The sequence below is a fragment of the Rhizobium sp. CCGE531 genome (assembly GCF_003627795.1).
Classification (GTDB): Bacteria; Pseudomonadota; Alphaproteobacteria; order Rhizobiales; family Rhizobiaceae; genus Rhizobium.
The window spans coordinates 2,421,732-2,877,242 of sequence record NZ_CP032684.1; the positions used below are offsets into that span (position 1 = coordinate 2,421,732).

Annotated in this window: 443 protein-coding genes, 2 tRNA genes, 2 other RNA genes, 4 pseudogenes and 1 riboswitch (2 of these 452 running past the window's edge); of the genes and pseudogenes, 208 read left to right on the top strand and 243 right to left on the bottom strand. The window is 59.9% G+C overall.

Annotation, left to right across the window (positions count from 1 at the left end; all coding sequences use genetic code 11):
- Positions 1-226: the 3' portion of a TetR/AcrR family transcriptional regulator gene (locus CCGE531_RS11800; protein WP_120664327.1), read on the top strand. Its footprint begins 392 nt before the window's first position; 226 of the gene's 618 nt are visible here — the last part of the coding sequence; the start codon falls outside the window, past its left edge; the stop codon is at positions 224-226.
- A gap of 52 nt (positions 227-278) precedes the next feature.
- Positions 279-1,505 carry an MFS transporter gene (locus CCGE531_RS11805; protein ID WP_120664328.1) on the top strand — a complete coding sequence of 409 codons (1,227 nt, stop codon included), beginning with the start codon at positions 279-281 and terminating at the stop codon, positions 1,503-1,505.
- Positions 1,506-1,595: 90 nt separating this feature from the next.
- On the opposite strand, the gene CCGE531_RS11810 is transcribed toward CCGE531_RS11805, so the two are convergent.
- The gene (locus CCGE531_RS11810) at positions 1,596-2,843 is read right to left on the bottom strand and encodes an NAD(P)/FAD-dependent oxidoreductase (RefSeq protein ID WP_120664329.1); all 1,248 of its coding nucleotides are present in this window, start codon (positions 2,841-2,843) and stop codon (positions 1,596-1,598) included.
- 9 nt (positions 2,844-2,852) lie between these two features.
- Entirely contained in the window at positions 2,853-3,269 is a 417-nt protein-coding gene (locus CCGE531_RS11815) for a helix-turn-helix domain-containing protein (protein ID WP_120664330.1), read from the bottom strand.
- A gap of 138 nt (positions 3,270-3,407) precedes the next feature.
- On the opposite strand from CCGE531_RS11815, the gene CCGE531_RS11820 reads away from it, so the two are divergent.
- A complete protein-coding gene (locus CCGE531_RS11820) occupies positions 3,408-4,295 on the top strand; it encodes an SDR family oxidoreductase (RefSeq protein ID WP_120664331.1) in 888 nt (295 codons plus the stop codon).
- A gap of 245 nt (positions 4,296-4,540) precedes the next feature.
- On the opposite strand, the gene CCGE531_RS11825 is transcribed toward CCGE531_RS11820, so the two are convergent.
- Positions 4,541-5,293 (bottom strand): pyridoxine 5'-phosphate synthase, encoded by a 753-nt coding sequence (locus tag CCGE531_RS11825; RefSeq protein WP_120664332.1) that lies wholly within the window; start codon positions 5,291-5,293, stop codon positions 4,541-4,543.
- Between the two features lie 153 nt (positions 5,294-5,446).
- Positions 5,447-6,574, bottom strand: coding sequence for an ATP-dependent RecD-like DNA helicase (locus CCGE531_RS11830; protein ID WP_120664333.1), 1,128 nt, complete (start codon positions 6,572-6,574; stop codon positions 5,447-5,449).
- Positions 6,575-6,727: 153 nt separating this feature from the next.
- Between CCGE531_RS11830 and CCGE531_RS11835 the strand changes: the two genes are divergently transcribed.
- From CCGE531_RS11835 to CCGE531_RS11845, 3 genes are read left to right on the top strand one after another with little or no spacing between them, the layout of a single operon-like run.
- On the top strand, positions 6,728-7,108 hold the full coding sequence (locus CCGE531_RS11835) for a hypothetical protein (protein WP_120664334.1): 381 nt from the start codon (positions 6,728-6,730) through the stop codon (positions 7,106-7,108).
- Positions 7,092-7,646, top strand: coding sequence for an RNA polymerase sigma factor (locus tag CCGE531_RS11840; RefSeq protein ID WP_120664335.1), 555 nt, complete (start codon positions 7,092-7,094; stop codon positions 7,644-7,646). The genes CCGE531_RS11835 and CCGE531_RS11840 overlap by 17 nt, the downstream gene beginning before the upstream one ends.
- Positions 7,643-8,446 carry an anti-sigma factor gene (locus tag CCGE531_RS11845; protein WP_120664336.1) on the top strand — a complete coding sequence of 268 codons (804 nt, stop codon included), beginning with the start codon at positions 7,643-7,645 and terminating at the stop codon, positions 8,444-8,446. The genes CCGE531_RS11840 and CCGE531_RS11845 overlap by 4 nt, the downstream gene beginning before the upstream one ends.
- A gap of 214 nt (positions 8,447-8,660) precedes the next feature.
- On the opposite strand, the gene CCGE531_RS11850 is transcribed toward CCGE531_RS11845, so the two are convergent.
- Genes CCGE531_RS11850 through CCGE531_RS11865 form a run of 4 tightly spaced genes read right to left on the bottom strand, consistent with a single transcriptional unit; the run spans position 8,661 to position 10,936 of the window.
- Positions 8,661-9,032 (bottom strand): nitrile hydratase accessory protein, encoded by a 372-nt coding sequence (locus CCGE531_RS11850; RefSeq protein ID WP_120664337.1) that lies wholly within the window; start codon positions 9,030-9,032, stop codon positions 8,661-8,663.
- Entirely contained in the window at positions 9,019-9,678 is a 660-nt protein-coding gene (gene nthB, locus CCGE531_RS11855; RefSeq protein WP_120664338.1) for a nitrile hydratase subunit beta, read from the bottom strand. The genes CCGE531_RS11850 and nthB overlap by 14 nt, the downstream gene beginning before the upstream one ends.
- Positions 9,675-10,319, bottom strand: coding sequence for a nitrile hydratase subunit alpha (gene nthA, locus CCGE531_RS11860; protein WP_120664339.1), 645 nt, complete (start codon positions 10,317-10,319; stop codon positions 9,675-9,677). Before nthA ends, nthB begins: the two co-directional genes overlap by 4 nt.
- A gap of 23 nt (positions 10,320-10,342) precedes the next feature.
- Positions 10,343-10,936 carry a LysE family translocator gene (locus CCGE531_RS11865; protein ID WP_120666752.1) on the bottom strand — a complete coding sequence of 198 codons (594 nt, stop codon included), beginning with the start codon at positions 10,934-10,936 and terminating at the stop codon, positions 10,343-10,345.
- Positions 10,937-11,141: 205 nt separating this feature from the next.
- Here CCGE531_RS11865 and CCGE531_RS11870 point away from each other — a divergent pair, with 205 nt between their 5' ends.
- A complete protein-coding gene (locus CCGE531_RS11870) occupies positions 11,142-11,987 on the top strand; it encodes an aldo/keto reductase (RefSeq protein WP_120666754.1) in 846 nt (281 codons plus the stop codon).
- A 2-nt stretch (positions 11,988-11,989) separates the two neighbouring features.
- Here the strand turns inward: CCGE531_RS11870 and CCGE531_RS11875 are convergent, their stop codons facing one another.
- The 3 genes from CCGE531_RS11875 to CCGE531_RS11885 all read right to left on the bottom strand — a co-directional run bounded on the left by CCGE531_RS11875 (position 11,990) and on the right by CCGE531_RS11885 (position 15,566).
- Complete coding sequence (locus CCGE531_RS11875) at positions 11,990-13,021, bottom strand: capsular biosynthesis protein (RefSeq protein WP_120664340.1); 1,032 nt, start codon at positions 13,019-13,021, stop codon at positions 11,990-11,992.
- An 89-nt stretch (positions 13,022-13,110) separates the two neighbouring features.
- Positions 13,111-13,683: an acetolactate synthase small subunit gene (gene ilvN / locus CCGE531_RS11880; protein ID WP_120664341.1), complete on the bottom strand. Its 573-nt coding sequence runs from the start codon at positions 13,681-13,683 to the stop codon at positions 13,111-13,113.
- 89 nt (positions 13,684-13,772) lie between these two features.
- Positions 13,773-15,566: an acetolactate synthase 3 large subunit gene (locus CCGE531_RS11885; protein ID WP_120664342.1), complete on the bottom strand. Its 1,794-nt coding sequence runs from the start codon at positions 15,564-15,566 to the stop codon at positions 13,773-13,775.
- Between the two features lie 342 nt (positions 15,567-15,908).
- On the opposite strand from CCGE531_RS11885, the gene CCGE531_RS11890 reads away from it, so the two are divergent.
- Positions 15,909-17,939: an ATP-binding protein gene (locus CCGE531_RS11890; protein ID WP_120664343.1), complete on the top strand. Its 2,031-nt coding sequence runs from the start codon at positions 15,909-15,911 to the stop codon at positions 17,937-17,939.
- On the opposite strand, the gene miaA is transcribed toward CCGE531_RS11890, so the two are convergent.
- Positions 17,924-18,838, bottom strand: coding sequence for a tRNA (adenosine(37)-N6)-dimethylallyltransferase MiaA (gene miaA / locus CCGE531_RS11895; RefSeq protein WP_120664344.1), 915 nt, complete (start codon positions 18,836-18,838; stop codon positions 17,924-17,926). The genes CCGE531_RS11890 and miaA overlap by 16 nt on opposite strands.
- Between miaA and serB the strand changes: the two genes are divergently transcribed.
- Positions 18,837-19,727 (top strand): phosphoserine phosphatase SerB, encoded by an 891-nt coding sequence (gene serB / locus CCGE531_RS11900; RefSeq protein ID WP_120664345.1) that lies wholly within the window; start codon positions 18,837-18,839, stop codon positions 19,725-19,727. The two genes, miaA and serB, sit on opposite strands and share 2 nt — an antisense overlap.
- 31 nt (positions 19,728-19,758) lie before the next feature.
- Complete coding sequence (locus CCGE531_RS11905) at positions 19,759-20,340, top strand: GNAT family N-acetyltransferase (protein WP_120664346.1); 582 nt, start codon at positions 19,759-19,761, stop codon at positions 20,338-20,340.
- A 4-nt stretch (positions 20,341-20,344) separates the two neighbouring features.
- Here the strand turns inward: CCGE531_RS11905 and CCGE531_RS11910 are convergent, their stop codons facing one another.
- The 6 genes from CCGE531_RS11910 to CCGE531_RS11935 all read right to left on the bottom strand — a co-directional run bounded on the left by CCGE531_RS11910 (position 20,345) and on the right by CCGE531_RS11935 (position 26,919).
- Positions 20,345-22,069 carry a DegQ family serine endoprotease gene (locus CCGE531_RS11910; RefSeq protein WP_120664347.1) on the bottom strand — a complete coding sequence of 575 codons (1,725 nt, stop codon included), beginning with the start codon at positions 22,067-22,069 and terminating at the stop codon, positions 20,345-20,347.
- Between the two features lie 192 nt (positions 22,070-22,261).
- The gene (locus CCGE531_RS11915) at positions 22,262-23,200 is read right to left on the bottom strand and encodes a protease modulator HflC (protein WP_120664348.1); all 939 of its coding nucleotides are present in this window, start codon (positions 23,198-23,200) and stop codon (positions 22,262-22,264) included.
- The gene (hflK, locus tag CCGE531_RS11920; RefSeq protein ID WP_120664349.1) at positions 23,200-24,324 is read right to left on the bottom strand and encodes an FtsH protease activity modulator HflK; all 1,125 of its coding nucleotides are present in this window, start codon (positions 24,322-24,324) and stop codon (positions 23,200-23,202) included. The genes CCGE531_RS11915 and hflK overlap by 1 nt, the downstream gene beginning before the upstream one ends.
- Before the next feature lie 226 nt (positions 24,325-24,550).
- Positions 24,551-25,216 carry a dihydrofolate reductase gene (locus CCGE531_RS11925; protein ID WP_120664350.1) on the bottom strand — a complete coding sequence of 222 codons (666 nt, stop codon included), beginning with the start codon at positions 25,214-25,216 and terminating at the stop codon, positions 24,551-24,553.
- A gap of 201 nt (positions 25,217-25,417) precedes the next feature.
- On the bottom strand, positions 25,418-26,254 hold the full coding sequence (locus CCGE531_RS11930; protein ID WP_120664351.1) for an NAD(P)-dependent oxidoreductase: 837 nt from the start codon (positions 26,252-26,254) through the stop codon (positions 25,418-25,420).
- 98 nt (positions 26,255-26,352) lie between these two features.
- On the bottom strand, positions 26,353-26,919 hold the full coding sequence (locus CCGE531_RS11935; RefSeq protein ID WP_120664352.1) for an XRE family transcriptional regulator: 567 nt from the start codon (positions 26,917-26,919) through the stop codon (positions 26,353-26,355).
- Positions 26,920-27,121: 202 nt separating this feature from the next.
- Here CCGE531_RS11935 and CCGE531_RS11940 point away from each other — a divergent pair, with 202 nt between their 5' ends.
- A complete protein-coding gene (locus CCGE531_RS11940; RefSeq protein WP_120666756.1) occupies positions 27,122-27,649 on the top strand; it encodes a GNAT family N-acetyltransferase in 528 nt (175 codons plus the stop codon).
- 99 nt (positions 27,650-27,748) lie between these two features.
- On the opposite strand, the gene thyA is transcribed toward CCGE531_RS11940, so the two are convergent.
- Positions 27,749-28,669: a thymidylate synthase gene (thyA, locus tag CCGE531_RS11945; RefSeq protein ID WP_120664353.1), complete on the bottom strand. Its 921-nt coding sequence runs from the start codon at positions 28,667-28,669 to the stop codon at positions 27,749-27,751.
- Between the two features lie 196 nt (positions 28,670-28,865).
- On the opposite strand from thyA, the gene ssrA reads away from it, so the two are divergent.
- The 4 genes from ssrA (at position 28,866) to CCGE531_RS11965 (ending at position 30,430) form a co-directional block, all read left to right on the top strand.
- Positions 28,866-29,236: a transfer-messenger RNA gene (gene ssrA, locus CCGE531_RS11950) on the top strand.
- Between the two features lie 119 nt (positions 29,237-29,355).
- Entirely contained in the window at positions 29,356-29,868 is a 513-nt protein-coding gene (locus CCGE531_RS11955; protein WP_120666757.1) for an SspB family protein, read from the top strand.
- Between the two features lie 49 nt (positions 29,869-29,917).
- Positions 29,918-30,112, top strand: a complete 195-nt coding sequence (locus CCGE531_RS11960) for a DUF4169 family protein (RefSeq protein ID WP_120664354.1) — start codon at positions 29,918-29,920, stop codon at positions 30,110-30,112.
- 105 nt (positions 30,113-30,217) lie between these two features.
- A complete protein-coding gene (locus tag CCGE531_RS11965) occupies positions 30,218-30,430 on the top strand; it encodes a ribbon-helix-helix domain-containing protein (protein ID WP_041677915.1) in 213 nt (70 codons plus the stop codon).
- 123 nt (positions 30,431-30,553) lie between these two features.
- On the opposite strand, the gene CCGE531_RS11970 is transcribed toward CCGE531_RS11965, so the two are convergent.
- The gene (locus CCGE531_RS11970; RefSeq protein WP_120664355.1) at positions 30,554-34,291 is read right to left on the bottom strand and encodes an AsmA family protein; all 3,738 of its coding nucleotides are present in this window, start codon (positions 34,289-34,291) and stop codon (positions 30,554-30,556) included.
- 250 nt (positions 34,292-34,541) lie between these two features.
- Complete coding sequence (locus tag CCGE531_RS11975; protein ID WP_120664356.1) at positions 34,542-35,954, bottom strand: FAD-linked oxidase C-terminal domain-containing protein; 1,413 nt, start codon at positions 35,952-35,954, stop codon at positions 34,542-34,544.
- Positions 35,955-36,292: 338 nt separating this feature from the next.
- Between CCGE531_RS11975 and CCGE531_RS11980 the strand changes: the two genes are divergently transcribed.
- The 4 genes from CCGE531_RS11980 (at position 36,293) to CCGE531_RS11995 (ending at position 39,143) form a co-directional block, all read left to right on the top strand.
- Positions 36,293-37,048, top strand: coding sequence for a transporter substrate-binding domain-containing protein (locus CCGE531_RS11980; RefSeq protein WP_245459138.1), 756 nt, complete (start codon positions 36,293-36,295; stop codon positions 37,046-37,048).
- A 64-nt stretch (positions 37,049-37,112) separates the two neighbouring features.
- Positions 37,113-37,784, top strand: coding sequence for an amino acid ABC transporter permease (locus CCGE531_RS11985; RefSeq protein WP_120664358.1), 672 nt, complete (start codon positions 37,113-37,115; stop codon positions 37,782-37,784).
- A complete protein-coding gene (locus CCGE531_RS11990; RefSeq protein ID WP_120664359.1) occupies positions 37,781-38,440 on the top strand; it encodes an amino acid ABC transporter permease in 660 nt (219 codons plus the stop codon). The genes CCGE531_RS11985 and CCGE531_RS11990 overlap by 4 nt, the downstream gene beginning before the upstream one ends.
- On the top strand, positions 38,418-39,143 hold the full coding sequence (locus tag CCGE531_RS11995; RefSeq protein WP_120664360.1) for an amino acid ABC transporter ATP-binding protein: 726 nt from the start codon (positions 38,418-38,420) through the stop codon (positions 39,141-39,143). The genes CCGE531_RS11990 and CCGE531_RS11995 overlap by 23 nt, the downstream gene beginning before the upstream one ends.
- Here the strand turns inward: CCGE531_RS11995 and CCGE531_RS12000 are convergent.
- Complete coding sequence (locus CCGE531_RS12000) at positions 39,118-40,026, bottom strand: AraC family transcriptional regulator (protein ID WP_120664361.1); 909 nt, start codon at positions 40,024-40,026, stop codon at positions 39,118-39,120. The two genes, CCGE531_RS11995 and CCGE531_RS12000, sit on opposite strands and share 26 nt — an antisense overlap.
- A 35-nt stretch (positions 40,027-40,061) precedes the next feature.
- Between CCGE531_RS12000 and CCGE531_RS12005 the strand changes: the two genes are divergently transcribed.
- Complete coding sequence (locus CCGE531_RS12005) at positions 40,062-40,469, top strand: DUF2000 family protein (RefSeq protein WP_120664362.1); 408 nt, start codon at positions 40,062-40,064, stop codon at positions 40,467-40,469.
- A 163-nt stretch (positions 40,470-40,632) separates the two neighbouring features.
- On the opposite strand, the gene CCGE531_RS12010 is transcribed toward CCGE531_RS12005, so the two are convergent.
- Both CCGE531_RS12010 and CCGE531_RS12015 read right to left on the bottom strand, forming a co-directional pair.
- Positions 40,633-41,301 (bottom strand): OmpA family protein, encoded by a 669-nt coding sequence (locus tag CCGE531_RS12010; RefSeq protein ID WP_120666759.1) that lies wholly within the window; start codon positions 41,299-41,301, stop codon positions 40,633-40,635.
- 195 nt (positions 41,302-41,496) lie between these two features.
- Positions 41,497-42,510 carry a flagellin gene (locus CCGE531_RS12015; RefSeq protein ID WP_120664363.1) on the bottom strand — a complete coding sequence of 338 codons (1,014 nt, stop codon included), beginning with the start codon at positions 42,508-42,510 and terminating at the stop codon, positions 41,497-41,499.
- A 504-nt stretch (positions 42,511-43,014) separates the two neighbouring features.
- Here CCGE531_RS12015 and CCGE531_RS12020 point away from each other — a divergent pair.
- The 3 genes from CCGE531_RS12020 to CCGE531_RS12025 are packed head-to-tail and all read left to right on the top strand — an operon-like array spanning position 43,015 to position 46,769.
- On the top strand, positions 43,015-45,480 hold the full coding sequence (locus tag CCGE531_RS12020; RefSeq protein WP_120664364.1) for a UvrD-helicase domain-containing protein: 2,466 nt from the start codon (positions 43,015-43,017) through the stop codon (positions 45,478-45,480).
- A gap of 6 nt (positions 45,481-45,486) precedes the next feature.
- Complete coding sequence (locus CCGE531_RS34240; protein ID WP_162943896.1) at positions 45,487-46,173, top strand: hypothetical protein; 687 nt, start codon at positions 45,487-45,489, stop codon at positions 46,171-46,173.
- Entirely contained in the window at positions 46,170-46,769 is a 600-nt protein-coding gene (locus CCGE531_RS12025) for a pentapeptide repeat-containing protein (protein WP_120664365.1), read from the top strand. Before CCGE531_RS34240 ends, CCGE531_RS12025 begins: the two co-directional genes overlap by 4 nt.
- A 26-nt stretch (positions 46,770-46,795) precedes the next feature.
- Here CCGE531_RS12025 and CCGE531_RS12030 read toward each other — a convergent pair whose 3' ends face one another.
- On the bottom strand, positions 46,796-47,125 hold the full coding sequence (locus tag CCGE531_RS12030) for a helix-turn-helix domain-containing protein (protein WP_120664366.1): 330 nt from the start codon (positions 47,123-47,125) through the stop codon (positions 46,796-46,798).
- A gap of 148 nt (positions 47,126-47,273) precedes the next feature.
- Here CCGE531_RS12030 and CCGE531_RS12035 point away from each other — a divergent pair, with 148 nt between their 5' ends.
- Entirely contained in the window at positions 47,274-47,909 is a 636-nt protein-coding gene (locus CCGE531_RS12035; protein ID WP_120664367.1) for a glutathione binding-like protein, read from the top strand.
- Positions 47,910-48,001: 92 nt separating this feature from the next.
- Here the strand turns inward: CCGE531_RS12035 and tnpA (CCGE531_RS12040) are convergent, their stop codons facing one another.
- On the bottom strand, positions 48,002-48,436 hold the full coding sequence (gene tnpA, locus CCGE531_RS12040) for an IS200/IS605 family transposase (protein ID WP_120663694.1): 435 nt from the start codon (positions 48,434-48,436) through the stop codon (positions 48,002-48,004).
- A 169-nt stretch (positions 48,437-48,605) separates the two neighbouring features.
- Positions 48,606-48,734: pseudogene (locus tag CCGE531_RS34770) on the bottom strand (Atu4866 domain-containing protein); the annotation flags it as partial.
- Here CCGE531_RS34770 and CCGE531_RS34775 point away from each other — a divergent pair.
- A pseudogene (locus CCGE531_RS34775) lies at positions 48,714-48,977 on the top strand (LysR substrate-binding domain-containing protein); the annotation flags it as partial. The pseudogenes CCGE531_RS34770 and CCGE531_RS34775 sit on opposite strands and share 21 nt — an antisense overlap.
- On the opposite strand, the gene CCGE531_RS12050 reads toward CCGE531_RS34775, so the two are convergent.
- Entirely contained in the window at positions 48,949-49,686 is a 738-nt protein-coding gene (locus CCGE531_RS12050) for an SDR family oxidoreductase (protein WP_120664368.1), read from the bottom strand. The pseudogene CCGE531_RS34775 and the gene CCGE531_RS12050 overlap by 29 nt on opposite strands.
- Before the next feature lie 171 nt (positions 49,687-49,857).
- On the opposite strand from CCGE531_RS12050, the gene CCGE531_RS12055 reads away from it, so the two are divergent.
- The 4 genes from CCGE531_RS12055 (at position 49,858) to CCGE531_RS12070 (ending at position 54,012) form a co-directional block, all read left to right on the top strand.
- Positions 49,858-50,469 carry a TetR/AcrR family transcriptional regulator gene (locus CCGE531_RS12055; protein ID WP_120664369.1) on the top strand — a complete coding sequence of 204 codons (612 nt, stop codon included), beginning with the start codon at positions 49,858-49,860 and terminating at the stop codon, positions 50,467-50,469.
- A gap of 269 nt (positions 50,470-50,738) precedes the next feature.
- Positions 50,739-52,022: a sugar MFS transporter gene (locus CCGE531_RS12060; RefSeq protein ID WP_120664370.1), complete on the top strand. Its 1,284-nt coding sequence runs from the start codon at positions 50,739-50,741 to the stop codon at positions 52,020-52,022.
- Between the two features lie 108 nt (positions 52,023-52,130).
- On the top strand, positions 52,131-52,754 hold the full coding sequence (pncA, locus tag CCGE531_RS12065; protein WP_120664371.1) for a bifunctional nicotinamidase/pyrazinamidase: 624 nt from the start codon (positions 52,131-52,133) through the stop codon (positions 52,752-52,754).
- Between the two features lie 172 nt (positions 52,755-52,926).
- A complete protein-coding gene (locus tag CCGE531_RS12070; protein ID WP_120666763.1) occupies positions 52,927-54,012 on the top strand; it encodes a glycosyltransferase family 1 protein in 1,086 nt (361 codons plus the stop codon).
- A 6-nt stretch (positions 54,013-54,018) separates the two neighbouring features.
- On the opposite strand, the gene CCGE531_RS12075 is transcribed toward CCGE531_RS12070, so the two are convergent.
- Positions 54,019-55,404 (bottom strand): hypothetical protein, encoded by a 1,386-nt coding sequence (locus CCGE531_RS12075; protein ID WP_245458837.1) that lies wholly within the window; start codon positions 55,402-55,404, stop codon positions 54,019-54,021.
- A 233-nt stretch (positions 55,405-55,637) separates the two neighbouring features.
- Between CCGE531_RS12075 and panC the strand changes: the two genes are divergently transcribed.
- Positions 55,638-56,513 carry a pantoate--beta-alanine ligase gene (gene panC, locus CCGE531_RS12080; protein WP_120664373.1) on the top strand — a complete coding sequence of 292 codons (876 nt, stop codon included), beginning with the start codon at positions 55,638-55,640 and terminating at the stop codon, positions 56,511-56,513.
- A gap of 1 nt (position 56,514) precedes the next feature.
- The gene (gene panB, locus CCGE531_RS12085; RefSeq protein ID WP_120664374.1) at positions 56,515-57,336 is read left to right on the top strand and encodes a 3-methyl-2-oxobutanoate hydroxymethyltransferase; all 822 of its coding nucleotides are present in this window, start codon (positions 56,515-56,517) and stop codon (positions 57,334-57,336) included.
- Between the two features lie 7 nt (positions 57,337-57,343).
- Here panB and CCGE531_RS12090 read toward each other — a convergent pair whose 3' ends face one another.
- Complete coding sequence (locus CCGE531_RS12090) at positions 57,344-57,595, bottom strand: DUF2164 domain-containing protein (protein WP_120666765.1); 252 nt, start codon at positions 57,593-57,595, stop codon at positions 57,344-57,346.
- 233 nt (positions 57,596-57,828) lie between these two features.
- On the opposite strand from CCGE531_RS12090, the gene CCGE531_RS12095 reads away from it, so the two are divergent.
- Together CCGE531_RS12095 and CCGE531_RS12100 are read left to right on the top strand one after the other, a co-directional pair.
- Complete coding sequence (locus CCGE531_RS12095; protein ID WP_120664375.1) at positions 57,829-58,551, top strand: AzlC family ABC transporter permease; 723 nt, start codon at positions 57,829-57,831, stop codon at positions 58,549-58,551.
- A gap of 2 nt (positions 58,552-58,553) precedes the next feature.
- Positions 58,554-58,865, top strand: a complete 312-nt coding sequence (locus CCGE531_RS12100) for an AzlD family protein (protein ID WP_120664376.1) — start codon at positions 58,554-58,556, stop codon at positions 58,863-58,865.
- A 48-nt stretch (positions 58,866-58,913) separates the two neighbouring features.
- Here CCGE531_RS12100 and CCGE531_RS12105 read toward each other — a convergent pair whose 3' ends face one another.
- Complete coding sequence (locus tag CCGE531_RS12105; protein ID WP_120664377.1) at positions 58,914-60,749, bottom strand: aminopeptidase P family protein; 1,836 nt, start codon at positions 60,747-60,749, stop codon at positions 58,914-58,916.
- Positions 60,750-60,801: 52 nt separating this feature from the next.
- The gene (locus CCGE531_RS35190; RefSeq protein ID WP_281024427.1) at positions 60,802-60,924 is read right to left on the bottom strand and encodes a hypothetical protein; all 123 of its coding nucleotides are present in this window, start codon (positions 60,922-60,924) and stop codon (positions 60,802-60,804) included.
- A 166-nt stretch (positions 60,925-61,090) separates the two neighbouring features.
- Between CCGE531_RS35190 and CCGE531_RS34245 the strand changes: the two genes are divergently transcribed.
- Positions 61,091-61,231 (top strand): hypothetical protein, encoded by a 141-nt coding sequence (locus tag CCGE531_RS34245; protein WP_162943897.1) that lies wholly within the window; start codon positions 61,091-61,093, stop codon positions 61,229-61,231.
- A 202-nt stretch (positions 61,232-61,433) separates the two neighbouring features.
- On the opposite strand, the gene CCGE531_RS12110 is transcribed toward CCGE531_RS34245, so the two are convergent.
- Genes CCGE531_RS12110 through CCGE531_RS12120 form a run of 3 tightly spaced genes read right to left on the bottom strand, consistent with a single transcriptional unit; the run spans position 61,434 to position 64,091 of the window.
- The gene (locus CCGE531_RS12110) at positions 61,434-62,312 is read right to left on the bottom strand and encodes a 50S ribosomal protein L11 methyltransferase (RefSeq protein WP_120664378.1); all 879 of its coding nucleotides are present in this window, start codon (positions 62,310-62,312) and stop codon (positions 61,434-61,436) included.
- Positions 62,313-62,332: 20 nt separating this feature from the next.
- The gene (locus tag CCGE531_RS12115) at positions 62,333-63,481 is read right to left on the bottom strand and encodes an NAD(P)/FAD-dependent oxidoreductase (RefSeq protein ID WP_120664379.1); all 1,149 of its coding nucleotides are present in this window, start codon (positions 63,479-63,481) and stop codon (positions 62,333-62,335) included.
- A 7-nt stretch (positions 63,482-63,488) separates the two neighbouring features.
- Complete coding sequence (locus tag CCGE531_RS12120; RefSeq protein ID WP_120664380.1) at positions 63,489-64,091, bottom strand: SCO family protein; 603 nt, start codon at positions 64,089-64,091, stop codon at positions 63,489-63,491.
- 449 nt (positions 64,092-64,540) lie between these two features.
- Here CCGE531_RS12120 and CCGE531_RS12125 point away from each other — a divergent pair, with 449 nt between their 5' ends.
- Positions 64,541-65,005 (top strand): chemotaxis protein CheW, encoded by a 465-nt coding sequence (locus CCGE531_RS12125; protein WP_120664381.1) that lies wholly within the window; start codon positions 64,541-64,543, stop codon positions 65,003-65,005.
- Positions 65,006-65,032: 27 nt separating this feature from the next.
- Positions 65,033-65,275 carry a hypothetical protein gene (locus CCGE531_RS34250; protein WP_162943898.1) on the top strand — a complete coding sequence of 81 codons (243 nt, stop codon included), beginning with the start codon at positions 65,033-65,035 and terminating at the stop codon, positions 65,273-65,275.
- Positions 65,276-65,380: 105 nt separating this feature from the next.
- Here CCGE531_RS34250 and CCGE531_RS12130 read toward each other — a convergent pair whose 3' ends face one another.
- The 3 genes from CCGE531_RS12130 to CCGE531_RS12140 all read right to left on the bottom strand — a co-directional run bounded on the left by CCGE531_RS12130 (position 65,381) and on the right by CCGE531_RS12140 (position 66,838).
- Positions 65,381-65,875 carry a CreA family protein gene (locus CCGE531_RS12130; RefSeq protein ID WP_120664382.1) on the bottom strand — a complete coding sequence of 165 codons (495 nt, stop codon included), beginning with the start codon at positions 65,873-65,875 and terminating at the stop codon, positions 65,381-65,383.
- 157 nt (positions 65,876-66,032) lie between these two features.
- Positions 66,033-66,476, bottom strand: coding sequence for an SRPBCC family protein (locus tag CCGE531_RS12135; RefSeq protein ID WP_120664383.1), 444 nt, complete (start codon positions 66,474-66,476; stop codon positions 66,033-66,035).
- Between the two features lie 38 nt (positions 66,477-66,514).
- Positions 66,515-66,838, bottom strand: coding sequence for a metalloregulator ArsR/SmtB family transcription factor (locus tag CCGE531_RS12140; protein ID WP_120664384.1), 324 nt, complete (start codon positions 66,836-66,838; stop codon positions 66,515-66,517).
- Positions 66,839-67,176: 338 nt separating this feature from the next.
- Between CCGE531_RS12140 and CCGE531_RS12145 the strand changes: the two genes are divergently transcribed.
- Complete coding sequence (locus tag CCGE531_RS12145) at positions 67,177-67,713, top strand: GNAT family N-acetyltransferase (RefSeq protein WP_120664385.1); 537 nt, start codon at positions 67,177-67,179, stop codon at positions 67,711-67,713.
- Between the two features lie 131 nt (positions 67,714-67,844).
- Here the strand turns inward: CCGE531_RS12145 and CCGE531_RS12150 are convergent, their stop codons facing one another.
- The 3 genes from CCGE531_RS12150 to CCGE531_RS12160 form a co-directional block, all read right to left on the bottom strand.
- On the bottom strand, positions 67,845-68,378 hold the full coding sequence (locus CCGE531_RS12150) for a hypothetical protein (RefSeq protein ID WP_162943899.1): 534 nt from the start codon (positions 68,376-68,378) through the stop codon (positions 67,845-67,847).
- A complete protein-coding gene (ligA, locus tag CCGE531_RS12155) occupies positions 68,357-70,507 on the bottom strand; it encodes an NAD-dependent DNA ligase LigA (protein WP_120664387.1) in 2,151 nt (716 codons plus the stop codon). Before ligA ends, CCGE531_RS12150 begins: the two co-directional genes overlap by 22 nt.
- A 202-nt stretch (positions 70,508-70,709) precedes the next feature.
- Positions 70,710-71,681, bottom strand: coding sequence for an NAD(P)-dependent oxidoreductase (locus tag CCGE531_RS12160; protein ID WP_120664388.1), 972 nt, complete (start codon positions 71,679-71,681; stop codon positions 70,710-70,712).
- 47 nt (positions 71,682-71,728) lie between these two features.
- Between CCGE531_RS12160 and CCGE531_RS12165 the strand changes: the two genes are divergently transcribed.
- Complete coding sequence (locus tag CCGE531_RS12165; RefSeq protein ID WP_120664389.1) at positions 71,729-72,664, top strand: LysR family transcriptional regulator; 936 nt, start codon at positions 71,729-71,731, stop codon at positions 72,662-72,664.
- A 25-nt stretch (positions 72,665-72,689) separates the two neighbouring features.
- Here the strand turns inward: CCGE531_RS12165 and recN are convergent, their stop codons facing one another.
- The 8 genes from recN to aqpZ all read right to left on the bottom strand — a co-directional run bounded on the left by recN (position 72,690) and on the right by aqpZ (position 82,814).
- Positions 72,690-74,363 (bottom strand): DNA repair protein RecN, encoded by a 1,674-nt coding sequence (gene recN / locus CCGE531_RS12170; protein WP_120664390.1) that lies wholly within the window; start codon positions 74,361-74,363, stop codon positions 72,690-72,692.
- A 12-nt stretch (positions 74,364-74,375) separates the two neighbouring features.
- Positions 74,376-75,245 (bottom strand): outer membrane protein assembly factor BamD, encoded by an 870-nt coding sequence (locus tag CCGE531_RS12175; RefSeq protein WP_205586438.1) that lies wholly within the window; start codon positions 75,243-75,245, stop codon positions 74,376-74,378.
- Between the two features lie 284 nt (positions 75,246-75,529).
- Positions 75,530-76,486, bottom strand: a complete 957-nt coding sequence (gene lpxC, locus CCGE531_RS12180; RefSeq protein ID WP_120664392.1) for a UDP-3-O-acyl-N-acetylglucosamine deacetylase — start codon at positions 76,484-76,486, stop codon at positions 75,530-75,532.
- Positions 76,487-76,816: 330 nt separating this feature from the next.
- Complete coding sequence (gene ftsZ, locus CCGE531_RS12185; RefSeq protein ID WP_120664393.1) at positions 76,817-78,550, bottom strand: cell division protein FtsZ; 1,734 nt, start codon at positions 78,548-78,550, stop codon at positions 76,817-76,819.
- 102 nt (positions 78,551-78,652) lie between these two features.
- A complete protein-coding gene (gene ftsA / locus CCGE531_RS12190; RefSeq protein WP_120664394.1) occupies positions 78,653-79,984 on the bottom strand; it encodes a cell division protein FtsA in 1,332 nt (443 codons plus the stop codon).
- A complete protein-coding gene (locus tag CCGE531_RS12195) occupies positions 79,981-80,889 on the bottom strand; it encodes a cell division protein FtsQ/DivIB (RefSeq protein WP_205586497.1) in 909 nt (302 codons plus the stop codon). The genes ftsA and CCGE531_RS12195 overlap by 4 nt, the downstream gene beginning before the upstream one ends.
- An 11-nt stretch (positions 80,890-80,900) precedes the next feature.
- Positions 80,901-81,827: a D-alanine--D-alanine ligase gene (locus CCGE531_RS12200; RefSeq protein ID WP_120664396.1), complete on the bottom strand. Its 927-nt coding sequence runs from the start codon at positions 81,825-81,827 to the stop codon at positions 80,901-80,903.
- Between the two features lie 300 nt (positions 81,828-82,127).
- The gene (aqpZ, locus tag CCGE531_RS12205) at positions 82,128-82,814 is read right to left on the bottom strand and encodes an aquaporin Z (RefSeq protein WP_120664397.1); all 687 of its coding nucleotides are present in this window, start codon (positions 82,812-82,814) and stop codon (positions 82,128-82,130) included.
- A 255-nt stretch (positions 82,815-83,069) separates the two neighbouring features.
- Here aqpZ and CCGE531_RS12210 point away from each other — a divergent pair, with 255 nt between their 5' ends.
- Positions 83,070-84,401: an MFS transporter gene (locus CCGE531_RS12210; RefSeq protein WP_120664398.1), complete on the top strand. Its 1,332-nt coding sequence runs from the start codon at positions 83,070-83,072 to the stop codon at positions 84,399-84,401.
- A 92-nt stretch (positions 84,402-84,493) separates the two neighbouring features.
- On the opposite strand, the gene murB is transcribed toward CCGE531_RS12210, so the two are convergent.
- From murB to CCGE531_RS12295, 17 genes are all read right to left on the bottom strand, one after another.
- The gene (gene murB, locus CCGE531_RS12215; protein ID WP_120664399.1) at positions 84,494-85,468 is read right to left on the bottom strand and encodes a UDP-N-acetylmuramate dehydrogenase; all 975 of its coding nucleotides are present in this window, start codon (positions 85,466-85,468) and stop codon (positions 84,494-84,496) included.
- Positions 85,465-86,880, bottom strand: coding sequence for a UDP-N-acetylmuramate--L-alanine ligase (murC, locus tag CCGE531_RS12220; RefSeq protein WP_120664400.1), 1,416 nt, complete (start codon positions 86,878-86,880; stop codon positions 85,465-85,467). Before murC ends, murB begins: the two co-directional genes overlap by 4 nt.
- On the bottom strand, positions 86,877-87,998 hold the full coding sequence (gene murG / locus CCGE531_RS12225) for an undecaprenyldiphospho-muramoylpentapeptide beta-N-acetylglucosaminyltransferase (protein WP_120664401.1): 1,122 nt from the start codon (positions 87,996-87,998) through the stop codon (positions 86,877-86,879). Before murG ends, murC begins: the two co-directional genes overlap by 4 nt.
- 181 nt (positions 87,999-88,179) lie before the next feature.
- A complete protein-coding gene (gene ftsW / locus CCGE531_RS12230) occupies positions 88,180-89,334 on the bottom strand; it encodes a putative lipid II flippase FtsW (protein WP_120664402.1) in 1,155 nt (384 codons plus the stop codon).
- Between the two features lies 1 nt (position 89,335).
- Complete coding sequence (gene murD, locus CCGE531_RS12235; RefSeq protein ID WP_120664403.1) at positions 89,336-90,748, bottom strand: UDP-N-acetylmuramoyl-L-alanine--D-glutamate ligase; 1,413 nt, start codon at positions 90,746-90,748, stop codon at positions 89,336-89,338.
- A gap of 7 nt (positions 90,749-90,755) precedes the next feature.
- Positions 90,756-91,877, bottom strand: a complete 1,122-nt coding sequence (gene mraY, locus CCGE531_RS12240; RefSeq protein ID WP_120664404.1) for a phospho-N-acetylmuramoyl-pentapeptide-transferase — start codon at positions 91,875-91,877, stop codon at positions 90,756-90,758.
- Between the two features lie 11 nt (positions 91,878-91,888).
- Complete coding sequence (locus CCGE531_RS12245) at positions 91,889-93,349, bottom strand: UDP-N-acetylmuramoylalanyl-D-glutamyl-2,6-diaminopimelate--D-alanyl-D-alanine ligase (RefSeq protein ID WP_120664405.1); 1,461 nt, start codon at positions 93,347-93,349, stop codon at positions 91,889-91,891.
- Positions 93,346-94,809, bottom strand: coding sequence for a UDP-N-acetylmuramoyl-L-alanyl-D-glutamate--2,6-diaminopimelate ligase (locus CCGE531_RS12250; RefSeq protein ID WP_120664406.1), 1,464 nt, complete (start codon positions 94,807-94,809; stop codon positions 93,346-93,348). The genes CCGE531_RS12245 and CCGE531_RS12250 overlap by 4 nt, the downstream gene beginning before the upstream one ends.
- Before the next feature lie 66 nt (positions 94,810-94,875).
- A complete protein-coding gene (locus CCGE531_RS12255; RefSeq protein WP_120664407.1) occupies positions 94,876-96,627 on the bottom strand; it encodes a penicillin-binding protein 2 in 1,752 nt (583 codons plus the stop codon).
- Positions 96,627-97,142, bottom strand: a complete 516-nt coding sequence (locus CCGE531_RS12260) for a hypothetical protein (RefSeq protein WP_120664408.1) — start codon at positions 97,140-97,142, stop codon at positions 96,627-96,629. Before CCGE531_RS12260 ends, CCGE531_RS12255 begins: the two co-directional genes overlap by 1 nt.
- Before the next feature lies 1 nt (position 97,143).
- Positions 97,144-98,169 carry a 16S rRNA (cytosine(1402)-N(4))-methyltransferase RsmH gene (gene rsmH, locus CCGE531_RS12265; RefSeq protein ID WP_120664409.1) on the bottom strand — a complete coding sequence of 342 codons (1,026 nt, stop codon included), beginning with the start codon at positions 98,167-98,169 and terminating at the stop codon, positions 97,144-97,146.
- A 14-nt stretch (positions 98,170-98,183) separates the two neighbouring features.
- Positions 98,184-98,624 (bottom strand): division/cell wall cluster transcriptional repressor MraZ, encoded by a 441-nt coding sequence (gene mraZ, locus CCGE531_RS12270; RefSeq protein ID WP_120666767.1) that lies wholly within the window; start codon positions 98,622-98,624, stop codon positions 98,184-98,186.
- 430 nt (positions 98,625-99,054) lie between these two features.
- Positions 99,055-99,453, bottom strand: an RNA gene (gene rnpB, locus CCGE531_RS12275) — RNase P RNA component class A.
- 67 nt (positions 99,454-99,520) lie between these two features.
- The gene (locus CCGE531_RS12280; protein ID WP_120664410.1) at positions 99,521-100,714 is read right to left on the bottom strand and encodes an FAD-dependent oxidoreductase; all 1,194 of its coding nucleotides are present in this window, start codon (positions 100,712-100,714) and stop codon (positions 99,521-99,523) included.
- Between the two features lie 81 nt (positions 100,715-100,795).
- On the bottom strand, positions 100,796-101,353 hold the full coding sequence (locus CCGE531_RS12285) for a transglycosylase SLT domain-containing protein (protein ID WP_120664411.1): 558 nt from the start codon (positions 101,351-101,353) through the stop codon (positions 100,796-100,798).
- Positions 101,354-101,619: 266 nt separating this feature from the next.
- On the bottom strand, positions 101,620-102,381 hold the full coding sequence (locus CCGE531_RS12290; protein WP_120664412.1) for an N-acetylmuramoyl-L-alanine amidase: 762 nt from the start codon (positions 102,379-102,381) through the stop codon (positions 101,620-101,622).
- Entirely contained in the window at positions 102,378-103,088 is a 711-nt protein-coding gene (locus CCGE531_RS12295) for a DnaJ family molecular chaperone (RefSeq protein WP_120664413.1), read from the bottom strand. The genes CCGE531_RS12290 and CCGE531_RS12295 overlap by 4 nt, the downstream gene beginning before the upstream one ends.
- A 273-nt stretch (positions 103,089-103,361) precedes the next feature.
- Between CCGE531_RS12295 and CCGE531_RS12300 the strand changes: the two genes are divergently transcribed.
- The 3 genes from CCGE531_RS12300 to CCGE531_RS12310 all read left to right on the top strand — a co-directional run bounded on the left by CCGE531_RS12300 (position 103,362) and on the right by CCGE531_RS12310 (position 106,628).
- Positions 103,362-104,573 (top strand): pyrophosphate--fructose-6-phosphate 1-phosphotransferase, encoded by a 1,212-nt coding sequence (locus CCGE531_RS12300; protein WP_120664414.1) that lies wholly within the window; start codon positions 103,362-103,364, stop codon positions 104,571-104,573.
- 119 nt (positions 104,574-104,692) lie between these two features.
- The gene (locus tag CCGE531_RS12305; RefSeq protein ID WP_120664415.1) at positions 104,693-105,328 is read left to right on the top strand and encodes a LysE family translocator; all 636 of its coding nucleotides are present in this window, start codon (positions 104,693-104,695) and stop codon (positions 105,326-105,328) included.
- Positions 105,329-105,461: 133 nt separating this feature from the next.
- Positions 105,462-106,628: a lytic transglycosylase domain-containing protein gene (locus CCGE531_RS12310; protein ID WP_120664416.1), complete on the top strand. Its 1,167-nt coding sequence runs from the start codon at positions 105,462-105,464 to the stop codon at positions 106,626-106,628.
- 121 nt (positions 106,629-106,749) lie between these two features.
- Here the strand turns inward: CCGE531_RS12310 and CCGE531_RS12315 are convergent, their stop codons facing one another.
- Positions 106,750-108,138 carry a serine hydrolase gene (locus CCGE531_RS12315; RefSeq protein ID WP_120664417.1) on the bottom strand — a complete coding sequence of 463 codons (1,389 nt, stop codon included), beginning with the start codon at positions 108,136-108,138 and terminating at the stop codon, positions 106,750-106,752.
- A 191-nt stretch (positions 108,139-108,329) separates the two neighbouring features.
- Between CCGE531_RS12315 and CCGE531_RS12320 the strand changes: the two genes are divergently transcribed.
- The 5 genes from CCGE531_RS12320 (at position 108,330) to CCGE531_RS12340 (ending at position 113,667) form a co-directional block, all read left to right on the top strand.
- A complete protein-coding gene (locus tag CCGE531_RS12320; protein ID WP_120664418.1) occupies positions 108,330-109,577 on the top strand; it encodes a DUF3419 family protein in 1,248 nt (415 codons plus the stop codon).
- 50 nt (positions 109,578-109,627) lie between these two features.
- Entirely contained in the window at positions 109,628-110,248 is a 621-nt protein-coding gene (locus CCGE531_RS12325; protein ID WP_162943950.1) for a class I SAM-dependent methyltransferase, read from the top strand.
- 213 nt (positions 110,249-110,461) lie between these two features.
- A complete protein-coding gene (locus tag CCGE531_RS12330; RefSeq protein ID WP_120664420.1) occupies positions 110,462-111,253 on the top strand; it encodes a GH25 family lysozyme in 792 nt (263 codons plus the stop codon).
- Positions 111,254-111,333: 80 nt separating this feature from the next.
- Positions 111,334-112,578 (top strand): lytic murein transglycosylase, encoded by a 1,245-nt coding sequence (locus CCGE531_RS12335; protein ID WP_120664421.1) that lies wholly within the window; start codon positions 111,334-111,336, stop codon positions 112,576-112,578.
- Between the two features lie 162 nt (positions 112,579-112,740).
- On the top strand, positions 112,741-113,667 hold the full coding sequence (locus tag CCGE531_RS12340; RefSeq protein WP_120664422.1) for a DMT family transporter: 927 nt from the start codon (positions 112,741-112,743) through the stop codon (positions 113,665-113,667).
- Positions 113,668-113,858: 191 nt separating this feature from the next.
- Here the strand turns inward: CCGE531_RS12340 and CCGE531_RS34255 are convergent, their stop codons facing one another.
- From CCGE531_RS34255 to CCGE531_RS12370, 7 genes are all read right to left on the bottom strand, one after another.
- On the bottom strand, positions 113,859-114,050 hold the full coding sequence (locus CCGE531_RS34255; protein ID WP_162943900.1) for a hypothetical protein: 192 nt from the start codon (positions 114,048-114,050) through the stop codon (positions 113,859-113,861).
- Positions 114,051-114,130: 80 nt separating this feature from the next.
- Entirely contained in the window at positions 114,131-115,033 is a 903-nt protein-coding gene (metF, locus tag CCGE531_RS12345) for a methylenetetrahydrofolate reductase [NAD(P)H] (RefSeq protein ID WP_120664423.1), read from the bottom strand.
- A 1-nt stretch (position 115,034) separates the two neighbouring features.
- Positions 115,035-116,060 carry a metalloregulator ArsR/SmtB family transcription factor gene (locus tag CCGE531_RS12350; RefSeq protein ID WP_120664424.1) on the bottom strand — a complete coding sequence of 342 codons (1,026 nt, stop codon included), beginning with the start codon at positions 116,058-116,060 and terminating at the stop codon, positions 115,035-115,037.
- Between the two features lie 216 nt (positions 116,061-116,276).
- Positions 116,277-116,711, bottom strand: coding sequence for an IS200/IS605 family transposase (gene tnpA, locus CCGE531_RS12355; protein WP_120663694.1), 435 nt, complete (start codon positions 116,709-116,711; stop codon positions 116,277-116,279).
- A 186-nt stretch (positions 116,712-116,897) separates the two neighbouring features.
- A complete protein-coding gene (gene tnpA / locus CCGE531_RS12360; RefSeq protein WP_120663694.1) occupies positions 116,898-117,332 on the bottom strand; it encodes an IS200/IS605 family transposase in 435 nt (144 codons plus the stop codon).
- 163 nt (positions 117,333-117,495) lie between these two features.
- Positions 117,496-119,145: an energy-dependent translational throttle protein EttA gene (gene ettA / locus CCGE531_RS12365; RefSeq protein WP_120664425.1), complete on the bottom strand. Its 1,650-nt coding sequence runs from the start codon at positions 119,143-119,145 to the stop codon at positions 117,496-117,498.
- A gap of 125 nt (positions 119,146-119,270) precedes the next feature.
- Positions 119,271-120,017, bottom strand: coding sequence for a ribonuclease (locus CCGE531_RS12370; protein ID WP_120664426.1), 747 nt, complete (start codon positions 120,015-120,017; stop codon positions 119,271-119,273).
- Positions 120,018-120,181: 164 nt separating this feature from the next.
- On the opposite strand from CCGE531_RS12370, the gene CCGE531_RS12375 reads away from it, so the two are divergent.
- Genes CCGE531_RS12375 through CCGE531_RS12390 form a run of 4 tightly spaced genes read left to right on the top strand, consistent with a single transcriptional unit; the run spans position 120,182 to position 124,969 of the window.
- Complete coding sequence (locus CCGE531_RS12375; RefSeq protein WP_120664427.1) at positions 120,182-121,114, top strand: alpha/beta hydrolase; 933 nt, start codon at positions 120,182-120,184, stop codon at positions 121,112-121,114.
- 19 nt (positions 121,115-121,133) lie between these two features.
- On the top strand, positions 121,134-122,093 hold the full coding sequence (locus CCGE531_RS12380) for a DMT family transporter (RefSeq protein ID WP_120664428.1): 960 nt from the start codon (positions 121,134-121,136) through the stop codon (positions 122,091-122,093).
- A gap of 18 nt (positions 122,094-122,111) precedes the next feature.
- A complete protein-coding gene (locus CCGE531_RS12385) occupies positions 122,112-123,314 on the top strand; it encodes a CaiB/BaiF CoA-transferase family protein (RefSeq protein ID WP_120664429.1) in 1,203 nt (400 codons plus the stop codon).
- Positions 123,311-124,969 (top strand): thiamine pyrophosphate-binding protein, encoded by a 1,659-nt coding sequence (locus tag CCGE531_RS12390; protein WP_120664430.1) that lies wholly within the window; start codon positions 123,311-123,313, stop codon positions 124,967-124,969. Before CCGE531_RS12385 ends, CCGE531_RS12390 begins: the two co-directional genes overlap by 4 nt.
- A gap of 42 nt (positions 124,970-125,011) precedes the next feature.
- On the opposite strand, the gene CCGE531_RS12395 is transcribed toward CCGE531_RS12390, so the two are convergent.
- From CCGE531_RS12395 to CCGE531_RS12405, 3 genes are all read right to left on the bottom strand, one after another.
- Positions 125,012-125,356 (bottom strand): RidA family protein, encoded by a 345-nt coding sequence (locus tag CCGE531_RS12395; RefSeq protein WP_120664431.1) that lies wholly within the window; start codon positions 125,354-125,356, stop codon positions 125,012-125,014.
- An 87-nt stretch (positions 125,357-125,443) separates the two neighbouring features.
- Positions 125,444-125,782 (bottom strand): sulfur transferase domain-containing protein, encoded by a 339-nt coding sequence (locus CCGE531_RS12400; RefSeq protein ID WP_120664432.1) that lies wholly within the window; start codon positions 125,780-125,782, stop codon positions 125,444-125,446.
- Between the two features lie 71 nt (positions 125,783-125,853).
- Entirely contained in the window at positions 125,854-126,693 is an 840-nt protein-coding gene (locus CCGE531_RS12405) for a DUF4432 family protein (protein WP_120664433.1), read from the bottom strand.
- Between the two features lie 252 nt (positions 126,694-126,945).
- Here CCGE531_RS12405 and CCGE531_RS12410 point away from each other — a divergent pair, with 252 nt between their 5' ends.
- From CCGE531_RS12410 to CCGE531_RS12425, 4 genes are all read left to right on the top strand, one after another.
- Positions 126,946-128,364 carry a L,D-transpeptidase gene (locus tag CCGE531_RS12410; RefSeq protein WP_245458838.1) on the top strand — a complete coding sequence of 473 codons (1,419 nt, stop codon included), beginning with the start codon at positions 126,946-126,948 and terminating at the stop codon, positions 128,362-128,364.
- 138 nt (positions 128,365-128,502) lie between these two features.
- Positions 128,503-128,742, top strand: coding sequence for an Arc family DNA-binding protein (locus CCGE531_RS12415; protein ID WP_120664435.1), 240 nt, complete (start codon positions 128,503-128,505; stop codon positions 128,740-128,742).
- The gene (locus CCGE531_RS12420; RefSeq protein ID WP_120664436.1) at positions 128,739-129,161 is read left to right on the top strand and encodes a type II toxin-antitoxin system VapC family toxin; all 423 of its coding nucleotides are present in this window, start codon (positions 128,739-128,741) and stop codon (positions 129,159-129,161) included. Before CCGE531_RS12415 ends, CCGE531_RS12420 begins: the two co-directional genes overlap by 4 nt.
- A gap of 147 nt (positions 129,162-129,308) precedes the next feature.
- Positions 129,309-130,733, top strand: a complete 1,425-nt coding sequence (locus CCGE531_RS12425; RefSeq protein ID WP_245458839.1) for an IS701 family transposase — start codon at positions 129,309-129,311, stop codon at positions 130,731-130,733.
- Between the two features lie 10 nt (positions 130,734-130,743).
- Here CCGE531_RS12425 and CCGE531_RS12430 read toward each other — a convergent pair whose 3' ends face one another.
- The 5 genes from CCGE531_RS12430 to CCGE531_RS12450 form a co-directional block, all read right to left on the bottom strand.
- Positions 130,744-131,892 (bottom strand): iron-containing alcohol dehydrogenase, encoded by a 1,149-nt coding sequence (locus CCGE531_RS12430; protein WP_120664437.1) that lies wholly within the window; start codon positions 131,890-131,892, stop codon positions 130,744-130,746.
- Entirely contained in the window at positions 131,889-133,274 is a 1,386-nt protein-coding gene (locus tag CCGE531_RS12435) for an aldehyde dehydrogenase family protein (protein WP_120664438.1), read from the bottom strand. Before CCGE531_RS12435 ends, CCGE531_RS12430 begins: the two co-directional genes overlap by 4 nt.
- Before the next feature lie 121 nt (positions 133,275-133,395).
- On the bottom strand, positions 133,396-134,763 hold the full coding sequence (locus tag CCGE531_RS12440) for a glutamine synthetase family protein (RefSeq protein ID WP_120664439.1): 1,368 nt from the start codon (positions 134,761-134,763) through the stop codon (positions 133,396-133,398).
- A 130-nt stretch (positions 134,764-134,893) separates the two neighbouring features.
- A complete protein-coding gene (locus CCGE531_RS12445) occupies positions 134,894-136,465 on the bottom strand; it encodes an amino acid permease (protein WP_120664440.1) in 1,572 nt (523 codons plus the stop codon).
- Between the two features lie 126 nt (positions 136,466-136,591).
- Positions 136,592-137,359: an N-formylglutamate amidohydrolase gene (locus tag CCGE531_RS12450; protein WP_120664441.1), complete on the bottom strand. Its 768-nt coding sequence runs from the start codon at positions 137,357-137,359 to the stop codon at positions 136,592-136,594.
- A gap of 179 nt (positions 137,360-137,538) precedes the next feature.
- Here CCGE531_RS12450 and CCGE531_RS12455 point away from each other — a divergent pair, with 179 nt between their 5' ends.
- The 7 genes from CCGE531_RS12455 to CCGE531_RS12485 all read left to right on the top strand — a co-directional run bounded on the left by CCGE531_RS12455 (position 137,539) and on the right by CCGE531_RS12485 (position 143,752).
- Positions 137,539-138,411: a MurR/RpiR family transcriptional regulator gene (locus tag CCGE531_RS12455; protein WP_120664442.1), complete on the top strand. Its 873-nt coding sequence runs from the start codon at positions 137,539-137,541 to the stop codon at positions 138,409-138,411.
- Between the two features lie 188 nt (positions 138,412-138,599).
- Complete coding sequence (locus CCGE531_RS12460; protein WP_120664443.1) at positions 138,600-139,703, top strand: ABC transporter substrate-binding protein; 1,104 nt, start codon at positions 138,600-138,602, stop codon at positions 139,701-139,703.
- A gap of 71 nt (positions 139,704-139,774) precedes the next feature.
- Entirely contained in the window at positions 139,775-140,668 is an 894-nt protein-coding gene (locus CCGE531_RS12465; RefSeq protein WP_120664444.1) for an ABC transporter permease subunit, read from the top strand.
- Positions 140,665-141,453, top strand: coding sequence for an ABC transporter permease (locus tag CCGE531_RS12470; RefSeq protein ID WP_120664445.1), 789 nt, complete (start codon positions 140,665-140,667; stop codon positions 141,451-141,453). The genes CCGE531_RS12465 and CCGE531_RS12470 overlap by 4 nt, the downstream gene beginning before the upstream one ends.
- Positions 141,454-141,464: 11 nt before the next feature.
- Positions 141,465-142,526: an ABC transporter ATP-binding protein gene (locus CCGE531_RS12475; RefSeq protein ID WP_120664446.1), complete on the top strand. Its 1,062-nt coding sequence runs from the start codon at positions 141,465-141,467 to the stop codon at positions 142,524-142,526.
- A gap of 106 nt (positions 142,527-142,632) precedes the next feature.
- Positions 142,633-142,776, top strand: a riboswitch (FMN riboswitch).
- An 88-nt stretch (positions 142,777-142,864) separates the two neighbouring features.
- Positions 142,865-143,341: a 6,7-dimethyl-8-ribityllumazine synthase gene (locus CCGE531_RS12480; RefSeq protein ID WP_120666769.1), complete on the top strand. Its 477-nt coding sequence runs from the start codon at positions 142,865-142,867 to the stop codon at positions 143,339-143,341.
- A 60-nt stretch (positions 143,342-143,401) separates the two neighbouring features.
- A complete protein-coding gene (locus CCGE531_RS12485) occupies positions 143,402-143,752 on the top strand; it encodes a VOC family protein (protein WP_120664447.1) in 351 nt (116 codons plus the stop codon).
- Between the two features lie 56 nt (positions 143,753-143,808).
- On the opposite strand, the gene phnF is transcribed toward CCGE531_RS12485, so the two are convergent.
- From phnF to CCGE531_RS12520, 7 genes are all read right to left on the bottom strand, one after another.
- On the bottom strand, positions 143,809-144,537 hold the full coding sequence (gene phnF / locus CCGE531_RS12490; protein WP_120664448.1) for a phosphonate metabolism transcriptional regulator PhnF: 729 nt from the start codon (positions 144,535-144,537) through the stop codon (positions 143,809-143,811).
- Between the two features lies 1 nt (position 144,538).
- Positions 144,539-145,225, bottom strand: a complete 687-nt coding sequence (locus CCGE531_RS12495; RefSeq protein ID WP_120664449.1) for a methyltransferase domain-containing protein — start codon at positions 145,223-145,225, stop codon at positions 144,539-144,541.
- A gap of 155 nt (positions 145,226-145,380) precedes the next feature.
- Positions 145,381-146,385, bottom strand: coding sequence for an ABC transporter ATP-binding protein (locus CCGE531_RS12500; protein WP_120664450.1), 1,005 nt, complete (start codon positions 146,383-146,385; stop codon positions 145,381-145,383).
- Between the two features lie 12 nt (positions 146,386-146,397).
- The gene (locus CCGE531_RS12505; RefSeq protein ID WP_120664451.1) at positions 146,398-147,462 is read right to left on the bottom strand and encodes a Gfo/Idh/MocA family oxidoreductase; all 1,065 of its coding nucleotides are present in this window, start codon (positions 147,460-147,462) and stop codon (positions 146,398-146,400) included.
- Complete coding sequence (locus CCGE531_RS12510; RefSeq protein WP_120664452.1) at positions 147,459-148,298, bottom strand: carbohydrate ABC transporter permease; 840 nt, start codon at positions 148,296-148,298, stop codon at positions 147,459-147,461. Before CCGE531_RS12510 ends, CCGE531_RS12505 begins: the two co-directional genes overlap by 4 nt.
- Positions 148,299-148,310: 12 nt before the next feature.
- A complete protein-coding gene (locus tag CCGE531_RS12515; protein ID WP_120664453.1) occupies positions 148,311-149,264 on the bottom strand; it encodes a sugar ABC transporter permease in 954 nt (317 codons plus the stop codon).
- A gap of 200 nt (positions 149,265-149,464) precedes the next feature.
- Positions 149,465-150,724: an ABC transporter substrate-binding protein gene (locus CCGE531_RS12520; RefSeq protein WP_120664454.1), complete on the bottom strand. Its 1,260-nt coding sequence runs from the start codon at positions 150,722-150,724 to the stop codon at positions 149,465-149,467.
- A 544-nt stretch (positions 150,725-151,268) separates the two neighbouring features.
- On the opposite strand from CCGE531_RS12520, the gene CCGE531_RS12525 reads away from it, so the two are divergent.
- Positions 151,269-152,153, top strand: coding sequence for a BadF/BadG/BcrA/BcrD ATPase family protein (locus tag CCGE531_RS12525; RefSeq protein ID WP_120666771.1), 885 nt, complete (start codon positions 151,269-151,271; stop codon positions 152,151-152,153).
- Positions 152,150-152,914 (top strand): GntR family transcriptional regulator, encoded by a 765-nt coding sequence (locus CCGE531_RS12530; protein ID WP_120664455.1) that lies wholly within the window; start codon positions 152,150-152,152, stop codon positions 152,912-152,914. Before CCGE531_RS12525 ends, CCGE531_RS12530 begins: the two co-directional genes overlap by 4 nt.
- A 130-nt stretch (positions 152,915-153,044) precedes the next feature.
- Here CCGE531_RS12530 and metH read toward each other — a convergent pair whose 3' ends face one another.
- On the bottom strand, positions 153,045-156,809 hold the full coding sequence (gene metH, locus CCGE531_RS12535; RefSeq protein ID WP_120664456.1) for a methionine synthase: 3,765 nt from the start codon (positions 156,807-156,809) through the stop codon (positions 153,045-153,047).
- 242 nt (positions 156,810-157,051) lie between these two features.
- Between metH and CCGE531_RS12540 the strand changes: the two genes are divergently transcribed.
- Positions 157,052-158,308, top strand: a complete 1,257-nt coding sequence (locus tag CCGE531_RS12540; RefSeq protein WP_120664457.1) for an AGE family epimerase/isomerase — start codon at positions 157,052-157,054, stop codon at positions 158,306-158,308.
- Positions 158,309-158,353: 45 nt separating this feature from the next.
- On the opposite strand, the gene CCGE531_RS12545 is transcribed toward CCGE531_RS12540, so the two are convergent.
- Together CCGE531_RS12545 and CCGE531_RS12550 are read right to left on the bottom strand one after the other, a co-directional pair.
- Positions 158,354-158,842: a heme-degrading domain-containing protein gene (locus CCGE531_RS12545; protein WP_120664458.1), complete on the bottom strand. Its 489-nt coding sequence runs from the start codon at positions 158,840-158,842 to the stop codon at positions 158,354-158,356.
- A 59-nt stretch (positions 158,843-158,901) separates the two neighbouring features.
- Entirely contained in the window at positions 158,902-159,849 is a 948-nt protein-coding gene (locus CCGE531_RS12550) for an ATP-grasp fold amidoligase family protein (RefSeq protein ID WP_245458840.1), read from the bottom strand.
- Between the two features lie 84 nt (positions 159,850-159,933).
- On the opposite strand from CCGE531_RS12550, the gene CCGE531_RS12555 reads away from it, so the two are divergent.
- Entirely contained in the window at positions 159,934-161,442 is a 1,509-nt protein-coding gene (locus tag CCGE531_RS12555; protein ID WP_120666774.1) for an oligosaccharide flippase family protein, read from the top strand.
- A gap of 5 nt (positions 161,443-161,447) precedes the next feature.
- Here CCGE531_RS12555 and CCGE531_RS12560 read toward each other — a convergent pair whose 3' ends face one another.
- A complete protein-coding gene (locus CCGE531_RS12560; protein ID WP_205586439.1) occupies positions 161,448-162,608 on the bottom strand; it encodes a polysaccharide biosynthesis protein GumK in 1,161 nt (386 codons plus the stop codon).
- A gap of 416 nt (positions 162,609-163,024) precedes the next feature.
- Between CCGE531_RS12560 and CCGE531_RS12565 the strand changes: the two genes are divergently transcribed.
- From CCGE531_RS12565 to CCGE531_RS12575, 3 genes are all read left to right on the top strand, one after another.
- Positions 163,025-163,912 carry a polysaccharide lyase gene (locus CCGE531_RS12565; protein ID WP_245459143.1) on the top strand — a complete coding sequence of 296 codons (888 nt, stop codon included), beginning with the start codon at positions 163,025-163,027 and terminating at the stop codon, positions 163,910-163,912.
- A 133-nt stretch (positions 163,913-164,045) separates the two neighbouring features.
- Complete coding sequence (locus CCGE531_RS12570; protein WP_120666776.1) at positions 164,046-164,342, top strand: hypothetical protein; 297 nt, start codon at positions 164,046-164,048, stop codon at positions 164,340-164,342.
- Between the two features lie 306 nt (positions 164,343-164,648).
- Positions 164,649-164,855: a hypothetical protein gene (locus CCGE531_RS12575; RefSeq protein ID WP_120664460.1), complete on the top strand. Its 207-nt coding sequence runs from the start codon at positions 164,649-164,651 to the stop codon at positions 164,853-164,855.
- Between the two features lie 82 nt (positions 164,856-164,937).
- Here CCGE531_RS12575 and CCGE531_RS12580 read toward each other — a convergent pair whose 3' ends face one another.
- The 13 genes from CCGE531_RS12580 to CCGE531_RS34650 all read right to left on the bottom strand — a co-directional run bounded on the left by CCGE531_RS12580 (position 164,938) and on the right by CCGE531_RS34650 (position 179,075).
- Positions 164,938-165,798 carry a TIM barrel protein gene (locus tag CCGE531_RS12580; protein ID WP_120664461.1) on the bottom strand — a complete coding sequence of 287 codons (861 nt, stop codon included), beginning with the start codon at positions 165,796-165,798 and terminating at the stop codon, positions 164,938-164,940.
- 124 nt (positions 165,799-165,922) lie between these two features.
- The gene (locus CCGE531_RS34780; protein WP_120664462.1) at positions 165,923-166,252 is read right to left on the bottom strand and encodes a hypothetical protein; all 330 of its coding nucleotides are present in this window, start codon (positions 166,250-166,252) and stop codon (positions 165,923-165,925) included.
- A 72-nt stretch (positions 166,253-166,324) separates the two neighbouring features.
- Entirely contained in the window at positions 166,325-166,576 is a 252-nt protein-coding gene (locus CCGE531_RS12590; protein WP_120664463.1) for a hypothetical protein, read from the bottom strand.
- 122 nt (positions 166,577-166,698) lie between these two features.
- Positions 166,699-167,331: a hypothetical protein gene (locus tag CCGE531_RS12595; protein ID WP_120664464.1), complete on the bottom strand. Its 633-nt coding sequence runs from the start codon at positions 167,329-167,331 to the stop codon at positions 166,699-166,701.
- A 164-nt stretch (positions 167,332-167,495) separates the two neighbouring features.
- Complete coding sequence (locus CCGE531_RS12600; protein WP_162943901.1) at positions 167,496-167,702, bottom strand: hypothetical protein; 207 nt, start codon at positions 167,700-167,702, stop codon at positions 167,496-167,498.
- A 10-nt stretch (positions 167,703-167,712) separates the two neighbouring features.
- On the bottom strand, positions 167,713-168,381 hold the full coding sequence (locus CCGE531_RS12605; RefSeq protein ID WP_120664466.1) for a DUF4376 domain-containing protein: 669 nt from the start codon (positions 168,379-168,381) through the stop codon (positions 167,713-167,715).
- 17 nt (positions 168,382-168,398) lie between these two features.
- Positions 168,399-168,818 carry a hypothetical protein gene (locus CCGE531_RS12610; protein WP_120664467.1) on the bottom strand — a complete coding sequence of 140 codons (420 nt, stop codon included), beginning with the start codon at positions 168,816-168,818 and terminating at the stop codon, positions 168,399-168,401.
- Entirely contained in the window at positions 168,808-169,239 is a 432-nt protein-coding gene (locus tag CCGE531_RS12615; protein WP_162943902.1) for a hypothetical protein, read from the bottom strand. The genes CCGE531_RS12610 and CCGE531_RS12615 overlap by 11 nt, the downstream gene beginning before the upstream one ends.
- Positions 169,240-169,243: 4 nt before the next feature.
- Positions 169,244-175,138, bottom strand: a complete 5,895-nt coding sequence (locus CCGE531_RS12620; protein ID WP_120664469.1) for a phage tail protein — start codon at positions 175,136-175,138, stop codon at positions 169,244-169,246.
- A 105-nt stretch (positions 175,139-175,243) separates the two neighbouring features.
- Complete coding sequence (locus CCGE531_RS12625; RefSeq protein WP_120664470.1) at positions 175,244-175,672, bottom strand: hypothetical protein; 429 nt, start codon at positions 175,670-175,672, stop codon at positions 175,244-175,246.
- Positions 175,669-176,289: a hypothetical protein gene (locus CCGE531_RS12630; protein ID WP_120664471.1), complete on the bottom strand. Its 621-nt coding sequence runs from the start codon at positions 176,287-176,289 to the stop codon at positions 175,669-175,671. The genes CCGE531_RS12625 and CCGE531_RS12630 overlap by 4 nt, the downstream gene beginning before the upstream one ends.
- A gap of 3 nt (positions 176,290-176,292) precedes the next feature.
- Positions 176,293-176,937, bottom strand: a complete 645-nt coding sequence (locus CCGE531_RS12635) for a hypothetical protein (protein WP_120664472.1) — start codon at positions 176,935-176,937, stop codon at positions 176,293-176,295.
- Positions 176,937-179,075, bottom strand: coding sequence for a hypothetical protein (locus CCGE531_RS34650; protein WP_205586440.1), 2,139 nt, complete (start codon positions 179,073-179,075; stop codon positions 176,937-176,939). The genes CCGE531_RS12635 and CCGE531_RS34650 overlap by 1 nt, the downstream gene beginning before the upstream one ends.
- 151 nt (positions 179,076-179,226) lie before the next feature.
- On the opposite strand from CCGE531_RS34650, the gene CCGE531_RS34260 reads away from it, so the two are divergent.
- From CCGE531_RS34260 to CCGE531_RS12660, 3 genes are all read left to right on the top strand, one after another.
- On the top strand, positions 179,227-179,802 hold the full coding sequence (locus tag CCGE531_RS34260; protein WP_162943903.1) for a hypothetical protein: 576 nt from the start codon (positions 179,227-179,229) through the stop codon (positions 179,800-179,802).
- An 81-nt stretch (positions 179,803-179,883) separates the two neighbouring features.
- Complete coding sequence (locus CCGE531_RS12655) at positions 179,884-180,561, top strand: transposase (protein ID WP_120664475.1); 678 nt, start codon at positions 179,884-179,886, stop codon at positions 180,559-180,561.
- Between the two features lie 164 nt (positions 180,562-180,725).
- On the top strand, positions 180,726-181,139 hold the full coding sequence (locus CCGE531_RS12660; protein ID WP_162943904.1) for a hypothetical protein: 414 nt from the start codon (positions 180,726-180,728) through the stop codon (positions 181,137-181,139).
- A gap of 122 nt (positions 181,140-181,261) precedes the next feature.
- On the opposite strand, the gene CCGE531_RS12665 is transcribed toward CCGE531_RS12660, so the two are convergent.
- From CCGE531_RS12665 to CCGE531_RS12730, 14 genes are all read right to left on the bottom strand, one after another.
- The gene (locus tag CCGE531_RS12665; RefSeq protein WP_120664477.1) at positions 181,262-181,567 is read right to left on the bottom strand and encodes a hypothetical protein; all 306 of its coding nucleotides are present in this window, start codon (positions 181,565-181,567) and stop codon (positions 181,262-181,264) included.
- A 23-nt stretch (positions 181,568-181,590) separates the two neighbouring features.
- Positions 181,591-181,992 (bottom strand): hypothetical protein, encoded by a 402-nt coding sequence (locus CCGE531_RS12670; RefSeq protein ID WP_004116243.1) that lies wholly within the window; start codon positions 181,990-181,992, stop codon positions 181,591-181,593.
- A gap of 83 nt (positions 181,993-182,075) precedes the next feature.
- Positions 182,076-182,561, bottom strand: coding sequence for a hypothetical protein (locus CCGE531_RS12675; protein WP_120664478.1), 486 nt, complete (start codon positions 182,559-182,561; stop codon positions 182,076-182,078).
- 3 nt (positions 182,562-182,564) lie between these two features.
- Positions 182,565-182,996, bottom strand: coding sequence for a phage tail terminator-like protein (locus tag CCGE531_RS12680; RefSeq protein ID WP_120664479.1), 432 nt, complete (start codon positions 182,994-182,996; stop codon positions 182,565-182,567).
- A gap of 36 nt (positions 182,997-183,032) precedes the next feature.
- On the bottom strand, positions 183,033-183,425 hold the full coding sequence (locus CCGE531_RS12685; protein ID WP_120664480.1) for an HK97 gp10 family phage protein: 393 nt from the start codon (positions 183,423-183,425) through the stop codon (positions 183,033-183,035).
- A 20-nt stretch (positions 183,426-183,445) separates the two neighbouring features.
- Positions 183,446-183,673 (bottom strand): hypothetical protein, encoded by a 228-nt coding sequence (locus CCGE531_RS12690; RefSeq protein WP_120664481.1) that lies wholly within the window; start codon positions 183,671-183,673, stop codon positions 183,446-183,448.
- Positions 183,670-184,026 carry a hypothetical protein gene (locus tag CCGE531_RS12695; protein ID WP_120664482.1) on the bottom strand — a complete coding sequence of 119 codons (357 nt, stop codon included), beginning with the start codon at positions 184,024-184,026 and terminating at the stop codon, positions 183,670-183,672. Before CCGE531_RS12695 ends, CCGE531_RS12690 begins: the two co-directional genes overlap by 4 nt.
- Positions 184,026-184,523, bottom strand: a complete 498-nt coding sequence (locus CCGE531_RS12700) for a DnaT-like ssDNA-binding protein (RefSeq protein ID WP_120664483.1) — start codon at positions 184,521-184,523, stop codon at positions 184,026-184,028. Before CCGE531_RS12700 ends, CCGE531_RS12695 begins: the two co-directional genes overlap by 1 nt.
- A 72-nt stretch (positions 184,524-184,595) precedes the next feature.
- A complete protein-coding gene (locus tag CCGE531_RS12705; protein ID WP_120664484.1) occupies positions 184,596-185,567 on the bottom strand; it encodes a DUF2184 domain-containing protein in 972 nt (323 codons plus the stop codon).
- Between the two features lie 3 nt (positions 185,568-185,570).
- Entirely contained in the window at positions 185,571-186,041 is a 471-nt protein-coding gene (locus CCGE531_RS12710) for a DUF2190 family protein (protein WP_120664485.1), read from the bottom strand.
- A gap of 27 nt (positions 186,042-186,068) precedes the next feature.
- Positions 186,069-187,184 carry a DUF2213 domain-containing protein gene (locus CCGE531_RS12715; protein ID WP_120664486.1) on the bottom strand — a complete coding sequence of 372 codons (1,116 nt, stop codon included), beginning with the start codon at positions 187,182-187,184 and terminating at the stop codon, positions 186,069-186,071.
- 102 nt (positions 187,185-187,286) lie between these two features.
- Positions 187,287-188,627, bottom strand: a complete 1,341-nt coding sequence (locus CCGE531_RS12720; RefSeq protein ID WP_120664487.1) for a phage portal protein — start codon at positions 188,625-188,627, stop codon at positions 187,287-187,289.
- A gap of 48 nt (positions 188,628-188,675) precedes the next feature.
- On the bottom strand, positions 188,676-190,160 hold the full coding sequence (terL, locus tag CCGE531_RS12725) for a phage terminase large subunit (protein WP_205586441.1): 1,485 nt from the start codon (positions 190,158-190,160) through the stop codon (positions 188,676-188,678).
- Positions 190,117-190,464 carry a hypothetical protein gene (locus CCGE531_RS12730; RefSeq protein WP_120664488.1) on the bottom strand — a complete coding sequence of 116 codons (348 nt, stop codon included), beginning with the start codon at positions 190,462-190,464 and terminating at the stop codon, positions 190,117-190,119. Before CCGE531_RS12730 ends, terL begins: the two co-directional genes overlap by 44 nt.
- 282 nt (positions 190,465-190,746) lie before the next feature.
- Here CCGE531_RS12730 and CCGE531_RS12740 point away from each other — a divergent pair, with 282 nt between their 5' ends.
- Positions 190,747-191,472 carry a 50S ribosomal protein L11 methyltransferase gene (locus CCGE531_RS12740; RefSeq protein ID WP_120664490.1) on the top strand — a complete coding sequence of 242 codons (726 nt, stop codon included), beginning with the start codon at positions 190,747-190,749 and terminating at the stop codon, positions 191,470-191,472.
- Between the two features lie 72 nt (positions 191,473-191,544).
- On the opposite strand, the gene CCGE531_RS12745 is transcribed toward CCGE531_RS12740, so the two are convergent.
- The 5 genes from CCGE531_RS12745 to CCGE531_RS12765 all read right to left on the bottom strand — a co-directional run bounded on the left by CCGE531_RS12745 (position 191,545) and on the right by CCGE531_RS12765 (position 193,443).
- Complete coding sequence (locus CCGE531_RS12745) at positions 191,545-192,210, bottom strand: DUF6362 family protein (RefSeq protein ID WP_120664491.1); 666 nt, start codon at positions 192,208-192,210, stop codon at positions 191,545-191,547.
- Positions 192,185-192,601, bottom strand: coding sequence for a hypothetical protein (locus CCGE531_RS12750; RefSeq protein WP_120664492.1), 417 nt, complete (start codon positions 192,599-192,601; stop codon positions 192,185-192,187). The genes CCGE531_RS12745 and CCGE531_RS12750 overlap by 26 nt, the downstream gene beginning before the upstream one ends.
- A 57-nt stretch (positions 192,602-192,658) precedes the next feature.
- On the bottom strand, positions 192,659-192,943 hold the full coding sequence (locus CCGE531_RS12755) for a hypothetical protein (protein ID WP_120664493.1): 285 nt from the start codon (positions 192,941-192,943) through the stop codon (positions 192,659-192,661).
- Between the two features lie 78 nt (positions 192,944-193,021).
- Positions 193,022-193,240, bottom strand: coding sequence for a hypothetical protein (locus CCGE531_RS12760; protein ID WP_120664494.1), 219 nt, complete (start codon positions 193,238-193,240; stop codon positions 193,022-193,024).
- Entirely contained in the window at positions 193,237-193,443 is a 207-nt protein-coding gene (locus CCGE531_RS12765; protein WP_120664495.1) for a hypothetical protein, read from the bottom strand. Before CCGE531_RS12765 ends, CCGE531_RS12760 begins: the two co-directional genes overlap by 4 nt.
- A 159-nt stretch (positions 193,444-193,602) precedes the next feature.
- Here CCGE531_RS12765 and CCGE531_RS12770 point away from each other — a divergent pair, with 159 nt between their 5' ends.
- The 3 genes from CCGE531_RS12770 (at position 193,603) to CCGE531_RS12780 (ending at position 195,568) form a co-directional block, all read left to right on the top strand.
- The gene (locus CCGE531_RS12770) at positions 193,603-194,391 is read left to right on the top strand and encodes a LexA family transcriptional regulator (protein WP_120664496.1); all 789 of its coding nucleotides are present in this window, start codon (positions 193,603-193,605) and stop codon (positions 194,389-194,391) included.
- Between the two features lie 335 nt (positions 194,392-194,726).
- The gene (locus tag CCGE531_RS12775; protein WP_120664497.1) at positions 194,727-195,110 is read left to right on the top strand and encodes a hypothetical protein; all 384 of its coding nucleotides are present in this window, start codon (positions 194,727-194,729) and stop codon (positions 195,108-195,110) included.
- 98 nt (positions 195,111-195,208) lie between these two features.
- Positions 195,209-195,568 carry a DUF4440 domain-containing protein gene (locus CCGE531_RS12780; RefSeq protein ID WP_245458841.1) on the top strand — a complete coding sequence of 120 codons (360 nt, stop codon included), beginning with the start codon at positions 195,209-195,211 and terminating at the stop codon, positions 195,566-195,568.
- Between the two features lie 111 nt (positions 195,569-195,679).
- On the opposite strand, the gene CCGE531_RS12785 is transcribed toward CCGE531_RS12780, so the two are convergent.
- A complete protein-coding gene (locus CCGE531_RS12785; protein ID WP_162943905.1) occupies positions 195,680-195,985 on the bottom strand; it encodes a hypothetical protein in 306 nt (101 codons plus the stop codon).
- 265 nt (positions 195,986-196,250) lie between these two features.
- Between CCGE531_RS12785 and CCGE531_RS12790 the strand changes: the two genes are divergently transcribed.
- A complete protein-coding gene (locus tag CCGE531_RS12790; RefSeq protein WP_348633011.1) occupies positions 196,251-198,005 on the top strand; it encodes a hypothetical protein in 1,755 nt (584 codons plus the stop codon).
- A 194-nt stretch (positions 198,006-198,199) separates the two neighbouring features.
- Entirely contained in the window at positions 198,200-198,700 is a 501-nt protein-coding gene (locus tag CCGE531_RS12795) for an N-acetyltransferase (RefSeq protein WP_120664501.1), read from the top strand.
- Between the two features lie 11 nt (positions 198,701-198,711).
- Here the strand turns inward: CCGE531_RS12795 and CCGE531_RS12800 are convergent.
- Positions 198,712-198,787, bottom strand: a tRNA-Ile gene (locus tag CCGE531_RS12800).
- 161 nt (positions 198,788-198,948) lie between these two features.
- Here CCGE531_RS12800 and CCGE531_RS12805 point away from each other — a divergent pair.
- Positions 198,949-199,692, top strand: coding sequence for an SIMPL domain-containing protein (locus tag CCGE531_RS12805; protein WP_120664502.1), 744 nt, complete (start codon positions 198,949-198,951; stop codon positions 199,690-199,692).
- Between the two features lie 331 nt (positions 199,693-200,023).
- Here the strand turns inward: CCGE531_RS12805 and CCGE531_RS12810 are convergent, their stop codons facing one another.
- The 4 genes from CCGE531_RS12810 to CCGE531_RS12825 form a co-directional block, all read right to left on the bottom strand.
- Positions 200,024-200,362: a hypothetical protein gene (locus tag CCGE531_RS12810; RefSeq protein WP_120664503.1), complete on the bottom strand. Its 339-nt coding sequence runs from the start codon at positions 200,360-200,362 to the stop codon at positions 200,024-200,026.
- A gap of 244 nt (positions 200,363-200,606) precedes the next feature.
- Positions 200,607-200,912, bottom strand: a complete 306-nt coding sequence (locus tag CCGE531_RS12815; RefSeq protein WP_120664504.1) for a hypothetical protein — start codon at positions 200,910-200,912, stop codon at positions 200,607-200,609.
- Between the two features lie 181 nt (positions 200,913-201,093).
- Positions 201,094-201,519 (bottom strand): secondary thiamine-phosphate synthase enzyme YjbQ, encoded by a 426-nt coding sequence (locus CCGE531_RS12820; RefSeq protein ID WP_120664505.1) that lies wholly within the window; start codon positions 201,517-201,519, stop codon positions 201,094-201,096.
- An 83-nt stretch (positions 201,520-201,602) separates the two neighbouring features.
- The gene (locus CCGE531_RS12825) at positions 201,603-201,956 is read right to left on the bottom strand and encodes a DUF1428 domain-containing protein (RefSeq protein WP_120664506.1); all 354 of its coding nucleotides are present in this window, start codon (positions 201,954-201,956) and stop codon (positions 201,603-201,605) included.
- 141 nt (positions 201,957-202,097) lie between these two features.
- Here CCGE531_RS12825 and CCGE531_RS12830 point away from each other — a divergent pair, with 141 nt between their 5' ends.
- On the top strand, positions 202,098-202,490 hold the full coding sequence (locus CCGE531_RS12830) for a GNAT family N-acetyltransferase (protein ID WP_120664507.1): 393 nt from the start codon (positions 202,098-202,100) through the stop codon (positions 202,488-202,490).
- Between the two features lie 19 nt (positions 202,491-202,509).
- Here CCGE531_RS12830 and CCGE531_RS12835 read toward each other — a convergent pair whose 3' ends face one another.
- The 10 genes and pseudogenes from CCGE531_RS12835 to CCGE531_RS12880 all read right to left on the bottom strand — a co-directional run bounded on the left by CCGE531_RS12835 (position 202,510) and on the right by CCGE531_RS12880 (position 214,709).
- A complete protein-coding gene (locus tag CCGE531_RS12835) occupies positions 202,510-203,433 on the bottom strand; it encodes a LysR family transcriptional regulator (protein WP_120664508.1) in 924 nt (307 codons plus the stop codon).
- Between the two features lie 287 nt (positions 203,434-203,720).
- Positions 203,721-204,950, bottom strand: coding sequence for an MFS transporter (locus tag CCGE531_RS12840; protein WP_120664509.1), 1,230 nt, complete (start codon positions 204,948-204,950; stop codon positions 203,721-203,723).
- Between the two features lie 97 nt (positions 204,951-205,047).
- Entirely contained in the window at positions 205,048-205,779 is a 732-nt protein-coding gene (locus tag CCGE531_RS12845) for a phenylalanine--tRNA ligase beta subunit-related protein (RefSeq protein ID WP_120666778.1), read from the bottom strand.
- Positions 205,780-205,863: 84 nt separating this feature from the next.
- Entirely contained in the window at positions 205,864-206,670 is an 807-nt protein-coding gene (locus CCGE531_RS12850; protein WP_120664510.1) for an AraC family transcriptional regulator, read from the bottom strand.
- A 105-nt stretch (positions 206,671-206,775) separates the two neighbouring features.
- Positions 206,776-207,753: a DMT family transporter gene (locus CCGE531_RS12855; RefSeq protein WP_120664511.1), complete on the bottom strand. Its 978-nt coding sequence runs from the start codon at positions 207,751-207,753 to the stop codon at positions 206,776-206,778.
- A 138-nt stretch (positions 207,754-207,891) separates the two neighbouring features.
- Positions 207,892-209,292 carry a DUF930 domain-containing protein gene (locus tag CCGE531_RS12860; protein ID WP_245458842.1) on the bottom strand — a complete coding sequence of 467 codons (1,401 nt, stop codon included), beginning with the start codon at positions 209,290-209,292 and terminating at the stop codon, positions 207,892-207,894.
- Between the two features lie 268 nt (positions 209,293-209,560).
- Positions 209,561-209,799: pseudogene (locus tag CCGE531_RS12865) on the bottom strand (phosphotransferase); the annotation flags it as partial.
- 100 nt (positions 209,800-209,899) lie between these two features.
- The gene (gene rpoD, locus CCGE531_RS12870; RefSeq protein WP_120664513.1) at positions 209,900-211,960 is read right to left on the bottom strand and encodes an RNA polymerase sigma factor RpoD; all 2,061 of its coding nucleotides are present in this window, start codon (positions 211,958-211,960) and stop codon (positions 209,900-209,902) included.
- A gap of 450 nt (positions 211,961-212,410) precedes the next feature.
- Positions 212,411-213,448 (bottom strand): L-threonine 3-dehydrogenase, encoded by a 1,038-nt coding sequence (gene tdh / locus CCGE531_RS12875; RefSeq protein ID WP_120664514.1) that lies wholly within the window; start codon positions 213,446-213,448, stop codon positions 212,411-212,413.
- A gap of 73 nt (positions 213,449-213,521) precedes the next feature.
- Positions 213,522-214,709 (bottom strand): glycine C-acetyltransferase, encoded by a 1,188-nt coding sequence (locus tag CCGE531_RS12880; protein WP_120664515.1) that lies wholly within the window; start codon positions 214,707-214,709, stop codon positions 213,522-213,524.
- Positions 214,710-214,966: 257 nt separating this feature from the next.
- On the opposite strand from CCGE531_RS12880, the gene CCGE531_RS12885 reads away from it, so the two are divergent.
- Positions 214,967-215,737 carry an SDR family oxidoreductase gene (locus CCGE531_RS12885; protein ID WP_120664516.1) on the top strand — a complete coding sequence of 257 codons (771 nt, stop codon included), beginning with the start codon at positions 214,967-214,969 and terminating at the stop codon, positions 215,735-215,737.
- Positions 215,738-215,776: 39 nt separating this feature from the next.
- Here the strand turns inward: CCGE531_RS12885 and recQ are convergent, their stop codons facing one another.
- Positions 215,777-217,657 (bottom strand): DNA helicase RecQ, encoded by a 1,881-nt coding sequence (gene recQ / locus CCGE531_RS12890; protein WP_120664517.1) that lies wholly within the window; start codon positions 217,655-217,657, stop codon positions 215,777-215,779.
- A 7-nt stretch (positions 217,658-217,664) separates the two neighbouring features.
- Positions 217,665-219,653, bottom strand: coding sequence for a DNA primase (dnaG, locus tag CCGE531_RS12895; RefSeq protein WP_120664518.1), 1,989 nt, complete (start codon positions 219,651-219,653; stop codon positions 217,665-217,667).
- A 569-nt stretch (positions 219,654-220,222) separates the two neighbouring features.
- Here dnaG and CCGE531_RS12900 point away from each other — a divergent pair.
- On the top strand, positions 220,223-220,456 hold the full coding sequence (locus tag CCGE531_RS12900) for a hypothetical protein (RefSeq protein WP_120664519.1): 234 nt from the start codon (positions 220,223-220,225) through the stop codon (positions 220,454-220,456).
- 267 nt (positions 220,457-220,723) lie between these two features.
- Here CCGE531_RS12900 and CCGE531_RS12910 read toward each other — a convergent pair whose 3' ends face one another.
- Entirely contained in the window at positions 220,724-221,176 is a 453-nt protein-coding gene (locus CCGE531_RS12910; protein WP_120664521.1) for a GatB/YqeY domain-containing protein, read from the bottom strand.
- Positions 221,177-221,475: 299 nt separating this feature from the next.
- On the opposite strand from CCGE531_RS12910, the gene carA reads away from it, so the two are divergent.
- On the top strand, positions 221,476-222,684 hold the full coding sequence (carA, locus tag CCGE531_RS12915) for a glutamine-hydrolyzing carbamoyl-phosphate synthase small subunit (RefSeq protein WP_120664522.1): 1,209 nt from the start codon (positions 221,476-221,478) through the stop codon (positions 222,682-222,684).
- 120 nt (positions 222,685-222,804) lie between these two features.
- On the opposite strand, the gene CCGE531_RS12920 is transcribed toward carA, so the two are convergent.
- The 4 genes from CCGE531_RS12920 to CCGE531_RS12935 all read right to left on the bottom strand — a co-directional run bounded on the left by CCGE531_RS12920 (position 222,805) and on the right by CCGE531_RS12935 (position 227,339).
- Entirely contained in the window at positions 222,805-223,377 is a 573-nt protein-coding gene (locus CCGE531_RS12920) for an EVE domain-containing protein (protein ID WP_120664523.1), read from the bottom strand.
- Between the two features lie 87 nt (positions 223,378-223,464).
- The gene (locus CCGE531_RS12925) at positions 223,465-224,862 is read right to left on the bottom strand and encodes an MATE family efflux transporter (protein WP_120664524.1); all 1,398 of its coding nucleotides are present in this window, start codon (positions 224,860-224,862) and stop codon (positions 223,465-223,467) included.
- A 148-nt stretch (positions 224,863-225,010) separates the two neighbouring features.
- Positions 225,011-226,267, bottom strand: coding sequence for a TCR/Tet family MFS transporter (locus CCGE531_RS12930; RefSeq protein WP_120666780.1), 1,257 nt, complete (start codon positions 226,265-226,267; stop codon positions 225,011-225,013).
- A gap of 160 nt (positions 226,268-226,427) precedes the next feature.
- On the bottom strand, positions 226,428-227,339 hold the full coding sequence (locus CCGE531_RS12935) for a LysR family transcriptional regulator (RefSeq protein WP_120664525.1): 912 nt from the start codon (positions 227,337-227,339) through the stop codon (positions 226,428-226,430).
- 124 nt (positions 227,340-227,463) lie between these two features.
- Between CCGE531_RS12935 and CCGE531_RS12940 the strand changes: the two genes are divergently transcribed.
- A complete protein-coding gene (locus tag CCGE531_RS12940) occupies positions 227,464-228,456 on the top strand; it encodes an aldo/keto reductase (RefSeq protein WP_120664526.1) in 993 nt (330 codons plus the stop codon).
- 52 nt (positions 228,457-228,508) lie between these two features.
- Here CCGE531_RS12940 and CCGE531_RS12945 read toward each other — a convergent pair whose 3' ends face one another.
- Both CCGE531_RS12945 and CCGE531_RS12950 read right to left on the bottom strand, forming a co-directional pair.
- Positions 228,509-229,429, bottom strand: a complete 921-nt coding sequence (locus CCGE531_RS12945; protein ID WP_120664527.1) for a neutral zinc metallopeptidase — start codon at positions 229,427-229,429, stop codon at positions 228,509-228,511.
- A gap of 94 nt (positions 229,430-229,523) precedes the next feature.
- On the bottom strand, positions 229,524-230,015 hold the full coding sequence (locus tag CCGE531_RS12950; protein ID WP_120666782.1) for a DUF2306 domain-containing protein: 492 nt from the start codon (positions 230,013-230,015) through the stop codon (positions 229,524-229,526).
- Positions 230,016-230,100: 85 nt separating this feature from the next.
- Here CCGE531_RS12950 and CCGE531_RS12955 point away from each other — a divergent pair, with 85 nt between their 5' ends.
- From CCGE531_RS12955 to CCGE531_RS12980, 6 genes are all read left to right on the top strand, one after another.
- The gene (locus CCGE531_RS12955) at positions 230,101-230,925 is read left to right on the top strand and encodes a LytTR family DNA-binding domain-containing protein (RefSeq protein WP_120664528.1); all 825 of its coding nucleotides are present in this window, start codon (positions 230,101-230,103) and stop codon (positions 230,923-230,925) included.
- A 148-nt stretch (positions 230,926-231,073) separates the two neighbouring features.
- On the top strand, positions 231,074-231,775 hold the full coding sequence (locus CCGE531_RS12960; RefSeq protein WP_120664529.1) for a DUF1190 domain-containing protein: 702 nt from the start codon (positions 231,074-231,076) through the stop codon (positions 231,773-231,775).
- Between the two features lie 11 nt (positions 231,776-231,786).
- Positions 231,787-232,956, top strand: coding sequence for a glutathionylspermidine synthase family protein (locus tag CCGE531_RS12965; protein ID WP_120664530.1), 1,170 nt, complete (start codon positions 231,787-231,789; stop codon positions 232,954-232,956).
- Positions 232,957-233,185: 229 nt separating this feature from the next.
- Positions 233,186-236,671 (top strand): carbamoyl-phosphate synthase large subunit, encoded by a 3,486-nt coding sequence (carB, locus tag CCGE531_RS12970; protein ID WP_120664531.1) that lies wholly within the window; start codon positions 233,186-233,188, stop codon positions 236,669-236,671.
- A gap of 255 nt (positions 236,672-236,926) precedes the next feature.
- On the top strand, positions 236,927-237,403 hold the full coding sequence (gene greA / locus CCGE531_RS12975) for a transcription elongation factor GreA (RefSeq protein WP_120664532.1): 477 nt from the start codon (positions 236,927-236,929) through the stop codon (positions 237,401-237,403).
- A gap of 6 nt (positions 237,404-237,409) precedes the next feature.
- Entirely contained in the window at positions 237,410-238,489 is a 1,080-nt protein-coding gene (locus tag CCGE531_RS12980; protein ID WP_120666784.1) for a glycosyltransferase family 4 protein, read from the top strand.
- Between the two features lie 109 nt (positions 238,490-238,598).
- Here CCGE531_RS12980 and CCGE531_RS12985 read toward each other — a convergent pair whose 3' ends face one another.
- From CCGE531_RS12985 to CCGE531_RS12995, 3 genes are all read right to left on the bottom strand, one after another.
- Positions 238,599-239,513: a glycosyltransferase family 92 protein gene (locus tag CCGE531_RS12985; RefSeq protein ID WP_120666786.1), complete on the bottom strand. Its 915-nt coding sequence runs from the start codon at positions 239,511-239,513 to the stop codon at positions 238,599-238,601.
- A 61-nt stretch (positions 239,514-239,574) separates the two neighbouring features.
- The gene (locus CCGE531_RS12990) at positions 239,575-240,483 is read right to left on the bottom strand and encodes a glycosyl transferase (protein WP_120664533.1); all 909 of its coding nucleotides are present in this window, start codon (positions 240,481-240,483) and stop codon (positions 239,575-239,577) included.
- Positions 240,484-240,487: 4 nt separating this feature from the next.
- The gene (locus tag CCGE531_RS12995) at positions 240,488-240,955 is read right to left on the bottom strand and encodes an Lrp/AsnC family transcriptional regulator (RefSeq protein ID WP_120664534.1); all 468 of its coding nucleotides are present in this window, start codon (positions 240,953-240,955) and stop codon (positions 240,488-240,490) included.
- 239 nt (positions 240,956-241,194) lie between these two features.
- Between CCGE531_RS12995 and trxB the strand changes: the two genes are divergently transcribed.
- The 5 genes from trxB to CCGE531_RS13020 all read left to right on the top strand — a co-directional run bounded on the left by trxB (position 241,195) and on the right by CCGE531_RS13020 (position 246,266).
- Positions 241,195-242,169 carry a thioredoxin-disulfide reductase gene (gene trxB, locus CCGE531_RS13000; protein WP_120664535.1) on the top strand — a complete coding sequence of 325 codons (975 nt, stop codon included), beginning with the start codon at positions 241,195-241,197 and terminating at the stop codon, positions 242,167-242,169.
- Positions 242,170-242,192: 23 nt separating this feature from the next.
- The gene (locus CCGE531_RS13005) at positions 242,193-243,089 is read left to right on the top strand and encodes a LysR family transcriptional regulator VtlR (protein WP_120664536.1); all 897 of its coding nucleotides are present in this window, start codon (positions 242,193-242,195) and stop codon (positions 243,087-243,089) included.
- Positions 243,090-243,652: 563 nt separating this feature from the next.
- Positions 243,653-243,946 (top strand): metalloregulator ArsR/SmtB family transcription factor, encoded by a 294-nt coding sequence (locus CCGE531_RS13010; RefSeq protein ID WP_120664537.1) that lies wholly within the window; start codon positions 243,653-243,655, stop codon positions 243,944-243,946.
- 2 nt (positions 243,947-243,948) lie between these two features.
- Positions 243,949-245,115, top strand: coding sequence for an MFS transporter (locus tag CCGE531_RS13015; protein WP_120664538.1), 1,167 nt, complete (start codon positions 243,949-243,951; stop codon positions 245,113-245,115).
- 38 nt (positions 245,116-245,153) lie between these two features.
- Positions 245,154-246,266, top strand: coding sequence for an alkene reductase (locus CCGE531_RS13020; RefSeq protein WP_120664539.1), 1,113 nt, complete (start codon positions 245,154-245,156; stop codon positions 246,264-246,266).
- Between the two features lie 121 nt (positions 246,267-246,387).
- Here CCGE531_RS13020 and CCGE531_RS13025 read toward each other — a convergent pair whose 3' ends face one another.
- Entirely contained in the window at positions 246,388-247,365 is a 978-nt protein-coding gene (locus tag CCGE531_RS13025; protein ID WP_120666788.1) for an SDR family oxidoreductase, read from the bottom strand.
- Positions 247,366-247,457: 92 nt separating this feature from the next.
- Here CCGE531_RS13025 and CCGE531_RS13030 point away from each other — a divergent pair, with 92 nt between their 5' ends.
- Both CCGE531_RS13030 and CCGE531_RS13035 read left to right on the top strand, forming a co-directional pair.
- Positions 247,458-248,372 carry a LysR family transcriptional regulator gene (locus CCGE531_RS13030; RefSeq protein WP_120664540.1) on the top strand — a complete coding sequence of 305 codons (915 nt, stop codon included), beginning with the start codon at positions 247,458-247,460 and terminating at the stop codon, positions 248,370-248,372.
- 2 nt (positions 248,373-248,374) lie between these two features.
- On the top strand, positions 248,375-248,890 hold the full coding sequence (locus CCGE531_RS13035; protein ID WP_120664541.1) for a GrpB family protein: 516 nt from the start codon (positions 248,375-248,377) through the stop codon (positions 248,888-248,890).
- On the opposite strand, the gene CCGE531_RS13040 is transcribed toward CCGE531_RS13035, so the two are convergent.
- The gene (locus tag CCGE531_RS13040) at positions 248,887-249,168 is read right to left on the bottom strand and encodes a DUF2188 domain-containing protein (RefSeq protein WP_120664542.1); all 282 of its coding nucleotides are present in this window, start codon (positions 249,166-249,168) and stop codon (positions 248,887-248,889) included. The genes CCGE531_RS13035 and CCGE531_RS13040 overlap by 4 nt on opposite strands.
- Positions 249,169-249,341: 173 nt before the next feature.
- On the opposite strand from CCGE531_RS13040, the gene CCGE531_RS13045 reads away from it, so the two are divergent.
- A complete protein-coding gene (locus CCGE531_RS13045; RefSeq protein WP_245458844.1) occupies positions 249,342-250,496 on the top strand; it encodes a calcium:proton antiporter in 1,155 nt (384 codons plus the stop codon).
- A gap of 139 nt (positions 250,497-250,635) precedes the next feature.
- Here the strand turns inward: CCGE531_RS13045 and CCGE531_RS13050 are convergent, their stop codons facing one another.
- Positions 250,636-251,838 carry a pyridoxal phosphate-dependent aminotransferase gene (locus tag CCGE531_RS13050; RefSeq protein ID WP_120664543.1) on the bottom strand — a complete coding sequence of 401 codons (1,203 nt, stop codon included), beginning with the start codon at positions 251,836-251,838 and terminating at the stop codon, positions 250,636-250,638.
- A 518-nt stretch (positions 251,839-252,356) separates the two neighbouring features.
- Between CCGE531_RS13050 and CCGE531_RS13055 the strand changes: the two genes are divergently transcribed.
- The 4 genes from CCGE531_RS13055 (at position 252,357) to CCGE531_RS13075 (ending at position 255,803) form a co-directional block, all read left to right on the top strand.
- Complete coding sequence (locus CCGE531_RS13055; protein WP_120664544.1) at positions 252,357-253,517, top strand: PQQ-dependent sugar dehydrogenase; 1,161 nt, start codon at positions 252,357-252,359, stop codon at positions 253,515-253,517.
- Between the two features lie 98 nt (positions 253,518-253,615).
- On the top strand, positions 253,616-254,506 hold the full coding sequence (locus CCGE531_RS13060; RefSeq protein ID WP_120664545.1) for a DMT family transporter: 891 nt from the start codon (positions 253,616-253,618) through the stop codon (positions 254,504-254,506).
- Between the two features lie 498 nt (positions 254,507-255,004).
- Positions 255,005-255,220 (top strand): cold-shock protein, encoded by a 216-nt coding sequence (locus tag CCGE531_RS13070; protein ID WP_120664547.1) that lies wholly within the window; start codon positions 255,005-255,007, stop codon positions 255,218-255,220.
- Positions 255,221-255,368: 148 nt separating this feature from the next.
- Positions 255,369-255,803, top strand: coding sequence for a BA14K family protein (locus tag CCGE531_RS13075; protein ID WP_120664548.1), 435 nt, complete (start codon positions 255,369-255,371; stop codon positions 255,801-255,803).
- Positions 255,804-255,954: 151 nt separating this feature from the next.
- Here the strand turns inward: CCGE531_RS13075 and CCGE531_RS13085 are convergent, their stop codons facing one another.
- Entirely contained in the window at positions 255,955-256,599 is a 645-nt protein-coding gene (locus tag CCGE531_RS13085; protein ID WP_120664550.1) for an MBL fold metallo-hydrolase, read from the bottom strand.
- Positions 256,600-256,850: 251 nt separating this feature from the next.
- Between CCGE531_RS13085 and CCGE531_RS13090 the strand changes: the two genes are divergently transcribed.
- The 6 genes from CCGE531_RS13090 (at position 256,851) to CCGE531_RS13115 (ending at position 261,722) form a co-directional block, all read left to right on the top strand.
- Complete coding sequence (locus CCGE531_RS13090; RefSeq protein WP_120664551.1) at positions 256,851-257,489, top strand: DUF1236 domain-containing protein; 639 nt, start codon at positions 256,851-256,853, stop codon at positions 257,487-257,489.
- Between the two features lie 245 nt (positions 257,490-257,734).
- Positions 257,735-257,998: a hypothetical protein gene (locus CCGE531_RS13095; RefSeq protein WP_120664552.1), complete on the top strand. Its 264-nt coding sequence runs from the start codon at positions 257,735-257,737 to the stop codon at positions 257,996-257,998.
- 475 nt (positions 257,999-258,473) lie between these two features.
- Entirely contained in the window at positions 258,474-258,944 is a 471-nt protein-coding gene (locus CCGE531_RS13100; protein WP_205586442.1) for a MarR family transcriptional regulator, read from the top strand.
- Between the two features lie 77 nt (positions 258,945-259,021).
- On the top strand, positions 259,022-259,723 hold the full coding sequence (locus CCGE531_RS13105; RefSeq protein ID WP_120664554.1) for a response regulator: 702 nt from the start codon (positions 259,022-259,024) through the stop codon (positions 259,721-259,723).
- A 22-nt stretch (positions 259,724-259,745) separates the two neighbouring features.
- On the top strand, positions 259,746-261,128 hold the full coding sequence (locus CCGE531_RS13110) for an ATP-binding protein (protein ID WP_120664555.1): 1,383 nt from the start codon (positions 259,746-259,748) through the stop codon (positions 261,126-261,128).
- A 12-nt stretch (positions 261,129-261,140) separates the two neighbouring features.
- The gene (locus CCGE531_RS13115) at positions 261,141-261,722 is read left to right on the top strand and encodes a DUF1349 domain-containing protein (RefSeq protein WP_120664556.1); all 582 of its coding nucleotides are present in this window, start codon (positions 261,141-261,143) and stop codon (positions 261,720-261,722) included.
- Between the two features lie 35 nt (positions 261,723-261,757).
- Here CCGE531_RS13115 and CCGE531_RS13120 read toward each other — a convergent pair whose 3' ends face one another.
- From CCGE531_RS13120 to CCGE531_RS13135, 4 genes are all read right to left on the bottom strand, one after another.
- Positions 261,758-262,099, bottom strand: a complete 342-nt coding sequence (locus CCGE531_RS13120) for a tRNA-binding protein (RefSeq protein ID WP_120664557.1) — start codon at positions 262,097-262,099, stop codon at positions 261,758-261,760.
- A gap of 121 nt (positions 262,100-262,220) precedes the next feature.
- Entirely contained in the window at positions 262,221-263,060 is an 840-nt protein-coding gene (gene proC / locus CCGE531_RS13125; RefSeq protein ID WP_120664558.1) for a pyrroline-5-carboxylate reductase, read from the bottom strand.
- A gap of 1 nt (position 263,061) precedes the next feature.
- Entirely contained in the window at positions 263,062-263,562 is a 501-nt protein-coding gene (locus CCGE531_RS13130; protein ID WP_120664559.1) for a YbjN domain-containing protein, read from the bottom strand.
- A gap of 389 nt (positions 263,563-263,951) precedes the next feature.
- The gene (locus CCGE531_RS13135) at positions 263,952-264,212 is read right to left on the bottom strand and encodes an accessory factor UbiK family protein (RefSeq protein WP_120664560.1); all 261 of its coding nucleotides are present in this window, start codon (positions 264,210-264,212) and stop codon (positions 263,952-263,954) included.
- A 263-nt stretch (positions 264,213-264,475) separates the two neighbouring features.
- Here CCGE531_RS13135 and lgt point away from each other — a divergent pair, with 263 nt between their 5' ends.
- From lgt to CCGE531_RS13165, 6 genes are all read left to right on the top strand, one after another.
- The gene (gene lgt / locus CCGE531_RS13140; RefSeq protein WP_120666792.1) at positions 264,476-265,363 is read left to right on the top strand and encodes a prolipoprotein diacylglyceryl transferase; all 888 of its coding nucleotides are present in this window, start codon (positions 264,476-264,478) and stop codon (positions 265,361-265,363) included.
- 77 nt (positions 265,364-265,440) lie between these two features.
- Positions 265,441-266,535: a class I SAM-dependent methyltransferase gene (locus CCGE531_RS13145; protein WP_120664561.1), complete on the top strand. Its 1,095-nt coding sequence runs from the start codon at positions 265,441-265,443 to the stop codon at positions 266,533-266,535.
- A 135-nt stretch (positions 266,536-266,670) separates the two neighbouring features.
- Entirely contained in the window at positions 266,671-267,453 is a 783-nt protein-coding gene (gene pgeF / locus CCGE531_RS13150) for a peptidoglycan editing factor PgeF (RefSeq protein ID WP_120664562.1), read from the top strand.
- Position 267,454: 1 nt separating this feature from the next.
- Entirely contained in the window at positions 267,455-268,606 is a 1,152-nt protein-coding gene (locus CCGE531_RS13155) for a Xaa-Pro peptidase family protein (protein ID WP_120664563.1), read from the top strand.
- Between the two features lie 55 nt (positions 268,607-268,661).
- Entirely contained in the window at positions 268,662-269,543 is an 882-nt protein-coding gene (locus CCGE531_RS13160; RefSeq protein WP_120664564.1) for a hypothetical protein, read from the top strand.
- Positions 269,544-269,648: 105 nt separating this feature from the next.
- The gene (locus CCGE531_RS13165; RefSeq protein WP_112803817.1) at positions 269,649-270,581 is read left to right on the top strand and encodes a ribose-phosphate pyrophosphokinase; all 933 of its coding nucleotides are present in this window, start codon (positions 269,649-269,651) and stop codon (positions 270,579-270,581) included.
- 14 nt (positions 270,582-270,595) lie between these two features.
- Here CCGE531_RS13165 and CCGE531_RS13170 read toward each other — a convergent pair whose 3' ends face one another.
- The 3 genes from CCGE531_RS13170 to CCGE531_RS13180 all read right to left on the bottom strand — a co-directional run bounded on the left by CCGE531_RS13170 (position 270,596) and on the right by CCGE531_RS13180 (position 274,871).
- Positions 270,596-271,831 carry an MFS transporter gene (locus CCGE531_RS13170; RefSeq protein ID WP_120664565.1) on the bottom strand — a complete coding sequence of 412 codons (1,236 nt, stop codon included), beginning with the start codon at positions 271,829-271,831 and terminating at the stop codon, positions 270,596-270,598.
- Between the two features lie 25 nt (positions 271,832-271,856).
- On the bottom strand, positions 271,857-273,317 hold the full coding sequence (locus tag CCGE531_RS13175; RefSeq protein ID WP_120664566.1) for a hypothetical protein: 1,461 nt from the start codon (positions 273,315-273,317) through the stop codon (positions 271,857-271,859).
- Between the two features lie 111 nt (positions 273,318-273,428).
- Positions 273,429-274,871, bottom strand: a complete 1,443-nt coding sequence (locus CCGE531_RS13180; RefSeq protein ID WP_120664567.1) for a hypothetical protein — start codon at positions 274,869-274,871, stop codon at positions 273,429-273,431.
- Between the two features lie 299 nt (positions 274,872-275,170).
- Here CCGE531_RS13180 and CCGE531_RS13185 point away from each other — a divergent pair, with 299 nt between their 5' ends.
- From CCGE531_RS13185 to CCGE531_RS13205, 5 genes are all read left to right on the top strand, one after another.
- Positions 275,171-275,788, top strand: a complete 618-nt coding sequence (locus CCGE531_RS13185) for a 50S ribosomal protein L25/general stress protein Ctc (protein WP_120664568.1) — start codon at positions 275,171-275,173, stop codon at positions 275,786-275,788.
- A gap of 247 nt (positions 275,789-276,035) precedes the next feature.
- A complete protein-coding gene (locus CCGE531_RS13190; RefSeq protein ID WP_120664569.1) occupies positions 276,036-278,402 on the top strand; it encodes an EAL domain-containing protein in 2,367 nt (788 codons plus the stop codon).
- Between the two features lie 14 nt (positions 278,403-278,416).
- A complete protein-coding gene (locus CCGE531_RS13195) occupies positions 278,417-279,148 on the top strand; it encodes a transporter substrate-binding domain-containing protein (protein WP_120664570.1) in 732 nt (243 codons plus the stop codon).
- A 73-nt stretch (positions 279,149-279,221) separates the two neighbouring features.
- Entirely contained in the window at positions 279,222-279,938 is a 717-nt protein-coding gene (gene pth, locus CCGE531_RS13200; RefSeq protein WP_120666794.1) for an aminoacyl-tRNA hydrolase, read from the top strand.
- 1 nt (position 279,939) lies between these two features.
- Positions 279,940-280,413, top strand: coding sequence for a GNAT family N-acetyltransferase (locus CCGE531_RS13205; RefSeq protein WP_120664571.1), 474 nt, complete (start codon positions 279,940-279,942; stop codon positions 280,411-280,413).
- Positions 280,414-280,429: 16 nt separating this feature from the next.
- Here the strand turns inward: CCGE531_RS13205 and clpS are convergent, their stop codons facing one another.
- Positions 280,430-280,741: an ATP-dependent Clp protease adapter ClpS gene (gene clpS, locus CCGE531_RS13210; RefSeq protein WP_069612856.1), complete on the bottom strand. Its 312-nt coding sequence runs from the start codon at positions 280,739-280,741 to the stop codon at positions 280,430-280,432.
- A 236-nt stretch (positions 280,742-280,977) separates the two neighbouring features.
- On the opposite strand from clpS, the gene ychF reads away from it, so the two are divergent.
- The gene (gene ychF / locus CCGE531_RS13215) at positions 280,978-282,081 is read left to right on the top strand and encodes a redox-regulated ATPase YchF (RefSeq protein WP_120664572.1); all 1,104 of its coding nucleotides are present in this window, start codon (positions 280,978-280,980) and stop codon (positions 282,079-282,081) included.
- 22 nt (positions 282,082-282,103) lie between these two features.
- Here ychF and CCGE531_RS13220 read toward each other — a convergent pair whose 3' ends face one another.
- Positions 282,104-283,222, bottom strand: coding sequence for a hypothetical protein (locus tag CCGE531_RS13220; RefSeq protein WP_120664573.1), 1,119 nt, complete (start codon positions 283,220-283,222; stop codon positions 282,104-282,106).
- Positions 283,223-283,405: 183 nt separating this feature from the next.
- Here CCGE531_RS13220 and CCGE531_RS13225 point away from each other — a divergent pair, with 183 nt between their 5' ends.
- Together CCGE531_RS13225 and CCGE531_RS13230 are read left to right on the top strand one after the other, a co-directional pair.
- The gene (locus CCGE531_RS13225) at positions 283,406-283,870 is read left to right on the top strand and encodes a MaoC family dehydratase (RefSeq protein WP_120666796.1); all 465 of its coding nucleotides are present in this window, start codon (positions 283,406-283,408) and stop codon (positions 283,868-283,870) included.
- Positions 283,867-284,334 (top strand): MaoC family dehydratase, encoded by a 468-nt coding sequence (locus CCGE531_RS13230; protein WP_120664574.1) that lies wholly within the window; start codon positions 283,867-283,869, stop codon positions 284,332-284,334. Before CCGE531_RS13225 ends, CCGE531_RS13230 begins: the two co-directional genes overlap by 4 nt.
- A gap of 149 nt (positions 284,335-284,483) precedes the next feature.
- On the opposite strand, the gene CCGE531_RS13235 is transcribed toward CCGE531_RS13230, so the two are convergent.
- The 4 genes from CCGE531_RS13235 to petA all read right to left on the bottom strand — a co-directional run bounded on the left by CCGE531_RS13235 (position 284,484) and on the right by petA (position 287,904).
- Positions 284,484-285,026, bottom strand: a complete 543-nt coding sequence (locus CCGE531_RS13235) for an adenine phosphoribosyltransferase (protein WP_120664575.1) — start codon at positions 285,024-285,026, stop codon at positions 284,484-284,486.
- Positions 285,027-285,142: 116 nt separating this feature from the next.
- Positions 285,143-286,009, bottom strand: a complete 867-nt coding sequence (locus CCGE531_RS13240) for a cytochrome c1 (RefSeq protein WP_120664576.1) — start codon at positions 286,007-286,009, stop codon at positions 285,143-285,145.
- Between the two features lie 21 nt (positions 286,010-286,030).
- Positions 286,031-287,311, bottom strand: a complete 1,281-nt coding sequence (locus CCGE531_RS13245; protein ID WP_120664577.1) for a cytochrome b N-terminal domain-containing protein — start codon at positions 287,309-287,311, stop codon at positions 286,031-286,033.
- 14 nt (positions 287,312-287,325) lie between these two features.
- The gene (petA, locus tag CCGE531_RS13250; protein WP_120664578.1) at positions 287,326-287,904 is read right to left on the bottom strand and encodes a ubiquinol-cytochrome c reductase iron-sulfur subunit; all 579 of its coding nucleotides are present in this window, start codon (positions 287,902-287,904) and stop codon (positions 287,326-287,328) included.
- A 468-nt stretch (positions 287,905-288,372) separates the two neighbouring features.
- Here petA and CCGE531_RS13255 point away from each other — a divergent pair, with 468 nt between their 5' ends.
- Entirely contained in the window at positions 288,373-289,344 is a 972-nt protein-coding gene (locus CCGE531_RS13255) for an endonuclease/exonuclease/phosphatase family protein (protein WP_120664579.1), read from the top strand.
- An 11-nt stretch (positions 289,345-289,355) separates the two neighbouring features.
- On the opposite strand, the gene CCGE531_RS13260 is transcribed toward CCGE531_RS13255, so the two are convergent.
- Positions 289,356-291,218 (bottom strand): ABC transporter ATP-binding protein, encoded by a 1,863-nt coding sequence (locus tag CCGE531_RS13260; protein ID WP_120664580.1) that lies wholly within the window; start codon positions 291,216-291,218, stop codon positions 289,356-289,358.
- A gap of 434 nt (positions 291,219-291,652) precedes the next feature.
- On the opposite strand from CCGE531_RS13260, the gene CCGE531_RS13265 reads away from it, so the two are divergent.
- Positions 291,653-292,264: a LysE family translocator gene (locus CCGE531_RS13265; protein WP_120666798.1), complete on the top strand. Its 612-nt coding sequence runs from the start codon at positions 291,653-291,655 to the stop codon at positions 292,262-292,264.
- Between the two features lie 164 nt (positions 292,265-292,428).
- Here the strand turns inward: CCGE531_RS13265 and CCGE531_RS13270 are convergent, their stop codons facing one another.
- A complete protein-coding gene (locus tag CCGE531_RS13270) occupies positions 292,429-294,282 on the bottom strand; it encodes an ABC transporter ATP-binding protein (RefSeq protein ID WP_120664581.1) in 1,854 nt (617 codons plus the stop codon).
- Between the two features lie 391 nt (positions 294,283-294,673).
- Between CCGE531_RS13270 and CCGE531_RS13275 the strand changes: the two genes are divergently transcribed.
- Positions 294,674-295,150, top strand: a complete 477-nt coding sequence (locus CCGE531_RS13275; protein ID WP_120664582.1) for a tRNA (cytidine(34)-2'-O)-methyltransferase — start codon at positions 294,674-294,676, stop codon at positions 295,148-295,150.
- A gap of 212 nt (positions 295,151-295,362) precedes the next feature.
- A complete protein-coding gene (locus CCGE531_RS13280) occupies positions 295,363-296,520 on the top strand; it encodes a hypothetical protein (protein ID WP_120664583.1) in 1,158 nt (385 codons plus the stop codon).
- 85 nt (positions 296,521-296,605) lie between these two features.
- Here CCGE531_RS13280 and CCGE531_RS13285 read toward each other — a convergent pair whose 3' ends face one another.
- A complete protein-coding gene (locus tag CCGE531_RS13285; protein ID WP_162943952.1) occupies positions 296,606-296,866 on the bottom strand; it encodes a hypothetical protein in 261 nt (86 codons plus the stop codon).
- Positions 296,867-297,037: 171 nt separating this feature from the next.
- Between CCGE531_RS13285 and hemF the strand changes: the two genes are divergently transcribed.
- The 3 genes from hemF to CCGE531_RS13300 all read left to right on the top strand — a co-directional run bounded on the left by hemF (position 297,038) and on the right by CCGE531_RS13300 (position 298,752).
- Positions 297,038-297,949 carry an oxygen-dependent coproporphyrinogen oxidase gene (gene hemF, locus CCGE531_RS13290; RefSeq protein ID WP_120664585.1) on the top strand — a complete coding sequence of 304 codons (912 nt, stop codon included), beginning with the start codon at positions 297,038-297,040 and terminating at the stop codon, positions 297,947-297,949.
- Positions 297,950-298,141: 192 nt separating this feature from the next.
- Entirely contained in the window at positions 298,142-298,420 is a 279-nt protein-coding gene (locus CCGE531_RS13295) for a hypothetical protein (protein WP_120664586.1), read from the top strand.
- A 146-nt stretch (positions 298,421-298,566) separates the two neighbouring features.
- On the top strand, positions 298,567-298,752 hold the full coding sequence (locus tag CCGE531_RS13300) for a DUF1059 domain-containing protein (protein WP_120664587.1): 186 nt from the start codon (positions 298,567-298,569) through the stop codon (positions 298,750-298,752).
- A gap of 127 nt (positions 298,753-298,879) precedes the next feature.
- Here the strand turns inward: CCGE531_RS13300 and CCGE531_RS13305 are convergent, their stop codons facing one another.
- The 3 genes from CCGE531_RS13305 to CCGE531_RS13315 are packed head-to-tail and all read right to left on the bottom strand — an operon-like array spanning position 298,880 to position 301,388.
- The gene (locus CCGE531_RS13305; RefSeq protein WP_120664588.1) at positions 298,880-300,136 is read right to left on the bottom strand and encodes a CCA tRNA nucleotidyltransferase; all 1,257 of its coding nucleotides are present in this window, start codon (positions 300,134-300,136) and stop codon (positions 298,880-298,882) included.
- Complete coding sequence (locus CCGE531_RS13310) at positions 300,133-300,768, bottom strand: CoA pyrophosphatase (RefSeq protein ID WP_120664589.1); 636 nt, start codon at positions 300,766-300,768, stop codon at positions 300,133-300,135. Before CCGE531_RS13310 ends, CCGE531_RS13305 begins: the two co-directional genes overlap by 4 nt.
- Positions 300,765-301,388: a DUF1285 domain-containing protein gene (locus tag CCGE531_RS13315; protein ID WP_120664590.1), complete on the bottom strand. Its 624-nt coding sequence runs from the start codon at positions 301,386-301,388 to the stop codon at positions 300,765-300,767. Before CCGE531_RS13315 ends, CCGE531_RS13310 begins: the two co-directional genes overlap by 4 nt.
- Positions 301,389-301,555: 167 nt before the next feature.
- Between CCGE531_RS13315 and CCGE531_RS13320 the strand changes: the two genes are divergently transcribed.
- From CCGE531_RS13320 to CCGE531_RS13340, 5 genes are read left to right on the top strand one after another with little or no spacing between them, the layout of a single operon-like run.
- The gene (locus CCGE531_RS13320; protein ID WP_120664591.1) at positions 301,556-302,569 is read left to right on the top strand and encodes a MoxR family ATPase; all 1,014 of its coding nucleotides are present in this window, start codon (positions 301,556-301,558) and stop codon (positions 302,567-302,569) included.
- Between the two features lie 26 nt (positions 302,570-302,595).
- The gene (locus tag CCGE531_RS13325) at positions 302,596-303,516 is read left to right on the top strand and encodes a DUF58 domain-containing protein (protein WP_120664592.1); all 921 of its coding nucleotides are present in this window, start codon (positions 302,596-302,598) and stop codon (positions 303,514-303,516) included.
- Positions 303,513-306,338: a DUF4159 domain-containing protein gene (locus tag CCGE531_RS13330; protein ID WP_120664593.1), complete on the top strand. Its 2,826-nt coding sequence runs from the start codon at positions 303,513-303,515 to the stop codon at positions 306,336-306,338. Before CCGE531_RS13325 ends, CCGE531_RS13330 begins: the two co-directional genes overlap by 4 nt.
- 1 nt (position 306,339) lies before the next feature.
- Complete coding sequence (locus CCGE531_RS13335; RefSeq protein WP_120664594.1) at positions 306,340-308,412, top strand: hypothetical protein; 2,073 nt, start codon at positions 306,340-306,342, stop codon at positions 308,410-308,412.
- Positions 308,413-308,414: 2 nt separating this feature from the next.
- Complete coding sequence (locus CCGE531_RS13340; RefSeq protein ID WP_120666799.1) at positions 308,415-308,840, top strand: GNAT family N-acetyltransferase; 426 nt, start codon at positions 308,415-308,417, stop codon at positions 308,838-308,840.
- Between the two features lie 142 nt (positions 308,841-308,982).
- Here CCGE531_RS13340 and CCGE531_RS13345 read toward each other — a convergent pair whose 3' ends face one another.
- On the bottom strand, positions 308,983-309,555 hold the full coding sequence (locus CCGE531_RS13345) for an N-acetyltransferase (protein WP_120666809.1): 573 nt from the start codon (positions 309,553-309,555) through the stop codon (positions 308,983-308,985).
- 348 nt (positions 309,556-309,903) lie between these two features.
- On the opposite strand from CCGE531_RS13345, the gene CCGE531_RS13350 reads away from it, so the two are divergent.
- Positions 309,904-310,893 carry a glutathione S-transferase family protein gene (locus CCGE531_RS13350; protein ID WP_120664595.1) on the top strand — a complete coding sequence of 330 codons (990 nt, stop codon included), beginning with the start codon at positions 309,904-309,906 and terminating at the stop codon, positions 310,891-310,893.
- 15 nt (positions 310,894-310,908) lie between these two features.
- Here CCGE531_RS13350 and CCGE531_RS13355 read toward each other — a convergent pair whose 3' ends face one another.
- On the bottom strand, positions 310,909-311,400 hold the full coding sequence (locus CCGE531_RS13355) for an NUDIX domain-containing protein (protein WP_120664596.1): 492 nt from the start codon (positions 311,398-311,400) through the stop codon (positions 310,909-310,911).
- Between the two features lie 50 nt (positions 311,401-311,450).
- Here CCGE531_RS13355 and CCGE531_RS13360 point away from each other — a divergent pair, with 50 nt between their 5' ends.
- The 6 genes from CCGE531_RS13360 (at position 311,451) to CCGE531_RS13385 (ending at position 317,009) form a co-directional block, all read left to right on the top strand.
- Positions 311,451-312,389, top strand: a complete 939-nt coding sequence (locus CCGE531_RS13360; protein WP_120666810.1) for a metallophosphoesterase — start codon at positions 311,451-311,453, stop codon at positions 312,387-312,389.
- Positions 312,390-312,481: 92 nt separating this feature from the next.
- The gene (locus CCGE531_RS13365) at positions 312,482-313,048 is read left to right on the top strand and encodes a tetratricopeptide repeat protein (RefSeq protein ID WP_120664597.1); all 567 of its coding nucleotides are present in this window, start codon (positions 312,482-312,484) and stop codon (positions 313,046-313,048) included.
- Positions 313,049-313,256: 208 nt separating this feature from the next.
- Positions 313,257-313,769 carry an RNA polymerase sigma factor gene (locus tag CCGE531_RS13370; RefSeq protein WP_120664598.1) on the top strand — a complete coding sequence of 171 codons (513 nt, stop codon included), beginning with the start codon at positions 313,257-313,259 and terminating at the stop codon, positions 313,767-313,769.
- 3 nt (positions 313,770-313,772) lie between these two features.
- Positions 313,773-314,615, top strand: coding sequence for an anti-sigma factor (locus CCGE531_RS13375; protein WP_205586443.1), 843 nt, complete (start codon positions 313,773-313,775; stop codon positions 314,613-314,615).
- 98 nt (positions 314,616-314,713) lie between these two features.
- A complete protein-coding gene (locus tag CCGE531_RS13380) occupies positions 314,714-314,917 on the top strand; it encodes a hypothetical protein (RefSeq protein WP_120664600.1) in 204 nt (67 codons plus the stop codon).
- A 247-nt stretch (positions 314,918-315,164) separates the two neighbouring features.
- Positions 315,165-317,009, top strand: coding sequence for an ABC transporter ATP-binding protein (locus CCGE531_RS13385; RefSeq protein ID WP_120664601.1), 1,845 nt, complete (start codon positions 315,165-315,167; stop codon positions 317,007-317,009).
- A 73-nt stretch (positions 317,010-317,082) separates the two neighbouring features.
- Here CCGE531_RS13385 and leuA read toward each other — a convergent pair whose 3' ends face one another.
- Entirely contained in the window at positions 317,083-318,789 is a 1,707-nt protein-coding gene (leuA, locus tag CCGE531_RS13390) for a 2-isopropylmalate synthase (RefSeq protein WP_120664602.1), read from the bottom strand.
- Between the two features lie 328 nt (positions 318,790-319,117).
- Positions 319,118-320,302, bottom strand: coding sequence for a benzoate/H(+) symporter BenE family transporter (locus tag CCGE531_RS13395; RefSeq protein ID WP_120666812.1), 1,185 nt, complete (start codon positions 320,300-320,302; stop codon positions 319,118-319,120).
- A 190-nt stretch (positions 320,303-320,492) separates the two neighbouring features.
- Between CCGE531_RS13395 and CCGE531_RS13400 the strand changes: the two genes are divergently transcribed.
- From CCGE531_RS13400 to CCGE531_RS13410, 3 genes are read left to right on the top strand one after another with little or no spacing between them, the layout of a single operon-like run.
- Complete coding sequence (locus tag CCGE531_RS13400) at positions 320,493-321,278, top strand: DeoR/GlpR family DNA-binding transcription regulator (protein ID WP_120664603.1); 786 nt, start codon at positions 320,493-320,495, stop codon at positions 321,276-321,278.
- A 22-nt stretch (positions 321,279-321,300) separates the two neighbouring features.
- The gene (locus CCGE531_RS13405) at positions 321,301-322,485 is read left to right on the top strand and encodes an MFS transporter (protein WP_120666814.1); all 1,185 of its coding nucleotides are present in this window, start codon (positions 321,301-321,303) and stop codon (positions 322,483-322,485) included.
- On the top strand, positions 322,451-322,834 hold the full coding sequence (locus tag CCGE531_RS13410) for a VOC family protein (protein ID WP_120664604.1): 384 nt from the start codon (positions 322,451-322,453) through the stop codon (positions 322,832-322,834). The genes CCGE531_RS13405 and CCGE531_RS13410 overlap by 35 nt, the downstream gene beginning before the upstream one ends.
- Before the next feature lie 221 nt (positions 322,835-323,055).
- On the opposite strand, the gene CCGE531_RS13415 is transcribed toward CCGE531_RS13410, so the two are convergent.
- A complete protein-coding gene (locus CCGE531_RS13415; protein ID WP_120664605.1) occupies positions 323,056-323,643 on the bottom strand; it encodes an ATP-dependent Clp protease proteolytic subunit in 588 nt (195 codons plus the stop codon).
- Between the two features lie 232 nt (positions 323,644-323,875).
- Between CCGE531_RS13415 and CCGE531_RS13420 the strand changes: the two genes are divergently transcribed.
- Positions 323,876-324,685, top strand: a complete 810-nt coding sequence (locus tag CCGE531_RS13420; RefSeq protein ID WP_120666816.1) for a DUF2076 domain-containing protein — start codon at positions 323,876-323,878, stop codon at positions 324,683-324,685.
- Positions 324,686-324,741: 56 nt separating this feature from the next.
- On the opposite strand, the gene queF is transcribed toward CCGE531_RS13420, so the two are convergent.
- Together queF and CCGE531_RS13430 are read right to left on the bottom strand one after the other, a co-directional pair.
- Entirely contained in the window at positions 324,742-325,206 is a 465-nt protein-coding gene (gene queF / locus CCGE531_RS13425) for a preQ(1) synthase (protein ID WP_120664606.1), read from the bottom strand.
- Entirely contained in the window at positions 325,207-326,121 is a 915-nt protein-coding gene (locus tag CCGE531_RS13430; protein ID WP_120666818.1) for a cation diffusion facilitator family transporter, read from the bottom strand. It lies immediately after the preceding gene.
- 403 nt (positions 326,122-326,524) lie between these two features.
- Here CCGE531_RS13430 and bluB point away from each other — a divergent pair, with 403 nt between their 5' ends.
- Entirely contained in the window at positions 326,525-327,265 is a 741-nt protein-coding gene (gene bluB, locus CCGE531_RS13435; protein ID WP_245458846.1) for a 5,6-dimethylbenzimidazole synthase, read from the top strand.
- Between the two features lie 39 nt (positions 327,266-327,304).
- Here bluB and CCGE531_RS13440 read toward each other — a convergent pair whose 3' ends face one another.
- From CCGE531_RS13440 to CCGE531_RS13450, 3 genes are all read right to left on the bottom strand, one after another.
- Positions 327,305-327,940 carry a glyoxalase superfamily protein gene (locus CCGE531_RS13440; RefSeq protein WP_120664607.1) on the bottom strand — a complete coding sequence of 212 codons (636 nt, stop codon included), beginning with the start codon at positions 327,938-327,940 and terminating at the stop codon, positions 327,305-327,307.
- Between the two features lie 119 nt (positions 327,941-328,059).
- Complete coding sequence (locus tag CCGE531_RS13445) at positions 328,060-328,734, bottom strand: TIGR02117 family protein (RefSeq protein ID WP_245459155.1); 675 nt, start codon at positions 328,732-328,734, stop codon at positions 328,060-328,062.
- 181 nt (positions 328,735-328,915) lie between these two features.
- Positions 328,916-331,087, bottom strand: coding sequence for an anthranilate synthase (locus CCGE531_RS13450; protein ID WP_120664608.1), 2,172 nt, complete (start codon positions 331,085-331,087; stop codon positions 328,916-328,918).
- A gap of 627 nt (positions 331,088-331,714) precedes the next feature.
- Here CCGE531_RS13450 and CCGE531_RS13455 point away from each other — a divergent pair.
- Positions 331,715-332,254, top strand: coding sequence for a hypothetical protein (locus CCGE531_RS13455; protein WP_120664609.1), 540 nt, complete (start codon positions 331,715-331,717; stop codon positions 332,252-332,254).
- Positions 332,255-332,725 carry a hypothetical protein gene (locus tag CCGE531_RS13460; RefSeq protein WP_120664610.1) on the top strand — a complete coding sequence of 157 codons (471 nt, stop codon included), beginning with the start codon at positions 332,255-332,257 and terminating at the stop codon, positions 332,723-332,725. It abuts the gene before it with no gap.
- A gap of 189 nt (positions 332,726-332,914) precedes the next feature.
- Here the strand turns inward: CCGE531_RS13460 and CCGE531_RS13465 are convergent, their stop codons facing one another.
- Complete coding sequence (locus CCGE531_RS13465) at positions 332,915-334,435, bottom strand: ABC-F family ATP-binding cassette domain-containing protein (protein ID WP_120664611.1); 1,521 nt, start codon at positions 334,433-334,435, stop codon at positions 332,915-332,917.
- Positions 334,436-334,851: 416 nt separating this feature from the next.
- Positions 334,852-337,083 (bottom strand): TonB-dependent hemoglobin/transferrin/lactoferrin family receptor, encoded by a 2,232-nt coding sequence (locus CCGE531_RS13470; RefSeq protein ID WP_120664612.1) that lies wholly within the window; start codon positions 337,081-337,083, stop codon positions 334,852-334,854.
- Between the two features lie 275 nt (positions 337,084-337,358).
- On the opposite strand from CCGE531_RS13470, the gene CCGE531_RS13475 reads away from it, so the two are divergent.
- Positions 337,359-338,201, top strand: a complete 843-nt coding sequence (locus CCGE531_RS13475; RefSeq protein ID WP_120664613.1) for an extensin family protein — start codon at positions 337,359-337,361, stop codon at positions 338,199-338,201.
- Positions 338,202-338,257: 56 nt separating this feature from the next.
- Here the strand turns inward: CCGE531_RS13475 and CCGE531_RS13480 are convergent, their stop codons facing one another.
- The gene (locus CCGE531_RS13480; RefSeq protein ID WP_120664614.1) at positions 338,258-339,103 is read right to left on the bottom strand and encodes a protein-L-isoaspartate O-methyltransferase; all 846 of its coding nucleotides are present in this window, start codon (positions 339,101-339,103) and stop codon (positions 338,258-338,260) included.
- Between the two features lie 176 nt (positions 339,104-339,279).
- Positions 339,280-340,959: a formate--tetrahydrofolate ligase gene (locus tag CCGE531_RS13485; protein ID WP_120664615.1), complete on the bottom strand. Its 1,680-nt coding sequence runs from the start codon at positions 340,957-340,959 to the stop codon at positions 339,280-339,282.
- 166 nt (positions 340,960-341,125) lie between these two features.
- On the opposite strand from CCGE531_RS13485, the gene CCGE531_RS13490 reads away from it, so the two are divergent.
- The gene (locus CCGE531_RS13490) at positions 341,126-341,635 is read left to right on the top strand and encodes a TIGR00645 family protein (protein WP_120664616.1); all 510 of its coding nucleotides are present in this window, start codon (positions 341,126-341,128) and stop codon (positions 341,633-341,635) included.
- A 14-nt stretch (positions 341,636-341,649) separates the two neighbouring features.
- On the opposite strand, the gene CCGE531_RS13495 is transcribed toward CCGE531_RS13490, so the two are convergent.
- Positions 341,650-342,600: a hypothetical protein gene (locus CCGE531_RS13495; RefSeq protein ID WP_120664617.1), complete on the bottom strand. Its 951-nt coding sequence runs from the start codon at positions 342,598-342,600 to the stop codon at positions 341,650-341,652.
- A 556-nt stretch (positions 342,601-343,156) separates the two neighbouring features.
- Here CCGE531_RS13495 and CCGE531_RS13500 point away from each other — a divergent pair.
- Positions 343,157-343,888: a LuxR C-terminal-related transcriptional regulator gene (locus CCGE531_RS13500; protein ID WP_120664618.1), complete on the top strand. Its 732-nt coding sequence runs from the start codon at positions 343,157-343,159 to the stop codon at positions 343,886-343,888.
- A gap of 156 nt (positions 343,889-344,044) precedes the next feature.
- Here CCGE531_RS13500 and CCGE531_RS13505 read toward each other — a convergent pair whose 3' ends face one another.
- From CCGE531_RS13505 to CCGE531_RS13520, 4 genes are all read right to left on the bottom strand, one after another.
- Positions 344,045-345,184 carry a DUF2333 family protein gene (locus CCGE531_RS13505; protein WP_120664619.1) on the bottom strand — a complete coding sequence of 380 codons (1,140 nt, stop codon included), beginning with the start codon at positions 345,182-345,184 and terminating at the stop codon, positions 344,045-344,047.
- Between the two features lie 198 nt (positions 345,185-345,382).
- On the bottom strand, positions 345,383-346,420 hold the full coding sequence (locus tag CCGE531_RS13510) for a hypothetical protein (protein ID WP_120664620.1): 1,038 nt from the start codon (positions 346,418-346,420) through the stop codon (positions 345,383-345,385).
- Positions 346,421-346,595: 175 nt separating this feature from the next.
- Positions 346,596-346,982: a cytochrome c family protein gene (locus CCGE531_RS13515; protein WP_120664621.1), complete on the bottom strand. Its 387-nt coding sequence runs from the start codon at positions 346,980-346,982 to the stop codon at positions 346,596-346,598.
- 59 nt (positions 346,983-347,041) lie between these two features.
- Entirely contained in the window at positions 347,042-347,623 is a 582-nt protein-coding gene (locus tag CCGE531_RS13520) for a thymidine kinase (protein ID WP_120664622.1), read from the bottom strand.
- 230 nt (positions 347,624-347,853) lie between these two features.
- On the opposite strand from CCGE531_RS13520, the gene CCGE531_RS13525 reads away from it, so the two are divergent.
- The 7 genes and pseudogenes from CCGE531_RS13525 (at position 347,854) to CCGE531_RS13555 (ending at position 355,009) form a co-directional block, all read left to right on the top strand.
- Positions 347,854-348,810 (top strand): choline ABC transporter substrate-binding protein, encoded by a 957-nt coding sequence (locus CCGE531_RS13525; RefSeq protein ID WP_120664623.1) that lies wholly within the window; start codon positions 347,854-347,856, stop codon positions 348,808-348,810.
- Positions 348,811-348,990: 180 nt separating this feature from the next.
- Complete coding sequence (gene choW / locus CCGE531_RS13530) at positions 348,991-349,836, top strand: choline ABC transporter permease subunit (RefSeq protein ID WP_245458848.1); 846 nt, start codon at positions 348,991-348,993, stop codon at positions 349,834-349,836.
- Positions 349,833-350,882: a choline ABC transporter ATP-binding protein gene (choV, locus tag CCGE531_RS13535; protein ID WP_120664625.1), complete on the top strand. Its 1,050-nt coding sequence runs from the start codon at positions 349,833-349,835 to the stop codon at positions 350,880-350,882. Before choW ends, choV begins: the two co-directional genes overlap by 4 nt.
- A gap of 35 nt (positions 350,883-350,917) precedes the next feature.
- Positions 350,918-351,403: pseudogene (locus CCGE531_RS13540) on the top strand (pyridoxamine 5'-phosphate oxidase family protein); the annotation flags it as partial.
- A 373-nt stretch (positions 351,404-351,776) separates the two neighbouring features.
- Positions 351,777-352,094 carry a metalloregulator ArsR/SmtB family transcription factor gene (locus CCGE531_RS13545; RefSeq protein WP_004116664.1) on the top strand — a complete coding sequence of 106 codons (318 nt, stop codon included), beginning with the start codon at positions 351,777-351,779 and terminating at the stop codon, positions 352,092-352,094.
- A gap of 364 nt (positions 352,095-352,458) precedes the next feature.
- A complete protein-coding gene (locus tag CCGE531_RS13550; protein ID WP_120664627.1) occupies positions 352,459-353,787 on the top strand; it encodes an aspartate aminotransferase family protein in 1,329 nt (442 codons plus the stop codon).
- Between the two features lie 292 nt (positions 353,788-354,079).
- Positions 354,080-355,009: an IS110 family transposase gene (locus CCGE531_RS13555; protein ID WP_120662389.1), complete on the top strand. Its 930-nt coding sequence runs from the start codon at positions 354,080-354,082 to the stop codon at positions 355,007-355,009.
- Between the two features lie 38 nt (positions 355,010-355,047).
- Here the strand turns inward: CCGE531_RS13555 and CCGE531_RS13560 are convergent, their stop codons facing one another.
- Positions 355,048-356,322 carry an IS4 family transposase gene (locus CCGE531_RS13560; RefSeq protein ID WP_245458850.1) on the bottom strand — a complete coding sequence of 425 codons (1,275 nt, stop codon included), beginning with the start codon at positions 356,320-356,322 and terminating at the stop codon, positions 355,048-355,050.
- A gap of 454 nt (positions 356,323-356,776) precedes the next feature.
- On the opposite strand from CCGE531_RS13560, the gene ade reads away from it, so the two are divergent.
- Positions 356,777-358,474, top strand: coding sequence for an adenine deaminase (gene ade / locus CCGE531_RS13565; RefSeq protein WP_205586444.1), 1,698 nt, complete (start codon positions 356,777-356,779; stop codon positions 358,472-358,474).
- On the opposite strand, the gene CCGE531_RS13570 is transcribed toward ade, so the two are convergent.
- Positions 358,475-360,121 carry an alpha-glucosidase family protein gene (locus CCGE531_RS13570; protein ID WP_120664629.1) on the bottom strand — a complete coding sequence of 549 codons (1,647 nt, stop codon included), beginning with the start codon at positions 360,119-360,121 and terminating at the stop codon, positions 358,475-358,477.
- A gap of 292 nt (positions 360,122-360,413) precedes the next feature.
- Between CCGE531_RS13570 and CCGE531_RS13575 the strand changes: the two genes are divergently transcribed.
- From CCGE531_RS13575 to CCGE531_RS13610, 8 genes are all read left to right on the top strand, one after another.
- A complete protein-coding gene (locus CCGE531_RS13575) occupies positions 360,414-361,994 on the top strand; it encodes a peptide ABC transporter substrate-binding protein (RefSeq protein ID WP_120664630.1) in 1,581 nt (526 codons plus the stop codon).
- A 50-nt stretch (positions 361,995-362,044) separates the two neighbouring features.
- Positions 362,045-362,968 carry an ABC transporter permease subunit gene (locus CCGE531_RS13580; RefSeq protein ID WP_120664631.1) on the top strand — a complete coding sequence of 308 codons (924 nt, stop codon included), beginning with the start codon at positions 362,045-362,047 and terminating at the stop codon, positions 362,966-362,968.
- The gene (locus CCGE531_RS13585; RefSeq protein ID WP_120664632.1) at positions 362,965-363,882 is read left to right on the top strand and encodes an ABC transporter permease subunit; all 918 of its coding nucleotides are present in this window, start codon (positions 362,965-362,967) and stop codon (positions 363,880-363,882) included. Before CCGE531_RS13580 ends, CCGE531_RS13585 begins: the two co-directional genes overlap by 4 nt.
- A 1-nt stretch (position 363,883) precedes the next feature.
- Positions 363,884-364,879 (top strand): ABC transporter ATP-binding protein, encoded by a 996-nt coding sequence (locus CCGE531_RS13590; RefSeq protein ID WP_120664633.1) that lies wholly within the window; start codon positions 363,884-363,886, stop codon positions 364,877-364,879.
- Positions 364,872-365,858, top strand: coding sequence for an oligopeptide/dipeptide ABC transporter ATP-binding protein (locus CCGE531_RS13595; protein WP_120664634.1), 987 nt, complete (start codon positions 364,872-364,874; stop codon positions 365,856-365,858). Before CCGE531_RS13590 ends, CCGE531_RS13595 begins: the two co-directional genes overlap by 8 nt.
- Before the next feature lie 195 nt (positions 365,859-366,053).
- Positions 366,054-366,971, top strand: coding sequence for a sugar kinase (locus CCGE531_RS13600; protein ID WP_120666824.1), 918 nt, complete (start codon positions 366,054-366,056; stop codon positions 366,969-366,971).
- A 123-nt stretch (positions 366,972-367,094) separates the two neighbouring features.
- On the top strand, positions 367,095-368,195 hold the full coding sequence (locus CCGE531_RS13605; protein ID WP_120664635.1) for a glycosyltransferase family 1 protein: 1,101 nt from the start codon (positions 367,095-367,097) through the stop codon (positions 368,193-368,195).
- Positions 368,196-368,464: 269 nt separating this feature from the next.
- Entirely contained in the window at positions 368,465-368,905 is a 441-nt protein-coding gene (locus tag CCGE531_RS13610; RefSeq protein ID WP_120664636.1) for a MarR family transcriptional regulator, read from the top strand.
- Positions 368,906-368,940: 35 nt separating this feature from the next.
- Here the strand turns inward: CCGE531_RS13610 and der are convergent, their stop codons facing one another.
- The 3 genes from der to CCGE531_RS13625 form a co-directional block, all read right to left on the bottom strand.
- Complete coding sequence (der, locus tag CCGE531_RS13615; protein WP_120664637.1) at positions 368,941-370,368, bottom strand: ribosome biogenesis GTPase Der; 1,428 nt, start codon at positions 370,366-370,368, stop codon at positions 368,941-368,943.
- A gap of 11 nt (positions 370,369-370,379) precedes the next feature.
- Entirely contained in the window at positions 370,380-371,063 is a 684-nt protein-coding gene (locus CCGE531_RS13620; protein ID WP_120664638.1) for a tetratricopeptide repeat protein, read from the bottom strand.
- Between the two features lie 213 nt (positions 371,064-371,276).
- Positions 371,277-371,858: an NnrU family protein gene (locus tag CCGE531_RS13625; RefSeq protein WP_120664639.1), complete on the bottom strand. Its 582-nt coding sequence runs from the start codon at positions 371,856-371,858 to the stop codon at positions 371,277-371,279.
- Positions 371,859-372,037: 179 nt separating this feature from the next.
- On the opposite strand from CCGE531_RS13625, the gene CCGE531_RS13630 reads away from it, so the two are divergent.
- Complete coding sequence (locus tag CCGE531_RS13630) at positions 372,038-373,018, top strand: polysaccharide deacetylase (protein ID WP_120664640.1); 981 nt, start codon at positions 372,038-372,040, stop codon at positions 373,016-373,018.
- 239 nt (positions 373,019-373,257) lie between these two features.
- On the opposite strand, the gene sbmA is transcribed toward CCGE531_RS13630, so the two are convergent.
- Entirely contained in the window at positions 373,258-374,523 is a 1,266-nt protein-coding gene (gene sbmA / locus CCGE531_RS13635; protein WP_120664641.1) for a peptide antibiotic transporter SbmA, read from the bottom strand.
- A 426-nt stretch (positions 374,524-374,949) separates the two neighbouring features.
- Between sbmA and CCGE531_RS13640 the strand changes: the two genes are divergently transcribed.
- Positions 374,950-375,534: a PadR family transcriptional regulator gene (locus CCGE531_RS13640; RefSeq protein WP_120664642.1), complete on the top strand. Its 585-nt coding sequence runs from the start codon at positions 374,950-374,952 to the stop codon at positions 375,532-375,534.
- Positions 375,535-375,648: 114 nt separating this feature from the next.
- On the opposite strand, the gene map is transcribed toward CCGE531_RS13640, so the two are convergent.
- From map to glpK, 8 genes are all read right to left on the bottom strand, one after another.
- A complete protein-coding gene (gene map / locus CCGE531_RS13645) occupies positions 375,649-376,401 on the bottom strand; it encodes a type I methionyl aminopeptidase (protein WP_120664643.1) in 753 nt (250 codons plus the stop codon).
- A 287-nt stretch (positions 376,402-376,688) separates the two neighbouring features.
- Positions 376,689-377,117, bottom strand: a complete 429-nt coding sequence (locus CCGE531_RS13655) for a DoxX family protein (protein WP_120664644.1) — start codon at positions 377,115-377,117, stop codon at positions 376,689-376,691.
- Between the two features lie 30 nt (positions 377,118-377,147).
- Positions 377,148-377,618, bottom strand: coding sequence for an SRPBCC family protein (locus CCGE531_RS13660; protein ID WP_120664645.1), 471 nt, complete (start codon positions 377,616-377,618; stop codon positions 377,148-377,150).
- A gap of 100 nt (positions 377,619-377,718) precedes the next feature.
- Positions 377,719-378,975 (bottom strand): RNA polymerase sigma factor, encoded by a 1,257-nt coding sequence (locus CCGE531_RS13665; RefSeq protein WP_120664646.1) that lies wholly within the window; start codon positions 378,973-378,975, stop codon positions 377,719-377,721.
- A complete protein-coding gene (locus tag CCGE531_RS13670; RefSeq protein ID WP_120664647.1) occupies positions 378,972-379,346 on the bottom strand; it encodes a YciI family protein in 375 nt (124 codons plus the stop codon). The genes CCGE531_RS13665 and CCGE531_RS13670 overlap by 4 nt, the downstream gene beginning before the upstream one ends.
- An 81-nt stretch (positions 379,347-379,427) precedes the next feature.
- The gene (locus CCGE531_RS13675) at positions 379,428-379,631 is read right to left on the bottom strand and encodes a hypothetical protein (RefSeq protein WP_281024455.1); all 204 of its coding nucleotides are present in this window, start codon (positions 379,629-379,631) and stop codon (positions 379,428-379,430) included.
- 71 nt (positions 379,632-379,702) lie between these two features.
- Complete coding sequence (locus CCGE531_RS13680) at positions 379,703-380,512, bottom strand: membrane-anchored protein (RefSeq protein ID WP_120664648.1); 810 nt, start codon at positions 380,510-380,512, stop codon at positions 379,703-379,705.
- 178 nt (positions 380,513-380,690) lie between these two features.
- Positions 380,691-382,193, bottom strand: a complete 1,503-nt coding sequence (gene glpK, locus CCGE531_RS13685; protein WP_120664649.1) for a glycerol kinase GlpK — start codon at positions 382,191-382,193, stop codon at positions 380,691-380,693.
- Positions 382,194-382,427: 234 nt separating this feature from the next.
- Between glpK and CCGE531_RS13690 the strand changes: the two genes are divergently transcribed.
- From CCGE531_RS13690 to xdhB, 3 genes are all read left to right on the top strand, one after another.
- Complete coding sequence (locus tag CCGE531_RS13690) at positions 382,428-383,204, top strand: 3-hydroxybutyrate dehydrogenase (protein ID WP_120666826.1); 777 nt, start codon at positions 382,428-382,430, stop codon at positions 383,202-383,204.
- A 68-nt stretch (positions 383,205-383,272) separates the two neighbouring features.
- Entirely contained in the window at positions 383,273-384,739 is a 1,467-nt protein-coding gene (gene xdhA, locus CCGE531_RS13695) for a xanthine dehydrogenase small subunit (protein WP_120664650.1), read from the top strand.
- Between the two features lie 260 nt (positions 384,740-384,999).
- Positions 385,000-387,339, top strand: a complete 2,340-nt coding sequence (gene xdhB, locus CCGE531_RS13700) for a xanthine dehydrogenase molybdopterin binding subunit (RefSeq protein ID WP_120664651.1) — start codon at positions 385,000-385,002, stop codon at positions 387,337-387,339.
- A 316-nt stretch (positions 387,340-387,655) separates the two neighbouring features.
- On the opposite strand, the gene CCGE531_RS13705 is transcribed toward xdhB, so the two are convergent.
- Positions 387,656-387,859 carry a hypothetical protein gene (locus CCGE531_RS13705; RefSeq protein WP_120664652.1) on the bottom strand — a complete coding sequence of 68 codons (204 nt, stop codon included), beginning with the start codon at positions 387,857-387,859 and terminating at the stop codon, positions 387,656-387,658.
- A gap of 102 nt (positions 387,860-387,961) precedes the next feature.
- Between CCGE531_RS13705 and CCGE531_RS13710 the strand changes: the two genes are divergently transcribed.
- Positions 387,962-388,858, top strand: a complete 897-nt coding sequence (locus CCGE531_RS13710) for a LysR substrate-binding domain-containing protein (protein WP_120664653.1) — start codon at positions 387,962-387,964, stop codon at positions 388,856-388,858.
- A 3-nt stretch (positions 388,859-388,861) separates the two neighbouring features.
- Here the strand turns inward: CCGE531_RS13710 and CCGE531_RS13715 are convergent, their stop codons facing one another.
- Positions 388,862-389,194, bottom strand: a complete 333-nt coding sequence (locus tag CCGE531_RS13715; RefSeq protein WP_120664654.1) for a hypothetical protein — start codon at positions 389,192-389,194, stop codon at positions 388,862-388,864.
- 214 nt (positions 389,195-389,408) lie between these two features.
- Between CCGE531_RS13715 and CCGE531_RS13720 the strand changes: the two genes are divergently transcribed.
- The 5 genes from CCGE531_RS13720 to CCGE531_RS13740 all read left to right on the top strand — a co-directional run bounded on the left by CCGE531_RS13720 (position 389,409) and on the right by CCGE531_RS13740 (position 394,035).
- The gene (locus tag CCGE531_RS13720; protein ID WP_120664655.1) at positions 389,409-390,647 is read left to right on the top strand and encodes a urate hydroxylase PuuD; all 1,239 of its coding nucleotides are present in this window, start codon (positions 389,409-389,411) and stop codon (positions 390,645-390,647) included.
- A complete protein-coding gene (gene guaD / locus CCGE531_RS13725; protein WP_120664656.1) occupies positions 390,644-391,951 on the top strand; it encodes a guanine deaminase in 1,308 nt (435 codons plus the stop codon). Before CCGE531_RS13720 ends, guaD begins: the two co-directional genes overlap by 4 nt.
- A 31-nt stretch (positions 391,952-391,982) precedes the next feature.
- Positions 391,983-392,303 carry a type II toxin-antitoxin system HigB family toxin gene (locus CCGE531_RS13730; protein WP_120664657.1) on the top strand — a complete coding sequence of 107 codons (321 nt, stop codon included), beginning with the start codon at positions 391,983-391,985 and terminating at the stop codon, positions 392,301-392,303.
- Positions 392,296-392,727, top strand: a complete 432-nt coding sequence (locus CCGE531_RS13735; RefSeq protein WP_120664658.1) for a DUF1508 domain-containing protein — start codon at positions 392,296-392,298, stop codon at positions 392,725-392,727. The genes CCGE531_RS13730 and CCGE531_RS13735 overlap by 8 nt, the downstream gene beginning before the upstream one ends.
- A 168-nt stretch (positions 392,728-392,895) precedes the next feature.
- Positions 392,896-394,035 (top strand): alpha-hydroxy acid oxidase, encoded by a 1,140-nt coding sequence (locus tag CCGE531_RS13740; RefSeq protein WP_120664659.1) that lies wholly within the window; start codon positions 392,896-392,898, stop codon positions 394,033-394,035.
- 109 nt (positions 394,036-394,144) lie between these two features.
- Here the strand turns inward: CCGE531_RS13740 and CCGE531_RS13745 are convergent, their stop codons facing one another.
- The 10 genes from CCGE531_RS13745 to CCGE531_RS13790 form a co-directional block, all read right to left on the bottom strand.
- A complete protein-coding gene (locus CCGE531_RS13745) occupies positions 394,145-394,411 on the bottom strand; it encodes a Txe/YoeB family addiction module toxin (RefSeq protein ID WP_120664660.1) in 267 nt (88 codons plus the stop codon).
- A 7-nt stretch (positions 394,412-394,418) separates the two neighbouring features.
- Positions 394,419-394,679: a type II toxin-antitoxin system prevent-host-death family antitoxin gene (locus CCGE531_RS13750; RefSeq protein WP_120664661.1), complete on the bottom strand. Its 261-nt coding sequence runs from the start codon at positions 394,677-394,679 to the stop codon at positions 394,419-394,421.
- Between the two features lie 67 nt (positions 394,680-394,746).
- Positions 394,747-395,487 (bottom strand): metallophosphoesterase family protein, encoded by a 741-nt coding sequence (locus CCGE531_RS13755; RefSeq protein WP_120664662.1) that lies wholly within the window; start codon positions 395,485-395,487, stop codon positions 394,747-394,749.
- A 3-nt stretch (positions 395,488-395,490) separates the two neighbouring features.
- Positions 395,491-395,847, bottom strand: coding sequence for a hydroxyisourate hydrolase (gene uraH, locus CCGE531_RS13760; protein WP_120664663.1), 357 nt, complete (start codon positions 395,845-395,847; stop codon positions 395,491-395,493).
- On the bottom strand, positions 395,844-396,344 hold the full coding sequence (locus CCGE531_RS13765; protein ID WP_120664664.1) for an ureidoglycolate lyase: 501 nt from the start codon (positions 396,342-396,344) through the stop codon (positions 395,844-395,846). Before CCGE531_RS13765 ends, uraH begins: the two co-directional genes overlap by 4 nt.
- 7 nt (positions 396,345-396,351) lie before the next feature.
- Positions 396,352-396,714, bottom strand: a complete 363-nt coding sequence (locus CCGE531_RS13770; RefSeq protein ID WP_120664665.1) for a HepT-like ribonuclease domain-containing protein — start codon at positions 396,712-396,714, stop codon at positions 396,352-396,354.
- A 60-nt stretch (positions 396,715-396,774) separates the two neighbouring features.
- Positions 396,775-397,272, bottom strand: a complete 498-nt coding sequence (gene uraD / locus CCGE531_RS13775) for a 2-oxo-4-hydroxy-4-carboxy-5-ureidoimidazoline decarboxylase (protein WP_120664666.1) — start codon at positions 397,270-397,272, stop codon at positions 396,775-396,777.
- Position 397,273: 1 nt separating this feature from the next.
- Positions 397,274-398,197: an allantoinase PuuE gene (puuE, locus tag CCGE531_RS13780; RefSeq protein WP_120664667.1), complete on the bottom strand. Its 924-nt coding sequence runs from the start codon at positions 398,195-398,197 to the stop codon at positions 397,274-397,276.
- A gap of 105 nt (positions 398,198-398,302) precedes the next feature.
- On the bottom strand, positions 398,303-399,010 hold the full coding sequence (locus CCGE531_RS13785; protein WP_120664668.1) for a DUF1045 domain-containing protein: 708 nt from the start codon (positions 399,008-399,010) through the stop codon (positions 398,303-398,305).
- Positions 399,011-399,113: 103 nt separating this feature from the next.
- On the bottom strand, positions 399,114-400,298 hold the full coding sequence (locus CCGE531_RS13790; RefSeq protein ID WP_120664669.1) for an FAD-binding oxidoreductase: 1,185 nt from the start codon (positions 400,296-400,298) through the stop codon (positions 399,114-399,116).
- Between CCGE531_RS13790 and mnmD the strand changes: the two genes are divergently transcribed.
- Entirely contained in the window at positions 400,297-401,031 is a 735-nt protein-coding gene (gene mnmD / locus CCGE531_RS13795) for a tRNA (5-methylaminomethyl-2-thiouridine)(34)-methyltransferase MnmD (RefSeq protein WP_120664670.1), read from the top strand. The genes CCGE531_RS13790 and mnmD overlap by 2 nt on opposite strands.
- A gap of 45 nt (positions 401,032-401,076) precedes the next feature.
- Here the strand turns inward: mnmD and CCGE531_RS13800 are convergent, their stop codons facing one another.
- The gene (locus tag CCGE531_RS13800; protein ID WP_120664671.1) at positions 401,077-402,012 is read right to left on the bottom strand and encodes an AraC family transcriptional regulator; all 936 of its coding nucleotides are present in this window, start codon (positions 402,010-402,012) and stop codon (positions 401,077-401,079) included.
- 77 nt (positions 402,013-402,089) lie between these two features.
- Between CCGE531_RS13800 and CCGE531_RS13805 the strand changes: the two genes are divergently transcribed.
- Entirely contained in the window at positions 402,090-402,917 is an 828-nt protein-coding gene (locus tag CCGE531_RS13805; RefSeq protein WP_120664672.1) for an oxidoreductase, read from the top strand.
- Positions 402,918-402,968: 51 nt separating this feature from the next.
- Here CCGE531_RS13805 and CCGE531_RS13810 read toward each other — a convergent pair whose 3' ends face one another.
- On the bottom strand, positions 402,969-406,232 hold the full coding sequence (locus tag CCGE531_RS13810) for a response regulator (protein ID WP_120664673.1): 3,264 nt from the start codon (positions 406,230-406,232) through the stop codon (positions 402,969-402,971).
- Between the two features lie 216 nt (positions 406,233-406,448).
- On the opposite strand from CCGE531_RS13810, the gene CCGE531_RS13815 reads away from it, so the two are divergent.
- The 3 genes from CCGE531_RS13815 (at position 406,449) to CCGE531_RS13825 (ending at position 410,520) form a co-directional block, all read left to right on the top strand.
- Entirely contained in the window at positions 406,449-408,035 is a 1,587-nt protein-coding gene (locus tag CCGE531_RS13815) for a trimethylamine methyltransferase family protein (RefSeq protein WP_120664674.1), read from the top strand.
- Between the two features lie 147 nt (positions 408,036-408,182).
- Positions 408,183-408,482, top strand: a complete 300-nt coding sequence (locus tag CCGE531_RS13820) for a hypothetical protein (RefSeq protein WP_120664675.1) — start codon at positions 408,183-408,185, stop codon at positions 408,480-408,482.
- 331 nt (positions 408,483-408,813) lie between these two features.
- Positions 408,814-410,520 carry a DEAD/DEAH box helicase gene (locus tag CCGE531_RS13825; RefSeq protein WP_120664676.1) on the top strand — a complete coding sequence of 569 codons (1,707 nt, stop codon included), beginning with the start codon at positions 408,814-408,816 and terminating at the stop codon, positions 410,518-410,520.
- Positions 410,521-410,571: 51 nt separating this feature from the next.
- Here CCGE531_RS13825 and CCGE531_RS13830 read toward each other — a convergent pair whose 3' ends face one another.
- A complete protein-coding gene (locus tag CCGE531_RS13830; protein WP_120664677.1) occupies positions 410,572-411,465 on the bottom strand; it encodes a DMT family transporter in 894 nt (297 codons plus the stop codon).
- Between the two features lie 398 nt (positions 411,466-411,863).
- On the opposite strand from CCGE531_RS13830, the gene CCGE531_RS13835 reads away from it, so the two are divergent.
- Genes CCGE531_RS13835 through CCGE531_RS13845 form a run of 3 tightly spaced genes read left to right on the top strand, consistent with a single transcriptional unit; the run spans position 411,864 to position 415,052 of the window.
- On the top strand, positions 411,864-413,273 hold the full coding sequence (locus CCGE531_RS13835; protein ID WP_120664678.1) for a circularly permuted type 2 ATP-grasp protein: 1,410 nt from the start codon (positions 411,864-411,866) through the stop codon (positions 413,271-413,273).
- Positions 413,274-413,279: 6 nt separating this feature from the next.
- On the top strand, positions 413,280-414,221 hold the full coding sequence (locus tag CCGE531_RS13840; RefSeq protein ID WP_120664679.1) for an alpha-E domain-containing protein: 942 nt from the start codon (positions 413,280-413,282) through the stop codon (positions 414,219-414,221).
- Positions 414,222-414,233: 12 nt separating this feature from the next.
- The gene (locus CCGE531_RS13845) at positions 414,234-415,052 is read left to right on the top strand and encodes a transglutaminase family protein (RefSeq protein ID WP_120664680.1); all 819 of its coding nucleotides are present in this window, start codon (positions 414,234-414,236) and stop codon (positions 415,050-415,052) included.
- A gap of 286 nt (positions 415,053-415,338) precedes the next feature.
- Here the strand turns inward: CCGE531_RS13845 and araD are convergent, their stop codons facing one another.
- From araD to chvE, 6 genes are all read right to left on the bottom strand, one after another.
- Positions 415,339-417,084 (bottom strand): L-arabinonate dehydratase, encoded by a 1,746-nt coding sequence (araD, locus tag CCGE531_RS13850; protein ID WP_120664681.1) that lies wholly within the window; start codon positions 417,082-417,084, stop codon positions 415,339-415,341.
- A gap of 62 nt (positions 417,085-417,146) precedes the next feature.
- The gene (locus CCGE531_RS13855; RefSeq protein WP_120664682.1) at positions 417,147-418,580 is read right to left on the bottom strand and encodes an aldehyde dehydrogenase family protein; all 1,434 of its coding nucleotides are present in this window, start codon (positions 418,578-418,580) and stop codon (positions 417,147-417,149) included.
- A gap of 65 nt (positions 418,581-418,645) precedes the next feature.
- Positions 418,646-419,644 carry an AraD1 family protein gene (gene araD1, locus CCGE531_RS13860; protein ID WP_120666828.1) on the bottom strand — a complete coding sequence of 333 codons (999 nt, stop codon included), beginning with the start codon at positions 419,642-419,644 and terminating at the stop codon, positions 418,646-418,648.
- Between the two features lie 118 nt (positions 419,645-419,762).
- Complete coding sequence (gene mmsB / locus CCGE531_RS13865) at positions 419,763-420,971, bottom strand: multiple monosaccharide ABC transporter permease (RefSeq protein ID WP_120664683.1); 1,209 nt, start codon at positions 420,969-420,971, stop codon at positions 419,763-419,765.
- The gene (gene mmsA / locus CCGE531_RS13870) at positions 420,968-422,506 is read right to left on the bottom strand and encodes a multiple monosaccharide ABC transporter ATP-binding protein (protein ID WP_120664684.1); all 1,539 of its coding nucleotides are present in this window, start codon (positions 422,504-422,506) and stop codon (positions 420,968-420,970) included. Before mmsA ends, mmsB begins: the two co-directional genes overlap by 4 nt.
- Before the next feature lie 105 nt (positions 422,507-422,611).
- The gene (chvE, locus tag CCGE531_RS13875) at positions 422,612-423,676 is read right to left on the bottom strand and encodes a multiple monosaccharide ABC transporter substrate-binding protein (protein WP_120664685.1); all 1,065 of its coding nucleotides are present in this window, start codon (positions 423,674-423,676) and stop codon (positions 422,612-422,614) included.
- A 273-nt stretch (positions 423,677-423,949) separates the two neighbouring features.
- Here chvE and CCGE531_RS13880 point away from each other — a divergent pair, with 273 nt between their 5' ends.
- Together CCGE531_RS13880 and CCGE531_RS13885 are read left to right on the top strand one after the other, a co-directional pair.
- Positions 423,950-424,957 (top strand): LysR family transcriptional regulator, encoded by a 1,008-nt coding sequence (locus tag CCGE531_RS13880; protein WP_120664686.1) that lies wholly within the window; start codon positions 423,950-423,952, stop codon positions 424,955-424,957.
- A gap of 75 nt (positions 424,958-425,032) precedes the next feature.
- Positions 425,033-425,500: a hypothetical protein gene (locus CCGE531_RS13885; RefSeq protein WP_120664687.1), complete on the top strand. Its 468-nt coding sequence runs from the start codon at positions 425,033-425,035 to the stop codon at positions 425,498-425,500.
- Here CCGE531_RS13885 and CCGE531_RS13890 read toward each other — a convergent pair whose 3' ends face one another.
- Positions 425,501-425,761, bottom strand: a complete 261-nt coding sequence (locus tag CCGE531_RS13890; RefSeq protein ID WP_120664688.1) for a hypothetical protein — start codon at positions 425,759-425,761, stop codon at positions 425,501-425,503.
- Between the two features lie 231 nt (positions 425,762-425,992).
- Between CCGE531_RS13890 and iolG the strand changes: the two genes are divergently transcribed.
- From iolG to CCGE531_RS13910, 4 genes are all read left to right on the top strand, one after another.
- Positions 425,993-426,985, top strand: a complete 993-nt coding sequence (gene iolG, locus CCGE531_RS13895; RefSeq protein ID WP_120664689.1) for an inositol 2-dehydrogenase — start codon at positions 425,993-425,995, stop codon at positions 426,983-426,985.
- A gap of 157 nt (positions 426,986-427,142) precedes the next feature.
- The gene (locus tag CCGE531_RS13900; protein ID WP_120664690.1) at positions 427,143-427,457 is read left to right on the top strand and encodes a metalloregulator ArsR/SmtB family transcription factor; all 315 of its coding nucleotides are present in this window, start codon (positions 427,143-427,145) and stop codon (positions 427,455-427,457) included.
- Positions 427,454-427,807: an SRPBCC domain-containing protein gene (locus tag CCGE531_RS13905; RefSeq protein WP_120664691.1), complete on the top strand. Its 354-nt coding sequence runs from the start codon at positions 427,454-427,456 to the stop codon at positions 427,805-427,807. The genes CCGE531_RS13900 and CCGE531_RS13905 overlap by 4 nt, the downstream gene beginning before the upstream one ends.
- A gap of 44 nt (positions 427,808-427,851) precedes the next feature.
- On the top strand, positions 427,852-428,475 hold the full coding sequence (locus CCGE531_RS13910) for an ATP-dependent Clp protease proteolytic subunit (RefSeq protein ID WP_120664692.1): 624 nt from the start codon (positions 427,852-427,854) through the stop codon (positions 428,473-428,475).
- A 51-nt stretch (positions 428,476-428,526) separates the two neighbouring features.
- On the opposite strand, the gene CCGE531_RS13915 is transcribed toward CCGE531_RS13910, so the two are convergent.
- Positions 428,527-429,768, bottom strand: coding sequence for an ROK family transcriptional regulator (locus CCGE531_RS13915; RefSeq protein WP_120664693.1), 1,242 nt, complete (start codon positions 429,766-429,768; stop codon positions 428,527-428,529).
- A gap of 222 nt (positions 429,769-429,990) precedes the next feature.
- Here CCGE531_RS13915 and xylF point away from each other — a divergent pair, with 222 nt between their 5' ends.
- The 4 genes from xylF to CCGE531_RS13935 all read left to right on the top strand — a co-directional run bounded on the left by xylF (position 429,991) and on the right by CCGE531_RS13935 (position 433,672).
- Positions 429,991-431,031 (top strand): D-xylose ABC transporter substrate-binding protein, encoded by a 1,041-nt coding sequence (xylF, locus tag CCGE531_RS13920; protein WP_120664694.1) that lies wholly within the window; start codon positions 429,991-429,993, stop codon positions 431,029-431,031.
- A gap of 291 nt (positions 431,032-431,322) precedes the next feature.
- A complete protein-coding gene (locus tag CCGE531_RS13925) occupies positions 431,323-432,636 on the top strand; it encodes a sugar ABC transporter permease (protein WP_120664695.1) in 1,314 nt (437 codons plus the stop codon).
- 15 nt (positions 432,637-432,651) lie between these two features.
- On the top strand, positions 432,652-433,434 hold the full coding sequence (locus CCGE531_RS13930; protein ID WP_120664696.1) for an ATP-binding cassette domain-containing protein: 783 nt from the start codon (positions 432,652-432,654) through the stop codon (positions 433,432-433,434).
- Positions 433,435-433,595: 161 nt separating this feature from the next.
- Positions 433,596-433,672, top strand: a tRNA-Arg gene (locus CCGE531_RS13935).
- A 109-nt stretch (positions 433,673-433,781) separates the two neighbouring features.
- Here CCGE531_RS13935 and CCGE531_RS13940 read toward each other — a convergent pair.
- Entirely contained in the window at positions 433,782-434,840 is a 1,059-nt protein-coding gene (locus tag CCGE531_RS13940) for a hypothetical protein (RefSeq protein ID WP_120664697.1), read from the bottom strand.
- Between the two features lie 305 nt (positions 434,841-435,145).
- Between CCGE531_RS13940 and CCGE531_RS13945 the strand changes: the two genes are divergently transcribed.
- A complete protein-coding gene (locus tag CCGE531_RS13945; protein WP_120664698.1) occupies positions 435,146-435,646 on the top strand; it encodes a hypothetical protein in 501 nt (166 codons plus the stop codon).
- Positions 435,647-436,114: 468 nt separating this feature from the next.
- Here the strand turns inward: CCGE531_RS13945 and CCGE531_RS13950 are convergent, their stop codons facing one another.
- From CCGE531_RS13950 to CCGE531_RS13965, 4 genes are all read right to left on the bottom strand, one after another.
- Positions 436,115-437,254, bottom strand: coding sequence for a hypothetical protein (locus tag CCGE531_RS13950; RefSeq protein WP_120664699.1), 1,140 nt, complete (start codon positions 437,252-437,254; stop codon positions 436,115-436,117).
- A gap of 341 nt (positions 437,255-437,595) precedes the next feature.
- Positions 437,596-438,498 carry a GNAT family N-acetyltransferase gene (locus tag CCGE531_RS13955; protein ID WP_120664700.1) on the bottom strand — a complete coding sequence of 301 codons (903 nt, stop codon included), beginning with the start codon at positions 438,496-438,498 and terminating at the stop codon, positions 437,596-437,598.
- A gap of 259 nt (positions 438,499-438,757) precedes the next feature.
- A complete protein-coding gene (locus CCGE531_RS13960; RefSeq protein ID WP_245458857.1) occupies positions 438,758-439,069 on the bottom strand; it encodes a hypothetical protein in 312 nt (103 codons plus the stop codon).
- A 291-nt stretch (positions 439,070-439,360) separates the two neighbouring features.
- Positions 439,361-440,461, bottom strand: coding sequence for a porin (locus CCGE531_RS13965; RefSeq protein WP_120664701.1), 1,101 nt, complete (start codon positions 440,459-440,461; stop codon positions 439,361-439,363).
- Between the two features lie 364 nt (positions 440,462-440,825).
- Here CCGE531_RS13965 and CCGE531_RS13970 point away from each other — a divergent pair, with 364 nt between their 5' ends.
- Positions 440,826-441,287 carry a cupin domain-containing protein gene (locus CCGE531_RS13970; RefSeq protein ID WP_120664702.1) on the top strand — a complete coding sequence of 154 codons (462 nt, stop codon included), beginning with the start codon at positions 440,826-440,828 and terminating at the stop codon, positions 441,285-441,287.
- 274 nt (positions 441,288-441,561) lie between these two features.
- On the opposite strand, the gene CCGE531_RS13980 is transcribed toward CCGE531_RS13970, so the two are convergent.
- Positions 441,562-442,557: a LysR family transcriptional regulator gene (locus tag CCGE531_RS13980; RefSeq protein ID WP_120664704.1), complete on the bottom strand. Its 996-nt coding sequence runs from the start codon at positions 442,555-442,557 to the stop codon at positions 441,562-441,564.
- A gap of 121 nt (positions 442,558-442,678) precedes the next feature.
- Between CCGE531_RS13980 and CCGE531_RS13985 the strand changes: the two genes are divergently transcribed.
- Positions 442,679-444,079, top strand: coding sequence for an MFS transporter (locus CCGE531_RS13985; protein WP_120664705.1), 1,401 nt, complete (start codon positions 442,679-442,681; stop codon positions 444,077-444,079).
- A gap of 32 nt (positions 444,080-444,111) precedes the next feature.
- On the opposite strand, the gene CCGE531_RS13990 is transcribed toward CCGE531_RS13985, so the two are convergent.
- Together CCGE531_RS13990 and CCGE531_RS13995 are read right to left on the bottom strand one after the other, a co-directional pair.
- Positions 444,112-445,383 (bottom strand): RNA polymerase sigma factor, encoded by a 1,272-nt coding sequence (locus CCGE531_RS13990; RefSeq protein WP_120664706.1) that lies wholly within the window; start codon positions 445,381-445,383, stop codon positions 444,112-444,114.
- A gap of 31 nt (positions 445,384-445,414) precedes the next feature.
- A complete protein-coding gene (locus tag CCGE531_RS13995; protein ID WP_120666832.1) occupies positions 445,415-445,807 on the bottom strand; it encodes a YciI family protein in 393 nt (130 codons plus the stop codon).
- 362 nt (positions 445,808-446,169) lie between these two features.
- Between CCGE531_RS13995 and CCGE531_RS14000 the strand changes: the two genes are divergently transcribed.
- The gene (locus CCGE531_RS14000; protein ID WP_120666834.1) at positions 446,170-446,547 is read left to right on the top strand and encodes a VOC family protein; all 378 of its coding nucleotides are present in this window, start codon (positions 446,170-446,172) and stop codon (positions 446,545-446,547) included.
- Positions 446,548-446,761: 214 nt separating this feature from the next.
- Positions 446,762-447,529, top strand: coding sequence for a phosphatase PAP2 family protein (locus CCGE531_RS14005; RefSeq protein ID WP_120664707.1), 768 nt, complete (start codon positions 446,762-446,764; stop codon positions 447,527-447,529).
- An 11-nt stretch (positions 447,530-447,540) separates the two neighbouring features.
- Here the strand turns inward: CCGE531_RS14005 and CCGE531_RS14010 are convergent, their stop codons facing one another.
- Positions 447,541-447,927 (bottom strand): response regulator, encoded by a 387-nt coding sequence (locus CCGE531_RS14010; RefSeq protein ID WP_120664708.1) that lies wholly within the window; start codon positions 447,925-447,927, stop codon positions 447,541-447,543.
- 244 nt (positions 447,928-448,171) lie between these two features.
- Between CCGE531_RS14010 and CCGE531_RS14015 the strand changes: the two genes are divergently transcribed.
- On the top strand, positions 448,172-449,833 hold the full coding sequence (locus CCGE531_RS14015; protein WP_120664709.1) for a phosphoethanolamine--lipid A transferase: 1,662 nt from the start codon (positions 448,172-448,174) through the stop codon (positions 449,831-449,833).
- A gap of 74 nt (positions 449,834-449,907) precedes the next feature.
- Here the strand turns inward: CCGE531_RS14015 and CCGE531_RS14020 are convergent, their stop codons facing one another.
- The gene (locus tag CCGE531_RS14020) at positions 449,908-450,285 is read right to left on the bottom strand and encodes a cupin domain-containing protein (RefSeq protein WP_120664710.1); all 378 of its coding nucleotides are present in this window, start codon (positions 450,283-450,285) and stop codon (positions 449,908-449,910) included.
- Between the two features lie 198 nt (positions 450,286-450,483).
- Between CCGE531_RS14020 and CCGE531_RS14025 the strand changes: the two genes are divergently transcribed.
- The 6 genes from CCGE531_RS14025 (at position 450,484) to CCGE531_RS14050 (ending at position 455,020) form a co-directional block, all read left to right on the top strand.
- Entirely contained in the window at positions 450,484-451,521 is a 1,038-nt protein-coding gene (locus tag CCGE531_RS14025; protein ID WP_120664711.1) for an LLM class flavin-dependent oxidoreductase, read from the top strand.
- 159 nt (positions 451,522-451,680) lie between these two features.
- Positions 451,681-452,580 (top strand): MurR/RpiR family transcriptional regulator, encoded by a 900-nt coding sequence (locus CCGE531_RS14030; RefSeq protein WP_120664712.1) that lies wholly within the window; start codon positions 451,681-451,683, stop codon positions 452,578-452,580.
- A 130-nt stretch (positions 452,581-452,710) separates the two neighbouring features.
- A complete protein-coding gene (locus CCGE531_RS14035) occupies positions 452,711-453,457 on the top strand; it encodes a COG4280 domain-containing protein (RefSeq protein ID WP_120664713.1) in 747 nt (248 codons plus the stop codon).
- Positions 453,454-453,660 (top strand): hypothetical protein, encoded by a 207-nt coding sequence (locus tag CCGE531_RS14040; RefSeq protein WP_120664714.1) that lies wholly within the window; start codon positions 453,454-453,456, stop codon positions 453,658-453,660. The genes CCGE531_RS14035 and CCGE531_RS14040 overlap by 4 nt, the downstream gene beginning before the upstream one ends.
- Positions 453,661-453,791: 131 nt before the next feature.
- Positions 453,792-454,373 (top strand): histidine phosphatase family protein, encoded by a 582-nt coding sequence (locus tag CCGE531_RS14045; RefSeq protein ID WP_120664715.1) that lies wholly within the window; start codon positions 453,792-453,794, stop codon positions 454,371-454,373.
- Positions 454,374-454,456: 83 nt separating this feature from the next.
- Positions 454,457-455,020, top strand: coding sequence for an AraC family transcriptional regulator (locus tag CCGE531_RS14050; protein WP_245458861.1), 564 nt, complete (start codon positions 454,457-454,459; stop codon positions 455,018-455,020).
- On the opposite strand, the gene CCGE531_RS14055 is transcribed toward CCGE531_RS14050, so the two are convergent.
- A protein-coding gene (locus CCGE531_RS14055; protein ID WP_120664716.1) for a PLP-dependent aminotransferase family protein crosses the window boundary here: on the bottom strand, positions 455,010-455,511 show its 3' end. Its footprint extends 926 nt past the window's final position; 502 of the gene's 1,428 nt are visible here — the last part of the coding sequence; its start codon lies off the right edge, out of view; it ends in the stop codon at positions 455,010-455,012. The two genes, CCGE531_RS14050 and CCGE531_RS14055, sit on opposite strands and share 11 nt — an antisense overlap.

The following is a 455,511-nucleotide window of genomic DNA, read 5'->3' on the forward strand; positions in this document are numbered from 1 at the left end:
GGTCGCCAGCCGTGTCGGCGTGGCTTTCGATTTCGATGAGCGGCGCATTCTGGATCTCATTCGCCTTGGTCACTCGGATGGTTCCGTGGCAAAACACGTCGATCCCGAAAGCACGGCTTGCGCCCTGCTTGCCCTCACGAAAGGCATGCGCGTGATCGGAAAGACCGGCCGGACCACAGAACAGATGCTTGCCGTCGCCGAGACGGCCATGAAACTGCTGAACTGATTTTCATCGAATTATCGGGGAATACACTCCCTGCCCGCATCGAGGACAAGTTATGCCCGCAACTGCCGCCGCCAGACGGGAGAGCACGCCGCTCCCGGAAAAGACTCTTTCACCGCTGCTGACATTCATGTTCGCCGCCGCCTGCGGGCTTGTGGCCGCCAATCTCTATTATGGCCAGCCGCTCGCCGGCCCCATCAGCCAGTCGCTCGGCTTCACCCCAGCCGCCACCGGCCTCATCGTCACGCTGACGCAGATCGGCTACGGCCTCGGCCTCTTGCTGATCGTGCCATTGGGCGATCTTCATGAGAACCGCAGGCTGGTGCTGACCCTGGTGGCGCTGGCCGCCGTCGCGCTTGTCGGCGCCGCCTTCGCCTGGTCGCCGTCGCTGTTCCTGCTCGCCTCGCTCTGCATCGGCCTGGCTTCCGTCGCGGTGCAGGTGCTTGTCCCCTTCGCGGCTCATATGGCGCCTGACGCCAGCCGCGGCGCCGTCGTCGGCAATGTCATGAGCGGCCTGCTCGTCGGCATCATGCTCGCCCGCCCCGCCGCAAGCTTCCTGTCCGAGCTTCTGTCCTGGCATGCGGTCTATATTATCTCGGCCGGCATCATGATCGGGCTGATGGTCATCCTGCGCGTCGTCCTGCCGACCCGCGTGCCGCACACCAAGCTGCATTATGGCCAACTCTTGTCGTCCATGGGCCACCTCGCGCTTCGCACGCCTGTCCTGCAGCGACGCGCGCTGTACCAGGCCTGCATGTTCGGCGCCTTCAGCCTCTTCTGGACGACGACGCCACTGCTGCTGGCAAGCCCTGCCTTCGGCCTGACGCAGAATGGCATTGCGCTTTTCGCGCTGGCCGGCGCGGCGGGCGCCGTCGCCTCGCCGATTGCCGGACGCGTTGCCGACCGCGGCTGGACGAAGCTTGCCACCGCCTTCGCCCTGACGATTGCCATCGTTGCCTTCCTGATCGGCCATTTTTCCGGCAGCGGCTCGTTGCTGGCGCTCATCACGCTGACACTCTCCGGCATCATGCTGGACTTCGGTGTCCAGACGAACCTCGTGCTCGGCCAACGCGCCATCTTCGCGCTCAGCGCCGAACACCGCAGCCGCCTCAACGGCCTCTACATGGCGACCTTCTTTGCCGGCGGCGCCCTCGGCTCCGCGCTCGGCGGCTGGGCCTATGCCACCGGCGGCTGGAACCTGGCCTCCTGGATCGGCGTCGCCTTCCCGGTCATCGCGCTGCTTGCCTTCCTGACCGAAAGCAATTCCAGGAAAAATGCGTAGCGGTTTTCCGTCCGGAATTGCGTAAAAACAAAGGGATAGAGCATTTTCGCGATTCGAAGAAAAGCGGAAAGGTTCGAGCGCAAGAACTGATCAAGACGGCTGCGGCACAGCCTGCCGCAGCCAATCGCATTCCCGTAGGCCGGCGCCGCTGAACGGATCGACCAGCGTGCCGGAAACGATACCCGCAAGGATCTGCGGCGCGGGAGGCACCTTGGCGATGGTGGCGACCATCCGGTCCCTGATCCAGGCGAGCGCCGCCGAGTCCGATTGATAGAATGGCGTAAACGCGGCCGAGAGCAGCTGAAACAGCCGCACATGCATCCGCCGCGCCTTGGCATAGGCGGCAAGAGCAGCCTCGATGGTTTCACATCCAGCAAGGGCATGCGCCAGCGCCGCCACATCGAGCAGGGCCATGTTGGCGCCCTGCCCGAGCTGCGGGCTGGTGGAGTGGGCCGCGTCGCCAACGAAAACCGTTCGCCCGCTATAGGGCACCTTCATGGTGCGATGGGCGTAACGCGCCAGCGTCAGCTGGTCCCAATCGGTGATCTGCTCCAGCAGGGGTTCGCATTCCGGCCAATAGCCGCGGATCGTCTGTTTCCAGCGATCGAGCCCGCGCTTGCGCACCTCATCGGCATCCGCGACCTTGAGGCTCCAGAACAAGGCGGCCTGTTTCGGCATATGCGGCCTTCTGCTGCCGATCGGCAGGACACCGATCATCACGCGCGCTCGGTCATAACGCTGCGTCAGCGCCGCCTGATCCACCAATCCGTCCGGACAATCGAGCGTCGCCCAGAAGGCGCCGTAGACGAGGTTGCGGGAACGCGGCGCGACAGGTGACGCCGCCACCAGCTCCGAGCGCGCGCCGCTGGCATCGATGACGAGATCATAGGGCCCGAGACGCTCGCCGCCTTCGACCGAAAGATAGCTGCCGGCACCCTCTTCGATCACGCCGACAACCCGCTGACCGGTATGGATCGGATGTTGCCGTGCGGAGACTTCGTCATAAAGCGTCTCGAACAAAGCGGCGCGATGGACACCGAGCCCGTAGCGGCCGCCCGGCAGCGCATTGTAGCGCACATCAAGGACGATGCGGCCACGGGTGGTTTCCGTGCCGAACAGCCGGTCGATGCGGTTGCCGGCGGCGTGGATGGCTGGACCGAGCCCGAGCGATTCAAGGACGGTCAATCCGGTCGGCTGCAACATCAGCGCCGAGCCGACCGGCGCCGGGCTGTCGAAGCGTTCGATGATATCGGTCGTATGACCGGCGCGAGTGAGAAAAAGAGAGGCGGCAAGCCCGGCAGGCCCGGCGCCGACGACGGCAATTTTCAAGGGCTTCACGGTGGAGGCTCAGTCCGGCGATTGATCGAAACGGGCTCTTGCGGCCTTGACAGCCTCATGATTGGCCTCGGCCCAATTCAGAAGCTGCGCCAACGGCTCGTAGAGCGAATAGCCAAGATCGGTCATCCGATATTCGACGCTCGGCGGTTTTGTCGGAAAGACCTCGCGGTCGACATAGCCGTCGCGCTGAAGGTCACGCAGCGTTTGCGTCAGCATCCGTTGGGAGATATCAGGCACCAGACGGCGCAGTTCGCCGAAACGGTATGGGCGTTTTGCCAATGTTTCCAACAGCAGCACCGACCATTTTCCGCCGATCTGCGAAATCAGGTCGCGCACCGGACAATTGCTGAAATCGAGATTGCTGAGATCGACGTCGCGCAGCGGCGGATCCTTGCTGCGCAGATTGACGACGGTGCTGGCGCTCATGCCGGTTCCCTTTTGGTAACTTGGAGCCGAAAAACTGCCCCCTTTACACCGCGAAGTCAATTCCTATTCTAGTGCTAGTCTCTTTTTGAGAGCAGCAAAGCCTCTGCAAATCCGCGGCGGTCAAACAAAGGAAAAGACATGAGCAGCACTCTTCTCGTCACCGGTGCCGCGGGTCAGCTTGGCCAGCGCGTCATCCATCACCTGCTGGAGACATACAAGGTCGCGCCAGGCCGCATCATTGCGGCCACGCGCAGCCCGGAGAAGCTTGCCGATCTCGCCGCCAAGGGTGTCGTTACCCGCAAGGCCGATTTCGATGATGCCGCGACCCTGTCCGCCGCTTTCGCCGGCGTCGACCGCCTGCTGATCATCAGCACCGACGCGCTCGCCGTTCCCGGCCAGCGCCTGAAGCAGCACACGGCTGCCATCGAAGCCGCGAAGAAGGCTGGCGTCCAGCACATCCTCTATACGTCCATGCCGGCGCCGGAAGGTTCGCTCGTCAGCTTCGCACCCGACCATCTCGGCACGGAAAACGCCATCAAGGCAAGCGGCATCGGCTACACGATCCTGCGCGACGCTTGGTACTTCGACAACTACTTGCACGGCCTGCCGCACAGCCTCGAAACCGGCAAGTGGTACACCGCGACCGGCGGCGGCCGCGTCAGCAACATCAGCCGCGAAGACTGCGCGCTCGCCATCGCCGCAGCACTTGCCTCCGACACGGCTGACAGCGCCACCTACACGCTGACGGGCTCGACCGCCGTCACCATCGAAGATGTGGCAAGCGTCGTCAGCAGGATCACCGGCCGCCCGCTCGAGGTCGTTGATGTCAATGACGAACAGCTTGCCGCCGGCCTCACCGGCGCCGGCCTGCCGCCCTTCGTGGTCGACATGCTCGTTTCCTCCGAAGCCAACACCCGCGCCGGCAACTTCAACATCCTGACGAACGACTTCAACAAGCTGACCGGCAACGAGCCGCAGACGCTGCGCAGCTTTGTCGAAGAACACAAGGGCGCATTGATCGGCTGAGATTTGGAAGGTCAGGCGAGACTATTTTCGCCGCGCCTTCAAGCATGGCCCCTGACCCAGCCCTCTCCCCGCTTGCGGGGAGAGGGAGTTTTTTGCCTCAAGCATGAGCTCTAGCCGAATGATGTAACCAATGGCTTGCGCCGTCGTCCCTTCTCCCCGCGATGCGGGGAGAAGGTTAGGATGAGGGGCCAGGCATAAAGGCGCGGCGAAGACAAACGCGCCTGACCGGCCGCAAATCCCGCTTTTTAAACCACCTGTCCGCAAGCCCTTCGAAAGCGGCGTACCGTTTCGGCCATGCCGTATTCCAGCGCATCGGCGGTCAGCCCGTGGCCGATCGAGGTCTCCGCGAGCTTTGGAATGCGCTTAAGTAATGCCGGCAGGTTAGCGACCGTCAGGTCGTGGCCAGCATTGACATCAAGGCCGTTGGCGAAAGCGGCATCGGCGGTCTTGCCGAGCGCTTCGAGAATGACGGCTGCCTTCTGCGGATAGTCGTAGCAGCCGCCGTAGGGGCCGGTGTAAAGCTCGATGCGATCGGCACCGACCTCCCTGGCGATCTTCACGGCATCGGCATCGCCGTCACCATCGGCAAACAACGACACGCGGCAGCCGATGGTCTTGTACTTGGCGACGACGTCGACCAGCAGCTCGCGATTCCTACGGAAATCCCAGCCGTGATCCGATGTCGCCTGCGCGGGATCGTCGGGCACAAGCGTCACCTGCTCGGGCTCTGCCGAAGCGCAGAGATCGAAGAACTCTTCGCTCGGGTAGCCCTCGATATTGAACTCCGCCTCCGGGAACTCGTCGTCGATCAGCGCCCGGATTTCGGGCAGATCGGAAAAGCGGACATGCCGCTGATCGGGACGCGGATGGACCGTGAGGCCGCTGGCTCCTGCCGCCAGCGCGATGCGTCCCAAGCCCGTGACGCTTGGCCAGGGAAGATCACGCCGGTTGCGCAGCATCGCGATAGCGTTGAGATTCACGGAAAGCTTGGCGGGCATGATCGAAATCCCTGATTTTCAAAGCGGATGATAGCGCCGTTCTATGCCATTACGGCCAGCAAAACCAACGAGATTCCGACATCGAACCATGCAAAACTTTGATGGGCGCATGCGCTATACGTCACCGAGCGGTGACCGAACCTAAGAGCCGCCCTATCGGACGATGGTCAGCGTTTCGGCGGCGCGGGTGATGGCCGTGTAAAGCCAGCGCTCACGCGTATCGCGAAACGCCCAGCTCTCATCGAACAGCACAACATTGTTCCACTGCGAACCCTGCGCCTTATGCACCGTCAGCGCATAGCCGTAATCGAATTCGTCATAGCGCTTGCGGGTCGACCAGGGAATCTCGCCCTCGACATCCTCGAAAGCCTGCTTCAAGAGCTTGATCTTGGCGGCCCCTCGATCCATGTCGTCGTCTTCCGGGCGTATCAAGAGATTGATACCTGGCTTCGTCGTTTCTCTGGAAGAAGTCATGACCTGCCAGAGCGAGCCGTTGAGCAGTCCCTTGGTGGGATCATTGCGCAGGCAGACCAGCTTGTCGCCGGATTGCGGGTAGTCGGCGGAAAAACCCTTGAGTTCCCGCAGGCGCTGATTGTAGCGCCGCCGCGTCCTGTTAGTGCCGACGAGCACCTGATCGGCTTCCAGCACCAGCGGCTGCGTGACCTCGTTCTTCGAGATCACCTGCGCGGTGCCATAGTCGCCATGCATGATTTCCTTGCCCTCACGCACCTGCATAGCGAGCTGGATGATCGGATTGTCGCGGGCTTGACGATGAATATCCGTCAGCAGGTAATCCGGCTCCTCGTTCGTGAAGAATCCGCCGCCGGAAACCGGCGGCAGCTGGCCGGGATCGCCAAGCACCAGGATGGGCGTTCCGAAGCTCATCAGATCCTTGCCGAGCGCTTCGTCCACCATCGAGCATTCGTCGACAATGATCAGCGCCGCCTTGGCGACCGGGCTCTGGCGGTTGATGGTGAACATCGGCGCGATCGATGTCTTGCCCGTCTCTTCGTCCTCGACGGCTTCCTCGCCGCGCGGCCGGTAGATCAGCGAATGAATGGTCTTGGCATTGGAAGCGCCGCGCGAGCGCAGCACCTGCGCCGCCTTGCCGGTAAAGGCCGCAAACAGTACCTCGCCATCCACATGCTCGGCAAAATGCCGCGCAAGCGTTGTCTTGCCCGTGCCGGCATAGCCGAAAAGGCGAAACAGCGGTGTACGCCCCTCCTTCAGCCACTTGGCGACGGCCTTGAGCGCTTCATCTTGTTGCGGCGCGAATTGCATGGGCCGAATTGGCAGGATTCGGCCGCTGGAAGCAAGCAGTAAAAAATACCCGGCGAGCCGGGAATAAAATCGCAAGCCCCCGTGTCTCATGTCCGGCAGCGCAAAAAAGCAAAGCCTGGACGATCATCGTCCACCCACCCAAGGAGAAACATCATGAAGACCATGCGATTCCTGGCAGCGCTCACCGCGGCGTCAGCCTTTGCCACTGCCGCTTTCGCCGCTGCCCCCGTCAAGACGGTCGAAAGCGCCAAGGGCAAGGTGCTCGCCGGCGAAAACGGCATGACGCTTTATACGTTCAAGAACGACAAATCAGGCGAATCCAATTGCAACGACGATTGCGCGAAAGCCTGGCCGCCGCTCATGGCCGATGGCAAAGCCAAGGCGGAGGGTGCATATTCGATCATTACCCGCAAGGACGGGAAGAAACAGTGGGCAAAGGACGGCATGCCGCTCTATTTCTTCGTCAAGGACGCAAAGTCCGGTGATGTCGCCGGCGACGGTTTCAAGGGCGTCTGGAATGTCGCGAAGCCCTGATGGGAACGACAAGGGCGCGGCGGGAGCCTCCCCCGCGCCCGATAGCTTCGAGGCGGAGGTGCTGGCGCTCCTCCCCTCGTTGCGGCGCTATTCGCGCAGCCTCGCCCGCTCGGATGCCGATGGCGAGGATCTGCTTCAGGATTGCGTCGAGAAGGTTTTGACCCGGCGCGGCCAATGGCGCGGGCTGAACCTGCGCGGCTGGGTCCTCACCATTATGACCAATCTCTATCGCAATGGACTGCGCCAGCAAGCCAATCGCAGCTTTGTCGATATCGACGACAACGGCGATCTGCCTGCAGCCGAGACGGACAACGACCCGCTGCAGCGGTCCCGCCTGGAAACGGCGCTGAACAGCCTTAGCGAAGAGTATCGCGCGGTGCTGATGCTCGTCGTAGTCGAAGGCTACAGCTATCAGGATGTCGCAGACATGCTCGACATTCCGATCGGCACCGTGATGTCGCGCCTGTCGCGCGCGCGCCGGAAGATGACCAGCCTGTTGAACGCAGACAACGTTGTCACGCTTCGGAGACCAAGATGAACGAACGCAAACCGACCGTGACCGAAGCGGACCTTCACGCCTTTGCCGATGGCCTTCTGGCACCGGAAAAGCAGGCGGAATTGCAGGCATGGCTGACCGAAAATCCCGAGGACGCTGCTGCCGTTACGGCATGGCAGGTCCAGAACGATGACATTCGGGCGATGTTCTCCCCCTATGCCATCTCGAAGGATGGCGACGCCGACCTCTTTTCGACAAGCAGAAACATGTCGTCTGCACAGGCGACTACGCCGCAACCAAGCCGCAAGCTGATGATACTCGCCGCCTCGCTGGCATTATTCGTCGCCGGTGCGGTTGCCGGCCGCTTCGGTCCTGATCTTTTCGCACGGCCCGAATTGCAGCTGACATCGATCGAGGCATTGCCGCAACAGGCGCATTCGGCTTTCGTCGTCTATGCCAGCGATGTCCGCCACCCTGTCGAAGTCGGCGCGGATCAGGAGGCGCATCTCGCCACCTGGCTCGGCAAGCGCATGAATGTCGCCGGCCTCAAGGTGCCGAGCCTGCAGACACTGGGCTTCCAGCTGGTCGGCGGCCGGCTGCTGCCGATCAACGGTACGCCCGGCGCCCTGTTCATGTATGAAAATGCCAGCGGCCAGCGCCTGACGGTGCTGGTGGGGCACAATAGCGGCAACACCACGACCAGCTTCCGCTTCGCCAGCGACAAGGCGGTCGAGACCTTCTACTGGATCGATGGCAATCTCGGCTATGCCGTAACAGGCGAGATCTCGCGCGACATGCTGCGGCAGGTGGCGGACGAGTGCTACAAGCAATTCTCGTCCTGACGGCCGCACGAAGACCACTCACCCGCCCTCGTGGTTCGAGACGGCCTTTCAGGCCTCCTCACCATGAGGGCTAGTCTTTTGTCCATGTCGGCAAAAAGAAGCCTCATCGAATACGGCTCTCGCTCCATCCTCACCCTGAGGTGCGAAGGCCCTGAGCTTGTCGAAGGGGGCGGAGCCTCGAAGGGCGAGGATGGCCCCAGGGGAGCCTGTCCCTTTAGCGCTGCGGGTCGTTTTCCAGCACGATCGGCTTTCCATGCGGCGTAGCCTCCGCCGCACGTTGCCAGCTTTGTTGCAAAACCAAAATCGCATCGGCATCGGCAACGCCCTTCGCCACCAGCAGGCCCGAAAGCGCTGCCACCCAGCAATCGAAATAGTCGCTGCCGTCGGGCGCACGGCCCGGTTTGCGCACTTCCGCCGACAGCCGTTCGGCCCATTCGCTCCAGGCAAACAAGCCCTTCTCATGCAGATGCACCGTCATCGCAAAGGCATCGGCCGCCCACGGCGCCGGAAACACCGGCTCGCCATCGGCTGACTTCGGCAGTCCGGGCGACTGCGACAGCGGCGAGGCAACCTCACACGCGCTCAAGATAGCTCTCCCAGGCATCGATCGAGACCGTCAACGAGGGATCGGCCCCCTCGCCCCAGATCTCTGCACCATCGAAGACCACCGTGTAGACCCATTTCGGATTTTCGCCCCGGCCGTGAGCATTGTCGTCGGGGAAGACGAAGGAGCCCTGCACCGCTTCGACGACACCTGTCTTGGCGCGGGCGTAGCGCGGCAATCTGGTATGGCCGGTGGGATTGAAGTTCTTGGTGCGTATGTGATCGCCGACGGCAAAGAGCGGGGCGGCATCGACCGGCCGATCGCAAGGGCCGCCCTTGGCTAAGACGCCATCGACCATATCCGCCTTCAGAACCCGCTTCGGCGCCCTACCCTGTTCGAGCGAACGGCCGGTGCGCAACTCCTCCGCCGTTGCGAAGCCATGCCGCTCCAGCAGCGTGTCGATGGCGCGAGTCCAGATCTCGTAATAGCTGGCGCCGAGATAGCTCGCCGGCGGAATGTTCTCGCGCGCGTGCCGGCTCTCATCGATATTCCAGGCACCGAAGGCGCCGCAGGAGAGCGTGATGCCAAGCGCGCGTTTTTCCCATTCGGCATGGAAATAGGGCTCGTTCGGTTCCGGGGCGACCGGGCCGAATCCCATCTGGCCACCGAGATCGTGCGGACCGTTCATCGTACCGCCTCCGGCGCTTTGGCGACTGCTGTTCCGATCATGGCATCGCGACTGACGAGATCCGCCAGCGCCGCCTCGTCCATGCCTTCGGAACCCACGGGCCGCTGCGGTATCACCAGATAGCGAAGTTCCGCCGTCGAATCCCAGACACGGATCTTCGTCTCCTGCGGCAGCGTCAGGCCGAATTCGGCCAGCACGCCGCGCGGATCGATTACCGCACGCGACCGGTAGGCCGGCGCTTTGTACCAGACCGGTGGCAGCCCGAGCACGGCCCACGGGTAGCAGGAGCACAGCGTGCAGACGATCAGATTATGCGTTTCCGGCGTATTGAACACCGCGCACATATGCTCGCCCTGACGGCCGCTAAAACCGAGGCTGGCGATCGCCGCCGTCGCATCTCGTCGCAGCCAGTCGGCAAAGGCGGGATCGCTCCAGGCTTTCGCCACCACCTGCGCCCCGTTGCGCGGCCCGACCTTCGTCTCGTAGGTCTCAACGATACGGTCGATTGCCGCCGGGTCGATCAGGCCCTTTTCCGTCAGCAACGTTTCGAGCGCCTTCACGCGCGCCTGCATGTCCGAATAGTGGTTGTCGTGGTGATGCTGGTGATGGTCTTCGTCATCATGCGAGTGTCCGTGGGACATAACCGTCTCCTGTTTCTTGCCGATTACTTTAGCATCGGCCAGAGACTGAGCACCAGCAGGACGGCCATGCTTATGTTGAACCATTTGAGCCGAACGGGATCGGACAGCCAGTCGCGCAGTACCGAGCCGAAGCCGGCCCAGGTCGATACGCTCGGCACGTTCACGGCGGCAAATGCCAGCCCGACGAGAAGAACAGTGAAGAGATAGAGCTGTTCGTTGGTGTAGGTCGCCATGGCGGTGACGGCCATCACCCAGGCCTTGGGATTGACCCATTGGAACGCGGCGGCGCTCGTGAAGCTCATCGGCTGCGCGGAACCTTCGCTCTCCGTAAGGCTGCGCGAGGTGCCGATCTTCCAGGCGATCCAGACGAGATAGGCGCCGCCCGCGAATTTCAGCGCTGTGTAGAGCGCCGGCACCGTATGCAACAACGCGCCCAATCCCAGGCCGACGCCGAGCAGCAGCGAGAGAAATCCGACGCCGATGCCGAGCATATGTGGGATGGTGCGCCGGAAACCGAAATTCACGCCCGAGGCAAACAGCATCATGTTGTTCGGCCCTGGGGTGATCGATGTCGTGAACGCAAAAAGTAGAAGAGCCAGAAATGTATCCAGCGCCATGATGCCTCCAAGGACACCGTGCCCGACAAAGGGCGGCATCCAAAATTCCTCTCATGCGCGCCAGATGCGGCGACGCATATCCGCGCGACATTAATTCGCTCATGGTCTGAAAGCCATAGGGCCTTTGTCACGGTGACATGGAGGACATCGATTGAAATCCGCCAGGATGGATCTATCCTTCGGCTTTCTGCAGCGAGGACAGACCATGCGTGAGCCCATTCCCACCGTCACCCTCCCCTCCGGCATCGCTGTTCCCGCACTCGGCCAGGGGACATGGAACATGGGAGAGAATGCCGCGACCGCCCGGGACGAGATCGCCAGCCTCAAGACCGGCCTCGACCTCGGCATGACACTGGTCGACACGGCGGAAATGTATGCAGATGGCGGCTCGGAGGAGATCGTCGGCAAGGCGATCGAAGGGCGTCGCGACGAAGTCTTCCTGGTCAGCAAGGTCTATCCCGCCAATGCCAGCCGCAAAGGCGCGGTCGAAGCCTGCGAACGCAGCCTGAAGCGCCTGAACACTGACCGCATCGATCTCTATCTGCTGCATTGGCGCGGCAACTATCCGCTCGAAGAGACGGTGGAAGCCTTCGAAGGCTTGAAAGCCGCCGGCAAGATCGAGGCCTGGGGCGTCTCGAATTTCGACGTTGATGATATGGATGAATTGCTTTCCGTGCCGAACGGCGGCAATGTCGCCGCCAATCAGGTGCTCTACAATCTCGCCCGGCGCGGGATCGAATATGACTTGCTGCCCTGGTGCCAGGAGCGCGGCATTCCGATCATGGCCTATTCGCCGATCGAGCAAGGCCGCCTGCTCCATCATCCCGAACTGATCCGCATCGCCAAGACCTATCAGGCCACGTCCGCCCAGATCGCGCTTGCCTTTCTGCTGGAGCGCGACGGCGTGATATCGATCCCGAAATCCTCGAACCCACAGCGCATCGAGGAAAACCGCGACTCGATAGATGTCGACATGACAGACGAGGATTGGGCCGTCCTCGACGCCGCTTTCCCGCCGCCATCGCGAAAGAAGGCGCTGGACATGCTGTAAGCTTAGACCGCCGCCTTCTGCTGCGAGATGATCAGCTCGATCGCTCGAAATACATCGATCTCTCGCCAATCGGCGGGATCGCGATAGGTCGGATAAAGCGAAAAGGCGGCGGCGGCGATCTGGTCGATAGTCCGCCGCTTCGTCCGACGCCCGGCAAGCGCGGCTTTGGTATAGACACCGAAACGATCTTCGGTCACGCCCCAGCCCGCATAGAAGGGCGCGGCATAACAGCGAACCGGAATGCCGCGCAGCAGCGCATCGAAGCCGAACTGGCTCGAGACCGTCCAGACTTCGTCGACCACATCGAGAATAGATGCCACCGACACGGCATCGTCCATCATCACCACATCGCCTTTGGGCACCGAGCCCGTAAGATATCCCTTACGGAGCCCGGCCATCACATCCGGGTGGGTACGAATGAGGCATTGTGCATCGCTCGCCAGCCCATCGGCGAGCATCTTCTCGAACGATGCATTTGAACCGAGTGCCCTACCGACGGAAACGTCACCCACGACCTGATCGACAAGCAGAATGCGCCGCTTTGCCGTTCGCTCGATGCGCGGCGTCCGATGCGGAAGATGATTGTATTTCGAAAGCTTATTGAGAACGATCTGCTCGCGGATGGCGCGGCCGAGATCTTCGACCTGCCCGGCTTCCTCTATCAGTCGCTCGAGCCGCGACGGCCTGTTTGCATCGACGGGCAGGCCAAGATCGTCGATGACGATGGAAAGCGGAATGGCGCCGGTCTTGCCGAGCCCCACGGAGCGCAGGAAACCATCCTCCAGATGCCAATGCGGCAATCGACGGAACCGTGCAATCCTATCCGCCATTTTGGCCGGTGCGCGGCCGCCCCAGGAAACGATGCCGCCTATGCCTGGAGAAAGGAGCGATGCGAGCTTCCGTGAGCCAAAATAATGTCCGAGCCAAGGGAAGTCGCCACGGACGAAAAGCGCGGCACCGAGACGCATATCCGCCGGCGGATGCCAAGGCTTTTCGCCGATATCTGGCAAAGTCTCGCCGGCAAGAACTGCCACCTTATTTCCCCGCTGCAAAGAGCCCGCTGATCCGGGCCGGACGTCGCAAGGCTAAGCGACGCCCGCTGACCGGTCAACGATGCGGGCTCTTACATCCCCTGCGAGCCGCGGTTCATCGCGGCAATGCCGGTGCGGCAGACTTCGATGAGGCCGAGCGGCTTGATGATGGCGATGAACTGATCGATCTTCGAGGACTTGCCGGTGATCTCGAGAATGAAATGCTCGACGGTCGCATCCACCACCTTGGCATGGAAGGCATCGGCGAGCCGCAACGTTTCGGCACGCATCTCCCCGCTTCCGGTCACCTTCAACAGCGCCACTTCGCGCTCGATCGGCCGCTCCTGGCCGAGTTCGCGGGCGCGCACCGTGAGATCGACGACGCGGTGAACCGGAACGATGCGCTCAAGCTGTGCCTTGATCTGCTCCAGCACCTGCGGCGTGCCGCGCGTTACCACAGTGATCCGCGACAGATGCGCCTGATGCTCGGTCTCCGAAACCGTGAGGCTTTCGATGTTGTAGCCTCGGCCGGAGAAAAGACCGATGACGCGGGCAAGAACGCCCGGCTCGTTATCGACAAGCACCGAAAGCGTATGGCTCTCGACTGCAGCCGTTTCCGGCGAAATGAAGTAGGCGGAGCCCGTGGGTTGAAGGTGTGCGTTCATTATCCTTGTTCCGTTTCCTCGGTTCTTGTTCGGCATGCCGGCGAGATCGGCTGCTGGGACACGGCTTCTGCCGCGCCCCGGCTTATCGATCAGACGAGCTGGCGACCCTTGGCGTCGATGGCGTTGGCGACAGCCTCGTCGGTCGCTTCGTCCGGTAGCAGCATTTCGTTGTGCGCCTTGCCCGAGGGGATCATCGGGAAGCAGTTGGCGAGATTGGCGACACGGCAATCGAAAATGACCGGCTTGTTGACGTCGATCATCTCCTGGATCATGGCGTCGAGTTCGCCCGGCTTTTCGCAGCGCAGGCCGACGGCGCCATAGGCTTCCGCGAGCTTGACGAAATCGGGCATCGCTTCCGTGTAGGAATTGGAAAGGCGATTGCCGTGCAGCAGCTGCTGCCACTGGCGCACCATGCCCATGTACTGGTTGTTCAGGATGAAGATCTTGATCGGCGCATTGTGCTGGATGGCCGCCGACATTTCCTGAATGCACATCTGGATCGAGGCGTCGCCGGCAATGTCGATGACCAGGCTTTCCGGATGGGCGATCTGCACGCCGAGCGCCGCCGGCAGGCCGTAGCCCATGGTGCCGAGGCCGCCCGAGGTCATCCAGCGGTTCGGCTGTTCGAAACCGTAGAACTGCGCCGCCCACATCTGGTGCTGGCCGACTTCGGTCGTGATGTAGGTATCGCGATGCTTGGTCAGCTCATAGAGGCGCTGGATCGCATATTGCGGCATGATGACGTCGTCGTTCGGCTTGTAGGCGAAGGAATTACGCGCACGCCAGCGGGCGATGTTGCCCCACCAGTCGCCAAGACGATCCGCGGCCGGCTTCTGCGGCAGCGCCCGCCACAGGCGAACCATGTCTTCCAGAACATTGCCGACATCACCGAGGATGCCGATATCGACATGAACGTTCTTGTTGATCGACGACGGATCGATGTCGATGTGGATCTTCTTCGAATTCGGCGAGAAAGCATTCAGACGGCCGGTAATACGGTCGTCGAAGCGCGCGCCTATACAGACCATGACGTCGCAATCATGCATCCCCATATTGGCCTCGTAGGAGCCGTGCATGCCCAGCATGCCGAGCCAACTCTTGCCCGATGCCGGATAGGCGCCGAGGCCCATCAGCGTCGACGTGATCGGGAAGCCGGTCAGCTCGACCAGTTCGCGCAGCAGCTTCGAGGCTTCCGGACCGGAGTTGACGACGCCGCCACCGGAATAGATGACCGGCTGGCGCGCATTCTTCATCAACTCGATCGCCTGGGTGATCTTGTTGAGATCGCCCTGAACCTTCGGCTGATAGCTCTTCTGTGCATCATGCGCTTCCGGCGGCGTATAGGTGCCGGTGGCAAACTGAACATCCTTCGGAATGTCAACAACAACAGGACCGGGACGGCCTGATTGCGCGATGCGGAAGGCTTCATGAATGACGGCGGCGAGCTGGTTGACGTCCTTGACCAGCCAGTTGTGCTTGGTGCAGGGCCGCGTGATGCCGACCGTATCGCATTCCTGGAAAGCGTCCGAGCCGATCAGCGAAGTCGGAACCTGGCCAGTCAGGCAGACCAGCGGGATCGAGTCCATCAAGGCGTCCTGCAGCGGCGTGACGGCATTCGTCGCGCCGGGACCGGAGGTGACCAGCATGACGCCGACCTTGCCGGTGGAGCGGGCATAACCTTCGGCCGCGTGGCCGGCGCCCTGCTCGTGGCGAACGAGAATGTGCTGGATGTCGTCCTGCTGGAAAATCTCGTCGTAGATCGGAAGCACCGCGCCGCCCGGATAACCGAAGATGTGTTCGACGCCGTTGTCCTTGAGCGCCCGCAACACGATCTCCGCGCCTGTCATTCGATTGCCGCTCGCCTGATTATCTGTGCCGGTCATACGTTTGTTCCGCTGTCTGCTGGAGGTTTGGAAAGATGAAATCTCGATTTCGGGCATAAAAAAAGGCCCCTTGGGGAGCCTGTCATCTAGCGCATGGGTGGCTATCGCCGGATGGTTACACCATCCTGCCCATGCGCTTTCCCACCACGATAAGAACGATCGAGTTTTTCATGGGGCGAAGTGATAGACAGAAAATTTCGAAGCGTCAACGCGTCAAGCAATAAAAAATCGCGGCCCCACCGAAAGCCTATAAGCAGAAACCCTTTAAAAGCATGGGCGACCGACAGGATTTTGTTAAGCCGCCGTCTCTATGCTCCGGCGTCGAATAGTTGGGGTAGCTGTTTGCTGAACAATGATCTGCAGACGTCCGGCAAGGCTGGAGATTCTGATCGCCGCGACAAATTGAAACCGGGAAATCGCTTCCTCGGTCGTGTCGTCGCGTGCAACGGCTCAAGAGCAACGATCGCCGCCGTCGCCGAGGCCGGCGGGACCGACCTCACCGAACTCTGGTCGGTCGGCAGGCTGATTTCCATCAGCGTCGGGTCGAACCGCGTGGCCGCCCTCGTCTATTCGATGAACACCCAAAGCGTCGGCTGGGGCGAAGAACAGGACAATCTCTTCCGCATCGAAGTCGAACTTCTGGGCGAGGTCCATGTCGGGCCTGATGGCCGCGAGGAATTTTCGAGCGGCATTACAGCCTACCCCTATCTCGGCGCGATTGCGCATCGCATCCGTGCCGCCGATCTCATACGCATCTTCGATGCCGGCAAGGATAGCAGCTGCGTCATCGGCAAGCTGACGCAGGATGAAAGCATCGACGCCGCCATTCATATCCCCTCGATGCTGTCGAAGCATTTCGCCGTCGTCGGCTCCACGGGCGTCGGCAAATCCACCGCCGTCTCGCTGCTGCTGCACAAGGCGATCAGCGCCGATCCGAAACTGCGCGTGCTGATCCTCGACCCGCACAATGAATTTGCCTCCGCCTTTCCCCGGCACGCCGTCGTCATCGACACCGATACGCTCGATCTGCCCTTCTGGCTGATGCGGCTGGAAGAATTCAGCGAAGTCGTCTTTCGCGGCCGTCCAGCGGTACCCGAAGAGCTCGATGCGTTGCGCGACCTCATTCCGGAAGCAAGGCGCGCCTTCCGCGGCAGTGATTCAAACCTGATGCGCCGCCAAACGGAAAAGTCCTCCGTGACGGCGGATACACCGGTTCCCTACCGCATGGCCGATCTGCTGGCGCTGATCGACGAGCGCATCGGCCGGCTGGAGGGCCGCCAGGAAAAGCCGCATCTGCGCTCCCTGAAAATGCGCATCATCTCGGCGATCAACGATCCGCGCTATCACTTCATGTTCTCCAACAATACGATCACCGATACGATCATGGAGACGATCGCCAAGATCTTCCGCATTCCTGGCGACGGTAAGCCGATCTGCACGTTCCAGCTGGCCGGGATCCCTTCGGAAGTCATCAATTCCGTGGCCTCGGTCCTCTGCCGCATGGCGTTCGAGCTGGCGCTCTGGAGCGACGGCGCGATCCATATGCTCGTCGTCTGCGAGGAAGCACACCGCTACATTCCCGCCGATCCGACGCTGGGCTTCTTCCCGACGCGCCAGGCCATCGCCCGCATCGCCAAGGAAGGGCGCAAATACGGCGTATCGCTCGGCATCATCACCCAGCGCCCAGGTGAGCTCGATCAGACGATCCTCTCGCAGTGCTCGACGCTCTTCGCCATGCGCCTTGCCAATGATCGCGACCAGGAAATCATCCGTTCGGCTATCCCGAACTCCTCGATCTCGACGACCAGTTTCCTGTCCTCCATAGGCAACGGCGAAGCTATCGCCTTCGGTGAGGCCATTGCCGTGCCGATGCGCATGCGCTTTTCCCGCGTGGAAGACCATCTGCTGCCGAAAGCAAGCGGCAGCACAGCGAAGACCAGCGAGGATTCTCCGGATACGGTCGATCTGCGCACGATCATCAGCCGCATGCGCTCGATTACGGGTCCCGATATCAGCGCCTTACAACAGAACTACGGCGCCGCAACGGACATGGCAACCGAGATCGGGAATGATTTCGACGATCTGCCTTTCGTGCAGACAACACCACGTACAGCGGAAGCCGATGCGCCGCCGATCGAACCCTATCGTCCCGACATGCTGCCCGGCACGGCCGCCCAGCAGACTGCAGCGCCGGCGCAGACATCGATCGACAGCAGGCTTGCGGACCTGCGCCGCGAATTCCGAAGCGGCGACACGGCCGCGCGCCCGACGTCTGCAAGAGAACCCCTACCGTCGCTCAGGCGGGAACCCGGCCTTTCGCTGCGGGACAGTATCCTGAAAAAACCGCTGAGCAGTCTTTACGACAAGGATTGAGGCTGCAAGCTCAGGCGCTCCCAGCTCTCATCCATCTGATTGCGAAACCAGGTCATCTGCCGCTTGGCATATTGCCGCGTCGCCGCTGCTCCGGTTTCGATGACCTCTTCCCGCGTCATCTCGCCCTTCAGCATCGCGGCGATCTGCGACACGCCGATCGCCTTCATGACCGGCGTCTCCGGCGGCAGGTCCAATGCCAGCAAAGCCCGCACCTCCTCCTCCGCGCCCATTGCCAGCATGTTCTCGAAGCGGTTGTCGATGCGCTGGTGCAGCACGGCACGCTCGGGCAGGACAACGATCTTGCGGGCACGATCGGGATCGATGACCATTGGCCCGGACCTGCCCTGAAAAGCTGCAATCGACCGGCCTGTCGCCTCCATCACCTCCAGGGCGCGGACGATACGCTGTCCATCCTGCGAGTTCAGCGTCTCCGCAACGGCGCCGTCGCGTTCTGCAAGCTCGCGGTGCAGCGCCTCCGCCCCTTCCGCCAGCAGTCGACCACGAAGCCGGCTGCGAACCTCAGGCGGAATTTCGGGCATGTCGGAAAGTCCGCCGGTCAGCGCCTTGAAATAAAGTCCCGTGCCACCGACGAAGACAGGCATTCGCCCCTCGCCGCGCAGCTGCTCGACCAATTGGCTGGCCTCGCGCAACCAGACGCCGGTGGAATAGGCCCGGCCCGCCGGGACATGGCCATAAAGATGATGCGGAATGCCGTCCATATCGGCCTCGGAGGGCCGCGCTGTAAGGATGCGCAGGGTGTCGTAGACCTGCATGCTGTCGGCATTGATGACGACGCCGCCGTGCGAACGGGCCAATTCTACCGCCAGCGCGGACTTGCCGCTGGCGGTCGGCCCGGTTATCAGGATCGCGTCGATATTGCTCATAAGGTTTCTGCTCATGGCCTTCGTTGCCACGCTTATTGCCAATCCGTCAAACCCCGTTCTCGTTCCGGCCATCGCGGAACAGGCGGCCGACGCCGTCAAGGCATCCGGGCTTTACTGGCTGGCCGACGGCATTGCCTGCGATATCGCGCTTCGCGACGATACGGACCCGCAGGCCGCCGAGGCGAAGATCCTCGCCGTGATCGGCAGCAAGCCGATTGATCTCGTCATCCAGGAAGCCGCCGCCCGCCGCAAGAAGCTGCTGATTGCCGATATGGACTCCACGATGATCGGCCAGGAATGCATCGACGAACTCGCCGCCGAAGTCGGCCTCAAGGAGAAGGTCGCCGACATCACGGCCCGCGCCATGAACGGCGAGATCGCCTTCGAGCCGGCCCTGCGCGAACGCGTGGCTCTGCTGAAGGGATTGCCGATCTCAGTCGTCGACGATGTCATTGCAAAACGCATCACGCTGACGCCTGGCGGTCCAGAACTCATCGCCACGATGAAGGCGAAGGGCTACTACGCCGCCCTCGTTTCCGGCGGCTTCACCGTCTTCACCAGCCGGATCGGCGCGACCCTCGGCTTCGACGAAAACCGCGCCAATGTCCTGCTGGAAGAAAACGGCATCCTGACCGGCCTCGTCGAAGAACCGATCCTCGGCAAGCAGGCCAAGGTGGATGCACTGAACGATATCGCCGGGAAGCTCGGCATTTCGACCGACGATGCCCTCGCCGTCGGCGACGGCGCCAACGACCTCGGCATGCTGCAGCTTGCCGGCTCCGGCGTTGCGCTGCACGCCAAGCCGACGGTTTCAGCGCAGGCCAGAATGCGCATCGATCACGGCGATCTCACCGCCCTTCTCTACATCCAGGGCTATCGCAAGACGGATTTCATCAAACCATAGAACGGCGCTATCGCCGCGATCGGGGCTTCAGATGTTCATCACCGAAACCGACCGCCTTATTATCCGCAACTGGCGCGAGACGGATCGCGATCTGGCCTACGAGATCAACTCCGATGAGGCCGTCATGGAGTTCTTTCCCTTCCGCCGCAATCGTGCCGAAGCGGACGCTTTCTTCGATCGCGTTCACGCGATGATTTCAGAAACCGGGCTTGGTCTTTACGTGCTGGAACTCAAGGAAAATGGCGAGGCGATCGGTTATTGCGGACTGATGCGGACGGATCATCTGGAACCCTTCGTGCCGGCGGGCACGATCGAGATCGGCTGGCGGCTTGTGGCCCGACATTGGGGTAAGGGATTCGTCAGTGAGGCAGCACGGGCGCTCCTTACCCATGGCTTCGAAACGCTCGGCCTGGACCAGGTCGTTTCCTTTGCCGTGCACAACAATGTCAGGTCGACCGCCGTCATGGAGCGGATCGGCATGCATCGCGTCGAAGGCGGGGATTTCGATCACCCAAACGTCCCCGACACCCATCCCCATCTGAAGCGCCATGTCCTCTACCGCCTCGGCGCCGCCGAATGGCGGACGCAGCAGGCGAAACAAACGGAGCGCTGAACTCCTACTCCAGCGCGACGGCGATGAAGCGCAGGTCACCGTTCGGAGACGCAATCATCATCTGCGCATTGCGGCGGCCTTCGCGCTTCAGCGAGGCCACCTTCTCCGAGGCGGCACTCGGCGTCTGGACGAATTCCTGCGCCACTTCCACGACGACGTCGCCGGGTTTCAGGCCCTTGTCCGCGGCTGCCGAGCCGGGCGCCACTTCAGTGATGACGACGCCATCGACGCTATCGGCGATGCCGAAGCTCTTGCGGTTCTCGGCGGTTAGCGTCGCGAGCTTCATGCCGAGTATGTTCGAGGCCGCCTGGGCCGGTGGCTGAGCCTGCGGCGATTGCCGCGGATCGCCGCCCTGGCCCTGTCCATCCATGCCGTCATCGCTACCCTCATCGCCCTCGTCGGGATTAATGACACCGCCGTTGTTGCCATTATCGCCAGGCGCAAGCTGCGGCTTCTTGTTCTTATCGGTGCCGGCGGCTGCGGCTTGATCGCTGTCCTCCAGTCGGCCAAGGGTCACCTTGACCGTCTGCTCCTTGCCATCGCGGAAAATGACGACATCGACTTCCTTGCCGACGGGGCTTTCGGCGACGACGCGCGGCAGATCGCGCATCTCGTCCACATCCTTGCCGTCGAATTTCAGGATGATATCGCCGGCTTTGATAGAGCCGTTGTCGACCGGGCCGCCCTTGATGACGCCAGCCACGAGCGCGCCCTTGGCACCGGCCAGACCGAGGCTGTTGGCAACATCATCCGTTACCGGTTGGATGCGCACGCCAAGCCAGCCCCGGCGCGTCTCGCCGAAATCCCTAAGCTGATTGACGACACCTTCCGCCAGTTCGGACGGCACGGCAAAGCCGATGCCGATCGAGCCGCCGCTGGGGGAGATGATCGCGGTGTTGATGCCGATCACTTCGCCCTTCATGTTGAAGAGCGGGCCGCCGGAATTGCCCTTGTTGATCGCCGCATCCGTCTGGATGAAGTTGTCATAGGGGCCGGCATTGATGTTGCGGCCGCGGGCAGAGACGATGCCGATGGTCACGGACCCACCGAGGCCAAAGGGATTGCCGATCGCCATCACCCAATCGCCGATCCGCATTTTGGAGGAATCGCCGAACTTGACCGCCGTCAGCGGATGCTTCGGCTCGACCTTGAGCACCGAAAGATCGGTCTTCGTATCGGTGCCGATCAGCTTCGCCTTCAGCTTGGTGCCGTTCGGGAAGATCGCCTCGATATCGTCGGCGCCTTCGATGACGTGATTGTTGGTGACGATGTAGCCGGAGGGATCGATGACAAAGCCGGAGCCGAGCGAACTCACCTTGCGATTGCTATTGTCGTCTTTCTTGTTGTTGAAGAAATCGTTGAAGTAATCGTGGTAGGGCGAGTTATCCGGCACCTTCGGCGTCGCGGGCCCATCGCCCTCGTCCTTCACCTTCTGCGATGTGGAAATATTGACGACAGCATCCAGCAACCCCGAAGCAAGATCGGCAACCGAAGCCGGCCCGGCATTCACTGCCGTGTTTATCGCGCCTGGGTTCATCGTAGCCGTCGGCAATGCGGCCGGAGGCATCTGATTGTTGGTGACCGGCGCCTGGACACCCGCCGTCGCACCGCTATTCTGCGTCTGCGCATAAGCCTGTTCGGTAGCGCCCACAACGGGGCCGGCAATCAATGCCATGCTGGCCAGCAAGGCAAACGAACGGCTGAAAGGCAGGCGATTGGTCGAAGCCATCAGGCATCCTCATCGAGAAAGGGGAAATCTTGAATAAGCATCAACATAAGGCGGAATGATGAAGCGTGAAATCACCTTTTTGCGAAATCCCCGCACCTCCACGCCGACGATGCCGACATGGTAAAGGTGATGCGATCCGCCGTAAGGAAAAGGGCCGCCGTGAGGCAGCCCTTCCATTCCTTGATTGACGCCTTAGTTCGCTGATGGCGTCGGATTGGCAAGGGCCGGCGCCCCGGACTTGGGCGCGGAACCTACGGGACTGTCGAAATACTTGAAGAAGTCCGACTGGTTCGGCGGCAGGACAAGCGTCTTGCCACCCGAGGCGAGCGCCTTGTTATAGGCGGCCATCGAGCGATAGAACTCGTAGAAATTCGGATCGCGCTTCGAGGCGTCGGCGAAGATCGCATTGCGCTCTGCTTCGCCCTGACCACGCAGCACTTCGGAATCCTTCTGAGCGTCCGCAACGATCTCGACAACCTGACGGTCCGCGATCGCGCGGCGGCGCTGGCCTTCTTCATTACCGCGAGCGCGGATGAGTTCGGCTTCCGCCAGACGCTCGGCCTTCATGCGGTCGTAGGTATTCTGCGACACGTCCTGAGACAGGTCCGTGCGGCGGATGCGAACATCCTCGATATTGAGACCAAGCGTTTCCGCATCGCGATGCAGATCGTTGCGAACTTCCGTCATCATGGAGGCACGCTCGTTGGACAGCGCCGCTTCGAAGCCGCGCAGACCGTAAACACGGCGCAGGGCAGCGTCCAGGCGGGTCCTGAGACGCGATTCAGCCGCGTCGCGGTCACCCGAGACAGTCTCGCGGAATTTGCGCGCATCCATGATCTTGTAGACGACGAAAGCATCGACTTCATAGAACTTGCCGCCCGAGACCTGGACGCGAATATTGTCCAGGTCGAACCGCAGTTCCTGCAGCTGCACATACTGGACCCGATCGGCATCCATGAAGGCGAAAGGCAGCTTGAAGTAGAGACCCGGTTCCGTCTTGACGTCGCGAATCTGGCCGAAGCGCAGGACGATCGCCTGTTCGCGGGCATTGACCACGAACACCGACGAATAAACGAGCAGCAGCGCTACCGCGAGCGCGATGAGAATGGCTGGCAAACGGCTGGACGTCATTATTTGGCCTCCGGCTGAGTTGCAGCGGCGGGCTTGCCCGCCGGCGTCGTGGACTGCTTGCCGATTTCATTCAGCGGCAGATAAGGTACGACACCCTGCTTGTCGTCGATGATGATGCTGTTGGAATTACCGATGACGGACTCCATGGTTTCGATGAACAACCGCTTGCGGGTGACTTCCGGCGCCTTGACGTATTCGTCATAGATCGAGATGAAGCGCTGCGCCTCACCCTGGGCTTCCTTCACGACACGGTCCTTGTAGGCGGCTGCTTCTTCGCGGACCTGAGCCGCGCGACCGCGGGCCTGACCGAGCTTCTGGTTGGCGTATTGATTGGCCTCTTCCACCTGCTGGTCTTCGTTCTGCTCGGCGCGCTGCACTTCTTCGAAGGCGTCCGCCACTTCGCGCGGCGGCGACACATCCTCGATCGGCACGGCGTTGATGGAAATACCCGAGCCATAGCGATCCATCGCATCCTGGATGATATTCCTCACCTCGGTCGCGATTTCCTGGCGCTTGTCGCGATAGATGTCCTGGGCAGGACGGCGACCGACAACCTCGCGCATGGCGCTTTCGGCAACCTGCTGCAGCGTCTCGTCGGGGGTTTCGAGATTGAACAGATAGGATTGCGGGTTGGTCACGGTGTAGAGAACCGAGAATTGCACGTTGATGATGTTCTGATCGCCCGTCAGCATCAGGCCGACGGTCGAACCGGCGGTCGAGCGGCCGCCGATGTTGCGCTGCTGCTCGGTCACCTTGACGAATTCGATGCGGTCCATCGGCCAGACATGGAAGTGCAGGCCGGGCATGGAAATTTCCTCGCGCGGCTTGCCGAAGCGCAATTCCACGCCGCGCTCGTCAGGCTGCACCGTGTAGAGGCACTGGATCAACCAGAAAACGGCGATCACTGCGATGATGATAAGCACGACGCCTGCGTTGAAGCCACCTGGCACGAAACCCTTCAATCGGTCCTGACCACGGCGAATGATATCCTCAAGGTCCGGAGGCCCTCCGTTGCCGCTTCCTCGCGGCCGGTTTGGTCCTTGCCCCCAAGGTCCCTGATTATTTCCGCCGCCGCCGCCGCCCCAAGGGCCGCCGCCGCCGCCATTCTGATTGCTCCAAGGCATCAAAACCTCTTTGTTTGTTGACTCCCGATATCGCGCCGAATCCGCGGAATTCTTGGCTCGAGATCCGCGGGTGGCAGCGATTGTTTCCCGTTATAGGTATCGAAGCACCTGCTTTCAACGAGACTTGAGGAAGTTCGTCGGATTCATTGTAAAATATTTGATTTTTGGGGCATTAGTGGGAGCTATTATGGATCAACGTATTGTTCAGTTGCTACGCAGAATCAATTTACAAGCGCCCAAGAAAACTTAGCTGCGCTCGTTCAATATGACGTTCATCATCTGCGACATCTTTATCCGCAGTAAATTGCTGCCAATTGACGTCAAACAGTTTGTTCCTCTCACGAAACTCGCTGATCATTCTTTTACGATGTTCCGGCTTGCGTCTGACTATATAAGAAATTCGAAATGAATAATCGTCAATTTCTGATTTCTGAAATTCTCTTTCGAATTGGTAATACCATTCGGAATTAGGAAAATCGAAGTCAAACTTCGCGTCGCCGTTAATTGGGCCGCTATTAACATCGGTTAAAAATACTTTATTAATATATTTATTAAAAAGAGAGTAAATTCCTTCGCCGCCTATAACAAAAAACTGCTTCTTACCTTTGCATATAGAGTGAAAATCTGCGAGCAGAAGTGCCGTTTCCAGATTTTGAACCCAAAATAAATTGGCGCGGTCTTCAATTTTCTCGCGAGAAAGGACGATGTTAATTCTGTTTGGCAGAGGTCGACCTAAAGACTCGAACGTCTTCCGACCCATAATAATCACATGATCTTGTGTTAACGCTTTAAAATGCTTGAGATCCGTGCCCAGATGCCAAGGCAAGCGGTTTTCCACTCCGATTATTCTATCGGGATAGCTGCGCGCCACGACCGAGACGGCCGAAGGCATGAAAGCTCGCGGTTTACTCGACACTGAACAGAACCTTCAGAATTTCAGATAGCACGCTCATGCGCGCCGTCATGTCAGATAGACGTCACTTTCACAACCAGTGAATTTGATTTGGACACCGAAAATGTTCAGACTTGTCGTCGGCAACTGGCGCTCTGAAGACACTTCATTTGTGAACGCAATAATCCTTTAGTTGCTCTATCAAACGGAGCGATTCAATTTGTCGAGCTGGTCGGCCAGAAGACCTCCGCCTTCCCGATCCTCAGCCATCTTTCGATAGAGCCCGGCCATTCCCTTGAATATCAGCGCGGCGGGATCGTCTTCGCCAAGGAAATCCGCAATCTCCTCCATCTCGGCGACCCAGCGATAGGCTTTGGGATACATGTCCGGAATACCATGCACGAATTTCGCATCGAGATCCGGCAGGCTCTCCTGAAGCTCGCGTTTCAAGGCCGCATCCGCGCCGGAACGGATCGCGGCAAGCAGCATGGCCGTGCCGAGACCGGTCACGCCCTTGTTGATGCCGGCATAGCACATCTTCAAGGCCGAGGCTGCGCCGAGCGGCCCGTCGATGCGGCGAACCTGAAGTCCATGCTCCACCAGCACGCCGCTGTCATTTGCGATGTCTCCGCTGACATAGAGCTTCGGCCCCTTCTGGCCGGACTTCGGCGGACCGCCAATGATGGAGCCGTCGAGAACCACGCCGCAGTCGCTGCTGAAAATCGTCGCAACCTCCGCCATGCTCCTCGGCGAAATCGCGTTGCAGTCCATGAACGTTGTCTTACCGCCGCTTCGGCCTAGCTCGCTGGCGATCTGCTTGGCGACCGCAATCGCCTCGGCGGGCGGAACGATGGAAAGAATGAGACGCGACGCAGCAATAGCGTCAAGGCCGACCGGCTCCATGCCGGCTGCTTTCGCCCGTTCGATGGTCGAAGCCGAGCGACCCTCGAGATGGGTAACTACCCTCGCTCCATTTTCGACCAACCGCCGGCCGATGGCACTGCCCATCGCACCAGCCCCGATGACTGCGATCTCCAAGGTCAATCTCCTCCTCCGCATGGGAAGACGGCAGCATATCGCCTATCGCTCGACCGGGCGAGCGGAATGCCGTGCGGTAACGCTAACTTTAGCACCTCTCATGCATTGCGGAGCACGAGAACGGCATAGGTGCAGGGCTCCGCGCCTTCATTCTTGAAGACACAATCCATCGGCGGACCGAGCTCAAGGCAATCGCCCGCCGACATCCGGTGCCTGGCATCTCCTTCGAGAAAGGTCAGCCGCCCCTCCAGCACCCAGATGAGCTGCCGCATGAAGGCATAGGCCGATGCGGGCATGGGAACGTCCGCTCCCGCAGGCAATTCGATGCGGACGAGGTCCAGCGGCAGATCGGACTTCGGGGAGACGTGCCGCCGCTCGTAACCCGTCTGCGGGTCGACCCAGACGGGCTGCTCATCCTTCCTAAGAAAGCGGCCCCGCTGCATCTCCGCGCGCGCCATCAAGGTCGACATGCTCAAACTGAAGGCGCCGGAGAGCTTGCCGAGCAGCGTCGCCGTCGGGCTGCTCTCGCCGCGCTCGATCTTGTGGATCATGGCACGGGAAACAGCCGAGCGCTCTGCCAGCTCCGTCAACGACCAGCCGCGGCTCTCGCGCTCGGTACGAATGCGTGCGCCGATGCGCCTGTCGATATCATCAAGTTGGGACATGCGTTTTACTATAGTGGACTCTCGTGGGGAAGACAATCCGCGCACGAGGTCTTAAAAAGCTTGAGTAGAGAGTATCTGAATTTGCTCTCCATGTAATTTTTGTACCAATATAGTAGACAGACACCGAAATCGGTGTATGACAGCATGAAAAACCAAACGACACGATCATCCAATTTAGCAGATGAAGTCCACGGAGCCGCCGATGCAAATTCGCGATGCGAGAGACGAGGATCTTGCGGGAATAACCGCGATCTACAATGACGCCGTCGCCAATACCGCCGCGATCTGGAACGAGACGCAAGTCGATATCGCCAACCGCACGCTATGGCTGCAGGATCGGCACAAGCTGGGGTATCCGGTGTTGGTGGCGACCGACGAGCGCGGCGACGTTGTCGGCTACGCCTCGTTTGGCGACTGGCGTGCCTTCGACGGCTATAGGCACACGGTCGAACACTCCGTCTATGTCCGAAATGACCAATATCGCGGCGGCATCGGCAAGTCGCTCATGATCGAGCTGATCGAGCGCGCCCGGTCGATCGGAAAGCATGCGATGGTCGCGGGCATCGAAGCCGGCAATGAAGCCTCGATCAGGCTACACGAAAAGCTCGGCTTCCAGCAGGTCGGCCTTCTCCCGCAGGTTGGCACGAAGTTCGGGCGATGGCTCGACCTGGCATTCCTGCAGCTGCTGCTCGATCAGCGCGCGGATCCCGACTCGACGCCGACAACCTAGAACATTTCCGCTTTTCTTCGAATCGCGAAAACGTTCTATCTTTTTGTTTCTCTACGCATTCCGGACGGAAAACCGCTGCGCACTTTTCCTGGAACTGCTCTAAACCGCAACCTCGGCCGCGATCGCGGCATGTGGCTCATAGTCCGTAACCTCGAAATCCTCGATGCGATAGTCGTCGATGCTGTCGGGCCGGCGTAGAAGGCGCAATGTCGGGAACGGCTTGGGCTCGCGGCTGAGCTGCTCGCGGATGGCGTCGAGATGGTTGAGATAGAGGTGTACGTCGCCGCCCGACCAGACCAGTTCCCCCACATCCATGTCGACCTGCTGCGCGATCATGGCCAGCAAAACCGCCTGCTGGCTGATGTTGAAGGGATTGCCGAGGAACAGATCGCATGAGCGCTGGAACACCATCAGGCTGAGACGCGGCCGCTTGCCCCCCTCAGCCCCGATGTTCGACACGTGAAACTGATAGACCATGTGGCATGGATGCAGCGCCATATCGGCAAGCTCCCCGACATTCCAGGCATGGAAAATCATGCGGCGGCTGCTGGGATTGGTCTTCAGGTCACGAATGACCGAGGCAAGCTGGTCATGAACCCGGCCTTCTGCATCGCGCCATTGCCGCCACTGCTTGCCGTAGACCGGGCCGAGATCGCCCCATTGGAGCGCGAAGGCCTCGTCCTCGAGAATCCGCTTCTCGAAGGCAAGCTGATCGATATCCTCGTCCGTTGCCTTGCGATATTTCGCCAGCGGCCAGTCGGTCCAGATCCGCACGTTCTCCTTCAGGAGATTGCGGATATTGGTGTCGCCGGTCAGGAACCAGAGCATTTCCTTGACGGCGAGCTTCCAGTAGACGCGCTTCGTCGTGAAGATCGGGATCTGCCCCTTCGAAAGATCGAAGCGCATCATCGCGCCGAGGCCACTCAAGGTGCCGACTCCCGTTCGGTCGATCCGGCGATCACCATGCTCAAGCAGGTGCTCCATCAGGTCGAGATATTGATACTCCGGGTGACGAGCCATCTTCCGCTCCGAAATCGCTTGAACTTACGGATGGCACGGATGCCATCAGCGGCCAGTTGCCGCCGCGCCCGGCCGATTCCTTTCTTGCGATTTTAATGACAAGCCGAGACGAAACCAACCGTAGCGAAACGGAATTCATACAAATCTCGCGCCCTCCAACGCAAAGCGATGTTTCGGCGAAGCATTTATGACAATTGCCCTTCCCTTCGCCCGCGGAAAACACTATATCAGCCGTGCCGGTCTTCGGGCCGGCTATGGCGATAAATGAGCGGTGTAATAAACCTATTGGACCCGGGGGCGGTACCCGGCGCCTCCACCAAAAACCGGCCGGCAAGACTGGCGGCAGACCGGCTTTTGATGGGGGCGAAACAGGATCGACAAGGGTGTAAAGATCGACTTTTTGCTCGGCATTGTACCGCCGTTATCGGGCTAAAATTGTAGTTGCAAACGACAACTATGCGGAAGCTCGTCTCGCTGCTTAATCGCGGTGTGACACTTCAAATAAAGTCCTAAGGGGTCGCACTCTTAGGCGGGGTTCGAAGGCACCTGGCAACAGAAGCCTTCACCTTCTTCTCCAGTGCTATATTATAGATCGACAGGCGGTGACTCGCGCACAGGGCTTTTCCGGCAGCGTTCAGCGTGGCATAAGCCTTACAAAAGACATGGCCAACGAAAGACAGGAAAGCATGGGGCAGGATCATATCCGCTACGACATTTTGGCACAGGACGCCTTGCGTGGAGTCATCCGCAAGGTGTTGACCGAGGTCGGCGCCGCAGGTCGCCTGCCCGGTGACCACCATTTCTTCATCACCTTTCTGACGGGCGCTCCCGGCGTGCGCATATCGCAGCTCCTGAAGGCGAAGTATCCCGAGCAGATGACCATCGTCATCCAGCATCAATTCTGGGATCTGAAGATCACGGAAAGCCAATTCGAGATCGGTCTCTCCTTCTCCGACGTCCCGGAAAAGCTGGTCGTCCCCTTCAACGCCATCCGCGGATTCTACGATCCTTCCGTCAACTTCGAACTGGAGTTCGACGTGCCGCTGGCCGACGAGGAGGAGGAACTCTCCTCCAGCGAAATTACCGCCTATCCGGTGCCCGCCGAAGGCGAGGAAGCGCCGGCGGCGGCAGCCAAGGAAGGCGAGGAAAAGAAACCTGGATCGGTCGTCTCTCTCGACGCGTTCCGCAAGAAACAGTAGGCATAACTGGGGAGGCATTTGCCTCCCCTTCGCATATCACGAGGGATCGATGAGCGCCGAAATCGTCAATCTGCGGCAGTTTCGAAAGAAGCAGGCCCGTTCGGTCAAGGATAAGCAGGCGGAGCAGAACCGCGTCACCTTCGGACGAGCCAAGGCCGAAAAGAGCCTGACGAAAGCGCTCAACGAGAAGAGCGCAAAAACCCACGAAGCAGGCCGAATCGAGACGACGAAGACCGAAGACTAGTTTTGGTCTTGAGATAAAAAACTTCAGAAATCAGTTGCTTACTTCCGCATTTTGAATCACTTTCAGACATTATCCCACCATTTCCGATTTTTGATCGATCCGCCGATGATCCGTAAACATTCCGCGACGCTGCATGGCCATCGCACGAGCTTTTCCCTGGAAGATGCCTTCTGGACAGAACTGAAGGCCATTGCCAATGCGCGCGGCACATCGCTGGCGGCACTAATCTCCGAGATCGACGACGGTCGCGAGGCCGGCAGCAACCTCTCCTCCGCACTCCGCCTTTACGTTCTCAAATGGCTGAAGGATCGCAACTAGAGCAGTTCCAGCAAAAGTGCGAAGCGGTTTTGCGTCCGGAACTGCGTAAAAACAGAGGGATAGAGCATCTCCGTGACTCCGTTTAAAACGGAAATGCTCTAGAGGCCGCCGCGGAGAGATGTGCTATTGCGCAATTCCGGGCAGCCCATTGAAATTCAGGGGCGCATTCGTTTGGGGCGCCTGGCCGTTGGGTGCTGGTGCGCGCTGCGTTTCCGCCCTTGCCCGGGCTTCCGCGGCAGTTCTAGCCTTGGCTTCCTCTTCCGCCTGCTGCTTGGCCCTTGCCTCTTCTTGTGCCTGTTTTTGTGCCGCAGCCTGCCGGGCCAGATCGCGCAGGCGGATTTCCTCGGCACGGCGCTGCTGTTCGATGGCGGCATCATGCCGGCGTTGAGCTTCGCGTGCGATAACAGTAAATTTGTAGAGCGCCACCTCGCGCCGGAGCCGCTGCTTCTCAAGCACATTGGCCTGCAAACGTTCGACACGCCGACGCTCGCGCTCGAATGCGCGAACAGACAGGAAGCTGGTCACATCAGTCACATCCATCGTTCGGCCCGGCGCCGTGAGCGGCCCGGCAAAATCGAGGCGCAGGGCCGGCTCGGCGCCACTCTGCGCCTCGGCTCCCGCATTGAAATCAATGCCTAGGGATCCGCGCATGCGCTCGTCCGGCAAGCTCATTTCGGCATTGCCGGAGAGCTTCGCCACATCGTTGCCGGCTGCAATATTCGTCGCGCGCGCCACCCCTGCGGAAATATTGAAGGGTATGCTCGTGGCCGGAAGCACCGCTTCGCCATTGTTGAGCAGCGTCTGCACGATCGGCAGCACCTTGGCGGCGATGATATCGCCCTGGATCTGATCCGTCGCCGAAAGCAGCGGCGGCAGGATGGAAAGATTGAGACCACGCACACGCGTGTCGCCAAGCTTGATCTCTCCCGAGCCGCTGGCATTGGCGGCAAGCTCGGCAACGCTCCTGCCGCTCGCTTCGGCATTCATCGCAAAGCCGAAACGGCCACTTGCAAGCGGTGCGCCGTCGCGCTGCCAGGCGACGGCAGCCAGATCACCGTCGGCAATATTGAGCTTCGTCTGCAGCAAGCCCGTGCCGTCGGAATTGGCAAGCATGATGCTGCCGTTCAGCGTGCCACCGTTCCAGCCGCCGGCCAGATCGTTCAGCCGCAGCTCCTCACCCTTGTACGAGGCATTGGCGGTAAAATTCGAGATAGGCCCGAATATGCCGGGCCAAACCTGCTTGGCTGAAAGCTTGACGCCGATGTCGAGCCCGGTGAAGGCCGGCAATCCAAGCTTGTCCTTGTCGAGGCCGCCCGTCTTTGCGTTCGTAATCTGCCCATAGATCGCCTCCGCCAACCAGCCGAAATCCGCCTTGTCGAGAGATAATTCGCCTGATGCCTTGATGTTCGGCGCCTTGCGATCGACGGTGAGCGCGCCCGACACGGTGTTGTCGGCAAGCAACCCCTTCATGTCGGAAAAGACGATCTTATCCTGGCTCAGCGCGGCATTGGCCTGGAACTTCACCGGCAGGCCCGTTCCCATCTGCGGGATGCCGATGCCATTCATCACGAAATAGGGATCGAGATCGGCGCTTTCGAGCGAAAGCGCAATGTTGCCGTTGAGGAAGGTATCGGGACGCACGTCGACCTTGCCGTTCGCCGTGAACGAGGTCTTGTCGGTGGCAAAGGTCAATGCCGCATCGGCCGGATCGGTGCCGTTGGCGGAGACTTTTAGCGTCAGGCGGCCATTGGCATCAGCCTCGACCGGCAGCGGATCAAGGCCGGCCTGGCCGAAGAGGATGGATGTAATGGAGTTTTCCAGCGTTCCCTCGAGCGTCGTCGTGCCCTTGCCCGCGAAGGCCGAGAGATCGGACATGCGATAATCGAAATTGACGCGGCTGCCGTTGGAGACACCAGCCAGCGTCACCGTCAGCGCATTGTCCTGGTCGCCGCCAAGCGTGACCGCTCCGCGAAGGGCGGTATTTCCATACCAAGCGGCATTGCGCACCAACCGGTCCATGACGGGATGATGCGGCAGATGCTGGCGCAGCATTTCGAAGAATGGGCCGGGATCGGCGGCTTTGAAGGTGATTTCGCCCGAGCCCTTATAGTGCGAAGGCTCGCCGTCGGCGCGGCCGGTGGCGGTGATTTCAGCGCCGGCGACGTTGCGCACGGAAAGCTTGTCCAGCGTGAGCGCACCGCCTGCTATTGAGAACGACGTATCGACATTATCGGCAGGTACGCCGAAGGCCGTGAACTTCCCGGCCTGCAGATGCGCGGTGATGCGGTGATCGAACAGGGTTTCGTCGCTGTCCTGGCCGGTGAACAACCCGGTCAACGCCCGCAGCGCGTCAAGATCGAGCGCGTCGCCGGCAAGATCGACGGCAAGTCTCGGCGGGTCCTTGTCATTCAGCGCTTGGCGGTCGAGCCGGCCCTTGAGGCTTGCCGAACCGACGGCGATCTCCAGATTCTCGAAACGTTGCTCTTCGTGCCGCAAGCTGACATCGGCGGAAAAACCCGCCTGACGCAACTGGCGGATCGACGGGTCCACCGATCCCACCAGCCAGGAAGCCAGCCCGGAAGGCTGGTTGGAGGCGACGACCAGATTTCCGATGAAATTCGGCTCGCCCTGCAGCATCAGATTGCCGCGCGCCTCGACCTGCGTGCGCCCAGGCAGCATTCCGATCGCATGGTCGATCTTCCACCCCGTTCCCGCCGGTTCGAGATCGAGCTGCACGTCGCGGATCGTCGTGTCGCCGGCAACGATCGCCGGCAGCCGGAAGGTCGCCTTGCCGGGCACCTGCGGTACGGGGATTTCGGCGGCGATCGCAATCAGACTGTTCAGGCGCTGACGCGCGGAGACGGTCGGATTCCGGTTCGTCTTGCCGTTGGCACCCTTGTTGTTGCCGAGCCGGTTGACGTCGATCTGCTGACCATCGGCGGTCAACAGAAACTCCGGCTTGGAGCCCGTATCCAGGGTTGCCTCGCCGGTTACCACATAGGGATCGTTATCGGCGCCGACTTCGAGGCGGTATTCCGGGACGCGAATGCGATCATTCGTCAGTTCGAACCGGCCCTTGATGCGGGGCTGCGCCTTCTGATCGGCCGAATCGCGGGCCTGCTTGTCGCTGACGCCAGCCGTGAAGGAGCCCATGTAATCCGGCTTGCTGTTGACGAGCTTCAGTTCGCCGTCGAGATCGACGTTAAGGGGATGGCGGTCGGGCATCAGCCGGGTGCGGACACGCAGGACGCCGTTGTCGTCGGGCTGGCTGCTGGAAACGGTGAAGTTGCCATGCTCGCCATCCAGCGCCGCGTCGCCTTCAATGCGCCAAGGCCCGGCCAGCGACCTCGCCGACATTTGAGCATTCACGCCGGTGACATGCCGGGTGCGGCCCGCCTGCTCGTCGATGAAGAGGATGTCGCCCTCTTCCACATGGACGCTTTCGAGCACCACCGATTTTGCCGGAATCTCCGGCAGGCTGCCACGCATCCAGTCGAGCGTTCCATCCTTCAACAGGCGCAGGCGTACATTCGGCTTCGATATGCGCATATCGAAGATCAGCGCTTCGCCGGAAAGGAAAGGCGCCAGCTCGGCATCCATCGAGAATTCCGCTATCTGCACCAGCGGCGTCCCATCGGCCTCCTGGCCGACGCGGACATCGTGCAGCGTTACCGACGGAAACGGCAGAAGGCGGGCATCGACGGTGCCGTGGACGGTCACCTTCTTGCCGATGATGCGGCTCGCCTGATCCTCGAAATTCTTGCGAAAATCGGTCCAGTCTATGAAGAGCGGAGCAAGCAGTGCCACGAACAGCACCACCACGAGCAATCCACCCAGAAAAACCAGGACCCTACCTAACAATGCGCACAGTCTCCAATCTTCATTCCCAACCCATGCCAAGCCACCGCGTATCAGAGCGCATGCGCGACACAAGCTGGAATATGCACACTTCTATCCGATCCCTGCCTATGAAAGCAGCCCTTTTTAAGAGCTATGCCACCCCAACTAGCGCATGCATGCCGCTTTTCATGACAAAAGCCGGAAAAGAGCGGCTGCAGCCTAGCGTCATTCGCATATGTAGCAAGCCAAGATCATGAAAATATTCCATCTTTCAGTGCCCGTGGAATATCTTTCCAGGATTGAAGATGGCGTCCGGATCAAGCGACTCCTTGACCTGGCGCATCAGATCGACGGCATTGCCGAGTTCCTGTTCGAGGAATGCCATCTTGCCCTGCCCTATCCCATGCTCACCCGTGCAGGTGCCGTCCATGGCCAGCGCGCGCGCATTCAGGCGCGCAACGAAATCTTCGACGACTGCGATCCCTTCCGCGGTCTTGTCGTCGAACAGGACAAGCACATGGAAATTCCCGTCGCCGGCATGGCCGACGATTGGCGCCAGCAGGCCATGCGCCTCGATATCGGCCTGGGTCTCCGCGACGCATTCGGCCAAACGCGAGATCGGCACGCAGACATCCGTCGACAAGGCAGCCAGCTCGGGCGCCAGCGCCCGGCAGGCCCAATAGGCGTCATGGCGCGCCTTCCAGAGCTTGTTACGTTCCTCCGCATTGCTTGTCCAAAGGAATTCACCGCCGCCGCAATCGGCCGCAATCTCCGCAAATTGCGCCGACTGCAACTCGACGGTCTCGTCCGTGCCGTGAAATTCGAGGAAAAGCGTGGGCTTCTCGTCATAGGTCAGCCCGGAATAGCGGTTGCAGGCCCGCATCTGCATGGCATCCAGCAACTCGATGCGCGCGACCGGCACACCCATCTGGATCGTCATGATGACGGCGTCGCATGCCGCCTTGATATCCGGAAAGGCGCAAGCGCCGCCAGCGATCTTCTGCGGGATGCCCTGCAGGCGCAGCGTGATCGACGTCAGCACGCCGAGCGTGCCTTCCGCTCCGACGAAGAGCCGGGTCAGATCGTAGCCGGCGGATGACTTCCTGGCGCGGCGGGCGGTGCGGATTTCCTCGCCATTGGCGGTCACGACGGTCAAGGACAGCACATTGTCCTTCATCGTGCCGTAGCGCACGGCATTGGTGCCCGATGCGCGCGTCGATGCCATGCCGCCGATCGAGGCATTGGCGCCCGGATCGATCGGGAAGAACAGGCCGGTGTCGCGGAGGTAGGTGTTGAGCTCTTCGCGCGTCACGCCGGGCTCGACAGTGCAGTCGAGATCCTCGGCATTGACTTCAAGCACGCGATTCATCCGGCTGAAATCGATGGAAATCCCGCCTTGCGGCGCATTTACCTGCCCTTCCAGCGAAGAGCCGGTGCCGAATGGAATGATCGGAACCCTGTGCTCGGCGCACGCCTTGACGACGATCTGCACGTCTTCGCGCGTTTCGGCGAACACCACGCCATCAGGAAGCTGCGGTGGGATATAGGTCGTCGTATGAGCATGTTGGCCGCGAAAGCTTTCGCCGGTCTGGAAACGCTCTCCGAAGGCCTGCTTCAGAATGCCGAGAACGGCTGATATGCCAGCTTCGTTGCGTGTTCCCGCCTTTGCATCAGCCAAAACCATAGTTCGAATCTCCCATCGCAGTCATCAAGGGCGTTAACCCTTTATTGGTTCTATGAGGCATTTGGGGCAGAACTGTCCAGTCATGAAGTGAACCATTCTCGGCGCATGGGTTCGGCGGCATTCAGACAAGCATCGCGACAGCAATTGCTCATTTTTTAATCACGCCTGATCCGCCAGCAGCCAAGGATGAAGCACTCCCACGCCGATATCCGCAGTCGACGGAGCAATATACCGCTGACTGGCATGGGTCTTGCTTTTTGCCTTCCAGCTTGAACACGCCACGATTGGAAGGACATTCGATGAAGCGCAGACAATTGCTCACGGCACTCGGTATCGCGATGCTGGCGATGGGGTCGCTTTCCGCCCCGCACGCGGCTCGGGCGGACGCCTTGAGCGACGTAACCTCGCGCGGCACGCTCCGCGTCGCCGTCCCGCAGGACTTCCCGCCGTTCGGCAGCGTGGGTCCGGACATGACGCCGATGGGCTATGACATCGATATGGCCAACCTGATCGGCGAAAAGCTTGGTGTGAAAACCGAACTCGTACCGGTCACCAGCGCCAACCGCATCCCTTACCTGCAGACGAGCAAGGTCGATCTGGTAATTTCCAGCCTCGGCAAGAATCCGGATCGCGAGAAGGTCATCGATTTCTCCGATCCTTATGCGCCCTTCTTCAATGGCGTCTTCGGCCCAGGCGACGTCACCGCCACCAAGCCGGAAGACCTCTCCGGCAAGACGATCGGCGTCACCCGCGGCGCGATCGAGGATCTGGCGCTGACCAAGGTCGCGCCGCAGGACGCGACGATCAAGCGCTACGAGGACAATAACGGCACCATCTCCGCCTTCCTGTCCGGACAGGTCCAGCTGGTTGCGACCGGCAACGTCGTCGCCGCGGCCATTCTCGCCAAGAACCCGCCGAAAAAGCCGGAGATGAAATTCCTCGTCACCAATTCCCCCTGCTACATCGGGCTCAGCAAGAACGAACCGGCCCTGCAGAAAAAGGTCAACGACATCATCGCCGCGGCCAAGGCCGATGGAACGCTGAACAAGATATCGCAGAAATGGCTGGGCACCGACCTGCCGGCCGGCTTCTGATGAGCGCGCGGCCGATTGCACCGCCAACTGGCGGTGCAATCGGCCGCCGGCAAGGCTTTACCTCATGCGCTATCATTTTGATTTCGGCTGGCTCGCCGACTATTACCCGGCCCTGATCAAGGGCATTTTCGTCACGGTGGAACTGACCCTGGTCGGCGCCGTCCTCGGCATCACCCTCGGCATTGCCTGCGCCTGGGCGCGCGCGCTCGGCCCGCGCTGGCTGAAGCCATTCGTCGCTGCCTATGTCGAGCTGATCCGCAACACGCCGTTTCTGATCCAGCTCTTCTTCATTTTCTTCGGCCTGCCCGGCATCGGCGTGCAGATGAACGAGATGACCGCCGCCAATCTCGCCATGATCATCAATCTCGGCGCCTATAGCTGCGAGATCATCCGCGCCGGCATACAGGCGACGCCTAGCGGCCAGTTCGAAGCCGGCGCGAGCCTTGCCATGACCCGGTTCGAGACCTTCCGGCATGTCGTCCTCGTACCGTCGCTGCAACGCATCTGGCCGGCCTTGTCGTCTCAGGTCGTCATCGTCATGCTCGGCTCCTCGGTCGTCTCGCAGATCGCTGCCGAAGATCTGACCTTCGCGGCAAACTTCATCCAGTCGCGCTCGTTCCGCGCCTTCGAAGCCTATTTCGTATCCACGGCAATCTACCTCGTGCTGGCGATCCTGCTTCGGCAAGCGCTCGCCGCCGTGGGGATGCTGATCTTTCCACGTAGGGTCCGCCAATGATCCAGTTCACCACATGGGATATCCTGCGCGGCCTGCTTCTGGCCGCGCGCTGGACGATATTGCTGTCGCTCGTCTCCTTTGCCGGCGGCGCCATCGTTGGCGCGATCCTGCTGCTCCTGCGTATCGGCAAGGCCAGGGCTGGCCGCGTCGCGGTCAGATACTTCGTCGAGCTGTTCCAGGGCACGCCGCTGCTGATGCAGCTCTTCCTCGCCTTCTTCGGCTTCGGGTTGTTCGGCATCGACGTGCCGGCATGGCTTGCCGCGGGTGGCGCTCTGACGCTCTGGTCATCAGCCTTTCTGATCGAAATCTGGCGCGGCTGCGTCGAGGCTGTCGCCAGGGGACAATGGGAGGCCTCGGCCAGTCTCGGCATGGGCTATCTGCAGCAGATGCGCTACGTCATCCTACCCCAGGCGCTGCGCATCGCCGTGCCGCCGACGGTCGGCTTCTCCGTGCAGGTCGTCAAGGGCACGGCCCTGACCTCCATCATCGGCTTCGTCGAACTGTCCAAGGCCGGCACCGTCATCACCAATGCGACCTTCCAGCCGTTCACCGTCTACGGCTTTGTCGCGCTCATCTATTTTGCCCTGTGCTGGCCGTTGTCGAAAAGCAGCCAGATCCTGGAGAGAAAGCTCAATGTCGCTCATCGAAATCACTGAAGTCCGCAAGAGCTTCGGCGCCAACGAGGTCCTGAAAGGCATCAATCTTGATGTCGAGCCCGGCGAGGTCATCGCCATCATCGGCAAGAGCGGTTCGGGAAAATCGACGCTGCTGCGTTGCATCAACGGGCTGGAGGCGATCAATGATGGCTCGATTTCCGTCGCAGGCGCGCAGCTCCTGCCCGACGACCTGCACCTGAAGGCGCTCCGGCTGAAGGTCGGCATGATCTTCCAGCAATTCAATCTCTTCCCGCACCTGACGGCGGGACGCAACGTCATGCTGTCGCAGATGGTCGTCAAGAAGACCGCCAAGGCCGAAGCAGAGGCGATGGCGCGGCGAATGCTCGATCGCGTCGGCCTCGGGCACAAGTTCGATGCCTATCCGGATGAACTCTCCGGCGGCCAGCAGCAGCGCGTCGCCATCGCAAGAGCCCTTGCCATGCAGCCGATTGCGCTTCTCTGCGATGAAATTACGTCGGCCCTCGATCCCGAGCTGGTGGCCGAAGTTCTCGCCGTCGTGCGCGAACTGGCCGGCGAAGGCATGACACTGCTGATGGTGACGCATGAGATGAAATTCGCCCGCGACGTCTGCTCGCGCGTCGTCTTCATGCACCAGGGCCGCGTGCATGAAATCGGCCCGCCTGGCGAGGTTTTCGCCGATCCGCGGACACCGGAACTCAGGCAATTCCTCGGCGTTCACTGAGCATCGGTCGGCTCTGCCATCCGTCTCCCCGCACCATGTTGCGCCATGCGCCCGGTGCGATGCCGAAGGCCTTCTTGAAATGCCGGGTCAAGTGGCTCTGATCGGCAAACCCGGTCGCGGCGGCAACCTCCGCAATCGGCTCGCCCACGCCAATCATCGCCTTCGCCTGCTGCAATCTCCGCATCAGCAGGAATCGGTGCGGGCTGGTCGCAAAAGCGGCGCGGAAATGCCGCGCAAGCGCAAAGCGGTCAAGGCCGGTGATGCGCTCCAGCTCCTGGGATCGCACATCCTGCATGCTATGCGCTTCGAGATAATCCCGTGCGGTCTTCACCTGTCCCCAGGCAATGCTGCCCAATGGCCGCTGCGGCAGGCGGGCATGCTGGACGAGGCCGTCGGTAAGACGAGAGACGAAATCGTCGACGAAGAGCTCGTCCAGTTCGCGATCGAGCTCGCCAAGGGCTGCCAGTAACAAGCCGGCGAGACGACTGTCCTCCAGAACAGGTTCATCGACGAATGGCAGACCGATCCGTGCCGCCTCCAGACATTGAAACAGGACCGAAGGTTCCAGATACAGCATGCGATAGACGAGGCCGTCCTCGGTCGCAGCCCCGCCGTCATGCAGCTCGTCCGGATGAAGGATGATCACCCGTCCCGGCACGCTGTAGCGCTGTTCGCCACGGTAACGGAACGTCTGCACGCCCCGCATGGTGACGCCGAGCGCATAGGTGTCGTGCCGGTGCAGTTCGAATGCGTCGCCTCGAAACTGCGCCTGAATGCGCTCGATGCCGGGATAGGCCGGCGCGGACAGGATGCGGTTGGCCTCCGGCGTCACGCACAAACGTTCAAGACCCTCGAAGATCTGTCCGGCTACATCCTCGCGCAACGTCCCATTCCCAGACTGCATGAAAGTGACCACCGATGTTCGATACCAAAATCGCGATCGTGCTGCGAAGCGATCTTCAATCCTGGCAGAAGCTGAATGTAACTGCCTTCCTATCGACAGGCATAGCCGGACAATATCCTGACATCATCGGCGAACCCTATCGCGATCGCACCGGCAACGTCTACAACGCTTTATCGATCCAGCCCATTATCGTGCTTTCGGCCGATCCGGAAAGCATTGCCGCCATTCACCGCCGGTCGCTGGAGCGGGGCGTCACCTCCTCGATCTTCATCGAGGAAATGTTTACAACCGGTCATGACGTCGCCAATCGCGCCGCCTTCTCCGAATTCGCCCCGGAGGACGCCAAGGTGGTCGGCATCGCCCTGCGCGGCGAAAAGAAAATCGTCGACAAGATCACCAAGGGCGCCAGCATGCACGCATGATCTGCCTTGCAATGAAGCATGTCGCGCAAAAGTGTGCAGCGGTTTTGCGGCAACGACATGCGTAAAATCAAAGACCTAAAGCGCGAAAAGCGAATCTGAAAGATCGCGGCGCGCTTTAGAAAACAGCCGGATCGCGAGACCCGGCCGTTTTTGTTGAAAAGGCTTAGCCGTTCTGCGTGATCGGCGCGATCTGGATCTCGACGCGGCGGTTCTGGGCGCGGCCAGCCTCGCTCGCATTCGATGCGACCGGCTGCGACGGGCCGAAGCCGATGGCCGACATGCGGCGCTGGTCGATGCCCTGGCTGCCGAGGTAGGACGCAACCGATCCGGCGCGGCGCTCGGACAGATCCTGGTTATGCTGCTGGCTGCCGGTCGAATCCGTATGGCCGTTGACGTCGATCAGGGTGCGGTTGAACTTACGCAGAACGATCGCGACGGAATTGAGCGTCGAGAAGAATTCCGGCTTGATCGCGTCCTGGTCGATGTCGAAGGTGATCGCCGAAGGCATGTTCAGGATGATGCGGTCGCCAGCGCGGGTCACCGAAACGCCGGTGCCCTGCAGCTGTGCGCGCAGTTCGGATTCCTGCTGGTCCATGTAGTTGCCGATACCGGCGCCTGCGAGCGCACCGACGCCGGCGCCGATCAGCGCGGCATTGCGGCGCGAGGCCGGCGAATGGCCGATCAGAAGACCGGCAACGGCGCCGACACCGGCACCGATCGCTGCACCGCCGGCGGTATTGGATACCTTCTGCTCACCCGTATAGGGATCAGTGGTGGTGCATGCGTTCAAAAAGGCTGCCGCTAGGGCAAGAATGGCAATTTTCTTGATCATGGAATCGTCGCTCTCCGGTTCGATGGCCGCAGCAGATATGAAGCATTGCGGCGATATCATGAAGAGGAATCTCATCGGGGCCTTTGTCCCCTGTGTATAGCCTAAAGACACGGCTCTTTCGCAAAGGGATCGCCGCCTGTGATCTGCGGGGCCGCATCGACCCCATATTTGCCTGCCTGTTCTTCGGGCCGGCAATCAGAGATTCTGGAAGAGCTGCGTCACCGTGGTATAGCTTGCATTGGCGATCGAGAGCGATTGTAGCCCGAGCTGTTGCTGGGTCTGCAGCGCCAATACCCTGCTCGACTGTTGCTCCATATCAGCGTCCACCAGCTTGCCGACGCCGCTGGTCAGGGAATCGCTGAGATTCTTGGCGAACTCGGTCTGGAGATTGATGCGCGATTCGAGAGAGCCGAAGGCGGATCCGATCGTCTTGAGCTGGTTCAGCATCGCCGTCACGGTGTTGACCATGTCGACGAGGGCGCCTTGCGTCGTATTCGCATCGAGCGAGATCTCCACTTGCCCGCTGGTATTGCCGTTCTTACTGCCGAGCAGAACATAATTTTTTGCGGCACCGGCCTCGGTCGCGAAGGCCGTCGAGGTCAGGACGCCGTAACCGCCGGTGCCGCTTGACTGGTCGTCTATCAGGTAACGCGCATCGCTTGAAGTGACGGGGCCGGTCGTCGAGCTTACGCCTTCATAGTTCAGCATGCCGATCGAGACGGTTCCGTTGGTGCCGCGAATAAGGGATCCAGGAACCTCATGCGGTGCGGCGGGATCCGCGCCGTCCTGCAGCACGGTCCAGTTGACGCCATTGAAGGTCGCGGACTCCCCTATGCTGCGCAGCTGCTGCTTCAGCTGGGTAAGCTCGTCATCGAGCTTCGTCTTGTCGACACTGGTCTCATAGGCGCTGACAAGCTTCGTCCTGATTTCGGTCACAACGTCGATTGCACTGCCGACGCCCGTGGAAGCGGTGCTGACGGTCGAGGCGGCAAGACCAAGCGCATCCTGCACCGACGAAATAGCGCCGACATCGGTATGCGTCAAAGTCGAGATTTTCCAGTATGTGGCGTTGTCTTTGACTGTCTGTACCCGCAGGCCGGATGACATCTGCCGTTCGGCATTGGTCAGTTTGGTCTGGGTGTCCCTCAGCACTTCCAGTGCTGTATTCACAGAAGGACTGACCCTGATGAAGGTCGAAAAAATACTCACGGCACATGAACTCCGGACGCAACAATACGCAACAAATACAAGGAGACATTGAAACCTTGCCGCGAGCGCTCATGCGCGCGGGCCGAGCGTGTCGGCGAACGGGGAGCAAGGCAAAAACAACGCCTGCGCTCCAGCGGTTACATGCCGCTATGATTAGCAAACATGCTTAAGAAAGCGCTAAGCGAAACGCCCGATTTACCATAAATAAGCGCAAAGCGGGCAACCGGCGCAACCCACCCGTTCCCGACTATTCCGCCGCCCGAAGGTTGGCGAGCTTCGAGCGTAGCGCCCCGTCGGACACGATATTGGTCGTCGTCGCCACACTACACTGACGACAACGGGCACGAGGTGGACAACGACACGTTTTATCTCCGCTCGCATGCCTTCATTCAAATGCGAAAATAGCTACGCCATCAACGCCCTTAGGCCTTGAATGTGCACTTTTTGTTCTAGTTTCGGCCCGTTTCTTTTGCCTTTCGGGGTAGAATCATTACATTGGGCCGCATGACCATTGGACATGACGATATTCCCTTCTTTGACGAGGAGCCGGAGCACACGGCATCGCGCCGTTCAGCGCCGGCTGCCGGCAGCATCGGCGGCGGCCTTGCCGCCCGGGCCATGGCTGCGCGCGACAGCGGCCGCCGGCCGGACTATCTCGCCGGCCTCAATCCGGAACAGACCGAAGCAGTCGAAACGCTTGACGGCCCCGTTCTGGTGCTTGCGGGCGCCGGCACCGGCAAGACCCGCGTCCTGACGACGCGCATCGCTCATATCCTGTCCACCAACCGCGCTTTCCCCTCGCAGATCCTCGCCGTCACCTTCACCAATAAGGCGGCCCGCGAGATGAAGGAGCGCGTTGCCCTGCTGGTCGGCGGCGCCGTCGAAGGCATGCCCTGGCTCGGCACGTTCCACTCGATCGGCGTCAAACTGTTGCGCCGTCATTCAGAGCTGGTCGGCCTTTCCTCCAGCTTCACCATTCTCGATACCGACGATGTCATCCGCCTCATCAAGCAGTTGATCCAGGCGGAGGGTCTGGACGACAAGCGTTGGCCGGCCAAGCAATTCGCCGGCATGATCGACACCTGGAAGAACAAGGGTCTCAGCCCCGCCGATATTCCGGAAGGTGACGCGCGCGCCTTCGCCAACGGCAAGGGGCGCGAACTCTATACCGCCTATCAGAACCGCCTGAAGACGCTGAACGCCTGCGACTTCGGCGACCTTTTGCTGCATCCGATCAATATGTTCCGGCAGAATCCTGATATATTGAAGGACTATCACCAGCGCTTCCGCTACATCCTGGTCGACGAATATCAGGACACCAATACGGCGCAGTATATGTGGCTTCGCCTGCTGGCGCAGCGGCCGAAGGGCGAGCTGCAGAATGTCTGCTGCGTCGGTGACGACGACCAGTCGATCTATGGCTGGCGCGGCGCCGAGGTGGATAATATCCTTCGCTTCGAAAAGGATTTTCCCGGCGCCAAGGTCATCAAGCTCGAGCGCAACTACCGCTCCACCGAGCATATTCTGGGTGCTGCGGCACATCTGATCGCCCATAATGAAGGCCGGCTCGGCAAGACGCTGTTCACCGATCGCTCCGACCCCGACGACATCAAGGTGCAGGTGCATGCCTCCTGGGATTCCGAGGAGGAAGCGCGCGCGATCGGCGAAGAGATCGAGCAGCTGCAGCGCAACAAGCACAATCTCAATGACATTTCGATCCTCGTGCGCGCCTCTTTCCAGATGCGCGAATTCGAAGACCGCTTCGTCACGCTCGGCCTGAACTATCGCGTCGTCGGCGGCCCGCGCTTCTACGAGCGCCTCGAAATCCGCGATGCCATGGCCTATTTCCGCCTCGTCTGTCAGCCGGCCGACGATCTCGCCTTCGAGCGCATCATCAACACGCCGAAGCGCGGCCTGGGCGACACGACCGTGCGCGCCCTGCACGATTATGCCCGCGCGCGGGATATCCCGATGCTCGCGGCAGCGGCCGATATCATCGAAACGGACGAGATGAAGCCGAAGGCGCGCAAGGCGCTGTTCGACGTCGTGCAATCCTTCCGCCGCTGGCAGGGCCTGCTCGAAAACACGCCGCATACAGAGCTTGCCGAGCAGATCCTCGAAGAGTCCGGCTATACGGACATGTGGAAGAACGACAAATCGGCGGAAGCGCCGGGACGCCTGGAAAACCTCAAGGAACTCATCCGCTCCATGGATAGTTTCGAATCGATGCGTGGCTTCCTCGAACACGTCGCCCTTGTCATGGATGCCGAGCTGAACGAAAATCTCGACGCCGTCTCCATCATGACGCTGCACTCCGCCAAGGGTCTGGAATTCGACACGGTGTTCCTGCCAGGCTGGGAGGAAGGCCTGTTTCCGCACCAGCGCTCGCTCGACGAAAGCGGCCGCGCCGGCCTCGAGGAAGAGCGCCGCCTCGCCTATGTCGGCATCACCCGCGCCAAGCGCCGCTGCCACATCTGGTTCGTCTCCAACCGCCGCATTCACGGCCTCTGGCAATCAACCATCCCTTCCCGTTTCCTTGACGAGCTACCGGAAACGCATGTCCAAGTCGCCGAAGTCGAGCAATCCTATGGCGGATATGGTCGCGGCGGCTACGGCCAGTCGCGCTTCGACAAGGCCGAGCCCTTTGCGAATTCCTATTCCACCCCCGGCTGGAAACGCGCGCAGGCAAACCGAAACGACGCAACGCGCGACAACTGGGGCAGCCGCTCCGGCCACGCCGTCGAGCGCATCGGCTACGGCGAAAGCGGCCCGAAAGTGCGCACCATCGACGGCGAGCTGGTGGCCAAATCCACCTCCTCCGAACCCTCCAAATTCATGGTCGGCGACCGCGTCTTCCACATCAAGTTCGGCAACGGCAATGTCTCGGAGATCGAGGGCAACAAGCTGACCATCGAATTCGACCGCGCCGGGCAGAAGCGGGTGCTGGATGGATTTGTGGAGAGGGTGTGAGGCTTAATGCTAACAGAGTTTCAGTATTTAATAAACATCAGTGCCCGCGCACAGCGTGCAAACGATGATTCAACGATGATATTCATAGATTGCCTTTGCGGAGAAGATGAATGCAAAATATATGGATTTCACTTCCGAATATTTTTAAGTAGATTTTATCTAATTATACACATAACTGGTGGAGTTTCTGAACCATCAAGTTGGTATAGTGCGACGCCATTACCTCATGAGACCAGCATAGAGGTAGAGATATCCAAAGATTTAGGCGATGAGCACAAAGAGAAAGGCAATTTTAAAATCACAGGTGAGTATCCCTGGAAGGCATCACTAGAATCCAATAGCGAGCGCGAGAATACTAACTCTTCGAAGCTTTCCGATAAGATAAAATACCAGGACAAAGCTCAACGTATTTCCGTTTCTGGAAGTCAAAATAACATAAGGTGGGAGATCAAAAAGCTTCCGCACGAGAGCCATATAAATGGCCCGGTCTTTGTTGATCAAAAAATGGCCGATGTCCGCCCGCTAGGCGGATCATTAGCTAATGTACTCCTAAAATTTCCCACGGATGGAGTTTTCATGACTCCTAAAAAAACAAAGAACATCCGTGAGAAACGAGTACTTTCCATCTTTTCTTTGGTAATGAGGAAAAGATTGTGCGAGCGTGATCATGAGGGTGTAACTTTAAGCCTATGACCGAAGATTTATTACATAAATTAAAAAAATCACGATCTCAGAAGTTTTTAGCTCTTGTCGAACTCGTCGAGTTAAATCCGAAAATAGATTTTCGCTATGCGGATCTAACAAATTCCGACTTTCGGAATCAGAACTTATTAGAGTTCGATTTCTCATATTCAGATATGACAGGATCAGAATTTGGAGGCGCCACTTTCAATGCCGAAAGCCTAAGGAAAGGTATATTTTTTAACAATGAATATTACAATAAACTCGATGAAAATGAAATATACCTTTATAACTGCGCTAGATTAAATGCAAGATACTACGATAGAATCGCGTATATTGCCGGTTACTCTATGTATGACCCAAGAGAAGAAAAAATTAAAACTTTACACGATATAATAGAAAACGAAAAAAGCCTTTACGTTATATCATTCTCGCAGAATATTATTGACATAATATCAGATGAACTCGATGCTTCAGGGAAGAAGGCGGAAATCGCTCGTATGGTTATGCGTCAAAGCTATCCTTTAGACCGAGCAAAGCTAAGAGAAAAGCTACGGGAACTCAGTAAATCATTGGAATTCATGCGCAGCTATATGAATTTCAATTAACGTGGAAATCTTTGGTTCTCACACCGCTAAATTAACGCCGCATCCCGATCCTTCAGCCACAGCCCGAATTCCTTGACCACGGCCACCACCTTCTCCAGGCGGCTTCCATCCTCCGTCAGTGAATATTCGACCTTCACGGGAACCGTCGGATAGACCGTCCGCCGGATAAGACCGGCCTCCTCGAGCGCGCGTAGGTCCAGCGTCAGCATCCTCTGCGAAATGCCAGGCATAAGCCGCCGCAGCTCGTTGAAGCGCTTGGGTTCATCGACCAGATAGGAGACGATCAGCAGACGCCAGCGGCCTCCCAGCAAATGCATCGCCTCCTCGACGGAGCAGCCGGTCACGGTCTTTTTCATCGCGCATACCTCATGCCTGAGGCGGGATAATTTTTGTACCTAGATGTCAAACTTTTCCGTTCTTACGATTCCATACCAAGTGGATTACATGGTTCGGCAGCCAGCTTTCCAAGGGAAGCCGGCACAGAAAACACCATGGAGACCTTCGGTGAAACTATACTACATGCCCGCAAGCTGCTCGCTCTCGCCCCATATCGTCATCAACGAACTCGGCCTGGAGGTCGAGCTGATCAAGGTCGATCACACCAGCCACAAGACGGAGGCAGGGCTGGATTTCCATGGCGTCAATCCGCACGGCTATGTCCCCGTTCTCGAACTCGCCGACGGCGATCGTCTGAGGGAAGGGCCGGCCATCGTCCAATATCTGGCGGACCTGAAGCCCGAGGCCGGACTAGCGCCTGCGCCCGGCACGATGGCGCGCTACAAGCTGCAGGAAATGCTCGGTTTTCTGTCAACGGAAATCCACAAGGGCTTCATTCCGCTTCTCTATGCGCGGCTGGCGGGAGGTTATGTCGAGACGGCAAGGCCGAAGCTCGAAAAGCGATATCAATGGATCGACGCGCACCTCGCCGACCGCCCCTTCCTGATGGGCGACAGCTTCACGGTTGCCGATGCCTACCTGTTCGCGCTGACGGGATGGGGTCAGGCGGCCTGGCTCAAATCCTACTACAAGGCAGGGATCCACTTCGATGAACTCGACAATCTCAAGGCCTGGTATCTGCGCATGAGGCTACGCGATGCGGTGCGTAAATCCATCGCGGAAGAAGGATTGGCATTCGACTGACCACAACGGCGGCAACAAAAAGTCATGACCTCCACCAAAGGTGGAGGTTTGAAACGCTGCGCTTGAACCACTAGAAGTGGTTTTGTTAGCGCTTAGTAGCTACGATTGAAGAGGTCGGCAAAGTCGGAAGCTTTGTCGGCCTTTTCCTGATTACGGATATATTGTCTGACGACCTGCTCGTTGTAGCCCGTCGTCGATACGAAATACCCGCGCGCCCAAAAGTGATAACCCTTGTAGCGCCGCTTGCGCGCATATTTGTTGGCAACATAAAGCGCCGTCTTGCCCTTCAGAAAGCCAACAATATGCGCAACCGAATATTTCGGCGGGATCGATATCAGCATATGCACATGGTCGGGCATCAAATGACCCTCTTCGATCTGGCAGCCTTTCTGCTGTGCCAGCCGACGTAAGAGTTCTCCCAACTCACGCCGCACGTCCCCGTAAAGTCTTTTCGTTCGGTATTTGCTGCCAAAAACAACGTGATACTTGCAGTCCCACGTCGCATGCGAGAGCGTTTGCTCATCCATAAAACCTCCTTGTTCGAAGTCTGGGCCACGCCAGCGGTTCAAGCAGGAGGTCTCTCAACTACCGTGTAGAACGCGTCCAGTCCTCCACCGTAGGTGGAGGTTTACTTTGATTACAAGAAAGCCATCGCGAGATACCGCCGGTCTCGCGATGGCGCCATTCGGTACCGCGCTATTTTTGGCGATGGAGGATCATGCCCCCGTGGTGAAGCACGTCGTCGATGAAATCTCCGTCTGCGGTAAAGCCGGTGTCGTCCCAGTAATCGATGTGATTGCCGCGAACTTCATAGCGCCCCTGATGATGATCAAGCTTGCCGTGGCCGGTGCCGGCATCTCCTTCGGAATGGAGGAAAGCTTCCGCCCCTTCATCGGCCGTGGAGAGCTGCTGCCGATCCTGGAGGATTATTGCCCCTATTTTGCAGGCTTTTATCTCTATTATCCCAGCCGCCGAAACACCGCTCCGAAGCTTCGCGCATTGATCGAGCATGTCGGGCGCTTTCCCGCCGGCGATGATTTCAATTGCGCCCGCCATTTGCCCGGATGATCTGGCCGTTGATCCAACCGCTCTCGGCGCTGGCGAGAAACGACACGATCTGGGCGATCTCTTCCGGCAGCCCGAGACGGCCAAGCGGAATATCGCTGATCAGCCGCCGGATCAGCTCATCGGAGCGTCCCTTGAACAAGAGCTCCGTGGCGATCGGTCCCGGCGCGACCGCGTTGACGGTCACGCCGCGCGTGCCGAGTTCCTTGGCGAGCGTATGCGTCATGGCTTCCACCGCGGCCTTCGTCGCCGCGTAGACGCCGTTGCCGGAGGAGTAATGGCCGATGATGCTCGTTGACAGGTTGATGATGCGGCCGCCATCCCGCACCCGCTTTGCACCCTCACGCATTCCATTAAAGGTACCCGTGAGATTGACGGCGATCTGCTGCTGAAAGTCCTCATCGCTCACCTGAGCCAAGGGCGAGAATTTGCTGATCCCGGCATTGTTGACGAGCACATCGACCTTTCCGAACTCGGCTTCGGCACGATCGAACAATGCCGTAACCGCCGAAGCATCGGTGACATCCGCCCGGACAGCAATCGCGCGACCGACCGCCGCCTCGATGCCGGCAACGACATCCTCAGCCTCTCCGGAACTTGATGCATAGTTGACGACGGTCTGAAAACCATCGGCGGCAAGCTGCCTCGCAATAGCGGCACCGATGCCCTTCGATGCGCCGGTGACGATTGCGGTTTTGATTTCGCTGGACATGCATTTGTCTCCATTTGTCTCTCCGGCCCGAACCGCGAGCGTCGCGCACGCATGCGCTTTCGAACACGCCGAAGAAATTCAATCCCCGGATGTCGCTGAAACGCTTGTTTCGCTGGGCTTGACCTGTAATATGAGCGATAATTCGCTTTTTACTACTCGCATTCCAGGAACATGCCCGAAAGCCCTCTGAAGAGCCGCCCCGCGCCAAGAAAAGCGCCGAAACAAGCCCGTTCGCTCGCGACCGTCGAGGCGATCGTGGAGGCTGCGGCTCGCATTTTGGAGGAACGCGGCCATGAAGCCTTCTCCACCAATGCCGTGGCCGAAAAGGCCGGTGTCAGCGTCGGCTCGCTCTATCAATACTTTCCACGCAAGGACGCGCTGATCGGAGCGTTGATCATCAGGGAAACGAGCCGCCTCGTCGAGGAGGCGGAAAGCGCGGCGTCCCAGCCCACAGGCAAGGAGGCTTTGTCAGCACTCATCCTCCCCTGCGTCGAGCAGCAGCTTCGCCGCCCGGCTCTTGCCCGCCTGCTCGACTTCGAAGAAGCACGCCTGCCGCTCGATACCGCCACCGAACAGGTAAAGAAGCGTTTCTTCGAGCTCACGCGCGCAACGCTCCAGCGACCGGACCTGCCGCCGCAGGCCGATATCGATGTTGCAAGCCGGGATGTGGTGGCGATCATCAAGGGAATGGTCGACGCCGCCGGAGAACACGGCGATCAGGATAAACGACAACTGGCGCTTCGCGTGCAGCGTGCCGTGCTCGGCTATCTGAACAGTGGCTGATGCCCCGGCGGGCACTCAACCAGGAAAGCCGGATTGCTTTACCCGACGTCTTCGCCATTGCAGCAAACCGCATTGCTGCATTGCAAAATCCGCATTCCTAGCAAGCTACCAATAATGATCCAATCGATTATATCGATTTAAGCGGCTTCGGGATTCCGCGCTTCTTGCGGGCGTCCCGGCAAGCCGCTGCCAGTCCTTCCGGCCCGTTCGGGCTTTTCGCCCGGGTCGAATCTCGAAGCCTGGCAACAACAAGAACCGAGGATAAAAAAGTGGCTGGCTCAGCAACAAGCTCTGCGCCCACCAGCGCCCGTGCATCCGCACGCCAAGGCCAGGGCAACTACCAATTCGCGCTTATCGCACTCACCTCACTCTTTTTCATGTGGGGCTTTATCACTTGCCTGAACGACATTCTGGTCCCGCACCTGAAGAGCGTCTTTCAGCTCAATTACACTCAAGCGATGCTCATCCAGCTCTGCTTTTTCGGCGCATACTCCATCGTATCGCTGCCGGCTGGAGCGCTCGTAAAGCGCATCACCTACAAGTGGGGCATCGTCGTCGGCCTCACGATCGCCTCGATCGGCTGCGCCCTATTCATCCCGGCCGCCAGCTATCGCGTCTATGCCCTCTTCCTGGGTGCGCTCTTCGTTCTCGCCACCGGCATCACGATCCTGCAGGTCGCCGCAAACCCCTATGTCACCGTATTGGGACCGCCAGATACGGCTGCCAGCCGCCTGAACCTGACGCAGGCCTTCAATTCGCTCGGCACGACGATCGCGCCATACTTCGGCGCGATGCTGATCCTGTCCGCCGCGACCGTTGCCGCCGCTAACGCTACCCCCGAACAGCTCGATGCCATCAGGCTTGCCGAAGCCGGCGCGGTCAAGTTCCCCTATCTGCTTCTCGCCGCAGCCTTCCTGGTGCTCGCCGCCGTCTTTGCTGCGTTGAAGCTGCCCGAGGTCGAAGACGAGGAAACCGTCGAACCGATGCGCGGCGGCGGCTCCGCCTGGCAATACCGCCACCTCGTGCTCGGCGCCGTCGGCATTTTCCTCTATGTCGGCGCCGAAGTCAGCGTCGGCAGCTTTCTCGTCAACTTCCTCAGCCAGCCCGATATCGCCCACCTCTCCGAGGCCGATGCCGCCCATTACGTCTCTTATTTCTGGGGTGGCGCCATGATCGGACGCTTCATCGGCTCGCTGGTCATGCGTCATATCGATGACGGCAAGGCGCTTGCCTTCAACGCAGCCGCGGTCATCATCCTGCTCGTGGTCAGCGTGCTGACGACAGGTCATGTCGCCATGTGGTCCGTGCTGGCGATCGGCCTGTTCAACTCGATCATGTTCCCGACGATCTTCAGCCTCGCGCTGCATGGTCTCGGCAAATATACGAGCCAGGGCTCCGGCATTCTTTGCCTGGCCATCGTCGGCGGCGCGATCCTGCCGGTTATCCAGGGCGGACTTGCCGATACGATCGGCATCCATCTCGCCTTCCTGATGCCGATCATCTGCTACGTCTATATCGCCTTCTACGGGCTCAAGGGCCACAAGCCGGCTTAAGCTCTATTACTTCGCGCCTCGCCGCTCGATCGGCGGGGCGCAAAGGGCTTGATCCGAGGCTCACCGCTTGGCATCGTGCGGCGCAACAAAACGGGAAGGACAGGCCTCATGAAAGCACTGCTGCTCATCGACATCCAGAACGGCTTCTGCCCCGGCGGAAATCTCCCCGTGCCGGATGGGGACCAGGTGGTGCCCGTCGCCAACAAGCTCATCGACAGCGGCAAATACGATCTGATCGTCGCTTCGCAGGACTGGCATCCGGCCGGTCATGGCAGCTTCGCCTCCGCCCATCCCGGCAAGAAACCCTTCGAAATAGGCATGCTGTCGGGCAAGCCGCAGATGATGTGGCCCGACCACTGCGTCCAGAATAGTAAAGATGCCGAGTTCCACCCCGACCTTCATGTCGCCGCCGCCGATTTCATTCAGCAGAAGGGCCAGAACCCCGCGGTCGACAGCTATTCCGCCTTCCGCGACAACGACCAAACGGCCCTTACCGGCTTGGCCGCCTATCTGCGCGACAAGGGCGTCACGGAGCTTGATCTGTGCGGGCTGGCGACCGATTACTGCGTCAAGTTCTCGGCGCTCGACGCCATCGAAATGTTGCCCGATGCGATCGTCCGCTTCATCGAGGATGCCAGCCGTGGCATCGATCCGGCCGGAGTCAAGGCGGCGATCGAGGAAATGCGAACCCGTGGCGTCGCCGTGATCAGCAGCAAACATGCGCTTGCCTAAAATCGCATCGGCCAGGCTAAACCTTCTCTAAACAAAATGGTGCAAGCTATTCCCGATCGATAGAACGGTTCAAATCTTTGAACCGTTCTATCTCATTGTTTTCACGCAATTCCGGACGGAAAACCGCTACGCACTTTTCTTGGAATTGCTCAAGAATATCGGGACCTCTAGCGTGCAGTCGATTGTCATCAACGGGCGTTTCCTCGGCCAGCCCTTGTCCGGCGTGCAGCGCTTCGCGCGCGAACTGACGCTGTCGCTCGACCGCAAGATCTCCTCAGGTGCCCTGCCTACCTCATTGAAAGGCGCGCGCTGGCGCCTGGCCGTGCCGCGCAATACGCCCATCGACATCAGGCTCTCGGCCATAGAAATCGATAGTTTCGGTTCCGGGCCCGGTCACGTCTGGGAGCAGACATCGCTGCTTTCACGCTCGCGCGGCAGCCGGCTGATCGGCTTCGGCGGTAGCGGTCCGCTCCTGCATCGCCGCCAAGCGGTCGTCATCCATGACGTGACGATCTTCCGCCATCCGCAATCCTTCAAGCGCAGCTACCGCCTGCTGCACGGTGCGCTGGGCACGGTCCTGACGCGCACCGCCAAGATCGGCACGGTCTCCGAATTCTCGCGACGGGAGCTGGCCTCGGTGTTCCAGGTTCCCTCGGCCGGCATCGACGTCGTCTACAATGCCGTCGATCATTATGCCGCCATCGAGCCGGATGAGGCCGTCGTGCAGCGGCTTGGCCTGAAGACGAACGGCTTTTTCCTGCTTGTGGGAACGATGAAGCCGAACAAGAACCTCGACTTCGCAATTCGCGCTTTCGAGGCGCTCAAGGATGACAATCAGAAGCTCGTGGTCGTCGGCGGCTCCGCGCCGACCGTCTTCAAATCGGATGACCAGCAGTCAAACGACAGCATGCTCTTTCCCGGCCGCCTCAGCGATGCGGAAATTGCCGCTCTGGAGCGGCATGCCACCGCTTTCGTCTTCCCGAGCCTCTACGAAGGTTTCGGCATCCCGCCGCTGGAAGCAATGACGCAGGGTTGCCCGGTGCTTGCGGCCGATATCCCCGCCGTGCGCGAAGCCTCGGGCGATGCCGCGCTCTATTTCGACCCATTCCGGCAGGATGAACTCATTGCCGCCATGCGGAGGATCGCGAGGGACGACGCGCTGCGCCAGGATCTGCGCCGGCGCGGCCATGAGAATGTCACCCGCTTCTCCTGGGACGCCAGCGCGGACCGCGTGCTCTCTATTCTCGAAGATCTCTGAGAGATTTTACGATCGGGCCTGCGGCCGGAACATGGTGACGAAGTAGCTATAGAGGCCGAGCAGGCAGAAGAGCGCGCCGCCGGCAACGCCGACCGCCACCGATATCCAGAGCGAATAGCCAAAGCCAGCCGTCGCCAGCACCGGCACCACCAGCCCGATGGCGGAGAAGGTCACAGGCGGCCAGACGAAATGGAAAGAAAGAGACATCATCACCTTCACACCGATCGCCATGGCGCACACGGCGCCGATCATGCCGCCGGCCATGAGCGCGGCATCGCCATAGGAGCCGAGGTGACCGCCGGCCAGCGTGCCGGCATTCAGCAACACGCAATCCAGCGCTGCGAGCAGGAAGATCGTTAGCAGCCGATGCTGCAGATGTGCCGGGGTCGGCATCATGTTGGCGGTCAAGGCGCGGCATGTCGCAAGACCGATGACGAAGGGAGCAACGGCAAGAAACTCATTGCGCAAACCAGCGGCGACGACCAATTGGCCGACCGGCTGCAGCACCGCGAAGATACCGGCGGCGGTCATGAGCGTAAGGCCGGTCAGCAGCGAATAATATTCCCCAAGCCGCTTGGCAAAAGCAGGCGTCACCCCGTCACGATCATAGGTCGTGACGACATCGGGATATTGAATGGCCTGCAGGGCAGAGACAATCAGCACGAAGGGTCGCTGCAGCAGATCGAGCGCCAGGAGGGCACCGGCTGCGGCCCCCGCTCCCAAAGTGGCTGTGAGAATGGATTTCAATCCCAGCGGCGTCAGCATGCCGATAACGGAAGCACTGGCAGCAACGCTGCCATAGACGAAGTGCTTGCGGAGCAGCGATGGCTCGAAGGGTGCCGCCTCGCGCAGGCTGTCGCGGGTCAGAAACACGGCCGATAAGCCATAGACGACATAGCCGGCCATCAGACCTATGACGGTGCATGCGAAATTGGGGGCAACGGCAGCACCCGCGAGCGTGCCGGCCGCGAGAATGGTGGCGCGTGAGCCCTGCAGCCGCGAGAAGACGCGAAATTCCTGGCGGAAGCGCAGCATGGTGAGGTGCAGGTCGCTGCCGCCCTGGAAGATCGCGACCAGACCGCCGAGCACCGCAATCTCCGCCGATACGGAAAAGAGGATCGAAGCGGAGGCTGCAATCAGGCAGATTGCCGAGCAGGCCGCAAATTCGACGGTCAATGCCTTGCGCTCCAGAGCTTCGCTTCCAGACCCTTGCCCCGGATAGAAGCGGCTGCAGGCAAAGCGAACCCATTCGAAACAGAAGATCGCAGCAAACTGGCTGATCGAGATGAACAGCGAATAGGCCGCATAATCCGCCGGAGTGAGCAGATGCGCGACAGCAATCAGCAGCCCGAAAGCCACCGCCGCCTGATAGAAATATGCAGCCAATGCCACGATCTTCGCCATGGCGGCAGCTAACAGCAAAAGATTGAGGAAAGCGCTAAGCCAGAACGGATAATCGTCATACCGGCTCGAAAAGTGAATGCCGCCGGTGGATGGGCGAACCGGTACAGGCGGGGGCCAGTGGCCTTGAATTGCCTTTTTGCACCGCACACGTTAGAAGAGCCGCCAAAATTAAAAGACAAAAGACGGACATGCACCGGGCGGCGCGTCCGGGGAGGAGCATCATGGAAACCATCAATACGATAGCCGCCCTGCGCGAACGGCTCGGCGAACATCGCAACGCCGGCAGGCGCATCGGCCTGGTTCCCACAATGGGCTACCTGCATGCCGGCCATATGGAACTGGTCGCGCGCGCCAAGGCCGAAAACGATATCGTCGTCACCTCCATCTTCGTCAATCCGCTGCAGTTCGGCGCCAATGAGGATCTGGCGAAATATCCGCGCGATCTCGAGCGGGATAGCGCCATGCTGCGCGATGGTGGCGTCGATTTCCTCTTCGCACCCGCTGTTGCCGACATGTATCCACGCCCGATGGAAACGGTGGTCGACGTGCCGAAGCTTGGCGCGGAGCTGGAGGGCGCGGTTCGCCCCGGCCATTTCGCAGGTGTTGCCACGGTCGTCACCAAGCTCTTCAATATCGTCCAGCCCGACAGCGCCTATTTCGGCGAGAAGGACTATCAGCAGGTGGCGATCATCCGCCGCATGGTCGAGGATCTCGCGCAGCCCGTTCGTATCGTACCCGTGCCGACCGTTCGCGACGTGGATGGTCTGGCCCTCTCCTCGCGCAACCTATATCTATCGAAGGAAGAGCGCGCCGCCGCCGTCATTGTCCCCAAGGCATTGGCGGAAGCCGAGCGGCTCTACGATCTCGGCGCGGATGACCCAGCAGAGCTCGAGGAGGCCCTGCGCGCCTTCATCGAGAAGGAACCGCTAGCGATCGCGGAAGTCGCCGCCGTTCGCCATCCCGACACGCTGGAGCCGCTGACGACCTTGCAGGGCCGACCCATTCTGATCGCGCTTTTCGTGCGCATCGGCACCACTCGCCTGCTCGACAACCGGGTCATCGGCCGCAAGCCATCAAACAATGAAAAGGCCGCCTGAGATGAGCACCGTCGGACATAGCAAGCGCATCACGCCCGCCGCGATCGAGGCGATGAAGGGCACGCGCCCGATCGTCAGCCTGACGGCCTATACGACGCCGATTGCCCGCCTGCTCGATCCGCATTGCGACCTGCTGCTGGTCGGTGATTCCCTCGGCATGGTGCTCTACGGCATGGAGACGACCGTCGGCGTCACGCTTGATATGATGATCGCCCATGGCCAGGCCGTCATGCGCGGCGCCAAGCATGCCTGCGTCGTCGTCGACCTGCCCTTCGGCTCATACCAGGAATCGAAGGAACAGGCCTTCCGCAGTGCTGCGCGCATCCTGAAGGAAACCGGCTGCGACGGCGTGAAGCTGGAGGGCGGCGAGGAAATGGCTGAAACCGTGGCGTTCCTCACCTCTCGCGGCATTCCGGTCTTCGGCCATGTCGGGCTGATGCCGCAGCAGGTGAATACGACCGGCGGCTATCGCTCGCTCGGACGCTCGGACAAGGAAGCCGACAAGATCCGGCGTGACGCCAAGGCGATCGCCGAGGCCGGCGCCTTCGCAATGGTGATCGAAGGCACGATCGAACCGCTCGCCCGAGAGATTACCGCAACAGTCGCCATTCCCACCATCGGCATCGGCGCATCGGCCGCCTGCGACGGACAGATCCTCGTTTCCGACGACATGCTCGGCCTGTTCAACGATTTCAAGCCGCGCTTCGTCAAGCATTTCGCAGAGCTGGCGCCCATGGTCTCAAAGGCCGTGGAAGCCTATGCCGAGGAAGTGAAGGCCCGCACCTTCCCGGCGCTGGAGCATACGTTCCAGCCGAAGAAATGAGGCTGCGTCAGCCCTTCGCCGGCTCCTTCTCCAGCAGGTAGATCGCCTCGCCAAAATCCTCCATTTTACTCATCAGCGCGGCATGGGCATCCCGTAGGCCCTGATTGTAATAGTGAGGTCCGATCTCGGCGGTGAAGAAATCGAGCAGGAACTCGGCGGGCAACGAGCCGAGCGTCTGGTCCAGTTCATCGGCGAAATAGCGCTGAAGGCGCGCGACCATGGCTGCCTTCTCCTCCTTCGAAAAGGTGATCTTCTTCATCTTTCCATCTCTCATTTTGCGAGCGGTCTCAAAGCGCTGGATCAAGGAAATCAATTGATCCATCAAGTAAATTCAATTGCTGGCCCGGCGCACACGGCTTACACGTCCCGCCATTGAACAGCGCGGAAGCAAATGCGCAAGGGGTGCAACCGTTGTCGTTCCCCATGCGAGGTTCGCGCCCTCGACACCGCATCCGGAGCAAAGCCGGTTTTCCACGAAGGACAGAGCGGACCATGAGTCGCGCGGAATTTCTTGACGGGTTGAAGGGTGGCATTCCCGTCGGCCTTGCTGCCGCGCCTTTCGGCGCCCTCTTCGGCGCGCTGGCGCGCGATCAGGGCATGTCGCTCGGCGAACTGACCCTGATGAGCGGCACCGTCTATGCCGGCGCCAGCCAGATGGTCGGGTTGGATCTCTTCGGCAACCATGTCCAGGCTTGGCTCATCGTGCTGTCGATCCTGGCGGTGAACTTCCGCCACGTGCTCTATTCGGCGGCGATCGCCCGCTATATCAGGCATTTTTCGGCGGTGGAGAAGTTCTTCACCTTCTTCCTGCTGGTCGATCCGCAATTCGCCGAGACGATCAAGCGCCATGAGAGCGGCAAGCCCGTGACTTTCGCCTGGTATATCGGCTTTGCCGCAGTGATCTATGTTCCCTGGGTAGTGGTGAGCCTGGTCGGCGGTCTTCTCGGCAGCCTGATCGGCGACCCGAAAGCCATCGGTCTTGATATCCTGCTGCCGGTCTATTTCCTCGGTATCGTCATGGGCTTTCGTACGCGCGACAACTTCCTGCCGGTCGTTGCCGTCAGCGCAGTCGCATCAGCCATCGCCCATCGCTATGTCGGTTCGCCCTGGCATGTCAGCATCGGCGCATTGGCAGGCGTCGCGCTCGCCGCAATGCTGCCGCCGGTGAAGGCGAACCGCAAGCCCGATCTCGCACACGAAAGCCACGAGGTCTGACTATGTTCGATTTCAATCCGCACATGGTCCTGCTCATTTTGGCCGCGGCCGTGGTGACCTTCATGACGCGCATCGGCGGCTATATCCTGATCGTCAAGATGACCCGCATTCCGCCGCGCGTCGAAGCGGCGTTGAATGCCGTGCCCGCCGCCGTGCTGACGACGCTTGTCGCCCCCGCCTTCTTCATCGGCGGCTGGGACACGAAAGTAGCGATGCTCGCTGCCCTTCTCGTCGGCCTGCGCTACCCCTCGACCTATATGTTGGTCGCCGGATGGATCGTCGTGATGGCATGGCGCCGTTCCATCGGCGCTTGAGACTTTAAAAGACCCGATCCCGTTTCGAGGCGGGATCGGGCGCGCGTCTCAATGGCCGAGCGCGCGCGTGGCGTTTTCCAGCCATGCCCGGATGTCGCGATCATGGATCAGCGGCATCAGCGCCTCGCGCGTCCGCACGTGATATTCGTTCAGCCAATGCAACTCTTCATGTGTCAGCAATTCCGTCAGAACCAGGCTGCGATCGATCGGGCAGAAGGTCAAAGTCTCGAAACCCAGCATCGGCATGTCTCCGCCTTCGATCTCCTCCGGATCGCGAATATAGATCAGGTTTTCGATGCGGATGCCGAAGTGACCCGGACGATAATAGCCGGGTTCGTTGGAAAGAATCATGCCGGGAAGCAGCTCCTGCACCGCGAGCCGCGCGATGCGCTGCGGCCCCTCATGCACCGAAAGATAGGAGCCGACGCCGTGGCCCGTGCCGTGGGCGAAATCGACGCCTGCCTTCCAAAGCGCGATGCGCGCCAGCGGATCGAGATCGCAGCCGCGCGTGCCCTTCGGGAAACGCGCCGTGCTAATGGCGATCATTCCCTTGAGCACCAGCGTGAAGAGGCGCTTGTGCTCTTCGGAAACGGCACCGATGCCGACCGTGCGGGTGATATCGGTCGTGCCGTTGATGTATTGCGCGCCTGAATCGATCAGGAACAGCTCGCCACCCTGGATCAGGCGGTCGCTCGCCGTCGTCACGCGGTAATGCATGATGGCCGCGTGCTCGCCGGCACCCGAGATCGTGTCGAAGGAAATGTCCTTCAGTGGGTTCTGCATGCTTTCGCCGACACGGGCGCGGCAGGCTTCCAGCCGTTCTGCGGCGGCAATTTCCGTCACCGTCCCCGGCTTGCTCGTCTCCAGCCAGTAGAGGAACTCGACCATGGCGGCGCCGTCCTGCAGATGGGCGGCGGCCGATCCGTTGATTTCAGCGGCATTCTTACAGGCGCGCGGCAGCTTGGCGGGGTCATTGCCCTCGACGACTTCGCCGCCCTGCTGACGGATGATATCAGTCAAGGCATAGGAGGCGAGATCCGGATCGATCAGGATGCGGCCACCATTTGCAGCCGCCCCTCCCAGCCGCTTGACGAGTTCGGACGGCGGCAGCTGCTTGCAAATCTGCGTAAGATAAGCTTCCGCTTCGACCTTCGTCTTGCGCTTGTCGAGGAAGAGTTCGGCCTCGCCCTCCGCATAAATGATGGCACGCGCCAGCGGATGCGGCGTGTGCGGCACGTCGCTGCCGCGAATATTGAAGATCCAAGCGACCGAAGACGGATCGGTGATCAGAACCGCCTTGAGGTTCTTTTCCTTGAGATTGGCTGCGATCGTCGCGAGCTTGTCCTTGGCCAGTACGCCGGCTTGGCCGATATCCTGGATGATGACGCCGCCAAGCGGCTCGGCCGGCCGGTCCGTCCAGAGCTTGTCGAGTGGATTATGGGGAAGGAAGACGAGCGTGCCGTCGATCTCGGCCAATGCCTTTTCCAGCCGGCGCACTTCCGCGCCCGTATGCAGCCACGGATCGATGCCGAGCCTGAAACCCTTCTTCGCATGGCGCGGCAGCCAGATATGCGGCGATTCGTTTACCAGATCGCCGCCGGTGAAGACGCTTCGGTCCACCTGCTCGGCAAGTTGCGTCACATAACGGCCATCCACGAAAACCACGGCCTGGGAGTGTGTGATAAGCGCAACACCCGCCGATCCGGTGAAACCCGTAAGCCATGCCAGGCGCTCCGAGCATTTGGGCACATACTCGCCCTGATACTCGTCTGCTCGAGGCACGAGGAAGCCGTCGATGCCGAGAGCCTCGAAGGCGTCGCGCAAACCGGCGACACGCTCGCGACCGAATTGCGGGGTGGAAGTGACGTCGAATGACTGAAACATGAGCTGATCCGAGACTGGTGGAGAATCCGTGAAACCGAATGGTGCCAGTATGTTAGAGCATGATGGCCGGAAGCGCGACGTGATTTTCGGTCATGGCGACGATATGCGCGGCACCGAGCCATCCGGCTCCCCCCAGCGCGCAACCCCTCTCTTCGGCGTTAACGAATCCGCCCATTTCGTGAGCATCCCTGACCAAATATGACAACTTCACGGCAGGAAACATGCATATTGCGCATAGCTCCCATGAAGCTGCCCCCCTGCCAAGCCGGCGAGCGAGTCGCTATATCCGCCGCATCAAACGGGGTTCACGACGAACCCACTCGAACAAGGACTTGAAGACAATGCCTATCATCCGCTCCGCATATGTTAGCCCGGCGCTGGCTGGCGAGCGTCGCACCGTACGCCATTCCGTCGGCTCGCTTCGTCAGCTCGAAGTCGAGACCTCGAGGGCAATCGGCGCAAGCCGCGGCGGTCGCCGCTAAGAAGTTTACGAGCTACGCGCTCCTGTCGATTGCATTCCGGTTCTCCTCCTCCCTCCCGGATCGCGATCAGAGCGCTTAAAGCCCGCTTGAGCACTCCTCCTCCACACGCTCGCGGGCAAGATCGGTGAAAATCGATCTCAAGGCGGTGCTTCGGCACCGCCTTTTTTATTACCTGCGATTGGGATAGCGGGAAGTGACCGGCTCAAGGCCGGTCGAGATGGATCGTAACCCAACCATTGCGCCAGATCGTGCGCACGTGCCGGAGATTCGCGCCGTTATAGGCGGCCAGAACCTTCCAGCGCTGCTCGGCCAGAATACCCGAAAGAATGACCGAGCCGCCCGGCGCCAGATGTGCCACAAGCTGCGGCGCCATCTTGATGAGCGGGCGCGCAAGAATATTGGCTATGATGAGGTCAAACGGTCCATGACGGGAAAAGGCCGTGGAGTGAAAGCCCGGCGCCGTCTCCAATGCAACGCCGGAAGCGATCCCGTTGCCGCGGACATTGTCCCGCGCGACGCGAACGGCGACCGGATCGATATCGGTCGCCAGAACCGGAATGTTACGCAGCTTGCGCACGGCAATCGCCAGAACACCGCTGCCCGTCCCGAGATCGAGCGCATTGCGCACGCGGCGGCTGGCAAGAACCTTCTCGATCGTCTCCAGGCAGCCCGCCGTCGTCCCGTGATGGCCGGTACCGAAAGCCTGTCCGGCCTCGATCTCGATCGCGATATCGCTGGAGCCGACTTTGTCGCGATCATGCGAGCCATGCACGAGGAAGCGGCCGGCGCGGACCGGCTTCAGCCCTTCCAGCGACTTGGCAATCCAGTCGATATCCGGAAGCACTTCCTTTTGAAGGGGGAGTTCGGCGAAGGTAGGCTTTAGAAGCGCTTCAAAACGACCACGCACCTCCTCTTCGTCCACGGCATAGAGATAGATCGAAGCCTCCCAGACATCGTTCTTCTCGTCGATTTCCGTCGTTGCGATCGGAAGCTCCTCGTCCTCGAACACCGGCGTCATCAGATCCAGGACCTGCGCGGCCTTCTTCTCGGTCGTCGTCACATAAAGGCGAATTTCGCTCAACTCGTCGCTCTTTCTCGTTCTTATTCGGCCCAGTCGATCCAGGGCGGTCTCGGCGTGTCATAGCCGGCTACGCTCCGAAGCAACGTCCGACGGGCCGAGCGAAAGCGCAGGAATAGCGGCGCAAACAGGTTGCGCGCCGCAATCGCCAGCGGATTTCTCATGGTCACCAGTCGCGTCAGGCCGTAGGTCTGCTTCAATACCAGCTTCACGGCGGGAATTCTCAAGGCCGAATACTCCTCTTCACGGCCTTCCGCAATGAGCCACGCAAGCCAGCAGGCATCTTCGATGCCGAGATTCATGCCGCGCGCGCCAGCCGGCGAATGGATATGCGCGGCATCGCCGGTCAGGAAGACATTGCCTTTCGCCATCGGCTCGACATGACGGAAGCTGATGCGGAACTGCGAAGCCCAGGTCCTTTCCGCAATGGCGGCGGGATGAACGATGCGGCTTTCGAAATCCTCCAGCGTCGAGATATAGCGGATGATGTCGGCCGTAACAGGCAGGCGCGCGACCATGCCGGGATCGAAGAGCGAGATTTCGCCGTAATATGTATCGACCGGGTCTGCGTAACGAAAATCGGCAAGATAGAAGTAGGCTTCCAGCGCCTCGCCCGGGAAGCCGGCGCCCAGCGCTTTGCGAACGGCCGAATGCGCGCCGTCTGCACCGATGAGGATATCCGGTCGAACCGTCTCCGACGTGCCGTCGGCCCGGCACAATGTGACCTCCGGCTTCCGGTAATCCGATATAGCCTCCGCAACCACCGCCGTCTGCCATTCGGGCGAGATGCCATAGGCCGAAAGCGCCTGCATCAACAGGCGCTCGGTGGCGCCCTGCGACAATGCGTGAATTGCGCTGAAGCGGCCCTTCACCTCTCGAGTATCCAGCTGGACAAGGATTTTCTTGTCCGAACGGACGCGAAAGTGCTCGATCAGCTGGGCAGCAGCGAGGATGCGCTCTGTAACGCCGGAAGGGGACAGCAATGTCAGCGTGCGGGCATTGACGCCAAGCGCCCGGCTCTCCTCCAGAGGCGTCGGGCCGATGCCATCATCGACGATACGCGGCGAGAAGCCGCGTCGGGCGAGTTCAAGCGCGGCGGTAAGGCCGACCGGCCCCGCCCCCGCGATCAGGACGGATCTGGATTTTCCCTGTTCGCCAAGCCCCTCGCCCATGCACGCCCTATCCCTTCTTGATCAGGTTCTCCAGCTTCTTCGTCGCCACGTCCGGGTCTTCCTCATAGGCGATGGTTCCGGCAAAGCGGCCCGCGGAATCCAGCAGGAATACGGAAGCGGTGTGATCCATCGTATAGTCGCCGTTTGGCTGCTTTTCGTCCGCCGGCACTTTCTTGGCGTAGACGCGGAATCCCTTGACCATGTCCATCACCTTGGCGGGATCGCCGGAAATGCCGGTGATGCGCTTCGACACGTTGGAGACATACTGGTCCATCATGGCGGGCGTATCGCGCTCTGGATCGACGGTGACGAAATAGGCGTTGAGCTTGCTGCCATCCGGATCGACCTTCTGCAGCCAGCCATTCAGCTCGAACAGCGTCGTCGGGCAGACATCCGGGCAATGCGTATAGCCGAAGAAGATGGCCGACGGCTTGCCGCGAAACGCCTGTTCGCTGATCGGCTGGCCGCTTTGCGAAACGAGCGTGAAGGGCACGCCGTAGGGCCCGGATGCCGCCACCTCGGGCGACTTGCCTCCACCAAAACTCAGCCAGCCCAATATTCCGGCCACGATCAATACGGCCACCCAAATCGCAATCCGCACGTTTCTCATGACTGCCTTTCCTCACCAACTCCGGCGACCGCACCCAAAAGGCAACGCGATCCGCCCTCTGCCGATGTAATGGCTCGGCGTGGAGGACGCAATTCAAGAAGATGCTAGGCAGGGGCCGAAATCGTCGCAGCATGCGCTCGGAAGTCTCTCAAGCCCCGTTTGCCTCGTTTCCTCGCTCCACCCGGGCTCGGCGAGGCAAAATCTACGATCATGTTAAACCAATCCTAACCTGTCCGCGCCAACATCTCTTTCAAAGGTCGAACTCGACTTCGCCCGCCGCCCGAAAGCGCGGCAAACCTCTTTATTTCAGAAGGGCATGACGCCCGCCGGAAAGCCAGGCGTTATCAGCCGAAGCACCGGACGCTGCCGCTGCCCAAGCCGCTCCAGCCGATCTTTTTTTCAATCGCGAGCGTCGCTTGCCGGCGATGCCAATCGGGAAGTCCTCGAACATGACAAACGCCATCAAGCAATCGGGCACCTATCTGGAAATCGTCTCCTTCCACCTCGGCGATCAGGAATTCTGCATCGATATCATGGCCATCCGCGAAATCCGCGGCTGGGCGCCGGTGACGCCGATGCCGCATACGCCCCCTTACGTGCTCGGCCTCATCAACCTGCGCGGCGCGGTGATCCCGGTCATCGACATGGCCTGCCGCCTCGGCATGAAGATGACGGAGCCTTCCGAGCGCTCGGCCATCATCGTCACGGATATTGCGGGCAAGCTCGTCGGCCTTCTGGTCGAGCAGGTCTCGGATATGATGTCGATCAAGAGCGAAGATCTGCAGCCGGCGCCGGAAATCGTCCCGGAAGCACAGCGCGCCTTCTGCCGCGGCATCGTGGCGCTGGAAAAGACCATGGTCTGCTTCCTCAACCTCGATACCGTCATCGCGGATCAGCTGGCCCAAGCCGCCTGATTTCAATAAGTTAGAAATTACCCCCAAATGATCGCCCTGAAGCTCGGCTCCAGGGCGATCGTTTTTCATGTAACCGGCTTTGGCAGGGGTGTAGCCAATGATGCCGGTATTGCAGGCCGTGAACAGGGGCAAGAGTCGCCTCCGTGTTCGTTTTCAAAATTGCATCAAAAAGGTGCAAACCGAAAGCAACCAAAAGCAATTCGACAACCCAAGAGTATGACTTTTTTTGGTATTGCCACTTCGCGAGTTGTGATGGCGGTATTCTGGTAACGATAAAGCATCTCGCCAAAAGTTTGCAGCGGCTTTGCGCTAAAGATATGCCGGAGATCAAAGACCCACAACGCAGGGAGCGGATCTGGAGGATCGCGATGCACTCTAGTTGGGCTTGCCTTTCTTCCATGTAACCTGTTGACCAAACAAGGGTATCGTCGAAATCGCCATCTTGGCCGAACCATCCGTCAGCTGGCGCGAATGGATGAGGTAGATCAACGTGTCGTTCTTCTTGTCGTAGATCCTGGTGACGACGAGCTTCTTCCAGATGAGCGACAATCCGGCGCGAAACACCTCTTCGCCGCTCTGCGACTGGTTGATATCGCCGATTTCGATCGGCCCGGTCTGGCGGCAAGCGATGGAATTGTTGGAGGGGTCCTCGAACCAGTTTCCCTTGCGCAGCCGGTCGATGACGCTGCGATCGAAATAGGTCACATGGCAGGTCACGCCGGAGACTTCCGGATCCGGCACGGCATCGACCAGAATGTCATTTCCCGTCCAATCCACGCCGACCTTGCCGACGACCTCGGCGGAAGCGGAAACGGGCGCCATGGCCAGAAGAGACGCGGCAATGGCGGCAAAGAACTTGGGTGAACGCATCAATCATCCTCCAACAGCGGCCGCAGGGAGCGAAAGCGGCATGGCTAAGGTAAGATGGCCGATGAACGATGCAAGATAAGGCCGGCAATCTGTATCGGATGCAGCCGAGACGCCGCCGGAGCGCCGGCGTCCCAACCGAAACTGGAAGCGCTCCAGCTTATTTCTGGCTGATTGCGACTGCTCCGGTCTCCAGCAGCGACTTGAGGTTCGACAGGATTTTAGGCCAGCCGCCCGAAACAGCCTCGATGAACTTGGAATTCTCCACATCGATCGTATGGGTGACGGTCAGCTTCACCGCGTTATCCGCAGGCTCCAATTCCATTACGCAGCGCGACCAGCCCTCGGCTTTCAACTCGGGGCGAAATTCGTTGCGCCATTTGAAGGCGAGCCGCCGAGGCGGATCGAACTCTGCAATCTCTCCGGTGTCGGCGACGCGGCCATCCGGAAAGAGCATTTTCCACGGCGCACCGACCTTCCACTCCGTGTCATGGACCATGTCGAACCAATATTGCCTGATGAACTCCGGCGTGGTCAGCGCCGACCAGAGCTTCTCCGGCGTGGTATGGATGAAGGTGACGTAGACGAATTTGCTTCCAGTCATGTCATTTCTCCTTGTTTGAATGTCTGTGCTTATCGACGTTATTGGTCGCTCTCGTCTTCCAGCGCCTTCTTCAGAGCCGAAAGCGTGTTGAGATGCCGACGTTCGAACTTGTTGATCCAACGTTCGGCAATCTCGTTGATCGGGATCGCATTGATGAAATGCAGCCTCTCTCGCCCCTGTTTTTCGGAGGACACCAGATTGGCTTCCTCGAGAATAGCAAGGTGCTTCGCAACGGCCTGACGGGTCATCTCCAGATCTTCGCAGAGCGCGGTCAGGGTCTGCCCGTTGCGCTCATAGAGCCTGTCGAGCAACTGTCGCCGGCTGGCATCCGCCAGCGCCTTGAACACCGTGTCATCGTTCATTTATAACGGAACCATTTGGTTGCCTGTCCTTATTTTATACGCAACTAAATGGTTGCCTGTCAAGCTGCGTGGCGAAATCCGCGATCTCCTTGACGTGAAAGACCGACCCGAGGGCCGGTCAGTGGAATGCGGCCGGAGCGATTGACAACAGCGCCGCCGCATCGGATCATCCGCCCATGATCGCAAACCGCACCATCACGATGCACCTCACCATCTCTCCCTTTGCAGGGCGAGTGGAAGCCGTGTTGCGCTGAGCTGACCGCGATCCATCTCAACCCTGCCGAGGCGAGCAGGGTTGAAGCCCCATGCTCTCCTCCCCCGACATCAAAGGAGAGCCCATGAATTCCGAACAGGAAGATCCAAGCAAGCGACGATCCGGCAAAATCGGCCCGGTCGAGATTCGTGCAACGCGGCCGTCGGATGCCGAAGCGATCGCGGCGATCGCCAATCTCCCCGGTTTCCGCGCCGGCACCTTGCGCCTGCCCTTTCAAAGCGTTGAGGAAACGCGGGAATGGTTGGAAAAGCCCGCCCCGAACTCAACCCGCCTTGTCGCGGAGGTAAACGGACAGGTCGTCGGCAATGCGGGCCTAAACCGCCTTGCCGGCCGGCGGATTCACAGCGGCAACATCGGTATGGGCGTGCATGACGATTTTACGGGCTGCGGCATCGGGTCGGCGCTCTTGGGCGCCCTCATCGACACGGCCGACAACTGGCTGGCAATCAAGCGTCTGGAACTGACTGTCTATGTCGACAATGCGCCAGCGATCCGGCTCTACGAGAAATTCGGCTTCGAAACCGAGGGGCAGCTCAGAGCCTTCGGTTTCCGCAACGGCGAATATGTGGATGCATTGTCGATGGCGCGGCTGAGGTTCTGAGAAATTCTGGCGGTGGATGCCGGAGTAACCCTAATAGAGCCCGTTATCTGCCGAGGCAGGTTAACCTGCGAGGCTCCCCACATACCGCCGCCAGCAAAGCCTCCCGCATCCCAGCGGGCCTTCTTAATTCATCACTTTTTGAGCGATGAATTAACCAGCTCAGGCGTCACTGAAAAGTTTACCTGACCAGAGATGTCACCGTAAGGTTCGCATTCTGAAATTGCATTAGCAACGGCTGGAGCTGCAACCTGATCCCACGGTGTCGGAGGCGTCTTGAAGTTTATTGACACCAAACCAGTTTTTCCATCCTTAAGCGTGACCAGAGCAAGCATCTCAAACTTAGCCGGCGGGTTCGCGGGCAGTTTTAGACATTTCAGCATTTGACTGGCGACCACATTCCCTTTGTCGGAGGAAAGCACCACATTGCAAGCTGTTAGGAGCAGCGCGCTAGACAGTAAGAGCGCGATATTAATAGATCGGAAAAGCATCTTCTGGGCCACTTCGGGATTAACGGATGGGATATCGCGGAGCCCAGCCTGAAAGCGAGGCGATATTATTTCAAGCTGGACAGATACCTGTTCTCGCCGGCAATGGCTGATCACAACTTTAGCGATTGCGGCTCCTATGTTCACCGCATTACTCATCAGCCGATCAAATCCAGCCACTCGTCCTCGGTCATGACCTGGACATTGAATTCCCGCGCCTTGTCGAGCTTGGAACCCGCGCCCGACCCTGCCACGACGATATCCGTCTTCTTCGACACCGAGCCGGATACCTTGGCACCGAGGCTCTCCGCCTTCGCCTTGGCCTCGTCACGGGTGAACTTTTCAAGCGAGCCGGTAAAGACAACCGTTTTGCCGGCCACCGGGCTGCCAGAAGTCACCAGCTGCTCGGCCTCCTGCGGCTGCACCTCCTCCAGGAGCTTCGCGATAACTTCGGTATTGCGTGGCTCTTTGTAGAACTCGACGATAGCTCGCGCCACCACCTCACCGATACCCTCGATATTGTTGAGGTCGTTCCACGCATCACCGCTAAGGGGCGCTGCTTCCTTCATCCCTGTCTCGAACGCCGCATAAGTGCCGTAAGACCGCGCAAGCAGCTTGGCCGTCGTCTCGCCGACGTGGCGGATGCCGAGCGCGAAGATGAAGCGGTGCAAGGCGATCTGCCGCCGCTCGTTGATCGCCGCATAGAGCTTGCCGACACTGACCTTGCCGAAGCCGTCGATATTCTCCAGCTTGGCAAGTGATGACTGCTGACGTCTCTCCAGGGTGAATATGTCAGGCGCAGTCTTTATCTGCAGCGCCGGGTCCTCGCTCTCGAAGAAGAAATCGATTTGCTTCGAGCCCAGGCCCTCGATGTCATAGGCATTGCGCGAGACGAAATGCTTGAGATGCTCGGTTGCCTGCGCGCGGCAGATGAAGCCGCCGGTGCAGCGAGTGACTGCATCGACCTTGCCGGTCTTCTCATTGATATCTCGCACAGCATGGCTGCCGCAGACCGGGCAGACTTTGGGGAATTCGTAAGGCGCGCTCGACATTTCGCGCTTCTCCAGCACGACATCGACGATCTGCGGAATGACATCGCCTGCCCGCTGCACGATCACCATGTCGCCGACACGGATATCGCGGCCATCGCGGATCGGTTCGCCCTTGTTGCCGATGCCCTTGATATAGTCGGCATTGTGCAGCGTCGCATTGGTCACGACGACACCGCCGACCGTGATCGGGTCGAGCCGTGCAACCGGCGTTAGCGCCCCCGTGCGGCCAACCTGGATGTCGATGCCGACCAGACGCGTGAATGCCTGCTCCGCCGGAAACTTGTGCGCCGTCGCCCAACGCGGCGAGCGCGAACGGAAACCGAGGCGGGCCTGCAGTTCCAGGCTGTCGACCTTGTAGACGACGCCGTCGATATCGTAATCGAGATCAGGCCGCTGCAGGCCGATCTCCTCGTAATGCCCCAGAATATCGGCAACCGAACTCAGGCGCTCCATGAGCGGATTGACCGGAAATCCCCAGGACTTGAAGGTCTGCACCATGCCGTATTGCGTATCGGTCGGCATGTCCGATATCTCGCCCCAGGCATAGGCGAAGAATTTCAGCTTGCGGCTGGCCGTCACCTTCGCATCGAGCTGACGCAGCGACCCCGCCGCCGTATTGCGCGGGTTGACATAAGTCTGCTTGCCCTCTGCCTCCATCTGCGCATTGAGCGCCAGGAAGTCGCTCTTGGCCATATAGACCTCGCCGCGCACTTCGACGATCGAGGGAGCCTCTGCCGGCAAGGTCTGGGGTATCTCCTTGATGGTCCTGATATTGGCGGTGACATTTTCACCGGTCGTGCCGTCGCCGCGTGTCGCGGCGCTCACCATCCGGCCATTCTCGTAGCGGATCGACATCGAGAGGCCGTCGATCTTCGGCTCGGCGGTAAAAGTAATGGAATTGTCCGGAAGGCGGCCAAGGAAGCGATAGACGCCGGCGACGAAATCCTCCACATCTTCCTGTGAAAACGTGTTATCGAGCGACAGCATCGGCCTTGCATGCACGACGGGCGCGAAGGTCTCCGACGGCGCGGCACCGACCCGACGCGACGGGCTGTCGGCGCGGATGAGTGCCGGAAACCGGGCCTCGACGGCATCATTGCGCCGCTTCAGCGCATCATAATCCGCATCCGAAATCTCCGGCGCATCCTTGCCATGATAAAGCGCGTCGTTGCGCGCGATCTCAGCGGCCAGATAGGCAAGCGCTGCGGCCGCTTCCTCTTCGGTCAAATCCTCGACGGGCTTTTGTTCGGTGCTCATGAATCGACACTCCCCGATTTCGGAGATGTTTTAGAGCACTTGGAGGAAAAGTGTGAAGCGGTTTTCAGCTCCGAATGGGTAAATACAAAGAGAAAAATTCGGATTTCGGTCGCAGGCACCAACGACCGTGACGGCAGCACTCACGACGACTTTCTGCCAATTGCAGACGAGCGCCATCGCCAAGCCCATCCATATCTCCTCACTACTTTTCCCAATGCGGAACCCAGTCACCTTTCAGGCGCATCGATAGACCTGCATCGTCCTCAATCCGCCTAGCGACATGAAGTTCAGCCGCGCTCGCTCCATAACGGCTAGCGGCGAGAGCGAAAGCCCCCTCGGCAGCAGTAGTCATAGGCATGGCCGCCCGAACGTTACGATTGAGTTCCTTTATGAGGCGAAGGTCCTTCAGGCAGAGATCGAGGCTGAAACTTGGATCGTAGTGTCCGGCGAAGATCGACGGCGCGTCATGTCGAATGACGAAGCTATCGCCAACGCTGTTCTGGATCGCGTGCCAGAGCGTACCGAGCTCGACACCGTTGGCCATGCCGGTCGCGAAGCCTTCGCCAATCGCCGCCGCCGAGATAAACCAGAGTTGGTTGGTGACCAGCTTGACGACGTTGCCCGTTCCAAGCTTGCCGCAATGGATGACCATGCCGAGGTTCTGCAAAACGGGATCGACGCGATCAAACGACGCCTGATCACCGCCAACGAATAGAGTGAGCTTCCCATTCCTAGCGCCATCGACCGCTCCGGTCACGGGAGAGTCTACAACATTGACACCTTCCGGCGCTTCCGCTGCGAGCTGGAATATCAACTCGTTACTGTTGGTTGTCAGATCGACCCAGATGCTGCCCTTCTTTAGGCTACGTAGCGCTCCGTTCTCGCCACCCATGACCTCCTGGATATGGTCCGGACGGGGGAGCGACGTGAGGAAGATTTCCGCCTGCTGTGCACATTCCCGCGCGGATGACGCCGTTCTGGCTCCTGCCGCGACCGCCTTGTTCAAAGCCTCCTGGTTGAGATCGAACGCCGTGACAGGATATCCAGCGCCCAGCAACCGTAAACACATCGGCCCGCCCATATTACCAAGACCTACAAATCCGATGCTAGGAAGAGGTGTCATTTTCTTACCTTTTGTAAGTTGAATTGATTGGATTTTACGTCCATCAACCAACCTGTAAACGGTGGAAAATTTCGGCCAAATGGATTACCACTGGTTATATGAAAAAGTACCGAACCACTCTCCCACCTTTAGACACCCTGGTTTTCTTCGAGGCCGCTTATCGGATGGGAAGCTTCACGGCCAGCGCCGTCGAGCTCAACGTGACACAGGCCGCGGTGAGCAAGCGCATCAAGCAACTTGAGGACTGGATCGGAGAAGCTCTTTTCCGACGAGACGGCAAACGCCTGTTCCCAACTCCAATGGGAGACAGGCTCTTTCAGACTGCGCAGATGACGCTTGAATTTGTCCAGCGCGGCCTCAGCACGTTGCGCCAGGAGGCACACCGGCCTCTCTCCATTGGAGCCAACACGGCCGTCGGGATGTTCTGGCTGACACCCCTTCTTCGAGATTTCGGGCTTTCGCCCAATGCCTGTCCGACACGGCTGATCACTTCCGACAATCCGCGTGACCTTTTCAATGACGGCAATGACCTTACGGTGACCTATGGTGACGGCCACCTGCCGGGCCGCCAAGTCACTCTGTTGTTCGAGGAGGAGCTAACACCCGTCGCTGCACCTCACGTAGCGTTAGCGCTGGGAAAAGAGCTCCGGTCAATTCATGATATTCCGGCAGCAGATCGCCCCAAGATTCTCAACTATAGGCGGGCATCGCCCGACTGGGTAGACTGGCAGGCATGGTTCGAGCGAATGTCTTATCGTGGTTTTGAGACATGGCATATCGAGACCCTGTCTACCTACTCCCAGTCCATCGGCGATGCGATCAAGGGAAACGGCATTGCGTTAGGGAGCATTGGACTTCTGCGCGCTGAACTTGAGGCGGGTATTCTTCACCGTATTGGACAGGATGCCCTTCTATCCGGGAGGGGCTATTACCTCTCCTACGATGACCGCTCCGCCTTGACTGACGGCGCGCGAAATCTGATTGATCATCTCGGTTCGGCGGCTCGAACTGCGCGAACAATATTGCCAGCTTAATCTGGCGAGGGGACGCGTGTAGCGATCAGCCGTTGCCAGCGAGCAAGCGCTTGGCGGCCGCCCTCGCCTCTTCGGTCACCGAAGCGCCGGCGAGCATGCGGGCGATTTCCTCGGTGCGGTCCTTCGGCTCCATGGTGGCAACGCGCGTGGAAATCTTTTCCGAGCCGTCCGCAACCGGTCCCTTGGAAATCAGGAGATGTGTCGCCGCGCGGGCGGCGACCTGCGGCGCGTGGGTGACGGAAAGCACCTGCACGCGGTCGGAGAGGCGCTTCAGCCGCTGGCCGATCGCATCCGCGACCGCGCCGCCAACGCCGGTGTCGATTTCGTCGAAGACGAGGGTCGGCGCCGAGCCGCGATCAGCGAGCGCCACCTTCAGTGCCAGCAGGAACCGCGACAGTTCGCCACCGGAGGCGACCCTGGTGATCGGCCCTGGGCGTGTGCCAGGATTGGTCTGCACATGGAACTCGACGACATCGATACCATCAGCCGTGCCGGCCTCGGGGTCGCTGGTGATCTCCACCATGAAACGCGCCCGCTCAAGCTTCAGCGCCGGCAACTCCGCCATGACAGCCTCGGCAAGCGCTTCGCCGGCATGACGGCGCTTTTCCGAGAGGCTGCGCGCCGCCGCATCATAGTCTGCCTTGGCGGCGGCAAGCTCGGCGGCGAGCCGCGCCAGCCGCTCCTCGCCGGCATCGAGATCGGCGAGATCCGAAACCATGCGCTCGGCCAATGCTGGCAGTTCGGTAACCGGCACCGAATATTTGCGCGAGGCGGCCCGCAGCGCAAACAGACGCTCTTCGACCCGCTCCAGTTCGCGCGGATCGTATTCGGTCTTGCGCAGCGCCGCCTCTACTTCCATCTGGGCGTTGGAAAGCTGGTCGAGAGCGGCATCGAGCAACGCTACCGTATCTTCCAGCAGGCCCGGCGCTTCATGGCTCTTGCGCTCCAACCGACGCACCAGCGAGGCGATATGCGGAACGGGCGATGCATTGCCGTTGAGAAATTCCGAAGCCTCGGCAATGTCGCCGGCAATGCGCTCGGCCTTCATCATCCGCGAGCGCTTTTCAGCCAGCTCATCCTCCTCGCCATCCTGCGGCGAGAGCTTTTCCAGTTCTTCGACGGAGGCACGAAGATAGTCCGCTTCGCGGGCGGCCTTCTCCACCTGCTCCCTGTGCTTCTTCAAGGTGCGGTCGGTATCGCGCCAGACCTTGTGAAGCCGGCCGACCTGCTGCGCCTCTTCGGCAAGGCCGGCGAAGGCATCGAGCAATGTGCGGTGCGCGTCCGTATCGACGAGCGCGCGATCGTCATGCTGTCCGTGAATTTCGACGAGAAGCTGCCCAATCTGACGCATGAGCTGGACGCTGAGCGCCTGATCGTTGACAAAAGCCTTGGTACGGCCATCGGCGGATTGGACGCGGCGGAAGATCAGATCGCCATCATCGTCGATGTCGTTCTCGCGCAGGAGCTTGCGAGCGGGATGCTGCGTGCCGACGTCGAAAACCGCGGTCACCTGGCCGCGGTCCTCTCCATGACGCACGAGGCCGCCATCGCCGCGCCCGCCAAGCGCCAGCGACAGACTGTCAAGCAGGATGGATTTGCCCGCGCCCGTCTCGCCGGTCAGCACCGAAAGCCCGGACTCGAAGGCAAGATCCAGCCGCTCGATCAAAACGATATCGCGGATCGAAAGCTGGATCAGCATCTGCGCTTAATCTCACGTCCCAAGAAGAAGTTTCTTGCCCGCCCTGGAAATCCACGAGCCCGAATTTTCGCTCGGCTGCACGCCGCCCTTCTGCAGCAGCTGATAGGAATCCTTATACCAGCGGCTGTCCGGATAGTTGTGACCGAGAACGGCGGCTGCCGTCTGGGCTTCCTGGACGATACCCATCGCATAGTAGGCCTCGACCAGGCGCGCCAGCGCCTCTTCGATCTGGTTGGTGGTCGGATATTGCTCCACGACGATACGGAAGCGCGAGATTGCCGCGAGGTAATCCTTGCGTTCCAGATAGTAGCGGCCGATCTGCATTTCCTTGCCGGCGAGCTGGTCGCGGGCGAAGCGAATCTTCTCCTGCGCGTCGCTGACATATTGCGACTTCGGATAGTTGTTGACGAGCTTGGTCATCGCCTCGATCGTCTGTTGTGCCGCACGCTGGTCCTGCGTCACGTCGACGATCTGCTTGGCAAAGGACGAACCGACGAGATACTGGACATAGTCCGCATCTTCCGAGCCGGGATATTGCTTGAGGTAGCTGTTACCCACCTGCACAGCATCGTCGTAACGACCCGTGCGATACTTAACGAATGTGCTCATGACGAGCGCTTTGCGCGCCCATTCGGAGAATGGCTGCTGCTGGTTGATGGCGTCGAACTTCTTGCCGGCTTCCGTCATGTTGCCGGCCTTGATGTTGGCAAGACCCTGATTGTAGAGCATTTCCGGAGGATCGCTCTCGACACCGAGCTTGGTGATGTCGATATCCTTTTTGGTATTACAACCCGTCACCACCGCACCGGTACCGGCCAGAAGGAACGATACGAGCAAAGCCCGTGCTGTGATATTCATGCGTTCAGACCTTGCAAAACCCATCGGATAACTGTCCCACTAGCCGTCGTTGCGGAGACGGCATTCTCTCGCTGGCGTTTCTAGCCGCAAAAACACCATCAGGGCAACGCATTGATGATGCATTAACGCATTTTTGTGGCAAAGCCGCATATCCGCAGTCTTTAATCACTGTTTTGACAGGGAATTCTCAAATCGGCCCCGCGACCTCGCCGTCTTGCGAAGACTGACGGCAAACCGCGTGAGTCGCCAGTCAAAAAAAAGCCGCTCCTCATCGGAGCGGCAGCTTTTCTCATTCAAATTCCGCAGCGTTACGCCGACCAGGGAGCAAACTCGGGCGCATTGACCGCCACGAATTCGCGGCTGTGAGCCCGCTGGCGCGGAGCCGACGTTTCGACGACATCATAGGCGCTGGCATCGCTGAGCAATGCCTTCAAGGCATTCGCGTTCATGCGATGGCCGCCACGATAAGAGCGGTAGCAGCCGATGAACTGAGCGCCGGCCAGCGCCAGATCGCCGACGGCATCCAGCGTCTTGTGACGAACGAATTCGTCCTTGGCGTAGCGCAGGCCTTCGACGTTGATAACGGTGTTGTCGTCCGAGATGACGACGGAGTTTTCCAGCGACGAACCCAGCGCATGACCCGACGCCCAGAGGCGTTCCACATCGCGCATGAAGCCGAAGGTACGGGCGCGCGATAATTCGGTCTTGAAGGTCTCGCCGGTCAGGTCGCCTTCCCACTTCTGGCGGCCGATCAGCGGGCATTCGAAATCGATCTCGACCTCGAAGCGCGTACCGTCATACGGGCGGAATTCGCACCAGGAACCGCCGGCTTCGATGCGAACCGGCTTGGTGACGCGGATATAACGGCGCTTGACGCCGAGCGACACGATGCCGGTCTGCTCGATCGCTTCGATGAAGGGATAGGAGCTGCCATCCATGATCGGCATTTCAGCGCCGGTCACTTCGACGACGACGTTATCGAGACCGATCGCGTAGATCGCGGCCATCACATGCTCGACCGTGGCGACGGAACGCGCCGGGGAAAAACCGAGAACGGTGCAGAGATCCGTATTACCGACTTGCGAGGAAACGGCGCGCAGTTCAGTCACATCGCCATTGTCGTGCAGGCGCTGGAAAACCACACCGGTGCCGGCCTCGGCCGGATAGAAGGTAATCGACACATTGGCGCCGGAATGAACGCCGATACCCGAAAGTGTCACAGGGTTTGCAATGGTGGTCTGAAAACCAAGCAATCCGATTGCCATATAATTCTGCCTTCGTCTATCTGATCCAGGCCGGGCGGTCATCTTCGGACGCTTACCCTTATCGCCGGCTCAGTCTGTTAACTATGCCGCGTACACCACATACATTCGTCATTGAATGTGAGTCCGCAGGCTTGCTTGGTATCTACATACGCGCCGAGGCACCGCATTCCAAATCACTGTTTCTTTCGTTTTGTTACGAAAGCAGCCGATTGAATTTGTTGGATAATTTCAAATATGACAACAGGTCTAAAATAAGGAAATCCGGGGTCTTTCGGCCCCGGATTTCATCAAGATGGTTAGCAACCTATTAAAAGGCCGTCCAGCATCAGGTCAGTTCGACTGCCGGCGCAGGAATGCCGGAATCTCGAGCTGATCGTCTTCATGGCTCGTCATGCGCGCCTGCGGAACCTGACGACCCTGATCGTCCAGGGTGCCGCGACGCGGAGCGTAGAGGCTGGCTTCCGGCGACGGTGCGCGGCGCTGCGGAGCCGCATTGTTCGTCGGAGCCATCATATCGTCGAAAGCCGGGTCTTCTTCGCGGCGACCGAGCGAATTGGTGATTCGCTTCAGCAGGCCCATCGGGCCCCGCTCTTCGGAAGCCTGACCGGCGGCCGGCTGGGCGCGGTGTTCCATCTCGGCCTTAACGACCGGCGGGAAATCCTCGACCTTCGGCATGCGGACCTGCTCCGGAGCCTGACGGATGACCGGCTGCTGATGCATGACCGGCGCCTGCTGCTGAGGCTGAACCGGGGCCTGACGGACCGGCTGGGCTTCCGGGGCTGCTGCGAAGATGCGGCTTTGCGGACGGAAGTCATCTTCCGGCGCTGCGGCCTGTGACATCACCGGCTGCTGCTGGAGATGGGCCTGGCGACCCATCTGGAATTCCAGTTCGCGCTCGAGATCGGCCTCGGCTGCACGAATGGTCTGGGCAACCGGGTCGACAGTGCGAGGAGCCGGAGCGGCAGCCTGTGCGGTCTGGGCCTGCGCGACGTGGGCAGGCTGAGCTGCGGCCGCTGCCGGAGCGGCGGCCGCGGAAGGACGCATAGCGGGCTTCGCCGCCGGGCGGAATTCCATGCCTCTCTCGGCTGCTTCGTTCATTGCCCGGTCGATACCCGTTGCAACGACGGAAACGCGGATGATGCCCTCAAGCGATTCGTCGAAGGTGGCGCCGAGAATAATGTTGGCGTCGGGATCGACTTCTTCGCGAATGCGGGTCGCGGCTTCGTCGACTTCGAACAGGGTCAGGTCACGGCCGCCGGTGATCGAGATCAGCAGGCCCTGAGCGCCCTTCATCGAGGTCTCGTCGAGCAGCGGGTTGGCAATGGCGGCCTCGGCGGCCTGCATTGCGCGGCCCTGGCCGGAAGCCTCGCCGGTACCCATCATGGCGCGGCCCATTTCGCGCATGACCGAACGGACGTCGGCGAAGTCGAGGTTGATGAGACCTTCCTTCACCATCAGGTCGGTGATGCAGGCAACGCCCGAATAGAGGACCTGGTCGGCCATCGAGAACGCATCGGCGAAAGTCGTCTTGTCGTTGGCGATGCGGAATAGATTCTGGTTCGGGATGACGATCAGCGTGTCGACCGACTTCTGCAGTTCCTGGATGCCCATCTCGGCGAGACGCATGCGGCGACCGCCTTCGAAGTGGAACGGCTTGGTCACGACGCCGACGGTCAGGATGCCCTTGTTGCGAGCGGCCTGCGCGACAACAGGCGCTGCACCCGTACCCGTGCCGCCGCCCATGCCGGCGGTGACGAAGCACATGTGCGTGCCGTTGAGATGATCGATGATTTCATCGATGCACTCCTCGGCGGCTGCGCGGCCGACTTCCGGCTGCGAACCGGCGCCGAGACCTTCCGTGACGTTGACGCCGAGCTGGATAATCCGCTCCGCCTTCGTCATGGTCAGCGCCTGCGCGTCCGTGTTGGCGACGACGAAATCGACGCCCTGCAAGCCTGCCGTGATCATGTTGTTGACGGCATTGCCGCCACCGCCACCAACACCGAATACGGTGATTCGCGGCTTAAGCTCGGTGATATCTGGCTTATGCAGCTTGATAGTCATTGTACCCGTTCCTTCTCTTTATGGCCGCATCGCCACGCCGGCCAATTCACTCGATTTCACTTGCCTGATGCTTACCCCGGAAAACCTCTCCGGATCAGGCACTCAAAAACTCTCCTTCAGCCATTGGCCGACACGGCCGATCCGGCTGTTGTTACCCCCAAGCGACGAGAGCAGACCGCTGCTCGGCGCATGTGTCTCCATGTCCGCGACCTGCGGATAGATCATCAGACCGACCGCCGTCGAAAAAGCCGGCCCCTTGGCCGCCGTCGGCAGGCCGGATACGCCCATCGGGCGGCCGATGCGGACATTGCGGGCAAGAACGCGGCGGGCCACGTCGGGCAGGCCGGTCAGCTGGCTGGCGCCTCCCGTCAGAACGACGCGCTTGCCGACGATCGGGCTGAAGCCCGAACGCTGGATACGATCGCGAATGAGTTCGAGGGTTTCCTCGATGCGAGCCTTGACGATGCGCGACACAAGCGCCTTCGGCACCTGCGTCGGCTGGTCACGCTCATCTTCGCCGATCGGCGGGATGGAAATCAGTTCACGCTCTTCCGAAGAATTCGCGAGCGCCGAGGCATGGACCACCTTCAGCCGCTCCGCATCCTCGATGCGGGTGGAAAGACCACGGGCAAGGTCAGTGGTGACGTGATGGCCGCCAAGGCTGACGGCATCGGTATGCACCAGCTTGCCTTCGGCAAAGACCGAGATCGTCGTCGTGCCGCCGCCCATGTCGATCGCGGCGCAGCCGAGCTCGACTTCGTCGTCCACGAGAGCAGCAAGACCGCTGGCATAAGGCGTCGCCACCATGCCCTCGACCGAAAGATGGGCGCGGTTGATGCAGAGCTCGAGGTTGCGCAGCGCTGCACGCTCCGCTGTCACCACATGCATGTCGACACCGAGCGCGTCGCCGAACATCGCCAGCGGATCGCGGATGCCGCGCTCGCCATCGAGCGAGTAGCCGGTCGCCAGCGAATGCAGCACGGCGCGTTCCTGGCGGATCGACTGCTGGCAGGCGGCGGCCAGAACCTTCTTGAGGTCGTTGGCCTCGACTTCCTGACCGCCTAGATCAATGGTCGCGGTGTAGATGTCGCTGCCGAGACGGCCGGCTGAGACATTGACGATCAGGCTGTCGACGGTGAGGCCGGCCATGCGCTCGGCCGCATCGACGGAGAGCCGGACGACGCTTTCCAGCGCATCGAGGTCGGCGATCACGCCGGTCTTGATGCCGCGCGAGCGCTGGTGGCCGATGCCGATGATCTCGATATTGTGCGTGCGGTTCGGGAGAACCTGACTCTCCTCGCGCGGCGTCAGCCGGCCGATCATGCAGACGACCTTCGTCGAGCCGATGTCGAGGACCGAGACGATGTGCGACCGCTTCGAAGAGAGCGGCTTCAACCGAGGCAGGCCGAAATGGGACGAACCGAATAAGCTCATGTATCCTGCCCTGCTTTCTTCAAAGCCTTGTTTCTCGCATCGACGGCGGCCTGACGGCGAACTGTGGCATCCGTGGTTAGTTCTATTGCGGTGCGATCATCGAGACGGAGATCGACGGCGGCTATATCGCGCTCGAGAAGATTTTCGTTCTTGTCGAGCTTGGTCAGTCGCGCAAGCGCGCCGTCGATATTGTCTTCCGGCAATTTGATGGTCACGCCGTTATCGAGATAGAGATCCCAGCGACGGCCGGCGACGCGGACGAAGGCCTTCACATGACCACGGACATCCGGCCACTTGGCAAACTCGTCCTCGACCGATGCGGCTGCGGTTTCGGCATCGCGACCGACGAAGAGCGGCAGCTTGGCGAACTTGTTGTCGCGTAGCGGCGCGATCACGCTGCCGTCCTTCTGGATCAGCGAAAGCTCGGAGCCGTGCTGCCAGATGGCGTAAGCCTTGCGCTCCCTCAGCTTCACTTCGACCGTCCTTGGATAGACCTTGCGAACTTCCACATTTTCGACCCAAGGCAGGCTCGCGATCTTCAGGCGAGCGGCATCGGCATCGAGGGCAACGAGCGAGGTCGTGCCGTCGAGGCCAAGCAACTGCAGGATCTCGATTTCCGAGGTCTCGTCATTGCCGGAAACCTTGACGTCCTCGATCGCGAAGCCGGCAGCAGACGTCGTCGCCTCGGCGACAGCCTGAGTGTGGCCACCAAGCGACATGCCGTAAAGGCCGGTTGCGGCCAGCAGCATGAAGGCGGACACCGTGCCCGTGTGCGCGGGAATGCTGACGCGACCCGAGCCGAGACTGACCAGGAAGCGCACTGCGCGGCGCAGCGGGCGCGGCAGGACGAATGCGTCCTCGACATCGTCGATGGCGAGCGGGACGCGATGACGGGACCGCCTCATATTTTTGACCGTCAGCGCAAACAAGACGCGTCCTCCACCATCCACCGGAGAAATTCACCAAAAGAGTAGCCGGCATGAGCGGCCATTTCAGGCACCAGCGAGGTAGGAGTCATGCCGGGCTGGGTATTGATCTCCAACCAGACAAGTTCACCTTCTTCGGAAAAGCGATCGTCAAAACGGAAGTCGGATCGACTAACACCGCGGCAGCCGATAGCTTCATGCGCCCTTAACGATAATATTTGTATCTTTTGGTAAAGATTCGGTGAAATTTCCGCCGGCAAGACATGTTTTGACCCACCCTTGGCGTACTTGGCGTCATAGTCATAGAAGCTGTGACCGAGCGGCACGATCTCGGTAACGCCGAGGACCTTGCCACCCATGACCCCACAGGTCAGCTCCCGCCCATAGACATAGCGCTCGACCAGCACCTCGTCGCCATAGCGCCATTCGGAAGACGTAACGATCTGCGGCGGATGCGCCTGATCCTCCTTGACGATCACGACGCCGAAGCTTGAGCCCTCGCGCACCGGCTTGACGACGTAAGGCGGCTTCATCGGATGTTCGCCGACGATGCCGAAGCGGTTCATAACGATCGAACCGGCGACCGGAATGCCAGCCGCGGCGGCAACCGTCTTGGCGCGCGACTTGTCCATCGCAAGCGCCGAGGCAAGCACGCCGGAATGCGTATAGGGAATCTGCAGATATTCCAAAATGCCTTGAATTGTCCCGTCTTCACCGAAGGGTCCATGCAGCGCATTGAAGACGACGTCGGGCTTCAGCTCGGCCAGACGGCTGGCGACATCATGCCCCACATCGATACGAGAAACCTGAAAGCCTTCGGCTTCAAGGGCATCGGCACATGCCTTCCCCGAAGAAAGGCTGACAGGCCTCTCCGAGGAAAATCCGCCCAAAAGGACAGCCACGTGCTTGCCACCCATCAATACCCCCGACTTCACGGTCCCTGCTCTTCGTTTACCGGGCCTCGCCTAACAGCGATTCTCGCCCCGCTTTCAATAGGCTGATTAGAACGACATTAAGGTTAATGAAGCGTTTACTTTCGTTAACTTTCGGCCGTTCCGCCGATGATCGAATGGTTCGAATCAAACCGACCTAGTGAATTCTGCCATTAGAATCAGAGAGTTGCTACTTTTGAAATCGCTACATTTAGATTTTTTAAACAAAGAAGCCCGCATCGAAGGAGCAGATGCGGGCCGGAAGGCATTAAAATTGCTTTGATTTCACTCGTTGTCGTCGACCAGTTTCCAGACCAGTCCGCCCAATGCGCCGCCAACGATGGGAGCGACCCAGAACAGCCAAAGCTGCTGCAGGGCCCAACCGCCGACGAACAGTGCCTGGCCTGTCGAACGGGCCGGGTTGACCGACGTATTGGTGATCGGGATCGAAATCAGGTGGATCAGCGTCAGCGTCAGGCCGATGGCGATCGGCGCGAAGCCGGCCGGTACCTTGCTGCTCGTCGAGCCCAGAATCACGACGAGGAAAAACAAGGTCAGCACGATTTCGGCCACCAATGCCGAGACCAGCGAATAACCACCCGGCGAATGCTCGCCATAACCATTCGCCGCAAAACCGCCGAGCTGGAAATCGGCCTTGCCGCTGGCGATCAGATAAAGCACGGCTGCAGCCACGATGGCACCGACAACCTGCGCGACGATATAAGGAATGAGTTGCCCGCCCGGAAAGCGGCCAGCCACCGTCAGACCAACCGAGACGGCTGGGTTGAAATGCCCTCCCGAAATGCCGCCGACCGCATAGGCCATCGTCAGCACGGTCAGACCGAACGCAAAAGCAACCCCCAGAAAACCGATACCGAGGCTCGGAAATGCCGCAGCGAAGATTGCGCTGCCGCAGCCACCAAATACGAGCCAAAATGTCCCAAGAAACTCAGCGATGAGTTTTTTCTGCATAAAACCCTTCTCCTTTGCCCTCAACCAAAGCGAAAATCGGCCATCTATGAAAAAACCCCGGGAAGGACTCGCCCGAAGCACGCCCACTCAACGGCAAACATTCGCCCAATTGTTTGCGAATCAACAATTGCGGCTAAATAGTAGCACACAACCGCTGATTTCTTGCGCATCTGACGTTTGCGTCGAACAAAAATTGCGCTAAGGACACGCCTTACCTAATAAGGAAACCTTAGCATCCTCTAAATTGGTGGGATTATGACTGACGCGATATCTCCTTTATCGCCGACCCCCTCGTCATCGAACAATGCTGTTGCGAATTCCCCGGCACGTGTTCTGATCGCGAGCCTTATCGGCACAACGATCGAATTTTTCGATTTCTATGTTTATGCAACGGCGGCGGTTATCGTCTTCCCGAAGCTGTTTTTTCCGGCAAGCGATCCGACCTCGGCAACGCTGCAGTCCTTCGCGACCTTCTCCATCGCCTTCTTCGCGCGTCCGATCGGCGCGATGATCTTTGGCCATTTCGGTGACCGGATCGGCCGCAAGGCGACGCTTGTTGCGGCTCTGATGACCATGGGCCTCTCGACGGTCCTGATCGGCATGCTGCCGACCTATGAATCGATCGGCGTTCTCGCACCAGTGCTGCTGGCGCTTTGCCGCCTCGGCCAGGGCCTCGGCCTCGGCGGCGAATGGGGCGGCGCGGTGCTGCTGGCGACGGAAAACGCGCCTGAAGGAAAGCGCAGCTGGTACGCCATGTTCCCGCAGCTCGGCGCCCCCATCGGCTTCATCCTGTCGGCCGGCCTCTTCCTCATCCTGCGCGAAACCATGGCGGATGCGGACTTCCTCAACTATGGCTGGCGCGTCCCCTTTCTGATCAGCATCGTGCTGGTTGCCGTCGGCCTCTATGTCCGCCTGAAGATCACGGAAACCCCGGAATTCCAGCGCGCGATCGAGAAGGAAGAGCGCGTTTCCGTCCCGATCGCGGTCATTTTCCGCTCGCACGTCCGCAGCCTGATTCTCGGCACCATCATCGCGGTCGCGACCTTCGTGCTGTTCTACCTGATGACGGCCTTTACGCTGAGCTGGGGCACCAGGCCTCCGGGCAACGGACCGTTGCCGGCGGGTCTCGGCTACTCGCAGGGCCAGTTCCTCGTCGTCCAGCTCGCCGGCGTCGTCTTCTTCGGCCTGATGATCCCGATCTCCGGCCTGTTGTCGGACCGATATTCGCGCCGGCTGGTTCTGATCCTGACGACGATCGGCATCTTCATCTTCGGCCTGTTCTACTCGTCGCTGCTGACGGCTGGGCTTGCAGGCGCTTTCGCCTGCTCGATCATCGGCCTTGCGCTGATGGGCTTCACCTACGGCCCGATCGGCGCCGCGCTGGCGGCACCCTTCCCGACCACCGTGCGCTATACCGGCGCCTCGATGACCTTCAATCTCGGCGGCATCGTCGGTGCATCCCTGGCTCCCTACATCGCCACATGGCTCGCGACGACCTATGGCCTGGTCTATGTAGGCTATTATCTGGCCGCCGCCGCGCTGCTCTCGCTGATCGGCATCCTGCTCTCGGGCAACGACGAAATCTGAAGACTTCGCGATAATCAATTGAAAAGGCCGGGTGAAAACCCGGCCTTTTTCTTGAATCATTTTCTGAAGTTCGAGCCGATGATAGCGCAAGCCTACTCGGTCGTGACGCCCTGGAAAGGACGAACTTCCCGGCCGGGCATGAAGTGTCCAAGGCGCTTGATTTCCCATTCCAGCTTGACGCCGGAGTTCTCGAAAACCTCGCGGCGCACCTGCTCGCCGAGATATTCCAGGTCGTAGCCCGTCGCCTGCTCCATGTTGATCATGAAGTTGCAATGCAGCGACGACATTTGCGCACCGCCGATGACGAGACCGCGGCAACCCGCCTCATCGATCAGCTTCCAGGCGGAAAGATCTTCCGGGTTCTTGAAGGTCGAACCGCCGGTCTTTTCCCGAATCGGCTGCACGGTTTCGCGATGGGCGCGCACGGCATCCATCTCGGCGCGGATCTTGGCGCGATCTTCCGCATAGCCCTCGAAAAGGACGTGCGTGAAGATCAGATCTTCGGACGCATCCGAATGCCGGTAGCTGTAGCCCATCTCGGCATTGCCGAGCACAAGCTTGTCGCCCTTGCGGTCGACGGCATGGACTTCGACGACCCGCTCGCGCGTTTCGGCGCCGTTGGCGCCGGCATTCATCCGCGCGGCACCGCCGATGCTGCCGGGAATGCCGTAGAAGAAATGGAAGCCGCCGATGCTGTTGTCCATCGCCATGGCCGCGACATGCTTGTCGGGGCAAATGGCGCCGGCCAGGATACGGTTTTCGCCGGCAAGCTCGACGGAGCCGAAGCCCTTGGCCGAAAGCCTGAGGACGACGCCTGGAATGCCGCCGTCGCGCACCAATATGTTCGAGCCCACGCCGACGACCGTCAGTGGCACGTCTTCCGGCAATATCTTCAGGAAGGCGACGAGATCGTCCGTGTCATGCGGCTGGAACATCAGTTCCGCCAGCCCGCCGGCGCGGAACCACGTAACGCGATCCATCGGCGCGTCCGGCGTCAGCCGGCCCCTGATGTCCTTTACACCGTCGCCGAGCGACGCCAGAAGCTTTTCCCCATTTACCTGTTTCATGCGGACTTACCCGAGAGGCCTTCCAATTCCTTTGGCAATGATGCTGCCCAATATGTGATATTGCCAGCGCCCAACAAAACCACAAAATCACCCGGTCGCGCAATCTCTGCAACCATGGCGGCAAGATCTTCCTGCGATGGCAGGTAGCGTGCATCGCGATGGCCGTTAGCCTTGATGCGCGAAACCAGTGTCTGTGAATCCACACCTTCGATGGGATCCTCGCCGGCCGCATAGACGGGCGCAAGGAAGATGCTGTCTGCATCGTTGAAGCAGGCTGCGAATTCCTCGAAAAGGCTCGACAGGCGCGTATAGCGATGCGGCTGGTGGATCGCGATGACGCGGCCGTTGCAGGCTTCGCGCGCGGCCTTCAGCACAGCCTTGATCTCGACGGGGTGATGACCGTAGTCGTCGAAGACCTTGATGCCGTTCCATTCGCCGGTCAGCGTGAAGCGACGCTTGACGCCGCCGAAGGATGCCAGCCCCTTGGCGATCGCCTCGCTGGAAATGCCAAGCCGGTTGGCAACGGCAACGGCCGCCGTCGCGTTGGAGATATTGTGACGACCCGGCATCGGCATGACGAGATCCTTGATCTGGATCACCTTGCCCGTACGGCGCCTGCGGATTTCGATATCGAACAGCGAGCGCGTGCCATCGATGCGCACATTCGAGAAACGCACGTCCGCCTGCGGGTTTTCGCCATAGGTGATGACCTTTCGGTCCTCGATGCGCCCCACCAGCGACTGCACTTCAGGATGGTCGATGCACAGGACGCCGAAGCCATAGAACGGCACATTCTCGACGAACTGCCGGAAGGCGGCCCGCACGGCATCGAAATTGCCGTAGTGATCGAGATGCTCCGGATCGATATTCGTGACGACGGCGACATCGGCCGGCAGCTTCAGGAAGGTGCCGTCCGATTCGTCGGCCTCGACCACCATCCATTCGCCGGCGCCCATGCGCGCATTCGTGCCATAGGCATTGATGATGCCGCCGTTGATGACTGTGGGATCAAGACCGCCGGCTTCCAGAAGCGTCGCCACGAGAGACGTCGTCGTGGTCTTTCCGTGCGTGCCGCCGATGGCGATAGCGCTGCGGAAGCGCATCAATTCGGCCAGCATTTCGGCGCGGCGCACGACCGGCAGCAGCTTTTCGCGCGCGGCGGCGAGCTCGGGATTGCTCTTCTTGATGGCGGTCGAGACAACAACGACTTCGGCATCGCCGAGGTTTTCCGCCTTGTGGCCGATATGGACCGGAATGCCCTTGTCGCGCAGCCGCTGCACATTGGCGCTTTCCGATTGATCGGAACCCTGAACGCGATGGCCGAGGTTATGCAACACCTCGGCAATGCCGCTCATTCCGATACCGCCTATACCGATAAAATGCACAAGGCCGATGGCCTTCGGCAGCTTCATGCGCCTGCCCCCTTGAATTGCTGAATTGAACGTCCCGCGGCAATAGCCTCAACCATGTCGGCAAGCAAGTTTGCCGCATCCGGCTTCCCCGCCTGCTTGGAGGCGGCGGCCATTTTTGCGAGCTTTTCCGGCATGGTCATGGAGCCGCGCAGGATAGTGGAAAGTTTCTCCGGCGTCAGTTCCGACTGCACGATGACTTTGACGCCGCCTGTTGCCGCCAGCGCGGCCGCATTGGCCGCCTGATCGTGATCGAGCGCATGCGGATAAGGCACGAGGATCGCCGGGCGGCCGATGACGGCAAGCTCCGATACGGTCGAGGCTCCGGAGCGGCATAGAACCAGATGCGCGGCACCGATGCGCTCGGCCATATCGGTGAAGAACGGCGCGACATCGGCGCCCATTTCCAGCTTTCTCGTGCAGCTGTTGACCGTCTCCATATCCTCGGGGCGCACTTGCTGCGTGATCCGCAGGCGCTTGCGCAGCGGCTCCTCAAGCAGGCTGATTGCCGTGGGCACGGCCTTCGAGAAATACTGCGCGCCCTGGCTGCCGCCGAAGACGACCAGATTGAACGGATCGTCCGGCCCCGACGGTACATAGGGACGCTTCGCCGCCTCGATGACGGCCGGGCGCACGGGGTTTCCCGTCGTTATCGTCTTCTCCGCAAATGTGCCGTTATCGGTGAGGAAGCCGCCCGCAATCGCGCGAACGCGCGTCGCCAGCATCTTGTTGGCGCGGCCCATGACGGCGTTCTGCTCATGCAGCATGGAGGGCACGCCCATGCGCGTGGCGGCGAGAAGCGGCGGAACCGTCGGATAGCCGCCGAAGCCGACGACGCAGACGGGTTTCAGTCTCTGGATCAGCTTGCGGGCTGCGCGCATACCCGTCCACAGCGTCCAAAGCGAGCGCGCAACCTTCAGCGGGTTTTTCGAACCGATCGTCGCCGAGGGCACGACGTGGATCTCTTCGGCCGGAAACTTGCCGGCGTAGCGTTCGGCGCGGCTGTCGGTGACGAGGTGCACGGAATAGCCGCGCTCCTTCAGTTTATAGGCCAGCGCCTCGGCCGGAAATACGTGACCGCCGGTACCGCCGGCGGCAAGAAGGACAATGCCTTTACTCATAATTTTCGCTCCCGCGAACACCCCACTACTCGGGGCATCTCCCTAATATAGGAAGCCGCCACGGCCACGTCATCGACGCGGGCCAAGCCCCCCTCATAGACCGCCGCTTCCTGAAAAGCGAACGCAGAATGAGAGGCAGGCGGGAGATATCGAGAGCAAATGGCAGATAGTCCCAAGATGCTCACTCCGCCGGCAATCCGTGCGTCACGCGGAACAGGGTGCGATCCTGCGCACGCTTTTCCGGCCTGTGACGCGTCAGCGCCAGGATGAAGCCCGCCGTCACGCAGATCGCGGTCATCGACGAGCCGCCGTAGGAGATCAGCGGCAGCGTCATGCCCTTGGCCGGCAGGAGCTGCAGGTTCACGCCGATATTGATGATCGACTGAATGCCGATCTGCAGCACGAGGCCGGCAACGGCGAAACGATTGAAATCGTTCTTTTCCTTATAGGCGTGCGACAGGCCGCGCAGCACCAGAACGGCAAAGATGAGGACAAGCACCATGCAGAAAATGACACCGAATTCTTCGGCAGCCACCGAGAAGATGAAGTCCGTATGCGCGTCCGGAATGATGCGCTTGACGATGCCTTCGCCAGGACCGACGCCGAACCAGTTGCCATGAATGATCGCTTCCTTGGCGGTATCGACCTGGAACGTGTCGCCCTCGCCCGTCATGAACTTGTTCACGCGTTGCGCGACGTGGTCGAAGACGTAGTAGGCCGCGACGAAACCGCCGGCGCCAAGGCCGCCGAGCACGATGATCCACAGCCAGGGCATGCCTGCCATGAAGAACATGCCACCCCAAACAGCGGTCGTCAGGATGGTCTGGCCAAGGTCCGGCTGAGCCACGAGCAATGCGACGACGATGCCGAACAGGATAATGGCGAAGAGATTGCCCGGAATTTCCGGCTGCCGCGCATGTTCGGAGAACAGCCAGGCGCAGACGACGACGAAGGCCGGCTTCATGAATTCGGACGGCTGAATCGACAGCGCCGCGATATTGACCCAGCGCCGTGATCCCTTGACCTCGATGCCGAAGAAGAGCGCGAAAAGCATCATCGCCAGCGCGACGATCAGCAGGATGACCGCCGTCCGCCGCACCTGACGGGGCGTCATGAAGGAGATGCCGATCATCGCTGCGATCGCCGGGACAAGGAACAGGGCGTGGCGTTTGACGAAGTGGAACGGCTCAAGCCCGATGCGCTCCGCCACCGCTGGCGACGCCGCGAAGGAAAGCATGAAACCGATGCCGATCAAGAGGATGAAAAGGGCGAGAAACACGCGGTCGATGGTCCAGAACCACTCGGCCAAGGCCCCACGTTCAACGCGGCTTACCATATCATTTGCCTCCAGCTGCTGAACCGATCAGCATGGTGACGCCCTCGATCGCAGCCACATGGCTGACGAAGGCGTCACCCCTGACCTCGAAATTCTTATACTGATCGAAACTTGCGCAAGCCGGTGACAGCATCACCGCCACGGACGCATGGTCGTCCTCGTTTGCATCGGCTGCCGCATGCGCAACGGCCCGCTCCAGCGTCCCGGAAATTTCATAGGGCACCCGCTCGCCGAGCGTTGCGGCAAAAGCCGGCGCCGCCTCGCCGATCAGATAGGCCTTGGCTATGCGCGGGAAGAGCGGCGCAAGGGTCGTGATCCCACCCTCTTTCGGCAGGCCACCGGCAATCCAGTAGATGTTGTCATAGCTCGAAAGCGCAGGCGCCGCCGCATCCGCGTTGGTCGCCTTGGAATCGTTGACGAAGACCACCCGGCCGCGTCTTCCGACGGGCTGCATGCGATGCTTGAGGCCGGGGAAGGATCTCAATCCAGCCCGAATTTCATCGGCCGAAACGCCGACGGCAAGGCACGCGGCGATTGCCGCCGCGGCGTTCTGTGCGTTATGGCCGCCGCGCAAGGTCTGGATGCCGTCGAGATCGGCAATCTCGCTTGCTGCACCGCTCGATGCCCGCATGATGCGGCTGCCCTCCGCATAGAGGCCATCCGGCAATGCATGCCGGCGCGAAATCCGCATCACCTTGCCGCCCGCCCTTTCGATGCGATCGGCGATCAAGGAAGAATGACTGTCGTCGATGCCGACGATAGCAACGTCGCTGCCAGCGACCAACCGCTCCTTGATATCGGCATAGTGCTGCATCGTGCCGTGCCGATCGAGATGATCGGGCGTCAGGTTCAGCAGAATGCCGGCGGAAGGATTGAGCGTCGGCGCCAGATCGATCTGGTAGGAAGAGCATTCGACCACATAGAAACGGCCAGCTTTCGGTGGATCGAGGGTCAGCACGGCCGTACCGATATTGCCGCCAAGCTGCGTGTCGCGCCCACTCGATTGCAGAATGTGGGCGATCAGCGCCGTCGTCGTCGATTTGCCGTTCGTGCCGGTAATGGCGATGAACGGGCAATCCGGGGCGTGTGCACGCCGTTCTCGCACGAAAAGCTCGACGTCGCCGATGGCCTCCACGCCGGCGGCATGAGCGAGATCGACCGTCCAATGGGGCTTCGGATGCGTCAGCGGCACGCCGGGCGACAGCACGAAGACCGACAGGCTGTTCCAGTCGATCGTCCTGAGATCGGCAACCGCTATCCCCTCCGCTGCCGCCTTCGCCACGCTGTCTGGATTGTCGTCCCAGGCCGTGACCTCGGCGCCGCCGGCGACGAGCGCACGCGCCGTGGCGAAACCCGAGCCGCCGAGGCCGAAGAGAGCGACCTTCTTTCCTTTCAGCGTGGTGACGGGGATCATCGGTGCCTCACCGCAGCTTCAGGGTGGACAGGCCGACCATCGCCAGGATGACAGCAACGATCCAGAAGCGCACGACGACCTGGCTCTCGGTCCAGCCCTTCTTTTCGAAATGGTGATGGATCGGCGCCATCAGGAAGACACGGCGCTTGGTCATCTTGAAAAAGCCGACCTGGATGATGACGGAAAGCGCTTCCAGCACGAAAAGACCACCGATGATCGCCATGACGATCTCGTGCTTGGTGGCGACGGCGACCGAGCCGATCATGCCGCCGAGCGCCAGAGAACCGGTATCGCCCATGAAGATAGCGGCCGGCGGCGCATTGAACCAGAGGAAGCCAAGACCCGCCCCGATAACCGCGCCGAGCACCACGGCCAATTCGCCCGTGCCGGGCACGAAATTGATCGCCAAATAGTCGGCGAAGACGAAATTGCCGGCCAGATAGGAGATGACACCGAAGGAGGCCGCCGCGATCATGACCGGCACGATGGCAAGCCCGTCGAGGCCATCAGTCAGGTTGACGGCATTGCCGGCGGCAACGATGACGAAGGCACCGAAGAATACGAAGAACATGCCGAGATTGAGCAGCAGGCTCTTGAAGAAGGGGAAGGCGACAGACGAGCCGAAGGTCGAGCCGGCCGGGCCGGAGGACAGCGCGGTCGTCATCATGAAATAGACGGCAATAGCGGCGATGACGAACTCGATGCCGAGGCGCGCGCGACCGGAAAAGCCCTTGTCGCTCTGCTTGGTAACCTTGAGATAGTCGTCATAGAAGCCGATCGCCCCGAAGCCGAGCGTCACGAGCAGCGTGGCAACCACATAGACATTGGCAAGATCGGCCCAAAGCAGCGATGAGACGACGATGCCGGCCAGGATCATCAGCCCGCCCATCGTCGGAGTGCCGGCCTTCTTGAAATGCGTCTGCGGACCATCGGCGCGGATCGGCTGCCCCTTGCCCTGACGCACGCGCAGGGAGGAGATGATTCGCGGCCCGAAGAGGAAGACGATCAACGCGGACGTGAACAGGGCACCGCCGGTACGGAACGTGATGTATCTGAACAGATTGAGGAATCTGAAATGAGTATTGAAGAAATGAATATGGTCCGACAGGTCGGCAAGCCAGATCAGCATAAGAGCCCTTTCTAAAGCCCCTGATGGGTGTGGAGGCCCGTGTCGGAAAATGCGGGGAACTTGTCAAGCAAGCCCGCCACGATCTTTCCAAACCCCATTCCCAGCGACGATTTCACCATCAAGACGTCGCCGGGGGCGACTGAATTGAGCGCGAATTCCGAGAGCTCCTCCGTCGTCTCGCGGTATTCGACATGAACACTTTCCGGCAGCTCATCCCTTAAAGCCGCCATCTCCGGACCGGCCAGCCAGACATGCTCGATACCGGCCGCCAGCAGCGGTCCGGCAAGATTGGCATGCACGCGCTGGGCATAGTCCCCCATTTCCAACATATCGCCGAGAACGGCGATCCGCCTGCCCAGCCGTCCACCCAGCCCCGCATGCGGCGAGGTCGTCGCCAGCAGTTCGATGGCCGCGCGCATGGATGCGGGATTGGCGTTATAGCTCTCGTCGATCAGCGTGAAGTGACCGTTGCCGATCGCCCGCTTGTGGCGCTGTCCCCGGCCCTTTTCCGGCTGCAGGTCCGCCAGGGCATCGACAGCCTCGTCGAGATCGGCCTCCACGAGCATGACGGCGCCGAGCACGGCAAGCGCATTTTCGGCGATATGGCGGCCCGGTGCGCCGAGCGCCACTTCGATGGTCTCGCCGCCGATCGTCAGCCAAAGCGTCGAATTTTCTTCCGAGGCATTGAATTCCGCAAGGCGCACATCGGCCTTGGCATGCTGGCCGAAGCTGTGCACATGCTCGATGCCGGCCGTCAGCGCCGCATGTTCCAGCATCTCGAACTGATCGTTATCGTGGTTGAGAATGGCGTGACCGCCCGGCACGACACCGTCAAAAATCTCGGCCTTGGCGGCAGCGATCTCGCTGATGCTGTTGAAATTGCCGAGATGAGCCGGCGCGATCGTGGTGATGATCGCCACATGCGGCTGCACCATCTTGACCAGCGGACGAATTTCCCCGGGATGGTTCATGCCGACTTCGAAAATACCAAAATCCGTATCTTCAGGCATGCGCGCCAGAGTAAGCGGGACACCCCAATGATTGTTGAACGAGGCGACCGAGGCGTGCACCTTGCCCGAGGGTGTCAGTGCGCGCCGGAGCATTTCCTTCGTGGTGGTCTTGCCGACCGAACCTGTAACGGCGATGATCTTGGCCTGCGTACGCTGACGGGCGGCGACACCGAGCCGTGCAAGTGCCGCCAGCACATCGTCCACCACGATCTTCGGTACGGTCAGCCTGCCCATTGCCGGCAGACGCCCCTCGCTGATCACGATGAAAGCCGCGCCATTCGCCATTGCCAGATTGGCATAGTCATGGCCGTCGACGCGATCGCCCTTGATTGCAAAAAAAGCCTCGCCGGGCTGAATGGAACGACTGTCTATGGAAATGCCCGTAATGCCCTCTGGCAGTCCTCCGAAGGAGCGGCCGGAGATTGCGGTGATCATATCATCAGTTGTCCATAACCAGCTCAAAACTTCAAATCCTCCAATGCTTTGCGCAATTCGGCATGGTCCGAGAACGGCAGCGTGACGCCGCCGATCGTCTGACCTTCCTCATGCCCCTTGCCGGCGACGATCAGCGTGTCGCCGGATTTCAGCAGGCCGACCGCCTTGCGGATCGCTTCGGCACGATCGCCGATCTCCGTCGCGCAGGCGGCAGCCGTCATGATTTCGGCACGGATCGTTGCCGGATTCTCGGATCGTGGATTGTCGTCGGTGACGACGACGACATCGGCGAGACGGCAGGCAATCTCACCCATGATCGGCCGCTTGCCGCGATCACGATCGCCGCCGCAACCGAAGACGACAATGACGCGGCCCGTCGTGAACGGCCGCACCGAATTCAGGACATTTTCGAGCGCATCCGGCTTGTGGGCATAGTCAACATAGGCAAGCGCGCCATCATGCGTGTGACCGACAAGCTCCAGGCGACCGGATGCACCGACAAGCTTTTCCAATGCCGCCATGGCGATCGGCGCCGCGACGCCCGTCGAGATGGCAAGGCCGGCGGCGACAAGCGCATTGGCGATCTGGAAATCCCCAGCCAACGGGATATGGACTTCGAAGATATCGTCGCCGACATGCACCTCGGCGATCTGCTTGTGGCGAAAATGCTCGACGCGCTTCAACGTCAGGAAATCGCCCTTGCGGCCGACGGTGCGCACGTCCTGTCCCGCATCGCGGGCAGCGGCAATCGCCTGAGGGGACCAGGCATCGTCAGCAAAAATGACGGCCGGCGAGCCCTTCGGCAGCAAATCCCGGAACAGCCGCATCTTGGCGGCCATATAGTCCTCAACCGTCGGATGATAATCCATGTGGTCACGGCCGAGATTGGTGAAAGCGGCGGCAGCAAGCCTCACACCATCAAGCCGGAATTGATCGAGACCATGGCTGGAGGCTTCCATGGCTGCATGGGTCACGCCTTCCTCGGCGAGCTCGGCCAGCAGCTTGTGCAGCGATACCGGATCAGGTGTCGTCAGAGCGCCATATTCGTTGCGGGTCGGCGATACGACGCCGGTCGTGCCGATCATGGCGGCCGGATGACCGGCATGGGCCCAGATCTGGCGCGTGAAGGAAGCAACCGAGGTCTTGCCGGCGGTACCAGTCACCGCCACCATCGTTTCCGGCTGCCGTCCGTAGAAGCGCGAAGCGGAGACGGCAAGAAACCGACGCGGCTCGGAAACCGAGAGCACGGGCACGCCGCCGGCATCGGCCCCATGGCCCGCGACGACAACCGACGCTCCGCGAGAAACGGCATCTGCGATGAAACTCGCTCCATCAGCCTTCGTGCCAGCCACGGCGACAAATGCCACGCCGGGCGACACCTTCCGGCTGTCGGCAGAAATCCCGATTATCTCAAGATCGCCAAGCGTCCCGCCAATCTGTGTGTTGAGTTCCGAAAACGTATTTCCGGCAATTTCCCGCAAGTTCATCGAATGTACTTTTCGCCTTTTCGATCAGTCCGCCCCTCGCGAATCGACGTGTGTATTCTTTCACGCTTAATAAGACACCAGCAAGGCCGAGTTGCCGTTTCCAAAACTTGGCTGAATGCCGAGGATCGGTGCCGCCCGGGCGATGATGTCGCGGGCGATCGGCGCCGCGGTGTAGGCCGAGATCGTGCCGCCATGCTCACCGGTCTTCGGCTCGTCGCAGAAGGTCATGATGATGTATTGCGGATTATCGATCGGGAAAGCGGCCATGAAGGTGTTGAAGTTCAGCGTGTGGGAGTAACGGCCGTTGACCACCTTGTCGGCCGTGCCGGTCTTGCTGCCGACGTCGTAGCCCGGCACGCGGGCAGCGCGGCCAGATCCCTTCGAACCGTTGAAATCGAGGAGGAAGCGCACGTCGTCGCTGGTGCTTTTCTTGACGACGAGCTTGGCGATCTCATCCGCCTGCTCGCGGGTCCGGGGCAGGAAGGTCGGCTCGATCAGCTTGCCGCCGTTGACAAGCGCCGCGCCAGCGACGGCCGTCTGCAACGGCGTCGTCGAAACACCGTGACCAAAGGAGATCGTGATCGAATTGATCTTCTTCCACACGCGTGGTTGCGTCGGCATTTTCACCTCAGGCAATTCGGTCTGCATCTTGGAGAGCAGGCCGATGCGGGTGAGGAATTCCTTGTGCGCGTCGATGCCGACGAGATCGGCGATCTTCGCCGTGCCGACGTTGGACGAGTACTGGAAGATTTCCGGAACGGTCAGCACGCGATGCTGGCCGTGGAAGTCGTGAATGGTAAAGCCGCCGATGCGAATCGGGTTGGTGGCGTCGAAAGCGTCACGCAGCGTGACTTTGCCGGAATCGAGCGCCATCGCCATGGTAAAGGTCTTGAAGGTCGATCCCATTTCGAACGTGCCGTTCGTCATGCGATTGAGCCAGCCTTCAGCAGCACCTTCGTTCGGGTAGTTCGGATCGAAATCGGGCGCGGACGCCATGGCGACCACTTCGCCGGTACGGACATTGACCACCGCCGCGCCGGCACCCTTCGCCTGGAAATTCTTGACGGCGTTGACGACGGCATCATGGACGATGTCCTGCACGCGCAGATCAATCGACAGTTTCACCGGTTGCAGCGGCTGGTCGTTGGTCATGCCCGCGGCGGCGAGGTCGGCGAGCCCCTGGTCGTCGATATATTTCTCCATGCCGGCAACGCCGCGGTTGTCGATATTGACGTAGCCGAGAATATGAGCCGCGGTCGAGCCGCCGGGATAGAAGCGGCGCTTCTCCGGGCGGAAGCCGATGCCGGGAATGCCGAGCGCCAGGATCTGGCTTTGCTGTTTCGGCGTCAGCTGCCGCCGCAGCCAGGCGAAATGGGAGCTCTTTGCCGAAAGCTTCTTATAGGTGGACTTGGCATCCAGATCCGGCAGGACCTTGTGCAGCTCCTCGACGGCCTCATCCGGATCGATGATCTTGTTCGGCTCGGCAAACAGCGAGACGGTACGGATGTCCGTTGCCAGAAGAGCGCCGTTGCGATCGACGATGTCGGGCCGCGACGCCATAAGGCGATCCGGCGGCAAAATGCTTGACGTCGTATCCGGCGGCGTCATGGCGAACTGGGCAAGACGAGCACCGACTACGCAATAGACCGCGATGAAACTTGCCACCAGCAGAACGACGCGGCTCTTGGCCTGGGTGGCCTTGCGCTTGCGGGCACCTTCGAAGGTCGAGCGCGAAAAGCCGTCGCTCGGTCTATTGTTGCCGTCGGTGGAGAAGTGCGCCTTGCTCTTCAGGACCATGATGCGAGAAAGAAAAGACATTATTCGTCCACCGATCCCGTTGCGATATTGTCGATGTCTGGTTTCTTGCGCTTCGCCACGACGGGTGTCTTTGGCCGTGGCGCGGGAGCGGCGGCCACATCCGCAATGGCCTTCCTGATCTGCGCGTCGGTCGTATCGCCGCTCTTGGAGGCTGCGGATGCATTGCCCTTGGTGGGTTTGCCGCTTTTCGGATCGTTGGATGCCGTCACCGTCGGCGGCGGAAGCTGCGAGCGCAGCATCGGCATCTCGCTCGGCTGAACGATCGCGGTCGAGAGCGTCGGTTGCAGCTGAAGCTCGCCACTATAGGCGTTGACGAGCTTTTCAAGACGGTTCGGCTGTGAGACCAGCGCCCAGTCCGCCTTCAGAAGCTCGATCGTGTCCTTCTCAAGCTTGATTTCGGATTCGAGACGACGAACCTCCTCCAGCTTCAACTCGGCACGATGCTTGATCGTATAGGTCACGCTGGCCATGGCCGTCATGACTCCGATCAGCACGATGTCAAAAGTCTTTAGCATCTCAACCTCCGAGCTTTCCGAGACTGGCGAGATTGGGCAGATCGAAGATCGAAAGATCGGCAGCTTCGGCTGGCGCGGCGGTGCGAAGCCCCGCACGCAGCTTGGCCGAGCGAGCGCGCGGATTGGCTTCAGCCTCGGCATCGCTCGCGGAGATCATCGACTTGCCGACCGGCTCGAAGGTGGCAGGCCGCTCACTTACTATCGGCATGTGGCGCGACCCGGCGGCACGGCCTGAGCGATCGGCAAAGAATTTCTTGACGATCCGGTCTTCCAGCGAATGGAAGGTCACCACGACAAGGCGCCCGCCCGGCTTGAGGGCGCGCTCGGCTTCAAACAGTGCCTGGGCCAACTCGCCGAGCTCGTCGTTGACGAAAATGCGCAAGGCCTGGAAGACCCTTGTCGCCGGATGAATTTTGTCCTTCGCCTTTCGCGGCGTCACGATCTCGATCAGACCGGCCAAATCACGAGTGGTCACGAAAGGAGCCTCCGCACGCCGTTTCTCGATCGCATGCGCGATGCGCGGCGCCTGCTTTTCCTCGCCCAGAAACACAAAGATGCGAATGAGATCGGCGAGCTTGGCGCGATTGACGACATCGGCAGCCGACACGCCGCTTGCCGACATGCGCATGTCGAGCGGACCGTTCTTGTTGAAAGAAAAACCGCGCTCGGCCTCGTCGATCTGCATGGAAGAAACGCCGATATCGAGCACGATACCATCAAGGCCGCTCGCCGGCGCATGATCGGCCAGCTCCGAAAACTGCGACTGGATGAGATTGAGATGGCCGGCATGGGTAGAAACGAGCGCCTGCCCCGCCGCAATCGCCGTCGGGTCGCGATCAAGCGCGATCACATCGGCGCCGGCGGCAAGGATGGCCGACGTATAGCCGCCCGCCCCGAACGTTCCATCAAGGATGATCCGGCCAGGCGCGGGGGCAAGCGCCTCGAGCACCTCGGAAAGAAGAACCGGAATGTGGCGAACTGGTCCGCCATCGGCATCAGAAGAACCTCCGCCTGAATTCGCCGCCATTCCGTTTCCCCGCTCTATTCCGAGCGCCTGCCCGCCAGCCTGCGCTCCTCTCGTGCCTGCGCCTGCAAGGCCAGGAAGACCTCCGGTCGCCACAATTGAAAATGATCCGCCCGACCGACGAAGGTCACTTCGCCCGCAATGCCGGTGAAGTCGCGGATGAAATCCGTGACCATCAACCGCCCTTCCGCGTCGAGCTTCACAAAGACCCCGCCCCCATGAATGAGGAGCGACATCTGATTTGCCGCCGGCGAAAACGGATCGTCCGCCGCAATCTGACGCTCGAACCGATCGAGCAGATCGAGACCGCCGACGCTGATCGCCGGAAATACAAAATCCTGGAAGCAATACAGCTCCTGGATATTGCGCTCGGCCAGCACGGAACGAAATGCCGCCGGCACGGAAACCCGCCCCTTGGTATCGATCCGGTTGGTCGCGTTTGACAGGAAGCGGTTCATGACGCGAAACACCCGTCCCCCACGACCCGCAGGCAGCTACACGCTCGCAGGCACAGCCAAAATCGGACACAGCTTCGCAAGCCGAAAGAGCCGATGCTCCTTCGACGCTTCCGGAACGGAAGCAATCACGGCCTTGCGATGATTGGGCACTGGTTTGCCCGTATGCAGTGTTCTTTTGGGATACCATGGGACCATATGGGCGTCAATGGGATGAAGCCACGTCTGGCATGGCATCAGCTCGAATATTCATAAGCCGTTAAGTTTAACGAAAGGTTAGGATCGACCTCAGCCGACGTCCCGAAACGGATTGTTTTCACAGGCGAAACGCCCCGCCTGCCAGGGCCGCAAACCTTGGAAATCCAAGGCATCCCGCCATTCCCGAAATTATTTGCGGAAAGCGGGAAACACGCCTTTCCTGCAAGCGCGATGATTTGCCAGTTGGCCTGTAAGCCGGGTTCTGTATGGCTCCGGCCGAGGCCGGAACGTGGCAGCCATTCATCTGGGACGGCGCTTGCGCGACGCCTCATGCAACCCACCCGGATGACCGGCCCGGAAACGGGCTGGAACGCTTGCGCGCCCCGCGTCATCCCTATTCGGTTTTGCTCCCGGTGGGGTTTTCCGTGCCGTCGCTGTTGCCAGAGACGCGGTGGGCTCTTACCCCACCCTTTCACCCTTACCCGGCACAAAGCCGGGCGGTTTGCTTTCTGTGGCACTTTCCCTGAGGTTGCCCCCGCCGGACGTTATCCGGCACCGTGTTTCCGTGGAGCCCGGACTTTCCTCACCTCATCGCCTTTCGACATTGATGAAGCGCGGCTGCCCAGCCAACTGGCACTGGCTCATTAACCGAGACCGCCCGCAATTGCCACCGAAATATGCGGCATTGTGAGGAACGGATGTCAATTGCGGAAATGCGCTGCGAAATCCGTGCCGTAGCCTTCATCCTTGATTCGATCTGCGAGCAGCAGCTCCGCCCCCAGCCGGCCGATTTCGTCGGAACTCTTGGCAGCCGTGCCGCAACCGCCGGTCAGAACCGCCACACGCGGTGACGAAGTGTAGCCGATCATGGGATAGCCTGATGGCGAATAGGAAACGGCACAGGAATTGGTGAAAGCCGGAGGGCGCTGCACGCCAGGAACGAGCGCGTGGAAGATCCGCACCAGATGTTCGCGGGCCTTGTCGCGCCCGGCCGCGCGAAACCAGGCACGCAATTCCGCCTCGGTCTCGAATTGAAGATCATCGGGATCGCCGCCGATCTTGATGTAGTGCCTGCCGTCGGGATAACGGATCGGCGGCAGCATGTAGATGCTGTCCACATCATCAGGCGTCACGGATATCAACGAGGGCATGCCGGAAAGCGCCTCGGCTTCCGCTTCGCCGACCTCGAAGAAGGTGACCGTGCGGCCATAAACCTTCATCTCAACAGGTCGCGGCAAGAGACTCTCCGCAATGGAGAAACCGCCAGCGGCCAGCAGGATTTTTTCGGCGCTGAAAGTCTCGCCCTCCGCGGTCGTGACGATCGCGAGACCACCCTCGTCGCGGATCGATAGTGCCGTCTGCTTGATGACCCGCGCGCCGGCTTTTTCCGCCAGCAGCGACTGCGCCTTCACCAGCCGGCGCGGACTGATATGACCTGCCCCACGCGGTTCGAAGACCCCTTCGCTTCCCGATGCGAAGGAGAAGAAGGGGAACTTCTTCTTGAGCTCCGCGTCGCCGAGGATTTCCGTTTGAACGCCGAGCCGACCGGCCGCTTCGACGACATCGCCGACATAAGTGGTTTCCCCTCCCCGTTTCGGACCGGTGACGAGGCAACCGACGGGCGCATAGAACTGGATGCCGCTTTCCTGCTCGATTTCCGCGTAGCGGTCGATCGAACGGTTCGCAAGGCGGGCCCAATCCGTATCGGGATCGATCGTGCGCGTGATGCGGCCTTCGTCGTAATGGCTGCCGAAGACGCCCCGATGGCTGGCGCGATCTTCGGGTTCATCCGGCCCGATGACGGCAATGCCGTCGGTTTGCCTGGCCAGGTGACGGGCAGCGGCTGCCCCCATCATGCCCCGGCCGACGACGATGAACCTGAAATCCGCTGCCATGCTATAATCCCCGCAAATAATAGCGGTTCGATAGCATGGAAAGAGATTCCGCCCTACCCGTAATCCCTGGCTCCGCGGATGTCAGTCCAGCAGCGCCAGCACCTTGCCGCAGTAACGCTTCGAGATCGGGTTCATGCGCGTGGCGCCGTGGCCGGCATTGTATTTGAGGATGGTGTTGCAGGTCGGACCGCCGCCGAGATTCTGGGCCATGGCCAGGTACTTCATGCCGAACCTGATATTCGTCTCGGGATCATAGAGCCCCTTGGCCTGTCCGGCATATCCCATCAGCCGGGCGGTTGCCGGCTTGATCTGCATCAGGCCGATCTCGCCTGCGCTGCCCCGGGTTTTCGGATTGAAATTGCTTTCGATCTTGATGACGGCGGTCGCCAGTTCCACCGCCACGCCGTTCTGCTTGGCATATTTGGCAATCAGGGCGGAGTAGCGATTTTGCCGTGCGAAGGAGGTTTCTGCGTCACGCAATTCGGCGGGAACGTTTGGCATCGGAAAGCCGGTGGTGCGGCTGACGATCTTGAGTGGAACCGTTTTCTGCTTTGCGCCGCGCTGGGCCGCAAAGGCGCAATCATATCCCGCCAGCAGCACGCCCACGCATGCCACAGCCGCAACAATCAAATTTTTCATGTAGTCTTTTGTCTCCAGGGGCGGGACCGCGGACAGCACAAGCCGTCACGTCCGGCTGGAGGCAAAAAGAGCCGCCGGAATGCACAGTCCCCATTAGTCGTCTACGGTCGCGCGACACACAAACACAGACGGCGCGACCGCCGTTCAGCGAGCGCCGTTAGACCAATGCAATGCGGAGATAATAGGGAAAAGATGTGGCGTAGCAGGGAGTTACGCATTTTACCATAAATAGCCGGCTATAAACATAGCCGGCGACAGCGACGAGGCTACGAATAGCGCGGCAGCGCGGATAGAAGACGATGAAGCGTATCGATCGTGGAAAAATCGGCGATGCCGTCCACGCGCTCCTGGCGGAAATGGCGCTGAAAGGCTTCGACATCCCCCTTCAGCTTCTCCGAGAATTCCCCCGTTATTTCAGTGCTGTAGCCATAAAGCGAGAGCATGGACTGCAGCGCCTCGATCGGTTGGCCGACATCGCCCTTCTGGAAGAACCTGCCGCCGGTGATCGGCGCCGGTTCCACCCAATGGCCCACCCCTGCCTTAGCCAGCTCCGCCCAAGGGAATTTTTCGCCCGGATCCACCTTTCGCACCGGCGCCACGTCAGAGTGTCCGAGCACGCGTTCAGGCGCGATTGCCCAGCGTTGGCCGCAATCGCGACACAGTTCGACGACCGCTTCGACCTGCGCATCGGGGAATTCAGGCAGTCCGCCGGGGTGGCCTGCATTGGCGATCTCGATGCCGATCGACCGTGAATTGATGTCGGTATCGCCATGCCAGGAGCTCTTGCCCGCATGCCAGGCTCGACGCTCTTCCGGAACGAGCTGCGCGATGCGTCCGTCCTCGAAAACGAAATAGTGGCTCGATACCTGGCTCTCGGGGCGACAGAGCCAATCGAGAGCGCCCTCGGCCGTGCCCATGCCGGTATAATGCAGAAGAATGATATCGGGCCGGCACCCATCCCGCCGCTCGCCATGGTTCGGCGAAGGCTGCACATGGGCGCGAGTGAAATCGGCCTTAAATGCACTCATGCGGCGCGGCGTTCTTTCTCGATCTCGGCATAAGCCGCATTCAGGGCTGCCATGCGCTCATTGGCGATGGCATGGAACTCCTCCGGAACCCCTCGCGACATCAGGCGATCCGGATGGTTCTCATAAACGAGGCCATGATAGCGGCGGCGAATCGTCGGAAAATCGTCCTGCCGCGATACGCCGAGCACCTTGTAGGGGTCACGGCCGCTGACGCTCACATGCCGTGCCATGATCTGCTCGAACCGCTCCTCGCTCATATGGAAGATCTCGGCGACATGCTGAAGAAAGGCCATTTCCTTCTCATGGATCAAGCCATCGGCCTTGGCGATGTGGAACAGGCCGTCCAGCACGTCTTCCAGCACCGGGCAGTTCTTCGTGCAGGTCTCGCAAAGCGAAGACAGCCGCTCCGCATAGGCCTCGTAGCCGGCCACATCCTGACGGGCCAGATTATAAAGGCGTGCGACGTTCTTGGCCTGGTCGGGAGGGAATTCGAAGATCTCGCGAAACGCATTGATCTCGTTTTCCGTCACCACGCCATCGGCCTTCGCCATCTTGGCCGAAAGCGCGATAATGGCGACGGAAAACGCCACTTTGCGCCGGGTTTCCGGGTCGCCTTCGAAGACGGTGCGAATAGCCTCGACCACCGCCGACAGGGCATTGCCGGCCGTGCTACCGATAGCATTCAGCAATTTTTCCCAAAACGACATGGTGGTTCCAACGGCCTCTAAACAGTAGAACACCTTGATCAAATTATAGTTGCCATTGCAAGCAGTCCATTCGTCGCAAGGCGGAAAACTCTTTTCACAATTTGGTAATGATTGCGTACTTCGCGCCTCATCCGATGGTGCACAATCTGCCCCCCAGCGGCAAAACAAACCGCGTATTTCTTAAATTCTTTACTTTACACCCATGCCCGCCTGTCGCATCCATTCCCACCTCAACCATTGAAATGAAGCAGCTTGACTGCAAGGAGGATCTCCATGGCCAAACAGAAAGTCGCAATGCTCACCGCCGGCGGATTGGCGCCCTGCCTTTCTTCCGCGGTTGGCGGGCTGATCCAGCGCTACAGCGACGTGGCACCTGATCTCGACATCATCGCCTATCGTTCCGGCTATCAGGGCGTCCTGCTGGGAGACAGCATCGACGTGACCCCGTCCATGCGCGAACAGGCCTATCTGTTGCATCGCTATGGCGGCTCGCCGATCGGCAACAGCCGCGTCAAGCTCACCAACATTGCCGATTGCGTCAAGCGCGGCCTGGTCAAGGAAGGCGAAAACCCGCTGCGCGTCGCAGCCGAGCGCCTGGCTTCCGACGGCATCACCATCCTTCACACGATCGGCGGCGACGACACCAATACCACCGCGGCGGATCTTGCCGCCTATCTCGGCGCCAACGGTTACAATCTGACCGTCGTCGGCCTGCCGAAGACTGTTGATAACGATGTCGTGCCGATCCGCCAGTCTCTTGGCGCCTGGACGGCAGCCGAGGTCGGCGCGGATTTCTTCGACAATGTCAGCAACGAACAGACCGCCGCGCCGCGCACGCTGGTTATTCATGAAGTGATGGGCCGCCACTGTGGCTGGCTGACGGCCGCAACGGCGCGCGCCTATATCCAGAAGACCAGCGCCAACGAATATGTCGACGGCTTCATGATGAATGCCGAATTGAAACGCATCGACGGCCTTTATCTGCCGGAAATGGCATTCGATATCGAGGCGGAAGGCGAACGCCTGCGCGCCAGCATGGAAAAGACCGGCCAGGTGACGCTGTTCGTGTCCGAAGGTGCCGGTCTCGATGCCATCGTCGCCGAACGCGAAGCCGCCGGCGAAACCGTCAAGCGTGACGCCTTCGGCCATGTGAAGATCGATACGATCAATGTCGGTGGCTGGTTCCAGAAGCAGTTCGCCGCGATTATCGGCGCCGAACGCTCCATGGTGCAGAAATCGGGCTATTTCGCACGCTCCGCGCCAGCGAATGGCGAGGATCTCCGCCTGATCCAGGGCATGGTCGATCTCGCCGTGGAAAGCGCGCTCAATAAGGTATCGGGCGTCACCGGCCATGACGAAGGTCAGGGCGGCAAGCTGCGTGTCATCGAATTCCCCCGCATCAAGGGCGGCAAGGCATTCGACATCACGCAGCCGTGGTTCGCCGACGTGATGGACCATATCGGGCAGAAATACACACAGGCCTGATTGATCTGCGATCAATCGGCCTGATCTGTGATCAAGCGGCCTGATCACGATCAAGCGGATTGACGGATCGCAACTCCGGTGTCTTTGCTGGCGGCGGAAGAGGAATAGAGGAGGATTCTATGTCCATCGAAACCTGGCTCGCTTTCGCCGCCGCGTCCTGCATCATGCTGGCCATACCGGGTCCGACCATTCTCCTTGTCATATCCTATGCGCTGGGCCACGGCCGCAAGACGGCCTTGGCAACCGTGACCGGTGTCACTTTGGGCGATTTTACGGCAATGACCGCCTCCCTGGCCGGCCTGGGCGCCCTTCTCGCCACTTCGGCGGCATTGTTTACGATTCTTAAGCTGATCGGCGCTGCCTACCTCGTTTTCCTCGGAATCAAGCTCTGGAGAGCGCCGATCGTGACGGGTCCGATGGGCGACAACGACAATCTCCCTGAGGAAAAACCGCTGAAAATTATGTTGCACGCATATGTTGTAACGGCACTCAACCCGAAGAGCATCGTCTTCTTCATCGCTTTCGTGCCGCAATTTCTCGACATGTCGAAGCCATTTCTTGAGCAAACGCTTATCTTGGAGGCAACTTTCCTCACTTTGGCGGCATTGAACTCGCTCATTTACGTGTTCGTAGCCGACATGGCACGCGGCTTCATCCGCAAGGCAAGCGTGCAACGCGCTGTCAACAGAACCGGTGGCACCCTGTTGATTGCCGCCGGTGCAGTGACCGCCGGATACCGCCGGATGGCCGCCTGAGGCGGTGCAGGGTTGCGGGCCGATCACGGATAGGTTAATGGGGATTCATAATTTTATCGATCCTGTGATCGAATTTGACGGTCCTGTGGCCGAATTGCATCGAAATTAGGTTTGGCTTTTCGAAAGTGACAGAATGGTAGCGATCGGATTTCCCAGCCTGAAGCGCAGTGTTGCCTTGTCGGCAATGATGTGCGGCGCTCTCGCCGGGTGCGCAAGCACTCAGCAGCAGACGTCTCAGGCAGAACTCCCGTCGGCACACACCAACGTGCCGCATCCGAATACGACCCTGACCGCAACCGGCTCTGCCTCGTCGACGGGTGGCACGGCAATGGCCGCAGTAGCGCCGGCATTCATCGGGCCGCGGCAGCCGCAACAACAGGCAGCACTGGCAAAATCCGGCCGCGCTGCCCCGGGCACGGTAAACGCCGCTCCCGGCACCATGAACCAGCAGCAGATCGATGCAGCGCAAGCTCGCTTCGGTGCCCCGGTGGCAAACGCGCCCAACCAGGGAACCACTGCCATTGCCGCGGCGACCGGTGCGCCTGCCGGCAATACGACGACGACGGCTGCCGCCTATGCCGCATCCGACGTGCCGCTCGTGCCTTCCGTGGTCGCGATCCCGATGCCTAACCCGGCACGTCCTGGCGACGCCGCCCTGACACCGGTCTCGGCCTCTGTCGCGCAAGGCGAGCCGACCATTCCGATGACGTCGGATGTTGCCGCTATTCAGGTTGCCGTGCCGACGCCCCGTCCCGGATCCGGGGCGCAGGCGGAAGTCGCCTTCGCGACGCCGGCACAGATCGGCCAGCCGCGCTATGTGGACAACCGCATGCATTATGATTTCAATTTCGACAGCAGCGGCCCGACGGTCGTTCCTGCGGTGATGACGACCCGCACCCCGAATTACGATTCAGACGTCCCCGCCGAGGAAAAGGGCTACGTCTCCAAGCTTATCCAGAAGTACGCCAAGCTCTACGAAATCCCGGAATCGCTGATCCATCGCGTCGTTCACCGCGAGAGCCGCTATAATCCGAAGGCTTACAACCGGGCCGGATATTTCGGCCTGATGCAGATCAAGTACAATACAGCCAAGTCCATGGGTTACCAGGGCCCGGCGTCCGGCCTCCTCGATGCGGAAACCAACATCAAATACGCCGCCAAATATCTGCGCGGCGCATGGATGACGGCAGACAGCAAGGCCGAAAACAAGGAAACCAACGCCGTTCAGCTCTATGCGCGTGGCTACTACTACGATGCCAAGCGCAAGGGCCTGACTGATGTCGCCAACGGCGATTACTGATTTTACCGGGACATTTTGAAAGCCGGCTTAGAACGGTTCGGCATTTCACGAAATGGCGGAACCGTTCCATTCCCTTGTTTTACGCAATTCCGGGCGGAAAACCGCTTTTCGGCATCATGCTCTAGCTCGAGGCCGGCTTTATCACATCCATGATCCGCTTCAGCAGGATTTGCGGCCGGTAGCCCGCCCAGGCCGGCGTCAATCCCATCCGCACGACAACGAGATTGGCGGACGGAACGATGGCCACCGTCTGGCCGTCGTGGCCGCTCATCCAGAACGTATCTGCGGGCAGGCCGAATTGCGCGTTCGAACCGCCGGGACCTGCAAGCCAGGCCTGAACCTGCGAGTAGACGCCCTCCGAAGCCTTCGTCGGCGTGCGCATGGCGCCGACAAACCCCTCAGGCAGCAGCCGATGCCCATTCCAGACTCCGTCCTGAAGCAGGAACTGACCGAAACGCGCCCAGTCGCGAGCATTGGCGTAAAGATAGGAACTGCCGACAAAGGTCCCGCGCTCATCGGCCTCCAAAACGGCGCTATACATGCCGAGCGGTCCGAAAAGCGCCTCACGCGGATAGGAGACGGCTACGCTCAGATTGGGCAGCCGATTCATCCAGAGGCGTGAGAGCAGGGTTGCCGTGCCGCTCGAATAGCTGAAACGCTCGCCGGGAGCCTCGACCTGACGCGCGCCAGAGGCGATGCTTGTCGTATCCGGATCGAGATAGAGCATGCGGGTCACATCGGACACGTTGCCATAGGATTCGTTGAAGACGAGACCGCTCTCCATGGCAAGGAGATCGCTGAGCTTGATGTTCTTGCGGTCGTCCGCGCTCCATTGCGGCAACAGATTTTGATCGTCGAAAGACATGCGCCCCGCCAGCATCAGACGACCTATGATGGCGGCATTGACTGTTTTCGTCATGGACCAGCCGATGAGAGGTGTCGCCCTGTTGAAGCCGTCGCCATAGCCCTCGGCGACGATATGCCCGTCCTTGACGACCACGATCGCGCGCATCGCGGGCCCGGCGAGATCCGGGTTCGCGACGATGTTGGCAAGCTTCGCGCCCTCCTCACCCTGCCCGGCGCTGACCGCATCCCCGTCCGGCCACAGCGCATCGCTCTTCGGTGCCTTGACCTTGTTCAGGAAGACGGCGCTGCGTGCCGCCTGCAAATCGCCATCGGGCACCGCCGTGCAGCCGAGCGCCCCGCGATAAAGCGCATAGTTCGGCGCAAACAGGCCAAGAAAACGGGCGGTCACTATGCCTTCGTCGCGATCGACGGAAACGCGAATGAGCTTCAGCGCCGGATTGCCCGGAGCCTGCACGTCTTCTTCCAGCACCTTATCCGGATCGCGTTTTGCCACGAACGTGTTCGAGCAGACGATCTTCGCGGCATAGCCATCACCGACCCTGAGCAATTCCGGCGGATAAAGGGAAAGCCAGATGGCTCCGCCGACGACAATGATCAGCAGCAAAACAATAAGAGCCCCGATCACTCTCGATATCAAACGCATGTCACACACCCTCCAAAAGGTAGGCGGAGACAATCAGGAAACGCAGCAAGATGAAAGACCTATGATGGCCGCTGCTCCTTAAATATGTGCAAGGGCGCTTTTCCGTCGGATCCGCCAACAGCCCACGTCATCAGACTGTAGCATTGCCGGGTTACACGCCCTGAACTTCACAAATCGGTGACAAGACTCAGATGACGGAATTCGCCCCGGATGCCGGTCTCCAAAAGAACCGGAAACTCAAGGACGCTCTCCTGCAGCACAAGGCGCTGTCCAAGGCCGGCCTCTCCGAGCGGCTCTTCGGAATGTTGTTTTCCGGCCTTGTTTATCCGCAAATCTGGGAAGATCCGGATATCGACATGGAGGCGATGGAGCTTCAGCCGCATCACCGCATCGTGACTATCGGTTCCGGCGGCTGCAACATGCTCGCCTACCTCTCGCAGAGCCCCGCCTCGATCGATGTCGTCGACCTGAACCGCCATCACATCGCACTCAACAAGCTGAAGCTCGCAGCCTTCCGCTTGCTGCCTGGTCATACGGATCTGGTGCGCTTCTTCGGCACGCCTGATGTTAACGCCAACAGCCAGGCCTACGACCAGTTCATCGCATCGCGCCTCGACAGTGCAACCGCGGACTATTGGAGCGGTCGCGACCTCTATGGCCGCCGCCGGATCACGGTCTTCAACCGCAATATCTACAAGACCGGCCTTCTCGGCCGCTTCATCGGCGCAGCCCATGTGCTGGCGCGCTTGAATGGCGTTCGTCTCGACAAGATGACGCAAGCCCGCACCATGCGCGAGCAGCGCCAGTTCTTCGAGGAAGAGATCGCACCGATCTTCGACAAGCGGGTCGTTCGCTGGCTGCTCGGCCGCAAGAGCTCGCTCTTCGGTCTCGGCATCCCGCCACAGCAGTATGACGAACTCGCAAGCCTTGCCGGCGACGACTCCATTTCTGCCGTGCTGAAGCACCGTCTTGAAAAGCTCGCCTGCCACTTCCCCATGCGCGACAACTATTTTGCCTGGCAGGCATTTGCGCGTCGCTACGCCGCCCAGGGTCAGGGTCCGCTGCCCACCTATCTCAAGCCGGAGCACTATGCCGCGATCCGCGCCAATGCCGACCGCGTCGACGTGCATCATGCCAATTTCATCGAGCTTCTGGCCTCCAAGCCGGCTGCCTCGCGCGATCGCTACATCTTGCTCGATGCGCAGGATTGGATGACGGACGAACAGCTCAACCACCTCTGGGCCGAGATTACCCGCACGGCGCGTGAAGGCGCCCGCGTCATCTTCCGCACCGCCGCTGAAAAGAGCATCATCGAAGGTCGTCTTTCTCCGGCAATCCGCGACCAGTGGGTCTATTTCGAGGAGCGTTCACAGGAGCTCAATGCACGGGACCGCTCGGCCATCTACGGCGGCTTCCACATCTACGGGAAAAAAGCGTGAGCCAGGCGGATACGGGCATAGAAACCAGCGCGAACAATCATGCCAAACTGATGGATGGCATGTACCGCTATCAGCGCCATATCTATGACCTGACCCGCAAATACTACCTGTTCGGGCGTGACCGCACGATCGAGCATCTGAATGTGCCGGCCGGCGGCTCCTTCCTGGAAGTGGGCTGCGGCACCGGCCGCAACATGTTGCTCGCCTATCGCCGCTTCCCTTCAGCTCGCTTCTACGGCCTTGACATCTCGCAGGAGATGCTGATTTCGGCGCGAAATAATTTCCTCGGCCTGAAGCAGATGCCGGATTTTCGCGTTGCCGATGCCACGGCCTTTGCGCCCTCTGATTTCGGCGTTAGCGGGTTCGACCGCGTGATGATTTCCTATGCGCTGTCGATGATCCCGGACTGGAAAAGCGCAATCGGCGCCTCGCTCGATGCCGTTGCTCCGGGCGGCGAACTGCATATCGTCGATTTCGGCCAGCAGGAAGGGCTTCCGAGCTGGTTCAGGGCGCTTTTGAAGGGTTGGTTGAAGAAGTTCCACGTCGACCCGCGCGCCGACCTTCTGACCGTGTTTGAAGACAAGGCCCAAGCACGTGGCATGTCCGTGAAGTCCGAAAGGATCGGTCGCGGTTATGCCTGGCGCGCTGTGGCAAGCAAGCCCGGCGCCTGAGCGACGGCGGATTCCAGCGCAAAATCCGTCAAAGAATGCGCCAAGCATAAGAATTTGCTTGAAGATAACGTATTTTTTACGTTGATATGGTGAATAAAGTGGCAAGGCCAGCCGGCAACGGTATGGTCTGCCGCTCTTTCGGATTCTCGGGGACCATATTACGGAAGCCAAGTCTTGGGGCAGCAAGATCACTCGCGCCATAACGGGTTACACATGCGCCGGCTTCTGGCATGCCTACTGCCGCTCGCCCTTTTCTTGAATAGTTGCACGACAGGCTATGACGCTCTCTCGACGGCAGCCCTTCCCAAGACCAGGTTCAGCGATACGAAGCCGCAGGATTTCGGCCGCGACCATCCGCAGCGCCATCCTATCCACGGCATCGACATTTCCAAATGGCAGGGCGATATCGATTGGAAAGCCGTGAAGGGCTCAGGTGTGGCCTTCGTCTTCATCAAGGCGACCGAGGGCAAGGACCGGATCGATCCGCGCTTTACCGAATACTGGCAGGAAGCCAGTGCCGCGGGACTTCTGCACGCGCCCTATCATTTCTTTTATTTCTGCTCCACCGCCGACGAGCAGGCCGACTGGTTCATCCGCAACGTGCCGAAGGATACAATGGCGCTTCCGCCAGTCGTCGACGTCGAATGGAACCCAGGCTCCCCGACCTGCAAGACCAGACCGGCTCCTGAAACGGTGCGAACGGAAATCAAGCGCTTCATGGATCGCCTCGAAGCCTATTACGGCAAACGCCCGATCATCTATACGTCGGTCGATTTTCATCGCGAAAATCTCGTCGGCTATTTCAAGGATTACCACTTCTGGGTCCGCTCGGTCGCCAAGCATCCGAAAGAGATCTATGCCGATCGCAGCTGGGCCTTCTGGCAATATACCTCGACCGGGGTTATCCCCGGTATCAAAGGTCCGACTGATATCAATGTTTTCTCCGGCTCCGAGCGGAACTGGCAAAACTGGGTGGCGGCAGTAGAAAAGCAAGGAAATTCTTAAGGCCGACTCCACTTCACTCTTGCTTATGTCACAATCTTCTGTGAAAGCGACCCTATTCTATCACCTGGGAAGGATCGCTCATGGATCGTCACACCATTCGACGCAGCGCTCTTGCGTTGCTCTTCGCTTCAGCCATGACCGGTACGGCTCTGGCTCAGAGCGCGGCTCCGGCCGCAGTGCCGCCCGCCAGCAGCGACGCCACTCCGAAAGTAGCCTGTGGTGGCGATCTCGCGAGCTTCCTGGCTGGTGTGAAAGCTGAAGCGATTGCTGATGGCGCCAATGCCGCCGCGGCCGACAAGACGCTGGCCGGCGCGCAGATCGACCAGAAGGTTCTCGCCATGGACCGCAGCCAGGGCGTCTTCCGCCAGACCTTCCTCGAATTCTCTCAGCGTACCGTCAGCCAGGGCCGTCTCGATATCGGCCGCCAAAAGATGAAGCAATATGCCGACGTCTTCGCCAAGGCCGAAAAGGACTATGGCGTTCCTCCCGGCGTCATCACCGCCTTCTGGGCCATGGAAACGGACTTTGGCGCCGTTCAGGGCAATTTCAACACCCGCAACGCGCTGGTCACCCTCTCGCACGATTGCCGCCGGCCGGACTTCTTCCGTCCGCGCCTGATCGCGCTGATCGAGCTGGTGCAGCGTGGCGACGTTGACCCGGAAACGACCACGGGTGCATGGGCTGGCGAAATCGGCCAGACGCAGATGCTGCCCCCCGATATCATCGCTTACGGCACCGATGGTGATGGCGATGGCCATGTGAATTTGAAGAGCAGCGCGCCCGACGTCATCCTGACCACGGCAAGGTTCCTTCAGCACCTTGGCTTCCAGCGCGGTCAACCCTGGCTGCAGGAAGTCACGGTACCGGATAATCTCCCCTGGGAAAAATCCGGTATCGGCGGCACGCTCACGGCAGCTGATTGGTTCCAGCTCGGCATCAAGCCCCGCGACGGCGACACGAACTTCGGTTCATTGCCCGCTGCCCTCATCCTGCCGCAGGGCCGCAAGGGTCCGGCCTTCCTGACCTATCCGAATTACAATACCTATCTCGGCTGGAACCAGTCGTTCATCTACACAACATCCGCAGCCTATTTCGCCACCCGGTTTGCCGGCATTCCGCCCTACAACAAGGGCATGCCCGAGGGGGGCCTGAACGACACCGACATGAAGGCGCTTCAGACCAAGCTCGTGGCGCGCGGCTACGATGTCGGCAAGATCGACGGCATTCTCGGCTCCGGCACACGCATCGCCATCCAGAAGGAACAATTCCGCCTCGGCATGCCGGCGGACGGCTGGGCAACCACTGCGCTCCTCAACGCGCTTTGATCACTCCTGCTTCTCGATCGAAAAGGCGGCCGCGAGCCGCCTTTTTTGTTTGCGGCAGCCTTCGCCAGCCCCTCACGAGCCAGCCGCCGCGCATCCCGCCAGAAAACGGGTGGAACCCAGGCCCTCTTCCAGGTTACATGAACCGAAACGGGGGAGATGATGATGGGTAACGAAAACAGGATGAGTGCCTCGACCTGGGGGCTGCTTCTATTGCTGGGGCTGATCTGGGGCGGTTCGTTCTTCTTTGCCCGTATTGCGGTCCATCACGTTCCGCCCTTTACGCTCGTCCTTCTGCGCCTGTCACTGGCAGCGCTAGCACTGCATCTCTACCTTGCCGGTCGCTTTGGCATTTATCAGGTGTTGCGGACCCAATGGCGGCAATTTCTCCTGCTGGGGCTCATCAACAATGCCGTGCCGCATACCCTGATCTTCTTCGGTCAGACGCAGATGGGCGCCGGTCTTGCCTCCATCCTCAACGCGACCACGCCGATCTGGACCGTCCTGATCGGCAACCAGCTGACCACCGACGAACGCCTCACTCCGGCCAAGCTCATCGGCTGTTTCACAGGGCTGATCGGGACGGCAGTGCTACTCGGACCAAGCGTCACCACCGGCGGCTCTGTTCCCTTCTGGGCGCTGTCGCTGCCAATTCTCGCGGCGATTTCCTATGGTTTTGCCGCGATCTACGCCAAGCGCTTCAAGGGCATCGCCCCACCCGTCGTTGCGGCCGGTCAATTGACCGGCTCCTCGCTGATCATGTTGCCGGTCGCTATGATCGTTGACCAACCCTGGTCTCTTGCGGCGCCGCCGGCGACGGCGATAGCCGCTATTCCGGGCTTGGCGCTGCTGTCGACAGCTTTCGCCTATATTCTCTACTTTCGCATCATGGCGCTTGCCGGCGCCACGAACGCTTCGCTTGTGACCCTGCTGGTGCCGCCGAGCGCCCTTCTGCTTGGCTTCTTGTTCCTGGATGAGCGACTTGGCTTCGCTGAGATCGCCGGCATGTTGCTGATCGGCGCGGGCCTGCTTGTCCTTGACGGCCGGCTTTATGCATGGATGAAACACGGCGTAAGAACGCGCGCAACATGATCTAACGTTCCACCGGGCGGGCTGCGGTCACAGCATGTTAATACTTATTCACAACCCGTCACCTAGCGAGCGATCCTAATTTTCGCAGCAAAATCAAAATACTGCCGCGATTCCCTGAATCGAAACGCCAACCTCATGCCGCGTCGCAGCATCGAATTTGCTTTCCAAACGACATATTTTCGACATAAAATTTAACGGCTGACTGAGGAGGAAGACATGGGATTGACGCGATCCATCAACGTCCTGGTGGTCGGTGCGGCCTTCGCTTTCGTCGTGACGATGCTTTTCATCTGACGGCTTTGACGAAATTCGCAGACGATCAAACTCCGAAAAGCTAACAAAACCCCTGCTTCATTAGAAAAGCGCATGCCCGAGCTGGACATGCGCTTTTTCATGTCAGGCGAAATGCGCGAAATCAAAGACCTAAAGTGCAGGAAGCGAATCTGAAAGATCGCGACGCGCTTTAGGCGGCCGCGCCGGCGCGCGCATCCACCTTGCGCTGAAGGCCAAGCCGTTCGAGGACGGCTGAGACGAGCGGCGAGCGATTCATCGTGTAGAGATGAAACTCATGAATGCCGCGACGTATCAGATCCTGGATCTGCTCGGCTGCGACGTCCGCGGCGACCTTGGCGCGCTCCTCGACATTCTCGTCCAGGCCGTCGAAACGCTTGTCAAGCCGGGACGGGATGCTGGCGCCACAGGCGCCGGCAAAGCGCTTGAGCTGGGTGAGGTTCTGGATCGGCATGATACCGGGCACGATGGGAATCCAGACGCCGGCCGCGCGAACGCGATCATGATAGCGCTCGAACGCATCATTATCGAAGAAGAACTGGGTCAGCGCCCGGTCGGCGCCATTCTCGGCCTTGCGCTTCAGCATGTCGATATCCGCAGCGGTATCGCGGCTCTCCGGATGTTTTTCCGGATAGGCGGATACAGAAATATCGAAATCGCCGCGCTCGCGCAAAGCCCCCACCAGTTCGGCGGCATTGGCGTAACCGCCCGGATGCGGCTGATAGGCCGAGCCGACACCACCAGGCGGATCACCGCGCAGAGCGACGAAACGGTGAACACCCGCGGCAAGGAACTCGTCGATCACACGATGCGTATCTTCGCGCGTCGCACCGACACAGGTGAGATGCGATGCCGTCGTGAACGGTGTTTCATGGATCATCTTGCGCACGGCGGAAAGCGTCGGGGCCTTGGTCGTGCCGCCTGCACCGTAGGTCACGGAAACGAACTCTGGCTCCCAATCGCTAAGGTCTGCAACGGTGGCCCATAGCTGCTGCTCCGCTTCTTCCGACTTCGGCGGAAAAAACTCGAAGGAGACGCGGATACCGTCATTCCGATTTTCGGATCTCGAAGACATGTCAAACTCTCCCGGCGAGCATGGGGGACGACTGGTGGCCTTGGTCGGCTGCGATCAGCAGCCGCGGATCGCGCGCCAGCCAGATGCTGACTGTCAGCGCCTGGCCGCCTTCCCTCCCCGAATGGAGGTCCTGCACGCGCTCGACATCCAGTCCCGCCAGCTTCAGCCAATCCGACATGGCCTGATGCGAGAAGCCTAGACGCAGATGCGCATGCTCGTCGCGCAAATATTCAAGCCCGTGCGGCGCGAGATCGATGATGACAAGCCTGCCGCCAGGCCGCAGCATTCGCGCCGCCTCGGCAACGGCGATCTCCGGCTGATCGAGGAAATGCAGCACCTGATGGATGGTGATCAGATCGAAGTCCTGCTGCTCGAGCGGCAGGTTGAAAATATCGCCATGACGCACCGATGCGGCGGTGATATTGGCGCGATCGAGATTGGCGCGGGCGACCGCGAGCATGTCACGGCTGGCATCGATGCCGACGGCGCGGCGATAGTGCCCTGCCAGGAGCTGAAGCATCCGCCCCGTGCCAGTGCCGAGATCGAGGAAGGAATCGATCGGCTGCGGGCCGATCAGCTCGATCAGCGCCTTGTCGACATCCTCGTCCGCGACATGCAGGCGACGCAGTTCGTCCCACTCGGCGGCGTTTCGGCTGAAATAGGCCTGCGCGCGTTCGGCGCGGATGCGCTTGACCGAAGTTAGGCGCTCGCCGTCACGCAGCAGAACCGTATCCTTTTCCGCGGTATGGCGCAGAAGGCTGCGAGCCAGCGTCACCGCCTTGCCCTCCTGCTTCAAACGGAAATAGGCCCAGGCGCCTTCCTGATAGCGATCGATCAGGCCGGCTTCACCAAGCAGCTTCAAGTGTCGGGAAATACGCGGCTGCGACTGGCCGAGAATTTCGGTAAGATCGGTGACGGTCAGATCGCTAGCCGCAAGGAGTGCCAGAAGACGTAGCCGCGTCGGCTCGCCGACCGCCTTCAGCACATCCACCACCTCATCCAAGCCGAGTTTAACCAAATCCATCAACCACCACCCAATCAAGATATAAAGATATCTTTATGTGATTTGGGCGCTCGCTGCAAGAGCCAATTGGCGGTTAAGGCTGCCCGACGTCGGTAATCTGTTATTTTTTGCCGAAAATGGAATACCGGCTATCATCGCCGGACATAAAGTCATGACCTCCACCAAAGGTGGAGGTTTGAAACGCTGCGCTTGAACCACTAGAAGTGGTTTTGTTAGCGCTTAGTAGCTACGATTGAAGAGGTCGGCAAAGTCGGAAGCTTTGTCGGCCTTTTCCTGATTACGGATATATTGTCTGACGACCTGCTCGTTGTAGCCCGTCGTCGATACGAAATACCCGCGCGCCCAAAAGTGATAACCCTTGTAGCGCCGCTTGCGCGCATATTTGTTGGCAACATAAAGCGCCGTCTTGCCCTTCAGAAAGCCAACAATATGCGCAACCGAATATTTCGGCGGGATCGATATCAGCATATGCACATGGTCGGGCATCAAATGACCCTCTTCGATCTGGCAGCCTTTCTGCTGTGCCAGCCGACGTAAGAGTTCTCCCAACTCACGCCGCACGTCCCCGTAAAGTCTTTTCGTTCGGTATTTGCTGCCAAAAACAACGTGATACTTGCAGTCCCACGTCGCATGCGAGAGCGTTTGCTCATCCATAAAACCTCCTTGTTCGAAGTCTGGGCCACGCCAGCGGTTCAAGCAGGAGGTCTCTCAACTACCGTGTAGAACGCGTCCAGTCCTCCACCGTAGGTGGAGGTTTACTTTGATTACAGTCATGACCTCCACCAAAGGTGGAGGTTTGAAACGCTGCGCTTGAACCACTAGAAGTGGTTTTGTTAGCGCTTAGTAGCTACGATTGAAGAGGTCGGCAAAGTCGGAAGCTTTGTCGGCCTTTTCCTGATTACGGATATATTGTCTGACGACCTGCTCGTTGTAGCCCGTCGTCGATACGAAATACCCGCGCGCCCAAAAGTGATAACCCTTGTAGCGCCGCTTGCGCGCATATTTGTTGGCAACATAAAGCGCCGTCTTGCCCTTCAGAAAGCCAACAATATGCGCAACCGAATATTTCGGCGGGATCGATATCAGCATATGCACATGGTCGGGCATCAAATGACCCTCTTCGATCTGGCAGCCTTTCTGCTGTGCCAGCCGACGTAAGAGTTCTCCCAACTCACGCCGCACGTCCCCGTAAAGTCTTTTCGTTCGGTATTTGCTGCCAAAAACAACGTGATACTTGCAGTCCCACGTCGCATGCGAGAGCGTTTGCTCATCCATAAAACCTCCTTGTTCGAAGTCTGGGCCACGCCAGCGGTTCAAGCAGGAGGTCTCTCAACTACCGTGTAGAACGCGTCCAGTCCTCCACCGTAGGTGGAGGTTTACTTTGATTACAACAAAAACCCCGGACAAGCCGGGGTTTTCGAAGAGCAAAAACGGGAGCTTATCGCGTCAGTCGCTTGTAGGTGACGCGGCTCGGATTGATGCTGTCAACGCCGAGACGACGCATCTTGTCCTGTTCGTAATCCTCGAAGTTGCCTTCGAACCATTCGACATGGCTGTCACCTTCGAAAGCAAGGATGTGTGTGGCCAGACGGTCGAGGAACATGCGATCGTGGCTGATGATGACGGCGCAGCCGGCGAAGTTTTCGAGAGCGATTTCGAGAGCGCCGAGCGTTTCGGTATCAAGGTCGTTGGTCGGTTCGTCGAGCAGCAGAACGTTGCCACCGGCCTTCAGCATCTTGGCGAGATGGACGCGGTTGCGCTGGCCGCCGGAGAGGTTACCGACCTTCTGTTGCTGGTCACCGCCCTTGAAATTGAACGTCGCGCAATAGGCTCTTGAGTTCATTTCATACTTGCCGAGCTTGATGACTTCGGCGCCGCCGGAGATTTCCTCCCAGACAGTCTTGCCGCCATCGAGCGCATCGCGGCTCTGGTCGACATAGCCGAGATGAACGCTGTCGCCGATGCGGATAGAACCGCTATCCGGCTTTTCCTGGCCGGTGATCATGCGGAAAAGCGTCGTCTTGCCGGCGCCGTTCGGACCGATCACGCCGACGATGCCGCCAGGCGGCAGCTTCAGCGTCAGGTCTTCGATCAATACGCGGTCGCCATAGCCCTTGGTGATGCCTTCCATTTCGATGACGACCTGGCCGAGACGCTCGCCGACCGGAATAATGATCTGCGCATCGCCGGGACGCTGGTTCTCGGCGGCATCGACCAATTCGTCATAGGCGCGGATACGGGCCTTGGACTTCGACTGGCGCGCTTTCGGGCTGGAGGCGATCCATTCCTGTTCGCGTGCGATCGCCTTCTGGCGGCCGGCCTCTTCGCGACCTTCCTGCTGCATGCGCTTCGCCTTCGCCAGCAAGTACGAGGAGTAGTTGCCTTCGTAGGGAATGCCGCGGCCGCGGTCGAGTTCGAGAATCCAGCCGGTGACGTTATCCAGGAAGTAGCGATCGTGGGTGATCATCAGCACGGCGCCCGGATAGGCACGCAGGTGCTTTTCCAGCCAGGCGATGGTTTCGGCGTCGAGATGGTTGGTCGGTTCGTCGAGCAGCAGCACGTCCGGCTGCGACAGCAGTAGCTTGCACAAGGCCACACGTCGGCGTTCGCCGCCCGAGAGTTTGGTGACGTCCGCATCGCCGGGCGGGCAGCGCAGCGCGTCCATCGCCATCTCAACCTGGCTTTCCAGATCCCAAAGGTTCTGGCTGTCGATGATGTCCTGGAGCTTGGCACCCTCTTCCGCCGTCTCGTCGGAATAGTTCATCATCAATTCGTTGTAGCGATTGAGGACGTCGGTCTTCGCCGCAACGCCTTCCATGACGTTTTCGAGCGCAGTCTTCGCAGGATCGAGTTGCGGCTCCTGGGCCAGATAGCCGATGGTGGCGCCTTCGGCCAGCCATGCCTCGCCGGTATATTCCTTGTCGAGGCCGGCCATGATGCGCAGCACCGTCGACTTACCCGCACCGTTCGGACCGAGAATACCGATCTTGGCGTCGGGGTAGAAGGAGAGATGAATATTCTCCAGGATCTTCTTGGCGCCATAGGCCTTATTCAGACCGGCCATATGATAAATGAACTGACGTGCCATAGCTTGGGTTGCTCCACGGGCGGATAACATTGCGAATTGTGCCGCTATGTAGGCGAAACCCCGCTCTCGGGCAACGGCGAAACCTTGTCCGAGGGCATTATCCGGGTCAGAAAGGCCGTATTTCCTCAGAAACCGGCGGCATCCACCACGCCGCGGTCGCAGCCGAAGGCGGTGCTGCCCGCGCTTTGGATCAGTTTGGCGAGCCGCGGCTCGTTACCCTGCTGTGGCTCGATCGCATCTTCCGAGAGGCCGATGGTCAGCTCCGAAATCATCCTGACATCGCCGACCCGACGGCAGCTCATCTTGATGCGCGCATTGGCGCCCTCGCCGAAGCTCTGGTCGAAGGCAGCCTTGATGCTTTCGGCATCGAGTTCCTTGCCGATATTCTCCGCGAAGAGCTGGCGCACGGACGACGCATTGAGTTCGGCGATCAGGCCGGCGGCGATTGAAAAATATTTGTCGGCGCTGAGCTTCGTACAAGTGCCGTGCTTGATCCACTCATGCCGCTCGAGGCCGGATTGCGTGCCCGGCATTGCCTTGTCCAGCTTCGCCTTGACCTCCTGCGACAGCTCCACCGCCGGCAGATCCTTCCAGTCGCGGCCGCGATCCGCCTGCTTCAAATCCTCCGAAACATCGCAATATTCCTGCCGCATAGGCCACAGGCCATGCAGCGAGAAGTTCGTGGCATCATGATTGCTCGACGATTGGCTCCGGCATTCGGCCTTCTTCTGGTTCGTCGCGCAAAATGCCGGTTCCCAGCTTGCGGCCAGGATAAAACGCGTCCGCCCACGGCTATGCTCCTGCGCCATGGCGCTGGCGGCCGTTCCGACCGAAAGAAATACAACTGCAAATACCCGAAGCAACTGCCTCATTCCCTGCCTCCAATAGAACATTATGGGAACAAATAAGCAGTTTGATGGAGCGGGCGCAATCCTGAATCGTAGTACCCGGAAAGATTTATTTCTGTGTGCTTCGGCACCTATCCATTGCAATCGGCCTGATGATAATCTTTCGTTCAAACGGGAGGACCGAATGCATGTTCGCGGATACGCAGCGCCTGAATAGCCCGACGGGCGCGAAGATTGCCTATCATCACCTGCCGGCAACTGCGGAAGCACGCGGCATCCTGCTGATATCGCATGGTCTTGCCGAACACTCCCGCCGCTACGAAGCCTTTGCGGATGCGATGGCCGCTCAGGGCTTTCACGTCTACGCGCACGACCATCGCGGCCATGGCGAGACCGTTGCCCACGACGCACCCATCGGCCGCTTCGCGCGAAAAGGTGGAGTGGACCATGTCATCGCCGATGTGCTCGCCATGCGCGAGCTTGCCGCAAGCGCTCATCCCGGCCTGCCGATCATCCTGTTCGGCCACTCCATGGGTGGATTGATCAGCCTCAACACGGTCGTCACACATCCGGACAAGTTCGATGCCGTCACCGTGTGGAACTCCAATTTCAATGCGGGCCTTGCCGGCCGCACCGCCCAGCTCATCCTCAAGACGGAGCGCATGTTCAAGGGATCGGATGTTCCAAGCGGCCCCTTGCCGAAGCTGACTTTCGGCACCTGGGGCCGGTCGATCGCAAATCGCCGCACCGACTTCGACTGGCTTTCGCGCATTCCCGAGCACGTGGACAAATACATCGCCGACCCCCTGTGCGGTTTCGACGCCTCCGTCTCGCTCTGGCTCGACATATTCGAGCTTACCTTCCGGGCGCCGCAAAAGACCTATCTCGACCGGCTTCGGCGCGATATGCCCGTCCATCTCGTCGGGGGTGGCAAGGATCCGGCAACCGATAATGCGAAAGCGATCTCCTGGCTGGCAAACCATTTGAAAAGCGCCGGTTTCTCTCATATTACAACCGAGATCCATCCCGACATGCGGCACGAGACGCTTAACGAAATCGGTGCCGATGAAGCCATTTCCCGCTTTGCCGGCTGGTGCAAACAGGTGACGGCAAACAACTGATTCTCATGGGAATTCTGCAATGAACACCTCCAGCGGCTCCTCGATCCGATTGCCGCAATCGGAGCTGACCTTCGGCTTGGCGATGATGTTCCTCTCCGTCGTCCTCTCGCCGATCATCGACATCTTCTCCAAGCTCGCCGCAACCACGATCCCGCCGGCCGAAGTCACCGCCGCCCGCTTCATCCTTCAAACGCTCTTTGCGCTGCCGATGATGGCGATGCGCCGGCAATGGGGCGTGTGGACATGGCGGCGCGGCGGCGTTCATGCCATCCGTGCCGCCATGCTGACGCTGTCCATGGTGTCGTTCGTAACCACACTGCAGGTGATGGAAGTTGCCGATGCCATTGCCATCTTTTTCGTCGAGCCGATGATGCTGACCATTCTCAGCAGCATATTCCTGAAGGAAACCATCGGCTGGCGGCGCTACACCGCCTGTGCCGTCGGCTTTTTCGGCGCGATGCTGATCATCCAGCCGAGCTTTCAGGAGGTCGGCTTCGTTGCCCTGCTGCCCGTCGTCACCGCGCTCTGCATCGCTGTCTATGTGATGATCACGCGCGTCGTCTCCCATAGCGAGGATGCCTGGTCGATGCAGTTCCAGACCGGCCTGTGGGGCATCGGCTTCAGCCTGATCCTGCTTGCCATAGGCCGGGTGACGGGATCTGTGATCCTCGATCCGGTCATGCCGGATTTGACTGCCATGCTCTACCTGCTTGGTGTCGGCGCCTCCGCAGCGGCCGCCGGCATCCTCACGGTACATGCCTATCGCGCCGCGCCGGCCTCGACGCTCGCACCACTGCAATATTTCGAGATCGTCTCCGCCACGATCTTCGGCTGGCTCGTCTTCGACAATTTCCCGGATGCGATCAAATGGCTCGGCATCTTCATCATCATCGGCTCCGGCCTGTACATTCTCTGGCGCGAGCGGCGCTTTGCTTCCAAGCCTGTATCCGATACATCTGAAACAGCATTCACGCCCTGAGCGGGAGAGCGGACCGACATGACAGAGCAAAAGACAAAGAAACCTCCGCTTTCCGGTATTCGCGTCATCGAACTTGCCCGCGTGCTCGCCGGTCCCTGGGCCGGGCAGATGCTGGCCGATCTCGGCGCCGATGTGATCAAGGTGGAAAACCCCGACGGCGGCGACGACACGCGCCAATGGGGACCGCCCTTCGTCGAGGGCAAGGACGGCGAAAATCTCTCGGCCGCCTATTATCATGCGGCCAACCGCGGCAAGCGCTCCATCGTTGCCGACCTCAGGACCGAAGAGGGACAGGAGCTGGTGCGCCGGCTGGTGAAGACGGCCGATGTGGTGATTGAGAATTTCAAGCTCGGCGGTTTGGTGAAATATGGGCTGGATTATGAAAGCTTGAGAAAGATCAATCCCCGCATCGTCTACTGCTCGATCACCGGCTTCGGCCAGACCGGCCCCTACGCCGGCCTAGCAGGCTATGACTATATCGTCCAAGGCATGTCCGGCTTCATGTCGATCACCGGCGAGCCGGACGGGCAGCCGATGAAGGCAGGCGTCGCGATCGCCGACCTCTTCACGGGCATCTATGCGGTTTCGGCGATTGAGGCCGCCCTGATCCATGCCCTGAAGACCGGCGAAGGACAACTCATCGACATGGCGCTGCTCGATGTGCAATCGGCCGTGCTTGCCAATCAGAACATGAACTACCTGATCTCGGGCAAACCGCCCGTGCGCCTCGGCAACGCCCATCCGAACATCTCGCCTTATGAAGTCGTGCCCACCGCCGACGGCTATCTCATCCTTGCCGTCGGCAATGACGGTCAGTTCCGGCGCCTCTGTGCCATTTTCGGCATGGAGACCCATGCCGACGACGAGCGCTATGCGACCAACAAGGCCCGCGTCGCCCACCGCAACGAGGTACGGGCTTTCGTCTCGGCCGAGACGCTGAAATGGAACAAGGCGGAGCTGCTTCGAGCCTGCGAGGCCAATGCCGTCCCGGCCGGCGCCATCAACACGATCGAGGACATGTTCGCCGACCCGCAGATCGTGGCGCGCGACCTCAAGATCGATCTCGAGGACAGTGCCGGCACCGTCATTCCGAGCGTCCGCACGCCGATCGTGCTGTCGGAAACGCCGTTGACCTATACGCGGCCGAGCCCGCGTCTCGGCGAGCATCAGGAGGAGGTTCTGGCCGAATTGGCCGAACTGGAGGGAAAGGCGAGGACATGAAGCGAACGGGCGGGCAACTCATCGTCGAGGCTTTGAAGGCAAATGGCGTGCAGCGCATATCCTGCGTGCCGGGCGAGAGCTTTCTCGCCGTGCTCGATGCGTTGCATGACAGCGATATCAAGGTGCTCGTCTGCCGCCAGGAAGGTGGTGCTGCGATGATGGCGGATGCCTGGGGCCGGCTGACGGGCGAGCCGGGTATCTGTATGGTCACCCGCGGCCCCGGCGCCACGAATGCGTCCGCCGGGCTTCATATCGCCCGTCAGGATTCCATTCCGATGATCCTGTTCATCGGCCAGGTCCAGCGCGATGCCCGCGAACGTGAGGCCTTTCAGGAAGTGGAATTCCGCCGCGCCTTTACGGAATTCGCCAAATGGGTCGGCGAGATCGACGATGCCGCCCGCATTCCGGAATTCGTCACCCGTGCTTTCGCGGTCGCGACATCCGGACGTCCCGGCCCCGTCGTGCTCACCCTGCCCGAAGACATGCTGCGCGATGAGGTCGAGGCGCCAAAAGCGCGGCCACACGCACCCGTCGCCGCCCATCCGAGCCGCGGCCAGCTTGCCGACCTCAGTCAACGCCTGGCCGCCGCGGAACGGCCGATAGTCATTCTCGGCGGTACGCGCTGGGATGAAGAGGCGGTTGTCGGCATCCGGCAGTTCGCGGAGCGTTTCAGGCTGCCGATCGGCTGCTCCTTCCGCCGGCAGATGCTGTTCGACCATCTGCATCCAAACTATGCCGGCGATGTCGGCATAGGCATCAATCCAGCGCTGGCAAAGGAAATCAAGGAAGCGGATCTGCTGATCCTTCTCGGCGGACGTCTTTCCGAAATGCCATCCTCTGGCTACACGCTGGTCGATATCCCCTACCCGCGCCAGCAGCTCGTTCATATCCATCCCGATCCATCCGAACTCGGCCGCGTCTATCGGCCGGACCTGGCAATCTGCGCCAGCTCGGCGGACTTCGTTGCTGTTCTGGCTGACCTCGACGCCCCCATCGAGACGCGCTGGGCCGAACGGACGGAGCGCATGCATGCAGCCTATCTCGCCTGGTCAACGACACCGGAAAAGAGCCCTGGTGCCGTTCACATGGGCCGCATCATGGATTGGATCGAAGCCAATACGGCTGATGATGCGATATTCACCAACGGCGCCGGCAATTATGCCACCTGGCTGCACCGCTTCCATCGCTTCCGCCGCTTCAACACCCAGGCGGCTCCGACATCTGGCTCGATGGGCTATGGCCTGCCGGCGGCAGTGGCTGCAAAACAGCTCTTTCCCGAGCGCGAGGTGATCTGCTTTGCCGGTGACGGCTGTTTCATGATGCATGGCCAGGAATTCGCGACCGCCGTCCAGTACGGCCTGCCACTGATCGCCTTGGTCATCAACAACGGCATGTACGGCACTATCCGCATGCATCAGGAACGCGAATATCCCGGCCGCGTCAGCGCCACGGCGCTCGACAATCCGGATTTCGCCGCCCTTGCCCGCGCCTATGGTGGCCACGGTGAAACCGTGAGAGCGACGGAAGAGTTCGGCCCGGCATTCGAACGCGCCCGTGCGAGCGGCAAGCCTGCGATCATCGAGATTACGCTCGACCCGGAAGCAATCACGCCCTCCCGCACCCTGACGGAAATCGCCCAAACAAAAGGCCGGTGAGCACACGCCCACCGGCCTTTAAAAAAAACGCGCGGAGCCGACTTAGTCGAGAGCTGCGGTCACGATGAATTCGACCTTGTACTTCGGCGCTGCGAGCTTGGCTTCGCTGGTCGCACGGGCAGGCGTATGGGCCGGATCGACCCAGGCTTCCCAGGCAGCGTTCATTTCGGCGAAATAGGAGATGTCGGAGAGATAGATGAGGGTCTGCAGGATCTTCGACTTGTTAGTGCCGGCAGCACCCAGCAGACGGTCGACTTCAGCCAGCGCCGACTTGCACTGATCGGTGACGCTTTCGCCTTCGCCAACCTGGCCGGCGAGATAGACGGTGTTGCCGTGAATGACAGCGCCGCTCATGCGGGCGCCAACGTCAATACGCTTGATGCTCATGGTCTTCTCCTGATGTTGTTCTTCGACAGGTAAACAGGGCATGGCCCGCGGCCCACCCCGCAATCAAAAGGCCGGGTAAAGACCCGTTCAGCCGCGAATATGATGCGTCTTCTGATAGATCGCGGTCGAGCGTGCACCCGACCGGCAATAGCCGAGCATCGGACGCGGGAACTCGTCCAGCGCATCGACCATGCCCTGCACGGCTTCCTCGGTGACGCCCATGGGGCCGACGGGCACCTGGGTGATCTCCAGGCCGAGTTCCTTGGCACGGGCCTCGATGACGCCAAACGGCGTCTGATCCGGGCTCTCATTGTCCGGGCGGTGGCAGACGATGGACTTGAAACCCATGGCCTTGATCTGGTCGAGATCCTCTACGGTGATCTGGCCGGACACCGAGTATTCATCGTCGATCGGGCGGATATCCATGGTTCATGTCCTCTCTAAAACCGTGGCCATGATCTACGCCGCGACAGGGCGAGCGTCAACCGCGGGCACTCTCAAACAAAGGCAAAGTTGAGCATGAAATTGCGGGCTTCGCCGGGCTGGAGAATATTGAATTCGCCCGCCTCCTCAAGCTCCGCGCGCGAGACCCAGCGATGCGACACCGGCTCGATGCCGAGGACATGCGCAGGCGCGCGCTGGTTGCGCCAGACCTGCAGGAACGGCAGCATATCGGTACCGAAGCGCACCCTCAAAGACTTGCCGCCGATGGCCGCGATGGGGCCGAGACTGATCTCCGCCCAATCCTCGCCCTTGTCCTGCGCCGGCACGCAGAAGATGTCGCCGCCCTCCTCGCCGAACGTCCAGGGAAAGCCGCCATTCTCCAGCATCTGTCCGGTGAGGCGCGTGCCGCTGTCGAACCACTTTCCACCGAGATTCATATGGTACATTAGAAAGACCGGCATCGCCTCGACGCTCGTATTGACGATGCGGTCTGCGAGCGAAACCTCGCCCGTCGCGCCGTCGATCCGCCAATGGCGTTCCAGCCTCGCCGTGCGACGTTCGGCGGTGATGACGTCGATATCGGCGCGGCATTCCGCATTGCCATCCTCGAACCTGGTCCAGAGAATTTTGGCCGGATGGGAGGAAAAGGATCCATGAAGCGGATAGCGCCTTCCTTCGAAGGCTCCCGTCATCGGTTGCGGATGACGGATATGGTCCGGGCCGCAAGTAAAGAGGAAGCCCTCCAGCGAATGGTCGATACGCGGATCGCCGTCGTCGGGAATGGCGCGTCCAGGTGCGAGATTGTTTCCATCGACGATGCAGGCACCGATATCCAGCACGGAGCTTTCGTCCAGCATCAGTTTCGGCCCCTTGGCCGCCGAAAAATCCATCATCCCCAGCATCCTTCCCGATTGGCGCTGCCAGCGGACGTTGTCCCGCGATGGAGCGCGGCTGAAATAAACGGTGATTTGGCTTACCGAATGTTAACTTGAAGTCTTGATCACAGAATTTTTTATACTTTATTCAGCATGATAATCTAAATTTCCATACTGGCGTCAAAATTGCCATGTGTGTGTCAGCCGAACGACCACCCCGAGGATTCGACAGACGTGAACCGGTTCGTAAAATTGAGTTTTGTCCTGGCAATGACTGCCACAGTATCCATGCCCGCGCTCACCGATGCGCAGGCACAATACTATCGCAGCGGAAACGGCAACACGGTTCTCGTCACTCCCGACGGCCGTATCCTCGATCAATACCCTTACGGCGGTGGATATTCCATGACGCGCGATGGACGCGGCCGACGGGTTCTGATCGATTCCTACGGCAATGTCGTCGCCACGGAGATGAAGGCAAGTACCTATTATCCTCGCGCGCCCGCTCGCGAAGCCTATAACGATAATGGCCGCGACAATGGCGGCCGTTATGGCGACACGCAGCTCTCCAACAACGGCGGGTACCAGGACTACCGCCAGTATCGCACCGATAGCTACGGCAATTACGACGGCGACGATCAGCAGGATCGGGGCGTCGTGACCGGCGGCATCCCGCGTGATGGCGATATTCAGCGCCAGCCGCTCGACAATCAGCCTCTGCCGAGCAAGAACCAGGGCCAGACGAACCCGAGCGGCAACGATTATGCATCGATAGACCCGCAGCAGGGCGCACCAGATATCGTCAACAAGCCGCCGGCCGAGCCCGTCATCACGCTCAAGGGCAAGTCGAAGATGGAGATCACCGCGATCGAGGTCTTCCTTGCGCGGCAGGGCATTTCGCCAGGCGCCATCGATGGCCGCATGGGCGCCAACGTCACCAAGGCGATCTATGCCTATCAGCTGATGACCGGCCAGACCCTCGATCCGAACAATACCGACGCAATTCTCGAGCAGCTGCGCATGTCCGGCGGCATGCCGATCATTAACTACACGATCACGGCGGCCGACGCGGCCGGCCCCTATGTTGCATCGATCCCCGAAGATTATGCCGCAAAATCCCAGATGCCCTCCCTCGGCTATACGTCGACGACCGAAATGCTGGCGGAGCGCTTTCATATGGATGAAGGCTACCTGAAGGCGCTCAATCCCGGTGTCGATTTCACCGTGCCCGGCAGCACCATCAAGGTCGTCAATACTGGTTCCAGCAAGACGGGTGCGGTCGCCAAGATCCTGGCGGACAAGGGCCGCAAGCAGGTTTTCGCCTATGACGCCAACGGCACCTTAGTCGCCGCCTACCCTGCCAGCATCGGATCCGCCGACACGCCCTCGCCCTCCGGCACGGTCACGGTCGAGCGCGTCGCCTTCAATCCAGGCTATACCTACAATCCTAAGATCAATTTCCAGCAGGCCGGAAACGATAAGATTCTCAACATCCCACCCGGGCCGAACGGCCCGGTCGGTACGGTTTGGATGGCGCTGTCGAAGCCTACCTACGGCATCCACGGCACGCCGGACCCCTCGAGAATCGGCAAGACACAGAGCCATGGCTGCGTGCGCCTCACCAATTGGGATGCGACTGAGCTCGGCAAAATGGTCAAGCCCGGCACCGTTGTCGAATTCGTGGATTGATTTGCCAACGGGCGAAAAGGCCATCGACTCAACTGCCCAATGGCCCTTTTTGGATGCGATCCTCCGTACCGTCAGCGTTCGGAATTGCTATCAAATTTCAGAATTGATATCATTCCTTCGACATTCGGAGAAATAGCGATGGCTGCCATTACCGTAAGAAATCTTCCCGATGAAACTCACCGAGCGCTGAAGCTGCGAGCCGAGCAACATGGACGCAGCACCGAAGCTGAAATCCGTGAAATTCTGGAGGAAGCTGTGCGTCCAAAGGACCGGCTGAAGATCGGCTCGGAATTGGCAGCATTTGGGCGCCAGTTTGGTGGTTTGGATCTCGATTTGGAGCGTGAGCGGACGCCGACAGAACCGGCTAGTTTCGAATGATTATTCTCGACACAAATGTCGTCTCGGAACCGATGAAGCCCACGGGCAATGATCAAGTTTTGAAATGGCTGGACCAGCAGCTGGCGGAAACGCTTTTCCTGACGAGCACAAGCCTCGCCGAACTGTTGGTCGGTATAGAGATTCTGCCGGATGGCAAACGCAAGATGGGCCTTGATGGCGCGCTCACCCAACTTGTTTCACGGCTCTTTGCTTCACGCATTCTTGCCTTCGACAAGGCCGCCGCAGAAAATTACGCACCTTTAATCAGCCGCGCGAGATCCGCAGGATACTCGATTGCCGTCGCGGATGGCCAAATCGCGGCAATTGCGGCAACACATGGTTTCGCCGTCGCCACGCGAGATACAGCTCCATTCGTGGCCGCAGGAATCTCGACAATCAATCCCTGGAAAGAAGGGTGACGGAAAACGGCCGCCCTGCGATATGCTCACAGTGCGGCCGACGGAAGCCACGGCTTATTAGTCTTACTGAGTCACAAAAAACGGGAGATTCGCGGTTTGCGATGATGTGCTAGCGTGGCGATTCGTGGTCAGCAGGAGCAAGCTGAGATGAATGGCCTGAACGGAAGAAGTGAACCAGACTTTGCGGATTATGTCGAGAGGCTTGTCGATGTGATCGGCCATGCCGATCGGGCAGAGCCGCTGAAGGATTACTGCCTTGGCCTCATGCTGCCGGTGGAGCGCAAGAGTGTCGAGCCTCTGGCAGCGGTAACGGCACCGGCGAGGGTTTCGTCCAAGCATCAGTCGTTACTGCATTTCGTCGGTCAGGCGCCGTGGTCGGACGAGGCGCTTCTGCGGCGGATTGGCGATTTGGTGCTGCCGCTGATCGAGCGACATGGGCCGATCGAGGCGTGGATTGTAGATGACACCGGCTTTCCCAAGAAGGGCAGGCATTCGGTCGGGGTGGCGCGGCAATATTGTGGCCAACTCGGCAAGCAGGACAACTGCCAAGTCGCGGTCAGCTTGTCGATCGCCAACGTCGCAGCGAGCTTGCCGATTGCCTACCGGCTGTATCTACCCGAGATCTGGGCCGACGATGCCGAGCGGCGGCGCAAGGCGAAGATCCCTGACAGCGTCGCATTCCAGACCAAACCGGCCATCGCGCTGGAGCAGATCCGAGCCGCCCAGGCAGCCGGAGTGGCGCCCGGTGTGGTGTTGGCCGATGCCGGCTATGGCGTGGACGGCGCATTCCGCGCCGGCCTGTCGGCACTCGGCCTCGACTATGTCGTGGGCGTGCAGCCGACACTCAGCGTCTGGCGACCCGGCGAGGGACCATTGCCACCCGAGCCCTGGCGCGGAAAGGGGCGGCCAACCTCGCTGATGCGCCGCAGCCCCGAGCACAGCCCGATATCGGCCAAGGCGTTGGCGCAGGAACTGCCGCAAGATGCCTGGCAGATCATCGGCTGGCGGGAAGGAACCAACACTGACCTCAACTCTCGCTTCGCCGCCGTGCGCGTCAGGCCCGCGTCCAGGGATTACAAATTGACCGAGCCCCGCGCCGAGGAATGGCTGCTGATCGAATGGCCCGAGGGTGATGCCGAACCACTCAAATACTGGCTCTCCACTCTCCCGGCCGCCGCTTCGCTCGCAAAGCTCGTCAGCACCGCCAAGCTGCGCTGGCGCATCGAGCGCGACTATCAGGAACTCAAACAGGAACTCGGGCTCGGCCACTATGAGGGACGCGGTTGGCGCGGCTTCCATCATCATGCAAGCCTCTGCATTGCCGCTTACGGATTCCTCATCTCCCAAAGGGAGACGATTCCCCCCTCAGCGCCGCCCGAAACCAAAAACCGCCCGCAATCTGGCCTTCCCCAGGGTTATCGACCCCGCGGAGCCCCCGATCCGACCCGAGCGACACGTGTCGAATTCGATCGCCACAATCCGAAGGCACTTGACCGTCGCACTCAGTCGCAACCTCCAGCGATGTCCATGCTGCTCCCGGATGAAGGATCGATAAAATCCACAAATTTGTGACGCAGTAAGATTAGAAGCAATCCCTAAATAGGGCCTTGGTATTTTCGAGCGTCATCGGCACAGGATTGCCGCCGGCACTAGGGTCTTCGATTGCCATGGCTGAAAGCTCGTCGATCCGGTCGGGTGCGATGCCCATGGCGGACAGACTTTCCGGCACGCCGAGTTCCGAGCGCAATTGCAGCACATAATCATAGAAGCCGTCGAAACCGCCCGAAATCCCAAGATAGGCGGCGGCGCGTCCGATCTTGTCCTCGATAGCCTTGCGGTTGAAGCGCAGGACGGCCGGCATGACGACGGCGTTGGTCGTGCCGTGATGGGTGTTGTAGACGGCGCCGATCGGATGCGACAGCGCGTGGATGGCGCCAAGACCCTTCTGGAACGCAACGGCGCCCATGGCGGCGGCGCTCATCATATTGGCACGCGCTTCGAGATCCGTCCCCTCGCGATGGGCGCGCGGCAGGAACTCCTTGACCAGCCGCATGCCTTCCAGCGCGATACCAGCCGACATCGGGTGATAGAACGGCGAGGAATAGGCTTCCAGGCAATGAGCAAACGCATCCATGCCGGTGCCGGCGGTGATCACCTTCGGCATGCCGACGGTCAGCTCGGGATCGGCGATGACGACGCCGGGCAGGAACTTCGGATGGAAGATGATCTTCTTCACATGCGTTGCGGAATTGGTGATGACGCTGGCGCGGCCGACTTCAGAGCCGGTGCCGGCGGTCGTCGGCACCGCGACGATCGGCGCAATGCCTTCGACGCTTGCGCGGGTCCACCAGTCGCCGATATCTTCGAAATCCCAGACCGGCCGCGTCTGACCAGCCATGAAGGCGACGCACTTGCCGAGATCGAGGCCGGAACCACCACCGAAGGCGACGACGCCGTCATGCCCGCCATCCTTGAAGGCCTTCACGCCGGCTTCGAGGTTCTTCTCGTTGGGATTTGGATCGACATCGGCAAAGAGAGCCCGTCCGAGACCCGCATCCTCCAGGATGTCCAATGCGGTCTTGGTGATCGCCATCGAGGCAAGTCCCCGGTCGGTGACCAGGAGCGGCTTCTTCATGCCCAGGCTCTTGCAGGCGTCCGCGAGTTCCTTGATGCGGCCGCGGCCGAGCTTGAAAGCGTTCGGATAGCTCCAATTGGCTGAGATAGTGCTCATGCTGTTACTTTCTTCAGATGATAGGATTTCGGACGCGTCAGGTTGTGGAAACCGATGATCGACAGCGAGCCGCCGCGGCCGGTTTCCTTGACGCCGGTCCAGCACAGCGCCGGATCGAGATAATCGGCGCGGTTCATGAAGACGGTGCCAGTTTCGATCTCACGGCCAATGCGCGAGGCGCGCTCGACATCCCTGGTCCAGAGCGATGCCGTCAGACCGTAGGGGCTGTCGTTCATCAGCTCCAGTGCTTGCGCGTCGCTCTTCACCTTCATGATGCCGACGGCCGGGCCGAAGGTCTCTTCGCGCATGAAGGCCATCGAATGATCGACATCGACGAGGATCTGCGGCGCCAGATAGGCGCCGCCATCATCTGCCGGGAACAGCTTGGGATCGACCAGCGCCTTGGCGCCCTTGGCGACGGCATCGGCGATCTGTTCGCGCACCACCTTGGCGAAGCGCTTGTGCGCCATCGGCCCGAGCGACGTTTCGGGATCAAGCGGATTGCCGAGCTTGTAATTCGAAACCCAGGCAACCGACTTTTCGACGAAGGCGTCGTATAGCGATTCATGCACATAGATGCGCTCGATGCCACAGCAGCACTGGCCGGAATTATAGGTCGCTCCATCCATCAGCGTATCGACCGCAGCGTCGAGATCGGCATCCTCCATCACATAGCCCGGATCCTTGCCGCCAAGCTCCAGGCCGAGGCTGGTGAAGGTGCCGGCGGCCGCACGCTCGATCGACCGGCCGCCTTCGACGGAGCCGGTGAAATTGACGAAGTTGAAACTGCCGGCCGCAATCAGCGCCGAGGTCGTTTCATGATCGAGGAAGACATTCTGGAAGACGTCGGCGGGAACGCCGGCCTCGACGAAAGCCTGCACCAGCCGCTCGCCGACCAGCAACGTCTGGCTCGCATGCTTGAGAACCACGGTGTTGCCGGCCATCAGCGCCGGGGCGATCGTGTTGATCGCCGTCATGTAAGGATAGTTCCAGGGCGCGATGACGAAGACGACGCCATGCGGCTCGCGTTCTATGCGGCGGGCAAAATTCGCGCTGTCCTCGACAACCAACGGTGCCAAGGCATCGGCGGCGATCGACGCGACATAGTTCGAACGCTCGTTGAAACCGCGATATTCCCCGCCATACTTGATCGGGCGGCCCATCTGCCAGGCAAGCTCCGGCACGACCACATCGGCCATCTCATTGAGCCGGGCGGCACCCTTCAGCACCAGCTGAACGCGATCTTCCAGCGGGCGGCGCGCCCAATCCTTTTGCGCCTTGCGGGCGCGGGCTACGACGTCCTTGGCAGCATCCAGCGACAAGGCCGGGCGTTCGGCATAAACCTCTCCGTTTATCGGGGAGACGCACGTGATCATGGTCATGATCGAATTCCTGTTTTCTTCGTCATCAATTGATTGCCGGATGTCCCGCAACCGGCAAAAACATCCTGAGGCCCTGCCCGATCATAGAATGAAATCGGGCATGAGGCAGATCGCAAAAGCCTTACGCCCTTTCGAATCCGCGCGCCACTTCCCAATCGGTGACGCGGCGATCATACTCCTCCTGCTCCCATTCGGCGGCGCGGGTATAGTGGTCGATGACATCGTCGCCGAAGGCGGCGCGCAGCATCTTCGAAGTGGTCAGCGCCGTCGTGGCATCGCGTAAGGTGCGCGGTATCTCGCGGACTTCGCGCGCGCCATAAGCATCGCCGACGAAGGGTGCTTCGAGTTCGAGCTTGTTCTCTATACCGTCGATGCCGGCGGCGATCAGGGCCGCAAACGCCAGATAAGGATTGAGGTCAGAGCCGCCGACGCGGCACTCGATGCGAATGCTCTTGGTTTCAGCGCCACACAGGCGATAGCCGGCTGTGCGATTGTCGGTGCTCCAGATCGCCTTCGTGGGCGCGAAGGTGCCAGCAACGAAGCGCTTGTAGGAATTGATATAGGGCGCCAGGAAATAGGTGATCTCGCTGGCGTGAGTCAGAAGGCCGGCGACATAGTGCCTCATCATCGGCGTCATGCCGTGTTCTTTTTCCTTGTCGAAGAACAACGGTGTCTTGCCGTCGGTGCTCCAGAGCGACTGATGGATATGCGACGAGCTGCCGGCGGCACTATAGTTCCATTTCGCCAGGAAGGTGATCGCCTTGCCCTTCGACCAGGCAATCTCCTTACAGCCGTTCTTGATTATCGCATGACGGTCGGCCATATCAAGCGCATCGGCGTAGCGGACATTGATTTCCTCCTGCCCCGCCGAAGCCTCGCCCTTCGAATTTTCCACAGGGATGCCCGCCGCTTGGAGGCCAGTGCGGATCGCCCGCATTACCTCTTCTTCCTTGGTGGTCTGGAAGATGTGATAATCCTCGTTATAGCCGCTGGCGAGCTTCATGTTGCGATAGCCGGCCTCGCGCGCGCTGTCATAGCTCTGGTCGAACAGGAAGAATTCGAGCTCCGAAGCCATGTAAGCCTTGAGGCCCATGGCTTCCAATCGCTGCACCTGCTTCTTCAGGATGGCGCGCGGGGAATGCGGCACTTCCTCATGGGTATGGTGGTCGAGCACGTCGCAAAGGACGAGCGCCGTGCCCTCCAGCCAGGGAATGCGGCGCAGCGTCGCGAGATCGGGCTTCATCGTATAGTCGCCGTAGCCCTTCTCCCAGCTTGTCGACTTGTAGCCGGAGACGGTCTCCATTTCGATGTCGGTCGCCTGCAGGTAGTTGCAGCTATGCGTTTCCTTCCAGGCGCTTTCAATGAAGAATTCCGCCTGGAAACGTTTGCCCATCAACCGGCCCTGCATGTCGACCTGACATGCGAGAACCGTATCGATGCGCCCTTCGGCCACATCTCGTCTGAGGTCGTCGAACGTATAGCTGCTCATAATTTGGTCCGCCTGAAAGATAGAGGGGTGATCATCCGACGACGCGGTGGGCCGCCCTATTGCCCGAAGCCGCTCGTCAAGTTTGATGGGGCCGCGACAACGGCCCCGCCGGATTGATGACGGATGAGGATCATACCTCGCCGACTGCCCGTTCGGCAGCCGCGATATCCGCCTGACGCTTGGCGATCATGTCGCCGATCGGCGGCCCCTGGAAGCGACGCTTTTCGAAGGCAAACCAAATGATCGCGGTCAACACCAGGAAGCCGATTGTGATATAAAGCGCCCACTGGTTCGGCGGCTGCACGCCGATGACGAAAATGACCGCCATCGCAACGATCACAAGAAGCGAGACCAGCTTGTAAACGCCGATCCCCATGTTCCATGGACCCATTTTCGGCCATTTTGCGGTTCCTATCGCCTTGATGCCGAGCACGATCGGCACGGCGAACGAGAGGAAAAGGAAGATAACCGTGCACGATACGACGATCGTATAGGCCGAAGAGCCGGCGATCGTGACGAGCGAAGCGCCCCAGACGAACAGTACGGAAAGAACCGCAGCCGTCCAGATCGCGATCGAGGGCGTCCGAAATTTTGGGCTGACGCTGGCGAGCGCTTTCGAAAACGGCAGGCCGCCGTCGCGCGAGAAGGCATAGATCATGCGCGATGCCGATGTCACGGTCGCAAGGCCGCACAGAAGCTGAGAGATGAAAATCGCAACATAAAGTATATTGGCCACGACAGGATTGGTAATGCCGTTGATGGTCCAGAAGAAGACGTTCCAGCCCTGTTTCGACGCTTCATTCATGTCCGGGATCGCCAGGAGGAAGGCGAGGAGCATGATATAACCGAAGAAAGATGACCACCAGACCGAGGAAACCATACCACGCGGCACGGAACTGGACGCCTTGACCGTCTCCTCGGACGTATGCGCCGAGGCATCATAACCTGTGATCGTGTAGATCGGCAGCAACAGACCGAGGGCGAAGATGTACCAGACATTGTCCGTTTTCGGCCAAACCGAGGCGTCACCTTCCGGCGTGCCGGAATAGTTGGTGAAGGTCCAGATGCGGCTGATATCCCAGCTCTTCACGCCGATGAGGCAGACGACAGTCAACGCGATCGCAGCGGCGAAGATGAGGTAGCCGGACATATCGGTCAGCTTTGCGGTGAGCTTGATGCCGAAGTGATTGATCAGCGCCTGCAGGCCGGTGATGATGGCGACGAAAATGATCTGATTGGCAAAACCCGCCGAAGTCGTGGTATCGACGGCAATACCGAACCAGCCGGCGATGGAACCGCTGAAGAAGCCCCAGGTGCCGACATTGATCGCGCCGAGCACGGTGATCAGACCGAGAAGATTGAGCCATGCCGTCAGCCAGCCGGTGAACCGGTTGCCGAGGATCGAGCCCCAATGATAGAGGCCACCAGCCGTGGGATAGGCCGAGGAAATCTGTGCCATCGAGAGCGCGAAAACACCCGAAATCAGGCAGCCGAGCGGCCAACCTATACCGATCGCGGCACCGCCAGCGCCCGATGTCGCTTGTGCAAGCGAGTTGATGCCGCCAGATAGAATGCAAATGATGGAGAAGGAAATGGCGAAATTCGAGAATGAACTCATGCGCCGTTCCAGCTCCTGGGCGTAGCCCATGGAGTGCAGGATATGAACATCCTGCTTTTTGTCTAACTCTGTGTAATCAGACATGTCATTCCCCCTTAAGCCCGGTCGTCCGCGGGATTGCGGAGAACCTTGTGTCACATGGGCCGCCGACTTTTTGCCGTGCGGCCTGATCGCAGTGGAACTGCTCCCCGGGGTCTTTTTCTTTTATGCTCAGGCTTCCAGACTGCTCTGGATAAGCCCTGTCAGATAATCGGCCACGACCCCTTGGCCGACGTCATCTTGAATGAGGTCGTTGCGGACCTCGATCATTACATTATGCAGGCTGTTGGCGATCCCATGCAGCTTCAGCGTATGGGTGACGCCGTCTTCAGGCCCGTAAGGTTGATTGCGTTCCGTCCGATAGAGCGGCGCTTCAGCCGCCGCATCCAGCATGCGATCGGCCAGCCAACGGTCCTCGTCATGCAGAATGCCAAGCTCCACCACACGCGGCTTGCCGTTATAGATCGGCGTGAAGCTGTGGATTGTCGCGATCACGTTTTTTTGTCCGCGTGCGGCCCTCTCTTTTAACAGGGCCCTGATCCTGTCATGAAACGGTAAGTAGAGGCCTTGCGTGCGCGCCAGCCGGTCTGCCTCGCCCAGATGCTGATTGCCTGGGATCGTATAGATTTCGCTCGTCTCCGGCATGGCGCCGGCACTTTCCGGCGGCCGGTTGCAGTCATAGATCAGGCGTGAGAAACGCTGAAAAACCAGCGTCGCGTTCAAGCTCGCGGACATTCTTCTTGCAACCGCCAGTGCGCCCGGATCCCAGGCAATATGGCTGGAAAGCGCCTCGGCGGAAAGCCCGAGATCCCCGAACCGCTCCGGCAGAGCACAGGAAGCATGCTCGCAGACGAGCAAAATCGCGCTGCTTCCATCCGGCCTTTCGACCGCGACACAATCGCCATCCGCCTTCGTCAGAATGCCTTGCTGCGCAAGCATTGGAGACGCCCCATTGCCGATTAATGAAATTTTTATAAGAAAAGAATTCTTCAGGTTTTCACCGCTGTCAATCGAAAACTGAAATTATTTCTTCATTTGTGACATTGACTCGAAATATGACAGCGTTGTTATATCCTTGCAGGAAAGCGGCATAAGACCGTCCCGGGGAGCAAAATCGAGTGAGTAATGCGTCGAAGACAGTTTCTGACGTGATCAACGCGCGCTTCGACACGCTGACGCGCGCCGAAAAGCAGCTCGCCAAGAGCCTGCTCGACAACTATCCCGTTTCAGGGCTTGGCAGCATCACCACGGTTGCCGAAAATGCGCGCGTTTCGACGCCAACGGTCGCGCGCATGGTGCAGAAACTCGGGTACAAGGGCTACCCGGACTTTCAGGCCCATCTTCATCAAGAGCTCGAGGCAACCATCTCCAATCCGCTGACGAAGCATGATCGCTGGGCATCGAACGCGCCGGGCACGCATATCCTCAATCGCTTTGCCGATGCCATCATGAGCAATCTGCGCCAGACGCTTTCGGATATCGATGCCGCAACATTCGACAGCGTTGCGACCCTGCTATCCGAAAGAAAGCGCGGGCTCTATTTCGTCGGCGGACGCATTACGGGCGCGCTTGCCGAATATTTCTTCACCCACATGCAGGTCATTCGTCCCAACACGACGCTGCTCTCCTCCAATTCCAGCACCTGGCCGCAATATGTCCTGAACATGAATCCGGGCGATCTGCTCGTCATCTTCGACATCAGGCGCTACGAGCAGGAAATGGTCAATCTGGCCGCGGCCGCCCGCCGGCGTGGCGCCGAAATCATCGTCTTTACGGACCAGTGGGCAACACCGGCGGCCAAACATGCGCGACACACGTTCCGCGTGCAGATTGAAGCCCCCTCCGCCTGGGATTCGTCAGTCGTTACTCTCTTCATCGTCGAAGCCCTGATCGAGGCGGTTCAAAGCTCGACGTGGGACGAGACGAGCGAGCGCATGAAAACGCTCGAGGGCCTTTTTGAGCAGACAAAACTGTTCCGCAGGCTGAGTTGAGAGGAAAACTGAAGCATAAAATAATATCTCGCCAAGCGATGTGAAATGCAGCGACTGTCATACTTGTTGATTAGAAGCAAAATCATCTTCGCTGTCAGTAAACGCAACGCTTTGAAACCGTCACACAACCTTCATGTTACGTCATTAACAGCAACGCCAGACACTGAAACCCAGAAGGAGGAAATGCAGTGACCTCGAAAATTCATCGTCTTCTGACCATCTCTACCGCAATGCTCGTCGCTTCGACGGCAATGGCGGCCGCGGAGCCGAGCGCCGATCTCATCGCCGCTGCCAAGAAGGAAGGCACGCTGACCACGATCGCGCTGCCCCACAACTGGTGCGGTTACGGCGATCTCATCGCTGCGTTCAAGGCAAAGTACGGCATCGAAGTCAACGAACTGAATCCGGATGCCGGTTCGGGCGATGAAGTCGAAGCAATCCGCGCCAACAAGGGCAACACCGGCCCGCAGGCTCCTGATGTCATCGACGTCGGTCTCTCCTTCGGCCCGACCGCCAAGAAGGAAGGCCTGCTACAGCCTTACAAGGTCTCCACCTGGGCTTCCATTCCGGACAGCGCCAAGGATGCCGAAGGCTACTGGTACGGCGATTACTACGGCGTTCTCTCCTTCGTCGTGAACAAGGACGTCGTGAAGAACCCGCCGAAGGACTGGGCTGACCTGCAGAAGCCGGAATACGCCAACACCGTTTCGCTCGCCGGCGACCCGCGCACCTCGAACCAGGCCGTTCAGGCCGTTTACGCAGCCGGTCTGGCTGCCGGTGAAAAGGACGCTGCCAAGGTCGGCGCTGCTGGTCTCGACTACTTCGCAAAGCTGAACAAGGCTGGCAACTTCGTTCCGGTCATCGGCAAGTCCGCTTCGCTCGCACAGGGCGCAACCCCGATCGTCGTCGCATGGGACTACAACGGCCTGTCCTGGCGCGACAGCCTGAACGGCAACCCGCCGGTTGACGTCACCGTTCCGGCTTCGGGCGTTATCGCAGGCGTCTACGTCCAGGCGATCTCGGCCTTCGCTCCACATCCGAATGCTGCCAAGCTCTGGATGGAGTTCCTCTATTCCGACGAAGGCCAGATCGGCTGGCTGAAGGGCTATTGCCACCCGATCCGCTTCAACGACCTGGCAAAGAACAAGAAGGTCCCGCAGGAACTTCTCGACAAGCTGCCGCCGGCTGCCGCCTATGAAAAGGCCATATTCCCGACGCTCGAAGAGCAGGATGCTGGCAAGGCCGCCATCACCACGAAGTGGGATTCCGTCGTCGGTTCGAACGTAAAGTAATCATATCCAATATCACCTCCCCGTTTCGACGGGGAGGTTTTCCTTTTTCGGCGCCGCGGATTGGGCCAATCATGAGCATCGTCACAACATCAACGGTCAGCACCTCCCCTCTGATCAACAAACGCGTGGTCGTCGACTGGCTGGGCATCGCGCCCTTCTTGATCTTCGCGATGCTGTTTCTGATTCTCCCAACGATCTATCTCGTCGCCGGCGCCTTTCTGACGCCCGACGGCAGTCTGACGCTGAAGAACATTGGCGATCTATTCACAGAATCGATCATGGCCTCCTATTGGATCAGCATAAAGGTGTCGGTCGCCTCGGCGCTCGGTGGCGCGCTGATCGGCTTTTATCTGGCCTGGGCTCTGGTCATGGGCGGACTTCCGGCCTGGGTGCGCCATGCCTTCCTGACCTTTTCCGGCGTCGCCTCAAATTTCGCCGGCGTACCTCTGGCTTTTGCATTCATCGCCACGATCGGTCGCCTGGGTCTCGTCACGCTGCTGGTGAAAAACTGGTTTGGCTTCGACATTTTTCAAGCAGGCTTCAATCTCTATAGCTTTACCGGCCTGACCCTGACCTACATGTACTTCCAGATTCCGCTGATGGTACTGATCATCACGCCGGCCCTGGACGGCATGAAGAAGGAATGGCGCGAAGCAGCCTCCATCCTCGGAGCAACCAACAAGCAATATTGGCTGATGGTGGCGCTGCCCATCCTCTGGCCGAGCCTGCTCGGCACGACGCTGCTGCTTTTTGCCAACGCCTTCGGCGCCATCGCAACTGCCATTGCGCTGACGGGTAGCTCGCTGAACATCATTCCGATCCAGCTCTATGCCCAGATCCGTGGCGACGTGCTGCACAACGCCAACCTCGGTTATGCGATGGCTCTCGGCATGATCGTCATAACAGGCATTTCCAACATCATTTACATCATCATGCGTATCCGCGCGGAACGGTGGCAGAAATGAAGCTGCAAAAATTCTTTGCCTGGATCGCGGTCGTCATCGGCGCCATCTATTTCATCGTTCCGCTGATCGGCACGCTGGAATTCTCGCTGCGCATGCGCCGCAATGCCTATAGTTTCGACGCCTATGCATCGGTCTTTTCCGACACGCACTTCCTGTACGCGTTCGGCTATTCCATGTTCATGGCGGTGCTGACCATCATCGTCGGCATGCTGCTCGTCGTGCCCACGGCCTACTGGGTCCGGCTTCGCCTGCCCCAGATTCGCCCGATCGTCGAATTCATCACGCTGATGCCTTTGGTCATTCCCGCGATCGTCATCGTCTTCGGCTATCTGCGCCTCTACAATTCGTCATCGATCCTGCCTTTGACGGGCTTCGAGCAGACGACAAACTTCCTTCTGGTCTGCTCCTATATTGTCTTGTCCCTTCCCTATATGTATCGTTCCGTCGATACGGCGATGCGCACGATCGATGTCGGCACCCTGACGGAAGCGGCGGAAAGCCTTGGCGCGAAGTGGACGACCATCATGTTCCGCTGCATTTTTCCCAATGTCATGAGCGGCGTTCTTTCCGGTGCCTTCATCACGCTGGCGATCGTTATGGGCGAATTCACGATGGCATCATTGCTCAACCGGCCGGCTTTCGGCCCTTACATGCAGCTCGTCGGCGCCAACCAGGCTTATCAGTCCTCGGCACTCGCCATCATCGCGCTTGCTGTCACCTGGCTCAGCATGGGCCTGCTACAGCTCGTTTCCCGCTTCTCAAAACTGGCTCCGGTTAAGGCGTAAGGCTTCTCACCATGGCTTTTCTCGAACTCACCCACATCAAGAAGTCCTTCGGCGACGTTCACGTCGTTCACGATTTCAATATGCAAATCGAGAAGGGAGAATTCGTCTCCTTCCTCGGACCATCGGGCTGCGGCAAGACGACCGTGCTGCGCATGATCGCCGGCTTCGAAACCCCGACCGCGGGCAGCTTGACGATCAACGGCAAGGATCAGCGCGCCCTGAAGCCGAACCAGCGCAACATCGGCATGGTCTTCCAGGCCTACGCGCTGTTTCCGAACATGACGGTGCACGACAACGTCGCCTTCGGCCTCAAGGTCGCCGGCATGGCGAAGCCAGATATCGACAATCGCGTCAAGGAGATGCTTGCTCTCATCAAGCTCGATCATCTCGCCAGCCGCTACCCCTACCAGATGTCCGGCGGTCAGCAGCAGCGCGTGGCGCTGGCCCGCGCCATCGCCGTCAAGCCTCAGGTCCTCTTGCTCGATGAGCCGCTGTCCGCGCTCGACGCCAAGATCCGCATTTCGCTGCGCGAAGAAATCCGTGCCATCCAGCAGCAGCTCGGCATCACCACGGTTTTCGTAACGCACGATCAGGAAGAAGCGCTTTCGATCTCCGACCGCATCGTCGTCATGAACGCAGGCCGCGCCGATCAGATCGGTACGCCTTTCGAGATCTACAACACGCCGGCAACACGCTTCGTCGCCTCCTTCGTCGGCACGCTGAACCTGATCGAAGGCAAGGTCGTCGATCCGGTCAGTAACCGCATCATGATCGGCGATCAGGGCGTGACCTTAAAGCAATCGGTTACCGCCTATAAGCCAGGCGATACGGTATCGCTCGCCCTGCGTCCGGAGGCCGGCTCGCTGGCCGAATCGGCCAAGGGCGATACCGCTCTGACGGGCGAAGTTTCCTCGGCGCACTTCCTGGGTTCCGTCATCCGCACCCGTATGAATGTCGCCGGCAACACCATTTCCTTCGACATGTTCAACAGCCCGGGCATGATGCCCCCAAGCGTCGGCGAGAAGGTGACGCTGCGCTTCGCCTCCTCCGACCTGCTCGTCATTCAGGATTGAGAATGGCCCCTGCATCGCAGGGAAACTTTGAAAAATTATTCGCAAACGCCGGGTCAAAAGCCCGGCGTTTTTCTTTGATTTCCACAAGGGAAAGCATCTATAGTTCACGCGTTCTCAGGGCGGGGTGCAATTCCCCACCGGCGGTATGGGGTTTTCCCGAGCCCGCGAGCGCCTTCCGGGCTTCGGAAGGGTCAGCAGATCCGGTGAGATGCCGGAGCCGACGGTATAGTCCGGATGGAAGAGAGCAAGCCGGGTCGCACCTTCTCCGCGCGGGGAGTGCTGCAATTCTGCGTGTTCGCCCAAGGGATAATTGACAACAACCCTTGAAAGGCAAATTCATGACCATTTCGATTTCTACCCAGCCGAGCCGCATTGCGATCATTCGGGCCCGCTGGCATGCCGACATCGTCGATCGCTCGGTCGATTCCTTCGTTGCCGAATGGCAGACGACGGAAGGCGCACCACCCATCGACATCTTCGACGTCCCCGGCGCGCTCGAAATTCCGCTGCACGCGCAGACGCTCGCCCGCAATGGCCGTTATTCCGCAATCGTTGCCACCGCTTTCGTTGTCGACGGCGGCATCTATCGCCATGAATTCGTCGCCAATACGGTTCTTGATGCCATGATGCGCGTCCAGCTCGATACCGGTGTACCAATCCTCTCGGCAGTTCTGACGCCGCATCACTTCCAGGAGTCGGAAGCGCATATCCAGTTCTTCAAGGAACATTTCATCATCAAGGGTCGTGAAGTGGCAAGCGCATGCCGCCATATTCTCGCGGAACGCACGAAGCTGCTGCCCGCAGTCACCGTCTGAACCAGCATTGGTGGAGGCGCGGCTGAGGCCCGCCTCCATGTCCACGAGGGAGAAACGTCAGTGACCGTCCTACGCATCATCCCAAACCTGCCGACCGCCGATCCAGACACCGCTCGCCTTTTCTACCATGACCTGCTCGGCCTCGACATCGTCATGGATCACGGCTGGATCGTCACCTTCGCCTCCGAAGCGGCAACGGTTCCGCAAATCAGCGTCGCCAGCGAAGGCGGCTCCGGCACGATCGTCCCCGACCTTTCTATCGAAGTCGACGATGTCGACACGCTTTATCATCGCGCTACATCCATGGGCTTCGGCATATTGTATGACCTGACGGACGAACCCTGGGGCGTTCGCCGCTTCTACGTCCGTGACCCTTTCGGCAAGGTGGTCAATATCCTCTCTCACCGCTGAGGCGGACATAGGCAGTGCGCTTTTGCCTCGGGTATCGGCGATACCATCCCAAATTGCTATCGCAGATCCACGTTGAAGGTGATCCGCTCCGCCGACCAGATCGACTCCGAATAGGTTATCGGCAGCCCTTCCGCATCCGCGTCCACCTTGCGGATAATGAGCAGCGGTACGGATTTCGGCTGCCGCAGGAGCCGCGCCTCTTCCACCGTCGGCATCCGCGCCTCGATCTCCGTCGACAGCCGTTCGTAGTCGGTGACGCCGTAGCTGGCGAGTGCCGCAGAGATCGTCTCATATTGCGACCGGGCCTTATCGAAATCGGGAAAGCGCCCGGCTGGATAATATGAATCGCCTAATTCGACCGGAATACCATCGGCGGTCATTAAGCCACGACGATGGATGACCGGCGCACCCATCGCCAACTTCAAATAGGTAGCGACGCGCTCCGTCGCCGGCACGATCTCGTGAACGAGCAATTCGCCACCCGGCTCAAAGCCTTGTTCGATCAGATTTTTGTGAAAGCGGGTGCGCTTCGACAGCGTATAGTCGAGCACGCCCTTATGGACGAATGTCCCTCGCCCCTGTTCGGCGCGGACCAGCCCGCGCTGTTCCAGATGCCCCAGCGCCTGGCGCACGGTAAAACGGCTGACGCCGAAACGCTGCATTAGCTCCGGCTCGGTCGGCAATTTTTCTCCTGGGGCAAAAGTCCCGGCGGCAATATCTGCCGCCAGGATTTCGCCGATCTGATGCCAGAGGGCGCTGCCGCTCTTTCGATCGATCGTCTCCATGTCAGACACGCTTTTCGAGGCGGAACAACAGCTTGTATTCGGCCGGATAGCTCAGCGCATCGAGAATGCTCGGATAATATTTGCGGTCCTTCGATGAGTGAACAAAGCCGTCATAGCCGAAACGCTTGACCGAAACATCGAAGCCGGCCGCGACGAATGCGTCGATATAATCCTGTGGAGACCGATCCTGCATCGGCGCATTGCTGTTATTGCCGATCAGTTCGAGCCATTTCGGCCAGAGCGGCATTTCATTGTGGCAACCGGTCACAGCATAGTAGACGCCGCCATTCCGCATGACCTGAAACATCTGGTCGGCGTGCTGTTTCAGCTCCGGCAGCAGATAGATCACCTCATAACTGAAGGCGACATCGAAACTATCGGCAAAGGGCGACAGGTCAGTCGTCACATGAAACTGCAGCGGCATATTGCCGACGGCCGCGACCGCAGCAGCCACCGACTCCGAAGCGATATCGATGCCGACGCCGCGCCGGAACGGCCGCATGCCATGGAGCAAACGCAGGAAGCCGCCGCGGTTGCAGCCGAAATCAAGGATTGTCTTCGAGGAGAAATCACGCTCCGGCACGGTTTCGATGAAGTGCCGCCAATAGGGACTATGCGATTCCGCCATTGCGGTATCGCCTTGAGGGTCCTTGCGCCAGGTGGCGTAAGTCGTTGCTGCGCTCGTCATGATGCTCTCGCTGTTGGAGTTGACTGATCTCTTGATAGTGAGGTTTCATGACAGCGGCATGAATTCGTCCGGACGACTGGACTATTCGATATGGACAAAATAAAAAAGGCTCTGGCGCGCGGCAGAGCCCTTTTCAAAAGGTCGATCGGAGTGGCTTAGGCCCCGATCGCTTTGTCATTGGCATCGAAGCGATGCATATGGCTCGTATCCGGCGTCGCATAAACAATCTCGTCCGGCTCGTACTTATGCTCGCCGAAGAGACGTACCGTCAGAAGACCGGTGGTTTCGGATTCGAGATAGATGATTGTGTCCGCGCCGAGATGCTCGACGTGGATGACCTTGGCGGCCCAAGAGCCCTGATCGCGCGACAGCGTGATATGTTCGGGGCGAATGCCCAGGGTTTTGGCACCGATTTCGCCCAGCTTCTCGGCCGGAATGAAATTCATCTGCGGCGAGCCGATAAAGCCGGCAACGAAGGTATTGGCCGGGTGATTATAGAGCTCCATCGGCGAACCGATCTGCTCGATCGCGCCGGCATTGAGCACGACGATCTTGTCGGCGAGCGTCATCGCCTCGACCTGATCGTGGGTGACGTAGATCATCGTCGCCTTCAGGCTGCGATGCAGTCGAGCAATCTCCAGACGCGTCTGTACGCGCAATGCGGCATCGAGATTCGACAGCGGCTCGTCGAAGAGGAAAAGCTCGGGCTCGCGAACGATCGCGCGGCCGATGGCGACACGCTGTCGCTGGCCGCCGGAAAGCTCGGCCGGGCGGCGGGCCAGATAAGGCGCGAGCGACAGCATGCTCGAAGCCTTCTCGACCCGGTTGTCGATCTCGGCCTTCGGCGTACCGGCCTGCTTGAGACCCAATCCCATATTGTCCTTGACAGTCAGATGCGGATAGAGCGCATAGGACTGGAAAACCATCGAAATGCCGCGCTTGGCCGGCGGCGCCGCGGTCACATCCTGGCCGTTGATCAGCACTGCACCGGAGGTCACATCCTCGAGACCGGCGATGCTGCGCAGAAGGGTCGACTTGCCGCAGCCGGAAGGGCCGACGAAGATGACGAACTCGCCATCCTTCACTTCGAGGTCGATGCCCTTCAGCACGTCGTGCGAGCCATAGGCCTTGCGGATGGATTTCAGTTGAAGCGATCCCACAGTCTCTTGTCCTTATAGATAAACAGGCTTGCCGGTGCGCACGCTCTCATCGGCGGCGAGGCATATACGCAGCGATTGAACGGCATCGGCCATATTGCGATTGAGGTCGAGATCCTCGCGGATGGCCTTCAGCATGAAGGCCTGCTCGAAGTCGCAGAGCTCCTGATGGCCGGGTTCGCCATCCATATGCAGGTCCTGATCCGGCCGGATGAACTGACCGCTCGGGCCTGCCTCGGCGTTGTGCAGCCGGATGACCGAGGTTTTGGTGTGCATGTCGATATCGTCGGACTTGGCATTCTGATCCATGACGATCGAGACCGAACCGTTCGGCGACATCACATCCTTCACGAAGAAAGCCGTTTCCGAAATCATCGGACCCCAACCGGCCTCGTACCAGCCGACCGAGCCATCCTCGAAGATCACCTGCAGGTGGCCGTAATTATACATGTCCGGCTTGATCTCCTGCGACAGCCGCAGGCCCATGCCACGCACCTCGACGGGCTTGGCGTCGGTGATCTGGCACATGACGTCGACATAATGCACGCCGCAATCGACGATCGGCGAGGTCGTGCGCATCAATGCCTTGTGCGTCTCCCAAGTCGGACCGCTCGATTGCTGATTGAGGTTCATGCGGAAGACATAGGGACCGCCGAGTTTGCGGGCTTCGGCGATCAGCCGCATCCATGAGGGATGGTGGCGCAGGATGTAGCCGATCGCCAGCTTCTTGCCGGCCTTCTGCGCAGCCGCAACGACGCGCTCGGCATCTTCGACCGTGGTGGCCAGCGGCTTCTCGACGAAGACATGGCAGCCTGCTTCGAAGGCCATGACGGCGAAATCGGCATGGCTGTCGGAATAGGTATTGATGGAGCAGAGATCCGGCTTCAGCTCCTTCAATGCCGCCTCGAAATCCGCATGGATCGTATATTCCCGCAGCTCCTCAGGCAGCTCGGGCTTGGAGCGATTGACGAGGCCGACGATCTCGAAGCCCGGATTGTTATGATAGGCCAGAGCATGGCTGCGGCCCATATTGCCAAGGCCGGCGACGAGAACGCGGATCGGCTTTTCGGATAGGCTCACTTGACTGCTCCGGATGTAATGCCGCGAATGAGTTGACGCGAAAACAGGACGTAAAGGATGAGGATCGGCAGGATGGCAAGCGTCAGTGCCGCCAGCACCGCATTCCAGTTGGTGACGAACTGGCCGATGAAGATCTGCGATCCGAGCGTCACCGTCTTGGTCGCCTCGCTCGGAGCCAGGATCAACGGGAACCACAGATCGTTCCAGATCGGGATCATGGTGAAGACCGCAACCGTCGCCATGGCCGGGCGGACCAGCGGCAGCACCAGACGGAAGAAAATGGCATATTCGCTGAGGCCATCGATGCGACCGGCATTCTTCAGGTCGTCGGAAACCGTCCGCATGAACTCTGAGAGAATGAAGATGGCGAGCGGCAGGCCCTGCGCCGTATAGACGAGGATCAGAGCCGTCAGCGTGTTGACGAGGCCGGCGGCAACCATGCCCTGCAGGATCGCGACCGTGCCGAGCCGGATCGGGATCATGATGCCGATTGCCAGATAAAGGCCCATGACTGTATTGCCGCGGAAGCGGTATTCGGACAGGGCGAAGGCGGCCATTGCCCCGAACAGCAGCGTCAGGATGATCGAGAGGATCGTCACGATGAAGCTGTTCTGGAAATAGGTCAGAAAATCCCCCTGCTTCAGAACGGTATCATAGCCGATCATGCTGAAGGAGGATGGCGTCGGGACGCTCAAGGGCGCCCGGAAGATCGATGCTCGATCCTTGAAGGAGTTGATAACGGTCAGGAACACCGGAAAGATGGCCACCAGCGTATAGGCGATGAGCGCCAGATGCACGAGGCCGTTGCGGACAAGCGAAGTGCGTGCCTTGGACATGGTTCGCGCTCCTCAGAACTGGTAGCGGCGGATGCGCCGCTGGACGATGAAAAGATAGAACGAAACGCCGGCCAGGATGATGAGGAACATCACCGTCGCGATGGTCGCGCCCATCGAGCGGTCGCCCAGTTGCAGCTGAAAGCCGAAGAAGACGCGATAGAGCAGCGTGCCGAGAATGTCGGTGGACCCATCCGGTCCCGCCAATGCGCCTTGCACGGTATAGACAAGGTCAAACGCGTTGAAATTGCCGACGAAGGTGAGGATCGAGATGATGCCGATCGCCGGCAGCACGAGCGGCAGCTTGATCTTCCAGAACTGGCTCCAGCCGGTAATGCCGTCGCATTCGGCGGCTTCGATAACCTCTTCCGGAATGTTGAGCAGAGCTGCATAGATCAGCATCATCGGAATGCCGACATATTGCCAGACCGAGATCAGCGCGACAGCGATCAGCGCCGTGCTCGGCTTGCCGAGCCATGGTGCAAAGAACGATTTGAGCCCGATCACGCTCAGCAGTTCGGGCGCGACACCCCAAAGCGGCGAAAGGATCAGCTTCCAGATGAAGCCGACGACAACGAAGGAAAGCAGCGTCGGCAGGAAGATGGCCGTGCGATAGAACGCTACAAAGCGCAATTTCGGCAATGACAAAAGCGCGGCTAGCGCGACGCCGATCGGATTCTGCACGCACATATGGATAATGAAGAAGATCAGATTGTTGCGCAGCGCATTCCAGAAATCATGCGACCAGCGTTCGTCGCCGAACAGAACCATGAAATTGTTCAGGCCGACGAAGACGGATTGATTATCCACGACGTTGTAAAGCGACAGCCGCAAGGTCTCGATCAGCGGCAGGATCATGACCGCCGTATAGACGACAAAGGCCGGGAAAAGGAAAACGAGGATATGCCAGCGCTTGGTGCGCCTGATCGGCATGACCTCAAGGGCATCTGATGTCGCGGCGTCGCTCATGGCTTTCTGCCTGTTTTTCTTGGCTGCTGAAGGAGGCGGCAGCTCTAAGGTTCAAATCCACCCGTTGCCCCGGCTCTCAAGCCGGATGGAAACGACGTCGGGCGTGTCGAATGCAAAGGCGAGGCGATCGCCGGTTCGATTATCGAAGCAATGAAAAAGGCGAGGAGCCCGTAAGGTCCCTCGCCCGCATGTGCAGCTATTTACTTGCCGGGCTTGTACCAGCTGTCGAGACCCTTCTGGAGCTTCTCGCTAGCCTTTTCCGGCGTATCCGTGCCGTTGATCACGTTTGCGGATTCGGTCCAAGTTTCATTTTCCAGATTCGGCTTACCGCGCGACAGGATCTGATAGGTGGAGCGAACGGTCGACTTGTGATTGTCGCGCCAGGAGACGAACTCCTGCGCAAGTGCATCGCTCATCTTTACCGGATGCGAGTTCAGGCTGAAGAAGCCAGGCAGCGAGTTAGCGTAAATGTTGGCGAACTCGTCGGAAGCAACCCAGCTCAGGAACTTCTTGGCTTCTTCCGGATGCTTGCCCTTGGCGTTCAGGCCGACGCCGATATCCGGATGGTCGGAGATGTAGGCCGTATCGCCAGCCTTTGTGACCGGCGGCGGGAATGCGCCCATCTTGAACTGCGCCTGGGTGTTAAAGAGGGAAATTTCCCAGGAACCGGCCGGATAGATCGCAGCTTTGCCGAGCGTGAAGAGGTTCTGGCTGTCGGAATAGCTTTGTGCTTCGAAACCATCGCCGAGGTAGGGCTTCCACTTGGTGAGTTCCTTGTAAGGATCGACCCAAGCGGCGTCCGTCAGCTTTTCCTTGCCTGATATCAGCGCCTTACGACCGTCTTCGCCCTTCCAGTAGTTGGGGCCGATGTTCTGGTAGCCCATGGTTGCGGCTTCCCAGAGATCCTTCGTGCCCATGGCCATCGGAATGTAGGTGCCGTCGGCCTTGATCTTATCGAGAACAGCAAAGAACTCGTCGCGCGTCGCCGGCACTTTCAGGCCGAGCTTGTCGAATGCGTCCTTGTTGTAGATGAAGCCGTGGATGACCGAAGCCATCGGCACGCAGAAAGTCGACTTGCCGTCATCGGTGGACCAGGCAGCCTTGGCGACGGCAGAGAAGTTTTCCATGCCCTTCAGGCTCGTCAGATCGACAAGGTGCTTCTTGTTGAAGAGGTCGAGCGAAGCGTCGAACGGACGGCAGGTGATGATGTCGCCCGCGGAGCCGGCGTCGAGCTTGGCGTTCAGTGAGGCGTTGTATTCAGTCGGAGCCGTCGGCGAGAAGACGATCTTGATGCCCGGATTTTTCGCTTCGAAAGCCGGGATGATCTTTTCCTGCCAGATCTGCAGGTCGTCGTTACGCCAGCTTTCAACCGTCAGCGTCACGTCGGCCGCATGCGCCAGGCTGACTGACGTCAGCAGGCTGGATGCAAGAAGCAAGCCTTTCAGAACATTGGTTTTCATTTCCCTCTCCTGTTTTCCGCGCCATAGCAAGGCGCTGTTTTCGATCTGAAATCCGCTGGCCTGTCCGAGGAAACGGTCAGCGCTCCGCAGGGACCGCCAATATTGCCGACCCCCCATGCAAAGGGCTTCAGAGGCAAGCTGCCCGATCCACCCGATCAATTGCTGCATGTCGCCACTTAGGCGAAGACGCTGCAAGAACCACGCGGGAAACTCATGACGAACGCCGAAGCGAGATCCTCCTGATCCGAACGGTCGGGACAACGACGAGATGAGCGCCTCTGAGGCTCACCTACCGACTGTTGTTCTTTTGCCGGCTTTGCCGATGTCCATTCGTATTTGTTCCCTTGCCACGAATTAAGGCCAAAAAAATACCAATTGTCCAGCCGATTTTAACTTTCGAAGATAAAAATGTCGATGCAAATAAATTTCTCCATATATTTCAATATTATATCAGCCAATAAAAATGAGCACATCGCCTATTGGTAAATGGTATTTTTTTGGTATTGTATGGAAAAGCGGGGAACAGATGGCATTCGGAGGTATGATGGGGCAGTTTGCAATTGGTATCGATGGCGGCGGGACAAGTTGTCGGGCAGCAGTTATCGATCGCACCGGGCAAGTGCTCGGTACCGGCAAGGCCGGGGCGGCCAATATCCTCTCCGACCTGGAAAACTCGTTGATCCATATCGTCGCCTCGGCAAGACAGGCGCTGATCGATGCAAAGCTGGACCCGGAACTGCTGCAGAAGCTGCCGGCGGTCATCGGAACCGCGGGAGCCAATGTAGGCAATTATGGCAAACGGGTCGAAGGTGCCCTGCCCTTTGCAAGCACGCGCGTGGTCACCGATGCGACGATTGCGCTTCAAGGTGCGCTCGGCGACGCGGATGGGATTATAGGCGCCTTCGGCACCGGCTCCGTCTACAATGCCCGCCGCGATGGCAAGAGCTGGGGGATCGGCGGCTGGGGCTTTGTCATCGGCGATCAGGCCAGCGGCGCACGCCTAGGTCGCGACCTGCTCGAGCGAGCTCTTCTGGCCCATGATGGCGTAATGACGGGCTCCGCACTGACGACATCGATCATGGCCGAATACGGCAACGATCCGGAACGGATCGTCGAATTTGCTCACGTATCGAAGCCCAAGGATTTCGCCCGCTACGCTCCGATCGTGTTCGAATGTGCCGGAGCGGAGGATGTCGTCGCCATCGATATCGTCAGGACGGCGGCGAGATCCATAACCGACAGTCTTAACGCATTGCTTTGGCCGGGATGCCCCTCGATCTGCCTTCTCGGCGGCCTTGCCCAGGCCTATCGTCCCTGGCTTGATGATCGGCACAAGGCGATGCTCGCCGAACCCAAGGGCGATGTCTTGCGCGGCGCCGTGGAGCTGGCGGCAAAATTGCTGCGGGGTGGAGAGGGAAATAGGGCATGACCGAAGATTTGAGCGCGATCTTCTCGCCGGAGCGCCTTTCTGGAGGCGGCACAGGCCCACTGTATGTCAAGCTGCGGCGCACGCTCGAAGAGGCTGTGAAGGTCGGACGGCTGAAACATGGCGATGCGCTTCCGCCGGAGCGTGACATCGCCGAATTCGCCGCGGTCAGCCGCGTCACCGTGCGCAAGGCAATCGACCATCTCGTCGCCGAAGGCATCCTTGTCCGCCGCCACGGTTCCGGCACCTTCGTCGCAAAGCCGGTATCCAAAGTGGAGCAACGCCTGTCGCAACTCACGTCCTTTACCGAGGACATGGCGAGACGCGGAATGACCGCTCGTTCCGAATGGCTGCACAAGGGCGTGCACACTCCCTCCCCGGACGAGATGATGATTCTCGGCCTTGCGGCCGACACCAAGGTATCGCGGCTGAGCCGCCTGCGCATTGCCGACGACCAGCCGCTCGCGATCGAGCACGCCAGCGTCTCCGGTGAGTTCCTGCCGGATCCGTCGGTGGTGACAACATCGCTCTATGCGGAACTGGAGAAGCGGCAGGTGCGCCCCGTTCGCGCCGTTCAGCGCATATCCGCAACCAACATGAAAGAGGCGGATGCCGGGCTGCTCGGCGTTCCCGTGGGAGCCGCCGGCCTCTCGATCGAGCGTATCTCCTATCTCGGCTCCGGCAGAGCCGTTGAATTCACGCGATCGCTTTATCGCGGCGATGCCTATGATTTCGTCGCGGAGCTGACGATAGGCGCGAACTAGCGCAAATCTGCGCAGCAGAAAGAATCCGGGAATCAAAAAAACGCCGCCCCAGCTTGAGTAGCTGGGGCGGCGTTTTCATGCTGAATCAAATTCCAAGCAAAACAGCTCAAGCCGTTGAAACAGTTGGCGATCAGGCGGCCGCGTCACGCTTCTCAGGCACATAGTTGAGAACCGGACCCAGCCAGCGCTCCACCTCGGCTACCGGCATGTCCTTGCGGGCGGCATAGTCTTCGACCTGATCGCGCTCCACCTTGGCGACGCCGAAATAGTAGGAAGACGGATGGCCGATATAGATGCCCGAAACGGACGAGCCCGGCCACATGGCGTAGCTTTCCGTGAGTGTCACGCCAGTCGTCGCTTCGGCATCGAGCAGACGGAAAAGCGTATCCTTCTCAGTATGGTCAGGCTGCGCGGGATAGCCAGGCGCCGGCCGAATGCCGGCATAAGTTTCAAGAACGAGTTCTTCGCTCGAGAAGTTTTCGTCGGCAGCATAACCCCAGAACTCTCGCCGCACCCGCTCGTGCATCCGCTCGGCGAAAGCTTCCGCAAAGCGGTCGGCCAGCGCCTTGACGAGGATCGACGAATAATCGTCATTGGCGCGCTCGAAACGTTCGGCAATTGCCACTTCCTCGATGCCGGCCGTGACGACGAAGCCGCCAACATAATCGCCCACACCGCTCGAAGCCGGTGCCACGAAGTCCGACAGAGCCACATTCGGTCGGCCATCGCGCTTCGACAGCTGCTGGCGCAGCGTATAGAAGGTCGCAAGCTCCTCGCTACGGCTTTCATCCGTAAACAGCCTGATATCGTCGCCGACCGCACCCGCCGGCCAGAAGCCGATGACGGCGCGCGGGCGGAACCAGTTCTCCGCGATGATCTTTTCCAGCATCGCCTGAGCATCACTGTAAAGCTGTCGCGCCGCCTCGCCCTGCTTCTCGTCCTCCAGGATGGCGGGGAAGCGACCCTTTAGCTCCCAGGTCTGGAAGAACGGGGTCCAGTCGATATATTTCGCCAGCTCGCCAAGATCGTAGCTCTCGAACACCTTCGTCCCGAAGAACTGCGGCCTGACGGGCTTGTAGCCTGACCAATCCACCTTCTCGGCATTCTCGCGTGCCCTGGCAATCGGCAGGCGCACCTTCTCGGCTTCGTTGCGCGCATGCGCGGCGGCGACCTTCGAATATTCGGCCCGGACGGTATCGATATAGCCCTGATGCGCTTCGGGCGACAGCAACGCGGACACGACACCGACGGCGCGGCTGGCATCCGTGACGTAGACCGTCTGCCCGCGATGATAGCTCGGATGGATTTTCACCGCCGTATGGACGCGGCTGGTAGTAGCCCCGCCGATAAGCAGCGGAATATCGAATCCCTGCCGTTCCATCTCGGAAGCGACATGCACCATCTCGTCCAGGGACGGCGTGATCAGTCCCGACAAGCCGATGATGTCAATCTTCTCGGCAACAGCCGTTTCCAGGATTTTCGTCGCCGGCACCATGACGCCGAGATCGATGATTTCGTAGTTGTTGCAGGCGAGCACGACGCCGACGATGTTCTTGCCGATATCGTGAACATCGCCCTTGACGGTCGCCATCAGCACCTTGCCCGCTGACCGCCGCTCAATATTGCCGCCGTTTGCAAGCTTCTCGGCTTCCATATAGGGCAGCAGCACGGCAACAGCCTGCTTCATGACGCGGGCAGACTTCACCACCTGCGGCAGGAACATCTTGCCCGAACCAAAAAGGTCGCCAACAACGTTCATGCCGGCCATCAAAGGGCCTTCGATCACATGCAGCGGCCGCTCGGCAGACTGACGCGCCTCTTCGGTATCGGCTTCGATATATTCGGTAATGCCGCTGACCAGCGCGTGTTCGAGCCGCTTTTCTACCGGCCACTCGCGCCAGGAAAGATCCTGCACCTTGGCTTCCTTGCCGCCAGCGCCGCGGAAGCGCTCGGCGATCTCGAGCAGACGCTCCGTGCTGTCAGACCTGCGGTTGAGGACGACATCTTCGCATGCGTCCCGCAATTCCGCGTCGATATTGTCGTAGACGGCAAGCTGACCGGCATTGACGATGCCCATGTCCATGCCCGCCTGGATGGCATGGTAGAGGAACACGGCATGCATAGCCTCGCGGACAGGTTCATTGCCGCGAAACGAGAAGGAAAGGTTCGAGACGCCGCCGGAAATATGGACCAGCGGCATCGTCTTACGGATTGTCCGCGCCGCCTCGATGAAGTCGACGCCGTAATTATTGTGCTCTTCGATACCCGTTGCGACCGCGAAGATGTTCGGATCGAAGATGATATCTTCCGGCGGCAGGCCTGCCGCTTCCGTCAGCAGTTTGTAGGCACGCGAGCAAATCTCGACCTTGCGCTTATAGCTGTCTGCTTGCCCCTGTTCATCGAACGCCATGACGACGACGGCCGCGCCATACATGCGCATCAATCGAGCCTGCTTGAGGAAGTTCTCCTCGCCTTCCTTCAGGGAGATCGAATTGACGATCGGCTTGCCCTGCACGCATTTCAGGCCGGCCTCGATGATCGAGAACTTCGAGCTGTCGATCATCACGGGAACACGGGCGATATCCGGTTCGGCGGCGATGAGGTTCAGGAACTCGACCATCGCCTTCTCGGAATCGATCAGGCCTTCGTCCATGTTGATGTCGATGATTTGCGCACCGTTCTCGACCTGATCCCGGGCAACGACAAGTGCCGCCGCATAATCGGCATTGGTGATCAGCTTGCGGAATTTTGCCGAACCGGTAACGTTCGTGCGTTCGCCAACATTGACGAAGGGAATATCCTTGGTGAGCTCGAAAGGCTCCAGGCCGGAAAGCGCCATGAACGGACGATGCTCGGCGAGCCTACGCGGCGGATACTTGGAAACCGCCTGGGCGATTGCAGCGATATGCTCCGGCGTGGAACCACAGCAGCCGCCAACGATATTGACGAGCCCTTCGCGCGCAAATTCTTCGACCTGCGCCGCCATCATCTCGGGCGTTTCATCGTACTGACCGAATTCGTTCGGTAGGCCGGCATTGGGGTAAGCACAGACGAAAGTATCCGCAGCAGCCGAAAGCTCCTGCAGATGCGGCAGCATGGCATTGGCGCCGAGCGCACAATTGAGGCCGACGGTAAAGGGGCTGGCATGGCGCACGGAATTCCAGAACGCCGAAGGGGTCTGACCTGACAGCGTGCGGCCGGAAAGATCGGTGATCGTGCCTGAAATCATGACCGGCAAATGGATGCCCTTGGCCTCGAAACGCTCCTCGCAGGCAAAGATTGCCGCTTTGGCGTTAAGCGTATCGAAAATCGTCTCGATCAGGATGATATCTGCGCCGCCATCGATAAGGCCATCGATCTGCTCGCCATAGGCCAGGCGCAGATCATCAAAGCTGACAGCACGATAACCCGGATTATTGACGTCGGGAGAGATCGAAGCCGTTCTATTGGTCGGGCCGATGGCACCGGCGACGAAACGGCGCTTGCCGTCTTCTCGCTCGGCACGGATCGCCGCACGGCGGACGATCTCGGCACCCTCCTTATTGAGGTCGTAGACCGCGCCTTCCATCTGGTAATCCGCCTGCGCAATGCTGGTAGAGGAGAAGGTGTTGGTCTCGAGAATATCCGCACCGGCCTTGGCATAGCGATAATGAATATCTTCGATCGCATCGGGCTGGGTCAGGATGAGGAGGTCGTTATTGCCCTTCTGGTGGCACGCGCAGCCAATGAATCGATGACCGCGAAACTGATCTTCGTCGAAACCGAGACCCTGGATCTGCGTGCCCATGGCGCCATCGAGCACGAGGATCCGTTCGCTCGCGGCCTTCCGCAAAGCTTCGAAAATCTTTCTGCCGTCGCGCTTCGCAGTTTCCGAACCAAAAAGAGTATCAAACATAAGCGAATTCCTCTGGCCTGATTGCGACTCCGCAATCAGATCACATAAAGATATCTTTATGTCAACATATCTACGCCCATGTTTGGCATTGCGCAAGCATTTCAGGAAAAGACAAACTGAGCGAATTGCCATTCGACCATGGACAACGCGAGGGTAGCGACACAGTTTCATCCCCATAACGCCATGACAGCGCTTTCGGGCGGCGCTATACGGCTTCTGGAAAAGAATCCAAGGAGGATGGCATGAACATACAGGTTGAACCCGCAGCGCTCGGAAACTGGAGCACCCGTGCCTACCATCGGCGCTGGCTGCTCGACCAGGCCGATGCGCTTTTTAATTTCTTCCAGTATCGCGCCGTCAATCCCAAGGGTGGTTTCTACGACATGAATGATGCCGGCAAACCGTTGGATGCGGCTAATCCCGTGCGCGGCATCCATTCGGCGGCTCGCATGGTGCATTGCTTCTCGATCGGATCACTGCTCGGCCGTCCCGGCTCGAACGAAATTGTCGATCATGGAATGAACTATCTATGGAATCATCATCGCGACACGAAGCATGGCGGCTATGTCTGGTCCCTGAACAATGATGGCCCCGTCGACTCCAGCAAGCAGGGTTATGGTCACGCTTTCGTACTGCTTGCCGCGTCTTCGGCCAAGACGATTGGCCATCCTCTGGCCGACGGTATGCTTGCCGACGTTGTCGAAATTCTGAACTCGAAGTTTTGGGAAGCAAAGCACGGGGCGATTGCCGAGGAATTCAACCAGGAATGGTCTCCGATCGACGGCAGCAACTATCGCGGCCAGAATTCCAACATGCATCTGACGGAAGCGCTTATGGCCGCTTTCGAGGTCACGGGCGAAAAGGCGTATCTCGACAAGGCCGAAAGCATCGCGGATCTCGTCATTCGCCGCTCTGCCGGCTCCGTTGGCTGGCGTGTGGCCGAACACTTCAACGCCGATTGGGTGCTCGACAAGAATTATCGCGGCAATGAAATGTTCCGCCCGTCCGGCACGACGCCGGGGCATTGGTTGGAATGGGCGCGACTTATCCTGCAGCTTTGGTCGTTGGGGGAAAAGCGTCACGACTGGATGCCGGACGCTGCGAGAGGTCTCTTCTCGCAGTCCATGGCCCTTGGCTGGGACAACGAAAAAGGCGGCTTCTTCTATACACTCGACTGGGAAGATGCGCCCGCCAAGCGCAACAAGCTCTGGTGGCCGGCCTGCGAGGGTGCAGGTGCAGCTCACTATCTGAATGAACACGTTCCGAGCGACTTCCACGAAGAAAGCTATAGGAAGATTTGGAGCGTGATCGGCCGGGCGTTCGTCGACCACACCAATGGCGGCTGGCATGAAGAGCTGACAGAGGGTCTCGTTCCGGCCCATACGCTATTCCCGGGCAAGGGCGATATCTATCACGCCTTGCAGGCGTGCCTGATCCCCCTCTTCCCGGCAACGGGCAGTCTGCCGAAGGTCATCGCCGAGGCCGGCGGAAAAATCTGAGATTGGCGGCGGCGCCCGGCGCGAGCCTGGCGCCGCCTCAGCCATCTATGCAAGGTTGAGATTGTGAAGTTCGTGGCCAAGCGTCAGAGCCAGCGCCTCGACAACGAGATTGTGGTCCTCGCGCTGCGGAAGGCCCGAAACGGTGACTGCGCCGATGCAGCCGGTGCCGTTGACGAAAATGGGGAAGCTGCCGCCGGATGCCGCATATTCGGCGCTCGAAAGCCCATTGTCCTCGATCGTTTTCCCCTGCTGCTGCAGCCGCAGGGTGCTGGCATAGCTGCTGCGGAAATAGCGCAAGACCATGTTGCGCTTCCGGCGAATCCAGTTGGAATTGTCGGGGGTAGAGCCGGGTAAGGCTACATAGAAAACCGGCATCGAATGCAGCGTGATATCGATGGCGACGCCCAGATTGCGCTCGCTGGCCAGGTCGCGCAGCAACTTGCCGAGTACCCAGGCGGTCGAAAGATCGAAAGCGTCGAAACGCAGCGTTTCCTCTTGAAGCCCGATGCGAGCAAGGTCCTGGTCGATCGTCATGGAAAACCTTCCCTAAAAATGGATCGGCCTATCAAACGCGGGGAGAGTGATTTGTCCACCTATCTCTTTGGGACTTCGAAACCGAGCCGCCACTTTTGACCGATGAAGAGGTCATATTCTTCCGGCTCGAACGCCTCGAAGCCCCCGCCTGGATAGAAGGTCAGTTCGCCCACGCGGACCCAGGCCGCCGACGCATAGAGATCGACACGAACGAAATCGATATCATGCGCCACGGTTTCAGCGACATGGATCATTTCATCCAGCCGCGGGGGGCGCGCAACTTCGCCTGGATAAAGGCCGAGGTAATCCGCATCGTAAAACGGCAGCTTCTGCCAGTCGGGCGTATAGTTGCAGGAATAGCCTCGGCCATTCTCGCGTATGTCGATCTCGATATGAGAAACCTTGCCGTTGAAGGTGAAGAGCCGATAATCCCAAGGAACTCGGCCATCGACGAGCAACATGCTTTCTATGAGAATACGGCGCTCCAATTGGCTGTAAGCCCACTCCCTGTTGTAGGAAGCGTGATCAATCAATCGCCACTCAGCCGAGGGATCATTCTTGAGGAGCCGGTCCACATCTGCCTCTGCGTAAAGAAATCGTCCCACACCACTCGCATGGGTCGGCTTAACGACCGCAGGCAAGGAAATTTCCGACCAATCCACGGAAGCCAGGTCCGTCCCAACCCAAAGAGTGGGAATGACATATTGACTGCCAACGCGTTCTGCAATCAGCGCCTTGGCGGCCGCCTTGTCCACGAAGCGTGGAAAGAGAGGGTTGCGATCGTATAGCTTCCGCGCCTGCACCTTGTCGGTAAAGGTTTGAGGTGATGTCAAATTGGGGAACTTGCCGCGGATGGTGCGATATTTCAGAGCACAATATGGCCTGTCCGGCAAAGGCGACATAAAGCGCCATAGGAGATTGTGCATCCGCTTGCGCAACCCCTTTTGCAGATATCCCGGAATGAGAAATCCATCCCGTTCAGTGGCTCGATCTGTCATGGCAGCCATCTTGAGTTTCAACTAGAACGCAAGTGAAAACTATCAGCCCGCCTTTAACACAAGGTTATGCGTCAGCCTTCAAGATGGATGACCATGAGCACGTCTGCATCCAATCTTCTTAGAAGCTCGCTGATCAGCCTGGCAGCAACATCCATTTCGCTGGCCGCGGGCTTCGCGAGCAGTGTCATCGCCGCCCGTCTGCTTGGTCCCGCCGGATCAGGCAAGGTCGCTTATGCATTATGGGTTGCGACGTCAGCTGCAGCGCTGGCGGACATGGGCTTGCCTCAGACCTTGCTACGCAATGCAGGAAGCCTCTCGGGCAATGGCGACGCGTGGAAAACACTGGTCCGTACGGCGCTGCGCAGCTTTCTCATATCCGTCGGCATGATTACAGCGGCGATTCTGCTCTTTGCTTTAATCACTTATGTTCACCGCGATGCACGGCATGCCTGGTTCTGGCTGGTCACCGGGCTCCTGTTCCTGAGCTATGCGTTCTATGTGTTATCGACCGCCGTGGCACGCGGAAGAAACCGCTTCGGTCAAACGGCCCGCATGACTTTACTGGGCGGAACGATGCAAGTTCCGCTTGTCTTCGCCGGAGCCTGGTTGCTAGGCCCGACGGGCGCTTTGATCGGCTATGTCGCCCGCTACCTGCCGCAAGCATTGAAATTGCGGAGTTATATCGATCCCACCTCAAAATATTCGCGGAACGCGCTGACACCGGAAATGTTGCGCTATGGCCGGTATATGTGGCTTAGCGATCTCATCGAGATCCTCGTCCTCTCGCGCATAGAGTTCCTTTTTCTCGGTATCTTTCTCTCTCCGACCAGCATTGGCTTCTTCGCTGCGGGCCTCGGCCTGGCCGGGCTCATTGAACAGGTCATGCTGCAGATATCGCCGGCATTGATCGTCAATTTCACCGAAGCACATGCTCGAAATGACCAGCAGGCGCTTGATGCGGCATATGAGCGTGTGATCCGCGTCGTCGCCCTGGTCATGCTGCCGGTCAGCCTCGGCGGCGCAACCATCATGCCCGAGCTTTTACCGCTGATCTTCGGCGAAGCCTTTGAGCCGGCCATTCCCGCAGCAGCCACCCTGCTGGCCTTTGTCTGGCTCGCCGGTATATCGGTGATACCGTGGGGTATAATCGGCGCTTCCGGGCGCAGCGCTGTTTTGCTGTGCATACAGATTGCGAGCGGCATATCGACGATATTGTTGCTGACTGTTCTCGTGCCTCTGCTTGGGCTCGAGGGCGCCGCCATTGCTCGGGCAATGATCGTCACATTGACGTTTACGTTGCTCGGCTGGATGGCTTGGAAATATGTCCGCGTTGCTGTCCCCATCACAGCCTTGGCAAAAACGATGCTCGCTACTCTTCTTTCCGCGAGCGCAGCAGGTCTCGGCGTTTACAGCCTCGACGGGCCTGCGGCGCTTGTGATCGCCATCCCCGCCGGGGCAATCGCCTATGTGCTGGCAATCCGCTTTTTGCGCTTGGTTACGCCCGAAGATATGCAGATTCTGATGGATACGGCGGTCGCGAAGCTGCCGAGAGCATCACGTCCATTCGCCGATAAACTGCTCAATTTCCTCGCGCCGGGCTAAATAAATCACTGCGTTTCGAAGGCGGTGGCCAAAGTCTGCCGCGCAACCTCGTCCCAGGTCATTATTCCATCGCGGAAAGCCGTCGAACGTCGCATCGCCAATGCCGCATCGACCTTCTCTCGCCAGGCAACCTCTCCGTTAAGACGATATGCAATGCCATTGGCACGGGTAAAGGGAACAAGATCAGGCAGCAGGATAGGCAAGCCGCAATAGCTGTATTGTGCGAGCTTAAGACTTGATTCCGCGAGATAAACCTCGTCTGCCGTGAGCCGATAAGGAGCAATGCCGAAATCCGCATGCTGCAGATAGGGAACGATGCTTTCGAAGTCCCGCTCGCCATAGATCGTGACATTTGGCTGAACCCAGCCGCTCCATGCAGCGCCAAAGACATGGAAATTCACATCGGGCGCAGCCGCTGCCATGGCGGCGACGGAAGCCTGGTCAAAGAGCATATTGCCGATGGAAATTGCATTGCGGCTGCCAGGTTCATATGGCGACGGCTGCTCGCGATCAAGGAGTGTGGTGTCAACACCTTGAGGAATGACACATACACGTCCCCCCGATGGCAGCATCGCCCCCAGCCTTTCCGAAGGAACGCAAACCGCGTCGAAGCATCCAATCTGAGAAGCCTGAATCTCTTCCAGCACTGGTGCTGTGCCTATGCTGCGCAGCAGGTCGCGGCAAAAATACAAGGTGCGTGCTTTCGAATTCAGCCTTTTGATCGTGCTAAAGAATGCGAGCGCGGAACCGCTTTCAATCACTACCAGATCCGCATCGGCGATTGCGCGCCGCGCAAAAGGCGGGAGATAGCGGCCATAGAGCCGAAAGAATCCCGCATTTGCTGCATTCAGAAAGCGGTTGCGGGAGCTGAAGGCATGTAATGGGGGAAGATAAGCACCTGCTCTCAAATTAGCGGCGATAACCTGAAATCGGTTCGCCTGGTCTTGGGACAGCGCGCGAAAGCGTGGACGATCCTTAAACAGGGTCAGCCAGCTATGTCCTATGGTAACAAAATCGACCTTATCTCCCTGCTCGGCCCAGCAGGACGCGATGAAGTGGATCGACGCCTTGCGGTAGCCGCGCAGAAACGCGTGCGACGTTAGGATAACGATCTTTCGTCGTTGCCCGGCCTCACTTATGGCCAGCTCTGCATCCTCATTTGCCAAAGGCGGTCCCCAACAGCGACCCTTAGCCGGTTTATCTCATGACCGACATCAAAACGTCGTTGAAGTTGCGGCAGCGAACGATCATGTCCGGGGCGCTGATAGCCGCAACCAAAGCCCAATCCATGGGGATATGAACCGCAAAGCGTCTAACAGGCGGTTAAGGTGATACCGTCAATCATCACATTAATAGGTTGTAGTTCGCGTGGATTTGATTGGATTTGATTTCGCGAACCATCAATCTGGCCTTGAGGCCGCGCAAGCTCTCGCTTGCCTGCAAGAAGCGAACAGGTCATTGATAAAGCTGTATGAATGTCCCGCCAGAGGAATACTCCTGCATGAATGCAAAATACGCACTGCCCGCCATCCTGGCCTGCACCTGCGCCGCAACGCCGACTCTGGCTGATAACTCGGCGCAGATGGTTCTGCATGACGGCTTCGACGGCACGGATTTCGCGCCGTCCGGCCATCTTTATTATCGCGATAACTTCGAACAAAAAGCGGGGGCGATTGAATTTCAATCAGAAGTCACGCGGACTGGCGCCGGCGCGCTAAAGCTGAGTGTCAAACCATTCTGCCCACCCGGTAAAGCGAATTGCAGCGAAAGAGCGGAGATCTGGGAGCGTACCAAGTATCGCGTGCCGTACGATCAGGGAGTTTGGTACGGCTTTGCCGTGAAGTTCGCCGACCCCGTCCCGTCTGGCGATCATCGTTATCTCATTGCGCAATGGAAACGAGAAATCGGGCCGAAGGCGGAGGGAGATTTCAGCCCCTTCCTGGCCCTGCGGCTCAACAACGGCAAGCTTTTCGCTACCGTGGAAACCAACTACGTTGCACCGGTCGAGAAGCGCAAGCTCAAGAGCGATGGTGAAAGTTGCAATGACAGCGAAACGCCTGTTTGGTTCCGGCCGGACACCAATCAGATGCGTGCCTTGGTGGCGACGGATGATAATTGGAATGATGGTGACGGTGGAGAATTCACCAGTTGCACCAACGCAATCAAGGTAATAAATCGCGGCAACAAGCTACCGACGCCTTCTTCCGGATGGATTGACTTCGCCATCTACAGCAAACCCGGCCCGGACGGCTCAGGTCATATCGAAATATTCGCTAACAATAAATGGATTGTCTCGGTTACAGGCCATATTGGACATGCCGACCATGGGCTCGGAAAGAACCAATACTTTAAGTTTGGCCCGTATCGTGCCGCAGATACTACGGTTTGGACTCTCTATTATGATGATTTTCGTCGTTCACCGCATTGCGCTGATGTATTGTCGGACCCCAGTCTGTGTCCCATGAAGTGAGATGATAGATGGAGACACGCCGATCATTGATAAACATCACTAGGGAATGCTACAAAAATCGCTTTTTTTAGCGATGCGGCCGAACTTTTTCTCCTTTCGCAAGTTATCTTCTTTCGTGAAGGAGGTGACCGAAATGCTTACTACCCATCGCGATTGCAAACAGCACGTCAAGAGGAATGCAATACCATCCCTCGGTGAAATCGAAGGCAGGGTCGCGGTTCTGGAAATCGTTGCTCAATCTGCATTGACACACGTCTTCGACGAGGGAGTAGTCGATATTGACGCTGCATTGCTCGCGCAAATTCGCAGGGCCATGCATCACAAGTGCAAGGAACTGAAACTCGACGGAGAAGACACGGCATCGGCACTTTCATATGCCGAAGAGTTGATCGAGGCCGCAGTCAGGGCGTCCTATCCAATTCACCAATGATGCCTTCCAGGCCGAAGCTCGCATTATCCCTTCTAGTGGCGCTGGCGATTACGCTCGGCGTCCTTTTGTTTGTTGCGCCACACGACATAAAGGACAGGCTTACGCATCCAACAGCCCGGCCTGGCGAGCATCAAACTCTGCAGTGATGTGCCGCAAAGAACCCTTGTTACATTAAGAGACACGCTGCCTGTTCCACATCAGGCAGGTGTTAACGTCGAGCAATGAACGCGGTTGCAAATTTCCAAAACCAAAGCAGTGTTCGCGTCACCTACCTGGTACCAGCTCCAACAATGAATGGTGTAGCCAATGTCTATGATGGTCCACGCGCCGCTTTATCCTGAAGACATTAATGTCCTCGCAGGCGCGCTCTTCGCCTGGTGCGCCGAGCGCAGCATAAGAATGCAAAGTCAGGAGGGTCTATCCGCTGCCAACGTGGCTATCGATCTCTACGATGCCGGTTATCAAACCCAGGACCAGCTTCTGGGCGCTCTGTACGACTACGAATTTCATTGACGATCAGGCCCAACACCCCACCTCAAATTCGTAAGTAATATCAGGCCAATCTACCGCGTAGGGGGCTGCGGTTCCGTTTCAGTTACAGGGAACTCTGATCGGCCGCCTCATCTTTCAAAACATTGGCAATACAGTCCCGCTCTTCAAGGATGCCGGACCATTCGTCCCGATGGTACGTCGAATCATAGATTAGCGTAAAAGGGCCCTGATAACCGGCCGCAGCGGAAAGCTTTACGCAACGAATATAATCCTCGGCATCGAGGCCGGCTGCTGAATAATGCCCCTTTGCGTGGCAAAGCTCGGCGCGGCCCATGATCCTCGCGAGATCATCGTATTTTCCGGCACGCGCCCAATTGCCGAAGTCCCCGTTGAGGCCGACTTTGCCGTCCAATGCATCGAGAAGTCGGTTGACCTCCGCTGGACTTGGTAAGAGATCAAACCAGTTTTCCACCACCAAACGCACCCCCGCCGCGGCGGAAAGATCAGCCAGCCGATGCAGATGATTTTCTGCGAGCGTCAAAGCTGTATCCGTCGGCTGAGCCTTTCCGGCTATCACACGCATGTTTTCCGCGCCGAGAGCCACGGCAATATCGATCCAAGTGGCCATCCAATCAGCATCGCGCTGCGCTGTTTCAGGATCGCTAAGGTCCCCTTCTTCAATCAGCAGGGTCTGAACCTTTACTCCAGCTTTTTCAGCAGCCTTGCGAAAATCGGCAAGATAATTCGGAAGGAGGCTCGGCAAATGGAATGAACAGATTTCAAGCCGAAAGACTCCATGACCAGCGCATTGTTGCGGTACATCGATCAGTTCCATTCCCCCCTGCCCATAAGTCAATTGGCGGGCCGGAACTGCCCGATCGCTGGGCTTGTAAGGATAGATGGGACCGAGCGCGCGATGTAGAGACCACGTTGAAACCGCAAAGCGATCCGAAAAATCAACCATACGCTCCCCCATTTTGTCGATCGCTGACGGAACCAAGAAATAGGCTCGCCCAAGGGAATATCAATCGGAAACACGCAATAGATTACCTGCATCAATCATTCGTCCGATGGAGGCAGTCGGACCATTACCGCGTTTGGCGACCTCCTTTCACCCATCTGGAAACTGCGTCAAAGATCAGATCGGCAATCCACATTGCACACACACCGACGACGAAAGCGGTGGCATTCATGGCCGTGAGATCCTTCTGCGGCAGGGGCCAATTGATGGCCCTTAGGTAAAAAAGTGCAGGCTCCGTGAGATAAGCTGCCGCGAGCGCGCCACAGATCGGCGAGGCAATGATCTCTCGCGTCGTATATCGGCGCCTGGAAAGGCCGCGTAGAATGCCGCCGGATAAGCCAGCGACGACGACCCCGACTTTGATGCCCAAAGCATCCAGAAATTCGTGTATCGTCATCGCCGTTCTCGATTAATTTTCGGAAATTGAATATTGCTGCTTATTTATTTGGCGGTGTAGTGGCTAAATGGTTCATTTGCCGACGGGCGGCTGCGGCTTTATCAATCCTGCAACACCATCACGCATGATATTGACGACGATTTTCAGCGTGCTCAGCGCCGCGACAACAGCGGCGGTATAGCCTGGGCCGGCGAAGGATTGTGAGCATTCCAACGTGCCATCGGCAAGTTGGGTGCAGCCCGTTGATAGGAGAATCGCAACGATCAACGCCGACAGCGCAATCAAAACATTCAGCACATTATGCAATATATTGGTATTGAACATCTATTTTCCTTTTCAGTTGATAGAGAATTCGTTCATCGACGCGATATAGCTGCGACTTTAAGCTGTGAATCTGGACGGCGCTGGATATCGGCATAGTTCGTCACCGGCGACTTTGGATGAACCTATCGGGCACACTCGATCGCAGCCGCGAACTTCTTGGCAAGCTTGGCGATATCGGCTGCTCGATCCTTACCATTGATAATCCGACGCGCACCGATCCAATCGGAACTCGTAGCGCTGAAGTAATCGGCAAGCTTTTTTCCCGTGAAGCGGCCATTGATCATGCCATCGAAAAGAATTTCGACGGCTTTACGCGCATCAAGCGCCATATCCGGATCATCGGCGATGCCATATTTGGCGTAATTGTCCCGCCCGGTTATCTGCACGAGGCCGCGGCCACGGTAACGCCAGCCGTCGTCGCTGCCTTCGTCGCCATTTCCCATTCGGTTTGCATAGGCGCGGTTGGCAATCCGCCGCGGCTGGCGAGAGTAAGCAGCAGCCTGCTCGATGTTGAAATACTTCGGAAATGTTGCCTGCAACCCGCCTGCCGAGTAGTTCAAATTTTCAGAGATGGCACACATGGTATGATCCGTCTCGTGATAAGTCGTCGCCAGCATGTAAGCCAGCCAGCGAGGATCGACGGGCTGCGTCTCCAATGCGGCAAGGATTGCTTCCGTGCCATTGACCTGGTTCGTCGATAGCCGCCCACCAAACAATGACGAGCGCACCGTCGCGAAGAACTTCGCGTGGTTCATGAGCTTTATTCCGATTTCAAGAGATGGAGTTGCATTTCAGAGGATGCAGGTGACGCTTGTCGAAAACGTCTTCCGGTGGGTCCGGCCGCACATACAGCCGGACCCAATTCGACCTCCATGTGGATAGCCGTGTAAAATCGAGAACGGTACCTGCGTTCCCTCCATCAGACGGTCCCGCGCACCTCTTGCTCTGGCTCGCTGGCTCGAATTGTTTCCGACGTGTTGATCTCGGCTGGCGGCGCAATGGCAAGCGACTGAGCCTCTCTTTCGGCAAGTTGTGCGACAAGGCGGTCTAGCGCGTTGGCGTAGATCTCTATCTCGCTCTGCAACAGCTCAATTTGCTTCTTCAGAGCGCTTGCATAAGCAGACATTCCGAGGCCCTTAAATGTTAGGCGCCGTGGCAGCATTGGACGGCCACGCAAAACTGTCTATTTCCGCCTTTGTGGTGATCGCACCGGAAATGATCCGGCCGTTAACTTCGCCCTCGGCGGCAAAGCTCGCCTGCACATGCGCGCCGACCATATTGGCGATCACAGTCATCTGTGACGCCGTCAGCTCCACAAAGCCGGCAGCCGTCTTGAACTTGACCCTTACGTCGGGGTTCGCCTGCACGTAGTTGTAGGCTCCGGTAATCAATGATTGGCTTCCCCGGTCGGTCATGACGCGCATGTCGTTGATGACGATACCGCCTGTTTCGACGGCATAGCGCTTGGAGGCGGCATGGGCGTAAAGATCGACCGGAGCCGGCTCTGGAGACCAGCCGGCGACGATGGCGACAAGGCTTACCGGTGTTTCTGGCCAATCAGCAGCCGAACCGACCAAGGCGGCTTCCTTGTTGCTCAATTGATCGAGAATGGCATCCTTGTCGACAGTATCCAGTCCGGAGGTGATCTTGGCGGCAAGCGTCTGCCAGTATTCCGGAACATTGTAGATCTGCTGTCGGCCGAGCCAGAAGGCGGCACATGCCATCCAGCGATCGGCCTTATTCTCCGATCGCGCCGCGAGCAGTGCCTCGACCATCGGTTCATACATGCTGTCTATGCGATACATCTGCAGTCCTTTCTACGTTAGAAGTGGGCATAGGCGCGCACGGCCTGCCAATCGATCTCGCAGGCGGCGCGGATTTCGGAAGCGGTTTTGGCGGCGGCAAGAGCGGCTTTTGCCGAGCGGCGAAGCGCTTCGATCATCTGCGAGCCGACTTTCCAATGCTGGTCTCGGGTCAGGATCTCGACGGCCTTCTCGAAACGGCTAACGCCGTTCTCGGTCGCTTCCACCGTAATATGCGGCGTCTCGCCTTCAGGCACGTTCGCACCTTGCTGCCGATCGGCCACGATCAGCTGCGCCTCGCGGCGCTTTTGCGCATAGACCGCCGCCTGACCGGGGGCGAGCGTAAGGAACAGCCCACGCGCGTCGCCGGTCTGCTTATCGATGTAAGCTTGCGCCTGAAGGCGCTCCAAGGTGAGATCTGCGGTCACCTTAAACAGCATGGATAGTCACCTCGAAATGATGGAAGGCGGCGGGTGCAATAAAGGAAAACCGGTGGTTACCGAGAACGTCGGTCGTAAATTCGAAAGTGCCGTCCTCGATCGGGACGATATCGCCGTCATGAATGACCGAGGTACCGACCGGCACGACGAAGCGCACCCGGTCCACGCTATCGGCCTGCACGGTGTATTCGGTGATCTCAAGCGCAATGCTCTTGGGCGTGATGACGCCATCGAGCACGTAGGACGTCGCGTCGATATTGAAACGATATTGCTCGGCCGGGACTGCCATCACGGAATAGCCGTCACCGAAAAGCAAGTCGGTGCGGGTTAACTCACCCGCCTCACAACTTCCGCTTTGCCGGATACGGCCGCCAAGGCCATGGATGATGTAATGGATTGGTGGGTTCTCTAACGCGCTCATAAGGTTACCTCTTGAATGCGGTCGCAACGATGTTGCTCTCCCGCCAGCCGATTGTGTTGCTGGGGCAGTAAATCTGCAGGGTGTAGGTGTGATAGCCCGCACCGGGAGCGTCATAAAGAGCCGGGACGCCAACAAGTCCAGCGGTGTAGGTCACTTGGGAGGTGCCACCATTGCCGCCACCTTGGACCACCGTCTGAACGACGCCCAGGTAGTAGGTCTGACTGAAGATCGCGGTTCCGTCGCGGAAGATGTTGCAGCCGATCGGCTGCGAATTTTGGCTGCCGCCATTCTGATTAAACTGCCCCAGCGTCATGGCGTTGATCATGACACGACTATCGCCCGCCACCGTAATCCCGACCGCAGCGAGGTTGACGGTTTGATTGGCCCCGATTGTCTGGGTATCCGCAACGCGGCCGGCATTCATCGCCGTGACGGCCCCCGCGCTGATGTTGGACGTACCCACCTGCAACGAACCAATGACGGCAGAGCTGATGTTGACCGCGCCGAGATTGGCGGTGATGGCGTCCAGGCTGTTGACCGCGATCTTGTTCGCCGTCACCGCACCATCGACAATCAGCTCGGCCGAGACGGCGCGGCGCATAACTGGCTTCGACCAGTAGCATGAGCTGCCGGCGCCGGCTGTCTTCTCGACCTGCAGGAGCATGGCAAGTTTGGCATAGCCGCTGGGAATCGTATATCGCCCTTGCAGTCGCACCCAGCCGTTCTTCGTGGCTGTGCTCGCGACAATCGGATATGCCAACGAGCCAGACGGGGTCGAAACCAGGGCATAGACATTCGCCGTCCCTGCATCGGTGTTGTAGGCCCAAACATCGAAGGCATAGACCTCGCCTGCCGTGACCGCAATGAAGTTCGAGCGCGCGCAATCGCGGCCTAGTGACTGAAGCACCCAACCAGCCGCATCACCAGAGACGGTGTCATTGTAGAAGGCCTGGACGTTCTGAGTGATCCATCCGTCCAAGACCCCGGCCTGCCAGCCGTTATCGGCCATGTTGCTGAAGTCCGTCAGGACGAGTTGCTTTGCCGTGATCGCGCCTGCGGCGATCTGGTTGGCGCCGATCGTGTTGGCGGCGAGCTTGTCGCCCGTGATTGTGCCGGCCGCGATCGTGGTGGCGGTGACCGCACCAGCTGCGATCTTGCCTGCCGTCACCGCATTGGCCGCAATATCATCGGCCGTCACCGCGTTAGCGGCAATCTTGTCGGCCGTGATGGCATTGGCGACAATCCCGCCATTGGTGATCATCACTACCCCGCCGTCGCTCCATGGCGTTGGTTCCGTTGCACCGGCCGGAACACTGCAAAGCATCGGCTTGTGCAGGAACAAATAGCTGTCCGTCTGCCCGCCGTTGGTGTCGAGCTTTCGAATGTGGATCGCGACGGCAACTGCGCTTGCGGGTGCCGCGCCGGTCACGCGCAAACGCAGCCACAAATCAGGATTAGTCGAGCTGCCATTGATCGAGGCATTCGAGGCTGGAGCGCTATAGTCGACGTCTTTGCCATCAGAGCCCATCCAACGCAGCCGAAGTTCAATGGTGCAGCGGTGTGCTGACGTGTAGGCGCTCGCCTCGAACCATTCCCCCGGAGCGCAAGAGACAGACTGATTAAATCCAGCCGTCAATGTGTCACCGCCTGGACGTTTCCAACCCACATCTGCAAAAAAGCCGCTCGGTCCGCTTCCTTGATAAAGCATAAGGGTCGGAAAGCTTACGCCAGCCCACGACGTACCCGCAGGACGCATCGCAAGCGAAAGCCCCGGTATAGCGCCACTGGCATAAGTCAGCCGCCAGTTGTCGAGACCAGCTGCGAAATTAGCGCCCTGAAGCAAGTTCTGGCCGGAGCCGACCGCAAGCGCATCCGTCGTCACCGAATTGGATGCAAGCTTGTCGGCCGTGATGACACCGGCCGAGATCTGCGCTGCCGAGACCGCACCCGCCGCAATCGTCCCAGCCGTGACGGAGTTCGCGGCTATTGTACCCGCAGTAACAGCATTGGCAGCAATTTTGCCGGCGATCACTGCGCCATCAACGATCAGGCTGGCTGATGCCTTTCGCAGCAAGCTAAGGCCGCCGATCGAGATGTTACCGTCCGTATAGTTCCTATGGATGTACATTTTGAGAACCGCACCACGTGCCGAGGCGGGTGGCATCATGGCGGCAGTAAATGTCTGCAGGCCATTGGCGGTGCCACCATCAGCGGTACCGTAGACAGTGATATTCGTCCACGTGTCCGGATTGAGAAGGTTGCCACGGGTGTCAAGCCAGTGAATGCGTGCCCACAAGCCGTACTTGGAGCCCGAAGTACGGATCACCTGTATGGAGGCAAGATATTCTTGACCAGCGGCAACCGCGAAAGGCTGACTTTGTCCAATCTGCATGTAGCCGGCGCCCATGAAATAAGTGTAGTCGAACGATCCTTTCGACGTGAAAGCCTGGGCTGTTGAAGGGTTGACGACGGTATCATTGAGCGCAGACCACGCGTCCGGCGTCTGCAATTGGTTGTCGGGAATGAGATTTTCCCAATCTTGCAGAACGAGGCTTCTGGCGGTGATCGCATTTGCCGCGATCTTGTCGGCGGTGACGGCGTTAGCAGCAACCTTGGATGCCGTTACCGCACCATCGACGATCAGCTCTGCGCTTGAAGCACGTCGCATATTGGGTTTGCCCCAATAGCAGAAGTTGCCGTTCGGTGCGCCTGCCGGCTTTGTTACACCCATCGTCGGTTGGATGAAATAAACCCCTGCCGGAACGACGAAATTGCCCTGGAGCGGTGCCCAGGCCTTAGCCGAGCTGGTAGCAAGGGCGACGAAGCCGCCCACGCCATTGAGCGACTGATCCTTCAGGTAGAAGCCGATGAAGACGTCATAGTTTGGGTCGGTGTTAAAGGCCCAGGCGGAGAAATTATAGCTCTCGCCGGGAGAAACTTTGATGAGATTCGGGCCGATAAAAGCGTTGTCATGCTCATCGCACTTGAGAATCCAAGTGTTTTTCATAACGCTCGCACTGGTTTCAAGGTAGTAGCCGGATTGCCCCTTCGTTCCCCAGGCCGAGAGATCGCCCGCCGTGAAACCGAGGTCGATCATGTTGTCGAAGCTGCCGACCACAAGCTTGTCTACCGTGATGGCCTTGGCAGCAATTTGTGTCGCCCCGATCGCGCCGGCTGCAATCTGGCCGGCCGTGATGCTGGTGGCGGCGATCTTGTCGGCCGTGACCGCGCCGGCTGCAAGAGTGTTGGCCGTCACGGAACCGGCCGTGAGCTTCGGTGTCGAAATCGCACCATCCGAGATCTGCGTTCCGACGATCTGGCCTGCGATATCGCCGGCAGCCGTTGCCGCCGTCCAGGCGCTGCCGGTGTAGCGATAAAGCTTGTCGTCGGTCGTCAGATAGACGGTGCGGCCTTCTATATTGCCCGTCGTCGGCAAGGTGGGGACAATTTCCACCGGCCGGATGCCGGAAGCGAACTTGGTCGCATCCACCGCATTTGCGGCAAGCTTGTTGATCGTGATGGCGTTGTCGGCAATTTGAGCGCTGTTCAAAGTCCCGTTGACATCGCCGGCAGCAACCGCCGCCGTCCATGCGCCATCATGGTAGCGGTAAAGCTTGCCATCCGTCGTGAGATAAACCTGCCGGCCTTCGACATTGCCGGTCGTGGGCAGAACGGAGACGACCTCTACCGCCTTGATGCTGCTGGCAAGACTTGTCGCATCCACCGCGCCTTGGGCGAGCTTGGCGGCGGTCACCGCGCCATCGGCGAGCTTGGTCGAAATCACCGCGCTGCTGGCCAGCACATCGGCCGTGACGGCAGCGACCTGCAGCTTTGCCGTTGAAACGGCCTGATCGGCAAGCTTCAGATTGGTGACAGCTTCATTCATGATCTTGGCAGCCGATACCGCAGCATCGGCGATCTTGGTTTGGATGATCGCGCCGTCGAGAACGTCGGCTGCCTGGATGAGGACGTTCGGCGTTTTTACAGTCAGCCAGGCGGACCAATCCGTTGCCCGGTTCGACTTCGGAAGATAGCGGCCGCGAGTCTCATAGTCGGTATTGGCCAGTGTCCATTGACCGGAGATCACCCAGGAATAGGGAGAGGCATAGGGATTGCTGTCGCTGTCGAAAACCACATCGCCGCTGGCCTTGACGCGAACCTGCACCCACACGCCCGTGACGTCGTCGAGATCCGGCGCACAGCTGATCTTGATCGCTGGGCGGCGCTCGATGCCGCCGGCATCCTTGATCGCAAACGGCTCCACGGTCCAGCCGATCATCGGCTGCGACGGCGGCGTGATGGGGCCGAGCCAGCCGATCGCCGTCGGCAATTGCAGACCGGGATGCCAGTCATAGTCAGCCGGATCGACTTCCTTCAGCGTGACCACGATCAGGAAATTCGGCTGCGGTTCGACTTTGACGACAAGAAACTTCTTTTCGTCATAGCCGTTGCGAGCCGACGACCAGGAAACGACGTCGTTCGGCTCCAGGGGATAAGCGTCAGGCGGCAGCGACACCTGGTGCACGCGAAAACGTCGGTAATCCTGGATCATGGCCAGGCCGACGCGCTGCACCTGGTTGGCGAAGGGAACGGCGAGCAACTGAATTTGAGCCGGCAGCCGGCGATTGCCGTCCTGTGCCTCAAGATCGGTGTTGTAACGCCCGGGCGCGTCCTTCGTCGCCCATTTCTCCGCAGGCTCGGGATAGGTGGCCTCGATGGCGTTGTAAGTCGCGGACAGCGAAGGGAACGGCTGGAAATCCTGCTCCTCGGTGACGACGATATCGTCATCCGAGAAGGAATAGACTGCCGCACCAGGCGTACCCACCAGCATCTTGAAGATGCCGCCGACCTCGGCGATGCGGCCGTTGCAGCCCTTCAGCAGTTCAGAAACGGCGTCGAGCGGCTCCTGGTCGCACTGCACGTCATAGCCGGCGCGGAAGGCAGGCTCGCTGCTGCCGCCATCGAGCTGAACTGAGGCATCACAAGCATTTGCCGCAGCCATCCAGTTCGTTGCCGGCAGGCAGAAGGCACCAATGTTCTGGCCGCCATAAACCCATTCCGATCTGTAATAGACGCCACGAGCGAGGTTGTAGATCATGACGGCCGGATTGGCGCTGGGCTCCCAGGTCGACGGATCCGTCCAGCGATGCCCACCATTGCCGCCAACCGAGGAATCCTTGCGAACATCATAAAGCGGTAGCGGATGCGGCTCGAAAAGGCCTGATGGCACACCGGAGAAGAGATCGGTGTTGTGGCGTGAAGTCAGGATGACGACCTGGCAGCCGCGGCCGATCATGGTCGGCTTCCAGGGCCGCTCGGCATGAGTGCCGAATTTGGCAGTCAGGAATGGATCGGGGCTTGTTTGCGTGCCGTCGAGGAACTTGATCCAGAGATAGTCCTTGCCCTTGACGCGGTATTGCAGCACGGGGAAGCCGCGCCCATCCGGATGTGGCTCCTCCCACAGCACGCCGACCTTCTGATCATCGATCCAGACGCTGGTCAGGCCGCGTTCGCCGGCGCGGTTGGGAAGGCTGCCGATCTCGATGACATCGGTGAAATAGGCATTCGGCGTCTTGCCGTCGTCTCCCCAGGTGCCCGCGTACTTGCGTTTACCTGCGGTCGCGTAGCTGCCGATAATGAAGGACATCGCATGATCGTCCCCCATGCTGATCTCGAGCTTGGTTCCGGCCGGCTGCGGTTGATCCTTCTTCGCCAGCGCCTTTTCGACCAGCGACAGGCCGATATTGATGGCCACGGTCAGCACTAGTTTGCCGATTATGCCGATCGAGCCGATGAACTGAGAAATCGCACCGATCGCTGCGACTAGAGGGGCAGCATGCGCTCCATCCGCCATCAGCCAGAAACCGAGGACGTTCAAAAGCAAAATCAAGTATTTCATGGATCGGACGACCTCGATTGACGCAAGGAAAAGTGCCGTCGCAGCTAAAGCTGCGCCGACATGTCACCGGTCAGGGATAATGGAGATTGGCGGTGTAGCGCCCTGTCAGCCGACCCTGAAGGCTCGCTTGGCGTCGAGCAGGTCGACGGTGCCGAGCCCGCTCTCGCGCAGCACGAAGATGCGCTCGCCATTGACGACGCCGAGCGCGTAGCCGAAGGGGACTTCATGCGGGACGGCGGCGATGTCGCCGATGCCGGCTTCGCTCGGATGGATCTCCGGCAACATGCTGGCGACGAGATCGGCGAGATTGTCGAAGCCCGCCGCCTTCATCGTCTTCAGCGCGCCGGCGGCGGTCGAATATTCGCCGCGAAACTGGGCGGCGCAATCGACGCCGGTGATCGCCAGCACCAGATTGCCGGCAAGGCCCGGGCCGCAATCATGGCTGCCCCAGGCAAAGGGCGTGCGCTTCAGCCGATCGATCTCGGCAACGAAGCGGGCGCGCCAGTTCTTGACCCTGACGAGATCGCTGTTCATTTCTGCCCCCATGGGATCTGCCAATTGGCGACGGTGCTGGAATAGAGGCCGAATTCATCGCCGCTGCGGCGCTTCTGGCCTTCATAGGAGGATTTTGCCGGGTTGGTGCGCTCCAGCATGGCGATGGCGGCGGAGATGGCTGAAATCTCGATATCGCCATCCTGCCCAACCGCCGGCGTCTTCACCGGCGCGCCATCGGCAATGCCGAGAAAGGCGATTTCCGGCGCCGCACTCGGCAGGCGCGTGCCGGTATCGAACGACATGTCGTGGATTTCGATCGGCGCCAGCCGCAGATCATAGCCGCGCACGAGCTGCTGCACGGCGGGCGCGATCTGGCCGATGGTGATGGTCACGGTTTGAATCGTCAGATCTGCGGTGCGCGGGATCGGGCTTACCTTCAGATTGAGGCCGCCATAATAGGTCCGCGCCTCCGGCAGACCGGTGACGCCTGAGGTAACGGTGATGTTGATGTCGTCATCGCCGGTCCACAGCCCGATCGAGGCGGGCCCGCCGCTGGCGAGATCCTTGCAGGTGATCCAGACGAAACGACGGGGCACGAGCCCCTTGTCGCGCGCGCCGGTCAGCGTCGCGAAGAAGGCGGAGGTGATGTTCTTCATCGTCTATTTCTTCTGGATGACCTTGAAGGTGGCGCCCGTGGTGATCGGCCCGCTCGCTGTGCCGGGATTGTGGCTGCCCGGCATGACCAGGCATTTGCAGGCTGGCAGCAGAAGGGTCACGCCGAGACCGGCGGCAAAACCGGCCGGCAAATGCGGGAAGACGCCGAAGACGGGCGTAATCCCCTGCCCGCTGGCATCAACCGTTTCCGAGACTTCGAGAAAGGCGTAGCGACCGCCATAGCCGACCTGCATCTTGTCGCCGACGGTCAGCCGATAGCCGACCGGCAGGCCCTTGAGGCTCAGCGAGGCATTGTCGTCACCGAGCGCCGCGACGCTGACGCTCACAGCCCCGAGCTTCGTCCCGTCGGGATCGGCCTGCGGATATTTCGACAGCGGATCATAAAGAAAAAGCGCCTCCTGGGCGCCGTGCAGTTTGCGGATGCGGGCGGCGATCTGTTTCGCCTCCGCATTGTACATGTCGGCCAGCGTCACCGTGCCGGTCCAGAGCGGCGGCGCCAGCTCCGCCTGCCAGACCCGGCCATCGCCGGAGCCGGAAAGCTCGTCATTACGTTGAATGTCCCAGACGACGCTGGAGATCTTCAGAAGATCGGCAAAGGCCGGCAGGCTGTAGGGATAGGAAACGGCCATCAGCGCCTCCGGGGATTGCGGTTGATCTGCGCGACGCGATCGGGAAGCTGCTGATTGAAATCATTCAGCCCCTGCCGCGTTGAACTCTGCGCTTCCGATTGCGCGACATTCTTCACATAGGCCTTCAGATTGCCGTCCTCATCGACGGAAACGCCAACGGTGACATGCACGCCCGAAGCGGAGCCCGAGGCATCGTTCTGATTGTCGGCCCGGAGGCGACGGACGGGAACGGCAGCATCCGGCTGCGCCCGCAGCAATTGCGGCCCGCCCTCGCCGACCACGCCGCCATCGGCATAACCGCGCCGGCCAAGCCGCATCGCCTCGACAACGCCGACGCCGCCCGCCCGGGCAATATCCTTCTGGCTCCAGACGACCTCGCCGGCGTGAACGATGCCGGCAGGTTCATTCTTGCCGCCGGGGCCGGTATAGCCGCCATCGGCCCAAAGGCCGGGAATGCCACTTGCGACGGCCGCCGCCGCCTGCGGCGATCGCGCCAGAATGCCGAGATCCAGCCCACCGCCACCGCCGAAGAGCCCGCCAAGAATACCGCCGCCACCGAGCAGCCCACCGCCTGCGGCAGCACTATTGACCTTGAACAGGCTGTTGAGCACATCGTTCAGCAACCTGTCGGAAATCTTGGTAAGCACGGAAATCGCCGCCTTCCCCAGGGATTTCCAGAGGCCCTCGCCATTGCGCAAGCCGCTGACCAGCGTCGAGGCAAAATCGCCGGCAAGCTCGCGGGCATATTTCAGCTGTTCATTGTAGCGAATGATATTGGCAGAGGCCGAATTCATATCGACCGGCAGGCCATATTGCTTCTGTGTCGAGGCGACTGTTTGATCGATGGTCGAGCGGCCCATTTGATCCTGCTGGAACTGGATATCGCCCGCGAGCTTCTGCAGCGTCTGCGCGTCGGCGACACGCCGATAGGCATCGGCCTGATCGTTGGCCGCCTTGGTCAATTGCGGCATCTGCGCCAATTGCACGGCGCAGCTTTTCTGAAGCTCATCCTGACTTTGCTTCAGCGTGACGACCTTCGACTTCACATTGTCCGTCGCGGCAGCGGATTGAGCGGAGCTCTGGGTGCCAAGTTTGGTTTGTTCGGTGTAAGTTCGTGAAGACTTCGTGAGGCCATCCATCGCGTCTTTCTGATCCTGTATAAGCTTCTTCGAACCGGCGGCCACGAGAGGCTTCGCGTTGCTGTCGCCGCCTGGCACAAAAGCTGCTGCAGTCGACCAATTCTGAAGGTCGCTCTGCGTTCTCGCTGCTTTGTTTTCCGTTGCGCTTTGTCCGATAACCGTCCCACTATCACTTAGCTGAATTGTATTTTTCTTGGATTCATCAGCGGGGGACGAATATTCCTCTACAATTTGGTGCCAAGCAGTGCGCGATTGCTCGCTTAATCGATTTATTGACGCCAGCTCATCGCCCATTTTCGCGCCAGTGTCTGTAAACGAAGCATATAACTTCTCAAGACCAGACACATAGGGCGCATTCTCGGGCTTAGCGATTGCGTTTCTTAGATCAGCACTTACCCTATCGAGATCTTCTTGGGTTATAGTTCTATTTCTCAGGGCAACTTTCAATTCATCATATGAAGGGGAATTGGGACCCGGCAGCATATCAAACTGCGGATTTCTCTCCTGAAATGCCTTAAAGATATCATCTATTTTGGAAAATTTATTACTGATATCTATTCTCGGAGAGATTATCGTATCCACAATTCTTTTCGTTTCGCGAGCAACCGCGAGATCTCTGTCGTATTCCGGTATAGAACCTCCAGATTCTTCCTGTCTTTGCTTGGAGGTTTCATAAGATTTGTTGGCGTTATCCCGAATCTGCATTAGTTTATTATCATCCGTATTATTTGCCACCCACTGAAGAAAGTCGGAAATTACCCCAGCCCCACCACTCACTTCTTGGCGTGGCGACAGAGGGGCGGCTTTTCCCAAGATCCAGCTAATTCCCCTCAATACTTTCTGCTTATCGCTCTCAACAAAGGGCTTGCCGGCATCCGGCGCATGACTTGTCACGAAATCGAAATTCGAGCCTCCTCCCAGCCGATCAAAGTCAGCTCCGGCGCCGATAGCATCATCAGATATCTTTTGATCCGCGATTTGGATTGATTGCGGCTTCACTGTTGATTGTTCGTTTAACGCAACAAGAGACGTAGGCGCTTGAATGGTTCGGCCGCCTAGTCTGCCAAGGCTCGAGTCAAACTTCGAGACTTCGGACGTAGCCTTGCTAACAACTCCGCTAGTACCCCGAATATCTTGGTTTACCCCATTGATGGCTCGCGCGACTGCGCCCGTCGATTTTTCTGCACGAGATGCTTCTGCATTCCAGGCTTTGATATCGGCGGTTGCAACCCGCACACTGGAGCTGTCAACAGCGAGACTTAATGTTGCAACGTCTATCACAGGGCTTTCCTTTTCAAAGAAACTTGCAATATTGTCAGCGGGCATCAATCAGGGGGTGAAAATGCGCCGGATACTCGCCACGGTTCTTCTTTGCATGGTCGCGGATGGCGCCATTGCCGATGACGATCAAAAGATGGTGGATTCCATGGAGGCGTTTACCAGAGCTGGCTTTGATACTCTGAGCGCCGCGTATGTCTGCCGTAACGTGGTCAGTGCCGACAGATACCTAAAGCTCCGCAAAACTATTGAGATAGCATTCGTAGATACAATTAAAGATACCGATCTCGTTCGCAAAACAGTTGATAGCTGGGAAAAAGCAATTTCTAACAGTCCGATATACAAAAACCACCATCCGACAGCCGACCAATGTGCAGATTGGCTCCTCATGAAGCTCCAAAAGTTCAAAGCAGCGTCTGATGTGGTGCAAAGCTACGGTGTTCGTTGACGATTATTTAAGTGTATATGAAAACAGCAGAATTACGGTGACAGTGCACTCACTAGATTCCAGATCTGACCAACACGCCCAATGGCCCGTCTCGCTCGTATCGTCGTTCCTGATATTCCACATCATGTTACCCAACGCGGCAACGGGCGGGCGCAAACCTTCTTTTGCGATGATGACTATGCGCTCTATCGCGATCTCCTGGCTCATCATTGTCGCGTCGCTGGCGTAGAGGTCTGGGGCTGGGTGTTGATGCCCAACCATGTTCACCTCATCCTCGTTCCGGCGGATGCCGACGGTATTCGCCGCGCACTATCTCGCGTTCATCGCACCTATGCCGGCCATATCCATGCAAGGCTGCGCCGGACCGGCCATTTCTGGCAAGGCCGCTTCGGTTGTGTCGCCATGGATGAAGAACATCTGGCCGCAGCGCTCCGCTACGTCGCCCTCAATCCGGTGCGCGCACGCCTTGTCGAACGGGCTGCCGATTGGCGATGGTCGAGTGTCGCTGCCCAGCTTGGACTGATTGAGGATGACGGCGTCACGACCACAACACCGGTCCGCGCTCGCTTTCCCGATTTCGCCGCCCTCCTCACTGCCACAGAAGAAGAGATGGCGTTTGCCACGCTTCGCCGCGCCGAAAGCATCGGTCGCCCCATCGGCAATACCGACTTTTTCGACCGGCTCGAAGACCTCACCAACACCACCCTCAAGCCGGCTCGTCGCGGCCGCAAAGCCAAGGCCGTCATTGGAGAGAATTAGTGCACTGTCACCGTAATTCCGTAATTCGTTAAGTGGCAGTTTGCGACCGGTTCGGTAATCAATATCGCAACATCTGCCACTGGTGTCCCTTTCAAAACCATGCGAAATACAACCCTGCGCTTTGAATGGGGGATTTCGTGATTAGATTGTGGAGATTGGTCAGCGTGGCTTTTTTGCTATCGCTGTTGGCTAGCTGTGATCTCTTTGACGCCAAGATCGTCACAGTATGTGAAAGTGTCCTCAAGGATAGGCTTCGGTCACCGTCCGAATACAAGCGGATCGAAATCACGCGGTCCGAGGAAGCCATTGGCCGCGCAGAGTACAAAGACCTTCTCGGCAGCATAGGTTCTGCTACACTTCAAGCGGTAATGATGGACGATTTTGACAGCGGCCTGATAAAGCCCATGCGGTATACTCTTCGGATAAGTTACGACGCGCCAAACGCCTACGGCACAGCAATTCGTGGCGTGTCCAGATGCGAATACGCAAGCCCATTTGGGAGTGATTCGACGGCTAATGAGTTCAGCGTTCGCATCGATGGCGATACCGACATGGAATGGCGGAAAAAGCTGCGGTAATGGCGACCTGCCCCTCAGAAAACCGCACCAAAAGTTGCAGCCATGGAAGCTGATGTATCTTTCGACCCGACGCATTGAATATCTGCAAATGGGCGGTGGGCCGAAGGATAACGATCGCCTGACTACCCCGCCTCGCGCGCCCTGATCGCCTCCGTCTCCTCCTCCACCACCTGACAATAGCGCCCGTCCATCGCCTTCAGCACGGCGATGTCCTCGCGGCGCAGGAGATTGCCGGTCAGCTGCAGCCAGGCCAGCATTTCCTGGTGGGAGAACGGCGCCGGGCCAGAAAAGCCGGGGGCCTGCGCCGAGCGCAGATCCCAGAACCAGTCCCAGAGCGCATGGCCGGCCTCCGGCACCTCGGCCTCCGGGCTTAAAAGCTCGAAGGCCTCGTTGCGTTCGCGCCGGGTTTCGCCGTTTGCATCGCGCACGCAATCATAGCGCGCAACGATCCCTACGGCTTCTGAAAGCCCTTCGGCAAGCTCTTCATAAAATTTGCGCGGTCCTCCGAGGCGCCGGCCACCTGATCGTAGATCCAGCCGGCTTCCTCGACGACTTCGCGGGCCTTCTCGAAGGAGAGTACAGGCTGCTCGCCTTTCCATTGCTGCTCGCCCCAGCTCCAGGAGGCGATGGCGGCGGCGGCCTTGTCGAGATATTCGGCCTCGACCTTGCTGGTGGTCAGCTTCTTCTTGCGGCTGGCGAGGAAGCGGTCGCTATGCTGGCGAACGATCTTCTTCACCTCGTTGCTCTCGGCCGAGCGGATCATGAAGGAGATGCCGAGCGGCTCCTCGGTGGCCGGATGCAGGAGCTGCAGCTCGAAGAGATCTTCGGAATTGACGAGACTGGAGATATCCAAGGAAACACCTTATCGGTTGGGACATATTCGAGTGGCCGCGCGCCGCAGGAGAGCGGCGCGCGCAAGGTTCCGTAAGATCGCGCTTACGGCGTGGTGACGGGATCGACGCGGATCGGCAGCTGGTTGAGGCCGACCTTGAACTTCTCCAGATCGAAATCGTCGGAGCCGCCGCCGGGATAGAGCGGGCCGGAAACGACGCCGCGCGAATAGAACACCGTGTTGGTCTTGCCCTGCGGCGCGTCGTTGCGCTCGACCTTGATCGCCATGTTGTTGATGTTGAGGGGATCGCCGAAAAGGCGCAGAATGTCCTGGCCGGGATCGTCGGCGATGGAGGCGACTTCGAGCTCCGGATCGCCGGCGTTGGAAACGCCCTTCTGCTTCTGCTGCACCGGCTCATCCAGTGTATTGTAGTTGTTGATGGTGGATTCCGAGCCGAAATCGCCGACCTTGCCCACCTTGCCCACCTGCACCCAGGTCACCGCGGCATAGGCCGTGGCCGTCAGGTCGGTATTCTGGGGCGTCTCGCATACGTAGACTTTCGAGCCCTTCTTCGTGCTTTTGTTCGCCATGGATCATGTCTCCGGTTCAAAGGCGGTGTAGGGAATGGTGACCGGTATCTGCACGCGGTCATCCTCTTGGATCGGGCCTGCGGCCCACGGCTCGCCACTGATCGTGATCTTCACGCCAGAGGCAAACAGCGTCTTGTTGTTGAAATGGTCGATGACCTGGCCGGCGGCATCGAGTGGCTTGATCAGCCCGCCGCCGGCCTTCCAATAGACGGAAACCTGCAAAAGCCCGAGCTTCTGCTGCGGATCATCGCCAAGCGTCACCTGCCGGGGGCGGTTGGGCAGGTAGCTGACGGCCAGGTAATTATCCGGCTTTTCTTGCCCCGCCGGCGGGAAGGCAATGCCCGGCTGCGCCACCGGCAATGGCGGCTGAAATTGGAGTGCTGCCAGATGATCCAGCAGCGCAGCCAGAATGAGAGCGTCCGTCGCCGTCGCCATGCGTCACCTCGCTTAGATTGTTGAGATTTTGAAGGATCAGTCCGTCGTGTCGCGCGCGGCGCGCTGGACGATATCGGGCCATGCCCGCGCCGCGAGCCGCACCATGCCCTGCCCCGCCTGCCCATCCGTGCCATATTCGACTGCGGCGGCGTGCGGCGCGGTGAAACCCATATGGATCATGCCGCCCAACGGCACGCCGAGACCGGCCAGATTGACCGGCTGGCCTTCATCAGATCCCTCAGCATCCCCGCTTTGCCGTGGCAGGGCGGAGACTCGGAAGGAATTGACAAGTTCGCCCGATACCACCGGCGTCGCCTCGACGATCGCCTCGGCCAGCCGCTGCGTGGAGAGGTTCACCACCTCTTCCATGCGCTTCTTGGTCCGCTCGGCCCAGGCGGCGATATCGGCGGAGAAATTAGAGGAAGCCATGTCGATTGCCCTTGATACGGTTATGCGTCCTCGGCGGCGTCGCCCGGTAAAGAGCTACGCCGCTCGAAATTCAAAAGGGTGAGATGGCCGTAACGGGCACGAACCGCAGGTCTGGTGGCTGGGGATTCGGCCTTGTCCCCGCCACTCCTCTCAATCCCCGGCAATGGTGAAACCCGGTTGAGCAGCAGGATGACTCGCGACAACAGCCAAAGCGTCAGGATCGTCTTGAAACGCACGAGTGCCGTCATCGCCGCACCTGCATCTGCCAAAACACGACAGTCCCGCCCGGCGACAGCGGCTGGATATCGACGATCGCATGTTCGACGACGCCGATAAGCAGCCTGTCGGACAGCGTCGGCGTGATCAACAGCCCCTCGGTCGAGAGATAAACCATGCGATCGCCGCGCTGGATCAGCGTATCGGCAATATGCGCTTGGCTCTGATCGAGATCGACAAACGAACACGGAAAATCCTCGCTCGCCTGCACAGGATCGTAGTCCGGACCCGAATTTGAGATGCGCCGCAGACTGCCCTTCTGGCCGAATTTGGTAATCAACCGCTCAGCAGTCGCCCGCGTCCTGTCATAATCAAATGCAGCCATCACACCACCAGAATGCCCGGCAGCACCGGGCGCAGGAGTGGGTAGAGCAGCCCATCGAGCTTGGTCAGCACCGGCCTGGCCGCCGCGATCATGTCGTCGCTTGTATCGGCAACGGCATATTCCGTTTCCAACGGCCCCACCTTCTCGCGCTTTACCGTGCGAGCCGCGACGATAACAGGCGTCAGGCTGCCAGGTTCCGAAAGCTCGAGCGCCGCCGCCTCATAAGCCGCGTAAGTGACGGCCAGCGGCAATGCATCGTCGGCGATCACTTCACCGCTCACCGTCGTCGCCTCGCTGCGCGGCCAGGACAAGGCCTGATCGTAACCGCCGGTCCGCCGCCCGCTGAATTTGGGCTCGTAGAGGCCGTCGACGGCCTGGGATCCACGCATCAGCGCCGCCAGACGATCGCCGTCGCTCGCCACGGCCCAGCCGGCATTGGCACGATCGGCGAAATAGGCATCGGCGGCAGCAAGCGTGCCGTAGAAGGATGCGGACATGAAAGCTCCGATGTCGATCGTTGGGAAGATGGAAGCCCTCTCCCCGCGCTGAGCGAAGAGAGGGGATCAGCGTCAGGCCGCAGCCGTGATCTCGTCGCCATAGGCCATGGCCGCCGGCAGGCGCACCTCGGTGCCGCCGGTGCGGGCGATGATGCCGGTCTCGAAGCTCATGATCGACTTCTGGCGCGGCTGCAGCACCCGGCGCGGCATCGGCAGATGGAAGCGCAGCACCTCCGGGTCGCGGCGATAGACGACCATGCGGCCGCCGCCATCCTGCGACGCCGTTGCGAGTTCGCGCAGCGGCTGGATATCGAGCGGCTGGCCGGTCTCGGCCGTGTAGACGTTGCCGCGCCGCAGGAAGTCCAGCACCGTGATGTAGCCATCGCCATCGGCAAGCCGCTTGGTGGCGATCAGGCGGAAGGCTTCCGGCGGCAGGCGCAGGCTGTCAACCCATTCGACTTCGCCGGTCCGCTGCCGCACGCCACCGATAAGATCGTTGACATCGCGCAGGATCTGATCGGCCGTCTTGGCGGACCAGCGGGTCGAGCTGCCCGTGCCATCGGCGGCGACATCGACGCGCGACACCTTCGGATCGTTGACGAAACCGGTCCAACCCTTTTCCGTCGAGCCGGTCATGGCAACCGAATTGAGCAGGCGCTCGATCTTATCGGCGGCGAAAATGGCATTGGAAGCGTTGAGATCGAGATTGTAGAGCGCGGCCTGGTTGACCTCCTCGAGATTCCATTCCCAGCCCGAGCCGACCATTGCGAAATCATGGCTGGCGCTGTCACGGGTGGACTGGTTGAAAGGCATGTCGGTACCGGCGGCTGAGAGGAACTTCGCCTCGCCGGCGCTGTCGACGGTGAAGAAGGTCGTACCGGAGGCCCATTCATTGCCTTCGGTCACGACCGGAACATGGAGACCATAATTGAGGGTGGGATAGCGGCGCTGGTAGATTCGGGTCTCGATATTGCGGCCTTGCGCGATAACGAAGGAATAGGCGGCCTGGGCGTCGGCAAACTGCTGTCGAACGAACTGGTTCATGGATTAGGCGCTCCTGTGCTTGAGCGAGATCTCGACGATGTCGCCGTTGCTGCCGCTCGTGTCGAAGAAACAATCGGGAATGGGGCCGACAATGCCGGTGCCGGCGGCGTTGACGTAAGCGTCCGTCGTCGGGTTGTAGTAGACGGCGTCGCCATCCGAGACGCCGCCGCCGGCCCGTACATACATCTGACCAGAGGTCAGGAATGCACCGGTGACGAACTGGGCATAGCCGCCAGCCGGCGCTACATCTGGCAGCACATTCGGCGTCAGCACGGCAATGCCGATGAACTTGCCGCCGGCGGCGAAAGGCGCCACACCATGATCGGCAAGGCCGCGCTGGACAGGCTGACCGAACTTGATGCCGGCAGGGGTTTCAACCGTGCGGCTGATCTTGTTGGCCTTTTCCTCAGAAGCGATCTGCCCGTGCAGGCCCTTCCGAGGAGCGTTTCCATAGGTGGTCTGATAAGTCGCCATTGAAGCGTCTCCTTTTCGTTGACCTGGTTAAGTGGGATTGGCGGCCAGATGCGCGCTCTCAAGGTCGCGCACCATGGCGGCATAGGCGGCAGAGGCTAGGGATGTGGATGGCAGCGTCGGGTTGATGCCGTCTTTGATGGCATCCGCAAAGAGATCCGGCTTCTTGCGCAACCCTTCGGCCAGCATGTCGAAACGCGCGTCGATATAGGCGTCCGATCGGCCCTGGACTGCTCCCTCGCCTGCCTTGGCGACAACGACGGCCTTTCGGATCGCTGCGTCGGAAAGACCGGATGTCTGGACGCTGCAGGCGATCGCCTTGGCAAGGCCGATCAGGTCGGCGCGCGCCTCTGCGCGGCGCTCGAGCTCCGCCTCGTCGAGGAGAGCTGCCTTCAGCGCGTCGAGTTCGGCATCCCGGATAGCAATCGCCTTCTCATGGCCCGCCTCCGCGTCAGCAAGCCGCTGCCGCAATGTCGTGATGATCTCTTCGGCCTGATCGGAGACTTCGATTTCGACGCCATCGATCATGATCGTCTTCGTGGGCATCATTCCTTCCTTGCTTTGCTGGTGATTGGAAAGAGGGCGTGGGGCTGCGAGAGGAGAGCAGCCCCACGGTGCGACGGCATCGCCGATGCGGACCTTCGAGCCCGCACGGCCACGGCGCACAATGGCGATATGGTTGATGCGAATGTTTCGCTGAATGGCGTCGTAGGCTTCGCCGGCAGGCGTTACACCGCCCGTGAAATCGACATCGCAGACATAGCCGGCCGACAGTTCCTGCTTGCCGCTTTCGATGTCCTGAATGGCCTCTTCGTCGCTGACCATCAGCGGCACGCGGAGGAAGATGCCTTCGCCCGCGATCTCGTCTCCGGTCTGGCCGACGGCGTATTTCTTCCAGTTTTCCGAGGTGACCATCTCAGGTGGATGCTCGTTTGTCACCGGACGGTGAGCGGCACTCTTGAGCGTGTCTTCGGAAAAAACCTCTCCCCCAGGACGATAGATGCGCACGATGGGCATTTCGGGCCTACCGATTTCGGCGCCGGCATAGGTTTGAATGCCCGTGCGGGCGATCCGGGCATCGGCCACGAGATAGCCGTCCCCGGTCCGCCGCGTCCCCGCGACGGTGACAGTGTCTGTGAAATTCATGTTGGGATTTCTCCTGGCCGAAGCCAATCTGGTTCGGGATGAAAGCTGCTCGCCGTGGTGAAGCGGATTCGTCAGCCGCGAAACGGTGACGGCATCGGATCATTAAGTCACGTCGGGTTCCATTTTGGATTGCTCGACATCGTCCGGCTGGTTGGATGTCTTTGCCGCCGCCTCCAATCCCGGCAGTGATCCATCCTCGACAAAGGCATTCAGCAGCGCTTCCGAAAGCGCCTGGCGGGGAATGATCTCCTGCCCGGAAGCGGAGCCGAACAGAGCTCGCGCCGCCTCCGCCTTCGTCTTGAAGATATCGGCCCGCTCCTTCTCACTCATCTGCTCCAGGGGCGCCCAAGTCGAATAGATCGCGGGGTCGCGCGCGCCTGTGGCGGAGCGAATGAGGCATTCGTCGAGCCGGGACATCGCCGGCGTATAATCGAGCTCCTGGATCGCCTGGATTCGGTCGTGATAGTTCTTCATGTCGGCCGTGCCGGTCGCGTTCAAACCCGCGGGCGATTGGCCGAGCAATCGGGTAACGGGAATGTCGGCCGCGCCAGCAACGATCTGCAGGAAGGCCATCAGAATATCCGTGAGGCCGGAGAGCGGCGCGCTCTTGCTGTCATAGTCCTCTTCGGCATCGAGGATCAGAGTGCCGTTGACACCCTTGATCGTGTTCGCGAGCGAGTAACGACGCAGCACGGCATCTTCATAGGCCTTGTTGCCGATATTGGCGGAGAACTGCGGGACCTTGATGATATCGATCTTCGCCTCGAAGACGAGGCTGGCAATATTGGCCGCCGTACTGTCGGCGTTCTTGATCGCGTCGAATGTCGCGGCCAGCACGCTTTCACCCCAGGCATGATTACCCATCCCACCAAACTCTTCGTTTGGCGTCATCGCCCCTTTGAAGATGACGAGCCGCGATGGATGGATGGTCACCTGCATGCCATTGGCACCGGTCAGCGTGTAGAATTTCGGCGTTCCGTACCATTCCGAGGCCGGATCGCTGTCGATGTCGCCAGCAGCCAACTGGCGGCGCGTCAGCACCGTCAGGTGTTTGAGGCCACCCGTCCCGACCCGCTCCATCTCCAACGGCAGTGCCGGATCGGCGCCCCCGGACCCGATGAACAAGGCGGCGCCGCCGAAAAGGCGTGCCTTTGTCGACACTTCCAGCACCTTGCCGCGCAGATTGAGCCGGCGTTCCTCGGCATCGATCAATTCGATCTGATCGCCCGCTGCCTGCCAGTTTCGCCATTTCCGGCAGCTATCGAGCGCCGGGATATCGACGATCTTGCGCGGCAGCCAGGAGCCGCGATAGGCGGCAATGATCTGCTCGTCCGTCAGGATCGGCTGCGTGTAGAAAACGGATGCCGCCTTGTCGCGTTCGGTGCCCATGCGGGATGCAAGGCTCACCAATCCGTCGCGCACCATCGAGAATACCTGCCCCATGGATTATCCTTTGATGTCATGTGATGAAGAGGTTCGCGCTGGGCGAGCCTAGAAGTTGCTGAAGCTGAAGGAGGAACTCAGGGCGAGCTCATTCAATGCATCGGCGAAGGCATCGACCTGATCGTCGAACTGCCCGTTTGGAAAGGCGCAGATCTCATCGAGAAATGCCTCGTTCCAGGCCCCGCGCAAAAGCTTGACGTTCCCCGCTTCCGCCTGCGCCGAGGCCGGCTTGGCGCGCGTTGCCTTGTCGCCGGTTGGAGATATGACTTTCACCGGGAAGCCCGCGAGCAGCTTGACCTTCGTTTCCGCATCGGCCTTACCGGCTGCTCCCGGATCCTGCGGCATCCGGATCGTCGCCGTCGGCCCGTCCTGCGATGCGACGTTCTTGAGATTGCGTTCCACTTCGGCAGGCGACCAGCGTCCACGCGCGATGGTTTCGACATAGAAAATGCCATTGACCCAAGCCATACGCAGGCCAACAGTCCAATCCGGCTGGCGGCCGGGGCGTGCTTTCGAAGCGGCGAAATCCCAGGCGCGACAACGTTTTGCACCTGAAGGCAACGCCTCGACGATTTCGAAGTCGCCGCGCTGAAACAGACCACCGGAACGCGGCGCGGGCTGCTGCTGAAACTGGCCTGCCACCGCATAAGAGCCAAGCGGTATCTTGTCCCGCTCGACCACCGCACGGGGAAAACGCTGCGGGAAAAGCAGCTCGCCCTCCTCCGTCCTCGGATCAATAAATCCGATCGACGTCCGGCAGCGACGCTCAGGCTCGAATTCCATCGGCAGCATCAAGTGCTCGTAACCGAGCCCGAGCGCCAGGATCGTGCCTGATACATCCGCCTCGTGCAGTCGTTGCATCACGACGACGATCGCCGAGCGCTGGGGATCGTTGAGTCGCGTCGGCACGGATTCGCGAAATGTGCGAACCGTAGACAGGCGTTCAGCCTCCGATTCAGCCCCATCGACCGAATGCGGATCGTCGATGATGACGCGGTCGCCACGACCACCCGTCAACCTCGAGAACGGCACACCCTGGCGCGAGCCCGTGCGGGTGTTGGCGAAAGCCATCTCCCCGGTTCTCGTCAGCTTGACCCGATCACCCCAGAGCGCCTGATACCATTCCGACGCGACGAGGTCGCGCATGCGCCTGTTGTCGCGCTTGGCATAGTGTTCCGAATAGGAGGCACCGAGATAGCGCAGCTCTGGCCTGCCCTTCGGTCCCCATTCCCATGCCGGCCAGAAGACCCCGCATAGGAGCGACTTCATCGTGCCCGGCGGCACATTGATCAAGAGCCGTGTAATCTCACCCGAAGTCACTGCCTCGAGATGCCGGCAAATGGCGTCGATGTGCCAGCCATGGACATAGTCGACCGAAGGCTCGACAACGTGCCACGCCTCCCGAACGAACCCCGTCAGCGATTGGCAGTCGGCGCGAATTCTCTCCGCATCCGTTGCAATCCGGGCGGCGACCTCCCCTCGCTCGCGTTCAGCTCTCCGCTTCTCCTTCTCCTCCCGTATCGCCGCCATCATCGCCGCCGGATCCGGCAAGCGGGCCGAAGAGGGATTCGAGTATTGCAAGCTGCTCATCCGTGGCATTGGTTAAGTCGATGGTGACGCCCCTGCCTCCTTTGGCCCCAGTGCCAGAGCGTTCGCTTGGCTTCTGGTGAACATAGGAGGCTGCGATCTTCGCCATTTCATCGCGTCGCTTCTGATCCGCCTCGTCGTCGCGCATCACTTTCAACATATAATCGAGCGGTGTGTCGTCGGCGGAAACGGCCTTGCGACGGCGCGCACGCGGCTTGCGCGGCGCGACCGGCTTGTCGGCATTGGTCATGCTTCAGATTTCCGATGGAATTTTGAAAGAAAACAAGCGGTTCAAAACAACGCTTGCGGTCGACAGTGCGTCGCTGCAACTGTTCTCATCATGCCAAAATAGATACCCCATTTCGGCGCAGTTGGCGACACCCTTGAAGGATGATCGCCGCGCAAGGAATACGAGCCTTGGCGAGGGCTTCAAATAACAACTTGAAATCACTCGTGAATATTGCACTCTGCAGTCCGACGATTTGAGATATATAATCCTCAATCCATACCTGCGGCTTCGAAAACATCCGAGATGCACGATCGAATTCAGTCGAAGAAAACCCTCAAGCAGATCCGCACTACACTCCCGCGGCAACAGGAGCGCGGCGCGGGTGACGCCACGAGCCAAGATTGGATTCGGCAGTTTATCGCCGCCAATCTACCGGTCCTGCCCGTTCCCGGCATTCCGGATATTCGTCTGCATAAAGCAGGCCCGCAAAGCGGGTTGCGGCGCCTCGCAGAGCGGGATTCGCAATTCGGGTCGCCTTACTGGGCGCATTATTGGGGAGGAGGACTGGTCCTGGCGCACTATCTTCTCGACAGGCCCGAAAGCGTGGCCGGCCGCCGCGTGCTGGATCTTGGTGCCGGTTCGGGAATTGTCGGGATTGCGGCCGCAAAGGCGGGTGCGGCGACGGTCCATGCGGCCGACATCGATCCCTATGCCATTGCGGTCATTAAGCTCAATACGGCATTGAATGGAGTAACGGTCAACGCCATGATCGCCGATTTGACGGAGGGAGAATCGCCTGACGTCGATGTGATATGCGTCGGAGATCTTTTCTATGAAGCGGCGCTTGCTGAGAAAGTCACAGCATTTCTGGATCGCTGCCTGGCACAGGGAATTGTGATCTTGATCGGCGATCCATGGCGCGCGCATCTGCCGACATCGCGACTTCGGCTTCTGGCGGAATATGCGGTCTCGGATTTCGGCGAGGATACTACAAGGACGCGCCTAGCCGGCGTCTTTGCATTCGAATGAACAAAGTCACCGAGCGGAGAATTGGTACATCATAGCGATTATACGGGTTCGGACCGCAATCGTCGCTACGATTCAGGCGTTCATCTTGGCGCGCCTGCGATTTCCGCGCTCCAGTCGTTTGGCCAGTTCGGCTAGTTCTGGACTTGCCGCATCGAAGACAGGCCGCGCATCATCCGGCAGCCAGTGGTTTTCATGCTTGGGCGCCCGTAGCTTTACCCGATCGAGCCTGTCGGGCACGTTCGGCATCATCGGGGATATGCGCGACCAATCCGGCTCCTGCAATATCGGCGTGCCGGCGAGGAGCACGCCAGCAAGATTCTGGAATTCGCTCTGAATGTGCCGCTCGGCCGTGCGGCGCACGCGTCGCGTTCGAGCGCAGAAATCCCGGAAGGAGCCGGCAACATAAGGTGCGGCGAGGCAAACGGACCACCGCGAAAGCAGGATGCGCCGTTCTCCGTCCTTGACATAAACCCGCAACCATTCCTGCAGGACCTCCTCCGCCCGGCTGATTGCCGCAGCACTTGGACGATAACGAATGCGGATATCCGCTTGCTCCATTGCCTCGGGCAAAACCTCCGGCCAAAGCGTCCGCATCCTGTCAGGCCGAACGCCGCGCACATCGAGATGAACCATCGTATCGGCGGCCTCGACGAAGCGGGCACGGACGATCAGGCTCAAATCGGCGATCTCCGCCGCGCGAAGGGATAGATCGTCAAACTGCAAGGCGGACTGGTACATCAAGTCGTTTCTCCAATTCTCGATAGATCAGCGTGCGCAATGTCGCGCGAACCGGCCAAGGCCGCCGCGCCACGGCATCCGTGCGTAAGGAAGCGAGCGCGATATCATCGAAGGCGCCCAACAGATCGCCTGGACGCTGCAGGGCCCAATCCTGGCGCTGCGCGAGGACATCGGATACCGCACCGATCGTGTCCGACCAGAGTTCGTCCCGATTGCTCCCGGTCTGCCGGATGCACCGCAAAACGAAGACCAGATGGCCGTCGCCGAAACGGCCGCGGACTTCCTGCATCGTCCCGCGCGCATGGCTTTCTGCCGGGGCGCGTCGCCGATGGACCGGAACCAGCTTGATGCCGAGCCCATCGAGAAGAAAATCCAGCCTGCCTTTGGTCATGACAGCTCAACTCCTTTCGTCACTGAATTTGATGCTTTTTCCATTCCAACAAACCGATCAGGCAACGCCTTCGGCGCCGCGGGCGGAATTGGCAGGCTTCGGTTTGAAAAAGGCCTCCGCCTTCGAAATCGCCTCGACCCTCGCTCCATCACGCAGCATCGGCGTATTGAGATAGGCAACCATTGCCTCGCCGGCGGCAGCCTTCGCTGCATCCTGCGTCGCAAAGACGATCGGCTCGCCGCGCTTATCCCGGAGCAGCTCGTTTGTCGCCCGGTGCACCTTTCGGATCCAGCCGTTATGACCGCCGGCAACGGCTTCAGTTCCGATTTGAAATTCGTTCATAGCAACCTCCTCCAGCCGACGGGCCGGATCTATCTGTTGAGTGTCCTGTTGGGTTTCGATGGGGAGCGTCGGTGATCGTCAGCTCATTTCGGCGAAACGTGCCGACTTCTCGGCGCCAGCACTTTCGTCTTCAGCTAGCCGAAAGTGGATCTGATCCCCTTCCGGCGCGCCACAATCTTCATCTTCGCCATACAAGCATGACGATCTGCAAACGATCGATTTTGCCGCTATCAGCATGGTGCCGAGGAAGAGTGCTGCGCCCACGCAGGCCAGAAAGCCCTGAAGCAACTCGCTCATGACAGTCTCTCCAGATCGGGCGTTTCATTGGCCGGCTCGCCAATGACTATTTCCAATGGCTCGATGGCGAGATCGCAGTCCTCGCAATGCAGTTCGATAATTTCCGCAATCGACAGGATGCGCCGGCAACCGGGGCAGCCCCAGAAGCAGTCGAAATATCCCGCGCGAGACGATGTCTTCCTACTCCTTCTGTCTGTGGTCATGCCGTCACCTCTAAATACATTCTGTCCGAAGTCCGCAGATCAGTCCGCGTACCAGCTCGCTGCAGTTTACGCCGCAGCCCTCTTGATAAACACCAATTATGTTGATAATAAAGATGATGTCAACATTATTTATGTTGTGAATTTTGCAAGGGTCGAAAAATGCAAAAATCCATGGGCGAACGACTGAAGGCGGCCCGCGAAGCCGCAAATTATCCATCAGCCACAAAGGCAGCGGAAGCGCTCGGCGTGAGCCTGTCCACCTATCGCGCGCACGAGAATGGGCAGAACGAGTTCAATGCCGAAATCGCCAATCGCTACGCCAAGAAATTCGGCACCTCGGCCGGCTATCTCCTAACAGGAGAAGGACCGCGCACGGTGGCGCGCGTGGCGCCGACCATCGTCACCTCCTTCGATCCCGATGTGCAGGATCAAGACGGATTTGCCGAAGATGGCGAAGAGCACAGCTATAGCCGCGAGCATTGGACGCCGCAGATCGCAGGCGCAATGCCGGAGGTCGATGTCAAATTGGGGGCCGGTAGCGGCATTATCGGCGAAGTGATCAACCTTCCCGTCGGCTCCGGGAACGTTGCCGGGCATAAAATCGTCGCGGAATGGCTTATTCCCACAGGCTATTTGCGGAACGAGGCAAAGGCTTCGCCGAACCATACCATCATCATGGAAGTTGTCGGCGATTCCATGCAGCCGACCTACATGCCGGGTGATCGCGTCATCGTCGACCTCTCCCAGAACCAAATGACGACGGACACCGTCTACGCCATCAGCGACGGCTATTCCGAACCGCAGATCAAGCGCCTTCAGCGCGTGCCCTTCACGCAACCCAGCCAGGTGAAGATCATTTCGGACAATCCTGCCCTTGAGACGTTCACCGTCGAGCTTGAGCGACTGACGATCATCGGCCGTATTTGCGGACACATTGCCCGCAAATAGGCGATCCAGATCCATGTCAGACACCTCCAGTGTTTTGTCGATGCGAATAAACATAAATAATGTTGACATTAATTATGTCGAATGGCAGTATTCCTATCGGGAGCGATTGGCCACTGAAGGAATAAGCCCACGCAGGGCTGAAAAGCTTGCGCGAAGTCAGCGAAACCGGACGGCCGCCGCTCCCGATGTTCGATCTGGAAGAATGCCGAAGGAGAGCCGTTAATGCTCAAAACGCCGACTAATATGATGCCGATTTTAGTGAACACGTCGGGAATCACGAGCCTTGAAGCCGCCAGCGCATCCTCCGGATCAGCGATCAAAGCGGGAGCTTAACGATGCAGACCAACGCCGCTTTCTCTTGCGAGTACTCGTTCGACGAGCTCAGCATTCGCCTCTGCGACCGCTGGGAAACGGGGCTGCTACTATATGGACGAGCCGAATTGACATCGGCCGGCGACGACTATGACGACGAGTTTTACGTCTCGGCAATCCGCCTGGATGGCGGGGCAAGATTGGCCAGGCCCAGCCTTTTGAATGGCACCGGCAATTTCGAGACCGAATTATTTCGGCGCATAGCCGCAGTCATCGAGGACGATAAGACACATATCGGTCGTGACGCCGCCGAGATCTTTGCCAGTGAACTGGAGCAATGCAGGCAAGTCGATCATGATCAGGCCCACAAGATTGGACGGGAACGGACTCTGGAACCGCTGATGTGATACATCCTGGATCCGAGAACGGATGATGATCGCAAGCGGGCCGAACGGAGATCATGGTCAGGATGGAAGCGCCACAAAGGGAATTTGAGGAAGTTCGTTTGCTTGAGGAGAAGCTGCATCGTCCTGAAATCCGGCAATCTGCAGGCACGCTGGCAAGCCTCCTCGCGGAAGGGTTTGTCGAATTCGGAAGTTCGGGAACGATCTACGACGACAGGGACGATCTCATCACGCGCCTGGCGGCGGAGAGGACGGAAGTCCCGTCATCACTGATCGTGGCTCGCGACTACGCCTTCCGCTCGATTTCAGCGGACGCTGTTCTCGTTACATATCGGAGCATTCGGCAGGCAGAAGAAGATAGGCCAGCACGGCATGTCCTGCGAAGTTCGATCTGGCAGCGCATCGATGGTCGATGGCAAATGATATTTCATCAGGGCACGCCGACCGCACCTGACAGCTGACGCGTGAGGCGCTGCCTAGAGCTGTCCATTGGTGTGTTGATCTGTTGGTTTCGTCATCCTTCGCATCAGGTTGCGGAGGCATGGCCGTGCTGTCACAACCGCTGACGAGGATCAATCAGGCGATGGTGCATCATCATTATACGAAAGTATAAGCGCCGAGATCCCGCCGGTCACCGGCTCCACAGCTGCGATAAAAACCATGCCCTGAAAGGAGTTAGCCGATTTTGCGTTGCCGGCGTGGCGGACCGCGGCAACGAGTGACCAGCAGCGGTCGACGTGCCTGCCCCACGCTGCAGCCATGAAAATGAAGCTCACATCAAATCGGAAATTTTCATCCCCCGACGCTCCACCATTGAAACCGAGTTTTTCTGCAACAATAGCTTTCAAAAAAGAGAGCAAAGAATAGTTTAGTTGCAAATATTCATGCCTTGCCGCAGAAATGACTGATCGATTCCACTATCATTTCGGCGTTTACCTGCCTCGTGATCGCCGAAACGCCGAAAGATGGCAGTCATTACGTATCCAAGGCAGTGTAGAAGGCGTGATGGAGTTTTCACTCAGAACATTTGGAGAAATCGTTCTTCTGGATGGGCAGGAACGCCAAATAGCATTCCCGAAGAAGGCGTTGCTGATACTTGCCTATCTGCTTGCGAGCAAAAGCAAATCCGCGAGCAGGACGAGCATGGCGCGATTTCTTTGGGGTGAAGGCGACCAGGCAAACTCGTTGACGAATCTGCGCAAACTCGTTTCCCGCATCAAGGGCCGGCAGTCGGACATCAATGCCGAATTTCTAACCTTTGACGATACGGATATTCGCCTTGTGCAAGGCTCGATAACCAGCGACATTATCCCCGCGCATGGCGACGCACCGAGGAGCCCGCTGGATAGCCTCGCCCTCCTGGCAAAGGGGCTGCAATCCAAATTTCTCGAGAGGGCGAACTGTCAGAGCAGGGTCTTCATCGACTGGCGGGAGAGCGAAAGGAAACGCCATCGCGCGATGTTGAAAGAGGCGCTTGAGACCGCGGTAAAGCTCCCAGTGGCGGCCGGTGATGTTGCTCTCGTCAAGGAGGTCGCCCTCCTTGTCTTCGAAGCCGAACCTCAGGACGAAAATACGCATCGCATATTGCTGAGGGCGTTTGACGTCGAAGGCGGCCTTGAACAGCTCAGGCGCATATTCTCAACATCGCCGGCATCGTCACGTTCGTCAGCGCCGGCCATCGCTTCGCATTCAGCAATCGGTGGCGCGCCGGAACAGGATGCCGCAACACGGACCATCCTGCGAATACCGCGACTTGCCTTGCTGCCACCCGGCAACGACGGTCCCGATATAGGCGCAACCCTGGTCGCGTCCTCGCTGATCGAGGATATCACACTCGGCTTTTGCGCCTTGCACAGCCTACGCGTGATTGCCCCCTATTCCGCCGCCCAGATCAGTCGCCAAAGCGACAAGCAACTCGCGCGTTTCGAGCACTACGACATCAATTACGTCCTGGAGACCCGATTAAGCAGACCGAGTGGCGATCTCTCGCTATTTGCACAGCTCATCTCTTTGCCGAGCAACGAAGTCATCTGGGCTGAGCGCTTCAACTTCGGCAAACTGGATCTGGTTCGCAATAAGGGCACTATCTCCCGGCAGATCGTTCTCGCCGCTGCCGCGGAAGTAGAGCGGCATGAAATGACCCGCGCCTATTTCGAGCAGAACCCGGCCGCCTATCACCAATACCTTGTCGGGCAGCAATATCTCCATCGCTTGACCCTGCCGGATATGCGTCGCGCCCGTAAGGAGTTGAAGGCGGCCCTTCATCAAAGCGCCGATTTTGTGCCAGCGCTCAGCGCCATCGCCCGCACCTATACCAACGAATGGCTGCTGACCGCGCGCGGCGACAATGAATTGTTGAAATCGGCGGAGGACTTCGCGACGCGCGCCATTTCAATCCGCAATGACCTGTCCGATGGCTATCGCGAGCTTGGCGTGGCCAAGCTCTTCCAGGGTTCTATCGATGAGAGCGTGGAAGCGCTGGAAACGGCGGAAACGCTGAGCCCGCATCACGCCGATGTCATTGCAGATCATGCAGACACGCTGGTCCATTTTTCCCAACCAGGCCCGGCACTTGAGAAAATCCATCATGCAATGGAGCTCAATCCCATCAACCCGGACCTTTATCTTTGGACGGCCGCCGGCGCGAACTATACTCTCAGCCGGTTCCAGACTGCGCTCGACTACATCAACCAGATGGCCGACCCCAGCCTCGCAGACCGGCTTGCGGCAGCGAGCTGGGCAATGCTGGGCCATCAGGACGAAGCGCGCATGCTGGTACGCCGCGTCCGCGAAACCAATCCCGACTTCGATGTCGACAGATGGCTGTCACTTATCCCAACCAAGGAGCAATGGCACAAGGATCTCTATCGCGAGGGCTTGAAAAAGGCGGGGTTCTGAATATCGCCGCAGACCTCACCTGCCGGCGATCTCTACCGAAGGCGATCGGCCAGGGTAACAATGCTTCTGCGCTGGCTGGCCATTGCCGCTCGGCGCCACGATGCGCACGGGCACGTCCTCCGTACTCCATTCGAGACGCGCCATTGTGCTAGAGAATATGCAATCCAAATCCATCAACATGGAAGACCCTATCGTTGACCGAATTACGCGCAGAAAAGCCAGAGGATATTGACGCCATCCGCGAAGTCACCAGCGCCGCCTTCGAGCATGCAGAACATAGTTCCGGCACGGAGGCCGCAATCGTGGATGCATTACGAAACGCGGGAGCGCTGACCGTTTCGCTCGTCGCCGTGGAGAATGACCAGATCGTCGGCCATGTGGCCTTCTCACCCGTCATTATCGAATCCGGAGCGGAGGAATGGTACGGCCTCGGCCCGGTCTCCGTCCGGCCCGACCGGCAAGGCTACGGCATTGGAAAGGCGCTGATAAAGACGGGACTAACCCGCCTGAGAGAGCACGGCGCCAATGGCTGCGTCGTCCTCGGCGATCCCCGCTACTACGCCCGCTTCGGCTTCACGAGCGACCCCGCCCTGCGCTACGCCGACGTACCCGCCGAATATTTTCAGCGCCTCGTGTTCGAGGGAGCTGCGCCAACCGGCGCAGTTGCATATCACGCCGGATTCGATGCGACTTGATAAGGAGAAAATGGTGGGCCCGGAGGGACTCGAACCCCCAACCAAGCGGTTATGAGCCGCCGGCTCTAACCATTGAGCTACAGGCCCGGCGCGAGAAAAACTTCGCGCTTGCGACTCCGGAGCAATGGTTCTCCGCAGCCGACTTGGCTCTAACCCAATTTCTCTTTTCCGACAAGGGACTGCCGTAATACCTTCACAATCAATCCGCAAAAGCAAATCCCGAGGAATTAACAACCAAGGAACGAACCATGCCTGTGAAGAAAACCAGAGATTTTGCTCTTGCCGCTCTTGTCAGTGCCACTTTCTTCGTGCCTGCGGCCGCCGCCTTTGCCGAAGACGCCAAGCCGCGGGAAGCCGTCATCACCGTCTCCGGCGAGGGACATGCGGCCATTGCGCCGGATATGGCCGTGGTAACGCTGTCGGTCGTCCAGCAGGCGAAAGCAGCCCAGGATGCGCTCGATCAGAACAACAAGGCCATGGGCGCTGTGCTGGCGACGCTGAAGGAGAGCGGCATTGCCGAGCGCGATCTGCAGACCTCGGGCTTTTCGATCCAGCCGCAATATACCTATCCGAATGACAAGGACGGCCGTGGCCAGCCGCCGGTCCTGAACGGCTATCAGGTGACGAACGGCCTGACCGTTCGCGTGCGTGATCTCTCCAAGCTCGGCGGTCTGCTCGACCAGGCAGTCAAGCTCGGCATCAACCAGGGCGGCGATATTCAATTCACCAACGACAAGCCGGATGCGGTCCTTGAAGAAGCCCGCAAGAAGGCGGTCGCCGATGCCGCCGCCAAGGCGAAGACCCTGACGGACGCCGCCGGCGTCAAGCTCGGCCACGTCATCGCGATCCATGAGGGTGGTGTCGCGGCTCCGCCGCAGCCCTACATGCGCAGCATGGCCGCCGCAGCACCGATGGACAAGGCCGTTCCCGTCGCAACCGGCGAAAACGAGTACAACGCCTCGGTGAGCATCACCTACGCGATCCAGCAATAGAGCAATACCAGGAAAAGTGCTGAGCGGTTTTCCGTGCGGAATTGCTACTGCATAATTCCTTAAATCGGAATCGATTTAAGGATAAAATTATGCAGCAAATTTAAAGCGCTACAGCGACCTTTTGCGCGTCATATATGACGCGCGGCGCTGTAGACAACAATGAGATAGAGCGGTTTAGAGATTCCGTGAAAAGCTGAACCGCTCCAACCAAAACAAAACCGCCCTTCGCTCAAATCCATCCGGATCGAGCAAAGAGCGGTTCCGCGGCCCCCGCCTAAAAGGCGAAAAGGTCAGCATATAGAGCGGGCGCGTTGAGCGCCCGCAATGCTTATCAGCGGCCTAGCATTGGGCAACCGCGAACATTGGCAAACATCATCGTATCGGGACCGCGGCGGCCGAAGCCATCGACGATGACACGGCGCGGCGTGACATCCACGACGCGAGCGCGACGCAGGCCATAGCTGTGGGCGACATCGATAGCCTGACGCGGGTCGCAGCCGCGACGGTCGAAGCGCGGCGGCGGCCGATCATAGTCCGGCGGTGGCGGACGATGCCGGCCCGGACCGACATAGATATCCACGCCCTGTGCGGCGGCAAAATCCGCAGTGCCTGACAGCGCCGTCACTGCGACGGCAACGGCGACCCCCAACTTTGCCAGCATTTGTTTCATTATGTTCTCCGTGAAGCAAAAACGCCCCTCATATCCGCAGAATTTATCGAGCGAACGGGCAAGAGGTAATGGCACGATACTGAACGAGCTCAGAATCAGCCATTCATCCAATATTCAGCTACAATGAACGCTAAAGTGACACCAGATGGCCAATAATAACACAGCGTAAAAAATAAAGCCGCCTCCCTTTCAGAGGCGGCTTCGAATCCATCGAATAGATGTGGAAAACTTCGGTGCGCTGCGATCAGCGGCGGATCAGCGGGCAACCGCGCACGTTGGCGAAGAAGACGCGATCCGGCCCGCGGCGGCCAAACCCTTCGACCACGACGCGGCGCGGCGTGATGTTGTCGATGCGGGCGCGGCGCAGGCCCATGTCGCGTGCCTTCTGAACGGCAAGTCCAGGCGAGCAGCTGCGGCCGCGATAGTGGTCATAGCGTGCCTGCTGGATACCCGGGTGGAAATCGTTGGCAGATGCGGTGACGACCGTCGCAGAAATAGCGCCGAGCGCGATGAGAGCTGCAATGCCTGCCTTGGCGAAAAGATTGGTCATGTTGTTCTCCTTCAAATCCTTGCTGCGTATCGTTGCAATCCCGTTATCGGCCCCGTTGATAGCCGACACCTTTGGGATTGAGGGCAACGTTAGGTCAGCCAAGCTGAACCGAACGCGAATTGTCCGTTCAGATTGTATTCATGACGATTGACAACCGATTGACGCGAGAACGTAAAAGGGCTCAGGCGGAAAGATGCAGCACGATTTCCCGCCGATGCGGCCGGTCGCGATGCTCGAAAAGATAGATCCCTTGCCAAGTGCCGAGCGCCAGCCGGCCACCCATCACCGGAATGCCGATCGAAACCTGGGTCAGCGCCGCCTTGATATGCGCCGGCATATCGTCCGGCCCCTCCAGCGTATGCACGATCCAACGCATCGAAGGATCGGAGGATGGCGGCACGAGCCGGCTGAAGAAAGCCTTGAGATCCGTCTTCACATCGGGATCGGCATTCTCCTGGATCAGCAAGGAACAGGAAGTATGGCGCACGAAGACGGTCAAAAGCCCCTCGCCGCCGGCCGCCGCCGTCCGGACGAATTCTACCGCCTCGTCGGTAAATTCGTAGAGCCCCTGCCCGTGAGTGGAGAGCGTGACAACGGTCTGCGGCATGGCATTTCCCCGGCGTGGCGATAGCAATCCGCATCAGGTCGGGCGCAGTGGCCGGAATGTCAAGTCCGGCCACTGCTTACCGCCTATAGTGCAATGGCGATTTTGAAGCCGCCATAGATCAAGCGCTTGCCGTCGAAGGGCATGTTTTCCATTTGATCCTTCAAACGCGGATCGGCCATGACCTTCGCCAGGATCGCATCGCGGCTCTCCCGCGATTCATAGGTGATCCACGAAAACACCACGACCTCGTCTTCTGTCGCCTGCACTGCCCGCGGGAAGGAGGTGAGTTCGCCATAGGGCACGTCATCCCCTATGGCCTCGACATAGCTGAGCGCGCCATATTCGCGCCAGACCTCGCCGGCTTTGCGCGCCATTACCTTATAGGCCTCGATCTTGTCTTTCGGCACGGCAACAATGAAACCATCGACATAGGACATTTCTGCCTCCTTTGTTCTATGCTCACCTTTGAATGACGATCGGCGATGACCGGATCCGACATGGGTCCGGTACTTTTTTCTGCTTCGGCCTGACCAGATGGACTAGAAGGAATTGCGCAGCGCCCACCCGGAGGAACGCCAATGGAGATAGAATACAGCGACAATCCGAATCTCGGAAATGAAGCGCTCAATGCCCTGTGGGCCTCCGCATGGGGCGCATCCTCCGCGCGGGATTTCCAACCGGTCCTTTCCAGAAACCTCGCCCATGTCGGCGCATTCGCCGACGCAAGGCTGGTCGGCTTCGTCAATGTCGCTTGGGATGGCGGCATTCACGCTTTCATTCTCGATACCTGCGTCGATCCGGCATTTCGCCGGAGAGGCATCGCAAGCACCTTGGTCGAGCGAGCGACAATCCTGGCTCGCGATGGCGGCGCGGAATGGCTGCATGTCGATTTCGAGCCGCATCTTGCCGGCTTTTATCGAAAACTTGGTTTTTCACCCACGGAAGCCGGATTGATAAAGCTCCGTGGCTGATGGGCTGCGCGATATCCTCTCAGGGCGAACGGGCTTGCGATAGGAGCCAGTTGCGGAACAATGCCGCGGACGGGTTCTGCAAGGCATTTGGCGGATAAAGAAGATTGTAGCTGACAGCCGCGGGCTGCACCTCGACAAAACATCGCACCAATTTCTTCTCGGCAATATCGCGCGCGACGAGCGAGCTGCGCACGAGGGCGAAGCCGGCACCCTCCCGGCAGGCATGCAACATATCGATAAAGGAGCCGAACAACGGCCCCTCCTCCACCGCGCGAGCGATATCGAAATGCGGATCGGCCTCCTCTCCGTTCTCCCCGGCAGTCTGCTCATACCAGCGCTGCCAATCTAGTATCGTATGCCGCATGCCCGCATAGCGCAGCAACGGCGCCGCTTTTATGGCCCAGCGCGGCGGCAGTCGCCCCGAAAGCGCCGGTGAACTGACCACGAACTCCTCGTCCGTCAGCAATTCCTCCTGCGTGAGACCGGCTTCGGCGCGGCCAAGCCAGATCGCCAGATCCGCGCCGCCGGGTTGAAAATCCGGGCGCTGGTAACCGACGGCCATTTTCACTTCGATTTCCGGATGACGCTGGCAGAAGTCCGGCAGGCGCGTCGCCAGCCACTGGCTCGAAAACTCCGGGGTGACCGAGACGGCGACGCCGCGAACCGAAACGCTCGCGCGCGCCTGGTAAAGCGCCGTTTCCAGTTCGAAAATCGTGCCGGCGATTGCCGGATGCAGGCGCGCACCCAGTGGCGTCAGTCTCGCGCCGTTCCGGCCTCGGTCGAATAACCGCCCTCCGATCCATTCTTCCAGCTGGGCAAGCTGATGACTGACGGCCGTCGGCGTCTGCCCGATCCGCTCCGCTGCGCGACCGAAACCGCCGGTTTCGGCAATCGCGCAGAATGTCTGCAGCACGGACAGCGATGGAAGCGGTCTCTTTCCCATGAAAATCTCGCATGTCTTCGAGCGCAAGGCTTCATTATACACCGCATCATTTCAGGCGCATCTGTCTATTCTCGAAAGCTTTGAGGTCGAGATCAGATGAATATCTTTCATGCTTGTCGCTGGAAACCCTGGATCGCGTGGCTCTTGCTCCGACAAAGCATCGGTGAAAAGCAGCCGCATGCGAGAGGTAATCGCAAGCGGGAGGCTTTGCCTCCGGCAAATGGATATCTGCTGCGAGATGTAGGGCTGGAGAGCCTTGCGCAAGTGCGCCGAGGCGACAAAAGCCGTTAGCCTCTGAGCGTCTTCACCCTGGTCAGATCCGGAAAAAGCCGCATCCAGAGCAGCACCACGAGGATGGTGCCGAGGCCACCGACAATGCCGGTCGATACCGGCCCAAGCACGCTCGCCAGCATGCCGGACTCGAATTCGCCAAGCTGGTTGGACGTGCCGATGAAAAGCGAATTCACGGCATTGACGCGGCCGCGCATCGCATCCGGCGTGAGAAGCTGCACGAGCGAACTGCGCACGACGACGCTAACGGTATCGGATGCACCGACGACGAAGAGCGCGGCGACGGATAGCAGGATATTGCTCGACAGCGCGAAGACGACGGTGGCAACCCCGAAAATCAGCACCGCGAACAGCATCTTCTTGCCGACATCCGTCTGCAGCGGCCGTCGCGCCAGCCAGATCGACATGACCAGCGCCCCGATCGCCGGCGCGGCGCGCAAGAGGCCAAGCCCCCACGGGCCGGCATGCAGGATATCGCGCGCAAACATCGGCAGCAGCGCCGTTGCACCGCCAAGCAGAACGGCGAAGAGATCGAGCGAAATCGTGCCCAGCATGACCGGTCGGCTTTTGATGAAGGAGACGCCAGCAAAAACAGAGTTCAGCGTCATTGGTTCACGAGACGGAGCCTGTCTTTGCTCCAGGCGGATCGAGATGACATTGATGCTGGCGACGACATAAAGCGCCGCCGAAGCGGCAAAGGGCGCGACAGGGCTGACGCCGTAAAGCAGGCCGCCGAGCGACGGGCCGATGATGAAGGCGGTCTGCATCATCGAGGTGGAGGTGGCGATGGCCACCTGCAGCAGCGAGGACGGCACGATGTTTGGTAGCAGCGCCGCCATTGTGGGACGCTCGAAGGCCGTTGCCCCGCCCATAACGGCGACGGCTGCAAGGATCCCGGCGGGACCTATCCAGCGCTGCCAGACGGCCACGGCCAATACCAATGCTGTCAGCGCCTCGATCAACTGGCAGGCAAGACCGATGCGTCGCCGATCGAACCGATCGGCGACATGGCCGACGACGAAGGTCAAGATGACCATCGGCAGGAATTGGCAGAAGCCGACGAGCCCAAGGAAAAAGGCGCTGTGGGTCTGGTCATAGATCATCCAGCCCATGGCGACGGTCACGGACTGAAAGCCTATCGAGGAAAAAACGCGCGATGCCGCAAAGGAACGGTAGCCAGAGTGCCCGAGCACGCTCGGCCGGTCTTGAGTCTGCAGGGTATCCATGGGCCTTCTTGGTCCGCCTGCGCGGGTGCGCGGAGACTCGCTTTTCAATCGTTCGAAATTCTATCGAAGCCCCTGCTCTGCCTGAACCCGCGGCTTGTCAACCGCGTTTTTGCTGTCGTTGCGAATTCGTTGCAGATGACAGATCAAATCGCGGTGAAGACGGGCTGAGAAGCCCCTGCGTGGCAGTGATCGACCAGACGGCGGCCAGCTCCGCCGCAATTGCACCGACCAGCCTCGGAACGTCGCTGCGCGCCTCATCGTGCATCGCCTCCGCGACGATCAGCACGGAACGTGTGTCGTCGCGCACCGCAGATAGGCCGCTCTGCCGATTGGTCCAGCGCCGGGCATGCGCCTGTCCGGCCTTATCGGCAAAAATCACCTCTCGCGGTTCCGGATGCTCCGTCTCGCCGGAAAAAGTCAGGTAACTTTCACTGCCGTCGGCATGCCGCACTTCGAGATCACCGGATATTTTCGCGAGATCGAGAACGGCGACGGGAATGGCGAAGGCGATCGAAATGGCATTGCAGAGATCGACGAGCGAATGCAGCCGCGGCAACGATCCTTCCTGGCGAAACCGGCGAAGCAGCGCCTCGGACGCACAGCGATATTGCGTCGGCTTCAATCCCATCTTCGAAAACGTCCGCCGCCAGGCCTGTATTTCTGGCATTTCACTTTCGCTGCCCTGTGCCAGCCGCTCAGCGGCGATTGCATGATATCCGGCGATACGATCCGCGACGTCGACCTTGGAACCGATCCCCTCGGCGAACAGCACGCCGGGAACCAGCTCGGGAAACTCGCTCCACATCTCGTTCGAATGGCGGAAAAACATGGGCATCTCCTTCTGCATCGTTTTGCTTGTCGCCGCAGAAAACCCCGTCATCATCGTCCGGTCTTGAATAAAATTGCGGACGGCTCAACCGATGGCCGCGGCGTAGGCGCCTGGAGAAAGGCCGAAGTTGCGGACGAAAAGGCGCGTCATGTGGCTCTGATCGGCAAAGCCGCTGGCAAAGGCCGCTTCCGCCAGGGATGTGCCCGTGGCAATCAATCGTCGGGCTTCCTGAATCCGACGTTGCAGGAGATAGGCGTGAGGTGTGAGCCCCGTCGCCTTGGTGAAGGCTCGGAGGAACTGGAAATGGCTCAGCCCGCATAAATCAGCGAGTTCGGCGAGGGTCAAAGGAGCGGCTGGGTCGTCATCGATCAGATCTCGCGCCCGGCTGATGGCTGCGGGAACTGCGATGTCACGCAAGCTGCCTGCCCCCTCGCGCATTAAGGCAGCCACAAGCGACAGCAGCAAACCGTCCCGCAAGAGCGCATCCTGCGATGCGCTGCTTATTACAAGCGGAAACAAGGTTTTGAAGCACACAGCCATCTCGTCGTCGCGGACGACAGGCGATGGGAATTCCGCCGCTCCAAACCTGCCCTCCCCGAGATCGCGCAGCAGATCGCCGATCAGCCGAGGATCGAAATAGAGCATGGACCATGCGCGGCTCTCGCCGACGGGCATGCCGTCATGCACCTCGTTCGGGTTGACGCTGATCACGTCCCCGGCCTCGGCCTGCACCATCCCTCGTCCGCTGAGCGAAGCCTGCGCGCCGGCCTCGATAATGCCGATGCCGAACTGATCATGCGTGTGCTTGGGAAAACTATGGCCCGTCTCGGCGCTGACCGCTTCGATGCCAGCGACGTGGGAACGGTATATCCTGAACTGACCGGATCTCATCCGCACCGTCTTCCTATGCTGCCAATATCGCTGCAGCGATGGCAATGACGCATGCCATCGCCTTTGGAAGGCAATGATTGCGCGCCCGCAATCAGGAAGCAAGGCTCAACTGCCGCCGGCCGCTTTGTCGTCCTCCGCCGTCGCCAGTGCTGCTTCAGTGTTGCCGGCGACAGCGGCCGGCAGCGGCGTGCCGCGCTTGCGCTCCCGCGCCAGCGTCAGCAGGCCGGAGAAGATGATGAAGACGATACCGATGGCCATCGGCATGTCGATGCTGTCGTTGAACAACAGATAGCCGAAGGCAATCGCCCAGAGCATCTGGCTATATTGCGGCGGCGCGACCAGATTGGCGGGCGCCATTCGCGCGGCATTCAACAGCAAGACGCTGCCGAAGGCGCCAAGCAGGCCGTAGCTTGCGAGGAATATCCACTGTGTCGGCGTGGGCATCGTGACTTCGGAGAGCATGAGAAAGCCGCTGACGATGAGCGTTCCGAAGAGGCCGGCTCCGTAAAGCGAAATGCGCTTCTCCTTCGAGCCCAGCGCGCGGTTGATGACAATGGAGATCGCAGCCGCAAGGCCGCCGATCGCCGCGCAGAGATGACCGACCGAAAGCTCACGAAATCCGGGACGCAGGACGATCAACACCCCGACGAAACCGAGAATGACGGCCGTCCAGCGCTGCCAGCGCACATCTTCCTTGAGAAAGATCACCGAGAGAATGGTCACGAAGGACGGCAGCAGGAACAGCAGCGCAAACGCCTCCGCCATTGGCAGCATGGTGAAGGCGATGACGGAGCTGATGGCGCCGGCCGCGCCGCAAACGAAGCGCAGCAGCCACAAGGGACGGTTCGACGTCCTGACCATATCGAGCCAGCCATCCTCCCGCTTCTTCAGAAACGGCACGGCGGCAAAGCCGAACAGCGCGCCGATGAAGGCAACCTGATAGGAGGGAACCGCCCCATGCAGGATTTTGATCGAGGCATCGCTGAAGGCGAAGACGGCATAGGACGCGAAGGCCACAAGGACGCCACGCAGGGTGGAGCGGCCAACGGCCGCGGAGCTGGAATCGGCTGTAATCGAGGACATAGGAATCGTTGGAAAGTGCGATGGGAGGACACTGAATCAGATAGATACAGGCAATTGTATGATGAAATAGGCCGAATTTCGATTGGGGCCGGCAATAAACTATTGTTTCAACCGGACGCCCGAAGCGACTGCACAAGGTCAGTTTCCGAGAAAGCCTAATTTATCCAGCTGGCTCGGAGAAATACGTCCCCTGACCGTGTAGGAAAAGGCAGTAACCTTCAGGGCATCGCCATCCACTTCGCAGGTGAATGCCACTCTCTGCCAATCATTGGGAGTCTGCACGGCAACCCCATCTCCAAACAGGCTGGCATCGGAAACCATCGCCTGCGACAGCGCGGAATTTGCATAGCCAACAGCCTGCAGATCGTGGCGATATTGAAGCTTTTCCTCCGAATTGCAGAGGTAGGCAACGCGCTGTCGCCGCGGCAACTTCTTCCAGGCGTCGTATTCGCTTTTCGACAGACGTGCCATCTCGGCACCCGAATAAAGCTTCTTGGCCTGGATAGCCCTCTTCGGTGCAACCGATTTGGGAGCTTGCGATTCGGTGACCAATGCTGTGCCCCCAGTCGGATCGCCTTGGCTGCTCGAAGCGAGCTGATTGTCAGCACTCTGCTGCGCCGGAGATGGCCTGACCGCTGGAACGACGATCTGCGGTGGGTCCTTCGCCTCGTCCTTGGCCTGCTCGACCGGAGACTGCTGCTGTGGGTCGGATGATGACGCTTGGGCTGCAGCTTGTGCCTGCGGATCATTTTGATCGGCCATTGGTGCCTGCGGCTGCTGCACCTGCGAATCGGAAGGCTCGTTGGTTGCCAGGACATCGGGTGCGGCGGAAGAGGCTTGGGCGGTCGACCCGCCTGCCGGCAGCTGGGCCGCATTTGCCTGCTGATCCTTGGCCTCAGCCTGCTGCTTGGCTTCCTGAGCCTGTAGCGCCGCCTGCGCTTGGGCTTGGGCAGCGGCCTCCGCCTGTTGCGCAGCTGCTTTATCATTCGCCGGAGGTGTATCGCTCGGCTGCTCCGATGCTTCTGCCTCCTGCGTGGTGGTCGGGTCCTTCTGATCGCCCTTCATGTCCGGAAGGGGCGTTTCCGTAGCAGAAGGCTGCTGCTCGGCCTTCTCGACGGGCTTGTTAACGCCCGGATCGTCAGGTTTGGGTGCGGGCTTTTCCGTCTGCTCTTCGGGCTTATCGGCCTTGGCCTCATCAGGTTTGGCGGGAGGCTTCTCCGCCGGCTCCTTGCCCTGAGGGTCGGATTGCTTTGGCGGTTGGTCGTCCGACTTTTTTCCCTGAGGCTGCTGCGGCTCCTCTTGGGCTTCGGCCGTTTGCTGCGCCGGCTTCTCGTCAGGTTTTGTCGTCGGCTTCGGAGGCTGGTCGGGCTTCTCGTTCGCCTTCGTCGCAAGCTCCTGCTTTTCCTCCTGCTGCGGCACCAGCTCGACATTGACGCTCTGCTCGGGCTTTGCCTGCGGCGGTGCCGGCAGCAGCGGCAATAGAAAAATCGCGACAAACAGGACATGCAGAAGGATCGACAGGGCAAAGCCCGGCCTCATCTCCTTTTCCCGTTTTTCCGCAAGCTTTTCCATCGTTCAGCGGACGGCTCGCGAGGAGAAAGCAATCAAGAGGAAATTGCGCATTGATTCATTCGATCCTTGCCGGCAAACAGATCAGAAGAGGTTCAAGCCGCATATGGTATCCGACAACACGCCGCGAAAGAGGCATCTGTCGAAATCGAACTTGTCAGGCCGCCGCGCGATCCGCAATGGTGCAAAAACAAACCTGCGTGATCATATCTGGCGAAAACCGGCCGATCCACCGTTTGAAGAATTCGTCCAACAGTCGATAGTAAGCCATTTTTCCGCCTGTGGTTCGAAATTTCCATAAGCCTTCAAAAACTTGGAAACCGATCCCTCTCCAAAGTTGCGCTCGATGCTGCCGCAGGCAAGCGCGATATCCTGATGGCGATCGGCGACACCGAGGCGGCCGCAATCGATATAGCCGCTCAACTTGTCGCCATATGCCATGAAATTCGGAAGGCAGGCATCGACATTTCCATGAATTGCGGCTTGCCACGATCCGATTCCTGAGCCGATAGCGTCAATGAAAAGCCCGGCTCGCTTTCGCGAACCGGGCCTGATTTCATAGAGCTGCCGATGCAACTCAGCTGTCGAGGAAGCTTCTGAGCTTGCGGCTGCGGCTCGGATGCTTGAGCTTGCGCAGAGCCTTGGCCTCGATCTGGCGGATACGTTCGCGCGTAACCGAGAACTGCTGGCCGACTTCTTCGAGCGTGTGGTCGGTGTTCATGCCGATGCCGAAGCGCATGCGCAGCACGCGTTCTTCGCGCGGCGTCAAGGATGCTAGAACGCGGGTCGTCGTTTCGCGCAGGTTCGCCTGGATGGCGGCATCGATCGGCAGAAGCGCATTCTTGTCCTCGATGAAATCGCCGAGATGCGAATCTTCTTCGTCACCGACAGGCGTTTCGAGCGAGATCGGCTCCTTGGCGATCTTCAGAACCTTGCGCACCTTTTCGAGCGGCATGGCAAGCTTTTCAGCCAATTCTTCCGGCGTCGGCTCACGGCCGATTTCGTGCAGCATCTGGCGCGACGTGCGGACGATCTTGTTGATCGTTTCGATCATGTGCACCGGAATGCGGATTGTGCGCGCCTGGTCGGCGATCGAGCGGGTGATCGCCTGACGAATCCACCACGTGGCGTAGGTCGAGAACTTGTAACCGCGGCGATATTCGAACTTATCGACCGCCTTCATCAGGCCGATATTGCCTTCCTGAATAAGGTCGAGGAACTGCAGGCCGCGATTGGTGTATTTCTTGGCGATGGAGATGACGAGGCGCAGATTGGCTTCGACCATTTCCTTCTTGGCGATGCGCGCTTCGCGCTCGCCCTTCTGCACCATGTGCACGATGCGGCGGAATTCCGAGATGGAAATGCCGGTTTCGGTCGCAAGGTTCTGGATTTCCTGGCGGATATCCCGAATGGTGGTGTTTTCGCTCTTGGCGAATTCCTTCCAGCCGCGAGCAGCCAGATTGCCGATCGACTTCATCCAGTTCGGATCGAGCTCGGCACCCTGGTACTGCTCCAGGAAGCTATCGCGCTTGACACCATAGGATTCGGCGAGACGCAGCAGCCGCCCTTCGTTCTGAACGAGGCGCTTGTTGATGTCGTAGAGCTGCTCGACCAGAGCGTCGATACGGTTCTGGTTCAGCGACAGAGACTTGACCGACTTGACCAGCTCATCCTTCAGTTCCTTGTAGCGGCGCTCCTGTGCGGAAGACAGCGTACCGGAAGCCGACAGGCGCTGTTCCACCTGCTGATCCTGCAGCTTGCGCAGCTTCTTGTAGGTCTCGGCAATGGTGTCGAGTGTCGTCATCACCTGCGGGCGCAGCTCGGCTTCCATCGCGGCGAGCGAGAGGCTGGACTCGTCCTCGTCCTCTTCCTCCTCCTCGATCGGAAGGCCTTCGCCGCCGACATTGGTGATGTCGTCGTCGCCGCCAGGCGAACGGCCACGGCGGGCCTTTTCCTTTTCCTCGGCAGCCTTACGGTCCGCCTCGATCTTCTCGGGGCTCTGGAACTGCGGCGCAGCCTTGGCCTCGGGACCGGAATAGGTGGTTTCGAGATCGATGATCTCGCGCAGCAGCGTGGTGCCTTCGTTGAGTTCGTCGCGCCAGATAATGAGCGCCTGGAACGTCAACGGGCTCTCACAGAGACCGCCGATCATTGTCTCGCGGCCAGCCTCGATGCGCTTGGCAATCGCGATTTCGCCTTCGCGCGACAAGAGCTCGACGGAACCCATTTCGCGCAGATACATTCGCACCGGGTCGTCCGTGCGGTCGGTCGGCTCTTTCTTCTTGGCGGTGGCAAGCGCCGAACCCGTGGAAGGCGCCAGTTCGCCGCCCTCGCTCTCCTCGTCGCCGCCGGCATCGTCGTCGTCGCTTGGCGCGGCGCCGGCCTCTTCGACATCCTCATCTTCAATGACGTTGATGCCCATGTCGGAGAGCATGGACATTGTGTCTTCGATCTGCTCGGACGTCACTTCTTCGGACGGCAGGACGGCATTGAGCTCGTCCATCGTCACGTAGCCGCGCTTCTTCGCGGCCTTGATCATCTTCTTGACCGCGTCATCGGAAAGATCGAGAAGCGGGCCGTCGGAGGTGCCGTCGCGTTCGACTTCAGCTTCTTCGTTCTCTTTGACCTTGGTTGCCATCTCTATATCGTCGCTTTCCCTGACGCTGCAAACTTACACGCGGTGAAACATTCACTCTGACTGGCGCGCCCTGCACCAGCCGCGACTCACCGACGAACACCTAACGGAATGACCTTTAATGCCCGATTAACCACGATCACCGCTACCGGAGTGCAAAGCTGGATTGCGTTTGGATTTCCGGCCATGATATTAGGTGATCCGCTTGCTCCAGTTTACCGTTCTTTCCGAAGTTAAACGGTGATTCCCAGAATTTTAGTTCTCGTCAAGCTTTTCCAGCAAAAAAACCCGTTTAATGCGCGAAAAAGCCTTTTCCACAGGCTTTGGCGCGCCGCATTCAATTGTTTCCCGTATTTAGGAAGTCCCCGTACGATGACAAGAGCATACTAAGCAAAGGCTCACATTTCCGGCATCGGCAGGTATTGCCGACACCAAAAGTGTGTCCGAATGGCATCAATTCCAGTCCATTACGACCTTGCCGGAATTACCTGAGCGCATGGCTTCGAAGCCATCACGAAAATCATCGATGCCTATACGATGCGTGATGACGGGCGATACATCGAGACCACCCTGCACGAAGGCGATCATCTTGTACCAGGTCTCGAACATCTCGCGACCGTAGATGCCCTTCAGGTTCAACATCTTGAAGATGACCTTGTTCCAATCGATCTCGAAACCGGCCGGCGCGATGCCGAGAATGGCGATCTTGCCGCCATTGTTCATCTTGTCGATCATGTCGCGGAAGGCCGGAGCCGCGCCGGACATTTCCAGGCCGACGTCGAAGCCCTCGGTCATGCCGATGGATTTCATCACATCGGCGAGGTTCTCCTTCGAAGCGTCGACGACGTGATCGATGCCGACCTTGCGGGCAAGCGCCAGCCGGGTGGGATTGATATCGGTGATGACGACCTTGCGCGCGCCGGAACGCTTGGCGACCATCGCCCCCATGATGCCAATCGGCCCGGCGCCGGTGACGAGCACGTCTTCGCCAACCAGATCGAAGGAGAGCGCGGTATGCACCGCATTGCCGAACGCGTCGAAGATCGCGGCGATTTCATCCGGGATGTCGTCGGGGATCGGCACGACGTTGGATTCGGGAATGCAGACGAATTCGCCGAAGGAGCCGGGGCGATTGACGCCGACGCCGAGCGTGTTGCGGCAGAGATGGCCCCTGCCCGCGCGGCAGTTGCGACATTTGCCGCAGACGATATGCCCCTCGCCGGAGACGCGCTCGCCGACATGGTATTTCGTGACCGCCGAGCCGATTTCGGCAATCTCCCCGCAAAATTCGTGGCCGACGACCATCGGCACGGGGATGGTCTTCTGCGCCCATTGGTCCCAGTTCCAAATGTGGACATCCGTGCCGCAGATCGCCGATTTTTTGACTCGAATGAGGACATCGTTCGGCCCGACCTCGGGAACCGGAACATGCTCCATCCACAAGCCGACTTCCGGCTTGGATTTGACCAACGCTTTCATCATGTTCGACATTTGCATTTTCCCTTTTGGCTATCACCGAGGCCAACCTTCCTCTTCTCCCCGGCGGGGAGAAGAGGAGACTATGTTAAATGACCCCTAGCTCCCTGCCCGCTTCCGCGAAGGCCGCGATCGCCCTTTCGACATCCGCTCTCGAATGAGCGGCCGACATCTGCGTGCGGATGCGCGCCTGGCCCTTGGGCACGACGGGGAAGGAAAAGCCGATGACATAGACGCCCTTCTTCAACATCAGCGCCGCCATGTCCTGCGCGAGCTTCGCATCGCCGAGCATGACGGGGATGATCGCATGATCGGCGCCGGCGAGCGTGAAGCCGAGCTTCGTCATTTCGCTGCGGAAAAGTTCGGCATTGCCCTGAAGCCGCGCCCGCAACTCGCCGCCGTTCTCGATCAGATCGAAGACCTTCAGCGAGGCTGCGGCGATGACCGGGGCCAAGGTGTTGGAGAACAGATAGGGGCGCGAGCGCTGCCGCAGCCACTCGACGATCTCGCCTCTGGCGGAAGTATAACCGCCGGAAGCGCCGCCAAGCGCCTTGCCGAGCGTGCCGGTGATGATATCGATGCGGCCCTCGACGCCGCAGTATTCGGCTGATCCGCGGCCGTGAGCGCCGACGAAGCCGACCGCATGGCTGTCATCGACCATGACCATCGCGCCATATTTCTCCGCCAGGTCGCAGACGCCGCCGAGATTGGCGATGATGCCGTCCATGGAGAACACGCCGTCGGTCGCGATCAGCTTGAAACGGCTCCCCTCGGCCTTCTTCAGCTCCTCCTCGAGCGCTGCCATGTCATTATTGGCATAACGGAAACGCTTGGCCTTGGAGAGCCGAACGCCGTCGATGATCGAGGCATGATTGAGCGCATCCGAGATGATGGCATCATCCTCCGACAATAGCGTCTCGAACAGCCCGCCATTGGCATCGAAGCAGGAGGAATAGAGGATCGTCGCCTCCATGCCGAGGAAAGCCGAAATCCGTGCTTCGAGCTGCTTGTGCTCTTCCTGCGTACCGCAAATGAACCGCACGGAAGCCATGCCGTATCCATAGCGGTCGAGCGCCTGCTTTGCGGCCTCGGCAAGCTCCTCATTGTCGGCAAGGCCGAGGTAGTTATTGGCGCAGAAATTGAGGACGCGCGCACCGCCGAGGACAGCGATTTCACCGCCTTGCTTGGAGGTGATGACGCGCTCGGCCTTGTAGAGACCGGCTTCTTTCAAGCAAAGAAGCTCGTTGCGCAGGTGCGATAGGAATTCTGAGGTCATTGTCGCATTCCGATGCTGGTCATGGCGAAAACAGGCCGAGAAATACCATAGGATTAGCACAGCTGCCGCATTCACCAGCGGCAAAAATGCATGGAGCCATGACGCAGGCGCGATATGGCGGCTTGCGGCTTGGATGCTGTCGCCAAAATGCGCCTAAGCGAACCATTTTGGAGACTTCACCTTTGTAGCTATTGCCAAAATTACTTGACTGAGTCCATTATCTCTATGAGCACGGCTGAAGCCTGAATGAGGATGTCATGAGCATATTACAGAGATTTTCGCTGAAAGGACGCGTGGCACTCGTCACCGGCGGCGGACGCGGCCTCGGATTTGAGATGGCGCGGGGACTTGCCGATGCCGGCGCCCACGTCATCATCAACGGCCGGACTGCAGCCACCTTGAATATGGCCGTCGACACCATCCGGGCAAGGGACGGCTCCGCCGAAGCCGCTGCTTTCGACATCGGCGACCGCGAAGCGCAACGCGCGGCGATAAGCGACATCGAGAAAGATCACGGGCGGCTCGACATATTGATCAACAATGTCGGCGCCCGCGACAGACGTTCCCTGGCCGACTTCGACGACGAGGCGATCCTCGCTCTGCTCAACACGGACCTGGCCGCCTCGATCATGCTTTCGCGCGATGCCGCCCGCCTGATGAAGCGAAACAATCATGGCCGGCTGATCTCGGTCACCTCGATCAGCGGGCAGGTCGTCATGCCCGGCGACTGTGTCTATCCCGCTGCCAAGCAAGGACTGACCGGCCTCATGCGTGGCATGGCCGTGGAGTTTGGCCCGCATGGCATCACCAGCAATGCCATCGCTCCGGGCTGGTTCGCTACGGAAACCAATGCTGCGATGGCGGCGAATGAAGAGTTGACCCCCTTCGTGCGCCAGCGCATCCCCGTTCAGCGCTGGGGACGGCCGGACGAGATCGCGGGCGCTGCGCTGTTCCTCGCCAGCGACGCCGCCTCCTTCGTCAACGGCCATGTCTTGACCGTCGATGGCGGGATGACCGTGCGCATGTAGCGGCAAGACCGCGACGATTTCATGGGCAACAGAACAGCATCACCGCCCAGAGACATCCGCGATGACAGCGAGGAACGCATCCCCATAGCGCTCCAGCTTCGACTGCCCGACGCCCGATATCCCCAGCAGATCCTTCCGGTTTTTCGGCCGCTCGGTCGCAAAGGCGATCAGGGTCGTATCCGGAAAGACGACATAGGGCGGCACGCCCAATTCCTTGGCAATCCTGGTACGTTCGGCGCGCAAAGCATCGAACAGGACCTGCGCCTCGCCCGCAAGCCCATGTGCTTGTCTCTCCTGTCGCCCTGCCTTCTTGTTGCGACGGCCCGGTTCGGGCCGATCCTTGCGGAAGAAAACTTGCCGCTCGCGCTTGAAAACCGCCCTCGCCTGCTCCTCGAGCTTCATGGCGCCGAAGGCAGTGTGATCGATGCTGATGAAGCCGCTCGCCAATAATTGCCGGAAAATCGATTGCCAGGTGCGGGAGGGGATATCCTTTCCGGCGCCGAAGACCGGCATGTCGACATGACCGAAACGTTCGGTCTTCTCATTGACCGTACCCATCAGCACGTCGATGACATGGCCGGTGCCGAAACGCTCTCCGGTGCGATAGATAGCGGCGAGCGCCTTGATCGCCGCTTCCGTGCCGTCCCAGGTCTCCACGGGCTTGAGGCAGGTGTCGCAATTGCCGCAACCGCCGCCATGGGCCTCGCCGAAATGCGCGAGGATGGACTGCCGCCGGCAGCCGGCCGTTTCGCAAATGGCGAGCAGCGCATTGAGCTTCGCCCGCTCGACACGCTTGATCTCCTCGGATGCGGCGCCCTCATCGATCATTCGCCGCCGCTGGATAGCATCGGCCATGCCGTAGGCCATCCAGACATTCGAGGGCAAGCCATCACGCCCAGCGCGGCCCGTCTCCTGATAATAGGCCTCCACCGAGCCCGGCAGATCGAGATGGGCGACATAGCGCACATTCGGCTTGTCGATGCCCATGCCGAAGGCGACCGTCGCCACCAGGCAAAGATCTTCTTCCTTGAGGAACGCATCCTGGTTGGCGTCGCGAAGCGACCGGTCCATGCCGGCATGGTAGGGAAGCGCCCGGATGCCCTGCCCGTTCAGCCATTCGGCCGTGTCCTCGACCTTGGCGCGCGAGAGGCAATAGACGATGCCGCTGTCGCCGCGATAGCCGTCGAGAAAGCGCAGCAATTGCTGGCGCGGCTGATCGCGCTCGACAATCTCGTAGGCGATGTTCGGGCGGTCGAAGCTGGTGGTGAAGACCTTGGCATTGTCGAGAGCCAGGCGCTCTATGATGTCGTCGCGGGTATGAGGATCGGCCGTGGCCGTCAGCGCGATGCGCGGCACGCCGGGAAAGAGCTCGGCAAGCCTGCCGAGATCCCGATATTCCGGCCTGAAGTCATGCCCCCATTGAGAGACGCAATGCGCCTCGTCGATCGCGAAAAGCGCGATCCTGGCTTTGCCGAGCATCTGGCGGAAACCCTCCGTCGCGATGCGTTCCGGCGTTACGTAAAGCAGATCGAGCTTGCCTGCGGAAATAGCGCGATAGACTTCGCTCGCCTCCTCGCGCGATAGCGACGAATTCAAGGCGGCGGCGCGAATGCCGAGCTGCTTCATCGCTTCCACCTGATCCCGCATCAGAGCGATCAAAGGCGAAACGACGATGCCGACACCATCGCGACAAAGGGACGGAATCTGGAAACACAGCGATTTGCCGGCCCCGGTCGGAAACAGCACGACCGCATCGCCGCCGGAGACGACATGCTCGACGACCTGTTGCTGCTTGCCGCGAAAGGCGGAATAACCGTAGACGCGCTTCAGGACATCGAGCGGCGCGGGCGCGTCGATGCGGTCGCCGAACAATACGTCGTCTGCGGAAAATCGCGGCTCTTGTCTTTCAGGCTGTGGCATCTATTCCCTATTTTCCAGCGGCACCTTTGACGCGGCCGGAAAGCACGCCGAAGCCATCGATGATCGCCTCCTGATTTTCCAGCCTTATCGCTTCGAGCTGAACTTCCTGCAAGGCGCGCATCAGCTGCTCGATCAGCTCGCCGTCGCCGTCTTCCGTTGCCTCGGCAATTGCGCCCTGCAATTCGATCTTGTGCCAGCGAAGCGCCTTGGAACGCTTGTGAAGCGCGAGCGCCTGGCGGTAGCCTTCGCGCGCGTCTTCCATGGCGGCCTCCTCGGTCGCCGTCCACAGCCGGGCATTGCGGACCTGCTGGTCGAGGCCCTTCAGCAGGGCACCGAAGCCCTGCTCCTCCAATTGCTCGACCAATCGCTCGCGGATGAATTGCGGCCCGACCATGGCCGCGGCGACCCCGAGAACCGCCGACCACAGGCGCTGCAATTCACGGCTCTCGTAATCGATCGCGGCAATCTCGTCATATTCGTCCTGCAACAGCGGCGGATGATTGACGATGGTCAAAGCCAGGACGCTTTCGCGAAGGCTCGGAATATCCTGATGTCCCTTGATCATGGCCGAGCGCTGTAACCGATCGGATGCCGTTGTCGGCACGGGAGGAGCGCCGCGCGCCTGCCCGCCGCGGCCGCCGAAAGCGCGGCCATTGCCGTCACGGGCAAAATTGCGCGCCTGCTGGCCACCGTTTCGCTGGAACTGCGGCTGAAAAAGCCCGCTCAGCCGCTCTCGCATGTTCTGTTGATAGTGACGGCGGACATCCTCATCCGCGATGACGGAGACGATGCGCCGCAGCCGCGCTTCCAGCTCCGCCCGCGCTTCCGGCGTTTCGAACGTGCCGCTACCGGCTTCCCTCGCCCATATCAGATCGGCCAGCGGCTTTGCCTGCGCCAGCACTTTGTCGAAGGGCGCTCGCCCGTCATGCCGGACGAGATCGTCGGGATCCTTGCCGTCGGGCAGCAACGCAAAACGCACGGTGCGGCTCGGCTTGATATGAGGAAGCGCCAGATCGGCGGCACGATTGGCGGCGCGAATACCGGCGCCATCGCCGTCGAAGCAGAGGACCGGCTCCGGCGTCATCTTCCAGAGGAGATCGAGCTGGCTCTCCGTCAGCGCAGTGCCCAGCGGCGCAACCGCATTCTCGACGCCGGCCTGATGCAGCGCGATGACATCCATGTAGCCTTCGACGGCAATGATGGTGCCGGCGCCGTCGGCGCCTTGCGCAGCACGACGCGCGCGCGTGAAATTGTAGAGCACATTGCCCTTGTGAAAGAGCTCGGTCTCGTTGGAGTTCAGGTATTTTGCCGGCGCATCCGACGACATGGCGCGGCCGCCGAAGGCAATCACCTTTTCTCTGGAAGAGAGAATCGGAAACATGATGCGGTCGCGAAACCGGTCGTAGGAGACCGGAACGTTCTCGTGCACGACGAGGCCGCAAGCCTCCATCTGCTCCTTGAGCACGCCCTTGCCGGCGAGATGTTCTTTCAACGCGTTGCGGCTATCGGGCGAGTATCCGAGGCGGAAGGTCTCGATGGTCCGGCCGCTGAGGCCGCGATCGCGCAGGTAGGCCCGCGCCCGTGCGCCATTGGCTGTCTGCAGTTGATCTTGGAAAAACTGGGTCGCCATCTCCAGGACGTCGAGCAGCGATGTGCGCTCCTTCTCGCGCTTCGCCTCCATCGGATCGGCAACCGGCATGGGAACGCCGGCCATATCGGCAATCTGCTGCACTGCCTCCGGAAAACTCAAACCTTCCAGCTCAGTGAGAAAACGGAAATGGTCGCCCGTTACACCACAGCCGAAGCAGTGATAGCGCCCCTTGCGATCCTCGCAGTGGAAGCTCGGCGATTTCTCGCCGTGGAAGGGGCAGCACGCCCAATAGTCCCCGCGCGGCACATTGGTCTTGCGCCGATCCCACGTCACACGACGACCGATCACGTCCGAAATCGGAACGCGGTCGCGAATCTCATCGAGAAACGTATTGGAAAATCGCATGGCTACCTCTGGCTTGTCCCATATAAACAGGAATGAGGGGCATTGCCACGCCGCTTGGATATCCTCCCACGGTATTCACAGGCCTTTGCCGGCGATTGTCTTGCCGCCCTCGCAATCACAACTCCGTGAACTGCCGTCCGGTTTCGCCTTGTCTTCCGCAACCCTAAACGCCGCATTCGGCCTGTGGAAGGCAACGTAAATGCTCCCTTTGCAGGAAGGAAGCGACCTCTCCGGGACTAATTAAGTAACTGGTTGGTGTACGAAAATCCGCAAAAAAGCAAGGACTTGCACAGCCTGAAGTCGATAGGCGCCGCCAAAACCCACGCCATGGACAATCAATGGCTGCAAAGAAGCCGCGCATAGGCGACACTCTCCGGCGCCGCATTTGCGGCATTGTTCGTAAGCCAAACATTATTTTTTTGTAATTTGATTGTTGATGTGGGGCGCAATAGCGTCCTTCTCACGGGGCGAGACAAGCCGGCGAAGAAACTGCTTCGCGACGCGACATGCCGAGACGCCCCGACGAACGGGAAGCCACCAGGTACAGGGCTTTCAGTTTAGGAGAGAAAATGCGCGTTCTGATCGTACCCTTGGCAGCCGCAGCCATCTTCGCCACAGCTACCTATAGCTCGGCGACGATGACCGGCGGCGCTCACGAGAAGAATGTGCTCTACGCCGGTGCGGGATATCAGCTGCCGGCGGACATGAAGGTCCCTGCTCTCACGGCAGGCGTAAAGATTCAAATGTCCGGACTGCCGTCGCAGGCATTGGCCTTGCCCCAGGAAGTCAGGATCCTCAGATAAGTTCACCAGATACTCAGGTGGGGCACCATCCCTACCCCCGGCGCCGCCCCACCTGAGTGCCTTTGCAAAAGACGTTTGATTTTTGGGCCCCACCCTGCGTCATCAAACGCCTGCAAAGCGCAAGAAGGCAGGAGCTCCCCCAGCTCCTGCCTTCTCTAATTTCGGGCCATTGCAATTATCAGGCGGGAAAATTCGCCATCATGGACGCCGCCTGGCAAAACACCATCGGCCTGCGGCGGATCCCCAGGCCGATGGCGAAACAGAATTTTACTTCAGCAGTTCCTTCAAGATAGCCGAGGCCTTCGCGAAATCCATCTGGCCGGCGTAGCGCTCGCGTAGGGCGGCCACGCATTTGCCCATGTCCTTCAGGCCCTGCGCGCCGAGTTCCGCAACGATCGCGACGCAGATCTCGCGCACCTTTTCTTCGGAAAGCTGCTCGGGCATGAAACCCTGGATGACGGCGATTTCCTCGCGTTCCTTGTCGGCCAACTCCGGACGGCCGCCCTCGATATAGATCTTCACCGATTCCTCGCGCTGTTTGATCATCTTGGCGAGCAGCTGCAGTATCTCATCCTCGCTCGCCGGCTCCTTGCCGAGACCGCGATTGGCGATGTCCTTGTCCTTGATGGCCGCAAGGATGAGACGGACGGTCGAAAGCCTCGCCGTATCCCTTGCCTTCATGGCGTCCTTCTGGGCGTTGGAAAGGGTTTCGCGGATCATGTCTTTTAACTCCTTGAAGCAGGCCGGCGAGGATCGATCCGGCCACTTATGTCATGCTGTTGTCTCTTAGACCAACAGTGTCGATCAATGCAATTGCGCCCGAGAGCCCGAATTCCTTGATGGGAAAGCAAAAGCGCGCATTGACCGGCTCGCCTTGTTTAGCTATGTCCATCACCTGCACATTAGATCGATAGGAAGATCTCAAGCCGTGACGCACGTCGCCGGCTGTACCTTGCTACAAACATGGCGGAACCGCCGGTCTCTTCAAGGCCGCGCTCGACGCCGGAAACGGGATGACTATGACCGCCACAGCCCCATGGACCACTGAAAAGCCGACTGCTCTTCTCGTTCTCGCCGATGGTACCGTGATCGAAGGCAAGGGCATCGGCGCGACTGGCAAGGTCCAGGCCGAAGTCTGCTTCAACACCGCGCTGACGGGTTACGAAGAGATCCTGACCGACCCCTCCTATCTCGGCCAGATCGTCACCTTCACCTTCCCGCATATCGGCAATGTCGGCACGAACGACGAAGATATCGAAGACCTGACGCCCGCTGCCCGACACGGTGCCGTCGGCGTCATTTTCAAGGCCGATATCACCGATCCGTCGAACTATCGCGCCGGCAAGCACCTCGACCAATGGCTGAAAGCGCGCGGCGTCATCGGCCTCTGCGGTATCGATACCCGCGCGCTAACCGCCTGGATCCGCGAGAACGGCATGCCGAACGGCGTGATCGCCCACGATCCGAACGGTGTCTTCGATATCGAACAGCTGAAGGCTGACGCCAAGGCCTGGAGCGGCCTCGAGGGTCTCGATCTCGCCAAGGTCGCCTCTTCCGGCCAGTCGTCGCAATGGTCGCAGACGCCCTGGGTCTGGAATGAAGGCTACGGTGAACTCGGCGCGGCTGACGCAAAATATCACGTCGTCTGCCTCGACTACGGCGTCAAGCGCAACATCCTTCGCCTGTTTGCCGGCCTCGATTGCAAGGTCACCGTCCTGCCGGCGACGGCCTCGACGGATGACGTCCTCGGCCTCAACCCGGACGGCATCTTCCTCTCCAACGGCCCCGGCGATCCGGCCGCGACCGGTGAATACGCCGTTCCAGTCATCAAGGATCTGCTGAAGACGGAGATTCCGCTCTTCGGCATCTGCCTCGGCCACCAGATGCTTGGCCTCGCGCTTGGCGCGAAGACCGCGAAGATGCATCAGGGCCATCACGGCGCCAATCATCCGGTCAAGGACCACACGACGGGCAAGGTCGAGATCGTCTCGATGAATCACGGCTTCGCGGTCGACTCGAAGTCGCTGCCGGAAGGCATTGAGGAGACTCACATTTCGCTCTTCGATGGCAGCAATTGCGGCCTGCGCGTGTCAGGCAAGCCGGTCTTCTCGGTGCAGCATCACCCGGAAGCCTCTCCCGGTCCGCAGGACAGCCATTACCTTTTCCGCCGCTTCGTCAATCTGGTGCGTGAAAAGAAGGGCGAACCCGCTTTGGCGGAGCGCGCCTGATAGGGTCGACCATCCAATCACAAAGAGAAAAGTCCCGGATTGATAATCAATCCGGGGCTTTTCTCTTTGTGCGTCAAGCTGGGAGGTCTTTTCGTCACATCGATTCGGGCTTGCTGAAACTCATGCCTGCAGACGGCGCTGCTTGACCACTTCAAGCTCGCTCATCAGGATTTCCTCGAGAAACTCAAAGTCGGATTGTTCGAACTCAACGAGGCCGAATCTCAGTTTGTAGCCCCAATTCTTGTCCTGGGTAAAATCAAGCCAGCCCAGGAGGGGACGAAGCGGTTGTTCGGGCGCGTCCAGCCAGTCCACATCCTTGCGATAGGCCTTTCCGCAGCCCATCTCGCCGAGGTAAGGCTCGCCCTCGCGGACAAAGCCGATGGCGGTAAAGCTCTGAAAGCCGTCCTTCTCGCCCATTTTGACTGAAGGTGAGTAGTAGACGATGCCGTCACCCGGCTTGATGCGCATCAAGGGAGCTCGCTTGCCGTGGTTCACCTGCATGAAGCCATGCTTGCGCCCAATGCGTACGTGCTCTGCACTGGCCACCGCAAGCCAATAGGATTTCCGCGCAGGCTCGGGTCGCCGGCGGGACTCGTTGGCAGATGGGAAAAGACGAACCATCTTGCCCTGATCAAAGGAACCTTCCCGCGGGAAAGGCGCGGCATCGATACGATCGCTTGCATTGAATGTCATGGTCATCTCCCGTCATTGGTATGGGAAGACTATAGACGATCATGCTGTCAATTTTTGTCAGCAGTCTCTCGATCCGAGATTCCGCTGTCAGCTGGCGGCCTTCTCGGAGCGCACGAGAATATAGAAACGCGCGCACAGCATCGCCGCCGCCGAGGCAAGGCCGAGCAGGAAGCCGAACCATATGCCGATGCCGCCCAAATCGAACCGAAACGCCAGCAGCCAGGCGAGGAAGAAGCCGATCGGCCAATAGGCGATCAACGCCAGAATCATCGGCACGCGCGCATCCTTCAGCCCGCGCAACAGACCGCTGGCAATCGCCTGCAACCCATCGACAAGCTGAAACAGGCCGGCCACGACGATCAGCGGCGCCGCATAGGCGAGCACCTTCGGCGCATCGGCCGACGTGACGTCAAGGAATAAGCTTCCCAGCCAGGATGGCGCGGTCGCAAACAGGATACTGCCGCAAAGTGCAATGCAGCATGAAACGATGAGCACAACGATTGCCGCACGCTTTAGGCCGAGATGATCGCCCTGCCCGTGCGCAACACCCACCCGCACGGTCGCCGCCTGGCTGAGACCGAGCGGGATCATGAAGGCGATCGACGCCCACTGCAAAGCGATACCATGAGCTGCGAGCTCGATCGTGCCGATCTGGCCCATCAGCAGCGATGCGGCGGTGAACAGGCTGACTTCGGCCAGAACCGTGACGCTGATCGGAAAACCGAGCCGGATGACATCCCACAAAGCGTGCCAGTCGGGCCGCCAGAACCGGACGAAAATCTCATAACGACGCGTTTCCTCGTGGCTCTGAACGTAACCGACGATGAAGAGGAAACCAGCCGTCTGCACGGCAACGGAAACGATAGCCGCGCCATGCAGCCCCATGGCCGGCAAGCCGAAATGGCCGAGCACCAGAATGTAGGCAAGCACGGCATTCATAACCAACATGGCGATGGTGACCTTGAGGATGATGCCGGCACGGCCGATTGCGCTCACCAGCGCACGGATGACGTTATAGAGCAGGCCCGGCAGCAAGGCGAAGTGACCGATATCGATATAGCCGCTGGCCAGTTTCGCGACCTCGGGCTTCTGTCCCGCCGCCAGAAGGATCTGCTCGGAATAGAAGAATGCGGGTTGCACCACGAGCCAGTAAGCCGTGACGACCCATAGGCCCATGCGCAGCGCACGGCGCACCGAGGAAACGTCGCCTTTGCCATAGGCCTGCGCCACCAGCGGCACGACGGCGATGGAGAAGCCCGAACCGAAAATCAGAATCGTGAAGAGAAACTGCGCGGAGAGCACCATTGCCGCCAGCGGCTCGGCGCCGAGCCGGCCGACAATCATGACGTCCGTGGTGTTGATGCCGAGCTGCGCCAACTGTGCGCCGATCAAAGGAATGCCCAGCGCAAGCGTAGCGCGAATATGTGCGGACCACGAATTATCATTGTCATGCGCGGACGAGCGCGCAGTTACAGGCATATCCATCACGAAAACTCGATTGTTAAAGTCGCGCGAACCGCCCTACCCAAGGGTGCGCGAGCCTGTCGGCTTATCGCAATTGGAGTTAAAAAGCCAGCCGACAAGCCTATAGTGCTAAAGAATTCATCGCGGTATCAAAATATCTGATGAATTTTTAGGCCGCCTCGCCCGCCTGCGACTGGGCAACCACTTTCGGCTCTGTCTTGCGAACCTTGGTCAAAAGCACGATCAGCGCTGTCGCGACCAGAATTGCGCCCATGACGAAGGGCGCTCCCGCAAAGACCACGGGAGCCGTCGGCGCGGTATAATATTGGAACAGGTACGGGAACAGCAAAGGCCCGATGATGGCGGTGATGCTCGTCAGGCTGCCGAGCACGCCTTGCAGCTCGCCCTGTGCTGAAGGCGGCACCTTGCTGGCGGCGATGGAACGCAGGGGCGCATCCGCGACGTTTTCGATGACGGTCAAGACGACGACCGCGTAAACCATCCAGCCTTGCCATGCGAAAGCGTAGCCCATGAGGCCGAGGCAGGAAAACATCAATCCGAGCAACGCGGTCTTCCACTCGCCGAGCACAGGCACCAGCCGCGGCAGAACGAAGCCCATGACGATGGCGGCACCAATCCCATAGATGCCGAGGGAGAAGCCGATCTGCCCCTCGCTCCAATCATAGCGGTAGGACGTCACGAAGGACCATACGGCCGGATAGACGCCATGCGCCAGCCAATTCAGGAACATGACGACGCAGATCCAGCCGATGCCGTGATAGCGCCGCATTTGCTTCAACGCGCCGAAAGGATTGGCGCGCGCGATCTCGAAGGGCCGGCGATGCTTCGCATCCAGCGTTTCCGGCAGCAGGAAATAGGCACCCACGAAATTCAGGAACGCCACCGCCGCCGCGCCATAGAAGGGTACACGCGGACCGAACTCGCCAAGAAAGCCGCCGATGACAGGTCCGAGGACGAAGCCGACGCCGAAAGCCATGCCGATCAGGCCGAAATTCTTCGCGCGGTTCTCGTCATTGCTGATGTCGGCGATATAGGCCGAACAGGTCGAGAAGCTCGCGCCGCTGATGCCGGCGAGGATGCGGCCTACGAAGAGCATCCAGTAGGAACCGGCAATCGCACAGATGAAATTGTCGATCGCGAATGTCAGCACGGAGGCCAGCAGCAGCGGCCGTCGGCCGAAGCGATCGCTCAGATTGCCGATCAAGGGCGAAAACAGGAACTGCATGGCGGCATAGGCGAGCAGCAGCCAACCGCCTTCCGTCGCCGCCGCGCTGACCGACGCACCCGTCAGCTCTTCCAGATATTTCGGCATGACCGGCATGATGATCGCAATGCCGATAACGTCGAGGAAGAGGATAAGGAAGACGAGGAACAGACCTCGACGAGCGAATTTTTGATCGATCATGGAGATGCCTTCTGGCGGCCCCGTCTCCATGAAAGAGACAGAACGTGAACGAAAAACTGGAGCATTCCCCATACATAAAGATTTTGGCGGAAACAATCCGTGAACGCTTCAATCTTATTGATTTATCGGCCGCTTTTTTTGATCCTCGGCACAAAAGCGACTATCTGTCACGACCGCGCCGCTGGTCGCGATTGAGAAAATCGACGAAGGCCCGCAGCGGCGCTGGCATATGTCGTCTGCTGGCATAATAAAGGAACGGACCGGAAAAGGCAGTCTCCCATTCCTCGAGGATGGGCACCAATTCTCCTCTGGCAATCTGTGGCGCAAGGAACTCCCGAAAGGTTCTGATGATGCCGAGCCCGGCCGCAGCCGCGTTGCGCTCGATGTCGATCGAATTCGTCGCGACGACCATCGGCGGTGCGATGAAGATCGTCTCCCCCTTCCTTTCGAACTCCCAGGGCATGACCGAGCCGCTCAAGAACCGATGGCGGATGCAGCGATGCTCGAGTATGTCGCGCGGATGTTGCGGGGTGCCGTTGGCAGCCAGATAGGCTGGCGCGGCCGCGGTGATATAATGTTGCTGTCGCGGCCCGATCGGCACGGCGATCATGTCTTTCTCCAGTCTTTCGTCGTAGCGGATGCCGGCGTCATAGCCGGCCGCCACAACATCGATGAAACTGTCTTCGGCGACGATTTCGACTGAGATCGCGGGATATTCCTTCAGGAAGCGGCTGATGATGTCCGGCATGACCACCATGGCGGCGACGGTTGGCACATTCAGCCGCAGGGTCCCGCCTATGCTGTCGCGAAAGCTGTTGATATCATCGAGCGCGACGGCGATCTCGCTCATGGCGGGCGTCAGGCGCTCCATCAATCGCTCCCCCGCCTCCGTCGGCGTCACGCTTCGGGTCGTGCGATTGAGCAGGCGAACCGCCAGCCGCTCCTCCAGCCGTCGCACCGCTTCGCTTAGCGACGATGCAGAAACACTACGTTTGCGCGCCGCTTCGCGAAAGCTGCGCTCGCGGGCAACGGCGGTAAAGGCAACCAGATCGGCCAGCGGCAATTCATCCATTGTGCGAAATTCCAAACAACCTGTTTCGATTTACCCGGATTATCGCACAGAAGGCAATGCAGTAAAACACGATCGACAGAGGCCTCTGAAGATGAGAACGCGCCTCCCACCAAGGAGAACCACGATGGAAAAGCGTCAATTGGGAAAAACAGGACCGCAGGTATCGGCGCTCGGCCTCGGCTGCATGGGAATGTCGGGCATGTATGGCCCGTCCGACCGGGCCGAGAGCATCGCCACCATCCATGCCGCGCTCGATGCCGGGATCAACCTGCTCGACACGGGCGATTTCTACGGCATGGGCCACAATGAGATGCTGATCGGCGAAGCCATCAAGGGGTTGAAGCGAGACGATTTCCTGCTGAGCGTCAAGTTCGGCGCCCTGCGCGACCCCGCCGGCGCCTGGCTCGGCTACGATGCCCGACCGGCGGCAATCAGGAATTTCCTCGCCTATTCGCTGCAGCGTCTCGGCGTCGATCATATCGACGTCTATCGCCCTGCCCGCCTTGACCCGAACGTGCCGATCGAAGACCAGGTCGGCGCGATGGCCGACCTCATCAAAGCTGGTTACATCAGGCATATCGGCCTATCGGAAGTCGGCGCGGACACTATCCGCCGCGCCGCCGCAGTTCATCCGATCGTCGACCTGCAGATCGAATATTCGCTGATCTCGCGCGGCATCGAAGACAAAATCCTGCCGGCCTGCCGCGAACTCGGTATAGGCATCACCGCCTATGGCGTCCTCTCGCGCGGCCTCATCAGCGGTCATTGGCAGAAAGACGGTGCTGAGAAAGGCGATTTCCGCAGCCTGAGCCCGCGTTTCCAGACGGGAAACGTGGAAAAGAACCTGGAGCTCGTGGAAGCCCTGCGAGAGATCGCCGAGGCGAAGGGCGTCAGCGTCGCCCAGATCGCGATCGCCTGGGTCGCAGCCCAGGGCAAGGAGATTGTCCCGGTCATCGGCGCCCGCCGCCGCGACCGCCTGACGGAAGCCTTAGGCGCACTGTCAGTCGAATTGTCGGACGCCGATATGGCTGCGATAGAGCGCGTAATCCCCAAGGATGCCGCCGCCGGAGGCCGCTACCCCGAAGCGCAGCTGACACATCTCGACAGCGAGAAGTGACAAGCCGAAGGGCTTGCCCGCTCGCCGGTATTCCGGGAGCGGGCAAGCAAAATCAGACGGGATTGTTCAGCGTATCGCAATCGCTGAGCTTGCCGGAATCGAAGCCCTGCTTGAACCACTTCATGCGCTGCGCCGAAGTGCCGTGGTTGAAGCTGTCGGGAACGACGTAGCCCTGGGTTCGCTTCTGCAGCGTATCGTCGCCGATCTGCTGCGCGGCGTTCAAGGCCTCTTCGAGATCGCCGGTCTGCAATATGCCCTTCTGCTGCGTGAACTTGCCCCAGATACCGGCAAAGCAATCGGCCTGCAGCTCGATCCGCACCGACATCTTGTTGGCATCCACCTCGCTCATGTTGCGGCGGGCCTGATTGAACTTCGGCAGGATGCCGAGCAGGTCCTGAACATGGTGGCCGACTTCATGCGCGATCACATAGGCCTGCGCAAAATCGCCAGATGCGCCGAACTGGTCTTTCATCTGCTTGAAGAAGGCCATGTCGAGATAGACCTTCTGATCGCTTGGGCAATAGAAGGGGCCGGTGGCAGCCGAAGCTTGCCCGCAGGCCGAGGGGAAACTGCCGGAGAACAGCACCAGCTTTGGATCCGTATAGGTCTGGCCCATCGACTTGAAGATGCCGGTCCAGGTGTCTTCCGTATCGGCGAGAACAGTCGAGACGAACTGCTTCATCTCGTCATTGGCCGGCTGAGCCCCACCGCTGTTGTTGGAGGTGCTCTGCTGATATCCGGAACCTCCGCCCTCCAGCATGCCGCTTTGCTGCAGCAGGCCGATAACGTCGACGCCCATCGCCCTCAGGATCAGGAAGATGACGATCAGCACGATAATGGTGCGGAAACTCAAGCCGCCCCCGCCGATACCCCCACCGGGAAACCGGAAGCCGCCGCCACCCGTGCCGCCCATGGGCGATGAGCCGCGCTCGTCCTCGACATTGTCGGATTGCCGACGCCCCTTCCAATCCATAGCGCACCTCCTGGCGATGCCTAAACACCAAAGACCCTTGAGGCATTTATATATCCAGGAAGAGAGACAAAGCCAGTTGGCTATCCACAGAAGATCAGGTTAAACGGCGACGGCGCCACATTTCTTTCGACATCAGCCATAAAAGCGCGATGCCTATACCCGCCGCGACCAGAAGTGGGGCAATTTCATCGCCATCGAAGGCCACTTTGTTCATGATGCGGCCTGGAATGAGCGTAAACGCACCCGCGCCGACAATACCGCCAAAGTAAAGGCCTCTGACGATGCGCTTGTGCGCCTCGATGTTGTGCTTGCGGGCATTGGCGATGGCGCCCCAGCAACCGAACAGAACGTATATCGAAAGCAGGTGAATGGGGCTGAAGCCGTAAAACATGTTGATCTGGTGAATGAAGAAGCTCGACAGCGCCGTGATCACCATCAGGACCAGCCATATCTTGCCGAACAGACGGTGCATTGGCGTCCCCTTCGGCCTGAGGAGGAGATAGGCGCCGAGCAAGGCGGCGGGAATGACGGCCGCGACATGGACGTGGATCGCGATTGAGGCATTGAGAAGCGGCTCGAGTGTCATCATCCGTATCCGGTTGAGTTTGCCGAGCCTTTCCGCGATATTGTCGTTCCCTCAATCGAAATTGCGCGAAAGAACGGAAATCTTCGTGGATCACACCTTTCTGCAATCCACGCTTCGCGAATTGCGGATCATCCAGCGTTCACCGCGTTTCTGGGCGACCTTTGTCACGATCGTCCTGATCTTTGCTCTCACTGGCCCCTACGGCACCTTTGCCCGGCTGACGCCGGGAGCCCGGCTCGGCTATTGGCTGGTTCTCCAGGCCATGGCCTGGTCCATCGCCATCGTCTTCTCCGTCGTCGCCGAAATCCTTCTGCGCAGGCATGTATCGAGCATGTTCGCCCGGATGATGATCGGATCCATCGCCGCCGCATTGCCGATAGGCTTCGGCATCTCGCTCGTCGAGCTAGCCTTCTTCGGAACGACGTCCACGGTAATCGACAGCCTGCGTCAGTCGCTTGGCGCGATACCGCTTTGTGCCCTTTTTTGTATTTTGTCCTATCTGACCATGCACCGGCAGATAGCAATGGCGGCGCAGGGATCGGACGCCACGGAGACGAAAGCCACGCTCGCCGCCGCAGCCGAGCTCAGAACCCTGGCTTCTCAGCCGCCGATTCTATCGCGCCTGAAGCCGGAAAACCGGGGGGCATTGGTAAGGCTCACCGTTCGCGATCACTATACCGAAGTCGTAACGACACGCGGGCGGGAGCTCATCCTGCTGCGTTTCGGCGATGCACTCATGGAAATCGGCAATACGGAGGGCATGCGCCTGCACCGATCCCACTGGATCTCGACGGAGCACGTCGCCCACCTGAAACGCGACAACGGCAAGCTTATCGTCATCGCGCGTGACGGCGTTGCGGTGCCCGTCAGCCGTTCCTATGCCGAAGCTGTCCGGCACCGTTTCGATTGACTTATGAAAACTGGAAAGACATTTTTTACGATCGCAACCATTGGTCTAAAAAAATTCGACTGGACACACGCCTACGTTCTTTAAATGCGGCCAATTTATACCTAACTCTCTTTTCGCGCTCATATTCTTAACGTTGCAATCCTTACATATGTGGACAACCGCAATTCCGCGTCTGCGTGTGTTGCGGCTGGTCGACTTGAGCGGGCAACGTCCCGGAATATGTGGTCGTGTGAACGCGCAATGCGCCGGGGGTTTTATGAAGCGATCGATGAGTGTGTCCCTGCTGCTCATGGGAACGGCGGCATTGACGGCCTGCGGCCAAAAGGAGGATCGGGTTCAGATATACAAGGACATCAACGCCTGCGTCGCGGGGAGAGTTTTTTCCGCTGACGAATGTCGATCTCAATTTGCCGCTGCGGAAACGGAGCGCCAGCGAAATGCGCCCGCCTATGAAACAGCGGCGAACTGCGAAAAGGATTATGGCGTCAACAATTGCCAGCCAACGACCAGCGCCCATCAATCGGGCATGGGCCACTTCGTTCCCCTGCTGGCCGGCTATCTTGTCGGCAACGCCGCCAGAACGTTTGACACTAAAGCCCTTTACCAGCCGCGAGGGAGCAGCGACTTTCGAACGGCAACCGGGCGAAGCCTTGCCAACGGCATGTTGCTCGGAAATACGACCTATGCGGCAAGAAAGAAGGACGACAACACGCAATCCTCGTCTTCGAGCGGCGGCGGCGGTGGTGGCGGCAGTAGCTTTTGGGGAACGTCTTCCGAGCACTCAGCGCGCTCAAGCGGCGCGGTAGAGCGCGGCGGCTGGGGTTTTCGTGGCTTCCATCTTTCGGGTTAACAGGTGAGCTGATGAAACGCGTAGTCATGAACGAGCGGCCGGATTGGAAGGCCGACGCCGAGGCCTGTGGCTTCACCATCCATTCCATGTATGGCCAACGCTATTGGGATGAGCGACACGCCTATGCTTTTAGCCTTGAGGAAGTAGAGACGAAGCTCGAGGAGCCTTCCGCCGAATTGCTGGAAATGTGCTATGCGGCAGTCGAAAGGATCGCTTCGGACGATGAATTGATGCGTCGGATGGCCATCCCGTCGGCGTATCACGATGCGATATTGCGCTCCTGGCGCGATCGGGAACATGACCTCTACGGCCGTTTCGATCTGTCCTATGACGGAAACGGTTCGGCAAAGCTGCTCGAATTCAATGCCGACACGCCCACCAGCCTGTTCGAAAGCGCTGTTTTCCAATGGCGCTGGCTGGAAGACATGAAGCAGCGCGGCGAACTTCCGCCTACGGCGGACCAGTTCAATTCGGTGCACGAACGCCTGATCGACGCAATGCGTGTCCTTGCCGAGCCTTCGCGGCGCATGCACTTTGCCGGCATGCTGGAATCGGAGGAAGACCTCGTAACGCTGAACTACCTTGTCGATTGCGCCGCCCAGGCTGGCTGCGAAACGAAGCTGATCGCCATGCCCGATATCGGCGTCGACGACAAACACTGGCTGATCGATCTTCAAGACGAGCGTATCGATTGCATATTCAAGCTCTATCCGCTCGAAGATATGGTCCGCGAGCCTTTCGGCCGTCATCTGCCGCTGACGCCCACGCGCGTCATCGAACCGCTTTGGAAACTCGCGCTATCCAATAAGGGGCTGCTGCCGGTTCTGTGGGAAATGTTCCCAGGCCATGAAAATCTGCTGCCTGCCTATTTCGAGGATGATCCGCGCATCGGCGATCTCGGCGATCGCTACGTTCGCAAGCCGTTGCTATCCCGCGAAGGTGCGAATGTGACGCTTGTCAACCACGAAGCCGGTGCTGGCATATATCACGTCGAAGGACCTTACGGTGAAGAAGGGTATGTAAGGCAGGCGCTGCATTTGCTTCCCCGCTTTGGCGACGATTGGACCGTCATCGGATCCTGGATCGTTGCGGGCCAACCGGCGGGTATCGGCATTCGCGAGGACGACACTCCCGTCACGCGAGACACCTCACGCTTCGTCCCCCATTATATAGAGGGCTAGCTGATCGATAGCGTCAGCACAGGTTGCCAATCGTCCGCATAACTCGTCATTTGACCGCCCCATGGCGATCTCGACAGAATTCATGTCGATTCCGCGATTTATGGGGTTCCGTTTGCAAATACATTTGCCTATAAGCCGCTTCTAGCCTGAAATAATTGCTCATGCGCCCCGGCCGGTGATCTCCCACCCTGGCCGGTTTTTGGCGCAACGAAAAAACGGATGAGAGCCCATGCCGAAGCGTCAAGATATCAAATCGATCCTCATTATCGGTGCAGGACCGATTGTTATCGGACAGGCTTGCGAATTCGACTATTCGGGCACGCAGGCCTGTAAGGCGCTGAAGGAGGAAGGCTACCGCGTCATCCTCGTCAACTCCAACCCGGCAACGATCATGACCGATCCGGGCCTGGCGGATGCCACCTATGTCGAGCCGATCACGCCTGAAGTCGTCGCCAAGATCATCGCCAAGGAGCGCCCCGACGCGCTGCTGCCGACCATGGGCGGCCAGACGGCGCTCAACACCGCGCTCTCGCTGAAGCGCATGGGCGTGCTCGACCGCTACAATGTCGAGATGATCGGCGCGAAGCCCGCCGCGATCGACATGGCCGAGGACCGCGCGCTCTTCCGCGAAGCCATGGCCCGCATCGGCCTCGAAACGCCACGCTCCATGCTGGCGAACGCCACCGACATCAAGGATGCCGATCGCAAGACGCATGAGGCCGAGCGCAGCAAGCTGAAGGCATCTCTGTCAGGCGCCGAACTCGACAAGGCGCTTGACGAACTTGAAAACCAGTGGAACCTCGGCGAGAGCGACCGGAAGCAGCGTTACATGAGCTACGCCATGGCGATCGCCGCCCAGGCAATCGACCATGTCGGCCTGCCCGCCATCATCCGTCCTTCCTTTACGCTCGGCGGCACCGGCGGCGGCATCGCCTACAACCGCTCGGAATTCTTCGAGATCGTTGGTGGCGGCCTCGACGCCTCCCCGACCACGGAAGTGCTGGTCGAAGAATCTGTCCTCGGCTGGAAGGAATTCGAGATGGAAGTCGTCCGCGACAAGGCGGACAACTGCATCATCATCTGCTCCATCGAAAACATCGACCCGATGGGCGTCCACACGGGCGATTCGATCACCGTCGCTCCGGCGCTGACGCTGACGGACAAAGAATACCAGATCATGCGCAACGCCTCGATCGCGGTCCTGCGCGAGATCGGCGTCGAAACCGGCGGCTCGAACGTGCAGTTTGCGGTCAACCCGAAGGATGGCCGCCTCGTCGTGATCGAAATGAACCCGCGCGTGTCGCGCTCCTCCGCGCTGGCATCGAAGGCCACCGGCTTTCCGATCGCCAAGATCGCCGCCAAGCTCGCCATCGGCTACACGCTCGACGAGCTGGAAAACGACATCACCGGCGGCGCGACGCCTGCCTCCTTCGAACCGTCGATCGACTACGTCGTCACTAAGATCCCGCGCTTTGCCTTCGAGAAGTTCCCCGGCGCCTCTCCGGTTCTGACCACCGCCATGAAGTCGGTCGGTGAAGTCATGGCGATCGGCCGCACCTTCGCCGAATCGCTGCAGAAAGCACTGCGCGGCCTCGAAACCGGCCTGACAGGCCTCGATGAAATCGAAATCCCCGGCATCGAGGAAGGCGAAGGCAGCCGCAACGCCATTCGCGCCGCCATTGGCACGCCGACGCCTGACCGTCTGCGCATGGTCGCCCAGGCGCTGCGCTCGGGGCTGAGCATCGAGGAAGTGCATGAAGGCTGCAAGATCGACCCATGGTTCCTCGAGCAGCTGAAGAACATCGTCGATATGGAGACCCGCATCCGCGAGCATGGCCTGCCTGAGGATGCCGCCAATCTCCGCATGCTGAAGGCCATGGGCTTCTCCGATGCGCGCCTTGCAACCCTTACCGACAAGCGGCCGAAGCAAGTGGCGGAACTGCGCAACCGGTTGAATGTGCGCCCGGTCTTCAAGCGCATCGACACCTGCGCGGCCGAATTCGCCTCGCCGACGGCCTATATGTACTCGACCTATGAAATGCCCTTCGTCGGCGCCGCCCGTTCCGAAGCTGAGGTTTCCGACCGCAAGAAGGTCGTCATCCTCGGCGGCGGTCCGAACCGCATCGGCCAGGGCATCGAGTTCGACTATTGCTGCTGCCACGCCGCCTTCGCCCTGAAGGATGCAGGCTACGAAGCGATCATGATCAACTGCAACCCCGAGACGGTTTCGACCGACTACGACACTTCCGACCGGCTCTATTTCGAGTCGCTGACGGCCGAGGACGTGATCGAAATCCTGCGTGCGGAGCAGGAGAAGGGCGAAGTTGTCGGCGTCATCGTCCAGTTCGGCGGCCAGACGCCGCTGAAGCTCGCCGAGGCCCTTGAAAAGAACGGCATCCCGATCCTCGGCACGGCTCCGGACGCGATCGACCTTGCCGAAGACCGCGATCGCTTCCAGAAGCTCTTGATGAAGCTCGATCTCAACCAGCCGAATAACGGCATAGCCTACTCGGTCGAGCAGGCTCGCCTCGTTGCCGGCGAGATCGGCTTCCCGTTGGTCGTGCGTCCGTCCTATGTCTTGGGCGGCCGCGCCATGCAGATCATCCATTCGGAAGGCCAGCTCCAGAGCTATCTGCTCGATACGGTCCCGGAGCTGGTGCCGGAAGACATCAAGCAGCGCTACCCGAACGACAAGACCGGCCAGATCAACACGCTGCTCGGCAAAAACCCGCTGCTGTTCGACAGCTATCTTGCCAACGCCATCGAAGTCGACGTCGACTGCCTGTCCGACGGCACCGACGTCTACGTTGCCGGCATCATGGAGCACATCGAGGAAGCCGGCATCCATTCCGGCGATTCGGCCTGTTCGCTGCCGCCACGCACGCTCTCGCCTGCCATGATCGACGAGCTGGAGCGCCAGGCAAAGGCCATGGCCAAGGCCTTGAACGTGGGAGGCCTGATGAACGTCCAGTTCGCCATCAAGGACGACACGGTCTATGTGCTTGAAGTCAATCCACGCGCCTCGCGTACCGTGCCCTTCGTCGCCAAGACCATCGGCGCCCCGATCGCCAAGATCGCCGCCCGCGTCATGGCGGGCGAGAAGCTCGATGCAACCTTTGCGGCCTATGGCGAAAAGCCCGATCCGCGCAAGCTGAAGCATATCGCCGTCAAGGAAGCGGTGTTCCCCTTCGCCCGTTTCCCCGGTGTCGACATCCTGCTGGGGCCGGAAATGCGCTCGACCGGCGAAGTGATCGGTCTCGACACCGATTTCGCGCTGGCCTTCGCCAAGTCGCAGCTCGGCGCCGGCGTCGAACTGCCGCGTGACGGGACGGTGTTCGTCTCGGTTCGCGACGACGACAAGCCCCGCGTGCTGCCCGCCATCCGCATGCTGGCGGAACAGGGCTTCAAGGTGCTCGCAACCGGTGGAACCCAACGCTTCCTTGCCGAAAACGGCATCGAAGCGACGAAGATCAACAAGGTGCTTGAGGGACGTCCGCATATCGAGGATGCCATCCGCAACCGCCAGGTCCAGCTCGTCATCAACACGACCGACAGCAACAAGGCGATCTCGGATTCGAAGTCGCTTCGCCGCGCGACGCTGATGCAGAAGGTGCCCTATTACACGACCATGGCCGGCGCCGAAGCCGCTGCCATGGCGATCAAGGCACTGAAGGCCGGAAACCTCGAAGTCCAGCCGCTGCAGAGCTATTTCTGACGGGTGAAATTCAATCGTGACGGGCGTGAATCAGGGTAGCCGGCTCACATTCGTCACGGCCCCGTCAGGCGGTCGAACGGGCAAGGAACTTCAACAGAAGCCTTTCCTTAAGTCTTCGAATTTTCTGGCAATCGTCTGTCGCAATCTGCTATAGATGACAGAATAACGGCTCTGAATGGTTCCGAAGTACCGCTTCGGGACCTGTTTTCTTTTGTGTCTGCAGCAGAGCAACACTGGGAGTGAAGGATAAAAAAAATGGTTGAAAAGGTACCGATGACACAGAACGGGTTCGTCAAGCTGCAGGAAGAACTGCGCTGGCGTCAGCAGGAAGAGCGCCCGCGGATCATCGAGGCAATCGCGGAAGCACGCGCCCACGGCGATCTCTCCGAAAATGCCGAGTATCATGCAGCCAAGGAAGCCCAGAGCCATAATGAAGGCCGCGTCGCCGAACTCGAAGACCTGACGGCGCGCGCCGAAGTCATCGATCTCACCAAGATGTCCGGCTCGAAGATCAAGTTCGGCGCCAAGGTGAAGCTCATCGACGAGGACACCGAGGAAGAAAAGATCTACCAGATCGTCGGCGACCAGGAAGCCGACGTGAAGGCAGGCCGCATCTCCATCTCCTCCCCGATCGCCCGCGCCCTGATCGGCAAGGAAGTCGGCGATTCCATCGAGGTCAACGCGCCCGGCGGTGCCAAGGGCTACGAAATCCTCTCCGTCACCTGGGGCTAATTGCCCGTGCGCGATCGCGAGTCAGCGCATGCCAGCGATCTCAGCGAGATCGAAATCATAGCAACGAATTTCAAACGCCGGCTTTCCGGCGTTACCTCGACGATCGTGCAACTAATCCCCAAACAGGTCGAGCTTGGCTATCATATCGCCACGCTCGGCCCCGGCCTGCCGGAAGACCTGCCCAAGCTCGGCTGGCTCCGGCTCCCGGGTTTATGGAGCAGGCCACGCCGCTGCCGCGTCCGCGTCTGGCATGCACGCCGCAACAACGAAATGCTGGTAGGCTTGCTGCTGCGCGCTGTTCTGCGCATGCCTCTGAAGTTGGTCTTCACCTCCGCCGCGCAGCGCCGCCATACCGGCTATACGCGCTGGCTCATCCGCCGCATGGATGCAGTTATTGCCACCAGCACCCGTTCCGGCAGCTTTCTCGAGGTGCCGCACACCGTCATCCAGCACGGCGTCGATCTCAATCGCTTTCATCCGCCGGAAAGGCCAGACGACCGCATGGCGGCTACCGGCCTGCCCGGCACCTATCTGATCGGCTGCTTCGGCCGCGTCCGCCATCAGAAGGGCACGGATCTTTTCGTCAAGGCGATGATCGAGCTGCTGCCGCGCTATCCGGACTGGACGGCCGTCGTCTGCGGCCGCGTGACGTCAGAGCATCGCGGTTTCGGCGATGAGCTGGAAAAGATGGTGGCCGACGCCGGCCTTTCCGACCGCATCCGCTTTCTGGGCGAGGTCGACGACATCAAGCCCTGGTATCGCCGCGCCACCCTCTATGTCGCCCCGTCCCGCAACGAGGGTTTCGGCCTGACACCACTGGAAGCCATGGCCTCCCGCACAACCGTCGTAGCCTCCGACGCCGGCGCCTATGCCGAGATGATCGTCCCGGGCGAGACCGGTGCCGTCGTGCCGGCCGGCGATGGCGAGGCCCTGATCAGAGCGATCGGCTTCTATCTGGCCGATCCAGAGGAAACGCTTCACCAGGGCGAGAATGCCGTGCGCCATGTGCGCAGCGAGTTCGCATTGGAAAAGGAAGCAACCGCGATCGGCGACGTCTATAAGCGGCTGCTCGTCGCCAACAAATAAAGCATGTCGCGCAGAAGTGTGCAGCGGTTTTTGCGTCCGGAATTGCGAGAAACGAAGAGATAGAGTGGCTCAGAGGGCTCGTGAAAACTGAACCGCTTTAGGCGGTCAACTAGCGACCAAGATCGATATGGTGGCGCTCGATGAAATCGATCATCGAACGATCCTCCACCATATCTTCCTCGATGCTTTTGACGACCGACAGGACCTTGTCTCGATATTTCGCCGCGCTGCTGTCGTAAGCCCATCCTCGCGCGAGCTTCTCCATCAGCTCCTGCCGGGATTTCGTATAATAGTGGTTGAGCTGCAGGAACCGGTTTGAATAGAATTCCGGAGATTTTCGCGCGCGGCGCGTGAAACGCTTGCCGGCATCATTGGCCGTCAGATCACCGTGGGAACGCGTCTGGAACTGATGCACGCTGACCTCGGTCACTTCGCATGGATCGACGATGCACTTGAAATTGCTGACATTTTCTTTTGTCGTCATCGGATCGGCGCCGCGCATCGTATAATTCAGTGTCAAAGGTCCGTCCGGCGGCGTCTCGTGGCCGCTGGTGGCAAACATATGCCATGGTAGCGAGACATTGGGAAAATCGCCGACCGCCTCCAGCGCCTGCTCGACGGTTGCCGCTTCCTTCGGCAGAAGGAATTCATCGACATCGATGAACGCCATCCAGCGGTAATGACCGCCGAAATTCAGGATGGCGTGCGCAAATGTGATGACCTGGCCGTTCAGCACGGCCGATGTTGCCGTATCGCGCATCCGCCCAGCCCAGGGGATGATCGTCAGCATGTGCTCATTCAGCAGACTGCGAAGAAGAGTGCAGGTCTCGTCGGTGGAGCCGTTGTCATAGATATAGAAGTGACGAATACCGACCGCCTGGTGAAAGCGCACCCATTCCTCGATATAGCGTGCCTCGTTCTTGACACAGGCAGCGATGGCGATGCCATGGCGCCCTGCCCTCGCCTCGGGCGGATCGATGGTCAGCTTCTTGGCGTCGGACGCTTTCGGTTTCAGCCAGCGCATGAACTTCATTCCAGCAACCTTATTTGCAATCCGCGCGTGGGCTCGTCGTCTTCGGCAAGCGTCACGCCGTCGATTTCATGGCGAACCTGTCGTCGTAACCGAAATCATATTTCAGGAGTGCCGAAATGGGAGAATAGTTGACGAAAGAGACGCCGCGCTCGGTGGCGATCTGCCGCGCGAGCACGAGATGCTCGATGATACGGCCCTCAGCCCGCGCAATGCCGGAAAAAGCCGTATCGCCGACAGTCTCATAAAAGCGCGGCTCGCCGGCATTGGAAATATCGATCCCCAGAAAGCCGACCTGATGCCGCGCGCAGTAAAGAGCAAATTGCAGGGCCGAGACCGCGACGGACCCGCCCAGAAAAACCCCACGATCCGGCGAAATAGAAAAGCCCGCCGAACCCTCGGCATCCAGCCGCACATATTGCAGCTTCTTGAGATCGTCGAGCGAACGGCGACGGGCGCCATAGGGTTTGCGGATATCGTCGATCAGGATGATGGTCTTGTCCGCCAGCCAGCTCTTGTCGATCTCGCAAAGAGCCCGCAGCACCGCGACGGAAAACAGACAGAGCGAGCCGGGGGCGACCTTCTTGCGCAGCATGTCGATGTGCCGCCAGACGAAGCGCTCGTCCTCGACCGCAATCGCCAACGGCTCGCCAATCGGCTCGCCCGACAACCCGATAGCGCCGTTCAGAAGAATGGCGCTTTTGGCTTCCAGGCTGCTCAGGTCGCAACCACGAATGGATGGGCCGGAGCCGACAATATGGATTGCATCGCCACAACGTTCGCGCAGCCGATCCATGCCGGCAAGGCTCGCGACTTTCGCCCCACGGTAATGCACCTCGCTGACGCTTTGGCTGCGGACGATGCTGAGCCCCGGAAACCAGTCCTGTACATGCGCCAGCGAACCGCCCAGGAAAAGGCGCACGCCGGACTTGATCAGCGACCGGTGCCAGGGGCGATCCGCCATCCGCCTAGAGCTCCACCAGACCGAGTTTCTTGACCTGCCGGATCGTCAGCATGGTGCGCACGGTATCGACATGTTCGTTCGCGGTTAGAATTTCGATGACGAAATCCTGGAAGCGGGTGAGATTTTCGGCAACGCAGTGGAGAAGAAAATCGCTATCGCCGGAAACCATCCACGCCTGCCGCACCAGCGGCCAGGCTGCCGTCGCATTGGCAAAGGCCTTGAGATTGGCCTCCGACTGATGCTTGAGGCCGACCATGCAGAAGGCGACCAGATCGAAGCCAAGCTTCGGGCTGTTGAGCATGGCATGATAGCCTTCGATGATACCGGCTTCTTCCAGCTTGCGCACCCGGCGCAGGCATGGCGGCGCGGAAATGCCGACACGGTCCGCCAACTCGACATTGGTCATCCGTCCGTCTCGCTGCAGTTCCCGCAGAATCTTGATATCGATGGCATCGAGTTCAGCGCGAAGCACTTTTATTGCCTTTCTTTAATTCCCCTTCGGCAGCTTCTATATAAGGCGGGAAAATACGCAAGAAAGTTTCTCTCGCGTAACTGATTCTTACAGAGAGCCGATTTGCTCTGTGTGTAATGCAAGGCTGCCCTTGAATAAATGCATAAGGCAATCATAAATGAAGCGGCGGACCGTGAAATCGCCTGCTTTGGACGTTTGAAGCCGCGGTTTCCCAATCGCTGAAATTGAAAGGACTGACTATGCCTGCCCGCCACACGAAGGTGCTCATCATCGGTTCCGGCCCCGCCGGCTATACCGCCGCGGTTTATGCCGCGCGCGCGATGCTGCAGCCGGTTCTGATTGCCGGTATGGAACAAGGCGGCCAGTTGATGATCACGACGGATGTCGAGAACTATCCGGGCTTTGCCGATCCGATCCAGGGCCCGTGGCTGATGGAGCAGATGCTGCAGCAGGCCCAGCATGTCGGCGCCGAGATCGTCAACGACCTCGTGACCGAAGTCGATACCAGCCAGCGTCCTTTCGTCGCCCGCACCGATAGCGGCCAGGTCTGGACGGCCGATACCCTCGTCATCGCGACCGGCGCCAAGGCGAAGTGGCTGGGAATCGAGAGCGAGCAGCATTTCCAGGGCTTCGGCGTTTCCGCCTGTGCTACCTGCGACGGCTTCTTCTATCGCAACAAGGATGTGATCGTGGTCGGCGGCGGCAATAGCGCCGTCGAGGAAGCGCTCTATCTCTCCAATATCGCCAAGTCGGTGACGGTCGTGCATCGCCGCGATTCCTTCCGTGCGGAAAAGATCCTGCAAGAGCGCCTTTTCGCCAAGGCAAACGTCAAGATTCTCTGGAATACCGAGGTTGCCGAGATCACCGGCACGCCGGCCAAGCCGCCGATGCCGCCGTCGGTTACAGGTGCACGCCTGCGCGATGTGCGCACGGGCGCCGTCACGGACATGCCGATCGACGGCGTTTTCGTCGCCATCGGCCATGCGCCGGCGACCGAACTCTTCAAGGGAAAATTGAAGCTCAAGGACAATGGCTATCTCTGGACCGCACCGGATTCGACGGCGACCAACGTCGAAGGCATCTATGCCGCCGGTGACGTGACCGACGATACGTTCCGGCAGGCGATCACGGCAGCAGGGATGGGCTGCATGGCCGCGCTTGAGGCGGAACGCTACTTGACCGGGCACATGCCCGTCGCCGTGGCTGCGGAGTGATGCAGCCGATGAGGGGAAACGGCATGCCATTGGATTGGGACAAGCTGCGTATCTTTCACGCGGCTGCCGAAGCGGGTTCGTTCACGCATGCGGCCGATAAGTTGCATTTGTCCCAGTCCGCGATCAGCCGGCAGGTCAGCGCGCTCGAGCAGGACGTCGGCATCAAGCTTTTCCACCGCCATGCGCGCGGCCTCATCCTGACCGAACAGGGCGAGTTGCTTTATCGCACGGCTCATGACGTTCTCTTGAAGCTCGAAACGGTCAAGATGCAATTGACCGAAACGACCGACAAGCCGAGCGGCAAGCTGCGCGTGACGACGACGGTCGGCCTCGGCCAGGGCTGGCTCACCGACAAGATCCAGGAATTCCTGCAGCTTTATCCCGACATGTCGATCCAGCTCATCCTCGATAACGAGGAGCTTGATGTGAACATGCGCCATGCGGATTGCGCCATCCGGCTGCGCCAGCCGCAGCAATCGGATTTGATCCAGCGCAAGCTCTTCACCGTCCACATGCACGTCTATGCGGCCCCCTCCTACATCAACCGCTACGGCGAGCCGCAATCGGTCGAGGCTCTGGACGAGCATCGCATCATCAGCTTCGGCGAGCCGGCGCCGAACTACCTGCTCGACGTCAACTGGCTGGAGATCGCCGGCCGGTCGTCCGACAACAAGCGCGTGCCGCATCTGCAGATCAACAGCCAGACGTCGATCAAACGCGCATGCCTGCTCGGCATCGGCATCGCCGTTCTGCCTGATTATATCGTCGGTCGCGATCCGGGCCTTATCCAGCTCGCAATCAATGCGGACGTACCATCCTTCGATACATATTTCTGCTACCCGGACGAGATGAAAAACGCGGCTAAGCTTAAGGTTTTTCGTGATTTTATCGTGTCCAAGGCTCGTAACTGGAATTTTTAGTGAAGGTAAGTCACTGATAACGAACTCTTTTTATGACTAATATATCAGCTGCGCGTATGATGCATAGCTGATATGCACAAAATAGAGTTGAAGCCTGCCCATTTAACTACCATATCGCACATAGCTGATGCACACGGTGGCTTTTCCTCCCAGTTCCACCGCATTGGCTGTTCCCCTCTGGAGGTTTTTGACCTTCATACCTATAGGGCCCTGGTTTACTCCGGAGGCCCTTTTTTTTGCCTTTTTGATGCCAGGCCCGCAAACGCATAACTGCCATGCACAAAAAAGCATTGCGCACTGCACAAATTAGCATCATAACGCACATAGCTGATGCACATGGTGGCTTTTCCTCCCAGTTCCACCGCATTGGCTGTTCCCCTCTGGAGGTTTTGACCTTCACACCTATAAGGGCCCTGGTTCATTCCGGTGGCCCTCTTTTTTTGCCCAATTTCTAAGCACGCGCGCGAGCAGCCCTGCCAAAAATAATATTCGGCGTCGCCCTTGATATATCGAAATCTGTCGATACATAAATCGGGATTATTCGATATTGCTTGGTGAACACCATGGACAAGAACGAGATATTGAAGGCCTTGGCCAATCCGGCCAGGCTCGAAATCCTCAACCACCTCAAGGATCCGGAAACCCATTTCCCGACCCAGGAACATCCGCTGGAGCTTGGTGTCTGCGCCAGCCAGTTCGAGCGCTGCGGTCTCTCGCAATCGACTGTCTCCGCTCACCTGGGCACGCTCCACCGCGCGGACCTGGTGACGACGCGGCGCCTCGGCCAGTGGATTTTCTACAAGCGCAACGAAGAAACCATCGCTGAATTCCTCGAAGCCATGCGGAAGGAACTCTGAACATGCCTCTTGCGCTCCTCGTTCTCGCGCTCAGCTCCTTTGCCATCGGCACGACTGAATTCGTCATCATGGGATTGCTGCCGGAGGTGGCCTCGGATCTTACGGTCACCATTCCGCAAGCCGGTTGGCTAGTCACCGGCTATGCGCTGGCCGTCGCCATCGGCGCGCCGATCATGGCTGTCTCGACAGCCCATTTGCGCCGGCGATCGGCGCTGATCATGCTGATGGGCTTCTTCATTCTCGGCAATCTTCTCTGCGCCGTCGCCCCGAATTATTGGGTCCTGATGATCGCCCGCATCGTCACCGCGCTTTGCCACGGTGCCTTCTTCGGCATCGGTTCGGTGGTTGCGGCCAGCCTGGTGCCGGAAGACCGTAAGGCCCGCGCCGTCGCCCTGATGTTCACCGGCCTGACGCTCGCCAATGTGCTTGGCGTTCCCCTCGGCACGGCTTTCGGCCAGGCTTTCGGCTGGCGCGCGCCATTCTGGATCGTCACGCTGCTCGGCGTCGCCTCGATTGCAGGACTTGTCGCCGTGCTGCCGAAGGACGAAGCTGCCCGTCAGGGCAGCCTTGGCCGCGAGATAGCCGCATTGCGTGGCCTCGGCCTCTGGCTGGCATTGCTGACGACCGTTTTCTTCTCGGCCGCCATGTTCGCCCTTTTCACCTATATCGCCCCGATGCTGCGCGATGTTACCGGTGTCTCGCCCGAGACCGTAACCTGGACGCTGCTCTCGATCGGCGTCGGCCTGACCATCGGCAATCTGATCGGCGGCAAGCTGGCTGACTGGCGCCTTGGTTCCACGCTTGCCGGTGTCTTCCTGGCGATCGCGGCGACATCGGCGATCTTCAGCGTCACCATCCACTCCCTGGTCGGCGCCGAGATCACGCTCTTCCTATGGGCTGCGGCGGCTTTCGCCGCCGTGCCGGCATTGCAGATCAATGTCGTCAACTTCGGCAAGGACGCCCCGAACCTCGTATCGACCATTAACATCGGCGCCTTCAACACCGGCAACGCGCTCGGCGCCTGGGTCGGCGGAATGCTCATAGACGAAGGTTTTTCACTCTCGCAGGTGCCGCTGGCCGGCTCGGGCATGGCAATCCTGGGCTTCCTCACCGTCTTGCTGACATTTGCCGCCATACGTCCCCGTGACGAGGCGCTCGCCTCATCCTGATCCCTCTCCTCCTCCCACCTCAACTGAAAGGACGACCCATGACCAAATTGTTCGAACCGACGAAGCTTGGCGATATCTCCATCGCCAACCGCATCGTCATGGCACCCCTGACGCGCAATCGCTCGCCGAATGCCGTGCCGAACGAGCTGAACATCAAATATTATGCCCAGCGTGCCAGCGCCGGCCTGATCATCACGGAGGCAACGGCGATTACCCATCAAGGTCAGGGCTACGCCGATGTTCCCGGCCTCTACAGCCAGGAAGCGCTCGACGGCTGGAAGAAGGTGACCGATGCCGTGCACGCCAATGGCGGCAAGATCGTCGTTCAGATGTGGCATGTCGGCCGCATCTCCCATACGACCTTGCAGCCGAATGGCGGCAAGCCGGTCTCCTCCACCTCCAGGCGCGCTGAAAATTCGAAGACCTATCTGGTTAACGGCGACGGCACCGGCGGCTTTGCAGACGTTTCCGAGCCGCGTGCGCTCGAAACCTCGGAAATCCCGGGCATCATCGAAGACTATCGCAAGGCCGCCCGCGCCGCGATCGATGCCGGTTTCGACGGCGTCGAGATCCACGGCGCGAACGGCTATCTGATCGACCAGTTCCTGCGCGGCGACGTCAACGACCGCACCGACCAGTATGGCGGCTCGATCGAGAACCGTGCCCGCTTCCTGTTCGAAGTGGTCGATGCCGTCACCAAGGAAGTCGGTGCGGGCCGCACGGCAATCCGCATTTCGCCGGTCACGCCATCGGGCGATGCCAGCGACCCGGCCCCGCAGCAACTCTTCACTTATGTCATTGAAGGTCTGGCGAAACACGGCCTCGCCTATGTCCACGTCGTCGAAGGCCAGACCGGCGGCAAGCGCGACTTCCTGCCCTTCGATTACGATGCCCTGCATGCCACCTATAAGGCCGCAGGAGGCAAGGCCGCCTGGATGGTCAACAATGCCTATACCCGCGAGATGGCGGTCGAAGCCGTCGACAGCGGCAAGGCCGATGTCGTTGCCTTCGGCAAGCCGTTCATCTCCAACCCGGATCTCGTTCGGCGCCTGAAGGAAGATGCGCCGCTCGCGCCGCTGGATCAGGCAACGCTCTACGGCGGTGGCTCCAAGGGCTACGCCGACTATCCCTCGCTTGAAGAAGCCGCTTGACCTGGCCTCTGAACGGTCTTGATATCGATAGAAAACCCTCGCAACGCATGTTGCGAGGGTTTTTCATTATCTGAGCTTTGAAATGGCCGGACCAAGCAGGCTTTGCACCTGAGGATGGCACTCATGCGGCCTGCAGGCAACCAATGGACGCCAGGCTGGCCCGGACGGCCTCATCGATCGGCGTATGCGGCTCTTCGCCGAGCACGGCCAGCAGCTTGTCGTTGCGCATCTGCAGCGGTACGTCCCAGAGATAGCTCATTTCGCGTAGCTCCCGCATGAATGGGACGAAGGGAGCCGCCAACGGCACGATCCACCAGGGAAATGCCTTTACCTTCACCTTGTGGCCGAGCACGCGCTGCACGGCATCCACGATCTGCATACCATCGCCATCCCAATGGCCGCGCATATGATAGACGGCGAAGACCGGCAGCTCGTCGCCCTTCTCGATCAGCCGGATCATGGTCTCGGCGACATCGGGCAGATAGGCCCATTGATGGCCGAGGCCGCGCTCGCCCGGATAGGTCATCGAGCTGATCGGCTTGCCCGGCGTCACCATGGCCTGCGAGAACCAGCTATTGGCACGGGATCCACCGAAAAAATCGCCGGCGCGAACGATGATGACCGGAGTGCCATCCTGCTCCGCGGCCGCTCTCAAACGCCGCTCCATCTCAACGCGAATGGCGCCTTTGCGGGTCTTCGGCCGCTGCGCGCTGTCCTCGCTGACATCAGGGAAGACATCGGGGCCGAAATTGTAGACGGTCCCTGGCAACACGATCCGCGCACCAACTGCCTTGGCGGCGGCAATGGTGTTGTCCAGCATCGGCAGGACGACCTTGCCCCAGTTGCGGTAGCCGGGAGGATTGACTGCATGCAGGATGACATCCGCACCTTGCGCTGCCTTCAGGACATCATCCGCCTGCATCGCGTCGCCCTGAACCCAGTCGAAGTCCGGCTGGCAGCGGGTTGCCTCGGCTGCATTGCGGTTCAGCGCCCGGATGCGCCAGCCACGTGCGGCGAGCCCCTCAGCGACGGCGCCGCCAATGCCGCCGGTGGCGCCAAGTATCAAGGCCGTTTTGCCATGCTCCATCTGATTGCTCATGATCATCTCCATCGGTTTCGATGGACTGACTATGCCGAACCCTCGCGATAAACGAAATTGCCAAAAAATCTGCAGATGATATACATAAATGTATGCCGCTCTTATCTGAACCAAGCTGGGATTTCTATCGTACCTTCCTTGCCGTGCAGCAGCACGGCTCGCTCTCGGCCGCTGCTCGCGATCTCGGCCTGACACAGCCGACGGTCGGCCGTCATATCGACGCATTGGAAAAGGCGGTCGGCGCTGAACTGTTCACGCGTTCGCAGCAGGGCCTGTTGCCAACCGATACCGCCCTCGCCCTGAAACCCTATGCCGAGACGCTGGCAAGCACGGCCGCCGCCCTACTGCGGGCCGCCTCCGGTTCGAAAGACAAGGTCAGCGGCACGGTGCGCATCAGCGCCAGCGAGGTCATCGGAACGGAAGTGTTGCCACCGATCCTTGCCGCACTGCAGGCAAGATATCCCGAATTGATTATCGAGCTGTCCGCTTCCGACGCGGTGGAAGACTTGCTGCAGCGCGAGGCGGATATTGCCGTGCGCATGGTGGCGCCGGCGCAGGAAGCTCTGCTCGCCCGGCATATCGGCATCATTACCCTCGGTCTCTTCGCCCATCGCAGCTATGTCGAGCGACACGGCAAACCCACAACCCTTAAGGAGTTACACCGGCACAAGCTGATCGGCTTCGATCGTCAAACCGCTTACATACGAATGATGCAAAAGCGCTATCCGATGCTCGACGGCGTCTCTTTCAGCTTTCGATCCGACAACAGCATCGCACTGCATAACGCTTTGCGCGCCGGTATCGGCATCAGCTTTTACCAGATTCCCTTGGCAAGGCGCGACGCAAGCCTTGTGCGCCTGTTGCCCGAGATCGAATTGTCGCTCGACACCTGGATCGTCATGCACGAAAACCTGAAGACGTCGCCGCGCTGCCGCGTGACATTTGACGCGCTGGTTGCGGGTTTGCTGGATTATATCAAGGGTAACAACGCGGAGGAGCCGTATTGACCATGGGAACAGCGGTGGAACTGGTGCCCTACGATCCAAACTGGCCGGATGATTTCGGCCGCATCCGCGACGGGCTTCAGCGATTGCTGGCGCCCTATGTCTTGACGATCGCGCATATCGGCAGCACGTCCATTCCCGGCCTCGCGGCAAAACCGCTTATCGATATCGACATCATCCTGCGCGGCCTCGCCGACATCCCTGCCGCGGCACGCATTCTGCTGGACCAGGGCTACGAACCACGCGGTAACCGCTATGACGATGAAGTCTGGGCATTCATGCGGCGCGATGGCAGGCCGCCGGAGCGCCTCTATCTTTGCACGCCGGGCAACCGGACACATGAACGCAGGATGATCTTTCAGGATTATCTTCGGGCGCACCCGGCGGACGCGGCCGCCTATGCGAAACTGAAGCGAGAACTCGCCGAAACCCACCGGCACGATGGTGATCGCTATACCGCCGAGAAGCGTCACTTCGTCGACGCGATCATCGAAAAAGCGGTCGGCACTGACCTGCTCTAGGCACCAGGCGCCGTATCGACCGGCGGGAAATGCTTTTGGCCATCGATGACCTCCGTTTCCGGACGGTCGCCGCCATCGGCATATTCCTCATGCCATTTGCCGCTTTCATCCTGCCAACTGATTTCAGCCGAGTCGCCTCCGACCTGCTGTTCAGCCGCAACGATCCGCGCGGCCTCCACAGCCTCGGAATGCGTCGGAAACGCCTCCGAATAAACATCACGGAAACGATAGGCCCATCCACCGTCGTGCGGCACGATTTCGTAAACGACCTTGACCATTCACTCCCTCCTTCTCATCTGCCAAGACCTTCGAATCCGGACATCGCCGGCAGGATCGCGTGCATCTGAGACGGGTTTCGAGGATGCCGCGGCATTTTGGTGGGCAGACCTATCCGGGCAGTATTCCATTAAACTGCGCTAACTGCAAATTTCGGCCCCTTCCTGAGCGCTTGATGTGCGAAATCATTGCTTTAGAGTGCAACCGTGAATCGGCGCAAAGGTTGGGCAAAGTGATCGCAGCAAAGTGGTTTAAGCAGGAAAAAGCGCTGTTGGTCGCATTGGCAATTGCCGTCATTGCCTATGTTGGCGAGCATTCCGTGCTCGAAATGGGGCAAGCTGCATCGATGATCGCGGCTGTGGCATTGATCGCAACGATTGTGCTGGCATCCATGCGCGTCGCCCATCATGCCGAAACCCTTGCCGTCAAGGTCGGCGATCCCTACGGCACGATGATCCTGACGCTGGCGGCCGTTGCCGTCGAAGTCATCATCCTCGCCATCATGATGAGCGGGGAAAGCTCGCCGACGCTGGTGCGCGACACGATCTACTCCGCCGTCATGCTCGATATCAACGGCATCCTCGGCCTCGCCGCCCTTCTCGGCGGCCTCAAACACGGCGAGCAGCCCTATAACGATGATTCCAGCAAGACCTATGGCGTGATGATCCTGACGGCCATGGGAATTTCGATGATCGTGCCGGAGTTCATCCCCGATGCGAAGTGGCATTATTATTCGGCCTTCACCATCGTTGCGATGATCGCGCTCTATGCGCTGTTCCTGCGCATGCAGGTCGGCAAGCACAGCTATTTCTTCAGCTACAGCTATCCGCGCACGGAGAAGAAACTCGCGGCGACAGAAGAGCATCAAGAGGACGAGTCCACCACCACATCGATCGTTACCATCCTCATCGGCGTCGTGCTGATCGGCGCGCTCGCGGAGTTCATGGCGGTCTTCATGGATACTGGCCTCAAGGGCACGGGAGCACCGCCTGCCATCGCGGCCATCGTCGTCGCCGCGATCTCGGCGGCCCCGGAAATTTTGACGGCATTGCGGGCGGCCCTGCGCAACCGCATGCAGGCGACGGTCAATATCGCCATGGGCGCCTCGCTATCGACGGTCATCTTGACGGTGCCCGTCATGGAGGCGATTGCGCTCTATACCGGCCAGCCCTTCATCATGGCCATGTCGCCGGTGCAGACTGTCATGGTGATGATCACGCTGATCGCCGCCGCCATCAATCTCAACGACGGCGAAACCAACGCCATCGAGGGCATGACCCATTTCATTCTCTTCGCCACCTTCATCATGCTGACCGCGCTCGGGCTTTGAGCCCGATTTCAATGGCTTGCGCCGATCGGCGGACTCAAATTGCGAAGCGCTTGAATCAATTGATGAACCCGAGGCCATCGAGCTGAACGCAAAAAGCCCGCCGTCTGGCGGGCTTTCCATTTGAGCGATTATTGACTGCTTACCTGCAGGCCGCGCAGAAGCGCTGGATGCGGCGGCAAGCTTCTTCGAGCAGCTCTTCCGAGGTCGCATAGGAGATGCGGAAATTCGGGCCGAGGCCGAAAGCCGAACCGTGCACGACAGCCACACCTTCCGATTCCAGCAGCTCGGACACGAAGTCCTCATCCGTCTCGATGACCTTGCCGGTCGGAGCCGTCTTGCCGATCAGGCCGGCGCAGGACGGATAAACGTAGAAGGCACCTTCCGGAACCGGGCAGGAAATGCCCTTCGCCTGGTTCAGCATCGATACGACGAGATCGCGGCGACCTTCGAAGATCTTCTTGTTGCGGGGAATGAAGTCCTGCGTACCATTCAGCGCTTCGACGGCTGCCCACTGGGCGATTGAGGTCGCACCCGAGGTCTGCTGACCCTGGATCATGTCCATCGCCTTGATGAGCTGCAGCGGGCCGGCGGCATAGCCGATACGCCAGCCGGTCATGGCATAGGCCTTCGAGACGCCGTTCATCGTCAGCGTGCGGTCATAGAGGCTCGGCTCGACTTCGACCGGCGTGGCGAATTTGAAATCGCCATAGGTCAGGTGCTCATACATGTCGTCGGTCAGGACCCAGACATGCGGATGCTTGACCAGCACGTCCGTCAGCGCCTTCAGTTCGGCATGGGTATAGGCAGCGCCCGATGGGTTGGACGGCGAATTGAACATGAACCACTTGGTCTTCGGCGTGATCGCCTTTTCAAGATCGGCAGGCTGCAGCTTGAAGCTGTTGGCCTGCGTCGTCGCCACGAAAACCGGCGTACCGCCACAAAGCGCCACCATTTCCGGGTATGAAACCCAATAGGGCGTCGGGATGATGACTTCGTCGCCCGGGTTCAGCGTCGCCATGAAGGCATTGAACAGGATCTGCTTGCCGCCCGTGCCGACGATCGTCTGCTCCCAGGTATAGTCGAGATTGTTCTCGCGCTTGAACTTGGCGGCGATCGCCTTGCGCAGCTCGGGAATACCGGAGACCGGCGTGTACTTCGTCTCGCCGCGATTGATCGCGTCGATGGCGGCCTTCTTGATATTATCGGGCGTATCGAAATCCGGCTCGCCCGCGCCGAGGCCGATCACGTCACGTCCTTTTGCTTTCAGCTCGCGCGCTTTCTGGGAAACGGCGATGGTGGCAGAAGGCTTTACACGGGAAAGAGCGTCGGCAAGAAAGGCCATGATGATCGGTCCTATTCGGTTGAAAATGGCAGAAAGCCTGCGGACCAGTTTTCTGCGCTAAGCTCTATGTCGAATATGGGCCGACGTTTCAAGCACAAAGGCGTCACAGTGGCTTTATTTCATGGCTTTCCGCGCCGGGCATGTGAGACCTTCTTACCCGGCTGAGAGCCTGAGATACGAGACCACGCGCCTCCTCTGCCCGAACCGCATCGCCCACAAGCGGATACCGGTGATCCGTCCGAACTTGAATCAATACGTGAAGCACTTGAATCAGATTCGGAAGGGCGGGGAAATTTCCGATACGGAACAAATACTTCCCCGATATCAGCCTCTCGCAAGGAGGATCGGAGGCCCCGCGACCGGAAATAGCCCCTCGCCGGCCGGCCGGATCGAGAAAGCTGAAGGGCCTGTCATCCCGAGAGCAAGAACACAAAGACGTTATCGGTTCAGCGGCCGCCTTGAATGCCGGCTGAACGGCCCCACCTTGCGAAAACGAGGATATCGGGGAGTTGGGACGGATGCGCCCTGACAGAACGAGATTTGACAGAGCGGGAGTTTCGATCGCTTTGATGGCCTGCGCCCTGCTCTCGGCAACATCAGCGCTTGCCGAACCGGCACAAACCATCAAGACGCAAGAGATAACCGTCAAGGTCGAAACGATAGCGGCAGGGCTCGAACATCCCTGGGCGGTCGAAGTGCTGCCCGATGGCGCTTATCTCATTACCGAACGCCCGGGCCGTATTCGGCTTGTCCGCGATGGCAAGATCTCCGCTCCGATCTCGGGCGTCCCCGAAGTCTATGCTCACGGTCAGGGCGGCCTCCTTGACGTGGCGCTCGATCCGAAATTCTCCAGCAACCGCACCCTCTATTTCACCGCCGCGGTGGCGGGCGACGGCGGAAGCGGCACCGCCGTCTTTCGTGCCCGATTGTCGCAGGACGAAAAACAGCTGACCGACGTGAAGCGTATCTTCCTGATGAACAAGCTGTCGCGCGGAGATCTCCAATACGGCTCGCGCATCGCGATCGCTCGCGACAGAAGTCTTTTCGTCAGCCTCGGCGACCGCGGCCAGCAGGATCGCGCCCAGGATTTTCACGACGATGCAGGCTCCATCATCCATATCGAGGCCGATGGAAGCATCCCAGCCGATAATCCGTTCAAGGACGGCAAGCGTGCGCTGCCGGAAATCTGGTCGAAAGGTCATCGCAATCCGCAAGGCATCACCTTCGACAGCGAGACGAACAAGCTCTATACGGCGGAACACGGCGCCAAAGGCGGCGATGAGATCAACACGCCCGAAGCCGGCAAGAACTACGGCTGGCCCGTCATCTCCTATGGAGTCAATTATTCAGGCACGAAAATCGGCGTCGGCACCGCAAAGGCCGGCATGGAGCAACCCCGTTTCTATTGGGACCCTTCGATCGCGCCCGGCGCCATCTCCGTCTATCGCGGCAAGATGTTTCCCGAATGGAACGGCGATATCCTCGTCACGGCCCTGAAATTCGAGCTGCTGTCGCGGCTGAGCCTGGACGGCAAGAGCAAGATCACCGAGCGGGAACGCATGTTCGACGATAAGTTCGGCCGCTTGCGCGATATCACGGTCGCACCCGATGGCGCGCTGCTGATCACGACCGATGAAGAGGATGGCGCGCTCCTGAGGGTTTCGCGGGCTAAAAGCTAGTACCAAGCGCTCCGCTTCTGATGCCCTTCGCCCTTGCCCGGCGCAAAAGCAGCTGCTAACGGTCGCCTCGCTCTTTCCTCCCCTTCCGCAGGATGCAGATGTCTCGCATACAGGCGAATTTGTTGTTGTTGGTTGCCGCCGCGATCTGGGGCGGCGGTTTCGTTGCGCAATCGACAGCCATGAAGGCGATCGGACCCTTCTGGTTCATCGGCCTGCGATTTGCCGTGGCCACCCTGGTCGTCCTGCCTTTCGTCTGGATGGAGAACAAGAAGGCCGCAAAGCCGCTGACGCGCAGCAACTGGCTCGTCTTTCTGCTGATCGGCATCGCCCTCTTCGGGGGCGCCGCGACCCAACAGATCGGGCTTTTGACGACGACGGTGACGAATTCGAGCTTCATAACCGGCCTATACGTGGTCTTCGTGCCGGTGATTGCCGTTATCTTCCTGCGTCGCTCGCCGCATTGGATCATCTGGCCGGCAGCGCTGATGGCGCTTTGCGGCATCTATCTTCTGTCGGGCGGCTCACTCTCACGCCTAACATCAGGCGATTTCCTAACGGTCATCTGCGCGCTCTTCTGGGCGGCGCAAATTACCCTTGCCGGCTCGGCCGTCAATGAAACCAGCCGGCCGCTTGGTATTTCCGCAACTCAATTTGCCGTCACCGCCGTTCTCGCCCTGGCCGTTGCAGTCGCCATCGAGCCGATCAGCATCGCCGCTATCCGCGCAGCGCTTGGCGAAATCCTGTATGTGGGCATCTTTTCGTCCGGTCTGGCTTTCGCGCTGCAGATCATCGGCCAGCGTTACACAACCGCCCCCCAGGCTGCGATCTTCCTGTCTTCGGAAGCATTGTTCGGGGCTTCGCTCGGTGCTTTGCTGCTGGGCGAAACCATGGGTCCGCTCGGCTATGTCGGTTGTGCCCTGATGTTTACCGCGATGCTTGCGGTCGAACTCGTACCGGAGTTGACCCGCCGTCGCCACGCCGCAGCGTAAAAAAAGCCCTGAAATGGGCGCTTTTGGCGGCGCTCGACAAGCTTTGCCGAAAATTTTCCGAACAATCGAAAATAGACGTTCACACCGGCTGATTTGGGAAAATTTCACCAAAACTATATCGCGAGCGATGGAAAAACCTTAGAAACTTGTTTCAAAGTGAGAAAATTCGCGAATCGCAATAACACAGTCGCATTACGCTATTGTGCCTCCTCGGACACGTTAGAAAACTTTTGCTTGCCAATTTCCCATAAACACAGCACTCTCAACGGTGTTCGGGCATTTTTAGAGCATGGGAAGTCCTAATAGAATTGCGCGCCGGAAACGCTAATATTCCGGTCTGCCTGATCGAGAAGCGGGGTGGCAAACATCGCATCGAGATCATGCCGAGTTACGGGGACCTTTTCCTTCAAAATTCGAGAACTGCCTGCAAGCGCCCGCGAGGGTAAGGACGTAATGCTGCCCGTGTGGATGGTGGGCAGGGAGAAAAGGACCTGAGGCATGGCCGAGACTGGCACTGTAAAGTTTTTCAATACCGATAAGGGCTTCGGTTTCATCAAACCGGACAAGGGTGGCGCGGACATCTTTGTACATATTTCTGCAGTTCAGGCTTCTGGTCTGGCGGGATTGTCGGAAAACCAGAAGGTAAGCTTCGACACGGAACCGGATCGTCGCGGCAAGGGACCGAAGGCTGTTAATCTGCAGATTGACGGCTGAGACGCCTTGACGACTATCAATTCGAGTTGAGGCCCGGCAGCGATGCCGGGTTTTGTCATTCAGTCTGCATTCAGTTTGCCGCGTATAGTTTGCCTCCCATGAAAGAGCGGGAATACCAGTTATCCCGCTTCCTTTAGAGGATAGGCCAATGACCATACTCAGCAAAACGCTCGTCATGTCCGCCGTAGCCGCGGCACTGACGGTAACTTCCATGAGCGCCGCGTCCGCTGATGAATACTGGCGCCATCACAACCGCGATGGATGGGCGATCGGCGCCGCCGGGCTGGCTACCGGCCTGATCGTCGGTTCCGCCATCGCCAGCCAGCCGCGCTATGTCGAGCCGGCGCCGACCTATGTCGACCCAGATTACGACGCGCCTCCCCCGTCCTACTATGATCGTCCGCCGCCGCGCCGCGTTTATGTCGAGCGGGATGTGAGCTACTATGCGCAGCCGGCATCTGGTCTGCGCCCGTGGTCTTCCACCTGGATGCGCTATTGCTACGACCGTTACAGAAGCTTTGACGGCCGCTCCGGCACCTATGTCGGCTATGACGGCATGCGCCACTTCTGCACCGCCGACTGATTGGAGCAATTCCAGGAAAAGTGCGCAGCGGTTTTCCGTCCGGAATTGAGAGAAAACAAAGAGATAGAGCGGTTAAAGCTGAGCCGCTCTACGGAGCGGCTACAACATCATATGACGAGGAACCAAAACGCCGCTTCCAAGCGGCGTTTTTTTACAATCCGCGCAGGAAAGGATTGGTGCGGCGCTCATCGCCGATCCGGCTGCCTGGCCCGTGACCGCAGATGAAGCCGACCTCATCGCCAAGCGGAAATACCTTGTCGCGGATCGATTCCAGCAGTTGCTGGTGATTGCCGCCAGGCAAATCCGTCCGCCCGATCGAGCCATTGAACAGCACGTCGCCGAGATGGGCAAAGCCCTGCTTGCGGTTGAAATAGATGACATGGCCGGGTGCATGGCCAGGGCAGTGGAAAACCTCGAATTCATGCTCGCCGAAAGAGAGCTTGTCGCCCTCTTTCAGGAAACGGTCCGGCACGACATTGCGCACGCCGCCGATGTTGAACATCTTGCCCTTGGCTTCGATATCCTCCAGCAGGAAGCGATCGTCCTCATGCGGGCCGATCACCTCGATCCCAAGCGCTTCGCGCAGTTCGTCGGCGCCGCCGGCGTGATCGATATGGCCGTGCGTCAGCCAGATCGCCTTCAACGCGATGCCGTTCTCGCGCACGGTCTGCAGAATGACGCCGACATCGCCGCCCGGATCGACCACGACACCCTCCTTCGTCTCCGGATCGAACAGGATGGTGCAATTCTGTTCAAAAGGGGTCACCGGAATGATGCCGGCCTGGAGCATGCCCATGGAGTGCCTCGTCTGTCTGATCGTCCTGTTGCGGGATATAGCCGCAAACCTCGGGCAAAACAGCCCCCGCCGGCTTCAAAGCGGCGCGAAAGCCAGCCGGCACCTCGATAATTCGCGAATAAATATAATGAATTCCGTGGCTTAAACGCACTCTCTCATTCAACGACAGCATGATCGAAGCAGGCCGGCCGGAACACTGAAGCACCCGAAACGTTGAGGATAGGTCTTTGGAGGCCAGAAGGAGAGAACCAATGTCCTTGAAGAGAAATTTGCTGCTGGCCGGTGTCATCCTTGTCGGCAGCGCGGGCCTGGCCCAGGCTGAAATGTCCGCAACCACGGCCACCGACATCGAAGTTCGCTCCGGCCCAGGCGCCGAATTCCCGACCGTCGGCGTCGCAACGCGCGGATCCGAGGCGACGCTGGATGGCTGCATCGAAGGCAGCCGCTGGTGCCGTGTCGATGTCAACGGCATGCGAGGCTGGGTCTACGCCCAGTATCTCAGCGTCGAACAGAACGGCGCGTCGGTGGTCGTCCAGGACCATCGCGATGATCTCGGCATTCCCACCATCACCTACGAGCAGAGCGATCACGTCAAGACCGGCAGTGTCCGGACCGCGCAGCCTGGTCCGACCGACCAGTTGCTCGGCCCCGTCGATCAGGGCGGCGGCAATGTGGTCGCGATCACGCCGCCTGAGGAAGTCCGAACCTACATCGACGGCAATCCGATCGATACGGTCCAGTTGAATGGCGACCTGGTCGTCGGCGCCACCGTTCCGCAGAGCGTGGAGGTGCACCGCATTCCGGATTATCAGTATAGCTACGTCGAACTGAACAACCAGCCGGTCTTGGTCGATCCGGGTACGCGCCGCATCGTCTACGTCTACCGCTAATTTGTCTGCGGAGCCGAACAAGATGGCGAAATTGGCATGCGGCCGATCGGCCGCAAGCCCACAACGCGGATTTCCCCTGAAATTATTGCGGAATTCTCCCGTTTGGGTTGCCCTTCTATTTGCAGCGATCCTTGCTTGATGTAATCCTAATATCCACTGAGGATATCGCCGCTCCCCGCAGCAATCCGGGATGCGACGAGAGGGGATCCGGAAGTGTCTTCCGGAGCAATGGGAGAAGGGTAGTCATGGAAAGTTTAGGGCCTATCATCACGCAATTGATAGCCGGTGCGATCGGTGGCAACGCCGCGAGCGCCGTTTTGAAGCAGGAAGGGATAAACCTTGTCGCAAGAACGATCGCCGGCGCCATTGGTGGCCTTGGCGGCGGTCTGATCCTTAATCTGATCGGCAGCGAAGCCCTTACCGGCCTCGTCGCGCAAGGCATTTCCTCACTGGTCGCCGGCGGCGTGCTTTCCGCCATTGTTGGCGCGGTTCTCGGCCGCAAGTCGTAAATTCATCAAATCGCACAGGCCGGCGGAGTGACCCGCCCGGCTTGTGCGGATCCAAGCGCAGGGTCGCCCGGCACCGGCCACCGCCCATCCGCATCTAGGGATGGACGACGCGGGACAGATCGGCGCAGCTGGCGCTTGCCGGATCCGGATCGAATGCCGCGTCATTCGATTACATCTTTTATGCGGCCTCTCTTCCTGCCATGGCCTGCCAAGATTGCCTTCGCTGTCACACCAGGGGTTGATTATCGTTTCCGCCGCGCTCTATCCACGAGATGCGGAAGGGGAAAATACGAGATATATTGGAGTTTTACGGGGTCGCGCGTAATTTTCGGATGCGGCAACGCCGTTTGAGCCGTGCAGCAATTGTATGAAAACAGTCGATGGCGTAAAAATGTGTCAACGAAGCTGACATATTTTTACGTAAGTTTCCCGGATGGTCCAAAATTGGAAAGGAACTGCCAGGGTGCCACGACAGATGAGCCAGAACGCGGCAAAGACGGAGTTGCTGGAAACACCGCTGCAGAATGCGGGAAGCATCGATTTCGAAGTGATCGAGCTGCTTTTCTTCGCCTACCGCGATTTCGTTTCGGATCCAGACCAGATTCTCGTCAAGAGCGGCTTCGGGCGCGCTCATCATCGCGTCGTTCATTTCGTTAACCGCGAACCCGGCATGACCGTTGCAGACCTTCTGGAAACATTGCAGATCACCAAACAGAGTTTGGCGCGGGTTCTCAAACAATTGATCGATTCGGGTTATATTCGGCAGGTCGCCGGTCCGGAGGATCGGCGGCAGCGCAAGCTTTACCCCACGCGGGCCGGCCGCGATCTGGCTCTGGCACTGGCCGAGCCGCAATCGCGCCGCATTGAACGGGCATTCGAAGGCGCATCGGAAGCGACGCGCGAAAGTGTAAAACATTTCCTGCGGGGAATGCAGACCGAGAAGTGATGGCAATTCAGACCGAGGGGGCCGGTGCGGAATGCGTCATCTCAATCTATGGGTAGGACAGGATCGAGACGGATCGAATGACGACAAAAACAGCAATCTCGGATGATGCCGCACATCTTCTGGTCGTGGACGACGATACGCGTATCCGCGCCCTCCTCAACCGCTACCTGATGGAGAAGGGATTCCGGGTAACGGCTGCCGCCGACGGTGCCGAGGCCCGCCGCAAACTGGAAGGGCTCGATTTCGATCTCATCATCATGGATGTGATGATGCCCGGCGAATCCGGGATCACGCTGACATCGAGCCTGCGTGCCATCAAGAACATTCCGATCATCATGCTGACGGCGCTTGCCGAAGCCGACTCCCGCATAGCGGGCCTCGAAGCCGGCGCGGACGACTATCTGCCGAAGCCCTTCGATCCGCGCGAACTGGTGCTGCGCATCAACAACATACTTCGGCGCAATACCCCCGCCGACTCCCCGAAGATCGAGCTCGTCATGTTCGGGCCCTATACGTTTTCGCTGACCCGCAAGGAACTCAAGAAGGCGGCGGAGCTCATCCGTCTGACCGACCGCGAACAGGAAATCATGCTGCTCTTCGCGAAGCGCGCCGGCGAGACGATCCCGCGTCACGAGTTGATCGGCGGCGATGCCGAAGTGGGCGAACGGACCATCGACGTGCAGATCAACAGGCTGCGTCGCAAGATTGAAGACGACCCGGCCAACCCTATCTGGCTGCAGACGGTGCGTGGCATAGGCTACCGCCTTAGCATAGACTGAGATCGGCCCGCGGGATCAGGTGATGGTGACTTTCGATTCGATCAGGCGCGACCAGGACCACACCCCCTCTAACGGGCTCCGGTGGCTGACACGCTGGCTGCGCCGGTATGTTCTGCCGACCGGCCTTTATGCCCGCTCGCTGCTGATCTTCATCCTGCCGATGATCATCCTGCAGGCTGTCGTGACCGTCGTCTTCATGGAACGTCACTGGCAGATGGTGACGCAACGGCTGTCGATGGCGACCACGCGCGACATCGCCGCCATCATCACCATAATCCAGACCTATCCGCAGGATGCCGATTATTCGGCCGTTACCCAGATGGCGCGTCAGAAGCTCGACCTTGCCATTTCGATCGAGCCCGGCGGCGAGCTGCCGCGGCCCGGCGAGAAGCCCTTCTTTTCGATCCTCGACGGCATTCTGAGCGATGAGATCCGCGATCAGATCAACCTGCCCTTCTGGATCGACACCGTCGGCAATTCCAGCCTGGTCGAGATCCGCATCAAACTGCCCGACAAGGTGCTGCGCGTCTTCGCCAAGCGCAGCCAGACCTATGCCTCCAATACTCATATCTTCATTCTCTGGATGGTCGGCACCTCGCTGGTGCTGATCGGCATCGCCGTGCTTTTCCTGCGTGGCCAGATCCGCCCGATCCTAGCGCTGGCTCAGGCCGCGGAAAGCTTCGGCAAGGGACAGCGGCTGGAAAACTATTCCCCCCGCGGCGCCGACGAGATACGCCGCGCCGGGCTTGCCTTCATCCTGATGCGCGAGCGCATCGAACGGCAAATCGAGCAGCGCACGGCGATGCTCTCCGGCGTCAGCCACGACCTGCGCACCGTTCTCACCCGTTTCAAGCTGCAACTCGCTCTTGTCGGCGACAATCCCGATCTTGTCGGCCTCGGCGAGGATGTCGAGGACATGCAGAGCATGCTCGAGGGTTACATGGCCTTCGCACGTGGAGAAGCCGAGGAAGATGTCGGCCAGTTCAAGCTCAGCGACATCCTTGAAAAGATCCGGCAGGACTTCGCGCTGCATGGTAAATCCATGAGCTTCTCGATCGATGGCGACGATGAGATCTCTGTCCGGCCCAATGCCTTTACGCGGCTGGTGGCCAATCTCGCCACAAACGCCCGCCGCTATGCCGACAGCCTCCGCGTCGAGGCCCGGCACAGCGCCAAATGGCTGACGATCGTCTTCGATGACGACGGACCCGGCATCCCTGTCGAGGCGCGAGACGATGTCTTCAAGCCGTTCTTCCGGCTGGATACCGCGCGCAACCTCGACAAATCAGGCACAGGCCTCGGCCTTGCCATCGCTCGGGACATAGCCCGCAGCCATGGTGGCAACGTCACGCTCGGCGATAGCCCGCTCGGCGGCCTGCGTGCCACGATCCGTATTCCTGCGTGAGGGAGACATCCCATGTCGATCGATATTGATGGCATGCACTGGCTGAACGCGCCGCCGGCATGGGAAATGAACCAGGGCCGATTGTTCGTCCGCTCCGGCAACAAGACCGATTTCTGGCAGGAAACCTATTACGGCTTCCATCGCGACGACGGCCATTTTCTCGGGATGCCTCGCCGCGGCGATTTCACCGCCGAAGCAACCTTCATCGGGCACTATCGCGAGCTTTACGACCAGGTGGGCCTGATGGTCCGCCACGACGCCAGGCATTGGATGAAATGCGGGATCGAATATACCGACGGCGCCAAGCATTTCAGCGTCGTCGTCACCAACGGCAATTCCGACTGGTCTGCTTTCCGGCTGGATCATGATTTCGGCGCCATCTCCGTGCGGGTCACACGCAACGGAGACGCCCTCTTCATCCAGTATCGCACCGACCGGATGAGCGAATGGCGCATGGCAAGACTCGCCTGGTTCGATCCTACGCTGGAGGACATATCTGTCGGTCCGGCCTTCTGTTCGCCGCAGCGGGAAGGCTTCGAGGCGGAATTTCTCGATTTCAGCCTGACCGATCCCCTATCCAGGGATATTCACTGAGCCTGTTTCTCCGCGATCACGAAAGGGGCGATCGCTCACATCATCCTCTTGCCGTTCGGCACCGGCTGGGTCACCGCGGCAAGAACGATCGCGCCCGTCTCATCCTCGAAACCAAGGGTCAGCACTTCGGAACGCACCGGCCCGATCTGGCGCGGCGGAAAATTGACGACGGCCAGCACCTGCCGCCCGACAAGGGTTTCCGGCGTATAATGCACGGTGATCTGCGCGGAGGAACGCTTGATGCCGATCTCCGGCCCGAAATCGATTTGTAGCTTGTAGGCGGGCTTGCGCGCTTCCGGAAAGGTCTCCGCTTCGATGATCGTTCCGACACGGATATCCACCCGTTCGAAATCGCCATAGGTGATCTCTTCCGCCATGCCTTGCCCTTTATCGAAAACCTAGAACGGTTCAACGTTTCGTGGAACCGCTGAACCGTTCCATCTCTTTGCTCTCACGCAATTCCGGACGGAAAACCGCCGTACATTTTTCCTGAAATTGCTAGCCGGCCAGTTCCTGCGCCCGCTTGCGTGCCGCTTCCAGCGCCGCATCGAACAGTGGCTGCATGCCATCTTCCGCCATCAGCACGCCGAGCGCCGCAGCGGTCGTCCCGCCGGGAGATGTCACATTCTGGCGCAGGCGCGAAGCGTCGTCGGGAGACTGGTGCAACAATTCACCAGCCCCCGCGACAGTTTCCCGTGCAAGCCGCATGGCGAGGTCCGCCTGCAGGCCGAGCTTCCGGCCCGCCTCCGCCATGCATTCGACGAGATAGAAAACATAGGCCGGCCCGCTACCCGAAACCGCGGTCACCGAGTCGATATCGGCCTCACCAGGCACCCATTCGACCGGGCCGGACACTTTCAACAGGTTGTGAACCAATTGCCGCTGGCGATCGCTCACTCCAGCATTCGCGAAAGCCCCCGTCACGCCGCGCCCGACCATCGCGGGCGTATTCGGCATGGCTCGCACCATCGCCGCCTCTCCCAGGTGCTTTTCAAGCGAGGAGAGCATCTTGCCGGCGGCAATGGAGACGACGACGGTCTCCTCGCCCATCAGGGATTTGAGCGGCGGCAGAACCGCATCCATGAGCTGAGGTTTGACGGCGATGAAAAGAACACCGGCCGTCACGCCGGCGGGAGCTTCGGTGACATGGCTGGCACCCGCATCCGCGATCATTTTCCGCATCGCTTCGGCCGGATTGGGATCGACGACGATGACCGACGATCCCGGCACACCGTTCTTCAGCCATCCCGTCAGCAGGGCGCCACCCATATTCCCCGCGCCGATCAGCATGATCGGCCCGGAAGATACGAATGCATTGGCGGATTGTTGACCTGTCATGTCACGCTTCGCCCACCGTTTCAAAGAGCACGGCTTCCATGGCGCGGTTCGCGTCAAGCCCGGACCATACCACGAATTGGAAAGCCTGATAGTATGCCTCGCAGGTGTCAAGCCCGTTGGAAAGCAGCACTTCCACTTGCCGGTTGGTGGGTTCGGCCCCGCCGGACAGCAGCAGCGACTGCCGGAAGATGACGATATCTTCCTGTCGCCACAGATCGAAATGGCCCATCAGCACCTGCCCGTTGATGCAGGACAGGAGCTTGATCACCTCGTTGACGCGCGGGTCCGGAACCTTGACATCGAACGCGCAGGCAATGTGCAGCGCCTCGAACTCCTCCATCCAGGAGAAAGAGACGTGATAATCGGTCCATCGCCCTTCGACCGTCATGGCGATTTCATCCTCGCCCGACCGCTCAAACGACCAGTCGTTATTGGCAGCAACGAACTCGATCATATCGACCGGATTCGATTGTCGTTCGACTTCCATTTCCATAAGGCTCATGCAGCACCTTCTTGACCGGAACGATTGCAGTTTTCCCGTGACCCAACACTGAAAGAACGCAAACAGTTTTACTCCGGAAACACATTCGGGATGATGTTGAACGGCTGCCAGGCTAACGCTTCCACCATGCCCGGGGCTTACCAAGTCCGTTTCGAATCATCATTTAAAATCAGTGTATAGCGGCATGCCCGGCATGCCAGCCCCTGAACATCGATTTTGGAAACGGCACTGTGGAAAGCTCTTCCGACGCCTATTCAGAAGGGAGTCATAACCGACTCTGGCGATTGGCTTTTTTGCCTATGTCCACAAGTGGAAAAACAGGCGGAAATTTTCAGAGGAAAAAGGTGCGGCAAGCGGGGCCGCACCGGCCCGCAGGCAGAAGATCGAGCTTATTTGTCCTTGGAAGCGAGCTTGGCTTCCAGCGCGTCGATTCTCGCGAGCAGCGCCTCGTTCTCATCGCGCGCCTTGATCGCCATTTCGCGAACGGCTTCGAATTCCTCGCGCTTGACGATATCCATGCTGTTCAGCCAACGCTCCGCTTGGGCATTGAAGGCCGTCTCTATCTCGCGGCGCACGCCCTGGGCAGCACCGGCGGCATCGGTCATCAGCTTGGCGAATTCGTCCAGGATTCGGTTCGGTCCAGTGCTCATGGCAATCTCCTTGCGGCCGTCGGCCCTCAACGGTCAGGCATCGATACGGGCCAGATAGTGCTGAGGTAGGATTTCCAAGGGATTGATGCAAGCAAATTGAGATAGGACGGGACAACGCAGCTCCGGATAACGGACGCGGCAACAAACGACTTGACCGTTTCGGTGGCGAACGCCATGTTCCGCGCACATTTGAATACTTAGCATGATCCCGTTCCGAAATGGCACGATGCTTTCGGGAACATGCTGCAACGGGCCTGACGATCTTGCTGACATCCGCCAATCTCGCCGCCATCTTGCCTTTTCCGGATATCGATCCGATTGCTATCAACCTCGGCCCTGTCCCGGTCCACTGGTACGGGCTCGCCTATGTGGCGGGCATCCTGCTCGGATGGCTCTATGCAAGGTGGCTGGTCGACAGCGGCAAGCTCTGGCTGAACGACACCGCGCCGATGACGCGCCAACACCTGGATGACTTCATCCTCTGGGTCGCCTTCGGCATCGTCCTGGGTGGCCGTATCGGCTATATTCTCTTCTATGATCTCGATCAGGTAATTGCCAATCCGATCCGCGCGGTCCAGATCTGGAAGGGCGGCATGTCCTTCCATGGCGGTTTAATCGGCACGACCATAGCCATGTTTTTGTTCGCCAAACGCAACAAGATTCCCGTCTGGAGCTTGTTCGATATCGTCGCGGCCGCCGCGCCGGTCGGCCTCTTCTTCGGCCGCATCGCCAACTTCATCAACGGCGAGCTCTGGGGCCGCGTCACGGACGTCCCATGGGCGATGGTTTTCTGCAGCCCGCATGTGATCGCCGCCCATAACGGCGTCTGCCCCGCCGGCCCGGATCCGCGCCACCCGAGCCAGCTTTATGAAGCCGGCATCGAAGGCATCATTCTCTTCCTTGTCCTCTTTGCCCTCACGCGCTGGGCGCTGGCGTTGAAGAAACCGGGCACGGTCAGCGGTATTTTTGTCATCGGCTACGCTTTCTCGCGTATTTTTGTCGAATTCTTCCGTCAGCCTGATGAGCAACTCGGCTATCTGCTCGGCACGAACTGGCTGACGATGGGCATGGTGCTGTCGCTTCCGATGGTCGCCATCGGCGTTTGGGCCGTTATCCGCGCCCGTCAGGCGGCAACCAGGCAGATGGCATGAGGTGGGGTTCAAAATCGCGTGGTCTTTTCAAAAGAGGCGACCAGCCTGTCAGGGCCACGCATTAGCGAAAGCAAAGAATGACGGCGCTCGGGGAAAAAATCAAAGCCATCATCCGCACCAACGGGCCATTGAGCATCACGGATTATTTTTCGCTGTGCCTCGCCGATCCGGTGCATGGCTATTACAAGACACGTGAACCCTTCGGCCAGTCCGGCGACTTCGTCACCGCGCCCGAGATCAGCCAGCTTTTCGGCGAGATGATCGGCGTCTTCATGGTGCACGCCTGGCAACGGCATGGAACGCCGGCCAACGTGCGCCTCGTCGAGATCGGCCCAGGCCGCGGCACGATGATGTCTGACATGCTGCGCGTCATCGGCAAGCTCGCGCCGCCGCTTTATGAAGCCATGACGGTGCATCTGGTCGAAACCAGCGAGCGCCTGCAGGGCTTCCAGCAGCAGAGCCTCGAAGCCTACGGCGCAAAGGTCTCTTGGCATACCGACTTCGGCGAAGTGCCCGACGGCTTCACTTTGCTTGCCGCCAACGAGCTCTTCGATGCCATTCCGATCCGCCAGTTCGTTCGCACCGCCAATGGCTTCCGCGAGCGCGCGGTCGGCCTAGACGTCAACGACGAACTGACCTTCACGACAGGCATCGCCACGCTCGACCCCGCGCTTCTTCCGGAAGGTGGACTTCCGCCGATCGGCACGGCGTTCGAAATCGCCCCAGCCCGCCAGGCCGTCATGACGACGATCTGCGACCGGCTGGCGGCCCACGGCGGCTCGGCGCTCGCCATCGATTACGGTCATATGGCGACAAGCTTCGGCGACACGCTGCAGGCCGTGCGCATGCATGAATACGACCCGCCGCTGGAACATCCCGGCGAGGCGGATCTCACCAGCCATGTCGATTTCCAGCACCTGGCGCAAACCGCACTCGCCTCCGGTATCCACATCAACGGCTGCTGTCATCAGGGCGATTTCCTGATCGGGCTCGGTCTGCTGGAGCGCGCGGCCGCCCTCGGCCGGGACCAGGATGCGGCAACGCAAGAGAACATCCGCATCGCCGTGGAGAGGCTCGCAGGCGCCGGCGAAGGCAAGATGGGAGAGCTTTTCAAAGTGCTGGCCGTTTCCAGCCCGGCGCTCGACCTCCTGCCCTTTCGCCCCGTCGGCTGAAGCTTGACCATCGATCCCGCGGATTGACAGCGCGCGTCGGGCTGGGCCAACATCCCCGGCGAGATCGAACTGCTTCGCCGCGACTGCGTTATGTCAAGCACGACAGGCAAAACCAGATATCAAGGGACGTTTTAGTTGCCGACACCACTTGCTAGCCCGCTGCTGAGCGCCGCCGAGACTGCCGGCATTCGCCATGGCTATTTCACCCGCGCCGGCGGCGTTTCGGAAGGCCTCTATCGCGGATTGAACGTTGGCCTCGGTTCGCATGACGATCGCGATCGCGTTCAGGAAAACCGCCGCCGCGTCGCCGGCTGGTTCGGCCTTCCACTCGATCAGCTTGCCACCGTGCATCAGGTCCACTCCCCCGATGTCGTGACGATCGGCGCGCAGTACGACGGCAGCCGCCCGCAGGCCGACGCGATGGTAACGGCGACGCCGGGCATCGCGCTTGGCGTGCTCGCCGCCGATTGCGGCCCCATCCTCTTCGCCGATCCGGAAAATCGGGTCATCGGCGCCGCCCACGCCGGCTGGAAGGGAGCGCTGACCGGCGTCCTGGAAAACACCATCGATGCGATGGTCGCGCTTGGCGCGAGACGCGAGGCAATCATTGCCTGCCTCGGCCCCTCGATCAGCCGGTCGAGCTATGAGGTCGGGCCCGAATTCGTCGAGCGTTTTCTCACCCACGATCCCGGCTATGCGAAATACTTCGCCCCTTCGGAGCGAGATGGCCACGCCATGTTCGATCTGCCGTCCCTAACCGTCGATCGCCTGCGCAAGGCTGGCGTCGCGGCCGAAAGCATGAACCTCTGCACCTATCCGGACCCGGAGCGTTTCTTCTCCTACAGGCGCACGACGCACGCGAAAGAGCCGGATTACGGACGACAGATTTCCGCCATCGCCATCGGGGAGGCAGCTTGACATGGCCTTGCATTTCGAACGCAGCGAATACGATGCTCGACTGGCGCGGATGCTGGCGAGGATGCAGGAAGAAAAGCTCGATGCCATGCTGCTCTTTGCCCAGGAGAGCATGTATTGGCTGACCGGCTACGATACCTTTGGCTACTGCTTCTTCCAGACATTGGTCGTCAAGGCGGACGGCTCGCTGACGCTTCTGACGCGCTCGGCCGACCTTCGCCAGGCACAGCTCACATCTGTTATCACGGACATTCGCATCTGGGTCGATCGCGTCAATGCCGATCCGACGCTCGATCTCAAGGACCTTTTGTCTGATCTCGATCTCCTCGGCACCCGCATCGGCATCGAATACGATACCCATGGCATGACCGGCCGCGTTGCCCGTCTGCTCGATCATCAGCTTGCCAGTTTCGGCCAGATCGTCGATGCCTCCTACCTCATAAGCCGCCTGCGCCTGACCAAGAGCTCCGCGGAAATCGCCCATGTCGAACGCGCCGCCGCGCTGGCCGACGATGCCTTGGACGCCGCTCTGTCTCTGGTCAAAGCCGGCGCGGACGAAGCCGATATCCTCGCGGCCATGCAAGGCGCCGTCTTTTCCGGCGGCGGCGACTATCCCGCCAATGAATTCATCATCGGCTCGGGTGCGGAAGCCCTGCTCTGCCGTTATAAGGCCGGCCGCCGCAAGCTCGACACCGACGACCAGCTGACGCTCGAATGGGCCGGCGTCGACGCCCACTATCATGCCGCCATGATGCGCACAGTCGTCATCGGCAATCCAAGCCATCGCCACCGCGAACTCTACAGCGCTTGCCTTGAAACCCTGCAGGCTATCGAGACGATCCTGATGCCGGGGCACACCTTCGGCGACGTCTTCGACATGCATGCCAAGATCATGGACGAGCGCGGCCTCGCCCGGCACCGGCTGAACGCCTGCGGCTATTCGCTCGGCGCGCGCTTCTCGCCCTCCTGGATGGAGCATGAAATGTTCCATATGGGCAATCCACAGGAGATCCAGGAGAACATGTCGCTTTTCGTGCACATGATCATCATGGATTCCGACAGCGGCACGGCGATGACCCTCGGCCAGACCTATCTGACGACCTCACAAGCGCCGAAAGCTCTTTCCCGCCACCCTCTCGAATTTCTTAACCGTTAGGGGCGTAAGATAGCGGTCCTGGACGGTCAGACCGTCGAGAGAAAGGATCGCGTCAATGGGACCGGTCAGGATAACGTTGACTGTCGCCGGCTTTTGCCTCGCGCTCTCCGCCTGCAATACCACGGACGCCCTGACGCCGCCCGAGGCCATCGGCGATGCAGGCTCGAGCCCGGTCACACAGCGCGATGTCGAGCGCATGGCCGTGGTACCCCAGCGTCGCCAGAGCTATCAAAGCTCGCAGGACAGCTACGGCTATCAACAGCAGACCTCGCAGCAGGCGTATCAGCCGCAAAATGGCGGCGGCAGCGGCACGCTCGACCAACAGGCATCGGCGCTGAGATCGAACGGCACCAATCCTTACGCCTCCCGCCCGCTCAACGGTTCCGGCACGGCGTCCATCGCTCCGGCCAACAATCAGTTTTCGGAAGCGGACGAGCAGCGCGAGGCCGAGCGGCGCCTATCGGAGGATCCGCAACCACAACCACAGCAACAGCAACAGCAAGAACAGACTGCGGATGACCAGCAGCCGGAACAACGGCAAGCATCCTTGCCGCCCGCAGCCGCGGCCGGAGGCAACAGCATCCGCTTCCTGCCGATCATCGGCGCTCCGGTGGAAGCCGTCACGCCGCTGTCGCGCCAGCTCGGCGCCGACGCCCGTTCGCTCGGCCTGACGATCAAGAGCTCAGCCGATTCCAGCGCCGCCTATATTCTGAAGGGCTATCTTTCCGCCTTCGAGGACGGTCCGCAGATTTCCGTGACCTATGTCTGGGACGTACTTGATAGCAACGGCAACCGCGTGCACCGCATACAGGGTTCGGAAAGCGCGCCGCTGAAGCGCGGCGACCCATGGTCGGCCGTTCCGCCGTCCGTCATGCAGAAGATTGCCACCAAAACCATGTCGGATTTCAATTCCTGGCACGATTCCAGCGGTGGATAGCCACAAGCTTTTCAGAAATATGAAAGCTAACGCGCGTCTCCCTCTTGCATTCGAGAGCAAGGCGGTTAAAAGCGCGGCTATCAGGTTGGTAACAGGCGGGCCACAATGAAGGTTTTCGCAGGCAATTCGAACCGGCATCTTGCCGAAGCGATCTGCAATTATCTCAACGTTCCCTTGGGCAAAGCCAGCGTCAGGCGCTTCGCGGACCAGGAAATCTTCGTCGAAATCCAGGAGAACGTGCGCGGTGAGGACGTATTCGTCGTCCAGCCGACCGCATTCCCGGCCAACGACCATCTCATGGAACTGTTGATCATGATCGACGCCATGCGGCGCTCTTCGGCGCGGCGCATCACGGCGGTCCTTCCCTATTTCGGCTATGCCCGCCAGGATCGCCGCGCCTCCGGGCGCACGCCGATCTCTGCCAAGCTGGTGGCCAATCTGATCACCGAGGCTGGCGCCGACCGCGTTCTTACGCTCGATCTTCACGCCGGCCAGATCCAGGGCTTCTTCGATATACCGACGGACAATCTCTACGCACTGCCGATCCTGACGCGCGATATCAAGGCGAACTATGATATCGGCAACGTCATGGTCGTCTCGCCTGATGTCGGCGGCGTCGTGCGCGCCCGTGCGCTCGCCAAACGCCTCGACTGTCTGCTGGCGATCGTGGACAAGCGCCGTGATCGACCGGGTGAGTCCGAAGTGATGAACATCATCGGCGAAGTGGCCGGCAAGGATTGCATCCTGATCGACGATATCGTCGATTCCGGTGGCACGCTCTGCAACGCGGCCGATGCCCTGCTCGCACGCGGCGCGGCAAGCGTCACCGCCTATATCACCCACGGCGTTCTTTCCGGCGGCGCAGTGACCCGCGTGGCAAACTCGAAGCTGAAGGAACTGGTGATCACCGATTCCATCCAGCCGACGACCGCCGTGCAATCGGCGCCCAATATCCGCGTCATCACGACGGCAAGCCTTATCGGCGAAGCCATCAACCGCACCAGCCAGGAAGAATCGGTTTCCAGCCTGTTTGATTGAGGCCGAGCGGCATTTCAGATGGCCTCGGCCTTTGCGAGATGCGTCTGCCTCCATGCCAGCAGGCCAATTCCGATCAGGCCGGAGATGAAAACGGCAGCCCCCGATCCCATGATCGAAGGTCCGATACCGAACCAGGCAAACAGGCTCGGCGACATGAGGTAGGCCGCAAGCAGGCCGGTGAAGATCGCGCACATCAACAGACGATAGACCTGCGCCATCCGATGCGGCTCGCTGCGCGTCTGCATCAAATGCAGCATGGCGAGGTTCTCGAAAGGACCGTTGATCGCCGCAAAGCAGGCGACGATCATCAGCCATATCCGGTCATGCATCAGCGGCAGCAGGAAAACGCCCAATCCGAAAATGAGCTTCGCCGCGATGATCCAGACCACCGGCCGACGTGGCTTGATGCTGCTGAGAATAAGATTTGCCGTGACGTTACCGACACCGTAAGCGGTCATCATCAGGCTGTAATCGGTCAGCGGATCGGCGCTGGTTTCGCGCAAGTGCAGGATCATGCCGAGCAGGATCCCCATGGCCCAGGCAATATTTCCCATCAGGTTGGTGAACAGGCCATAGAGGATTGCCGCATGGCCGCGCGCCGCGCGCCATCCGCCGAGAACACCGTCCACGACGGCAGCCATTCCGGAAAATTCACGTCGGCGCGGTGCCGCCGGCAGCCTTGCCACCGCCAGCCAGACGGCAAGTGCCGAAAGCAGGAAAGTCGCTGCCGTGACAGTGAAGAATTGCGATTTCGGCAGAAACCCGTTCACCAAAGCGATCAGGCTCGGACCGAGAATGCGCGCCATGCGGCGGGTGGCATCGAACAGGCCATTGGTCGCGTGCCGGACATCAGGATCGACCGCAATCGTCGGCAGCGTTGCCTGCAGCGACGGATCGAATGCGGATGTGAGCAAAGCGATGCATCCGGCAAGCACCACCAGCAACGGCAGGCTCATCAGATGCAGAAGCCCGGCAAGCGACAGCAGCAGCAGTAGAGCTGCCCGGACGAGATCGGTCGCGATCATCGTGGTGCTGTGACGCCAGCGGTCCGTGACGATTCCGCCGAAAAGACTGCCGAGCAACAGCGCGCCGGATTGCAGCGCGGACACATATCCCGCATTGCTGCCGATAAAATCGGCCGCGATCCAGACGACCGCGACCATATAGAATTCGGAGCCTGTCGCCGCCAGCACCTGACCGGCCCATAATAGAGAGATCGAGCGCTGGCTCAGCGGCTTCAGGACAAACATGATCGCATTCTGATTTCGGAGTGACTTACTTCACGACCTGACCGTTGACCGACACATGGCCGTCGTCGGAAAGATCGATATCCCAGCGCGAGCGTCCGTCGGTATCCGTCTTGGCAAAACCCTTGGCCATCATCAGACCGAAAGAGACCTGGGAAAGATCGGTCTTGGTCTTTGCGGCCTCCTGGATGGCTGCGATCGTCTTGTCGAAATCGCGGGCAAGAACCGTCATCTTCATGGCGACGCGGTCCTTCTCGGCCAGCCAGCCGCGCATGCTGCCGGAAGCCTCGATATCATAAAGGCCGGAAACCGCGCTGATTTTCGGGAAGTTGATGGTCATCGTCCCATCGGGGAACATGGCCTTTTGCAGCTTCTCGTCCATGGCGGTGTCGCTGTTCGGCTTCTTGAAATCGGTGTCCTTCAGAACATTCATCATGGCGGTGAAGTTGAGGTTCGGCACCTGCACCTGGATATCGGCCGTATCGGGAATGAAGGCGATATAGTCTTCGGGCAGCAAGCTTGTAGCCAGCGTCAGTTTCTCGGCATTCAATCCGAAGTCGGCGCTCATCGCGTTGGCAGGCCCGGCAGCCTTGAAGAAATAACCCATCTTCCGCAACCCGCCATTGCCGAATGGAGTCGTAACCGCGATGTCCTTTATGGCAACGGATTCGTCAAAGGAGCCGACGATCGGCATGGCATTCATTACCAAGGCCTTGAGCGCCTCGCTGTCCTTATCCGAAAGCGTCTTCTCATCCTTGTGCGCGGAGACGAACTGCAGCAGAGAATTCACCGCTTTCAGGGGGAGCTTCGTCGCGCCCATGTTGAAATCGATCGCCGCGATCTTGATTTCGCCGAGCGTCGTGTCGTCCGACGAGATCTTGTTGTAGAGCGACTGCAGACTGCCGTCCATCTTGATATCGAGCTTGCCCGGCTCGCCGCTATCGGCCGACGATAGCGTATAAACGATGCTGTCGGCGGTGGCATCATTCTTCTGGACGCCGTTGTTTTCGTCAGTCGTCTTGGTGGTAAAGGTAATGCCTTGCCCCTTCATATCCATCGAACGCAGATAATGGAGCGCGGGATCGAAAACGCCCTTGACCGTGGATGAGGCCAATGCATAGCGAAATTCGCTGTCGAGGCCCTTGCCAGGCTTGGAACGCGCCGTCACGTCCATGGCATTGTTGCCTTCGATATTCCAAAGGCCGCTGTCGAGCGGCGTCGCCAGCATCCGCAATGGCTTGAGGCCGCTGATATCGACCTCGCTGACATTCAGCTTGTCGAGCAGTTTCTGCAGGTCATAGGTGACCTCATAGTTCGCGCCGACCGGCTTGACCGAAATTGCACCGCTCTTGGCGATATCGTCAGGCAGGAAATAGGTCAGGTTGCCGTAGAGATCCTTCGCACCCTGTTCGCTGACGTCAGCCGCCTGTGCACTGCCCATAACGCCGGCAGCGACGACAGCCGCTGCAGCAACCGCTTTAAAACGCATAATTCACCCCCAAATATGATGGAAAAGAAATGTGAAAATCCGAAAAGGACCGATCGGCCTTTTGAATGAAACTTTATTGTCGCCCCACTACATGGGCTTGCTCCCAAAACGTTAAGGCTTCTTCATCACCTGACCATTGACCGTCACCGTTCGGTCTTCATCCATCGTGATGTCCCAGCGCAGGCGACCGTCGGGATCGGTCTTGGCAAAACCCTTGGCGGCAAGCAAGCCAAAAGAAACTTTGTTCAGCCGCGGTTCTGCCTTGGCGGCATCCTGGAAGGCGGTAACCGTCTTGTCGAAATCGCGCGCCAGGATCGTCCCCTGCAGTGAAAAGCCGGCATGCGGCTTGGTCGAGCCCTTCAGCGCGCCGGAAATCTCGACATCATAGACGCCCGAAGTGGCGCTGATCTTCGGAAACTCCAGCGTTCCATAGCCACTCGGGAACATCGTCCGCTTCAACGCCTCACCGGAAACCGGCGTAGCACGCGTGGCAATCGCGTCGAGACCTGTATCGACAAGGCCCGCGAAGTTGATGTTCGGCACGCCGAGCTGCACGTCGAGCGTTGACGGCAGGAATGCGGAATAAGCCACCGGAATGAGATCCGCGTCCGGCGTGAATTGCTCGGCCCGCAGTTCCAGATTGACGTTGGAGGCCTTGGTGAGGCCGTCCATCTTGAAGCTGTAGTCGATGCGCTTGACGCCGACCTTGCCCTTGTCCGTCGCCACCAACGCATTGTTCAGGACGACGGTCTTGTTGAGCGATCCGAAAACCGGCAGGGCGCGGTGCACCAGCTGCTCGAACTTCTCGCTGCCGCTTTCGGAAAGCTGCTTGGTCTTGACGTGCTGAACGAAGAAGCGAATGAGCGCGCGCAGATCCTTCGCCGGCAGGCTGGTGGCTGTGAGGTTCGTATCTGCGCTATCCGCACTGAAGGTGATGGGCGAACCATCCGGCCGCACGGTGAACTGCTCGCTCAGGCGCTGCAGCGTTCCCTGCAATTGCAGATCGACCTTGCCGGCCTCGCTGCTGTCGGTGACCGTGTGAGCGAAAGACGCGCTGTCGATGGTCGCGTTGAGCTTGCGCCCGCTCCTGGGACCGGTGCCGACGCTGGAAAATTTCACGCCGCTGCTCTTGATGCCCATTGACCGCATCATTTCGATGGTCGGATCGAAAATGCCGTCGAAGGAGTTGGACGCGATGGAATAGGCGACGTCGGACGTCGGTGAATGCAGGGCGATATCGAGGCTGTTGTCACCCGTCAGGTGCCATCTCTCCTGCTCGACCGGCTGCGCAAAGAAGGAGAGCGGTTTGAAGCCCATGACAGAAAATGCACTGGAATTGATCTTGTCGAAGAATTTCGCGAGATCGTAGACGATCTCGTATTGGTCGCCAGCCGGCTTGACGGTCACGAAATCGCTGCGGGCGAGATCCTGCGAAAGCGAATAGGTGAGGATATTGCGAAGTTCCTTGGCGCCCTGCTCATTGATCTCGGCAGCCTGCGGCGCGCCGGCAAGACCCATGGAAAAAACGGCGGCGGCAATAACCCTGGAGCGCATGCCCGACCTCACTTTCTGACCCTGATCAATTGGATTCGACTGTTGATGGGGCCGGGGGTATATGTCAAGTCATTGATAGACATGGTATCGCAGGCTTGTCTCGGCCGTTGCAATGCCACCACAAAGCTTCGCATTCCGGGGGTGCTTGCACCTTTGGCCGCTTTGTATTATACGCCACGCGTCCGCGTAGACACCCTTGGAGGCAACGCGGATGAGGCAGGGCATGCCCTCCTCCAGTTCAGCCGATGCGACTGCGGTCGACCGGGTGAACTCTCCAAATAACCTCGAAAGGAATAGCTATGAGCCACGAAAGCTACGAGCTCAAGGCCGAGGCGCGCGAACGGGTTGGTAAGGGGTCCGCCCGTGAACTTCGCCGCAATGGTTTGATTCCCGCTGTCATCTATGGTGACAAGCAGGCCCCCATTTCTATCGCTCTCAACACCAATGAGGTGACGAAGCGCATCCACGCCGGCGGTTTCCTGACGACGATCGCAACGATCGACGTCGACGGCAAGAAGATCAAGGTTCTGCCGAAGGACTACCAGCTCGATCCGGTCCGTGACTTCACGGTTCACGTCGATTTCCTGCGCGTTTCCGGCAACACCACGGTCACCGTCGAAATCCCGGTTCACTTCGAAAACCACGAGAAGTCCCCGGGCCTCAAGGCTGGCGGCGTGCTGAACATCGTTCGCCACGAAGTCGAAGTCCATTGCCCGGCCGATGCGATCCCGGAATTCTTCGCCGTTGACCTCAGCGGCCTGAAGAGCGGCGACAGCATCCACATCTCGAGCGTGAAGCTGCCGAAGAACGTCACGCCTGTCATCGCCGACCGCGACTTCACGATCGCGACGATCGTTGCCCCGGCAGCCGGTCTCGCTGAAGAAGAAGCAGAAGGCGGCGAAGAAGCCAGCGCCTGATCGGCATCTTCAACTTAAAGTATCAAGGCCCGCCTCCCCTTTCGGGGGAGGCGGGTTTTCTTATGCTTGGGAATAAATATTAGAGAAAGTAAAAATACAAACGTCTGGGAATCTATACTATCATTGATTTCCATTAACCCCAGAATTTCAGCAACATTTAACAGATTCATGAAAATCTACGCGAAAGAGTTGTAGAAAGCGGCGCCCCAAAGATCCGCTGGTCTATGGCTGGGGAGCAAACGGAACAATGAGCCATTCGGTCGAAAACAGGTTTTTCGCGATCGTCTGCGGTGCGCTGCTGGTTTTCGTGGCGCCGCTCTTCATTCTTTTCCTTTTCCTGTCGTCCGAACGCGCCGAGAAGGAAATCAAGGATCATATAACCGTCCTCCTCGTCGCCAATGCCCAGGCGCTTGCCAAACCGCTGTGGGATCTGGATGAGGATAGCGTCACCCAGATCAGCGCGACGACGGTCGCCGAAGATGCGATCGTTCGGGTCAACGTGCGCGATCTTTCCGGTCAGCTCGACGTCACGCAATCCACCATTCCGAAATCCTACAAGGGCGATCTGGAGTCTATCTCGCGGCCGATTGTCTACAACGGCGTGGATGGCACCAAGAGGCTCGGCACCATTACGGTCTTCTATCCCCAGCTCGGCCTCTTCGATGGTTTGAAGAACGAGGAGATCGTCTTCATTTCCATCTTCATCTTCGCGGTGCTGACGGTCTTCGGCGCGGCGCTGATCGGCAACCGCATTTTCGTCATCCAGCCGCTGATGCGCCTGACGCACGCCATCGAGGCCACGCGGCGGCTCGGCTCTCGCCATCATGTCGACTGGCAGTCGAACGACGAAATGGGGCGGCTCGCCAGCAGCTTCAACGATATGCAGAGCAAGTTGCAGCGCGAGGAAACCGAGCTGAAGCTTGCCCATCGCCGCGCCACCGATACCTATAATCTGACGCCCGCCATGCTTTTCTCCCTCGACAAGGACGATTGCATCGCCGCCGTCAGCGACTACTGGCTCGCAGCCACGGGCTACGGCCGCGCCGAGGTGATCGGCCGTGAGTTTGCAAGCCTGATCCTGCCGGAATCGCGCGCGCGATATGTAGAGCGCAAGAACAGCAATCCCGATACCGCCGCCCGTCTTGCCGTCACTGTCAAGTTCCCGTGCCGGAACGGGCGGGTGATGGATGTCCTCATTCTGGAGACCACCGCGATCCAGGACGGTCTGTCGCTTTCCGTCATGACCGACGTCACCGAGCTCAAGCAGTCCGAGGACAAGAACCTCCGGCAGGCAATCACCGATCACCTGACCGGCCTCCTCAACCGTCAAGGCTTCGAGACCGCGTTGGACGCCAAGATCAACGAGGCCGATCTGCGCAAACGCGAACTTGCCTGCCTCTTTATCGATCTCGATCGGTTCAAGTGGATCAACGACAATATGGGCCATGCCGCCGGCGATGCGGCCCTGCGCGAGCTCGTATCCCGCCTGCAGACATGCCTGAAGTCGGGTGACATCGCCGCCCGCCTGGGCGGCGACGAATTCGCGATCCTGCTGCTGGCGGAAGATGCCGAAGCGAGAGCGATCGACATGGCTGCCCGCATCGCCGAAATCTTCGAAGCGCCCTTCGATGGCGATGCGCGCCTCAGCGCCAGCATCGGCATCGCCGTCTATCCGCGTCAGGCGGCCAATGCCGCCGAACTGCTGCTGAAGTCCGATATCGCCATGTATGCCAAGAAGCGCGACGGCAAGAACGGCGCACAGATCTTCGACAATGGCATGCTCGACGACTCGCGCCACCGCGCCGAACTGGAGAGCTATATCGAGGCCGGCCTCAGCGAGGACTGGTTCGAGGCCCATCTGCAGCCAGTGGTAAATATCGACGACCGTTCGATCGCCGGCTTCGAGGCACTGATGCGCCTGCACCACCCGCAGAAGGGTATCCTGCCCCCTGCCCGCATCATCGAGGTCGCCGAAGAGACTGGCTCGATCATTCGTATCGGCAACCGCATCATGGAAAAGGCAATCGCCAATTTCGTGCGCCTGTCGCGGCTCGACGGCATGCAGGACACCTACCTCGCCATCAACTTCTCGCCTCTGCAATTCGAGCCCGAGCTGCCGCTGCGCATTGCCACCCTGCTTTCGCGCTATGACGTTCCCGCTTGGCGCATCGTCGTCGAAATCACCGAAGCCGTGCTCATGGACGACAATCCGGAGACGCGCATGGTCATCAACGAGATCTGCCGCTACGGCTGCCGCATCGCGCTCGACGATTTCGGCACCGGCTATTCGTCGCTGAGCTATATCAATCGCTTCCCCGTCGACATCATCAAGATCGATCAGTCCTTCATCCGCGCAATCAACGATACCGCGTCCGATGTCAGCGCTAGGAGCCGCATGCTGGTCGAAAGCATCACCACGCTGTCGCATAAGATGAACTGCACAGTCATTGCCGAAGGCGTGGAGACCGAAGAGGAATGCGCGACCCTGCGCACCATGGGCATCGACTACGGCCAGGGCTATCTGTTCTATCGACCGCTGCATCCAGACACTCTGGCAAAGACACTCGTCAGCCAGCAGCAGGATCATTCCCCCCCCATAGCACAAGCGTCATAGCGATGAGGAACCGCATGCGAAAACCGCTGCTCATGCTTGCAACCAGCCTATTTTCGCTATCCCTTTTCTCTCCGGCCCGCGCCGAAACCGTTCATTTCACCACGGAGGAATATCCGCCCTTCAACTATCGCGACGGCAAGACGCCTGTCGGAGCAACCACCGAACAGGTGCGGAAGGTGATGGCCGATATCGGCGTCGACTATACCATCGCCATCATGCCCTGGGTGCGGGCCTATAATCAAGCGCTGGCGGAACCCATGACCTGCGTCTTCGTGACCGCCCACAACGAAGAACGCGATCCGCTCTTCAAATGGGTGCAGCCATTGCTGATCGATCGCAACATCCTGATCAAGCACAGCGGCTCGAAGATTGCCGCCGCCACCATCGACGAAGCCAGGAAATATCTCGTCGGCACCTGGCGGGCGGACTATACGGAGACGATACTGCGCCGGAACAATTTCCCGCGCATCGACATCGGCAGCGATTTCACGGCCACGCTCAAGAAACTGATGAGCGATCGCATCGACCTGATGCCGATCTCGGAATTCTATTTCGACAAGCTGAAAGCGGAGGGCAATGCCGTGGAGAAGGTGACCATCCTTTCTCAGCAACCCATGGGGATTGCCTGCCAGAAGGATTTCCCAGCCGACCTTCTGAACAGGATGCAGGCGGCGCTGAACGCACTTATCGCTGACGGAACGCAAAAGCGGATTTTCCTGAAGTACGGCTTGCAACTTGGTGACTGACCGTATCCCGTCTTGACTTTGCCGCCAAATCCCTGTGGTGAAGGGCATCGGTATTTTCCAAGGGGTGAAGCGCATGCTTCTCATCGCGGGCCTCGGCAATCCGGGCGCCAAATATCAGGGCAATCGCCATAATATCGGCTTCATGGCCGTGGATGCGATCCACCGCCGCCACAGCTTTTCGCCGTGGTCGAAGAAGTTCAAGGCGGAGATTTCGGAAGGCGAGCTGGGCGGCCAGAAGGCGTTGCTCATCAAGCCGCAGACCTTCATGAATCTCTCGGGCGAAGCCGTCGGCGAAGCCATGCGCTTCTACAAGCTCCAGCCCTCCGACCTCGTGGTGATCTATGACGAGCTCGATCTGGTGGCCGGCAAGGCGCGGCTGAAGACCGGCGGCGGCCATGGCGGTCACAACGGCATCAAGTCGATCGATGCGCATTGCGGCCGCGAATATCGGCGCCTGCGCCTCGGCATCGGTCATCCCGGCGTCAAGGAGCTCGTGCACAATCACGTTCTCGGCGATTTCGCCAAGGTGGATCAAAGCTGGCTGGAACCGCTGTTCGACGCACTTGCCGACAATGCCGACATGCTGGTGCGCGGCGAAGATTCGCAGCTGATGAACAAGATCGCGCTCGCCCTGGGCGGCAAGGCGGAAGAAGACGCGCCAAAGCCGGAGAAGAAGACGCCGGCCAAATCCCATATTCATCAGGCGCGCAATCACAACCAGCCAAAGATACCGGAAACCGGCCCCATGGCGGAAATGCTGAAGAGGATGTTCGGCAAGAAGGATAATTGAGATGCCGGATGCATCAGCCGAAAACGCCGCGGATATCGTCATCCGGCCGGTCGTGGCTGCGGACCTGCCGACGCTTCTTGCGCTCTACCAGCACCTGAACGCGGAAGATCCGATATTGGAGCCGCAGCTGGCGGAGAGCCGCCTTGCGGAAATCCTCGCCCATCACGGCATGACGATCTTCGCCGGCTTTGACGGCGACAAAGCCGTCTCCTCCGTCACGCTGGTGGTCATTCCCAACCTCACGCGCGGCGGCGCGTCCTATGCTTTGATCGAAAATGTGGTGACCCACGCCGATTATCGTCAGCGCGGCCTTGGCGGCACCGTCATCCGCAAGGCAATAGCGAGCGCCTGGAAGAAGAACTGTTACAAGGTCATGCTGCTGACCGGCTCGAAAAATCCGGCAACACTGCGCTTCTATGCCAATTGCGGATTTACGCAGGACAAGACCGGCTTCCAGGTCCGCCGTCCCGCGTAGCGAGGGCGGCCGATCCCTACTCTTCCGGCTCCGTCGTGAACATCAGCGGGAAGCCGGCGCTTTTGGCAAGATCGACCGCCTCCTGGGCCTTCGTCTCGGCAATATCCCGCGCGCAGACCATCACCACACAGGTGCCGAGCTTGTGCGCCGTCATCATCACGCGGTAGCCGGTCTCCTCGCTCATGCGGAAGACGGCCTTCAGCACCATGATGACGAATTCCCGCGGCGTATAATCGTCGTTCACGAGAATGATCTTGTAGAGCTTCGGCCTCTCGACCTTCGGCTTGGTTTTGGTCTTTGGTTTCAGGACAACATCATTGTCACTCATCGGCATCACCGTTGACGACAGGGGAAAGGGGCTTTGGGCTAATAACGGAATTATAGTGCAGCGCACTACACGGTTCAAGGACGATGGCGTCCCTGAGACAATATGCAGAGCAGCATTCGAACGGCTTCCGCCTCTCTTTCGGCAGAAAAGAGCCTCCCTGCCCGCACAAGACTTGACCCGCAACCGCCCTTCCCCCATAGGCACAGCAAAGATTTTCAAGATATGGACAAGGTGCCATGGGTTTCAAATGCGGTATCGTCGGGCTGCCGAATGTCGGCAAGTCCACTCTGTTCAACGCGCTGACCAAGACGGCGGCGGCGCAGGCGGCAAACTATCCGTTCTGCACGATCGAGCCGAACACGGGTGAAGTCGCGGTTCCCGATCCACGCATGCGCAAGCTTGCCGACGTCGCCAAGTCGAAGGAGCTGATCCCGACGCGCATCTCCTTCGTCGATATTGCCGGCCTCGTGCGCGGCGCATCGAAGGGCGAAGGCCTCGGCAACCAGTTCCTCGCCAATATCCGCGAAGTCGATGCCATCGTGCACGTGCTGCGCTGTTTCGAAGACAGCGACATCACCCATGTCGAAGGCCGCATCAATCCGGTCGCCGACGCCGAGACGATCGAGACCGAGCTGATGCTCTCCGATCTCGAGAGCCTTGAGCGCCGCACCGAACAGATGCGCAAGCGCGCCACCGGCAAGGACAAGGAGTCCATGGCGATGCTGCCGATCATGGAAGCCTCGCTCAGCCTTTTGAACGAAGGCAAGCCGGTTCGCACGCTGCTGTCGAAGCTCGATGCCGAAGAGCTGCGCATTCTCAAGAGCCTGAACCTTCTGACCTCGCATCCGGTTCTCTACGTCTGCAATGTCGCCGAGGCCGATGCCGTTACCGGCAACGAGCATACGGCTGCGGTCGAAGTCATGGCGAAGGAGCAGAATTCCGAAGTGGTGATCATCTCCGCCGCCATCGAAGCGGAAGTAGCGCAGCTGCCCGAAGATGAATCCATCGAATTCCTCTCCGCGCTCGGTCTCGACGAAGCCGGCCTCGACCGGCTGATCCGCGCCGGCTACAAGCTGCTGCACCTCATCACCTATTTCACGGTCGGGCCGAAGGAAACGCGCGCCTGGACGATCGAACGGGGCACGAAGGCTCCGCAGGCGGCCGGCGTCATCCATTCGGATTTCGAGCGCGGCTTCATCCGCGCCAGCACTATCGCCTATGACGACTACGTCGCCTACAACGGCGAAGTCGGCGCCAAGGAAGCCGGCAAAATGCGCTCCGAAGGCAAGGAATATGTCGTCCAGGACGGCGATGTCCTCAACTTCCTGTTCAACGCCTAAAGAATGAAGGGATTGCCGGCCCTCACCTGAGCGCCGGCAATCTTCCCTGTATGGAGGCCGGCAGCAGCCGGACCGTGGCGCGGCGCAGATGCGGCCAGCCGACGCCGATCACCAATACGACCAGCCCGACGATCATCAGCACGATGAAACTCACCTTGTCGAGCGCGGCGTTGTTCTGCCGCAAAATGGTGCCGATCGCCACACCGAGCGAAAGCAAACCAGCCGTTACGAAGGCGCGCCTGTCGATGATCAGGCCGATCAGCATCATGACCGCCACGATGACGACGATGGTCGCCGCCCGCACGTAACTACCATTCTGAATGTCGGTTAAAATGGCGCTGTCATTGCCGAACTCAAGCATGAATGCGAGCAGGTTCGACGTGTAGAGCAGCGCCGGCGCGGTCGCGAGATGTAGCCAGAAGGCAACATCCGAGCGTCGTGTTATGCGCTTGGGATCGCTGAGATCGAAATACATCGCGACCGCGAATGTCCCGAGCGCGGCCACAAACATGATGCAAATCGACTGCAGCGGGTAGGCAAGCACCACGTTCGGCACAGCTGTCACCAGCCCTATGATGTAGAAGACTGCGGCCAACAACAGGGCGAATAGCGAGAATAGCAGCATTGCCAGCGACAACGGCACGCGGTAGCGCCAATAGAACAGGGCAAAGAGCGGCGGGAACGGAAGCGTCATCATCATCCAGTCTACCATGATAGATCGGCCATCGTCGGCCGGACCGAGATAGACCAACGAGACGGTGATGATCCATTGCGCCAGCGCGATGGTCAGCGCAACGGCCGGAAGCGCCAACCGCTGGCGACGCACCAGGATTTCGGCAAGAATGATAATCGCCGGCAGTGGCCCGAAGAAGCCCGTAAACCCCCATAGCCCGGCAAGCAATACGATGATGCCGATGGTGATCAGCACATCATGAAAGCCACGGATGAAGCGCGGCGCTTCGCTGTCCTCGAGCGGATTTGCCAGATCATCCTCGCGCGGCTGCGAAAGACCGCTCCGAATGGGCGATGCGCCGACACCGATATTTCTCTCGGTCAGATAGGGCAAAAGCCGGATGGCCTGATCCGGGGAAATGATCCCCTCGCCGGCGGCGCCTTCCAGCGCGGTCTTGAGATCGCTCATGTCTGTCCTTGCTTCGTGACGATGTTGTGCAGCCTCACCATATTGCCGGGACACAATCAAGGGCTGCGGGTACCGGTATGCCTTCACCGCACCTTGTTGTCCGCTGCCGTTACGAAAATACTTGCGCCCTTCCCGCCCGGCATGCGATTGCGCACGAACGGAATGAGGAGGCCTGTGACGAATATGACGAAACTCGTCTATGAAGACTTTCAGCCGGGACGGGAATTTCCGCTCGGCCCCAAACATGTGACGGCGCCGGAGATTATTGAATTCGCTAGGGAATTCGACCCGCAGCCGATGCATCTGGATGAGGAAGCGGGCCGCTCCAGTATTCTCGGCGGCCTCGCCGCTTCCGGCTGGCACACCTCTTCGATGTTCATGCGCATGATGTGCGATTCCTATCTCCTCGCCACCGATGCGCAGGGTGCGCCTGGCATCGATTTCATGGAGTGGAAGAAACCGGTTCTAGCCGGAGATACCCTGTCCGGCCGGTCCATCGTCGTCGAGGCGCGCCCCATGCGCTCCCGCCCCGGCATCGGCATCGTCAAGTTCCGCCACGAGGTCGAGAACCAGCGCGGCGAGCTCGTCTGCCTCGGGGAGAACGCAACGATGATCCGCATGCGTGCCGGCGCGGAGGTATTGGCATGAAGATGAGCGAGCTCTACGCCATCGGCGAACGTGTCGAGATCGGCAGCCATACCTTCACGCCGGAAGGCATCGTCCACTTCGCATCGCGCTATGATCCGCAGATCTTCCATATGGATGCGGAAGCGGCCAAGCAATCCTTGTTCGGCGGGCTCTGCGCCTCCGGTTGGCATAGTTGCTCCGTGTGGATGCGCACTTTCGTCGATTACTGGAAGTCCGAAACCGCGCGGCTGATCGCCGAAGGCAAGGCACCGCCCAATCTCGGCCCCTCGCCCGGCTTCAAGAACCTACAATGGCTGCGGCCTGTCTTTGCCGGCGACACGATCACCTATGGTGTCGCGATCCTCGGCAGCCGGCCTTTAGCCTCGCGCCCCGGTTGGGCGCTCTACACACTTGCCTGTGACGGCGTAAACCAGCATGGCGCCCCGGCCCTGCGCTTCGAAAGCACCGTGCTGGCCTTCGAATAGCGACTGGAGCAATTCCAGGAAAAGTGCGCAGCGGTTTTCCATCCGGAATGCGCAAAAACAAGAAGATGGAGCGTTTTCGCGATTCGAAGAAAAGCGGAAATGCTCTAGCGGGGTCGTCCATGACTGCCCCGCCAGCCTTCCGAACACACTCAGTGTCCGGCGAATTCCACCAGCGTATGAACCGGCACGTCAAGCTCTTCGAGCTTCTTGCGGCCGCCGAGATCAGGCAAATCGATCACGAAGCAGGCAGCGACGACTTCGGCGCCGATCTGGCGCAGAAGCTTGGTCGCGCCGACTGCGGTGCCGCCCGTAGCGATGAGATCGTCGACGAGAATGACCCTCTCGCCCGGATTGACGGCATCGCGATGCATCTCCATCTCGTCCACGCCATATTCCAGGCTGTAGGCGATGCGGACGATATCGTGCGGCAATTTGCCCTTCTTGCGGATCGGCACGAAGCCGGACGACAGCTGATGCGCCACCGCGCCGCCGAGAATGAAGCCGCGCGCTTCCATGCCGGCAACCTTGTCGATCTTGGTGCCGGCATAGGGTTGCACCAGCGCATCCACGGCGCGACGGAATGCCCTGGCATCGCCAAGCATCGTGGTGATGTCGCGAAAGATGATGCCGGGCTTGGGATAGTCGGGAATGGAGCGGATGCTGGCGGCGAGCTCCGAAGCAGTCGTGTTCATCAAATATGTACTCTCAGGCTGTGATGGGGCCGGCGGCACCCTATCAAGAGCGGAGCGCTATACCAACAAAAAAGGCGGCCTCGAAAGGCCGCCTCTTTCTCGAAATATCGCGATCCTCAGTGAGCGCCGGCCTTGGCATAGACGGAGCGCTTGGTGAGATAGATCAATACCGAGAAGATCAGCAGGAACACCATGACCATGAAGCCGAGATGCTTGCGATCCTCCAGATGCGGTTCGGATGTCCACATCAGGAACGCAGACACATCGCGCGCATACTGGTCGACCGTCTGCGGCGCGCCATCATCATAGGTCACCTGTCCGTCCGAAAGCGGCTTCGGCATCGCAAAGGTCGCAGCCGCATCGAAATACGGATTGTAATGCGAGTTCTGCGGCACCTTAAAACCGGCCGGCGGCTCTTCATAGCCAGTCAGCAGCGAGTAGATATAGTCCGGGCCGCCTTCCTGATACTGCGTGAAGATATCGAAGATGAACTGCGGGAAGCCGCGTTCGACTTCACGCGCCTTGGCAAGGAGCGACATGTCAGGCGGCACCGCCCCGTTGTTGGAGGCTGCGGCAGCCTCGTCGTTCGGGAACGGCGAATTGAAATGGTCCGACGGAAGCGCCTTGCGGGTGAACATCTCGCCCTGAGGGTTCGGTCCGTCCTGCACTTCATAATTGGCGGCAAAGGCTTTCACCTGGGCTTCCGAATAGCCGAGATCTTCCAGCGTGCGGTAGGCCACCAGCTTCATCGAATGGCAGGCGGAACAGACCTCCGTATAGACCTTCAGACCGCGCTGCAGCTGGGCCTTGTCGTAGGAGCCGAACGGGCCGGCGAAGGTCCAATGCTGCTCGCGCGGCTCCTTCAGCGGATAATGCGGCGTTTCGTTCTCTGCGGCGGGTTTCGTCTCCGCCGCCACGGCGGCTACCGTCAAGGAGCCGCCGATCAGGGCGAGCGAGAGAAGGCCGGCAACAATCTTTTTCATCGTTTTCTTCCTTCCAACCGCTCAGGCGCTTATCGCGACGGCGTCTTTTTTATTGCCGCCCTGCTTTTCAAGAACCGCCTCCGTAATCGAATTCGGAATGCGCCTCGGTGTCTCGACTATGCCAAGCACCGGCATGATGACGAGGAAGAACAGGAAGTAGAACAGTGTCGCGAACTGCGCGGCCGTGGTGTAGATGCCCTCCGCCGGCTGCGAACCGAGCCAGCCGAGCAGGACGGCGTCGGCGACGAACAGCCAGAAGAACAGCTTGTACCACGGGCGATAGACGGCCGAACGAACCTTGGACGTATCGAGCCACGGCAGGAAGAACAGCACGATGATCGCGCCGAACATCGTCAAGACACCGCCAAGCTTGGAATCGATCGGCCCGATGTTGAAGGTAATCGAGCGCAGCATCGCGTAGAACGGCAGGAAGTACCATTCCGGAACGATGTGGGCTGGCGTCTTCAGCGGATTGGCCGCGATGTAGTTGTCGGCATGGCCGAGGAAGTTCGGCAGGTAGAAGACGAAATAGGCGAACACCAGCAGGAAGATGGAAATGCCGAGCGCATCCTTCAGCGTCGCATAGGGCGTGAAGGCCACGGTATCCGTCTTCAGCTTGACTTCGACGCCGGTGGGGTTCGTCTGGCCGGTCACATGCAGCGCCCAGATGTGCAGGATGACAACACCCGCAATCATGAACGGCAGCAGATAATGCAGCGAGAAGAAGCGGTTGAGCGTCGGATCGTCGACGGCAAAGCCGCCGAGCAGGAAGGTCTGGATCCAGTCGCCGACCAATGGGAAGGCCGAGAAGAAGCCGGTGATAACAGTGGCGCCCCAGAAGGACATCTGGCCCCAAGGCAGAACATAGCCCATGAAGGCGGTTGCCATCATCAAGAGGTAGATGATCACGCCGAGAATCCAGAGGATTTCACGCGGCGCCTTGTAGGAGCCGTAGTAGAGACCGCGGGCGATGTGGAGATAGACCGCCACGAAGAAGAAGGACGCGCCGTTGGCGTGCATGTAGCGCAGCAGCCAGCCATGATTGACGTCGCGAACGATCTTTTCGACCGAGTTGAAGGCGATCGTCGTATCCGCTGCATAGTGCATGGCAAGAACGACGCCGGTCAGGATTTGCAGAACCAGCATGACGGCCAGCATGGCGCCGAACGTATAGGCATAGTTCAGATTGCGCGGAACCGGATAGGCGATGAAACTATCATAGACCATACGCGGCAGCGGAAGCCGCGCGTCGACCCATTTTTCGAGCCCTGTGGATGGCTCGTAAGACGAATGACCACTCATGATTCAGCTCCCCCTCAACCGACCTTGATCTTCTTTTCCGACGTGAACGCATATTGCGGTATGAAGAGGTTCTGCGGCGCGGGCCCATGGCGGATGCGACCGGCGGTATCGTAAACCGAACCGTGGCAGGGACAGAACCACCCGCCATATTCCCCTGCCTGACCGAGCGGAATGCAACCGAGATGGGTGCAGACGCCGATCATCACGAGCCAGTTCTCCTTGCCGTCGCCGGCCGAACGGGCAAGATCGGTCGCCTGAGCGTCAGCCGGAAGATTGGCATTGCGAGCGACCGGATCTTTCAGGTCCGCGAGCTGCGCGCCCTTGCCGTCGTCGATTTCCTTTTGCGTGCGGTTACGGATGAAGACAGGCTTGCCACGCCATTTCACCGTCAGAGACATGCCAGGCTCCAGGCTCGACACGTCGACTTCGATGGATGCAAGAGCGAGTGTCGATGCGTCCGGCCGCATCTGGTCGATAAACGGCCATGCGACGGCAACTGCACCCACCGCACTGGCCATACCCGTCGTCAAATAAAGAAAATCGCGACGAGTCGGCTCGCCGATGGACTCAACTGTCGTACTCTGCTCGCTCAAGGCTGCACATCCTCTTCCGCAAAACCACGGCAGAAACCGCGGCACCCCCTCACTAACGGTGAATCATCGCGACCATAATTCCGCCATAGATTCCTCCGTAACCCGCTGCGTTCTAAGCTTGATCGCAAATTATGTCCAGTCTTGGCAAGGGGAGAGGGCACAATGTCGCGGCAAAAACGCGCTATTGCGTCGCAGGCCCGAAGCTTAAGCTCCCTTGTTGCGACAGCTCGAGGTTAAGCGCATGAAAAAACAGTGGAATCACATAGTATTTTTTCGTGCCGCACGGCAAAATAAGCAGTAATTTCAATGCTGCATTGCAAAATTGCCACGGTCGTCGCATCTTTGGTCCATCGTCGGCATGAGCCTTTACCTCTTAAAACCAAATGGATTTGTCTTGCGATTTGTGGACGATTGTCACCGTTGCCTTGTGCCGTCAAAACATCGGAACATGAAGCACGAGAACTTGCCATGAGACACACGATTTATTGCGTTCTATGCGTTCTCTCCACGCTGGCGCTGGGGATTCTTGCGGCACGCTATGTCGCCGATTCCTGGTTATTGGGCTTCTTCGAAAGCCTGCAGGCCCACGTAAGTCTCTTTGCGATCCTGCTTGCCTTGATCGCATTCGTCTTCAAGCGTCACTGGTACGCGCTACTCCTGACCGCGGCGGGAAGCGTGCTGCTGGTCCATTCGGTCCTCATGCTGCAGGAATACGCAGCGTCTTCGCTTGTCGCTTCGGCGGAGGCGGGCGGCGGACATTTCGGGCTCCTGTCCTTCAACATCGAGGACAGCAATTTCGAAAACGGCGCCCGTATCGCCGATCTCATCGTCACCTCGAAAGCCGACGTCGTCGAAATTTTCGAAGCGGGACCAATCCTTTCCGAGATGGATCGCATCGCCAAGATCTATCCTTACCGCATCGGTTGCGGCGTGATGACTCCCGATTGCGACTCCCTGCTGCTATCGAAAAGGCCGTTCCAGACCCAGCTCATGCGCAGCCTCGGCAGCCTTTGGGACAATCGCTTCATTCTGGCCACCATCGACATGGATGGCCAGCCGGTCAATTTCGCCTCTGCTCATTTGAGCAAGCCCTATTTCGATGCATTCCATCAGATCGAGCTCGGTCTTCTCGCCCCTGCCCTCAACGACGTGAAAGGGCCATTGATTCTGGCGGGAGACTTCAACGCCTCTGTCATCACACCCGACATGTGCGATTTTCTGGCCACGACCGGCCTTCGCCATGCCTTCCCCGAGCCTGCGACCTGGCCGATCGCGGCTGGCGCCTACGGCATCAGCATCGATCACGTCTTTGCCCGCGCGCCGCTCCGGTTGGTATCCGTCAGGCAGATCCGAGATGCGATGGGCTCGAACCATTTCGGCTTGATGACGGAGTTCAGTGTCCCTCGCCCCGGTGGTTCAAACGACGCCGCAGTCAATTAGATCTGATGCGATCAATCGGCATCCGCCGCGATGAACCCGCCGGACTGGCGGGCCCAGAGCTCCGAATAGAGGCCGCCGTGGGCAATCAGCTGGTCATGCGTGCCCTCCTCGATGATCTTGCCCTTGTCCACGACGACCAGCCGGTTGAGCTTGGCAATGGTCGACAGCCGGTGGGCGATCGCCAGGACGGTCTTGCCCTTCATCAGCATATCCAGATTGGCTTGAAGCACGGCCTCGGCCTCTGAATCCAGCGCCGATGTCGCCTCGTCGAGCACCAGGATCGGCGCGTCCTTCAGCATGACGCGTGCAATAGCGATGCGCTGGCGCTGGCCGCCCGAAAGCTTGACGCCGCGCTCGCCGACATGGGCCGCATAGGCCGTGCGCCCCTTCTGATCCTCCACAGCGGCAATGAAGCGATCCGCCTCTACCTGTCGCGCCGCCTCCACCATCTGCTCGTCGCTGGCATCGGGGCGGCCGAAGAGGATGTTGTCGCGAATGGAGCGATTGAGCAGTGCCGTATCCTGCGTCACCATGCCGATCGCGCCGCGCAACGTTTCCTGCCGCACGCCGGCAATATCCTGGCCGTCGATCAGGATACGACCGCCCTCGAGATCATAGAAGCGCAGCAGCAGATTGACGAGCGTCGTCTTGCCCGCACCCGACCGGCCGACGATGCCGACCTTCTCGCCGGCAGCCAGGTTAAGGGAGAAATTGTCGATGACGCCGCCGCCCCGCCCATAGTGGAAAGTGATATCGTCGAAGCGGATTTCAGGACCGGTGACGATCAGGTCCTTGGCATCGGGCCGATCGACAAGGCCGATCGGCTCGGAGATCATCTCGGCCGAATTCTGGATCGTGCCGAGATTGCGCATGATGGCGTTGAATTGTGCCATCATGCGGCCGAAGAGCATGTTCAGCCGCAGCACCATGCTGAGCGTGAAGGCGACGCCTCCGGTCGAAATCTCGCCTGCCAGCCAGAGATGGACGGCCAGCGCGCCGATGGTGGTGATCATGACGCCGGAAAGCAGCGCCAGCGACGAACGCACGCCGGTCAGAAGCCGCGTAAACGGCATGACGGCCGCCTGGAAACGGTCGAAGCCGCTGCGGATATAGTGGTCGTTCTGCTCTTCGCGGCCGAAGAGCTTCAGCGTCTGAATATTGGCATAGGCATCGACCATGCGCCCGTTCAGCATCGAGGACGCCTCCGCCGCATTGCGCGCATGCCGGCGAATGCGCGGCACGAAATAGCGGGCAAGCATGGAGAAAACGCCGATCCAGACCGCAATGACAGCTGCGAGCCGCCAATCCAGTCCGCCGACCAGCGCGATGGTCGAGGCGGCATAGATGATGATGAACCAGACGACCTGCAGCAGCGATACGACGAGATCGCCCGTCGCTTGCCCCGCCGACCAGACCTTGGTGACGACGCGGCCGGAAAAATCATTCTGGAAGAACTCGACCGACTGTCTCGCCACATGCCGGTAGGCCTGCCAGCGCACGAGGTTGAGAAAGCCGGGAACAACTACCTGCTCCTCGACCAGTGCGCCGAGGCTCACGACCACGAAGCGCACGACGAGCACGACGAAGACCATGGCGAGCAGCGCAGCGCCGTGACCGGCGAGCAACCCGCTCCACCCCTCGCCCGGCTTCACCTTGTCGAGAATATCGACCAGATGGCCGACAAACCAGAACAGCGCCGCCTCGAGCATGGCGACGGCCCCGCCAAGCGCGGCCATCGCCACGAAGGGACCCTTGGCCTGACTGACATAATACCAGATGAAGGCGCCGAGCGGCCGCGGCGGCCGGAGATCGCCGCGGCGGTAATAGGGATCAATCCAGGTCTCGAACAGACGGAACACGGTGCGGATGAACATGGAAGCGATATAGGGAATTTCCGCAGAGCCGGAAAGTAAAGACAGGTCATCGCGAAGGTTACATTTTCGTTAGAATGCCCCATCTGTGCGTAATGAAGCGACGCGAGATCGCGACCGACCCGCAATTTCATTCAAGACCGGAGAACACGACGCGCCGATATTGCCTGAAGCCATCATCGAGTGAGATTCATGCCCTCTATTTTCCCTCAAGCCGATGCGGTGTATCCGCGGCATCCGTCGTCAATCCACCCCTGGCCCGCGACGAACCGGCCAATCGGGTGTTCCGCCGCTCGAAGCAGTGCGATTGCGGCTTTCATCGTTGGGAAAGCTTCGCCTGCGGCCCACCCGGACGCCTTGCGCGGATCGGCAGCCGAAATAAGCACGTCGGCTCAAGCCTTGTCGCCAACATGCTGCTCGTCCATGGGGGCAATCGCATGAGCATGGAGTTTCTGATAACGACCCTTATCATCGTGGCGTCTCCCGGCACCGGAGCAATCTACACGCTCGCTGCCGGATTATCGGGCGGCGCGAGGGCGAGTATGGTCGCGGCGTTCGGGTGCACACTTGGCATCATCCCGCATTTGCTTGCCGCGATAAGTGGCCTTGCAGCACTCCTGCACACCAGCGCCGTGGCGTTTCAAGCGCTGAAATGGCTCGGCGTCGCCTATCTGCTTTACATGGCCTGGTCGATGTTTTTAGAGCGGGGTGTTTTGCGCGTCGACGGTGCGCCGACCGACAAAAGCACGCGGCAAGTGATTGGCTCGGCAATCCTGATTAATTTGCTCAATCCGAAATTATCGATCTTTTTCTTCGCCTTCCTGCCTCAATTCGTGATGCCGGACCAGACAAGTCCGATTACGCTGATGCTGAAGCTTTGCCTGGTATTCATGGCACTCACCTTCATCATTTTCGCGGGATATGGTGTGTTCGCGGCCTATTTGCGCCGCCATATCGTCTCAAATCCGACTGTTCAGTCGTGGATGCGTCGAAGCTTCGCGACCGCATTCGGATTGCTCGCAGTACAACTTGCCCTTGCGAGCCGTTAGCGCGCATTGCCGTCTTCCACGTCGTTGTTGCGTTTTGATTTTGGGGAGATAGCCGCCTTGGCCTCTTCCTGATCGGCTCGGCCCTTGTGCTGCGAAGACAGTATGGCCGAAAGGGACCTGGAAACAACAACTGGGGCGCCTCAGCGCCCCAGTTGCCCTGTCCATTATTGTGCTGCCGCCTCGACCTCTTCGTGATCGGCGAGGAAGCCACCGGACTGCCGGCTCCAAAGCTCGGCATAGATGCCGCCATTCTGGACGAGCTCCTGATGCGAGCCCATCTCGATGATCCGGCCCTTGTCGAGAACGACGAGGCGGTCCATCTCGGTCAGCGTCGACAGGCGGTGGGCGATGGCGATCACCGTCTTGCCGTGCATCAGGGCGAAGAGGTTTTCCTGGATCGCCGCTTCCACTTCGGAATCGAGCGCCGAGGTTGCCTCGTCGAGCACCAGGATCGGCGCGTCCTTCAGGAAGACGCGGGCGATCGCGACACGCTGCCTCTGGCCGCCGGAAAGCTTGACGCCACGCTCGCCGACCTGCGCATCCAGTCCCGTGCGCCCCTGCATGTCGACCAGCCCTTCGATGAATTCCCAGGCATTGGCACGCTTGGCCGCCTGGATCACCTCTTCGTCGGTCGCATCCGGACGGCCATAGGCGATGTTGTCGCGGATCGAGCGATGCAGCAGCGACGTATCCTGCGTCACCACGCCGATCATCGAGCGAAGGCTGTCCTGCGTCACCCCGGCGATATCGTGGCCGTCGATGGTGATGCGGCCGCTCTCCAGATCGTAGAAGCGCAACAGCAGGTTCATCAGAGTCGTCTTGCCGGCACCGGACCGGCCGACGAGGCCGACCTTCTCGCCCGCGCGGATGTCGAGGCTCAGATCCTCGATCACACCCTTCGCCTTGCCATAGTGGAAGCGAATCTGGTCGAACCGGATCGCTCCCTGCTTGGCCGCGATCGGCGAAGCAGCCGGCTTGTCGACGATGTCGTGCGGCTTCGCCATCATCTCCATGCCGTCATAGACGGTGCCGATGTTTTCGAAGAGCGCCGAAACTTCCCACATCACCCACTGCGACATGCCGTTGACGCGCATGGCAAGGCCAATGGCAATGGCGATGGAGCCGACCGAGATCGAACCGCTGAGCCAGAACCAGATGGACAGAGCCGAAACGATGAACAGCGCAGCGCAGTTGTTGAAATAGACGGAGGCGTGGAACAGCGTCACCTTACGCATCTGCTTATGGACGGTATTGAGGAATTCCTCCATGCCGGCCTTAGCATAGGTCTCTTCACGACCCGCGTGTGAGAAGAGCTTCACCGTGGCAATGTTGGTGTAGCTGTCGACCACGCGGCCTGTCATCGTCGAGCGTGCATCGGCCTGCTGCGCGGCGATCTTGCGCAACACCGGCACGAAATAGGCAACGATGGCCACGTAGATGCCGAGCCAAAGGAGGATCGGGAACATCAGTCGCCAATCAGCGGCCGCGATGACGAGGATCATCGACAGAAAATACGTCACCACATAGACGAAGACGTCGAGAATCTTCATGACCGTTTCGCGCACGGCCAGCGAGGTCTGCATTACCTTGGTGGCGACGCGGCCCGCGAACTCGTTGGCGAAAAAGGTCATGCTGTGGCGCAGCAGGAAACGATGCATCTGCCAGCGCGCGATCATCGGATAGTTGCCGAGCAGCACCTGATGCATGATGAAGCTGTCGAGTATCGCCGCAAGCGGCAGGCCGACGAGCACCATCGCGCCCATCCAGAACAGCTTGTGCCATTCGGTCTGCAGGAAGGTCGCCCTGTCCGCCTTCGTCAGCCAGTCGACGATATCGCCGAGGAATTTGAACAGAGCCACCTCGCCGATCGCGATCGACATGGTAAGGATGCTCATGGCGATCAGCCACGGCAAGGCCGGCTTGGAATAGTGCCAGCAGAAGGCGAAGAGGCCGCGCGGCGGAGTGTCCGGCACCTCGCTCGGGAATGGATTTAGTCGGCGTTCGAACCAGCCAAACATTGAAATGCTCCAGAGACTCGACCTTTTGACCACCTGCTGCGCCTAAAAGTCGCAGATTGATATGGTGGCCGGGCGATGAAAGAACGAGGCCATACTAGCCGCGAAATGAATCAAAAAAGGAGGTACCTGCGAAGGAGCGCCTTAAAGCGCCCTGATCAGAACCGTGTTCACGGCACGGGGGCGCATCATTACAAAGGTGATATCCATCTGCGCCTCCTATTTCGCTGGTTGTAGAGCGAGTGTCTTTTAGCGCGCATTTCTCTTTTTGAAAAGCGAAATATGCCTGAAAAATGGGCTGAAACCTTCAATTGTGCTGATGGGAAACATCACAAAAATCGAGGGATCGACGAAAATCGAAGACAAATTCGGGTGTTTTCGCTAGTTGCAGCGCATGACCAAGCTCCGCATCGCCCTTTATCAACCCGACATCCCCGGCAACACCGGCACGATCCTGCGGCTTGCCGCCTGTCTCGGCCTCGGCGTCGACATCATCGAGCCGGCCGGCTTCGACATATCGGATCGCAATCTGAAGCGCGCCGGCATGGATTACCTGACCGCAGTTACCCTCACCAGGCACGTCAACTGGGAACGCTTCGAGGCATGGCGGCGGGAAAGCGGACGACGGCTGGTGCTGGCCTCGACGAAGGCGGCGCAACGCTACACGGATTTTGCCTTCCGCGACGACGATATTCTCCTCTTCGGCCGCGAAAGCGCCGGTGTGCCGGAGCATGTGCACGAAAAGGCCGATGGCCGGATCCTGATCCCCATGGTCGAGGGCCAACGCTCCATCAATGTCGCGATGTCGGCAGCCATGATATCGGGGGAAGCCTTGCGGCAAACGCACTACAGCGCCGCGCGTCACATGTGACGCGCAAAGGTCGCTGTAGCACTTTAAAGCTGCCGCATAATTTTGTCCTTAAATCGATCCGATTTAAGGAATCATGCGGTAGCAGCCGCTTGCCGCACCGGGGCCGCGCCAGGCTTGAATGTCGCACCGAATAGGCGTTGGCACGCCGGATAAAGTGTGAGAAGCTTCGCCCTGGAATGCTCTAACTCAGGCAACCTTGGCGAGGTGACCCCATGTTCCAGACGGCATTCACGCTTTCCCTTACGCAGTTCGCACGCACATTGAGCCTCCCCGAACGGCTCCAGCACTCCCCTTTGCGCAACCTCGCGCTTGAAGGCTTTCGCCAGCGGAACCTGGCTCTGGATGCGCTGTTCTACGACGTCACGGTCATCACACCCGAGGAAGCCTTTTACATCAGTGACTCGCTCGCCGCCGAGGGCGCGATCCTGCTCGTTCCGCCGAGCGGTCTTGGGGCGCTCACCCTCTGCGAAACCATCGATGAATTCGTCTTGCGCGGCGGCGGCGATGCCCGGGCGCTCGCAGTCGCCGGCATCGGCGGTTCCGCGCTCGGAGCGGCCGCCTTCGCCCGCAATGTGGCCGATGCGGTCGACGCGCCGGTCGCGGTCGTCGTCTCGGGCTACGGCATAGCCGATGTCATCACCGAAGCCTTCGGCGGATCGCTTTTCTTCGGTCATTTGAGGGGACTGCGGCCTCTGCTTGAAAGCCTGGATGATCTTGCCGGCCGGCCCAATGTTGGAGCGCAGCGTGACGGAACTGCTGCCCGCACCAGCCTGGACACCAGAACGGTACAAGCGCTTCTTGCCGATCCCCGCCTCTCCTTCCCTCTGCTGGCGGGCCACTCCAAAGGCAATCTCGTCCTTTCTGCCGCCCTGCATAACCTCTTAAAGCAGGATGAAGGGCGGGTCGCCGAACTGGCGCGATGTACGAAGATCGTGACGATCGGCGCGCGCATCGCCATGCCCTCGGTATTCACCGATGTCGTCGATGTCATGGGCGAGTGGGACTGGTTCGGCGAGATCAACTCACGACGGTACATCCACGCCGATCGGCGCATTTCGCAGGCATGGCATCACACGAACACCGATTTGAGCGGCCACCTGCCGGTGACCATCACGCTGATGGAAATTCTTGCGGCATCGCCCATCGTTGAAGATCAAAAGGCGGGGGAACGCCAAGCCGCAAAGCGCGGTGCCGTGGCCGAACCGCCGGCAATGCCGGAGACAAGGTCTCCCTCACCACCGGCTCCGGGCGGCGGCAACACGGCCACGATCGAGAAGGTCAAGAAAGCTTTCTCTACAGGCCCCATGCCAAGCGCTCAGCCGCCCGCATCCGGCCTGTCGGATGATGCACAATCACCCAAGCCGCATTGAGCTGGCGACACATCGCAAGCCAGCCAGGAGAAAACGGGAACGCACTTCGGAGCCTATCGCCCACTGAAGGCGGTAAAATATTAGGTCAATCCGCGGAGGGCAGGCGCCGCATGGTGAATTCGATGCGATCGCCGTCGATCTGACGCCAGCTTTCGACTTCAGTCCAATAAGCGGCTTTCGGAAATTCATCGAACCATTCGCGCGCCTTTTCACGCGCTTCGGGGCGGCTCAAACAAAAGGTCTCGCGAACGAATTCGCTTTTTCCGCCGGTGGGATGTTCCTGCCGGTAACGGAATATTCTGCGTCTCAACCCGTCTAGGGGCGGCGGTCCAGGTATCCTCATGATAAAACCTCGCCTTTGAGAGAGGGAACATAATACCGCATTGTGAAATTTGCGAGTCGATTCTCCTGCGACGTTGCTGCACTGGCTGCGCCGCAATCTTGCTGATATTCCAAATCACGATACATAGAGTGCGAATCGCGGGCCGCCGGCCGCTCGCGCCGTCGGAGAGCATGCATGGAACGACCCAATCTTCCCAAGGGATTACCCGAGGATATTGAAGAAAAGAAAGAAGCAGCGCGACACTGGTTCGAAGGCCTGCGCGACACGATCTGCGCGGAATTCGAGCAGCTGGAGAAAGAGCTGACCGGCCCTCTTTCCGACCAGGAACCGGGCCGCTTCGTCGCCAAAGACTGGCAAAGAGACAAGGGCCAGGGCGGCGGCGGCCGCATGTCGATGATGGAAGGCCGCGTCTTCGAAAAAGTCGGCGTCCATACATCGACGGTCCATGGCGAATTTTCCCCCGATTTTCGCAGCCAGATTCCAGGCGCCGAAGAAGATCCTCGCTTCTGGGCTTCCGGATTGTCGCTGATTGCGCATCCCATCAATCCGAACGTGCCGACCGTGCACATGAATACCCGCATGGTCGTCACGACGAGCCAGTGGTTCGGTGGCGGGGCCGATCTGACGCCGATGCTCGATCGCCGGCGCACCCAGGAAGATGCCGACAGCGCGCTCTTCCACCGTGCCATGCAGATCGTCTGCGATCGCCATGCCGTCGCGGACTACCAGCATTACAAGAACTGGTGCGACGAATATTTCTTCCTGAAGCACCGCAACGAGCCGCGCGGCATCGGCGGCATCTTCTTCGACTGGCTGCATTCTACGGAAGAAGCCGGCGGCTGGAATGCCGATTTTGCCTTCACGCGCGACGTCGGCCGCGCCTTCACGATGGTCTACCCGCGCATCGTCCGCTCCAATTTCAACGAAACATGGACGGAAGAGGACCGCGACGAGCAATTAATTCGCCGCGGACGTTATGTGGAGTTCAATTTGCTGTACGATAGGGGTACAATATTCGGACTGAAGACGGGCGGCAACGTGGAGTCCATTCTTTCGTCTTTGCCGCCGGTAGTGCGTTGGCCCTGATGCAGGTCGCGCAAGGGTGGCGGCGTTTTGCGATAACGACATGCGAAAGCGGGCGATGCTGAGCGTAACCAGCGAATCTGAAAGATCGCGACACGCTTTGGTGTCCGACATGAATTGATCGGACAATGCCCTGAAATCGGCGGGAGGAGTGCCTAAGTGATCTAATGCTCGTTTCAATCGGAGGAGGTTGTAATGGCAGCAGAGAAACAAGTCACCGAAGCTTCGAAAGAGCAGAAACTTTCACGCACGGTCGATAGTCCGGAGTTCATCATCCGGCTGGCCGAAGATATGCGGATCCGCAGCGGATCCGACCTGCCGCTATCCTGCTTCATCGAACAGATGAGAATGCAGTTGGCGGGCAAATCGCCGAACGACATCGCCCGCTTCGCGGCCGATCGTTCGGCAGGACAGGCACCGATTACGAAGTATCAGTCATCGGACTGCTTCAAATCCTGGGCAATGCCGGATTGAAATCCGGAAGACCGCCGCCGGCAAGCGGGAGGCTTGCCGGGCGGCAGAAACCTTTTTCCGTCCACCGCGTTTAGTCCCGTGTCCTTCGGCCCCTATGCCTTTCGGGCGTGAGGGACCGGAAACTAGTGAATGATGAGGAGGAAGATATGCGACTGTTCGAATGTGGTACGCTCGTGCCCGGCTGCTCCTGGCATACTCGCGCCAAGGACGATGCCGAAGTGGTTCGCCGCGCCGTCGAGCACATGCGCGAAGCGCATGGCGAAACAACTATCCGGGAAAACATGGTCGACAATATCAAGGCACGCATCCGCGACGAGGCCAACGCGGCCTGATTAGAGCACTTCCAGGAAAAGTGCGCAGCGGTTTTCCGTCCGGAATGCGTGGTAAAACAGGAAGATAGGCATTTTCGCGATTCGAAGAAAAGCGGAAATGCTCTGGTGCCGGCAAGAGGCCTCGATATCACGCAGCGGCCAATTCCTTCAGTCGGGCGAGAAGGCTCGCCCGGTTCATTGCAAAATTTCCGTCGAGCCATTCCTGCTCTAGCTTGCCAAGGAGTTCGCCAACGCGTGGCCCGGCGGCGATACCCGCGGCCAGCGCATCCGCGCCGCTGAGCGGAAATGCGGGCTTTTTCCATTTTGCCGCCCGTTCCAGCAATTTGCCCAGCCGCGCAGCACGCCCCATCTCCTCGAAATCGCTCTCCGCCTTGCTCCGCGCGGTTATCAGCGCCAGTTTCAGCCGAACCGCAACGCCGGAAGGATCATGGCGATAAAGCAGGCGGTCGAAGGCAGCTTCCGAGATATCGTCCCTGACGACTGGCGCATTAGCCCATGCCTGGAGATAGGCGCCTTCGGCTTTCGAAAGACGCAGCCGCTCCGCAAGCTTCGCAAGTCTCGCGGCATCCGGCGGCACGATGGCGGCAAGCCGCAGCAATGGCTCCGTCGGCCAGCCGAGCGCCTGTTCGGTGGCGACAAGCCCCGGAACGGCGTCGATGCCCCATTTCTCGGTCTCCGCCAGCACTTCGGTCAATATGCCGACCTGGCGCATCCAGAGCAGCGCCCTGCCCGGATCCTGAGCCGCCAGCAGCTTCTTCATTTCCGACCAGATGCGCTCGGCCGAGAGCGTTGATATCTTCTCCCTTGCAGCGGCACAGGCCCGCAACCCATCCGCATCCGGCCGGCCGCTGCCGTAATAGGCGAAGAAGCGGAAGAACCGCAGGATGCGCAAGTGATCCTCGGCGATCCGCGTCGCCGCATCGCCGATGAAGCGAATGTTGCGCCGCTCGAGATCGGCGAGCCCGCCGACGAGATCCACGACCTCGCCATCGGCCGAAGCGTAGAGCGCGTTGATCGTCAGGTCGCGCCGCTCGGCATCCGCCTGCCAATCCTGGCTGAAGGCGACGCGGGCGCGGCGCCCGTCCGTTTCAACATCGTGCCGCAGGGTGGTGATTTCGAACGGTTTTCCGTCAATTACCAGGGTCACGGTGCCGTGCGCGATGCCCGTCGGCACCGCCTTGATCCCGGCCGTCTCCGCTCTTTCGACGACGGCTTCCGGCAAGAGAGTGGTTGCTATGTCGATATCGGCGACCGGCAATCCCATCAGGCTGTTGCGCACCGCCCCGCCGACGACGCGCCCTTCGCCGCCATCGGCATCGAGCAACGACAGCACCCGCTGCAACGCCTTATCGCGAAACCAGGCCTCACCAGCAACGGACATCATGTGTAAAGCCTTTCATAAAGCGTGCGGACGATGCCCGCGGTAATGCCCCATATCATGCGCTGACCGTAAGGCATGCGGTAGAAATGCCGTTCGCTCCCCTGCCAGAGCATCGTGTCGGTGACATGGTGGCTGGGATTCATCAGAAAAGAGAGCGGCACCTCGAAGGCATCCTCCACTTCTGTCGGATTGAGAGCCAGATCGAAGCCGGGCTTCACGACCGCGAGAATGGGCGTAATGCGAAAACCGGTGGCAGCCAGATAATGCGGCAGCCGCCCGACAGGCTCGATGAAGATATCGGCAAGCCCAATCTCCTCGCCCGCCTCGCGCATGGCCGCCATTTCCGGCGAGGCATCCTCCGGATCGATGGCGCCGCCCGGAAAGGCGATCTGACCGGAATGCTTGCGCAGGGTGGATGTCCTCAGCGTGAAGATGACCTTGGCATCCTCGCCGCTGTCGACGACCGGTATGAGTACGGCAGCATCCTTCAGCTTCAGGTCCGCGACCTGCGATATGGTCTCCGGATTAAGCAGATGATCGCCATGATCGCGCCAGGCGAGATCGATCGGGCCGCCGCTCTGATTGAGGGCGCGACGGCGGAATTCATCTGCGGAATAAAGAGGGAATTCACTCATCGAGTCAGCGCATCCAGTTCCGCAACCGGCATGACGGGGAAGATCGTCCCGCCGGAGCGCACGCAGAACATCTCGCGCCCGGCGATTTCAACGGGTTCGCCGAGTTCGACGAGATCGTACATGACCGCGCGCGTCACCAGCGCCTCCAGGCGCCCCCGCACATGCAGGTAGGGCTTCAATTCGTCATTCTCGCCGCGGATGACGAAGCGGATCGGATGGTCCCTGCCCGCTTCGACGACATCGCCGACATTCGTGCGGAATGTCAGCACGCGCTTGCCATCGCGCTCCGTCACGCTCATCTCGACAGCCACGAAAGGCGCGTCGACGACGCGAATACCGACTTTTTCCACAGGCGTGACGAGATAGGTCTTCTCATCGGCATCCTTGCGCAGGACGGTGGAAAACAGTCGCACCAGCGGCGCGCGGCCGATCGGCGTGCCCAGATAGAACCAGGTGCCGTCGGCCCTGATTTCCATGTCGATATCGCCGCAGAACGGCGGATTCCAGCTATCGACGGGCGGCAGACCCTTCTTGCGGCCGCCGCTGTCACCGGCTGCGCGCGAAATCAGCGCCGCGAGGCTCGCAGCGTCGCCCGTTGCCTTGATTTCCTCGGTTGCCATTCTTCTGTCCCGGTTGGTCGTTAGTCACGAATATGACAGTTCTCACGAGATAGTCATTTGAAACGTGCTTGTCAGCTATCTTGGTGGCGATAAGTTGTATTGATTATGAGGCAAATGTGTAACGTCTGCGAATCACGCGCACCGTTTTTCTGCCATTGGAGACGCAAATGGGCATGATCAAATCGACCGAAACGAGCCTCGACGAGCAGGCCATCATCGCATCCGCCGAAAAGGCGTTGAGCGATATTGCCGCCGTTCGCGAGGAGGTGTCGAAGGTCATTTTCGGCCAGGAAAGCGTTGTGGAGAACACGCTTCTGGCCGTGCTCGCCGGCGGTCACGCCCTGCTCGTCGGCGTGCCCGGCCTTGCAAAAACCAAGCTCGTGACCACGCTCGGCGCAGTCCTCGGCCTTGCCTCCAACCGCGTGCAGTTCACCCCCGACCTCATGCCCTCGGATATTCTCGGCTCCGAAGTGATGGATCAGGACGAGAGCGGCCGCCGCTCCTTCCGCTTCGTCAAGGGACCGGTCTTCGCGCAATTGCTGATGGCCGACGAGATCAACCGCGCCTCGCCGCGCACGCAGTCGGCCCTGCTTCAGTCCATGCAGGAATACCACGTCACCATCGCCGGCCAGCGTTATGACCTGCCCGCTCCTTTCCACGTTCTCGCAACGCAGAACCCGCTCGAGCAGGAAGGCACCTATCCGCTGCCGGAAGCCCAGCTCGACCGTTTCCTGCTGCAGGTTGATGTCGATTATCCCGAGCTTGCCGACGAGCGCCGCATCCTGCTTGAGACCACCGGTCTCAGCGAAGCGACGCCGCAGGCGGTCATCGATGCAGAGCGCCTGCTGGAAATCCAGCAGCTGATCCGGCAGATGCCGGTTGGTGACGGCGTGGTCGATGCGATCCTGTCTCTGGTGCGTTCCGCCCGCCCGGGCCAGGGCAATGCCTCGACCGACAAGCATGTCGCCTGGGGTCCCGGCCCGCGCGCCGGCCAGGCCATGATGCTTTGCGCCCGTGCCCGCGCACTTTATGAAGGCCGGCTTGCACCGTCGATCGACGACGTGCATGCGCTGGCAGAACCCATTCTCGAGCACCGCATGGCGCTGACCTTTGCGGCTCGCGCCGAAGGCATGTCGGTGCGCGATGTCATCGCAGGGCTGTTAAAACAGCCGAGACCATGAGCCGGATGTCGAGGAGAGTATAGCGCGTGGCATCCATCGGACAGATCGTCAGACCGACCTCAGGCAACGATGCCCTCTCCCGAGCCCGTAGTCGCGCCGCCCTCGTGCCGGATTGCCTTGTCGAAGCCAAGCGCATCGCCAACACCGTCATCGCCGGCTGGCACGGCCGGCGTAAACGCGGCATCGGCGAGAATTTCTGGCAATTCCGCCCCTATACCGAAGGCGAAAGCCTTTCGCGCATCGACTGGCGGCGCTCGGCCCGCGACGATCACACCTATATCCGCGATCATGAATGGGAAGCGGCGCACACGATCTGGCTCTGGGCCGATCTGTCGCCGTCCATGATGTACAAATCGACCTATGGCCACGCCTCCAAGGAGAGCCGTGCGCTCGTCCTGATGCTGGCGCTGGCGGAAATTCTCTCCCGCTCCGGCGAACGCATCGGCTGCCCCGGCATCATGGAGCCGGTCTCGACCCGCAATGCCGCCGAACGGCTGGCGGCAGCCCTGATGCACACGCCTCTCGAAGGCGGCCTGCCGCAGACGGCGATGATCCGCGGCTGGAGCGACATTGTGCTGATCGGCGATTTTCTCGATGACACCGACCGCGTCATGGGCAGCATCGGGCCTTTGGCGCGCCGGGGCTTGCGCGGTCATGTGATCGAGGTGGCCGATCCGGCCGAAGAACTCTTTCCCTATAGCGGACGAACCGAATTCAGCGATCCCGAAACAGGTTCGAAGCTCATTGCCGGCCGCGCGGAAAACCTGCGCGACGACTATCGACGCGCCTATCTCGGCCGCCGCGAAAACCTCGGCCAGTCGCTGCGCCATCTCGGCTGGACCTTCATCAGCCACCGCACGGACCGGCTGGCCTCCGAAGCGCTGGTCGCCGTGCATATGTATCTTTCCGGCATGCCCGCCAGGGTAGCTCCCGGAGGGCAGCCATGAGTGGTCTCTCCTTCGCATTCGCCTCGCCCGCCATCCTCGGCGCTTTGATCCTGCTGCCCGCGATCTGGTGGCTGCTGCGTCTCACGCCGCCACAGCCACGGGCAGAAGTCTTTCCGCCGCTGCGCATTCTGGCCGCCATCCTCAAGCGCGAGGAAACGCCGGCGCGCAGCCCGTGGTGGCTGACGCTGCTGCGCATGCTGCTGGCCGCCCTCGTCATTCTCGCCATCGCCAATCCGATGTTCAATCCGCGTACCAATACGCTGTCGAGCGGCGGCCCGCTGGTATTGGTGATCGACAATAGCTGGGCCAGCGTCTCGGATTGGGAGCGCCGTGTCCGAACGGCCGACGCGCTGATCGACGATGCCGATGCGAAAGAGATTCCCGTCTCAATCGCCTTCACCGCCGAGCAGAACAATGATGCGACGCCGGGTGCCGCGACATCGGCCCGTGACAAGCTGCATGCCATGAACCCGCGGCCGCTGGTGCCGGATCGCGGGCGTGCCGCCGATGCCGTGAAGGCCGCGCTCAACGGCAGCAGGCCCGGCACGATCGCCTTCATCTCCGATGGCGTCAAGAGCAAGGGCAAGGACGACATCGTCAGCCGGCTCGCCGCGCTGCAGCCAAGCGAGCTGCGGATGATCGAAGGCGATGGTCAAAACATCATTGCACTCACCGGCGCGACCAATACCGCCAACAACATGACCGTCACCGCAACGCGCCTGAATGGCACCGCCCCGATGCGCCTTGGGCTGACCGCGCAGGACAACCAGGGACGACCGATCGCCGCCGGTTCGCTTGATTTTGCCGACGGCCAGACAATCGCCACCGGCTCCATTGCCGCTCCTTTCGAGATGCGCAATGATTTCGCCCGCATAAGCCTCGACCGGCAGGCGAGCGCAGGCAGCGTCTATCTGCTCGACGATGGTTTCCGGCGCCGGCGCGTGGCACTTCTCTCCGGTCAGGCGGCCGACGAATTCCAGCCGATCCTGTCGCCGCTCTACTATATCCAGCGCGCCCTCCAGCCCTATGCCGACCTGACCCAGCCGAACAGCGCCGATCTCGCCAAATCGATCCCGGAATTGCTCGCCGGCAATCCCTCGGTCATCATCATGGCCGATGTCGGTCGCCTGCCGCAGGAAACCTATGCGCCGCTGCAGAAGTGGATCCAGAATGGCGGCACCCTCGTCCGCTTCGCCGGCCCGCGTCTTGCCGCGGCACCCGCCGACGATCCCCTCGTTCCGGTGACGCTGCGGCAGGGCGAGCGCACCTTCGGCGGCGCGCTTTCCTGGGCCGAGCCGCAGCCGCTCGCCGATTTCCCGTCCTTCGGCCCCTTCGCCGGCATGCCGAAGCCCAAGGATGTCCTGATCAAGCGGCAGGTTCTGGCCGAGCCGACGCCGGATCTGGCCGAACGTACCTGGGCAAGCCTTGCCGACGGCACGCCGCTGGTGACCGAAAAGCAGATGCAGGCCGGCCGCATCGTTCTCTTCCACGTCAGCGCCGAACCGCAATGGTCCGACCTGCCGATATCAGGCGATTTCGTCGAAATGCTGCGCCGGATCGTGCAGCTGTCCCACGCCGGTGGTGTCACCCCGGCGGAAGGGGCCGCAGCCAAGGGAAGCGAGGCAATGCCGCCTTACCGGCTTCTGACGGCCAAGGGCGTATTGACCAGCGAAATCGGCAGCGCCCGCCCGCTGGAGCCGAACAATAAGGGAGCCGCTGTCGCGAGTTTCGACAACCCACCCGGCCTCTACGGCTCCGAAGAGGGCTTTACCGCGCTCAATACCCTGCCGAGCGGCACGGAACTGAAACCACTGGATGCCTCGGCGCTCGGCTCGGTCGCACGCGAAGGCCTTATCGGCGGCGAAGCCTGGTCGGCAAAGCCGATCCTTTTCACCCTCGCCTTCCTGATCCTGCTGGCCGACAGCCTGGTCGTATTGTTCATGAATGGCGCCTTTCCGCGCCTGGGCAGATCGGCAAAGACAATCGCCGGAGGCGCGGCGATGCTGCTGCTGGCGGCCTCGCTTTCCATCTTCCTGCATCCGGCAAGCGCTCTCGCCGACGATTCAAAACCCGGCGACGACACCATCTTTTCGCGGTTGGACAAGACGCATCTTGCCTATGTCGTGACGGGCGAGTCGGAAGTCGATCACATCTCCGAGCGCGGGCTTGCCGGCCTCTCCGACTATCTCACCTATCGCACGACGCTCGAGCCCGGTCCTCCGGTCGGGCTGGACCTGACCAAGGACGAATTGGCCTTTTACCCGCTTATCTACTGGCCGGTTTCAGCGACAGCACCGATGCCCTCCAACGACGCCATCAACCGCATCGATGCCTATATGCGCAATGGCGGCACCGTGCTGTTCGATACCCGTGACGCCATCGACACGATGGGCGATACCTCGACACCGAGCCCGAACGGCCAGCGGCTGCAGCAGATCCTCGCCAATCTCGATATTCCGCCCTTGGAGCCGGTGCCGGCGGGACATGTGCTGACCAAATCCTTCTATCTTCTGTCGAGCTTCCCCGGCCGCTATGCCGATAGCCCGCTCTGGGTGGAAGCGCGCCAGGATATGCGCCGCGACGCGAATGCGGTCGCAACCTCAGACGGCGTGACGCCGATCATCATAACGGGCAATGATCTTGCCGGTGCCTGGGCCGTGGATGAAAACGGTTCGCCGCTGCTGCCGACCGTGCCGCCGGACGAGTCCCAGCGCGAATATGCCTACCGCACCGGCGTCAACATCATGATGTACATGCTGACCGGAAACTATAAATCCGATCAGGTCCACGTTCCGGACATCCTGCAGCGCTTGGGGCAATAATATGAATATCGGTTTCGCCCCATTCCTCCCCTGGCCTATCCTGGCCGCCCTGGCGGTGCTGACGCTCGCCATTGCGGCGCTTGCGATCTACAGGCGCCTGCGCGGCGGTTGGATCCGTGCTCTGGCAGGCATCGCCCTCTTGGCCGCGCTCGCAAATCCCGTACTGATGCAGGAAGACCGCGAGCAGCTGACGACCATCGTCCCCATCGTGGTCGACCGCAGTCTCAGCCAGGAGACACCGGAACGCTCCAAGATGACCGATGACGCGCTGGCGATGCTCAAGGATCGGCTGGCGCAATTCCCACGCATGGAGCCACGCATCGTCGAGGTGCGCGATCCGGCGGAAGCAGAATCGCCGTCGACGCGGCTTTTCTCCGCCCTCTCTTCATCGATCGCGGACGTTCCGCCCGCCCGCATCGGCGGCGCCATCTTCCTGACCGACGGCCAGATCCACGATATTCCCGGCGTCAACCAGCAGCTCGGCTTCGACGCGCCCATCCACGGGCTGATAACGGGCAAGCTGGACGAATTCGATCGCCGCATCGAAATCGTGCGCGCGCCTCGCTTCGGCATCGTCAACGACGAACAGCAGCTTGTCTTTCGCGTCGTCGACGATGGCAAGAGCCCGGGCGTCACGGCAGCGGTGACGGTCAAGATGAACGGCGACGAAATCGCCACGCTGCAGGCAACGCCCGGACAGGACACGCCCTTCAGTTTCAAAGTCCCCCGCGCCGGCAACAATGTCCTCGAATTCGCCGTCGCCGAGGTGCCCGGCGAGGTCACCGCGATCAACAACCGCACTGTCCAGCTGATCGAAGGCATCCGCCAGAACATGCGCGTCCTGCTCGTCTCGGGTGAGCCGCATGCCGGCGAGCGCGCCTGGCGCAATCTCCTGAAATCGGACGCCTCGGTCGATCTCGTGCACTTCACCATCCTGCGTCCGCCGGACAAGCAGGACGGCACGCCGATCAACGAATTGTCGCTGATCGCCTTCCCGACGCGCGAGCTTTTCGTCGACAAGATCACCTCTTTCGACCTGATCATTTTCGATCGCTATCAGGACCGTCAGAACGTCCTGCCGACGATCTATTATGATTACATGGCGCAATATGTCGAAAACGGGGGCGCCCTGCTCGTGGCGGCCGGTCCCGAGCATGCCGGCGGCAGTTCGATCGCGCTGACGCCGCTTGCCTCCGTGCTGCCGGCCGAGCCGACGGGCCAGATGATCGAGAAGGCCTTCTATCCGCGTCTGTCGGATCAGGGCCGCAAACATCCAGTGACACGCGGCCTGGACGGATCCGATACCGAACCTCCGCATTGGGGCCGCTGGTTCCGCAGCGTCGATGTCGAGAAGCCGCAGGGCCAGACCGTGATGGTCGGCGCGAATAACAGTCCCTTGCTGGTGCTGAACCGCGTCCGCCAGGGACGTGTCGCCATGCTGCTCTCCGACGAAGGCTGGCTCTGGGCGCGCGGCTTCGAAGGCGGCGGCCCGCACGTATCGCTCTATCGCCGCATCGCCCACTGGCTCTTGAAGGAGCCGGCGCTGGAAGAAGAAGCGCTGACGGCAAACGCCGCCGGCCGGACGCTGCAGGTGACGCGCCAGACCATCGGCGAAGAGCCCGGCCCGGCCACGATCAAATCGCCATCCGGCAGGACACAGACCTTGCCGCTGAAGCAGACGCAGCCTGGTCTCTACCAGGCCGAAAAACATATGGATGAGATCGGGCTTTATCAGATCGCCAACGGCAACCTGTCGACGCTCGTTCACATCGGCGCCATCGATGCTCCGGAATTCAAGGCGATGATCTCGACGACCGAGACGCTGAAGCCGCTGGCGCAGAAGACCAAGGGTCTCGTTACCCGGGTCGCCGGCGCCAATGGCGGCGTAACTGTGCCGCAGGTCCTGCCGGTGCGCGGCGCCGTTCGCGTCGCCGACGACCAGCGCCTGACCATCCGCATGACCGACGAAACCGTGCTGAAGGGTATCAATACCCTGCCCCTGTTTGCGGGCTTTGCCGGCCTTGCCGCCCTCCTCTTTGCCTTCTCCGCCACATGGTGGCGCGAAGGACGGTGACCGTGATGAAATTTGATGTGACCGATGCCCCCAGCGAAAGCCAACTCGCGGCCATCAGCGAGGGACTGACGGCCTTCAATGCCGCCGATGTCGGCCCCTCCGAGCGCCGCCCGCTTGCTGTTCTGATCCGCGACGAGACCGGCAAGACCATTGGCGGGATTTCCGGCTACACCGCCTGGGGATGGCTGTTCACCGCATGGCTCTTCGTGCCGGAAACCCTGCGCGGCCAGGGCATGGCGGGAAAGCTGCTGGACGCGGCGGAAGCGGAGGCAAGCGCGCGCGGCTGCTTTGGAGCCTGGATCGATACGTTCAATCCGCAGGCGCTGCGGGCCTACCAAAGGCAGGGCTATGCCATCTTCGGCGAGCTACCCGATTTCCCGGCAGGCCGCAGCCGCTTCTTCCTGCAGAAGAAACTATCGCCCCGCTGAAAAGCGGCGGGACAATAGATTTCACTTTCAGAACAAGGCTTTAGAGCAATTCCAGGAAAAGTGCGTAGCGGTTTTCCGTCCGGAATTGCGTGAAAACAAAGAGATAGAGCGGTTCAGCGATTCCGTGAAAAGCTGAACCGCTCTAGACGGCAATCGCAGTCAATAGCATGTCGTCGTCCCCGTCCTCTTCTTCCGTCGCAACGGCCGATACCGAATCATCGCGCCATGCGATCGAGCCGTGCAGCCGCGCATGCACGTCGGCGGCGACAGGCACGACCAGCACCCGATTGGGATCGACGGGACCGGGGAAAGTCAGCGCGTTATAGGCAACCTTCTCGAAGCCGAGCGGGCTATAATAAGGCGGGTCGCCGACGAGGATGACGGCTTCCGAGCCCTTGCGCTTGGCGGCCTCGACAGCGATGCGCACGAGCTCGCGGCCGATGCCCTTGTTCTTGTGCGAGGGGCGCACGGCAAGAGGCCCGAGCAGATGACCCTTGACCGATCCGGCCAGCACCGGCGTCATCCGCACGGAGGCGATCGTCTCGCCATCGTCGGCGCAGATGAAGGACAGCGACCGGTCATGCGGCCCCTGTTCGCGAATGCGAGCCGCAGCGCGCGTAAACCGGCCGGGGCCGAACGCTTCTTCGTTGATGATTTCGATGACAGCGTCGTGCGACGCATCCTCAGTGAGGTAGACCAGATCGTGCTTGTACATTAGACCAAGGAAACCAGATAGACGGACGATATTGTTCTCGAAGGCGCTCATCGAGCGTTCAAGATCATCGGCGTCGTCGCAGGCTTCTGGTTACTTTCATGACAAGGGGTCCTTAAAGTGTGAAAGCCGGATAGCAGGAAATATTCCGCGCGTCCAATGCAAAATGCATGATGCCGTTTATTGATGCGGGATCGTGTCGGCATCCTCGCTTCCCGGGCGTAACGCCGGTGCCCGGCCCCTCCCGGCCGTGCATGCGACGCAGTGTTCATCATTTGCCGCCTCGAAATCCGGCTGATATGCCGTATTTTCGCTATAAGTTCTTAGCAGTTTCCCCGAAAGGATCGAGCAATGGGCATGTTGGTGGACGGCGTCTGGCAAGACGTCTGGTACGATACCAAAGAGACGAATGGCCATTTCAAGCGCGCCGCGTCGCAGTTCCGAAACTGGATCACCGCGGATGGCAGCGCTGGGCCGACAGGCACCGGCGGCTTCAAGGCTGAAGCCGGACGCTACCATCTCTACGTGTCGCTCGCCTGCCCCTGGGCACATCGAACCCTGATTTTCCGCAAGCTGAAGAAACTCGAGGAGCTGATCTCCGTTTCGATCGTCGATCCGCTGATGCTGGAAAGCGGCTGGGAGTTCAAAGGGAAAGACGGTGGAACCGTCGACCATCTCTTTGGCGCCGATAAGCTCTGGGAAGTTTATCTCAAGGCCGATCCGCATTATTCCGGCCGGGTGACTGTTCCCGTGCTCTGGGACAAGCAGACCGGCACGATCGTCAACAACGAATCAGCTGAAATCATCCGCATGTTCAACACTGCCTTCGATAGCCTGACCGGCTCCAAGGCGGATTTCTATCCCGCCGATCTCAGCGCCGATATCGATGCCCTGAACGAGCGCGTCTACGACACGGTCAACAATGGCGTCTACAAGGCCGGCTTTGCGACGGCTCAGGAAGCCTACGAGGAAAATGCCCGACGCCTCTTCGAAACCCTCGATATGCTGGACCAGCGGCTGGCGGCGAAACGCTACCTCTTCGGCGATCGCGTGACGGAAGCCGACTGGCGACTGTTCACGACGCTCGTCCGCTTCGACGCCGTCTATGTTGGCCATTTCAAATGCAACATCCGCCGCATCGCCGATTATGCCAATCTCTCGGCCTATCTGCGGGATCTCTATCAGATTGCCGGCGTTGCCGAGACGGTGAACCTCGCGCATATCAAGAACCACTATTATCGCAGCCACAAGACGATCAATCCCACAGGTGTCGTGCCGATCGGCCCCGATCTCGACTTCGATCGTCCGCATGGCCGCGAGCAATTGGCAAAAGCCGCCTGACTTGAATGCCGGCAGCTACCAGTGATTGGAAGGAGCCTCCGCTGCTTCCAATTCCTTCAGCCTGCGATAGGTTGCCTTTGTCGTTCCGGGCGGCAGCGCGTCGATCGCAAAGAAACCGCTTTCGACGATCTCGCGATCCGGCTTGCGCGGCGCGGTCTGCGTGACCTCGACACGGTAGAAAACGACGTGGTCTCGTTTGCTGGTGCGATTGTTGAAATAGACGTGGAAGAGCTGCGGCCGGCCCGTGATCACCAGATTGCCCTCCTCCCGCAGCTCCTTGGTCAACGCCTGCTCCACCGTCTCATGGCGCTCGACCCCGCCGCCGGGCATGTGCCAGCCGGCGATATAGGAGTGCCGCACCAGGAAAACTCTCCCCTCCCGATCGAAGCAGGCCGCGCGCACGCCAAGCGTCATGCTGCGGGTCAGGCCGAAATAGACATGCAGCGCCCGACCGAACAAGCGCACCGCCAACCCCTGCTTTTCGTCCCTCGAAATCTCGTCGCTCATGCGTGAAACCCGGTGCCCCGATCTGCAATGAGGTTGGGGATGTATTTGTTTTGACAATAGAGTGGGCTATGTCTCATCCCATGTTCAAGCTCGCGCATATTTCCGATGTTCACCTTGGTCCGCTGCCACGCCTTTCGATCAGAGAACTCGCCTCCAAACGCATTACCGGATTTGTGAACTGGCACCGGAACCGGCGCAAGCATCTTTTTGGCGGTACGCTCGATCTCCTTCTTGACGACATCAAGGCGAAGCAGGCCGATCATCTCGCCGTAACCGGCGATCTCGTCAATCTTGCAAGCGGCATGGAGATCCAGACTGCAGCAGCATGGCTGAAGACGGTCGGCGATCCCCTCAACACTTCCGTCGTTCCCGGCAATCACGATGCCTATGTGCCCGGCGCATACGAAAAGGCCATGCGCGCCTGGTATCCCTATGTCAGGGGCGACGGCGCTCCCGCCGAATGGCCGGAAAACCAGCGCATTTTTCCCTATCTGCGTATTCGGGGCCAGGTCGCGCTGATCGGCTGCTCGACCGCCGTCGCCACGCCGCCCTTTGCCGCCAGCGGCTTCTACTCCGCCCGCCAGGCGCGCGAGACGGTGAACATTCTGCGCGCGGCCGAAGATGCCGGGCTCTTTCGCGTCGTCATGATCCATCACCCGCCGATTCGCGGCGCGACCAGCTTCTACAAGCGCATGATTGGCATTCGCCGCTTTGCAGCCGTCCTATCGACGGGCGGCGCGGAGCTGGTCCTGCATGGGCACACGCATCTCAACACCTTGCATTGGCTGCGCGGCCAGATGGGTCCGGTGCCGATCGTCGGGATCGCTTCCGCCTCGCAAGGGGTTGGCGGCCTGAAGCCGCGCGCCGCCTATAACCTCTTTACCATCGCCGGTCGTCCCGGCGCCTGGGAGTTGAAGGCTGAGCGCTACAGCCTCAACGACAAGGGCAGTGGCGTCGATCCGGAAGGCCTCGATATCCTAGCGATATGATCGCCGTTTTAGGATGTCGCACCGCATCGTTTCGGTGGCGTTTCCCAAGATACGGAGCTACAATCGAGCCATCGGAATCCCGGGAGGATAGGATGGATTTTAAGGCCACGATGAAAAGCTCCTCGACTGTGGCGCTTGCTGTCGGATTCTTGTTTGCCGCCAGCCTGCAAGCCATCGCCGCCGGCTCCGAAAGCGACGAAACGGCCCCGCCGCCCAAGAGCGAGACCACGACCAAATGCACTGACGGCAAGGTTTGGGACAAGGACAAGAAGGAATGCGTGAAGCCGAAGCAAAGCGGCTTCAATGACGATCAGCTGTTTAAGGCAGCGCGCGAATTCGCCTATGCGGGCCAGTATGACAACGCCATCACTGTCCTGAAGCTCGCAAGGAACCAGAACGACCCCCGCATCCTCAACTATCTTGGTTACGCCAATCGCAAGGCCGGCCGCATGGAGCTCGGCATGAGCTACTATCGCAAGGCGCTGCAGCGCGATGAGAATTATATCCTTGCGCGCTCCTATATGGGACAGGCCCTTCTCGAGCGGGGTGACGTTCAGGGCGCGCGCGTCCAGCTGGTCGAGATTCGCGACCGCGGCGGCGAAAATACCTGGGCTTACCGCTCGCTGCTGCAATCGCTCAAGGGCCAGGTCACCTATTGAGGCAGCGTGGGTCAGCGCATACGCAGATCGCCGCCCGGAGAAAGACAGTTAAGTGCGAGTGTTTTGAAGGCTTGCGAAACGGCACGGAAATGGTTCATACCAACACAGGACGATCATTCTGCTCGCATCACCCTTTCCAAGGGAAAGGTCACTATTTGCGGAAGCAGGTCGCCCATGTGACAACCTCCAACGCCTCTTTGGAAAGACCATGCCAACGCCGGTAGCAGCCATCGATATCAGACGCGATCTGGTCGGCCTTCTTCCGAAGCTTCGCCGCTTCGCGGTGACGCTGACCGGCGATCTGGCCGAGGCGGACGAGCTCGTCCAGAGCGTCTGTCAGCGCGGCATCGCCAAGTTCCATCTGTGGAACAGCGGCGGCAAGCTGGAAAGCTGGCTCTACACCATGGCTCGGCATCAATGGATCGACGAAGCGCGGCGCCACAAGCTGCGCCCCGCCGCCAAGGGCAATGCCCTGGAACAGGGCGACCTCGCATCCGGGACACATTTAAATCCGGTGGAAGACGGAGAAGCGCATCGCCTCGTCACATCTTTGCCCGAAGGACTTGCCAGTGTCTTCCTGCTGGTCGATGTCGAAAGACACAGTTACAAGCAGGCGGCCGATATCCTCGGCATTCCGCTATCGGCCGTGATGTCGCGGCTCTCCAGCGCACGTCTTTACCTTGCCTCTCAGGGTCACAGTCGCTCGCCTCGAAGGTTTTAAGCATTGCAAGACATGAAAAAAACGCCGCTGGAAGTCCGCTTGTCCGCCTTCATGGATGGCGAAACGAGCCGTGAAGAAAAGGAAGAGCTGGAGAAGCTCATCGCTTCCGATCCGAATGCGCAGCGCATATTCAATGAGCTGAAGCACGGGTCCGATGTCGGCCGCAAGGCTTTCGACGAGGTTTTGAAAGAGCCGGTGCCGCTTGCGCTTGTTCGTTCCATCAAGAGCGCCCAGCCTCCGAAGACTCGCGACCCTTCCCCCCGTCTCGCCCGGCCATCTCTGAAATTGGCGCCGAACGGCCGGCAGTCGCTGGCTGCAGCCCTGATCCTCTTCGCACTCGGCGGCGGCATAGGTTATCTTTTCGGCACGCAACCTGCCAACGCGCCGGAGGCGGCACCCGTCACCCCTGCCCAGGTCGCGATGCGAAACTGGCTGGATGACATAGCCGCCTATCATCGCATCTACTCGCGCCAGCCGCACCATATGGTCGAACTGCAGGCAAGCGAACTGGACGAGATCGGCAAGTGGCTGGCAAGCACGGTCGGCGTGAAGTTCAATTTCCCGGATCTGGCCGCCGACGGCCTCGTCTTCCAGGGGGCGCGGATGTTTATCGCCGGCGGCAAGCCCGTCGGACAGCTGATCTACAAGAACCTCGATGGAGACGTCGTCGCCGTCTGTTTCACCAAAACCGACGGCGTCGCCAACGACAGCGATTTCAACGAGACCATCAAGGACGATATCAGCATCGTCTCCTGGCATCGCGATGGCACGACCTACGCCGTCGTCGGCCCCTCGTCGGATGCGATGCTCGACCAGATCGCCAACAGGGTATCGTCGGAGATCTGACGGGGCCACCTGCCTTGCAGCTTGCGGCCGAACGCCGGTCGGTGGATAATGATCCCGCGGCAATCACAAGAGTCCGATATTCTTGCTGGAGTTTCGACATGTCCGACATTCTGATGACCATTCCGGAAATCGACAGGCGCATTGCGATCATAAGGGAAAATCTTCGCGAACTGATCGAGCAGGCCGCCGCCTTTTCCGGCGCAGCCGACGAAGAACGGACCTCGGAACGGATCGCTGAGCAGGAAGAAGAGCTCGAGCGCCTGACGAAGCAACGCGACGAGCTTGCCAAGGGCAAACCCTGAGCAAATACACCACCGAAGCACATGTTTCGCCACGGACGTCGGGCGACGCCGTAATGTCGAACGATGATGGTACAATTTCCGCTGACATCGGCGCCGATACACGCTATAGAGGTTGCAGCGACCCATGGGGAGAGCACTCGGATGAAAAATCACGGCACGGGAACTCACCGCTGAAAAGCAGTGCCGTGAAGGGCTGCTTTATCGGCCCGATCATCAGATTGCTATCTTTCGCCCGCGGAGGGCACTCATGTTTCGTCGCTTTGAAGAGCTTGTCGATCCGTTCCAGGATCATGGCGAGCAGCAACCATCGTCCACGACCTGGCACTATCTTCTAACCAACCTTCGCCCGTTTCGCACAGTCATGACGATCAGCCTCAGCTTGACCGTGATCGGCGCCGTCATCGAGATCTGGCTCATCGGCTATTCCAGCCGGCTGGTGGATAATCTCGCCGTCGCCCACCGGGAGGATTTCTGGACATCCGAAGGGACCGGCTTGCTGTGTGCGGCCGCCTTGGTGCTGATCGGACGGCCTCTTGCCGGTTATCTCCGCGAAAGTCTCGATGACATCGCATTCCGGCCCAATGCCGAGACCTTGTTTCGTTGGCGAGCCCATCGTCACGTCCTTCGGCAATCGGTCGGCTGGTTTCGCCAGGATTTTTCCGGTCGCATCGCGAGTCAGGTTCGCGACATCGGCACCGCCGCAACGGGTGCCGCCTATGCGGTCCTGCACACGCTGTTCTTTGTCACGATCTATGTGGCCGGCTCGCTCTGGCTGATGGCCTCGATCGACCCGCGCCTGATCTGGCCTCTGGCCGTCTGGCTCCTCTGCTATCTCGGCCTGATGGTCTATGTCATCCCTCGCCTGCGAAAAGCCTCGGAGGAATTTCAAGGAACCTATGCCGCATTGACGGGTATGCTGGTCGATACCTACGCCAATATCGACCTCATCAAGCTTTTCGCCAATGCAAAGGCGGAAGACCAAGAGGCCCGGCATCGTTTCGCACTAACCCGCAAAACATTCATTCGCGTGCAGAGGCTCGAAGTGCTTGTTAATTCGAGCATGCTGTTTCTCGGCAGTTTCCTTATCGTCGCGCTTGTCGGCTATGCAGTCGTTCTTTGGCAGTCCGGTGGCGCGCCGCTCGGGCTCATTGCGGCATCCCTAGCCTTGAGCTTCCGCATAACCGGCATGGCCGAATGGATGCTGGATGCGGTCTCCTCACTTTTTTCCTATCTCGGCGCCATGCGGCAATCCCTGTTGACCGTCTCGCAACCGCTCGCCATTACGGATGCGCCGGAGGCTCAGTCGCTTGCCGTTACAAGGGGCGAGATCGTCTTCCGGCAGGTCACGCACCACTACGGCAAGGGAGACGGCGGGCTGGATGGCGTTTCCCTGCGAATTGCGGCGGGCCAGAAGGTCGGCCTTGTCGGCCGCTCCGGCACCGGCAAATCGACCCTGGTCAACCTGCTGCTGCGCTTCTTCGATCCGGAGGCAGGGTCCATCGAGATCGATGGCCAGGATATTCGACAGGTGACGCAGGATAGCCTGCGCCAGCAGATTGCTGTGGTCAGCCAGGAGGCGTCGCTCCTTCACCGCTCCATTCGCGATAACATCGCGCATGGCAATCCTTGCTTTTCGGAGGATGCGATTGTCGCCGCGGCCGAGAAGGCAGCCGCGAGCGATTTCATCGCAAAGCTGCGGGATCAGGAGGGACGAACCGGCTTCGACGCTCATGCCGGCGAACGCGGCGTTCAGCTCTCCGGCGGTCAAAGGCAACGCGTGGCAATCGCGCGCGCCATCCTCAAGGATGCCCCGATCCTGGTACTCGACGAGGCAACATCCGCCCTCGATTCGGAAGTGGAAGCCGAAATCCAGGACACGCTTTACGGCATCATGGAAAACAAGACGGTCATCGCCATCGCGCATCGCCTGTCGACCATTGCGCGCATGGACCGTATCGTCGTGCTGGACCAAGGCCGCATCGTCGAGGATGGCACGCATTCGGAGTTGATCGCTCAAAACGGCATCTACGCAACGCTGTGGTCGCACCAATCCGGCGGCTTCATCGAAGGCGACGAGCCGACTGCAGACTGACGCGCGACAAAAAGCCCCCTCGAACATCGAGGGGGCGCTTTTCAAATCAGAACTGCAGCTAAAACTTTAGCGCTTACTCTGCCTTGATGGCGAGCACGCGGTTCGCCGCCGAGACGATCGCCTCGAGGGACGCAGCGACGATGTTGGTGTTGATGCCGGCGCCGAAGAGCTTGCCGCCCGGATGGGAGATCTCGACGTAGGAGATCGCCGAGGCGTTGGACCCATGCTGCAGCGAGTGCTCGGAATAATCCTCGACCGACATCGGAATGCCCAAAAAGATCGAGAGCGCATTGATGAAGCCGTCGATCGGGCCGTTGCCCCTACCCTCGATGCGCTTCACCTCGCCATTGTCGGTGATTTCGGCCGCAACGATGCGCTGCCCTTTGTGCTCGGGATCGGCGAAGGTGTGATGGTCGACGAAGCGGAGCCGCGCGTCGGGCTGCGTCACATAGCGCTCGATGAAGTGTTCGTAGATGCGCTTGGAGGGCAATTCCTTGCCTTCCTCGTCGGTGATGCGCTGGATCTCCTCGCGATATTCCACCTGGAGATTGCGCGGCAGGTTCAGCCCATAGTCCTGCTGCATGATATAGGCGATGCCGCCCTTGCCAGACTGCGAGTTGATGCGGATGATCGCCTCATAGCTGCGGCCGACGTCTTGCGGGTCGATCGGCAGATAGGGCACTTCCCAGACCGGATCGTTGGCGACCTTGGCGGCCTTCATGCCCTTGTTGATCGCATCCTGATGCGAGCCGGAGAAGGCCGTATAGACCAGTTCGCCGACGTAAGGATGACGCTCGCCGATCACCATCTGGTTGGAATATTCGAAGACTTCCTTCATGCGCTCGATGTTCGAGCAATCGAGTTCCGGATCGACGCCCTGCGTGAACATGTTCAGCGCCATGGTGACGACATCGACATTGCCGGTGCGCTCGCCATTGCCGAACAAGGTGCCCTCGACGCGGTCGGCACCGGCCATTAGCGCCAATTCGGCGGCGGCGATGCCCGTGCCGCGGTCATTGTGCGGATGCAACGAGATGATCAGGTTTTCGCGATTGTCGAGGTTGCGGCACATCCATTCGATCTGGTCGGCGTAGATGTTCGGCGTCGCCATTTCCACGGTGGACGGCAGGTTGATGATCAGCTTGTTGTCCGGCGTCGGCTTCATGACGTCGATGACCGCGTTGCAGATCTCCAAAGCCACGTCGAGCTCGGTGCCGGTGAAGCTCTCGGGCGAATATTCGAAGCGATAGCCGCCGCCGGCTTTGGCCGCCATGTCGGTGATCATCTTGGCTGCGTCGACGGCGATCTGCTTGATGCCCCGCACGTCCTTGGCAAACACGACGCGGCGCTGCAATTCGCTGGTGGAATTATAGAAATGCACGATCGGCTTGTTGGCACCTTCCAGTGCCTCGAAGGTGCGCGTGATCAGTTCCGGACGGCACTGGACGAGAACCTGCAGTGATACGTCGGCAGGCACGTTGCCGTGCTCGATGCACCAGCGGGCAAAGTCAAAGTCGGTCTGGGAAGCCGAGGGAAAACCGATCTCGATTTCCTTGAAGCCCATGTCCAGCAGCAGCTGGAACATGCGCGCCTTGCGATCATGGCCCATCGGATCGACGAGCGCCTGATTGCCATCGCGCAGGTCGACCGAACACCAGATCGGCGCCTTGGTGATGGTCTTGGACGGCCAGGTCCGGTCGGGAATGTTGATCTGCGGATAGGCGCGGTATTTCACCGTCGCTTCGGGCATGCCTTTGGGGGAATGGCTGTTCGCGTCCATGGTCTCGTCTCTTCCTTTCCCGTCATTTCGTCCCGCGTCTTAGCCGATAGGAGGCGGCTTGGCGATGACAAATGCGGACCCTTTGCGGGTATGCTGTCGATTTTAGGGTAAGTCGCGAGGAGCGATGGCCAGCGGGCTTTTCGGCCGCCGGGCGCTCCTCAAAGGACCCGGCAACCGCGCGTAAGACCGAGGAGGAGAAGCGAGGTAAGGGCGCGCGTATTGTCACGCAGGGCAACGCGCCCACGTGCAATCTGTTCGGAAATCTTTGCGCCAGTCAACTTCATGGCCGCGCTTATAGCCGCCGGATCGAAAAGAAGCAACCCCTTGCTCACTTCTTCAGCATTTGCACGCCACGCGACAGCGCCAACATCAATCCGCCGGCGATCAGGCCCCAGAAGGCGCCGGAGATGCCGCCGAAGGAAACGCCCGATGCCGTCACGAGAAAAGTAATCGCGGCCGCCTCGCGCGATTCCGGCTGCTGGAAGGCATTCAAGGCGGAATTGGAGAGCGCGCCGACAAGCGCCAGGCCGGCCACCGCCTCGATGAGGATCGGCGGCGCGAGCGCCACGAAAGCCGTAACCGCGCTCGCCAGCAATCCGAAGACGATATAGCCGGATCCGGCGACGATCGCCGCCCAATAGCGCCGCTTGGGGTCGGCATGGGCATCCTGTCCGGCGCACATGGCGGCGGTAATGGCAGCAAGATTGACGGCATGGCCGCCGAAAGAAGCGGCAAGGAGCGAAAACACGCCGGTCACGGCAAACAGCGGACCGGGCTTGGGATCGTAGTCATGCACCTTCAGCACGGCGATGCCGGGGATGTTCTGCGATGCCATCGTCACGATGAATAGCGGCAGCGCAACGGAAACGACGCCGGCGAGCGTGAAGACCGGTTTCACGAATTCGACCGTCGGCAGCAGCGAATGTCCGAGCGAGGCGAACGCGCCGTCCGGTATCTTCACGCCGAAGGCCAGCACCAGCGCAAAGGCGGCAAGCGCCGCCGGCACGGCCCATAGCCGCTTAAACGCGCCGACGACGATCCAGGCCAGGATGATCGGCAGACCGAAGGCGGGATTGAAGGCAATCGCCTTGACGGGCGCAAAACAGAGACCGAGCAGGACACCCGCCAGCATGGCGTTGGCAAGCGGCGCTGGGATGGAGGCCACCGCTCGGCCGAAAGGCCGGAACAGCCCGGCAATGACGATCAACAGGCCGCAAATGAAAAACGCCCCGACAGCCGCCGGAAAGCCGCCCTCGATCGCCCCTGCACTTGCGAGCAGCGCCGCGCCCGGCGTCGACCAGGCAATGCTGATCGGGAGCTTTGTCACCGCGCTGAGCACGATCGCGCAAACGCCCATCGCGACCGAAAGCGCCGTCAGCCCGGATGCCGCCTGAGCGTCCGTGGCGCCTACGACCTGCAGGCCATGGAAGACGACGGCGAAGGAGCTGGCAAAGCCGACAAAGGCCGTGAGGCATCCCATGAACAGGCTTTGGATGGAAAAATCTTTGAGCATGGCGGCGGAGACTCGAGGGCGATGATCGATTGAACTCGCATGGAGCATCACAAGCATCGGACGTGCAAGTGCAGTTTCCGGACGAAGTGACAGCGGCAAGCCGAACCGAGGTCGCATATATCAAGCGCGATTCAAATCGTGTATAAATGCGGAGATTGACTCTCTTGTTTATACACGTTACTGCACGATTATGAGCGATTCACTCCCATTGTCCCGCCGGGATGTCATCGAAGCGCGGCTTGCAGAGGGGCGGCAGATCATCGCCGCATCACTCGCAACCGAGTTCAACGTATCCGAAGATGCCGTGCGCCGCGATCTGCGGGCGCTTGCCGCGGAGGGTAAATGCCGCCGCGTCTATGGCGGCGCTCTCCCTCTCCTGACGCCGTCGCAGCCCATGGCCGTACGGGTCGGACAGGAATCCGGTCGTAAGAGAGCCTTGGCCAAGGCCGCCGTCGCGATGATCGAGCCGGGCGAATTCCTGTTTTTCGACAGCGGCAGCACGAATCTCACAATGGTGGATCTGCTGCCGAAAAACCTGGAAGCGACGATCGCGACGAATTCCATCGACATAGCAAGTGCCATCATGAAACGCGGCGATATTCCGCTCGTCCTGATCGGCGGCGCGGTCGATCCCGTCGTCGGCGGCAGCGTCGACGCGTCAGCGGTCGCGGCCATCGAAGCCATGAACATCGACCGCTGCTTCCTGGGTGTTTGCGCCGTTTCGGCAAGAAACGGCATCAGCGTGTACGAACATGCGGACGCGATCTTCAAACGGATGCTGCTCAAGAGAAGCGCATCGCGCATCGCATTGATTACCTCGGAGAAGTTTCACGAGCGCGCACCGCATCGCATCGGCGGCGCTGGCGATATCGATTGGCTTGTTGTCGAGGATGATCTGCCCGCCGAAGACGAAAGGGTGGCTGTCGAGGCCGGCTTCTCGCTCGTGAAGGCGAGCGACGTCACCTCATCCTCCTGATCTCGAAAGACAAGGAATGACCATGCAATCCACCGATCGGCCGGAAACCCGGCTGGCAACACGACTTGCCTTTCTGGTTGGGGGTTTTGCCCTCGCCTGCTGGGCTCCCCTTGTCCCATTCGCCAAGGAACGTCTCGGGGTCGATGACGGCGTGCTGGGCATGCTGCTGCTTTGCCTCGGCCTGGGTTCGGTGGCGGCGATGCTGGCGACCGGCATGCTGAGCGCGCGATATGGCAGCAAGCCGATCATCATCGCCAGCGGCCTCGGCCTCGCGCTCACTTTGCCGACACTGGCCGTGGCAGGCACGCCGTTCACCCTTGGCGTGGCGCTGGCGGCCTTCGGCGCCTGCCTCGGATCGCTCGACGTTGCCATGAACATCCACGCCGTCGAGGTCGAGAAGGGCGCGGACCGGCCGCTGATGTCCGGCTTCCATGCGCTGTTCAGCATCGGCGGCTTCATCGGCTCCCTGCTCGTCACGCTGCTGCTGTCGATCAAGGCCGGCCCCCTCGCCGCCACGCTTCTAGGCTCGGCCGTGATGGTCGTCGCCATGATCGTCGCATGGCCACGGTTGCTGCGGACCGTCCCATCTGAGGACGCGCCGCTTTTCGTCATGCCACGCGGCTTCGTGCTGCTGCTCGCCGCGCTGGCAGCGATCACCTTCCTCGTCGAAGGCGCGATCCTCGATTGGAGCGCTCTGCTTCTCACCACGCAGGGCCAGGTCGATACGAGCCATGGCGGCCTTGGCTACATGCTGTTTGCGATTGCGATGACGGTGGGCCGCCTGAGTGGCGACGCCATCACCGCAAGGGTCGGAGACAGGGCGGTCATGCTATGGGGCGGCATCGTCGCGGTGGCGGGCTTTGCCATCCTCCTCCTCAGCCCGATCACGATCCTCGCCATGAGCGGTTTCCTGCTGATCGGGCTCGGCGCCGCCAACATCGTGCCCGTGCTCTTCCGCAAGGGCGGCGCGCAAAAGGTCATGCCGGCGGGCCTTGCCGTCGCGGCGATCACCATGACGGGATATGCCGGCGTGCTGGTCGGCCCCGCCGGCGTCGGCTTCGCGGCGGATCATATTGGCCTGCCCGGTGCCTTCTGGATGCTCGCCGCACTCCTCTGCGTCGCACCTCTCTGCGCTGGCATTGTGACCCGCCATCAAGATCAGGGAGAGGCAGATGCGCATCGCTCATACCGCTCTATGGACGCGTGACCTCGATGCGGCGGCCGATTTCTGGAGGACCTATTTCGGCGCGACCGTCGGCGAACCATATCAAAGCCTGCGCCGCCCGGGCTTCGTCTCCCGTTTCGTTCATCTGGCCGAGGGTGCCGATCGGATCGAGCTGATGACGGGTCCCTGGCTTGCTGCCGACAGGCAGGATGAGCGCATCGGCTGGGATCATATCGCCGTGTCGCTCGGGGATCGGGCATCCGTCGATGCACTGGCCGAGCGATGCCGGGCGGATGGCTGCCTGAAATCCGCGCCCCGCACGACAGGCGACGGCTTCTACGAGGCCGTCATCACGATGCCGGACGGAACACTGGTCGAGATCACTTCGTAGGCGGCGGTCGGCAAACTCCGCACGGTTCGCAGCTTAAAGCCTTCCAATTCGCCGCCCCCGAAACGTTGCAATCTCCTGGTGGCAAAGGCTGGCGGCGGGTTCTCTCGCCGCCAGCTCTTTTTCTCCCGTCGAAGCGAATGCAATCCCGTCATCTCAAAAAGAAGCCCTCGCCTGCCTTCCGGCAAGCGAGGGCGCTGAATTTCAACAGACAAACCGCTAGATCAGATATCCGCCTGGGAGATCACGATGCGCGAGACCAGGCCGTAGGCCTTGGCTTCCTCGGCGGAGAGCCAGTAGTCGCGGTCAGTGTCCTTGGCGATCTTTTCGATCGGCTGGCCGGTGGCTTCCGAGAAGATTTTGTTCAGGCGCTCGTTCATCTTGATGATCTCGCGTGCCTGGATTTCGATGTCGGAGGCCATGCCGCGCGTGCCGCCGGACGGTTGATGCAGCAGGAAGCGCGTGTTCGGCAGGCAAATGCGGCGCTCCTTCGGAGCAGAGACATAGATCAGCGCACCGGCGGAAGCGACCCAACCCGTGCCGATCATCCAGACCTTCGGCTTGATGAACTTGATCATGTCATGAATGGAATCGCCTGACTCGACGTGGCCGCCGGGCGAGTTCACATAGATGCGGATGTCTTCGTCGCTGGCGGCGGCAAGTGCTACGAGCTGCGAGCAGACCTTCAGCGCCAGTTCCTGCGTGATGCCGCCATAGATGAAGATCGAACGCGACTTGAAAAGATTCGCCTCCGCGTCCTTGCCCAAAGGCAGCTCGGTCTTCTTGTCTTCCTGTTCGTCTTCGTCGTTCATTCAACTCTCCAGCATGATGCGTCGTTCACCGCACATAGTGCGACTCAATGCGTAAAACAATGCTGGAAAAAGACAAGGCGGGAATAGCGCTGGGGAACATGGTCTTATGGTTGCGGATTACCGAAATGTAACTTGAATGGCTTTGAAAAGCCGAGATTGGATATTACGTCAGGTCAGCGCGGTCGAGGATCGCGCCCCGAATTTACAGCAACAGATAGCCAAGGAGGCCATCATGTCGCCTGAAGAACGTCAATTGCTCACCTCTCTCTTCGATCGCGTCCGCACGGCATCCAATACCCAGCGCGACGCCGATGCTGAGGCCTTTATCAACCAGACGGTCCGCGACCAGCCCTATGCGCCCTATTTCCTGGCGCAGGCCGTCATCATGCAGGAACAGGGCATGAAGGCGGCCGCCGATCGCATCCAGCAGCTTGAGGCGCGCGTGCACGAGCTCGAGCAGCAAGGCGCCGACAATCATCCGCAGGGCCAGAGCGGTGGCTTCCTGGGCGGGATAGGCTCGCTCTTCGGCGGCGGCCAGCAACAGCGCACCGCCGCTCCGCAGGGCGGCAATCCGCAACAGCAGGGCCGCCTTTATGACGATTATGCCCGCAACGCGCCTCAGCCTCAGCCCGGCCCCTGGGCAAGCCAGCCGCAGCCGCAGCCGTCAGGCCCATGGAGCCAGCAGGCAGCGGCCCCTTCGGCCGGCGGTAGCTTCCTGCGCGGTGCGCTTGGCACGGCAGCCGGCGTCGCCGGCGGCGTGATGCTGGCGGAATCGCTCTCCAGCCTCTTCAGCCCGCATCTCGGCGGCACGGCGGCAAGCAGTGGTCTCGGCGGCCTCTTCGGCGGCACGGCGGCAGCCAACCCAGCCGAACAGCCCGTTCAGGAAACAATCATCAACAACAACTATTTCGGCAATGACGACAATAGCGATCAGAATGATCAGAGCGCGGCCGATTACGCCCAGGACGCTGCCCAGGACGCTCAGGACGACGCCAATGACGATTCGTTCGACAACAGCGGCGACGACAGCTCGTTTGCTTGAAGCCAATCGTCGAGCCGATGAAAAAGCCGCCATCCCCGGATGGCGGCTTTTTCAATTCAGCCTCGGCCGCGATAGGGCTGCACACCCTGATCCGGCAGCCAGACGCCTTCCGGCGGCTTGCCGGTCTGCCAGAAAACATCGATCGGAATGCCGCCGCGCGGATACCAGTAGGCGCCGATGCGGAGCCACTTCGGCTGCAGCAGATCCACCAGCCGCTTTGCGATATAGATCGAGCAATCCTCGTGGAATGCGCCGTGATTGCGGAAGGAATGTAGGAAAAGCTTCAGCGACTTCGATTCCACCAGCCACTCGTTCGGAATGTAGTCGATGACGATATGGGCAAAATCGGGCTGTCCCGTTATCGGGCAGAGCGAAGTGAATTCGGGCGCGGTGAAGCGCACGACATAATCGGTACCGGCGTGGCCGGACGGCACCTTCTCCAGAACCGCTTCTTCGGGATTTCTGGCGGTTTCCGTCTGGTTGCCGAGCATCGACAGGCCGGACACATCGGTCTTTGGCATCTATGTCTCCTTGATCACTTTGACGCGGATGCCATGGGCCTTCTCGCCCTCCGGCTCCACGTGAATGGTTATTTCTGCCCCCGCATGGATCGCCCGTATGGCATCTTCAAGGCGGTCGCAGATGCGATGCGCATCGCGGACCGGCATGGCAGCCGGCACGACCATGTGAAAATCGACGAAAGTGACAGCCCCCGCCCTGCGCGTCTTCAGATCATGAACGCCAAGCGACCCCTCCGCGTTCCTGGCGATCGCATCCTTGATGGTCTCCTCCTCCTCCGGCAGCACGGCCTTATCCATCAACCCGTCGATCGAACTGGAGATGACCCTCCAGCCCTGGTAGAGAATGTTGATGGCAACGAGAATGGCAAGCACAGGGTCGAAGATCGGCTGGCCGGTGCCGAGCGCCAGCAACAGGCCGATGAGAACGCCGATCGAGGTATAGACGTCGGACATGATGTGCTGACCGTCCGCCGTCAGTGCCGGCGAGCGGTGCGCCTTACCCGCGCGGATCAGCGTCAGGGCCCAGATGCCGTTGATCACGCCTGCGACGAAGTTGATTGCCAGACCGAGCACCGGCGCCTGCATCGGCTGCGGGTTGCCGAGGTGCCCGACCGCTTCCTGCACGATCATCACCGCCGCAACGACGATCATCACGCCTTCGGTGACCGCGGACAGATATTCCGCCTTGTGGTGGCCGAAGGGATGGTCGTGATCAGCCGGCTTCTGCGCGTAGCGGATGACGAAGAAGGCGATGAAGGCCGCAACGACATTGACGAGCGATTCAAGCCCGTCGGACAGAAGCGCCACCGAGCCCGTCAGCCACCAGGCCAGTATCTTCAGCCCCATGACACCGAGCGACAGGGGAATACCCCACAGGGCAAGCCGCCTGATCGTATCGTTTCCCTGACTGTTCATGCCCTTCTCCAGTGTCTTCCACGCCTGCTCATGCGAATGAATTGCAAGAAAAGCGCCATTGAAATGCAAAACCGCCCGCGCGAGTTTCGCGCAGGCGGTTTGTTGACGTTCATATGATGCACAGCGCCGCATTTGTCAAAGGAAGTGTCTTTTTCCGCATGGCAATTCATCCTTGATACGCGGATTGAACGAAGCGCAGCCTTGGGGTTCGGGCCGAAGCATGAGCAAGATTTGGCGCAAACCGCCGTTCCGCGACAATTGGAAGCCGATTACGCACTCGCCTGTGGAAAATCATGCTGGTAATTTCGCTCGTGATTGCGCACTAAGCTGGGCATCAGCCCGATGTGCAAGGGTCGGCAGCCTCGGCCGAGGAACCGTCGCTCTTACGAAACCATGGTTGAATATGTCTGATCTTGAAAATGCTGCCGATGCTGCGCCTCTGACTGCTGACACCCACGCCAGCCCGTCAGAGCACCTGGTCGTGGCGGGTGCATTCTCTGAAGAAGAGCGCAGCGCCGTCTATCGTGCCATCGAAACCCGCCGTGACGTGCGCGACCAGTTCCGCTCGGATCTCCTGCCCGACGATCTCGTCAGGCGCTTGCTCGAGGCAGCCCACTCGGCGCCGTCGGTCGGATTCATGCAGCCATGGAACTTCATCCTGATCCGTCAGCCGGAGACGCGCGAGCGCGTCTGGCAGGCGTTCCACCAGGCCAACGAGGAAGCCTGCGCGATGTTCGAGGGCGATCGCCGCGCGCAATATCAACGGCTGAAGCTCGAGGGCATCCGCAAAGCGCCGCTCAGCATCTGCATTACCTGCGATACCAAGCGCGGCGGCCCCGTCGTGCTTGGCCGTACGCATAATCCGGACACCGATGTCTATTCGACTGTCTGCGCCGTGCAGAACCTATGGCTGGCCGCACGAGCCGAGGGCATCGGCGTCGGCTGGGTCAGCATCTTCCACGAGGACGCCATCAAGGCGATCCTCGGCATACCCGAGCACGTCAAGATCGTCGCATGGCTCTGCGTCGGCTATGTCGACGAGCTCTACGACATGCCGGAGCTCGCCGTGAAGGGATGGCGCGAGCGCCTGCCGCTCGACAAGCTGGTCTTCGAGGAAGGCTGGCAGGACTGCGACGACATGTAAGGGCCGCCGCTTTCCGGCAGCCCTCGGCGAATCCAACCGTCACGATCTGAATGCGACGAACGAGATCACGTTGCCATCCGGGTCGCGCACATGGAAATCGGTGCCGCCCCATGCCTGCTTGGTGAGCGGCTGCGCGAACTCGACGCCTTTCTTCTTGAACTCCTCGAATAGTCCCTGGACATTCGAAACCTCGATCGAAGCGAGGATGAGCGACCCCTCCTTCGCCGCAGCAGCGGCAAAATAAGGCTCGTAGACAAGCCGCAAGTGGATACAGATGCCGTCACGCGACACCGCGCCATAGAACGGCGGCGCCCCATGCAAGAACTCCTCCGCGAAACCGAGCTTCTCCCTGAAGAAGGCCGCGCTTGCGGTCACGTCCCGCACGAAAAGGATCGGCACCACACTCTTGAAAACCGGCGGTTTCGTTGATTGGGCCGGCATCTTCGGCGCATCCACGGCCACGGCCTTCAATTCGGCCCAGCTCCCGTGGCCCGCTTCGACCGCAACGATCTCCTGCGCCAGCGTCAGGGGGAATTTCATTGCCAGGATCTCGCGATCCGTCAGCGCGCGGAAACGATCGAGCGTTCGAACTCTCCCGCCAATGGAATAATCACGATCACGGTGCCAGCGCATCAAGAGCTTGGCTTGTTTACGGTAAGTATCGAGGGTTGGCATGGGCAGACTCCTGCTGAGGACAATCAGCGGGCAGGCTTAGCCCTTTCGGCCCCAATGCCGATGTGCCCCACAGGAACGAAGCAAAGACTAGGCTGCAACCTACGGCAAGTCAAACCACGTCACGGCAGAGCATGGCTTGCAGCAAATCGCCCATCCTCATTATGCAGGCGTAGAGACAAGCGCAGCATTACAGGCAACGCCGTCCAAAAGCCCGAGGTCAGACCCGCCTGTCTCAATGCAGCAGCCGTCCAGGTATTGCATCCCATGAGCGCATTGAAATATCCCCGCGCTTCGAAGAACGCATCATTCGGTCCGTAATTGCTGCCAGGTAGCGCCACCGGCCCGCCATCTGACTGTTCGAAACTGGCAAGAATGAACCTTTTGAGCCGTTCCAGCCCTTCGGCATCGATGTTGATGACGGTGACAGCCGAAGCATCCAGCGGAATATCGCCCGCCAGTTCCGCATGAATGACGGAACGGTCCAGCGCGAAGCTCTTCAACACAGGGCCGGCCTTCAACTCAGCCCATGTCCGCGTCTCCGTATAGAAACTCCGGCCGCCCCAGCCGAAGACGAGATAGCGCAGGTTCGGATTGTTGAGATCAAGCCCGGCGGTCCGCAGGAATGCGAATCGGCTCAGGAGATCACCATCGACGGGGATGGCGATATCCGTATGGATGGGGTTGCTGAGCATGAGGATTTGCTGGGCGCGCCCGGTGCGTGCAGCCGCCTCGTCGTGCCAGAGCGGCCGCGGCACGAGGATGCCGAGACCAGCGAGCGTCACGACGATAAGCACGGCGAAGAAAACGCCCTTGAATATTCTTGAAATCACCGACTGACAGCCCCCACCGACCGCAAATCTCTTCTGCGGTTTGGTGGCTCTTTCAAGGCAGAAAAATACCCCACGCACTTTTTCCGAGTGCATGGGGTATCCAAATTCCGGGACTACAGGCTCTCGCCTCAGGCGGCCTTCGTCTTCACCGCCGCGCCAGATGCGCCACCACATTCTCGATCATCCGCATGCCGGCATCGCCGCCGAGCGTCATGATCGATTCCGGGTGGAACTGCACGGCCGCGATCGGCTCCTTCACATGCTCGATGCCCATGATCGTGCCGTCCTCGCTTTCGGCCGTGATCGTGAAATCACGCGGCAGGCTCGACGGATCGGCAAAGATCGAGTGATAGCGGCCGACCGTCACTTCGCGGCCGAGACCGGAGAAGACCAGGCCTGGCTCCAGCACGCGGATGCGCGAGGGCTTGCCGTGCATCGGGATCGCCAGATGGCGCAACTCGCCGCCATAGGCTTCGGCAAGCGCCTGCAGGCCCAGGCAGACGCCGAAGATCGGCAGGTTGCGCGCCCGCGCCTTCTTGATGGTCGCCTTGCAATCGAAGTCCTTCGGATTGCCGGGACCCGGCGACAGCACGACCAGATCCGGGTCCAGCCGGTCGAAGACCTCTTCCGGCACCGGCGTGCGCACGGTCGAAACCGTCGCGCCCGTCTGGCGGAAATAATTGGCGAGCGTATGGACGAAGCTGTCCTCGTGGTCGACGAGCAGGATCTTCACCCCCTTGCCGACGGAGGCGACGTCACGTTGCTGTTTGCCGGAATTGCCGGTCTTGGCATCACGGATGGCGGAAAGCATGGCGGAGGCCTTCAGTTCGGTTTCGGCTTCTTCTTCCTCGGGGATCGAGTCGTTGAGCAGCGTCGCGCCGGCGCGCACCTCGGCAATGCCGTCCTTGATGCGAACGGTGCGCAGCGTCAGACCGGTGTTCATATCGCCATTGAAGCCGACCATGCCGATCGCGCCGCCATACCAGGCGCGCGGGCTCTTCTCGTGGCTCTCGATGAAGCGCATCGCCCAAAGCTTCGGCGCGCCGGTGACGGTGACGGCCCAGGCGTGGCTGAGGAAGCCGTCGAAAGCATCCATGTCGTCGCGCAGGCGTCCCTCGATATGGTCGACCGTGTGGATAAGGCGCGAATACATCTCGATCTGCCGGCGACCGATGACCTTGACCGAACCCGGCTCGCAGACGCGGCTCTTGTCGTTGCGGTCGACATCGGAGCACATGGTCAGCTCGGACTCGTCCTTCTTGGAATTCAGGAGCTTCAGGATCTGCTCGCTGTCGGCGATCGGATCGTCGCCGCGCTTGATCGTGCCCGAGATCGGGCAGGTCTCGATGCGGCGGCCGGAAACGCGCACGAACATTTCGGGCGATGCGCCGACGAGATATTCCTGATTGCCGAGATTGATGAAGAAGGAATAGGGCGAAGGGTTGATCGCCTTCAGCCGCTTGGAAATATCGGACGGCTTGCTCTCGCAGCGCTCCATGAACTTCTGACCGGGCACGACTTCGAAGAGATCACCCTTGCGGAAGCTCTCCTTCGCCTTGACCACCAGTTCGGCATATTCGCCAGGGCGATGATCGCTCTTCGGCGGAATGGCGTCGGTGTGGCGGAACGGCTCGGATGCTATTTCGCCGGACTTGCCTTCGGTGGAGATGCCGCCCTTGGCGAAATCGTAACGATCGATCCAGGCCTTGGCGGAATAGTTATCCACCACCAGGATTTCGTCCGGCAGGTAAAGCACCATGTCACGCTGGTCGTCCGGGCGCTTGAGCTTCAGATCGATCGCGTCGAACTGGAACGCCAGATCGTAGCCGAAAGCGCCATAGAAGCCGATGCTGGCATCGGCCTGCGAATAGAATAGATCGGTCACGGCGCGCAGCACCGTGAAGACCGTCGGCATCTTCGAGCGCTCCTCCTCGGTAAAGACGCGATCCGGCGTCTTTACAGTGAGCTCGAGCCGGCGGTCCGTGAAAGCGCCGAGCATCAGTTCGGAAACCGTCTTCAGCTTCTCCGTGATGAAGCCAAGAATGACTTCGCCACGCTCGTTATAGGCTTCGATCCAGACATCGCGCCCGTTGCAGGACAGGCCGAGCGGCGGATCGACGACAGCGGTGTCCCAACGCGTATAGCGGCCGGGATATTCGTAATTGGAGGAGAAGACGGCGCCGCGGCGCTCGTCGAGCTTGTCGATATAGGACGAAACCGCATCCGCATAGGGCGTCGACCGACGCTGCCGGGTGACGGTGATGCCGCCCTTCGTCTCATAGATTTCCGCACCATCATCCCGAAGGATCGTTACCATTGTTCCTCACTCCGTTATCGGGCCCGGATGACAGGCGGCCTTTATAACAAAAAAGCCGCCTCGAAATCTCGGGCGGCTCACTCGTGGTCTTTGAACACGATTGGTCGAGGCCGCCTCAGCGAGCCCACCACCAAACTGCAATGTTGTTCAAGGACATGTTCATGGCGGGAATTGTTAGCGTGAGATGCCGCGATGCGCAAGCGGAAGATGGAAGGAAAGTTTTCTAAGGGAGATACGAGGAGTGAGGTTCTTGAAGCTGCGCGCTGTCAAACTTACAACCAATATTAGCCACTCAATACCCGAACCGGCGCCATAACAAGCTAATCTAGCAAATTATACGAATAACCATTGATGCGACGACTGATATATCTGAGTGAAATCCAAAACCGCTCTACAGTTAATTATACTCGGAATATATAGAATATGTTAAACCATAGGCAAGCTACGGCAAGCATCAAGGATAAATCTTCGCAATTGACTCTTTGAGCGTCGCCGCCCGTATCATTTTTTGAGTACAAAACCGTCAATGCTTTTCGCCCTGCATAGGACGCTATTCTCATGACAAGCGATCAAATCGTTGCAGTGTCATCACGCATGGCAAAATATTGAGAGGAAGGTAGGGACCTAATGAGAAATCAGTTCGTCAGCGCAATCATTTTCGTAGCATCTTTCATTCCGGGAGCCGCGACGGCTCAAGAGAATGGCCCGATAATCATTCCGGAACAGCTTCAAAAGCTTGCCTTGGAGTTTCCCATCGCCAAGCGTCTGGATATCGATTGGAATAAGGCAGAACCGAATGATGCTGGGCGATACCTCGGCTTTTTAGCAGCCGTCAACCAAGTGGCAATCACAGTCGCAAACAGTCACGATCGAAAGGAACCAAATGACGTGGACTTTCTTGCCGCTCTATCGATCCAATGCATCTGGCCAACTAATAAACCGCCATTAGTCGAAAAATCGTGGCCTTTCCAAGAGGCTGCTTTCTACAATGCAACTGTCAGGGAAGCTATACTCAAAGCGGTAGGGCCATCAGCGAAAGACCTTCCCGATCGCATAGAAAAATTGGGGACGGTCGCCTACGCTGCATCTGGTGGGGACCTTCCGACGCAACCAGACCAATATTATAAGAGTGTCTTCGACGCCCAAAGCCTGACCGGTAGCAAGTAGATGCCAGAGTCTCTCGCCAACATAGCTTTGTTTCTCGCAAAGTGGCCCGTTCTCGACGCTATACTGGGCATCCTTTGGTTCAGAAGCGTTCTTGCTGCATGGAGCGGCTATACGCCGCCTGGCGAAAAAGACAATGAGGATGAGCGAAATCTTGGTGCGACGGTCATTCTTGCACAGCTCAATGGTGCTCTCACGACTGCTTCGATCATCGTTGCTGGTGTTGGCGCATTTGTCGCTCTCACGCCAGAGAAGCTCGAAATGTTCACTGTGGCCCATTTGAGAACAGCGGCGGTCTTTGCAGTGATTGCCTTGTGCAGTACCGCGTACACCATGGCCATTCTACCATCACGCACGCCAAACACGAATTTTGTTCGTTCCAAGGAGGTTGCCCTTCTTAGTACCATACCCCTTATAGGCGTGACCTTCGCCGGCGTACGTTTTGCCTGCGCTATTTGGGCATACCTTAGCTAGCGGTTGAACAAGTTCGGACCATGAACGTAGTGTCAGTTAAGCGTGTGCTTTGACTTTGAGGATTGGGCTACAGCCTTAAGGTTTGAAGGTCGCTCCATCCCGTTCACTCACCAGAGGCGAGATAATTCCCTACCATACGAAGCCAGCCCTTGGGCTTGGAGCATCTCGTCCGCCAGGGCCGGCTCCCCTTCACCCCATTCCCGCCGCTTCGAAGAAGTCTTCCGGCCCATCAACCTCGACCAGCCGTTTCCGGTCGATCAGCCAGAAGCGATTGCCGACCGATCGCACGAAGCTGCGATCGTGCGAAACGAGAAGGCAGCTTGCCTCACTTGCCGTCAGCTCGCCCTCCAGTGCCTCCTGGCCATCGATATCCAGATGGTTGGTCGGCTCGTCCAGGAGGTAGAAGTTGGGATTGGTGAGCCGCAACGCCAGCATGGCAAGCCGCGCCTTCTGCCCGCCGGACAGGCGGCCGATCTCCCGTCCATGCATGTCGATGCCGATACCGACACCGACCAGCAGAGTACGGGCGCGCTGCTCACCGAGCTCGAACAGACGCGTGATCATGCCGAGCGGCGTGTCCTTCTGACCGAGATTGGAGAGTGCCTGATCGCTGTAGCCGAGCACCAGAGACGGCGTCGGCTTGATTGCGCCGCCGACAGACGGATCAGCAATCGCCCTGCGGATCATCTCGACGAACCGCGTCTTGCCCGCGCCATTCTGCCCGAGCAGCACGATGCGATCGCCCTGGCAAATCCACTGCTGGCCCGTCTTGAAGAGAAGCGTGCCGTCAGGCGTCGTCACGGCAGCATCTTCCAGCGTCAGAAGCACCTTGGCCTGGATGCCGCGATTAGCGAGCTTGATCGAGCCGGAGGAGCGTTCGCGGTAGCCCGGTCTCGCGCTGTCCTCCAGCCTCTCGGCCCTCGCCTTCAACTGCTTCGTCTTGACCGTCAGCAGATCGCTGCCCGAGTTGACGCCGAGATTGTTGAGCTTGGCGGCCTGCTTGCGCAGCTGCTGCGCCGTCTTCATTTCCTTCTGGTAACGACGCTCATCGGAGGCATCGACCTCGTCCAGCGCCGCCCGCGCCCGGCTATACGGCAGGGCGTAGGTCTGCGGCTGGTCCTGACGCAGGAAGAGGGTCCGGTTGCAGACGGCATCGAGGAAGGCACGGTCGTGGCTGGCGATGATGACAGGCACGTCACGCGGCAAGGCGTTCAACCAGTCCTCCAGCAGCGCGATCTTGGCAAGATCGAGATGGTTGGTCGGCTCGTCGAGCAGCAGCATGTCGGGCTCGGTCACCCAGACGCGGGCAAGCATGGCAAGCCGCTGCCAGCCGCCGCTGAGCTGAGCCAGCGTCCTCTCCCGCATCGCCGCGGGTACATCGAGCGAATCGAGAGTGACATCGACGCGCCAGCTCTCGCTCGCGATCTGCTCTTTCGGCAAAGCACACAGGACGGCATCGCAGAAGGAAACATCCAGCAGACTTGCCGGCACATTCTGTTCGACATAGCCGACGCGGAGGCCGCGGGCGCGGGTAATATCGCCCGTGGTCGGCTCCTGCCTGCCCGCGATGCAGTTGAGCAATGTGGTCTTTCCGCGTCCGTTCGCGGCGACGATGCCGACGCGATCGCCGGCATCCACGGTGAAGTTGAGGTTGGAAAACAGCGGCGCACTCATGGTGACGCCCAGGTTACGGAGATTGATCAGAGTCATGGTCTTTTCCGGTCTCGATCGAGCTTCCCCAGACATCGCCGGCGGTTCCTTGCCGCGCTACGTCGATGTCGATGGCCATATCGGCCATTGCTCGAAAACATGTCATGACGCGGCCGTGCGGATACGCAGGCTCACGTCGCCCAAGGGGGCAGACCAGAAGGAATGAGTGAGTAACAGCCTCTGATCAGCCCTGCAAACGCATCTGCAGGGCACGAGTCGGACCGAACTGGCGAATATGCCAGACTATCTTGGTCATAGGGTCCTCCTCTCTTCTCTCTCGGCGGTTAAAGACTACGTGGTTCGAATAGCACCGGACGCCGCCATTTACAATTGCACGGATCGCCGGATGCCATGCAGGAGGGAAAAAAGAGGCGATGCCGAAGCATCGCCCAAGTGAGCTGCATCGAAGTAACAGCTTAGAACCGCTGCGTCAGTGTTAGCTTGAAGGTCCGGCCGGGCTCGGAATAATAGGAAGCAGGCTGGGTTAGCGTGCCGCTGTAGGACGGCGCGTTGAGAGCGTCGTAATAGGTCTTGTTGAAGATGTTGTAGACGCCGCCGCGAATGCTGAGGCCCTTCACCTGCTCCGGCTCCCACCAGGCTGTGAGGTCGAATATACCGTAGGCAGGGGTCTGCAGGGTATCGCCCGTCTTCTTCGCCTCGCGAGCCGCAGTGATGAAGGTCAGGTCCGTTCCCCAGACTTCGGTCGCATAGCCAACGGTGAAGGCTGCCTTGGCCGGAGCGACAGAATTGATCCATTGACCGGTGTCGGAATCCTTGCCGTTGACATAGGCAAGCGCGCCCTTGACGTGGATGCCGTTGTCGAACTTCTTGTGCGCATTGACCTCGATGCCGAACATTCGGACGTTGGCGCGGTTGAAGTATTCGGTAATCCCAAGCGGATAGGTGCCGGTCGGATCGCGATAGTTCAATGTGTCGATGAAGTTCTTGTACTTGTTATAGAACGCACCGACATGGCCGCCGAAATCGTCATCGCCGAGATTGGTGCCGATCTCGATGCCGTTGCTGGTCTCCGGCTTCAGGTCGGGATTGCCGATGTTGACGTAGCCACCGGGCACGCCGTAGTTCACGTAGAGCTCGCTGACGTTAGGCGCGCGGAAGGCCATCGCCCACTGCGCATAGAGCTCGACATTGTCCTGCGGCTGATAGGATGCACGCAGCTTCGGCGAGAAGCGGCTGTCGGATTGCCCCGGGGGCAGGCCATTGTAGTTGGCGCTGTCACGATAGGCAGCCGTGTTCTTCGGCGAGTAATCATACCAATCGAAGCGCAAGCCCGGCGTCAGATAGAAGTTGCTGGAGCCCAACTCGATCTTGTCGTCGATGAAGGCGCCGACGCGCTTGCCGTCGATATCGGGCATGTCGGACTGGTTGGTATGCAGGAATGCACAAGTAGCGCGCCAACGCGGATTGCTGCAGCTATCCCTACCGGCCGAATACTGATGAACCTTGTCGAACGCGACATCGAGACCGAAAGTGACCTCGTGATGCAGGCTGCCGGTGTCGAAAGACTTCGATGCGTTGCCGCTAAAGCCGATACTGCGGTCTTCCATTTCATTGAGGCGAGAATAGTCGCCGATAACGGAAGTGTACCGGTAACCTACAGTACCGGTTTCACGCACGAGATTCTGCCAGTAGAAAACGGCATTGGCAGTATCAAGCAACGAATCGGCGCTATCGGCTTCATACTTGTAATCGAGCGACACACGATTGCGCTCGATATTGTCTGTCCCATTGTAGTTGCCGGGACGGAAGTTTCCGGTCGGGCTCTGCAGGGTCATCAGATCGGTGTCTTTGTCCTTGTTGTAGTGCTCGGCCGTAATGCCGAAGGTGCCGACATCGGTATATTGGCGGATCTTGAACAGGCCGCTTCTCTGATTGTAATCGGCCGGATTCGCTTCGGTACGCTTGGTCGAATAGCCGCCGACATCGCCATTGTTCTCAAGCTCGTGGCCATGCGTGTAGCCACCCTGAAAGAGAACGGCCGTATTGTCGATACGCTTGGCAACGGCTGCTGCGCCGCCGACGCTGCGGTCGTCGCCATTGTAACCGAACTTGAAGACGCCGCCCCAGGTGGAGCCGGGCGTGATCAGATCTTCCGGCTCCAGCGTGCGCAGCACGAAGGCGCCGCCGAGAGCCCCCGAACCGGCACGGCTCGAATCGGCACCGCGCACGACGTCGACGCTGGAAAGCGCGTTGAAATCGAAGCTGTTAATACCACCATCGGAGTCGCGAGACGCATCGAGAAGAAAAGGAATCTGGATGCCGTCGACCGTCGTCAGCACGCGGTCATCACCGAGGCCGCGAATATTGACGCCGCCGGTAGTGCGATTGAAGCCAACGCCGACTTCCGTGCTGCGGCCCAAGTCCTCGATACGCGTAATCTGGTTGTCGTCGATGTCCTTGGCCGTCGTCTCGCTGGCGGTCGGGGAGTCGGCAAGCGCATCCTTGTTGGCCTTGCCCTTCCCCTTCACCACGATCGGTTTCAGATTGGTAACGCGGTCGCCCTTGGCGGCCTCGCCCGCCGCGTCTTCATTTTGAGCGGCTGTTTGCGCAAAAGAAGTCGTTGCCAGCCCGAGAGCGAGAAACGTTGTGCATGCCAAAAGAACCGAGCGTGAGCGCCGGACAACCATAACCATTCCTTTCGAAGGCTTTACCGGGCTGGCTGGTTGCTGCGTCGAATGCAGGCAAGGGGCTGGCTAGGTTAGTTTTGTCAATGAGACGGAAATATTCCGCCTTCTTTCTGCCGCATAAAAAACATGAGTATTATTGTCAATATATATTGCTCCGATAATCATGAATAAAATTATCATGTTTAAAGGTGAGAGACGAACGTTGCTGAATTGCAACGAAATCGCGATCTCAAGCGTTCTAGCGACACCATCATTAGAATTGGCTGAATTATTTGATGTTGTTTAGAACCATTTCACTAACCTCCGCCGTCACCCTACTCATGGCCGCTTCTCTTCCGCAGACCGGCCCGATACCAGAACAAAAGCCGGATCAGGAACAGGCACAGCCAAGCGGCGCGCCGCCGATCCCGGCAGAGAAGCCTGTCACATCTCCGGACAAACCTGTCGTTCCGGCGGAAAAGCCGAGTGCTGAACCGGAGGAAAAACCGGCAACCCAGCCAGAGGAGCAGACGACGGGCGAGATGCAAGGTCCCCCTCGCCCACCTCTGACCGTCGCCACCGAACCGGATGAGGAACACCAGGCATGCCTGAAGGAACTGACCGCGATGGAAGCAACCTTCAAGGAAATTCCCCGCATCGACGACGGCAACGGCTGCGGCATCGACAAGCCGATCTCGCTTGCTTCGCCGCTGCCCGGTATCGAGTTCAAACCTGAAGGGGAGATGCGCTGTGAAGCAGCCCTGGCCTTGGCCCAATGGATGAAGGAGAGCGTGATCCCATCGGCCGCGGCATTGGACGACGGCAAGATCGTCACCGTCAACCAGGCTTCGACCTATGTCTGCCGCCTGCGCAACAATGCCTCCACCGGCAAGATCTCGGAGCATGCCCGCGGCAATGCCATCGATGTCGCAAGCTTTACCTTCGAGAACGGCAAGATCATCGCAATCGAGCCTCGGCGCGAAGATCCGACGATGACAGGCGCATTCCAGCGCGCAGCCAGCGCCTCCGCCTGCCTCTATTTCACCACCGTCCTCGACCCGGAGAGCGACGCAGCCCACGAAACCCATTTCCATCTCGATGTCATCGAAAGGAACGGCGGCTTTCGCTACTGCCACTAAAACCACATCGATCAATCGACGGTTCGACCATCGTCAAAACCCCGACGGCAACCGGCTCATACTCCAATGCCGGCATTCGAGAACCAGACCTCCCGGTAGATCGCAACGGCCGTTTCATCGGGCGCACGCTCCTCGGTCAGCCAGATGGACCGGATGGATCGGGCCTCGCCCCCATTTGGAATTTTAGTGGATTGGGCTGGATCCGACGCGCCGATGCATGGAATGAAATAAGCAGGCATCAAAGCGCGAGCACTGAATCCGATATCCCCCCGCGTGATCACGACGGCAAGCCCGACCTTCTCGTTCGCCTGCCAGGGCACGATGAGCCGGCCTCCGGGCCGCAACGCCTGCAGCCATGACTTCGGCGGCGCCACCACGCCGGCACTCACATAGATCAGATCCGCATCCGGAAGCTCGAACGAAGTCGCATCGGCGCAGATGACGGAAACGTCTTTATAGGAGGCGAGATTGCCGCGCGTGCGGCGGGCCAATGCCTCATCGATCTCGATGGCATGGACATGGCCGCCCGGTGTCACAAGCGTCGAGAGAATGGCGGTGTAGTACCCCGTTCCCGTACCGATCTGGACGACGGTTTCGCCGGGCTTGGGTGCGACGGCTCCCAAGAAGGCGGCGTGAAGAAACGGCTCGCCATTGTTGATGCCCTTCGATCTGTCCAGGGAGACCAAAACATTCTGGTAGAGAAAGGTGGGGTCGTCGCTCGGCGTTTCGAGATAGCGTCCGTTGACTACGATCTCCCATGGTCCCGGCCCCATGAAGGCTTCACGCCGCACCAGGCGGAAGGCCTGTTCCAGCCTTTCATCCGCCGAGTTGCTGGCGGCGGCCATCATCCTTGCATGGAAAGCGCGTATATCGTCCAGGCTGACACGGCTGTTCGAAGTCACGATCTGCCTCCGCTCTCATATGCGATGATGCCGATCTCCGTTGTCGATTGTGTTGCCGGTGGCGTCAAGCGAACGGACGCGTTTTCTCCTTGGACGGCATCGCAATCCGCGGCAGATCGTGTCGGGCCGGCAGAGAAACTGAATTCGAACGACGTCAGTTGAATCAGATTCTGAACTTAAAACAGTCCCTCTATATAACCGTGATCATTGAGGAAAATCCTTTCGGCCGAAGGTGATTTCGGCAGGCCTGGCATGGTCATGATCTCGCCGGTAATGACGACGACGAAGCCGGCGCCGGCTGAAAGCCGCACTTCGCGAATGGGCACGATGTGCCCCTCGGGGGCGCCGCGAACGGTCGGATCGGTCGTGAAGGAATATTGCGTCTTCGCCATGCAAACAGGCAGATGCCCGTAGCCCTGGTCCTCCCAGGACCGGAGCTGATCGCGCACGGATTTGTCGGCCGTGACCTCGCCGGCATGATATATCTTCGAGGCGACGATCTCGATCTTCTCCAACAGGGAAAGATTGTCGGGATAGAGCGGCTGGAATTTCGCCTGGCCGGATTCGGCGAGTTCCACCACCTTGTGTGCGAGGTCGACAATCCCCGCCGAGCCCTCGGCCCAATGCCGGCAGAGGATCGCCTCGGCGCCGAGCCGCGCGACATAATTCTTCAGCGCCTCGATTTCGGCTTCGGTATCGGAGACGAAATGATTGATGGCCACGACGACGGGCACGCCGAATTTGCGGACATTGGCGACGTGCCGGCCGAGATTGGCGCAGCCCTTGACAAGGGCATCGACATTCTCCTTGCCGAGATCGTCCTTCTTGATGCCGCCGTTCATCTTCAGCGCCCGCACGGTCGCGACGATAACGGCCGCATCCGGTGAAAGGCCGGCCTTCCGGCATTTGATGTCGAAGAATTTCTCGGCGCCGAGATCGGCGCCGAAGCCCGCTTCCGTCACTACATAATCGGCAAGCTTGAGCGCCGTGCGCGTGGCGATCACCGAATTGCAGCCGTGGGCGATATTGGCGAAGGGGCCGCCGTGCACCAGCGCCGGATTGTTCTCCAGCGTCTGGACGAGGTTCGGCTGCATCGCATCCTTCAGAAGTACCGCCATCGCGCCGTCGGCCTTCAAGTCGCGGGCATAGACGGGCGTGCGGTCTCGGCGATAGCCGATGATGATATTGCCCAGCCGCTTTTCCAGATCCTTGAGATCGGTGGAAAGACAGAGGATCGCCATGACCTCCGAAGCGACCGTGATGTCGAAGCCGCCTTCGCGCGGAAAGCCGTTCGCGACGCCACCGAGCGAGGATACGATGTCGCGCAATGCGCGATCGTTCATATCCATCGCGCGGCGCCAGGTGATGCGCCGGATGTCGATATTCTGCTCGTTGCCCCAATAGATGTGGTTGTCGACCAGCGCGGCAAGCAGATTATGGGCCGAAGTGATCGCATGGAAATCGCCGGTGAAGTGGAGGTTGATGTCTTCCATCGGAATGACCTGCGCGTAACCGCCGCCGGCCGCCCCACCCTTCACGCCGAAGCAGGGGCCGAGCGATGCCTCGCGCACGCAGACGACAGCCTTCTTGCCGATACGGTTCAGACCGTCGCCGAGGCCGACCGTCGTGGTGGTCTTTCCCTCGCCCGCGGGCGTTGGATTGATCGCCGTGACGAGGATCAGCTTGCCGTCTTTCTTGTCGGCTTGCGTCGCGATGAACCCGGCACCGATTTTTGCCTTGTCGTAGCCGTAGGGCGCTAGATCTTCCGCGGGAATGCCAAGCTTGGCGCCAATCTCGATAATCGGCAGTTTCTTTGCCGCACGAGCGATTTCGATATCCGATGCCACCGCCGCCATTAGATTCGCCCCAAACATACGGTCATTTCCTTGTCGGGATAAACCAATATGTATCAAGTGTGAATAGCAACGGCATACTGTCCTCAGCGAAACACGCCGCCTTGTCGCGGGACAGGGACGTGCCTATTTTCGGCTTCCAAATGCAAACGAGAAAGAAGGAAAAGATATGAAGTCCCTGGAATTGCTGGTCGAGCGCATCATCCTCTCCAGTCGCTGGCTTCTGGTGATCTTCTATCTCGGTCTTGCCGCCTCGCTCGCCGTCTACGCCCTGTCATTTGCCTATAAGTTCTACAAGGTGGCGATCAACGTACTGGCTTATGACGAAGCCGACATGATCCTGGCGATCCTCGGCCTCATCGACGCCGCCCTGGTGGCGAGCCTGATCGTCATGGTGATGATTTCCGGCTATGAGAATTTCGTCAGCAGCTTCGATGAAGCCGACGACGAGGTTTCTTTCCTTGGCAAGCTCGATTCAGGCAGCCTCAAGATCAAGGTCGCCTCCTCGATCGTCGCCATTTCCTCGATCCACCTGCTGCAGATCTTCCTGAACGCCACTCAATACGACAACACCAAGCTGATGTGGTTCACGATCATCCATCTCGCCTTCGTCGTCTCGGCGGTATTGCTAGGCCTCCTGGAAAGGATCATGGCGAAAAGCAAAGCCAAGGACGCCTGACGCCAAAAACGCGACTATTTGCCGGCCATAGCCGAGGCATTGGTCATCGGCGGCGGCGGTGCGGCACAATCGGAGATCGACTGCCCGTCCTTGCAGTTGCGTGCGGAAACCAGCGCGTCCGCATCGGCAAGCTCCGTCGTCAGTTTCAGCCTCAGCGCCTCCATCTGCGACATCAGATGGATCCCGCTCGGCTCGGTTCCAAGCATCACATCGACAAGTCCCTTGTCGACGCCCATCTTGTCGAGGAAGCGGGCCAGCCGCGTCCGCTGGGCCTTGTCGAGCTTGGTCGTGTCGTATTTGCCGACGAATTTTCGCCCGATCTCCTTCTTGGACAGCACCTTGCGCTTGCCATCCACCATTTCATATTCGGTGCGATATTGGACGCGCACCTCGCTATAGGTCGTGGTGATCTGGTGAACGCCCAGCAAGGCGAAGGGGCTGGAAACGCGCTGAACGCCGCCCGCGAAAAACAGCGGGCATGCCGAGAAGCAGATCGCCCCGGCGGAAAAGGCCTGCCCCTTGATCGAGCCGTCCTCGGCAAGGGCTGCCGGGCAGATCGGTTCGGCATAGGGACATGCCCGCGAACGGGTCCGGCCGACGGCGATCGAAAGCTTCTGCTTTCGGACGGTGCGCGCCATCTCCATCGCCGCCTTGACATCGCCGCCCGGCGAACTGACGACGATCGGCAATTGCCGATTGCCAAGCTGTTTCAGAAACTTCTGCAGCTTCCTCGGCGTGTCGGACATGATCTGACCTTCGGCGGAGATCCAGTCCGGACAAGCATTGTCGGCGCGGCATTGACCCATCTCGCCGTGCACAAGCAGGAAGCGCATCGGCGTGCCGCCGGCCACGCCTGCCGCTTCGGCAAAGGCGGGCGCAACAAGCAGAAGCGAAACGGCCGTGACGAACCACAACGCCGTTCGACAACACCGCACTGCAAGCCGCGGGAAAAAACGAAAATTCATGAGGTACACGCCTGGAAGCGATTGCTTTGGCAAGACCGATAGCAACCGCTTTGGGCCTTCGCAAGGCATGCCGGCGCAATGGCGCATCATTTACGGAAACGGGCAGTCGCGTGTGGCGAAAGCCGCTCGCCGGAGAGCGGCTGTGAGACGGAAGCGACGGCCACGCGTGCATGTGGTGCGGGCGGCATCTCAATTTGCTCTTCCATCCCTCGCAACACTTAGGCGGCTATCAAAATGCGCCCCTCCGGCGGTCGCCGTCGTAGTATCTGAAACGTCGATTCAGACAGATTTTCACTATCCCGATGCCTTCCGAAGCGCTCCGTCCTTGACATTGCGGCGCCGGCATATGTACAGCGCCGTCGCAATAAGAGCATCAGAACGGCAATTTTTGCGCTTAATGCTCATTTTGGGCGAAGATTTATGTAAATTTACACGTATGAATATTAAAATATATGAAAATGAAATTATTTCTGGTCCTGTGATATTTTTGCGTCTAGCATTCACCCATAAATCCGGTATTTGATAACGATAACACGCTGTGGGCGCCTCAACCTATATGTCCTATATCATCACCGCCGAGAGACAATTGCTGCTTTCTGCCGAGCTGGCTACCGCGCGGACACAAGCAGCGTTTGCGCTGGCGCTGGAACGGACGGGGTTGGCTTTCGGCTTCAGCCACATGGCGTTCATGAATGCTCCGGTTTCCGACGATGCGATGATGACGCCGCTGCTGATCGAAGGCACCGTGCCAGCACAATTCGTGCGTGATTTCGATCGTCAGCAGCTTGTGCGGCGCTGCCCAATGCTGCTGCGCACGCGGGACTCGGTGCTGCCGCGCTCCTGGCACCTGCTGGAAAAAGACACCGAGCTCGACAGTGATCTTCCGCGCGAGATCTATACGCTTTTGATCAACTACAATTGCCCGATGAGCGTGATCATCCCGGTCAATTCACCGGATGGTCAGCGTCTTCTCTTCTGGTTCATGGGCAATCGCAACAGTCTCGGTCAGAGCGAACTCAACGAGCTCACCCTGATCATGCTGCAGGCGCTGGATTCCTATAATTGCCTGAAGCGCAGCGACAGCGCCGTGCCGCATTCGCTCTCGGCCCGCGAGCTCGAAGTGGTTCGCTGGACGGCCCAGGGCAAGACCTCGGTCGAAATAGGCCAGATCCTTTCCCTCTCCGACCATACGGTCAACGCCTATATGATGAACGCCATCAAGAAGCTCGATTGCGTCAATCGCACGCAACTCGTCGCCAAGGCCATCCGCCTCAAGTTGATCAGCTAGAGCAATTCCAGGAAAAGTGCACAGCGGTTTTCCGTCCGGAATGCGTAGAAAACAAGAAGATAGGGCGTTTTCGCTTCTCTTTGAATTCCGGCATTGCCGATGTCCGATCGCTCGTGGGCGACATCCGCCATGAAAGCAGCGAATGCCGCTTCGCACTCAGCGGCCGCCCAACACCGTGCGGATTTCGACGAGGTTCGAACGCACCCGCAGGATGTGGAAGCCCATCGTCGCAAGGTGGCTTGGCATGAACGAGCTGTCTTCGCGGCCATTGGAGATGATCATTGGCTGAATGCGGAGCGCCGTCTGCAACATCCCGAGCGTGTCGTTCCAGAGCCTGCCGACATTGCGTTCGGCAATCACCTGCTGAAAATCCGCGCCGGCCGCGCTCAGAATGCCGTAATTGGCGTAAAGCTGACCATAGGCAAACCAGAAACGATCGTCCGCGCGCATGTCGAACCACCCATAACTGTAGTTTTGCGATCGGTCCGCCAATATATTTGCCGTGCTGCCAAGGTCGCCGGCGACATGGTCGACAAACTGCAGGAGATTGTCCGCGCGTCCATCGAAAACCGCCTTGCAGTTGCTGAGATCGGTATTGAAGTTGCGCAGGTTGGTGATCGCGGCGCGATAATAGCTCGGGGTTGGCGTCTTCGGCCCGAACGGATGCAGACCGAAATACCAGCTCGATTCGTCGAACTGCAGGTTGCCGCGCGCCTTCTGCAGGTCGCTGTTGATACTGGAAGTCCCGCGCACGCGGCCGAGCGTGTCGACCAATTCCGCCGAGGTGCGGCGAACCACCGAGTTTATGCCTCTTTGGAAGGACGCCTTGTTATCCAGGAAGGGTGTGTCGTCCCATGAGATGCCGAAGAAACCTAGCTTGTAAAGCATCATCGAGGAGATCCAGGCATTCTGGTTGACGTCGAAATCGGTAAGATCCGCGGCGACATCCACGACTGCCGAGGTTTGGCACGCCTTTGGCGCTGCGGCGGCGGCCTGCTGCCCTTGCGTTGCCGGCAACTCTTCTCCCGCGGAAAATTTGCGTTCGGAGAATTTATAGACATCGGGATAGGCCGGATTGAACCCGGTCCAGATCTGCGTCTGCCAGACGAAATAGATGTAAAGCACCGCCAGCAGCACCACGAAAGCGGCGACGGGCAGCTTGATCAGCCAGTTGCTATGGCGATACCAGCCGCGCGCGGCAAGAAACGGCCAAGCGAGCCCGACGAAAACCAGTCCCAGCCATCGTGTAATGGCGGACCAGATCCGCTTCAAGAACGCTGTGATCGAGTCAAGCATGGACACGCCTCCTAAACCGCACCGCGCATCCTGCCGACACGCAAAGGACGCACCACACTGAACCTGCGGACCGACCCTTCCGAAAATCTCTTTCGATTTTCATAGCATAGGGCCTTATCGCTATTCGCGTTCCAGCAAATATGTGTTCTTGAGAAAAACAACAACCGTCTGCGCCGAATTTTCGATGCCGACCAGAATTCATCCCTCCGGTTGCGCGTCGTCGGCAGTTTCACCCGCATCCTCGGGTACGGGCAGCGGGTGGGGCTCCAGCCGTCTCGTGAACACGGCATCGACATGCGCCTTGCGCGCAGCCAGGTCATGCCCGGCCAGCACATTTGCCTCGAAGGCCAGGATCAGGTTCTCGACCGCGGCCGTTCGCGCAGCTACGGTTGCAGGGCCGTCCGCGTTTGACGCCAATGCCTTGAGCAAGGCGATCCGTTGCTCGATATCGACGGTCGATTTGGCTGCCATGGCGCTGACGGCGGCAACCTGAACATTCAAAGAGGCGGCCAGGCCCTCATAGATATCGATCAGGCGCTGCCCTGCTGTTCGGCCTGATTGAAGCCCGGCCTCCTGCCGCCGAATATCGTCCTGCTCGGCGAGCAGGTCGCCATAATCCGTCTCCAAATCGGATTGAAGAAAGTCGGATTGCAAATCGGCATGCCGCGAGGAAGGACGATTGCGCCGCTGATACATGAGCTTTGCCGCCAGGGCATCGGCCCGGCGCTGCACCTCCTCAATATCGAAATCGAGTTTCCGCCGGTGCTCGATCACGCCTTCGAGATGGAGCTCACAATCATGAAAGCATCGCGACAGAGCGGGCCTAGCCCGCTTGAAGAGGAGATCGAGCTCGGCAGAGACATCCAGAACCGCTTCGAGATCGGTGAGGATAGCCTGAGGCTTCGCGGGCCCACGCGCCAGCTTCCTGCCAAGCAGGCTCGCATTTTCAAGACCGATCTTCTCGTCGAACAACCGTCGATGCTGCAGATCGGCCTCTTGCGTGGCGCGATCGAGCTCCTTCACCAACGACAGGGCTAGCGATTTCCAGCGGTCGAGCAGCTCGGCAGCCTCTCGCACCAGCATTTCCTCCATGGGAAAGTTGATGCCGTCGCGGCGCCCCTCGCCCCTGGCGTGGCCGGCCAGTGTCTCGACGGCCGAGTTCACGTCGTTGATGGCGTCATCGAGCGTCGTGCTTGCCTTGTCGAGCATGCCATTGAAAGAATGAGGCCTGACCATGAAAGCATCTCTCCCCTATCTTTGGAGTGAGACTAACGCATGTCGCGCAAAACTGTGCAGCGGTTTCGCGATAACGACGTGCAAAAAACCAAGGATTTTAAAGCGCACGCAGCAAATCTGAAAGATCGCGACGCGCTTTGGCTGCTTCCGCCGGCGACGAAAATGCACGCAAAAACTATTGGGCGACCACAGGATTCTTCAGATAGGCGATCAGATTGTCGAGATCCCGCTCGCTCTTGAGTCCCGGAAACGTCATCCTGGTGCCCTTGACCAGGAATTGCGGCCCCGGCAGGTATTTCCGCAACAGGGCGTCGTCCCAAACCTTGCCATCGGCCCCGAATGCCTTCATCGCCGGCGAATAGGCATAGTTGGGCGCGCTTGCGACGGGCCGCCCGACAACGCCCATCAATGAAGGTCCAACGCGGTTTTCAGACGCGGTCGCCGTATGGCAGGCGCCGCATTTCCTGAAAACGACGGCACCCGCAACCGCATCTCCATCAGCAAACGCCGAAGAGGCCACGGCAAGCATGATGACGGCCGGCGCCGCGCAAAGCAGTTTCATCGTCCCTTCCGATTAAATTCCCGTTCTTCCCGCCGGCCACCTGGCGGAATGACGGCACGTCACTCGCAGATGATAGCCTCTTCCCAATGACGGCGGCAGAGCGAGACATATTTGTCGCTGCCGCCGATCTCGATCTGCGCGCCTTCGCGCACGACCTCGCCGGCGGCATCCAACCGCACGACCATCGTGGCCTTGTGGCCGCAATGGCAGATCGTCCGCACTTCGCGCAATTCGTCCGCGATGGTCAGCAGCTCCTGCGATCCCGGAAACAACCGTCCGTGGAAGTCCGTGCGCAACCCGTAGGCCATGACCGGCAGTCCGAGGCGATCGACGATATGGGCGAGCTGCCACACTTGCTCGCGCGACAAGAACTGAGCCTCGTCGACGAAGACGCAATTCAGGGGCTCGCTCGCATGCATGTCTTCGACCAAGGCGTAGAGATCATCGCCGATCTCGAACGGTATGGCATCCATCGTGAGGCCGATGCGGGAAGCGATCGTGCCGCGGCCGACGCGATCGTCGAGAGCTGCGATGAAGGCGGCGGTGCGCATGCCGCGCTCCTGATAGTTATAGGCCGCCTGCAGCAGCATGGTCGATTTGCCGGCATTCATCGTCGAATAATGGAAATAGAGCTTGGCCATGACATTCTCCTTGAATGCTTCATGGGTGCTGCGAGATGATAAGGAAAGATATCCACCGCAAAAACCACAGGATTCAGCGGTACGTTTTGCGCCGAATGCTCTGAAAACGATCAGGTAGAAAAATGAAGGCGTCGCAATCAGCCCCCTTAAACCGCCGCAAATACACTGTGATCGCTTGAAAATGTCGGTTATTGATGGTTGCTTGGGAACGTTAGACTGGGAGTCACGCAATGATAAAAAAGACCCTTACTGCATTCGCTTTCGCATCAGCTCTTTCCACACTGACATTGGGCGCCACGACAGCCTCCGCCGCCGACCCGGCAAGCTGTAGCACCGTACATTTCGCCGATGTGGGCTGGACCGACATCACCTCCACCACGGCCACCGCCTCCATCCTACTGAAGGCTCTCGGCTACGACACCGACGTCAAGGTGCTCGCCGTGCCGGTGACCTATCAGTCCCTCAAGAACAAGGACATCGATGTCTTCCTCGGCAACTGGATGCCCTCCATGGCCGAGAACATCAAGCCGTTCACCGCGGACAAGTCGGTTGAAACCGTCCGCGCCAATCTGGAGGGCGCCAAGTACACGCTGGCGACCAACGAAAAGGGTGCCGCGCTCGGCATCAAGGACTTCAAGGACATCGCCGCCCACAAGAATGACCTTGACGGCAAGATCTACGGCATCGAGCCGGGCAATGACGGCAACCGCCTGGTTATCGACATGCTCGACAAGAACACCTTCGGCCTCAAGGGCTTCGAAGTGGTTGAATCCTCAGAGCAGGGCATGCTCGCCCAGGTCTCGCGCGCCGACAAGGAAGGCAAGCCGATCATCTTCCTCGGCTGGGCCCCGCATCCAATGAACACCACCTACAAAATGACCTATCTCACCGGCGGGGACGACGTCTTCGGACCGAATTTCGGCGGCGCGACCGTCTACACCAATGTCCGGGCCGGCTACCTGCAGCAGTGCCCGAACGTCGGCGCCTTCGTCAAGAATCTCGTCTTCTCGCTGCCGATGGAAAACGAAATCATGGGCAAGATCCTGAATGACGGCAAAGAGCCGGAAGCGGCTGCGACTGAATGGCTGAAGGCCAATCCGTCGGCGGTCACGCCGTGGCTTGCCGGTGTCACCACCAAGGACGGCGGTGACGGCACGGCGGCGGTAAAGGCCAAGTTTGGCTTGTAATGGGTGGATGGAGGGGCGGCTAAACCGCCCCTTTCTCTTCCTTGGATGGACTGCTTGCTTTCGCGTCCCGCCACCGCCCGGACAACGGTCCGTGTGGCGTGACAGACCGTTATTCTTCGGCGGCACCTCCGGCATCGTAAGTAACAATCGGAAACGCCGCCCCCAATCGTGGGCAAAGACGTGAACTGGTTAACCGATTACCGCATTCCCATCGGGCCGTGGGCCAAAGCCGTCGTGGATTGGCTGACGAGCAATTTCACATGGTTCTTCGACGGACTCTCCTTTGTCGTCGCACACCTGATCAAAGCATTGCTGTTCCTGTTGCAGGCGCCGCATCCGCTGATCGTGGCCGCGATCATCGTAGCCATTGCCTACTGGCTGCGACGGAGCATTCCCATCGCGGCACTGACCCTGATGGGCCTGCTGATCACCATTAACCAGGGTTACTGGAAGGAAACGACGGAAACGCTGGCGCTGGTGCTGGCCTCGACCTTCGCCTGCATGCTCGTCGGCATTCCTCTCGGCATCGCCGCCGCGCGTCGCCCCTGGCTCTACGCTCTGATGCGGCCGATCCTCGACCTGATGCAGACCATCCCGCCCTTCGTCTATCTGGTACCGGTGATGATCCTGCTCGGCCTCGGCATGGTGCCGGGCCTCATTGCCACTGTCGTGTTCGCCCTTCCCGCGTCGATCCGCATGACCCGTCTCGGCATTATCTCGACGCCGCCCTCTCTCGTCGAAGCAGCCGAAGCTTTTGGCGCGACGCCGCGACAGGTGCTGCGCAAGGTCGAGGTGCCCTTCGCGATGCCGCAGATCATGGCCGGCCTGACGCAGACCATCATGCTGTCCCTCTCCATGGTCTCGATCGCCGCGCTCGTCGGCGCGCCCGGTCTCGGCGTGCCCGTGCTGCGCGCGCTGAATAGCGTCAATGTCGCCAAGAGCTTCGATTCCGGCGCCTGCATCGTCATCCTGGCGATCATTCTAGACCGTATGTTCCGTGCGCCCGGCGAAGGAGACCGCTCATGACCGTCGCCGTCGATTTCAAAAATGTCAGCATCATCTTTGGCGATCGTACCGATGCCGCTCTGAAACTCGTCGACCAAGGCAAGTCACGCGACGAGATCGGCAAATCCACCGGCATGGTGCTTGGCGTCGCCAATGCCTCGCTGCAAATCGAGGAAGGCGAGATCCTCGTGCTCATGGGGCTGTCCGGCTCCGGGAAATCGACCCTGCTGCGCGCCGTCAACGGTCTAGCGCCGGTCGTGCGCGGCGATGTCGTCGTCAATACCAAGAACGGCCCGATCAATCCTTACTCCTGCAGCCCCAAGGCGCTGCGCGATCTGCGCATGCATACCGTCTCCATGGTGTTCCAGCAGTTCGCGCTTCTGCCCTGGCGCACGGTCGCCGACAATGTCGGCTTCGGACTCGAGCTTGCCGGAGTGCCGGACGCTGAGCGCAAGAAGCGCGTCGACGAGCAGCTCCAGCTCGTCAATCTCACACAATGGGCCAACCGCAAGGTCAACGAGCTCTCGGGCGGCATGCAGCAGCGCGTCGGTCTCGCCCGCGCCTTTGCGACCGGCGCACCGATCCTGCTCATGGACGAGCCGTTTTCCGCGCTCGATCCCTTGATCCGCACCCGCCTGCAGGACGAGCTTCTGGAGTTCCAGCGCCGCCTGAAACGCACCATCCTCTTCGTCAGCCACGATCTAGACGAGGCATTCCGCATCGGCAACCGCATCGCCATCATGGAAAGCGGCCACATCATCCAGTGCGGAACGCCGCAGGAGATCGTCAAGAGCCCGGCCGATCAGTATGTTGCCGATTTCGTGCAGCATATGAACCCGATCAGCATGCTGACGGCGCGCGACGTCATGCAGCAGGGCGTCGGACATTCCAACAATGCCGGCTCCGTCACCGCCACGGCAACCGCCGCCACCCCACTGGTCGATATCCTCGACGCCCTGACGCGCCAGCCGGGCAATATCGGCGTCGTTGACAACGGCACGATTATCGGAACGATCTCGGCGCAAGATGTGGTGGCCGGCCTCACCAGCCACCGGCGTAAGGAGTAGCCGTTCACAGCTGCTCCTCATTCACGGAGCGGTTCATGAACGACAAGCCATCGGTGATCAGCGAAACGGACGAGGAAGCGCGCAAACAGGCGCGCGACCTCATGCATACCGCCGCGCATGCGGCGCTGGCCGTCATCGACCCTGAAAACGGCTTTCCTTCCGTGAGCCGCGTTCTGATTGCGATCGATACCGACGGCGCTCCGGTCATTCTCGTCTCCGGCCTTTCCGCGCACACCAAGGCTCTGGGGAAGGATCCGCGCGCTTCCGTGCTTTTCGGGGAACCCGGCAAGGGCGATCCCCTCGCCCATCCTCGCTTGACCGTGCGATGCGGCGCGGAGCGCATCGACCGGCAAAGCGAAGCGCATGAACGTATTCGCGGCCGCTTCCTCGATCGTCACCCGAAATCCAAACTCTATATCGACTTTCCGGATTTCTGCTTTTTTCGCCTGGTTCCGCTTGACGCCAGCCTGAACGGCGGCTTCGGGAAAGCGTATATTTTGTCCTCAAAGGACCTGATGATGCTTTAGCCGAAAGCAAAAACGGCCGGCAATAAAATCATACAATAGTGCGAGAATTAGTAGGCGGACAGCCCGACGCGACTTCGACCATTATTGGTGCGTTGCAACCAAGTCGCGACCAAAATCGGCATATTTACGGTCGGGAACAACGATAATCGACCTATTTTGGGCTAGTTAAGGCGGTGTATGGCAGGTTGAGCACCCTTTGCCCTATTGCCGGAGCGTCATACGTACATACCTAAAATAGCATACTCGATACCTTAAATTTAGGTATATACAATCTTCGGCCGCTCTTGGTATTGTTAGATATCGGTTAGGTGCCGGTTTAGAAACAGCACAATTTCTGATGTACGCTCCGCATTGGGAAGATTAACACATGAAGACAAGAAATTTGGCCGAACATTCAAATGTTGCGGCAGCATTACTATCGGCAATGGCGAACCCAAAGCGTCTTTTGATCCTTTGCAGTCTTGTTAAGGGCGAGGTTCCCGTTGGCGTTTTGGCCAATCAGGTCGGACTAAGCCAGTCAGCGCTCTCCCAGCATCTTTCGAAGCTGCGCGCTCAGAAGCTCGTGAAGACGCGTCGTGACGCTCAAACGATTTACTACTCCAGCACATCGGAATCCGTCATTCGGGTTCTTGAAACGCTGGAAGACATTTATTGTGAGCCGGAAAAAAGTAGATCGGCAGCTTAAGAGCTTTCAATGGCTCTGCGTCTGCTGACGAACGATCCATAGGGGACACTCCAAAACCCTGAAGGATCGACTTGCTTTCATTACCAGGTGTTTTAGCATTTTTAGCTGGCAAGTCCTCGGACTTGCCAGCTTTTTTGTATTTGCACCAAGGCAGGCTGCCCCCGGCGGCCTTCAGCCTGTTGGATCGGCCGAGCCTCGGCGTCTATCGATCCTGTCTGCGATCCGCAGTCTCCCCCTGCTCTCGACGCTATCTTTGCCTTGACGCAAAAAGGCCGGCTGATAATTTGACCAGGCAGTAAATATAATCACGTGGCGCCGCGCCGCGATCGGGAAAATGGCCCCCGAATGGCCGTTGGAGAACAGCATGTCGGACCGTTTGAATGCCACCCCTAATGATTTGCGCGCCTTCTGGATGCCGTTTACGGCCAACCGTCAGTTCAAGAAAGAGCCGCGCCTGTTCGTCAGCGCCAAGGATATGTACTACACCACCCATGACGGTCGCCAGGTTCTGGATGGGACTGCGGGTCTGTGGTGCGTAAACGCCGGACACTGCCGCCCGAAGATCACCGAAGCCATCAGCCAGCAAGCAGGCGAACTCGACTATGCCCCCGCCTTCCAGCTCGGCCACCCCAAGGCTTTCGAGCTGGCGAACCGCCTTGTCGACATCGCGCCTGAAGGCCTGGATCACGTCCTCTATACGAATTCCGGTTCGGAGTCGGTCGAGACGGCCCTGAAGGTGGCGCTTGCCTATCATCGGGTGAAGGGCAACGGCTCGCGCTTCCGCCTCATCGGCCGCGAGCGCGGCTATCACGGCGTCAATTTCGGCGGCATCTCCGTCGGCGGCATCGTCTCGAACCGCAAGATGTTCGGCACGCTTCTGACCGGCGTCGATCACATGCCGCACACGCATCTTCCCGGCAAGAACAACTTCACCCGCGGTGAGCCCGAGCATGGCGGCGATATCGCGAGCGAACTCGAGCGTATCGTCACGCTGCACGATGCATCGACCATCGCGGCCGTCATCGTCGAGCCGGTTGCCGGCTCCACCGGCGTTCTCATTCCGCCGAAGGGCTATCTGCAGAAGCTGCGCGAAATCTGCACCAAGCACGGCATCCTGTTGATCTTCGACGAGGTCATCACCGGCTTTGGCCGCCTGGGCGCTCCCTTCGCCGCTCAATATTACGATGTGAAGCCGGACATGATCACGGCCGCCAAGGGCCTGACCAACGGCGTCATCCCGATGGGCGCTGTCTTCGTCACCTCGGAGATCCATGACGCCTTCATGCAGGGACCCGAGCATATGATCGAGTTCTTCCACGGCTACACCTATTCCGGCAATCCGATCGCCGCAGCAGCAGCGCTTGCGACGCTCGACACCTACAAGGAAGAGGGCCTGCTCACTCGCGCGGCCGAACTTTCAGACTACTGGGCCGACGCTCTGCACTCCCTTAAGGACTGCCCGAATGTCATCGACATCAGAAACACCGGCCTGATCGGCGCCATCGAACTAGACCCCATCGCCGGCGAACCCACCAAACGCGCCTTCACCGCCTTCCTGAAGGCCTATGAGAAGGGCCTGCTGATCCGCACCACCGGCGACATCATCGCCCTCTCGCCGCCGCTGATCATCGAGAAGCACCACATCGACGAGCTGTTCGGCAAGCTGAGAGAGATCTTGCAGAATAATATCTAGTTCGCCTTTCATGGGTCACGTTACGATCCGCGAACTCGAAAAAATTCCCTCTCCTCGCCTGCGGTACGGCAATCGCATGTGAGGCACATCGGCGCCGTAAGCACCTTGTAACTTCCCTTTACCCGCTGCTGGCGTAGTAATGCCTGTTGCGGTGGCGGATGGAAGACCGATGCACCTTTGGGACACCAAGCCCGTGGGAGAGCTTGGGTCTTCATCCGCCGTTCCATTGAACCCGAACAGTCGCCAGGGCCGCTTGCGCAAGCAAAGCCCGCTTAGGCAAGGATGGGATCAGATGGAAACGATTGTTGGCATTGATGTTTCGAAAGAGCGGCTGGATGTTGCAGTCCTGCCGCAAGGGGAGGTTTTTGCCGTTGGCAATGACCATGCCGGTGTCGATGCGTTGGTCGAGCGGCTGCAGGCGGTCGGCGTCGATGTGATTGCGCTTGAGGCGACGGGCGGCTTCGAGACGCTGGCGGTGGCCGGTCTGTCATCGGCCGGATTGACGGTTCTCGTCGTCAATCCGGCGCAAGTGCGCGCCTATGCCCATGCGATCGGCCGCAGGGCCAAGACCGATCCGATCGATGCCGCCGTCATCGCCGCCTTCGTCCTGGCGACGAAGCCGGAGATCCGGCCGTTGCGCGATGCCGAGACACAGGCTCTGTCCGAGCTGGTGGCCCGCAGGCGCCAGATCGTGCAGATGATCGTGGCCGAGGAGAACCGGTTGCGCATGGCGCTGGCCAAACAGGCGCAGAAAAGCATCAAGCGATTGCTTGCGGCCTTGCGGCGCGAACTCGAAAGCCTCGATGCCGATCTCGACGACCATATCCGCAAATCGCCGGTCTGGCGGGTGCGCGAGACGCTGCTCGTCTCGGTGCCAGGTGTCGGGCCGACAACGGCGCGCACGCTGCTGGCCGAGCTGCCCGAACTCGGCAGCCTCGACCGGCGCCAGATCGCCTCACTGGCAGGGCTTGCGCCCTGGACGCGGCAATCGGGTCAATGGAAAGGCAAGAGCTTCATCGGCGGCGGCAGAGGCAAGGTGCGCGCCGTGCTGTTCATGGCCGCCCTCGTCGCCAGCCGCCATAACCCAAGCCTCAAGGCCTTCCGTGACCGCCTCGTGGCAGCCGGAAAGCCAAAGATCGTCGCCATCGTCGCTACCATGCGAAAGCTGCTCACCATCCTCAACGCCATCATCAGGGACGCACGACCGTGGCAAAACGCTTGACAAACAAGACAGTCGCTCTCCCCTCGGGGCTATTGGATTCACACATTGTCGGCGGCGGAGAGGAGGAGTGCTACGCCGCGCTTGGCGGCCTGGAACTGTTGCCATCCGTCGAGCATGACGATCGGTCCTGGCTTTCCGTAGTAGCCGGTCCATCCGCCGAGGCGGGCGCAGACCCAGGCGGCATAGGCCAGCGACCCTCTGGGATGGGGGTTCTTCTGTTTGGCGGTCTTGCCCTCCAGCTTGGCGCAGAAGGCTTCCAGCAGCGGCTGGTCGCTTGGCTCGAAGGCGTCTTCGATGGGGCGCAAGGTGGCGCCGGGCGGAGCGCCGTCGCGGGCATGGACCAGTTGCTGCACGATCACGGCCGCGACGAAGGCAGCCATCACCAAATTGCTCAGCGCGCCCTCGTCCTCGATGCGCAGGCCTTCGATATCAAAGCCCTGCGTCTTCAGGGTGCGGAACAATTGCTCGATCGCCCAGCGACGGCGATAAAGGGCGATGACCGCCGCCGCCTCGTCGGCATCCGACACGGCATAGCTTGTCAGCAGCCGCCAATGGATCGGCGTCTCGCCCGGTGGTGCGGCGGTCTCGCGCACATCCACCAGATAAAGACGTACGCCATCCGGGGTCTTCCTGTAGATGCCGTTCTTCGGGGGCAGCAATGTCACCGCGCTGAAGCGGATCGCCAGTTGCGTGTCGCGCTCCTTGCGGCCCGGCTTGGCCGGCAGGCTAAAGGCTAGGTTGACCGCAACCGGCAAGGCATCCGCCAGACAAAGCAGCGACGGCTGGTCCTTGCCGAGGCTGCGGTCCCTCGCAACCCGGATGACGAGGTCGACATTGACGGGTCGGCGGGCGAAGGCCTCGTAGATATCGCTTTCACGGTCGGCAATGATGGTGATGTGGCGTGCAGCGGCGCAAACCTTCGCCGCACGATCGGCGCCCTCCAGCCAGCGATAGCTCTCCTTCTCCTCGATCGGACGCGCGCGCTGCGTGCCGCGCTCGCCCTGGTCGCGGCTTAGAAACTGCCCGTGGATTGCCCCGACGATCGCGCCATCGTCGGCGTCGACCCCGATCATCGCATGCAGATAAAGACCGCCACCGCCGTCGGAGCGGACCACCGTCGTATCCTGAATGGCCAGGATATGCCGATCCGCGCAGCGGCTAGCCGTGCGCAAGGCCGCCTCATCGATCATCGCCTGCGGATCGACCGCTCCATTGCGCAAGAACCGGCTCAAGCGGATCTCTCCGGCCCGATTGCCGCCGAGCTTGCGCACCCGCATTCCCTGGCCTGCCGTCGAAACCAGGCGCTCCAGCAAGAACGCCCCCCTTTTTCCAGCCGACGGTCGCCAAACCGTCCCAAGCTCAAATCATCCATCGCTCAATTCTCCTGCCGGCAGCAACAGAATCAGAACCTCATTCCATACGCAATTCCAAATGTGTGAATGCCATAGCCCCTCGGGGAGAAGGTGGCCCGAAGGGTCGGATGAGGGGGCTGGCCGATTTGAATGCGGGGATTTTCGTGCTCTTGGCAGGCACCCCCTCATCCGCCTGGCGGCACGTTCTCCCCGAGGGGAGAAGGGGTGTGCGGCAACGACCTCATTTCATATTCGATTGCCCTACCGCGCGCGGAGAGAGGGGCATCTGCCTCTCGCCAGGCCGTAAGCAACACAGCTCTATCAACAAATTCGAACAGATCCCCTCTCCCCGTAAGACGGGGAGAGGGCTAGGGTGAGGGGCTATACGGAATCACAGCGAATGCAGGAAAACACCATGACCACCAAACTCGAACGCTATATCGACCAGGGCGTCGGCCGGGAGCCTGCGGACATCGTTCTCAAAAACGGCCGGTTCTTCGATCTGGTGACGGGAGAGCTGGTCGCTTCGGATATCGCGATTTGCGGCGATCGCATCGTCGGCACGTGCGGCGATTATCAGGGTCGCGAGGAGATCGATATTTCCGGCCGCATCGTCGTACCGGGCTTCATCGACACGCACCTCCATATCGAATCCTCGCTGGTGACGCCGCTCGAATTCGATCGCTGCGTCCTGCCCTATGGCATCACGACAGTCATCTGCGATCCGCATGAGATCGCCAACGTGCTAGGCACGGAAGGCATCCGCTATTTCCTGGATTGCTCGCTGGAAACCATCATGGACATCCGCGTCCAGCTTTCCTCCTGCGTGCCGGCAACGCATCTGGAAACCTCCGGCGCCGATCTGCCGATCGAGAAGCTCCTGCCCTTCCGCAACCATCCGAAGGTGATCGGCCTTGCCGAATTCATGAATTTTCCCGGCGTGATCCACAAGGATCCCGTCTGCATGGCGAAGCTCGAAGCCTTCCAGGGCAGCCATATCGACGGCCATGCGCCGCTGCTGCGCGGCAACGACCTCAACGGCTATCTCGCCGCCGGCATCCGCACCGAGCATGAATCGACGACATCAGAGGAAGCACTGGAGAAGATCCGCAAGGGCATGCATGTGCTGGTGCGCGAGGGCTCCGTCTCCAAGGATCTGCATGCATTGATGCCCATTATCACCGAGCGCCTGTCGCCTCACCTCGCGCTCTGCACCGACGACCGCAACCCGCTCGATATCGCCGAGCAGGGGCATCTCGATTATATGATCCGCACGGCGATCGCGCATGGCGTCGAGCCCTTAGCGATCTACCGTGCCGCCTCCATCTCCGCCGCCCGCGCCTTCGGCCTGCGCGATCGCGGGCTAGTGGCGCCCGGCTGGCGCGCCGATCTCGTCGTCATCGACAGCCTCGAGAACTGCAAGGCCGAGATCGTCTTTTCCGCGGGCAGAAAGGTGACGGCGGAGCTCTTCGCCACCCGCAATTCCGTCGATCCCGTCGGTCTCGACAGCGTCAAGGCCCGCCCGATCAACGCTGCCGACTTCGGCGTACCGGTCAGTGAAGGCGAAAGCTCCGTCATCGGCGTGACACCCGGCAAGATCATCACCGAACATCGCCGCTATCGCCTGCCGACCAAGGGCAACGAAACCGATATCGATCTCGGCAACGATGTCATCAAGGTTGCCGTCATCGAGCGGCACGGCAAGAACGGCAATCATGCCAATGGCTTCGTCCAGGGTTTCGGGCTGAAGAAGGGCGCGATCGCCTCGACCGTCGGCCATGACAGCCATAATATCTGCGTCGTCGGTGTCAACGAGGATGACATGGCGCTGGCCGCCAACCGCCTCAGCGATATCAACGGCGGCTTCGTCGTCGTCGAGGACGGCGCCGTCACCGGCGAGATCGCGCTCCCCATCGCCGGCCTGATGAGCCTGGAGCCCTATGAAAGTGTGCGCGACACGCTGCACCATCTGCGCCAGGCTGCCTATGCCCTCGGCGCGACGCTGGAAGAGCCCTTCCTGCAGCTCGCCTTCCTGCCCCTGCCCGTCATCCCGCATCTGAAGATATCGGACCGGGGCCTTGTCGATGTCGACAAGTTCATGCTGATCGGGTGATCAGGCGAGCTTGCCGCAATAGACATCCAATGCGGCAAGCGCCACCGTCGCTCCGGCATCCGCCGTGCCAAACCCCGGCATGGCGATCGTCTTGCCCAGCTTGATATCCTTCGGCAGAGCAACCTTCACTGGCTTGCGGGAGAGATTGAAGACGAACAGCAGCGTCTCGTCGCCCTTGGAACGGGTGAAGGCAAGAACGTCCTCCTCCGTATCGAGGAAAGTCATATCGCCATCGCGCAGGGCCGAATGCTCCGCGCGGAAGGCCAGTGTCCGCCGGTAGTGATGCAGCACGGAATCTTCGTCCGCCTCCTGCTTGTCGACCGCGAGCGCCGCATGCTGATAGGGAACCGGCAGCCATGATTTGTCGGCGGTGGTGAAGCCTGCGTGGGCGCGGCTCGCCTCCCAGGCCATCGGCGTGCGGCACCCATCACGCCCCTTGAAGGCCGGCCAGAAACGAATGCCATAGGGATCGCGCAGATCCTCGAAGGCAAGCTCCGCCTCGGGCAGACCGAGCTCTTCGCCCTGATAGAGGCAGATCGAGCCGCGCAGGGTTGATAGTAGCGAGATCGCGAGCTTAGCGACGCGCGGCTGCTCCTCCTCCGTCTCGGCAAAGCGGCTGACATGACGCTGGACGTCGTGATTGGAGAAGGCCCAGCAGACCCAGCCGTCGACGACATTATCCTGGAAATCGCCGACACAGCGGCGGAAATGCGCCGGGGTAAAATCGGGTCCCAACAAGTCGAAGGTGTAGCACATATGCAGCTTGTCGCCGCCACTGGTATAGGCCGCGACCGTCTGCAGCGAGCGCGCGCCGTCCCCCACTTCGCCGACGGTCGCGCGATCCTCATATTGGTCGAGCAATGCCCGGAACCGCGTCAGGAAGCCGATATTCTCCGGCTGCGTCTTGTCGTAGAGATGGTTCTGCATGCCGTAGGGATTGCTCTTGGGGGCGTCGAGCCCGCCCGTTGCGACGAGTGCCGGCGGATTGTCCCGCAGCTTCTTGTCACAGAAATAGTAGTTGACCGTATCCAGGCGAAAGCCGTCGACGCCGCGGTCGAGCCAGAATTTCACCGCCGCCAGCACGGCATCCTGTACCTCTGGATTGTGGAAATTCAGGTCCGGCTGCGAGGTCAGGAAATTGTGCTGGTAATATTGCCGGCGCACGCCGTCCCATTCCCAGCCAGGTCCGCCGAAGATCGACAGCCAGTTGTTCGGTGCCGTGCCGTCCGGCTTCGGATCGGCCCAGACATACCAGTCCGCCTTGGGATTGTCGCGGCTCGCCCGGCTCTCCACGAACCAGGGGTGCCGGTCCGACGTATGCGAGATGACCTGGTCGATGATGACCTTCAGCCCCAGCCCATGCGCCGCCGCCATCATCTCGTCGAAATCGGCAAGCGTGCCGAAGATCGGATCGACGTCGCAATAGTCGGCGACGTCATAGCCCATATCGGCCATCGGCGAGGTGAAGAACGGCGCCAGCCAGATCGCATCGACCCCGAGTGCGGCAATGTGAGGCAGGCGTCGGGTAATTCCCTTGATGTCGCCGAGCCCATTGGCATCCGTATCTTGAAACGACCGCGGATAGACCTGGTAGATCACGGCTCCGCGCCACCAGTCGGTACCCGCCGCTTTATTCGTCGATTTCATCAAACCGCCTCGATATCGCACACCGTTGCTCAGTTTGCATACTCAAGCGCAGGCGGCAAGCCGCAATCAGCCATGCGGCAAATTCAACCACCAGGACGGGTAAATTCGCAGTATCAATTTTAGAGAATTATCAATATGAAAATTCACACGCTAAGCATGCCTTACTCTTTTGGGCTTGAATGCGACGTTGCTTTCGATAACTTCCCGCATTGACCTGCACGTACAGGTCACCTGCGAGATCAAAAATACCCTTGTAAAACAAGGACAATAACTCCAGAAAGTGGGAAAACACATGACTCATTTCACCAGAAAGTTTCTAGCGACAGCTCTCGTCAGCACGATATTGAGCTTTTCCGCGCACGCCGCGACGCTCAATATCCACAACGGCGGCGACCCGACTTCGCTCGATCCGCAAAAAATTTCCGGCGACTGGGAAAACCGCATCGACGGCGATATCTTCGAGGGACTGGTGACCGAGGATCCCAAGGACAACCCAATTCCCGGCCAGGCTGAAAGCTGGACCATTTCGCCCGACCAGAAGGTCTATACCTTCAAGCTGCGTGACGGCATCAAGTGGTCCGATGGCCACCCCGTGACGGCTCAGGACTTCGTCTTTGCTTTCCAGCGCTTGATGGATCCGAAGACCGCCGCGCAGTACGCCTATCTGCAATACACCATCAAGAACGCGGAAAAGATCAACAAGGGCGAAATCAAGGATCCGACCCAGCTCGGCGTCAAGGCGATCGACGACAAGACGCTGGAAATCACGCTCGAGAACCCGACCCCCTACTTCCTCAACGCCTTGATGCACTACACGGCCTATCCGCTGCCGAAGCATGTCGTCGAAGCCAAGGGCGATAGCTGGGTCAAGATCGAGAACATCGTCACCAACGGCCCGTACAAGCCGGTCGAATGGGTGCCGGGCTCGCATGTCAGCAACGTCAAGAACGACCAGTATCATGACGCCAAGGACGTGAAGATCGACAAGGTGAACTTCTACACGCTGGAAGATCAGGCAGCCGCGCTGAAGCGCTATCGCGCCGGCGAATTCGATGTCGTCACCTCCTTCCCCGCCGATCAGTATGAATGGCTCCAGAAGAACCTTCCCGGCCAGGCGCATGTGGTGCCGTTCCTTGGCACCTACTATTACGTCCTGAACGCCACCAAACCGCCGTTCAACGACAAGCGCGTCCGCCAGGCTCTTTCCATGGCCGTCAACCGCGAGGTCATCGGTCCGAAGATCCTCGGCACCGGCGAATTGCCGATGTATTCCTGGGTGCCGCCGGGTACGGCCAATTACGGCGAGCCGGCCCGTGTGAGCTGGAAGGATGAACCCTACAAGCAGAAGGTCGAAGAGGCCAAGAAGCTGCTGAAGGAAGCGGGCTTCGGCCCCGATCATCCGCTGAAGGCGCAGCTTCGCTACAACACCAACGACAACCATAAGCGCATCGCAGTCGCGATCGCCGCGATGTGGAAGCCGCTCGGCGTCGATATCGAGCTCTACAACACCGAAACCAAGGTGCATTACGATGAAATGCAGCGCGGCGAGGTGCAGATCGGCCGCGCTGGCTGGCTTGCCGACTACAACGACCCGATCAACTTCCTGAACCTGCTGTCCACCGGCGTCGAAATGAACTACGGCCGCTGGAGCAACAAGGACTACGATGCTCTGATCAAGCAGGGCAACGAAGAAATCGATCTGAAGAAGCGCGCCGAAATCTACAAGAAGGCTGAACAGCTGGCCCTCGACGACAGCGCCGCGATCCCGATCTACTACTACGTTTCCCAGAACATCGTCGCCCCGAAGGTCCAGGGCTTCGTCGACAATATCCAAGACATCCACCGCACGCGCTGGCTGTCGATCAAAGAATAATTGGGAACAGGCTCCCTCCCCGATAAACCGGGAGGGAGCCGTCTAAAATCATGTTTGGCTATGCTCTCCGTCGTTTGCTGTCGACAATCCCCGTCTTGTGGATTGCCGTGACAGTGTGTTTTTTCATTCTGCGCCTCGCTCCCGGCGGCCCCTTCGATGGCGAAAGGCCATTGCCGCCGGAAGTCAAAGCCAACCTCGCGGCTCACTACAACCTCGATAAGCCCCTGGTTGAGCAATATCTGATCTATGTCGCCGACGTCATGAAGGGCGATCTTGGCCCCTCTTTCGCCAACCAGGACTTCACCGTCACCCAGCAGATCATGTCTGGCTTTCCCTATACGCTGACCATCGGCGGCAGCGCCTTCGTGCTCGCAACCGTCGTCGGCGTGTTCATAGGCTGTCTGGGGGCGCTCTATCAGAACCGCGCGGCAGATTACTGGCTGGGCGGCGGGCTCCTCATCGGCTTGGTCATGCCGAGCTTCCTCATCGCCCCGATCCTTCAGCTCGTCTTCGGCAACACGCTCGGCTGGCTGCCGGTCGGCGGCTGGGGCGACGGCTCGATCAAGTTCCTGATCCTGCCCATCATCGTCCTGACGCTGCCGCACGCGGCACGTATTTCGCGCCTGATGCGCGGCTCGATGATCGAGGTGATGAGCCAGAACTTCATCCGCACGGCCAAGGCCAAGGGTATCGGCCCGCGGCTGACCGTCATGCGGCATGCATTGAAGCCGGCCTTGATGCCCGTCGTGTCCTATCTCGGACCCGCGGCAAGCTACCTGCTCACCGGTTCGCTGGTCGTCGAAAGCATTTTCGGCCTCCCCGGCGTCGGCCGCTACTTCGTCGGCGCGGCGCTGAACCGTGACTATGGCATGGTCCTCGGCACGGTCATTTTCTACATGCTCCTGATCGTGGTCCTCAACCTGCTGGTCGACATCGCCTATGCCTGGCTCGATCCGAAAGTGAGAATGCGATGATCCTCAATTCAGCCAAGAGAGAATTGCTGGAAGCGGAATTGCTTTCGGCAGAGGGGCTTGCACCCAAGGGGCGCTCGCTCAGCGGCGACGCGATGCGTCGCCTGCTCCGCAACAAGGCCGCGGCACTTTCGCTGATCGTACTGGCCGTATTGGTTTTGGTTGCCATATTCGGCCCGTATTTCCTGCCCTTCAACTACGAGGATCCGGACTGGACCTCCTTCCGAGGCCCTCCGGACTTCGCCGCCGGCCACTATTTCGGCACCGACGGCAACGGCCGCGACCTGCTGGCCCGCACGCTCTACGGCACCCGCGTTTCGCTGACCGTCGCGCTTGTGGCAACCCTCGTCTCGGTCGTCATCGGCGTGCTCTATGGCGCTGTCGCCGGCTATTTCGGCGGTCGCGTCGATGCCATCATGATGCGCTTCGTCGATATCATGTACGCGTTGCCCTACGTGCTCTTCGTCATCCTGCTGATGGTGATCTTCGGCCGTAACGTCTATCTGCTGTTTGCAGCGATCGGCGCGCTGGAATGGCTCACCATGGCCCGCATCGTGCGCGGCCAGACCTTGTCGATCAAGCAGCGGGAGTTCATCGAAGCCGCGCGGGCCTCCGGGCAGCGGTCGTTCAAGATCATCCTCAAGCACATCGTACCGAACCTCGTCGGATCGGTGGTCATCTATGCGACGCTCACCATTCCGGAAATCATCGCGACTGAAAGCTTCCTCTCCTATCTCGGCTTCGGCGTTCAGGAGCCGCTGACATCGCTCGGCACGCTGATTGCCGAGGGTTCGGCCGGCATGGAGACGACACCCTGGCTGCTGTTCTTCCCGGCTGGTTTCCTGGTCGCGCTGCTGATGAGCCTGCTCTTCATCGGCGATGGCCTGCGCGACGCTTTCGATCCGAAGGATCGCTGACATGACAGATACGCTTCTCGAACTCAAAGACTACTCCATCACCTTCCGCACGCCGGAAGGCGAGGTGGCGGCGGTTTCGAAGATGAACCTCAAGATCGGCCGCGGCGAGCGCATCGCCATCGTCGGCGAATCCGGTTCCGGCAAAAGCCAGACCTTCCTCGGCCTCATGGGCCTGCTCGCCAAGAACGGCCGCACCAGCGGCCAGGCGCTGCTGGATGGCAAGGATTTGCTGACGCTGAAACCGCGCGAACTCGACCATGTGCGAGGCAAGGACATGGCTATGGTCTTCCAGGACCCTATGACAGCGCTCAACCCGTCGCTGCGCATATCGCGGCAGTTGACGGAACAGCTCGAGGTTCATGGCGGCCTGACGGCGCGCGCGGCTTCGGCTGCGGCGCTCGATATGTTGAAGCGCGTCGGCATTCCTGACCCGACGCGCCGCTTCAATCTCTACCCGCATGAGCTTTCGGGCGGCATGCGCCAGCGCATCGTCATCGCGATGGCGCTGCTCACCAAGCCGAAGCTCCTCATTGCCGACGAGCCGACGACGGCGCTCGACGTCACGATCCAGGCGCAGATCCTCGATCTTTTCAACGAGTTGACGTCGGAAATGCACACGGCGCTCGTCATGATCACCCATGACCTCGGCGTCGTTGCCGGCCTCGCCGATCGCGTCGCCGTCATGTATGCCGGCCGCATCGTCGAAGAAGCGCCGGTCGAGGAGCTGTTCGAAAGCCCGGCCCATCCCTATACGGCTGCGCTCCACTCCGCGATCCCGCGGCCCGACCAGGATGTCGACGATCTCACCGTCATCCCCGGGCGGCCGCCAAACCTGATGCATTTGCCGCGCGGCTGCGCCTTCTCGCCGCGCTGCGCCCATGTGCAGGACGATTGTCTGGACGCGGCACCGCCGCTCGATCCGCTTGCGCCGCGACGCTGCGCGGCCTGCGTCCATCCCCTTTCGGCTGATCAGGAACGGAGCCGCGTCCATGGCTGAACAAACTCTTCTGAAGGTCGAACATCTGACCACCGAATTCGAACTGCCGTCGAAATCCTTCTTCAAGCCGCCGTTGGTTCTCACGGCGGTCAGCGACGTCAGTTTCGAGCTGAAGACCGGTCGCACGCTCGGCATCGTCGGCGAGTCCGGCTGCGGCAAGTCGACGCTTGGCCGCTCGATCCTGCGGCTGATCAGAGCGCAGAAGGGCCGCATCCTCTGGCAGGGCGGCAACCTTCTCGATCTCTCCGACGAGGAGATGCGCGCCGCGCGCCGCGACATGCAGATCATCTTCCAGGATCCGGTAGCCTCGCTCGATCCGCGCATGACCGTCGGCGACATCATTGCCGAGCCGCTCACGGTGTTCGAGCCGAAACTGACCCGCGCACAGCGGCAGGATCGTGTTCGCGAGATCATGGCAGCCGTCGGTCTCGTCCCGGAGATGATCAACCGCTACCCGCATGAGTTCTCGGGCGGGCAGGCGCAGCGCATCGGCATTGCGCGTGCGGTCATCACCCGGCCGAAACTCATCATCTGCGACGAGCCGGTCTCGGCGCTTGACGTCTCGATCCAGGGGCAGGTCATCACGCTGTTGCGCCGCCTGCGCAAGGAGTTCGGCCTGACCTTGATCTTCATCAGCCACGATCTTTCCGTCGTACGGCTGATCTCGGACGATGTGCTCGTGCTCTATCTCGGCAAGGTGGTGGAAGCGGGCGAAGCCGCGACGGTCTTCGACCATCCGGCTCATCCCTATACGCAGGCATTGTTCTCTGCCGCCCCCATCCCCGACCCGAAGCTGGCGCGCGCCCGCGAGCGCATTCGCCTGCAGGGGGACCCGCCCTCGCCGCTCAATCCGCCGCCGGGCTGCGTTTTCTCGCCCCGCTGCTGGAAAGCGACGGATGTCTGCCGCACGAAAATGCCGCCGACCGAGCATGTGCGCCCGGGCCAGACGGCAGCCTGCTATCATATGGACCGGCCATAGAGCAATTCCAGGAAAAGTGCGCAGCGGTTTTCCGTCCGGAATTGCGAAAAGATAAAGAGACAGAGCGGTTCGCAGATCCCGCGAAAAAGTGAACCACTCTAAGGCCGCAAAAGTGGATGGCGGCTGCCGCCGTCCGCCTTGCTCCAGCCGCGGCTTGCGGGTATGCAGCACCAGGACAAAATGCAGGAGGAAGTCTTGGGCGGGCGTTTTCTATCGATCGGCGAATGCATGGTGGAACTGTCGCAGGCCGATGACGGGCATCTGCGCAAGGGCTTTGCCGGCGATACCTTCAACACCGCCTGGTATGCCCGCGCCTGCCTGCCGGCAGACTGGTCGATCGACTATTTCACCGCGCTCGGCGACGACGCCATGTCAGACGAAATGATCGCCTTCATAGGCGGCGCCGGCATCGGCACTGCAAGCATCCGCCGCCTTCGCGGCAAGACGCCCGGCCTTTACATGATCAATCTGAAGGACGGCGAACGCTCCTTCAGCTATTGGCGCGACAGTTCCGCCGCCCGCCAGCTCGCCGCCGATGGCGACGCCCTGCGCACCGCGATCGAGGCATCCGACGTCCTCTATTTCTCCGGCATCACGCTGGCGATCCTGCCACGCGAAGACGCCTTCACCTTGCTGGCGGAACTGCGCCGCGCCAAGGCGGCCGGCAAGCTGGTCGCCTTCGATCCGAACCTGCGCCCGCGCCTGTGGTCGAGCCTCGACGCCATGCACACCATGATCGCGGAAGGCGCGCGCGCCGCAACGCTCGTCATGCCGAGCTTTGATGACGAAGCCGTGCATTTCGGCGACGATTCCATTGCCACGACCATTCGCCGTTACCGGCAGCACGGCGCCGACATGGTCGTCGTCAAGAACGGTGCGGAAGGTGCGACCATCGGCGACGGCACCGACGAGACGCTTGTTCCCGCGGTCAAGGTCGGCAAGGTCGTCGATACCACCAGCGCCGGCGACAGTTTCAACGGCGCATTTCTGGCCCATTATCTGCAGCATCAGGATGCCGTTGCCGCCGCCGGCTTCGCCGCCGAAATCGCAGCGAAGGTCATTCGGGAATACGGCGCGCTCGTTTCCCCCCGGAAGCTGAAAGTCGCCAAGTAAACGCTGTAATATTTCCATCATGGACACCCCCCACAATAAGGTGGGCGCGGGAATCATGTTTGAAGCACCGCAATCGCTGGCACCGTCATCATGAGGATGTGGTGCGGATGGACTGTTTTGGGCATGTTGCAACGCTTGTCGGACATCGATCAAACCACCTGGAGCCAGGCGGCGACACCTGTCGCGGTACCTGAACGGCTGCTCATCGTCAGCGATGCCTGGCATCCGCAGGTCAACGGCGTCGTCCGTTCGATCGAGAACACCAACCGCGAACTGTCGCGCATGGGGATCGAAGTCTCCATGGTCACGCCGGACGGCTTTCGCAATATCCCCTGTCCCACCTATCCGGAGATCCGGCTTTCGATCGCCAGCTATCGCAAGGTCGCCGCAAGAATAGAGGCGATCCAGCCGACCTATGTACACATTGCGACGGAAGGCCCGCTCGGGCTCACGGCACGGCGCTGGTGCCTGCGAAACGGCATGCCCTTTTCCACGAGCTATCACACCCGCTTTCCCGAATATGTCTCCGCCCGCCTGCCGATACCGCAAAGCTGGCTCTATGCTTTCGTCAAATGGTTTCACAATGCCGGCTGCGGCTGCATGGTGGCAACGCCCAGTCTTGCAAACGAGCTCGCGCAGCGCGGCATCCATAATCTGCTGCCATGGAGCCGTGGCATCGACGCCTCGCTGTTTCGACCGCAGCCCCAGGAAGACAATCCCTTCGGCCTGCCCCGCCCGATCTTCATGACCGTCGGCCGCGTGGCGCTCGAAAAAAACCTGCCCGCCTTTCTCGATCTCGACCTGTCGGGATCCAGGGTGGTCGTTGGCGATGGACCCGCGCGCGCGGAATTGCAGAAGCTCTATCCCGATGTGCACTTTCTGGGAGCGAAGTTCGGCGAGGAATTGGCCCACGCCTATTCCCAGGCCGACGTCTTTGTCTTTCCGTCGAAGACCGACACATTCGGCAATGCCATTCTGGAGGCGCTTGCCAGCGGCGTTCCAGTCGCTGCCTATCCCGTCACCGGCCCTGCGGATATTCTCGCCGGCGACAGGACAGCCGGCGTCGTGGATGCGGATCTGGCAACGGCCTGCCTTGCCGCCCTCTCCTGCTCGCGGGAGGCGGCCCGTTCCCTGGCGCTCGGCTATTCCTGGGAAGCCGCCACCACCCAGTTCATCGGCAACGTCCGGATCGCCAACCATCGGGGCCGGGGCCACAAGCACTGAGCCCTTGTTGCGCTTGGATTCGATATTGAATTCCTTGTTACCTTGCGCCAGATAATTGATGGCGCACACGCCTGATCGCAGCCCCGACCATCCGGCCGGCATGTCCTCGTTATGCCTGCCATAGAGATGATGTAGCGGCAGGGCTGCGAAGAGCGCCCCAGCCGAACTCGGCTTTTCAAAACCGGAAGAAATCCGTAGCCCCAGCATCTTTTTAGGTGTACAATTATTTATCGCACGACCTACATGAGACCTCTCAGGGAGTACTTGAGATGACCGACGACCCGTTAAAGCTGGATAACTTCATCTGCTTCGCCCTCTATTCGGCGAACCACGCCATGAATCGGCTGTACAAGCCGATGCTTGATGCGCTCAACCTCACCTATCCGCAGTATCTCGTCATGGTGACTTTATGGGAGGAAGATGGCCAGACCGTCGGTGGTATCGGTGAAAAGCTGTTCCTGGAATCGAGCACGCTGACGCCGCTTTTGAAGCGCCTGGAAGCCGCTGGCTTCATTCATCGCACCCGCAGCAAGGAAGATGAGCGCCAAGTGCTGATCCACCTCACCGGCGAAGGCAAAGCGCTGAAAAAGAAGGCGGCAGCCGTCCCCCCATGCATTCTGGATGCCACGGAGCAGACGCCTGACGAACTGGCGCGTCTGAAGGCGGAAATCACGATGCTGCGCGAGGCGCTCAGCAAGAACGCAGCCTGAGCGAAGGCCATCCGCCGACAGGGCGCTCGAGAAAATTACCGCTTCTTCTTGTTTTCGTAAGGATTTTCCGACGTGCGGAAATGGATGCGGATGGGCACGCCGGGCATGGCGAAATCCGCACGCAGACCGTTGATCAGATAGCGGACATAGGACTCCGGCAGCGCATCCGAGCGCGTACAGGAGATCATGAAGGCCGGCGGCCGCGCCTTCACCTGCGTCATGTATTTCAGTTTGATGCGGCGGCCGGAAACCGCCGGCGGCGGATGCTGCACCTGCTGTGTCTCCAGCCAGCGATTGAGGCGGGCGGTCGATACGCGCTTGTTCCAGACCTTGTCGGTATCGACGATCGCCTGCATCAGGCGGTCCAACCCTTCGCCGGTCTGGCCGGCAATCGTTATGGCGCGAATGCCGCGTGCCTGCGGCAGCAGCCGATCGGTCTTTTCGCGCAGATCGGCAAGCACGGCCTGGCGATCCTCGATCATGTCCCACTTGTTGAAGGCGAGCACGGCGGCGCGGCCTTCGCGGATGACGAGATCGACGATCTGGAGATCCTGCTTCTCGAAGGGAATAGTCGCATCGAAGACGATGACGACGGTTTCGGCAAAGCGGATGGCGCGCAACGCATCGGCAACCGAGAGCTTCTCCAGCTTCTCAATCACCTTCGCCTTGCGGCGCATGCCGGCCGTGTCGAACATCTTTATGGTACGGCCGCGCCAGCTCCAGTCGACGGAGATGGAATCGCGGGTAATCCCGGCTTCCGGACCGGTCAGCAGCCTGTCTTCGCCGAGGAAGCGATTGATGAGCGTCGACTTGCCGGCATTCGGACGGCCGACAATCGCAACGCGCAGCGGGCGCGTCTCGTCATAGGCGGGCTCTTCGTCGATCTCCTCGCCATCCTCGCCGATGGCAGGACGCGGAATGCTGACATTCGTTTCCGCTTCGTCTTCGTCTTCCGGGAAGGCGCGCTCGGGACCGATCGCCTCGACGATCGCGTCGCGCAGATCCATCATGCCCTGGCCATGTTCGGCCGAGATCGGGCAAGGCTCGCCAAGGCCAAGCGTATAGGCGTCATAGAAGCCGCTATCGGAGCCGCGTGCCTCGGATTTGTTGGCGACGAGCACGACGGGCCGGCCGCGCTTGCGCAGCATTTCGGCGAGCGTCTTATCGACATGAGTCAGGCCCATCTTGGCATCGACGACGAACAGCGTCAGGTCCGCCTCATCGATCGCAGCTTCCGTCTGCGCGCGCATGCGACCCTGAAGAGATTCATCCTGGGCCTCTTCAAGACCGGCGGTATCCACGATGCGGAAGCGCAGATCGATCAGCTTGGCGTCACCGGGGCGACGGTCACGCGTGACGCCAGGCGTATCGTCGACGAGCGCCAGCTTCTTGCCAACCAGACGGTTGAACAGCGTGGACTTGCCGACATTCGGGCGACCGACGATCGCGACCGTGAAACTCATTTAGCGATCCTTCAGCCTTTTGCGACCGGAGCTTTACCGGATGCCGTGATGAGATCGAGCAGCATCTGAGCGCGGTTGGCGACATTGCGCGGGCTCTGCGGATCGTCGACGATCGCCTGGAACCATTGTCTAGCCTTGGCGAAATCGCCGGCCTTGTAGGCGGCAAGGCCCAGAACGTCGCGCGCCGAATGGCGGAAGGCGTCGGCGGGCACCGCCAGTTCCTGTGCCTCGGCGGCAACCTGGTCGTAAGTGCCGGTGTCGACAAGAAGATAGGCGGCACGCAGGCGAGCCGCATCGCGGACGACGACGGGGATATCCGCCTGCTTGCCGACCGCGGAGAAAGCGGCGATGGCGCCGGCCTTGTCACCCTTCTGCACCTGCAGCGTCGCGGCGCGCAGACGGGCCAGGACCGGATAGGAACCAGGGCCACTCTTTTCGATTGCCGTCAGCGCGGCAAGCGCTTCGTCCGTCTTGTTCTGGTCGGCCAGCGTCAGGGCTGCGATAAACTGGTCGCCGCCGCTACCGGCCTGATTGCCGGCCCAATAGCGATAGCCGCTGTAGGCCGCGGTGCCGAGAACGATGAGTACGGCTCCGCCGATGATCAGCCTGCCAAAACGGCGCCAAACGAACCGCAACTGGTCCGAACGCAGTTCCTCGTTCACCTCGCGGATGAAGCTATCGTCATTGAATGCCATTCTCGTCTCCGGCCCAAGCCAAATTATACCAAAAGCTTAGAGCATGATGCCGAAAAGTGTCAGCGGTTTTCGCGCGACATCATGCTCTATCTATTAAATTCCTAGAGCGGAGTGAGATTTCGGGTCGATCTGACCTGAAATCATCCGGCTCTACCGTTAGTGGGGCCTTCTACTCCATTTTGCGGCTGATGTAAGGGGGAACGGCCGAAATCGTCACATAACGAGCGGCGAAACCCCGATAATCCACGCATGAAGCTTCCAAATGATCAAAGCCCAGACAATGGCGCCGATGACAACAGCATAGAGATCGTATTTCGCCGAGACGAACGGACGCAGGGTGATTTCGCCGGCACGCTCGCGCCGCTTCAGCGAAATGCGAAGGATCACGCCCCAGGCGAGGAAAGCGGCAAAGAGCAGCATCGCTGCAGCATCGCCATTGGAGAGCAGATGCGCCAGCGCCCAGATCTTCACGGACAGCACCATTGGATGCTTCGTCCTGACCGCGATATGCCCCGCCGGCAGCAGCGAGGCGGCAAGACAGATCATCGCGAACAGCATCAGCAGGATGGTGATATGGCTCATCCAGAAAGGCGGCGACCAGATCGGCGTCACGTCGCGCGCCCGGCCGAAGCCGTAAATGAGGATAATCAGGGTTACGATGCTTGCGATCGAATAGGCCATCTTCCAGCCGGATTCGCCGAGGCTTGCGATCAGAGAAGTTCGCAAGCCAGGAGCGACGACGCGGATCAGATGGATGCCGAGAAAGAGAACAATACCAAGAATAAGCAATGCCATGAATGAAGTCCCCTACGGTCTTGTAATGACATCCTTATCGGCTGCGGCAAAAAAATGCCAGCATCACCGCAGCTTCGCCGCATTTACGCGGAAGGAAGGAGGCCAACTGGAGCACGCCATCCGATATCGCGGGTCGACCTTCGCAAAACCGTGCTCGATCAAATCAATATTCGGTGCCCATGTTTCGTTTAGCTACCTGTTTTTCCGTCGCGTTTTCTCTTGTTCTTCCGGCCGCAGCCCATGCGGATGGCAAGCCCAAGCAGCTCGTCATGATTTCCTTCGACGGCGCGCACGACAATGCGCTCTGGACCGGGAGCCGGGAGATCGCTTCGCGCAACGGCGCGCACTTCACCTACTTTCTTTCCTGCACCTTCCTGATGAACAAGGTACAGGCCAAGGCCTATCAGGGGCCGAAACAGCGTCTAGGCAAATCGAATGTCGGCTTCGCCAAGAGCGAGGACGATGTGCGCACCCGTATCGCCAATATCTGGGGCGCCCATCTGGAGGGCCACGATATTTCCAGCCATGCCTGCGGTCACTTCGACGGCAAAGGCTGGAGCGCGGCCGACTGGAAACAGGAATTTATGGATGCCCACATCGCGCTTCGCGACGCCTGGAAGAATGTCGGCCTTGCCGAAAAGGAGCCCCAGGGCTGGGAAGATTTCGCCACGCACGACGTTAGGGGATTCCGCGCGCCCTATCTCTCCACCAGCGATGGCCTCGTGCCGGCGGAAAAGGAGATGGGCTTCCAATATGATGCAAGCCTCGTCACCAAGGGACCTGCCCTGCCGCAGGTGGTCGACGGCATCTATCGCTTCGGCCTGCCCTTGATCCCCGAGGGACCCGAGCATCGCGTCGTGATTGGCATGGACTACAATCTCTATGTCCGCCATTCGAAGGGCGCCGAGGACAAGGCGAATGCCAAGACCTACGAGGACCGCACTTTCGACGCCTTCGAAGCCGCCTTCGCCAAGCAATATGACGGCGAACGCATCCCGCTGCAGCTCGGCTTCCATTTCGTCGAGATGAACGACGGCGCCTATTGGCGCGCGCTCGATCGCTTCGTCAGCGATGTCTGCCACAAGCAGGACGTCGCCTGCGTCAGCTATTCCGAAGCCATCCCGCTGATCGCTGCCAGAGGCAAGTCCCAGCAGGGGTGAGGGCTATCTTCCCAAGCGTGCCCGATTTCCGAGATTGGAACGAGGTCTCGCAATACACAACCCGCCCTCGTGGTTCGAGACGGCCCTTCGGGCCTCCTCACCATGAGGGCTCTCCCCTGCGCAAGGCTGCATATTGAACTGACTTCACGCAACAGCGCGCTCCATCCTCACCCTGAGCTTGTCGAAGGGCGAGGATGGCCTGATCTTCTGACCAATAAAAAGTTTCCGGAGCCTTTTCGTCAGCCGTCGGCGTGGATGACGCCCGCTTCGCGCTCCAGATAGGTCTGGTCGATCGCCGGCAAAGGCTCGTCGTCAATAGCGGCCTCGAAGGCTTTCAGACGCTTATGGATCGACAAGAGCTCGATGATCGTCGTCCATGAACTGACGAGATACTGGAAGGAATTGCTGACTTGACCGAACGCCGTGGCAACCTGCTGCCAGATGCCGAGCGTGATCTTGTGCGCCACGAACGTCGGCACCAGCACGAAATAAAGGAAGATCGCATCGAGCTGGCCATAGGAATAGCGCGCCACGTTGAAATAGGCGTAGTGGAAGTACATGCGGAAATAGTTGCGCCGAACGTTGGAGAAGAGTTCCATCACGGTAGGCGGCTGCGCGCGATCGTCGCGATCCTCGCCGTAGACGAGTTCCTTTCGGTAGGCGGCCTCAACTCGCTGATTTCGGAAGTTCAGACCCGGCAGTTTTATCCCGAAGAGCGCAAGCAGGAACGTACCAAATACCGACCAGATCAGGGCCAGCCAAACAAGAGAATACGGGATTGCGCCGATAATAGGCAGTTCCGTCACATACTTCGACAGTTCCAGGAGGATGGGCAGGAAGACGATCAGGGTCATGACGGAGCCGATCAGGCTGACGCCGAGCCCTTCGAGGTTCGTTGCAAAGCGCATCGTGTCTTCCTGGACACGCTGCGATGCGCCTTCGATGCGCCGGAGCTTCTCCCACTTCGACATGTAGAAATTGTTCATCGCCCAACGCCAGCGGAAGAGATAGTGGCTCAGGAAAAACGATGAAATTACGCTCACAGCTACGCCCACCAGGCCGAGCTGCGTGAACGCCCACAGCAATCCATAGAAATCCCCATCCGTAACGCCGGGCTTTCCGCCGAGCGCATTTTGCAGGAGGTCAAAGAAAGGCCGACGCCACACGTTTACCGCCACGTCGATCTGAACACCGAAATAGGTGATGAAGACGATGAAAGCAGAACCCCACACGGACCAGGCGACCCAGGGATTGCGCTTCGAAACCACATGCCAGAAGCCGCAGAAAACTACGCCGCATGCAATAAAATATAGATAAAACAGGAAATTATTAGGAACCAGGAAAAACGCCGCTCCTACAGGCTGCTGATCCTCCGGCGGCGGCGGATACCCCATCGAAGCGACGAGATGCGCACCGAGAAGATACCAAACGAACACGCAGACGAGCGCCCAGACGATCGATGAGGAAAAAAACAATCTCGGATTCGGGAAGAAAGAATGAAACACGACGGTTAGGCTTCCTGTTGGTTCGGACGACCACGAATGACGTCAATTTGCGGCGAGCCTAGGACAGTTCGCCGGGAGCGGCAACCGGCGGGGACCTATTCTTACGTAGATGTAATCGCTTATCCCATGATCGTGATGCAGTTGTTCAGCAGCGAAATTTCACCCAATGGATGAACTCCCCCTCCAAAAGAGCTGCTCTCTCCACGCCAGCCACCCATCCGTAAATTGCCCCTCTTGCAAGATGCTATCTTACGATATATATCTTACGACATGACTAACGATATAAACCTTCACACTTCAAGGAGAAATGATATGAGAGGCTTTAGAGATCGCCACATGTGCGGAGATGGCTTTGACATCGTCGAGGCATATATCCTACGACATGGCCGAAGCCGTGAATCGCACGGCGAGCACAGGAGAGACTTCATGAGAGGCTTCAAGGGCGGCATGTTCGGCGGCGGATTCCGCACCGGACGCAAGTTCGATGCGGCCGACCTGCAGCTTATCATTCTCGCCCTGCTCTCCGAGCAGCCGCGTCACGGCTATGAACTGATCAAGACCTTCGAGGAACGCTCCGGCGGTTTCTACGTGCCGAGCCCGGGCGTCATCTACCCTGCCCTCACCTATCTCGAAGAAACCGGCCAGGCTGAAGTCGAGGCAAGCGGCACGAAGAAGCTCTACCGCATCACGGAAAGCGGCCAGAAGCGCGTCGACGATAACAGTGAGCTGGTGGAAGTGACATTCGCCAAGCTCGCCGCAATCGGCGAGAAGATGGCCCGCGTCCGCGAGGTCTTCGACGGTGGTGACGAGGACGGCCGCGACAATCCGTTCGATCGCCATGGCGCCGGCGATGTGCATCGCGCCCGCCACCTGCTGCGCTCGGCTCTTCGCGCGAAGTTCCCGTGGAGCAAGGCCGAAGGCGCGCGCATCGCGGCAATCCTCGAGCGCGCCGCCGCCGACATCATCCGCGGCGAAACGAAAGCTGAGAGCGAGCCGAAGTCCGACGATTGAGCTACAGCATGCCGCGCAAAAGTGCGCAGCGGTTTTGCGACAACGGCATGCGCAAAATCAAGGGCCTGAAGCGCAGGAAACGAATCTGAAAGATTCGCGACGCGCTTTAGGGCGTCACTTGTCCGGCAATGTCAGGATGATAGGCCCGTTGCGGGTGGTGATGATCGTATGCTCGTACTGGACCGTGGGCGCCTGCGGTTCGGCATAGAGCGTCCACGCATCGTCGCCCCCCTCCGCCCAGCTCGCGCCGAGCGAGAGAAACGGCTCGACGGTGAAGACCAGGCCATCATCCATGATCCGTGTCTCGTCGGGGTCTGCCCAAGTGGAAACCTCGGCGGGCTCTTCATGCAGGGAGCGTCCGATGCCGTGGCTGGCGAGATTGGCGATCAAGGTATAGCGGTTCTTCTGTGCAAAGGCGCCGACGGCCTGCCCGATCTTTGAAAGCGGCGCGCCACTGCGCACCTGATTGAGGCCGACCCAAAGCGCTCTCTTGCCGTCGCGGCAGAGGCGCTCGATCTTGGGCTTGACCGGCGGCACGGCAAAGGATGCACCGGTATCGGAAAAGAAGCCGTCCTTCTCGGCCGAAACGTCGAGATTGACCAGATCTCCCGCCTGGATCACGCGCGGACCGGGAATGCCATGGGCGACTTCCTCATTGACGCTGATGCAGGTCGCGCCGGGAAACTTGTAGACCAGCTCCGGCGCCGATTGCGCGCCGGCATCCTCCAGCACCTTGCGGCCGATCGCATCCAGCTCCAGCGTCGTGATGCCCGGCTCGAGCGCGGCCGCCATGGCCTGCAACGCATTGGCGCAGATGCGGCCGATATCTTTCAGCTTGGTCAGTTCTTCTTCGGTCGAAACGATCATTTACGGCTTCCAGCGCTCTCGCGCTCTGCGCAACGGTTTGGCGAGAGGCTCAAGGTCGCTTTCGCCCCTTCCTTTCGCACAGTCAATGTCTTTTTGGGCTTTCTGCCAGATAGCGCGACTTTCGGATTCCGAAAGAGGTCAGGAGCGCGGATCGTCCGACAATAATGCCCCCCACTCATGATCGCGCCAGACGCCGCCGATCTTCAGATATTTGGCTGAGAATCCTTCCTCGTGGAAGCCGAGCAGCGCGATCGAGGGGTCGTTGCGGCAGCAAATCGAGTCCGAAATCAAAAGCTTCGATCAATGAGCGGAATCATTTTGCGAACCGCTTCATAGCGAAGATAAAGTCCGCCCCAGGCGATCACGCCGAGATAGACGCCGAACAGCAGATGCGAGAAGATCGGGCTACCAATCCGCAGGTGCGTCGCGATTGCGCCGCCGAGCAGGCCCGTCAACAGGATTGCGCCGAGAACGGAAGTCCTCGGGATCGCATAGAGAATGGCACAGCCGAGCGTGATGACGCCGAGAAGCCGCGCAAGCGCCGGATCGGCGGAATAGCCAAGATCCGCCATCGTCTCCGTGACGACAGGAAGCGGGACGAGCTTGATCACGCCATCGAACAGCAGGAAGGCAATGACCAGCCCGCTAAGGATCGTGCCTGCCACGCGCTGTGCCCGCGTTACCGAAGGCATGGATGAATCGACTGCATAAGACATGTTCGTATCCCCCGGAATTGAATAGGAAATTCAGATCTTGGCTGCCAGCGCGGCAAGTTGATCGGCGCCCTGGGCCCATCCCTGATGGAATCCCATTTTCTCATGCGCTTGCCGATCCTCGGCCGACCAGTGCAGAACCGTGGCCGTGTAGCGCGTCTTGCCGCCGCCAAGATCGTCGAGCTGGATCGTCACCACCATGAAGGGCTTGGCCGACGGCACCCAGGCGCTGGTGAAAGCATCGGTGAAGACGATCCGCTCATTGGGAACAACTTCCAGATAAACGCCGTTGCCCGGGTAATCCTCGCCTTCCGGGCTGCGCATGGTGACCGAGCTCGAGCCGCCCGCGCGAACGTCGATCTTGGCGGCGGACACCGTCCACGGCTGCGGCGCGAACCATTGCTTCAACAACTCCTCCTCCGTCCAGCAGCGGAAGATCTTCTCGCGCGGAGCGTCGATAATGCGGGCCAACGACAGCTCGTGGCGTTGGGTTTGCTCGGTCATGGTCCTCTTCCTCTTTCCAGTTTGACGCGGCCTGCGCGGCCTATACTCTAACGACGTTCGTAGCCGTCGTTTCTCGACAATGCAGAAGCAAATTTTCCGATTATTTTGCAACCGCAAGAGCATCCGCGCTCAGACGATCGAGCTGATGGCGGATATGGGCTGCCTCGGCGGGCGAGCGGGCAAGCGCGATGGCCCTGTCGAAGGCGACGCGCGCCTCCTGTGAGCGGCCCAGCTGCGCAAGCAGGCCGCCCCTTACGCCGTGAAAGTAGAAATAGCTGTCGAGCTGCGCTTCCAGCGCCGCAATCAGCGCCAGAGCCGCCTCCGCTCCCTTCAGTTTGGAAAGCGCGACCGAACGATTGAGCGTGACGACCGGAGATGGCGCCAGCCTCTCCAGCATCTGATAGAGAAGGTCGATCTCTTCCCAGTCCGTATCGACGGCACGCTTTGCCCTGGAATGCAGCGCCGCGATCGCGGCCTGCACCTGATAGGGGCCGGGCTGGCGATGGCGGATCGCCTTGTCGAGCAGCGCCAGCGCCTCGCCGATCAGCGTCCGGTCCCAAAGCGACCGGTCCTGATCTTCCAGAAGAATGATCTGTCCATCCGCATCGAAACGTGCCTCCTTGCGCGATTGCTGCAAGAGCATCAGCGCCAGCAACGCCATGGTCTCCGGCTCGGAGGGAAAGATCCGCAAAAGCAGCCGCCCAAGTCGGATCGCTTCGTCGGCGAAGGCAGCTGCCTCGCGATGCGTTCCGCCCGCGGAATAGCCTTCGTTGTAGATGAGATAGATCATGGCGCTGACGAGCGCCAATCGCTCGCTACGCTCGACCGCACCCGGCGTCTCGAAAGCAACGCCGGCGGCAGCGACACGCGCTTTCGCCCGGGTAATGCGCTGCTCCATCGCGCTGTCGCTGACGAGGAAGGCGCGGGCGATCTGCTGTACCGAAAGTCCGGAAACGATGCGCAGGGCCAGGGCGATCTGCTGCGTTGCAGGCAGATCCGGATGGCAGCAGATGAACAGTAGCCTGAGAATATCGTCGCGATATCCGGAGCCATCGAGCCGTTCGGCCAGGTCGCTCTCCGCATCGCTCGTATCGGAGATCGCCTCCTCGTCGGGCAGGCTCTGCAATTTCGCCTGCTTGCGCACGGTATCGATGCCGCTGTTGCGGCCGACGAAGATCAGCCAGGCAATGGGATCGCGCGGCGGCCCCTTGTCGGGCCAGGTCTTCAAGGCCCTGAGGCAGGCCTCCTGAAAGGCCTCCTCGGCAATATCGAGATTGCGGAAATAGCGCAGCAGCGCACCCAGCACCTGCGGCCGGGCATTGGTGAGCGCGATGTCGATCCAGGCAATATCCGTCATGTGGCAACCGCTCCCGGCCGGAAGACGTAAAGCGGGCGGATTTCATAGGAGCCGACGCCGGGATTGGCCGCGGCAAGTTCCTTCGAAAAACCAATGGCTTCGTCGAGGGTTTCGAAATCGACCACATAGAAGCCGAGTAACTGCTCCTTCGTTTCCGCAAAGGGGCCATCGATGACGATCGGCTCGTTCCTGCCCTTGCGCAAGGTCGTTGCCGCCGTCGTCGGCATCAGTCGCGCCACCGGGCCGAGCTTGCCGGCCTCTCTGAGCGGCTCCTGCACGGCGATCAGCCGCGCCATGGTTGCCTCCTCCTGCTCCTTCGACCAGGCGAATACTGTATCTTCGTCGTTGTAGCATAGGATTGCGTAAAGCATGACTATTCCCTTCTCCCTTTAAAGACGAAGGAATATCATCTGCACCGACAGGCTGCGTCAAAAAAATATTGTAGCTGGCGGTCAAACGTTGCCGCGCCAGATCACCAACATTCCGGCCTTCGGGTCGAGTTCTGCTACGGCCCTGATGAAAACGCTCGCCGGGCTATCGCCGTGCCCAAGCGGCAAGCCGCCGAGAACCGGCACGTTCAGCTCGGCCAGATGCTCACGCAGGATATCGATCACCGAATAACGACGATCGAACTCGAAATCTGTAAATTGGCCGATGGCGAGTGATTCCTACCGCGATCTTCGCACGGAATAACGATCGGCGTCAGCCACTGACCGCTGGTGAGCCTTTAGCTCAATGATGGATTGACGACAGCAGCGTTTATCGGCGTAGGCCGTTTGGCCCTGGCATCGGGCTCCACTGCTCGCCCGCCCTTCGCCTTGCCCGTCCACAGCGGCAGACCGACGGATTGCGAAACGCCTGGATCCGACGTGAACACCGGATAGCCCTGTTCGACAAGCCGTTCGAGAACCTCGCGGTCCTTGCGCACGTGCAGTCGGACCAGGTTTTCCGTGTTGTAGACATGCCCGCCGGAATCGGGGTTGATGCCGGTGATGATGACTTCGGTTGCGCCGTTATAGAGCGCGAATAGGACGGCGTTGATGCCGTTGGAGCATTTGTCGTCGGCGCCGAGCTCGCTGCACTTGACCCCACCGACCCGGTCCAGCAGCGCCATGCGCTTGTAGCGATCGACGATTTCAAGCCTCTCGTAGTTGTAGTTGAACGACTTCAGCCCGTCTTCCAGCCGCTGAAGCTCTTTCCGCCACAGCAGTACATAGAGCATCTTCGTCCGCTCGCCGTTCAGAACGCGGCGCACCTCGATGGCATTGGTGTTGGTGCCTTCGATCTGGTTGAACTGAACGAGCGTCACATCGGGCGCCTCGATCCCCCAGCCCTTCGTCACCGTCTGCGATCCGTTGATGGTGATGACCTTGAAGCTCTCGTCGAAATCCGCCGGCTTGTGCGAGACCGGCGCCGAGCCGACGACGAGAACAGGCCCATCGAACCGCTTCGCCAGGATAGGCGGCTTCGGCCTGGTCAGATGATACTTGATCTGCCTGTAGATATGCTTCTTCAGTTCGGTAAATTGAGCGGCCATTATTCGCTTCATCGTCTCCCAAGAAGGCGCCGGTCCCTGAAGGGCTCTATCCGGCGAATGCGGCCCGGAATCCCTCCCCGAACCGCGAATAAGGCGAGTATCGCTGCACGCTCTTATATAAGCAAAATAAAGAAATCTTACACGATATAACCTAGGGTGAGCGGCCGATAAGTGCCGATCACCCCTGCCGTGTGCTCAAGGTACGAGAGACCGCATTCTTCCAACCTTTAAGCTTCGCATTCCGGGTCTTGGCGTCCATGTCAGGCTCGAATCGCTTGTCTCGCGCCCAGGCTTGCGCAAAGCCGGCGCGATCCGGCCAGACACCGGCGCGGCTGCCAGCAAGCCAGGCGGCACCAAGGGCGGTCGTTTCGAGAATCGTGGGCCGGTCGACCGGCGCATCCAGCAGATCGGCAAGCCGCTGCATCGTCCAGTCGGAAGCGACCATGCCGCCATCGACGCGCAGAACCGTGTGCTGCCCGTTGCCGTTGCGCCAATCCCTGTGCATCGCATCCAGAAGGTCGCGCGACTGATAGCAGACGGCCTCCAGCGCCGCCCGGACGATTTCCTCAGGTCCGGTATTGCGCGTGAGCCCGAAGATCGCGCCGCGTGCATCCGGATCCCAATAAGGTGCGCCAAGGCCGGTGAAGGCCGGCACGAGATAAACCTCCTGCAGCGGATCGGCCTTTGCGGCCAGCTCGCCGGAATCGGAAGCGCGCTTGATCGCTTTCAGCCCATCGCGCAGCCACTGCACCGCGGCGCCCGCGATGAAGATCGATCCCTCAAGCGCATAGGTCGTCTCGCCGTTCAACCGGTAGGCGATGGTGGTCAGCAGGCGGTTCTTCGAGCGCACCATGTCCGCGCCGGTATTGAGCAGCGCGAAGCAGCCGGTGCCGTAGGTGGATTTCATCATGCCGCGCTCGAAGCAGGCCTGGCCGATCGTCGCCGCCTGCTGATCGCCGGCAACGCCAAGAATCGGGATTTGGGCGCCGAAATGCGCAGTGTCGGTCACGCCGAAATCGGCGGCGCAATCCTTCACTTCAGGCAGCATCGCCGGGGGGACGCGCAGAATATCCAGCAGCTCCTCGTCCCATTCGTTGGCGCCGATATTGTACATCAGCGTCCGCGAGGCGTTGGTGGCATCGGTGAGGAAGCTCTTGCCGCCGGTCAGCCGCCAGATCAGGAACGTATCGACGGTGCCGAAGCAGAGGCCGCCCTTGGCGGCGCGGGCACGGGCGCCCTTCACATTGGTCAGCAGCCAGGAGAGCTTGGTGCCGGAAAAATAGGGATCGAGCAGCAGGCCGGTACGGCTGGTGAAGAGCTTTTCCAGATCTTGACGCTTCAGTTTCTCGCAATAGCCCGCCGTGCGGCGATCCTGCCAGACGATGGCATTGTGGATCGGCTTGCCCGTCTCGCGATCCCAGACGACGACGGTCTCGCGCTGGTTGGTGATGCCGAGTGCTGCAATATCCTTGGCGGTAATGCCGGCGGCCTCGATCGCCTTGCGGACGGTGATGAGGACGGAGGACCAGATCTCTTCCGGATCGTGCTCGACCCAGCCGGGCTTCGGATAATACTGGGTGAATTCCTTTTGCCCGACACCGGCAACCTTCATCTTGCCGTCGAAAACGATAGCCCGCGTCGACGTCGTCCCCTGATCGATCGCCAAGACATAACCGCTCATGCGTTCCTCCCGCCTATTGCATCCCGAAACAACAGATACGCGAGCAAAACGAATGTGAAAAGAAAGCAAAACGAAATTTTTCGCTGAAGGATGCGCTTTCCTGTTCAGGGCATCGTGGATCAAGGTGCCGCAAAGGAGACTGGCAGCAATGCGATTGCCATGTCCGCCTGTTTGGGACTAGGCTCAGTCCGTTTTGCATTGCAGCAGGAAGCTGCGCTGTCCAAGGAGAAGATCATGGCAAGAACAGTTGTCGTCACCGGTTCCACGAGCGGTATCGGCCTCGCCATCGCGACCGCCTTCGCCGCCAAGGGCGATGACGTCGTCATCAACGGCTTCGGAAAGCCCGAGGAAATCGACGCGATCAAGACCAAGCTCGAAGCCTCCGGCGGCGGCAAAGTGATCTATCATCCGGCCGACATGACGAAGCCCGCCGAGATCGCCGATCTGATCGCGACCGCCAACTCCACCTTCGGCAGCGTCGATGTCCTCGTCAACAATGCCGGCGTCCAGCATGTCGAGAAGATCGAGGACTTCCCGATCGAGAAGTGGGACCAGATCATCGCGATCAACCTCTCCAGCTCCTTCCACACCATCCGCGCCGCCATTCCGCTGATGAAGGCCAGGAAATACGGCCGCATCATCAACATCGCCTCGGCACATGGCCTGGTCGCCTCGCCCTTCAAATCCGCCTATGTCGCGGCAAAACATGGTATATTGGGCCTGACCAAGACGGCGGCACTCGAGCTTGCCGAATTCGGCGTCACGGTAAACGCCATTTGCCCCGGCTATGTCCTGACCCCGCTTGTCGAAAAGCAGATTCCGGATACGGCCAAGGCCCGAGGCATGACCGAGGAGCAGGTCAAGAACGAAGTTATCCTCAAGGCCCAGCCCACGCACGAATTCGTCAAGGCCGAGGAGATCGGCGCCCTGTCGCTCTACCTTGCAAGCGACGAGGCACGCCAGGTGACCGGCACGCATGTCTCGATTGACGGTGGCTGGACCGCGGAATAACCATAGACGGTTAGGGCCGGATCCGTGCGCGCATCCGGCCCGGTCAAGAAACAATAAACGGGAACGACATGAGCGACAGCATTCGCTTTATCCTCAACGGCGAGGATATCACGCTATCCAGCCTGCGCCCCACCGAGACGCTGCTCGATTTCCTGCGCCTCGAGCGGCGCCTGACGGGAACGAAAGAGGGATGCGCGGAAGGCGACTGCGGCGCCTGCACAGTGCTTGTGGGACGCCTGATCGATGGCGGACTTCACTATGAAGCCGTCAATGCCTGCATCCGCTTCCTCGGCTCGCTGCATGCGACCCATGTCGTCACCGTCGAGCATCTGGCCGCCCGGAACGGCACGCTCCATCCGGTGCAGCAGGCCATGGTCGATTGCCATGGCTCGCAATGCGGTTTCTGCACGCCGGGCTTCGTCATGTCGCTCTATGGCTTGTGGCTGACGACGGAAAAGCCGAGCCGGGCGCAGATCGAGAAGTCGCTCCAGGGCAATCTCTGCCGATGCACGGGTTACGAACCGATCGTCAAAGCGGCCGAGCAGGTCAGCCAGAAGCGGCCGAGCGCGCTCTTCGACCCCTTGGAAAAGACGAGGGCCGATATCATCGCCCGCCTCTGGGCGATGCAGGGCGGTGATACCATCGAGATTGCCGAGGGCGAGGATCGCCTTATCGTGCCCGGTTCCGTCGCGGCACTGGCACAGGTGCTTGCCGATGAACCGACGGCAACCGTCGTCGCCGGCTCGACCGATGTCGGCCTCTGGGTCACCAAGCAGATGCGCCAGCTCAATCCGGTCGTCTTCATCAACCACCTGACCGATCTGCAGAAGATATCAATCGAAGATGAGGGGCTGAGCATCGGCGCCGGCGTCACCTATAGCCGCGCCTTTGCTGTGATCAGTGAAAAGATCCCGGCCTTTACCAATCTCATCAACCGCATCGGCGGCGAGCAGGTGCGCAACATGGGCACTATCGGCGGCAATATCGCCAACGGCTCGCCGATCGGCGACATGCCGCCGCCATTGATCGCGCTCGGCGCAACGGTCAGGCTGCGCTCGGCGGCGGGCACGCGCAGCCTGCCGCTGGAGGATTTCTTCATCGATTACGGCAAGCAGGACCGCAATCCCGGCGAGTTCGTCGAGAGCATCTTCGTGCCCTACCCAGCCGATGATGCGCATTTCGCCGTTTACAAGATCTCCAAGCGCCGCGACGAGGATATTTTAGCCGCCTGCGGCGCCTTCCATCTGACCTTGGATGCCGCCGGCAATGTCGACGATATCCGCATCGCCTTCGGCGGCATGGCCGGCACGCCGAAACGCGCCCGCACCGTCGAGACGGAATTGCTCGGCAAGCCCTGGACGGAGGCGACGGTGACAGCCGCACGCGATGCCTTCGACAGCGACTACACGCCGCTGACCGATTGGCGCGCCTCGGCCGAATATCGCCAGCTCACCGCCAAGAATCTTCTCCTCCGCTTCTACCTGGAGACATCAGGCGCGCCGCAGGAGCTGAAGCGTTTCGAGGTGCTGGCATGATGACGGATTTCGGGTTTATTCGACCGTATTTCTTAGGCACGGCACGGTGCCTTTCGCCGGACGACGGCAGCCGGTTCCCTCCACCTTCTCCCCTCGGGGAGAAGGTGCCCGAAGGGCGGATGAGGGGGTGGCGTGGCAGATACCAAACTGTCCTGCATCTAGGCTCAGCATCTGCATCGCTTCGCGATGCATCCCCCTCATCCGGCCCGTCGGCCACCTTCTCCCCGCTGGGGAGAAGGAAAACCGCGGAGGCCTGAGCCATGGACAAATCCACCTTCGAAGAACCCAAGGTCGTCATCAACGGCTCGATGCATGGCTCGCTACGCCATGACTCCGCGCACAAACATGTGACCGGAGCCGCCGATTACATCGACGATATTCCCGAGCCCGCTGGCTTGCTGCATGGCGCGCTCGGCCTTTCCGACCGCGCCCATGCCGAGATCGCCGGCATCGATCTCACAGATGTCAAAGCTTATCCCGGCGTCGTCTGGGTCTTCACCGGCGCCGATATCCCCGGCGTCAACGACACCAGTTCCAACGGCATGCATGACGAACCGCTGCTTGCCGAGACCAAGGTCGAGTTTCACGGCCAGCCGATCTTCGCTGTCGTCGCCGAGACCCGCGATGCCGCCCGGCGTGCTGCGCGCCTCGCCAAGATCGACTATCGCGATCTGCCGCATTGGAGCGATATCGACGGCGCGCTCGCCAACGGCGCACTGCTTGTCTACGAGCCGATGACCCTGAAGCGCGGCGAGCCGGAAACCGAGATGGCCAACGCGAAGCACCGCATCAAGGCGCAGATGCGCATCGGCGGCCAGGAGCATTTCTATCTCGAAAGCCATATCGCCGTGGCGATCCCCGGCGAGGACGATGAAGTCGCCGTCTGGTCGTCCACCCAGCATCCGAGCGAAATCCAGCATATCGTCGGCCATGTCCTCGGCATTCCGTCCAACGCCGTGACAGTCAATGTGCGCCGCATGGGCGGCGGCTTTGGCGGCAAGGAAACGCAGGGCAACCAGTTCGCGGCGCTCGCCGCCATCGCCGCCAAGAAGCTTGGCCGCGCGGTGAAATTCCGGCCCGACCGCGACGAGGATATGAGCGCCACGGGCAAGCGCCACGACTTCCTGGTGGATTACGAAGTCGGCTTCGACGACGAAGGCCGCATCCATGCCGTCGATGCCACCTATGCCGCCCGCTGCGGCTTCTCCTCGGATCTTTCCGGCCCGGTCACCGATCGCGCGCTCTTCCATGCGGATTCGAGCTATTTCTATCCGCATGTGCATCTGGTCTCAAAACCGCTGAAGACGCATACCGTCTCCAACACCGCCTTCCGCGGCTTTGGCGGCCCGCAAGGCATGGTCGGCGGCGAACGCATGATCGAGGAGATCGCCTATGCGCTCGGCAAGGATCCGCTGGAGGTTCGCCGGGCCAATTTCTATGGCCAGCCGGGCTCCGGCCGGACGTTGACCCCCTATCATCAGGAGGTCACCGACAACATCATCGACCGCGTCGTCGTCGAGCTGGAACAGACGTCCGATTACCAGGCCCGCCGCAACGCCATCATCGAGTTCAATCGCTCCAGCCGCTTCATCCGCAAGGGGATCGCGCTGACGCCGGTGAAATTCGGCATCTCCTTCACCATGACCGCATTCAACCAGGCCGGCGCGCTGGTGCATATCTATCAGGATGGCTCCATCCACCTGAACCATGGCGGCACCGAAATGGGCCAAGGCCTCTATACGAAGGTGGCGCAGGTTCTGGCCGACAGTTTCCAGGTCGATATCGACCGGGTAAAGATCACCGCGACGACAACAGGCAAGGTACCGAACACCTCGGCAACGGCTGCGTCTTCCGGCTCCGACCTGAACGGCATGGCAGCCTATGATGCCGCGCGGCAGATCAAGGAGCGGCTCGTCACCTTCGCGGCGGAGAAATGGGGCGTGGGCGCCGAGGAAGTGCAGTTCCTGCCCAACCGCGTGCGCGTCGGCGAAGAGGAAATTCCCTTCCAGGATTTCGTCAAACAGGCCTATTTCGCCCGCGTCCAGCTTTCGGCCGCCGGTTTCTACAAGACGCCGAAGATCCATTGGGACCGCAAGGCCGGCCGCGGCACCCCCTTCTACTACTTCTCCTATGGTGCCGCCTGCTCGGAAGTGTCGATCGACATGCTGACCGGCGAGTATCTGATCGACCGCACCGACATCCTCCAGGATGTCGGCCGCTCCCTCAACCCCGCGATCGACATCGGCCAGGTCGAGGGCGCCTTCGTGCAAGGCATGGGCTGGCTGACGACCGAGGAACTCTGGTGGGATGCCAAGGGACGGCTGCGCACTCATGCGCCGTCCACCTACAAGATCCCGCTTGCCTCCGACCGGCCGAAGATCTTCAACGTTCGTCTTGCCGAATGGTCGGAAAATACGGAAGCCACCATCGGCCGCTCGAAGGCCGTCGGCGAGCCGCCCTTCATGCTCAGCATATCCGTGCTCGAAGCATTGTCGATGGCGGTCGCCAGCGTCGCGGATTATCGCATCTGCCCACGCCTCGATACGCCGGCAACGCCGGAGCGGGTGCTGATGGCGGTCGAGCGGCTGAAGGGGATGTGAAGTCTGCTGTGCAAAGGGTGGCATGCAGATAGTTGGAAGTCTCAATGGAAAATCGTGGTTGCAGCGGCATACCCCCTCTGTCACTTCGTGACATCTCCCCCACAAGAGGGGAGATCGTTGGGAGTTTCTCCCGCCGCCTAACAGAACATCGCAATATTGTTTCCACGAGTACTCAGTCCATTTGGTGCCAGTGGAAATGACGGGTTACCAATCTCCCCCTTTGTGGGGGAGATGTCACGACAGTGACAGAGGGGGGTATGTGTCCTCAACATGTACAAGCTCCCGGAAGTCGTCACCGCCATGACAGCTTTGCCCACTACAGCAACCGCCTATCGTCATAACGCGGCTCGCGCCCATCGATAAATCCAAGGTCACGTTTTAAGCGGTCCGGCATCTCATCGAGATCGAGATGCGGCGACGGCTCCGCATGCCTGGCGAAAACCTGCGTCAACGATTCCAGAAGACGTGCCAGAACCGTAGGCCTGGCTGCTTCCATCTGCTCCACGACATAGCAATCCATGACAACACCTCAGTTAAATCAGCGATATGAGTTGCAGTTTGGCGCGAAAAATGCTGAAATTCCAATCGAACTATCATCTATAGACATAAAGAGAACTTATCCATGAAGCTATCGAAGCGGTTCCCGCTGAATGCCCTGCGCGTCTTCGAAGCCGCGGCCCGGCTCGGCAGCTTCACCCGCGCCGGCGAAGAGCTCGGCATGACGCAGACGGCCGTCAGCTATCAAATCAAGTTGCTTGAGGAGACGACGGGCGAACCCCTATTCCTGCGCCGCCCGCGGCAGATTCAATTGACCGAGGCCGGGGAGCAGCTCGCGCCGAAAGTCGCGGAAGCCTTTGCCATGCTGCAGGATGCCATGGCCTCCATCAGCGGCGACGCCGAGACAACGCTCCATATCCATTCTACTCCCACCTTCGCGTCCCAATGGCTGGCACGCCATATCGGTACGTTCCAGCTCAAGCACCCCAAGATCGCCGTTCGCCTCGCCACCTCGGGCTCGATCATCGACTTCGCCCGGGAGCCGTCCGACATCGCCATCCGCGCCGGGCGCGGAACATGGCCTGGCTTGCGCGCGCACATGCTGATGAAGATGCATTTCACGCCCATGCTGAGCCCGGCCCTGGCAGCGACGATCGGCGGCGTGCACGAACCGGCCGACCTTCTGAAACTGCGCATCATCGATGCCGGCGATCCATGGTGGGTCCAATGGTTCCAGGAGGCAGGCGTACCGGATCCCGGCCTACAGGGCAGACCGCGCAGCCGGCTTGGCGCACAATCCTTCGAAGCAAGCGCCGCCATAGCCGGCCAGGGTGTCGCCGTGCTGACCCCCGAATTCTATGCGGATGATTTGGCCTCCGGCCGGCTGATCCAGCCCTTCGATCTTCTTTCGACCGATGGCTCGGATTATTGGATCGCCTATCCGGAGAACAGGCGTCATACGCCGCGCATCCGCGCCTTCAGGGATTGGATCCTCTGCGAATTCGGCATGCCGCTGGAATAACGCTCAATCGGACATATCGGGCGCATAGAAACAGCGCGGCGTATTCTCATCCGGAAACAGGCAAAGGTGATAGGCTCCATCCGGGGAGCGCATCGTCTTGCCCTGCGGCAGATTAAAGATATGCGCGTGCGTTATGTAGCGATGGTCGCCAGGGTTGAGCGTCACTCGATAGCCGCCGGGCACGATGGTGACGGTGCGCGAGGGGATCATCTCGCAATCACCTGTCTTGCTGTCGCCATTGCAGCAATAAGGATCGTAGGACCAGCCGGAGGGCGCGTCATGCGCCAGGGCGGCGGCTGCGAAGAGAAAAAATACGAACGCCAGAATACCACGCATGGGCAATTCTCCGTCGAAAAATAGACGGCTGCCGCGGACACGGCCCGCTCCAAGCAGCCGAGAGCGTTTTAATAAAAACCGTCGTAATCTGATCTAATGCGCCCTGGGCGCTAGACAAGGCCGCGGCTTTTTGCCCGCACATCAAACGCCCCCTCTTCCATACGCTCTCAACATTCTGCAAGGTGTCGAGTCGGAGGAAGAAAAGGGGACCTGAATGTATGAATACGCCATAGCGTGGGAATGGCTGGCCTTCGCTGCCCGCTGGTTCCACGTCATAACCGCCATTGCCTGGATCGGTTCGTCCTTCTACTTCATCGCGCTCGATCTCGGGCTGGTGAAGCGCCCGCATCTTCCGCCCGGCGCCTATGGCGAGGAATGGCAGGTTCACGGCGGCGGCTTTTATCATATTCAGAAATATCTCGTCGCCCCCGCGCAGATGCCGGAACATCTGACCTGGTTCAAATATGAGAGCTATTTCACCTGGCTTTCCGGCTTCCTGATGATGTGCATCGTCTATTATGGCGGCGCCAACCTCTTCCTCATCGACCGGCATGTGCTTGATGTCAGCGTCCCCGTCGCGATCCTGATTTCGCTGGCTTCGCTTGCCGGCGGCTGGATCGTCTACGATCTGCTCTGCAAATCGCCGCTCGGCAACAATAGCTGGGGCCTGATGGTCGTGCTCTATGCCGTCCTGGTCTTCATGGCCTGGGGCTATACAAATCTCTTCACCGGCCGCGCCGCCTTCCTGCACCTCGGCGCCTTCACCGCAACGATCATGTCGGCCAACGTCTTCATGATCATCATTCCCAATCAGAAGATCGTCGTGGCCGACCTCATCGCCGGCCGCACGCCCGACCCGAAATATGGCCGCATCGCCAAGCAGCGCTCGCTGCACAACAACTATCTGACGCTGCCCGTCATCTTCTTCATGCTGTCCAACCATTATCCGCTGGCCTTCGGCACGGCCTATAATTGGGTGATCGCGGCGCTGGTGTTCCTGATGGGCGTCACCATCCGCCACTGGTTCAACACCACGCATGCCCGCAAGGGCCGCCCGACCTGGACCTGGATCGTCACCGTCGTCCTCTTCATCGTCATCATGTGGCTTTCGACGGTTCCGAAGGTGTTGACCGGCGAGAAGGATGCCAATGCGGTCTCCCCGGCCTTCCAGCAATTCGCGTCCGATGCGCATTTCCCTGCCGTCAAGCAGATGGTGTCGACGCGCTGTTCCATGTGTCATGCGGCCGAACCCGTCTATGAGGGGATTGTGCGCGCGCCGAAAGGCGTAACGCTGGAAAATGACGCGGAAATCGCTATGCATGCCCGGGAGATCTATATCCAGGCCGGCCGCAGCCACGCCATGCCGCCCGGCAACGTCACCGACGTCACGCCGGAGGAACGCAAGCTGCTGGTTGCCTGGTTCGAAAGCTCCATCGGAGAAAAAAGCCAATGACTAGCCTTCTGCGCGGCCGCCTGCTTTCCTTCAAGCGCCTGCCGCAAAGCCTCGACGACACGGACAGCTACGCTTACGAAAGCGACGGCGGCCTGCTGGTCGAGAACGGCATAATCCTCGCCACCGGCCCATTTGCCGATATCAAGGCGCAGGCGCCGGACGGCGTCACCGAAATCGACCACCGTCCGCACCTGATCCTGCCGGGTTTCATCGACATGCACCTGCATTTCCCGCAGATGCAGGTGATCGCCTCCTATGCCGCCAACCTCCTGGAATGGCTGAATACCTATACTTTCCCCGAGGAATGCCGCTTCGTCGAAAGCGCGCATGCGCAGCGTATCGCCACCCATTTCTACGACGAGATGATCCGCCACGGCACGACGACGGCCGTCGCCTACTGCTCGGTGCACAAGACCTCGGCCGACGCCTATTTCGCCGAGGCCATGCGCCGCAACATGCGCATGGTCGGCGGCAAGGTGATGATGGACCGCAACGCGCCGCAGGGCCTGCTCGACACGCCCGAGATGGGTTACGACGAGACCCGCCAGGTGATATCAGACTGGCATGGCAAGGGCCGCAACCACGTCGCCATCACGCCGCGCTTCGCCATCACCTCGACGCCGGCACAGATGGAGGCGACCGCGACCCTCGCCCGCGAGTTCCCGGATCTGCATATTCAGACGCATCTTTCCGAGAACCACGACGAGATCAAGTTCACCTGCGAGCTCTATCCGGACGCGATCGACTATACCGATATCTATGCGCAATACGGGCTGCTTGGCCCTAAAAGCCTGTTCGGCCACGCAATCCATCTTTCCGAGCGCGAAGCCGACGCCATGAGCGAGGCAGGCGCCGTCGCCGTGCATTGCCCGACCTCGAACCTGTTTCTCGGCTCCGGCCTCTTCCCGCTGAAGGCGCTGGCTCGGCGCGAAAAGCCCGTCCGCATCGGCGTTGCCACCGATATCGGCGGCGGCTCCAGCTATTCCATGCTGCGCACCATGGACGAGGCCTACAAGATCCAGCAGCTCCTCGGCGAGCGCCTGAATCCGCTGGAAAGCTATTACTACATGACGCGCGGCAATGCAGAGGCCCTGTCGCTTGCCGACAAGATCGGCACGCTCGATCCCGGCACCGAAGCCGACCTCATCGTCCTCAACGCCGCCGCGACGCCGGCCATGGCGCTGAAGATGGAGGTGACGAAGAGCCTCACCGAAGAGCTGTTCCTTCTGCAGACCATGGGCGACGACCGCGCCGTCGTCGAAACCTACGTCGCCGGAAAGTCGATGAAATCAGCTCCAGGTTGAACAAAATCACTCAAAATGGTATCGCGCGACGATGCGAATTATCTCACGCCGAACGCTAAAAGAATTTATCGAGAGTTTAGCCGGGCATCGAGACTATGATGCCGTCAAGGTAGCCATCGATAGCTGGTTTGCAGAAGTTAGCAAAGCAGCCTGGAACAATGCATCGGACATAAAACGGCTGTATGCCTCCGCCAGTATAATAAATGCAGAGCGTGTCGTCTTTAACATCAAGGGTAACGGCTATAGGCTTGTTGTCGCGGTTGACTATGAAAAATCTATCGTTTGGATAAAATGGGTGGGCACGCACCGAGACTATGATCGGATCGATGTGTCAAAGGTGAGATATGAATAGAACAAAGGCTATCCATTCGGACAAAGAGTATGAGGAGGCTTTGGAGCAACTTTCAAAGCTATGGGGAGCTCGGCGCGGAACTCCCGAAGGAGACCGTCTGGACGAACTTGCAACCTTACTCGACGCCTACGAGACTATTCGATACCCCATGGACATGCCAAACGCTGAAGCGATAACGAAATTTCGGGCCGAACAAGAACGGGATCGCGCCACCAAAATTCCACAGAATATCGAAAAAAATTACGTCTTTCAGATTTATCAAGATCGTGCAGGCTTGTTCTTTTTCCGCCTGGTATCTCCGGCAGGAGAGATCATGCTGATATCAGAAGCCTATCGTTCCAAGAGCAGCGTCGTCCATACGATCAAACGCCTTAAGTCAATTTTCTCAACCACAAAATCAGAAATCCAAGTCATCGCAGCGTAGCTAAGATTCTTTCCAACTCTCGGCATTGTATGGGCAATTAAACTCACGTGGATACTTGTGATGCTCTCGCCGATGCTTTGTCTTACAGAATTTCTCTTAGTAGCAACTATATGCAATACGCTCGTAGTTAGGCTTTAGCATTAAATGCTTACCTAGGAAGCAGTCCCCATGACCGCGCCGCTTACCATCGCTGAACTGAAGACGCTTGCTCGGCGGCGCGTGCCGAAAATGTTCTTTCAATATGCGGATTCCGGTTCGTGGACGGAATCGACCTATGAGGCGAACGAGGCGGATTTCGCCAGGATCAAGCTGCGTCAGCGCGTTCTCGTCGACATGTCCGACCGGTCGCTGGCGACCATCATGGTCGGCCAGAAGGCCTCCATGCCTGTGGCGCTGGCGCCGACCGGCCTTACCGGCATGCAGCACGCCGATGGCGAGATGCTGGCGGCGCGTGCGGCGGAGGAATTCGGCATTCCCTTCACGCTCTCGACGATGAGCATCTGCTCGATCGAGGATATCGCGTCGGTCACGAAGCAGCCCTTCTGGTTCCAGCTCTACGTGATGAAGGATCGCGATTTCGTCCTGAACCTGATCCATCGCGCCAAGGCGGCGAAATGCTCCGCGCTGGTGCTGACGGCCGACCTGCAGGTCCTCGGCCAGCGCCATAACGACATCCGCAACGGATTGTCGGCACCGCCGAAAATGACCGTGAAAAATCTCTGGCAGATGGCGACGCGGCCAGGTTGGTGTATGGGCATGCTGAAGACGAAGCGTCGTTCCTTCGGCAACGTCATCGGTCATGCCAAGGATGTTTCCGACATGACGACACTATCGCACTGGACGCATTCGCAGTTCGACCCCAAGCTTTCCTGGAGCGATGTCGCCTGGATCAAGGAGCAATGGGGCGGCCCGCTGATCATCAAGGGCATTCTCGACGTCGAGGATGCGAAGGCGGCCGTCGATACCGGCGCCAACGCCATCATCGTCTCCAACCATGGCGGCCGGCAGCTCGACGGCGCCCACTCCTCAATCAGCATGCTGCCGCGGATCGTCGATGCCGTCGGCGATAAGATCGAGGTGCATATGGATGGCGGTATCCGCTCAGGCCAGGATGTGCTCAAGGCCGTCGCGCTCGGCGCCAAGGGCACCTTCATCGGCCGCCCTTTCCTCTACGGTCTAGGCGCCATGGGCAAGGAGGGCGTCACGCTCGCGCTTGAGATCATCCGCAAGGAACTGGATATCTCCATGGCGCTCTGCGGCAAGCGCGATATCAAGGCAGTGGATCGGACTATTATCGCCGACCTCTAGAGCCGGATGATTTTAGGTCGAACCGACCTAAAATCTGAATCCGCTCTAGAATCAAAAAAGTAGAGCATGATGTCGTCCGAAAACCGCTCACACTTTTCGGCATCATGCTCTAGTAGTGGAAGCGACATTGCAGGACGATAAGTGTTTGCCGATCCCCTTCACCCTCAACCCTGTAAATCAGCCTATGCTCTTGCGTAATGCGACGTGACCACTGGCCTTTGAGCTGATTGCGCAGAGGCTCCGGCTTGCCGAGTCCCTCGAAAGGGTGACGCAGGGCATCCCGCAGGAGTTCGCTGATCCTAGCAACTACTTTTCGGTCTTTTTCCTGCCAATAGAGATAGTCTTCCCAAGCGTGTCCATGCCAGGCAAGCAACATGGCGGACTTACTTCGGATCAAGCAGATCGCGAGAGACGAGGTTCCTCCCCTCGTTCGCGTCAGCGATCGCTTCCATCAACCGCGCCGCATTGGCCGGCGTCGACAGGGCATGAAGCGTCTCCATCATCCCTTCATATTCGTCCTTGTCGATCAGAATGGCCGATGGCTTGTCACGACGCACGATTTCCACGGCAACACGGTCCTGCGCGACCTCATCGAGCAGGCTTGCGAGTTCATTGCGGGCTGTTGAAAACATGACTGTTCGCATGTTTCGCTCCTATCACAACACTTGTACAATAAATGGTACAAGTGTTGTTATAAGTCAATAAACCCGCTTAACGCAGCCAGCCCGTCGCCAGGCCGCTCGCCCATTCCGCACGGCCATTCCGCGCCGCCAGTTTCGCCATCGCCATGTGATCGTAGGCCACCTGCCGGAAGACCGGCAGCCAGTTGTCGCCGGTCTTTTCCAGAATGGCGTAGGAGGCGAAGGGGTGGCCGGCTTCCACTTTGTGATATCTAGGCAGGTCGTCGTCATAGGCGGGGCAGCCGACGCTGCCGGGATTGACGATCAGGCGACCATCGCGGAGCCGGACGGCACGCGGAATATGGGTATGCCCGCACAGGATCAGCGGAAAATCGATGCCGACGGCCAGCGCCTCGATCTCCTCGAGCGGCTTCAGACGGACATGACCGTCCACAGAGACGGATTCCAGCCAGTAGACATTATCGGACGCCGGCGTCGCGTGGCAAAGATAGGCCTCATCCCGATAAATCGCGCTGAAGGGCAAGCCGCGCAGCCAATCGAGATGACGCTCGGCCAGTTCCGAATGCGCAGCCCGGTCCGAGACATGCATCGCTTCCAGCGCCTGCTCGATCAGGTAGCGATCGTGATTGCCACGCACCGTCAGCGCATTCTGCGCCAGCAGCATATCGGCCGTCTTGCCCGAGGTCAGCGGCCCGCTGAAGCAATCGCCGAGATTGACGATCTCGGTGATGCCTTGCTTGCGGATATCCTCAAGCACCGCCTCGAGTGCCAGGTGGTTGCCGTGAATGTCCGCGATGGCAGCAAAGCGCACGTCTCAGCTCCCGCGATAGGTGGAATAACCGTAGGGCGATATCAGCAACGGCACATGGTAATGCGCCGTCGTATCGGCGATACCGAAGCGGATCGGTACGAGGTCGAGAAAAGCCGGTTCCGGCAGCTTGGCGCCGCTGGCACGCAGATAGTCTCCGGCCCGGAACAACAATTCGTAGGTGCCGGCAACGAAGCTGTCGCCGATCAGGATGGGACCGCCGTCCACGCGTCCGTCGGCATTGGTCGTGACCGTCTTCAGATGCAGGCGGGCATCGCCCTCGATCCTGAAGAGATCGATCACCAGGCCTTCGGCCGGCTTGCCGAGGGCGGTATCGAGCACATGGGTGGTCAGTCCGGTCATGGCGTTGGCGCTCCGATGATGTAGGGGCTATCGAAGAAATATTCCTCCAGATTGTTCCCCGGCCCGTCACGATCGACAACAAGGAAATCACTCTGCTCTCCGAGCGCCATCAGGGGGTAATGCCAGGCATTGACCCGATAGTTCACGCCCTGGTCGCCCCGCGCCAGAAAGACCCGCGGCCTGCCGGGCCTGCCGCCCTCATCCTGCGCGACGACGACCAGAAACGGCCGACCTTTCAGCGGTACGAAACACTGGCTTCCGAAAGGATGGCGCTCCATCATCTCGATCGTGAAAGGAAAGGCGCGCGGCTGACCGCGAAAGAGGTTCAGGATCACTCGCGCGCCGGCACCGATGGCCTCGGCAGCGGACAGCGCATGGAAGCGCTCCGTCGTGCCGCCATTGATGAACCGCATCGTTGCGGGATCGGCCTCGATCACATCGCCGAACGGTGCAAACGCGGCCTTCGTTAGTGGATGAATTTCAAGATGCTGTGTCATTCGATGATCATTCGCCTTCCGCTCGCCAATGGCGAATGGAGTCCAGTTGCAGGAGCAGCTCCGGAAGAGATTTTTGCGCGATGTCCCACAGGGCCGTCAGCTCGATGTCGAAATAGCCTTGCGCAATCCGCTTCCGGAAGTCGTGCATCACATGCCAAGGCAGCTCGGGATGGTCAACGACGAACTCCGGATATTCCTCCGCAATGCGCGCGGCCGCCTCGCCGATCATCAGGAGCGTCATGCCGACGGCGCGCTGCTTCTCGACATTCTTGAAAAACACGCCTTGATCAATTCCGCGTAGAAACTGACCTGCCTCGGACACAGCCCGCTGCATGTGATCGAGGTGGGCGATTAGCCGATCCAGGCTCATATGACACTGCCCCAGTTTGTGAAATACTTAGTCATAAGCTGCGTGAAAAACAGCTCGCCATCAGCCCTCGGGAAGTATGGATTGCAGGCGCAGCAAAGCGATCTTTTCGACCTGGGCCGTCGCAGTCGCAAATTCCGCATCCCGGCCATTGTCGACGCGCGTTTCGAAGGCGGCGAGGATGTCGTCCTTGCCGAGCCCCTTGACCGCGATGATGAAGGGAAAGCCGAATTTCGTCACATAGGCGGCATTGAGTTCGGTGAATCGCGCATGCTCCTCGGGACTCAGCCGATCGAGGCCGGCGCCGGTCTGCTCCTTGCGGCTGTCCTCCGTCAACTCGCCGGCAATCGCCAGCCGACCGGCCAGATCCGGATGCGCCTGCAGGACGCCAAGCCGCTCTTCTTCAGTGGCACTACGGAAGAACCGTACCAGCGAGGCATGCACGCCGCCCGAGGTCAGCGGCTCTGCAATGGCGCCGCCATCATAGGCGCGCTCGGCGATGAAGGGAGAATGCTCAAAGACGCCGCCGAAGCGGCCGATAAAATCGGCCCGCGAGATCATGTCAGCGCTCGCCCCCGGGCATATGATTTTCATACCAGTGGTGGGCGATCTCGATACGCTTCGGGATCCAGACCTTATCGTGCTTTTGCACATATTCGATGAAGCGCCGCAAGGCCGCAGCGCGGCCGGGACGGCCGACCAGGCGGCAATGCAGGCCTACCGACATCATCTTCGGGCTACCCAGCTTGCCCTCTTCATAGAGCGTGTCGAAGGCATCCTTGAGATAGGTGAAGAACTGGTCGCCGGAATTGAAGCCTTGCGGCGTGGCGAAGCGCATATCGTTGGTTTCGAGCGTATAGGGGATGATCAGGAACGGCTTGCCGTTCAGGCCGTCTACCCAGAAGGGCAGATCGTCGGCATAGGAGTCGGAGGAATAGAGGAAACCGCCCTCCTCCATGACGAGCCGCAGCGTATTGTCGGAGGGCTTGCCCTGATACATGCCGTAAGGCCGGTCGCCGGTGAGCTCGGTGTGCAGCCGTACGGCCTCGAGAATGTGCTTGCGCTCCAGATCCTCCGGAAAATCCTTGTATTCCAGCCAGCGATAGCCGTGGCTGGCAATCTCCCAGCCGGCTTCCTTCATCGCGGCAACCGCTTCCGGGTTGCGCGCCATGGCAAGCGTCACGCCATAGACGGTCGCCTGCACCTTGAGCTCGGTGAACATGCGCCACAGCCGCCAGAAGCCGGCACGCGCGCCGTATTCGTAGATCGATTCCATATTGAGATTGCGCTGGTTCGGCCAGGGTGCCGCCCCGACGATCTCGGAAAGCAGGTTTTCGGAAGCCGCATCACCATCGAGAATGCAGCTTTCTCCGCCCTCTTCGTAGTTGATCACGAACTGCACCGCGATGCGGGCATCACCGGGCCATTTGGGATCCGGCGTATCGCGGCCGTAGCCGATGAGATTGCGGGAGTAGTTTTCCGACATTGAAGCACCTTCTCTGATCAGCGGACGGTAGCATCCACACAGCGAAAGTCGAGACGGAAAGTGGGAAAATCACTTTCTCTTCAATGGCAAGCCCGTCGCGCTATCCTACGCGATCTTCCGGGCGCTGATCTTTCCCATCGGATGCAGCGAATGCACGCGGAAAGGACCGCCGGAACCGTCTTCCATCATCAAAGCGATGTTGGATACGGGAACCGGTGCGGCAAGCGCCGGCTCGAAGAAGTCGCGCAATGCCCGCTCCATGCGCTGCAGATCGGCCGGGCCGACAGTGCCCGTCAGCATCATCTGGAAGCGGAACTCGTCCATCACGTGCGGATGGCCCCAGCGGTACAGGTTGGCGAATTGCGTCGCCGAAAGGCCGTCCGGGTCGATGCGCTCGATCTCCGCTTCGGTCAATGGCGCGCGATACTGGTCAAAGGCCTGAACCACGGATGCCGCCAGGAAATGCATCTGCTGGCTGGGTGCGGACGCAACGAGGCCCAGCGCTCCGCCAAGCCGGGCGACCTCCAGCCGTGGGATTTCAAAAGGCGCGACAGAGCCGGAAAACCGCATGAGATCGCGCAACATCGCGGCCTCGGACATATCTTCCGCCAGCCGGAAAGGCGCCTTCAGCAAGCCCATGAAGCCATAGCGCCGGGGAACGGCCGTATAGAAGGCGATCTCATGTATGCCGAGCCCGCGAATGGCAGGCGGATCGACCATCTCGCCGGAATAGACATTGCGGCCGAGCCAATTTGCCGCCACGAGCGTCAGCGGATCGCTCGCGGACGGCGTGAAGCAAATGGCGTAACGCATAAAATTCCTCCAAGGCACGATAGACCGGCTGACCGGTAGGGGCTGACGGACAAGGAGATAGGTGATTTGCGTGACAGATTGACGACCCGGAAGAGGCGTGAATTCACGTTTTATGTGATATGACTGAAATATGACTTACTAAAGTGAAAGTCCGCGGCAATTTGAAACTGCAAGGCATATCCGCCGCTTCCCGCACCGCCGCCTCGGCCAGCCGATGCGCCAACCCGAAGCTCACCTTGAAGCCGCCGGTCAATGCAATCAATGACGGGTGGTCGGGATGGGCGCCCACCATCGGATCGCGATCGACCGCCTTCGGCCGCAGGCCGGCCCAGCGTTCCACCACCTCCGCGCCAGCCAGCACCGGCGCCATTGCGCGTGCTGCAGCCAGAAGATCGTCTAGCTGCTCGTCGGTCGACAACGGGTCTTCAAAACGATTCTCACTGGTGCTGCCGACCGCGACCAATCCGTTCTCATGCGGAACGATATAGAGGCCATCCCGAAAAATAACCGGGAGGCCGCCGTCGACATCGGCCTTCAGCATGGCCGCCTGCCCCTTGACCGGTTGGCCAAGCGAGGATTTGCGATCTTGCGTCAACCCGTCGAGGATTGGAAACGACCGATGACCGGCGGCAAGGATGCAGCGCCCGAAGCGGATATCGCCCTCGCTCGTGCGCGCGAGCCCCCTATCCGGATCGATGCTTTCGACGGTAATGCCCTCGGTGAGCTGGACATGTGACGTCCCGGCCAGAAATCTCTGAAGCACATTCAGCAAGGCACGTGGAGCGACCCGCGCCGCAAGCGTATCGAAGACGAAGCCGCTTTCGCCGGCGGCAGGATCGATCCAGCCTGGAACAGGCGCCTCGTCGAGCACATGCCAGTGAAATTCATGTTTATCCTGGCGCCAATGCGTTTCCGCATCTCGGGAATGCCCAAGCGCAATCTGCCTTAGATGCGACTTCGGCAGCGGGATCAGCCGGCCGGCGCGACGGTAGCCCGCCGAAAGCCCCGTCTCCGCCTCCAATGCTGCGATTTCCTCTTCCAGAGACACCAAGGCATCGAATTGAAACTGTTTTTTCTCAGACCATTTGTCCGGCATGTGCGGCATCAGCGCGCCGAGCAGGCCGCCGCTCGCCCCTTGCCCGAAATGGCCGGCTTCGATGAGCAAGGCTCGAATGCCGAGACGCTCGGCATGAACGGCCGCCCACAGGCCCATGATCCCGCCGCCGACGATCAATAGATCGACGGATGATTGACCGATGGGTCGTGTGGGATTATCGGCTCTTTCCATGACAGATCCAGTTTCCGATCGGACTGAGGCGTCCGAAACCAATGCGGCAAGCCCGGAGCTCGAATGGCGCGACGGCGATATGCCCTATTCGACGGCTTTTGGCGATCATTTTTATTGCCAGACCGACGGTCGGCTGGAATGCGGCCACGTCTTCCTGGCCGGCAATGGCTTGCCCGCCCGCTGGCGGGAGCAGCAAGATTTCCTTATCGGCGAACTCGGCTTCGGCACCGGCCTGAACTTCTGCGAGACATGGCGCCAGTGGCGGCAGCAGGCCGCACCGGGTTCGCAACTGCATTTCATGTCGTTCGAACTCTATCCCATGCGCGCCGACGCGATCGACCGCGCTCTGTCGCACTGGCCGGAAATCGATCGCGAACGTCAAGCCCTTGTCGCTGCCTGGCCTGGCGATCCGCAAGGCATCGTCTCACTGACGCTCGATCAAAACACGCGCCTCAGCGTCGTCTGCGGCCCGGCGCTGGACGGCGTGAGCCTCGCCCAAGCGGGCTTCGACGCCTGGTACCTCGACGGCTTCGCACCGTCGCGCAATGCCGACATGTGGTCGCCCGAGCTGATGCAGGCGCTCTACGACAAGACGGCCCCAGGCGGCACCTTCGCCACCTACGCAGCTGCCGGCTTCGTGCGCCGAAACCTGCAGGCGGCGGGATTTATCGTGGAGCGGCGCAAGGGCTTCGCCGGCAAGCGGGAAATGCTCTGCGGCGTCAAGCCGGCCTGAGGTCGGGGCTCATTTCGCAAGCCGGACGATGACCGTCGCGAGGGATCAAGCCAGCTCGCCAAGATGCCGGCAAACCCAATTGGCCTCTTCCGATGCCGTACGCCGAAAGTGCCGTTTAAAGTCACGGCTGAACTGGGCGGGGCTGGCATAGCCGACCGATGCCGCGACCTCCGCGATCGTCCCGTCGTGGCGCGCGAGCATCAACCGCGCCTCGTGGAGCCGCATCGCCTTTAGATACTGTATCGGACTGCTGCCCGTCAGGGCCTTGAAATGGACGTGGTAGGAGGGGACGCTCATGCCTGCTTCCCGCGCCAGCGCGGCGACCGAAATCTCGGAACTGTAGGTTTCGCGCAACCGTGCCAGGCTTCGCACGATCCTCCCGGACGTGCCCCGCTGCTGCAGGGCTGAGATCATCGCACCGCCCTGCGGGCCGACGAGCACGCGGTAATGCAGCTCGCGCAGGATGCCTGCTCCCAGAACCGCAAGCTCGACGGGATCACCCAGGGCCTGCAGCAGACGCAGCAAAACGTCCTCGATAACAAGTTCCATTCTGCTCGATACCAGGCTCCGCACCTTGCCGGCCTTCGGTTCGAAACCTCTCACCCCCACTTCCGAGGCGATCTCCGCAGCCAGAAGCATGTCGAACTCGAGGTAGACCGCAAGCAAGGGGCGTTCTGCGCTGGCTGAGGACTCCATCCGAAACGGAACGGGTACCGATACGGCCAGATAGTGCTCCTCATCGTAGAGATAGACCTCGCCTTCAAGCACCCCCTGCTTTCGGCCTTGCAACACGAATACCGCACCCGGCTTGTAGAGCACGGGAACGTCGTGAAGGACCGTCTCGGTCCTGAGAATGCGCACGCCGGCAAGCCCGGTTGGGTTGTATCCCTGGCGAGGAGCAAGAAGCCCCGCCAGTTCCACCAGCTCCTGACGCTTCGACCTCCCATTCTCCATCTTCATAGGATTTGGCAAGGTATTCATAGTTTTCACAGTCGATGGCAGCAGTTTCGAAGATTATCAGTCAGTGGCACTCACCAATCAAGAAGAGAACGCCAAACATGTCACGAAAAACCTTCTTCATCACCGGCGCGAATTCCGGCTTCGGCTTCGCGATCGCAGCGGCCGCGAGCCGCCAAGGCCATAAGGTTATCGGCACAGTCCGCTCGGAACAGTCGCGGGCAGCTTTTGCGGAACGCCTGCCGGCGGCACGGTCCGCCCTATGCGATGTGACGGAGTTCGACCGGATAGCCGACATTGTTCGACAGGTCGAGGAGGAGCATGGACCGGTCGACGTACTGATCAACAATGCCGGCTACGGTCACGAGGGAATTCTCGAAGAGTCGTCCCTCGAGGAAATGCGGCGTCAGTTCGACGTGAACGTCTTCGGCGCCGTCGCGGTCGCCAAAGCCTTTCTGCCGCGCTTTCGCGAAAGGCGCAGCGGCTTCATCGTCAACGTAACCTCCATGGGCGGCATGATCACCATGCCCGGCATCGCCTACTACTGCGGAAGCAAGTTCGCCCTTCAAGGCATTTCGGAAGTCATGCGCGCGGAGATGGCGCCATTCGGCGTTCGAGTAACCGCCCTATGCCCTGGCTCCTTCCGGACGGACTGGGCCGGACGCTCGATGATCCGGACCGAGCGCTCGATCGCGGACTACGACGCGTTGTTCGATCCGATCCGGCAGGCCAGGCAGTCCAAAAGCGGCAAGCAGCTCGGCGATCCGGATAAGCTCGCAGCAGCCGTATTGAGCCTGATCGAGTCCGACGCGCCTCCGCCACAACTCCTGCTCGGCAGCGACGCCCTTGGACTTGTATCGGACAGGATCGAGCGTCTCAAAAGGGAGATCGAAGCATGGAAATCCGTCACCGTGTCGACGGATGGCTAAGAGCACCGGCCATCCCAATGGCCGGAAGCCTTCATCGGCTTTGCGCTCGGCCTATCGATCTGAACCCTGGCTGTTGAAACGATCGGCGCGGAAAACGACGTCGCCAAGATAACGCTGGATCTTGTCCTCGAGAAGTTCGGGGCTGATCGGTTTCGACAGGCAGTCGTCCATGCCCGCCTGCATGCATGCGATGCGATCGACATCCAGTGCCTGTGCCGTTACCCCGATGATGGGCACGTGCCATCCCTGCTCGACTTGCGCCTCGAATTGCCGGATCATGCGCGTCGCCTGATGGCCGTTCATGACCGGCATGGAAACATCCATCAGGATCAGCGATGGCCGCAATTGACGCCATGCGTCCACCGCCGCCTGGCCGTTCTCCACGACAAGGAAGCGAAGTCCGGTCGCCTGCAGGATCTGCGTGAAGACGATCTGGTTCACCTCGTTGTCCTCGGCCACGAGAACGTCGATGGCGTTGCCCGGGCTGGCAGGCGTCATGCGGTCGGTGGCCTCGATCGCGGCTGCGGCCTCGGCCTCTAGCGGCAACGGCCGGGCAGCAGCGTCCGGCTGCTCACCGGCCTTCTTCCGCCGCGATGCGCGCACGACATCGATGATCGTGTTGCGCAGCACATTGGCACGCACGGGTTTCATGAGATGCGCCTGACCATTGACGGCGGTAAAATCCTTGTCGCGGCCGGCGACGCCCATCGACGTCAGAAATACGATCGGCAGCGCCTCGAAGCGTGGGTCGGCACGCACGGCACTTGCGATCTGATAGCCGCTCATGCCGGGCATGCTGTAATCGACGATGATCGCTTCGACCGATACGCCCATATCGAAGGCGGCATCCAGAATGGCAAGCGCGGTCTTGCCGTCCTCGGCCGCATGGCTGTCGAAGCCCCATTGCGCCAATTGCTCAGTCAATATGCGCCTATGGGCCTCATCATCTTCCACGATCAGGATCCCGGCCCGCTTCACGTTGGCCGGCAGCTCCGGAACCTCGGCGCGTGGGGCGACCAGCGGCATGGAAAGATGGACCGTGAAAACCGATCCCTTGCCCCATTCGCTCTCGACCGACAGGGAACCACCGAAAAGATCGACGAGACCCGCCGTAATGGCGAGGCCCAAACCTGATCCTTCAAGGCGCCGTGCAAAGGAAGAATCCGCCAGCGAAAATTTGTCGAAGATCGTATCGAGCTTCTCGGCGGGAATGCCGATCCCGGTATCTTCGATGCGGAGCACGAGCAGTATGTTGTCGTCCGGCGCGGACTGGCTGTCCAGTTCCACCAGCACATGGCCGCGTTCGGTGAACTTGATCGCATTGCCGACGAGATTGGTCACGATCTGGCGGAAGCGGCCGGCATCGCCGAGCATCGCCGCCGGCACGCCCGGAGCGATGCGCACCATCAGCTCGATATTCTTTTCCGATGCGGCGGCGGCCAGCAGCGTCGCTATGTCTTCGACAGCTTCGGCGGGGTCGAATGCCATCTTGCGCAGATGCATATCGCCGGTGTCGATGCGCGAGAAATCGAGAATGTCGTTGATGATGGTCAGCAATGCATTGCCAGATTTGACGATGATATCGACAAAGGTCTTTTGCCGCGGATCGAGATCCGTCTTGCCGAGCAATTCCGCCATGCCGAGCACACCGTTCATCGGCGTGCGGATTTCATGGCTCATATGGGTCAGGAATTCGGATTTCGCCCGGTCTGCCGCGTTGCTGCGCGCCAGCAGCAGCTGCAGGTCCGCCTCGCGTTCCTTCATCTCGGTGACATCGGTGAACACCACGGTCCAGCGACGATGCTCGCCGATCGCGGCGCCGAGCTGTATCCAGCGGTCGCCGACGACCTGAAATACGCAGGAGATCGGCTTGCTCGCCGCAATGCTCTCTGCCCATGTTTCCAGCAGAGCCTCGGAACCATTGCCGAAATCACCGCGTTCCGCGCAATAGTCGAACGCCGCGGACCAGTCCCTGCCGACCTCGGTGAGCTCGGCCGGCAGTTTCAGCATGTCCTTCAGCCGATCGTTGGCCAGCAGGATCGCACCATCCTGAACGATCAGCAGGCCTTGCGACATGGCCTGCATGGCATCAGCCATCAGTTCGCCGAGATGCTCCAGCGCCAGCCGCGTCTCGGTGATCTCCCTGGATTGCTGCTTCACGGAAGAAATATCCGTGTAGGACATCAATGTCCGGCCATTGGAAATCTGGCGCGCATCGATGATGACGGATTTGCCGTCGGCAAAATTCACTTCCGTCTGCCGATGCTCGCCCGCCTTGCCCAGCGTGGCCAGCCACGCCTGATATATGTCGTCGATGCTGCGGCCATCGGCGCCGAAACGTGCCAGCTCGTAATGCTTTGCGATGATATCGCGATAGGGGCGGCCTTCGAAGCGATCTTCCTTCGAATATTCCCAAATGTCGTAGAAGGCATCATTGACGTATTCGACGATATAGTCGCCGTTGTGGATAAGGACGCCGATCGGCATCGAGCGGAGGATGTTGTCGAGATCCTGGTGCAGCGCTTCGGCACGGGCCTGCGCCTCGATGAGCTGCATCTCACGCTGCTTCAGCGCCGAAGTATCGGTGACGGAACCCACGGCATAATGCTTGCCATCCGCCGCCGTCGCTCGGTTGAGGCAGATCTTCACCGGGTGCGTCACCTGCCGTCGGTCGACGATTTCGCTTTCGAATTCATGCCCCCGCCCTTCGCGCAGCACGGCTTCGTTTTCCACGAAGAAGTCGTCGGCGCCGACGGCAAACATTTCATGCTCGGTCTTTCCGAGCATTTCGTCACGATCGAGCCCGGTAATATCGGCATGGGCCGCATTGGCATAAATCAAGCGATGGCTGGAATCACGTACGAAGGTGGCAACCGGCAGGCCCTCCAGAACGCTGCGGAAAAAGCCGGCCTCGTCGGCCGGCCTTCGCGCCGCGCCGGCAGCGAAGGCATCGCGCGCGGCAGCCGTTGCGGCAAGGAACACTCCGAATATGTAGACACGATCTTCCGACGGGGAAAAGCTCTCGATCTCCACGCGCGAACGTTGGCGGCCCCACGCATCGAAGCACAGAGCGACCTCTTCGGAACCGAAGACAAGAGCGCGACGCTCCTTGTCTTCCCTGTCGGCGCTCTCGCCGGCATCGAGGAGGTCCTGGCTGCGGTTGCCGATGAAATCGGAAATATCGCGGCCGAAAAAACGCGCATAGGCATCGTTGACGGCGACGTACCGAAGCTCGCTGTTCTTGATGTAGGCGGGCCTGTCCAGATTGGCGATCCGGCGGCACACTATGTCAAGCAGTTCACCGTCCAGGGTCAAACGGAGCCCCTCTTCTCACCGCGCATGATAGTTCATGAAACGACGCTCTAGCACGATTGGCTTTAACAAGGCGTTAACCATGTTTAACCGTCACGGCAACGTCGCGTTCAGACTATGCGCTATCCTATAACGGTCATGCCTTGGTCGCAAACGACAGCGGCACGCCGAGGCAAACTCTGCCAAGAATCCGTCAATGGACAATTGGGAGCGAGCGCCATGAGCGACGAAGGAAGCTTGACCTTGAACGAAGCCCAGATCGCAACGGCGACGGGCGAACGGCGGCGGCGGGCCGGAGGGCGCGGTGCCGAACGCAGCCGCAAGCCGAGCGGCACGAAGTACCTTAATCTCGTCAACAATCTCGCTCGCACGGAACTGCTGTCGCCCGAAGCGCTCGATGATATTCACGATGCCTCGCTGACCATCCTCGAAGAGATCGGCATGGACGTCATCCTGCCGGAAGCACGCGAGCGCATGAAGGCTGCCGGCGCCGATGTCACCCCGGGCAAGGAACGCGTACGCTTCGACCGCAACCTAATCCTGGAGCTGATCGCTTCCGTTCCATCGACCTTTACCTTGCATGCCCGCAATCCTCTTCGAAATGTCCAGATTGGCGGCCGCAATCTCGTCTTCGCACAGGTCGCCTCGGCGCCCTTCGTCGCCGATCGCGAAGGCGGCAGGAGAGCCGGAAACCAGGAGGATTTCCGCAAGCTCATCAAGCTCGCCCAGTCCTACGACGTCATCCATATGACCGGCGGCTATCCGGTCGAGCCCATCGATATCCATGCCTCGGTGCGCCATCTCGATTGCCTCTCCGATATCGTGAAGCTCACCGACAAGGCCTTCCACTGCTATTCGCTCGGCAAGCAACGTAATCTCGACGCGATCGAGATCGCCCGCATCGGCCGCGGCATCAGCATGGAGCAGATGGAGCGCGAACCCTCGCTCTTCACCATCATCAACTCCTCCTCGCCGCTGCGTCTCGACGGGCCGATGCTGCAGGGCATCATCGAAATGTCGTCGCGTGGACAGGTGGTGGTCGTCACGCCCTTCACGTTGGCGGGCGCCATGGCGCCGGTGACGATTGCCGGCGCGCTGGTGCAGCAGAATGCCGAAGCGCTGTGCGGCATCGCCTTCACGCAGATGGTGCGCAAGGGCGCGCCGGTCATGTATGGTGGCTTTACCTCGAATGTCGATATGAAGACGGGCGCGCCGGCTTTCGGCACACCGGAATACATGAAAGCCGTCATCTGCGGCGGCCAGCTCGCCCGCCGCTACGGCATCCCCTACCGCACATCCAACACGAACGCCTCGAACACGCTCGATGCCCAGGCGGCCTACGAATCGGCGCTTTCGCTGTGGGCGCTGACCCAAGGCGGCGGCAATTTCGTGCTGCATGCCGCCGGCTGGAGCGAAGGCGGCCTGACCGCCTCCTTCGAGAAATTCATCCTCGATGTCGACATGCTGCAGATGGTCGCCGAATTCCTGACGCCGCTCGACGTCAGCAGCGACGGGCTGGCGCTGGATGCCGTGCGCGATGTCGGCCCCGGCGGGCACTATTTCGGCACGGCGCATACGCTTGCCCGTTACGAAACCGCCTTCTATTCGCCGATCCTTTCGGACTGGCGAAACCACGAGACATGGGCCGAAGCCGGGCGGCCCACAACCTACGATCATGCCAACCGCGTCTTCAAGGAAACGCTCGCGCGTTACGAACGGCCGCCGCTCGATTCCGCAATCGAGGAAGAGCTCGACGCCTTTGTCGCAAGACGCAAGGAAGAAGGCGGCGTTCCAACTGATTTCTAGTTGAAAATCAAAGGCTTTTACCAGTCTCATCATGAACGAAATTTAATGTCGCGACCCTCTTTTTAGCCGCGACTTCGCCCCCTTTTCCACGCACCTTCAAGCTCGGCTTCGGCTGGGAGGCCGCTGTTTTTTTGGAAAGGGATGTCAATGTCTGTGCTTCGCAGTTTAACGACGGCCGGTTTGATCGCGCTGACACTCGGTAGCGCCGCGGCCGCAACCACCACCACTGCCGGCGCCTCCGAGCGCGGCGCCATTTTCGGCGGGCTTGCCGCCGGCATCGTCGGCGGCGCATTGGCCGCCGAGGCGGTCAGACCGGCCTATCCTTCATATTATCCGGCCTATCGAACCTATTATGCTCCAGCCTATGTCCGCGCCTACCCGAGCTGCTATTGGGCATGGCGCCATGATGGCTGGGGTCGGCCCTACCGTGTCGAAGTCTGCCGCTGACGACGACGCAAACTGCGGATGGCTTTCGCCATCGGCGTATCCGATCTCGATGCCACTGGATTTCCGGCGGCATTTTCGTCCGCCTGTTGAAAAGCTTTTTGCCCACACCCCTTGACTTTGGTCGCGAATAAGACCAAATGCGCCTCAGCTTTCACCTTCCGGCCGCCGCGTGAGCGTGCCCTGCGGGACTTGACGTACGCAAGAGAAGGACAAAAGCGCCTTAGATAACAGGACCGCACCCAAGGCGGTCAGATGCGCTGGAAAGCTTTTTTCCAACTTACAAGTTCCCACTTCACGCGGGGTTCTTGACGCCAGAGACAGACCGGACCGCATGGTGCGATCCGGCCTATTTGCTTTGGCGCCCCCGAAAGGTATTGAATTGACCGATTTTCACTCGCTTGGTCTCTCCAAGCAGATCGTCGATACGCTGTCGCAGAACAACTTCGCCACCCCGACGCCGATCCAGGCGCAGGCGATCCCGCTCGTTCTCCAGGGCCGCGATCTCGTCGGCCTCGCCCAGACCGGCACCGGCAAGACTGCCGCCTTCGGCCTGCCGATCATTGAAATGCTGTTGAAGGACGCCAAGCGCCCCGACAACCGCACCGTCCGCACGCTGATCCTCGCCCCTACCCGCGAACTGGTGAACCAGATCGCCGACAACCTCAAGCTGTTCGTCCGCAAGACGGCGCTGAGGATCAATGTCGTGGTGGGCGGCGCCTCGATCAACAAGCAGCAGCTGCAGCTTGAGCGCGGCACAGACATTCTCGTCGCAACGCCCGGCCGCCTGCTCGACCTCATCAGCCGCCGCGCCCTGTCGCTCGGCCAAGTCAGCTACCTCGTCCTCGACGAGGCCGACCAGATGCTCGACCTCGGCTTCATCCACGATCTGCGCAAGATCTCGAAGATGGTCCCGGCCAAGCGCCAGACCATGCTGTTTTCGGCGACCATGCCGAAGGCGATCGCCGACCTCGCTTCCGACTATCTAACCGACCCGGTCAAGGTCGAAGTATCGCCTCCGGGCAAGGCAGCCGACAAGGTGGAGCAATATGTTCACTTCGTTGCCGGCCAGAACCATAAGACCGAGATCCTCAAGGAAACGATATCAGCCAATCCGGATGGCCGCGCCATGGTCTTCCTGCGCACCAAGCATGGTGCCGAGAAGCTGATGAAGCATCTCGACCACGTCGGCTTTGCCGCTGCCTCGATCCACGGCAACAAGAGCCAGGGCCAGCGCGAACGCGCGCTCAAGGCTTTCCGTGACGGCGAAATCCGCGTGCTCGTCGCCACCGACGTCGCCGCTCGCGGCATCGACATCCCCGGCGTTTCGCATGTCTACAACTACGACCTGCCGGAAGTGCCCGACGCCTATGTTCACCGCATCGGCCGTACCGCGCGCGCCGGCCGCGACGGCATTGCCATCGCTTTCTGCGCTCCGGATGAAATCCGCCTGCTGCGCGACATCGAGCGCCTGATGGGCATCGAGATTGCCGTTGCCAGCGGCGAAGCTCCGGCCGATCGCGGCCGCCCGGCTCGCGGCAACAGCCGCGGCGGTAATCGTGGTGGCGGCCAGGGCCAGGGTCAAGGTCGTGGTGGCGCAGGTCAGGGACGCCAGGAAGGCCGTCCCGCTCGCCCGGCTCGTCGTCCATTCCATGACAACGAAAACGGCGAAGCTCGCGGCCAGGCCGGTGAACGCCAGGATCGCCGTCCCCGCGAAGATCGCCCGCAGCGTGAGAACAACCGCAACGCCGATTTCCGCGGCCAGCGCCGCAACGAGCAGACACCGCGCCCGGAAGTGGACAACGATCTCGCATCGACGTCCGATTTCCGTCCGGCACGCAAGCCGCATCACGGCAACTCGGCGAATGGCAACGGCGCAGCTCACGAGGGCGGCGCCCATCGCGGACAGCGCCATGCACATGGCCGTCCTTCGGGCCGTCATGGCGAGGAGCGCGGTCAGGGCGAACAGCGCAACGGCGGCAACGGCCGCGTGAAGCGCCGCGGCCCCGGCAATGGCGGTCAGCGTCGCGAACGCGCTTGATTACAAGAAAAGGGGGCCAATCGGCCCCCTTTTTCGTTTCAGCAAATGAGCCTATTCCGGCACGATATCCGCCGTGCGCCGGTTGGTGAGATAGACACCGATCACCACGACCGCAGTGCCGATGATGATCGGCAGCGTCAGTGGTTCGCCAAAAGCAATCGCAGCTTCGATGGCGACGGCGGGCGGCATCAGGTAGATCAGCGATGCGGCGCGCGACACCTGCCCCCTGCGGATCAGGTAGAGCAGCAGCCCGACGGCGCCCATGGACAGGCCGAAGACGGACCAGAGCATTGCGAGAATGGCCTCATGCGTGCCGTCGAAGCGGACACCTTCGAATATGAAGGCGAGCGGCACGGTGACGATCAGTGCGCCGACATATTGCAATGTCGCGATGGTTCTGAGGTCGCCGGTCTGCAGGTGGCGCTTCTGGTAGAGCGTGCCGTAGGTCACGGAGACCATCGCCAGCAGATTGACGATCAGAGGAACGGCAGACTGCCAGAGATTGGCCGTATCCGTCGTCAGGAGCTTCGGCGAGATCGCGATGGCGATGCCGAGGAAGCCGAGTAGCAAGCCGATGCGCTGGATCGGCTGCAGGCGCTCACCGACGAGGAATGGCGCCGCCATGGCCGTCATCAGCGGCTGTAGCGCCGCGACGATGCCGGAGATCCCGGCCGGTACGCCTACTGCGATCGCCCACCAGAGACCGGCCAGATAGATGCCGTGCAGGAAAATGCCGGAATAGATGGCCCGGAACACGCTCGACCAGTCACGCGGCCACCGGGCGCCGACGATCGAACACAGCAGCACGAAGGCGAGTGCCGACAGGCTGTAACGGATCATCAGAAAGGTGAAAGGACCCGCATGCTGCGAGGCATATTTGGCGACGATCCAGCCGGTGGACCAGAGTAGGACGAAGATCGCCGGCGCGAGTTTATCGAGGGACATGGAAATCGGACCGATATGTTTGGCGCGTCGGAGCCGGAATCCTGGTCGAACTCGGGGTTTCGCGCGGAGAGGTTGAAGGCTGATAGCCGATGGCGGCGGAGCGGTCAAAATCGATCTGCTGAAAACAGCGATCAATTTTTCTTCACGCCCGGCGAACCATCGCTCTGGTTTCAGGAACGTCAGTCACAACCCAGGCGTTCAGTCCGCAAAAGAAGCAGATGCTCAAATTTTGATCCGAGCATTGCGGCGAAACCCGGCAAGCAACGGCCAAATTATACTTAAACGCCTGTAAATCCGGCATTTTTCGACGTTTCGAAATTCGCGATGGCAACTGCGCATAGTTCTTGCATTGTAAAAACCATTGTATTCAAATGGGTGAAAACACGGGGACCGCACCTTTGGCATTTGATGAAATGATTACTGCGGATGAAAGTCCGCGCGCGCCTTACGGGAAATACTTCGAATGGTACTCAGGCCAGGACAGGGGCCACCTCATTGCCAAATCCCGCGATGCGGAAACCATCTTCCGAAAGACGGGCATTACCTTCGCGGTCTACGGACACGCGGACTCCTCCGAAAAGCTCATCCCCTTCGACATCATCCCCCGCATCATTTCCGGCCGTGAATGGCGCAAGCTCGCCCAGGGCATCGAACAGCGGGTCATCGCCCTCAACGCTTTCCTCGACGACATCTACCACAAGCAGGAAATCATCCGCGCCGGCCGCATCCCGCGCGAACTGATCGAGAAGAACGACGCCTTCCTGCCGGAGATGATCGGCTTCCGTCCGCCGGGCGGCGTCTACACCCACATCGTCGGCACCGACATCGTCCGCACGGGCGAAGACCAGTTCTATGTGCTCGAAGACAATGCCCGCACGCCGTCCGGTGTTAGCTACATGCTGGAAAACCGTGAAACGATGATGCAGATGTTCCCCGAGCTGTTCCATCAGAACAAGGTGCAGCGAGTCGAGGACTATCCACTGCTACTGCGCCAGAGCCTTGCGTCGCTCGCCCCTCCCGGCTGCAAGGGCAAGCCGCGTGTCGCCGTGCTGACACCCGGCATCTACAACTCCGCCTATTACGAACATTCCTTCCTGGCCGACATGATGGGCGTGGAACTGGTTGAAGGCTCGGACCTGCGCGTCATCGACGGCAAGGTGAAGATGCGCACGACGCGGGGCTACGAGGCCATCGACGTGCTCTATCGCCGCGTCGACGACGATTTCCTCGATCCCCTCACCTTCCGCCCGGATTCGGCGCTCGGCATCCCCGGCATCATGGATGTCTATCGCGCCGGCAATATCACCATCGCCAATGCGCCCGGCACCGGTATTTCCGACGACAAGGCGATCTACTCCTACATGCCCGAGATCGTCGAATTCTACACCGGCCGCAAGCCGATCCTCGAAAATGTGCCGACCTGGCGCTGTTCGGAGCCAGACAGCCTGAAATATGTGCTCGATAACCTTGCCGATCTCGTCGTCAAGGAAGTCCATGGCTCCGGCGGCTACGGCATGCTTGTCGGACCGACGGCCACGAAGAAGGAGCGGACGGCCTTTGCCGAAAAGCTCAAGAGCAAACCGAACAACTACATCGCGCAGCCAACCCTTTCGCTGTCGACCGTGCCGATCCTGGTCAACAAGGGCATTGCGCCGCGGCATGTCGACTTGCGGCCCTACGTTCTCGTCTCCGACAAGGTGCGGATCATCCCCGGCGGGCTGACCCGCGTGGCGCTGAAGGAAGGCTCGCTGGTGGTCAACTCCAGCCAGGGCGGCGGCACCAAAGACACCTGGGTTCTGGAGGACTGAACGGACATGCTGGGAAGAACCGCGAATGGCCTCTACTGGATGTTCCGTTACATCGAGCGCGCCGAAAACATAGCCCGCCTGGTCGACGCCGGCCAGCGCATGTCGCTAACCCGCAGCGACGCCGTCGATGACGACTGGGACGGCGTCCTGCAAAGCGCCGGTGTGCGCGAAGCCTACGACGAAGTGCATGGCAAGCTGACCGGCGCCGACGCGATCGACTACCTGATGCGCGATCGCTCCAATCCGTCGAGCGTCATGTCCTGCATCGAATACGGCCGCAACAATGCCCGCATGGTACGCACCGCGCTGACCCGCGACACCTGGGAAGCGACCAACGAATGCTGGATCGAACTGAAGACCCTGCTCGGCAAGCGGCTGAAAACGGCCGAATTGCCCGAGACGATCGACGTGATCAAACGGCGGGCCGGATTGATCCGCGGTGCCTTCCACGGCTCGATGCTGCGCAACGAGCTCTATAATTTCGCCCGCATCGGCACCTTCATCGAGCGCGCCGACAATACGGCCCGCATCCTCGACGTGAAATATTACGTCTTGCTGCCGTCCGTCTCGCATGTCGGCTCTTCGCTCGACAATGCGCAATGGGAATCGATCCTGCGGTCCGTCTCGGCGCACCGCGCCTATAAATGGGCCTACGACCCCGAATACAAGCCGGCCAATATTGCCGACTTCCTGATCCTGAACGGGCAGATGCCGCGTTCGCTTGCCTATTGCTACGACAAGATCGTCAGCAACATCGGCTATCTCGGCGCCGAACACGAGAAGCGGCTGCAGGCGCACGAAACAGCCGAAGCCATTCGCCAGTCGCTGCAACGGCTTTCGGTCAAGAACATCATGGATCAGGGTCTGCATGAATTCCTGGAGGATTTCGTTGCAAGCAACAACAAGCTGGGTGCCGAGATCTCTGACGGCTATCGGTTCTACGAGTAGGCGGGCGATATCATGAGACTGACGATCAGCCATATTACCGAATATCACTACGACGAGCCGGCGCAGTTCTCCCTGCAGCGCCTGCGCCTGACGCCACTGGCAGGTGTCGGACAGGCCGTCATCGACTGGAAGCTCACGGTCGAGGGTGCCCAGCCCGAGGTGGAGTACGACGACCAGTTCGGCAATCGCATCACGCTCGTCTCGCTCGATGGCCAGCAGGACGCGACGAGGATCATCGCGTCAGGCGAAGTCGAAACGCAGGATCTGAATGGCGTCGTGGGGCAGCATCTCGGCTTTGCTCCGCTTTGGCTTTATTTGCGGGAATCGCCGCGCACCAAGGCCGGCAAACTGACGAAGGATCTGTTGCGTGGCGTCTCCGGCGACAACGAGCTTGCCCGGATGCATGCGCTGATGAAGGCAATCCACGAGACCGTGGAATACAAGCCGGGCACCAGCGACACGGAGACCACGGCGGAACAGGCGTTGGAGGCAAAGAGCGGCGTCTGCCAGGACCATGCCCATATCTTCATCGCAGCCGCCCGTGCGTTGGACTTACCGGCGCGCTACGTCTCCGGCTATCTGATGATGGACGGCAAGAACGAGCAGGCGGCAACCCATGCCTGGGCCGAGGCGCATGTTCCCGGCCTCGGCTGGGTCGGCTTCGACCCGGCCAACGACGTCTGCCCGGATGCCCGCTATGTCCGCATCGCGACCGGCCTCTGCTATCGCGACGCAGCCCCCGTCTCCGGCATGCGGGTCGGCACGCCAGGCGAAACCCTCATGGTCAAGGTAACGGTGGCAAGCCAGGGGCAGAGCCAAAGTCAGAGCTAGCCCTCCATACGAAGCAGGGCAATCGCATGTGAAATGAGGTCGTTGCCGCGTCCGCCTTCTCCCCTCGGGGAGAAGGTGCCGCCAGGCGGATGAGGGGGGGGCCTGCCAAGAGCACAAAAATCCCCGCATTCAAATCGGTCAGCCCCCTCATCCGACCCTCCGGGCCACCTTCTCCCCGAGGGGAGAAGGAACTTGCGGCGCCGATGTGCCTCAAATGCGATTGCCCTGCATAACAAAAAGGGCGGAACTCTCGTCCCGCCCCTTTTCCTAGTTCCAGAAGATAAACTCAGTGACTATCGCGATTGTTCGGGATTTCCGAGCCGCGCGGGCCGACGAGGAAGTCCAGGTCGGCGCCGGTGTCGGCCTGCATGACCGACTTCACGTAGAGACCGCCATAGCCGCCGGTGAGCGGCTTGACCGGGGAAACCCAGGCGGCGCGACGCTTTGCCAGCTCCTCGTCCGACACTTCGAGCTGGATGGTGCGCGCCGGAACGTCGACGGCGATGATGTCGCCGTTCTGGACCAGAGCCAGCGGGCCGCCATCGGCAGCTTCCGGAGCCGTATGCAGGATGACGGTGCCATAGGCCGTGCCGGACATGCGCGCATCGGAAATGCGGATCATGTCGGTGATGCCCTTCTTCAGCACCTTCGGCGGCAGGCCCATATTGCCGACTTCGGCCATGCCCGGATAACCCTTCGGACCGCAATACTTCAGCACCATGACGCAGTTCTCGTCGATATCGAGATCGTCGCGGTTGATGCGGGCGTGATAGTCCTCGATGCTTTCGAAGACCACGGCGCGGCCCTTGTGCTGCATCAGGTGCGGCGAAGCGGCCGACGGCTTGAGGACGGCGCCCTTCGGTGCGAGGTTGCCGCGCAGAACGGCGATGCCGCCCGACTGCGTCAGCGCCTTCTCACGCGGAACAATGACGTCGTCATTATAGTTGACGACATCCTTGACGCCGGCCCAGATCGTGTCGCCAGTGACGGTGATCGCATCCTTGTGCAGCAGGCCCATCTCGCCAACGGCCTTGATAACGACGGGCAGGCCGCCGGCATAGTAGAACTCTTCCATCAGGTGCTTGCCCGACGGCTGCAGGTTGACGATCGTCGGCACTTCGCGGCCGAGGCGATCCCAATCGTCGAGCGAAAGGTCGACACCGATGCGGCCGGCAAGCGCCAAAAGGTGCAGGACGGCATTAGTCGAACCGCCGACGGCGCCATTGACGCGGATAGCGTTTTCGAAGGCTTCCTTGGTCAGGATATCGGAGGGCTTCAGATCTTCCTTGACCATGTCGACGATGCGGCGGCCGGAAAGCTGCGAGATGACACGGCGGCGCGCGTCGACAGCCGGAATGGCGGCATTGCCGGGCAGCGTCATACCAAGCGCTTCGGCCATAGATGCCATGGTCGAGGCCGTGCCCATGGTCATACAGCTGCCGGCCGAGCGGGCCATGCCCTGCTCCGCATCCATGAATTCATCCAGCGTCATCTCGCCGGATTTGACCATTTCCGAGAACTGCCAAACCGCCGTACCGGAGCCGACATCCTTGCCGCGCCACTTGCCGTTCAGCATCGGGCCGCCGGAAACGAGGATAACCGGGATGTCGACGGAAGCAGCGCCCATCAGCAGGCTCGGCGTGGTCTTGTCGCAGCCGCCGAGCAGCACGACGCCATCGACCGGATTGCCGCGGATCGCTTCTTCCACGTCCATGGCAGCCAGGTTGCGGAACATCATCGCCGTCGGGCGCAGCGTGCTTTCGCCGACGGAGAAGACCGGGAATTCAACAGGGAAACCGCCCGCCTCGTAAACACCGCGCTTCACGCGCTCCGCAAGATCGCGCAAGTGCGCGTTGCAGGGCGTCAGCTCCGACCAGGTATTACAGATGCCGATGATCGGACGCCCGTCGAACGTGTCGGCCGGCAGGCCCTGGTTCTTCATCCACGAGCGATGCATGATCGCGTTCTTGCCGGTGCCGCCGAACCAGTCGTAGGAGCGCAGCTTGCGCGGCCATTCAGCTTTCTTTTTCATGTCTCAGTACCTTTTGCGTCGCCCAGGCCGCCTCGTTCGCGCCTGGGCTTTGAAATCGATGATCAGGCGAGCGTGTAAGCCGTCTTGACGGTAGTGAAGAATTCGGCGGCATATTTGCCCTGCTCGCGCGAACCGAAGGATGAGCCCTTGCGGCCGCCGAACGGCACGTGGAAATCGACGCCCGCCGTCGGCAGGTTGACCATCACCATGCCGGCTTCCGCATTGCGCTTGAAATGCGTCGCATGCTTCAGACTGGTCGTGGCAATGCCGGAGGACAGCCCGAACGGCGTGTCATTGGCCGTTGCCAAGGCTTCCTCGTAATCCTTCACCCGGATGACCGATGCGACCGGCCCGAAGATCTCTTCGCGGCTGATGCGCATCTGGTTCGTCGCCTCGGTAAACAGCGTCGGCTGCAGGTAGAAGCCGGGGGTGTCGCGGTTGACGAGTTCGCCGCCGAAGGCAAGCTTGGCGCCTTCCTGCTTGCCGATTTCGATGTAGTCCGTATCGGTCTTCAACTGCTTGGCGTCGACGACCGGGCCGATATGCGTACCGACCTTGACGGCGTTATCGACATTCAACCCCTTCAGCTTCTCCGTCAGCGCCGCCACGAACCGGTCATGGATGCCTTCGGTGACGATCAGACGCGACGAGGCCGTGCAACGCTGGCCGGTCGAGAAGAAGGCGGAATTGGCAGCCGCCTCGACGGCGACGGTCAGATCGGCATCGTCAAGCACGACCATCGGGTTCTTGCCGCCCATTTCCAGCTGGTACTTGCGGCCATGCTCAACGGAGGAAAGCGCCACGCGCTTGCCGGTGCCGACCGAGCCGGTGAAGGTGATGCCGGAAAGAACCGGGCTGTCGAGCATCGCCTGGCCGACGACGGAGCCCTTGCCCATGACGAGGTTCAGGACACCCTTTGGCAGGCCGGCGCGGTGGAGAATATCGACGATCGCCCAGGAGCAGCCCGGCACGAGATCGGCCGGCTTGAAGACGATAGTGTTGCCATAGCAGAGCGCCGGCGCGATCTTCCAGGCGGGAATGGCAATCGGGAAGTTCCAGGGGGTGATGACACCGATGACGCCGAGCGGCTCGCGGGTGATCTCGACACCGATATTCGGGCGCACGGACGGCAGGACCTCGCCCGCAAGGCGCAGCGCTTCGCCAGCAAAGAATTCGAAGATCTGCGCGGCGCGGATCGTTTCGCCGATCGCCTCGGGCAGCGTCTTGCCTTCCTCGCGGGCCAGCAGCGCGCCGAGCTCGTCCTTGCGCGCCAGGATCTCCTCGCCGGCCTTCTTCAGGATCGTGTGGCGCTCCAGAATGCCGGAACGCGACCATGCCGGAAAGGCGGCCTTGGCGGCCGCGATCGCGTCAGCGACATCCTGCGTGCTGGCGCTCGCATAGAGGCCGACGACTTCGTTCGTGTCCGACGGATTAATGTTCTCGGTGCCGTTCGTCCCGGTCCACTCGCCGGCGATCAAGTTCTGATGAATGGTCATGGCGTCATGCCTTCCTGGATCGTATTGAAAATGCCCGGCCGAACCTTGCGGCCGAGCTCGACGAATTACAGCTGGCGAACAGCCACATTGTCCTCGGCGGCGACCGCCAGCGGATTGCGCAGCGGCAGGCCGAATTCGGCAACTTCGATTTCAAAGACGTCGCCGGCTTCCGGCTTGATGCCTTCCGCGAACGAAAGCGTCGCCGTGCCGAACATGTGCACGTGCACATCACCGGGAACACGGAAGAGGCCGTACTTGAAGTGGTGATATTCAAGGTTGGCGAAGGTGTGCGACATGTTCGCTTCCCCCGAAAGGAAAGGCTTTTCGAAGATCACCTTGTCGCCGCGCTTGATGCGGGAGGTGCCGCGGATATCCTCGGGCGCCGCACCGATGCGGATTTCCGGGCCGAAGCTTGCCGGGCGCAGCTTGGAATGGGCGAGATAGAGATAGTTGATCCGCTCGGTGACGTGATCGGAAAATTCGTTCGAGAGCGCAAAGCCGATGCGGAACGGCGTGCCGTCCTTGGCAATGACGTAGATGCCGGCCATTTCCGGCTCTTCACCGCCGTCAAGCGCAAAGGAAGGCGATACCAGCGCAGCACCCGGGGCAGCGGAGCCGTAGCCGTTGCCCTTGTAGAACCATTCGGGCTGGACACCCTTCTCGCCGGCCTTCGGCTTGCCGCCCTCGATGCCCATCTTGAACATCTTCATGGAATCGGTCAGCGTTTCTTCGGCCGCTTCCGTCGTCTTCTTGTGCATGGAATCGCGCGTGGCGGCGGAGCCGAGATGCGTCAGGCCGGTGCCGGTCAGATGCAGATGGGCGGCATCTGGATGGGTGATCGGTGGCAGGAAACGGCCTTCGGCATAGACCTTTTCGAGGTCGATCGTTTCGCCGAGGCCATGTGCCTCGATGACGGAGACGAGCGATTTGCCGCTGTCGGCCGCTTCCATCGCAAGCTTATAGACGCTGCCGGCATTGATGACGGCCTTGGCAACTTCGCCGGGCTCGCGGCGGACGGCAACGACGATATCGCCGTTCGAACCCTTGATCTGCGAGATGAGCATGTCTTTCATCCTTTCCTAACAGACAGAGATCGGATGCAGTTTACCGTTCCGGCTCTCAGCGAGAGCCGGACTCTGTCATGGATTTGGTTTTAAAGTTTAGGCTGGTCGCGCGTGGCGATCAGCCCTTGTTCTTGTTGTAGACGTCGATGAACACAGCGGCGAGCAGGACCGCACCCTTGATCATCTTCTGCGAGTCCGTCTGGTACCCGAGGATCGACATGCCCTGGTTCAGGACACCCATGATCAAGGCACCGATAACGGCGCCCGTCACCTTGCCGACGCCGCCGGAGGCCGAAGCGCCACCGATGAAGCAAGCCGCGATCACGTCGAGCTCAAGGCCGTCGCCGCCCTTGGCCGTTGCCGAATTCAGGCGCGTGGCGATGATGATGCCGGCGATGCTGGCAAGAATGCCCATGTTGATGAAGGTGTAGAAGGTCAGGCGCCGGGTATCGATGCCCGAAAGCTTCGTCGCCTTCTCGTTGCCGCCCATCGCATAGATGCGGCGACCGATCGTCGTGCGCTGCGTCGCGAAGCCGTAAAGGGCAATCAGCAGCAACATGAGAACCAGGACGTTCGGCAATCCTCTGTAGGAGGAAATCTGATAGCCGATGAAGATGGTCGCGGCGGCGATTACCAGATTCTGGCCGATAAAGAAGCTGAAAGGCTCGACATCGATGCCATGCTTCTCGTTCACGCTGCGACCGCGCCACGCGAGGAGGAACATGACGATCGGGATGGCGATAGTCAGGAAGATCGACGTCGAATGGATGCCGCCCATATCGGCAAAATCCGGAATGAAGCCGGTCGCGACGATCTGGAAGGCCGGCGGGAACGGGCCGATGCTGCTGCCATTGCCGGTCGTGTTGATGATCGTATAGGTCAAGCCACGGAAAACCAGCATGCCGGAAAGCGTGACGATAAACGATGGGATACGATGGTAGGCGATGAAATATCCGTGCCAGGCGCCGACCGCGGCTCCCATCAGAAGACAAATGACCGTCGCGAGCGCCAGGTTCATATGCATCTGCACGACCAGCACGCCCGCAACCGCGCCGACGAAGCCGACCACCGAACCCACGGACAGGTCGATATGGCCGGCCACGATGACCAGCAGCATGCCGAGCGCCATGATGACGATGAACGAGTTCTGCAGCACGATGTTGGTCAGGTTTTGCGGCCTGAACAGAACGCCGTTGGTGAGATACTGGAACAGCAGCATGATGACGACGAGCGCGATCAACATGCCGTATTCGCGGATGTTGTTGCGGATGTGGTCGCCGATCGAAACGACGTGGCTGCTTTCCGTGGCTGGGTTGGCCGAACTCATTGATGCTTCTCCCCTGAGCGCATGATAGCGCGCATGATACTCTCCTGGCTTGCCTCTGCCTTCGGCAGCTCGGCAACGATTCGACCCTCATTCATGACGTAGATGCGGTCGCAGGTGCCGAGAAGCTCAGGCATTTCCGATGAGATCATCAGAACGCCCTTTCCGTCGGCGGCAAGCTGGTTGATGATGGAATAGATTTCGTACTTGGCGCCGACGTCGATGCCGCGCGTCGGCTCGTCGAGGATCAGGACATCCGGATCCGAGAACAGCCACTTCGACAGCACCACCTTCTGCTGGTTGCCGCCGGACAGGTTGCCTGCCTCCTGGAAGACGCCGGACGAACGGATGCGCAGCTTGGCGCGATAGTTCGTCGCCACCTGCAACTCGCGAACGTCGTCGATGACCGTTGCCCTGGAGACGCCCATCAAATTGGCAAGCGTCGTATTGTGCAGGATATTGTTCGTCAGAACGAGGCCGAGTTGCTTTCGGTCTTCCGTAACATAGGCGAGGCCGGCGTCGATCGCCCTGCGAACGGTGCTGGTATCGACCTGCTTGCCGTCGACGAAGACTTCACCGCTGATCTTGTGACCGTAGGACTTGCCGAAGACGCTCATGGCGAATTCGGTGCGTCCCGCGCCCATCAGACCGGCAATGCCTACCACTTCGCCCTTGCGCACATTGATATTGATATCGTGCAGGACCTGGCGGTCGCGGTGCTGTTGATGGAACGCATTCCAGTTCTTGACTTCGAAGATGGTCTCGCCGATCGGCACCGAGCGCGGCGGATAGCGGTCGGCGAGCTCGCGTCCCACCATATTGCGAATGATGATGTCTTCGCTGATCTCTTCCTCGTGGCAGTTCAGTGCCTTCACCGTCATGCCGTCGCGCAATACCGTGATCTGATCGGCCACCTTGCGCACTTCGTTGAGCTTGTGCGTGATGATGATCGAAGTGATGCCCTGGTTGCGGAACTCCATGAGGAGATTGAGGAGAGCATCGGAATCGCTTTCGTTGAGCGATGCCGTCGGCTCGTCGAGAATGAGAAGCTTGACGCTCTTCGACAAGGCCTTGGCGATCTCGACGAGCTGCTGCTTGCCGACGCCGATGTCGGTCACGAGCGTATTCGGAGATTCCCTGAGGCCGACCTTGGCAAGGAGTTGCTTGGTGCGGGTGAAGGTTTCCTGCCAATTGATCATGCCATTGGCGACGACCTCATTGCCCAGGAAGATATTTTCGGCAATCGACAGAAGCGGAACGAGCGCCAGCTCCTGATGGATGATGATGACGCCGATTTCTTCGGAGTCCTTGATGGTCCTGAACTGGCGGACCGCGCCATCATAGTAGATGTCGCCGTCGTAAGTGCCGGCCGGGTAAACGCCCGATAGCACCTTCATGAGAGTAGACTTGCCGGCTCCATTTTCGCCGACCAAAGCATGAATCTCGCCCTGACGGACCTTGAGATTGACATTTTCCAAGGCGTTCACACCGGGGAACGACTTGGTGATGCTCCGCATTTCGAGGATGGTATTGTCCATTGTCCGTATCCAACGCCGCGACCGAACATAGCAGACCGCGCGATCGTCTTAAATATCAAAGCCAGGGCCCGCATTTCGGCGAGCCCTGACCGCTATGTCGGAAAATTACTTCAGCTGATCAGCCTTGTAGTAACCGCCTTCGACGAGGATCTTCTCGTAGTTGGTCTTGTCGACTGCGACCGGGGTCAGCAGGTAGGACGGAACAACCTTGACGCCGTTGTCGTAGGTCTTGCTGTCGTTGACTTCAGGCGTCTTGCCTTCCATCAGAGCGTTGACCATGCCGACGGTGACCTTGGCGAGGTCACGGGTGTCCTTGAAGATCGTGGAGTGCTGCTCGCCGGCGATGATCGACTTGACCGACGGAATTTCGGAGTCCTGACCGGTAACGATCGGGAGCTTCACGCCGCCGGAACCGTAACCAACGCCCTTGAGCGAGGAGAGGATACCGATCGACAGGCCGTCATACGGAGACAGAACGGCGTCGACGTGGGTGTCGGTGTAATAAGCCGACAGCAGGTTGTCCATACGAGCCTGGGCCGTTGCCGGGTCCCAACGCAGCGTACCGACCTTGTCCATGCCCATCTGGCCGGACTTCACGACCAGCTTGCCACTGTCGATGTAGGGCTTCAGGACCGACATTGCGCCGTCATAGAAGAAGAAGGCGTTGTTATCGTCCGGAGAACCGCCGAACAGCTCGATGTTGAACGGACCCTTGCCGTCCTTGAGGCCGAGGGCATCGACGATCGAGCCAGCCTGGAGAACGCCGACCTTGAAGTTGTCGAACGTCGCATAATAGTCGACGTTGCCGCTGTTGCGGATCAGGCGGTCATAAGCAATGACCTTGATGCCGGCATCGTGGGCCTTCTGCAGAACGTCGGACAGCGTGGTGCCGTCGATCGAAGCGACGACGAGAACCTTGTCGCCCTTGGTGACCATGTTCTCGATCTGCGAGAGCTGGTTCGGAATATCGTCGTCGCCATACTGCAGGTCGGTGCCGTAGCCGGCAGCCTGGAGCTGCTTGACGATGTTGTTGCCGTCATCGATCCAGCGGGCCGAAGCCTTGGTCGGCATGGCGATGCCTACCGTGCCCTTGTCCGCCGCGAAGGCAGGTACCACCAGCGTAGCGACGCCGAACGCAGCGCCGGCCATCAATGAGATAATGGATTTCATTACTCTCTCCCTTGTTGTTAATGTGGCGGACAAAAAATGCCCGCCCGAAACTGCGGCAGGTTCCGTAGAAGGAATGGTTTACTTCTAATTGTGAGAAACGAAGTAGGTCTCCTCCACGCTCTCACGGTTTATGAGCTGTAACCAGCGCACGATCGGCAAACTCGTACGATTTCGTATAACTGTCAAATAGAATAACTGGTAAAATATATACCAAGTTTGATATAATGTTAAAAAATAGTACTTTTTTGCCGACGAACGGGAATTTTGGCCGTCATGGAGAAAATATATAACGACTATTTGAGCGAAGGCATTGAGATTCATTCCGACAATTTTCGCGACGACACGTTGCTGAAAGCCGGTTTGAAGCTCAATCACTTGCGCATGATCGTCACGATCGAGGATCATGGGCAAATTTCGGCCGCCGCTGAGTCCATGAACATGTCACAACCTGCGGCTTCACGCATGCTCTCCGAAATGGAGTCAATTGTCAAAAGTCCGCTCTACGAACGTGTCGCCCGGGGCGTCATGCTGACCCCATTCGGCCTTGCGCTCGCAAAACGGGCGCGCAAGATCCTGCTGGAGTTGCGCGAGGCTGGCCGGGAGCTCGGCGCGCTGCGGACCGGCAAGGGCGGCTCCGTCTTTTTGGGGGCCGTGACCGCGCCTGCGATCAGCCTCGTAGTGCCGGCGATCCAGCGGGTAACGCGCACCTATCCGGGCATTGAGATCAACATCGAAGTGGAGAACAGCAATGTGCTGGCGCGCGAGCTGCTGGCCGCACGCCACGACTTCATCATCAGCCGCATTCCCGACGACCTCGATCCGCGCCTCTTCACCGCCCACGAAATCGGCGTCGAGAAAGCCTGCCTCGTGGTCCGCAACGGCCATCCGCTGCTTGAAAAGGGAGTGGCCAGCCTGCCGGATCTCGCCGGCTACGACTGGGTGTTCCAGCCACCCGGCACATTGCTGCGGCGCAAGGTGGAGGATATCTTCCTCGCGGCAGGCGTGCCGCTGCCGGAAAATGTCATCAACACCTCGTCCCTGCTGCTGACGCTTGCCGTGGTCTGCAAGACGGATGCGATCGCCCCCATCGCGCTGGACATGGCGCAATTCGTCTGCGGGCAGACATCGCAAGCCGGCGAATCCAGCATTCTGCCGATCGACTTCGACATTGACGTCAGGCCCTACAGCCTGATCACAGCGCACGAACGCGCCATGCCGCCAAGCGCCCGGCTGCTGCACGACATGATCCTGGAAGAGAGCAGGAATCTTTCGCCGACATAACTTCACGCTCGCGGCCGCGCGCCCATAAGCTCCACGCCAACTTCCGCTCCTATGAAACTTGGTGTGGAGACCCGAATGTTGTTCAGGCAATCATTGTTTCAATCCGTGCTCGACCGCCTCGATACCGAAGAGGACACGTCGGAAAAGGAAGAGGCGGCGCATCGCATCCGCGGCCTCAACCTCAGTTTTGCCGCGACGGTGCTCGGCGGCGAGACGCCTGACACACACCGGCCCGACGAAGCCTATCGCGACAATCTCGGCGACCCGATCATTCCGCCCGAACCGGCACCAGAACCCGTGCCGCAAGAGCCGGAACCGCCGGCCATGCCGGAGCATCTGAGCCGAACGTCACGGGAAGAGATCGCCACGGAGCTTGCAATCACCGCCGAACAGACGCGCGAGATCCTGCAGGAGAAGCGCCGCGGCTTTGCCAAGGTCAATCACCCCGATAGTGTCGCCGCTCTGTTCCGCGAACAGGCGACCATCCGCATGATGCTTGCCAATCAGCTGATCGACGAAGCCATACGCCGCCTCAAGCGATGATTATTTCTTGTCCTCTGTGGGCTCTTCATCCTCGGCGGCATCGTCCCGCGCGGGCGCATCATTGGTTGCCGCGGGCGGCTTCGGCTTGAAATTCAGAAGCAGCATCCAGGCCGAATAGACGCCAAGCGCGCCGGAAAGCATGGCCCAGAATGGCTGCGAGCCAAAGGTTTCGACGGCTGCCCAGCCAAAACAGACGGCCACGATGAGGATGCGCACCCAAAGCGGCTTATAGAGCGGGTGGCTGGGATCGATCAGTTGCATGGGTCTCTTTTGCCTGTTCAAGAAAATATGTCTTTAGCGCATCATCGGGAAAATTGTGAAGCGGTCTGGATAAAATAAGGTGTCGTGGGCAAATTCCGAATATGCCGGCATGGCATTATGATTTTCGGAATTGTGAAGTCCGGGCGGCTTGACGTCGCCATGGGAAAATGGAATGAAAATTCCATATGGGTTGATATTCGGTCCATTTGTTCCGAATCCAGGGAGGTAAGAATGACTGTCAGATTTGGTCTGCTCGGCGCCGGACGCATCGGCAAGGTACATGCGAAGGCCGTCAGCGGCGATGCCAACGCCAAGCTCGTCGCCGTCGCGGATGCCTTTCCGGCGGCGGCCGAAGCAATTTCAGCCGCCTATGGCTGCGAAGTGCGCACCATCGAAGCCATCGAAGCGGCAAAAGATATCGATGCCGTCGTCATCTGCACGCCGACCGATACCCATGCCGATCTGATCGAACGCTTCTCCCGCGCCGGCAAGGCCGTCTTCTGTGAAAAGCCCGTCGATCTCGACGTCGCCCGCGTCGAGGCCTGTATCAAGGTCGTCAAGGAAACCAAGGGCAAGCTGATGGTCGGCTTCAACCGCCGCTTCGACCCGCATTTCATGGCCGTCAAGAAGGCCATCGACGAAGGCCGCATCGGCATCGTGGAGATGGTGACGATCACCTCGCGCGATCCGGGCGCTCCGCCTGTCGATTACATCAAGCGCTCCGGCGGCATTTTCCGCGACATGACCATCCATGACTTCGACATGGCGCGCTTCCTGCTCGGCGAAGAGCCGGTGGCCGTGACCGCGACCGCCGCCGTGCTGGTCGACAAGGCGATCGGCGAGGCCGGCGATTATGACAGTGTTTCCGTCATCCTTCAGACGGCATCGGGCAAGCAGGCGATCATCTCCAACTCGCGCCGGGCCACCTACGGCTACGATCAGCGCATCGAAATCCATGGCTCGAAGGGAATGGTATCGGCCGAAAACCAGCGCGCCGTCTCCATCGAGCTCGCCAATGGCGATGGCTACACCCGCCCGCCGCTGCATGATTTCTTCATGACCCGCTACACCGAAGCCTATGCCAACGAAATCGCAAGCTTCATTGCCGCGGTCGAAAAGGGCGCCACCATCACCCCGTCGGGCACCGACGGCCTCGCCGCGCTGAAGCTCGCCGATGCCGCCTTGCAGTCGGTCAAGGAAGGCCGCCTGATAAAGGTCGACTAAACAGCACTCAGTTCCTGCAAGGAATATGATCCTCCCGATAAGTCCGCCGCGAATCGCTTCGCGGCGGACTTTTTCTTTGGCACCCCCGCGGCGACGTCCGATGGCACCTAGACGGAAACCCCTTGCGAATCAGATAAGTCTGTGCTTATCTATCAGCATGATCGAGAACGAGATATTCCGGGCTTTGGCGGACCCAACCCGCCGCACAATCTTCGAGAAGCTGGCGGCAGGCGGCATGAATGCCAGCGCCCTGCGTGAAGGCATGGACATCAGCCAGCCAGCGATGTCTCAGCACCTCTCGGTTCTTCGCGGTGCCGGCCTTGTCAAGGAAGAACGATTGGGGCGCTTCGTGAATTATGAGGTCGATCCGGAAGGGCTGGCACTCATCGCGCAATGGCTGGCGAAATACCGCGCCTATTGGCCCGCCCGCATCGAAGCTCTCAAAGTCTTGCTGAAGGATATGGACCAATGAACGACGGAAAGACTGAAGAGCGTAGCCATGATATCGAGCTTGAATACGATCTCGACGAACCGCCGCAAAAGGTTTGGCGCGCGATCAGCATCCCAGAATTTCGGGAGAACTGGCTGCCGAAGGAAGCCTTGGCCGATCCGGAAGCGACGTCCATGACGCCGGGCCAGGAAGTCCGCTATAGGATGCGGGACAACAGCCCGCCATTCCTCGAAAGCACCGTGACATTCCGGATCGCCCCGAACGCGACCGGCGGAACCAGCTTGCGGATCATCCACGAACTGACCGACGCAAGGTTCGAGCGGATGACGAGTGCCGCAAACAATAACGGCGTCTTCTCGCTCGCCGCCTGAGGCGGCGAAGCTCTCAGTAAATTCTTAAAGATTGGAGTTCGCCGATGCGCGAAGCGATGCAACTCGTCCCTATGGTCGTGGAACAGTCCAGCAGAGGAGAGCGGTCTTTCGATATCTATTCCCGCCTGCTGCGCGAGAGGATCATCTTCCTGAATGGTGAGGTCAACGATACCGTCTCGGCCCTGGTCTGCGCGCAATTGCTGTTTCTCGAGGCGGAAAGCCCGAAGAAGCCGATCAGCCTCTATGTCAATTCGCCCGGAGGCGTCGTGACCAGCGGCCTCGCCATGTACGATACCATGCGCTACATCCGCGCGCCGGTGCACACGCTCTGCATGGGAACCGCCCGTTCAATGGGGTCGTTCCTGCTGATGGCCGGCGAACCAGGCCAGCGCACCGCGCTGCCCAATGCCAGCATCCATATCCATCAGCCCTTGGGCGGCTTCCAGGGCCAAGCCTCCGACATGCTCATCCACGCCGAGGAAATCAAGCGCACCAAGCACCGCATGACGCGGCTCTACGCCGAGCATTGCGGCCGCACCTATGACGAATTCGAGCGCGCCATGGATCGCGACTACTTCATGACGGCGGAAGAGGCTCTGGAATGGGGATTGATCGACCGCATCCTGCACATTCGCGAGGAAGACCAGAACGTCGGCTTGACGGATTGATTCAACAGCGGAAGCGGCCAGTCGCACGGCCACGCCATGCTCTGTCGCGCTTCAAACGGCCCGGTCGCGCAATTCCACGACCGAAGCCCCCCTCCTCACGATGTCATTGTCGATGATCGAAAATGCACGGTTCAGATGCCCTTCGAAGACGAGCCTCGGTTCGTCGACGATGACGCGCAGTTCCGGCATGCCCTCCATGCGCACGACATGCGATTCCGCCAAGCCTTCCGTTATGCCTTCGATCAGCAGGTCGTAGTAGCGGACGCCCGGACCGGTGATGACGATCGGCATCCGCTCGTGCAGGCTCAAGACGCGCGAAAGGCCGTTGCCGAGTGCCAGGCCGGCCTGGCGAAAGGCCAGCACGTTGCGGCGTCCGCCATGCCGCGCACTCGCCGCGATCTTGTCGAGTTCGGCAATCGGAACGAACTTCGCCGGGATCGTGTCGAGCGGCACGTCGAAAGCCGTGCGCAGCATGGCGTAAAAGCCCGCATAGGCCTCGATGCAGCCGCGCGCGCCGCAGCGGCAAAGACCGCCGCCCGGCACATGCATCATATGCCCGAAATTCGGCGCCGATATCTGATGATTGCCTTCATGATCCCGCCGCACGATGCCAAGCCCGATGCTATGGCCAAGCGACAGGGCCGCCATTGCACGGAAACCGCCATGCGTGGTGATTTCCTCCTGCCGCCCGAGGGCCGCCGCAACCAGCAAGGTCTCGTTGCCGAGAATGACTTTCGCCGACCATTCGTCGCGAAGCACGGCGGCGAAGTCGATTTCCTCGCGCCCGAAGATCGGCGACCAGCGCAACACCGGCTCCGAGGCATCGACGAGCCCCTTGCTGCTGATCGAAATCATCAGCACCTTGTCGCGCGATAATTGCGAACGGGTGACGATCCGGTTCAGCGCATCGCGCAGGCCGGCCACGAAGCGGTCGACACCGACGACATTCTGCTGCCTGTCCTCGGTAAAGCGGTCGATCAGCCGGCCGGTATAATCCACCAGGGAATATTGCACCGCATCCGACGAAATGACGACGACGATCAGATAACCGCAATCGCGCCGCTGCGAAAACAGCACGCGCGGCCGCCCGCGACCGCTGGCAATCTGCTGCTCCGCCTTTTCGATGATCTGCGCCCGTTCGAGATCGGCCGTGATGACTGACACGGTCGCGGAGGAAAGCTTCGTGAAATCAGAAAGCTCGGTGTGGGCAAGCGGACCGTGCCGGCGCAGCGCCGCCAAGACCAAAGCGCTGTTCCTTTGACGGACCAATTCGGTGCTCGATTTGGCCAGCATCGGCAAGCTCCCCGCTCATCAACCCTCCCCTTCCACAACCCTGACAGCTTGTTTCGGATGACCGATGAAAGCCGGCAGTGCTGGTGTTGACAGTTGAAAAAATCTCTGACACTAAATTTCTCGACTGTCGAGAAAAAAGTCCAAAGCTTTTCTTGTCAGCATTTTCGCCGCGGCCGACGGGAGTTCAGGATACGTGCGGTCGCATTCAATCGGGAGGATCATATGAAAGCTTTCATCAAGCTGGCTGCGGGTGCGGCCATCGTTTTGACCATGCAGACGGCCGCCTTCGCCAAGGATTTCGTCGTCGGCGTTTCTTGGTCGAACTTCCAGGAAGAGCGTTGGAAGACGGATGAGGCAGCCATCAAGAAGGCGCTCGCTGCAGCCGGCGCCAAGTACATTTCCGCCGACGCCCAGTCGTCCGCTTCCAAGCAGCTGACGGACGTCGAGTCGCTGATTTCCCAGGGCGCCAACGCCCTCATCATCCTTGCGCAGGATTCCGACGCCATCGGCCCGGCCGTTGAAAAGGCCGCCGACGAAGGCATTCCGGTTGTCGGCTACGACCGCCTGATCGAAAATCCGGCCGCCTTCTACATCACCTTCGACAACAAGGAAGTGGGCCGCATGCAGGCTCGCGACGTTCTGAAGGCAAAGCCGCAGGGCAACTACGTCTTCATCAAGGGCTCGTCCTCGGACCCGAACGCCAACTTCCTCTTCGCAGGCCAGATGGAAGTGCTGAAGTCCGCCATCGACGCCGGCAAGATCAAGAACGTCGGCGAAGCCTACACGGACGGCTGGCTGCCGCAGAACGCGCAGCGCAACATGGAGCAGTTCCTGACCGCCAACAACAACAAGGTTGACGCGGTCGTCGCCTCCAACGACGGTACCGCCGGCGGTGCTGTTGCTGCTCTCGACGCCCAGGGTCTCGCAGGCTCCGTGCCGGTTTCCGGCCAGGACGCCGACAAGGCTGCTCTGAACCGCATCGCGCTCGGCACGCAGACCGTTTCGGTCTGGAAGGACTCGCGTGAGCTCGGCAAGCGCGCCGCCGAAATCGCCATCGACCTCGCCAAGGGCAAGACGATGGATAAGATCTCCGGCGTCCAGACCTTCGACGGCGGTCCGAAGCACGTTGCGATGAAGTCGGTCTTCCTGACCCCGATCGCGATCACCAAGGACAATCTGAACGTCGTCATCGACGCAGGCTGGATCAGCAAGGCTGAAGCATGCCAGGGCGTCAAGGCCGGCAGCGTCGCTGCCTGCAAGTAAGCGCTTGGCTGACAGGTTGACCCGAAGATAATGCCGACGCCGCAAAGGGCTTCCCGTTGCGGCGTCGAATGCGGATAAGAGGCCCGCAACTCCACCCAGAATGGAGGTGCAAGGCTTCCCGCATGTGTTGCGTCATCGCATATCCGATCGGCCTGCCGGATGGCGGTCGTGGAACCGGGAGAAACCGGATGGGCGAGCGATGACGTCTATTGTGACCAGCGCGGATACTGCCCAGCGATCAACGAAAAGCATTCGCGGGCCTGCGCCCAACAGTGGGAGAACGGCAAAGCGATGGCCGACATGACGCATTCCACAACATCGAGCGGTCCGCGCAATAAAGAGGAAGGCGCAATCACGCGCTTCCTGCGTGCCACCGAAATCGATACCCGCCTGCTCGGCATGGTCGGCGCATTGCTGATCATCTGGATCGGCTTCGACCTTTATACCGGCGGTCTTTTCCTGACGCCCCGAAATCTCTGGAACCTCTCCGTTCAGACCTGTGAAATTGCGGTCCTTGCCACCGGCATGGTGCTCGTCATCGTCACCCGCAACATCGACCTTTCCGTCGGCTCGCTGCTCGGTTTCGTCGCCATGGTCATGGGCGTCGTCCAGGCGAAATACCTGCCGGCCTATCTCGGCTTCGACAGCTCGTGGACCTGGGTCATCACGCTGATCTGCGGCCTCGCCGTCGGCACGCTGCTCGGCACCTTCCAGGGCGTGATCATCGCTTTCTTCAATGTCCCCTCCTTCATCGTCACCCTCGGCGGCTTCCTCGCCTGGCGCGGCCTTGCCTGGTACGTCACCAGCGGCCAGACGGTTGCCCCGCTCGATGCCACCTTCCGCATCATGGGCGGCGGCGCGGAAGGCTCGATCGGCGCGACATGGAGCTGGATCCTCGGCGGGCTCGCCTGCCTGTTCATCGTTCTCGGCATCATCGGCGGACGCCATCAGCGCAAGCGCTTCAACTTCCCGCGCCGGCCGCTCTGGGCGGAATATTTCCTCGCCGTCCTCGGCTCGGCCCTCGTCCTCGTGACGATCTACGTCTTCAGCATCTATTACTGGCCCGTCGGCATCGCGAAGAAATACGCGACCGAGCACAATATTCCCTGGCCGGAAACCGGGCTCGATATTCCCTACGGCATCGCCGTACCCGTGCTGATCGCCGTCGGCATCGGCATCATCATGACTTTCATCGCCACCCGCCTGCGCTTCGGCCGCTATGTCTTCGCAATCGGCGGCAACCCGGAAGCAGCCGAACTCGCCGGCATCAAGACCCGCTGGGTGACGGTGCGCATCTTTGCGCTGATGGGCCTGCTTGCGGCGGTTGCCGCGGCCATCTCCACGGCCCGCCTGAACGCCGCCGCCAATTCGCAGGGCACGACCTATGAGCTTTTCACGATCGCCGCGGCGGTCATCGGCGGCACGTCGCTTGCCGGCGGCAGCGGCACGATCGCCGGCGCCATGCTCGGCGCCCTGGTCATGCAGTCGCTGCAATCGGGCATGGGGCTCGCCAATGTCGACACGCCGATCCAGAACGTCGTCGTCGGCGTCGTCCTGGTCATCGCCGTCTGGCTCGACATCGTCTACCGCTCGCGCGCCAAGTAAAAGGAATTCTGAACCATGACGGATCAAACCACTCCGCTTGTGGAAATGAAGAACATTTCCATCTCCTTCGGCGGCATCCACGCGGTCGACAATGCCTCGGTGGATCTCTACCCCGGCGAAGTCGTAGCACTTCTCGGCCATAACGGCGCCGGCAAATCGACGCTGATCAAGATCCTCTCCGGCGCCTACAAGCGCGACAGCGGCGATATCCTGATCAACGGCGAACCCGTCGATATCCGCACCCCGCGCGACGCCAAGAAATACGGCATCGAGACGATCTACCAGACGCTCGCCGTCGCCGACAATGTCGACGCGGCCGCCAACCTCTATCTCGGCCGCGAGCTGCAGACCCGCTGGGGCACGCTCGACGACGTCGCGATGGAGGCGAAGGCCCGCGAAGTGATGGGGCGCCTCAACCCCAACTTCAAGCGTTTCAAGGAGCCGGTGAAGGCCCTTTCCGGCGGCCAGCGCCAATCGGTCGCGATCGCCCGCGCCATCCTCTTCGATGCCCGCATCCTGATCATGGACGAGCCGACCGCGGCGCTCGGCCCCCAGGAGACGGCGCAGGTGGGCGAGCTGATCAAGCAGCTGAAGAAGGAGGGCATCGGCATCTTCCTCATCAGCCACGACATCCACGACGTCTTCGACCTCGCCGACCGCGTCTCGGTCATGAAGAACGGCCAGGTCGTCGGCCACGCCCGCACCGAAGACGTCACCAAGGACGAAGTGCTGGGCATGATCATCCTCGGCAAGGTCCCCCCGAAGGCCACCCCCGGCCCCGGCGCCATGCGCGAATAAGCAGACACGTCCAACAAAAACGAGGCCGCGCGCCAAAAGCCCGCGGCCTCATCCCACCAAAACGTCCGATCTTACGCTTTCCTGAATTTTCCTCATTGAAGCCAAGCGTTTCCTAGGCTAAGAACCAGCCATCGGACAGGCGATTCAAACCGCCACGGCATGCACCCGTAGCTCAGCTGGATAGAGTGTTGGATTCCGATTCCAAAGGTCACAGGTTCGAATCCTGTCGGGTGCGCCACCGTTTTCCGGGTCCGTTCTGGACACCCAATGCATTGAAATGCTCAAACATCTAAGTGATTACCTCTGAGATATTTGACCCTAAATTTTATTGAGTGACATGCCAGGAGCTACTGCATCAGGTTAAGCAAATGGGTGTTCATGAAGTCAACGCACTTCTGCCCGTGTTCGATCTGGATGTATCGTGCCATGAACTCGTCCACCCTCTGCGGGCTGTACAGCCTTGCGATTTTTTCCTTCAGAGTCCCCTCCACCTGAGTTGGCACGCCGTATCCAGTGGAGTAGACCTTGGTGTGATAGGGTTTGCCTCCGGGAATATCGGCCTCAAGTAGCCGCATGTTTTGATTAGCGAAGGCAAATCCCAAGAAGACGATAGCTCTCGCTTTCGTGATCGCAGCCTTGATCGCATCCACCTGTTGCGCATCACGGATCGACTCAGACCATGTAACAAGCGATTCACTGATTTTCCAAAGATCTAATCGATCAAGATCAGGGCCGTAGGGTATGTAGTCCCGATCCGTCAAACCTTGGGGGAGCCTTCCCAATGTGCCGTACGGATGTATGATCTGCATGTTGTTAACGATCATGTACGCCTGCTCACGCGAAACCTTATAGAAGCTCCGTTCAATGGCAGCGATAAGGTAAAATTCAACGCATCTATCGTAGTTAAAACAGATAATGGTAATATTGTTGCCGAGGCTGGCAACGTCGGTTGTCCGCACACCGTCGAAAAGCGCTCTAGCGAATGTGGCAATCCACGTTTTGTCTAAGGATTCCCAATTTAGATCTCGTTTACTTCCGTCTCGGCTAACGGCGAGTTTTGAAGCACCTTCAGCCTTCGCGATGGCATAAGCAATCTGAAGCTTTCCCACTTCGGCTATATGGGGCACGTGATTATTCCGGTCGATGAATGAGTCGATAGAGCCGGCAGAGTCGATGGCACGATAAATCTCTGCACATGCTTCAAACCGAGCATTTATCTCGTCGTTTTGGTGCTCATACCGCAGCCTAATTGCGTCATAGATTTCTCTGACTCCTTCTTTGAGTCCGTAATCGAAGCGGAATCTTGAGTTTTGCTTGATCGTACTCAGCAACTTACCGCCAACAGGCAGATTAAATTCGTCGCTAGCACCAGCACCAATCACAAAAACAGTGTTGTCTTTGAACATAGAGAGCCTCAAAGTTACCAAAATTCTAGCAAGAAGCACTGCATCTCTGACTTAAATCTATGATTCTAAGGCTGAACCGCTTACACTCTGATTGCAATTGGCACTTCGAGCACTCCCCAAAGTTCTTTGAATCCTTAATGTTGAGCCACGGGGTGTTTGACACAGACTCCGAAAATGAAGTGCCCGAGCAGCAAGCAGCTCGCTAAATGCGGCACCTCAAACTTCCGCTCAGGTTGCATTTTTGGCTTGACCACAAGCACCCTACTCCGCAATTCTTCCTCTCAGGGAAAGTGGGGTGAAACGCGATGGATTTTCTTTCGATTATCCTTTCGGCAATTGGCTGGGAAAAGGACCGCGCTAGCAAAGCGAGCGATAGGAAGATTGAGGTTTATCGGCTAAACGCGGAAGTAGCTGCGGAATGCATGCGAACAGTAAGCATGTTGGATACCGCCACGCCGGGCATACTACGCAGGTGCCAAGCGATGTTCCCGGATCAGCCCGAGATCTTCCAAAGTTGTTCGAACGGCCTTGCGAAAATGCGCTCCGACGCCTTCCAAATCCAATCCATGGCGGAGAACTACAAAGCCCAAATCGAGAAGGGAAATAGCCGAGCGGATTGGGATTCCGTGTTGATGCAGTTTCATGAATGGCGGGCTACTGTGGCGCAGATTTACCCTCGCGCAGAAGCTACAGTTCAACGCATGGAATCGCTTTTAGCTCAAGCTGAGCAATCTTTGGATTTCACTCCGCAGCCACCGGTCAGCCAAAGAAAGCGTGATCGGGGGTGGGATGCTCCTCCGCTGTAACACCGACCACGAGACCTAACCGCCGCTTCTATGTGAATACCCTAAACTCGGAGAGATGTATCTGAGTTGGTCAACGCGCAATTACTTCCTCATACCGGCGGCTCTCCTCCTGCTGGCCGCATTACCTTTCCCCTACGGCTACCATACGTTCCTACGGTGGGTGTGAGCATTTCGGCAATCGTTGCGGCACTCACGGGATACCGCGCAAGCAACACTATCAGTTGGCGAGTGATAGCGATGGGATTGATCGCGATCTTGTTCAACCCTTTGGCACCCGTATGGCTTAACCGCTCAATCTGGCCACCCATTGATCTTGTGGTGGCCGGCCTGTTTATTTACGTGGCCCTCAAGGGAAAGGCGTTTGATAGTTAGGCGGCTCGGAGACGGCTCTGCCAAGTGCCCTCCATCCATCGGGGAAACCTGACTGCCGCTGTCACCTGGCTTGCGTCTGAGATGTGTGACCCACCTTCAATCGTAGAGGAATATGGTCTGCTCCAACTGGCCTAAGACCAGCATCGGCGCTCGTTGAAGTGAATACTCAACGAATTCTTGGACAAGGGAGGTTACGTAAGCTCCTTCGCGAAGCTCTTTAATCCAATGATGCGGGTAGTAACGCGAGACCATTCCCGCTATATACAAGCCAATATAGAAATAACCGAATTCATTGAGGAACGCGCCTGGACCAACCATGTAGTAAAGGTCTCGCCGGTCAGCAAATATTTCAGGCACGCCCCAATCTTGCCAAGGCGGATTTTCAACATCGTATTCGATGCGCAACGCCACCCCTAACCTTCCGCTTCCACCCTGTACTCGTAGGCTTTCGGTCATGCTTGAGTTGAAACGGAAAAACTCAGAAACTGCTTCGAAAACCGCAGGCGCGGCAGGATGCAAGATGTAATCGATCTGCCGAGATTGCTCTTTACCGAATGCATCCAGACTGGAGCGAACTTCGTTTCGACCTCTGGCGAACTGGGGCTGCTCTCCGTAGGCGATAATGCTATGGGCCAACGATGGGATATGTTTCAAGCACTCACCCAGCGTAAGAGGCCGGTTTGGTAACGAAAAGTACTCAAGCGGGCGGCCGAGCACACCAGCAACCAGCGTAGTTGTAGAGGTGTCATCGATGGCCGTCCTCCATTCGCAATAGATGGGAAAATGAGAGGCGAAACGACGCCAGAGCCCGAAAAGCCCCGAAAAGGAGCCATCATTCCGTATTTGGGGCCTTGCTCCAAAATCCCAAAGCGACTGGCTCTGGGTTAGCTCTAGGCCATGACCGTTGTAGTGTGAAGGCCTACGCTCAAAACTCTCATCACCGCTACCTCGCCAAAGTATTTCGACATTCGCCAATGCCGTTATGGCGTAGTATGCCAGCAACGCTCTGGTCGTGTCTCCACCAGAAAGCGCCGCATCAGAAAACTCTTTCGCCTGCGTAGCTGAATAGGAAAGTTGCTGCATCTGCTTGCGAACGTTTTGTTTTTGGTTTGCAGGAATCTTTCGTGCAACCATCAACATCTCTGTAGTTAGTTCAATGTCCTGAAATCGTGCGAACCGCCGCCAAATTGCATCGTACGCTCGACTTTCACTCAACTCGACAAAGCCAAAAGGCATTGACTTCCATCTCCCTCAGAGCGCGAATATAATCGCAAGCTGTACCAGCAATACGCTAATCGCCACATAAATGAGCATTTATGAATTTTTACACAAGCACTTGCCAACTGGCTTCCACTGCTTCACATCGCGTCGCATTGCTTTGCGATGGTCACGGCGAGATGGCTTTGTTTCAAGCCTTTAGGAGGCCTTTCGTTAGGCCATGGGGCATCTCCTCTCCGGCGCGCCACTTTCCCAAGTGCCCGAGGCGGCGCGCAAACCAGTATCGGACGCATCCCGGTAATCGAGAAGGCTCAGCGCCGGGACGACCATTCCGCATCGCAACACCCACAAACGCCTGATCACATAAAGCCCGGATTTCGCGGCAGATATTGCGTCCAGTCGCCATAGCCGGGCGATGCCATCAACAGCATCGGGAAGGTGATCCGCATGCCTTGATGGACCGCGAGGCTCAAGGCGCTGTCGCACGTGCCTGGCAGGAATGCCGATATCTTTTCGGCAGAGCCATCTGCCGCCAGCTTCAGCATGGTCGCAAAGGCATCATGAAGAAAGTCGGGTCGCGTGACCGCGAGGGGACCGATGTGCCCGTTGGAGGCGAGATAGCCGTAGCCGACGATATCGTCGCCTGCATAGAGCAAAACCCCTTTGGTCGCCGGGTCGTCGAGCAGATAGCGGTGATGCTTCTCCCGCGAGACGCCGATGGCGCGGGAATCGATCTCGGCAAGATTTTTCATGGTCGCGGCGCCGTTGTCGATCGCGGTGGCGCGCAATGGCGGCTCCGGCAAGGTCTGCTTTATCCGTTCGCGCTCGACGTTGAAAAAGTAAATCGGCATTTTGGGAAAGAGGCCGTGCCGCATGTAAAGGCCCTGCGAGACACGATTGAAGGTGAAGGTAATCAATGCCTTGTGAGCCGCTCCCGATTGCCGGGCGTGCTCCATGGTTCGTTCCAACAGTTCATTCCCGATGCCCTGGCCCTGTCGGGCGGGATCGACGAACAGCTGGGCGAGGAACCAGACATCGCCGCAAACCCAGCTCCAGGCAAAGCCGAGAATTTCGCCCCCGTCTTCTGCGACCCATAGTCCATCAGGGTCGTCCTTCAGCGAAAACAGCTGAAAGCCGGGAGGGCTTGCCGCCGCCATCGGGCCGAAGCCGTGGCGAACGGTAAGATCGTTGATGCTGGCAACCACCAGAGCATCGGTCGCGGCCAAATCATCCGCCCGAGCAGGTCTGTAAACAAGCGGCATTGGATAACTCCCGCAAATGTTTCCGCGCCAGAGCGCGCGCCGCAACGCTGATCATATCAGCCATTCATGGGTGCGATAATAACATACGCGTTCTCGCTTTCATCCTGACGGATGCGCGATGAGATGCTCTTTGGCCGCCAATGTCAGCCTGAAAACGTAATAGGAGCCTCAGACGGCAGGAGCTTTCCTGCCGTGCCGATATCGCGATCCGAGGAGGCCTGGCGGCTGATCCGTGATGACAATCCGCCCTGCTTTCGGCTCAGTGGTTCTTGTTCGGGCCCTTGCCGGTGGAGAAGCTGCAGGTCTTGATCTTGCACTTCGGATCATCGCTCGTGGGCACGCTGGCGCTGGCCATCGCACCCTGTCCGAGGCAGGACATCGAATTCGGGACGGTTCGGCTATACATCATCAGGCCCGGATGGCGCGACGGGTATCTCAGCACGATCGACCCTTCCTGAGCCATCTTTTCGTGCACGGTCGCGCAGGTCATCGACTTGGAATTATAAGCCGACATGGCCATGGCATTCGTGGAGAACATTCCAATTGCGGCAAGTATGATGATCGTCTTCATGGGGCTTCCTTTGGTCGCGCCGAAAGGCGCTGTCAAAAATGAGATAGTCCTTGATTAGCACTGGATTTATGACAGTGAGCCGACTTCCCTTGATCGGCTGTTCAACCACTGTCAGGGGTGACCGGGACGCTCGCTTGGGTACGATTGCGCAGGAGGTCACTATGCGCCGCATGGTGCCTATAGGCAGATGCGGGCCGAGCGGAGATTTTAGAAAAATCGTCCGGCAAGAGATAAGGCCCGATATGAATACCGCGCCTCATTTCAGATGAAGGTCAGGTCAGACCGAAAGCGTCAGAATGTCCGCTCGAAGCGAAGGATGCCAGAGAAAGTGTCATCGCCTGGCACGTCGTAGTGAACATAGGTGACTTCCGGCTCGACCAGCAGGTTCTTGACCGGGTTGAACTTGAGGTTCGTGGTCGCTTCGAAGATCTTCGAGTCGGTATAGGCGAGCTGGACGTTCCACTTCAGCTTGTCATTGAAGGGCACGCCGACACCGCCCCAGACAGCCCAGTCGCCCCAGCCGCAATCCGCGCCGTGAACGACGCCGGCAGAGGTCGTGCAGGCGGAAACGTTCTGGTTCGAACCGGCATACTGATTAAGCTTGTCGCCATCCGTGTTCCAGCCACTCATCAGGAAGGCCGAGAAAACGCCGAAGTCGGCATCGATACGGGCCTTGATGGCGCCTTCCTCGACGATCGAATCGTAGCCGCCGACGACGCGGAACTGCCATGCCCCGGCCTTGTAGCCGAGGCCGGCGACGACGTTCGGCGCGTAATGGTCTGTCTCCGACAGCTGCCAGCTGCCGCCATAGGCGCTGGTGGTCGATCCGGAGTTGCTGTCTTCGACCGAGATGACGCCGGTAAAGCCGGTGCCGCTATCGTAGTTGTAGGTGATCTGGTTCAGTTCGTAGGGGCCGTCGTAGATCACGTCGTCCTGAATGACGTCGCCGGCATAGCCGGTAAACTGGTTATACTGCGAGTCCGTCTTACCGACAGTGAAGCCGCCGAGGGTAATGTAGGCCCACAGCAGGTTCGTGCCGGTCGAGCCGCCGTCGTTCCAGTCCCAGCGAACGATGGTCTCGGTCTTCAACGGACCATATTCGGTGTCGGTCGCGGTATTGAGGTTGAGCTCGGCGCGGGTGTGCCACTTGGTACCGAAGCTGCTGTTGCGATTATAAGGATCCTTCCACTGGCCTTCCGTGCGGACCTTGCCACCGACCCGCAAGCAGGTCTCGGTGCCGGGAATGAAGAAGTAGCCAGCGCCGAAAGCATCGCAGATGCGCACATATTCCAGCGGCTCCGGTTCTGCGGCGACGATGGCGTCAGCCGCATGCGCGCCGGATACGACACAGAGGGCAGCAGCGGAACCGATAAGCAAGCTCTTGATGTTCATGGTAACTCCATCCGTCAAATGAACTTGCGCGATGGACGAACCTGGGGGACCGCTCGACATCAAGTTCCAGTGCCTAACCCGAAGCACAAGGCTTCACTTCCGGTTGGTAAGCTGCATTTACTATTTCACTTTTACAAGGATTTAAGCGGGACCTGAACATATGTGACAGCACCTACATATGACATGTTGCTCAAACGACGCACATGTGTACGAACGATGACAACCAGGTGACAACAGAGGCAATTAACCCCCATTTGCCACGCACTCTACCGAGATACATTGCTGGACTGACAGTCATGAGTCTTGGTAGACTTGCCTACGCAGACGGCACATCCACTCATAGCAAATCGCAGGCAGGATCATCATGCCGAAGATCGATATTGCAGCCATACCCGAAGTCAAAGGCACGCGTTATCCCGCCCCGTTCAATGACCCCTGCGCCGAGCGCATACGCCAGCGGCTGGGTAATGCCGGCGGCCTCACGGATTTCGGCGTCAACCTGATGCGGCTGCCGCCGGGCAACTGGTCGAGCCAGCGGCACTGGCATTCCGAGGAGGATGAGTTCGTCTATGTGCTGGAAGGCGAACTGACGCTGATCGAGGATGATGGCGAAACCATATTACGCGCCGGCGATTGCGCCGCCTTCCCGAAAGGCTCGGGGAATGGCCATCACATGATCAACAAATCGAACACGACGGCGATCTATCTCGAGGCCGGCACACGCTCGCCGACGGACCTCATTACCTGTTCGGACATCGACATGATGAGCTCCAGCATGGACGGACGCTTCGTGCACAAGGACGGCATGCCCTATCCGGACGGTTAGAGCGCGTCGCGATCGCAAAACCGCTGCACATTTTTGCGCGACATATTTTTGTTCCGTCCGTCGGTCACCGCAAAATCGTACCACGTCCCCCTTCTCCCCTCGGGGAGAAGGTGCCGCCAGGCGGATGAGGGGGTGCCTGCCAAGAGCACGAAAATCCCCGCATTCAAATCGGTCAGCCCCCTCATCCGACCCTTCGGGCCACCTTCTCCCCGAGGGGAGAAGGAACTTGCGGTACCGACGTGCCCTATCTGCGATCGCCCCTCCCCTCGAAGGGTCATACCGCCTCGGCGAGTACTGGCGGATCGAAGCAGCAGGCATCCGTGGAAACGCCCATGCGGCACCCGCTCGCCTCAAGTGCTTCCGTCACCACCTCCACGAACAGGCGGCGCAGCCACACGGAACGGCTGTCGGCCTGATCGACGCGCCGATAAAGCATCGTCACCGGATCGGCGGGCAGTTCGAACGGCGGCTCCGAAATCGTCAGCTCGTGCAGTTGCGCCATGCAGCGGGCAATCGCTTCGGGAACCGTCGCAATGGCCGGAATGGCCCGCAGTGTCGTCGGCAGGGCGGAAAAGCGGGGAACCGTCGCCACGACCCTGCGGCGATGGCCGAGGCGCGCGAGAGCGACGTCGACACTGGTCGATATGGCGCCTTCAAGCGAAACGGTCACATGCGGCGCGCTGGCGAAATGCTTCAGGCTCAGCGGCGCCGCGCACGTCAAATGCCGGGCATCGTAGATGCATAGCGAAGCCTGCTCGAACAGCGGCGCGCGAACATGCCAGGAGGCTGGCTCGTCATGCACGGAGATGCTGAAGTCAAAGGCGCCCTCGTCCAGCAGGCGCACGGCGTCACGCCGGTCGAAGGCGACGCTGGTCAGCCGGGCATTCGGCGCCAGCTGTCGCAATCGCGCCGCCAGCGGCCCGAAGAAGGACGATTCGAGATTGTCGCAGAGCCCGATGCGGAACTCGCCGTGCCAGTTTGCCGGATCGAAGGCTGCCGGCGGGCGAATGGCGCGTTCGATGCCTGAAAGCGCATCCTCGATCGCCGGCGCGATGGAAAGCGCCCGCGGCGTCGGCTGCAGCCCGCGCCCGACACGCACGAACAATTCATCATCCAGCGTCTCGCGCAACCGGCGGAGCGCAGCGGAAAGACCAGGCTGGCCAAGCAGCAGGCGCTCGGCCGCACGGCTCACGTTCCGCTCCTGCATCAGCACGGAGAAGGCGAGCAGCAGATTGAGATCGATTTTTCGGAGCGTCGCATCATTCATCATCGCCAGTAATACCTGACATGGTTACTATCAATTTGCAATAGGGTTAGAAGATGTACATTTTCTCGTTCCCTGCCGTTTTCAACCTCCCAAGTGGCGGCAGCCCAAAAAAGGAACGATCCCGATGACTTCTTCCCAAACCCGAGGCGGGGCCGGATTGGCGTTGCTGCTGCTATGCGCCGCCAATTTCCTCGACGCCATGGACGTCTCCACCATTGGAGTGGCGCTGCCCGCAATCCAGACGGAATTAGGTATGAAGGCCACCTCCTTGCAATGGGCCGTCAGCGCCTATGTGCTTGGCTATGGCGGCTTTCTGCTGCTTGGCGGCCGCGTTGCCGATCTTTTCGGCCATCGCCGCGTCTTCCTTTGGTCACTGGCCGTCTTTGCCGCCGCCAGCATTGCCGGCGGCTTTGTCGACAGCGCTCCGACCCTGATCGCCGCCCGCCTGATCAAGGGCATTGCCGCCGCCTTCACGGCGCCGGCCGCGCTCGCACTCCTTCTCTCCGTCTTCGGAGAAGGCAGCGCCCGCGCCAAGGCGCTTGGCGTCTTCTCCTCCACCGGTGCCGCCGGCTTCGTGCTCGGCATGGTGCTGGGGGGTGCGGCGACCATCATCAGCTGGCGCGCGACCCTGGTCATGGGCGCTCCCGTCGCCATCCTCGCGCTGATCGTCGCGCCGCTCGTCCTGCCCGCCGATCACAAGCGAAGCGGGCCGCGCGCCCGATTCGACTGGGCCGGCGCCTTGACGATCACGCCCGGCCTGCTGCTTTTCGTCTTCGGCGTCACCAATGCCGCCGCCGATGGCTGGCAGGCGTTCGCGACCTGGGGCTCCCTGGTGGCCGCGCTTGTTCTGATCCTGCTGTTCCTCGTCGTCGAATCCCGCCATCGGGATCCGATGGTGCCGCTCGCCATGTTCCGGCGCGCCAAGCTCAGCCATGCCAATGCCGTTGCCGCGCTATACCAGGGAGCCTATGTCGGCTTCCAGTTCATCGCGACACTCTACTACCAGACCATCGTCGGCTGGTCGGCCTTTGCCACGGGTTTTGCTTTCGCCATCGCCGGGACCTGCGTCATGTTCCTCGCACCACGCTTCGCCACGATCGGCCAGAACCGCGGAACGACCCTGTTGATGACCTTCGGTGTCGGACTGCAGGCCATCAGCTACCTTTTCTGGGTGCTGTCGGCCGGCCAGATCGACACGATCGTGCTCGTTATCATCTCGCAGCTGTTGCTCGGCGTCGGCTATGCCATGACCTATCCGTCGATCCAGGTCGCTGCCCTGTCCGAAGTCAGCGACGATGAAGCCGGTCTCGCTTCGGGCATGCTGTTTGCCTCCTTCCAGATCGGCGGCGGCATCATCCTGGCGGCGGCATCGGCCGTCTTCAGCGCAGCTCCGAGCTTCGGCTGGAACCCCTATATCGCCGGCATCGGCTTCGTGACGATCCTCGCGGCCGGCATCACGCTGCTCGCAGCCGTCGGCCCGCGTTCCTCGACCGCCAAAGCCTCGAACTATCAGGCTGCAGAGTAAATCAAACCAAGACGACCCGCCCGATGGGCGGGTCAATCCTTGCCCGCACCGGCGGCTTCGGCAGCACGGCGCAGCAAGAAATCACGCTCCCTGCGATTATCGGCAAGCGCGGCCGCCGCCTCAAAGGCCAGTCGCGCTTCGTCGTATCGGCCAAGCTTATGGAGAAGATCGCCGCGAACGCTCGGCAGGAGATGATAGTCCTTCAGAGCAGGTTCATTGCGCAGGCTTTCAATGATGCCCAATGCCGCTTCGGGACCATCGACCATGCCGACGGCAACGGCGCGATTGAGCTCGACGATCGGGGAGCGAAGAACCCGCGCAAGTTCGGCGTAGAGATCGGCGATCCGCCGCCAGTCTGTTTCCTCAGCCGTTCTTGCCCGCGCGTGACATGCGACGATCGCAGCTTGCAGGGCATAGACCCCACCAGCGCCCCCAAGCTCCTGTACCCGTATCAGCGCCTTCAAACCGCGCTGAATCTGCAATCGATCCCAGCGGCCGCGATTCTGTTCGAGCAGGAGGATCGGGTTGCCGTCGGCATCCGTCCGGGCCGCCGCGCGGGATGCATTCAGCTCCATCACGGCCAGCAGCGCATGTGCCTCCGGCTCCAGCGGAGCGACGGACGTCAGGACCCGGCCCAAGCGCAGCGCCTCATTGCACAATTGCAGCCGAAGCCAGTTCTCGCCGCGCGCGGCGGTGTAACCCTCGTTGAAGATCAGATAGACGACCTCGAGCACCGAAGCGAGCCGTTGTGACAACTGCTCGCCGTGTGGCGTTTCATAGGCCAGTCCCGATTCAGATAATGTCTTTTTGGCGCGCACGATGCGCTGCGCGATCGTCGCTTCCGACACCAGAAACGCTCTGGCGATTTCCTCGGTCGTCAGACCGCAGATCATGCGCAGGGCGAGCGCCACGCGTGCCTCGCGCGAGATCAGCGGATGGCACGCCGTGAAGATCAGGCGCAGCATTTCATCGCCGATATCGTCATCCAAAGGGGTATCCAGGTCGGGCATGATCTGCTCGTCCTCTTCCATTTCCCGAACGATCATCTCGTGTTTCTGGTCAAGCATCCGGCGACGGCGCAAATGGTCCAGCGCCCGACGCTTGGCAGTGGTCATCAGCCACGCACCCGGGTGCTCTGGGATGCCCGTTTCCGGCCATCGCTCCAGGGCGACCACAAGCGCTTCCTGTGTCAGATCTTCCGCCAGCGGCACATCGCGCAGCAATCGCGCCAGGCTTGTAATGAGCCTTGGCTGTTCGATCCGCCAGACGGCCAGAATCGCCCGATGGGTGCTGGCGGCCGTCATGGCCGCCCGCCCCGATGACAGGCCGAAAGCATCATGCCCTTGCTTCGGCGAGAGGATCGCATACCCCCTCGGTACCCGGCTCATAGAAGGCACGGACTTCACAGCTGCCTTCCCAGCCGGGCATGAAATCCTTGTGCAGCTGCATGAACTCCACTGCCAGGGCTACGGCCTCTTCCTTGCTCTGCAGCTCGAAGATCGCATAGCCGCCGACGACCTCCTTGGCCTCCACGAAGGGACCGTCGACAATGCTCAACTTGCGATCCTTGATCGTGACGCGGGCGCCGGTCGCAAGCGGCAGCAGTCCCGCCGTGTCAAGCATGCGGCCGGCTTTGATTTCCCGATCGGCAAGCTTGCCCACAGCTTCGATAAACTCCGGCGTCGGCTGCGTGAAATCGGCGGACGTGACGATAGACATGAAACGCATGAAAAATTCCTCCGGAAGCGAGACGCTGGCACCATTGCCGCTTAACAAGCCCGCTCATATTGACAACGAAGCAGCCATTCGCGAATCGACGGTCGTATCGAAAAAAATCGGATCCAGCCGGGCATCGACAAATCCTACGTCCGGCCGCGCATCTCATCAAGATCGGGAGCCGTCCGAAAGATTTTACGCTGAAAATTTGGATCGAACGATCCGAAACGCATCGCTTCGCTTTGTTGACTTCCCATGACCATTGCAAGATGGTGAGGCTCAATTGGACCTGCAGACTTTCGATGGTACGGCGCTTCCTTATGGGCACGGCCTTCCGCAAAACTCCGCAGACAACATCGCGGGAGCTTGTTTTCATGTTCGACCATATTTCGATCGGCGTCAAAGATCTGATGCGGGCGCAGAAGTTTTATGATGCAGCGCTTACGCCGCTTGGCTATGAGCGCCTGACCAATTTCGACGGTACGGTTGGATATGGCGCCGAGCGCGCCCAATTCTGGGTCAGTGAGGTGGAACGCCCCGTGCCCGCCGATCGCGGCTCCGGCCTGCATTTCTGTTTCGTGGCCCCGAGCCAAGCTGCCGTCGACGCTTTCTATGCCGCCAGCATCGCCAATGGCGGCGAAGACAATGGCAAGCCGGGCATCCGGCCGGACTACAGCCAGTTCTACTATGCCGCCTTCGTCATCGATCCCGACGGTTATCGGCTGGAAGCCTATTTCCAGACCGGCGAATAGAGCGCAGCCAAAGACAGCATCAAGACCCGTTTGACCAGTCAGGATCGGCCTGACCGGTATTGATCCCGTCGTTTGATTTTCTTACGCATTTGATCTTTCAGGCTGCTGTCAGGCTTCTGCCGTAGTGGACGCTCGATAGTGGCCGTCTTGGCATTTTGCAAAACGCTGACGGACGCTCGTTTTGAACTTGTTCAGACGGTGGCCGGCGTTCCAGATGTTCGATAATTCCATTGCTTATGCAAAACGGACCGCGCCGGTAAGCCGATCCTTCGTCGCGTTTCTTGCGCTCTTCCCGCTTTGGTGGCTGCTGCTGTATGTCTTCTACCGGTTCCCCGGTATCGATCTCCTCGTCGCCAGGAGCGTCTTCACAGCGACACCCTGCGCGTCGGCCACCCTTCCCGACAAAGTGTGCGGCACCTTTGCCCTCGCCAGGAATCCTCTTTTCGAAATCGTGCGGGATGTGACGCTTGCCCTACCCTACATCGCCGCCGTCACCCTGATTGCGACCTTGATTTCATCCTGGCGCAAACATGGTACCCACTGGCGCACGCCGAAAACGGATCGATATGTCGCTGCCTTGATATCGCTGAGCATCGGCTGCGGCTTCATCGTGAACACATTGCTCAAAAGCTATTCCGGCAGGCCGCGGCCACGCAGCACCGATCTCTTCGGTGGTTCGCACGATTTTGTCCAGGCAGGCTCCTTTGCCGGCCGGTGTCTTGGAAACTGCTCCTTCATTTCCGGAGAAGCATCGTCCGGCGGCTGGCTGCTCTGTCTCATACTGCTGCTGCCGCCACGCCTGCGCCTCCGCCTCGGCATTCCGCTCGCGATCGTCTCGATCATGATGCCGGTCATGCGCGTGATGACCGGGGCGCATTACCTGTCGGATGCTGTCCTGGGCTGGCTCCTGTCGCTCGTCGTCTTTGCCGCCGCCATGGCGGTGATCGACTTCCTGCGATCGGCAAGATCGACCCAATCCTAAAAGGCGCTCGCTCAGCTGACATTGCGCATGCGGTTCGGCCCGCCGCGAGTGGCTGCCTTCCGCACACGGATCGCCATCTCGGCGAGTGCGAAGGGCTTCACCAGATAGTCCACGGCGCCGATGCTCATGGCGGTCATCTGGTCCGATAACTGATCATAAGCCGACATGACGACGACCGGGGTCGTATCGCCGCGCGCTTCCATAAGCTTGAGCACGTCGAGGCCGCTGCCATCCGGCAATCGAAGGTCGAGAAGAACCACATCATGCGTTTTCACCGCGACTGCGGCGGTTGCGGATTCCAGATTGATCGACCAATCGACCGACCAGCCGTCCGCATGCAGATGATCCTGCACGGCATTGCCTATAGCCGGATTGTCTTCGATCAATAAGAGCCGCACGATTGCTCCCCGTTGCAATCAGGCAGCTATGATGCCTATTTCTGACGGTGACCTGAACCCCCAGCGGGAGGCTGGCGAAAGGCAAAGATAATCCGAACAGGGCTCGAAACAGCCCTGCACAACAACCAGCTATTCAGGTAAATGTCAGGATTGGCCGCCATGGTGGCCGGCTTTAGCAACCAAAGCACACTCTGCGGCAGTGGTATTTCCGCCCCGACCGACAGCAGATGCGCGGAGAATACTATTGATCAACAGGAACGCCGCGCCCGGCCGGCAAAAATTCAGGCCAGCCATCGGCAGTATCACGCTTTGTTTCATAGCTACCTTTTATGTACTTCTCGTGACAAACAGGATGTTTTGGACCAAGGCGTACGGCTATTTTATCGCTGAACCGGCCGCCTTCGCAGCCTTCGTGTTCGGCATCTCCGCAGCCGTCATGGCGCTCTTCACGCTCTTTTCGGCCAAATACATCACCAAGCCCGTCCTGATCTTCTTCGTGCTGGTGGCCTCCATATGCTCCTGGTTCAACGATCAGTTCGGCGTCATCATCGATAAGGAAATGATCCGCAATGCAGCCGTATCGACGGGCGCGGAAAGCGGGCATCTGATCACGGCGCGCTTCGTGACATATGTTCTGCTGACGGGCGTTTTGCCTTCGCTTGCTATCATATGGGTCCGGATCGTCCATCGCCCCATCCTCAGGAAGCTCGCCTATAACACCGCCGTCATTGTCAGCTGCGTAGCGATCTTCATCGTCGCGGGTACCAGCTTCTACAAAACCTATGCCGGCGTCGGCCGTGCTCATCGCGACCTGATGGATACGCTTAATCCGGTCGTGCCGATCACCAGTGCGGTGCGTTACGTCATAGACTCCCACAGGAATGCAAACGTCGTCGCGCAGCCGCTGGGCACGGATGCCCGCAGGGTCGGCGTGGTCGATAACGGCAAGCCGCGCGTCACGATCATCGTCGCCGGCGAAACCGCGCGCGCGCAGAACTTCTCGCTTGGCGGTTACGGCAAGATGACCAATCCGGAACTGGCAAAGCGCAATGTCGTCTACTTCCCCAATACCAGCAGCTGCGGGACGGCGACGGCAACCTCCCTACCCTGCCTGTTCTCTGTCTACACGCGCGGGCAGTATACCCACCGCAAGGGGCTTGAGACGGAAAACCTGCTCGATGTGCTGACCCATGCGAAGGTCGATGTGACCTGGCTCGACAACGACACCGGCAGCTACGATGTGACCAATCGTGTCCCCTACACCTACCTGCCGCCTTCGGCCGACCCGCGTTTCTGCAAGGACGGCGAATGCAGGGACGAGATTCTCGTCGACAAGATCGACGGCTGGCTGGACAAGGTGAAGGGCGACAGCGTGCTGGTATTGCACCAGCTCGGCAGCCACGGCCCCGCCTATTATCAGCGCTACCCCGAGGAGTTCCGCCGCTTCCGTCCGGATTGCCGTTCCAACGATTTCAGCGCCTGCTCGCAGGAAGAAATCACCAATGCTTATGACAATACGATCCTCTATACGGATCACGTCGTCTCGATGGTCATCGACAAGCTGAAACAGCGCTCGAATTCGGTATCCGGCTCCGTGCTCTATTTCTCCGATCACGGCGAATCCCTCGGCGAGAACGGCATCTACCTGCATGGCACGCCCTACATCATCGCCCCGTCGCAGCAGACGCAGGTGCCGATGCTGGTGTGGATGGCGGACGATCTCGCCAAGGCAGCCGGTTTCGACATGGCCTGCCTCTCCAAGCGCGCTGCCGAGGGCACTTACTCCCACGACAATATCTTCCACAGCGTTCTCGGCATGATGGATGTATCGACGAAGGTCTACGATCCCAAGCTGGACGTCTTCGCCGCCTGCCGTACGCCATCGAACAAGCTGGCGCTGAACTGACAGGCTGAACAATGGCCGGCGGCTCCTGCTTCGTGGGGCCGTCGAGCCTTCGATATCCCTTACCGGCGCTTGGGTTAAAGTCGCTTGGGCTCGCGGATCGTCCGCTCGTTTTCCACATTGCCAGTATTGAGCGTCGTATTGCGCTCGAAAAGCACGACTTCGCAGCTCGGTTCGGCGACCGGGCAATGTTCCACCCCATGCGGAACGATGATGTATTCGCCGGGTCCGAGAACGATGTCGCCGCCGTTTTCCTCGCGCAGCTTCATGCGCAGCGTGCCCTTGACGACGAAGAACAGCTCGTCCTCCTCTTCATGATGGTGCCAATGGAAGGCGCCATCCAGCTTCACGAGCTTGATCTGGAAATCGTTGATATCGCCGCCGACGCGCGGGCTCCAGGCCTCATCGAATGCTGCAAAGGCCTTGGTAAGATTGATCTTCTTCAGCACGACCATATGCTTCCTCCTTTAGATCGAAACGGCATGATATCGCTGTGGCCAATATTGACGTCGGCTCCGCCGAAGGCAACGCCGGCCGTATCTTGGCATATCGAATTCCTCGAAGATTTTAGCCGAAACTTTCCGGGTAGTTGATGACCGGCAACGGCACTACATGCAGTCTCAACATCATTTCGACACATGACAGGAAAAATCATGACGACAAACAATGTCGAATTCGGACTCGATACTTTCGGCGATGTAACCTTTGACGACAAGGGTACGCCGTTGCCGCATGCGCAGGTGCTGCGCAATGTCGTCGAGGAAGGCGTCCTTGCCGATCAGCTTGGGATAGACTTCTTCGGCATCGGCGAACATCATCGCGAGGATTTCGCGGTCTCCTCGCCCGAGACGATCCTGGCTGCCATTGCCAGCCGCACCTCGAAAATACATATGGGATCGGCCGTGACAGTGCTGAGCTCGGACGATCCGATCCGCGTATTCCAGCGCTTCTCCAGTCTGAACGCGGTTTCGAACGGTCGCGCCGAGGTCATCCTCGGCCGCGGTTCGTTTACGGAGTCCTTCCCGCTGTTCGGCTTCGAGCTGTCGCAGTACGAGCAGCTGTTCGAGGAAAAGCTCGATCTGTTCGCTGCCCTGCTCAAAAACGAGCCGGTGAACTGGCAGGGCAGCATCCGCCCGCCGCTGCACGATCAGAAGGTCTTCCCGACCATCGAGAGCGGCCAGTTGAAGACCTGGATCGGCGTCGGCGGCAGCCCGGAATCGGTGGTGCGCGCGGCTCATTACGATCTGCCGCTGATGCTGGCGATTATCGGCGGCAGCCCCTACCGCTTCCAGCCCTATGTCGATCTCTATCACCGCGCCTTCGAGCAGCTGGGTAAGTCCGTCAAGCCGATCGGCATCCATTCGCCGGGCTACATCGCCGAGACCGACGAGCAGGCGCGCGAGGAACTGTGGCCCTGCTACAAGGCGATGCGCGACCGCATCGGCCGCGAGCGCGGCTGGCCGTCCATGACGCGGGCGGAGTTCGACAACGAGATCGAAAAGGGTTCGCTCTATGTGGGTTCGCCGGAAACGGTCGCCGCCAAGCTCGCTCCGGTCGTCAAGACGCTCGGAATCAGCCGCTTCCAGCTGAAATACAGCGCCGGTGCGCTCGGCCACGACAAGATGCTGCGCTGCATCGAACTCTATGGCCAGAAGGTGATCCCGGCCGTGCGTGCCGCGCTGGCGGCATAGCCGCAGCCGCGTGCCGCACCCTCGCCTTTGATGATCGATCGGATCAGCGGGCACTTCGCAATACCGCGAGGTGCCCGCTGTTTTTGCGCTGTCATTTTCCTGCAGTAAATGCTACAGATAACGTTATTGGTAGCATCTACTACAAACCAAAGACATGCGATGGAAGAGAAGACACAGAATTCTCACACGTTCGACAACCGCATTCTCGGCGTGATCGAAACGCTGGCGCCTGCGGAGCAACGCATTGCCCGCTTCTTTATCGACCAGAAGCAGGCAACCTTGCTGAACTCGGCTGCCCAGATCGCGCAGCTCGCCGGCACCAGCGACGCCACCGTTGTGCGCACGGCGCGCACCCTCGGCTTCGAAAGCCTGTCGGCGCTGCGGGGCGCCGTGCTTGCGGAGCTGACGGGAACGCCCTCACCCGGAACACGGATGGAGCGCACGCTGGCTGAAACCGGCAGTCAGGCCAACGACGCACTTCGCCATGTCATCGGCATGCATGAACAGGCCCTGGAGGTCTTGCGACGTGAAGGGTTTGCCGTAAGTTTCGGACGCAGCGTCGATATTCTGGCAAGCGCGGCGCGGCGCCATGTCTTCGGCATCGGCCCTTCGGGCGCGATGGCGGATTATGTCAGCCTGCAGTTCAACCGCATCGGCCTGCCGACCCATGCGCTTTCGGCGTCGGGCATCGCGATGGCGGATCGCCTGCTCTGGATAGGCAAAGGCGACGTCGTGCTGATGATGGCCTATGCCCCGCTCTATCGCGAGGTCGAGGTGCTGCTGGAGCACGCCGGCAAACATGGCGTGCCGGTCATACTCGTCAGCGATGACCTTGGCCCGCTCATTGCCGATAAGGTGGAGGAAGTCCTTCCCGTCCCGCGCGGCAATGCCGGCCACCTCGCCATGCATGCCGGCACGATGGTGCTGATCGAGGCATTGATCGTCGCGCTGGCGGCAAAGGGCAAGAAAGCAGCCGTCGACAGCCTTGATCAGCTCAGCCAATTGCGCGGCGCGATCGACAAGGCGTGGAGCAAGCGCGGCACGAGGAAACGCAAATGAGCCGCAAGCCGGCCACCAGCTCAAAGCGCGTTTATCCTCGCACCCGCAAGCTAATCCAAAACATCAAGAAGAGCCCTTCGGGAAATATCACGCAAATTCAAATCCCTAATCGTCATAAGGGAATCATTTCATGAACAGCCTCACACCCATTCTCTCTACCGTGACGGCATCCTTCCTTGCCTCGTTCGTCGAGGTCGTGGAGGCCTTCACCATCGTCCTTGCCGTCGGCGTCACGCGAAGCTGGCGTCCCGCGCTGACCGGCGCGGCACTTGCCCTTGCCGTGCTGGCCGCCCTCGTCCTCATTTTCGGGCCATTGCTGGCATTGATACCCATCGAAACGCTGCAATTCGTCGTCGGCGTTCTCCTCATCCTCTTCGGCATGCGCTGGCTGCGCAAAGCCATTCTCCGCTCGCTCGGCGTCATCGCCTTGCACGACGAGGAGGCGGCCTTCTCGAAAGAGACTGCGGCATTGCAGGCGCAGTCCACCGATCGCCGTGCCGACTATCTGGCCGGCCTCGCCGCCTTCAAGGCGGTGCTGCTGGAAGGTGTCGAAGTGGTGTTCATCGTCATCGCCGTCGGCGGTGCGCATGGCCTCACGCTCTATGCCGGCCTCGGCGCGCTTGCCGCCTTCGTTGTCGTCATGCTGATCGGCCTGCTGGTCCACCGCCCGCTCGCCAGCGTGCCGGAAAATACCCTCAAATTCGTCGTCGGCCTCATGCTCACCAGCTTCGGCATCTTCTGGACCGGTGAAGGCATCGGCGCGCACTGGCCTGGTGCGGATCTCGCGCTGATCGCCATCTTCGCGATCGTCTCCCTCGCCTCCTACGCCATCATCCGCGGCCTGCGCGGCAACCCGACAGCAAAGGCAGCCCAATGACCGTCCTCCGCATTGCCCTGTCCGAGCTTATCGGCATGTTCATTGATGACGGCAGTCTCGCCACGCTCTGCCTTGTCCTCATCCTCGCGATAGCCGGAGCGGTGGAGTTTCTCGCCATGCCGCCGCTTGTGGGCGGCTCTCTCCTGCTGATCGGCTGCCTCGCCATCCTGTTTTACAGCGTCCGTCGCGCCGTGAAACGATGAGATTCACAACCCTCTGCAAGAGCTTGGATTTGCAGAGAGTTGTCACGACGCATACCGAACAGCCTTAACTCTCGACAGAACTCTTCGCAGATGCGAAGAATTCCGCACATCAAGCGAAAAGGAAAACCGGCATGAGCAGCGCCTATCCCGAAGTCTATCTCGTACGCCACGGACAGACGGAGTGGAGCCTCTCCGGCAGGCACACCGGCCGAACCGATATTCCGCTCACCGCTGCCGGCGAGGAAGCCGCTCGCAAGGTCGCCGGTCGCCTACCCCAAATCGATTTCGCCGCCGTCTGGTCGAGCCCCTCGCAGCGCGCTCAGAATACCTGCACGCTGGCCGGCTTCGGTGATCGCCGCGTCGTCAAAGACGATCTGGCGGAATGGGATTACGGCGCCTATGAGGGCATCACCACCAAGGCGATCCTTGCCGAACGCCCGGGCTGGCAGGTCTTTCGCGACGGCTGCCCGAACGGCGAAATGGCCGCCGACGTCGGCGCGCGCGCCGACCGGATCATCGGCGAACTTCGCGGCATCGACGGCTCCGTCCTGATTTTCTCCAGCGCCCATTTCCTGCGCATTTTCGCCGCCCGCTGGGTCGGCCTGCCGCCGGAAGGCGGCGCGCATCTGGTTCTCGATACCACAAGCATCAGCGTACTCGGCTACGAACATGATCTGACCGAGCCGGTCATCCGCCGCTGGAATGAGATCTGACGCAGCGATCCGCCACATCTCCATAAGCATCTCGAGCGGCCGCGGGGTCGCTGCTGTGGTTCAATCGCGAATGGCTGTTACAGATGACGGGCGGCGCCGTCGAATTCCGATCGATCGAAGCGATGCTGCAGCGCGGAGACAGGGGCCTGCGCTTTTCGGAGATAACCGCCGCCGCCGTCCGCCCTGCCTTCGAAACCATTTTCGAAAAGCCGCCCGTCGAGCGCCTCTTGTCTTTACTCGGCATTCTGGTCAGGGTCTCTGAAGACCGCCAGGCAACGCCGCTTGCCAGCGCCCCGGCGCAGGCGCCGGACCTCAAGGAAAGCCGCGAGCGCATCGACCGCGTGCTGACGCACATGCATCTCCACTATGTCCGCGCGATCAGCCTCGATGAACTCGCTGATATCGCGGCGCTCAGCGTCTCCGGCCTGCATCGCATGTTTCGCCGCCATACCGGCGGGACGATATCGGACTATCTCATGCGCATGCGCATCGGCGATGCCTGCGCCCGCCTCTCCTCCACCGATCAAGCCGTCCACCATATCAGCGATGCCGTAGGCTATAGTTCGCTCGCCAACTTCAACAGACAGTTCAAAAAGCTGAAGGACATGACCCCGCGCGAATACCGGGCGATGTTTCTCAGGCGCTGACCGGCATCGTCGCAAGCAGCCTGGCAATTTTGGCAGCCGCCCCATCCGCGGCCTGGGCCTCCATGCGGGCGATACCGAACAGCAGTCCGGGTCGCGCAGGGCCGAGATACAGCGCCGATATCGGCCGAACAGCGAAACCATTGGCGTTGATGATCCGCGCGACGGCGACATCATCGGTCTTTGTGTCTCGAAACCAGCTTGCCAGCTGCAGCCCGCCGCCGCCCGCTCCAACCTCCAGCCAAGCGCCGCAATGGCGATTAAGCGCCTCGACAGTTGCCGCCATGCGCTCGGCATAAATGGTATTCATCTGCCGCAGATGCGCGCGGAACCGTCCCTCTCGCATGAAATCGGCAAGCGCCGCCTGGATATGGACAGGCACGACAGCGCCCCTCAGCCGCTGCGCCGCCTCGGTCGCCGCCACCAACCGGGAGGGCACGACGGCATAGGCGACACGCAGGCCGGGCGCGAGCGTTTTCGAAAACGTGCCGACA

Bases quoted from the DNA above. Each gene is read 5' to 3' on its own strand.
- CCGE531_RS11805 (WP_120664328.1), top strand. From the start codon at position 279: ATGCCCGCAACTGCCGCCGCCAGACGGGAGAGCACGCCGCTCCCGGAA.
- CCGE531_RS11815 (WP_120664330.1), bottom strand. From the start codon at position 3,269: ATGAGCGCCAGCACCGTCGTCAATCTGCGCAGCAAGGATCCGCCGCTG.
- CCGE531_RS11820 (WP_120664331.1), top strand. From the start codon at position 3,408: ATGAGCAGCACTCTTCTCGTCACCGGTGCCGCGGGTCAGCTTGGCCAG.
- CCGE531_RS11825 (WP_120664332.1), bottom strand. From the start codon at position 5,293: ATGCCCGCCAAGCTTTCCGTGAATCTCAACGCTATCGCGATGCTGCGC.
- CCGE531_RS11830 (WP_120664333.1), bottom strand. From the start codon at position 6,574: ATGCAATTCGCGCCGCAACAAGATGAAGCGCTCAAGGCCGTCGCCAAG.
- CCGE531_RS11835 (WP_120664334.1), top strand. From the start codon at position 6,728: ATGAAGACCATGCGATTCCTGGCAGCGCTCACCGCGGCGTCAGCCTTT.
- CCGE531_RS11840 (WP_120664335.1), top strand. From the start codon at position 7,092: ATGTCGCGAAGCCCTGATGGGAACGACAAGGGCGCGGCGGGAGCCTCC.
- CCGE531_RS11845 (WP_120664336.1), top strand. From the start codon at position 7,643: ATGAACGAACGCAAACCGACCGTGACCGAAGCGGACCTTCACGCCTTT.
- nthB (WP_120664338.1), bottom strand. From the start codon at position 9,678: ATGAACGGTCCGCACGATCTCGGTGGCCAGATGGGATTCGGCCCGGTC.
- nthA (WP_120664339.1), bottom strand. From the start codon at position 10,319: ATGTCCCACGGACACTCGCATGATGACGAAGACCATCACCAGCATCAC.
- CCGE531_RS11865 (WP_120666752.1), bottom strand. From the start codon at position 10,936: ATGGCGCTGGATACATTTCTGGCTCTTCTACTTTTTGCGTTCACGACA.
- CCGE531_RS11870 (WP_120666754.1), top strand. From the start codon at position 11,142: ATGCGTGAGCCCATTCCCACCGTCACCCTCCCCTCCGGCATCGCTGTT.
- ilvN (WP_120664341.1), bottom strand. From the start codon at position 13,683: ATGAACGCACACCTTCAACCCACGGGCTCCGCCTACTTCATTTCGCCG.
- CCGE531_RS11885 (WP_120664342.1), bottom strand. From the start codon at position 15,566: ATGACCGGCACAGATAATCAGGCGAGCGGCAATCGAATGACAGGCGCG.
- serB (WP_120664345.1), top strand. From the start codon at position 18,837: ATGGCCTTCGTTGCCACGCTTATTGCCAATCCGTCAAACCCCGTTCTC.
- miaA (WP_120664344.1), bottom strand. From the start codon at position 18,838: ATGAGCAGAAACCTTATGAGCAATATCGACGCGATCCTGATAACCGGG.
- CCGE531_RS11905 (WP_120664346.1), top strand. From the start codon at position 19,759: ATGTTCATCACCGAAACCGACCGCCTTATTATCCGCAACTGGCGCGAG.
- CCGE531_RS11910 (WP_120664347.1), bottom strand. From the start codon at position 22,069: ATGGCTTCGACCAATCGCCTGCCTTTCAGCCGTTCGTTTGCCTTGCTG.
- CCGE531_RS11915 (WP_120664348.1), bottom strand. From the start codon at position 23,200: ATGACGTCCAGCCGTTTGCCAGCCATTCTCATCGCGCTCGCGGTAGCG.
- hflK (WP_120664349.1), bottom strand. From the start codon at position 24,324: ATGCCTTGGAGCAATCAGAATGGCGGCGGCGGCGGCCCTTGGGGCGGC.
- CCGE531_RS11925 (WP_120664350.1), bottom strand. From the start codon at position 25,216: ATGCCTTCGGCCGTCTCGGTCGTGGCGCGCAGCTATCCCGATAGAATA.
- CCGE531_RS11935 (WP_120664352.1), bottom strand. From the start codon at position 26,919: ATGTCCCAACTTGATGATATCGACAGGCGCATCGGCGCACGCATTCGT.
- CCGE531_RS11940 (WP_120666756.1), top strand. From the start codon at position 27,122: ATGCAAATTCGCGATGCGAGAGACGAGGATCTTGCGGGAATAACCGCG.
- thyA (WP_120664353.1), bottom strand. From the start codon at position 28,669: ATGGCTCGTCACCCGGAGTATCAATATCTCGACCTGATGGAGCACCTG.
- CCGE531_RS11955 (WP_120666757.1), top strand. From the start codon at position 29,356: ATGGGGCAGGATCATATCCGCTACGACATTTTGGCACAGGACGCCTTG.
- CCGE531_RS11960 (WP_120664354.1), top strand. From the start codon at position 29,918: ATGAGCGCCGAAATCGTCAATCTGCGGCAGTTTCGAAAGAAGCAGGCC.
- CCGE531_RS11965 (WP_041677915.1), top strand. From the start codon at position 30,218: ATGATCCGTAAACATTCCGCGACGCTGCATGGCCATCGCACGAGCTTT.
- CCGE531_RS11975 (WP_120664356.1), bottom strand. From the start codon at position 35,954: ATGGTTTTGGCTGATGCAAAGGCGGGAACACGCAACGAAGCTGGCATA.
- CCGE531_RS11980 (WP_245459138.1), top strand. From the start codon at position 36,293: ATGCTGGCGATGGGGTCGCTTTCCGCCCCGCACGCGGCTCGGGCGGAC.
- CCGE531_RS11985 (WP_120664358.1), top strand. From the start codon at position 37,113: ATGCGCTATCATTTTGATTTCGGCTGGCTCGCCGACTATTACCCGGCC.
- CCGE531_RS11990 (WP_120664359.1), top strand. From the start codon at position 37,781: ATGATCCAGTTCACCACATGGGATATCCTGCGCGGCCTGCTTCTGGCC.
- CCGE531_RS11995 (WP_120664360.1), top strand. From the start codon at position 38,418: ATGTCGCTCATCGAAATCACTGAAGTCCGCAAGAGCTTCGGCGCCAAC.
- CCGE531_RS12005 (WP_120664362.1), top strand. From the start codon at position 40,062: ATGTTCGATACCAAAATCGCGATCGTGCTGCGAAGCGATCTTCAATCC.
- CCGE531_RS12010 (WP_120666759.1), bottom strand. From the start codon at position 41,301: ATGATCAAGAAAATTGCCATTCTTGCCCTAGCGGCAGCCTTTTTGAAC.
- CCGE531_RS12020 (WP_120664364.1), top strand. From the start codon at position 43,015: ATGACCATTGGACATGACGATATTCCCTTCTTTGACGAGGAGCCGGAG.
- CCGE531_RS34240 (WP_162943896.1), top strand. From the start codon at position 45,487: ATGCTAACAGAGTTTCAGTATTTAATAAACATCAGTGCCCGCGCACAG.
- CCGE531_RS12025 (WP_120664365.1), top strand. From the start codon at position 46,170: ATGACCGAAGATTTATTACATAAATTAAAAAAATCACGATCTCAGAAG.
- CCGE531_RS12030 (WP_120664366.1), bottom strand. From the start codon at position 47,125: ATGAAAAAGACCGTGACCGGCTGCTCCGTCGAGGAGGCGATGCATTTG.
- tnpA (WP_120663694.1), bottom strand. From the start codon at position 48,436: ATGGATGAGCAAACGCTCTCGCATGCGACGTGGGACTGCAAGTATCAC.
- CCGE531_RS12050 (WP_120664368.1), bottom strand. From the start codon at position 49,686: ATGTCCAGCGAAATCAAAACCGCAATCGTCACCGGCGCATCGAAGGGC.
- CCGE531_RS12055 (WP_120664369.1), top strand. From the start codon at position 49,858: ATGCCCGAAAGCCCTCTGAAGAGCCGCCCCGCGCCAAGAAAAGCGCCG.
- pncA (WP_120664371.1), top strand. From the start codon at position 52,131: ATGAAAGCACTGCTGCTCATCGACATCCAGAACGGCTTCTGCCCCGGC.
- panC (WP_120664373.1), top strand. From the start codon at position 55,638: ATGGAAACCATCAATACGATAGCCGCCCTGCGCGAACGGCTCGGCGAA.
- panB (WP_120664374.1), top strand. From the start codon at position 56,515: ATGAGCACCGTCGGACATAGCAAGCGCATCACGCCCGCCGCGATCGAG.
- CCGE531_RS12090 (WP_120666765.1), bottom strand. From the start codon at position 57,595: ATGAAGAAGATCACCTTTTCGAAGGAGGAGAAGGCAGCCATGGTCGCG.
- CCGE531_RS12095 (WP_120664375.1), top strand. From the start codon at position 57,829: ATGAGTCGCGCGGAATTTCTTGACGGGTTGAAGGGTGGCATTCCCGTC.
- CCGE531_RS12100 (WP_120664376.1), top strand. From the start codon at position 58,554: ATGTTCGATTTCAATCCGCACATGGTCCTGCTCATTTTGGCCGCGGCC.
- CCGE531_RS12105 (WP_120664377.1), bottom strand. From the start codon at position 60,749: ATGTTTCAGTCATTCGACGTCACTTCCACCCCGCAATTCGGTCGCGAG.
- CCGE531_RS35190 (WP_281024427.1), bottom strand. From the start codon at position 60,924: ATGGGCGGATTCGTTAACGCCGAAGAGAGGGGTTGCGCGCTGGGGGGA.
- CCGE531_RS34245 (WP_162943897.1), top strand. From the start codon at position 61,091: ATGCCTATCATCCGCTCCGCATATGTTAGCCCGGCGCTGGCTGGCGAG.
- CCGE531_RS12115 (WP_120664379.1), bottom strand. From the start codon at position 63,481: ATGGGCGAGGGGCTTGGCGAACAGGGAAAATCCAGATCCGTCCTGATC.
- CCGE531_RS12120 (WP_120664380.1), bottom strand. From the start codon at position 64,091: ATGAGAAACGTGCGGATTGCGATTTGGGTGGCCGTATTGATCGTGGCC.
- CCGE531_RS12125 (WP_120664381.1), top strand. From the start codon at position 64,541: ATGACAAACGCCATCAAGCAATCGGGCACCTATCTGGAAATCGTCTCC.
- CCGE531_RS34250 (WP_162943898.1), top strand. From the start codon at position 65,033: ATGATCGCCCTGAAGCTCGGCTCCAGGGCGATCGTTTTTCATGTAACC.
- CCGE531_RS12130 (WP_120664382.1), bottom strand. From the start codon at position 65,875: ATGCGTTCACCCAAGTTCTTTGCCGCCATTGCCGCGTCTCTTCTGGCC.
- CCGE531_RS12135 (WP_120664383.1), bottom strand. From the start codon at position 66,476: ATGACTGGAAGCAAATTCGTCTACGTCACCTTCATCCATACCACGCCG.
- CCGE531_RS12140 (WP_120664384.1), bottom strand. From the start codon at position 66,838: ATGAACGATGACACGGTGTTCAAGGCGCTGGCGGATGCCAGCCGGCGA.
- CCGE531_RS12145 (WP_120664385.1), top strand. From the start codon at position 67,177: ATGAATTCCGAACAGGAAGATCCAAGCAAGCGACGATCCGGCAAAATC.
- ligA (WP_120664387.1), bottom strand. From the start codon at position 70,507: ATGAGCACCGAACAAAAGCCCGTCGAGGATTTGACCGAAGAGGAAGCG.
- CCGE531_RS12165 (WP_120664389.1), top strand. From the start codon at position 71,729: ATGAAAAAGTACCGAACCACTCTCCCACCTTTAGACACCCTGGTTTTC.
- recN (WP_120664390.1), bottom strand. From the start codon at position 74,363: ATGCTGATCCAGCTTTCGATCCGCGATATCGTTTTGATCGAGCGGCTG.
- CCGE531_RS12175 (WP_205586438.1), bottom strand. From the start codon at position 75,245: ATGGGTTTTGCAAGGTCTGAACGCATGAATATCACAGCACGGGCTTTG.
- lpxC (WP_120664392.1), bottom strand. From the start codon at position 76,486: ATGGCAATCGGATTGCTTGGTTTTCAGACCACCATTGCAAACCCTGTG.
- ftsZ (WP_120664393.1), bottom strand. From the start codon at position 78,550: ATGACTATCAAGCTGCATAAGCCAGATATCACCGAGCTTAAGCCGCGA.
- ftsA (WP_120664394.1), bottom strand. From the start codon at position 79,984: ATGAGCTTATTCGGTTCGTCCCATTTCGGCCTGCCTCGGTTGAAGCCG.
- CCGE531_RS12195 (WP_205586497.1), bottom strand. From the start codon at position 80,889: ATGAGGCGGTCCCGTCATCGCGTCCCGCTCGCCATCGACGATGTCGAG.
- CCGE531_RS12200 (WP_120664396.1), bottom strand. From the start codon at position 81,827: ATGGGTGGCAAGCACGTGGCTGTCCTTTTGGGCGGATTTTCCTCGGAG.
- aqpZ (WP_120664397.1), bottom strand. From the start codon at position 82,814: ATGCAGAAAAAACTCATCGCTGAGTTTCTTGGGACATTTTGGCTCGTA.
- CCGE531_RS12210 (WP_120664398.1), top strand. From the start codon at position 83,070: ATGACTGACGCGATATCTCCTTTATCGCCGACCCCCTCGTCATCGAAC.
- murB (WP_120664399.1), bottom strand. From the start codon at position 85,468: ATGAAACAGGTAAATGGGGAAAAGCTTCTGGCGTCGCTCGGCGACGGT.
- murC (WP_120664400.1), bottom strand. From the start codon at position 86,880: ATGAAGCTGCCGAAGGCCATCGGCCTTGTGCATTTTATCGGTATAGGC.
- murG (WP_120664401.1), bottom strand. From the start codon at position 87,998: ATGAGTAAAGGCATTGTCCTTCTTGCCGCCGGCGGTACCGGCGGTCAC.
- ftsW (WP_120664402.1), bottom strand. From the start codon at position 89,334: ATGGTAAGCCGCGTTGAACGTGGGGCCTTGGCCGAGTGGTTCTGGACC.
- murD (WP_120664403.1), bottom strand. From the start codon at position 90,748: ATGATCCCCGTCACCACGCTGAAAGGAAAGAAGGTCGCTCTCTTCGGC.
- mraY (WP_120664404.1), bottom strand. From the start codon at position 91,877: ATGCTGATCTGGCTTGCCGACCTGTCGGACCATATTCATTTCTTCAAT.
- CCGE531_RS12250 (WP_120664406.1), bottom strand. From the start codon at position 94,809: ATGAACTTGCGGGAAATTGCCGGAAATACGTTTTCGGAACTCAACACA.
- CCGE531_RS12255 (WP_120664407.1), bottom strand. From the start codon at position 96,627: ATGTCTTTTCTTTCTCGCATCATGGTCCTGAAGAGCAAGGCGCACTTC.
- CCGE531_RS12260 (WP_120664408.1), bottom strand. From the start codon at position 97,142: ATGCTAAAGACTTTTGACATCGTGCTGATCGGAGTCATGACGGCCATG.
- rsmH (WP_120664409.1), bottom strand. From the start codon at position 98,169: ATGGCGGCGAATTCAGGCGGAGGTTCTTCTGATGCCGATGGCGGACCA.
- mraZ (WP_120666767.1), bottom strand. From the start codon at position 98,624: ATGAACCGCTTCCTGTCAAACGCGACCAACCGGATCGATACCAAGGGG.
- CCGE531_RS12280 (WP_120664410.1), bottom strand. From the start codon at position 100,714: ATGGCAGCGGATTTCAGGTTCATCGTCGTCGGCCGGGGCATGATGGGG.
- CCGE531_RS12285 (WP_120664411.1), bottom strand. From the start codon at position 101,353: ATGAAAAATTTGATTGTTGCGGCTGTGGCATGCGTGGGCGTGCTGCTG.
- CCGE531_RS12290 (WP_120664412.1), bottom strand. From the start codon at position 102,381: ATGAGTGCATTTAAGGCCGATTTCACTCGCGCCCATGTGCAGCCTTCG.
- CCGE531_RS12295 (WP_120664413.1), bottom strand. From the start codon at position 103,088: ATGTCGTTTTGGGAAAAATTGCTGAATGCTATCGGTAGCACGGCCGGC.
- CCGE531_RS12300 (WP_120664414.1), top strand. From the start codon at position 103,362: ATGGCCAAACAGAAAGTCGCAATGCTCACCGCCGGCGGATTGGCGCCC.
- CCGE531_RS12305 (WP_120664415.1), top strand. From the start codon at position 104,693: ATGTCCATCGAAACCTGGCTCGCTTTCGCCGCCGCGTCCTGCATCATG.
- CCGE531_RS12310 (WP_120664416.1), top strand. From the start codon at position 105,462: ATGGTAGCGATCGGATTTCCCAGCCTGAAGCGCAGTGTTGCCTTGTCG.
- CCGE531_RS12315 (WP_120664417.1), bottom strand. From the start codon at position 108,138: ATGCGTTTGATATCGAGAGTGATCGGGGCTCTTATTGTTTTGCTGCTG.
- CCGE531_RS12320 (WP_120664418.1), top strand. From the start codon at position 108,330: ATGACGGAATTCGCCCCGGATGCCGGTCTCCAAAAGAACCGGAAACTC.
- CCGE531_RS12325 (WP_162943950.1), top strand. From the start codon at position 109,628: ATGGATGGCATGTACCGCTATCAGCGCCATATCTATGACCTGACCCGC.
- CCGE531_RS12330 (WP_120664420.1), top strand. From the start codon at position 110,462: ATGCGCCGGCTTCTGGCATGCCTACTGCCGCTCGCCCTTTTCTTGAAT.
- CCGE531_RS12335 (WP_120664421.1), top strand. From the start codon at position 111,334: ATGGATCGTCACACCATTCGACGCAGCGCTCTTGCGTTGCTCTTCGCT.
- CCGE531_RS12340 (WP_120664422.1), top strand. From the start codon at position 112,741: ATGGGTAACGAAAACAGGATGAGTGCCTCGACCTGGGGGCTGCTTCTA.
- CCGE531_RS34255 (WP_162943900.1), bottom strand. From the start codon at position 114,050: ATGTCCAGCTCGGGCATGCGCTTTTCTAATGAAGCAGGGGTTTTGTTA.
- metF (WP_120664423.1), bottom strand. From the start codon at position 115,033: ATGTCTTCGAGATCCGAAAATCGGAATGACGGTATCCGCGTCTCCTTC.
- tnpA (WP_120663694.1), bottom strand. From the start codon at position 116,711: ATGGATGAGCAAACGCTCTCGCATGCGACGTGGGACTGCAAGTATCAC.
- tnpA (WP_120663694.1), bottom strand. From the start codon at position 117,332: ATGGATGAGCAAACGCTCTCGCATGCGACGTGGGACTGCAAGTATCAC.
- ettA (WP_120664425.1), bottom strand. From the start codon at position 119,145: ATGGCACGTCAGTTCATTTATCATATGGCCGGTCTGAATAAGGCCTAT.
- CCGE531_RS12370 (WP_120664426.1), bottom strand. From the start codon at position 120,017: ATGAGGCAGTTGCTTCGGGTATTTGCAGTTGTATTTCTTTCGGTCGGA.
- CCGE531_RS12375 (WP_120664427.1), top strand. From the start codon at position 120,182: ATGTTCGCGGATACGCAGCGCCTGAATAGCCCGACGGGCGCGAAGATT.
- CCGE531_RS12380 (WP_120664428.1), top strand. From the start codon at position 121,134: ATGAACACCTCCAGCGGCTCCTCGATCCGATTGCCGCAATCGGAGCTG.
- CCGE531_RS12385 (WP_120664429.1), top strand. From the start codon at position 122,112: ATGACAGAGCAAAAGACAAAGAAACCTCCGCTTTCCGGTATTCGCGTC.
- CCGE531_RS12390 (WP_120664430.1), top strand. From the start codon at position 123,311: ATGAAGCGAACGGGCGGGCAACTCATCGTCGAGGCTTTGAAGGCAAAT.
- CCGE531_RS12395 (WP_120664431.1), bottom strand. From the start codon at position 125,356: ATGAGCATCAAGCGTATTGACGTTGGCGCCCGCATGAGCGGCGCTGTC.
- CCGE531_RS12400 (WP_120664432.1), bottom strand. From the start codon at position 125,782: ATGGATATCCGCCCGATCGACGATGAATACTCGGTGTCCGGCCAGATC.
- CCGE531_RS12405 (WP_120664433.1), bottom strand. From the start codon at position 126,693: ATGATGGATTTTTCGGCGGCCAAGGGGCCGAAACTGATGCTGGACGAA.
- CCGE531_RS12410 (WP_245458838.1), top strand. From the start codon at position 126,946: ATGACTGCCACAGTATCCATGCCCGCGCTCACCGATGCGCAGGCACAA.
- CCGE531_RS12415 (WP_120664435.1), top strand. From the start codon at position 128,503: ATGGCTGCCATTACCGTAAGAAATCTTCCCGATGAAACTCACCGAGCG.
- CCGE531_RS12420 (WP_120664436.1), top strand. From the start codon at position 128,739: ATGATTATTCTCGACACAAATGTCGTCTCGGAACCGATGAAGCCCACG.
- CCGE531_RS12425 (WP_245458839.1), top strand. From the start codon at position 129,309: ATGAATGGCCTGAACGGAAGAAGTGAACCAGACTTTGCGGATTATGTC.
- CCGE531_RS12430 (WP_120664437.1), bottom strand. From the start codon at position 131,892: ATGAGCACTATCTCAGCCAATTGGAGCTATCCGAACGCTTTCAAGCTC.
- CCGE531_RS12435 (WP_120664438.1), bottom strand. From the start codon at position 133,274: ATGACCATGATCACGTGCGTCTCCCCGATAAACGGAGAGGTTTATGCC.
- CCGE531_RS12440 (WP_120664439.1), bottom strand. From the start codon at position 134,763: ATGAGCAGCTATACGTTCGACGACCTCAGACGAGATGTGGCCGAAGGG.
- CCGE531_RS12445 (WP_120664440.1), bottom strand. From the start codon at position 136,465: ATGTCTGATTACACAGAGTTAGACAAAAAGCAGGATGTTCATATCCTG.
- CCGE531_RS12450 (WP_120664441.1), bottom strand. From the start codon at position 137,359: ATGCTTGCGCAGCAAGGCATTCTGACGAAGGCGGATGGCGATTGTGTC.
- CCGE531_RS12465 (WP_120664444.1), top strand. From the start codon at position 139,775: ATGAGCATCGTCACAACATCAACGGTCAGCACCTCCCCTCTGATCAAC.
- CCGE531_RS12470 (WP_120664445.1), top strand. From the start codon at position 140,665: ATGAAGCTGCAAAAATTCTTTGCCTGGATCGCGGTCGTCATCGGCGCC.
- CCGE531_RS12475 (WP_120664446.1), top strand. From the start codon at position 141,465: ATGGCTTTTCTCGAACTCACCCACATCAAGAAGTCCTTCGGCGACGTT.
- CCGE531_RS12480 (WP_120666769.1), top strand. From the start codon at position 142,865: ATGACCATTTCGATTTCTACCCAGCCGAGCCGCATTGCGATCATTCGG.
- phnF (WP_120664448.1), bottom strand. From the start codon at position 144,537: ATGGAGACGATCGATCGAAAGAGCGGCAGCGCCCTCTGGCATCAGATC.
- CCGE531_RS12495 (WP_120664449.1), bottom strand. From the start codon at position 145,225: ATGACGAGCGCAGCAACGACTTACGCCACCTGGCGCAAGGACCCTCAA.
- CCGE531_RS12510 (WP_120664452.1), bottom strand. From the start codon at position 148,298: ATGTCCAAGGCACGCACTTCGCTTGTCCGCAACGGCCTCGTGCATCTG.
- CCGE531_RS12515 (WP_120664453.1), bottom strand. From the start codon at position 149,264: ATGAGCGACGCCGCGACATCAGATGCCCTTGAGGTCATGCCGATCAGG.
- CCGE531_RS12520 (WP_120664454.1), bottom strand. From the start codon at position 150,724: ATGAAAACCAATGTTCTGAAAGGCTTGCTTCTTGCATCCAGCCTGCTG.
- CCGE531_RS12525 (WP_120666771.1), top strand. From the start codon at position 151,269: ATGGGGCAGTTTGCAATTGGTATCGATGGCGGCGGGACAAGTTGTCGG.
- CCGE531_RS12530 (WP_120664455.1), top strand. From the start codon at position 152,150: ATGACCGAAGATTTGAGCGCGATCTTCTCGCCGGAGCGCCTTTCTGGA.
- metH (WP_120664456.1), bottom strand. From the start codon at position 156,809: ATGTTTGATACTCTTTTTGGTTCGGAAACTGCGAAGCGCGACGGCAGA.
- CCGE531_RS12540 (WP_120664457.1), top strand. From the start codon at position 157,052: ATGAACATACAGGTTGAACCCGCAGCGCTCGGAAACTGGAGCACCCGT.
- CCGE531_RS12545 (WP_120664458.1), bottom strand. From the start codon at position 158,842: ATGACGATCGACCAGGACCTTGCTCGCATCGGGCTTCAAGAGGAAACG.
- CCGE531_RS12550 (WP_245458840.1), bottom strand. From the start codon at position 159,849: ATGGCTGCCATGACAGATCGAGCCACTGAACGGGATGGATTTCTCATT.
- CCGE531_RS12555 (WP_120666774.1), top strand. From the start codon at position 159,934: ATGAGCACGTCTGCATCCAATCTTCTTAGAAGCTCGCTGATCAGCCTG.
- CCGE531_RS12565 (WP_245459143.1), top strand. From the start codon at position 163,025: ATGGTTCTGCATGACGGCTTCGACGGCACGGATTTCGCGCCGTCCGGC.
- CCGE531_RS12570 (WP_120666776.1), top strand. From the start codon at position 164,046: ATGCTTACTACCCATCGCGATTGCAAACAGCACGTCAAGAGGAATGCA.
- CCGE531_RS12575 (WP_120664460.1), top strand. From the start codon at position 164,649: ATGTCTATGATGGTCCACGCGCCGCTTTATCCTGAAGACATTAATGTC.
- CCGE531_RS12580 (WP_120664461.1), bottom strand. From the start codon at position 165,798: ATGGTTGATTTTTCGGATCGCTTTGCGGTTTCAACGTGGTCTCTACAT.
- CCGE531_RS34780 (WP_120664462.1), bottom strand. From the start codon at position 166,252: ATGACGATACACGAATTTCTGGATGCTTTGGGCATCAAAGTCGGGGTC.
- CCGE531_RS12590 (WP_120664463.1), bottom strand. From the start codon at position 166,576: ATGTTCAATACCAATATATTGCATAATGTGCTGAATGTTTTGATTGCG.
- CCGE531_RS12595 (WP_120664464.1), bottom strand. From the start codon at position 167,331: ATGAACCACGCGAAGTTCTTCGCGACGGTGCGCTCGTCATTGTTTGGT.
- CCGE531_RS12600 (WP_162943901.1), bottom strand. From the start codon at position 167,702: ATGTCTGCTTATGCAAGCGCTCTGAAGAAGCAAATTGAGCTGTTGCAG.
- CCGE531_RS12605 (WP_120664466.1), bottom strand. From the start codon at position 168,381: ATGTATCGCATAGACAGCATGTATGAACCGATGGTCGAGGCACTGCTC.
- CCGE531_RS12610 (WP_120664467.1), bottom strand. From the start codon at position 168,818: ATGCTGTTTAAGGTGACCGCAGATCTCACCTTGGAGCGCCTTCAGGCG.
- CCGE531_RS12615 (WP_162943902.1), bottom strand. From the start codon at position 169,239: ATGAGCGCGTTAGAGAACCCACCAATCCATTACATCATCCATGGCCTT.
- CCGE531_RS12620 (WP_120664469.1), bottom strand. From the start codon at position 175,138: ATGAAATACTTGATTTTGCTTTTGAACGTCCTCGGTTTCTGGCTGATG.
- CCGE531_RS12625 (WP_120664470.1), bottom strand. From the start codon at position 175,672: ATGAACAGCGATCTCGTCAGGGTCAAGAACTGGCGCGCCCGCTTCGTT.
- CCGE531_RS12630 (WP_120664471.1), bottom strand. From the start codon at position 176,289: ATGAAGAACATCACCTCCGCCTTCTTCGCGACGCTGACCGGCGCGCGC.
- CCGE531_RS12635 (WP_120664472.1), bottom strand. From the start codon at position 176,937: ATGGCCGTTTCCTATCCCTACAGCCTGCCGGCCTTTGCCGATCTTCTG.
- CCGE531_RS34260 (WP_162943903.1), top strand. From the start codon at position 179,227: ATGGCTCGCGCGACTGCGCCCGTCGATTTTTCTGCACGAGATGCTTCT.
- CCGE531_RS12655 (WP_120664475.1), top strand. From the start codon at position 179,884: ATGGCCCGTCTCGCTCGTATCGTCGTTCCTGATATTCCACATCATGTT.
- CCGE531_RS12675 (WP_120664478.1), bottom strand. From the start codon at position 182,561: ATGGCGAACAAAAGCACGAAGAAGGGCTCGAAAGTCTACGTATGCGAG.
- CCGE531_RS12680 (WP_120664479.1), bottom strand. From the start codon at position 182,996: ATGGCGACGGCGACGGACGCTCTCATTCTGGCTGCGCTGCTGGATCAT.
- CCGE531_RS12685 (WP_120664480.1), bottom strand. From the start codon at position 183,425: ATGGCTTCCTCTAATTTCTCCGCCGATATCGCCGCCTGGGCCGAGCGG.
- CCGE531_RS12690 (WP_120664481.1), bottom strand. From the start codon at position 183,673: ATGACGGCACTCGTGCGTTTCAAGACGATCCTGACGCTTTGGCTGTTG.
- CCGE531_RS12695 (WP_120664482.1), bottom strand. From the start codon at position 184,026: ATGGCTGCATTTGATTATGACAGGACGCGGGCGACTGCTGAGCGGTTG.
- CCGE531_RS12700 (WP_120664483.1), bottom strand. From the start codon at position 184,523: ATGTCCGCATCCTTCTACGGCACGCTTGCTGCCGCCGATGCCTATTTC.
- CCGE531_RS12705 (WP_120664484.1), bottom strand. From the start codon at position 185,567: ATGAACCAGTTCGTTCGACAGCAGTTTGCCGACGCCCAGGCCGCCTAT.
- CCGE531_RS12710 (WP_120664485.1), bottom strand. From the start codon at position 186,041: ATGGCGACTTATCAGACCACCTATGGAAACGCTCCTCGGAAGGGCCTG.
- CCGE531_RS12715 (WP_120664486.1), bottom strand. From the start codon at position 187,184: ATGAATTTCACAGACACTGTCACCGTCGCGGGGACGCGGCGGACCGGG.
- CCGE531_RS12720 (WP_120664487.1), bottom strand. From the start codon at position 188,627: ATGGGGCAGGTATTCTCGATGGTGCGCGACGGATTGGTGAGCCTTGCA.
- terL (WP_205586441.1), bottom strand. From the start codon at position 190,160: ATGATGGCGGCGATACGGGAGGAGAAGGAGAAGCGGAGAGCTGAACGC.
- CCGE531_RS12730 (WP_120664488.1), bottom strand. From the start codon at position 190,464: ATGACCAATGCCGACAAGCCGGTCGCGCCGCGCAAGCCGCGTGCGCGC.
- CCGE531_RS12740 (WP_120664490.1), top strand. From the start codon at position 190,747: ATGCACGATCGAATTCAGTCGAAGAAAACCCTCAAGCAGATCCGCACT.
- CCGE531_RS12745 (WP_120664491.1), bottom strand. From the start codon at position 192,210: ATGTACCAGTCCGCCTTGCAGTTTGACGATCTATCCCTTCGCGCGGCG.
- CCGE531_RS12750 (WP_120664492.1), bottom strand. From the start codon at position 192,601: ATGACCAAAGGCAGGCTGGATTTTCTTCTCGATGGGCTCGGCATCAAG.
- CCGE531_RS12755 (WP_120664493.1), bottom strand. From the start codon at position 192,943: ATGAACGAATTTCAAATCGGAACTGAAGCCGTTGCCGGCGGTCATAAC.
- CCGE531_RS12760 (WP_120664494.1), bottom strand. From the start codon at position 193,240: ATGAGCGAGTTGCTTCAGGGCTTTCTGGCCTGCGTGGGCGCAGCACTC.
- CCGE531_RS12765 (WP_120664495.1), bottom strand. From the start codon at position 193,443: ATGACCACAGACAGAAGGAGTAGGAAGACATCGTCTCGCGCGGGATAT.
- CCGE531_RS12770 (WP_120664496.1), top strand. From the start codon at position 193,603: ATGCAAAAATCCATGGGCGAACGACTGAAGGCGGCCCGCGAAGCCGCA.
- CCGE531_RS12775 (WP_120664497.1), top strand. From the start codon at position 194,727: ATGCAGACCAACGCCGCTTTCTCTTGCGAGTACTCGTTCGACGAGCTC.
- CCGE531_RS12790 (WP_348633011.1), top strand. From the start codon at position 196,251: ATGGCGCGATTTCTTTGGGGTGAAGGCGACCAGGCAAACTCGTTGACG.
- CCGE531_RS12805 (WP_120664502.1), top strand. From the start codon at position 198,949: ATGCCTGTGAAGAAAACCAGAGATTTTGCTCTTGCCGCTCTTGTCAGT.
- CCGE531_RS12810 (WP_120664503.1), bottom strand. From the start codon at position 200,362: ATGAAACAAATGCTGGCAAAGTTGGGGGTCGCCGTTGCCGTCGCAGTG.
- CCGE531_RS12815 (WP_120664504.1), bottom strand. From the start codon at position 200,912: ATGACCAATCTTTTCGCCAAGGCAGGCATTGCAGCTCTCATCGCGCTC.
- CCGE531_RS12820 (WP_120664505.1), bottom strand. From the start codon at position 201,519: ATGCCGCAGACCGTTGTCACGCTCTCCACTCACGGGCAGGGGCTCTAC.
- CCGE531_RS12825 (WP_120664506.1), bottom strand. From the start codon at position 201,956: ATGTCCTATGTCGATGGTTTCATTGTTGCCGTGCCGAAAGACAAGATC.
- CCGE531_RS12830 (WP_120664507.1), top strand. From the start codon at position 202,098: ATGGAGATAGAATACAGCGACAATCCGAATCTCGGAAATGAAGCGCTC.
- CCGE531_RS12835 (WP_120664508.1), bottom strand. From the start codon at position 203,433: ATGGGAAAGAGACCGCTTCCATCGCTGTCCGTGCTGCAGACATTCTGC.
- CCGE531_RS12840 (WP_120664509.1), bottom strand. From the start codon at position 204,950: ATGGATACCCTGCAGACTCAAGACCGGCCGAGCGTGCTCGGGCACTCT.
- CCGE531_RS12845 (WP_120666778.1), bottom strand. From the start codon at position 205,779: ATGTTTTTCCGCCATTCGAACGAGATGTGGAGCGAGTTTCCCGAGCTG.
- CCGE531_RS12850 (WP_120664510.1), bottom strand. From the start codon at position 206,670: ATGAGATCCGGTCAGTTCAGGATATACCGTTCCCACGTCGCTGGCATC.
- CCGE531_RS12855 (WP_120664511.1), bottom strand. From the start codon at position 207,753: ATGTCCTCGATTACAGCCGATTCCAGCTCCGCGGCCGTTGGCCGCTCC.
- CCGE531_RS12860 (WP_245458842.1), bottom strand. From the start codon at position 209,292: ATGAGGCCGGGCTTTGCCCTGTCGATCCTTCTGCATGTCCTGTTTGTC.
- rpoD (WP_120664513.1), bottom strand. From the start codon at position 211,960: ATGGCAACCAAGGTCAAAGAGAACGAAGAAGCTGAAGTCGAACGCGAC.
- tdh (WP_120664514.1), bottom strand. From the start codon at position 213,448: ATGTCGAACATGATGAAAGCGTTGGTCAAATCCAAGCCGGAAGTCGGC.
- CCGE531_RS12880 (WP_120664515.1), bottom strand. From the start codon at position 214,709: ATGACCTCAGAATTCCTATCGCACCTGCGCAACGAGCTTCTTTGCTTG.
- CCGE531_RS12885 (WP_120664516.1), top strand. From the start codon at position 214,967: ATGAGCATATTACAGAGATTTTCGCTGAAAGGACGCGTGGCACTCGTC.
- recQ (WP_120664517.1), bottom strand. From the start codon at position 217,657: ATGCCACAGCCTGAAAGACAAGAGCCGCGATTTTCCGCAGACGACGTA.
- dnaG (WP_120664518.1), bottom strand. From the start codon at position 219,653: ATGCGATTTTCCAATACGTTTCTCGATGAGATTCGCGACCGCGTTCCG.
- CCGE531_RS12900 (WP_120664519.1), top strand. From the start codon at position 220,223: ATGCGCGTTCTGATCGTACCCTTGGCAGCCGCAGCCATCTTCGCCACA.
- CCGE531_RS12910 (WP_120664521.1), bottom strand. From the start codon at position 221,176: ATGATCCGCGAAACCCTTTCCAACGCCCAGAAGGACGCCATGAAGGCA.
- carA (WP_120664522.1), top strand. From the start codon at position 221,476: ATGACCGCCACAGCCCCATGGACCACTGAAAAGCCGACTGCTCTTCTC.
- CCGE531_RS12920 (WP_120664523.1), bottom strand. From the start codon at position 223,377: ATGACATTCAATGCAAGCGATCGTATCGATGCCGCGCCTTTCCCGCGG.
- CCGE531_RS12925 (WP_120664524.1), bottom strand. From the start codon at position 224,862: ATGGATATGCCTGTAACTGCGCGCTCGTCCGCGCATGACAATGATAAT.
- CCGE531_RS12930 (WP_120666780.1), bottom strand. From the start codon at position 226,267: ATGATCGATCAAAAATTCGCTCGTCGAGGTCTGTTCCTCGTCTTCCTT.
- CCGE531_RS12935 (WP_120664525.1), bottom strand. From the start codon at position 227,339: ATGGATGAATTGCCGCTGGCCGATCTGGTTGCCTTTACCGCCGTTGCC.
- CCGE531_RS12940 (WP_120664526.1), top strand. From the start codon at position 227,464: ATGGAAAAGCGTCAATTGGGAAAAACAGGACCGCAGGTATCGGCGCTC.
- CCGE531_RS12945 (WP_120664527.1), bottom strand. From the start codon at position 229,429: ATGGATTGGAAGGGGCGTCGGCAATCCGACAATGTCGAGGACGAGCGC.
- CCGE531_RS12950 (WP_120666782.1), bottom strand. From the start codon at position 230,015: ATGACACTCGAGCCGCTTCTCAATGCCTCAATCGCGATCCACGTCCAT.
- CCGE531_RS12960 (WP_120664529.1), top strand. From the start codon at position 231,074: ATGTGGACAACCGCAATTCCGCGTCTGCGTGTGTTGCGGCTGGTCGAC.
- CCGE531_RS12965 (WP_120664530.1), top strand. From the start codon at position 231,787: ATGAAACGCGTAGTCATGAACGAGCGGCCGGATTGGAAGGCCGACGCC.
- carB (WP_120664531.1), top strand. From the start codon at position 233,186: ATGCCGAAGCGTCAAGATATCAAATCGATCCTCATTATCGGTGCAGGA.
- greA (WP_120664532.1), top strand. From the start codon at position 236,927: ATGGTTGAAAAGGTACCGATGACACAGAACGGGTTCGTCAAGCTGCAG.
- CCGE531_RS12985 (WP_120666786.1), bottom strand. From the start codon at position 239,513: ATGCGCTGGCTGAAACCGAAAGCGTCCGACGCCAAGAAGCTGACCATC.
- CCGE531_RS12990 (WP_120664533.1), bottom strand. From the start codon at position 240,483: ATGGCGGATCGCCCCTGGCACCGGTCGCTGATCAAGTCCGGCGTGCGC.
- trxB (WP_120664535.1), top strand. From the start codon at position 241,195: ATGCCTGCCCGCCACACGAAGGTGCTCATCATCGGTTCCGGCCCCGCC.
- CCGE531_RS13005 (WP_120664536.1), top strand. From the start codon at position 242,193: ATGCCATTGGATTGGGACAAGCTGCGTATCTTTCACGCGGCTGCCGAA.
- CCGE531_RS13010 (WP_120664537.1), top strand. From the start codon at position 243,653: ATGGACAAGAACGAGATATTGAAGGCCTTGGCCAATCCGGCCAGGCTC.
- CCGE531_RS13015 (WP_120664538.1), top strand. From the start codon at position 243,949: ATGCCTCTTGCGCTCCTCGTTCTCGCGCTCAGCTCCTTTGCCATCGGC.
- CCGE531_RS13020 (WP_120664539.1), top strand. From the start codon at position 245,154: ATGACCAAATTGTTCGAACCGACGAAGCTTGGCGATATCTCCATCGCC.
- CCGE531_RS13025 (WP_120666788.1), bottom strand. From the start codon at position 247,365: ATGAGCAATCAGATGGAGCATGGCAAAACGGCCTTGATACTTGGCGCC.
- CCGE531_RS13030 (WP_120664540.1), top strand. From the start codon at position 247,458: ATGCCGCTCTTATCTGAACCAAGCTGGGATTTCTATCGTACCTTCCTT.
- CCGE531_RS13035 (WP_120664541.1), top strand. From the start codon at position 248,375: ATGGGAACAGCGGTGGAACTGGTGCCCTACGATCCAAACTGGCCGGAT.
- CCGE531_RS13040 (WP_120664542.1), bottom strand. From the start codon at position 249,168: ATGGTCAAGGTCGTTTACGAAATCGTGCCGCACGACGGTGGATGGGCC.
- CCGE531_RS13045 (WP_245458844.1), top strand. From the start codon at position 249,342: ATGTGCGAAATCATTGCTTTAGAGTGCAACCGTGAATCGGCGCAAAGG.
- CCGE531_RS13050 (WP_120664543.1), bottom strand. From the start codon at position 251,838: ATGGCCTTTCTTGCCGACGCTCTTTCCCGTGTAAAGCCTTCTGCCACC.
- CCGE531_RS13055 (WP_120664544.1), top strand. From the start codon at position 252,357: ATGCGCCCTGACAGAACGAGATTTGACAGAGCGGGAGTTTCGATCGCT.
- CCGE531_RS13060 (WP_120664545.1), top strand. From the start codon at position 253,616: ATGTCTCGCATACAGGCGAATTTGTTGTTGTTGGTTGCCGCCGCGATC.
- CCGE531_RS13070 (WP_120664547.1), top strand. From the start codon at position 255,005: ATGGCCGAGACTGGCACTGTAAAGTTTTTCAATACCGATAAGGGCTTC.
- CCGE531_RS13075 (WP_120664548.1), top strand. From the start codon at position 255,369: ATGACCATACTCAGCAAAACGCTCGTCATGTCCGCCGTAGCCGCGGCA.
- CCGE531_RS13085 (WP_120664550.1), bottom strand. From the start codon at position 256,599: ATGGGCATGCTCCAGGCCGGCATCATTCCGGTGACCCCTTTTGAACAG.
- CCGE531_RS13090 (WP_120664551.1), top strand. From the start codon at position 256,851: ATGTCCTTGAAGAGAAATTTGCTGCTGGCCGGTGTCATCCTTGTCGGC.
- CCGE531_RS13095 (WP_120664552.1), top strand. From the start codon at position 257,735: ATGGAAAGTTTAGGGCCTATCATCACGCAATTGATAGCCGGTGCGATC.
- CCGE531_RS13100 (WP_205586442.1), top strand. From the start codon at position 258,474: ATGAGCCAGAACGCGGCAAAGACGGAGTTGCTGGAAACACCGCTGCAG.
- CCGE531_RS13105 (WP_120664554.1), top strand. From the start codon at position 259,022: ATGACGACAAAAACAGCAATCTCGGATGATGCCGCACATCTTCTGGTC.
- CCGE531_RS13110 (WP_120664555.1), top strand. From the start codon at position 259,746: ATGGTGACTTTCGATTCGATCAGGCGCGACCAGGACCACACCCCCTCT.
- CCGE531_RS13115 (WP_120664556.1), top strand. From the start codon at position 261,141: ATGTCGATCGATATTGATGGCATGCACTGGCTGAACGCGCCGCCGGCA.
- CCGE531_RS13120 (WP_120664557.1), bottom strand. From the start codon at position 262,099: ATGGCGGAAGAGATCACCTATGGCGATTTCGAACGGGTGGATATCCGT.
- proC (WP_120664558.1), bottom strand. From the start codon at position 263,060: ATGACAGGTCAACAATCCGCCAATGCATTCGTATCTTCCGGGCCGATC.
- CCGE531_RS13130 (WP_120664559.1), bottom strand. From the start codon at position 263,562: ATGAGCCTTATGGAAATGGAAGTCGAACGACAATCGAATCCGGTCGAT.
- CCGE531_RS13135 (WP_120664560.1), bottom strand. From the start codon at position 264,212: ATGAGCACTGGACCGAACCGAATCCTGGACGAATTCGCCAAGCTGATG.
- CCGE531_RS13145 (WP_120664561.1), top strand. From the start codon at position 265,441: ATGACGGCGCTCGGGGAAAAAATCAAAGCCATCATCCGCACCAACGGG.
- CCGE531_RS13155 (WP_120664563.1), top strand. From the start codon at position 267,455: ATGGCCTTGCATTTCGAACGCAGCGAATACGATGCTCGACTGGCGCGG.
- CCGE531_RS13160 (WP_120664564.1), top strand. From the start codon at position 268,662: ATGGGACCGGTCAGGATAACGTTGACTGTCGCCGGCTTTTGCCTCGCG.
- CCGE531_RS13165 (WP_112803817.1), top strand. From the start codon at position 269,649: ATGAAGGTTTTCGCAGGCAATTCGAACCGGCATCTTGCCGAAGCGATC.
- CCGE531_RS13170 (WP_120664565.1), bottom strand. From the start codon at position 271,831: ATGTTTGTCCTGAAGCCGCTGAGCCAGCGCTCGATCTCTCTATTATGG.
- CCGE531_RS13175 (WP_120664566.1), bottom strand. From the start codon at position 273,317: ATGCGTTTTAAAGCGGTTGCTGCAGCGGCTGTCGTCGCTGCCGGCGTT.
- CCGE531_RS13180 (WP_120664567.1), bottom strand. From the start codon at position 274,871: ATGCGCTCCAGGGTTATTGCCGCCGCCGTTTTTTCCATGGGTCTTGCC.
- CCGE531_RS13185 (WP_120664568.1), top strand. From the start codon at position 275,171: ATGAGCCACGAAAGCTACGAGCTCAAGGCCGAGGCGCGCGAACGGGTT.
- CCGE531_RS13190 (WP_120664569.1), top strand. From the start codon at position 276,036: ATGAGCCATTCGGTCGAAAACAGGTTTTTCGCGATCGTCTGCGGTGCG.
- CCGE531_RS13195 (WP_120664570.1), top strand. From the start codon at position 278,417: ATGCGAAAACCGCTGCTCATGCTTGCAACCAGCCTATTTTCGCTATCC.
- pth (WP_120666794.1), top strand. From the start codon at position 279,222: ATGCTTCTCATCGCGGGCCTCGGCAATCCGGGCGCCAAATATCAGGGC.
- CCGE531_RS13205 (WP_120664571.1), top strand. From the start codon at position 279,940: ATGCCGGATGCATCAGCCGAAAACGCCGCGGATATCGTCATCCGGCCG.
- clpS (WP_069612856.1), bottom strand. From the start codon at position 280,741: ATGAGTGACAATGATGTTGTCCTGAAACCAAAGACCAAAACCAAGCCG.
- ychF (WP_120664572.1), top strand. From the start codon at position 280,978: ATGGGTTTCAAATGCGGTATCGTCGGGCTGCCGAATGTCGGCAAGTCC.
- CCGE531_RS13220 (WP_120664573.1), bottom strand. From the start codon at position 283,222: ATGAGCGATCTCAAGACCGCGCTGGAAGGCGCCGCCGGCGAGGGGATC.
- CCGE531_RS13225 (WP_120666796.1), top strand. From the start codon at position 283,406: ATGACGAAACTCGTCTATGAAGACTTTCAGCCGGGACGGGAATTTCCG.
- CCGE531_RS13230 (WP_120664574.1), top strand. From the start codon at position 283,867: ATGAAGATGAGCGAGCTCTACGCCATCGGCGAACGTGTCGAGATCGGC.
- CCGE531_RS13235 (WP_120664575.1), bottom strand. From the start codon at position 285,026: ATGAACACGACTGCTTCGGAGCTCGCCGCCAGCATCCGCTCCATTCCC.
- CCGE531_RS13240 (WP_120664576.1), bottom strand. From the start codon at position 286,009: ATGAAAAAGATTGTTGCCGGCCTTCTCTCGCTCGCCCTGATCGGCGGC.
- CCGE531_RS13245 (WP_120664577.1), bottom strand. From the start codon at position 287,311: ATGAGTGGTCATTCGTCTTACGAGCCATCCACAGGGCTCGAAAAATGG.
- CCGE531_RS13255 (WP_120664579.1), top strand. From the start codon at position 288,373: ATGAGACACACGATTTATTGCGTTCTATGCGTTCTCTCCACGCTGGCG.
- CCGE531_RS13260 (WP_120664580.1), bottom strand. From the start codon at position 291,218: ATGTTCATCCGCACCGTGTTCCGTCTGTTCGAGACCTGGATTGATCCC.
- CCGE531_RS13265 (WP_120666798.1), top strand. From the start codon at position 291,653: ATGAGCATGGAGTTTCTGATAACGACCCTTATCATCGTGGCGTCTCCC.
- CCGE531_RS13270 (WP_120664581.1), bottom strand. From the start codon at position 294,282: ATGTTTGGCTGGTTCGAACGCCGACTAAATCCATTCCCGAGCGAGGTG.
- CCGE531_RS13275 (WP_120664582.1), top strand. From the start codon at position 294,674: ATGACCAAGCTCCGCATCGCCCTTTATCAACCCGACATCCCCGGCAAC.
- CCGE531_RS13280 (WP_120664583.1), top strand. From the start codon at position 295,363: ATGTTCCAGACGGCATTCACGCTTTCCCTTACGCAGTTCGCACGCACA.
- hemF (WP_120664585.1), top strand. From the start codon at position 297,038: ATGGAACGACCCAATCTTCCCAAGGGATTACCCGAGGATATTGAAGAA.
- CCGE531_RS13295 (WP_120664586.1), top strand. From the start codon at position 298,142: ATGGCAGCAGAGAAACAAGTCACCGAAGCTTCGAAAGAGCAGAAACTT.
- CCGE531_RS13300 (WP_120664587.1), top strand. From the start codon at position 298,567: ATGCGACTGTTCGAATGTGGTACGCTCGTGCCCGGCTGCTCCTGGCAT.
- CCGE531_RS13305 (WP_120664588.1), bottom strand. From the start codon at position 300,136: ATGATGTCCGTTGCTGGTGAGGCCTGGTTTCGCGATAAGGCGTTGCAG.
- CCGE531_RS13310 (WP_120664589.1), bottom strand. From the start codon at position 300,768: ATGAGTGAATTCCCTCTTTATTCCGCAGATGAATTCCGCCGTCGCGCC.
- CCGE531_RS13315 (WP_120664590.1), bottom strand. From the start codon at position 301,388: ATGGCAACCGAGGAAATCAAGGCAACGGGCGACGCTGCGAGCCTCGCG.
- CCGE531_RS13320 (WP_120664591.1), top strand. From the start codon at position 301,556: ATGGGCATGATCAAATCGACCGAAACGAGCCTCGACGAGCAGGCCATC.
- CCGE531_RS13330 (WP_120664593.1), top strand. From the start codon at position 303,513: ATGAGTGGTCTCTCCTTCGCATTCGCCTCGCCCGCCATCCTCGGCGCT.
- CCGE531_RS13335 (WP_120664594.1), top strand. From the start codon at position 306,340: ATGAATATCGGTTTCGCCCCATTCCTCCCCTGGCCTATCCTGGCCGCC.
- CCGE531_RS13345 (WP_120666809.1), bottom strand. From the start codon at position 309,555: ATGTACAAGCACGATCTGGTCTACCTCACTGAGGATGCGTCGCACGAC.
- CCGE531_RS13350 (WP_120664595.1), top strand. From the start codon at position 309,904: ATGGGCATGTTGGTGGACGGCGTCTGGCAAGACGTCTGGTACGATACC.
- CCGE531_RS13355 (WP_120664596.1), bottom strand. From the start codon at position 311,400: ATGAGCGACGAGATTTCGAGGGACGAAAAGCAGGGGTTGGCGGTGCGC.
- CCGE531_RS13365 (WP_120664597.1), top strand. From the start codon at position 312,482: ATGGATTTTAAGGCCACGATGAAAAGCTCCTCGACTGTGGCGCTTGCT.
- CCGE531_RS13370 (WP_120664598.1), top strand. From the start codon at position 313,257: ATGCCAACGCCGGTAGCAGCCATCGATATCAGACGCGATCTGGTCGGC.
- CCGE531_RS13380 (WP_120664600.1), top strand. From the start codon at position 314,714: ATGTCCGACATTCTGATGACCATTCCGGAAATCGACAGGCGCATTGCG.
- CCGE531_RS13385 (WP_120664601.1), top strand. From the start codon at position 315,165: ATGTTTCGTCGCTTTGAAGAGCTTGTCGATCCGTTCCAGGATCATGGC.
- leuA (WP_120664602.1), bottom strand. From the start codon at position 318,789: ATGGACGCGAACAGCCATTCCCCCAAAGGCATGCCCGAAGCGACGGTG.
- CCGE531_RS13395 (WP_120666812.1), bottom strand. From the start codon at position 320,302: ATGCTCAAAGATTTTTCCATCCAAAGCCTGTTCATGGGATGCCTCACG.
- CCGE531_RS13400 (WP_120664603.1), top strand. From the start codon at position 320,493: ATGAGCGATTCACTCCCATTGTCCCGCCGGGATGTCATCGAAGCGCGG.
- CCGE531_RS13405 (WP_120666814.1), top strand. From the start codon at position 321,301: ATGCAATCCACCGATCGGCCGGAAACCCGGCTGGCAACACGACTTGCC.
- CCGE531_RS13410 (WP_120664604.1), top strand. From the start codon at position 322,451: ATGCGCATCGCTCATACCGCTCTATGGACGCGTGACCTCGATGCGGCG.
- CCGE531_RS13415 (WP_120664605.1), bottom strand. From the start codon at position 323,643: ATGAACGACGAAGACGAACAGGAAGACAAGAAGACCGAGCTGCCTTTG.
- CCGE531_RS13420 (WP_120666816.1), top strand. From the start codon at position 323,876: ATGTCGCCTGAAGAACGTCAATTGCTCACCTCTCTCTTCGATCGCGTC.
- queF (WP_120664606.1), bottom strand. From the start codon at position 325,206: ATGCCAAAGACCGATGTGTCCGGCCTGTCGATGCTCGGCAACCAGACG.
- CCGE531_RS13430 (WP_120666818.1), bottom strand. From the start codon at position 326,121: ATGAACAGTCAGGGAAACGATACGATCAGGCGGCTTGCCCTGTGGGGT.
- bluB (WP_245458846.1), top strand. From the start codon at position 326,525: ATGTCTGATCTTGAAAATGCTGCCGATGCTGCGCCTCTGACTGCTGAC.
- CCGE531_RS13440 (WP_120664607.1), bottom strand. From the start codon at position 327,940: ATGCCAACCCTCGATACTTACCGTAAACAAGCCAAGCTCTTGATGCGC.
- CCGE531_RS13450 (WP_120664608.1), bottom strand. From the start codon at position 331,087: ATGGTAACGATCCTTCGGGATGATGGTGCGGAAATCTATGAGACGAAG.
- CCGE531_RS13455 (WP_120664609.1), top strand. From the start codon at position 331,715: ATGAGAAATCAGTTCGTCAGCGCAATCATTTTCGTAGCATCTTTCATT.
- CCGE531_RS13460 (WP_120664610.1), top strand. From the start codon at position 332,255: ATGCCAGAGTCTCTCGCCAACATAGCTTTGTTTCTCGCAAAGTGGCCC.
- CCGE531_RS13465 (WP_120664611.1), bottom strand. From the start codon at position 334,435: ATGACTCTGATCAATCTCCGTAACCTGGGCGTCACCATGAGTGCGCCG.
- CCGE531_RS13470 (WP_120664612.1), bottom strand. From the start codon at position 337,083: ATGGTTGTCCGGCGCTCACGCTCGGTTCTTTTGGCATGCACAACGTTT.
- CCGE531_RS13475 (WP_120664613.1), top strand. From the start codon at position 337,359: ATGTTGTTTAGAACCATTTCACTAACCTCCGCCGTCACCCTACTCATG.
- CCGE531_RS13485 (WP_120664615.1), bottom strand. From the start codon at position 340,959: ATGGCGGCGGTGGCATCGGATATCGAAATCGCTCGTGCGGCAAAGAAA.
- CCGE531_RS13490 (WP_120664616.1), top strand. From the start codon at position 341,126: ATGAAGTCCCTGGAATTGCTGGTCGAGCGCATCATCCTCTCCAGTCGC.
- CCGE531_RS13495 (WP_120664617.1), bottom strand. From the start codon at position 342,600: ATGAATTTTCGTTTTTTCCCGCGGCTTGCAGTGCGGTGTTGTCGAACG.
- CCGE531_RS13500 (WP_120664618.1), top strand. From the start codon at position 343,157: ATGTCCTATATCATCACCGCCGAGAGACAATTGCTGCTTTCTGCCGAG.
- CCGE531_RS13505 (WP_120664619.1), bottom strand. From the start codon at position 345,184: ATGCTTGACTCGATCACAGCGTTCTTGAAGCGGATCTGGTCCGCCATT.
- CCGE531_RS13510 (WP_120664620.1), bottom strand. From the start codon at position 346,420: ATGGTCAGGCCTCATTCTTTCAATGGCATGCTCGACAAGGCAAGCACG.
- CCGE531_RS13515 (WP_120664621.1), bottom strand. From the start codon at position 346,982: ATGAAACTGCTTTGCGCGGCGCCGGCCGTCATCATGCTTGCCGTGGCC.
- CCGE531_RS13520 (WP_120664622.1), bottom strand. From the start codon at position 347,623: ATGGCCAAGCTCTATTTCCATTATTCGACGATGAATGCCGGCAAATCG.
- CCGE531_RS13525 (WP_120664623.1), top strand. From the start codon at position 347,854: ATGATAAAAAAGACCCTTACTGCATTCGCTTTCGCATCAGCTCTTTCC.
- choV (WP_120664625.1), top strand. From the start codon at position 349,833: ATGACCGTCGCCGTCGATTTCAAAAATGTCAGCATCATCTTTGGCGAT.
- CCGE531_RS13545 (WP_004116664.1), top strand. From the start codon at position 351,777: ATGAAGACAAGAAATTTGGCCGAACATTCAAATGTTGCGGCAGCATTA.
- CCGE531_RS13550 (WP_120664627.1), top strand. From the start codon at position 352,459: ATGTCGGACCGTTTGAATGCCACCCCTAATGATTTGCGCGCCTTCTGG.
- CCGE531_RS13555 (WP_120662389.1), top strand. From the start codon at position 354,080: ATGGAAACGATTGTTGGCATTGATGTTTCGAAAGAGCGGCTGGATGTT.
- ade (WP_205586444.1), top strand. From the start codon at position 356,777: ATGACCACCAAACTCGAACGCTATATCGACCAGGGCGTCGGCCGGGAG.
- CCGE531_RS13570 (WP_120664629.1), bottom strand. From the start codon at position 360,121: ATGAAATCGACGAATAAAGCGGCGGGTACCGACTGGTGGCGCGGAGCC.
- CCGE531_RS13575 (WP_120664630.1), top strand. From the start codon at position 360,414: ATGACTCATTTCACCAGAAAGTTTCTAGCGACAGCTCTCGTCAGCACG.
- CCGE531_RS13580 (WP_120664631.1), top strand. From the start codon at position 362,045: ATGTTTGGCTATGCTCTCCGTCGTTTGCTGTCGACAATCCCCGTCTTG.
- CCGE531_RS13585 (WP_120664632.1), top strand. From the start codon at position 362,965: ATGATCCTCAATTCAGCCAAGAGAGAATTGCTGGAAGCGGAATTGCTT.
- CCGE531_RS13590 (WP_120664633.1), top strand. From the start codon at position 363,884: ATGACAGATACGCTTCTCGAACTCAAAGACTACTCCATCACCTTCCGC.
- CCGE531_RS13595 (WP_120664634.1), top strand. From the start codon at position 364,872: ATGGCTGAACAAACTCTTCTGAAGGTCGAACATCTGACCACCGAATTC.
- CCGE531_RS13605 (WP_120664635.1), top strand. From the start codon at position 367,095: ATGTTGCAACGCTTGTCGGACATCGATCAAACCACCTGGAGCCAGGCG.
- CCGE531_RS13610 (WP_120664636.1), top strand. From the start codon at position 368,465: ATGACCGACGACCCGTTAAAGCTGGATAACTTCATCTGCTTCGCCCTC.
- der (WP_120664637.1), bottom strand. From the start codon at position 370,368: ATGAGTTTCACGGTCGCGATCGTCGGTCGCCCGAATGTCGGCAAGTCC.
- CCGE531_RS13620 (WP_120664638.1), bottom strand. From the start codon at position 371,063: ATGGCATTCAATGACGATAGCTTCATCCGCGAGGTGAACGAGGAACTG.
- CCGE531_RS13625 (WP_120664639.1), bottom strand. From the start codon at position 371,858: ATGGCATTGCTTATTCTTGGTATTGTTCTCTTTCTCGGCATCCATCTG.
- CCGE531_RS13630 (WP_120664640.1), top strand. From the start codon at position 372,038: ATGTTTCGTTTAGCTACCTGTTTTTCCGTCGCGTTTTCTCTTGTTCTT.
- CCGE531_RS13640 (WP_120664642.1), top strand. From the start codon at position 374,950: ATGAGAGGCTTCAAGGGCGGCATGTTCGGCGGCGGATTCCGCACCGGA.
- map (WP_120664643.1), bottom strand. From the start codon at position 376,401: ATGATCGTTTCGACCGAAGAAGAACTGACCAAGCTGAAAGATATCGGC.
- CCGE531_RS13655 (WP_120664644.1), bottom strand. From the start codon at position 377,117: ATGTCTTATGCAGTCGATTCATCCATGCCTTCGGTAACGCGGGCACAG.
- CCGE531_RS13660 (WP_120664645.1), bottom strand. From the start codon at position 377,618: ATGACCGAGCAAACCCAACGCCACGAGCTGTCGTTGGCCCGCATTATC.
- CCGE531_RS13665 (WP_120664646.1), bottom strand. From the start codon at position 378,975: ATGACGGATATTGCCTGGATCGACATCGCGCTCACCAATGCCCGGCCG.
- CCGE531_RS13670 (WP_120664647.1), bottom strand. From the start codon at position 379,346: ATGCTTTACGCAATCCTATGCTACAACGACGAAGATACAGTATTCGCC.
- CCGE531_RS13680 (WP_120664648.1), bottom strand. From the start codon at position 380,512: ATGGCCGCTCAATTTACCGAACTGAAGAAGCATATCTACAGGCAGATC.
- glpK (WP_120664649.1), bottom strand. From the start codon at position 382,193: ATGAGCGGTTATGTCTTGGCGATCGATCAGGGGACGACGTCGACGCGG.
- CCGE531_RS13690 (WP_120666826.1), top strand. From the start codon at position 382,428: ATGGCAAGAACAGTTGTCGTCACCGGTTCCACGAGCGGTATCGGCCTC.
- xdhA (WP_120664650.1), top strand. From the start codon at position 383,273: ATGAGCGACAGCATTCGCTTTATCCTCAACGGCGAGGATATCACGCTA.
- xdhB (WP_120664651.1), top strand. From the start codon at position 385,000: ATGGACAAATCCACCTTCGAAGAACCCAAGGTCGTCATCAACGGCTCG.
- CCGE531_RS13705 (WP_120664652.1), bottom strand. From the start codon at position 387,859: ATGGATTGCTATGTCGTGGAGCAGATGGAAGCAGCCAGGCCTACGGTT.
- CCGE531_RS13710 (WP_120664653.1), top strand. From the start codon at position 387,962: ATGAAGCTATCGAAGCGGTTCCCGCTGAATGCCCTGCGCGTCTTCGAA.
- CCGE531_RS13715 (WP_120664654.1), bottom strand. From the start codon at position 389,194: ATGCGTGGTATTCTGGCGTTCGTATTTTTTCTCTTCGCAGCCGCCGCC.
- CCGE531_RS13720 (WP_120664655.1), top strand. From the start codon at position 389,409: ATGTATGAATACGCCATAGCGTGGGAATGGCTGGCCTTCGCTGCCCGC.
- guaD (WP_120664656.1), top strand. From the start codon at position 390,644: ATGACTAGCCTTCTGCGCGGCCGCCTGCTTTCCTTCAAGCGCCTGCCG.
- CCGE531_RS13730 (WP_120664657.1), top strand. From the start codon at position 391,983: ATGCGAATTATCTCACGCCGAACGCTAAAAGAATTTATCGAGAGTTTA.
- CCGE531_RS13735 (WP_120664658.1), top strand. From the start codon at position 392,296: ATGAATAGAACAAAGGCTATCCATTCGGACAAAGAGTATGAGGAGGCT.
- CCGE531_RS13740 (WP_120664659.1), top strand. From the start codon at position 392,896: ATGACCGCGCCGCTTACCATCGCTGAACTGAAGACGCTTGCTCGGCGG.
- CCGE531_RS13745 (WP_120664660.1), bottom strand. From the start codon at position 394,411: ATGTTGCTTGCCTGGCATGGACACGCTTGGGAAGACTATCTCTATTGG.
- CCGE531_RS13750 (WP_120664661.1), bottom strand. From the start codon at position 394,679: ATGCGAACAGTCATGTTTTCAACAGCCCGCAATGAACTCGCAAGCCTG.
- uraH (WP_120664663.1), bottom strand. From the start codon at position 395,847: ATGACCGGACTGACCACCCATGTGCTCGATACCGCCCTCGGCAAGCCG.
- CCGE531_RS13765 (WP_120664664.1), bottom strand. From the start codon at position 396,344: ATGACACAGCATCTTGAAATTCATCCACTAACGAAGGCCGCGTTTGCA.
- CCGE531_RS13770 (WP_120664665.1), bottom strand. From the start codon at position 396,714: ATGAGCCTGGATCGGCTAATCGCCCACCTCGATCACATGCAGCGGGCT.
- uraD (WP_120664666.1), bottom strand. From the start codon at position 397,272: ATGATCTCGCGGGCCGATTTTATCGGCCGCTTCGGCGGCGTCTTTGAG.
- puuE (WP_120664667.1), bottom strand. From the start codon at position 398,197: ATGTCGGAAAACTACTCCCGCAATCTCATCGGCTACGGCCGCGATACG.
- CCGE531_RS13785 (WP_120664668.1), bottom strand. From the start codon at position 399,010: ATGCGTTACGCCATTTGCTTCACGCCGTCCGCGAGCGATCCGCTGACG.
- mnmD (WP_120664670.1), top strand. From the start codon at position 400,297: ATGACAGATCCAGTTTCCGATCGGACTGAGGCGTCCGAAACCAATGCG.
- CCGE531_RS13790 (WP_120664669.1), bottom strand. From the start codon at position 400,298: ATGGAAAGAGCCGATAATCCCACACGACCCATCGGTCAATCATCCGTC.
- CCGE531_RS13800 (WP_120664671.1), bottom strand. From the start codon at position 402,012: ATGAATACCTTGCCAAATCCTATGAAGATGGAGAATGGGAGGTCGAAG.
- CCGE531_RS13805 (WP_120664672.1), top strand. From the start codon at position 402,090: ATGTCACGAAAAACCTTCTTCATCACCGGCGCGAATTCCGGCTTCGGC.
- CCGE531_RS13815 (WP_120664674.1), top strand. From the start codon at position 406,449: ATGAGCGACGAAGGAAGCTTGACCTTGAACGAAGCCCAGATCGCAACG.
- CCGE531_RS13820 (WP_120664675.1), top strand. From the start codon at position 408,183: ATGTCTGTGCTTCGCAGTTTAACGACGGCCGGTTTGATCGCGCTGACA.
- CCGE531_RS13825 (WP_120664676.1), top strand. From the start codon at position 408,814: ATGGTGCGATCCGGCCTATTTGCTTTGGCGCCCCCGAAAGGTATTGAA.
- CCGE531_RS13830 (WP_120664677.1), bottom strand. From the start codon at position 411,465: ATGTCCCTCGATAAACTCGCGCCGGCGATCTTCGTCCTACTCTGGTCC.
- CCGE531_RS13840 (WP_120664679.1), top strand. From the start codon at position 413,280: ATGCTGGGAAGAACCGCGAATGGCCTCTACTGGATGTTCCGTTACATC.
- CCGE531_RS13845 (WP_120664680.1), top strand. From the start codon at position 414,234: ATGAGACTGACGATCAGCCATATTACCGAATATCACTACGACGAGCCG.
- araD (WP_120664681.1), bottom strand. From the start codon at position 417,084: ATGAAAAAGAAAGCTGAATGGCCGCGCAAGCTGCGCTCCTACGACTGG.
- CCGE531_RS13855 (WP_120664682.1), bottom strand. From the start codon at position 418,580: ATGACCATTCATCAGAACTTGATCGCCGGCGAGTGGACCGGGACGAAC.
- araD1 (WP_120666828.1), bottom strand. From the start codon at position 419,644: ATGCTCATCTCGCAGATCAAGGGTTCGAACGGCGATATCGTCGTTGCC.
- mmsB (WP_120664683.1), bottom strand. From the start codon at position 420,971: ATGAGTTCGGCCAACCCAGCCACGGAAAGCAGCCACGTCGTTTCGATC.
- mmsA (WP_120664684.1), bottom strand. From the start codon at position 422,506: ATGGACAATACCATCCTCGAAATGCGGAGCATCACCAAGTCGTTCCCC.
- chvE (WP_120664685.1), bottom strand. From the start codon at position 423,676: ATGAAATCCATTATCTCATTGATGGCCGGCGCTGCGTTCGGCGTCGCT.
- CCGE531_RS13880 (WP_120664686.1), top strand. From the start codon at position 423,950: ATGGAGAAAATATATAACGACTATTTGAGCGAAGGCATTGAGATTCAT.
- CCGE531_RS13885 (WP_120664687.1), top strand. From the start codon at position 425,033: ATGTTGTTCAGGCAATCATTGTTTCAATCCGTGCTCGACCGCCTCGAT.
- CCGE531_RS13890 (WP_120664688.1), bottom strand. From the start codon at position 425,761: ATGCAACTGATCGATCCCAGCCACCCGCTCTATAAGCCGCTTTGGGTG.
- iolG (WP_120664689.1), top strand. From the start codon at position 425,993: ATGACTGTCAGATTTGGTCTGCTCGGCGCCGGACGCATCGGCAAGGTA.
- CCGE531_RS13900 (WP_120664690.1), top strand. From the start codon at position 427,143: ATGATCGAGAACGAGATATTCCGGGCTTTGGCGGACCCAACCCGCCGC.
- CCGE531_RS13905 (WP_120664691.1), top strand. From the start codon at position 427,454: ATGAACGACGGAAAGACTGAAGAGCGTAGCCATGATATCGAGCTTGAA.
- CCGE531_RS13910 (WP_120664692.1), top strand. From the start codon at position 427,852: ATGCGCGAAGCGATGCAACTCGTCCCTATGGTCGTGGAACAGTCCAGC.
- CCGE531_RS13915 (WP_120664693.1), bottom strand. From the start codon at position 429,768: ATGCTGGCCAAATCGAGCACCGAATTGGTCCGTCAAAGGAACAGCGCT.
- xylF (WP_120664694.1), top strand. From the start codon at position 429,991: ATGAAAGCTTTCATCAAGCTGGCTGCGGGTGCGGCCATCGTTTTGACC.
- CCGE531_RS13925 (WP_120664695.1), top strand. From the start codon at position 431,323: ATGGCCGACATGACGCATTCCACAACATCGAGCGGTCCGCGCAATAAA.
- CCGE531_RS13930 (WP_120664696.1), top strand. From the start codon at position 432,652: ATGACGGATCAAACCACTCCGCTTGTGGAAATGAAGAACATTTCCATC.
- CCGE531_RS13940 (WP_120664697.1), bottom strand. From the start codon at position 434,840: ATGTTCAAAGACAACACTGTTTTTGTGATTGGTGCTGGTGCTAGCGAC.
- CCGE531_RS13945 (WP_120664698.1), top strand. From the start codon at position 435,146: ATGGATTTTCTTTCGATTATCCTTTCGGCAATTGGCTGGGAAAAGGAC.
- CCGE531_RS13950 (WP_120664699.1), bottom strand. From the start codon at position 437,254: ATGCCTTTTGGCTTTGTCGAGTTGAGTGAAAGTCGAGCGTACGATGCA.
- CCGE531_RS13955 (WP_120664700.1), bottom strand. From the start codon at position 438,498: ATGCCGCTTGTTTACAGACCTGCTCGGGCGGATGATTTGGCCGCGACC.
- CCGE531_RS13960 (WP_245458857.1), bottom strand. From the start codon at position 439,069: ATGAAGACGATCATCATACTTGCCGCAATTGGAATGTTCTCCACGAAT.
- CCGE531_RS13965 (WP_120664701.1), bottom strand. From the start codon at position 440,461: ATGAACATCAAGAGCTTGCTTATCGGTTCCGCTGCTGCCCTCTGTGTC.
- CCGE531_RS13970 (WP_120664702.1), top strand. From the start codon at position 440,826: ATGCCGAAGATCGATATTGCAGCCATACCCGAAGTCAAAGGCACGCGT.
- CCGE531_RS13980 (WP_120664704.1), bottom strand. From the start codon at position 442,557: ATGATGAATGATGCGACGCTCCGAAAAATCGATCTCAATCTGCTGCTC.
- CCGE531_RS13985 (WP_120664705.1), top strand. From the start codon at position 442,679: ATGACTTCTTCCCAAACCCGAGGCGGGGCCGGATTGGCGTTGCTGCTG.
- CCGE531_RS13990 (WP_120664706.1), bottom strand. From the start codon at position 445,383: ATGACGGCCGCCAGCACCCATCGGGCGATTCTGGCCGTCTGGCGGATC.
- CCGE531_RS13995 (WP_120666832.1), bottom strand. From the start codon at position 445,807: ATGCGTTTCATGTCTATCGTCACGTCCGCCGATTTCACGCAGCCGACG.
- CCGE531_RS14000 (WP_120666834.1), top strand. From the start codon at position 446,170: ATGTTCGACCATATTTCGATCGGCGTCAAAGATCTGATGCGGGCGCAG.
- CCGE531_RS14005 (WP_120664707.1), top strand. From the start codon at position 446,762: ATGTTCGATAATTCCATTGCTTATGCAAAACGGACCGCGCCGGTAAGC.
- CCGE531_RS14020 (WP_120664710.1), bottom strand. From the start codon at position 450,285: ATGGTCGTGCTGAAGAAGATCAATCTTACCAAGGCCTTTGCAGCATTC.
- CCGE531_RS14025 (WP_120664711.1), top strand. From the start codon at position 450,484: ATGACGACAAACAATGTCGAATTCGGACTCGATACTTTCGGCGATGTA.
- CCGE531_RS14030 (WP_120664712.1), top strand. From the start codon at position 451,681: ATGGAAGAGAAGACACAGAATTCTCACACGTTCGACAACCGCATTCTC.
- CCGE531_RS14035 (WP_120664713.1), top strand. From the start codon at position 452,711: ATGAACAGCCTCACACCCATTCTCTCTACCGTGACGGCATCCTTCCTT.
- CCGE531_RS14040 (WP_120664714.1), top strand. From the start codon at position 453,454: ATGACCGTCCTCCGCATTGCCCTGTCCGAGCTTATCGGCATGTTCATT.
- CCGE531_RS14045 (WP_120664715.1), top strand. From the start codon at position 453,792: ATGAGCAGCGCCTATCCCGAAGTCTATCTCGTACGCCACGGACAGACG.
- CCGE531_RS14050 (WP_245458861.1), top strand. From the start codon at position 454,457: ATGACGGGCGGCGCCGTCGAATTCCGATCGATCGAAGCGATGCTGCAG.